Consider the following 450,547-nt stretch of genomic DNA (forward strand, 5'->3'; position numbering starts at 1 on the left):
CTCCTGAACCGCCTGCCCCTGGACTCGGAGCCCATCCCCCTCGACTTGCCCTTCACCGAGGCGGAACTGGCGGCCCTGAACCGGATCCACATCGTGGCCTGCGGCACCAGCTGGCACGCGGGACTCGTGGGCAAGTTCCTCATCGAGCAGCTCAGCCGCGTGGCCGTCGAAGTCGACTACGCCAGCGAGTACCGCTACCGCGAGCCCGTGATCCAGCCGGGCACGCTGATCGTGGGCATCACGCAGAGCGGCGAGACCGCCGACACCCTGGCCGCCATGAAGGAGGCCGCCGCCCGCGGCGCGCGCACCCTCGCCATCTGCAACGTGATGGGCTCCACGGCCACGCGGCAGGCGGAGGCGACCATCCTCACCCACGCGGGCCCTGAGATCGGCGTGGCGTCCACCAAGGCTTTCACAACTCAGTTGGCGGTGCTCACCCTGCTGGCGCTACGCCTGGGCGAAGCGAAGGGCACCGTGGATCCCGCCCTCCAGGCCGAGCTGCTCCAGGGCCTGCGCGAGCTGCCCGCCCACCTGGAGCGGCTCAATGCCCTGGAGCCGAAGATCATCCAATGGGCCCAGCGCTGGCAGGACGCCACGGACTTTCTCTACCTCGGCCGCGGCCCCTGCTATCCCATCGCCCTGGAAGGCGCCCTCAAGCTGAAGGAGATCTCCTACATTCACGCCGAGGGCTATCCCGCGGGCGAGATGAAGCACGGGCCCATCGCCCTCATCGACAAGACCCTTCCCGTGGTGGCCCTCATGCCCCACGACGCCCACCGGGAGAAGACCCTCAGCAACCTCCAGGAGGCCGCCGCCCGCGACGGGCGGATCCTCGCGCTGGTCACCGAAGGGGACACCAGCCTGTCGAAGATCGCCGAGGACGTGCTGGAGCTGCCCGCCGTCCACCCCTGGCTGGCCCCCATCGTCTACGCCGTCCCGCTCCAGCTCCTGGCCTACCACATCGCCGTGCTGCGCGGCTGCGACGTGGACCAGCCCCGCAACCTCGCCAAGAGCGTCACCGTCGAATAGCCCGAAGTTCCAGGAAAGTCACGGCGGAAAGGGTCGATCGAGCCCACCTTCCATCCGGAGGTTTCTCCTCCGGATGGAGATTCCATGGCCACCCATCCCCTCCGCCCCCGCGACCTCGCCCACGACCCGTCCCTCGATTGGCTGCTGGCCCTGGTGGGCGCCCTCCTCGCCTGCCTCCTCTGGCCCGCCAGCCACGGCTGAATCCAGTCTTCGCACGCACGCGCTCCTCCCGCTCGACAACCGCCGCCGTTCCGCTAGAATGGGAGTTCGCGCTGGCGCGTAGCTCAGGGGTAGAGCACTACCTTGACACGGTAGGGGTCGGCGGTTCGAGACCGCCCGCGCCAACCAGAAAGAGGCCGCCGAAAGGCGGCCTTTCCCGTGCCTCCAGTCGGGCGATCTTGGACCGCCGAGAAAGTCCGGCGGGCAGGTAGGGGCCCGGCGGAGGCGCTCCAGTGGAGCGCCGGAGACGAATAGGCCCCGTGCCCAGCCGGACGCATGGTTCGAGACCGCCCGCGCCAACCAGAAAGAGGCCGCCGAAAGGCGGCCTTTCCCGTGCCTCCAGTCGGGCGATCTCGGACCGCCGAGAAAGTCCGGCGGGCAGGTAGGGGCCCGGCGGAGGCGCTCCAGTGGAGCGCCGGAGACGAATAGGCCCCGTGCCCAGCCGGACGCATGGTTCGAGACCGCCCGCGCCAACCAGAAAAAGGCCGCCGAGAAAGCCCGGCGGGCCAGGCAGGAGCGCCGGGGCCGAATCAGCCCCGCGACAACCAAAAAGGCCGCCTTCCGGCAGCCTTTTTGGTTGTCTGGAGGGGAACCTACAAACTCATCCGCGTGACGCTGGGCTTGAGGGTCTCTTCGATGGAGGCCAGGCATTCGGCGAAATGGGCCTTGGTTTCCTTGCTGTAGCCCGGCTTGGTCCCGGCGGTGCGGAGCCGGGCCGCCAGGGTTTTGAGGCCTTCCCGACTCAGGGCGCGGGCGTCCTCGGGGGTGGCTGGATTCGCGCGCAGCACCAGCCCGACCAGGTTCCGGAGGTGTTCCTTCTGGAGGTTCCGGCGCAGGGCGGGCGCCTCCTTGCCGGTCTTCAGCTCGCTCCAGATGGCGCTCTGCAGGGCCTCGAAGAGTTCGGACAACCGGAAGGCAGCCTTGGGATCGGCCATCTTGTCCGTGGCGTCGAGGATCCGGGTGGCCACGCCGGGCTGCATGAGCTGGGTCAGGACCATCCGCTGGAGCCCCAGGAGGCGGGTGCTGAGAGAGAAGTCGGGATTGAAGCCCCGCTCGAACTGATTGACCGTGAGGCGCGCCATGAACTCCGGCCGGAATGCGAACGCGTCCGCACTGAAGAGACCCACCTCCAGCAGCTTCACGGCCTCGCGCTGGCGCTCGGCGGACACGGGCGTGAACGGCGCGCGGGGGCTGCCGGCGTGATCGCGGAGATGGACGACACCGCCCACGTACTTCGCGGTGAGGTTGGCCGCAAGACCCACCTGGCCCAGTCCGCCCTCGAAGGTGCGCCGCAGAACGGCGTAGCTCTCGTCATCCTTCAGCCGCTTGTCCTGCAGGCGGTCCCACAGCTCGCGGCTGAGCTGGAGGCGCTTCTTGTAGAAGCCCAGGGGATCGGCCCCCAGATCGCGACGGTTCACCTCCGGATCCATCCCATCTATTCCCGAGTAGCCCGCCTCCTCGTCCGTGCCGTAGGCCAGCCGGGGCTCGGTGTGGCTGCGAGCGGCGATCTTCGCCAGCTCTGCTTTCTCGGATGAGGCTTCCAGGGGCTTGTAGGCGTACTCGATGGCCCAGAAGTCGTAGGGGCCGAGGGTGCTCATGACGTACTCGCCCTGCTTCTCGCCCTTCGCCGCGATGTTGAGGGCGTTGTAGTCCATCACCGACCCCGTGAGGCCGTTGGCCTTCGTGAAGGCCGCGTCCTGGAGCTGGGCGTTGGCGTAGATGGTCGACGCGCGGAAGTTGTGGCGCAGGCCCAGGGTGTGGCCCACCTCGTGGGTGATCACGTCCTTCAGCACCGCCATCACGTAGGCGTCGGCCTCGGGGCTGTCGGGCTCCAGGTCGCCACGGGCCTCCAGCAGATCCATGGCGAAGCCCATCTCCTGGCTGGCTTCGGCCTCATAGGCGCAGGCGTGGACGGCATCCTTCGCCATCGGCCGCGGCAGCTCCTCCACCACTGTGCGGCGGGGATTGCGGGTCCAGATCTCGCCCACGCCGATGTCGGCGTCCAGGATCTCGCCGGTGCGGGGATCCACGTGGCTGGGGCCAATGGCGAACCCGATGTCCGTGCCCACCAGCCACCGCACGGAGGCGTGGCGGGTGTCGTGGGTGTCCCACTCGGCGTCGGCGGGCTGGACCTTCACCTGCACCGCGTCCTTGAATCCGATCTTCTCGAAGGCCCTGTTCCATTCGAGGATCCCGGCGGTGACGGCGGGCCGGTATTTCTCGGGCATGTTGCGGTCCAGCCAGTAGACGATGGGCTGCTTGGGCTCGCTGAGCGCCGCGGCGGGATCCTGCTTCTCCAGGCGCCAGCGGTTGACGAAGCGCACCTTGGGATCGGGGTTCAGGTCGTGGGTAAAGTCCCAGTGGGTGGTGGTGAAGTAGCCCACCCGCTCGTCCGCGGCACGCGGCTGCATGGGCTCGGGCAGCTTGGAAAGACTGTAGTGGTAGCCTAGGAAGAGGCTGCGCACGTCCTCCAGCGTCCCGGGCAGGGGAGTGAACGGCATGGGCGGCGCGCCCGGCAGGGACACCGGAGGGAGGATCAGCTTCGCCAGCGCGAAGTGGGCGCTGACGCTGAACGTGTCCATGTCCGCCGTGGCCCGCACCTTGGCGAAGCTGCTGTTGGCCCTGTCGAGGGCGTAGGGCTGCCGATAGATGAGTTCCAATTGGGTGGCGGCCATGGGAATGTCCGCCAGGAAGAGCGCGTTGGCCTCCACCAGGAAGCTCTTCCGGTCGGGGTGCGGCTGGCTGAGCACCGGCGCGAAGCCCAGGAGGCTGTCGGAGAAGCCCTCCTTCACCGCCCGCGCGATGGGCGTGCCCTCCTTGGCCGTGAAATCCAGGTTCTTGGCCAGCATCTGCAAGGTGTTGCCGATGCGCTTGAACTGCACCACATGGGTGCGGTCCATCATTCCCCCGTAGAGCCCGCGCTCGCCCACCCCCTGCGTGGTGCTCACCGCCAGGAAGAAGGGCTTATCCAACTGCTCGGGCTTCAGCTCGATCCAGACCTTGTCGTCCTTCTGCCACAGCGGGAAGAGGCCGGGCAGCTCCTTGGCTTCCTTCACCACGTCGGAGAAGGGCTTCAACCCACCGGGTATCGGGAGGACGGGAGCGGGATGCTCCTGGGGCCGCGTCGCGGGCGCGGGAGTCTGGGCCACCAAGGCCAACGGCAGGGCCGCCAGAACGACGGATCGCAGGCAACGGGAAGTCATGAGAGCCTCCGAAAAGCATGAGCAAGGACGGGCCATCCTATCGCGTTACGAGGTCCGCAGCACCACCTCGCAAAAGGGTGTTAGTTATAGCCCAAAATCATTCAATGCACCATTTGGATAAAGTGATATTCTTCACTCATTCCGTAGATCACGCTTCGATCATCTTCGAGTTCCTTTACATCGATCCTCCCTTGGAGCCGGCTGTGAAATCGTTGTTCGCTCTCAGAAAAGACGCCCGCTTTCTTGCCTTCGGGTTGGCATTCGGGCTCCTCTCCTGCGGAGGAGGCGGAGGGACGGGCCCTACTCCCATTCTGGATCCCGCCATTTCCAATTTCAGCGCAGCCAAACCCCTCATTACCAAAGGTACAAGTACCACCCTTACCGCCAGCTTCAGTCAGGGGACGGGCTCGATCACTCCCGGGGTTGGTCCTGTTAGCAGCGGCTCCGCCGTCGGAATCCATCCCACGGCGGATACGACCTATACCCTGACGGTCACCAATAGCGCCTCCAAAACCGTCACCGCCACTTGCCTGGTCTCCGTTGTAGATCCTCCCATCGAGCCCACCGTCACCGCGCCTGCGCTGGTCGCGGCCAATGGAACTGGCTATGCGGCTTCAATTCCTGCTCAAGCCAACTGCATTTATGCCTGGACCATTGCAGGCGGGACCATTACCGCAGGGGCAGCGACACCTTCCATCACCTTCTCTGCCGGAGCCGGCAGCAACGTCCAGTTATCCTGTGTCGTCACGAACCAAGCAGGCACAGAGAGTTCTCCCGGCAAGGCGATTTGTGCCATCGTCGCCGAACCTTCCGCGCCGCTGTTGGCGGCACCAACCCACGTGACCCTCAACCAGACCGGTTACACAGCTTCCATTCCTCCACAGGCTAACTCGACGTATGCCTGGACCATCGCCGGCGGGACAATCATTACGGGCGCGACGAGCCCTTCTATCACATTCACCGCAGGAAATAACGGGAGCCTTCAGCTCACCTGCACTGTGACGAACCTGGCCGGCAGCGCCACCAGTGCCGCCACCTGCCTTGTCGTCCCCCCACCCACCACTCCTTCCATCGCAGCACCGTCCTTCGTTACGGCCAATCAATCGGGGTACGCGGCTTCCACATCGGCGCAGGCGGGATGCACTTACGCCTGGAGCATCACCGGCGGAACCCTTACATCAGCGTCCACGGCGCCCTCCGTCATCTTCACACCGGGAAACACTGGAATGCTCCAGCTCTCCTGCGTCGTCATCAATCAGGCTGGAACTCGGAGCGCAAGCGGAACGACCATCTGTACCACCGTCCCCGAACCCGTGGCACCTGCGATGACAGCCCCCGCCTATGTGACCGCTGGGCAAACAGGATATGCAGCATCCATTTCGCCCCAAAACGGCTGTACGTATGCTTGGACGATCAGCGGAGGCACCCTCACGTCCGATCCTTCCGCATCCACCATCACCTTTACCGGGGGAACCGCCCAGAGCCTCCAGCTTTCCTGTACCGCCACCAACCAAGCCGGAACGAGCAACAGGACAAATCGGGTTTGCACCATCGTGATTCCGCCCTCGATCGACACCTTCGCCGCCAGTGCAAGCCTCATTACCGCAGGCCGAGGTACCATCCTCTCTTCCGTCTTCCAGGACGGAATTGGAAACATCGATCAGGGCGTGGGAAATGCAATCAGTGGCGGCACTCTCAATGTAGCTCCCGGTTCCGATACCACCTATACCCTGACTGTCACCAATGCTGCAGGGACCTCGGTCCAGCGCTCCCTATCGGTTGGAGTGGTTCCCGCTCCCACCATCACCAGCTTTGCACCCAGCTCCCGATGGCTCGTGAATCGACGGCAGACGGCCGTGCTGACGGCTGTATTCAGCCATGGGACGGGCACCGTCGATCAAGGCATCGGGTCCGTCTCCAGCGGCGTGGCTTCCCCTGCAGTAGGTCCTTTGACCAGCCCCGTCACCTACACCCTCACCGTGACGAATTCGGCCGGGGATTCCATCTCAAAAACCACGAGGATCTACGGTCCAAGCCCTGTCGTGGCCGGATCCATGTCCGATTTCACCCTTTCGCTCAAAGAAGATGGTACGGTCTGGGCTTGGGGCTACAACAGAGCCGGCCAGTTGGGAGATGGATCCGTTGTGGATCGCTCTTTACCCACTCCCGTGGTGAATCTGACAGGCGTGGTAGCGCTAGGGGTGGGCCAGGCTCACGGTCTGGCGCTCAAAGCTGACGGGACCGTATGGAGCTGGGGGATCAATAGTAACGGGCAGTTGGGGAATGGAACCACTGTCGACTCTGCTGAACCTGTTCACGTATATGGGCTAACCGATGTGGTGGCCATCGCCGGCGGAGGATTCCATAGCCTCGCCTTGAAGTCCGACGGCACCGTCTGGGCGTGGGGATCCAACAGCTATGGCCAATTGGCGGACACACCATCTTCCCAGCAAAGAAATAATCCTATCCCCGTGATGGGGCTAACTGATGTGGTGGCCATCGCCGGCGGGGGATTCCATAGCCTCGCCTTGAAGTCCGACGGTACCGTCTGGGCTTGGGGAGCGAACAGCCAGGGTCAATTGGGAGATGGCACAACCATTGATCGATCCATCCCGGTAAAGGTGGGAAATCTCTCGGGAGGAAGCGTTCTCGCAGCGGGTTCTACCCATAGCCTAGCCTTGACCTCCGATGGAACGCTTTGGGGGTGGGGCTCCAATGGAAATGGTGAACTCGGCGATGGAACATGGCTCAATCACACCGTCCCAGTCCCGATGCATTCCATTTCCGATGTCGTGGCGATGAGTGCAGGCCCCTCTTACAGCATTGCCTTGACTTCCGATGGAACACCCTGGACCTGGGGAAACAACTGGTACGGTCAGTTGGGGGATGGAACGGCCACTCCCCGAAACGCTCCACAACGTGTGACGGGTTTGACTGATGCGATGGCAGTTGCCAGCGGACAAAACTACTGCATCGCTGTGAAAACGGACCGGACGCTTTGGGGCTGGGGATGGGACGCCTACGGACAGACAGGTCAGGGCGCCACAGTGGAAAGCCTCACGCCCCAACAGGTGAACCTTACCGACGTCACAAAGGTGGTTGCCGGGGCGTACCAAGCCACAGCGTGGAAGACTGATGGCAGCGTCTGGACTTGGGGATACAGTGGCATCGGGGCGCTGGGCGATGGCAACGCATCCGGGCGAAGTCAAAGCTTACCCAACCTCGCAAGCTTTCTGGTGGGCATCACAGACCGTGGGGACGGGGAGTTGCACAGTCTCGCCCTACAACCGAATGGAACGGTTTGGACGTGGGGAATGAATGACATGGGCCAGTTGGGCGATGGGACGACCATCACCCGCCCTACGCCCTTGCCTGTCACTGGCCTGACGGACGTTGTTCAGGTAGCGGGATGCGGTTATCACAGTTTGGCCCGGAAGAGCGATGGCACGGTATGGTCCTGGGGCTATAACGCATTTGGACAAGCGGGCAAGGGATCTATTTCTACTCTGAGCGACCCAGGTCCCATCAACGGATTGACAAACGTCATTTTGATCGGTGGAGGGGCTTATCACAGTTTTGCTTTGAGATCCGATGGTACCGTTTGGATGTGGGGTGCCAATGACGCAGGTCAATTAGGAGACGGAACAATGGTCGACCGCCCTACGCCCCAACAAGTCCCTGGGCTAAGTGGCGTTATAGCTGTGGCCGGAGGTTATTACCATACGCTGGCTCTGAAGTCCGATGGCACAGTCTGGGGGTGGGGTTTGAATCGATATGGGGAAGTGGGGGATGGAACCGCGATTCGCCGCCTTAGCCCGGTACAAGTAAGTGGCCTAAGTGGGGTAGTGGCATTGGTGGGAGGCCGCCAACATAGCCTCGCTCTGAAGGCTGACGGCACAGTCTGGACGTGGGGTAACAATGAGAGCGGTCAATTGGGCGATGGAACAGCTACAAACCGACTCGTTCCTGTCCAGGTGGTGAGTCTTGCTGGAGTATCGACCCTTTCCGCAGGGCTGGACTTCACGTTGGCCGTGAAAGGAGACCACACCCTTTGGGCTTGGGGTCGAGATCACGATGGAATTCTGGGGAATGGCCGTCCGTTGTTCATCCTTGCTCCGCGTCGGGTGGCTGGTTTCGAAATTCCCTAGGCGAGAAGTTGTAGACGCGCAGGAAACCACATAGAGCTGCTTCCCACAGGGGGCAGCTCTATGTGTGAGGCCTTTATCTGTGAACTCGACCATTGAAGCTTGTCCACAGTTAATTCAGAACTGGAACCCCGCCGAGATCAGCAGGCTCTTCAATTGGGTGTCGCGCTCTTCCTCGGTGCGCGGGCGGCCCATGATGCGCTTCCAGTCGGCGGCGTACTCGACTTTAAGGGGGAAGCCCAATTTGAAGATCAAGCCCACGCCCAGGGTGGTGCGCAGGGCCGGAAAAGAGGCGGGAATCCGCTTCGTGGGGTCCGCCGGATCCTCTTCGGAGAGCAGGCTGCGGTAGACCTGGCCGGAATCCGCGAACACTTCGGCCCAGACGCTCTGGCCGATCAGCGGGAACCGGTATTCCAGATTGAGGACAGCGAGCGCCTGTCCGCCCAAGGGAATGGTCTGGACGGTGGTCTGCTCGCCAGGGGGTTTGGTCGTATCCGTGGTGGTCACCTTGCCGCGGGTTCCGAGCATGTCGGGTTCCACGCCTCGCACCGTGAAGGGCCCGCCCCCGAAGAACCGCTCGGAGAGGGGAAGGTCCTTGGCCGAACCCGCCGTGGGACGGGCGAGCCCCACGCGAACGCTCGCCATCACCACACCGTGCTCCGCCTGGAAGCCCACGGGCCAGTTCCACTGGTGGCGCATGTCGAGCTTCACGAAGCTGCTGTTGGGCGAAGTTCCGAACACCTGGTTCGCGAACTCCAGCCGGCCGAGGAAGAAGGTGCCCTGCGTGGGATCGTAGGGCTTGTCCCGCCGATCCACGGTGACCTGCAGGTAGGGCGCGGAGATGATGCTGCGGGCCGGCGTGCGGGCCAGCAGGAAGAGATCCTGGTCCGCGATCAGGGGCTTTCCCTGGCTATCCCGATTGGACGCCACCTCCACCCGCTCAAACCGATAGCCGAGCTGCACCACCTGCTCCGAGGACAGCTTCCACTCCAGGCTGGGCGTGAACCGGCGGCGGCGGGCGAAGAAGGCCGCCTGGGCCTCTTCGATGTAGGCCCCTTCCATGCGGAAGCGGGTGCGCGGCGCGAGCAGCGAATCCAGCGAGCCCGGCAGGAACCAGGGATCCGTGTAGCCGATGCTGTAGCTGTCCACGGACCGCTTGACGTCGCCGGTGGGGAAGGCCTTGCGGAGGGGCTTGCTGTCCAGCGTCTGGTCGCCGGCGCGGATGCCGAAGTCGACGGCCCGGCCCATGCCGCCCAGGTTGAGACGCTGCGCGTTCAAGCCGAAGTGATAGCCCTGGGTCTTGTCGTAGCCGAAGGACTCGCCGAACACCCAGGGGTTGCGCTCCTGCAGGCGGAGGGCCAAATCGCCCCGCTGCCAAGGCTCCTTCTCCTGCCCGAGCAGATCCTTCAAGGTGAGCAGGTCCACGCGGTTGAAAGCGCCCAGTCCCCCGAGTTGGATCTGGCCCTCGTCCAGCTTGGCGGGATCGAGGGGCGCGCCGGGAAGGGCCTCCGTCTCGCGGAGAACGGCCTCGGCGCGGGTGCGGTCGCTGCCCTGCACCACCAGACGGCGCGTGATGTCCAGGGGCTGAAGCGGCACCTGGACGCGGACGACGGGCTCCACCACGTCGTCGTCCAGGGCCAGCCGCACTTGGGGCGTGGCGGCGCCGAGGGAGGAGAGGCGCTGCCGCAGGTCCGCCACCACCAGCGCCAGATCATTGCGCACCAGCGGCAGGGCGGGCTTGAAGGACAGCCGCGCGCCCTCGGCGGTCAGCTCCAGCGTGCCCTCGATTCCCTGGAGATGGCGGCGGTCGGAGCGGTAGCGGGACGTGCCGGAAATAGGGACGGGGCGCTCGCCCAGAACGAGCAGCAGGCTCTGGGCCAGCCGCTCGCGGGGAAAAGCGGGATCGGGAGGAAGCTCCAGGGTGAGGGCGTCCAGCGTGCGGCGCTGCCCCTCGCGGATGAGCAGGCGCACGTCCACGCTCCCGGCCTTGTTCGATTCCACCCGCCGCCGCACCCGCACCTCGGGGAAGCCCCGCTGGAGGTAGTGGGCGGTGACGCGGTCCTCCAGGGCCTTCACGGCCTCGGCCTTCGCGTGGGGCGGAAGGAGCAGCAAGCGCTTCGGCAGGCTCGCGGCCTCGCGCAGCTCGCTTTCCGGCAGCTCGCGGTTGCCTTCGAAACTCACGGTTCCCAGGACCCGCCGGGGGCCGCGAACCACCGTGTAGGTGATGGTGACGGCCTCGGGCCGCTCCGCGGTTCCGACCGTCACCTCGCGGACGTAGGTCACGCGGGCTTCCGGGTAGCCCTGGTCCCGGTAGTAGGCCGTGATCCGACCGGCGCCTTCGTCCAGCAGACTGGGCGCGTAGCGCTCGGCCCGGGCGAGGGGAACGAATTCCGACAGCCACGGCCGACCCAGGAACGGGCCGAAGAAGTCCATCCCCTTGGCCTTCAGCTTGACCTTGGGACCGGGCTGGATCTTGAGGACGAGGATGCCGTCGGCGCCCTCCTGGGGGGCGAGGCTGACGGAGCCCTCCAGGCGGTCGTCCTTCACCAGCCGGTGGCGCAGCCGCCGCTGGGCGTCGCGCTGCGCGGCGGGAGTCCAGGCGGTGTGCCCCAGGGAGACGCCGGCCACCCGCAGCAGGCGCTCGCGGGTGTAGGGGGCGGGATCGCCTTCGATCCGCAGCTCCTGGATGATGCGGGGGGTGCCGAGCACGACGGCGAGCCGCAGGCGGCGTCCGCCCTCCTCCAGCGACGCGGTGATCTTGGCGCGCCGGAACCCGGCGTCGCGGAGTTGCTGCTCGGCATCGTCCTCCAGCGTCGCCAACCGCTGGGGCCCCAGCCGCTGGCCCTTCCGCAGGTCGGGCAGCAGGGTCTTCTTCACCTTGGCGGGGATGGGATCGCCCTCCCAGCGCCATTCCGCCACCGGGGCCAGGGGCTGGAGGCGGAGGAGGACGGTGCCGCCCTCGAAGGTTCCTTCCACCGACCGGTAGCGGTCCACCAGCCGAACCGCGGCCAGGGCCCGCTGGAACCCGACCTCGTCCACCGCCTGGCCTTCCCTCAGGCCGAGGGCGGCCCGGGCGAAGCGGCGATCGTTGTCGTCGCCGCCGTCGATCCGGATGGAGGTGATGATCCGCAGCGCGGCGGCTTCCTGCCCCTGGACGGACGCCAGGAGCAGGAAGCCGCAACCCAGGGCGGCGCGGACGCGCACGGCCCTAGAAGCCCGCGAGGGCCTCTTCCTCGGTGTCCATGACCTCGAAGACCGAATGCAGGCTGGTCATCTTGATGAGGCTGAAGATCTTGGAACTCATTCCGCAGATGCGGAGTTCGCCGCCCTTGCCCTTGATGGAGGTGTAGCAGCCCACCAGCTCCCCGACGCCCGAGGAATCCAGGTAGCTCACCTTGCTGAAGTTGATGACGATCTTGCGGGCGCCGTTGGTCAGGGCCGTGCGGACGGCCTCGCCCAGTTCCTGGTCGCCGTCGCCCAGGGTGATCTTGCCTTCCGGATAGAGGATCAGCACTTCGTTGTGCTTCCGCGTGTTCAGGATCATGGTGGCCTCGAGGTGAGCGGCCAGTTTAGGACGGGGAACGCAACTCGACAATGGCGGGGAGTTGGAGTTCAAACCGGCCTCCCCTGGCCCGAGAGATTTCCGGCATGGAGGCTGCATCTCCACCGGTGCCGTCGGGATCGTCCCGGCCCATTCTGCAGGGTGTCCCATGTTCGACCTCACCAGCGGCAACGCGATCATCCAGTCCATGGATCGCGGCATGACGCTGGCTTCCCAGCGCCAGACCCTGATCGCCTCCAACCTGGCGAACCTGGACACGCCGGGCTACCGCACGCGGGACTTCAGCTTCGAAGGCGCCATGAAAGCGGCACTGAGTGGGCAATCCTCGCCGACTTCCCTGACCACCACCCACGCCATGCACCTCCAGGGGACGCCGAGCTCCTCCCTCCCCGCCACCGCCGATCCCCTTCAGCCCAGCGCCGAGCGCAACGACGGGAACGACGTGAGCCTCGACCGGGAGAACATGCTGCTGGCCCGCACCCAGACGACCTACCAGACCGCATCCACCTTCATGCAGGTCGAGCTCCGGAAGCTCTATTCCCTCATCCGAGAAGCGAGCGCGCACTGATGGGCATTCCCACGATCCTCGACATCGCCAGCACCGGCATGGCCGCCCAGCGGCTCCGGGTCCAATTGATCGCCTCCAACATCGCCAACAGCGAGACCACGCGCACCAAGGAAGGCGGGGCCTACCGCCGCAAGGACCCCGTGTTCCAGAGCCAGGACATGGGCTTTTCGGGCGCGCTGGCCGCGGCGGGCGTGAAAGTGGCCGGCATACGCACCAGCCAGGAGCCCTTCCTCACGCGCTACGAGCCGGGACACCCGGACGCCGACGCCAACGGCGTGGTGAGCTACCCCAACGTCAATCCCGTGGAAGAGATGGTGAACCTCACCGAAGCCAGCCGGGCCTACGAAGCGAACATCGCCGTGGTGCGCTCCGCCAAGGCCATGGCTTCCTCCGCCCTTGAGATCCTCCGCGTGCAGTAGCCTGTCGGAATTTCGACTTGCCCCCTCCGACGCCCCGACCGATCGTGTGAAAAGGCCCCTTTCCTCCGAGCCGCTCCATGGACCCACTCCTCAACATTCCCTCCCTTCCGACCCCCAGCCCCATCTCCGCGCCCACCAAGATCGGCGCGGACACTGGCGCTTCGGGCACGGACGGGAACCTCAATTTCGGCGACCTCCTCAAGCAGGCCATGCAGGAGGTGAACCAGGTTTCGGCCGAGGCCGAGGATGAGGCACGGAACTTGATGACGGGTGAGAGTGCAGACATGCACACGGCCATGCTGGCAGTCCAGAAGGCCGATCTTAGCTTCCAGATGATGATGGCCGTTCGATCCAAGCTGGTCGACGCCTACCGCGAGGTCATGCGCATGCAGATGTAGCGCAGGCCGAGCTTTCCGGCGCGGCCTCATCCCTGACTGAGGAACGCCTATGGCCGGGGAAACGAACCTCGCGGAACAACTGACCAGCGCATTCAAGAGCATGAGCGCCACCCAGCGCGTCATGGTGGCCGCCATTTCCCTGACAGTGCTGCTGGCGCTGGGCGGCCTGGGCATCTGGGCGGGCCAGGAGTCCAAGGGCGTCCTCGCCGCCAACGTCTCCCCCCAGGAGGCCAGTTCCATCGTGTCCCAGCTGGACAAGATGCAGGTCCCCTACGAACTCAGCTCGGACCAGCGGACGATCCTGGTGCCGGAGAGCAAGATCGGGTCCCTCCGCCTCAAGTTCGCGGGGGACGGCCTCCTGTCCGGCGACAAGCTGGGCTTCGAGAAGCTGGAGAACGCCGGGCTCGGGACCACCGACTTCTCCCAGAAGGTGATCCACCGCCGGGCCATGGAGGCCCAACTCGCCAAGACGATCATGAGCCTCCAGCAGGTCTCCGAGGCTACCGTCCACATCACGCCCTCCAACGACAGCCCCTTCCTCACGGACAAGGAGGACGCCAAGGCCAGCGTGCTGCTCAAGCTGCGCGGCGCCCGGATGCTGCCCGACGAGAACACCCAGGCCATCGTCAACCTGGTGGCGGCCAGCGTGGAGGGGCTCAAGCCCGAGCAGGTCGTCATCATCGACCAGTTCAGCCGGATCCTCTCCCGCACGGGGCGCGATCCCATGGTGGGCGCCAGCGACGCCCAGAAGAAGGTGGCGCGGGAGGAGGAGGACCACCTCGTGCGCCGGGTCACGGAGCTGCTGGAGCCCGTGGTCGGCATCGGGAAGGTGCGCGCCACCGCCCATGTGGACCTGGACTTCGACAAGGTGAAGGTCAACGAGGAGCGGTTCGATCCCCAGGGCCAGGTGGAGCGAAGCGTCCAGCAGAAGGACGAGAAGGTCACCAAGCGCGATGCGGGCGCCGGCACGCCGGGCACCCCCAGCAACGTGGCCCCCGCCAATGCGGGCGCGACGGGAAATGTGGTGGAGGATTCCACGAAGAAGGAAACCACCACCAACTACGAGATCACCAAGACCGTCTCGGCCACGGAGCGGGCGACGGGCTCCATCAAGCGCGTCACGCTCGCCGTGATCGTGGACAGCATCGGGACGTGGGAGAAGGACCCCAAGGGCGATCCCATCCTCAAGCAGACGCCCCGCAGCCCGGATGAACTGAAGAAGATCCGCGACCAGGTGTCGGCGGCGGTGGGAATCCAGCCCAAGCGGGGCGATGAGCTCACCGTGGAGAACATGGCCTTCGCCAGCCTCCAGGCCAATCCCAAGGAAGAGGCCGAAGCGAAGCGCCAATTCTGGATGGACCTGGGGCTCAAGGCCCTGCCCTACGCGGCCTGGGGCGTGGTCGGATTCATCGTGTTCTTCATGATCCTCCTGCCGATGCTCAAGCGGATGTCCGCCGCCATCAACCGCCCCACGCCCCTGCGCGTGGCCAGCGCCGACGGCGAAGGCGGGGGCGGCGGAGGATCGTCTCCCCGCAAGCCGGTCCAGGTGAAGTCCGTCACCGAGATCGAGGCGGAGATCGAAGCGGAACTCAACGCCGACGCCGCCTTCAGCGCCCCCGAAGCCCGCCGGCGCGAGCTGATCCGCAAGCGACTCCAGGGCGGCTCCCAGGAGGACCCGGAGACCATGGCCTCCCTGGTCCGGTCGTGGCTCCTCGAGGAAGGGCGGTAGGCCATGGCGAAACTCACCGGCATGCAGAAGGCCGCGGTGCTCATGGTCACCCTCGGGGACGAGACCGCCGCCAACATCTTCAAGTACCTCGAAGAGGACGAAATCCAGACGATCTCCCGCGAGATCGCCATCACCAAGCACGTCCAGCCGGAAGTGGCCGAGGAGGTCCTGGAAGAGTTCCACACCATGACCCAGGCCCGGAGCTACATCAGCCAGGGCGGCATCGAGTACGCCAAGAAGCTGCTGATCAAGTCCGTCGGCCCCGAGGTGGCGCGCAAGATCATCGACCGCCTGGTGAAGGCCCTGGAATCCAGCGCGGGCTTCACCAGCCTGGAGCGCGCGAACCCCCAGCAGCTGTCCAAGTTCATCCAGAACGAGCACCCCCAGACCATCGCCCTGATCCTCGCCCACCTGAACGCCTCCCAGGCGGCGGAGCTGATCTCCAGCCTGCCGGAAGCCCTGCGCAGCGACGTGGCCATGCGCATGGCCAGCCTCCAGGAAATCAGCCCCGAGGTGGTCCGCCGCATCAGCCTGATCCTGGAGCAGAAACTCGAGGCCCTGGGCTCCTTCGCGACGGAAGCCTACGGCGGCGTCCGGGCCGTGGCGGAGCTGTTCAACCGCATGGACCGCAACACCGGCCGGGCCGTCCTCGAGAAGATCGAAACGGAGAATCCGCAGCTGGCCGCCAGCATCCGCGACCTGATGTTCGTATTCGACGACATCCTGCTGATCGACGACAACGGGATCACCGAGATCCTGAAGCGCGCCGACAAGAAGACCCTCACCATCGCCCTGAAGGGCACCAGCGAGGAGCTCCAGAACCAGTTCTTCCGCAACATGTCCAGCCGCGCGGTGGAACTGATGAAGGAGGAAATGGAGTTCATGGGGCCCATCAAGCTGAAGGACGTGGAGAAGTCCCAGCACGAAGTCGTCGAGATCGTCCGCCAGCTGGAGGAAGAGGGCGTCATCAGCATCGGCGGCGGCGGGGGCGAGGACTATGTCACGTAAGGGCTTCATCGCCTCCGAGGACCTCCAGCACACGCGGCTGGAGGCCTTCCCGTACTTCCCCGTGGACGCCATGCCGGCGCCCCGCGCCCCGGGCGAGGAGGAGGGCTCCGTCGCCGCGGAGCTGGGGGACGACGCCGCCTCCCGCATTCCGGTCGAGCAGCGGATCGTGGATCGGCTTCAGGAAGCGGAGCGCCAGGCCCAGGAGATCGCCCGCAAGGCCTACGAAGAGGGCTTCGCCTCCGGCGAGGCCGAGGGCCGCACCTACGGGGAAAGCCAGTACCGAACCTACGTCCAGCGCCTGAGCGAACACCTGGAAGACCTCTCCAAGGCCACGCTCACCCTGCGCGAAGCGCTGAACGACGACCTCGTGGCCCTCGCCCTCGCAGTGGGCGAGCACCTCGCCGTCCAGCAGATCAACCGCTCTCCGGCTGCGGTGAGGGCCCTGATGGAGGGCGTCCTGGAAGAACTGCCCTTCCCCCTGCCGCACGGCCGCCAGGAGGGCACGGCACCGCTTCAGGTCTTCCTCAATCCCATGGACCTGGACCTCCTGGCCGACCGCTTCGTCGGCCACGGCGGACTCACGCTGCTGCCGGATCCCGGCCTGGCCCGCGGCAGCCTGCGGGCGGAAACGCCGCAGGGCATCCTCAACGGCAGCCTCGAAGGGCGGCGCGAGCGGCTGATGCAGCTCATCGCGCGGATGCGCGAAAGCCAGGCCCCGTGAGCCCCGCGCTGCTCGATCCCGCCACGCTGGCCGCCCAGCTGAAGCACCTGCCGAAGGCCGACTGGCTGGGCCGCGTCACCAAGGTCGTGGGCCTGGTGGTGGAATCCACCGGTCCGGAGTGCTCCGTCGGTGAGCAGATGCTCATTCACGGAACGGATGCCGGCGGGCGGCCCCGGCTCATCCACGCGGAGGTCGTGGGTTTCTCCGGCCAGCAGGTACTGCTGATGCCCGTGGAAGAGATCGAAGGCATCCGGCCGGGGCTGTGGGTGGAGGCCACCGGCCACCAGTCCGAGCTGCCCTTGTCCGACAACCTGCTGGGGCGGGTGATCGATCCGCTCGGCCGGCCCCTGGACGGAGGCCCGCCGGTGGAAGCCACCGCCCACCTGCCCCTCCAGGGACCGCCGCCGAACCCCATGCGCCGGAAGCGCATCAGCGAAGTGCTGTCCACGGGCGTCCGGGTCATCGACGGGCTCCTCACCCTCGGGAAGGGCCAGCGGGTGGGCATCTTCGCGGGCTCCGGCGTGGGCAAATCCACGCTCATGGGCATGATCGCGCGCAACACGTCGGCGTCGGTGAACGTGATCACGCTGGTGGGGGAGCGCGGGCGCGAGCTGCGCGAATTCATCGAGAACGACCTGGGCGAAGAGGGCCTAAAGCGCAGCGTGGTGGTGGTCTCCACCAGCGACCAGACGCCCCTCCTCCGCCTGCGCTGCGCCATGGCCGGCACCACCGTCGCCGAGTACTTCATGCGCCAGGGGAAGGACGTCCTTCTGATGATGGACAGCGTCACCCGCTTCGCCATGGCCCAGCGCGAGGTGGGCCTCAGCGCCGGCGAGCCCCCCAGCTCCCGGGGCTACACGCCCTCCGTCTTCGCCCTCCTGCCCCGGCTGATGGAGCGGGCGGGAACCTTCGAGGGCATGGGCTCTATCACGGGCATCTACACGGTGCTGGTGGAGGGCGACGACATGAATGAGCCCATCAGCGACGCGGTGCGCGGCATCCTCGACGGCCACGTCGTCCTGTCCCGCAAGCTGGGTTCGAAGAACCACTTTCCCGCCATCGACGTCCTGCCCAGCCTCTCGCGCCTGTTCAGCGCCCTGGCGCCGCCGGAGCAGAAGCAGCTCGCCAGCAAGCTGCGGGACCTGATGGCCACCTACCAGGACGCCGAGGACCTCATCCAGATCGGCGCCTACACCAAGGGCTCCAGCACCGCCATCGACCAGGCCATCCAGTTCCAGCCCGCCATCCAGGCCTTCCTCCGCCAGGCCACCGCGGAGGCCTCCGACCATCGGCAGGCCCTGCTCGCCATGGGCCAGATCTTCGGCATCGACCTGGCGCCCTTCCTGAAGGGCCGCAGCTGATGGCCGCCCGCTTCCAGTTCCGCCTCGAGCCGCTCCGCCGGCTGCGCGAAGCCCTGGAACGGGAAGCGGAGCGCGTGCTGGGCCGGGCCCTTCAGGCGGAACGGGAGGCGCAGGCCCACCTGGACAGCCTCGTGGAGCAGCGCCGCGGCCTGTTCGAGAGTCGCCGCTCCGCCTCGGGACAGGTGCTCGACCTCGACCTGTGGCGCGCAGGAGAGCGCTTCCTGGTGGTGCTCGAACGCCGCCAGCGGGAGGGCTACGAACGCCTGCGGGCCGCTTCGGCCCAGGTGGTCGCCGCCCGGGAGGGCCTGACCGTGGCTCACCGGAACCACCTGATGCTGGTGCGCCTCAAGGAGCGCCGCGCCCTCCTCCACGCCCGCGAGCAGGAACTGCGCGAAATCATCGAGATGGACGAGCTGGCCGTCCTGCGCCACCACCGCCAGAGCGCTTAGGCGCGTAGGAGTTCCCATGAACAGCCGCTACCTCCTCTGGATCTCCATTCCCGTCGTCCTGTCCGCCGGTGTCCTGTGGCTGTCCGCCCAGGAGCCGAAGACCGATCCCAAGGGCGCCGCCGCCGAGGGGGTCAAAGTGGCCGATTTGGCCTCCCAACTCCAGGCCCGGGAGAAGACCGTCGCCCAGAAGGAGGCGGAGCTTCGCCAGTTGGAGCAGCGGCTCATCACCCTCCAGACCACCCTGGACAAGGACCGCGGAGAGCTCGCCACCCGCGAAAAGGCCGTCCAGGATGCGCTCGCCAAGCTCGAGCAGCTGAAGATCCGGCCCGTTATCGATCCCCAGATCATCCGGACCTACGAGGCCATGGAGCCTGCCGCTGGGGCCCAGGCCATGCGGGAACTGGCTGCCCAGAACCAGGAAGTGGCCGTGGCCCTGCTCGCGGGGATGACCCCCAAGAAGGCCGCCCGGCTCATGGACCAGTTGGCTCCCCTGGACGCCAAGCTGGCGGGGCGGCTGTCGGAACGGGTGGGCCTCAGCAAGCCGAAGGAAGCGGGCGCCTGAACCTTTCTGCCCAGCGGCATCGGCACGGTCCTCGCGCAGCATCTCCCACTCCGGAAGATCCGGGTGCGGAGTTCCCATGGTCTCCCCCAGCGCGACAGCCGTCCTCGCAGTCCCCGATCGTCCCCTGCCCGAGCGGCCGGAGGCGAAGGACGCGGACGCCTCGGACGGCCACTTCGCCGGCCTGATGGCCCAGTTCGTCCAGACCCCCCGTCCGGAGGCCCCCCCGGCCCGCCCCACCGCGGAACGGGGCGCCCGGCCCGTCGCCGAAAAGAAGCAGGAGAAAGCGGACGCCCCTTCAAACTCGGCGGCTGAAGCCGGCACCGGAACCTCGGACGTCCAGGAATCCAAGCAGCCGGCCAAGCCTGACCCGGCCAAGCGCTCCTCCGACAAACCCTCTGCGAAATCAGCCGACCCAGCCGATTCCGCCCAGACCCCGGCTTCGACCGCGTCCGCCACTTCTGCCTCTGCGGCCACCCCCGCCGTCCCGGGCAGCCCCGTCCCGACGGCCCCTTCTCCGACGGCGATCGCGTCCCCCGCAGCGACCGCTCCGGCCGCCGCCACCCCCGCTCTCCCCACGGAGGCCGCGGTGAAGGCCCCGTCGAAGGAGGCGCTCTCCGCGGACGCTGCCGTCGCCGCGGCCCTGAAGACGGGCGCGCCTGCGGCCTCTCCCCAGGTGGCCGAAGGCACCCAGGGCCCGGCACCTTCCGAGGCGCCGGCAGCGGTTGCCGTCATCGTGACCCATTCCGGGGCGACCAAGACCCCGGCCGCGCCTCCGAAAGCAGCGAATCTCAAGGCGGCGGCCGAAGGCGCGGAAGTAGAGGAAGTCCCGGCGACCCCCATCGCGGTCAAAGGGGTTCCGGCCGCGGCGTCGACAACCCCGGCCCAGCCGTCCACTACCAGCGGAGAAGGCACCGCCCGCGCAGGCCATCCCAGCGCGGAAGCCGCGCCTGCGGCCCAGGCTCTGCCCGCCACGCCCCTCTCCGCTGCCGAGGGGGATGGCCCTTCCGCGCCCGCCATCGAGCTCTCCCTGCTGAAAGCGGCTGCCGGCACGTCCCTGGCCGAACCCCTCCCCCATGCGGGCGCGTCCGTCCTCATGGACGCTTCGCCCCTGGTGGTGGCCGGAACGCCCACCGCGCCGACGGCCTCCCCCGTCGCCTCCCCGGATCCCGTGCCCGCGGCCTCGGGCGCGCTCGCCCAGCCGCCCTCGGCGCCCGTGGCGCAGGTGGAGGGCGGCTTCCGCTGGATGCTGAAGGGCGGCGCCCAGGAGGCGCAACTCCAGCTCCATCCCGAATCCCTGGGTCAGGTGACCATCCACCTCAAGGTCGAAGGCGGCGAGGTCCACGCCCGCCTGTGGATCACGGAGCCCGGCTCCGTCCAGGCAGTCCAGGAGGGCCGCCCCCACCTGGAGCAGTCCCTCAAGGAGCAGGGACTCCAGCTGGGCAGTTTCGATCTCCAGCAGGGACAGCGCTCCTTCCAGGAATCTCCTTCGGCCCCCGCTTCGCGCGGTTGGGCGGCGGCGGGGACGGTCGAGGCCCGGCAAGAAGCACCCGCCCAGATCCTGCCGTCGGCTCTAAACCCGCACCGCGTCGAGCTCTACGCCTAATCGGCACGCTTCCTGTTCATTCCCCCCATCTGGAGGTTCCATGGAAACCGGCATGATCAGCTCGACCACCGCGAGCACCAGCTCCACCAGCACCACGTCCACGGCGAAGAACACGCTGGACAAGGATGGGTTCCTCAAGCTCCTGGTGGCCCAGCTCCAGAACCAGGATCCCACCGGCGAAGGCCAGGATCCCAACCAGATGGTCCAGCAGCTCACCAGCTTCTCCAGCCTCGAGCAGGCCCAGCAGACCAACACCCTGCTCTCCGGCCTCCAGACCCAGACTTCGGGCCTTTTCCAGGCGCAGACCGCCAGCCTCGTGGGCAAGACCGTGAAGGTGGACGGGTCGGGCTTCAACCTCAAGTCGGGCGCCGCTTCCATGAACCTGGAGCTGGCCAAGTCCGCCAGCGTCACCGTCACCGTCAAGGACGCCCAGGGCAACACCGTGGCGACCCTCCCCCAGGGCACCCTCAACAGCGGCACGTCGACCCTCACGTGGGACGGTCGCGACTCGGCGGGGAACCAGCTGGCCGACGGCGCCTACAGCGTGTCGATCTCCGCCACCGGCACCGACGGCAACGCCGTCTCCTACAAGACCAGCCTCCAGCTGAAGGTCGACGGCGTCGCCTTCAACAGCGGGGGGATCTACATCACGTCCGGAACCAACACCGTCTCCCTCGACAACGTCCTCGAAATCAGCGCCTGACCTCGACCTCGGTCCAAGGAGTCCTTCATGAGCCTCTATTCCGCCTTCTACTCGGGCCTCTCGGGGTTGTCCACCAACGCCAACGCCCTGAACGTGATCGGTAACAACCTGTCGAACATCAACACGGTGGGCTTCAAGGGCTCCAGCACGACCTTCCGCGACATCTTCAGCACGAGCCTGGGCGGCGTCTCCACGCAGGGGAACGGCAATCCCATCCAGTTCGGCCTGGGCGTGCAGACCAACAGCGTGAGCCAGGACTTCTCCCAGTCCTCCTTCCAGAGCACCGGCAACGCCCTCGACATGGCCATCCAGGGCAACGGGTTCTTCACCCTGCAGACGTCGGACGGGCGCCAGGTCTTCAGCCGGGCCGGCAACTTCACCCGGAACAACGACGGCTACCTGGTGGCCAGCGACGGCGCCAACGTCATGGGCTGGAACCGGGATTCCACCACCGGCGTGGTGAACACGTCGGCCTCCCTGTCCCCCATCCGGATCGACGCCAGCACCACCGCCAGCGCCTTCGCCACCCAGAACATCCGCCTGGGAATCAACCTCAACGCCTCCACCTTCGATCCCACCTCCACGACCCCGGCCAGCACGCCGGTCTCGTCCCTGACGACCCCCATCCAGGTCTACGACAGCCAGGGCAACGCCCAGAACGTCACCGTCACCTACACCAAGACCGGCCCGAACGCGTGGTCCTACGCGGCCTCCGTGACCGCCCCCGCCACCATCGGATCGGGCGCGACCGGCACGTTGACCTTCAGCACCACGGGCACCCTGCTCACCATCAACGGCCAGCCCGCCACGTCCGCCAACAACCCCGTGCTGGGCAACATCGACTGGGGCAACGGCACGGCGGTCCAGAGCGTGAACTGGAACATCGTCAACTCCGACAACTCCGTCAACGTCACCCAGTACTCCGCCGCCAGCACCACCAGCAGCAGCTTCCAGGACGGCTACGCCGCCGGCACCCTGCGCGACCTGACGGTGGACCAGAACGGCGTGATCACGGGCACCTTCACCAACGGGCAGGTGATCTCCCTCGCCCAGGTCGCGCTGTCCAGCTTCACCAACGTGAACGGCCTGGTCCAGACCGGGAATAACCACTGGGGCCAGAGCCTCGCCTCGGGCTCGCCTACCATCGGCCTCGCCAACCAGGGCGGCCGCGGCGGCGTCCTGGGCTCCAACCTGGAACTCTCCAACGTGGACGTGGCCGGCGAGTTCACCAAGCTGATCCTCAGCCAGCGCGGCTACCAGGCCAACTCCCGGATCGTCACCACCACCGACGAACTGCTCCAGGAGACCCTCAACCTCAAGCGGTAAGCCGTTTCTCTCCAGTTCTCCGCGCGGCCCCACGGGGCCGCGCGCCATGTACGGCGCCCGCGAAGAATGTGGGGGCAGGTAGACTGGAACCTTCGAGCACGAGGCCCCATGTCCGCTCCCGAAACCCAGCCCCTCGCCCCCCGCCGCAGGACGCGCCAGATCCTGGTGGGCAAGGTTCCCGTGGGCGGCGACGCGCCCATCACCGTGCAGAGCATGACCAAGACGGACACGCGCGACGTCGAGGCCACGGTCAAGCAGATCTACGGCTACGCCAACGCCGGCTGCGAGATCGTGCGGGTGAGCGTGCCCACCAAGAAGGCCGGCGAGGTCTTCCACGAGATCTGCGACCGCAGCCCCATCCCGGTGGTGGCCGACATCCACTTCGACTACCGCCTGGCGCTGGTGGCCGCGGACGGCGGCGCCGCCTGCCTCCGCATCAACCCCGGCAACATCGGCGGGCAGGACCGCGTGAAGGCGGTGGTGGAGAAGGCCGGCGCCAAGGGCATCCCCATCCGCATCGGCGTCAACGGCGGCAGCCTGGAGAAGGACCTGCTGGAGAAGTTCGGCTCCGCCACGCCCGAGGCCATGGTGGAGAGCGCCCTGCGCCACATCGAGACCCTGGAGCGCGAGAGCTTCCGCGACATCAAGATCAGCCTGAAGGCCAGCGACGTGATCCGCACGGTCCAGGCCTACCGCCTGCTGGCGAAGCAGGTGGACTATCCCTTCCACCTGGGGATCACCGAGGCCGGCACGCCCTTCGGGGGCACCATCCGGTCGAGCGTCGGAATGGGAATCCTCCTGGCCGAGGGCCTGGGCGACACCATCCGCGTCTCGCTCACGGGCGAGGGCGAGGACGAATGCCGGGTGGGCCACGAGCTGCTGCGTTCCCTGGCCCTCCGCACCGGCGGGTTCCGGATGGTGAGCTGCCCCAGCTGCGGTCGCGTCCAGATCGACCTCAACCGCGTCGCGAACGAGATCGAGGAGGGCCTGAAGGCCATCAACCACGAGAACATCACCTACGCCGTGATGGGCTGCGTCGTGAACGGCCCCGGCGAGGCCAAGGACGCGGACCTCGGCGTGGCGGGCGGCGCCGGCGAGGGCCTCATCTACCGCAAGGGCGAACTCATCCGGAAGGTGAAGGAGGAGGACCTGGTCCCCGCCTTCCTGGAGGAGGCCCGCAAGGTCAAGGCCGAGGCTGATGCGGCGAAGGCCTAGGATGGCCGATTGGCTGCTGGGCCATCCCTTGGCGACGATCGGGCTCTACCTGGTGGCGGAAGCGTTCCTGCCGGTGCGGTTCCAGCCCACCGCCTGGGTCTGCCGCGGCCTGATCCGCACCTATCAGGCCACCCTGTCCAGCCACCTGCCCACCCAGTGCAAGTTCACGCCCACCTGCAGCCACTACGGCCTGGGCTGCATCCGGAAGTACGGCACCCTCCGCGGCGGCCTGCTCACCTCCTGGCGCCTCGTGCGCTGCTCGCCCCTGACGGATGGGGGGCCGGATCCCATTCCTTAAATATTGTTAAAAATGAATTTATATTTTCAGTTTTCAATTTAAAGAAAATCATATCTTTTTAGTCAAGATGTGACGCCACTCACGCCCCCTCCGACCGACTCTGGATCCGGATCCTTTCCTGGAGGCGGTCATGAACGCGGAACTGGACATCAAGGTGGGCGAGCTGGTGATGGCGCGGCCCGAGGCCATGCGCTACTTCGAGGGACTGGGCATCGACTACTGCTGCGGCGGCCACCGCACCCTGGCGGAAGCCTGCCGCGCCGCGGGCCAGGCACCGGAGGCGGTATTAAAGGGACTCGAGGCTCTTGAACTTCCGATGGCCGGAGTTCCCTCCCTTCGCGACTGGAAGGCCGCCTCGCTCACCGACCTCATCGGGCACATCATCGCCACCCACCACGAGTACCTCCGCACGGAGCTGCCGCGGCTGGACGTCCTGATGGCCAAGGTGCTGGCGGTGCATCAGGAACGTCACCCCGAACTGGCCCGGGTGGGCGAGATCTTCCGCGCCCTCGCCGGGGATCTCATGCCCCACCTGATAAAGGAAGAGCAGATCCTCTTTCCCTACATCCAACGGATGGAGAAGGGCGAAGCCGGCTCCTCCTGCTTCGGCTCCGTCCAGAGCCCCATCCGCGTGATGGAGATGGAACACGAGGCCGTGGGCGGGCTGCTGGCCGAACTGCGGGAACTCACCTCCGCCTACGCCGTGCCCGCCGACGGGTGCGCCACCTTCCGCGCCCTCTATGACGGCCTGGAGACCCTGGAGCGCGACCTCCACCTGCACATCTACCTGGAGAACCAGGTGCTCCACCCGCGGGCCGCCGCGCTGGAGGCCGAACTCCGCGGCTAGTCCCCGTCAGCCTGCGTCTTCGAGGCTCCACCGGTCGGTGCAGCCGTGGCTCTCCACCACCTGCTTCGCCTTCCGCATCCGGAGGGTGTGCTGGACGGTCTGCATCACCGTGAACAGAGGATCGCGCAGGCCCAGCCGCGCGAGGTCGTCGGAGGTAAACCACGTCACGCCGTCCGCCCCTTTTCGCGCGGCGTGGTCGGCCAGGATCTGCTCGGTGATGCCCACGGGAACCCTCCGGAACTGCTAGCTTGAATAGCACGGGAGGGCGGCGTGGCCAACTGGCGGAAGACGGGATGGGGCGCGGTGCTCATGGCCCTGTGGGCCCTGGCGTCGGTGCCCGTGATCGTCGCCGCGATCCTGCTGGCCTTCCCCTTCATGGGCCGGCGGGGCTTCTTCGCCATCGCCCCCATGTTCGCGCGGGGGATGGCCTGGTTCTGCGGCATCCCCTTCACCCTGGAGGGCTGGGACCGCCTCCCGGAGGCCATCCGCACCGGGCAGCAGCCGGTGATCTTCATGTCCAATCACGAAAGCCAGATGGATCCCCCGGTGCTCATCGGAGCCCTGCCCGTCCCGGCGGTCTACATCGCCAAGAAGGAACTGAAGTACGTGCCCTTCATCGGGTGGGCGGCCTGGGCCGCGGGCGTGATCTTCATCGACCGCGGCGACCGCGACCGGGCCATCCGCAGCATCCACGCGGCCGCCGCTGAGATCCGCGGCGGGAAGAACGTGGTGATCTTCCCCGAGGGCACCCGCAGCCGCACCGGCGGGATGCTGCCCTTCAAGAAGGGCGGCTTCGCCCTCGCCCAGGACGCGGGCGTGTGCATCATTCCCACGGCCACGGTGGGAGGGCGCGAGGTCCTTCCTTCCGGCAGCATCCATTTGCGTCCGGGCCGCTATGTGGTCGCCGTCGGCGAACCCGTGGACCCCGCCGCCTATCCGGATCGCGACGCCCTGATGGCCGAAGTGCGGGCCCGGATCGAGAACCTGGTGGCCCAGGCCAGGGGGGAGCGGGCCGCCTAGGAGCCCCTTGACCCGGTTCTCGAAATGTCGAGAATCGGAATGGAGGTGGCCGTGGCCGCGCCTGATCTGGATACCGCCCTCACGGGGGCCCGCCTGGTGGAAGAGGCGGGCGGGCTGCTCACCTTGGGAGAAGATCCCGATCGCATGGTGGGGCACGCCTTCGAGCGCCTGGGCCGGCTCGTCCCCTACGACCTCGCGACCGTCCTGCTGCGCGAAGGCGAGGGCCTGCGGGTGGCCTACGCGGTGGGCCCCCTGGCCACGCCCCAATTGTCCGAGGCGCTCATTCCCGTGCGGGGCAACCTCCGCCTGCAGAACGCGCTGAAGCCCCGCTCCAAGCCCGCCACTTTCGAAGAAGACGACCCCGGCGAGGACACCTTTCACGGGCTGGTGGACATGCCCCACGGCCACAGCTGCCTGGTGGCGCCCCTCCGCAGCCGGGGCGAGACCTTCGGCCTGATGACGCTGGACGCCATGGTCTGCCGGCAGTATCCAGAGAGCGTCCTCCACCACGTCGGCGTGTTCGCATCCCTCCTGGCCCTGGGATTGAAGCAGGCCGAGCATCTGGCGCAACTGGCCGAGCGGGAGCGGCACCTGGCGGAAGAGGTCAGCTACTTCCGGGAAGTCCAGCGCCGCGACGTCCTGCAGGAACCCCTGCGCGCCGAGAGTCCGGCGATGCGAGGCGTGGTGGAGCAGCTCCGGCAGGTGGCCTCTACGGCCGCCACGGTGCTCATCACGGGCGAGACCGGCACGGGCAAGGAGAAGGTCGCCCAGACCCTCCACCACCTCTCGCCCCGCCGCGAGAAGCCCTTCATCAAGGTGAACTGCAGCGCCCTGCCCGCGACCCTCATCGAATCCGAGCTGTTCGGCCACGTGAAGGGCGCCTTCAGCGGGGCGGCCGCCGCGCGGAAGGGCCGGTTCGAGCTGGCGGACGGCGGCACCCTGTTCCTGGACGAGATCGGCGATCTGCCCCTGGACCTCCAGCCCAAGCTGCTCCGCGCCATCCAGGAGAAGGAGATCGATCCCCTGGGGGCGGAGAAATCCCGGTCGGTGGACGTGCGCCTCGTGGCCGCCACCCACACGGACCTGCGGAAGGCCGTCGCCGACGGGCGCTTCCGGGAGGATCTCTTCTACCGCCTGAGCGTGTTCCCCATCCACCTTCCGCCGCTCCGGGAGCGGCCCGACGACATCGCCGCCCTGGCGGAGAGCTTCCTCGACCGCTTCGCCCGGCAGAACCGGCGCCCGCCCATCCAGCTGCCCGACGGCGTCCGCGCCCAACTGGAGGCCTACGCGTGGCCCGGCAACGTGCGCGAGCTGCACAACGTCCTGGAGCGGGCCGCCATCCTGTCGGCGGGCCGCGAGTTGCGCCTTCCGCCGGGGGCGCTGACCATCAGCGGCGGAGAGCGCGCGGGCGGCCGCCCGCCCACGTGGGAGGCGCAGGAGCGGACCTACCTGGAGCGCCTCCTGCGGCACGCGCGGGGCAAGATCGCCGGCGGAGACGGGGCCGCGGCGCTGGCGGGCCTGGCGCCTTCCACGCTGCTGTCCCGCCTGGAGAAGCTGGGATTGCGCCCCAGGGATTTCCGGGGCGCGTGATAGGTTAAGGCCGCCCTCTGGAGCGACGGATGAGCGAGATCCCCGGCCCGCACGATGCCCCGCCTCCGGCGATCCCGCTGGACGAGCCTCTTTCGATTCCGCCCATCGTCCCTCCGGAACCGCCCCTTCCGCCACCCTCGCCGGCGCCCGTCCCTTTCGAGGATCCCGAACGCTACGGCGGGTTCTGGTCCCGGGTGGGCGCGATGTTCCAAATGGTCTTCCGCAATCCCATGGAACTCTTCGAACGAGTGCCGGCCGGCGAGGGCTTCGGCGCGCCCTGGCGCTTCCTGCTGCTGCTGTCGGTGCCAGCCTTCTTCATCGTGGCCGGGCTGTTCTTCTTCATGGGGCTGGGCATCGCGGTGGCGGCCCTGGAACACACGGGAAGGGCCGACGGCCGGGCGGTGGCCGCCGCGATGCCGGCGATCTTCGGCATCCTGCTGGCGCTGCTGCCCCTCGTCAGTTTTCTGGGGATGCTCATCGGCGGCGCATTCCACCACGCATTCCTGTGGATGTGGGGCGGCCTCAAGCCGGGGGCCGGCGTCAACCAGAGCATCCGCGCCTACGGCTACGCCTCGGCCTTCATCCAGCTCGGGGCGCTGATCCCCTACCTGGGCTTCCTGGCGCAGATCGCGGGCATGGTGGTCCTCGGCATGGGCCTGGCGCGGCTGCACAAGACGGACACATGGCGCGGGGTGTGCGCGGCGCTGACGCCCTTCGTGCTGCTGTGCTGCTGCGGGATCGGGACGCTCGGCGCCGTGACGGCCCTCATCGCTGCGGGGCGCCACTAGCCAGCCAGGCCAACACCGCTTCCCGCGCAGCCGCGGCGGGCACGATGCGATGGATGGCTCCCGCCGCCAGCGCTTCCTCCGCCTCCCACGTCTCGAAGCCGCGGAACAGGCGCGCGGCCCCTTCCGGTCCCAGAACTTCCGGGAGGCGAACCGTCCCGCCAAAACCCGTCAGGATCCCGTGCTTCGCCGCGGGATGGGCAAGCCGCAGGCCATCGCCCGCCGCCCAGCGCTCCTGTCCGTGCAGCGCCAGATCGCAGCCGCCGCCCATGGCGACGCCGGAGATCAGCGTCAGGGTCCGCCAGCCGGGCCACAGGAGGTGGGACATCACCCGCTGGCCCCGGCGGGAGAAGGGATCAGCGGACCCAGGATCCAGGGCGCCCACTTCATGCAGATCCGCACCCGCCGAGAAGTGGCCGCCGCCGCCCGCCATCCACGCCGCGCCGCTCAGGACCAACCGTCGGACGCCGGACCAGCGCAGGTCGATGAACAGGCGGTCCAGGGCGACCAGGAGATCGCTGTGCAGGCGATGGAGGCCGTCCGCCGACCGCAGCCCGATCCACGCCCAGTCCGCGCCCCGCAGCAGGTCCAGGGAGGTGGGTCCCTCGTGCCAGGGTTCGGGCCTCACGAAAAGCCCAGCCGCGCGAAGGCCGCCTCCAAAGGTTCCGTATCGGGATCCCAGGCCGGAGCGCCCGGAAGCTGGTTGCGGAACCACGTGTCCTGGCGCTTGGCATAGGCCTGCGTCTCCTGGACGATGGCCGCCTGAACGGCGTCGGAAGCGCCGCCCGCCATCCATCGGGCGTAGCCCAGGGGACGGAGGACTTCCAGATCCGCCGCATGGCCCGCCGTCACCAGCGCCGCCACCTCCGCGGGCCAGCCCGCCTTCACCTGGGCCGCCACCCGCGCGGCCACCCGGGCGCGGCGCCGCTCCCGGCCCGGCGAGACCACGAGCGCCTTCCAGCCCTCCGGAACGCCGGTTTTCGGCGCCGACAGCAGTACGGAGGGCGCGCGGCCCGAGGCCAAATGCAGGGCCAGGGCGCGCTGGACCCGGGCGCCGTCGTTGGGATGCAACGCCCCGGCCCGCGCGGGATCCACCGCGGCGAGGTAGCGGTGGAGCGCGGGGATTCCGAGCCGGTCTCCCCACCGGCGGACCCGCTCCACCAGGGCTGGATCCACGGCGGGCAGAGGGCTGAGCTGGTTCCAGATCCCCCGCAGGTAGAGGCCCGAGCCCGTCACCAGCACCGGCTCGCGGCAGGCCGCGAGCCGGTCCCGCACCCAGGCGCCGAATTCCGCGGGATTGGGGCGGGCCGACAGCGGGAGTTCGCCGTAGCCCGCGTGCGGCACGCCGCCCCGCTCCTCCGCGTCCGGCTGGCCCGTGCCGATGGCCAGCCCCGCCAGGGCCTGATAGGGGTCGCCGTTCACCACGGTTCCGCCCAGCCGGCGGGCCACAGCCACCGCCACAGCGGATTTGCCGGAGGCGGTGGGGCCGAGGATCGCGATGGGCATGTCGTCCACGCTATCAGGTGCCGGAGGAACCTCAGGAGGTGTGGAATCATTGAAAGGCATGCGCGCCCTTCTCTGCCTCTGTCTCGCCTGCGGCTTCCTGGCCGGGGGAGAACCCCCGCCGGAACCGGGGCGGAACGAGGCCTTCCTGGGCCGGCTGATGGGGGACGGCAGCCGCCCCTGGCGGACCTACCGCCAGCCGGCGGAATCGGCCTCGGCCACGGTGGAAGTGGTGGGCGAATTGACGCCCGCGGAACTGCGGGAAGTGGCCTTCCAGGAATTCCTGGCCTGGTTCCGGCTCGACCTGAAGCGCTATCTCCACAGCATCGGCGGCCCCGCCCCCACGCCCGCGGACCTGGCCGCCGCCACGATGCCCGTGGAGCGCTTCGGGGGGAATCCCGTCCCCCGGAACGTGCCCCTGGCGCGGGTGGGATTCTAGAGGGCGCGGCCGCTCACCCCATCAGCCGGGGCAGCAGCAGCGCGGCCTGATCGCGGGCCAGGCGGGCCGCTTCCAGGGCGTTGCGGGCGGCATCGGCGGGGGACTGGTGCGGCGTCAGGAGAGCCTCAAGCTGGCCCCGGAGGCGGGCCGTCTCGCCCTGGGGATCCGGCAGGTGGCGGTGAGCGGCGACCTCGAACACGGCGAGGAAGCACTGGATGGCGTCGCAGGCTGCGCTGACGATGGCGGCGCTGTTCCGGCGATCGATGTCCAGGGCCAGAGCCGCGGCGAGGAAGCGCAGGCCGTCCTCGAAGCGGGCGTGGGACGCCCCCGAGGGGCCGGAGCCGGACATGCCTCCGGCGCTACTTCTCGCCCATGGGCGCCACGGGGTACTCGCCCGTGAAACACGCATAGCAGAAGCCCTGCCCGTCGTCCCCCATGCAGGTCTGGAGGTCCGGCAGGCTGAGGTAGCCCAGCGAATCGGCCCCGAGGAACGTGCGGATCTCCTCCACGGAAAGCCCGGAGGCGATGAGGTGCTGGCGCTTGGGGGTATCGATCCCGTAGAAGCAGGGGTCGGTGGTCGGGGGGCTGGAGATCCGGAGATGGACCTCCTTGGCGCCGGCCTCGCGGACCATCTGCACGATCTTCTTGCTGGTGGTGCCGCGCACGATGCTGTCGTCCACCAGGACCACGCGCTTGCCCGCGAGCAGGTGACGCACGGGGTTCAGCTTCACCTTCACGCCGAAGCTGCGGATGGTCTGCTTGGGCTCGATGAAGGTCCGGCCCACGTAGTGGTTGCGGATCATCCCGAAATCGAAGGGGATCCCCGACTGCTCCGAATAGCCCAAAGCCGCGCTGACGCCGCTGTCCGGCACCGGCACCACCAGATCCGCCTCCACCGGGTGGCGCAGGGCCAGCTGGCGGCCCATCTCGCGGCGGGCCACCATCACGCTCCGGCCGTAGACCAGGGAATCGGGCCGGGCGAAGTAGATGTGCTCGAAGACGCAGGGCTTGGGCTGGACCTTGGGCAGCGGGAAATGGGAGCGCGCCGCGCTGCCGTCCCGGGGGACCACCATCACCTCGCCGGGAGCCACGTCGCGGACGTAGCCGGCGCCGACCAGATCGAAGGCGCAGGTCTCGGAGCTGAAGACGGTGGTGCTGTCCAGGCGTCCCATGGCCAGGGGGCGGAACCCGTGGGGATCCCGGGCCGCGATCAGGACGTCGTTGGTGAGGATCAGGAGCGAATAGGCGCCGCGGGCTTGGCGGAGGGCCGAGACCACGGCCTCCTCCAGGGTGTCGGCCTCGGCACGGTTGATGAGCGCCAGCAGGACCTCGGAATCGGAGGGGCTGGTGAACGTGTGGCCGTCGGCGATCAGCCGGGCCCGCAGGTCCTCGGTGTTGGTGAGGTTCCCGTTGTGGCAGAGGGCCACCTGCCCGAACCGGCCGTGGATCAGGAAGGGGTGGGCGGCCGAGGCGACGTTCCCGCCGGTGGTCGAGTAGCGGGTGTGCCCGATCGCCGCATCGCCCGGAAGGGCGTCCAGGACGGCCTCGGTGAACACGTCCGCCACGTAGCCCTGGGCCTTGTGGAGGTGCAGGCCCTCGGCGTCGCCGGAGCAGATCCCGGCCGCCTCCTGGCCCCGGTGCTGGAGGGCGTAGAGGCCCAGGTAGGTCTGGCGGGAAGCCTCCGCATGGGGGCAGATCCCGAACACCCCGCATTCGTCCCTGAACGGCATGATTCCCCCCGATCTTCCAGAATAACCTCGGGACCGGGGAACCCGTAGCTCAGACATCCCGCGATCCCCTCCGGAGCCGCCATGCGCCTGCCCCTTTTCATGCTCCTCCTGGCCCTCCCGCTGGCCGCCAACGGGCTGGACGACCTGCGGGCCGCGCTGGCGAAGCTGCCCGGCGGGGATCCCGTGAAGGCCACCCTGGAGCACAGCTTCTGGCGGCAGATCGTCGACGACAAGAAGCCCACGATCACCCAGGGGAAGGTATCCGCCCACGTGGAGGATGGCCCCCAGGGGCTGCGGGTGACCTGGGCGCGGCCCGCCCTCCAGCAGGCGGCCAAGGAACTGGCCGTCCAGGAGCGGGAACCCGAACACCCCACCCCCACGCGCACCGCCCTCAAGAACCTGGATCCCCTGGAGACCGCCGAGGCGCTCAACCACGCGGAGGCCCTCCTCCGCGACCTCTCCCTCGCCCAGCTCCAGGAGGAGCGGTCCGAAGCCTGGCAGGGGCGGCCCGCCCGGCTGCTGGTCCTGAAGCTGGATCCGATCCTCCCCCCAGGTCAGCGGAAGTATCTGAAGGAACTCAAGGTGGACGCCAAGCTGTGGGTCGGTCCCGATGGCCTGCCTCTGGCCTTCACCACCGCCGTGGCCCTCAAGGGAAGCCGGATGTTCATCACCTTCGAGGCCGGCAACACCCAGGAGCGGCTGTTCGCCCGGGTGGGCGGCCGCCTCGTGGTCACCCGGAACACCACCGAAGACCGCACCGCCGGCCTCGGCGCCTCCAACCAGACGAAGAAGATCACCACGCTCACGGTGCTGTAGATCCCGTTCTGCCTGGCAGTGATCAAAAAACGAATCCTCACCACCAAGGCACGAAGGGCACCAAGAGAAGCGCAAGGGCCTGACCAGATTTTTCTTGGAGTCTTCGTGATGAGGCCTAGCGGACCGTCCCGCCGTCGTCCTGTGCCTCGTTCTCCCGGGCCCAGGCCCGAAGGGTGCTGAGGAGGACGGTGCCGGCTTCGGCGGGGGCGAGGGCGCCGGGTTCGTCCACGCCTTCGAGGTGCAGTTCCACCCGGGCCAGGTCCCCGCGGTCGAAGCGGGCGCTGAGGTCGCACAGGGCCAGGAGGCGGGGCGCCACTTCCACCAGCGCCGTGGAGACCCGCAGCCCCTGGGGCTGTTCGAGGCTCCAGACGGGCAGGCTGCGCGTCCCGAAGCGGAGGGCCAGGGGTTCGGCGCGGGTCTGGGGCGCCGGGCCGGCGAGGTACAGCAGCCGTTCCGCGCGGCCCAGCAGCAGCGCCTGGGCGTAGGGCGTGCCTTCGGAGCGGTCGGCCTCCAGGCGCCAGCCGCCCATCCGGGGCTTCTTCACCTTGTTGTGGCTGGTGGTCCCCGCGGTGGCGACCAGCCGGAACCGCGTCTCCACCGGCTCCGAATCGCCCCGCATCCACACCTGGATGCGGTAGCGCAGACCCTGCTGAGCCGCCGCCGGGAGGGAAAGGGCCAAAAGAATCGCCGCGCGCCAGTGCATCAAGGAACCGTCCTCCTTCGAGCATGCCATCCATGGGATCCTGGGCCAATGCCGTGAGGTGCCCATGCCGCTCTGTTTCGACCTCGACGGGACCCTGGGCCACTTCAGCTCGGGCTTCGTCCTGCTGCGCGAAGCTCTGGGCGAACTGTGGGGCCATCCACCCACGGCGGAGGAACTGGGGCGGTGCGGGGGCTCCACGGACTGGGAGATCGTCGGCGAGCTGCACCGGATGCGCTTCGACCGGGACCTGGAAGAGACCGCCTACGCGGCCTATGAAACGGCCTGCGTGGGCCGCTTCCGCGCCGCCTTTGGGCCCGGCGGGCGGCAGGCCGTGAACTATCCCGGCATCCTCGAGGGCATGCACCGCCTGGCCGCTTGGCATCCGGTCTGGCTGGTGTCCGGCAACGCTCCGGACCTCCTGGCCTTCAAGGCGGACGTCCTGGGCATCGACCCGGCCATCCCCCGGCTGGGTTCCGTCCCCCGCCACGACCGCGCGGCCCTCCTCCAGCGGGTCCTCCGGGACTGCCCGGGCCCCCATCTGTACGTCGGGGACCGACCCCACGACCTCGCGGCCGCCCAGGCCGCCGGGTTCCCCTTCCTGGGCGTCGGCGATGCCGTGCCGGGCGACCATCTGAGCCTTCCCAGCGACGCGGATGCGGACCGCGTGGTGGAAGCGGTCCTCGCCTTCATGCGGCCGGCGGAGACGGCGCGGGCCTAGCGCCCCCGCACCTCGAAGTCGTCCAGGAAAGCGAGCGTGCGGGGATCGTCCTCCCGTCGGACGATCGCCTGGGCGTGGTACAGCCGGCCCGAGCGCAGCACCGCGATCCCCTCCACGAAGCCGCCGTTCATGCCCTTCACCTTGTAGCGGAAGCCCGGTCCCCGGTCCGCGGGCAGCTCCGTCCGGCGCAGCAGGCCGAAGCGGTAGATCAGGAAGTTCTGGAAGGTGGTCAGGATCTCCCGGGGCGTGGTCCCGCCGCGGTCCCCCGGGGGCAGGTTGCCCACGGACACGGAAAACGTCTCGTCCAGGCGGCCGGCGGGGTTCATCGCCAGATCGAACCACTCCACCTCGCCGAAGGGCCCCGGCTCCGTGTGGCGGTGCAGCTTGGCGGGCCCCGGAAACGTCGCTGCGATCCCCAGGTTGTCGTTCTCGATCCGGCGCGGGTCCTCCCGGCACCCCCCCAGGGCGAGCAACGCGACCAGAGCGATCGAAGCGCGGAACATGTCGGGATCTCCCACCGTCATCATCGGACGCATGAAAGGGAAAGTTGACTTAGATGGGATTTTATTGCGAAGCGTTCCCCCGCCGCATCATCGCAGTTTCAACGCCTCGTCCACGGCCCGTTTGGCCATGCCTTCCCCGTACCCGGCCCAAGTGCGGACCAGGCGGCCCCGGCGGTCCACGACGAAGCTGGCGGGGATGCCCCGGATCTCGCCGAGGGGCGCCAGGCCCGCTTTTCCGTCGGGGAGGTAGGCCGTGAGGCCGAGCTGGGGATTCTGGGCCAGGAAGGGTTTCACCGCGCTCCAGCCGCCCTCGTCCACGGAGATGGGGAGGACGACGTAGCCGCCGCCGGCCGCTTTCTGGAGATCGGCCACTTCGGGAAGGGATCTGCGGCAGGGGGGACACCACGTGGCCCAGACGTCCACCAGCACCACCTTTCCGCGGTAGTCCGCCAGGGTGCGCCGGTTCCCGTCCACGTCCCGGAAGGCCAGGCGGCTCACGTCGGCGCCGACCTCCGCGCCTCCCGCGCCGCCGCCGGACATTCCCCGCACCACCGCCCAGCCCGCCAGAAGCAGCCCTCCCCCCACCAGCGCGGCCGCGGCGGCCGTGCGCCAGCGGGACTCGGGAACATAGGCGTCGGACATGGAGGACTCCCCGCTTCGGGCTTCAAGGTACTGCGTTTCATACTGGGGGCATGCCGCTCATCTCCGCCACCGACCTCCGCGACCGCTTTTCCGCGTTCCGCCTCCTGGACGCCCGCCCGGCTCCCGCCGATTACGCCGCGGGTCACCTTCCCGGCGCCCTGCACGCGGACCTGAACCGCCACCTCAGCACCGCCACCGAGCCCGGCCACGATCCCGCGCGGGGCGGGCGCCATCCCCTGCCTTCCGCCGCCCGCTTCGCGGCCCAGTTGGGCGCGTGGGGCATCGGGCCGGATACGGAAGTCGTGGCCTACGACGCCGCCGGCGGAAGCAACGCCGCGGCGCGCCTGTGGTGGATGCTGCGGGCGCTCGGTCACGAGCGGATCTTCGTCCTCGACGGCGGCCTGGCCGCGGCGCTGGAAGCGGGTTTGACACCCACTGTCGAAGTGCCAGCCCAGGAGCCGCGTCCGCCCTATCCCGCAACGGACTGGCGGCTTCCCCTCGTCGACGCCGAGCGCGTGGAAGCCCTGAGCCTCGATCCGTCCCGGAAACTGCTGGACGTGCGCGCCGCCGAGCGGTGGCGCGGGGAGAACGAGACCTTCGACCCCGTGGCCGGCCACATCCCCGGTTCCGTCAACCTGCCGTGGACGGACAACCTGGGCCCCGACGGGCGGTTCAAGGCGCCGGAGGCCCTGCGCGCCCAGTACCAGGCGCTGCTGGGGGACATTCCGCCGGAGCAATTGGCGGTCCACTGCGGCAGCGGCGTGACCGCCTGCCATACGCTTCTTGCCCTGGAGATGGCGGGCCTGTCCGGCGCAGCCCTGTACGTGGGCAGTTGGAGCGAGTGGTGCCGCGGCGGCCGTCCCCAGAGCGGCGTCTCCGCATGAACCCCTGGAAAGGCCTGCGGGGCCTCCCGCGCGAGGTGTGGCTGGTCTGCGCCACCACCCTGGTGAACCGCCTGGGCACCATGGCCCTGCCCTTCCTGGTGCTGTACCTCACCGAGGGCCGGCGCTGGACGCCGCAGGAAGCCGGCTTCGGAATGATGGTCTTCGGCGCGGGCGCCCTGGCGGCGGGGCCGTTTTCCGGACGCCTGGCGGACCGGCTGGGCCACGGGCGGATCCTGAAGGCCAGCCTCTGGTCCTCGGGACTCCTGCTGATGACCCTGCCCTTCGCCAGGACCCGGCCCCTCATCTTCTCCGTCATCTTCCTGTGGGCGGCCTGCAGCCAGGCCTTCTGGCCCAGCGCGATGGCCCTGCTGGCGGACCTGGCTCCGCCGGAGCAGCGCAAGGCCGTCTTCGCGCTCCACCGCCTGACCGTGAACCTGGGGATGGCGGTGGGCCCCGCCGCGGGGGGCCTCATCGCGCACCGCAGCTACGCCTGGGTGTTCTGGACCGACGGGCTCACCACCCTCGGCGGGGCCGTCCTGCTGGGCTTCCTCCTCAAGGCGCGGCCCCGCTCCGTCGCCCCCGCGGGCCACGCGGCGGGCGCCAGCCCCTGGCGCGACCGGCGGCTGGCGTTCCTGCTGCTGCCGCTGCTTCCGCTGCTGATGGTCTTCTTCCAGATCGAGGGCACCCTGCCCCTGTGGGTGGTGCGGGACCTGGGGCTGGGCAGCCGGTTCTACGGGCTGCTGTTCACGGTGAACACGCTCCTGATCGTGGCGCTGGAAGTGGCGCTCAACCTCGCCATGGCCCACTGGGGCCATGGCCGCCAGATCTTCGCCGGCGCCCTCTGCCTCGCCCTGGGCTTCGGACTCACCGCCTGGGCCACGGTGCCCGCCACGCTGATCGTCACGACGGTGATCTGGACCTTCGGGGAGATGATCCTCTTCCCCGCCATGAGCGACGCCGTGGCCACGCTGGCGCCGCCGGATCGCCGCGGCGAGTACATGGGCCTGCTGTCCCTGTGCTTCGCGGGCGCCCTGGCGCTGGGCCCCTGGCTCGGCGTCCTCGCCTACGCGCAGGTGGGACCGAAGGCCGTGTGGCTGTCCACCTTCGTCATCTGCACCGCTGCGGGCCTGCTGCTGGCGCGGTTCAAGGCGGGCGCCGTCACGCCCTGACCGGATCCCCCACCCGGATCAGCCCACCTTCGACAATTTCAGCCCGCAGCCCGCCGCGGTGGATGAGGCCGGGCAGGATCTGGGGCTTGCCGGTCATCCGGGCCAGATCGGCGCAGGGTTCGCACAGCTCGTGGCCCCGCAGCCTCGCTTCGCCCACGGTGAACTCGCGGCCCACCAAATGGTTCAGGGCCACGCCGCGGGTGACGAGGTTCCGGCGCGTCTCCCCCGGCGCCAGCACCATCCCCAGCTCCCGCTCCAGCGCCTCGATGGCCTCCGCTTCGATCAGCGTGACCTGGCGGCTGGGCTTGGGCTTGGCCGAGAAGGTTCCCTTCCGCTCGGCGTAGCGGTCGCCCTCCAGGCCCACGCCCGCGAGGGCCACCGCCTCGTCCGTGCTCCGCATGGGCGCTTCCGCGGCGGCGGCAAGATGGATGGATTCGACGCGGCCCAGGTCCATGGCAGCCTCCCCGGCCAGTGTCCGGAAAACGGAAGGGGAGCGCCAGGGCCCCTCAGTTCCGGACGAGATCCCGCCGGTCCACCAGCCGGAAGGTCCGGTCCTTCCAGCGGAGGCTGAGCGGCTCGACCTGAAGGTCGACGGGAGACACCCGGCGGGGCTTCTCCCGCCCCTGCTCCCGGGGCAGGAGGAAGGCCTGCTCGATCTCGCGGAAGCCCTCCCGGTCCTCCGGGAACATCACGTAGCGCACGAGCCAGTGGGTGACGTCGGCGTAGACCTCGTAGCCGTAGTGGCGGCAGTCCGGATCGGCGAGACCGTGGGATTCCAGCCGGACCCAGGCCGGCGGAATCGGCTCCGCCTGGAAGGCCGGAATGGCGCCGGAGGGACGGACGCCCGGGGGCTCGACGGGCCCCTGGAAGGAAAGGGCCAACAGGCAGGCAGCGATCCAGGGCGGCATGGGAAACATCCTCGCGCAGAGCCTCCAGGCTCCCCCGCCGCCGGCACCACGGGGCGACGGCGGCGTGAGGAGGCTGTGACTTTCGGGGCTGGATCTCAGCCCTGGAGGACGGCTTCGAGCTGATCCACGGCCCAGTCGATCTGCTCCTTGGTGATGACGAGGGGCGGGGCCAGGCGGATGGTATCCACGTGGGTGTCCTTGCAGAGCATCCCGCGGTCCTTCAGCAGGTAGCAGTACTTCCGGGCGCCGCCCGCTTCCGGCTTGAGCTGGACCCCGGCCCACAGGCCGCGGACGCGCACCTCCTGGAGCTTGGACGTCTTCATGCCCTTCAGCCGGGCTTCCAGGTGCTTGCCCAGTTCGGCGGCCCTCGCCACCAGCTTCTCGTCCACCAGGACGTCGAGGGCGGCGCTGGCGACGGCGCAGGCCAACGGATTGCCGCCGTAGGTGCTGCCGTGGATCCCCGGCGTGAACACGTCCATCACCTCGTCGTTCGCCAGGAAGGCGGAGACGGGGTAGTAGCCGCCGCTGAGGGCCTTGCCGATGGTGATTCCGTCGGGACGGATGCCCTCGTGCTCGAAGGCGAACAGCTTGCCCGTGCGCCCCAGGCCCGACTGGATCTCGTCGAGCACCAGCAGGACGTTGTTCTGGTCCGCGACCTCGCGCAGGCCCTTGAGGAAGCCCTGGGGCGGGATGACCACGCCGCCCTCGCCCTGGATGGGCTCCATGAAGATGGCGCAGGTGTTGGGGGTGATCGCCCGCTTCACCGCCTCCAGGTCGCCGTAGGGGACGATCACGAAGCCGGGCGTGAAGGGGCCGAAGCGGCTGGTGCTGTCGGGATCGGTGCTGAAGCCCACGATGGTGGTGGTCCGCCCGTGGAAGTTGCCGTCGGCCACGATGATCTCGGCGGCGCCGTACTCGATGCCCTTCTTGTCGTAGCCCCACTTCCGCATGGCCTTGAGCGCGGTCTCCACGGCCTCCGCACCGCTGTTCATCAGCAGGGCCTTGTCGAAGCCGGTGAGTTTGCACAGCTTCTCGAGCAGCGGCGGGAACTGGTCGTTGCGGAAGGCGCGGCTGGTGAGCGCGAGCGTCTTGATCTGGGCGATCATCGCCTCGCCGATCTTCGGATGGTTGTGGCCCTGGTTCACGGCGGAGTAGGCGGCCAGGAAGTCCATGTACTGCTTGCCGTCCACGTCCGTGAGGAAGACGCCTTCGCCCTTGGTGCACACCACGTCCAGCGGATGGTAGTTGTGCGCGCCGTACTGGTTCTCCTGCTGGATCAGGGCTTCGGATGTCGCGGCGAAGGTGGCCATGGGAACTCCGGAAAAGGGTCTGGGAAGGGGCGGGCTCAGTATGGGCCCGGGAAAAGGGGATTGGCAGGTAGCCCAAGGGCTTCTTGACGAACTGTCAGGACCGAATATCCGCGTCCCGCCCCCGCCGGGCGGGGAAATCCCGCCGCTGGGCGGAGGGATGGGACAATGGGTCCATCCGCTTCTACCTTGATTCCACTGGAGATCCCATGAGCGACCAACCGACTTCCCTCTACGGCGATCAGCCCCAGGCGCCCCCGCCTCCGCCCGGCCTGATGGATCAGTTGGCCGGCGTGTTCACGGAACCCAAAGCGCTCATGCTCCGCCTCCGCCAGCGTCCCGTCTGGATCGGCGCCCTCCTCCTGGCCGTGGGAATCGGCATCGTGGCGGGGCTGATCTGGGCCTCGAAGGTGGACATGGCCGAGATGACCCGCCATCAGATGGAGCGCACCCGCGACCTCTTCCACATGAACATTCCCGACCAGGCCATGGAGGACGCCATCTCCAAGGCCGAGGGGAAGAAACCCTGGCTGAGCGCCGTCTCCGGCGCGGTGTTCGCGATCCCCTTCGTCTACCTGGTCGTCGCCCTCATCGTGTGGGGCTTCGCCGCCATGGGCACCGAGGACGGCGAGACGTCCCCCACCTTCGGCCAGGCCTTCTCCGTCACCTGCGTCCACTACCTGGTCACCCTTCCGGCCACCCTGCTGGCGGGGATCATCGCCCTGCTGCGCCCGGTGGGCGGACACAGCCTCCAGCAGTTGATGCCCACGGTGCTGAGCTTCTACGTCAGTCCGGAGTCGGGCTTCGTCCGTGGACTGCTGGCCCTGGTGGACCCGCTGTGGATCTTCTCCTTCGTGGTCCTGGCCCTCGGCATGCGCCACGCCCTCAAGACCAAAACCTGGGCCATCTGCGCGTGCCTGACCCTGTTCGTGGTGCTGGGCGGCGGCCTCCGCTTCGTGGGGGGCCTGTTCCAGTGAAAGGCAACACCAAACTGCTTGTCTTCGGCGGGCTGGGCCTCGCCGCGCTGATCGCCCTCGGGCTCGCCTTCGGCGGCGCCAAGGACGACGACAGCGCGTTCTCCTGGGACGCGGTGGGCCGCGGCGATATCCGCGAGACCATCAGCGCCAGCGGCGAGGTCCGCGCCAAGACCCAGGTCAACATCGGCACGTCGGTGGCCGGCGAGATCAAGGCCATCCACGTGAAGGACGGCCAGGACGTGAAGGCGGGGGATCTCCTCGTCACCATCGACCAGGAGCGCCTGAAGCAGGCCATGGCCCAGGCCCGCGCGGCGCTCGAGGCCTCGCGCCAGGACGCCTCCCGCTTGGAGGCCGCCCGGCGGCGGGCGGAGGAGAGCTACCCGCGCTACGAATCGCTCCGCCACCAGGGGCTGATGTCCGACGAGGACTTTCTCCAGCAGAAGCTGGCCCGGGATACCGCGATCCTCGCCTCCAGCGCGGCCCGCGCCAACGTGGCCCAGAACGACGCCAACCTCAAGGGCATGGAGGACGGCCTGTCCAAGGCCACCCTCCGGGCGCCCGTCGCCGGCCGCGTCACCAGCCTCAAAGCGGAAAAGGGGGAGACGGCCATTCCCGGGATCAGCAACCTGCCCGGCGCGGTGCTGATGATCATCTCCGACATGAGCGAGATGCAGGCGGAGATCAAGGTCAACGAGAGCGAGGTGGTGCGCACCAAGGTGGGCCAGACCGCCCAGGTCACGGTGGAATCGCTGCCCGGGAAGGTCTTCCAGGGCTCCGTCATCGAGGTCGCCACGGGCACCGAGAAGACCGGCAACGACGCCAACCTCTACAAGGTGAAGGTCGTCCTTCAGGGCGCCCGGGAGGATCTGGAACAGCTGCGCCCGGGCATGAGCGCCCGGGCGGTCATCCTCACCCGCGAGGCCAAGAACGTCCTGCGCATTCCCCTTCAGGCGGTGCTGGAACGGGAGGGCAGCCTGGAGGAGGCCCAGAAGCGCGGCCTCCTCGCGCCCACCAGCCGCAACGTGGCCCTGGTCTTCCGAAGCGGCAAGGCGGAGGAGCGCACCGTGGACGTGGGCATCGCCAACACCCAGTTCTTCGAGCTGAAGGGCGGGCTCGCGGAGGGCGACAAGGTCCTCACCGGCCCCATCCGCAAGCTCAAGGATCTGAAGGACCGGGCCTCCGTCGCGCTCCGCTCCAAACCCGACAGCGAGCTGGCGAAGCTCAAGGACGCGAAGAAGTGATGGACGTCCAAGAACCCCTGGCAGCGGCCGTCCGCGCCCTCAAGGCCAACAAGCTGAGGTCGGCCCTCACCACCCTGGGCATCATCATCGGCGTGGCTGCGGTGATCGTGGTGGTGAGCCTCGTCCAGGGCCTGAAGACCAGCGTCCTGAAGCAGGTGGAGCGCGCCGGCAGCCAGACCATCTTCATCCGGCCCGTCTTCCCCATGGACATGCCCCTGGCCGACTACATGAAGATCAAGAACAAGGACATGACCCTGGACGAGATGCGGATGCTGGCCCGGTCCGTGCCCCAGATCACGCAGGTGACGCCGCTGTTCTTCAACGGCGCGGAGGTGAAGGCCGAGGGGCGCAGCGCCACCGTCAACCAGATCATGACGGACGAGACCTACCTGGAGCTGAACAGCATCTCGCTGACGGCGGGCCGCAACTTCGTGCCGTCGGACCTGCGGCTGGGAAACAAGGTGGCCATCATCGGCCCGCGCGTCCTCGAGAAACTGGGCTTGAAGGGCAACCCCATCGGCCGGATCGTCAGCACGCCCACCCTCAGCCTGGAGGTCATCGGCGTGCTGGAGGAGCAGGGCGCGCAGCTGGGCAACGACCCGGACCAGAACATCCTCATCCCGCTCACCACGGGGATGGCCCAGCTCACCGAGGCCCAGCGGCGGCAGCTCTTCTTCCAGGCCCGGGTGGATCCGCGCCTCTCCGCCGACGACGGCGCGGAACTGGTGGAGGAATCCCTGCGCCGCATCAAGGGCCTGCGCGGCACCGAGCCCAGCGGCTTCAAGGTCTTCAGCCCCAAGCAGATCACCGGAATCATCAGCGGAATCACGGGCACCATCACCGCCGTGGCCGGCGGCATGGTCTCCATTGCGCTGCTGGTGGGCGGGATCGGGATCATGAACATCATGCTGGTGAGCGTCACGGAGCGGACCCGCGAGATCGGCATCCGCAAGGCCGTGGGCGCGAAGCGCCGGGACGTGCTGCTCCAGTTCCTGATCGAGGCCGCCTTCCTGTGCATCCTGGGCGGGGCCATCGGGGTGGGCCTCGGCTTCGTCCTCGGCGCGGCCCTGGGCAAGGCCCTGCTGGGCTCCATGGGCTCCGTCCCGCTGTGGGCCCTGATCAGCGCCTTCGCCGTGCCCGCGGGCATCGGCCTGATCTTCGGCCTCTATCCCGCGGCGAAGGCCAGCAAGCTGGATCCGATCGAGGCCCTGCGGTACGAATGAGGGCCGCGCGGCTCCCGCGAGGGCGCGGCTAGACTGGACCCTCCCCCTCCGGAGTCCGCATGTCCAAGCTCGTCCGCATCGCCAACGGCCAGGGTTTCTGGGGCGACAGCATCGATGCGCCGGTGCGGCTGGTGGAAGCCGGCGGCATCGACTACCTGACGCTGGACTACCTGGCGGAGGTGACGCTCTCCATCATGCAGAAGCAGCGGCGGAAGGATCCGAACCTGGGCTACGCCACGGACTTCGTGGACCTCATGCGCCGCGCCCTGCCCCAGATCAAGGCCACCGGCGTCCGCGTGGTGGCCAACGCCGGCGGGGTGAATCCCGAGGCCTGCCGCGCGGCGGTCCTGGCGGTGGCGAAGGAGCTGGGCGTCCGCGGTCTGAAGGTCGCCACGGTGACCGGGGACGACGTGCTGGCGCGGCTTCCCGAGTTCCAGGCCCAGGGGCTGAAGCTCGCCAACATGGACACCGGCGAGGGACTGTTCGACGCGCCGCGGCGGATCCTCAGCGCCAACGTCTACCTCCAGACCCAGGCCATGGTGGAGGCGCTGGACACCGGCGCCGACATCGTCCTCACGGGCCGCTGCACGGACCCCGGCCTCACGCTGGCGCCGCTGATCCACGAGTTCAAGTGGGCGGCCCACGACTGGGACCGGCTCGCCGCCGGGACCGTGGCGGGGCACATCCTGGAGTGCGGCGCCCAGAGCACCGGCGGGAACTTCAGCCGGTGGTGGGAGGTCCCCGACCTGTGGAACGTGGGCTATCCCATCGCGGAGGTCTCCGGGGACGGCACCTTCGTCGTCACCAAGCAGCCGGACACCGGCGGGCTGGTGACGGTGGACACCGTGAGCGAGCAGCTGGTCTACGAGATGGGCGATCCGCAGAACTACATCACGCCCGACGTGGTGGCGGACTTCACGTCGATCCGCCTGGCGCAGGCGGGTCCCGACCGCGTGCGCGTCAGCGGCGTGAAGGGCCGGCCGAAGACGCCCTTCCTCAAGGTGAGCGGCGCCTACCTCAAGGGCTACAAGGCCACGGGCCAGCTGGTCCTGTCCGGTCCCCGCGCCCTGGAGAAGGCCCAGCTCTGCGCGGACCTCGTGTGGAAGCGCCTCCGCGCCGCGGGCTTCGAATTCGAGCATACGGACGCGGAATTCCTGGGCGCCAGCACCGTCCACGCGGGCATCGCGCCCGCCCCGGAGGATCCCGCCGAAATCGTGCTCCGCCTCAGCGTGAAGGATCCGGACCGGACGAAGGTGGAGCGGTTCGGGCGGGAGATCGCCCCGCTGGTCACGTCGGGTCCCGCCGGGGTGACGGGCTTCGCCGGCGGACGGCCCAAGGCCCAGGAGATCGTGGCCTACTGGCCCGCGCTCCTGCCGCGGGAGCTGGTGACGTGGCAGGTGAGCGTCGAGGAAGCCTGAGCCTCAACCGGCACGGCGCGCGCCGGGTCCTTCTCCCTGCCGGCCCTTGCGCCCGGCTTGCCCGCCGCGCACCCTTGGTCCGAGCCCCGGAGCTCCCATGCGCCGTTCCGTCCTTTCCACCCTCGCCGTCCTCGCCCTGCTGGGCTGCTCCGGTTCCCACCACCACTACGGCGCGTCGGGCCACTACCTGGTGAACGCCATCGCCGTGGCGGACGTCGACGCCAACGGGCTGCCCGACATCCTGGGCGGCGTGTCGACGGACTGGAACGGGGCGGAAACCCAGGGCTACGTCTCCGTGCGTCTCCAGAGCGCCGCGGGCGCCTTCGTCCTGCCCACCCGCTTCGGCGTGGGCGCCGGTCCCGCCAACGTGACCGTGGCCGACCTCAACGGCGATGGGCGCCCCGATCTCATCGTGGCCAACGCGGCGGACCGGACCGTGAGCGTGCGGCTGGCCGACGCCGCCCATCCCGGCTCCTTCCTCGCGGCGACGGTCCTGGCGACGCCCGGACGCACGCCCCTGGACGTGGCGGTGGGCGACCTGAACGGCGACGGGCGGCCCGACCTCGTGGTCGCCGCCAGCGGCGCCAACAGCGCCCTGGTCTTCACCCAGACGGCGGCCGGCGGGTTCGATCCCCCCGTGGCCTACGCGGTGGGAGGCGATCCCCAGGCCGTCACCGTCGCGGATCTGGACGGAAACGGCCGGGCCGACGTGGCGGTGGCCACCAGCGCCAACACCGTGTCCGTCCTGCTCCAGACGGCGGCGGGGGTCTTCGCCTCCGCCGCCGACTATCCCACCGGCATCCAGCCGGTGGCCATCCGGGCGGCAGACCTCAACGGCGACGGGAAACTGGACCTCCTCACGGCCAACTACGGCGCCGCGGTGAGCCCCGGCACGCAGGGCCTCAGCGTCCTCATCCAGGGCGCCGCCGGAACGTTCCAGGCGCCCGTCCACTACGTCACCGACTACCGCGCCGCGGCTTTGGCCGTGGGCGACCTCAACGGCGACGGGAAGCCCGACGTGGTGGTGGCCTGCGCGGGCCTACCCGGCTTCCCCGGCGCCGTCGCGGTCTTCCTCCAGAGCTCCACCACGCCCGGCGCCCTGGGCACGGCGGGGCTCTCTTCCGGCCTCTGGGGGCCCCTGGGCGTGGCCCTGGGGGACATGGACGGCGACGGCCTGCCGGACGTGGTGGTGGCGGACGGCGACATCACCGTGCGCTACAACCGCGCCAGCGCGCCGGGCACGTTCGGGCCTCCGAACCTCTTCTACAACTGACGCGAAAAGGCCCCGGAAATCCGGGGCCTTTTTCGAGGGAAGCTCCGCTCAGCCGAGGCTGACGTTGATCTTGCGAGGCCGGACCTCGGGGCGCTTGGGCACCATCAGGGTCAGGACGCCGTTCCTCAATTCGGCCACCACCTTCTCGCCCTCCACGTCCTCGGGGAGGGTGAAGGTCCGGCTGAAGCGGCCATGGGTGCGCTCCGCCAGGTGCAGGCGCTCGCCTTCCTGCAGCGCGCCTTCCTCGCGCTTGCCGGCGATGGTCAGGCGGGTGCCCTCGACGCTGATCTCCAGGTCGGTCTCGACGATGCCCGGGAGATCCACCTTGAACTGGTAGGCGTCGGCGCTCTCCTTCACGTCGAAGCTGGGCATGAACGCGCCGGCCGGGGCGGCGAGCTCGTAGTCGCGGAGGGGGTCCCACCGGAGCAGGCCGCGCATGAGGCGGAAGGGTTCGAGGGAGGCGGCGGTGGCGGGGTGGGAAAGGCGGGTGCGAAGTAGGGTCATGGAATCCTCCAGGAAATGGGATTTGAGTCAGTCCGTAGATGAATTCAAATCCGAATGAAATATTAGTCCATACCAATCACATGTCAACTATCGGAAATTTTGAGATGAATGTCCTGCTTTGTGCAACCAAGAATCAATACTTCTCCGCGCCCGACGATGGGATCGGAAGACTTGGTACAGGTGCGCATGCTCCCTAAATCCTTCCGACTCCGCTCCCTTTCCGCCAAGGTGCTCGCCTTGGCCCTCCTACCCGTGGGGTTGTTTCTCCTCTTCTTCGCCTTCTACGTCCTGCCGACCCTGAGGCAGGCCGTCCTCTCGACAAAAAAAGAAGGGGTGCAGCAGGTGGTGGATCTGGGGGTGGCCCTGCTCCAAGAGCAGGAGGCCCAGGTGCGCGCCGGCAACCTGAGCGTGGAGACCGCCCAGATCCGGGGGCGGGAAATCCTGGAAGGCCTGAGGTACAGCGGCACCAACTACCTGTGGATCCAGTCCGCCGGCCCCCGGATCGTGGGGCACGGCACCCGCAAGGACTGGGACGGGAAGCTGACGGATGACCTGGGCGATCCCGCCATCGCCAAGCTGTTCCGCGATTTCGACCGCGTGGCCGCGGCCACCGGCGGCGGATTCCACGAGTACACCTTCTCCAAGCCGGGTGCTTCCGGGACCTTCCCCAAGGTGAGCTATGTCCGCACGTTCGCTCCTTGGGGCTGGACGGTGGGCTCCGGCGTCTACGTGGACGACGTGGACCGCCAGGTCCGCGACATCGCCTTCGCCCTGCTGGCGGGGATCGCGGTCATCTCGGTCCTGATCTTCTTCCTGGCCCGGGTGTTCTCCCGCCGGATGGTCCATCCCCTCCAGCAATTGGTGGATGGCCTCCGGAACAGCGACCTCTCCCGCGAGATCCCCATTTCCACCGAGGACGAGATCGGCGCCGCCGCCCGGGCCTTCAATGACTACAACGGCGGGATGCGCGGCACGGTGCTGGACGTCTCCCAGTTCGCCGAGCGCGTGGCCTCGGGCAGCACGGAATTGGCCGCCTCCGCCGACCAGATGTCCCATGCCGTGGCGGAGATCGCCCGGGTGAGCGAGGACCTCAAGATCGCCGGGGAGCGCGTCTCCGACGCCCTCCGCAGCCTGGGCTCCAGCGCCGGGATGGTGGCCTCCCGCACCCGCGAGACCGAAGCCCGCAGCGAGGACGCCGTCCAGGAGACGGACCGCAGCGCCGAAGCCGGCCAGGGCGCCGCCCACGGGATGGCCGACATCCAGCTCGTCACCGGCCAGATCGTCGCCGCCGTCACCGTCATCCAGGAAATCGCCCGCCAGACCAACCTCCTGTCGCTCAATGCCGCCATCGAGGCCGCCAAGGCCGGGAGCATGGGCAAGGGCTTCGCGGTGGTAGCCGAGGAAGTCCGCAAGCTGGCGGAGCGCTCCGGCACCGCGGCCCGCGAGATCGAGAGCCTGATCCAGCGCACCCAGGACGTGGTCGCCGAGGGCGCCCGCAGCGTAGACACCACCCTCGCCAGCCTCCAGGCCATCCGCGACCGCATCGGCGGAATGGCCGAGAGCGTCCGCGACATCGGCGGCCTCTCCCGCCAGCAGGCGGACACCGGCCGCGAGGTGGCGGACATGATGGCCCAGACGAGCCTCCGGCTCACCCAGAACGCCTCGGCCACCCACCAGCTCGCCTCCACCGTCGTCGAGATCGCCCGCACGTCCGAGGAGCTGTCCCGGGTGGCGGAAGGCATGCGGTCCGTGGTGGGGGGATTCAGGCTGTAGGAGGGGAGAGTTACACTCGGCGCCGGGAGAACCTTCCATGCGCCGCCCCCTGCTCGTTCTAGGCCTCGCCGCCGGCGTCCTCGCCGGCTGGTGCGGCCACGCCCTGGTCCCCAATCCCGCCAAGCCGCGCCCCATCGAATCCCGCGGACCGCTGTACGAATGGGAGAAGGCCTCCATCCAGCGGTTCCGGGAGGCGGCCCCCAGCGTCGTCTACATCACCACCACGGAAGAGCGCAGCCGGGATTTCTTCGGGCTCGACGTAGTGGAGGTGCCGGCGGGTTCCGGCACCGGCTTCATCTGGGACGCCGAGGGCCACGTGGTGACGAACTTCCACGTCATCCAGGGCGCGGCGCGGGCCTACATCACCCTGTCGGACGGGTCGCGGCACGAAGCGGCCTTCGTGGGGGGCGCCGCCGACAAGGACCTGGCGGTGCTCCTCCTGGCGAAGACGCCGCCCAAGCTGCGCCCCATCCCCCTGGGCACCAGCTCCGACCTGCAGGTGGGCCAGGGCGTCCTCGCCATCGGCAACCCCTTCGGCCTGGACCAGACCCTCACCACCGGCGTGGTCTCCGCCCTGGGCCGGGAGATCCAGAGCGTCACCCGCCGCCGGATTACCGGCGTCATCCAGACGGACGCGGCCATCAACCCCGGGAACAGCGGCGGCCCGCTGCTGGACAGCGCCGGGCGGCTGGTGGGCGTGAACACCGCCATCCAGAGCCCCAGCGGCGCCAGCGCCGGGATCGGCTTCGCCGTGCCGGTCGACACGGTCAACCGCGTCGTCCCCCAGCTCATCGCCCGCGGCCGGCTGGAGCGCCCGGACCTGGGCTTCGAGCCCGTGGCGCCCCGGCTGATCGAACGGGCCTTCGGTCCCCAGAAGGGTGTGATGGTGGGAAAGGTGTTCCGCGGCGGCGCCGCGGCGCGGGCCGGCCTCCAGGGTGTGGGCGCCGAAGGCCGACGCGTGCTCCCCGGCGACCTGATCCAGGCCGTCAATGGCCGCGCCGTCGAGGACTGGGACGGCCTGCTCGACGCCGTCGAAGCCCTGCCCCTGGGCGGCACTGCGGATCTGGAGATCCAGCGCGACGGCCGGAAACTGCGCGTGGCGATCCGGCTGGAGGCGGCGCGGGAGTAGGCCTCTGTCCCTTTGATACCCGTTGCCTTCAAGAAATAAGGATCACCACCAAGGCTCGAAGACACCAAGAAAAGCGCTGGCCCAAGCCGCCTTCTTCAGGACTTGGGCGGAGGAAATCCGGCCCTCGCGGATGCCTCGACGGCAATCCGGGTCAGCCCTGGATCCACACCGGCTCGATCCCCAGGAGCTTCGCCACGGCTTCGCGGCCGCGGGGGCCGGGATCGACGGTGAAGTCGTTCACCCAGGCGTTCACGTAGCGGCCGATCATCTCGCGGTCCATGCCCCGGCCGAAGGACTGGCTGTAGTCCACGCTCTCCCAGTGCCGGACCCGGGCCAGCTCGACGCTCTTCCGCATGAGCACGGCGAACCGCTGCTTCGCCTCCGCGGGCAGGTCGCGGCGGATGGCGTTGCCGCCCATGGGCAGCGGCAGGTCATAGGCGTGCTTCCACCAGGCTCCCAGATCCACTACCAGCCGCAGCCCGGCGTCGCGGTACATCAGCTGGCTTTCGTGGATCAGCAATCCGGCTTCGAACCGGCCTTCGGCCACGGCGGGCAGGATCTGGTCGAAGGGCACCAGTTCCACCGCGGGCTCGAATCCCAATTCGGCGCACCACTTCCGCATGGACAGGTAGGCGCTGGTCCGGGTGCCGGGGATGGCGATGGTCACGCCCTTCAGCGCCGCGGGCTCCAGGGGCGTCCGGCTCACCACCAGCGGCCCGGTGCCCTCCTGGATGCTGGAGCCCGCCGTCAGCAGGTCATAGCGGTCCTTCAGCTCCGGATAGGCCCCGAAGCTGATGGCGGTCACGTCGTAGCGGGAATCCAGCGCCTCGGCGTTCAGCCGCTCGATGTCCTTCCGCACGAACTCGATCTCGAACCCTTCCGGATCCAGCCAGCCCAGGGCGAAGGGCGCCATCATGTAGGCGTCGTCGGAATCGGGGCTGTGGGCGATGGTGAGCTTCATGGCGGACCTCGCCCTCCAGTTCAGCACAGAACGGGAGAGGGGTCAGCGCATGACCTCCGCATCCTTCGCCGCCAGCTTCCCCTTGATCCGCTCCACGGCCTTGGCCGCCAGCAGGTAGCGGGGGTTCTCCTCCAGGGCTTCCCGGTAGTGGTGCAGCGCCTTCTCGAACTGCCCCTTGGCCTCGTAGACGCGGCCCAGGTTGAAGTGGGGAAAACAGTAGCTCTCGTACCGCCGGGCCTTGAGGGCCATCCGTAGCCAGGGAACGGCCTCGTCGAGGTCGCCCTGCTCGACGTAGTAGGCGCCGATGTCGTTGTAGGGATTCCCGAATTCCGGATCCAGGTCGATGGCCCGATGGCAGTCCTCGATGGCGGACGCGTAGTCCTTCTCGAAGGAGCGCGCCCAGCCCCGGAAGGTGTAGGCCTCGGGGGTGGGATGGAGTTCGATGGACTTGGTGTACAGCCCGATGGCCCGCGCGATCTCGCCCTTCATGTGGAGCTGGTAGGCCTTCCCCACCCACCCCATCGCGTCCTGGCGCTTGTCCTGGCGTTCCTGTTCGTCATCCATGGGAGAGCCTCACCGCCACCAGGATAAAACCTTCAGGCAAGACTGCGAGCCCCTTCCTGCAACCCGATCATTCGCAGGGGTTGGGCAGACCGTTCCCCCGCCGCTTGTGCGGGGATGCCGGGCTCCCTAGACTCGGAGCATTCTTCCCCGAGGTCGCCCATGAATGCCGCCCTGCTGCAGGCACCCGCGTGCGTCGTGAACCACAAGTTCCTGGCCTGGCTGGAGGAAGTGGTGGAGCTCTGCCAGCCGGCGGACATCCACTGGTGCGACGGGTCGGACGAGGAATACGACCGGCTGTGCGGGCGGCTAGTGGAGGGCAGGACCTTCCGCAGGCTGAATCCCGAGACGCGCCCCAATTCCTACCTCGCCTGGAGCGATCCCAGCGACGTGGCCCGGGTGGAGGACCGCACCTTCATCTGCTCGAAGCACCAGGACGACGCCGGCCCCACCAACCACTGGATGGAGCCCGCGCGGATGAAGGGCATCCTTCTCGGCCTGTTCCGCGGATGCATGCAGGGGCGCACCCTCTACGTGATCCCCTTCAGCATGGGGCCCCTGGGCAGCCCCATCGCCCACATCGGGGTGGAGCTGTCGGATTCGCCCTACGTGGCCGTGAACATGCGGATCATGACCCGGATGGGCCGGGCGGTGTGGGACGCGCTGGGCCACGGGGACTTCGTCCCGGCCCTGCACTCGGTGGGGATGCCCCTGGCGGAGGGCCAGCCCGACGTGCCCTGGCCCTGCAACCCGGAGAAGTACATCGTCCACTTCCCCGAGGAGCGCAGCATCTGGAGCTTCGGCAGCGGCTACGGCGGCAACGCCCTCCTGGGGAAGAAGTGCTTCGCGCTGCGGATCGCCAGCGCCATGGCCCGGGAGGAGGGCTGGCTCGCGGAGCACATGCTGATCCTCGGCGTGAAGGGCCCGGACATGCCCAAGACCTACGTGGCGGCGGCATTTCCCAGCGCCTGCGGGAAGACGAATTTCGCCATGCTCCGCACGCCGGAGCCCCTGAAGGACTACGAGATCACCACCGTCGGCGACGACATCGCGTGGATCAAACCCGGGAAAGACGGCCGGCTCCACGCCATCAACCCCGAGGCGGGATTCTTCGGCGTGGCGCCGGGCACCAGCATGAAATCCAACCCCAACGCCATGCTCACCATCACGCGGAACACGCTGTTCACCAATGTGGCCCTCACCGCGGACGGGGACGTGTGGTGGGAGGGGATGACCGACGAGGTTCCCGACGGCCTCACCAACTGGCAGGGGCAGCCCCACGACAAGGCCAGCGGAAAGCCCGCGGCGCACCCCAACGCCCGGTTCACGGCTCCCGCCAGGCAGTGCCCCAGCATCGATCCCGCCTGGGAGGATCCCGCCGGGGTGCCCATCAGCGCGTTCCTGTTCGGCGGGCGCCGCGCCACCACCGTCCCGCTGATGTTCCAGACCGTGAACTGGAACTTCGGGGTGTACATGGCCTCCACCATCGGCAGCGAGACCACCGCCGCCGCCGTGGGCGCCACGGGAGAGGTGCGCCGCGATCCCATGGCGATGCTGCCCTTCTGCGGCTACCACATGGGCGACTACTTCAACCACTGGCTCCAGATGGGCCGGGAGATCCCCCGCGCGCCGCGGATCTTCTGCGTGAACTGGTTCCGGAAGGGGCCCGACGGCAAGTTCCTGTGGCCGGGCTACTCGGAGAACATGCGGGTCCTGAAGTGGGTGGTGGAGCGGGTTCACGGCCGCGCCCACGCGGTGGAGTGCCCCCTGGGCTGGGTGCCGCTGGAGGAGGATCTCGACCTGGAGGGCATCCCCGGCTTCGGCAGCGCCCAGTTCCGCGCCGTGATGAAGGTGGACCGCGACGAGTGGCGGCGGGAGCTGCTGCTGCACGAAGAGCTGTTCGAGCGGCTCTACGACCGGCTGCCCAAGGAGTATCCCCCCATGCGGCAGCTGCTCCAGTCCGCCCTGTGGCGGGCGCCCCGCCATGTCGGGCCCGCTCCGGACCTGTAGGCCGGCGGAGCCGATCCCCTCTATCCTGGAGCCATGGCCAACGACCTGCCGGGCTCCTACTGCCAGAACTGCCTCACCTGGAACCCCGGGGACCGGGAGACCTGCGTCAAATGCGGCACGCGGCTGCTGATCCTCGCCGGCGACCAGACCTGGGACGACGACGAGGAGCCGGACGACGGCGAGGCCCTGGAAGAGCACCTCCTGGAGCGGATCACCGGGCTGGAGGAGACCCTCCGCCGGGTGGAGACCTACCTGGAAACCGTCTCCGACCAATTGGGGAAGCTGGAGCGCAGCGAGGTGATGCTGCGCAACGGCCTGATGGCCCTGGTCCAGGAGATGGAGCACCACCGCCAGCTCGACGCCCACGCCTTCTCCGAGCGGTGGGAGCAGCTGGTGGAGGAGAACCTGCACCTCATCAGCGCCCGCGAGCTGTTCACCCGCTACCGGGCCCGGATCCTGCCCATCGCCCGGCCCAAATCCATGGCCCAGCTCAAGCGGGCCCTGCTGGAGACCACGGCCCTTCTCGAAGCCGCCGATCTCCCGGGCGCGGCCCAGCGCCTGGGCATGGCCCTCCCCCTGGATCCCAAGAACTACGAGCTGATCTTCACCGCCGCGTCCCTCCACGAGGCCGCCCAGAACTTCGAGGAGGCCGAGGGCCTGGCGCGGAAGGTGGTGGGCCTGAGCCCCCGCCACTTCGAGGCCTGGATGCTCCTCGGGAAGCTCCTCCAGGAACTGCCCGAGCACGCCGACCAGGCCATCGAGGCCCTGCATCAGGCGGCGGACCTGCGGCCCGAGGACGCCGAGCCCCGGATGCTGCTGGCCGAACTGCTCCTGGAGCAGGAGGATCTCCACGGCGCACTGGAGGCGGCCCAGGAGGCCGTCGCCCGGCGGAAGGACGGCGAGACCCTGCTGCTGGTGGGCCAGGTCCACATCGCCCGGGGCGAAAGTTCCCAGGCGGTGCCGGCCCTCAAAGAAGCCAGCGCCTACCTGCCGGGGGACCTCCACGTCCGCGAGGCCCTGGCCGAGGCCTACCTGCTCCAGGGCGAACGCTCGAAAGCCTTCGCCATCCTCCAGGAACTGCTCCTCCAGAACCCCGGCGATCCCCATCTTCTGCTGATGCTGGACGCCGAAACCCACCCCCAGCTGCGGGAGGCCCGGGACGGCAAGGGGGGCACCCAGACGCTCCTGGACGAGGCCGAGACGCTGCTGGACGAGGGCCAGCTGGATCCGGCGGCGCACCTCCTCCGTCGCGCGCGCCGCAAGGGCCGCAGCCAGCGGTCCGAGTGGCTGGAGCTGCGCCTGGCCTTCCTGCGGGACCCCGAGAAGACCCTGAAGCCCGCCCTGGCTTTCGCGCGCTCCGACCGCCATCCCCGGCTCTGCTTCCTGGCGCTGCGGCTCGTGCTGGAGCACCTGATGGCCCAGCGGCGCGAGGCGGAGATTGCCCACGCCCTCGACATCTTCCTCACCCGCCATCCCAAGAGCACCGGCGCCTGGGAGGCGGCCCTGATGCGCCTGGCCTACCGGCTGATGAACGGCGAGGTCACCGACCAGGACCTGGAGGAGACCCGGCGCCTGCACGCCCATCCCCTGCCGGGGCTGGAGCCCCGGGCCCGGACGCTGCTGGGCCAGTACCTCCTCGCCCTCAAGCGCCACCAGGAAGTCCTGGACCTGGTGGATCCCCTGCTCGAAAAGGAGCCCACCCTCGTCAACCATTTCCAGATCGGCGCCGCCCTGGCGGGGCTCGGCGCCCGCGAGGAGGCCCGCGCCCTCCTGCGCGACGGCCTGGAATCGGATGCGGGGGACCTCAATGAGAGTCAGGCCGCCGGCGTGAAAAATCAGATCAAGGGTCTTCTCAAGGAGTTAGAGGAGGTCAACCCGGCCTGACCGGGTCCGCCTCCCCCATTCATCTCCTAAGTTGACAATTTTGGTCGAGATTCCAGAATGGAAAGGCTCGGGAGAAGCCATGGGTTCTACCTTCAACGTCGTCACCAGCCAGGAATACAAGTACGGCTTCGTGACGGACATCGAGGCCGACAGCGTCGCCCCGGGGCTGAGCGAGGACGTGATCCGCTTCATCTCGGCCAAGAAGGGCGAGCCTGACTGGCTGCTGGAGTTCCGCCTCAAGGCCTACCGTCACTGGCTGACCCTGGACGAGCCCGCCTGGGCCAACGTCTCCTACGCCACCCCCGACTTCCAGTCGATCGTGTACTACAGCGCGCCGCGCGCCAAGCAGCCGCAGTACGCCTCCATGGACGAAGTGGACCCCGAGCTGAAGCGCACCTTCGAGAAGCTGGGCGTCCCCATCCACGAGCAGGCGGCCCTCGCGGGCGTGGCCGTGGACGTGGTTTTCGACTCCGTCAGCGTCACCACCACCTACAAGGAGAAGCTGAAGGCGGTCGGGATCATCTTCTGCAGCTTCAGCGAGGCCGTGCGGGAACATCCTGATCTCGTGAGGAAGTACCTGGGCAGCGTCGTCCCCCCTTCCGACAACTTCTACGCCGCGCTCAACAGCGCCGTGTTCACCGACGGCAGCTTCGTGTTCATCCCCAAGGGCGTCGCCTGCCCCATGGACCTGAGCACCTACTTCCGCATCAACAACAAGGAGTCCGGCCAGTTCGAGCGCACCCTCATCGTCGCGGAAGAGGGCGCCAGCGTGAGCTACCTGGAGGGCTGCACCGCGCCGCAATTCGACACGAACCAGCTGCACGCCGCGGTGGTGGAGCTGGTGGCCCTGGACCGGGCCTCGATCAAGTACAGCACCGTCCAGAACTGGTACGCCGGCGACAAGGACGGCGTGGGCGGGATCTTCAACTTCGTCACCAAGCGCGGCCTGTGCAAAGGCCACGCGTCCCACATCAGCTGGACCCAGGTGGAGACCGGCAGCGCCATCACCTGGAAGTACCCCAGCTGCGTCCTTCTCGGGGACGACAGCATCGGCGAGTTCTACAGCGTGGCCCTCACCAACCACAAGCAGCAGGCCGACACCGGCACCAAGATGATCCACGTCGGCCGCAACACGAAGAGCACCATCATCAGCAAGGGCATCAGCGCGGGCGAGAGCTCCAACAGCTACCGCGGGCTGGTGAAGGTCCATCCCAAGGCCGAGGGCGCCCGCAACTTCAGCCAGTGCGACTCCATGCTCATCGGCCAGGCCTGCAGCGCCAGTACCTTCCCGTACATCGAGGTGCAGAACCGCAGCGCCAAGGTCGAGCACGAAGCCACCACCAGCAAGATCGGCGAGGAGCAGCTCCTCTACTTCCAGCAGCGCGGCATCCCCGCCGAGGAAGCCATCAGCATGATCATCAACGGCTTCTGCAAGGACGTCTTCCGCGAGCTGCCCATGGAATTCGCCGTCGAAGCCACCAAGCTGCTCTCGTTGAAGCTTGAAGGAAGCGTGGGATGAAAAATCTCACCACCAAGACACCAAGGCACCAGGAAAAGCCTTCTTTGTCTTTTGCGCTTCTTGGTGTCTTGGTGCCTTGGTGGTGATCAGTTCATGTTCTGGAGTTTCGATGCTTTCAATTAAAAATCTCACCGCTTCGATCAACGGCGCCCCGGTGCTGAAGGGGATCGATCTGGAGATCCAGGCGGGAGAGGTCCACGCCATCATGGGCCCCAACGGTTCCGGCAAATCCACGCTGGGCAAGGTGCTGGTGGGCCATCCGGCCTACGAGGTGACCGGCGGCGAGGTTCTGTTCGAGGGGAAGAATCTTTTCGAGCTGGAGGCGGATGAGCGGGCCCGAGCGGGGCTGTTCATGGGCTTCCAGCACCCCATCGAGGTCCCCGGCGTCAGCAACGCCGCCTTCCTGCGCCTCGCCTACAACAAGAAGGCCGAGGCCGAGGGCCGCGAGGAACTGGATCCCCTGGAATTCGACGACTTCATCCACGAGAAGATCAAGCTGGTGGCCATGCGCGAGGAATTCCTCGACCGCAGCCTGAACGAGGGCTTCAGCGGCGGCGAGAAGAAGCGCAACGAGATCCTGCAGATGGCCGTCCTGGAGCCCAAGCTCGCCATCCTGGACGAGCTGGACAGCGGCCTGGACATCGACGCCCTGCGCGTCCTGGGCGACGCCGTGAACCGGCTTCAGCGCCCCGACCGGGCGCTGCTGATCATCACCCACTTCCCGCGCATCCTGGAGACCATCCGGCCCCAGTTCGTGCATGTCCTCTCGGGCGGCCGGATCCTGAAGAGCGCCGGGAAGGAACTGGCGACCGAGTTGGAAGAGCGCGGCTACGACTGGGTTCTGGAGGAAGCCGCCGCCGGGGGAGCCCGATGACCACGGCCACCGCTCCGGGCCTCCTGGCCGACCTGCTCGCCGCGCCCCGGCCCGCGGGCTGGGCTGCGCAGCGCGAGGCCGCCGAGGCGCGACTCGCCGGCCGCGGCCTTCCCACCACGCACGAGGAAGCCTGGAAGTACACCGACCTGCGCGCCCTCGAGGCGACGGTCTTGGAGCTCGCGCCGCCCGCCTCCGCCGACCTCAGCCCCTATCCCCTTCCGGAGATGGTGGGCACCCGCCAGGTCTTCGTGAACGGCCGCCACGACCCGCACGGGAGCTGCGTCTCCGCGGTCCCCGCCGGAGTCCGGTTCTTCCCAATCTCCGCCGCCAGCGAGGCCTGCCAGCTCCTGGGCAGCCTGGGAGAGGGCGCCCGCGGAACGTTCGAGGACCTGAACACCGCCCGCTTCCAGGACGGCGCTGTGATCCTGGTGCCCCGCAACCTGAAGGTCGCGCTGCCGCTCCACCTCCTGTTCCTGACGCGGGCCGCAGCTCCCGTCGCCGTCTTCCCCCGCCTCCTCGTGGTCCTGGAGCCCGGCGCCGAGCTGGAGCTGGTGGAGGAGCACCACGGCGAGGGGACCTACCTCAGCGCCCCCGTCGTCGAGATCCGCGTGGCCGAAGGCGCGATCCTGCATCACGAGCGGATCCAGCGCGAGTCCGCCGAGGCCTTTCATGTGGGCACGCTCCGGGCGGACGTGGCGAAGGGCGGGCAGTACCACTCCCGCACCCTCAGCTTCGGCGCCCGCCTCTCGCGCCAGGAGCCCCATCTCCGCCTGGCGGAAGGCGCCCAGGCGAGCCTCGACGGCCTGGCCCTGCTGGGCGGCGCCCAGGTGGCCGACACCCACAGCTTCCTGCACCACGCCGAGGCCCACGCTTCCAGCCAGCAGCTCCACAAGTGCATCGTGGACGGCCAGGCGCGGGCGGTCTTCAACGGCCGGATTCTGGTCGCCAAGGGCGCCCAGGGGACGGACGCGCGGCAGCAGAGCCGCAACCTGCTGCTGTCCGGAACCGCCCGCGTGGACACCAAGCCGCAGCTGGAGATCTACGCCGACGACGTGAAGTGCAGCCACGGCGCGGCCGTGGGCCAGCTCGATCCCGAGGAGCTGTTCTACCTCGAGAGCCGCGGCCTGAACGCCGACGACGCCCGGAACCTCCTCACCTACGGCTTCGCCGCGGACCTGTTCACGCGGGTGCGCGTGGCGAGCCTCCGGCGGGCCCTCCGCCACCTCGTCCTGGCCCACACCCAGGCCGGCGGGTCCCTGGGAGACCTCTCGTGACCGCCCTCCCCACGTCCCTGGACAGTCCCCTCGACGTCGCCGCCGTCCGCCGGGACTTCCCGCTGCTGTCGCGCAATTTCCACGGCAAGCCCGTGGTCTACCTCGACAGCGCGGTGAGCGGCCAGATGCCCGTGCAGGTCATCGAGCGCATGGCGAAGTACGAGCGGGAGGAGCACACCAACGTCCACCGCGGGGTCAGCACCCTCAGCCAGGAGGCCACGGACTTCTACGAGGCCGCCCGCGAGAAGGTCCGCCGCTTCATCGGCGCGGGCTCCGCCCGGGAGATCGTGTGGACGCGCGGGACCACCGAGGCCATCAACCTCGTCGCCCAGACCTTCGGACGGAAGGTGATCCAGGCGGGCGACGAGATCCTGCTGTCGGCCATGGAGCACCACGCCGACATCGTGCCCTGGCAGATGCTGGCCGAGGAGCGGGGCGCAACGATCAAGGTCATCCCCATGAACGACGCGGGCGAGCTGATCCTGGACTCGCTGGACGAACTCATCACGGACCGCACGCGGATCCTCGGCGTGGTCCACGTCAGCAACGTCCTCGGCACCGTGAATCCCGTGAAGGAGATCGTGGCGAAGGCGCACGCCAAGGGCGTCCCCGTGCTGGTGGACGGCGCCCAGGCGGTGCCCCACATGAAGGTTGACGTGCGCGACCTGGACGCGGATTTCTACGTCTTCAGCGGGCACAAGCTGTCGGGCCCCACCGGCATCGGCGTCCTCTACGGCAAGCTGGCGCAGCTGGAGGCCCTGCCGCCCTGGCAGGGCGGGGGCAACATGATCCGCTCCGTCACGTGGGAGAAGACCACCTACATGGCGGTCCCCGGCCGGTTCGAGGCGGGGACGCCACCCATCGCCGCCGCCATCGGCCTGGGCGCGGCCATCGACTACATCGCGGCCCTGGGCATGGACCGCATCGCCGCCCAGGAGCAGGACCTGCTCGCCTACGCCACGGAGCGGCTGGCCGCCATTCCCGGCCTGCGCATCCTCGGAACCGCCCGCGACAAGGCCAGCGTCCTCTCCTTCGTGGTGGAGGGCATCCATCCCCACGACATGGGCAGCCTGCTCGATGCGGAAGGCATCGTCGTCCGCGCCGGCCACCACTGCGCCCAGCCCGTCATGACGCGCTTCGGCGTCCCCGCCACCACCCGCGCCAGCTTCGCCTACTACAACACCCGGGAGGACGTGGACGCGCTGGTCTCGGCGGTCTTGAATGCCATTGAGGTTTTCAAATGAAACCGATCACCACCAAGACGCCAAAGCACCAAGAACTGCAAAAGCCTTTTTGTTTTTTCTTGGCCTCTTGGTGTCCGGGTGATTCGTCCTTTTGCCCTTCGCATCGGGAAAACCCATGACCGACCCCCGCGAGCTTTACCAGCAGGTGATCCTGGAGCACAACAAGAAGCCCCGGAATTTCGGGAAGCTGGAGACGTGCACCCACCACGCGGAGGGCCACAATCCCCTCTGCGGGGACCAGCTCGACCTCACCCTCGTGGTGGAGGACGGCGTGGTGCGGGACATCAAGTTCCAGGGCAGCGGCTGCGCCATCGACACCGCCAGCGCCAGCCTGATGACGGGCGCCGTGAAGGGCCGGCCGGTGGCGGAAGCCGAGGCCATGGCCGAGCAGTTCCGCGGGATGGTGCGCGGCGATCTGGATCCCGCCCAGGCGTCCCTGCTCGGCAAGCTCACCCTCTTCCAGGGCGTTAAGGACCTTCCCAGCCGCGTGAAGTGCGCCGTCCTCCCCTGGGCCACCCTCCACGCCGCGCTCAAAGGGGAAGAGGAAGTTTCCACGGAGTAATGCATTGAAACCGCAGATGTCGCAGATCACGCAGATGAGGACGGATGTGACCCCGGGCGTTTTTTCATCTGCGCTCCTCTGCGACATCTGCGGTTAACAAAGAAGGCTTCTGACCATGCCCAAGATCGCTGAAATCGAGTACACCCCCAACCCCAACGCGGTGAAGTTCGTGCTGAAGGAGCCGGTGGCCATCGGCTTTCCCAAGTCCTATCCCAACGTGGAGACGGCCGAGCACGACGACCTGGCCAAGGCGCTGTTCGCCGTGGGGAACGTGGTCTCGGTGTTCATGCAGGACAAGTTCCTGACGGTCACCAAGACGGACGCGAAGGGCTGGCCGGAGATGCTGCCTCTCCTGGCCGCTCCCATCCGGGCCGCGGCGGGCGCGGGCGGCGGGACCTCCGCAACCCCGGCCCCCCGGGTCTTCAGCAAGGTGGACGACGAGAACGACCCCATGCTGAAGGACATCCGCATGGTCCTGGAGAGCGCCATCCTTCCGGCCCTGGCGGCGGACGGCGGCGGCTTGGAACTGGTGGGCCGCCACGAGAAGCAGGTCATGATCCGTTATATGGGCGCCTGCGGGAGCTGCCCCGCAAGCCTGACGGGCACGCTGGTCGCCATCGAAGGCATGCTCCAGAAGGAAGTCGATCCCGAGATCGTCGTCATCTCCGTCTAGCCTTGCCCCGCAAGTGATGAGGGCCGACTGGAACCGGTGGGCCGCCCCGAGAAGCAGGTCGTGATCCGGATGGATGCTCGTAGTGGGGGCGCCTGCGGGAGCTGCCCCGCGAGCCTGACGGGCACGCTGGTCGCCATCGAAGGCATGCTCCAGAAGGAAGTTGATCCGGAGATCGTCGTCATCTCCGTCTAGCCTTGCTCCCCGCAAGCGATGAGGGCCGACTGGAACCGGTGGGCCGCCCCGAGAAGCAGGTCATGATCCGGATGGATGCTCATAGTGGGGGCGCCTGCGGAAGCTGCCCCGCGAGCCTGACGGGCACGCTGGTCGCCATCGAAGGCATGCTCCAGAAGGAAGTCGATCCGGAGATCGTCGTCATCTCCGTCTAGCCTTGCCCTGCAAGTGATGAGGGCCGACTGGAACCGGTGGGCCGCCCCAAGAAGCAGGTCATGATCCGGATGGATGCTCGTAGTGGGGGCGCCTGCGGAAGCTGCCCCGCGAGCCTGACCGGCACGCTGGTCGCCATCGAAGGCATGTTCCAGAAGGAAGTCGATCCGGAGATCGTCGTCATCTCGGTCTAGAAGTCGAAGGCGATCTCCGTCCGGCGCGCGGTTTCGATGGGCTCATAACCCTGCTCGAGGACGTCGGCGGAGGACCTTCCCACCCGCACCAGCGTGGAGACGCGCGTGCCGTAGGTGGGCGTTCGGACGAAGATGGGCGACAGTGCCCGCTCGATCTCCAGGGGAACGCCCGTGCGGGGAAGCTCGGCGTCGGAGGACCGGCGCTCGTCCGCCAGGATCCGCAACAGCTCGGCGTCCGATGGAAAGCCCTCCGTCAGCGCGGCGCGGAGGGCTTCGGCCTTGGGCCAGGGTTCGTCGAAGTCGCCGTTGGAGACGACGTGGAGGCCGGGATCGAAGGCCACGGCGCGGTCGTGCCGGCTTTCGTAGCCGACCAGGGCCTCGCCGTCGAAGAGCAGCAGGTTGAAGGGCGCGTAGGCGGACGCGGTGGGGCGGAGATCCTCCACGAACGCCCTCGCGGATTGCCTCTCAGCAAGAAATGCGGCGGGAAGCGTCCCGCGGGACGGGGCGTCCTCGGGCCGCGGCGCCGGACTCCGGAAGTTGGTCAGGGCCGCCAGGCGGCCGTCCCGGGAGAGGCCCAGCCAGGTTCCGCCCGCCTGAAGGTCCCGCCCGGCCAGGATCCGGCCGCCCTCCCACCAGCTCAGGGGCGCCGTGGGGCGGGCGTGGAACTCGTCGCGGTTGGCGGCCAGGCGCAGGGGCTCGGGGCTTCCGGGGCGCCACAGGAAGGCGATCAGGCACATGGGAGGATTGTCCCTCCGGCAAGCTTTCCTGGCCAACGGCGGGTTCCCGGGATAACCTGTCCGTTCTGCCGGACTTCGCGTGCCGGGATTCCAGCGCACCGCCAGAGAGTGGGCGCAACCAAACGAGGTGGACTTCATGTCCAAGTTAGAAGCAATCATCAAGGGGATGGCCCCCAAGCAGATGGGCCGCATCACCGTGCTGGACACGGCCTTTGAGGAGGACAACCCGGAGAGCCAGGAGTTCCTGGCCGCCCTGCAGGGCGAAACCCGCGGCCTCCGCGAAGAGGAAGTCGTGCGGGGCGTCGTCGTGGAAATCCGCGGCAAGGACGTCATCGTCGACATCGGCTACAAGGGCTCGGGCACCGTCAACCTGGATGAGTTCAACAATCCCGACGGCACCCAGGGCGTCCAGGTGGGCGAGGTCGTCGAAGTGCTGCTCGAGATGCTGGAGGACGCCAACGGCAACGTGCGCCTCAGCCGCGAGCGCGCCGAGAAGATGAAGATCTGGGACGAGGTCGAGAAGGCCTTCCGCTCCAACATGACCGTCCACGGCACCGTCCTGGAGAAGGTCAAGGGCGGCCTGGCGGTGGACATCGGCATCCGGGCCTTCCTGCCCGGCAGCCAGGTGGACATGAAGCCCGTCCGCAACCTGGATCCCTACCTCGGCAAGTCCTTCGACATGAAGGTCATCAAGGTGAACCGCCGCCGGGGCAACATCGTGCTGTCCCGCAAGCTGTTCCTCGAGACCATCAACGCGAGCCTGAAGGAAGAGACCCTGGCGGGCCTCGAGGAAGGCAAGCTGGTCGAGGGCACCATCAAGAACATCACCGAGTACGGCGCCTTCGTCGACCTCGGCGGTGTGGACGGCCTGCTGCACATCACCGACATGTCCTGGGGCCGGCTCAACCACCCCAGCGAGATGTTCCAGGTGGGCGACAAGGTCGAAGTGGCCGTGCTCAAGTACGACAAGGACACGGAGCGCGTCAGCCTCGGCTACAAGCAGAAGTTCCCGGATCCCTGGCTGTCCGTGGAGGAGCGCTACCCCATCCAGGCCACGGTCAAGGGCAAGGTCGTCTCCATCACCGACTACGGCGCATTCGTGGAGCTGGAGCCCGGCATCGAGGGCCTGGTCCACGTCTCCGAGATGAGCTGGACCAAGAAGGTCAAGTCCGCCAAGGGCATGGTCAACCTGGGCGACCAAGTCGAGGCCCTGATCCTGCAGGTCGACAGCGAGAACCGCCGCATCAGCCTCGGCATGAAGCAGATCACCCCCAACCCCTGGATGGCCATCGCCGAGAAGTACCAGCCCGGCATGATCGTCACGGGCGTGGTCCGCAACATCACCGAGTTCGGCGCCTTCGTCGAGCTGGAAGAGGGCATCGACGGCCTGATCCACGTGTCCGACTTCAGCTGGACCAAGAAGATCAAGCACCCCGGCGAGATCGTGAAGAAGGGCGACAGCGTCACCGCCAAGGTCCTCAACCTGGATCCCCTGGCCCAGCGCATGAGCCTCGGCGTGAAGCAGATGGAACCCAACGTCTGGGAGATCTTCTTCGAGAGCCACAACGTCGGCGACGTCCTCACCGGCAAGATCGCCCGGCTGACCGACTTCGGCGCCTTCGTCGACCTCGGCGACGGCATCGAGGGCCTGGTGCACGTCTCCGAACTGAGCCGCAAGCGGGTGGAGGACATCCAGAAGGAGTTCACCGCCGGCCAGGACCTCACCATGAAGATCGTCAAGCTCGATCCCACCGAGCGGCGCATCGGCCTCTCCGTCAAGCAGCTGGAGCAGGACATGGAGCGCGGCGACATGGAAGCCGCCAAGGCCCGCCAGCCCGAGTTCAAGAAGGCGACGCTGGCCGACGCCTTCAACAAGGCCGAGCGGGAGTAGGTTCCCTCCCCCTCACAGGACGAGGCCCCCGCGAGGGGGCTTCGTCGTTGAGGATCCTGGAGTTGTCTTTCCAGGTCCGCCGGAAAGGCTTGCGGGACGCGGGATTCCGCCGCTTCCCCACTCTCCGAAAAGGCCTAAATCCTGTTGCTGCACCCTCGCGCCGCTGGATAAACTCGGGATTAATCGAATGTCGGTCCAAGCCGCAAAGGAAGCTCCATGAGCGAACTTACCCGGAAGGAAGTGGTCTTCATCCTCAAGTCGGGGAAGAACTTCCAGCGCACCGATTTGAGCGGCCTCGACCTGCGGGGCTTCGACTTCTCCGGGGCCAACCTGTCCGAAGCCAACCTGGCGGGCGCGGTGCTCAACGAGACGCGCCTGAGCGGCGCCAACCTCGCCGGCGCGGATCTCCGCCTGGCCAACCTCGACGAAGCGGATCTGGAGGGCGCCAACCTCAGCCGCGCGCGCCTCGCCGGGGCCAATTTCGCGGGCGCCAACCTCTCCGGCACCGACCTCACCTTCTTCGACATCCAGCAGTACGAGCCCGCCACCGTGCCCAACCTCCATGGGGCGGTCCTCGCCGGCGCGGCGCTCACCGGCGTGATCCTCACGGGCGTGAACCTCAGCGGCAAGAATCTGCGCGGCGCCAACCTCAGCGGCGCCGACCTCCGCCAGACCATCCTCGAAGGCGCGGACCTGCGCGGCGCCAACGTGAGCCAGGCCAACCTGGTGGGCGCCAACCTCGCGGGCGCGGACCTCTCCGGCGCCAACCTCCAGGGCGCCACCCTGGGCGGAGCCAACCTGAACCTGGCCAACCTGGGCGGGAGCAACCTGTCGGACGCCGATCTCCACTGGGCCAGCCTCACAGAGGCCAACCTGGAGGGCGCGAACCTCAGCCGGGCGAACCTGAAGGGCACCAACCTCAGCGGGGCCAACCTGCGCGGCGCGGACCTCCGGCACCTCGACATCCTGAAGTACGAAAAGGACGACGTGCCCAAGCTGAAGGGCGCGAACCTCAGCGGCGCCAACCTGCACGGGACCAACCTGCGGGCCATGGACCTGGGCCGCACCAACCTCAGCGGCGCGGATCTCGCCGAGACCGTCCTCCGCCAGGCCAACCTCGAAGGCGCCGACCTACACGAGGCCAACCTGCGGGCCGCGGACCTCAGCGGCTGCAACCTCAGCGGCGCGGGGCTCGTCGGCGCCAACCTCGGCGCGGCCCAGCTCGGCGGCGCGGTCCTCAGCAACACGGATCTGCGCGGCGCGGATCTCACGGGCGCCGACCTGCGGGACATCAACCTCGGCGGCGCCAACCTCAGCGGCGCCAACCTGACGGGCGCGAGCCTCACCGGTGCGCAGCTCGACGGCGCGGTCCTCGTGGGCACCCTGCTCGTGGGCGCCAACCTCGCCAGCGTGGACCTCTCCCGCAAGAACATGAAGGGCGCGGATCTCTCCCGCGCCGACCTCACCCACGCCAACCTGGACGGGGCCAGCCTCGCCGGCGCCCTGTTCACCGACGCCAAGCTGCAGGAGACCCACCTGGGCGGCGCCAACCTCCGGGGCGCCAAGCTCAGCGGGGACGACCTCCGCACTGCCAACCTCTGCGGCGCGGACCTGTCGGAAGCCGACCTCTCCGGCGCCGATCTGGCGGGCAGCATCCTCAGCGCCAACCTGCACGAGGCCAACCTCTTCGCCGCCAACCTCCGGGGCGCCACGCTGGACCGCGCGGTTCTCACCGGCGCGAACCTGTCCGCGGTGGACCTCAGCGGCTTCGTCCTCGAAGGCATGGACTTGAACCGGGCCGTCCTGAACGGCGCCAACCTCGCCGGCGCCAAGCTGCGGGGCGCCATCTTCCGCGGCGCCCAGGCCCTGGGCGCGGACCTCAGCGGCACGGACCTCGCGAGCGCGGACCTCCGGAACTCGGATTTCAGCGGATCCAACTTCTTCGCCTGCAACCTCGAAGGCGCGAACCTGCGGGAGGCCAACCTCGCGTCCCTCCCCACGGAATCCCGCGGCGAGTACCGCACCAACCTGAGCAACTCCAACCTCAGCCGAACCAACCTCAGCGGCGCCAATCTCTACCAGGCCAATCTGAACGAGGCGAACCTCGTGAACGCCGACCTCACCGGCGCCAGCCTGGTGTGGGCCGACCTCCGGGGCGTGGATCTCCGCCAGACCTCCCTCAAGAACACGGACCTGCGCCAGGCCAACCTGGACGGCGCCAACCTGTGCGGCGCGGACCTGCGCGAGACGATCCTCCAGGACGCCTACCTGGACGGGGCCAACCTCTCGGGCGCCAACCTCTCGGGCGTGAACCTGTCCGGCGCCGACCTGCGCCACACCAACCTGATCGACGCCAGCCTCGACGGCGCCGACCTGAGTTCCGCCAACCTCAACGGCGCGAACATGGTGTGGGCCAACCTGAGCGGCGCCAACCTCGGCCGGGCGAACCTCAACCGGGCCAAGCTCAGCGGCGCCAACCTCGGCGGCGCGGACCTGCGCGAAGCCAACCTGGACGAAGCGAACCTGGACGCCACCAACCTCACCGGCGCCAAGCGCTGAAGCCGTAGCCTTTCGCGAAGAAGCGGGCCGATGGGCCCGCTTCTTCGTCTCTGCCCTTCTTGGTGTCTTCGCGTCTTGGTGGGGATCTTTATCTTTATGAACGCAAATACCGTCAGAACCGCCGGTCGGGAATCCGTCCCGCGGGAATGAAATCGTGGGTGCCGCTGGCGGAAGGCGCGTAGCGCTCCGGGCGCTCGGGGGTCCACTCGTCCCGCCGGGGCACCAGGGGAACGGGCTCGCGCTCCACCGGCGCCGTCGCGGATGGGGCGGTGGTGTGCTGCGAGCAGCTCCCCATCAGCGTTCCGCCCTCGTCCACCACCAGCGTTTCCAGCTGGACCTCACCCTCGACCCAGCCCGCGCCCAGGATCTCCAGGCAGCCCGCCACCTTGAACACGCCTTCGGCCCGGCCCATCACCGTCAGGCGCTGGGCGTGCACGGCCCCGCGCACGTGCCCGGTGGGGGCGATGGTGACGTGCCCCTCGCTCAGGATGGTGCCCTCCAGCTCCCCTTCGATCCGCAGGCTGGTGGTGCCGGTGCGGATCTCGCCCTGCCAGCGGGAGCCCTCGCCCAGCACCGTCGCGGCGGGGGCGGCGGCGGTCCGCGACGTTCCATTGATCTTTGCGCGGCCGAACATGCGCCTCCCGAAAGCGGAGGGAACGGCGCGGACCGGGATGGCGCCGCGTCCTTCCCCAGAAGGTCTTCCTTCCTATCGTCCCATGCGGCCCCCGAACTTGAGACCGGCCCCTCCCCATCCGGGATGCAATACTCGGAACGAACGCCCCTTCCCTGCCCTTTCGCGGAATCCCATGCGCTTTCTCCATACGTCCGACTGGCACCTCGGCAAGACCCTTTGCAATGCCAACCTTCTGGAGGACCAGGCCCACGCCCTCGACCAGGTGGCGGCGATGGTCAAGGAGGCCGGCGCCGAGGCCCTTGTCGTGGCGGGCGACCTCTACGACCGCGCGGTGCCGCCCAAGGACGCCGTGGCGCTGCTGGACGAATTCCTGGATCGGATCGTGCGCGGGCTGGGGGTGCCCGTCCTGATCATCGCGGGCAACCACGACAGCCCCGAGCGCCTGGGCTTCGCTTCGGGCTTCCTGGGCACCCAGGGGCTGCACGTGGCGGGGCCCCTCGACGCCGACGCCGCCCCCGTGGTCATCGGGGGAACGGCCTTCCACCTTCTGCCCTACGCCGATCCGGCCATGGCGCGCCATGCGTTCCAGGCGGAGGGCGTGCGGACCCACCAGGATGTCCTCGCGGCCCAACTGGCTCGCGCCCGCGCCGTCCACCCCGCGGATCACCGCTTCGTGGCCGTGGCCCACGCCTTCGTCGCGGGGGGCGAGGGCTCCGATTCCGAGCTGGGCCTCGCCATCGGCGGCACTGGCGAGGTGGACGCCGGCCTGTTCAGGGAGTGCGACTACGCGGCCCTGGGCCACCTCCACCGGCCCCAGCAGGCGGGCTTCGCCCACGTCCGCTACGCGGGCAGCCTCCTGAAATACAGCGCCTCCGAAGCCGGCCATGCGAAATCCGCCACCCTGGTGGAGCTGCCGGAGCGCGGCCCCGCCCGCACCGAGATCCTGCCCTTCAGCCCGCGCCGGGACCTCCGCCGGCTCCGGGGGCGGTTCGACGACCTTCTGCGCGGCCCTGAGGGGAACGCCGACGACTACCTGTTCCTGGAGCTGGAGGACACCGGTCCGGTCCTGGACGCCATGGCGCGCCTCCGCCGAATCTACCCCAACATCCTCGGCATCCAGCCCGCGCCGCGCCCCACCACGCCCACCGAAACGGCCCTTTCCGCCGCCGCGGATCGGGAGCTGGATCCCGCCCTGCTGTTCGACGCCTTCTTCCGGGGAGCCGCCGGGCGTCCCATGGACGAAGCCGAGCGCGAACTCTTCCGCGAAGTGGCGGGCCGCAACCTGTCGGGGGAGGCCCCCGAATGAAGCCCCTCAAGCTCACCCTGGAGGCCTTCGGCCCCTACGCCACCCGCCAGGAACTGGATTTCGCGGACCTCTGCGGGCAGGCCTTCTTCCTCATCCATGGCCCCACGGGCGCGGGCAAGACGAGCCTTCTGGACGGGATCAGCTACGCCCTCTACGGCGAGACCAGCGGCGGATTGCGGGAGACGCGCGACCTGCGCAGCCACTTCGCTCCCGCCGAGGTCGCCACCCGCGTGGTCTTCGAGTTCGCCCTGGGCGACCGCCGCTACCGCGTGGAGCGCGCCCCGGAACAGCAGGTCCCCAAGCAGAAGGGCGAGGGCACGAAGAAGCAGGCCTACGTCGCCCACCTGTGGGAGTTGAAGGCGGGCGAGGAAATGCCCCTCGCCACCGAGAAACCCACGGCGGTGGACGCCCAGGTGGCGCAGCTCCTGGGCTTCAAGGCGAGCCAGTTCCGGCAGGTGGTCCTCCTCCCCCAGGGCCGCTTCCAGGAATTCATGCTGGCCGGGTCCGCCGAGCGCCAGGCCATTCTCCAGACCCTGTTCCAGACGGGCCGCTACGCCCGCATCACCGAGGCTCTGGCGGAGGAGGAGAAGACCCTCCGCGAGGCGCTGCGGACGGTCCAGGCGGAGAGCCGCCAGCTCCTGGCCCAGGCCGGCGTGGAGGCCGCCGCCGATCTCCCCGGCTTGCTGCGGACCGGCGCCGAGCGGGTGGAAATCCTGGAGGCCGAGCAGACGGAAGCCGGAACGGCCCTGGCGGCGGCGGACGCCGCCCTCGCCGAAGGCACCCGCGCCGCAGAACGGCTGGCGGAGCAGGCCGCGGCCCGCTCCGAAACCGACCGCCTGCGCGGGCTCGCCCGGATCATGGACGCCCGCCGCGTCGAACTGGACCGCGCCCGCCGCTGCGGCGCCGTCCAACCCGCCCTGGCCCGCCTCGAAGAGAGCCTGGCCCGGGTGGAGGCGCTCCAGGCCGAAGAAGCCCGCCTGGCGGAGGCCTCCGAGGCCCGCGCCCAGGAGCTGGCCCGCGCCGAGGCCACCCTCGCGGAAGCCGAGCAGCACGAGGTGCGCCGGGAGGAACTGCGCCGCACCATCGAGCGCCTGCGCGACCTGGAGCCCAAGCTGGAGGCCCTGGAGCAGGCCCGCACGGAAGCCCGGGAAGCCGCCCTGGAGCGAACCCGGCTGGAGGACCTCGCCGGGTGGCAGAAGCGCCGCCTGGATACCTCGCGCCAGGAGCTGTCGCGCCAGCGCGGGCTGCTTCAGGACGTCCGGACGGAGGCTTCCCAGCTCCCGGGGCGGGAGGGGCTGCTGGTCCTCGTCCGCCAGCGCCGCTCCCAGCGGGAGGACTACGACCGCGCCGCGGAAGCCGTGGACCGCGCCACCGCCGCCCTGGAAACCGCCCGGGAGGCCCAGACCGCCGCCCAGCAGGCCCTCCAGGCCGCGCGGGAGCGGCACCGGGCGCTGGTGGCGCGCCGCCTCGCCGCCCAGGCTTCGCGCCTGGCGCGGGATCTCCAGCCGGGCCAGCCCTGTCCCGTGTGCGGCAGCTCCGCCCACCCCCATCCCGCCCTGACGGCGGCGGACCTGCCGGACGATCAGGAGGTCCGCGACTCCGAGGATCTGCTCGACGCGGCCGAGACCGCCGCCGCGCGCGCCCAGGACGCCTCCGCGTCCCGCCACGCCGCCCTGGCCACGGTCCAGTCCCGGCGGGCGGATCTGGCCCAGCGACTGGGAGAGCACGCCGAGACCGGGCTGGAGACCCTGGCCGCCATTGAGGCGCGACACCGGGAGGACCTGGACCGCAGCCGCACCGCCGAGGCGGGCCTGGCCCGGGCCGAGCAGCGGCTGGCCGACGCGGAGAGCGCCCGGAACCTGGCGGAGGTGCAGCTCTCCGAGACCAACCAGCGCCTGTCCGAACTCCTCGTGCAGGAAGCCGGCGCCAAGGCGCGGATGCAGTTCCTGGAGGACGCTGTCCTGCAGGAACTGCGGGTCCCCGGCGCCCTCTCCACCAAGCGCCGCGAAGCGGAAGACGCGCTGGAGGCCTCGGAAGCCCAACTCCGCACGGCGCGTGAAGCGCGCGAACCCGCTCGGGCCGCGGCGTCCCAGGCCGCGGCGGATCTCAAGGCCCACGGCGCCCGCCGCGAAGCCGCCCAGACGGATTCCTGGAACGCGCAGGGCGCCTTCGACGAGGCCCTGGCCGCCGCCCATTTCCACAGCCGGACCGATTTCGACCTCGCCCAGCGGAGCGCCGAGGTCATGGAGGAACTCGCCGCGAGCCTCGATGCGCACACCGGCGAACTGGCCGCCGCCGCCGACCGGCTGGCCCGCGCGGAAGCCCTCGCCGAGGGCCTGGCCGTGCCCGATCTTCCGGCGCTCCACGCCGCCAAGGACGGGGCCCAGGGGCGCTTCTCCGCCGCGGGCGAAGGCCTGGGCCGCGCCCAGTCCGAACAGGCCGCCCTCGTCCGGCTGGAGGAGGCGCTCACCCGGCTGGAGGTCCGGCGGGAGGCGCAGGAGGGCCGCCACCGCGCGACCGCCAGTCTAGCCAAGGTGGCGAAGGGCGAGGAGGGCGAGCGGGTGTCCTTCGAACGCTACGTCCAGGGCGCCATCCTGGACGAGGTGCTGGTCTCCGCCTCCGGCCGCCTGCTGCGGATGAGCAAGCAGCGCTACGCCCTGCGCCGCGCCGCCGCCAGCACCGACCTTCGCAAGGCCGGCGGGCTCCAGCTGGAGATCACCGACAGTCACACGGGCCGGGCCCGGGCGGTGAGTTCCCTCTCCGGCGGCGAGGGCTTCCAGGCCAGCCTCGCGTTGGCCCTGGGCCTGTCCGACGTGGTCCAGCGCCACGCGGGCGGCATCCGCCTCGACACGGTGTTCATCGACGAGGGCTTCGGCAGCCTGGATCCCGAGGCCCTGGACCTGGCGCTCCGCACGCTGGAGGATCTCAACCAGGGCGGGCGCCTCGTGGGGTTGATCAGCCACCTGGAGGAAGTGAAGGCCCGGATTTCCGCGCGGCTGGAGGTCGTCCCCGGCCCCGGCGGCAGCGTCGCCCGGTTCCGCATCGAGTAGGCCGCGAAGGACGATCATGCCTCGCATGGCGTGGTAGTCTGCGGAGACTCCCGGAGTCCCCATGCTGCGCTCCGCCGCGCCCTTCCTCTGCGCTGCTGTCCTGGCCGCCCAGCCCACGCCCTACCAGAAGGCGCCGGCCGCGATCCGGGCCGTCCTGGACGCGCCGGGCACGCCGTCCTTCCTCGCCAGCCCCAAGGGCGACGCCTTCCTGCTGGTGGAACTGGCCCGCCATCCGTCCATCCGCGACCTGGCCCAGCCCATGGCGCGCCTCGCCGGCCTCCGGTTCAATCCCCGCACGCGCGGGCCCCACGCCCCGCCCCGCCTGCGGAGCCTGGCCCTCCAGCCGATGGAAGGCGGCCCCGCGCGGAGCATTGCCCTTCCGCCCGACGTGGCCTTCGGAGCGCCGCGGTGGGCGCCGGACGGGACCCGCTTCATCCTGACCGGCGCCACCGCCGACGCCACGGAACTGTGGATCGGGGAGACCGCGACCGGCAAGCTCCGGCGGATCGATGGGCTGCGCCTGAACGCCGTGCTGGGCGACGCCATCGACTGGCTGCCGGACGGGACGCTGCTGTGCAAGGCCGTCCCCGCCGCACAGGGCGCGCCGCCCCGGCCCCCCGAAGTTCCGGTGGGGCCGCGCATCCAGGAGAACGAGGGGAAGGCCGCGCCCGCCCCCACCTACCAGGACCTGCTCCAGAACGCCTACGACGAGGATCTGTTCGAGTTCCTGGGCCAGTCCCAGCTCGTCCGCGTGGATCCCGCCGCCGGCACGGTGAAACCCTTCGGCCGTTCCGGCCTGTACGGCGACGTGCGGCCGTCTCCCGACGGGAAGCTCACCCTTGTCGCGCGGCTGCGGCGGCCCTTCTCCTACCTGGTGCCCGCGTCGCAGTTCCCCGTGCGGGAGGAGGTCTGGAACGCGGCGGGCGAGCCGATCCACACCGTCGCCGACCTGCCGCTGGCGGAGGGCATTCCCCTGGAAGGCGTTCGCACCGGTCCGCGTCACATCCATTGGCGGCCCACGGAGCCGGCGACGCTGGCATGGGCGGAGGCCCTGGACGGAGGCGATCCCAAGCGGAAGGCTGAATTCCGCGATCACGTCCTGATGCAGGCCGCGCCCTTCGCCGCCGCGCCCGCGGAACTGATCCGCCTCAAGTCCCGGTTCACAAGCCTCGAATGGGGCGAGCGCGGGGACCTCGCGGTGGTGCGCGAGTACGAGCGGGACCGCCGGTGGACGCGCACTTGGCTCGCGGATCCGGCCGCGCCCGCAAGCGCCCGGCTGGCCTTCGACCTCAGCGCCCACGACCGCTACCGCGATCCGGGAACCTTCGTCCCCCGCCTCCTGCCCAACGGCCACTCGGCGTTGCGCCAGGACGGAAAGGCCCTCTTCCTCACCGGCACCGGCGCGACGCCCGACGGCGATCGGCCCTTCCTGGACCGCTTCGACCCCGCGAACCTGACGACCCGGCGGCTGTTCCGCAGCGGCGAAACCGTCTACGAATCAGCTGTCGCCCTCCTTCCCGCCGGCCGGTTCGTCACCCGCCGCGAAAGCCCGGTGGAGCCGCCGAATTACATCCTGCACGGGGCCGCAGAGAAGGCGCTGACGGCGTTCAAGGACCCGCTGCCCGACCTGCGGAAGATCCGGAAGCGGCTGGTGAAGTACAAGCGCCCCGACGGCGTCGACCTCAGCTTCACGCTCTACCTGCCGCCGGACTACAAGGAGGGCGAGCGCCGCCCGGCGGTGGTGTGGGCCTATCCGCTGGAGTTCACCGACGCGGGCACGGCGGGCCAGGTGAGCGGCTCGGCGAACCGCTTCACCACGCTCGGCGGAATCACCCACCTGTTCTTCCTGCTGTCGGGCTACGTGGTGCTGGACAGCGCCACCATGCCGGTGGTGGGCGATCCCAAGACCGTGAACGACACCTACCTCGACCAGGTGATCGCCAGCGCCAAGGCCGCCATCGACAAGGCGGACGAGCTGGGCGTCATCGATCCCAAGCGCGTGGGCGTCGGCGGCCACAGCTACGGCGCGTTCATGACGGCCAACCTGCTGGCCCATTCCACCCTGTTCCAGGCGGGGATCGCCCGCAGCGGCGCCTACAACCGCACCCTCACCCCCTTCGGGTTCCAGAGCGAGCGGCGGACGCTGTGGGAGGCGCCCGAGATGTACCTGAAAGTCTCGCCCTTCATGGCGGCCGACCACTTCCACGCGCCCATCCTGCTGATCCACGGCGAGGCCGACAACAATTCCGGCACCTTCCCCCTGCAGAGCGAGCGCCTCTACGCCGCCCTCAAGGGCAACGGGCAGAAGGTCCGCTACGTCACCCTGCCCTTGGAATCCCACGGCTACGCGGCCCGCGAATCCGTGGAGCACACGCTGTGGGAGATGCTCCGCTGGTTCGACGTCCACCTGGGGGCCGAGGCGCCCAAGCATCAGTAAATATCCCCCGGCAGAGCCGGGGGCTTTATCAAGTGAGCCGCTCAAAGCGGCTAAGAGGGGTCGCTAACGCGGCCCCATTTCATCGGTGCCACCTCATGGTGGCCACCCCTACCAAGGCAACATCTGCTCCAAGCGCTGGTCCTCCCTTTCTTGTCGACGGATGTATTCCCGCACTGTTGCTTCGTCGCGCCCCACGGTCGATACGAAATATCCTCGGGCCCAGAAATGCTGCCCAACAAAGTTCCGCTTCCTCTCTCCGTAGACTCGAGCCAGGTGAATGGCGCTCTTCCCCTTGATGAATCCGATCACCTGCGATACCGAATACTTCGGTGGAATTGAAATCAGCATATGGACATGGTCACCCATCAGGTGCCCCTCAATGATTCGGCTTTCCTTCTGCTCTGCCAGCTTCTTCAGGACTTCTCCAAGGTGCGGCCTCAACTTCTCGTAGATCGTCTTCCTCCGACACTTCGGCACAAAGACCACGTGGTACTTACACTCCCATCTGGAGTGGCTTAGACTTTCTTCTGAGTCCATCTCAGTTCTCCTCATGTGTGCTTGGCGGCTCACATGAAGATTTCTGCGGTGGACTCCTGTATATGTCAAACATCTACTGCCTCCCCGGCACAGCCGGGGGCTTTCCTATGAGTTGGTAAAATATCGGCAAACACCTATTCAGATTCACGTCGACCGTGGTTTCATGCGGGACCGCGTGTCCGCGTTTTTTCTCTTTTCCCGAAAGCACTTTTCACGCCCCTGGGGCATTTTCTCGATGGAGTGGAACATGGCTTACATGGATTGGCGCACGACCCTGGAAGTGGGGCACCCGAAGATCGACGCGGAGCACAAGTCCCTGGTGGAGACCTTGAACCGCCTGCACGCCGCGATGAAGCAGGGCAAGGGCAAGGACGAGATCGAGCGGACGCTGCTCTTCATGAAGGACTACACGGTCGAGCACTTCAAGAACGAAGAGCGACTGATGATGACCTACCGCTATCCCGGCGCCACGGTCCACTGCGCGGCCCACGCCGACCTGGTGAAGGAAGTGGGCACCTTCATCGCCAATTTCCAGAGCGGCAAGGTGCTGCTCACCTCCTCCGTCCTGAACTTCCTGGAGGACTGGCTGATGAAGCACATCCAGGGCGAGGACATGGCCCTCGGCGCCTTCCTCAAGAGCAAGGGCGTCGTCGCCTGATCAACTGCCGACCAGCGCCTGGCCAGTGGCGACGGGACATGGCTTCCGAATCTGTCATCCTGAAGCCATGTCCCGCAGCGCCGCCATTCTCGGCTCCAGGTCGCAGACGCCCCGCGAGGAGCTGGCCAATTGCCTGACCCACGGGCTGGGCACGGCGCTCTCCATCGCCGGCCTCGTCCTGATGGTGACCTTCGCCGCCGTGGACGGCACGGCGCGGGACGTGGTGGGCGCCGCGATCTTCGGGTCCACGCTGATCCTGCTCTACCTGATGTCCACGCTGTACCACGCTTTCCGCGGGCCGCGCGTGAAGCTGGTCTTCAAGGTCTTCGACCACTCGGCGATCTTCCTGCTCATCGCGGGGACCTACACGCCCTTTTGCCTCTCGGCCCTCGGTCGCGTCAGCCCCGCCTGGGGCTGGACGGTCTTCGGGATCGTGTGGGGCCTGGCCGTTCTGGGAATCACCTTCAAGGGCGTGTTCTACGGCCGGATCGCGGATGCCGCCCTGCGCCCGCCGCCGGTGGACCACCTCCACGCGCCCGAAGGGCGGCCGGTGGATCCCGCCTTCATCAAGCGGATGGGCTGGATCTCCACGGTGATCTACCTGCTCATGGGGTGGATCATCATCATCGCCGCGGCGCCCCTGAGCCGTTCCATCTCCACCGCCGGCCTCGTCTGGCTGTTCGCTGGCGGGTTCTTCTACAGCGCGGGCGCCGCCGTCTACAGCCTGGAGAAACTGCCCTACCACCACGCCCTGTGGCACCTGTTCGTGGTCGCGGGCAGCGCGTGCCACGTGTTCGCCGTCCTGCTCCACGTCATCCCCAAGGGCGGCTGAAGGCGCGTCCTATTTGCGCCGCGCCACCACCACCAGGTCGGACGAGGCGGGCGTCCAGGGATCGGCGGTCATGGAACCCAGGGTTTCGCGGAGTTCGAAGCCGGCGGCTTCCAGGAACGCCTCCACCTCCGCGCGGCGCCACCCGCGGAGCTTCACCTCTTCCGCGGAGATCAGCTCCAGCGGCGGCTCCGCGCCGGGCCGCCAGCGGAGGGTCGCGGGCGTGAACGTGATGTGGCCGTCCGCTCCGTGGGTCATCAGGCGGAGGAAGACCGTCTCGCCGTCCCCTTCGCCGGGCCGCACCATCACGGGAAAGGCGCGCTCGCCCCGGTCCAGGATGCGGTCGTAGTTGAGGAGCTGAAGCAGCAGGATCCCGCCGGGGAGAAGCCGCTCCGCCAGCCCTTCAAAGCAGCGGCGCACGTCCGCCTCCTCCGTCAGGTGCGGCAGGGTGTTGCCCAGGCAGATCGCGCCCCCGAAGGGCGGCTCCGCCAAGTCGCCGAGGGCCGTGAGGCTGCCGTGGAGGTAGCGGCCTGCGGGGTCCGCTTCCCGGGCCGCGGCCACCTGGGCGGGCGACGCGTCCAGGCCCGTGGGCTCGAAGCCCAGGGACGCCAGGAAGCGGGCGTGCTCGCCGCTGCCGCAGCCCAGATCCAGGATGCGGCGCGACGGCGCGGCCTCCAGCGCTCGGCGAAGGAGCGGCTCCTCGCGCTTCAGCCGCTCGGGCCACGCGATGAGCCCGCGGTAGGAAAGCCGCCCGTAGCGGTCCGGTTCCACGGGAGCGCCTAGCGGGGCCACAGCCACCCGAAGGCGCCGGCGCTCAGAAGGCCGTAGATCAGCCCGTCGAGCAGGTCCTTCAGCACGCTGGACCACGGCTTCCCCATCCAGATGCCGAGGGAGACGCTGCCGCCGGCGTAGGTCAGGAAGGAGACCGTCCCCACCACGCGGAAGACCTGGAGGTAGTGGGTGTGCGGCGGCAGGGTGCGCGATGCCAGATAGGCGGCCATGAACGCCACGGCGAGGGCGTACAGGAACCACTGGCCCAGGCACTTCCCGATGGCGGGGACGCCGTTCGGAGCCAGCACCAGGAAGCCCACGGGGCCATCCTGGTATTTCTGCTGGACCTCCGGCTTCTCCATGTCCTTCATGCCGGGGCAATGGGGCAACACGTACTGGCCCGGTTCCGGCGAGGCCTTCCGGATCGCGGCGCGGACTTCATCCTCGTTCGACAGGGCACGGTAGTCCGAGGCGTGCCACTTAAACACCATGTGGATGAGGCTGCTGGCCACGAAGACGAACACGGCCGACAGCACGATGGGCAACCAGAGCTGGGAGAACGAGACCATGGCAGGCTCCTGGGAAAATGGCGTGGGGAAACCCCCGTAGGGTGGAGCCCCTCCCCCGCCCCGTCAAGCCGGGGACTGGCGGGGTTTTCGGGGACCGGGCGCGGAGTGGGCGCCCGTGGCCGCGTCCACCGCGTCGATCCAGCCCGCGCGGGCCCCGGGGAAGGCGTCGGCGTAGGGCACGTAGGGCTTCACGTCCAGGACCGGCGTGCCGTCCAGCAGATCCACCCCCCGCAGGCGCAGCGTGCGCCCCTCCACCGCCACCAGCTCCACGCAGGAGAGCCCGATGGGATTGGGCCGGTGGGGCGAGCGCGTGGCCAGGACCCCGCGCTTCCTGCGGGGTCCCCGCGGCGGCTGGACGAGGGGCGCCCAGCCCTCGCTGAGGTGGAAGGCGAAGACGAGCCAGATCCGCTCGAACCCCTCCAGATCGCGCAGCACGGTCTCCGGAAGCGACGCGTCCAGTTCCAGCGTGGCCTCCGCGGCCCGGCCCGTCTCCGTGCCTTCCACCACCGTGGGTTGGTGCGGGGCGTCGATCCGCCGGGCGTAGGGACTGCGCACGACGCCGATGGGATGGAAGGTGAAGGCGGGAGCGGCCATGCCCGAAGGGTAGCGTCCCCGCCCGTCTCTGCGGCGATCATGGACCCATGGACGATGCGACCCAGCCCCCCAAGCGCCGCCCCCGCTACAAGGGGACCCACCCGCGGCGCTTCGAGGAGAAGTACAAGGAACTCGCCCCCGACCGCTACGCGGAGGAGCAGGCGAAGGTGCAGGCGCGGGGCCACACGCCCGCGGGAACCCACCGATCGATCATGGTGGAGGAGATCCTGGAGGTCCTCGATCCCCAGCCGGGCGAACGGGCCCTGGACGCCACCCTGGGCTACGGCGGCCACACCCGCGAGCTGCTGCCCCGCCTCCTGCCGGGAGGCCGCGTGGTGGGCCTGGACGTGGATCCGCTGGAGCTGCCCCGGACGGAAGCGCGGCTGCGGGCCCTGGGCTTCGGAGAGGACGTCCTGGCCGTGCGCCGCACCAACTTCGCGGGCCTCGCCAAGGTCGCGGCTGAAGCCGGCCCCTTCGACCTCGTCCTCGCCGACCTCGGCGTGTCCTCCATGCAGATCGACAATCCCGCCCGGGGCTTCACGTGGAAGGCGGATGGCCCCTTGGACCTGCGCCTCAACCCCCACAAGGGCCGGTCCGCCGCCGACTTTCTCGACAGCCTGGACGAGGCGGCCCTGGCCGAACTCCTGGTGACCAACGCCGACGAATCCCACGCCGAGGCCATCGCCCGGGAGCTGGCGGGCCGCGGGCTCCGCACCACCCGCGCCGTGGCGGACCGCGTCCGGGCGGCGGTGGGATCCGCAGACGAGGACGAGACGAAGAAGGCCCTCCAGCGCACCTTCCAGGCCCTGCGGATCGCCGTGAACGACGAGTTCGGCGCCCTCGACCAGTTCCTGGCGCACCTCCCCGCCGCCCTGAATCCCGGCGGCCGCGCCGCCATCCTCACCTTCCATTCCGGCGAGGACCGCCGCGTGAAGAAAGCTTTCCAGGAAGACCTTCGCGAAGGAACCTACGCCGCCGTCGCGCCCGACCCGCTCCGCGCCTCCCCCGAGGAGCGGCGGTCCAACCCCCGCTCCACCAGCGCCAAGCTCCGCTGGGCCCGGCGGGCCTGATCGCGACGGACGATCAAGCACCCAAGAGGTTTTTCACCGCCAAGACGCCAAGGCCGCTAAGAAAGACAAAAGAAGCTTTTTCTGCTTTTCTTGGCTTCTTGGTGCCTTGGCGGTGATTTTTTTAGCTTGAACCCCTCAGCGCGCTGCCCCCACCAGGCGCCCCAGTTCCAGGGCGAAGCGGAGCTGCTGCATCAGGCCTTCCAGGTTCCACGCGGGATCGTAGCGGTCGGTGGGGCGGTGGTAGTGGTTCATGAAGTCCGCCGCCTTCCGCTGGGCCGCGGGCTTGTCGCCCACGTAGTCCCAGCCGCCGTCCAGGGAGAAGCCCGGCGACAGCGCCGGAACGCCCGCCTTCATGAAGGGGAAGTGGTCCGAGCGGAAGCAGAGGCCCGCAGGGTCCGGCCGCGTGGGCGTCACCGCCAGGCCCACGGCCGCCGCGGCACGGGCGCAGAGTTCGCGGATCCGCGCGTCCGGCGAGCCCAGGAGCCCGATGTCCCGGGTGGGGCCCACGACGTTGAGGCTCTCCAGGTTGATGGCCAGCACCGTGCGGTCCAGGGGCCAGAGGGGCTCCGCCACGTAGGCCGACGAGCCCAACAGGCCCTGCTCCTCTCCGCACGGGAATAGGAACATCGCGCTTCGCGGAAGCGGGTTCCGGACCAACGCCTGGGCGAGGGCCAGGACCCCGGCGCACCCCGTGCCGTTGTCCACGGCCCCAGGATGGATCGCCCCATCCGCGCCCTTCCCGAAGTGGTCCCAATGGGCGGAATAGATCACCAGTTCCTTCCGCAGGTCCGGATCGGTACCGGGAAGGATCCCGGCCACATTCCACTGCTCCAGGGACCGCACCGCGGACTTCAGGCTTCCCTTCGCGCGGACGGACAGCGGGACGGGCCGGAAATCCGCGCCGTCGGCACCGCTGACGAGCTTCCGGAAATCCTGGCCGGCGAGGGCGAACAGCTTCGCCGCCGCGGCCTCGGTCAGCCAGCCCTGGACGGCGCCGGCCTGGCCCGCGCCCTCCCGCTGGAAGCGCTCGCCGGTCCAGCCGTTCCGCACCACGGTCCACCCGTAGCCGGCGGAGGCGTCGGTGTGGATCAGCAGCGCGCCCGCGGCGCCGCGGCGGCGGGCCTCCTCGAACTTGTAGGTCCACCGGCCCTGATAGTTCTCCGCCTCGCAGCAGAGCGGCGCGGGCGGGCCGTTCTTCCGGTCGCCCACCAACATCACGAGGATCCGACCGCGGACGTCCAGGCCCTTGTAGTCGTCCCGCCCCGGAGCGGAGATCCCATGGCCCACGAAGACCAGCGGGGCGTCCACCGCCAGGGACGTCTCCGCGCCGGCGGCGCCCGCCACCAGATCGGCGCCGAAGGCGGGGACGAACGCGCCTTTCGCGCCCTCGAACGAGAGCCCGCTGGCCGCGGGGTCCAGCCGCACGCCCGACAGGCGCACTGTCTGCCGGTAGCTGGCGCCGTTCGCGGGCCGGAGGCCCATCGCCTGGAGCTGGGTCTCCAGGTAGCGCACGGCCAGTTCGCCGCCCCGCTGCCCCGTGCCGCGGCCCTCCAGCAGATCGTCCGCCAGGAACGCCAGGTGCGCCCGCACGGCGCCCTCGTCGACGGGCGCGCGCTGGCCCAGCAGCGCGGAGCAAAGCAGGACAGCACAGAGCATGGGTCGCACGGCGGCCTCCCTGGGTCCCACTATAGGGCGCCTATTTGGGAGGGGGTTCGGCCATCCAGGCGACGAGGACGGAGACGAAGTAGAGGCCGAGGAGGACGACGCTGAAGAACAGCGTGGTCACGACGACGTCGCCGGGGGTGAAGAAGGCGCTGAAGATCAGGATGGCCATGGTGGCGTGGCGCCAGTACTTCAGCATCAGGCGGGCGGTCACGATCCGGAACTTCGCCAGGAAGAAGAACAGGACGGGCAGCTCGAACATCACGCCGGTGATCAGCGTGGTGGAGATGAACAGGTCCAGGTAGTCGGAGACGTGGAGGTTGGCCCGCAGGCCCGCGGTGGCGGCTTCCTGGAACAGGATGTCGCCGAGGAATTTGAACGCCTGGGTGTAGGCGAAGGCCGATCCAGTCAGGAAGCAGCCGGAGGTGACGACGACGAAGGGGACGACGAGGCGGCGCTCCTTGGGCATCAGGCCGGGGCGGATGAAGCCCCAGAGCTGGTGGAAGAGGAGGGGCGCGGCGAGGAAGGCGGCGGCCCAGAGGGAGAGCCGCATCATGCTGAAGAAGGGTTCGGTGAGGTCGGTGAAGGCGAAGGGCTGAAGGTCGGCGGCGGCCTTGCCGGTCTGGCGGGCCATGGCGTCGATGAAGGGCTTCTGAGCCCAGATCCAGAGCTTGAAGCGGAAGGCGTAGGTCGCGGCGAAGCACACCGCGACGATGATGAGCGAGCGGACGATGCGGACCCGCAGCTCCTGGAGGTGCTCCCAGAAGCTCATCTTGTCGGGGGAAAGGGGAGACACCAGCGTCCTCCGCGGAAAAAAAGCCCGGTCCCCGTGGAGACCGGGCTTGGGATTCAGGACTCGGCGCCAGGCGCCGGGCCGGTCTCAGTCCTTGACGGCGCTGGTCAGCTCTTTGGTGGCCTTCTTGAATTCCTGGATGCCCTTGCCCAGGCTCTTGCCCAGTTCCGGCAGGCGGGAGGGTCCGAAGAAGATCAGCAGCGCGATGCCGATCAGCAGGATTTCCATCATTCCTAGATTGCCCATGGGTGCTCCATCGGTGGCGGTGGTTGAAATCGGGGATGCCGGGCCGCGAGGGCTCAGGGCACCTGAAAATTGAAGGCGTGGCAGTGATTGCACCAGTTCACGGTCTTCTCGTGCTGGCGGTGGCAGACGTTGCATTCCATGCGGGAGCCCCAGTGGGGCGAGGCGTGGGGATTCTCGGGCTTCACCTCGGCGGTCTTCTTGGCCAGGTCGGCCTCGGGGCCGTGGCAGCCCAGGCAGCGCTCCGCGGGAACGAACGTCTTCTTCTTCCCATTGCCGTGGCAGTCCGCGCAGCTCACGCCCTTCGCCTTGTGGAGGTCGGCGGTGAAGGTGGCCGGCTGGGCCGCGGCGAGGCCGAGGGGGATCATCGCCGCGAACAGCAGCAGGCGGGTGGCGGTCCGGAAGCGGTGGAAAAGGGAGGTCGGCATGGGGGAAATCCTCGCGTTCAAGTGGGTGGGATGCATGCTCAGCTCCAGGCCTTCTCGCGGCCCGCGTTCCGGCCGGCGATGCGCCCGAAGACCACGCAGTCGGCCATGGCGACGCTGCCCAGGCGGACCGCGCCGTGGACGCCGCCGGTGACTTCGCCCGCGGCGTAGAGTCCGGGCATCGGCTTCATGTCGAAGCCCGTCACCTGCGCCCGGTCGTCGATGACCAGCCCGCCCATGGTGTGGTGGACCCGCGGCCACAGCCGCATGGCGTAGAAGGGCGCCTTCGCGGTGGGCAGGGCGTCGGGGAAGATCTTGCAGTCGAAATCCGGATCCTTCTTCTTCTCCACGAAGCCGTTCCAGCGGGTGACTTCCTCCAGGAAGGTGCCGGCCGGCATGTCGTAGGCTCGGGCCACCTCGTCGAGGGTGTTGAAGCGCCGCACCGCGCCGACCTCCATCGCCTTGCCGAGCACCTTGGGGACCACCTGCCCGCCGATGGCGGCGGAATCCCCGACGATCACCACCGGATGGCCGATGGCGATGATGGCGTCGGCGCGCTCCTTGCGGTTGCCGGTCTCCTTGAAGAAGCGCTTGCCGGTCTTGGGATCGACCATCAGGCCGTAGCCGACGATGCGCTCGCAGACCTGCGGGGTGTGGCCGAAGCCCGGCTCGTCGGGGCTGGTCCAGGGGCCCAGCTGGATCCAGTCCATCTGGACGTCCATGGCGCCGGCGCGGCAGGCCGCCAGCAGCGCTTCGCCCGTGGCTCCCGGATGGTTCGTGGATTCGAAGTTCGGCGTGAGGCGCGGATCGTGGATCTGGCGGAGCGCCACGTCGCGGGAGAACCCGCCCGAGGCCAGTACCACCGCACGGCGCGCCTTGATCGCGGCCAGGGTGCCGGAGGCCTCGTCGGGCCACTTGTGGCCCTGGCGGACCTCCACGCCCACGATCCGGCCTCCGGCGCCCAGGAGCAGCCGCGTCAGCTTGGTGCGCGTCACCACCTTCACCCCCAGTTCCTGGGCCTTGGCCAGCAGCTTGTTCACCAGCTCCGACCCGGACTGGTTCACGGTCTGGACGGAGCGCTTGACCGAGTGGCCGCCGTGGTAGTTGAGACGGGTGAACTCCGCTCCAACGTAGGTCCGCGCCCATTCGAGGGACTCGTTGGCGTGCTCGGCCACGGTCTTCGCCAGCTTCAGGTGGTTGAGGTTGGAGCCCGCCTTCAGCATGTCCTTCAGCATCTGGTCGGGGGAATCCTGGATGCCCGCCGCCTTCTGGAAGCTGTTGGCGGGCGCGGCGAAGTCGCCGCCGTTGATGATCGAGTTGCCGCCGTGGACGGGCATCTTCTCGATCACCAGCACGCTGGCCCCCGCCAGCCGCGCCTCGATGGCGGCCGACAGGCCCGCGAAGCCCGTTCCCACCACCACCACGTCGTGGGTCTCGTCCCAGGTCTTGGGAAGCTGGGCGGTGGTGGGTTCGCCCAGGCTCTTGCCCTCCAGCGGGAGGGCGCCGAGCACCACGCCGCCCAGCAGGGCCGCGCCGCCCGCGCCGAGGAATCCCCGGCGGCTCATGTCTTTGGTTTCGTCGCTCATGTCTGCTCTCCTTGGAAGGACGGAATCAGAAGGTGTAGAGAATGCCGAGGCCGAAGCCGGTGGTGGACGCGCCGGGGGCGACGGTGCCCACGGGCGGGAACAGCGCGTAGCTCGCCGACCGGTCGTTGTTCATCCCGTAGACGGAGGCGTAGAAATCCGCCGTCTTCGACAGCCCGTAGGTGTAGCCGAGACTCCACTGGGCGCCGCCCAAGCCGTTGGTCGTCACGGGGCCGCCGCCCACCACCTTGGCGGTTCCCGCCCCGGCCTTCCCGTAGGAGCCGAAGCACTGGTGGGCGCCCCACCGCTGCTGCACCAGCAGGTACCACGCGTCCCGCTCGTAGCGGTTCACCTTGCCCGCGGCGGTGTCGTCCGTGTCGTAGGTCAGCCGCTCCGTGATGGCCGAGATCTTCGTCCCCGTGGGGAAGCTGTAGGAGGCCACCAGCTCGTGGCCCACGTCCTTGGACGAGGTGTTGGTCTGCGTGGCTCCCGCCGACCCGCCGAGCTGCGCCAGCCCGAAGTAGTCGTTGTGCTGCTCGAAGCCGTAGCTGATGGAGAAGGCGCCCTTCCGGTAGGACAGCAGGGCGGAGTAGAGATCCGGACTGACGGAGGGCACCGTGGTCGTGGCGGTGGTCTTCCCTTCGTTGACCGAATACGCCACCCGCGCGGAGAAGCCGTTCAGATCGGGGCTCCAGTACTGCACGCTGTTGCCCTGGCGCCGGTTGAAGGCCGCGTCGGCCTTCCCGTTCACCCGGCCGTTCTGCGTCGTGGTGCCCGGCACGTTGAACCCGGGGTTCGCGGTCAGCACGTTGTCGAAGGGATTCAGGCCCCGCAGCGCTCCCACGAGGAGGATCGGGTACTTGTAGGGCGTGTCCCAGTTGCCATAGAACACCCGCCCCCAGCTTCCCTCGAGCCCCAGGCAGCTGTTGCGGCTGGTGAGGCTGTTCGGGGCGTCCCCGTCCGGGCTCACGGCGCTCTCGATCTGCCAGATGATCTTCAGATCGTCGTTCACCTTGAAGTTGCCCTTGAACCCCAGGTTCGAGGTGCCCGAGGTCATGCGGTTCCGGGCGGGCAGGTTGCCCAGGTCACCCGTGTAGGCCGAGGCGGCCACCTGGGTGGCGCCGCCGTTGGCCGGGGACAGCCCGGGCGCCGTGGCACCGGAGGTCTTGATGTGATCGAGGAACGGCATGAACGTCCCGTAGATCTGGACGTCACTGGCCTGGGACCACATCGGCGCGCTCGCCGATAGCAGCAGAAGGATGGTTTTCGTTTTCAAGGCAGACCCTCTCCGCGTCGCTTAATCGCAACATTTCAATGGTTGATGTTTGACTACCCGTAGGTTCTCAATCCTCGGGCCGATGGGCAAAAGAGTAGACCGCCAGGGGAATTTCCACCTGGTACTCCGCTGCCAATTTCTGGTAATTCCCGGACCGGAACCGCCTCAGCCCGGCAGCGACGCCGGCTGGATGAGGCCCAGCCGCTTGCGGTACGCGGACGGCGTTTCGCCGGTGGCCTTGCGGAAGGCCTTGGTGAAATTGGACTGGTCCTCGCAGCCGAGGCCCGCCGCGATCTGCTGCACGCTCATGTCCGAATGGGCCAGCAGGCGCTTGGCCTCCAGCATGCAGCGCTCGGAGATCAGGTGCTGGGGCGTCTTCCCGAGGATGACCCGGCACGCCGCGCCCAGGCGGCGGGGCGTGCAGCGCAGCTGATGGGCGTAGAAATCCACGTCCTTCTCCGCCGCGAACGACACGTCCAGGTGGCGCAGGAACCCCTGGAAGAGCTGGAGGTCGGAGGCGCGGTGGGGCTGGTTCCGGGTGGCCGCGCCGCGCATCCGCGGCTCCAGCAGGTGGATGAAGGCGGACATCAGATGGCGCAGCGCGGGCAGGGATTCATCGGTGCGGATCTTCCCGATGTCCCACATCAGCCGCGCCAGGTCGCAGGCCTGCTGGAAGAGCCCGTCCTTCGGAAGCGGCAGGTTCGACAGGGCGACGAAATGGGAGAACATCCACGCGGCGTCGCCGTCCAGGAACGCCTCGTCGAAATCGAACAGCCACCCCTCGGCTTCCACGTCGGGAAGGTAGAGGTGGGTCTTCCCCTTGGCCAGCAGCATCACCCAGGGGCCCCGGATCCGCGTCTCCTCGCCGTCCACCCAGTGCGTGCCGGTGCCTTCCGTGATGAAGAACATCTGGTGGAAGGGGTGACGGTGGGGCGCCGGCTCCCCCATGCGCCAGTGCAGGTTGCTGCGCTCATTGAGGGGCCAAACCGCGAACAGCGTATCCATGACCGGCTTCCGGACGGCATAGATACCGTCGAGGTCATTTTAGAACTCAACTTGTAAGATGCAAGTCTTCGATCCTGCCTCAACTTTTGAGGCCCTCGCGCGTAAGATGCCTGGACCCCTCAGGAACCTGGAGAGCCGATGCGCCTGCTTCCCTTCTTTTCCACCGCCCTGGTCGTGGCGGCTTCCCTGTGCGCTCCGGCGCAGGTGGACGCCCGCTTGATGCGCTATCCCGACGTGTCGGCGACCCAGATCGCCTTCACCTACGCCAACGACCTGTGGATCGTCCCCAAGACCGGCGGCGTGGCCCAGCGGCTGTCCACGCCCAAGGGCGAGGAGGCCTTCGCCCGCTTCTCGCCGGACGGCAAGGAGCTGGCCTTCAGCGCCAACTACGACGGGAACCTGGACGTCTACGTCCTCCCCGTCGGCGGCGGCGTTCCCGCCCGCGTGACCTACCACCCCATGGCCGACCGGCTGGTGGACTGGACGCCCGACGGCAAGTCCCTGCTGTTCGCCTCCGGACGGGAATCCGGCAAGGACCGGTTCAACAAGCTGTTCAAGGTGGGGAAGGAAGGCGGCCTGCCGGAGGCCTTCCCCCTGCCCTACGTCGAATTCGGCGCCCTGTCGCCGGACGGCAAGGTGCTGGCCTACCAGCCCATCTCGACGGACTTCCGCACCTGGAAGCGCTACCGCGGCGGGATGGCGTCGGAGATCTGGTTCTACGACCTGGAGAAGAAGACCGCCAGCCGCCTCCCCAGCGAGGCCGGCTCCAACGACTCCCAGCCCATGTGGTACGGCGGGAAGCTGTACTTCCTGTCGGACCGCGACAGCGTGAAGCGCGCCAACGTCTGGTCCTACGATCCCGCCACCAAGGCCTTCAAGCAGATCACCTTCTTCAAGGACTACGACGCCCACTTCCCCGCCGTCGGCCCCTCGGACATCGTCCTGGAAGCGGGCGGGCGGCTCCACCGCATCGAGCTGCCCAGCGAGAAGGTGGTGGAGGTGAAGGTGGAGGTCACCACGGACCGCGCCACCCTCCGTCCCCGGACGGAAAACGCCAGCCGGCTGCTGGGCCGCCCGGACGTCTCCGCCCAGGGCAAGCGGGCGGTGTTCGAGGCCCGGGGCGAGGTCTTCTCCGTGCCCGCGGAAAAGGGCTACGTCGTGAACCTCACCCGCACCTCCGGCGCGGCGGAGCGCTTCCCCGCCCTGTCGCCCGACGGCAAGCAGGTGGCGTACTTCAGCGACCGCAGCGGCGAGTACGAGCTGTGCCTCCGCGCCGCGGACGGCTCCGGCGAGGAGCGCCAGGTCACGCACCTGGGCCCCGGCTTCCGCTACCGCATCTTCTGGTCGCCGGACGGCAAGCGCGTGGCCTTCGTCGACCAGGCCATGCGCGTCAACCTGTGCGACGTGGACACCGGCCGCGTCCAGGCCGTGGACAAGGGCCACTTCATGTTCGAGGACGGGCTGGAGGGCTTCCGCGCGAGCTGGTCCGCCGACAGCCGCTGGGTCGCCTACGCCCGCGACACGCCCAACCAGAACAGCGTGGTGGTGCTCTACGACACGAAGACCGCCCACCGCCACGAGGTCACCTCGCCCTTCTACAACGCGGGCGACGCCGCCTTCGATCCCGAGGGCAAGTACCTGTTCCTGTCCACGGGCCAGCAGTTCAGCCCCAGCTACAGCGACCTCGACAACACCTGGATCTACGCCGCCACGACGCGGCTGGCCGCCATTCCCCTGCGGAAGGACGTGCCCTCCCCCATCGGCGCCCGGAACGACGCCGAGGCCGGCAAGGACGAAAAGAAGGACGACAAGAAGGAAGCGGACAAAAAGGAAGGCGATAAGAAGGACGGCGACAAGGCCGAAGCTCCCAAGCCCGTGGAGATCGACCTCGACGGGATCGAGGCGCGCATGGTCCTGCTGCCGCCCGCGCCCGGCTACTACACGGACGTCGCCGCGGCCAAGGGCAAGCTGGTCTACCGCCGCGCCGCGCAGTTGAACCCCACCGGCGAGACCAAGACCACGCTCTACACCTACGACCTGGAAGAGCGCGAGGAGAAGACCGTCCTGGCCGACGTCGACGGCGCCATCCTGACCCGCGACGGGAAGAAGCTCCTGGTGAACCGGAAGCAGGAATACGCCGTGGTGGAGCTGAAGCCCGACCAGAAGTTCGACAAGAAGCTGCCCACCGCCGAGCTGATGATGACGGTGGATCCCCAGGCCGAATGGCAGCAGATCTTCAACGACGCCTGGCGGCTGGAGCGCGACTTCTTCTACGACCCCGGCATGCACGGCGTCGACTGGAAGGCCATGCGGAGCCGCTACGGCAGCCTGCTGAAGGACTGCGTCACCCGCGAGGACGTCAACTTCGTCATCGGCGAGCTCATCTCCGAATTGAACGCTTCCCACGCCTATCGCGGCGGCGGCGACCTGGAGATGCCGGCCCGCCTCGGCACCGGCCTCCTGGGCGCGGACTTCGCGCTGGAGAACGGCGCCTACCGCATCAAGACCATCCTCCGCGGCGCCGACTGGGACGCCCAGAACCGCGGCCCCCTGGTCCAGCCCGGACTGAAGGTGAAGGAGGGCGACTACCTCCTCGCCGTGAACCGCACGCCGCTGGACGTCCGCAAGGACCCCTGGGCCGCCTTCCAGGGCCTGGCGGGCAAGACCGTGCTGCTCACCGTCAACGACAAGCCCTCCCTCGAGGGCGCCCGCGACGTGCTCGCCGACACCGTCGCCAGCGACTACACCCTGCGCTACTGGGCCTGGGTCGAAGCCAACCGGAAGTACGTGGAGAAGGTCTCCGGCGGCCGCCTCGGCTACATCTACGTGCCCGACACCACCGTCGGCGGCCAGACGGACCTCGTCCGCCAGTTCCGCGGCCAGTGGGACAAGGCCGGCCTGATCATCGACGAGCGCTTCAACAGCGGCGGCCAGATCCCCGACCGCTTCGTGGAGCTGCTGGGCCGGAAGACCCTCAACTACTACGGCGTCCGCGACGGCAAGGACTGGCAGTGGCCGCCGGTGGCGCATGACGGCCCCAAGGCCATGCTGATCAACGGCTGGAGCGGATCGGGCGGCGACTGCTTCCCCTTCCTGTTCAAGCAGGCGGGGCTCGGTCCCCTCATCGGCCGCCGCACCTGGGGCGGACTGATCGGAATCAGCGGCGCGCCCAACCTGATCGACGGCGGCGGCGTGACCGTCCCCACCTTCGGGATCTACTCGAAGGACGGCAAGTGGATCGTGGAAGGCTACGGCGTCGACCCCGACATCGAGGTGATGGACGATCCCGCCCTGCTCGCCCAGGGCAAGGATCCCCAGCTGGACCGCGCCATCCAGGAAGTCGAAGCGGCCCTCAAGAAGCAGCCCAAGGCGGCCGTCAAACCGCCCTATCCCAACCGCTCCAACTAGCGGATTCCCACACACCGGCGCCCCGCGAACGCGGGGCGCCGGTCCGTACGGCCGAGGGGGTTTCCGCAGGAAGGGTTCGTCCGCTCCGGGCCTGGCTCGCCGCTACTGGGCCGATCCTTCTCCGGCTCCACGGTAGCGCGAGAGCCAGTGAGCGTAAGGCGCCGGAAGGGCCGTCCACGCGGGCCGATCGACCCCGAGCGATTTCGCCAGCTCATAGGCGTAGTGCGGATTCGCCAAGTGCGCCCGGCCGATCATCACCAGGTCCATCTGCCCCTGGGCCACCGCGCGTTCAGCATCCTCGGCGCCGTCGATGCCCCACGCCGTGCTCACCGGCAGGCCGACCTCCCGGCGCACGCGGGCTGCGATGGGAACCATGAACGCCGGCGCCCACGGCGTCTTTCCCTCGATGGTCGAGAACCCCATGCTGACGTTGAGAAAGTCCAGGCCGGTGCCCCGCATCCGGCGGACCAGCTCGATGGATTCCGCGAGCGTCTCCCCGTCCCGCCCGTCGAATTCGATGACGCCGAACCGCGCCGTAAGCGGCAGGTTGTCGGGCCAGACCGCGCGGACCGCGTCGAGGGTTTCGAGGAGGAACCGGCTGCGCCCTGCGGCGTCCCCGCCGTACTGATCCGTTCGGTGGTTGGCGTGGATCGAAAAGAAACTCTGGGCGAGATACCCGTGCGCGAAGTGCAGCTCCAGCCATTCGAATCCGGCATCGCGGGCGCGGCGGGCGGCGGCTACGAAATCGGCTTTGACGCGCTCGATGTCCGCGATGGTCATTTCCTTCGGAACCCTGGACAAGCCGCCGCCGAACGCGATGGCCGAGGGCGAGATCGTCTCCCACCCGCGGGGATCGTCCGCCGGGATGTGGTCGTCGCCTTCCCACGGAAGGTTGGCGCTCGCCTTGCGGCCCGCGTGGCCGATCTGGATGCCCGGCACGGCGCCGGCGGCCTTGATGCCGTGGGCGATCCGCGCGAGCCCTTCGGCCTGTTCGTCGTTCCACAGGCCGGTGCATCCCGGCGTGATGCGGCCTTCCGGAGAAACCCCCGTCGCTTCGACGATCACCAAGCCGGCTCCGCCCCGCGCCATCCCGGCATAGTGCGCGGGGTGCCAGTCCGTGATGAAGCCGTTCCTCGCGCTGTATTGGCACATGGGGGGAACGGCGACGCGGTTCCGCAACGTCACGGCCTTCAACTGAAAGGGAGCAAAGAGCGTCGACATGGCTCCAGCTTAGGCGGTCCGACCAGAGGGCCCAACGGGAAAAAGGATCGAGCCCAAACCCCGGCGCGCCCGCATGTCGCAAGCCGCCCTTAGAAGATCTCCGCCAGGAAATCCCGCATGTGCTGCCAGCTGCGCCGGTGGGCGGCCTCGTTGTAGGCGGCGCCCTTGCTGTTGTCGCCGCCCGCCTCCTTCTGGGTGAACGCGTGGACGGCCCCGGCGTAGGCCACGAACACGTAGTCAGCCTTGGAGGTGCGCATCTCGTCCTGGAACGCGGCCACGTCCTTCGCGGGGACGAAGGGATCGTCCGCGCCGTGGCAGACCAGGACCTTGGCGCTGACGGCGCCGGGCTTGAAGTCCGCGGGCACGTCGAGGCCGCCGTGGAAGGACACCACGCCCTTCACCGGCAGTCCGCCCCGCGCGGCTTCCAGGGCGCCCGTCCCCCCGAAGCAGAATCCGATGACCGCCATCCTCGCTCCGTCCACGCCCTTCTGGGCCTTCAGCGCGTCCAGCGCGGCGGCGATCCGGCGGCGGTAGAGGGCGCGGTCTCCCTTGTAGCTGCCGGCCAGCTTCCCGGCCTCGGCCCCGTCCTTGGGACGCACGCCCTCGCCGTAGATGTCCGCCGCCAGCGCCGCGTAGCCCAGCTTCGCCAGATCGTCGGAGACCTTCCGCTCGTGATCGGTGAGCCCCATCCACTGGTGGATCACCACCACGCCCGGAACCTTCCCCTTGGCGTTCGCGGGCAGCGACAGGTAGCCCGCCAGCTTCACCGGCCCGTTCCCGTAGGTGAGCGGCTGACCGGCGAAGGCGGGAAGAACGGCGAGGGACAACGCAAGGGCGGCGCGGCGCATGGCGGACCTCCAGCAAGAGAGCCCGATGCTATAGCTGTTCCGACTTGGAATCCAGGAGAACCCCATGAGGGAACCGCGAAAGGCGCGAAAGGACGCGAAAAAGGAACCCATTTCAGAAGAAGGACAGGTCTTTTCCTGAGGATCGGCGAACCTCGGTTTGAAAAGCAGGGAATCGCAGATGGCGCAGATTCCTACCCATAAGCCATCAAGGCCCAAGATTCTCTTTTCACCTCCAAAGCACCAAGAAAAACTCCACCTCCTGTGGATGCGCTTCTTGGCGCCCTTCGTGTCTTGGTGGTGATCCTTATCCGTGGTTACAAACGCTTCAGGCTGAGCCCTGCCAACAACGAGGATCTTTTTTTCGCGCCCTTTCGCGTTTTTCGCGGTTTCAGCGCCCGGTGCTGCCGTAGCCGCCGTTGCCGCGGCCGGTGTCGCCGAGGGCTTCGACGCTCGCTTCAGGGATCCAAGTCCAGCTTTCCACGGGCGCGATCAGGAGCTGGGCGATGCGCTCTCCGCGGTGCAGCTCGAAGGAGGCGTCGCCGTGGTTGATCAGGAGCACCTGGACCTCGCCACGGTAGTCGGCGTCGATGGTCCCGGGGGCGTTCAGCACCGTGAGTCCGTGGCGCAGCGCCAGCCCCGACCGGGGCCGCACCTGACCTTCGAAACCCGGCGGGATGGCCATCACCAGCCCCGTGGGCACCAGCCGCCGCTGCCCCGGTGCAATCTCCCAGGATTCGCCATCGGGGATCGCCGCGCGCAGGTCCATGCCAGCGGCGTGGGCCGTGGCCGCGGCGGGAAGGTCGAGGCCGAGGCCGTGAGGAAGCTGGTGGACGGGAATGCGCATGCCTTCCAGCCTCCCGTCTCCCGCTTTCAGCCTCAACCCTTTTCCTTCACCAGCTGCCCACAGGCCCCCTGCACGTCCCGCCCGCGGCTCCGCCGGACCGTGACGAAACAACCCCGGGCCTTCAGCCAGTCGGAGAAGCGCTGGACGCCATCTTCTCCCGGCTCGCGGAACGAGCTGGCGGCGTGTTCGTTGAGAGGAATCAGATTCAGGTTGTGGCCGGTGCGGAGGTCCCCCAGCCAATCGGCCAGGCGCTGGGCGTCGGCCTCGGTGTCGTTCTCCCCGGCGATCAGGACGTATTCGAAGGTGAGTTTCTCGCCGCGGCGCAGCCCCCAGTCGTCCAATGCGCGCCGCAGCCGCGCCAGATTCCAGACGCGGTTCACGGGCATGGTCCGGCTTCGCGCCTCGTCCGTGGTGGCGTTGAGGCTGAGGGCCAACAGCGGCCGCGGCTCGAGCTTCGCCAGCTTCTCGATGCCGCTCACCAGGCCCGAGGTGCTGACCGTGATCCGCCCCTTCCCCAGGCCCAGCCCCATGGGATGGCACATCAGCCGGATGGCCCGGTGCAGATGGTCCAGGTTGTGGAGCGGCTCGCCCATGCCCATGAACACCAGCGTCAGCTCATGGCCCCGCTGCGGCCCCAGCCCCGCCATCAGGGCCAAGACCTGCCCCACGATCTCCCCGGGCTGGAGGTTCCGCAGGATGCCCATGCTTCCCGTCGCGCAGAAGGTGCACCCCATGGCGCAGCCCACCTGGCTGGAAATGCAGTAGGTGACGCGCGGATTCCGCACCTTGCGCGGCATGTGGACGGCCTCGATGCGCTTCCCGTCCCCCAGCTCCAGCGCCAGCTTCGTGGATCCGTCCGACGAACCCAGCCCCTCCACGATGCGGGGCAGCGTCAGATCCGCGACGCCCTCCAGCCAGCGGCGGATGCCCGATCCCAGGTCCGGGGCGCCGTCCTTCCACGTCCAGGGCCGGTGCAGCCGGCGGAAGGTCTCCAGGGCGCTCCCCGGGCATCCCAACTCCGCCAGTTCCTCCGGAAACAGCGACCAGGCCAAAGGCCGTCCACCCCGCTCGGGAGCGGGGCGGTCCCAGGGCATGAAGAGGGGTGGCGTCATATGCAAAAAAGGGGCAGAAGCCCTCTTCCATTCTAGCGGGTCCATCGGATCGGAAGAGACGTCTCCCGCAGAGGCATATTCCAATTAACCTGGAAGTCTTCTTCAGCACTCCTCGATGTCGGAGCGATCATGCGAGTCTCTGCCTGCCTACACCTTGCGATGTGCTTCGTGCTCGCCTCAGCGTCTCTCTCGACACGCGCCGTGGAAGCGGCCCCCCAGGACCTGAGCCGTCGGGTGGCCCTGTACTCGGAGCGCCCCACCCTCGGGGAGGCGGTGAACGTGAAGAACTGGGATCTGCCCGTCGGTCGCATGACGCTGAGCATGGCCTCGGGAACCCTCGCCCCCCTCATGAACCAGGGGCGGGTCCTGGGGTTCCACTTCAAGGGCAAGGGATCCTTCCGCTACCGATCGGAAGAGCCCCTCGAGCGAGCCGTCTTCTCGTCCAACCACAAGCATCACCTGGCCAAAAACGCCTCCAAAGCCATTCTCGGCGACGTGAACGGCCAGCAGATCCTTACGGAGGAACTCCAGAGCTTCACCTTGTGGCAGGCGGGCCTCAATCCCATCCTCCCGATGGGAAGCAGCGCCGAAACCCCCAGCGCTTCCTTCGCCTCCGACTGGACATTCTTCCAGCGGGATGGATTGGGAGATCGCGGCCAGGCTTTCGCCGTCCACCTCGCCAACACGCCCGCCACCACCCTCGTCCGGGCGGAGATCAAGGGCGCGGACAGTCCTTTCCTCTACACCCTGGACCAGGGGAGCGCTCAGCGCGAAAGCCTATGGGCCATCGCCGATCCCTATCAGCCCACCGTCTACGATGGATTGCGCAAAATCCTCCTTTCCGAGCAACCCCTCGGCTGGACGTGGAAGGCCCCCTTGGCGCCCCTGCTCAACCTGCGCGCCGTGGACATCGACATGAAGGCCGGAAAGGGAGGCGCGAACTTGAAGGTCGTGGAGACTTTGACCGCGGGTGATGAGGGATTGGCGATCCTCTCCCTGAACCTCTACGATCTGGTGGACCGCGCCTATAAGTTGGGCACATACAAAGTGGCGAAGGTGACCGACGCGGAAGGTCGGAGCTTGCCGTTCCACCACCGGAACGACACCTTGCTGGTGCAACTCGATCATCCCCAGCCCGCAGGTCAGCCCTTCACCCTCACGTTCGAATACGGCGGGCCCATCCTTCTGCGGCCCGGGGGCGACAACTACTGGGAACTGGGCGTCGAGCCCTGGTTCCCTCAGCCTGAGATGGATGGACAGGCCTACACGGTTCACGCCGTGGTCCAGACCCCGAAGGACGACGTGCCCGTCGCCCCTGGAAAGACCATTCGGCGCGTTCAGGGCGAGAACGGGAATCTCCTGGAGATCCGAATCGACAAGCCGGTCCAGTTCTTCTCCATGTTCGCGGGAGCCTACAGCCTCACCGAGGAGACCAAGGACGGCCTCACGATCCGCGTGGCTTCGTATGGAAACAAGGGCGGAGGCATGCAGAAGCGGCTCATCGACATCGCCCGGCAGACCATCGGCTTCTACGAAGGGCTTTTCGAGCCCTTCCCCTTCCAGGAATTCAACATCATCCAGGTCAACGCCCTGGGATTCGGACAGGCCCCTCCGGGGATGATGATCATCACCAACGAAGCCTTCGACGCGAAAATGGACGTGATCAGCAGCTTCTTCACCAAGGGCATCAATCAGCGTTTCGCCCATGAGATCGCCCACCAGTACTGGGGCCACCTCGTGAAGATGCCCACCTTCGAAGAGCAGTGGGTCACCGAATCCTTCGCGAACTACGCATCCATTCTCGCCCTTCGGAGCATGAAGAACCAAGGCGTCAGCGCTTATGAGGGACTATTGAGCCGCTGGCGCAACGATGCTTCCGCCTATGCCGAGTCGGGCACCATCCCCTTCGCCAACCGGTTGCGCTGGATCGATGATCCCCGTGCTTCGTTCATGGCTCGGACCACCCTCCTCTACGAGAAAGGGGCGCTGGTCCTCGCCGCCCTGCACAAGGAGATGGGCGACAAGACTTTCGCCATCTTCCTGAAATCGCTCCTCGCCAATTTCCGCTGGAAGACCCTCACCACCGCTTCTGTAGAACAGGTCGCCACGATGGCCGCCAGGAAGGATTTTGGCCCTCTCTTCCGCGACTGCTATTGGGGCACGCAGATGCCCAAATAGAGCTGCCTCTCAGGCCACCAGATCCTTCGCCCGGACGTCGGTTCCCTTCCGGGTGCCGAGGACGCTGAGGCCGAGCTGGGCGGGGTCCAGGAGGTTCTGGGCGACGCGCAGGAGGTCGTCGGGGGTGACGGCGGCGATCTCGGCCACCTGCTCGTCCAGGGTCTGGAGGCGGCCCTGCTGGATGGCCTGATTGGCGAGGCTGAACATGCGGCTGCTGCTGCTCTCCTGGCTGAAGACCAGGCCGGTGCGGGCCTGGAGCTGGGCGCGCTCCAACTCGTCGGGCGCCACGCCGGTGGCGCGGATCCGCGCGCACTCGGCCATGGTGCGGGACACCAGCTCGCGCAATTGCGCCGGAGCGCAGCTGGCGCTGATCTGCAGGGCGCCCGTGTCGGCGTAGGGGCTGAGGTAGCTGCCCACCTGGTAGCACAGGCCGCGGCGCTCCCGCAGCTCCATGAACAGCCGGGAGGCCATCCCCCCGCCCAGGACGTGGCTGAGGAGGTGCGCCGCAGCGCGATCCGGAGAACGGTGGCCGGGGCCCGGGAAGCCCATGACGAGGTTGGCCTGCTGGAGGTCCTTGCGGGGGACGTTGGACAGGAAGGGCCGGGTGCGGATGGGAAGGGACGATTCCCGCGCGGCTCCCTGCGGCAGGCGATCGAGGATCGGCGCCAGGAGGGCAAGGAAGCCCTGGGGATCGACGGCGCCGGCGGCGGTGATCACGAGGTTGGGCGCGCGGTAGGTGTGATCGAAGAAGGTCCGGACCTCCGCGGGACCGTAGCCGGCCACCTGGTCGCGGCGGCCGAGGATGGGATGGGCCAGCGGCGTCCCTTCCCAGAACGCGCCGTAGAACAGCTCGCTCACCCAGTCGTCCGGCTGGTCCTCGCTCTGGGCGATCTCCTCCAGGATCACGCCGCGTTCCCGCGCCAGCTCGTCGGCATCGAACCGGGGCGAGGTCACCAGTTCACCGAGCAGGTGGACCAGATCCGGGAGCTGATCCGACAGCACCTTCCCGTAGAAGCAGGCCACCTCTTTGCCGGTGAAGGCGTCCACGTGGCCGCCGAGCCGATCCGTGGCCGCCGCCAGCTCGTCCGGCGTGGGGAAGGATTCGGTGCCCTTGAAGACCGTGTGCTCCAGGAAGTGCGCCAGCCCTTCCTCTGCCGGCCCCTCGTGCCGCGAGCCCCGCCGCACCCAGAACCCCACCGCGCAGCTCCGCACGTGGGGGAGCGGTTCGATCAGGATTTCAGTGCCCGCGGGGGTGACGGTACGGAAGGGTTCGGCCATCCCTCCAGTTTACCGGCGGGGGCCAGAAGGCCCTGCACATGAAAAATGGAACACCGATGGACACCGATAAAGCTGATGAACACCGATTAAGAGAATCCTTTCCTAAGGACTGGAGAATTTCAGCCAGGAAAACATGAAACCGCAGATGTCGCCGATGACACAGATGGACGCCGACGCACATCCATCACAGCCCTGATTTTCAATCTGGGGAACCTGAGGATCCCGAGCCGTTTCTGCGCCATCGGCGACATCTGCGGTTTCAGCTCTTCATCTTCCGTGCGCCGCGTTGAGCTTGGCCGATGCTCGGGAACCCCTTTTCGGTGTTCATCAGCTTTTATCGGCGTCCATCGGTGTTCCGCTTTCCCTTCTTCACCCTTCCCCCTCGCTCCCCGCCAGCCCCACGGGCGTGCGGTTCAGCTTCCAGCCCGCCAGGGCCCAACAGAGGGCGCCGAAGGCCAGGAGGGCCAGGAGGGAAAGCGCCGGATGGGTGGTCACCTGTTCCTGGGCCAGGAGCTGGGTGGCCCGGACTTCGGCCGCGCGGCTGCCGGCGAGGCTCTCGATGTGGTGCGTGAAAGTCAGGCGCTGGAGGAAGGGCGGGAAGATCCGCACCAGCGGCTCCCACAGGAAGAAGTAGAGCGCGCCCCACAGCGTGCCCCGCTTGAAGACGAGGCCCGCCAGGGTGAGGAGAGCCAGCTCGCCCCACCAGGCGGCCACGAGCGCCAGCATCCGGCCCGGCAGCAGCGCGGGATCGCCGCCGATCAGCTGGAGGCCGAGGGCGCCAAGCATCAGCCAGCCCGCGCCCCAGGCGAACCAGGGCAGACCCTTTCCCAGGGGGAGAGCCCAGGCGGGAGCGGGCCGCACCAGCAGCAGGGGAAGCGTGCGCTGCTCCAGGTCCTCCCGGATCCCAGCCGGAGCCGCCACCAGCGCCATGATGGGCAGCATCATCTTCACCAGCCCCTCGTGGAAGACCCGGATGGCCTCGCCGGGGCTGGCGTCCAGGCCCCGAAGCCGGACGATGGTGAAGATCAGGAGGCTGAGGCCGACGGGCGCCATCACCAGCGCCGCGAGGATCCACCCGCGCCCCTGGATCACCCGCGGCGCGTAGCCCCGGGCCGTGGCGCGGAGCGTCATCCAGGGGGAGGGAGCTGTGGCGTTCATGGGTTCCTCGGTCGATCGCAGGAAGGTGCCCACACGGAGGCCCGGAAGTGTTCACGCAGCGAGGAGCCCCGGGCCAGCATTAGGCGTGATCCTTCGTGAGGTACTGGAAGACGGCGTCCAGATTGAGGTCCAGAGGATCCAGCGCCCGGAGGGGAAGGTTCCCTTCGGCCGCGGCCTTCTGGAGGCGGGGAAGGATCCCGCGGGGCGACCGGACGGAGATCACCACGGCGCCTTCTTCCATGCGGAGGGCCGCCAGCTCCGGCTGCTCCACGGCCCAGCGGGCGAGGACCCCGGCGTCGCCCGTGAGGCGCAGCTCCACGGGATGGCGGTCCAGGAGCTGGCGGATCTCGGCGACGCTGCCCTCCGCCAGCAGACGGCCCCGGAACAGGAGCAGGATGCGGTCGGTGAGCTGGGCGATCTCTCCCAGAATGTGGCTGGAGACCAGGATCCGCGTGCCTTTGACAGCCAGTTCCCGGAGGAGGGCCATGAGCGTGAGCCGCGCCTCGGGATCGAGGCCGTTGAAGGGCTCGTCGAGGATGAGCAGGGCCGGATCGTGCAGCAGGGCCTGGGCCAGGCGGATCCGCTGGCGCATCCCCTTGGACATGCGGGTGAACGGCAGGTGGGCGCGATCCGCCATGCCGACGACGTCCAGGGCCTTCGCCGTTGCGGACTTCAGGCCCTCGCCCGAAAGTCCCGCCAGCTCGCCCATCATCCGCAGCCAACGGTCCGCGCGGAGGCCCGTGGGCAGCCGGTCGCCCTCCGGCACCAGCCCCACGCGCGCCAGCACCGCCGGATTGCGGAAAGGAGCCTCGCCGAACACTTTCACCGTGCCGCCCGACGGCGGGAGCAGGCCCGACAGCAGCTGGAGGAGGGAGGATTTCCCGGCGCCGTTGGGCCCCAGCAGACCGGTGATTCCGCCGCCGTCCGGCAGGTCGAAGGTGGTGGGGCTGAGGCCCAGGATGGGGCCGTAGCGGAGGGAGGCGCGGTCGAGGGAGATCACAGGACGGCCTCCGAGGGCAGGGTCCGCCGCGCGGCCACGGCCAGCCAGACCGTGATGTGGAGGGCCGTTCCGACCAGAGCGGGGATCCAGTCCACCAGCGGGTGGGCCACGCCCACCAGAAGCTGGGGCCACGCCTCCGCGAGGAGGATCGGATTGAGCCCCTGGACCGCGCGGAACCCCGTGAGGCCGTGGATCAGGGAGGTCAATGCGGTGGTTCCCAACACGAGGCCCAGCACCCAGCCCACGCCCGCCCGCGGGGTGCCCGCCATGCTGGAGGCCCCCACCGCCAGCGATCCCATCAGGAGCGAACTGATCCCCATCGCCGGCAGGAGGCGCAGCGGAACGCTGACCCACACGGGACCCGAAGTGCCCGCCAGGAGAAGCGACATCAGCCATGGCAGGATCGCGAAGGGCAGGAGGATGGCGAAGGGGAGGGCCGACGCGAACCCCACCTTCGCCAGGAGGTAGTCCTTCGGGCTGACGGGATGGGCGTACATCAGCGGCCGGACGCGGTAGAGCGTGTCCCGCGCCACCAGCCCGCCGCCCACCAGGGCCACCAGGAACCACAGCAGGTAGCTGGCGGGGTTCAGCAGGTCCGCCTGGAAGTCCGCGCCCTGGGTGAGCACCGTCTTGGCGAAGTCCTGCAGCGGCTGGAAGGAGCGGTTGGTGTGCAGCAGATGGTCCAGGTAGATCCGGGCCACCTTCCACAGCAGGATCATCAGGAACGCGAACCCGAAGAACCGCCCGATCCGCTGGCGCCACAGGCGCGCGAAATCGAAGCGGGCCAGGACCAGGGCCGGCGGATGGCCGTGGCGGAGGTCCGGCGCGGGCGGAAGGGTGGGCGCGTAGATCGGCATCTCAACCTTCCTATCGAAGCAAGTTCGCAGCGGGCTCCGCCTGATCCGAACGCAGGCCGGAGCCCCGGACAGCATCCCCGTGCAGCGCCCGCAGCAGCACCTCGTCCAGCCGGTCATGGCGGGGCGTCGCCTGGATCAGGGTGGCGCCGTGGGCCTCCGCCCAGCGGAAGGCGCCGGCGGGATCGGCCTCGGCCAGTTCCAGGTCGTAGAGCCCGTTCCGGGCTTCGAGAATGGCGCCCAGCTGGGCCAGGGAGGCCTCCTGCGCGGCGTCGAGGGGATCTAGGAAGCGCAGCTCCATCCGACGCGCCAGCGCCTTCCGCAGCCCGGCCATGGAGCCCGCCGCCTTGATCTGGCCCTGGTCGAGGATCACCAGCTGATCCGCCACGCGCTCCACGTCGCCCAGCAGGTGGGAGGCCAAGATGACGCCGGTGCCCAGCTCCGCGTGGACCCGCAGCACCAGATCGAGCATCCGGCGGCGACCGTCGGGGTCGAGGCCGTTGGTGGGCTCGTCCAGGAAGACCAGCTCGGGGCTGTGGACCAGCGCCTGGGCCAGCTTCACCCGCTGGCGCATGCCCGTGGAATAGCCGCTGACCGGGCGGTAGCGGGATTCGTCGAGCCCCACGAAGTACAGCACCTCGTGGGCGCGATCCCGGGCGGAGTCCGGCGCCAGGCCGCTCAGCTCCCCCCAGAAGGCCACCTGCTCGTAGGCCGAGGCGTCCTCGATCAGGGCGTCGTACTCGGGCATGTAGCCGATCCGGCCCCGCAGCTTCGCCGTCTCCGGGGCGCCCAGCGGCACGCCCAGGACGGCGCCGGAGCCGCGCGTGGGAACCAGCAGCCCCAGCAGGGCCTTCAGGAGGGTGGACTTCCCGGCGCCGTTGGGCCCCAGCAGGCCCACGATCCCCCGGTCCAGGGACAGCGTCAGGCCCTTCAGGGCGGGCGCCGCCGCGGCGGCGTAGCGCACTTCCAGATTCTCGAAGGCGATCAACGGGGCCTCCAGGCGGCGATCAGGGCATTCTGCACGGTCCTGGCGGCTACGGCGAGGGAAGAAGCGGGGCTTAGTGGCGGCGAGGCATTGGCCCCGGGGGACTTGCCCGGCCGGGAAAGATCCATCGGACAATGGCCCCATGAGTTTCGCCCATCTCCACCTGCACACCGAGCACTCGCTTCTCGACGGCCTCACGCGCATCCCGGACCTGGTGAAGAAGTGCCGCGCCACCGGCATGTCCTCCGTAGCCGTCACCGACCACGGGAACATGTTCGGAATGATGAAGCTCTTCGACGCCTGCGAGAAGACGAAGGACGCGGAGGGTAACTGGGCCGTGAAGCCCATCCTGGGCTGCGAAGTGTACGTGGCGCCGAAGACCCGCTTCGACAAGAAGCTGGAAGCGAAGAACACCACCGGCGAGGAGGGCCTTGAGGACTGCGTGGATCCCAGCGGCTCCCGGGACGCGGGCTACCACCTGGTGCTCCTGGCCAAGAACGCCACGGGCTTCGCCAACCTGTCGAAGCTCGTGTCCGTGGGCTTCACCGAGGGCTTCTACTACAAGCCGCGCATCGACAAGGACATCCTGCGCGAGCATAGCGAGGGGCTGATCGCCCTGTCCGCCTGCCTCGGCGGCGAAGTCCAGGCGCGGATCCTCCAGAACCGCCTGGACCAGGCGGAGCGCGTGGCCCGGGACTTCCGCGACCTCTTCGGCGAGGACTTCTACCTGGAGATCCAGGACCAGGGCTTCGACAAGGAGAAGGAGATCATCCCCTTCCAGCAGCAGCTGGCCGCGAAGCTGGGGATTCCGCTGGTGGCCACCAACGACGCCCACTACCTCAACCACGAGGACGCCGACCTGCACGACACGCTGCTGTGCATCGGCACCAAGACCACCAAGGCCAAGGAGCGGCGCATGCGCTTCTCCACGGACCAGTTCTTCGTGAAGACGCCCGAGGAGATGCGCGCGGTCTTCCCGGACCACCCCGAGTACCTGGAGCGCACCCTGGAGATCGCCGCCAAGGTGGACCTGTTCCCCATCACCCGGAAGCCCGTCACGCCGCGCTTTCCCGTGCCCGAGGGGCACGACCTGGACTCCTATTTCGTCCAGGTGGCCAAGGAGACCTTCGAGGCGCGGATGGCGGACTGCCGCCCCCTCTGGCAGGCGGGCGCGCTGAAGCACGCCGAGGAGAAGTACCGGGAGCGGCTGGCCTTCGAGCTGGACATGATCCTGAAGATGGGCTTCCCCGGCTACTTCCTGCTGGTGTGGGACTTCATCCGCAAGGCCCGGGAGATGGGCGTGCCCGTGGGGCCAGGCCGCGGTTCGGCGGCGGGCAGCATCGTGGCGTGGTCGATGATGATCACCGACATCGATCCCATGCAGTACGACCTGCTGTTCGAGCGGTTCCTCAACCCCGAGCGCATCTCCATGCCCGACGTGGACATCGACTTCTGCCGCGACGGCCGCCAGAAGGTCATCGACTACGTCACCGACAAGTACGGCCAGGACAAGGTGAGCAACATCGTCACCATCAACCAGCTCAAGACCAAGGCCGTCATCAAGGACGTGGCGCGGGTCTTCGAGAAGGACTTCGCCTTCGCCAACAACCTCACCAAGCTGGTGCCGCAGGAGCCCGGCAAGCCCATCACCGTGGGCGAGGCGCTGGAGAAGAGCGACAAGCTGCGCGAGCTGTACGACACCGATCCCGAGGTGAAGAACATCCTCGACATCTCCGCCAAGCTCGAAGGCCTGGCGCGCAACACCGGCGTCCACGCGGCGGGCGTGATCATCGCGCCGGACGAGCTGACCAAGTTCGCGCCACTGTCGAAGGACAAGGACAACAAGGTGATGGTGCAGTACACCATGGTCGAGGCCGAGCGCGCGGGCCTGCTGAAGATGGACTTTCTGGGCCTGGAGACGCTCACCCAGATCGCCAAGACCCAGGAGGTCATCGCGCGGCGCCACGGCCAGCCCAAGGACATGACGGCCATCCGCACTTTCGACGACCGGAAGACCTTCGAACTGTTCTCCGCGGGGGACACCGACGGCGTGTTCCAGTTCGAATCCGGCGGCATGAAACAGCTGCTCCGCCAGCTCGGGCCCGACCGCTTCGACGACCTCATCGCCCTCAACGCGCTGTTCCGCCCCGGGCCGCTGGGCGCGGGCATGGGCACCACCTACGTCGAGCGGCGCCACGGCCGCGAGCCCGTCACCTACCTCTTCCCCGACCTGGAGCCTATCCTGGCGCCCACCTACGGCGTGATCCTCTACCAGGAGCAGGTGATGCAGATCGCCAGCCTCGTGGCCGGGTACTCCCTGGGCGAGGCGGACATGCTGCGCCGCGCCATGGGCAAGAAGGACAAGGAGAAGATGGCCAAGGAGAAATCCAAGTTCATCGAGCGGGGCGCCTCGCGGGGCTACGAGAGGGCCAAGGTCGCCGAGATGTTCGACCTGATCGAGTACTTCGCCGGCTACGGCTTCAACAAGAGCCACAGCGCCGCCTACGCCATGGTGGCCTACGAGACCGCCTACCTGAAGGCCAACTACCCCGTGGAGTTCATGGCCGGCCTGCTGTCCACCAAGTCGGGCCGCACCGACGACGTGGCGAAGTACGTCCAGAACTGCCGGGAGCGCGGGATCGAAGTCCTGGGTCCCGACATCAATGAATCCGCGCTGGACTTCACCGCCACCGGCGACCTTCAGATCCGATTCGGATTCGCCGCGGTGAAGGGCCTGGGCGACGCGGCGCTCCAGGCGATCCTCGAGGCTCGCCGGACCGAAGGGCGCTTCAAGGACCTGTTCCACGCCCTGAAGAGCACCGACCTCCAGAAGGCCAACCGCAAGGTGTGGGAATGCCTGATCAAGGCCGGGGCCTTCGACAGCCTGGAGCCCAACCGCGCGGCGCTGATCCAGGGGCTGCCGGACGCCGTCTCCGCCGCCTCCCGCGGAAGCGACGACACGGGAATGACCAGCCTGTTCGACGACGCGGAACTGGCCACCCTCAGCGAGGACTGGCGGGTTCCCGAAGGCATCGAGCCCTGGGATCGCCGCACCCGCCTCGCCGCCGAGCGCGAAGTCCTGGGCCTGTTCGTCAGCGGCCATCCCCTGGAGGAATTCGCCGACGCCATCCAGGTCCACGCCCACGGCACCCTGGCGAAGGTCCTGGAGGACGCCACCGCGGGCCGCCTCCGCGACCGGAACGAAGTCACCCTCGGCGCCATGGTCTCCACCGTAGCCTTCAAGACCAACCAGAAGGGGGAACCCTGGGCCATCCTCCAGGTGGAGGATCTCACCGGCAAGATGGAGGTCCTGCTCATGGCCAGCAAGTGGGACCCCACCACGAAGAAGGCCACCCTGCGCCCCTTCGAGCGCTACCGCCACCTGGCCGTGGCCGAGGCCATGCTACGGATCACCGGGGAGCTGAAGATCGAGACGATCCAGGGCAACGGGAACGGCGGCGCGGAAGGGGAAGAGGAGGAGGAGCAGACCGTCGTGAAGGTCTTCGCCACCGCCCTCGAACCCCTCGAAGGCTTCCAGGGCCGGGGCTTCACCGGCGCCATCGTCCGGCTGCCCGCGGGGGAGTGCCCGCCGAAACTGGGATCCATCCTGGCGGACCACAAGGGCGAACTGCCCGTGACCTTCGAATACCGCTCCAAGGAGGGGCTGGTGGCCCGCGTCCGCGCCGGCCGGGACCTGCGCCTGAAGCACGACGCCGACCTCGCCGAGCGCCTGGCGAAGGAGACCGGCTGTTCCCTCTCCTGGACCTACTAGGCCGCGGATGATTCCTCTCAACCTCCTCCCAGGCTTCGCCCACTGGGGCGCCCGCCTGGACGAGTTGGCGGCCCGGCCGGAAGCGCTGTGGATCCACGGCCCGGCGGGAGGGGGCGCTTCCACCTTGGCCGCCGGCCTCGCGGAGCAGCGGCGCGGGACCTGGAAAGATGCGGAAACGGCCGCCGAGGGCACGGCGTGGCTGGCGGCCCATCGCGGCGGCATCGTGGCCGCGCGCGTTCCTCCGCCTCCGGGCGCCGCCTGCCTGGAGCTCCGCCTGCCCTCCGTGGAGGAGCATCCCGAGGCCATTCCCGCCCTCCTCCAGGCCCTGGCGGCGGAGGAGGGCCTGGACGGCCCGCTTCCTCCCGCCCTGGCCGCCCTGCCCTGCCCCGGCAACCTGCGGGAGCTGCGGAACCGGATCGTGCGCTGGAAGCTGCTGCGCCAGGCGCCGGAGGCCGCGCCGCCGGGGCCGCCCCGGTTCGAAGCCGAGGACCTGGCCACCAACCTCCACGACCTGGAGCGCTTCCTCCTCCACCGCGCCCTGCGCCGCGCCTACGGCAACCGGGTGGAAGCCGCGGCGCGGCTGGGCGTGAGCCGCCGCCAGCTCTACCTGCTCATCCGCCGCCACGGCGATCCCGTCCGCGGGGAACCGGGCGCGGGCGATTTGCCCCATCGGCTGCGGAAACGCCGCCCCGCGCAAAACTCCAGTCCCGGCCCCGAGGCCCGATAACGGGAGGAGCGGCTCTGGCGCCGCCCGGAAGCTCTGGTATGGCGACTCCTCTTCGGGTGCTGGTGGTGGATGACGATCCCGGGATGCGGGACGGCATGGCCATGAGCCTGAAGCGGTCCGGGTTCTTCACCGAGCAGGCCCGCGGCGGCGAGGAGGCCCTGCGGATGGTGCGCCCCGGCGCCTACGACGCCGTGGTGACGGACCTGCGGATGCCCGGGATGGACGGCCTGCAGCTCACGGCGCGGCTCAAGGCCGTGGATCCGGCCCTGCCCGTCCTGCTGATCACCGCCTTCGGCAGCCTCGACACCGCCCGGGAGGCCATGCGGCTGGGGGCCTTCGACTTCCTGTCCAAGCCTTTCAGCCCCGAGGAGCTCACCTCCGCCCTCGCCAAGGCGCTGAAATCCGACACCCGCCTGAAGGCCGAGGAACCCTCCGAAGCGCCCGTGATCCTCACGCAGGATCCGGTGCTCGGCGAAACCCTGGCCCTGGCCCGCCGCGCCGCGGACAGCCGCGCCACCATCCTGATCCAGGCCGAGAGCGGCACCGGCAAGGAACTGCTCGCCAAGCTGATCCACGGCGCCAGTCCCCGCCGCAGCGGCCCCTTCGTGGCGATCAACTGCGCCGCCATTCCCGAGAACCTGCTGGAATCCGAGCTGTTCGGCTACGAGAAGGGCGCGTTCACCGGCGCCACGGGCATGAAGCCCGGCCGGTTCGAGCAGGCGGACGGCGGCACCCTCGTTCTCGACGAAGTGGGCGAGCTGCCGCTGGGCCTCCAGGGCAAGCTGCTGCGCGCGCTCCAGGAGCGCACCGTGGACCGCCTCGGCGGCAGCCGGCCGATCCCGGTGGACGTGCGGCTCATCGCCCTCACCAACCGCGACCTCCAGACGGAGGTGAAGGCCGGGCGCTTCCGCGAGGACCTCTACTACCGCCTGAACGTGATCCCCCTGGACCTGCCGCCCCTCCGCGACCGGCCGGGCGACCTGAACCTGCTGGCCTCCCACTTCGCCGAGCGCTACGCCCGGGAGAACGAGCGCGCGGTGCCCGAGCTGGTGCCCAGCTTCTTCGCGGCCCTGGCGCGGCATCCCTGGGCCGGCAACATCCGCGAGCTGGAGAACGTCATCCAGCGCTGCGTGGTCCTGAGCCAGGGGCGCCGCCTCAGCCAGCAGGACCTCCGCTGGCTCCTTCCTTCCGACGCCTTCGAGGGCCTGCCGGAGGATCCCCCCGAGACCGCCGCGCCCGAAGCCTGGACGCCCGCGCCTTCCCTCCCGTCCCGTCGGGATCAGCCCCGCGAAGCGCCCTCCGCTTCTCCGGCCGCGGCCGGCGCCGCCGTAGCGGATCCGACCAAGCCGCTGGTGGGCGTGGCCCTCGGCACCCCCGTCGTCCTGCCCCTGGGGCTGAGCCTGCCGGAGTTGGAGCGCTTCTGGCTGCTGTCCACCCTCAGCGCCCTCAAGGGCAACCGCACCCACGCCGCGGAGCAGCTCGACATCGCCCTGCGCACGGTCCGGAACAAGATCAACGAGTACAAGGCCGACGGATTCGAGATCCCGCCCAGCCAGCGGGGGCGGGACGACGAGTGAGCCGAGAATCATTCGGAACTAAAACAAAGAAGCGTTTACCACCAAGACACCAAGGGCACTAAGAAGGGCATGAAGCTTTGATTCTTGGTGTCTTGGTGGTGAGTTCTTGTCCCTTTGATTACTACGGCTTCCTCGCCTCTCCGGACTTGAGCCTCAGTCCCGGCGGGACGGTGGTGGCGCCCGTCTCGTGGCGGTAGAAGGCGGCGGTGATCTCGGCGCCGAGCAGGAGGATGGCGCAGCTGTAGTAGAGGAACGTCAGGCCGGCGACGATGCTGAGCAGCGAGCCGTACATGATGCCCCACGTGAAGGTGTGGCGCAGGTAGACGCCGAAGCCCCACTTGGCGAGCCACCACAGCGCCGTGGAGATGACCGCGCCCAGGAGGGCGTGGCGGAACTTCACGTGCAGCCGGGGGAGGTGCTGGAGGACCGCGGTGATCACCACCAGGCCCAGGAGGGGCGCGAGGTAGGGGATGAAGTCCGTCTGCCGCACGGGCATGAAGCGGCGCAGGGCTCCGCCGAGCAGCACGGCGAGGAAGAGGACCATGGTGAGCAGCCCCACCACCAGGAACGCCACCTGGCGGAGCAGGTGGTTCTTGCGGGTCTGGCGGTGCTTCTTGACCCGCAGCCCGAAGACGTGGGCGAGGGTGGTGTCCAGTTGGCTGATGCCCCAGTAGCTGCCGAACAGCAGCACGCCCCACGACAGGCCCATCCCGCCGATCTTCTGGCTGTTGGCCAGGGCGTCCACCACAAACTCGCGCGGGAGATACGGGACGATCTCCTGGAGGGTGCGCAGGGTGGAGGGGCCGTAGGCGCGGCCTCCCAGGACGGCGCCCAGGAGCTTGAACAGCAGCGTCGAGAGCGGCACCAGGCTGACGATCAGCCAGAAGCTCAGTCCCGCGGCGTAGCTCAGGCAATCGTCCTTCTGGTACTTCCCCAGCACTTCCATCACGAAGGCCCCGGCGCGACCCAGCGGCGGCATCGCGCGGGCCACTTCGGCCCAGACCTCGGCGGCGCGTTCCCGGAGCCGGTCGCGGAGGGCCGCCCAGCGGCCCAGGAGCGCCTCCACCATCAGCGCCCCACCGGCAGGGGTCCGCTGTTCCGTGTCCCCGGCTCGGCGTTCATCCGTCTCCATCCGTGGTGAGAAGCGGCCGGGCTCAGAACCGGACCGGGTGGCGCGGCAGGAGGTACATCAGCCACGCCAGCGCCAGCCCGATTCCGACCAGCCCCGCGGCGTGCTTCAGGATCGACGCCCGGGTCCGCTCCGGCCGCGTGGTGGGATGGAGCAGCCCCAGGACGACGGCGATGCCGAGACCCATCACGAGGAAGTGGATGACGTGGCTGGAGAGAAAGCGCATGGGAAAAGGCTAGCAGCTATGGCCCGCCGTCACTGCGGCGGGGCGGGGTTCGGGCGGCTGGGCCCGGGAGCGGGGCACCCCTCGGCCTGAAGGGGCGCGGGCATCCGGGTGAGGGCCAGGGGGATGACCTCGTCCATGTGGCTCACGAGGTGGATGCTGAGCTGTTCCCGGATCTCGGCGGGGATGTCCTCCAGGTGGCGGGCGTTCTCGCTGGGGATCAGGACGGCAGTGCGCCCCTGGCGGTGGGCGGCCAGCAGCTTCTCCTTCAGCCCGCCGATGGGCAGGACCCGGCCCCGCAGGGTCAGCTCGCCGGTCATGGCGAGGTCCCCCCGGGCGGGAATCCCCGTCAGCACGGAGATCAGGGCCGTGGCCAGGGTGATTCCGGCGCTAGGCCCATCCTTGGGGATGCCGCCCTCGGGCACGTGGACGTGGAGGTCCACCGTATCCAGGAAGTCGCGCTTCAGCCCCAGCCGCTCGGCGCGGGCGCGGACGAAGCTGAGGGCCAGGTTGGCGCTCTCCTGCATCACCTCGCCCAGCTTCCCGGTCAGCTTCAGCTGGCCTTTGCCGGGCAGGACGGCCGCCTCGATGATCAGCAGATCCCCGCCCGTGGGCGTCCACGCGAGGCCGTTCACCACCCCCGGCGGGGCGGTGTCGTCCAGGCGGGTGTCCAGGAACTTCTCGGGACCCAGGAGCTTCGGAACCCGCTCGGCGGTGATGATGGGGTCGAAGGGCTCCCCCGCCGCGTCGGAGGTGTGGGGCTGAAGGGTGTGGCGCGCCAGCTTGCGGAGGATGTTGGCGATCTCGCGCTCCAGCTGGCGGACGCCGGCCTCGCGGGTGTAGGCCTGGATGAGCTTCTCCAGCGCCGCCGGGTCGAACCGCACGCCCATGTCCTGCATCCCGTGGCCTTCGAGGGCCCGCGGAATCAGGTGCTTCTCGGCGATGGCGAGCTTCTCCCGGGCGGTGTAGCCGGACAGTTCCAGGACCTCCAGCCGATCCTCCAGGGGCTCGGGGATCTGGTGCCGCACGTTGGCGGTGGCGAGGAACAGCACCTGGCTGAGGTCGAAGCCCACGTCCAGGTAGTGGTCCTGGAAGTTGGCGTTCTGCTCCGGATCCAGGACCTCCAGCAGGGCGCTGCTGGGATCCCCGCGGAAATCCGAGGCCATCTTGTCGATCTCGTCCAGGAGCATCAAAGGATTGCGGACCTTGGCCTTCTTCATCAGCGAGATGATCCGGCCCGGCATGGAGCCGATGTAGGTCCGGCGGTGGCCCCGGATCTCGGCCTCGTCGCGGACGCCTCCCAGGGACAGCCGCACGAAGGGCCGGTTCAGCGCCCGGGCGATGCTGCGGGCGAGGGAGGTCTTCCCCACGCCCGGAGGCCCCACCAGGCACAGGATGGGCCCGCGGAGGGGTGGGTGGCCCGCAACGCCGGCTTCGGCAGCGTCTCCACCCACCTCCGTCCCTGGGCGGTTCCGCAGGCGGGCCATGACCGCCAAGTGCTCCAGGACCCGGGCCTTGATCTTGTCCAGGCCGGAGTGGTCCTCCTCCAGCACCCGCTCGGCCTCGGGGAGGTCCAGCCGCTCCTCCGCCATGGCCTTCCACGGAAGGGCCAGGAGCCATTCCAGGTAGGTGCGGCTGACAGTGGCCTCGGCGCTCTGGGGGGGCATGGCCTCCAGCCGCTCCAGCTCCTCCAGGGCCTTGGCCTTCGCGTCGGCGGTCATCCCGGCGGCCTCGATCTGATCGCGGAGCCGGGTGAATTCGTCCTTCTCCTCCTTCTTGCCCAGCTCCTGCTGGATGACGCGCATCTTCTCGTTCAGGACGTACTGCTTGTGGTCCTGATCCAGGCGCTGGCGGGTCTTCTCGTCCAGCGTGCGGTCCACTTCGGACCGGGCGGAATCCAGCTCCAGGAGCCGCATCAGCGCTTCCAGGCGGGGCAGGATGTCCAGCTGCTCCAGGATTTCCTGCTTCTGCTTCACCTCCGCGGGCACCAAGCCGGCGACGGTGTCGATCGCCTTGCCCAGAGGCAGTTCGCGGATCTGATCCAGGCTGAGGAGCCGCGACGCGTCCGGATTCCGGCCGAGGAACGCCTCCACCGCCTGGTGGAAGGCCAGCAGGGATTCCCCCGCGGGGGGCACGGGTTCGGGGAGAAGCGCGGCCTCCGCCTGGATGACCTCGCCCCCGTCGTCGTAGCGGCGCAGGTTCACCCGGGCGATGCCCTTCACGCCCACCTTGTAGTAGTCCTTGGGCAGCGCGATGACCGACTCCACCAGGGCCAGGGTGCCGATGGGGTAGAGGTCGTCCTGGGCGGGCGTCTCCACCTTGGCGTCCTTCTGGGTGAGCATCAGGAGGTGGTCGCCGGCCTTGATGGCCAGTTCGAGGGTCCGCACCGACGCCGAGCGTCCCACCACGAAGGGGACGCGCGCGCCGGGGAACAGCACCATGTCCCGGATGGGAATGGCCGGCAGGGTCAGGGTCTTGGGAACGGCCAAGGAACGCCTCGATTCATGCGGAGAGGGGTGGGGAACACTGCAAAAGCGCCTAACAAAAAGCGACCCGCGCAGAGGGTCGCAGAGAGGGCGAGGGATGCGGCGACGGCATCCAGCTCATGCTCGTCCTTCTCCGCGATCTCTGCCACCTCTGCTTCCTCTGACGGGTCCTTGAACGGCCTGGCGGCCGGATGTCCTCCGGGATCAGCCGGCGGCGGAGATGGGCTGGGTGGGAATGCCCAGGACCTCCTCCACCTTCTGGCGGGTGACGCGGAGGGATTCGCGCCCGGTGCGCTTGTCCGACGGCAGTTCGTACATCGGCTCGAGCAGGATCTGCTCCACCAGGCTCCGCAGGCCGCGGGCGCCCAGCTTGCGGGTGAGGGCCTGCTCGGAGATGGCATCGATGGCGCCGTCCTCGAAGGTCAGGTCCACGTCGTCCATGTCGAACAGCTTCACGAACTGCTTGGTGATGGCGTTCTTGGGCTGGGTGAGGATCGCCGCCAGGGCCTCGCGGTCCAGGGGCGTCAGGCCCGCCACCACCGGCAGGCGGCCCACCAGCTCGGGGATCAGCCCGAACTTGATGATGTCCTCGGGCTCCACCAGGCGGAGCAGGTTCTCCTTGTCCTCCTTGGAGGAGGGACGGGAGCCGAACCCCACGGCCTTGGCGCGGATGCGCTGCTTGATGATGTCCTCGATCCCCACGAACGCGCCGCCGCAGATGAACAGGATGTTGCTGGTGTCGAGCTGGATGAACTCCTGGTGCGGGTGCTTGCGACCGCCCTGGGGGGGAACGTTGGCAACGGTGCCCTCCACCAGCTTCAACAGCGCCTGCTGGACGCCTTCGCCGCTGACGTCGCGGGTGATGCTGGGGTTCTCGCTCTTGCGGCCCACCTTGTCGATCTCGTCGATGAACACGATCCCGCGCTGGGCCCGCTCCACGTCGTAGTTGGCGGCCTGGAGCAGCTTGGTGAGGATGTTCTCCACGTCCTCGCCCACGTAGCCGGCTTCCGTCAGGGTGGTGGCGTCCGCCATGGCCAGGGGCACGTCCAGGAACCGCGCCAGGGTCTGGGCGAGCAGCGTCTTCCCCGTGCCCGTGGGGCCCAGGAGCAGGATGTTGCTCTTGGACAGCTCCACTTCCGACCCGCCCAGGGCCTTCCGGGGGGTGAGGATCCGCTTGTAGTGGTTGTAGACGGCCACGCTGAGGCGCTTCTTGGCGCCCTCCTGCCCGATGACGTAGTCGTCGAGGAAGGCCTTGATCTCCTTGGGGCGGCTCAGCCGGGCCTCGTGCTTCCCGAGGGGCTTGCCCTGGCGGCTCATGCGGAGCTGGAGCTGGCCCGCCTCCAGGCATTCATTGCAGATGAACGCCTCGGGCCCCGCGAGCAGCTGCTCCACTTCGTGGGGCTCCTTGCTGCAGAAGGAGCATTTCTGCTCGCGCTTGTACTTGTTCATGGGACTTCCCCTCCTGGGGGCAATGCATAAGTGGCGGCTGACTGGCGCCAGGAGGCGCCGGACGGCGCCGCGGCTAGGCTACATCGTGAATGGTCTTGAGTTCCAGAATCTCGAAGCGCCGGATGCCGGCGGGGATCTGAACGCGCACTTCCCCTCCCTCTTCCTGTCCCACCAGGGCCATCCCGATGGGGGAGCTGATGCTGAGATGCTGGGGATGGCCGTCCAGTTCCTCGGGCAGGACCAGCCGGTAGGTGAACTCCTCTTCGGAATCCAGGTCCAGGATGGTCACTTTGGACCCGTACGCGGCCCGGGTCTTGGGCAGGCGGCTGATGTCCAGGCTGGCCACCTCGGCGATGCGCTTCTCCAGCGTCACCAGCTTGTTCTGGAACATGTCGCGCTTGGCGAGGGCCTGCTCGTATTCGGCGTTCTCGGACAGGTCGCCCTGCCCGGCCGCCCGGGCGATCTCCTGGGGGATATCCACCAGGAGGGCCTGCTTGAGGTCCTTGAGTTCCTTTTCCAGCTTCGCGAGGACGTGCTTGGGCATGGCGAGTTCCAACGGAAAGGGGTCAAAAAAAGGCGGGCCGTGGGGCCCGGGTCAGCGGCGGAGGGTTTCGTACGATTCTACCCACTCCGCAGGAGGAAGCGGAGCGGGAAGGGGGTTCCCCTGCCCGGGGCGGGTCTTGAAGCGGCGGTGCATCCAGAACCACCAGCGGGGGTCCTTGCGGATCTGGCCCTCGATGCGCGCCGTCATCAACTGCGTGGCCGTCCAGGCGTCGCGAGCGGCATCCCCGGTGACGGGCACCTCGAAGGGCGGATCGAACCGCACGGTGTAGGAGCCGTCGCCGTTGGGCCAGCTGAACACGGGAAGGACCGGCAGCCCGTAGCGGGCCGCCAGACTGCCCGCCGTGCCGAAGGTGGAAGCCCACTGCCCCAGGAACTTCACCCACACCCCGGTGGTGAGGGCGTCCTGATCGAGGAGGAAGCCCACGCCCCGCCCCGCCTTGAGGGCCTTGAGCGTGTCGCGCATGGCGCCGTCCTTGAGGATCACGCGGTTCCCGAAGCGGGTGCGGAAGGCCAGGGAAATGGGCTCCAGCAGCGGGTTGTCCAGTTCGCGTCCGATGGCGTCGAGGGTGCGGCCGTGGAGGCTCTGGCCCAGGGCGATGGCCTCCCAGTTGCCGTAGTGGCCCGTGAGCTGGATGAAGCCCTTCCCCGCCGCCTGGACCGCATCGAAGTGCTCCAGCCCTTCGACCTTGATCCAGCGGTTCAGTTCCTCGGGCGTGGCCCGACGGAGGCGCAGCAGGCCCACGAACAGGGCCCCGAAGTGCCGGAAGCAGGCCCGGGACAGGGCCCGGGTCTCGGCCTCGGACAGGCCCAGGTCCGCGAAGCGCAGGTTCTCCCGCACGATCCGGCGGTGCCGGCCGTCCACTAGATAGAACAGCGTGCCCGCCGCCTCGCCCAGCGCCTGCACCGTCGTCCACGGCAGCCGCCCCAGGATCCCGTCCAGCAGCCGGAACCCGGCGTACTCCACGCGGTGGCGGAGGGAGGGCGCGGGGGTGGAGGAGGAGAGGTCGGCCATAAAAAAAGGGGCGCCTCGGTGAGACGAGGCGCAGGGTGGAAGTCTACCAGGAACCCTCCTCAGGATTCCTTGACCAGCCTTTTCAGCAGTTCCGTCACGCCTCGGCCCGGGAAAGGGGCATGGTCATGCACCGCGGGCCACCGCGGGCGCGGCTGAGCTCGCTGGCTTCGAGCTGGATGAGGTATTTGTTCCCGTCCAGGAGGTTCAGGGCGGCGTCCTCCAGGACGTCCTTGACCGTCAGCACGCGGTAGCCGGCCCGGTCCAGGGCCTCCGCGGTGGCGAGGTTGCGGCCGTAGCTGGTGATGACTCCGGGAGCCAGGCAGAAGGCGTTGGCGCCGTCCGTCCACTGCTCCCGCTGCTGGAGGATGGGGTCGTTCCCGCCGCAGAAGATGGGCCGGAGGTCGATGCCCACGTCCTTCAGGGTGCGAAGGAGGTTGGGCGAGGTGTGCATCCGGAGTTCGGGATGGCGCAGGTCGATGCGGGTCACGTTCAGCAGCTCGCGGCTGCCGTCCACGAAGTAGGGCGGATAGACCAGGCATTCGCCTTCGCTGGTGCGGGTGAAGATCGTATCCAGGTGCATGGCGCTGCGCTTCTTGGGCATCAGCACCATCAGCAGGTGGTCGAAGCTGCGCTCGTCCTCGGCCCGGTGGGCCCGGAGGGCTTCCGCCAGGAGGTAGATGGCGTCGGCCTGGGTGCGCTCGCTGCACCCCACCGCCAGCACCTTGCGGTCGAGCACCAGGACGTCCCCGCCCTCCAGGCTGACCGGCGCCTTGATCTCGCCGCGGACCAGCGGCGTCACCTGGTCGAACCACTTGTCGTGCTCCGTGTGGTGCTTCAGGCGCGGGTGGTGGCGGAACACGTAGCTGAGGATCAGCGGCTCGCGCTCCCGGGCCCAGGTGGCCATGGAGTTCACGCTGTAGCCGTCGCCGATGACCGAGGCCGGATCCCGCATGAACAGCAGGTTGGGAATGGGTCGCAGCCGGTAGTCGAACTCCTGCTCCCAGGGCGTGTGGCCCGGCATGTCGTCCCAGGGCACGCCCCCGATGACGCTGCGGGCCGCCTCCGCCGAAGTCATGTCCCGCAGCAGGTTGCAGGTGTCGTCCGGCAGGCCCACCAGGCGGCGCAGGTCCTCGATGAAGGCCAGCTTCACGCCCTCGTCCTTCAGCGCCTCGATGAACAGGTCCTGAATGTCCAGCACCTCGTCCGCCACCCGCCCGAGGACCGTCCGGAACTGGGCGTGCTCCTGCCGGGCCAGATCGCCGTACAGGATGTCGTCGAACAGCAGCTTCTCCATCATCCCGGGCACCATCTGGTCCACTTCCGCCCCGGGGTTGTGAACCACCACCTGCTTGAGGCGGGCGGTTTCCGAAAAGACCGAAAGGTGGATGGGCTGCATAGGCATCCTGAAGGCGTGGAACCCCGCAGACTAGCATGAAACCCGCTTCCCGCCTGGATCTACAAAGGCTTTGGACCTTCACGTTCCACATTGTTTACCAAATCTGTCGGATATTTTTCTTGTGGGGGGGTGGAGGCCGGCCTAGCCTGGTACTTTCCACCGAAACTTCGGGGCACAGCCCCTTTTGGAGGCTTTCCATGGCCGCATTCGTCACTCAGCCCGCGCCCGATTTCAAGGCCGACGCCCTGGTCAACGGCGAGTTCAAGCAGCTCTCCCTGTCCGACTACAAGGGCAAGAAGGTCGTGCTGTTCTTCTACCCCCTCGATTTCACCTTCGTGTGCCCCACCGAGATCCTGGCCTTCGCCGACGCCCTCCAGCAGTTCGAGGCCCGCAACACCCAGGTCATCGGCGTCAGCGTGGACTCCAAGTTCAGCCACCACGCCTGGGTCAACACGCCCCGCAAGGACGGCGGCATCCAGGGCGTGACCTTCCCCCTGGTCTCCGACCTGAACAAAACCATCGCCCAGGACTACAACGTCCTGCTGCCCGCCGGAATCGCCCTCCGCGGCCTGTTCATCATCAACAAGGACGGCATCCTCAAGCACATCACCGTCAACCACAACGACCTGGGCCGTAGCGTGGACGAGGTCCTCCGCCTCCTCGACGCCATCGACTTCAGCGAAGAGCACGGCGAAGTCTGCCCCGCCAACTGGCACAAGGGCGAGAAGGCCATGAAGCCCACCTCGGAAGGGCTGAAGAACTACGTCGCCGCCAAGTAGACGAGCGGAGGAGAACGGCCAGCGGGCGCCGCAAGGCGCCCGCGCTGCGTACTCGGGGCGGAATGGCCTTCCCGCCATGACCATCCGACCCAGCGCAGCGAAGGGAGGATAGGGCCGCATCGGCGCAGCCGAGGGCCGGAGGCCCGAGCCAAACCTACCTCGGAAGGGCTCAAGAACTACGTTGCCGCCAAGTAGATAGGGGAAGAACGGCCAGCGGGCGCCGCAAGGCGCCCGCGCTGCGTACCCGGGCGCGGAATGGCCTTCCCGCCATGACCATCCGACCGCAGCGCAGCGAAGGGAGGATGGGGCCGCATCGGCGCAACCGATGGCAGGGACACACCCCGAGGGGCTGAAGGACTACGTCGCCGTCTAAAGTCGGAACCGCCTCACCTGGACCTGAAGGGCCTCGGACAGGCGGGTGAGTTCCTGGGCGGTGCCGGCCACTTCGGCGGTGGAGGAGGACATCTGGATGGCGGCGGAGGCCACGGCGCAGGCGTCACGGGAGCTGGCATCCACTTGGCGGGCCACGTCGGCGCCGGCCTTGGCCTGTTCCACCGTAGCCGCCGCGACGCTGCGGGTCTGGTCGGCGAAGGCCCCCAGGCTGTGGCGGATGGCGTGCAGGCTGAGGACGGCGGCCTCCACGGTGGATTCCCCTTTGGCGATGGCCTCCTGGGCCGCGGCGATGAGGCGGGTGACGTCCTTGGCCGAAGTGCCGCTCCGCTCCGCCAGTTTCCGGACCTCCTCGGCCACCACCGAGAAGCCCCGCCCCTGGGCGCCCGCCTTGGCCGCCTCGATCGCGGCGTTCAAGGACAGGAGGTTCGTCTGCCGGGCGATCTCCTGGATCACGTCCACGGACTGGACCATCTGGCCCGCCACGTCGGCGATCTCCACCATGGCGCCGTTGGTGGAGGTGCCGGCCGCCTGCCCGGCATCGGTGGTCTCCAGGGCCTTTTCCAGCAGTCCGAGGGACGACTGTGCCCCGCGGTCCACCTCGTCGATGGAGGAAGAGAGCTGCGTGACCGCCGCCGCCATGCGCTCGCTGCCCGACCGCAGGTTTTCCGAGGCGTGGGCAATCTCCGATGAAGTCGAGGCCATCTGGTCCGCGGAGGCGGAGAGCTGGCAGGCGCCGCTGGCCACCCCCTCCACGCCGCCGCGCACGTCCGTGAGCACCGACCTCAGCCGGTCCACCATGGCGTTGAGACGCTCGCCCATCTGCCCGAACTCGTCCTTGCGGTCCAGCGACGCGCGGGTGGTGAGATCCCCCTCGGCCACCGCGCCCAGCACCTGGCCGAAGGAGCGGAGGGGATCATGGATCCCCTTCATCAGCGCCCAACCCAGCGCCATGCCCGCGGCGATGCCCAGCACGGAAAAGCCCAGTCCCAGCGCGAGGCCGACCCGGGCCTGGCGCTCGCCCGCGGCGATGGATTCCTCCGCCTGGCGGGCACCGTCCTTCACGAGCTGGGCCCCCAGGGGCCCCATGGTCCGGTCGATGGCGTCCACCTGGTCGCGCAGGATCCGGCGAGCCACATCCAACTGGCCCTTGCGGACCGCGGGGAGGACCAGCTCCCGGCACAGCCGCCGCTGTTCCATTCCCAGATCGTGGTACTGGGGGCCCACCCGCCGGGCCAAGTCCGTGGCGAGGGTCTTCTCGTAGCGCGCCCAGGCCCCGGCGATCCCCTGGTCGAGCTTCTCCAGGTCCTGTTCGATGGCGGCGATCTCCTCCGGACCCGCGGCCCGGAGCAGGTTGTTGGTCAGGACCAGCGCCCGCAGCATGGACGTGCGCATGACCGTGAGATCGCCGGTGGGCAGGAGGTTCTCCCGGTGGATCCGCCCCGTGCGCTCCTGGGCGGCGAGGATGTCCTTCATCGCGAGCCCGCATACCCCGATCAGCAGAAAGGAGAATATCCCCACCACGAGGATGATCTTCCGGCGGACGGGGAGGTTCTGGAAAGCCGCGCCGAGCATGGGAATCCTTCCTCCCTCGCGGGAGTTGCGCGGCGGGCCGGGCGCATGGCCCACCCCGCCGCGAATCCTGCGGTTCCGTTCAGAAGGTGTAGAGGATGCCGACGCCGAAGCCGGTCGTGGAGGAGCCGGGGGCGACCCCGCTTCCCACCGGCGGGAACAGCGCGTAGCTCGCCGACCGGTCGTTGCTGATGCCGTAGACCGAGGCGAACAGATCCGCCGTCTTCGACAGCGCGTAGGTGTAGCCCGCGCTCCACTGCACGCCCCCCAGCCCGTTCGTGGTCGCCGGGCCTCCGCCCGCCACCTTCACGCTGCCCGCGCCCGCGGACCCGTAGGAGCCGAAGACCTGGTGCGGGCCCCACGTCTGCTGCACCAGCAGGTACCACACGTCGCGCTCATAGTGGCTCACCTTGCCCGCCGCGGTCTCGTCGGTGTCGTAGCTCAGCCGCTCCACGATCGCCGACACCTTCGTTCCCGTCCTGAACCCGTAGGCCGCCACCAGTTCGTGGCCCTCGTCCTTGGACGCCGCGTTCGTCGCCGTCGCTCCGGGCGATCCCCCCAGTTGCGACAGGCCGAAATAATCGGTGTGGCGCTCGTACCCGTAGCTGACGTTGAACGCCCCGGCCTTGTAACTCAGGAGCCCCGACCACAGCTCGGGGCTCACGGACGGCACCGTCCCCGTCGGCTGGGTCGTGCCCTCGTTCGCAGAGTACGCCACCCGCACCGAGAACCCCTTCATCACGGGACTCCAGTACTGCACGCTGTTTCCCTGCCGCCGGTTGAACGCCGCGTCCGCCTTCCCGTTGATCCGGCCGCTCTGGGTCGTCGTCCCCGGCACGTTGAATCCGGGGCTCGCCGTCAGCACGTCGTCGAAGGGGGTCAGGCCGCGCAGCGCCCCCACGAACAGCAGGGGGTACTTGTAGGGCGTGTCCCAGTTCCCGTAGAACACCCGGCCCCAGCTCCCTTCCAGCCCCAGGCAGCTGTTCCGGCTCGTCAGGCTGTTCGGCGCGTCCCCATCGGGGCTCACCGCGCTCTCGATCTGCCAGATCACTTTCAGATCGTCGTTCACCTTGAAGCTGCCCCGGAACCCCAGGTTCGACGTCCCCGACGTGATCCGGTTCCGCGCGGGCAGGTTCCCCTGGTCCCCCGTGTAGGCCGACGCCGCCACCTGCGTCGCTCCGCCGTTCGCGGGCGACAGCCCCGCCGCCGTCGCGCCGCTGCTCTTCACGTGGTCCATGAACGGCAGCAGCGTCCCGTAGATCTGGACGTCGCTCGCCTGCGACCACATGGGCACGCTCGCCGCCAACAGAAAAAACGCATATCGATGCTTCATAAAAGGATCCCTTCAGGAGTGGACATGGTCCGCGTCCAGAGGGTGTCCCCGGGAAATCGAGCGATCCAATACTTCCTCGACGGCCGATTGAGAGCTTCCGCTTATCGGTCGAGCAGGTCCTTCGGAGGCCCCGGAACGTCGAGCGTCGACAGTTCCTCGATGAAGCGGGCGAGCAGGGGCGAGGCGTTGTCGTGCCGCCACACGGCGATCAGCTCCAGCAGCGGGGGATGAGTAAGGAGCGGGCGATAGATCAGATCCTTCATCTGGAGGTTGCGGCTGAAGGATTCGGGAACCAGCGCCACGCCCAGTCCCCCCGCCACCAGCATCAGCCCCGTCTGGATGAGGCGGGTGTGCAGGATCCGCGCGGGCACCACGCCCGCCTGCGAATAGGCGCCCAGCACGAACTCGTAGTAGCCGTGGGCGGCGTGCCGGATGGGGAGGATGGCCGTCTCGCACGCCAGCCTGCGGAGGTCCACCCGCCGCATCCGCGTGAACTCCGGCGTCCGCGGAAGCGCCGCCACGAAGCGTTCGCGGGTGAGAACCTGCGTCCGCAGGTCGTCGTCCTTGAGCACCGCGTGGAGCACGCCCAGATCCAGCTGCCCGCGGTGGAGGCAGTCGATCTGGTCGTCCGGCCCCAGCTCCTTCAGGACGATCTGGGCCGAGGGCGCCTGGGTCTGGAAATGCTTGAGGGCCGCAGGAATCACGTCCAGGGCCGCGGTGCTCACGAATCCCAGCGTGAGCGAGCCGGCCTCGCCCCGGTCCACCCGCTGGGCCTCCTGCATGGCGGCCCGGGCGTTCTCCATCAGGACCTTGGCCCGCTCGTAGAACACCTTGCCCGCGGGAGTGAGCAGGACCTTGCGATTGGACCGCTCGAACAGCGTGACGCGCAGTTCCTCCTCCAGATGGCGGATCTGCTGGCTGAGGGCGGGCTGGGCCACGTGGACCACCTCCGCCGCCCGCCGGAAATGGAGCTCCTCCGCCACCGCGAGGAAGTACTTGATCTGGCGAAGTTCCATGCCCTTTTCTCCGCTGAGGAGCGCCGGCCCATGGGATGACTATCCGGCCGGATCGGCTTTCACGACTGATATTTATTCACGATCAATCAGTCATCAAATAAGTATTGGATTCCTCTCCCCGCGCGGCCAAATCTACATCCGCATCGCAAGGAGGAACCGATGAAAGCGACTCTGGAACCCAATGCCATCACCGTCGGGAAGGCGGACGAAGTCTCGGACCTCCGGTCCGCGCTCCGGCTGCTGGCCCACATCCCCGGCCAGCTCCTGTGCACGGACGCCATGGTGGATCCGCACGCGGAACTGTCCGGCGTCTACCGCCACGTGGGCGCCGCCGGCACGGTGATGCGCCCCACTCAGCTCGGCCCGGCCATGCTGTTCAACACCATCAAGGGCTACGAAGGACACCGCGTGTCCATCGGGATGCTGGCGGACCGCCGCCGCGTGGCCCTCCTGCTGGGCACCACGTCCGAACGGCTGGGCTTCCACATGTGCGAGGCCCTCAACCAGCCGATCCAGCCGGTCATGGTGGGGGCGGAGAAGGCGCTCTGCCAGGAAGTGGTCCACCGCGCTACGGATCCCGGCTTCGACATCCGCAAGCTGATCCCCGCCCCCACCAACACCGAGGAGGACGCCGGCCCCTTCATCACCATGGGCCTGTGCTACGGCGCCGATCCCGAGAACGGGCAGGAGGACGTGACCATCCACCGCCTGTGCGTCCAGGGCCCCGACACCATCTCGATGTACTTCGTCCCGGGTCGCCACCTCGACACCTTCCGCATCAAGGCGGAGAAATCCGGCAAGGCCCAGCCCATCTCGATCAGCATCGGCCTGGATCCCGCGGTCTACGTGGCGGCCTGCTTCGAGCCGCCCTCCACGCCCCTCGGGTTCAACGAGCTGAGCATCGCGGGCGCCCTGCGCGGCAAGCCGGTGGAACTGGTGGACTGTCTCACGGTCAAAGCCAAGGCCGTGGCCCACGCGGAAATCGTCATCGAGGGCGAGCTGATCCCCGACGTGCGGATGGTGGAGGACCAGAACACCGGCACCGGCAAGGCCATGCCCGAGTTCCCGGGCTACAACGGCCCCGCTAACCAGTCCCTGCCCGTCATCAAGGTCAAGGCCGTCACCCACCGGGTGAACCCCATCATGCAGACCTGCATCGGACCCAGCGAGGAGCACGTCAACCTGGCGGGCATCCCCACCGAGGCGAGCATCATCACCATGGTGAACCGCGCCCTGCCCGGGCTGCTCCAGAACGTCTACGCCCATCCCAGCGGCGGCGGGAAGTACGTCGCGGTGCTCCAGGTGAAGAAGGGCATTCCCGTGGACGAGGGGCGGCAGCGCCAGGCGGCGCTCCTGGCCTTCTCCGCCTTCTCCGAACTGAAGCACGTGATCCTGGTGGACGAGGACGTGGATCCCTTCGATTCCAACGACGTCCTGTGGGCCATGGCCACGCGCTTCCAGGCGGACGCGGACGTGATCGCCATCCCGGGCGTGCGCTGCCACCCGCTGGATCCCTCCCAGTCGCCGGAGATGAGCCCGTCGATCCGTGGGAAGGGCATCACCTGCAAGGCCATCTTCGACTGCACCGTGCCCTTCGATCAGAAGGCCCGCTTCCACCGCGCCAAGTTCATGGACGTGGACCTCGAGAAGTTCCTCGTGCCCTCCACCCGGCCCCTGAACCTCTAGGCCCTCCCGGCCGCCGGCTCTCCCGCCGGCGGCCGTCCTCTTCTCCGCCCCATCTCCCTCCGCAGGAGCCTGCATGCTAGGTCCATTTGTCAACGGCGCTTCCGTCGTGATCGGAAGCCTGACCGGCGCCTCCCTGGGCAACCGGATCAGTGAAAACCTCCGCACCAAGATGCCGCTCGTCTTCGGCATTTCGTCCATGGGCCTCGGCATCGCCATGATCGTGAAGGTGAAGTACCTCCCCGCGGTCATCCTCGCGCTCCTGGTGGGCACGATGATCGGCGAGCTCATGCACCTGGAGACGGGCATCCAGAAGGTGGCGGCCAAGACCAAGGGTTTCATCGAGAAGTTCGCCAAGCCCGCGGACGCCAGCCTCACCCAGGACCAGTTCCTGGAGAAGTTCGTGGCCATCCTCGTCCTGTTCTGCGCCAGCGGCACGGGCATCTTCGGCGCCATGAACGAGGGCATGACCGGCGACACCACGCTGCTGATGGTCAAGTCGTTCCTCGACCTCTTCACCGCGGCGATCTTCGCCACCGCGCTGGGCTACACCGTGGCGACCCTCGCCATCCCCCAGTTCGTCATCCAGGCCTCCCTGTTCCTGCTCGCCACGAAGATCCTGCCCCTGACCACGCCGGCCATGGTGGCGGACTTCTCCGCCTGCGGCGGCCTGATCATGGTCGCCACGGGATTCCGCATCGCCGGCATCAAGCCCTTCTCCGTGGCGAACATGCTGCCCGCGCTGTTCCTGGCCATGCCGATCTCCGCCCTGTGGCTGAGGTTCTTCGTCCGCTAGCCCGCCAGTCCCCCCTCCCGGTGCGAGCGGCCCACCGCCCTCGCACCGGGATGTCTTCGTGAAGGAGCACGACCATGCCCACTCCGAACCGCCTCATCGTCGGCATGAGCGGCGCCAGCGGCGCCATCCTCGGGATCGAACTCCTGAAGGCGCTCCAGACCTTTCCCGGCTGGGAGAGCCACCTCGTGATCTCCGGCGGCGCCCGCCGCACCATCGAGCATGAAACGGGCCTCACCGTGAAGGAAGTGGAAGCCCTCGCCACCCGCTGCCATCCCCTCGACGACGTGGGCGCCAGCATCGCCAGCGGCACTTTCAAGACCCACGGCATGGTCGTCGTCCCCTGCAGCATGAAGACCCTCGCCGGCGTCGCCACGGGCTACTCCGACAACCTCCTCCTCCGCGCCGCCGACGTCGTCATCAAGGAGCGCCGCAAGCTCGTCCTGGTGGCCCGGGAATCCCCGCTCAGCCCCCTCCACCTCCGCAACATGCAGACGGCCTCCGAACTGGGCGCCATCCTCCTTCCACCGGTCCTCACCTTCTACAACCATCCCTTCACCATCGAGGACATGACCCGTCACATCGTCGGCAAGATCCTCGATATATTCGGTCTGGAGATGCCCAGGTTCCAGCGATGGGGCGAAGCGGGCGCTTCCGCGGAGCGGTGTGGATAGGAAAAGGCCCATGCGGCGCGTCATCGTCCTCGGAGGGGGATTCTCGGGCCTGCTGGCCGCTTGGCGGCTCCATCAGCGGGGCTTCGAGGTCCAGGTGTGGGAGGCCTCGGACGCGCCGGGCGGCTGGGCTCGCACCCTGCCCTGGCCCGGCCTCCGCGGCGAACCCGGCTTCCTGGAACTGGGGCCCCAATCCCTCCGCGTGGCCCGGGGCGGCGCCCTCGACCGGCTGCTGGCGGAACTGGGCCTGGACCTGCGCGGCTCCGGCCCCAAGGGCCCCCGGTGGCTGGGTAAAGGCGGGAAGCGCCATCCCAGCCCCGCCTCCCTCACGGGACTGATCCGCACACCGGACCTCGGATGGATGGAGAAGCTCCGGCTCCTGGCTGAACCCTTCGTTTCCCGGGCTCCGGGGTCGGAGGATCTCCGCGCTTTCTTCGCCCGGCGGCTGGGCGAAGGCTTCGCCCGGGAGCTGCTCCCGGCGCTGGTGGCCGGAGTCTTCGCCGCGCCTCCCGAACGGATCGGGATGGAGACCCTGCCTCGGCTCAAGGCGCTGGAGGCCCGCGGCGGACTGCTGATCGGCGGCCTTCGCGCCGGCCCGGAGTGGACGCGCGTCCCCGCGGGCGGGGTGGGCGCGGTGACCGCGGCCCTGGCGGCCCGGCTCGACGTGCGCCTGGATCGAACAGCCACCTCCCTCGCGCCCCTTCCCGGTGGCGGATGGCGGGTGGAAAGCGCCGAAGCGAGCGAGGAAGCTGATGCCGTGGTCCTCGCGCTGCCGGGAGGACCCGCCGCGGTCCTGCTGCGCGCCGCGGCGCCGGAAGCCGCCGGACTGCTCGAAGCTATCCCCCGCCTCGACCTGCGCGTGTGGCACAGCCGTCATCCCCTGTGGCCGGGCTGGGAGCGGGGCTTCGGACTGCTGATCCATCCTCCCGAGGGCGGCGGCCTGCTGGGAGCCGTCTCCTTCGCGATCGGCGATCCCCGCGGCGTGCCGGGCCTGATGCAGGTGCGGACCTACCTGGGCGGGGCCTATCCGGTGGCCTCCGCCCTCGACGCGTGGCCCGGCGTCCTCGCAGCGCTGCGCCGCTGGCTGCCGGAGCTGCCCGAGGCGGTGCAGGTGCGCGAGGAGCCCTGCCCCGGCGCCTTCCCGCTGCTGGAGCCCGGCCACGGGGCGCGGGGTGCGCGGATCCTCGGCGCGCTGCCGCCGGGCCTCCACTGGTTGGGACCCGCCCGGTTCGGCCCGGGCCTGCCCGACCTCGCGGAGGGCGTGGAGGCCTGGGCCGCGGGCCTCACTTCAGGCTGAAAGCCACGGCCGCGCCCTTCGCCTGGCCCGTCCGCACCTGGAAGATCCGCGCGGGATCGGCCTGGGCGGTATCGAGCAGCCATCCGATCGCGCGCTTCGCCCGTACGTCCGCCAGCAGGGCCAGTTCGTCGGGGCCGGGGTTCAGTCCCTCCAGCAGGCGCTGCTCCATCTCCGGGGCAGGTGGAAGGGGAGGCGCCGGGACGCCCTTCGTCGCGGGAAAGGCAGCCTGGTAGGCGGCCCGGATCCAGCGTTCCCGCTCCGCGGGAGGAATCGGCTCCTTCTCGGCCTGGCCCAGCGCGCCGTTCCGCGTCCGCCGCAGCAGCGCTTCCAGGGCCGCCCGCCGGAGCGCCCCGCCGTCGGCGGCTTCGTCCACGGCGCCCTCCGCCTCCAGCCGCAGTTCCGGCCGCTCCTGGAGCGCCCGCGCCAGGGCCTGGAGTTTGGCGGTGGCCGCCGCATCCAGGGCGCTGGAACCCGGCGCGAAGGCCAAAGCGCTCAGGTCCCCCGCGTCGCTGCCGAACAGGCTGCCGATCAGGGTGAACGGCGACGTCGCGATCTTCCCCAGCAGGTTGAAGATGGCCTTCCACACCAGCCTTCCGTACTTCACGTCGGGATCGTCCAGGCTGCCCTCCACCGGCAGGTCGAAGGCGATGAGCCCCTTGCGGTCGCGCAGGATGGCCAGCCCAAGCCTCACCGGTAGACCCGTGGCGTCGGGGCTGTCCACCTTCTCGCCGAGGTAGAACTGGTCCAGCTTCACGGCGTTCTCGGCCTTCAGGTTCCGGTGGTCGATGCGCAGCCGCGCCTCCACGTCCAGCTTGCCCTTCTGCACGGTGTAGCCCAGGTACTTCCCGGTGTAGGGCGTGAAATCCGTCAGGTCGGCGCCCTGGATCCGCAGGGCCACGTCGGTGTCCAGGTCGTGGCGCAGGGGCATGGCCTTGCCCGTGATGGTGATGGGCGCGAGGCCGCCCGCGCGGCCCTTGAAGGCCACCTGCGAGACCGCGTCGGGCCGGCCCGACAGGCCCAGGTAGCTGCCTTCGAGGTCGCGGATGGACAGGGCCGCCGCCGGCCGGACGGAGCGGTCGATGAAACTGAGGCGGCCGCCGGTGATCGCCAGCTTCGCGATGGCGACATCGGGCGCCGCCGCGGGCGTGGGCGGAACCACCGCCGCGGGAAGGGCCGCGGGCTTGCCTTCGGGCGCGAGGCGCAGGGCGCGGGCCACATTGGTGCTGCCGTCCGCTTCCATCACCAGGCGCCCCTCCGGCGCCGTCCATTCCACGCTCCGGATCGCCACGGCCAGGGGCGCGGTGCGGAGGTCCGCCCCGGCGACGTTCAGCCGCTTCCACCGCAGGAAGGTCTCGCCCCGCTGGGCATCGCGCACGTCCAGGCCCTGGACCAAAGCGCCTCCCTGATAGATCACGCCGTCCGACCGGCGGCCCTCGAACGCGAAGCGCACGCGGCCGTCGGCAGCCAGGCTCCCGGAGGCGAGACGCAGATCCAGCGCCGGGTCCAGGTAGGAATCGAAGGGGGCCAGGTCCAGGCCCTCCGCCTTCACCCGCAGGTCGCCCGTGGCGCGGAGGGGCGCCAGGCTCCCTTCGGCCTTCAAGGTCCCGCTCCCCAGCTTCAGATCCAGGGAGGCGTCGCTGGAAGCCGCGGGATCCAGCGAGAGGCCGCGCCAGCGCAGGTTCAGATCGGTGGCTTCCACCTTCACGGGACGGGCTGGACCGCGGTCCTCCCAGCCCACCCGGAAGCCCGCCAGCGCCAGGTCCCGGACGAGCAGTTTGAGGGGCTTGGCTTCCTTTTCAGGGGCCGCCTTGGGCTTGGGCGCGGCCGCCAGCCGGGCCAGGTTCAGGCTTCCATCCTTGGCCGCCTGGATCCGCAGGATGCCCTGGGCCGCGGTGATGGAGCCCACTTCCACCGACGGGGCCATCAGATCGGCACGGCCCTCCCGGATTTCCAGCAGTGGCACTTCCACGGCGGGTTCGGCGGCGCCCCGCTCCGCCACCTTCAGGTCGCGCACCGTGAGGCCGAGCTCCGCCAGTTCCACGACCCGGCGTCCTCCGCCCCACTCCACGCGGTACTGGGTCCGTACCGTGGCCAGCCCGCTGCGGATCTCGGCGGCGACCTGCCCTTCCTGGTAGGGGCGGTACTTGGGCAGGGAGAGGTTCTCCACAAGGATGTTGCCCGCGGACGCGAAGGGCTGGAATCCGAGGTCCCCCTTCCAGGCGAGGTGCTCCTTCGCTTCGGTCCAGGCCTCCAGCGACACGCCGCTGCGGTGGCCCACCTCCGTCCGCAGGTTCTCCAGGCGGAAGGTGACGGGACCGAGCACCGTGCGGAAGGGCTCCGCCGCGGAGCGATCGGAAAAGGCCATGCGGCCCTCCTCCATGCGGAAGCGGCGGACCTGGAGGACCCAGGAGGACGGCGCCGCGGCGGGCGCCTCGGGCTCCGGGCCGCCCTCCAGCAGGTCCTGGAAATTGAGGCGGCCCTTGGGATCCAGGTCCGCGCGGAAGGTGAGCCCCTCCACCTCGACGGCCCCCAGGCTCACGGTCCGGCCCAGGAGGCGCCAGACGTCCAGGTCCACGTAGAGGCGGCGGAGGGTGATCCAATCCTCCCCGTTCCGCTCCGCCGCCCGGAAGCCCTCCAGCGTCACGCCGAAGGTGAAGGGGTTGAACCGCAGCTTCGCCACGGTCACCGGGCGCTTGAGGGCCGCCGTCGCCTCGCGCTCGATGCGGGGGCGCGCCAGGGCGGGTACCAGCAGGAACCCGACGAGGGCCCACAGAACCAGGATCCCCGTCGAGACAAGGATCCAGCGGTTCCATCGCCGGAGGAAGGCCGAGAGCGGAGCTGGAATGGGCATGGGAAAAGCATAGGGCCTTCGCGCCGGTGTGATTCAAGCCACATCCCTATTCTCTGGGGCCGCCCAGGGGGGCTATCCTCCTCCCGTCGCGGTGCCGCCAGGACTGCCATCCCCGAGCGTGTCGGTGCACCGCTGGACCGAGAGGCATGTGTCATGTCGGCACGACGCATCGTGATCCTGGGAGCCGCGGGACGCGACTTCCACAATTTCAACACCGTGTACCGGGACAACCCCGCGTACCAGGTGGTGGCCTTCACCGCCACCCAGATCCCGGGGATCGAGGGCCGCCGCTACCCGGCCGTTCTCGCCGGGAAGCTCTATCCCAATGGGATCCCCATCGTGGACGAGTCCGAACTGGTGGACCTGATCCACCGCGAAAAGCTGGACGCGGCCGTGTTCTCCTACTCGGACGTCACCCACGCCACCGTGATGCACCTGGCGAGCCTGTGCATCGCCCACGGCTGCGACTTCGAGCTGCTGGGCGCGGACAAGACGATGATCGCCTCGTCCAAGCCCGTCATCGGGATCACCGCCGTCCGCACGGGCGCCGGGAAGAGCCAGACCACGCGCTTCATCAGCAACATCCTGAAGAAGCTCGGCAAGAAGGTCGTCGCCATCCGCCATCCCATGCCCTACGGCGACCTCGCCAAGCAGGCCTGCCAGCGCTTCGCCGACTACAGCGACCTGGACAAGCACGAATGCACCATCGAGGAGCGCGAGGAGTACGAGCCGCACATCGACAACGGGTTCGTGGTCTACGCCGGCGTGGACTACGAGCAGATCATCCGCAGCGCCGAGAAGGAAGCGGACGTGATCCTGTGGGACGGCGGGAACAACGACCTGCCCTTCTACAAGAGCGACCTGCACATCTGCATCGCCGACCCGCTCCGCTCGGGCCACGAGATGGCCTACCACCCCGGCGAGGCCAATTTCCGACGCGCCGACATCATCCTCATCAACAAGTGCGACAGCGCCAAGGAAGAGGACATCCAGGCCATCGAGCGCAACGCCGCCGCCGTGAACGCCAAAGCCCGGGTCCTCCGCGCCACCAGCCCCGTCACCTGCGACCGGCCGGAGATCGTCAAGGACCGCCGCGCCCTCGTGATCGAGGACGGGCCCACCCTCACGCACGGGTCCATGACCTACGGCGCGGGCGTGGTCGCCGCCCGGGCCGTGGGCGCCAAGGAGATCGTGGATCCCTCCCCCTACGCCGTCGCCAGCCTCGCCGCCACTTACCGCAAGTATCCCAACGCCAAGGGCATCCTCCCGGCCATGGGCTACGGCGACCAGCAGGTGAGGGACCTCCAGGCCACCATCGAAGCCACGCCCTGCGACGTGGTTCTCAGCGGGACGCCCATCGACCTCACCCGCGTCCTCCAGGTCAGCAAGCCCATGACCCGCGTCCGCTACGACCTCGCCGAAGTGCGCGAAGGCGCGCTGGAAGCGGAAGTCCGCCGGACCCTGAAGATGTAGGACAAGACAAGTTTTCTAAACGGCCCGGCTCCGGCCGGGCCGTTCTTCGTGAGGGGAACGGGGCCCCGAACGCCGTACCCTGGACCTGAATGGAGTGCCCATTCCGAGTTCCGGAGTTCCCATGCCGAGGTTGTTCCAACCCCTGACCCTGCGCGGCCTCACGCTTCCCAACCGGATCGCCGTCTCCCCGATGTGCCAGTACCAGTCGGTGGACGGCCTGCCGAACGACTGGCACCTCGTCCATCTCGGCGGCTTGGCCCAGGGCGGAGCGGGATTGGTGCTCACCGAAGCCACAGCGGTATCGCCCGAAGGCCGCATCAGCCCCGACGATCTCGGAATCTGGAACGACGCCCAGGGCGAGGGTCTCGCGCGCATCGCCCGGTTCATCGCCTCCCAGGGCGCGGCGCCGGGCATCCAGCTGGCCCACGCGGGCCGGAAGGCCTCCAATCCCGCGCCGTGGAAGGGCAGCGGCAGCCTCCCGGAGAGCGCCGGCGGCTGGGTTCCCGTGGGCCCGAGCCCCATGGCCTTCGATGCGAACTGGACCGTCCCCACCGCGCTCGATGCCGCGGGCATCCAGGCGGTGATCCAGTCCTTCGCGGAGGCCGCCCGCCGGGCGCTCGCCGCGGGGTTCGTGGTGGCGGAACTGCACGCCGCCCACGGCTACCTGCTCCACCAGTTCCTGTCGCCCCTGTCCAACCGACGCGAGGACGCCTACGGCGGCAGCTTCGAGAACCGCACCCGCCTGCTCCGCGAGGTCGCCTCCGCCGTGCGGGCCGTGTGGCCCGAGCACCTTCCGCTGTTCGCGCGGATCTCCGCCACGGATTGGGCCGAGGGCGGATGGAACCTCGACCAATCGGTGGAACTGGCCAGGGTTCTCAAGGCGCTGGGCGTGGATCTGGTGGATTGCTCCACGGGCGGGTTGGTTCCCCGGACGGAAATCCCGCTGGGCCCCGGCTACCAGGTGCCCTTCGCGGCCCGGATCCGCGCCGAGGCGGGGATCGCCACGGGCGCGGTGGGCCTCATCACCGGCCCCGAACAGGCGGAGCAGATCCTCGCCCAGGAATCCGCCGATCTGGTCCTCCTCGGCCGCGAGCTGCTGCGCGATCCGCGCTGGCCGATGCACGCCGCCCAGACTCTGGGAACAGACGCCTCCTGGCCCGCGTCCTACCAGCGCGCCGTGAAGGGCAAGGTTCCCATGCGCACTCCCTTCACAGCGCCCTGAACAGGGCCAGCACCCGCACCTCCGCCGCGCCGCCTTCCTTCAGCGCCTGGGCGCAGCGGAGGAGGGTGGTGCCCGTGGTCCAGACGTCATCCACCAGGAGCACGATCCCCGAGGGCGCCGCGCCGGACCGGAGGGCGACGGCCTTCCGCGGCAGGCGCCGCCGCTGGCTTTCGGTGCGCACGGCCTGACGACCCACGGTCCAGCCCTTGGTGAGGAGCGACCGCCAGGGCCGGGCGATCCGCGCGGCGACAGCCCTTCCGGCTTCGGCGCCGAAATCGATTCCCCGCGCCAGACGATGGACGAGTCCCGACGGCGCGGACGTCACCTCGTCCACGTCCTCGACCCAACGGGGCAGGTCGGCCCGCGCCAGGCGCCGGAGCAGGGCCGCCTGCCAGCCCCGCTCGCCGCGCTTGACCCCCGGCACCAGCAGCGGTCCCAGGGAGGGGCGCCCGCCGCGGTAGTCCCACAGGGCGTCGCCGAGATCCCATTCCACCGGCTCGGGGCAGGGTCCCTCTCCGTGGACCAGCGCGCATCGGGGGCAGCGAACTTCGGACAAGGGCAGCAGTCCGTCCCAGCAGGAGGCGCACAGGCCGGCTTCCGCGCCGGATCCGACGGGGGCCAGGCAGCCGCGGCAGGGGACCAGATCGGCCCGGGCCCGGAGGAGGCGGGACATGAGCGAGCCGGGGAGCATGGGGCATCATAGCCCGCGCGCTGCGGGCCGCGGGAAGGCCCGATCTGCTAGCATCGCCCCAAGCCCCGGCCCTCTTTTACCGGAATTCCCTTCCGGGCTCCGCCCCCGGATCGCATGGAGTCCTGTTCATGTCGAACGACCCGCGTCCCGCGTCCCAGATCTTCGCGCGCAAGCCCCTGGCCCTTCTCCTGGAAGAGGCCAAGGGCGAGAACCGCCTCCGCCGCATCCTCGGGCCCGTGCAGCTCACCGCCCTGGGCGTGGGCGCCATCATCGGCGCGGGGATCTTCGTGGCCACGGGCGCCGCGGCCCACAACATCGCGGGGCCGTCGCTGATGCTGTCCTACGTCGTGGCGGGGATCACCTGCATCTTCGCGGCCCTGTGCTACGCCGAGTTCGCCTCCATGGTGCCGGTGGCGGGCTCCGCCTATACCTACGCCTACGCCACCCTCGGCGAGCTGTTCGCCTGGATCATCGGATGGGACCTCATCCTCGAATACGGCGTGTCCAGCGCGGCCGTGGCCACGGGCTGGTCCGCCTACTTCCAGAGCGCCATCAGCAAAGTGGGGATCCACGTCCCGAAGCTGCTGAGCGAATCGCCGTGGAAGTACGATCCCGCCACCGGCCACTTCGCCACCACGGGAGCTGCCATGAACCTGCCCGCGCTGATCGTGGTGGCGCTGGTCACGGCGGTGCTCGTGAAGGGAATCCAGGAGAGCGCCACCTTCAACGCCGCGATGGTGGCCGTCAAGGTGGCCGCGGTGCTGTTCGTGATCGGCGTGGGCGCGTTCTTCATCGACCCCGCCAACTGGCATCCCTTCGCGCCCTACGGCTGGACGGGACTCAGCTTCTTCGGCCACCACATCGCCGGCCAGGTGGACGGCGGCGGCGCGCCCCTGGGCACCCTGGCGGGCGCGGCGATCATCTTCTTCGCCTACATCGGGTTCGATTCGGTCTCCACCCACACCGAAGAGGCCAAGAACCCCCAGCGGGACGTGCCCATCGGGATCATCGTCTCCCTCGTGCTGTGCACGGTGCTCTACATCGCCGTGGTGGGCGTCCTGACGGGCATGGTGAGGTACGACCAGCTCGACATCAACGCGCCGGTCTCCCTGGCCTTCAAGCAGAAGGGCCTGGGCTGGGCGGAGGGCCTCATCGCCGCGGCCGGGGTGGCGGGGATCACCTCCGTCCTGCTGGTGATGATGCTCAGCGGCCCGCGCGTCTTCCTCGCCATGGCCCGGGACGGGCTGCTTCCCAAGTCCACCTTCGCCGACGTGCACCCCAAGTTCCGGACGCCGTGGAAATCCACCATCCTGATCGGCGTGTTCGTGGGATCCCTGGCGGGCTTCCTGCCCATCGACGCCCTGCTGCACCTCGCCAACATCGGCACCCTGCTGGCCTTCGTCATCGTCTGCACGGCGGTCCTGATCATGCGGAAGAAGCATCCCGAAGCGGAGCGCCCCTTCCGCTGCCCCTGGGTGCCCTTCGTCCCTGTCATGGGCGTCCTGACCTGCCTGCTGCTGATGTTCTCGCTCCCCGTGGCCAACTGGTGGCGCCTCTTCGCGTGGCTGGCCATCGGGTTCGTCATCTACTTCGCCTACGGCCGCAAGCACAGCGTCATGCGCCGGCAGGGCGTCTGACGCTTTTGCCCTTCAGGGAATAAGGATTCACCGCCAAGTCGCCAAAGTACCAAGAACGGTTTCCTTCTTTTCTTGGTGTCTTGGCGACTTGGTGGTGATCATTTCCGTTTGGCCCTTCCCTTCCGGAGGTTTCCGATGCCCGCCTGGAGCGACCTCACGCCCTCGAAGCGCTGCGACTGGATCGACCAGCTGCGGGGCTGGGCGGTGATCGTGATGATCGAAGTCCACGTGGTGAACGTGTGGCTGCACTCGGGCCTGCGGCCGGAGTGGCTGAACTACCTCAACGGGCTGGTGGCGCCCAGCTTCACCATGGCGGCCGGCTACAGCCTGGCGATCTCCACCTTCCGCACCGACGGCACCCTGCGGCCCTTCTGGCCCGACACGGCGCGGCGCCTGGGTTTCATCCTGCTGTGCGCCTACGCCCTGCACGCCCCGGGCCTCACCGCCGCGGACTGGACGGTGCTGAACACCCCCCAGCAGGCCCGGGAACTGTTCAAGGTCGACGTGCTCCAGTGCATCGTGTTCTCGCTGCTCATCCTCCAGGCCCTGGCGCGGCTGGTGCGGCATCCCCTGCTGTTCACCGCCGTGGCCCTGGCCGTCGCGGTGTTCGTGCCGCTGGTCTCTCCCTACCTGTGGGCGACGGGCGTGGCCGACGGGCTGTGGCTCCCGATCCGCGGGCTGTTCAACGGGAATCCGGACCGGGGCGTCCAAGCCCTGTTCCCGCTGTTCCCCTGGCTGGCCTTCCCCGCCTTCGGGGCCTTCCTGGGCGGGCTGTACCGCCACCTCCGGGTGGTCTCCTCCGAGGGCCGCGCCCGGTGGAGCGAACTGCGCTTCCTCTCCGCCCTGGCGATCCTGGGCGCCGTGCTGCTCGCCTGGGGACAGGCGGCGCAGGAATCCTGGCTGTGGGGCGGCCGGTGGATCCAGCAGAACGGCGTGTGGATGCTCCACGGCCGCGCGGGCGCCTTCACCTACGCCGAGCTGGGGAACATCGCCAACACCACCCTGCCCAGCGTCGCCGCGCGGCTGGGCTGGATCCTGATGGGAGGCGCCGCCCTGGGCGCGGTGGAGCTGATCCGGCCCCGCTGGAGCGGAGCCAATCCCATCAAGGCCGCGAGCAACGAATCGCTGCTGCTCTACATGCTCCACCTCAACCTGCTGTTCGGCGTCCTGCTGGCCGCCCCCGTCATCGCCCTCACCGGCTGGGGCTGGGGGAGCCTGGGCTGGCCCGGCACCCTCCTGCTGACGGCCGCAATCATCGGCCTGAACCTGTGGGCGGGCGTGGCTTGGCAGGGAGTGCGGGAGACGCCGGAGTTCATGCGGAAGCTCCAGCGGGGGGGCGTGGCCCTGCTCGGCGGCTGGTTCCTGCTGGGCGGGTGGTGGACCGTCCGCCACTTCCTCCGCAGCCCCGAGCTGGCGAAGGAACCCTACGCCTTCCTCAACGCCGCCCGCGCGCGGAAGGGCCTCCCGCCCACGCCGGACGGCCTCTGCCGAGATCCGGAGGAGTATTTCCGCGAGGCCGAGCGGCGAAACAAGCGGCTGAGCCCCGAGGCCCGCGCGGAAGTGGCGCGCCAGATCCTGGCCAGAAGCCGGTAGAATCATCGGGATCATGGCTGATCCCGGCGGCAGCGCCCCTTCTTTCTGGCTTTTCCTCGCCGCCGCGGCGCTGCTGATCTATCGCTTCGGCACCACGGCGCTGCTGTCCGCCTTCCACGCCATGCCGTCCCTGCAGCGCCGCCGGATGCTGGAGGAGGGCGCCGTGCGCGATCCGAGCCTCGCGCTGCTCCTGGAGCGCCCCCGGGCGCTGGGGATGGGCCTGGAGTTCTGGAACCAGCTCCTCCTCCTCGCGCTGCTCGGGCTCCTGTGGCCCTTCCGCGAGGCCGTGCCGGGCGGCGCCTGGATCCTGGGCTTCCTGGCGGTGGGGATCGTGTGGGTCCTGGACCTCCTCCTGCCCGCCCTGATCATCTCCGGCAATCCCGCCCGCTGGCTGAACCTCCTCTTCCCCCTCTACGCGCCCATCCAGCCGCTCCTGGCGATCCTGGTGGATCCCGTGGTCCGGCGCATCGACCGCAAGATCGGGCAGGCGGAGCCGGAGCAGCCCACCGAGGAAGCCGTCACCGCCCTCCTGGAGGAAGGCGAGGCCGAGGGCATCCTGGAGGCCGAGGACCGGGAGCTCATCCGGAACGTGGTCACCTTCGGCGACACGCTGGTGCGCGAAGTGATGATGCCGCGCACCCGGATCGTGGCCCTCTCCGTGGACGCCACGGTGGAGGAGGCCTGGGCCACCTTCGCGGACAGCCGCCATTCCCGGCTTCCCCTCTACGACGGCGGCATCGACCACATCCGCGGTGTCCTCCTGCTGAAGGATCTCCTCCAGCTTCCGGACGGCGCCCAGACGCCCCTGGCCGGCCTCATGAAGCCCCCCCACTTCGTCCCCGAGAGCAAGCCCGTGGCCGACCTCCTGCGGGATCTCCAGCGGGCCTGCACGCGGATGGCCCTGGTGGTGGACGAGTTCGGCGGCGTGTCCGGCCTCGTCACCCTGGAGGACCTGCTGGAGGAGGTCATCGGGGAGATCCGCGACGAGCACGAGACGCCCGCGGAGGTGGTGGAACAGGCCCCCGGGCGCTGGCTCGTCTCCGGCCAGGCCCACGTGGAGGACGTGGCCCAGCACCTGGGGATGACCTGGGAGCGGGACGGGTTCGACACCCTGGCCGGGCTCGTCCTCGCCACCCTGGGCCGGATTCCCCGCTCCCACGAATCCGTGGACGTCGACGGCGCCCGCCTGACCGTGATGCGGATGGAAGGCGCGCGGATCGTGCAGGTGAGGGTGGAAAAAGTGGAACCGCCCACCGGTCCCGAAGACGCCGCCGACGTCCGTCCCCCGCGCTAGGCGGGCAAAGCGGTTCCTGTCGCCGATCCCCAGCCGTTAGGCTGGAGTTCGGAGTTTCCGCATGATCCGCCGCGTCCTCATCGTCCTGGCCATCCTCGGCCTGCCCTTCGCCCTGCTGCTCACCCGCCGGGCGCAGCGGAAGGCCCTGGTTCCCCAGCCCCGGGGGATGGTCCTCGGCCTCTACGCCGGGATCCCCGACTACGACTACGCCGAGGAGCTGGACCGGATCGCGGCGACGGGCGCCACCTGCGTCAGCCTCCAGGCCATTTACCGGATGGACACGGGCCAGAGCACCGAGATCCGGCGCCATCCCACCTCCAGCCCCACGGAGGAGAGCCTGCGGCGGACCTTCCGCCAGGCCCGGGTCCGCGGCCTCCGGATGATGTTCTTTCCCACCATCAACCTGCGGGACGAGGCCAGCAACGCCGACTGGTGGCGGGGGAACATCGAACCCACGGACTGGGACCTGTGGTGGCGGAACTACGCCGACTTCAACGTCCACCTGGCGGCCCTGGCCCAGGAGGGCGGGGTGGAGTGGTACAGCCTGGGGACCGAAATGGCCTCCACCCACCCCTTCCCGGACCAGTGGCGGCGGGTGGCGTCGGACGTGCGGCGGGTCTTCAAGGGCAAGCTCGTCTACAGCGTGAACTTCGACAGCCACGACACCTTCACCTTCGGTGACTGCCTGGACGTCATTGGGATCAACACCTACGATCCCATCGCCAAGTACGACGAATATCCCCGGGCGGACCAGATCCGGGACGCCTGGTGGTGGATCGTCTACAAGGCCCGGACGCTCTCCGCCCGGTTCGCCGACGCCAAGGGGCCCAAGCCCGTGATGATCACCGAGGTGGGCTACCCCAGCGTGGCCCACGCCCACGTCGGCCCCTGGGACTTCCGCACGGAGAAGCCCGTGGATCTGGCCCTCCAGAACGAGCTGCTGAAGGGCGCCTTCGGGGTGCTGCGGCACTGGAGCGACGGCGACGCCGTGTTCTTCTACCTCTACGGGGAGAACCTCAATGACAAGCCCATCGGCGGCCCCCGGGACCGCACCTACGCCGTGTGGGGCAAGCCCGCCGAGGCCACCGTTCGGACCTACTTCCACGAGCCCATCTGGGAGGGCCACATCCCGCCCAAGTCCGAGAACCTCCACGAGGCCATGGTCCAGTCCCTGGTGAGCTGGGGGCGGAAGCTGCGGGACTACGAGGACGCCGAACTGCCCCCCTGGGTGGTGGACTGGCAGGCCCGCCATCCCGCCGACGCGGCCGAAGCCCGCGCGGTGCTGGCCGCGGAACCCGTCCCTCCCCGCAAGATCCCCAAGGGGGAAGCCCGCTGAGGCTATCCTTCACCCAGGCGCCATGACCTCCTTCCGCCCTCCCTTTCCTCCGCAGCCCGAGGGTCCCGCCCGGACCCTTTTGGTCGTGGACGACGATCGGGCCACCCTCAGCCTCTACCGGGCAGGGCTGAAGGGCCTCCAGGGGTTCCGGATCCTCACCGCGGAAAACGGATCCCAGGCCCTGGAGATCCTCCGCCACGAGCCCGTGAGCGTCCTGGTGACGGACCTCGACATGCCCGTGCTGGACGGGTTCAACCTCATCGCCAAGACCAGCAGCCTCTACCCCCAGATGCCCGTGATCGTGATGACGGGGCTGGAGGAGAGCCGCCACCGGAACGCGCCGCTCCAGCTGGGCGCCGTGCGGATCCTCACCAAGCCCCCGCGGCTGTCCCTCCTGATGGATGCCATCCGCGAGGCGGCCCAGTTCGAGCCCGCCGGCGTCATCCGGGGGATGGGCCTCAACAGCATCCTCCAGCTCCTCCAGTGGGAGCGGAAGTCCTGCACGCTGACGGTCAAATCCGAAGCGGGGGTCGGCCGGCTCTACCTCCGCCAGGGGGAAGTGATCCACGCGACGTTCCTGGATGAGGAGGGGCTGCCCGCCGCCTACCGGATCCTGGCCTGGCCCCGGCCGGACATCGAGTTCGTGGATACCTGCCGAGTGGAACCCACCATCGACCTCCCCCTGACGGAACTCCTGCTGAGCGCCGCCGTGCTCAACGACCAGGCCGGAACGGGAGCGGAAGGCCTCCAGGGTTGACGGTTTGGGTTTCCCGGCCGCTCAGGATGGGACTTTCGTCAAAAGAGGGCCGGGGCCGCCCCCAAAGGGCACCCGAGGGGGAATAATGGCGCCTGTGCGGCCCCGCGGGGCCCCTTTCCCAGGCAGGTGTCCATGTCCCAGCTGAAGCCCTTCCGCGCCCATCGCCCCCGGCCTGATCTGGCGGGCCAGGTGGCCGCCGTCCCCTATGACGTCGTGAACACCCAGGAGGCCGCCGAGCTGGCCAAGGGGAACCCCCACTCCTTCCTCCACGTCGGCCGCCCCGAGATCGACCTGCCCGCGGGCATCGACGTCCACGCCGACGAGGTCTACGCCCAGGGCGTGGCCAACCTCCGCGCCATGATCCGCGACGGCGTCCTGCTGCACGAGGACGCGCCCTGCCTGTACGTCTACCAGCAGCGGATGGGCGACCACGTCCAGGCGGGCCTGGTGGGCCTGTGCTCCGTCGAGGAGTACGAGACCGGCCAGATCAAGCGCCACGAGTTCACCCGCAAGGACAAGGAGGACGACCGCACCCGCCACGTCACGGAGCAGGCCGCCAACGCCGAGCCCGTGTTCCTCACCTACAAGGCCGTCCCCTACATCGACCACATCGTCAACGACGTGCGGAAGCAGGCGCCGATCTACGACGTGGTGACCCCCGACGGCATCGGCCACACGGTGTGGATCGTCTCCGACGAGGCCGTGATCTACGAGCTGGTCCACCTGTTCAACGGCGTCCCCGCCCTCTACATCGCCGACGGCCACCATCGCACCGCCGCCGCCATCCGCTACGGCCAGGCCCGCCGCGCCGTGGAAGGCCCCGGCAACGGCGAGGAGCCCTACGAGAGCTTCATGGCCGTGGTCTTCCCCCACGACCAGCTCAAAATCATGGACTACAACCGCGTGGTGAAGGATCTCAACGGCCTCACCCCCGAGGCCTTCCTGGCGAAGGTCCGCGAGAAATTCGACGTGAGCGTCGCCGCCCACCGCGATCCCCAGTCCCCCACCACCTTCGGGATGTACATGGGCGGCACGTGGTACGAGCTGAGCGCCAAGCCCGGCACCTTCCCCGCCAGCGATCCCGTCCGCGGGCTGGACGTGAGCATCCTCCAGGAGAACCTCCTGGGGCCCATCCTCGGGATCGACGATCCCCGCACCAACACCCGCATCGACTTCGTGGGCGGGATCCGCGGGATGGACGAGCTGGAGCGCCGGGTGAAGGAGGGCTGCGCCGTGGCCTTCTCCCTCTACCCCACGTCGCTCTCCCAGCTGATGAGCGTCGCCGACGCCGGCGAGGTCATGCCTCCCAAGTCCACCTGGTTCGAGCCCAAGCTCCGCTCCGGACTGCTCGTTCGGATGTACGAGGGATAAAAATCTCACCATCAAGACCCCAAGGCGCCCAGAACCGCCTTGTCAGTTCCTGGTGCCTTGGTGGTGATCAGTTTTCTTTGCTTTCTGGATCAACCGGAGTCCCCATGCAGATCCTCATCGCCGATGCCTTCGACGCCAAACTTCCCGAGCGCCTGTCCACCTTTGGCGCCGTCAGCTCCGACATGGCCGCCCTGCCCGGCGCCGACGTCCTCCTGGTCCGCTCCAAGACCAAGGTGAACGCCGACCTCCTGGCCCAGGCCCCCGCCCTCAAGCTCGTCATCCGCGGCGGCGTGGGCATGGACAACGTGGACAAGAAGCTGTGCGCCGAGAAGGGCATCCGGGCCGTCAACACGCCCAAGGCCAGCAGCGTCGCCGTGGCCGAGATGGCCATGGCCTTCATGCTCGCCATTCCCACGCGCCTGATCGAGGCCCACACCTCCATGACCGAGGGCAAGTTCCTCAAGAGCGAGCTCAAGCGCACGGAACTCTTCAAGAAGACCCTGGGCCTCGTGGGCGCCGGCGCCATCGCCACAGAAGTGGCCAAGCGCGCCCAGGCCTTCGGGATGGAGGTCCTCGCCTTCGACCCCTTCCTCAAGGAGCACCCCATCGCCAAGCTGGTGAGCCTCGACGAGCTGGCCGCGAAGTCCGACGTCATCAGCCTGCACACGCCCCTCACGGACGACACCTGCGGAATGATCAACACCGCCTTCCTCGCCAAGGCCAAGGACGGCGTGATCATCATCAACACCGGCCGGGGCCGGTGCGTGGTGGAGGATGACCTCGCCGCGGCCCTCAAGAGCGGCAAGGTGCGGGCCTACGGCACCGACGTGTGGCCCAGCGACCCGCCCCCCGCCGACTACCCCCTGCTCACCGCCCCCAACGTGTTCATGGCCCCCCACCTGGGCGCCAGCTCCAAGGAGAACCTCGGCCGCATCGGCGACGAGGTCGTGGCGATCCTTCAGGATTTCAAAGCATAAAATCCCACCACCAAGGCACCAAGAACTGCAAAAGAAGTTTTTCTTGGCGCCTTGGTGTCTTGGTGGTGATCGGTTTTCCTTTCCATGGAGCGCACCATGACCCATCGCGTGATCAACTTCTACGCCGGCCCCGCGGGGCTGCCCCTTCCGGCGCTCGAGCGCGCGAAGGAGGAGCTGCTGGACTTCGCGGGCACCGGCATGTCCGTCATGGAGATCAGCCACCGCGCCAAGGAGTACGACGCGGTGCACGAGGAGGCCATCGCCCTCACCAAGGAGCTGATGGGCCTGCCCGACAACTACAAGGTGCTGATGCTCCAGGGCGGCGCCCACCTCAGCTTCGGGATGATCCCCCTCAACCTGCTGCGCGGCGGGCGGAAGGCCGACTACATCGTCACCGGCAACTGGGCGGAGAAGGCCACCAAGGAGGCGAAGCTCGTCGCCGGCGACAACGTGCGCGTGGCCGCCACCACCAAGGACCTGAAGTTCAGCCGCCTGCCCCACGCCGACGAGATCAAGGTCGGCCCCGACAGCGCCTTCGTCCACTTCACCTCCAACAACACCGTGGAGGGCACCCAGTGGCAGGAGTTCCCGCAGGTGGGAAACGTGCCCTACGTCTGCGACATGAGCAGCGACTTCATGTGGCGCCCCTTCGACGTGAGCCCCTTCGGCCTGATCTACGGCGGCGCCCAGAAGAACCTGGGCCCCAGCGGCGTCACCCTGACGATCATCCGCGAGGATTTCCTGGAGATGTGCGAGGCCCAGGACCTGCCCAGCTACCTGCGCTTCAAGATCCACGCGGAGAAGAACAGCCTCTACAACACCCCGCCCACCTTCGGGATCTACATCCTGCGGAACGTCCTGGCCTACAACAAGAGCCTGGGCGGCCTGCAGGCCATCGAAGCCAGCAACCGGAAGAAGGGCGAGCTGCTCTACGGCTGCATCGACAAGCACCCCGGCTTCTTCAAGGGCTTCGTCACCGAGAAGGCCCACCGCAGCCTGATGAACGTAGACTTCTTCCTCCCCACCCCCGAACTCGACGATCTCTTCATCAAGGAAGCCAAGAAGAACGGCATGGTCGGCCTCAAGGGCTACCGCGACATCGGCGGCATCCGCGTCAGCACCTACAACGCCGTCACCGTGGACCACGTGAAGACCCTCGTGGACTTCATGGAGCAGTTCGTGAAGGTGAACGGGTAGACCGAACGTCTTTCCATGAGAAGCGGGCGCCGCAAGGCGCCCGCTTCGGGTTTCGAGATGAGCCTCCTGCCAGCACGCTAGGATCGGACCGATGAGAAGAATCGCCATCCCCCTCAGCCTGTTGTTCGCTCTGGCATCCCTGGCGTTCGCCGGGAATCCCCGGAAGCGCCAAGCCGAACGGCCCCCTGAGGTGTATTTGGTGGGCGCCGTCCACAGCCTGCATTTCGAATCCAGGAGCCGCTACAGCCTGGCTGATCTTCAGGCCCAGATCCTGGCGATCGGCCCCGATCTCATCTGCGGCGAAATCACCCCGGAGGCCTTCGAACAATCCATGGAGGGGTATTTTCCTCCGGAAGCGACCTTCCTGGCTGAAATGGCGCCCCAGTGGAAGATCCGGTTCGTCCCGACGGATTGGCGGATGGATTCCGCCGAGCAGGAAAAGGCCGAAAAGGAGGAGCCACCTTCGGTTCGAGAGCGGGCCGCCCAGAGCGACCGTGAGTTCCGGGCGGGAATGATGAATTTCGCGGGCGCCTCCCTCTACGACCACATCCACAGCCAGGCGGTCCTGGATCTCATCGATGCGAAATTCGAGACGATCATCGGCAAGGACACGGTGTCGGACGTGGCGGCGGGCCGGTGGCATGAGCGGAATCGCCGCATCGTGGAGACGGGACTGGCCGCCGCCGGCGGCGCCCGAAAGATCGTGTTCGTGTTCGGCGTCTCCCATGTGCCCCAGCTCGTCCGGCAGCTGAAGGCCCGCGGGATCGAAGCGAAGATCCCTCCCCGGAAATTCACCCCCGGCGGGCTTCAGCCCGTGCCCGCGGCAGTCCGAGCCCGCTGGCAGCGGAACCTGGACAACCTCAAGGCGATCCAGGCGGGAAAGCTCTCCGTTTCCGACGATTCACTGCGCAAGGTGAAAAATAGCCGCCGCATTCAAGATCTGGAGAAGGTGATTCAAGCCACCGTCCCCGTTGCTCCCGCGTCTTCCACCCTCCATTGATTTTTCGTCGACCGACGCCACCTACAAGGACCGACATGCTCGCCTCCACCACGTTCACCATCGACGGGTACGACATCCTCGACACCAAGGGCCTCGTGCGCGGCATCATCGTCCGGTCGCCGACCATCTCCCAGGGCATCCTGGGCGGGCTCAAGAACATCATCGGCGGGAAGATCGGCGCGTACACCACCATGTGCGAACAGACCCGCTCCCAGGCCTACGAGGACATGGTCGAGCACGCGAAGGCCCTGGGCGCCAACGCCATCGTGGGCGTCCGCTACGACGCTTCCTCCGTCGAACCGCGCGGCGGCGCCGTGGAAGTGCTGTGTTACGGAACGGCGGTGGTGGTCACGAAGCAGGCCCGCTGACCGGCCCGATCGCATGAGCCGCGGAGCGGGCGGTCCCGCCTGAAACCGCGGGGAAAAAACGGTCCCTCCAAATAGGGCTCGACTGGAGGGGCCGGATCTTGCTCGACTAGAGAAGTCCATCCGAGTTCCCACCCTGCCGCTGGCCGAAGCCTTCGGTTCTTCGACTAGGCTGGATGAACCCCTGACTGGCGCTCACTCCCGGCCCGCGACGCGGCAGGATCCCCTTCGGCCCCTTTCCTACTTTGCCCGATGGAAACACCCACGACTCCGCTCGATCGCCTCAAATGCCTGGCCGCGTCCGAAGCGGTGCCCCTGGAAGCCCTCGGCCGCGACGGCCTGGATGAGCTGCTCGCGCTGGGACTCGTCCAGAAGGACGAACGGCCGCTCCAGGCCAGCCTGGAAGGCCGGTACGAGGCCCTCCAGGAGACCCACCGCCGGATCGTGGAGGCCAAGGGCTGCGCGGATCGCCTCCAGCGGCGGCTGGCGCCGCGTTCCCGGCTGGCGGGCTTCCTTCCCCTGGGCGCCCCGGCCGCGCCCGCGCCCAATGATCCCGATGCCGTCCAGCTGGTGCGCCTGCTCGAACTGCTGAAGATCGAGGTGCGGGACGTGCGGATCCCCAAGGACGTGGTGCCCAACCTGGAGCGCATCCAGGACTACCTCCAGGTGGAGGGCCGCGAGTGCCTGGACCGCCTGGCGGAGACGGACCGCGAGATCGACCAGGTCCAGCGGGAGACGCCGCCGGGGACCCAGGTGGAGGGCGCCGGCTACTTCCGGCTCACCGCCGCCGGCGAGGCGACCCTGCCCGAGGCCCCCGAATTCGAGCTGCTGGAGACCGCCCTGCAGGCCGCCTTCGGTCCCGGTCATCGCGGCCCCAGCTTCCTGCACTTCAAGGAGGACCCCTCGGGCCTTCTCAGCCTGCTGGTGGACCGCCTCGCCGCGGGCGACCGGCCTTCGGTGGTGATCGGCGAGTACGAGGGCCTGCTGGAGGCTTTCGAGCGGCTGCCGATGTTCGCGGACAGCCCCGCCCTCCGCGCGAAGATCGCCTTCCTGGTGCGCCTGATGCGGACCTCCCGGGAGGACCCCAAGCGCGCCTACCTGTGGTGCAACCGGGACCGCATGAACCTCCTCCTCACCCGGATGCAGGGGGTGCTGCCGCCCACCGTGGCGGCCTCGGGCTGGCGCTGGCCCTACGCCGCGGACATCTTCCTGGTGGACGGCGGGCTGATGGGCGACGAGAGCGTGGTGGAACCGCGGATCCGCCTGTTCGAGGCCGTCCACCGCATCCAGGCCGACTTGCTCCAGGACGTCCGCATCCGGGACGGCCAGTTCTTCCGCCTGGCGCTGGTCCTGGCCCACGCAGCGCGGCTACGCAATTTCTCGCCGGGCATCCTGATGGACCGCTTTGTCCGCCAGGCGCTCGAAGCGGCGATGGAAGCGGCTCAGGCCGCCCCCTACGACCTGGGCGACCGCGGCACCGCCCTGCTGTTCGGAACCCATCTGGCCCACGCGGCGGGCTTCTCCAAGGCCCGGCTGCAGGGACCCATGCAGGCCTTCGCCGCGCTCCACGCCCGGCTGGGCGACGGCGATCCCGCTCTGCGCGTCTCGGTCCAGGTCCTGCTCCACGCCTTCGCCACCCTGGACCGCCTGGAGCGGCTGGGCGCGCCCCTCACCGTGGAGGCCTACGCGGATCTGTTCGACCGCGTCCGCAAGCGCCTCCGCCACCACAAGGCCGTCGGCCGGGCCTTCAGCACCGCCCGGATCAAGGCCGGCGACGAGGCGGCCCTGGCCTCCAACCTGTGCGCCATGGTCTGCTTCCGCGGCGTCGCCGTCCCCGAGCGGCTCCAACCCCCTCCCGACGTGGGCCTGGCGGGGCTCTATGAAGGCCGCGCCACCGGACGTCCGCCCCTTCTGGGCTCGCCCTTCGGGACGCTGCTGCTGGTGTAGGGCCTCGTGCCCCTTTGCATTCAAAGAATAAGGATCACCGCCAAGAACACCAAGAAAGGCAAAAACCCTGTCTTTATGCAGTTCTTGGCATCTGCGCGGTGAGAAAAGGTTGGGTCTTGATCGCCTCATACCAATGTGCAATCAAGATCCAAAACTTTCTTTTCACCACCAAGGCACCAAGAAAAGCTCCACTCACTGTGGACGCGGTTCTTGGTGTCTTGGTGGTAATCCTTATCTTTTGAATGCAAGCGGCATCACGCCTCGGCCGGGTTCCGCTGGAGCAGGATCTCGCCGATGCGCCGGTCCTTCTCCGTCCAGATCTCGTGCAGCCATTCCTGCACCCGGGCCCGGAAGGCGGGATCGCCTTCGTAGTCGCCGTCCAGCAGGTCCCGGGGGATCTCCCGCTCGCGGACCCGCACCACCACCTGCTTCATCTTGCCGGAGAGCAGGTCCCAGAAGCTGGGTACGCCCTCGGGGTAGACGATGGTCACGTCCAGCAGGGCGTCGAAGCGCTCGCCCATGGCGGACAGGGCCGCGGCCATCCCGCCGGCCTTGGGCTTCAGGAGGTGGCGGTAGGGGGAATGCTGGGCCGCGTGCTTGGCGCGGCTGAACCGCGTGCCTTCCAGGAAGTTCATGACCGACGTGGGGATCTGGCGGAACTTGGCGCAGGCCTTCCGCGCCGTGGCGAGGTCCTTCGCCCGGCTGCCGCTGCGGCGGCGCATGAACGGGAAGTCCAGCGCCCACCACGCCAGTCCCATGACCGGCACGTACAACAGCTGGCGCTTCAGGAAGAACTTCAGGAACGGCACCTTCCGGTGGAACACCTTCTGCAGCACCAGGATGTCCACCCAGCTCTGGTGGTTGCTGCTGACCAGGTACCAGCCCTTCCGCCGCAGTCCCTCCAGCCCCTTCACGTCCCAGCGGATCCGCTGGACCAGCGCCATCCACGCGCCGTTCACGGCGATCCAGCCCTCCGCCAAGCCGGTGAGCAGGCGGTCCGTGCCACGTCGCACCGCCCCGAAGGGCAGGGCCAGCTTCACCAGCGCGACGGGGATCATGCCCGAGAAGAACGTGATCGCATTGGCCGCCAGCACGGAACTGGCGAGACTGCCCTTGAGGGTGGACCAGAGACGGCGCAGCATGGGGACCCCGCTGGGCCGGCACGCGGGGGCCCAAGTCCTTAGAGTATCGGCGGAAGAAGCCCGTTCCCTAATCCCAGCCCAGCTCCTCCAGCCGGTCCTCGCCGATCCCGAAGTGGTGGGCGATCTCGTGGATGACCGTCGTGGCGATCTCGTCGCGCAGTTCCGCCTCGTCCAGGCCATCCTCCAGCAGCGGCCCCCGGTAGAGGGTGATCCGCGGCGGCAGTTCCCCCGACAGCGGCGGCCCCTCCGTCAGCGCCCGGCCCGAGTACAGCCCGTAGAGCGTCTCGTCCTCCGGCACCCCCAGCTCGTCCAGCAGCGCGTCCGATGCCCAGTCCTCGATGACCACCGGCACCCCTTCGAGGTAGGGCCGGAACTCCTCCGGGACGAGCCCCAGCGCCTCGTCCACCAGGCGCTGGAAATGGAGGTCGGACATGCGCATGGGATGAGGCTACTCCTTCCAGGAGGGTCAGCCACGGATGAACGCGGATCAACACGGATGGAGGGGGAGATCCGCGTTCATCCGTGTTCATCTGTGGCGAAAAAACGTACAAGCGTCCACAAGGCTCCTCATCGCGCTGCCGCCAAGTCACTCCCGAGGGCCGGGGTATTTAGGACCTCCCTCTCCTTGGGGGATGCCGCTTGCCCTGGAAGAGGATGAACCGCCGTACCCAGGCGACACAGACATCCGCCGTCCGCCGGCGGTAATGCCGGACCCGTAGGCTCTCCCGCAACTGGTCCAGGGGTCTCGGGGCCTGCGCCCTTCCTTCCACGATCCGCCTTTCGCCCGTCTACCTACTCGCCTCGAGCATGGGTTCCGCTCCAATCGACCGAGTTCGCCTATCGCGCTAAAATTCGGCACAGTCAATAAGCAGTACAGGACGAATGCCCTTCAATTTATCGTCTTTTTTTCGTTTGTCAAAGTTGCCAAATCGGTTCGCCCATCCTACCCGCAGCGAACCCCGTCCCTCCCTCCGGTCCTACGAACTAGACGAACCAACCGCCCCCCAATTCCTCACCACCCCATACAAAGTTAGGCCTCACTTTTTCTCGAGGTGCCCAATGCACAACATCGTTTGTTATTCATGCCACTCTGTCCAATTTTGCGAAGAACTGCCGGAAGTCTGCTCTAAATGTAAGGCGAAGAATATAGAAGCTATCAGCAACAAAAGGCTAGATGAGGGATTCAAAAGTGGAGCTTTCTATTCCCTAGATACGACTGGAAAGAGGATTAAATATAAACCTTAATTAATCAATAAACTGATCCAATTTTTAAATTAGACCGTCTCTCAAAAAACCAGGAGGAATCGATGATCAAGAAAATCATTATCGCAGTTCTTGGTTTATCACTTATAGGTTGCATGGGACCAAGTCTTGAAGAAAGAAGAAAACAATTTGGAGAAGTAATGGATTATTGGATCGGAGCAGACATTAATAGATATATACACTCAATGGGCTATCCATCAGACACTAGAGATCTGCCGAATGGCAACAAACTCTATATTTTTCAGCAGGCATCTACCAGAAGGACGCCTGTTTACATTTCACCTACAACTACAACTATTACTCCGCTTTACGGAGGTGGAGCGACTGCCACGACCACAGGCGGCCATATCTATGGTGGCAATATGGTTACCGATTCATGCACTAAATACATTGAAACGGATCCCTCTGGTAAAATTGTTTATTGGCGTGCAGAAGGCAATAATTGTTACTAGCGCTTTCTTCCTTGATCGTGAATGATCTAATCCCGCGCTCAGCTCGGACCCAACCGGCCCTGCCTTCCTCTCTCCTTCGATCCTTTCCGATTTCCATCCTCCAGCCATCGTCTAGCTGCAGTTGAGCCGGTGAGCTTCATTCGTTAGGCGCCCTTGATACTTCTGGAAGTCTCAATAAAGGAGAATCCAATGGAAGTTTGGCAAGCGCTTTTGGCCGCATTTGGTGGTCAGGCAGCGCTAATTGCAGGTATGGCATTCTTTGGTAAACGATTTTTTGATCATTTCCTAGAAAAAGCCAAATCCGAACACATTGAGTCCATCAAACTCCACAATACAAATTCAATTGAAACGCTTAAATCGTCGCTAGCGTTAACGTCTAACTACAAGAAGCACCAATTCGAACAAGTTTACAACAAACAAATGCAAGTGATTGAAATAATTTACAAAGGAATGAGGAACTCAATTAAAAAACTGGAAATATTTACTTCAATGTTTGGAGGCGTTGATGAAGATAGAATAAATCGAGGAATGGAAGCTTTTGAAAGTTTTGAAACGATTTATAATTATTGTTTAGAAAACAGAATTTGGCTAAAAGCCGAAACAGCTGATAAAGCAGTCGAAATTTTGACTGAAATCAGAAAAAACATATTACACTTCAGATTATTATTTGTCGAAAAGGATCAACTATACTCAATGAAGGATGGCAAAAAATACCGTATTTCTGATACCTCCAAGTGGATAGAAATTTCGAATAAAATCAATAGTGATATTGTTGCTCCACTAGAGCTACTGGAACATGATTTCCGGACAATTCTTGGCGTAATTCAAGAAAACAATTAATGATTATGATAAATATTTCCAGAAAACGGCCTAGCGTCTAAACATTCGTTCAACTCGGACCTCGGCGGCAGTGCCTTCCGCTGTCTCTTCATTCCGCTTTCTCGGCTACGCTCCTCGCCTCGGTGCAGGCGCGATCGGTTAGCTTCATCTGTTAGGCCGCACAACCGTTCAACCCACTCACACGAGGAGCAATACGATGACCAGCTCCATTCGCACCTGCCTCTGGTTCCGCGACGGACGAGGCCGTGAGGCCGCTGAGTTCTACTGTTCTTTGATCCCCGGCAGTCGGCTCGAAACGACCTTTTACGGCGACAATGGTTATAGTGCTTTCTCAGTAATCGACTTCTCGCTGGGCGGAGTGCCGTACCAGATCCTTGACGCTGGGCCGATGTTCACGCTGACTGAGGCGGTGTCCATTTCGGTCGCCACGGACGATCAGGCCGAGACCGATCGGCTGTGGGCGGCGTTGACCATCAATGGCGGCGAGGTCACCGCCTGCGGATGGCTGAAGGATCGTTACGGGGTGTCGTGGCAGATTTTCCCGAGGCGGCTGACAGAATTGACCACGAGTGCCGACAAGGATGTGTCTGCCAAAGCGATCGCGGCGATGATGAAACAAACGAAAATCGACATTGCCGAAATCGAAGCAGCGGTTCGTGGCTAGAAACTAGCGGCCTCACCCTTTGCTCAACCCGGACCCCGCCTGCATTGCCTTCCGTCCTCTCTCTGCATTTCACCATCTCGCCTCCGCTCATCGTTTCGGTCCAGGCGTGACCGATTAGCTTCCGCCGTTAGGTGCCCCTATGGATCCCATATTCACCTTGCAATGGCCTGAAGCATTCCTTGCCGATCGTTTACAAAAACTCCTCCCGAAATCGGAAGGGTTCTCTGTTCTTGTGCCCGCATCAAGGCAGGAAAAGGGGTTCGATCTAGCACTGATCAAACGTCTCCCTAATGGCAAGTCACGCACCGCCACAATCCAGATCAAGGCTTCCCGCACTTATCTTTCAAAACCCCCTAAGCGAGAATCAACCAAGCGGTTCCTCTTCGAAACCTGGTTCAACCGTTTTGATGTCCCGAAAGAGGCTGATTTCATCCTTCTTTTTGGTCTGTACCCCATGGTGGTGAATCAAACCAAGTCTGTGAACAAAAATTGGTACCGAGACTGTACACTTCTGTTTACATTCGAAGAAATGAAGGAATTCATGGATTCATGCCGAACAGTCGGTGGCCCACCAGACCGGATGTTTGGGTTTGGATTCAACGATCACTCTGAAGTCTTCCAAACCCGCGGCGATCAGAAGCGAGGCGGAAAGGATTTTACGAGCCATCTGCTTGAAAACCGAATTTCCCTTATCGCAGAGTGTCTCAGCACCTAACCTTCCGCTCAACTCGGACTCGCCTACATTTCTTCCGTTCCGTCGCCCGGATGAGGGAAGCGATGGTATTCCGTCCCCCTCTGAGGTTGGACAGGCAATAAGGAGCCGAGAAGGATGATATCCAGCCGCCAGGGTGCGAAGCGATGGGAGGCCGTAGGCCGACCGAAGCGAAGCACCCTGGCGCGGCGGCTCCGGAGGGCTCAGGTCCTTCACCAGGAGAACCCCTATGTCCCAAACCCAACCCCTCCCCGAAGGGAATATCCAGCGATGGACGGCCAAAAGGAAGGCCGCCGTCGTTCTGGACCTGATCAAGGGAAAGATCACGGCCGCCGATGCCGCCCGCCAGCACGGGCTGACCGTGGCCGAGTTGGAGCAGTGGAAGGACGACTTCCTCAGCCAGGGCACGGAGGCCCTGCGCACCCACCCACGGGACCGCGAGGCCCAGTGGGAGGCCGAGAAGCAGCGCCTGCAAGCCAAGGTCGGCGAGCTGGCGCTGGAGGTGGACATCCTAAAAAAAGCGCATCGCATTCTCGGCAAGGACTTGCCGGAAGGGATCTCGTGAATGCGGTGCGGTGCGATGTGCTGGAGGCGGGGATGGAGATCCCGATGACTCGCCTCTGCCGGGTGCTCGGTGTGCCGCGCTCCACGGTCTACCACCAGCCCAAGGTGGAGAAGCTGCATCGCCCGGTGGACGAGGCCCTGGCCAGGACCGTCCACGAGATCATCCAGGCCCACCCGACCTTCGGCATCCGGCGGGTATGGGCCTGGTTGAGGTATCGCCTGGGTCAGTCCACCAATCGCAAGAAGATCCACCGCCTCATGCGGATCAAGGGCTGGAGCTGCCGCCAGCGGGCCGTGGGGAAGCGCCCAAGGGTGCCGGGGTCGAAATCCATTGCCCCGTTCCCCAACCAGCGCTGGTCCACGGACATCGCCCTGGTGGAATGCGGGGTTGATGGTTGGTGCGCGTTCGTGCCCGTCCTGGACTGCTGCACCCGCGAAGTCCTGGGCTGGAGCCTGGATCGAACGGCCAGGGCCCAGAATGCGGAACGCGCTCTGGAAGAAGCCCTGATCCACCGGTTCGGATGGACCCACGGCGCACCGCCGGGCCTCGCCCTCCGCCATGACAATGGCCTCGTGTTCGGCTCCCGGGCCTACCGGGCTCTGGTCAAGGACTACGGCCTGAAGCAGGAATACATCACGCCCTATACCCCCGAGCAGAACGGCTTGTGCGAGCGGTTCATCCGTTCGTTCAAGGAAGAGTGCGCCTGGCTCCACCGGTTCCAGGACATCCGCGAAGCCCGCGCCGTCATCGCCCGATACATCGACCACTTCAACACCCAGAGGCCCCACCAGGCCTTGGCCTACCGGACGCCCCGAGAGGCGTTCCTCAACCCCCAACCCGCTGCCTGATAACCCTCAAACTTGTCCAACAATCAGGGGAGCACTACAATGGCGCAGATCCTCAGGACCTCACTCCCACCACACGCAACGCCAACGCATAGGTCGTGCTTCCAATCAGCTCCAACCTGAACTCCGGCAGCAGGTGTTCCACAAGCACGCGCCGTTCGTCCTGGTCGTAGGCTTCGTCGAAATAGAGGAGGTCGCCGGGATTCAGGTGGCTGCGCAGGCGGTTCCAAGCGAAGGCGGTGGGTTCGTACAGATCGAGGTCGAAGAGAAGGCACTTGCGGGTGCTCGTGATCTCCACGGCCGGCAGGGTCTCCTCCACGTCCCCCACGTGCCAGACCACACGGGGATCCGCGAGGACCGGCGGGCGGCCCTGGGCGTCGAATTCACCTTCCTCCACGTCGCGCCACGCGCGGGGCAATCCCGTGAACCGGTCGAACCCGTGCCAGGCCACCACGGAGGGAAGCCCCCTGGACAGCCAGTGGCGCGTCGCATATCCCCAGGCGACGCCGAATTCGTAGACGGTCCAGGCGCCCTTGTCCATGTCGGCCATCATCAGGCCCCACAGGTCTTCCCGGGACTTCAGCAGGCGGATCCGCCCGAACTCCGACTGGAGCCAGGAGAGGTAGTCCTCGGTCTCGCCCAGGATCCGGACCTTCCGGCGAAACGCGGAGCTTCCCATCATCAACCGCGCCAGCAGCCAGAGCCCCCGGCGGGATAGCCACGAGGCCTCGGCGGCTTGAAACGGATTCGCCATGCGCGGATGTCCTCTTCTCGGATTCGCCTACTACTGTCTCAGTTCCCACCGCGCTGGGCCACCGTTTAACCTGGGGCGGGCGCGAACGTCCCTTCCCGCAGGCCTCCTCTCCCATGGACATCCGACACGACGACCTCCTCGGTCCCGAGATCCGCGCATTGCTCGAAGTGCACCTCCGGGACATGCGGAGCATCTCTCCGCCGGGGAGCGTTCACGCCCTCGATCTTGCGGCGCTCCGCGGGCCGGACATCACGTTCTGGACCGCGTGGTCCGGCCCCGACCTGCTGGGATGCGGGGCGCTAAAGGAACTGGATGCCCGCCACGGGGAGATCAAGTCCATGAGGACCGTCGAGGCCCACCGCGGGAAGGGCGTGGCCCAAGCGCTGCTCCGCCAGATCCTGCGCGAGGCCGAAAGCCGGGGCTACCTGCGCCTCAGCCTGGAGACCGGCTCCCAGGCCGCTTTCGAACCGGCGCGCCGGTTGTACGCAGGCTTCGGATTCGCGTTCTGCCCTCCGTTCGGAAGTTACGGCAAGGATCCCAACAGCGTCTTCATGACCCGCCACCTGGAGGGCATTCCAGGTCCGGAGAACCGTCCATGACGCGCCGCATCGGGCCCGTGCCAGGCTTCACGCCTGCGATCGGCCGGATGGTCGCCATGCTCGACCAGGCGCGGGAGGCGCTTCTGGCGGCGGTGGAAGGGCTGTCCACGGGGGAGCTGGACCATCTGTACGATGCCCACAGCAATTCCATCGGAGCCCTGCTCGCCCATGCGGCCGCGGTGGAGCGATGGCACCAGCTTCTCGTCTTCGAAGACCGGACCTCCCCGGATGACGACCTGCAGGCGTGGCTGCCCGCGCTGGACCTCGGCGACGAAGGCAGGAAGCGGCTCCGAGGCCGGGACCTGGCCGATTACCTCAAGGACCTAGCCGAGGGCCGCCGCGCCACCCTTCAAGATCTGGCAGGGCGTGACGACGCCTGGTTTGAAGCGCCCCTCCCGGCGGCACCCAGCCTGAACGCCCATGGCGCCTGGTTTCACGTCATGGAAGACGAGATCGGCCACTGCGGCCAGATCCGATGGCTGCGCGCGCGGCTGCCGGGCACGCGGAAGGCGTGAGGCCGAAGCGGCCGGCGGGTCGAGAATGTTGAGCTCAACAGTGTCTATTGCTTCAATTCAGGGGCAGTTCCCCGCGGCGCTTTCAGCTGCCGATCCTCTTCCGCTCCGGAGCCCGCATGCTTTCGTGCCTCGGCCAATTGGCGCTTGGCGTTCTCTACCTCTTCTTGACCATGGCAGTGAGCGGAGTTGCGACGAACCGGGGCCGTGATGCTCTCAACTGGTTTCTGATCGCGCTCTTTCTGACGCCCCCCATTGCCCTGATCCTGCTGTTCAGGCTGAAAGACTATTCGTCCTTCAAAACCTTTCTTTGCCCGGGACCGCCGATCGTTGCCGATGAGCCAGAAGCGGAAGTCGTGTGCAACTACTGCCACACCCCCTTCGACGGCCCTCCTCCCCCGGCGTGTCCCCAATGCGGCGCGCCCTACCGCCCCCAGCAGAAGGTCCTCAAGATCGAGTCCCCTGCGGGCCAGGCGGCTCTTTTCGGGATCTGCGAGGAATTGCATGGCGCCTTCAAGGGTCAGAACCGAGCCTGGCTTTCTCCCAACATCCCCCTGACCAAGGTCGCCAAGCTCGCTTTCTTTTTCGGCCTTCCCATCGAGGAGAAGATGATCCTCGCGATCGATTTGAGCCCATCCAACCTGGACGTGGGCTTCATCGTGACCTGCGAGGGCCTCTATTTCAGAAACGGAAACGGGAAGCGGGCGCATCTGAACTGGTCCACCTTCCTGAGGGGACCGATCGTCCTTCGAGGCTCCACCCTCACCCTGGCCGAAGGCATCATGGTGAACCTCGCGCCCACCTCGAACCCCGAATACGCCATGGGCTTCTTCTCGGAACTCCAAAAGCTCTTCCGGGCGAAATGAGACGACGATGAGGGCCTTGGCCCTTTTCCTGTGCGCCGCGGCGCTGGGAGTCCCCTCCCCGAAGCTCGACGCGAATGCGTGCACCTGGAAAGGCAGGAAGCTCTCCGGACGCATCCAGTGGGTGACCAGCTTCCCGGACCTCCGGATCCGCGTGGTCCGGGCGTTTCCCAATCTGCGCGTGCGGCTGGTGAAAGGGGAGCCGCGGCGGTGCGGAGAGTGGAAGGTGGTGACATCCCATCCCGACCTCCGGGTGCAGGTCGTGGGCGCGTTCCCCGACCTCGACGTGGCGTTCGTGGATCGCTTTCCGGGCCTGCCCTGAAGCGCGGAAAAAGAAGCGGTCGCCAGGACGCGCGGGCCGCGCCATCATCGTGGCCCTGAAGGCGGTTCCCGGGAGGACTCCATGCGGCTTCCAGTGCTTTCCCTTTCGTGCCTCTTCCTCGCGTCGTGCACGGCCTACAAGCTGCACGTCCGCCTGGACGGCCAGCCCACGCAGGCCATGGAGGCGCGCACCCGCAAGGCGGACGGGTTCTGGACGGTGGACCTGGTGCTTCCCCGGGGAGCCTGGGCCGTGACGTCCGCCGAGGCCGGGATCGCGCCGCGGCTGGTGGAAACCGCGGGACGCCAGCACGTGCGGGTGGAGCTTCCGCCGGGCCGAATGCTGTCCGTGAAGCCCCTCGAACTGAAGCTCCAGGGCCTGAACGGGGAGGGAAAACCTTCCGGTCCGCCCTTCACGGTCACCATCGACCACTACGACCGGTTCCAGCGGGGCTCCTCCTTCTCGTAGAGCGCCCCGCCTCTCTGCGGCAAGATGAGGGATGGCCGATACCTTTCTCACGCGGATCCCGGCGCTGGCGGATGCGGAATTGCGGGCGTACGCCCACGATCCGCTGGCGTACCGGACCGCCGCGGTGGAAGCGGCCCTGGAGGAGCTGGCCCGCCGAGGCCAGGCCCTTTCGCCTGAGGAACTGGCCCGGATCCGGGCGGACTTGGCGCGGCGGGACGCGGAGCTCCACGGCGCCACCGAAGAAGGAAACGAAGAAGCGGATCTCCGCCGGCGGAAGCGCCGGCGCCGGATCGCGGCGGCCATCCTGGCGGTGGGCCTCAGCGCGTCGGGGATCGCCTTCATCGCCGCGGGACCTCCCCAGTCCAATCCCCTGGGCTACGAGCCGGAGGACACCAAGCGCTACCTGCGCGACCTGGAGATGTACGGCGGAAAGGCCAACGTCATGGCCACGGAATTCCAGCGGTGGTTCGCGAAACAGTGGGAGGGGCGGCGCCTCGCCTCCACCCTGGCGACGTTGACGCTTCTCCTGGCGCTTCCGTTCTGGGTGGCGGGCCGCCCTTCCGGGGAACGCCGCTCGTGACCGGTCCCGCCAAGCCCGGCCTTCATCCGCGCAACCGGCACGCCGGCGGCTACGATTTCCGGCGCCTGACGGAGGCGTGCCCGGAGCTGACGGCCTTCCTGCGCCGCGCCCCCCACGGCGGGTGGACGGTGGACTTCGCCGATCCCGCGGCGGTCAAGGCCCTCAACCGGGCCCTCCTGGCGAAGGCCTACGGAATCCGCGGATGGGACATCCCCGCCGGCTACCTCTGCCCGCCCATTCCGGGACGGGCGGACTACCTCCACCATCTGGCGGACCTGCTGGCGGAAGGGGGCGCCCTTCCCCGCGGACCCGCGATCCGCGCGCTGGATGTGGGCGTGGGCGCCAACGCCATCTACCCGCTGGTGGGCCACCGCGAATACGGCTGGTCCTTTGTGGGGTCCGACGTGGAAGCGGGGGCCCTGGCCTCGGCGGAGCGGATCCTCGCGGCGAATCCCGATCTGCGGAGCGCGGTGGTCCTCCGCCGCCAGGGAAACCCCCGCGCCATCTTCGAGGGCGTGGTGGAGCCGGGCGAGCGCTTCGACCTGACGCTGTGCAATCCCCCCTTCCACGCTTCCGCCCGCGAAGCCCGGGAGGCGAGCCAGCGGAAGTGGCGGAAGCTGGGCCGCGGCGCGGCGGGCGCCGCCCGGAACTTCGGCGGCCAGGGCGCGGAGCTGTGGTGCGACGGCGGCGAAGCGGGCTTCCTGGCGCGGATGGCGGAGGAGAGCGCCGCCTTCGCCGAGCGGATCCTGTGGTTCACGGCGCTGGTCTCCAGTTCGGCCAACCTGCCCGCCGTGCAGCGCGCCCTGCGCCGGGTCGGAGCCCCCGAGATCCGCGTCGTTCCCATGGCCCAGGGGCAGAAGCAGAGCCGGTTCGTGGCCTGGAGCTTCCTGTCCCCCGACGCGCGGGAAGCCTGGCGACGGAGCCCCGGGCCGGGATAGGAAGGACCAAAGCCTCAAAGCGGAGAGCCACGGAGGAGGGGAGGAAAGCGGAAAAGGCATCCCTCCACCTTCCTCTATGCCTCTGCGCGCCTCAGCTTTCAAAATGGTTTTTCTCGGGGCGCGATGGCCCACAAGGACCCTGCTTCGCCGCTCGGCCTCACATTCCTTTGCATTCAAAAATGATGATCGCCACCACGCCCCGGGCCGGGGTAGGAAGGGCCAAAGCCTCAAAGCGGAGAACCACGGAAGAGGGGAGGAAAGCGGAAAAGGCATCCTTCCGCTTTCCTCCGTGCCTCTGCGCGCCTCAGCTTTCAAAATGGTTTTCCTGGGGCGCGACGGCCCACAGGGACACGGCTTCGCCGCTTGGCCTCGCATCCCTTTGCATTCAAAAATGGTGATCACCACCAAGACGCACATCCTCAGTTGGGAGAGCTTTTCTTGGTGTCTTGGTGGTGAAAAGAAAATCTTGGGCCTTGATCGCTCATTGGCCTCAGAACACGGACCAGCCCGTGCGCGTCGTGAAGCGGTCGAGGGCCTCCACGCCCGCCACGCTGTTGCCGTGGGGATCCAGCGCCGGGCTCCACACGCACAAAACCCCTCGCTCCGGGAGCACGGCGAGAATCCCACCGCCCACGCCGCTCTTGCCGGGCAGGCCCACGCGGTAGGCGAAGTCGCCGGCGGCATCGTAGGTGCCGCAGGTGAGCATCACCGAGTTGATGCGCTTCGCCTCGCTGCGGGTGAGCAGGCGCGAGCCGTCCGCCCGCAGCCCGTGGTTGGCGAGGAAGAGGCCTGCCCGCGCCAGGTCCGCGCAGCTCATCCGCAGGGCGCACTGCCGGAAGTAGTGGTCCAGCACGCGGTCCACGGGGTTCTCCAGGTTCCCGCAACTGGCCATGAAGTGGGCCAGGGCGGCGTTGCGGTGGCCGTGGCTGGCCTCCGACGCGGCGATCTCCGGATCCACATCCACGGCCGCGTTGCCGCTCTCCTCCCGCAGGAAGGTCCGCAGGGTGTTCAGGGAATCGCCCGTCAGCGACAGCAGGCGATCGATGAGGATGAGCGCCCCCGCGTTGATGAAGGGATTGCGGGGAATGCCCTTTTCATATTCCAGCTGCACCAGCGAATTGAAGGGATTGCCCGAAGGTTCGCGCCCCACGCGCGTCCACAGGGCCTCGCCGTCGCGGGCCAACACCAGGGCCAGCGAGAACGCCTTGGACACGCTCTGGATGGAGAAGGGCTCCCGCCAATCCCCGCTGCCGAAAAGGCCGCCGTCGATGGTGGCGAGGGCCAGGCCGAACCGCGAGGGGGGAACGGAGGCGAGGGCCGGAATGTAGTCCGCCACCTTCCCCCGCGCCGCGAAGGGCGCCGATTCCGCGGCCAAGTCGTCCAGAAGCGCCTGAAGGTCCATGAGAGGCAGGATAGCGGATGGAATCCGGGCGCCCGTGTTGATCCCCGCCGCGCCGTAGCGGATCCTGATCGAGGAGCCCCCATGACCCCCCTCGCCGCCGATCTCCTTCTCCTGTTCCGCCGGGACCTGCAGTGCCTCCTGCGGGAAGTGGCCCTGTTCCCCGATGACGCCTCCCTGTGGCGGACCCTGCCCGGCATCGCCAACAGCGCGGGGAACGTCGCCCTGCACGTGGCGGGCAACCTCCAGCACTTCATGGGCGCGGTCCTGGGCGGGACGGGCTACGTCCGCGAGCGCGAGCGGGAGTTCGCGCAGCGGGAGGGCCGGCGGGAGGATGTGGCCGCCGAGTTGCGCGGCGCCCTGGCGGCCGTGGAGACGGGCCTCGCCGCCGTGACGGAGGCGGGCCTCGCGGCGCCCTTCCCCGCCCTGCTCGGGGGCCACCGCGTGCCCACGGGGCGCTTCCTGCTGCACCTGGAGACGCACCTCGCGTTCCACCTGGGCCAGGTCGGCTACCTGCGCCGGGCGCTCACGGGGGATTCCACGGGCTCCGGAGCCGTGGGCATCGGGGAGATCGCGGAGGTGGCGGAATGACCCCGCGGCCGCAGACGGATCCCGAAGCACCGCTCCTGATCCCCTTCCGCGCCGGCGTCCTGCTCGGCGCCCTGGCGGTCCTGTGGACCTTCGTCATGGGCTTCACCGGCTGGTACCGGCAGCCGACGCTCCTGTTCCTGCTCTGGCTGGTGATCCCGCTCCAGATCGTGATCCTCGCGGGGATGCTGCGCCTCACGGCGCCCACTGCGGGCTATTTCCGCCAGGTGCAGAACGGCGTGGCCGCCTCGGTCATCGCGTCGCTGATCATCGCGGTGGGCAGCCTGCTGTTCACCACCGTGGTGTTCCCCAGCTACTTCCGCGAGATGGAGGCCCTGGGCCGCCTGCGGATGGCCCACCAGGGCCTCAGCGCCGACCAGATCGAGGCGCTGGTGAAGGCCCAGGCGCCCATGCGGACGCCGCTGGGCAACGCCTTCGCCGGAGCGCTGGGCACGTGGCTCACGGGCTTGGGCACGTCGCTCGTGGCCGCGGCCTGGTTCCGCAGGCGCTGATCCCCGCTCGTTCAGCGTTCGTGGCGGATCTCCGCCACGAACTCCAAGGGGAAGCGCCGCCCGGCGAGGGCGTCGTCCAGGCAGCGCAGCACCCAGCCCGACCGCAGGGGTGCGGCGACCAGTTCCTCGCGGGTGAGCCAGTGGCACCGCAGGATGTCCGGATCCTCCGGCGCGGCCTCGGCGCCTTCGGGCACCGTGCCCGTGAAGCAGACGCGGAGATAGTCCTTCCCGTTGGCCGCCCGCAAGGGATAGAGCCCCACGATGGCGTCGGGCGCGAAGGCCAGGCCCGTCTCCTCGCGCACCTCGCGCCGGACGGCGTCGAGGACGGATTCGCCGGGTTCCACATGCCCGGCGGGCTGGTTGATCACGGGGAGGCCGGTGACCTTGTCGGGCTCTTCCACCACCAGGAAGCGGCCCTGGCGCTCGATGACGGCGGCGACGGTGAGGGCCCACATGCTCAGGCCGGCAGGAAGAGGAGGAAGCCGTTGAGGAAGTAGACGATGCCCACCGCGCCGACCGCCAGGCCCAGCCAGTAGACGGGCTTCTGCTTCAGGAGGGCGGCGATGGACGACAGCAGGATGGCGATCTGGAGGAAGATCACCGCCAGCCCGAAGGCCGCGCCGTGCTTCTGAGCGTCGGCCTTCGCGTCCTCGAAGCGCCGCGCCTCCTTCTGGATCTCCGCCTTCTCCGCGTCGTACTTGGCGGCCTTCCGTTCGACGTCGGCCAGGCTCTGCTCCAGAAGAGCGACCGCCGGCTTGGGAGCCAGCGCGATCTCCCGCTTCAGGCGCAGGGCCTCCAGTTCGTAGAGGTTTCCCTTGATGCCCTTGGCTTGGTAGTAGGCCCACTGATCGGAGGCCTGGCTCTGGCTCAGGACCGTCCGCGTGGAGTGCCCGCCGCCCTTGAACGTGGCGAGGGTCGCGCAGACCGCGAGCATCACCGTCGTCAGCGCCAGCAGGTTCAGCCAGGGTTCCTTCTTGTCGTCGCTCATGGATCCACGATTACCACGAAGCGGGCGGATCATTCCCAGCGGCGGTCGTCCAGCCGATAGCGGTGGCGGAGGTCGCGGCGGGTGCCCGGAAAGACGTCCGCGCGGCGGGCCTCCTCCTCCGCCTCCCGGAAGCGGTCGCGCAGCCCGTCCACGGCCTGCCGGAGCCCGGCTCCGCGCGCTTCCCGCCCCTTCACCGACTCGCCCTGGAGGGCGCCCCTCTCCCAGAACGCGTAGAAATTCCGGTCGAAGGTGCCCACCGCTCGCCCCTCCCAGTCATAGGTGAGGAAGGAGGCGAAGGCCGATTCCAATTGGTCGGCGCCCCGGGCGATGGCTTCCAGCCGCGCGGCGTAGCGGCGGGTGCCCTCCTCCCGCAGCCGGTCCGTCTCGCTGGGGCCGGCGCCGGGGAGGAGCGCCTTCATGCCTTCGTCGGGCCCGGAGGGGACGAACGCCAGTTGCAAGGGCTTCCCGTCCAGCAGCGCTCGGGCGTGGTCGATGGCCACAGCGAAGTTCAGGCCCTGGCTGCCGCGAAAACCCATGGTGGTGATCCCCACCGCGCGACCCGCGCGGTCCACCAACGGGCCGCCGCTGTTTCCGGGGTTGAGGGCGGTGTCCGTCTGGAGGACCACCACGCGGTCCAGGCGGCGGAGGCTGCTGACGATGCCGCGGGTGACCGTGTTCTGAAGCAGCCCGAGGGGCGTGCCGACGGCGAGGACTTCCTGACCCGGGCGCACCTCCTGGACGGTGCCCAGCGGCAGGAACGCGCGCTCAGGACCGGGCTGCATCAGGTGGAGTACCGCCAGATCGTAGCCCGCGGCGGTGGCCTCGATGCGGGCGTCCAGGACGCTGCCGTCGGCGAGGCGTAGCTTCACGTAGCTCCGACCCACGATGACGTGGTGGTTCGTCAGGAGTCGATCGCGGCCCACGAAGAAGGCGCTTCCGCTCCGGCCCGAGCCCGTCTCCACCATCACCACGGCGGGCAGGACGCGCGCCACCACGTCCTCGGTGGAGGGCGCCGCGGACGTGGCGCTCCCGGCGGGTTCAGGCGCGGGAACTTCCGGAAGCGGAGGCTGGGGCGCCGCCGCGGGAGCCGAAAAAGCGGGCGCGGGGCGCCGCCCCTCCCGCCACCGGACGAGGCCCGCGCCCCCCGCCGCGGCCAGAGCCACGGCAGCGACAAACGCGAGGGGCGTCCACGGAGAGCGGGAGGAGTCGGCCATCGGACATCCGGAGAGATGGCCCCAGCCTGACAGGCCTCGGCTCCGAACGCAGCAGGGCCCGGGACGAACCCGGGCCCTGGGGGTGCGGAGCGGCTAGTAGCGGTAGTGATCCGTCTTGTACGGCCCTTCCACGGACACGCCGATGTATTTCGCCTGATCGGGACGCAGGGCCGTGAGCTTGGCGTTGAGGGTCTGGAGCTGGAGCCGCGCCACCTGCTCATCCAGGTGCTTCGGCAGGGTGTAGACGCCCACCTGGTACTCGCCCTTCTTCGTCCACAGCTCAATCTGCGCCAGGGTCTGGTTGGCGAAGGAGGAGGACATCACGTAGCTGGGATGACCCGTGCCGCAACCCAGGTTCACCAGGCGGCCCTTGGCCAGGAGGATGATGCGGTGGCCGTCGGGGAAGATCACGTGGTCCACCTGGGGCTTGATCTCCTCCCACTCGCAGGCCTCTAGGCCGGCCACGTCGATCTCGCTGTCGAAGTGGCCGATGTTGCACACGATGGCGTTGTGCTTCATCCGGGCCATGTGGTCGCGGGTGATCACGTGGAAGTTGCCCGTGGCGGTGACGAAGATGTCGGCCTGGTCGCAGGCCTCGTCCATGGTGACGACGCGGTAGCCCTCCATGGCCGCCTGCAAAGCGCAGATGGGATCGATCTCGGTCACCCACACCTGGGCGCTGAGGGCGCGCAGCGCCTGGGCGCTGCCCTTGCCCACGTCGCCGTAGCCGCACACCACGGCGATCTTGCCGGCGACCATCACGTCCGTGGCGCGCTTGATGGCGTCCACCAACGATTCCCGGCAGCCGTACAGGTTGTCGAACTTGCTCTTGGTGACGCTGTCGTTGACGTTGATGGCGGGGAACTTCAGCTCGCCCTTCTTGGCCATCTCGTACAGCCGGTGGACACCGGTGGTGGTCTCCTCGGTCACGCCCTCGACCTTCGCCAACTGGGTGGAGTACCAGGTCGGCTGCTCGGCCAGGCGCTTGCGGATGGCGGCGAAGAGCACGGTGGCTTCCTCGCTGTCCGGGTGGTCCAGCACGTGGATGTCCTGCTCGGCCCGCGCGCCCAGGTGCAGGAGGAGGGTGGCGTCGCCGCCGTCATCGAGGATCATGTTGGCCCCGCCGTCGAAGTCGAAGATGCGGTGCGTGTAGTCCCAGTACTCGGGCAGTGTCTCGCCCTTCACGGCGAAGACCGGCGTCCCGCCCGCGGCGATGGCGGCGGCGGCGTGGTCCTGGGTGCTGAAGATGTTGCAGCTGGCCCAGCGCACGTCGGCGCCCAGGGCCTTCAGCGTTTCGATGAGCACCGCCGTCTGGATGGTCATATGGAGGGAGCCGGCGATGCGCGCACCCTTCAGCGGCTGCTCCGCGGCGTACTGCTTCCGGATGGCCATCAGCGCGGGCATCTCGCCTTCGGCGATGGCGAGCTCCCGCCGGCCCCAGGGGGCGAGGGAGAGATCAGCGACGAGGAAATCGGTGGCGACGGCGGCCATGGGGCACCTCCATGAAGGACCGGGACGAAGCGGAAGACCCACCTCATCGACCCGGAGCGGGTTGAGGTGAGCGCCGTTCAGAAAGGGGGCCGAGCCTGGGATTTTCCGCGCGGAAATCCTGCAGCGCTCCTCGGACTTTTCCAGGGTAATCGGTTCTGTAGAGACGCGGAAAAGATTTGGGATCAGGTTTTTAAACATGTCATTCTATAAAAATTCATCTAAATAAAAATATATAACATAATTTAATTAATAACAGTAATTATAAAAATATAAATAATTTATGTCATTAAATAGTTACATAATAAAAAATAATAAATTTACAAATAACAATATATAAGCACTTAAAAATAGGCACGATCTTCGATTCCTCCTGGCTGCCTGAAAGGAGGCATCCATGTCGAACCCCCTCTCTTCCCTGGTCCTGGCTCTCGCCTTGGCCCTTCCCCTCCCCGCCGCGGCGACCCGCGCGGCTCACGCTCCCCAGCGGCCGGTGAATCTCAACACCGCGTCCGTCACGGAGTTGATGCAGCTGCCCCGGATCGGACAGAAGACCGCGGAGCGCATCGTCGCCTTCCGCAAACAGCACGGGGGCTTTCAGCGGCCCGAGGAGCTGATGAACGTCAAAGGGGTCGGCGAGAAGTCCTACGCCCGGCTCAAGCCCTTCCTGTCCATCTCCTCCGCGCCCCGCGCGGCCGGCGCGAAGTAGGGAGGGCGCCATGATTCCGGGCTGCCGCCGCTCGCAGCGGGGAACCTCCTTGCTGGAATTCACCCTGACGATGAGCATCGCCGCTCTCCTCGCCGGAGCGGGCCTCTCCCAGCTCGATTCCGGCGCCACGGAGCTATCCGCGGCCCAGGATGAGATCTGCGGCAGCCTGGATCAGGCCTTCAACCTCGCCCGGGCCCGGGGCACCAACGTCACCGTCGCCCTGGGAAAGGCTACAGGAGCCGGCGAGCACCTCCCGGTGCAGGTGGGCCGGCGCGTGAAGTGGGGAAAGCCCGCCAACATCCCGATGCCGCCGGACATGGACGAAGGCAGCGTCGCCGCCGCCACCGGCGAGTCCCACGCGCTGTTCACCGTCACCCCTCGCCACACAGCTCTGGCCGGCGCGTGGTTCCTCAACGACGGGCGGGACGCCCTGTGCATGCGCCTGTCGGGGCACGGGCGCCTCCAGGTCCTGCGGTGGCGCCGGGAACGCCAGAAGTGGACGAGGGCGTGATGCGCGCCCTGGCCACCTCCCTTCTCCAGCGGGTCGGATCCCTCGGCGCGCGCCTGATTCCGACTCCCCTCTGCGCGCCCCTCCGCGTCGCCACGCGGGAACTCCGCCGCACCCTCCACCTCGCCTTCGGGCTGGCCGCCGCCCACGATCGGACGGTGATCCTGGAGCCCCACCGGGAGGCTTCGGCGGGAAGGATCTCCGTGCGCCTGCCGCAAGGGGTGCGCTGGGGACGGCCCGAACAGGTGCCGCTGCCGCCCAGCCTCGCGGACAGCGGGTGGTGGAGCGGCCATCCCCATCCCATCACCGTCATGCCCCACGGCCGGGCCGCGGCGAACGTCTGGTTCCTCCACCACGGCCGGGAAGCCCTGTGCCTCCGCCTCGATCTGGCGGGATCCCTCGAACTGCTCCGCTACCGGCCCCTGTGGCGCACGTGGACCCGCTGCTGAAGGAAGCGCCATGCGCATTCTCGATCTCTCCCCCGACCAGCGCCCCCGGGAACGCCTGCTGTCGGGCCACGGCGAGGGCCTCTCCGACGCCGATCTTCTCGCCCTCCTGTGGGGCTCCGGCCGCCCCGGTCAGAGCGCCGTGGAACTGGCCCAGGCCGTCCTGGGCCGCACCGGCGGACTGGCTGGCCTCATGGGCCTGGGCCTCCACGACTGGCTGGGCCAGCCCGGCCTCGGCCCCGCCAAGGCCGGCCAGTTGTGGGCCGCCCTCGAACTCGCCCGCCGCCGGGCCCGCGGTACCGAGCGCCTCCGCATCACCAGCCCCCGCGCCGCAGGCGACTACCTCCTGCCCCGCTGCCGCGGCTGGACCGAGGAGCGATTCGGCCTCCTCGCCCTCAACGCCAAAGGCGATCTCCTGGCCGAGCGACTCCTCAGCCAGGGGACCGCCACCGCCACCCTCATCAGTCCGAGGGAATTCTTCCGTGAAGCCCTCCGCTACGGCGCGACCACCGCCCTAGCCTTCCACAACCACCCGAGCGGCGATCCCACCCCCAGCCGCGAGGACACCCAACTCACCCGACGACTTTTCGCCGCGGGGGAATCGCTGGGCATCCCTTTGGCCGACCATCTCATTCTTGGGCATGACCGCTACCACAGCTTCCGGGCGGCGGAGGGGTGGGATCGGGAAGCAAGTAACCTCTTGTGAAGCTGGTCTATCGCGTCGCGCCAAGACTCTCGCCGATTCCACAATCCCTCGGACCGCCCAAACAGGTGGATTCCGTGATTTGAATCCCCCTTTTTGCTGTGGCGCGTCAAAAAGAAAGCGCGTGGCGCCGTCAAAATGCTTGGAGCTTCCAATCTTTTTGGCAATCCCCATCGCCGCCGCTGCTGCGCGGCGGTCAGCTTGAAGCCCGGGGAGGCTGAAGAGAGGGTTACCCATGGGCCCAGCGTCGGGCGCGACTGAACATCAAAAAAAGTGAGCGGACGGCCCCAAAGGAGCGAGTCATGGACTCATCGAGGCCGGGCCACAGCGGATCACCCCACCAGATTTTCATTAAGGCCCCAGAAATAATTCTGGGGCCTTAATTGGTGATGTCAGGTCAACGCAATAAATCTCTGATCAAGAAATATAAAATTTGAAGTATTTGCACTTTTGGTGGAGCCGCGTGGGGATTACCGTATTCGCGAGATGAACATTCAAACAAAATGAACAATTTTGATTTAAACTTAATTAAAAATAGCCATTTTCTTGCTTTATTGTTTGTGTGCACGAAACACCTCTTCTTATTTTTTTGTTACCAACAGAATAAGAGAGAGGCAAAATATATATGCGATTGCAATGTTTAACGCATTATCTAATGTGATTAAACATGTCGAGTCAGACAACCACCTTCTCTGAGCTATTTTCTAGTCTATCACTAACGAGACGGTAGAGCCAGCCTACCGCGTCCGCGGCCAGAGCTGCCCAGCCCCAGGACGGGCCTGGCACATCCCCAAGCGCGTCCTGGGCCAGAGCTGGCCGCCGCGGTGGCGGCCGTTCATGTCGTAGAGCTTCTGGCCGTCCCGCCACAATTCCGGCTTGGGATCCTCCACACCCTTCAGCCAGACCACGCTGCCGTCGCCGTCCAGGTAGCTGAAGATCCCGTAGGGCTGCGCGAAGGCCGTGTCTTCCGCCCGCACCACGTAGTGGTCCGCGTAGGTGTAGACCCAGCCGCCAGCGCCGGCGTAGCGGGCTGTGGCGTAGGAGTCGCGGCTGGTGGCGCCGTAGGGATAGACGGACCACACGCGGGCCTGGGCGGCATCGCCCCACACGCCGGCCAGCTGGTGAATCTCAAGGCCCAGGTCCCGCTGCCAGGGGCCTTCGAAGGGGTGGATGGCGCCCCGGTCTGTGGCGTAGGCCCAGCCGCTGGTGTCGTAGATCCCCGCCCCCGTGTAGGTGTTGTAGCCCGCGTAGTGCCGCAGCCGGCCATAGGCGACCGCCGATTCGCTGCGGACCGCATTGAGGGCCACGGGCATGGCCGAGTAGAGCAGCAGGTCAAAGATTGTCCCCGTGAGGATCGACTGGGCGGGCCAATGCCAGTCCCCGTTTTCCGACATCGTGACGGACTGCCCAAACGAATTCCCGTACGACCCGCCCAGCAGCCTCTCGAAATTCATGACGGGGTTGATGTTGTAGTCGGCGACGGATAGCTGCCTGAAATCCACATGCTCCGTGGCGTGGACCAACTCACCGCCGCCGCCGGGGCGGTAGGGTGCGAGGGCGCAGACGGCCGTCACCGTCTGGCTGGCGTAGTCGGTGTGGGAGCCGTAGTAGTCGCTGAACGTGCGCATGGAGATGCTGTTCACGCCATCCCAAATCCCATAGGTGAAGGGGGCGGAGAAGCTCGTGCTGGTGTAGCTGAAGGGGGCGTAGCCGGGGCCCGCGTAATTCACGGGCGCCTCAGCGGCGGGCGTGCTGACTTCGTCCACGAGGATGAAGACACCCAGCCGGGTCTCCGGATCCACCCCGTCGAGTCGGTAGAGCCGAATTTCTTTCGGCATGACCCGGATCCCGTTGTTGACGCCGAGCCCGGCTGTGGTCCGCGCCCACCCGCAGATCAACTGGAGGTAGACCTGGTCGTCCCTGACCAGGATCCAGCTGCCCGGCCGGGGAATCATCGCGCCGCCGGCGTCGTAGAGCAGGCTATCCGGGACGCGGGCGTAGGTCTGGAATGTGTGGTGGATTGGGTCGCAGAGGTCGCGGTACTGGATCTCGAAGGTGCCGAACACGTCGCCCGCGCACTGCACCTTGAGCGTGAAGAGCCGCATCCCAATCGACGGCCCCGGGAGGTGAACGGGCATCGCTACTCCTCGTAGAACGCCAGGTGCTGGAGGCCCACGTAGGGATTTCCGCCGTTGGCCGTGATGGTCAGGCGGTAGCGCGTGAACGCCGCCATGTTGAGCGTCCGGAACAACCTGGGCAGGAAGGGCACCCAGGCTTTGAGCGGGTGGGTGCGGGTGTCCAGCAGCGTCCAGGTGGACCCGTCGTTCGACCCTTCTAGCTTCCAGGCTGACAGCCAGCGCTCGATGTAGGTGTCGTTAGACCAAGGGACGATCGAGTAGGACCTGATGACCTTCGCCGTGGGGAACTCGTACTGGATCCAGGCGGGGACACCGGTCCCGTAGGTCACCCAGCCGGAGCGGGCGGCGTCAATGATGTCCTCGACCGCGACATCCCGGCATTCCCTATTAAGGACCTGGTGGAAGTAGGCATCGGAATACGCATGGGTTTCGGCGAGAGCCCGCAGGTTCACACCCCGGAGCTTCAGCAATGCCCGCATAGCCTCAGGCTTCAGAGACCCGTCCGGATTGATGCCCTGACTGACCATCTGTTGGACGTCGGCCGCCGTGGCGAGGATGGATTGGACGCTTGGGGGCAGGCCGTAGGCCGCCCGCTTGCGCGCAGGTTTTTCGGGTAGCATCGTGGTCTCCAGTCCCCTTAGCAGACTAAGGCGGCATCTCCCTATCCTAGTCCACAAAGAGGACTCGTCAAATGGCAGTCCACAAAAAGGAATTAACCCCTGATCCTCCAGCTCAAGGCGCTCGCATTCGGCAGGCGCGGCTAGCTTTAGGCCTTACTGGAACTGAGTTTGGCGATCGAATTCGCGTGAAAAAGGGCACCATCTCTGCGTGGGAAACAGGAGAACGCAATCCCGATGGACCTTCGATACTGGCCCTCAAATTCGTCTACAAACTGAACCCCGATTGGATCAATTGGGGCATTCTTCCTATGTGGTTAGAGCCCGAAGCGCTGATGGGAGAGCTAAGGACCGCCGCCGAGGTCCCCTTTGTAGACACATTTTTAGAGCGACCCCTGATCATCGGTGCCGCCGGTTGTGGCCCCGGGGGGGAGATTCAAGATCCAGGCCCGGCCGCCCCCCGCTATGCCCTTCGGCGGGACTTCGTTAAGCGCATCCTGGACAAGTGTGGAGGCGGAGAGGAGGGCGACCTCTTCTTCCTCTTATGCGAAGGCGAATCAATGCGGCCAACGATTCTCCATAAGGAGATCGTCCTCATCAACACAGCCCTAGAGGGCCGTCTGAATCCCCGGAACAACGCCATCTACTTGGTACGGCGGTCGGCGGAGAGTGGCGATGACAGGGTGAAGCGGGTTCGTTTAGATCGTGACCGCCACCAGCTGGTGCTCTCTTCGGACAACAGAGCCTTTGCCCCGGCAATCCTCGATCTTGATGACATCCCCCTCCACCGGATCATTCTGGGCCGTGTCTGCTGGGTGGGCCGCTACCTATTGGACACCGATCCGCCCGAGGGGGACTGGTAATGGCGAACCCTGAGCTATTCCGCGAGTATGCCGCGCAAGTGCTGGCGCGCGTCTACGCCCAGCATCCTGTGGGCATCGCCATTTCAGTGGCGGAGGACTATCCGGAGATCGAGCCAAAGAACCACGAGATATTCCTTTGCACCGTGGGATGGCTGATCACGAATGGGTTCCTGGACGCCGACACGGTGGCCACGCGGGTGGACAAGAATTTCCATGGGGTTTGCCTCACCCTGAGGGGGTTGAGCGTCCTGGACGCGGTCCCTGCTGAGCTTCAGGAGGGGAAACCCTCAACCCTGGGCCAAATCCTCCGGAGGAAAGTGGAAGAGGGAGCTGCCGCCGTAGCTGGAGAGATGGTCAAGAAGGCCCTGATCGAACTCGGCTCACGCCTGTCGTGAGGGCTGGGGCGATTCACCAATCTTTTTGACGGACGCGAAAGCGACCGCGCTCTTCCTCCCCTCGTGTCGCCCAAATTCCATTCTTTCTGACGGCTTGGCGCCACTGAGCGCAGCCCGCCGCGCAAACTTTCTGCAAGGACGGGCGACCCGATTCCCTGGGTGGACCCGCGCCAGAACTGGGTCCGAGCGCAATCTGACCCGACTCCAGTCTGTCGAATCATTTCGACGGTTCACATTTGCATCACAAAAAAGCCGCCTTGCGGCGGCTTCCGGTGGCGGAGAGAGAGATTCCCTCCTCGTCACGCTTCGCATGACGCTCCGGCCGCACGAATCGTCGGCACGGCCCTGATCCGATTCAGCAGTCCCCCGGACTGCTGAACCGGGGGCCTATCTGCCGGCGATTCCGTGATTCGAATCCCCCTTTTTGCATCACGAAAAAGCCGCCTTGCGGCGGCTTCCGGTGGCGGAGAGAGGGGGATTCGAACCCCCGGTACTGGTTTACCCAATACACTCGCTTAGCAGGCGAGCCCGATCGGCCACTCCGGCATCTCTCCACGGCCTTCTAGAGTAGCGGTGCGAGGGCGGAGACACAAGGCTTGGGCCGCTGGAACTGCCCGGGCGCATTTCCTCGATCAAGCGGTGACGAGGATCCTTGTTCCCGGGCCGGGTTCTGGACATCATCTCCGTCGGCAGGCGTCGGCTTCCGGAGCGGAGGCGGATTCCCGTCCGTTGCCGGGAGCATCCATGAGCGTCGATCTCCATTTTCTCCGAGGACGTCTGCAGGCGGTCCCCGGCTTGGATTTGGAGGCGGGGCTGAGGACCACGGATGGGCGCGTGGACAGTCTGGTCCGCCTCCTCGCGAAGTACGCGGAGCGGCACGCGGAGACGGGGCGGGCGATCCGGGAGGCGTGGAAGGCGGGAGACATCGCCCTGGCCCACCGGCTGGCCCATACAGTGCGCGGCGCAGCGGGATTCCTGGGGCTGGCGGACATCCAGGTGCAGGCCACGGACCTGGAGGCGGTCCTCCGTCCGGGCTGCGGGCCCGAGGTGGAAGCGCCCATTGTGGCCTTCGCCAGCTGCAACGCAGAGCTGTGCGCCGCCCTCACCGCCGCCATCGGGAGCGAGACCCCCGAAGGCCAAGGAGTCTGAACGGCGATCAGCCCTGGACGGCGGCCACCACTTCGTTGCCGCAGCCGGGATAGTCCAGCCGATCGAACCAGGTCCGCCGGGACATGGCGATTCCGCGGCCGTGCAGGTGGAAGGCGCGCTCGGGATTCAACTCCAGATAGTCCTGCCACGCGAAGCCCGGCCCCTCGTCCCGGATGGTGAAGCGGAAGTCCCGCCCCTCCCGCTCAAGCAGGAGGGTGGCCCGCTTCTCCCTGTGCTCCGGCAGTTCCAGGCGGCGCGCCACCTCCTCGTTGAAGCGCCCCTCCGCCAGCAGCCGCGAGGTCTCGGCGTAGGCAAGGCCCAGGTTGCCGTGCTCCACCGCGTTCAGCATCAGCTCCGTCAGCCCGTTCACGGTCCGCTCGGGGTTCGGCGTGGCCTTGGCGACGAGGGCGGCGATCTCGCGCGCCTCGCAGGGCGTCCGGAACCGGAACTCCGCGGCGGTGAGGTGCCCCAGCGTACGCGCCATCCGCTGGACGTCGAGTTGGAGGGCGCGGTAGCCCTGGCGATCCCGGGCGGCGGCGCCGACGATGGCCAGCAGCGCCTGGGCCGTGAAAGGCTTGGTGAGGTAGTAGTAGGCGCCGGCCTTCAGCCCCTCCACGATGTCCAGGTCGCTGGAGCGGGACGTCTGCATGATCACGGACGCCTGGAGCGGGCCGGGCCGGGCCTTGATCCGACGCAGGACCTCGATGCCGTCCATGTCCGGCATGACGCGATCCAAAAGGATCACGTCGAAGGCATCCGGCCGCTCGGAAATCAGGCGCCAGGCTTCCTCTCCGCTGGAGGCGCCCGTCGTCCGGTAGCCCTCGAATTCCAGGTTCTCGCGCAGCAGGTCGAGGTTGATGGGCTCGTCTTCGACGACGAGCACGCGGGGAAGGTCCGCAGCAGCGTCTTTCAAAGCGGTCATGGGGCCCTCCGCGGGAACGAATACCGGCTTGGATCTCCGGACGGTCGCGAACAAAAGGGAATCGGCACCCCTAATCTAGGGTGCCTGCCCCGATTTGGGAAATAGCCGACTCGAAAAACGGCACCAGCGCCTCCGTGATGGGCGCGAAAAACGCGCGATCGAGCGCATGTCCCATGCCGTCGAGAATCCGCAGCCGGGCCCCCACGATCTGCGCTACGGCCCATTGCGCGTGCGGCAGGGGAAAGATCGGATCGCCCGCGCCATGAATGATGAGGACCGGCAGGCGTAGCGCGTGGAGGTCCTCCGCCGTGAGCGGCGGCGTCGCCATCTGGGCCTTGCTGTGATGGCTGTGGTTGGCCATCCGCGTCGACAGCCCGTCCCGCCGCAGCCGCGGGCGGCTCGCCACCGCGCGACCCATCGCCAGCCAATCCCCTTCGTCGAAGGGCGACGCGGCGCCCTTGGCCAGGCGGAAGTTCTCCACGAACTGGACCGCCACCCCCTCTTCATCGGCGGGCACCGCGGCGTTCAGCGCGATGACCGCCGCGACGTAGTCCGCCGCGGGCCTGGGCAGTTCTCCCGCGCGAACAGGCGCGCCGGTGAACGCATCGTTTTTCGGGCGCAGATCCGGCGACGACATCAGGACCGCGAGGCTCTCGACCCGTGAGGGGGCCGACAGCGCCAGGCGATAAGCCAGGACGCCCCCCTGCGACAGGCCCACCACGTGGGCCCTGTCGATCTTGAGGCCATCCAGGATCCCGAGGGCATCCTTCACCAGGTCATCCAGGGTGTAGGGAGCCAGGTCGTAGTTCACGTAGCTCGACAGGCCCGTATCGCGCTGGTCGAAGCGGATGACGAAAAAGCCCCGCTCCGCGAGGCCGCGGCAAAAATCATCAGGCCACAGCAGGCCGGGCGCACTGTTGCCCATGATGAGCAGGACTGCGGGATCCCCCCCATGGCCGATAGTTTCCACGAACAGATCGACGCCGTTGGCGCTCAAGGTCAGGGCGTGTAGGACAAGGCGCGAGGCATCGGTGGCCATGAAGGTTCCCCTCGAAGCGGATGACGACCGGATGCGGGGCCCGGGACGAGACACTCCGCCCGCGGCAGGATGGCGGAAGGTGAGGGATTCGAACCCCCGGTGGGTTGCCCCACGGCTGATTTCAAGTCAGCTGCCTTAAACCACTCGGCCAACCTTCCTCGATGGTCTTGCGGCCCACCCAGAGCCGGACGGGAGGTTTCATGATGGCCGGGGCCGCTTTGGAAAGCGAGCGGGGCCAGGCAGTCTAGACTGGAACCTGGACCCCCCTTCCGGAGCATCCCATGCGCATCCGCTCCCTCCTGGCCTCCCTGCTTTCCCTGGGCCTGACGCTGGCCTGCGGCGGAGGCGGCGGCGCGCCGAACCGCAGCTCCGCGGTGGGCACCCTGACGGTCCGCCTCGGCAGCGACAGCTTCCCGGGCTACACCTCCGCCGTGGTGAGCGTGGAAAAGGTGGAAGGCACCGTGGACGGCGCCACCTGGATCTCCCTCGGAAATGTGAAGACCACCTACGACCTCCTTGCCCTCCAGGGGGGAAACAGCGTGGCCCTGCTCTCTTCCGTGCAGGTCACCGCCGCCACCTACAGTCAGTTCCGCGTAACGTGGGCGACGGTGAACTACCAGTCCGGAAGCCGCCAGCCGGGGTATGTGATTCTCAATGGCGGAAATGACCAGCTGTTGAGCCTCCCCACCACCACCGTGATCAAGGGGAACGTGGCCGTGCCCTCCGGCGGAAGCGCCACCGCCCTGCTGATGCTGAGCGGCGACCAGGCTGTTCAGCTCCATGCGGGGAGCGGCTATCAGTTCCAGGCCACCGGCCGCGCCCAGGATCTGGCCGCGACGGCCCGGATCACCGGCAAAATCGCAGCGGGCGCGACGAACCTCGCCGGGGTGGAAGTGCTGTCCGAAACCGTGGACGGCACGGGCCTCGCCTCCATTCAGCGCCGCGCCCTCACGGACGCCTCCGGCAACTACATCCTGGAGGGCCTGCCCGTGGGCAGCGTCTACTTCGTCGTGGCCCAGCCCGCCGCCTCCGCGCTCTACGCCGCCGCTGCCGCCGCGCCCGTCAATGCCACGCTCGCCGCCACCTACACGGCGGACCTGGGCTTCAGCACGCTGCAGACCGGCGGAGGACTCACTCTCACCATCACGCCGGGCTCCACCAGTTCCCAGGGAACCTGGGGCGAACTCCGCCAGACCCTCGCCACCGGCAGCACCGGGTTCCAAACCCTCATCGTCCGCTCCCAGACCGTGGCCACCGGCGTCGCCCAGGACCAAGCGGGCTTCGAAAAGCTGGCGCCGGGGCTCTATGGCGTCACCGTCCAGCGCAGCACCTCCGGCGGAACCCCGGTCGCCAAGAAGATGGATACCCAGGCCTCCGTGAGCGCGGGCGGCACGGCGATCGCCACCGTTAGCTACTGAACAATCGTCTCTACATGAAAGCGCCCGCCATGCGGCGGGCGCTTCTGCGTCATGGCAGCCCTCAAACGATGCGGGTCATCCAGCCGTGGGTGTCCGGCGCGAGGCCGTGCTGGAGGTTCAGCAGAACCTCGCGCAGCTTGGCGGCGACGGGGCCGGTCTCGCCCTTGTTCACGGACCACTCCCCGCGCCGGGACTTCACGTGCCCGATGGGGGTGATGACGGCGGCGGTGCCGCAGGCGAACGCTTCCGTCATCCGACCCTCGGCGATGGCCTTCTTCCACTCCTCCACGCCGATCTTGCGCTCCTCGGCGCGGAAGCCCTGCTCGCGCGCCAACTGCAGGAGGCTGTCGCGGGTGATCCCGGGGAGGAGCGTGCCGGTCAGCTCCGGCGTGACCACCACGGTCTCGCCGTTCTCCTGGTAGACGAAGAAGATGTTCATCCCGCCCATCTCCTCGATGTATTCCCGCTGGATGGCATCCAGCCAGACCACCTGGTCGCAGCCCTCGGCCTTGGCCTGGCGCTGGGCCACGAGGCTGGCGGCGTAGTTTCCGGCGCACTTGGCGAAGCCGGTCCCGCCCGGCGCGGCGCGGACGTAGTCGTCGGAGATCCAGACGGTCACGGGCTTCACGCCCGCGGGGAAGTAGGCGCCGCTGGGGCTGGCCATGAGGATGAACAGGTACTCGTTGCTGGGGCGCACGCCGAGGGCGGCTTCCGTGGCGATCATCAGGGGGCGCAGGTAGAGGCTCTCGCCCATGGCGGTGGGAACCCAGGCGCGGTCCTGGCGGATCAGGGCCGTGGCCGCCTCGACGAACAGGCCCTCGGGCAGCTCGGGCATGGCCAGGCGGCGGGCGGAGTCGTTGAAGCGCTTGGCGTTGGCCTCGGGCCGGAAGCTGGCGATCCCGCCATCCGGCTGGTGGTAGGCCTTGAAGCCCTCGAAGATCGCCTGGCCGTAGTGGAGAACGGAGGCCGCCGGATCCATCTCGATGGGACCGTAGGCCTTGAGAACGCCCTGGCTCCAGCCCTCCCCTTCCCTGTACGGCACCACCACCATGTGGTCGGTGAACATCCGGCCGAAGCCCGGATTGGTCATGCGCTGGGCCCGCGCCTCGGGGCTGGCCGGGTGGTCGGAGGGGCGGATCTCGAGGGTGGGGGTGGACATCGCGGTGCTCACGGGGGCTCCTTGAAAGGGGAAGGCCGGTCCGGGTCAGGCCCGGTGATGGACCAGGTGGCCGAGGCGCGCGATGGCGTCCCGGGTGGTCGCGGGGTCGTGCGTGGAGAAATTCAGGCGGAGGCAATTGGTGCCCCGGCCGTCGGCGAAGAAGAGGGGGCCCGGCGCGAAGCCCAGGCCGTGCTGCAGGGCGTCGCGGTGGAGGTCGAGGGCGGAGAAATCCTCGGGCATCACCACCCACAGGTGCATCCCGCCCTTGGGCTCGGAGACCTGGGTGCCCTGCGGGAAGTGCTCGGCCAGGGCCTCCACCATGGCGTCCCGGCGCTCCTTCAGGGCGCGGCGGAGGCGGGCCAGGTGGCGGCGAAACCCGCCGGTGTCGAGGAACTTCGCCACCACCGCCTGGGTGAGGGGCGGCTGGGCGATCTGCTGGACCTCCTGGATGGGCGCCATCCGGCGGAGGAGATCCTCCTTCGCGATGAGGTAGCCCAGGCGCAGGCCCGCCGCCAGGGACTTGGAGAAGCTGCCGAGGTGGATGACGTGGTCCGCGCCCTCCAGCCGCCGAAAGGGGGGCAGCGAATTGCCGGAGAAGCGCAGGTCGCCGTAGGCCGAATCCGTCACCAGGATCACGCCGTGGCTGCGGGTGAGGGCCAGCACCCGCTCCCGGCGGGCCTTGGACTGGGTCATGCCCGTCGGATTGTGGAAGCTGGGGACCGTGAACAGCAGCTTGGCCTCGCTGCGCTGCAGAGCCGACGCCAGGCGCTCGGGGTCCAGCCCCTGGCGGTCCACCGGCACGGGCACCGCCTCCCGGCCCAGGGCGCGGATCAGGGCCAGGATGCCCAGGTAGCACGGGCTCTCCACCAGCACCCGGTCGCCGGGGACGGTGAAGGATTCCAGCGCCAGCGCCAGCCCGGACTGGGCGCCGGGGATGGCCCGGATGCCCCAGCCCTCGTCCACGGGCTCGCCCTCGGAAGCCAGCCACTGGCTCACGGAGTCCAGATAGGGCCGGTGGCCGGCGGGCGGCGCGTACACCCACGCCTCGGGGCCCAGTTCCTTCAGCACCTGGGCGGTGATCCGCCGCAATTGCTCGCAGGGCAGCAGGTCCGACGGGATGAACCCGGCGGAAAAGCTCACCAGATGGCGGTCCTGGGCCCGCTCCAGGGTCTCGCCCAGCCAGGAGCCCAGCTCGCCGTCGTGGACCAGGAGGGACGATCCCTCGAAGGGGAACTCGCTGCTGGCCCGCAGCCCCGGCGCCTCCGGCAGGCGCGACGCCACGAAGCTGCCGCGGCCCTGGACGGTCTGGATCCAGCCGGTGCGCTTGAGCCCGGCCAGCGCCTTCAGGACCGTCAGGCGATGGACGCCCCAGCGGTGGGCCAGCTCGGGGACCGCAGGCAGCCGGGAGCCCGGCCGCCACTCGCCCTGCTGGATCAACCCCCGCAGCCGCCGCTGCAGCTGCAGATACAGGGGGCTGGACGCGCCCGGGTCGAGGGTGGGATCGAGGACCATCTCCACCAGGATGGGCCGATTCGGGAACAGGTCCAAAGAAAGGCGACGGAATTCACAGTCCGGAACAGACCGGGAATCCAAGTCCCGGGGCTTTCCCAAAAAAACCTAGACCACCGCAGACGGATCTGGACTCAACCTTCTGCCTTCTCGGCGCATCCATACTGGTGCACCGGAGGTCCCAATGAGCCTGATTCGTCCAACCGCCGCCTTGCTGTCCCTCGCGTTACTGGGAGCCTGCACCAGCTACCGCGTCACCTACGACTACAACGCCGCCGCTCCCTACGCCCGCTACAAGACCTTCGACTACTACACGTCCAAGAAGGGGACGGGCGGCACCACCAGCCTCATGGACAAGCGAGTCCGCGCCGCCGTGGAGCGCGAACTCCAGACCAAGGGCTTCGCGATGGAGACCAAGGCCGATCCCGATTTCCTGGTGACCTACTACCCCATCGTCGAAGAGAAGCGCTACCGCACCACCACCCACATCGGGTGGGGCTGGGGCTACCGGCCCATGTACGGGCGGATGGGCACCAGCCTGAGCGAGGTCCACCGCTACCAGGAGGGCACCATCGTCATCGAGATCGTGGACTTCAAGAGCAACCAGATGATCTGGCAGGGCGCCGCCGCCGGAGCCCTCACCGGCCTCAGCAACCCCGAGGACGCCGACGAGGTCGTGCCCCGCGCCGTCCGCGACATCCTCGCCAAGTTCCCGCCCAGGTAATTTCCCGGCGTAGACTGGGGTTTCAACGAGGAGCCCCCATGGCCCAGATCACCCTCAAAGGCAATCCCCTCCACACGTCGGGCGAGCTTCCCAAAGTGGGTTCCACCGCGCCGGACTTCACGGTGGTCGGCCTCGACCTGTCCGAGGTCTCCGCCAAGGATCTGGCCGGCAAGCGCGTGGTGCTGAACATCTTTCCCAGCGTAGACACCCCCACCTGCGCCACCAGCGTACGCACGTTCAACGCGCGGGCCAGCGAGAAGCCCAACACGACGATCCTGTGCGTCAGCGCGGACCTACCCTTCGCCCAGAAGCGCTTCTGCGGCGCCGAGGGGCTGAATAATGTGGCGCTGGGTTCCACCTTCCGCGCCCCCGGGTTCGGCGAAGCCTATGGGCTCACCATGACCGACGGCCCTCTCAAGGGCCTGCTGGCCCGGGCCGTCGTCGTCCTGGATGAGGCAGGCAAGGTGGTCCACACCGAACTGGTGCCCGAGATCGCCCAGGAGCCCAACTACGACAAGGCCCTCGCGGTACTGTAGAGCGGCTGGAACGCTAGGGAAGCGCGGCCTTCGGGCCGCGCTTCTTTTATCCAATCCGCTTCATGCGGCGAAGCTCCGGGACCTTCCAGGCAGTGGCGCCCACGACGAGCAGGGTCATGCAGCCGCCGAAGATCACCGAGGGCACCAGCCCCAGCAGCCGCGCCATGAGCCCGCTCTCGAAGGCGCCGATCTCGTTGCTGGAACCGATGAACACCTGGTTCACCGCCGACACGCGGCCCAGCATATGGTCCGGCGTGAGCGTCTGCAGCAGCGTGGCCCGCAGCACCACGCTGACGTTGTCCATGGCGCCGCTGACGGCCAGCACCGCGAGGCTCACCAGGAACGTCCGGCTGAGGGCGAAGGCGATCATGGCCGCGCCGAACCCCCCGACGCATAGCAGCAGCGTCCGGCCCGCGTGGCGCAGGGGCGGACGGTGGGCCAGGATGAAGCCCATCAGGACGGAGCCCGCGGCCGGGGCCGCGCGCAGCGTGCCGAGCCCGGCGGGACCCACCGCCAGGATTTCCTTCGCGAAGATGGGAAGCACCGCCACCGCGCCGCCGAACAGCACGGCGAAGAGGTCTAGGCTGATGGCGCCCAGCAGCAGGCGGCGGGAGAACACGAAGCGGAGCCCTTCGGCCAGGCTCGCGAACACCGATCCGCTCTTGGGAGCCACGGGCGTCGGCGTGTACCGGATGGACAGCAGCCCCAGCAGACCGCCGGCCATCAGGATCATCACCACGAAATGCGCCGCCACGGGGCCGCGCCAGGCGTAGATCAGCCCGCCCAGCGCGGGTCCCAGCACCATCCCCGAGTGGAAGATGGCCACGCGCCAGGTGGAGCCGTTGGCGTAGAGCTGCTTGGGCACCAGATCCGTTCCCAGGGCCATGTTGGCGGGCCGGTAGAAGGCGCGGACCACGCCGGTCAGGAAGATGATCCCGTAGATGGGCCACACGGCCCGGGCCAAAGGACCGGTGTGGAAGTACCAACTGAAGCTCCACAGGAGGAACGAGCAGAAGGCCAGGCCCAAGGTGGTGGCGCCGCAGATCCGCAGCCGGTTCAGCCGGTCGGCGGCGTAGCCCCCGAACAGCGCCAGGCAGAGAAAGGGCAGCGCCTCGGAGAGTCCCACCAAGCCGAGCGCCAGGGGATCCCCCGTGCGGGCATAGACCTGCCAACCCACCACCACGCCCTGCACCTGAAGCCCCAGGGTCACGAGGCCCATGGAGAGCACGAAGCCCCGGTAACTGGGGCTTCGGAGGGCGGCGTAGGGATCGTGCGGAAGGTCCTCTCTCGGTTCCGCGCTCACTCGTACCTCAGGGCGTCGATCACATCGCAACCGCCGGATCGCAGAGCAGGCTCCGGGGGAGCCTGCGGCGCGAGGCATCCGGCGAGGCGCGAATCAGGGGCCAGAATCGAAGCCTCCATCACTCGTACCTCAGGGCATCGATCACATCGCGACCGCCGGATCGCAGAGCAGGCTCCGGGGGAGCCTGCGGCGCGAGGCATCCGGCGAGGAGCGAATCAGGGACCAGAATCGAAGCCTCCATCACTCGTACCTCAGGGCATCGATGACATCCAGGTTCGCGGCCTTCACGGCGGGAAGGAAGCCCGCGGCCACGCCCACCACCCCCGAGAAGCCCAGCCCCAGGGCCACGGCCCAGGACTCGGTCACGGCGGGCACCTGGAACTTCTGCAGGATGAAGACCGCGGTGTACGCGAAGGCGATCCCGATGATGCCGCCCAGCAGCGACAGCACCACCGCCTCCACCAGGAACTGCCACAGGATGCTGCGCTGCGTTGCGCCTAGCGCGCGACGGATCCCGATCTCGCGGGTGCGCTCGGTGACGCTCACCAGCATGATGTTGGAGATCCCGATTCCGCCCACCACGAGGGAGATGCTGGCCGCCACGGCGAGGAGCGCGGTGAGGATGCCGGCCTGCTGGGTCTGCATCTGGACGATGTCGTCCTGCTTGCGGATCTGGAAGGGATTGTCGTCCTTGGGCGCCACCTTCATCCGCTGGCGGAGGAGAGCCGTGACTTCGGCTTCGGCCAGCTCCGCCTTGCCGTCCTGGGCGCTCACCATGATCCGCTGGATCTTGTCGCGGCCCATGATCTTGCGCATCACAGTGGTGTACGGGGCCACGATGAGGTCGTCCTGATCGCCGAACATTCCCGCGCCCTTCTTCTCCAGCACGCCCACCACCAGAAACGGGAGCGCACCCACGCGGACCGTGAGCCCGACCGGATCCTCGCCGTTGGGGAAGAGGTTGTCCTTCACCGTCTGGCCGACGACGCAGACCTTGGCCATGCCGCGGACTTCCGCGTCGGTGAAGAAGCGCCCGCTCTCCATGTCCCAGCCGCGGATCTGGAGGAACTCCGGACCGGTTCCCTGGACCTGGGTGACGTAATTGCTGTTCTGGTAGATCACCGGGCGGGTGGTCTGCACCTGGGCCGTGGCCGAGACCACGCTGCTCTGGGCCAGCTCCTGCTGGATCAGCGGCGGATCGGTCTCCAGGAGAATGTCCGCGCTGCCGATGGCCATGGGACCGAAGCGATTGCCGCCGGCTCCCGGGAAGATGGTCAGCATGTTGGAGCCCATGTTCTCGATCAGGGCGAGGGAGGCCCGCTTGGAGCCCTCGCCGATCCCGATCATGGCGATCACCGCGCCCACGCCCACGATGATCCCCAGCATGGTGAGGAAGGCCCGCATCTTGTTGCGGGTGATGGCGAAGAGGGCCAGCTTCAAGAATTCCAGCAGAGCCATGATCCACCCCCTACCGGGTCCAGGAGATGACAACGGCGTCTCGCGTATCGCCGCCAGGCGATACCGAGAGAAGGGCGAGTTTCAGGAATTCCAATAGAGCCATGAGCCCCCCGCCCTATCGCCGTCCGCCGCCCTGGCCGGGCGTGCCCAGGGGAGAGGCGCTGGCGGCCTGCTTGGTGTTCTCCACGCCAGTGAGGATCGCGAGTCCCTCGTGAATCCCCTCGCCGGAGACCTCGGTGAACTGGCCGTCGCTCACGCCGGCCTTGACGACCACGGCCTTGGGCTTCCCGTTCTCCAGGGTCCAGACGCGGTCTTCCCGCTTCGCCACCAGGCCGCCCTTGCTGCCGGTGCCGCTCTGGGCGTTGCCCCCGGGCCGGGGGCCGCCGCCCATCATCATGGGCTGGCCCAGGCGCGGGGCGTCGGCCTTCTTGTCGTCCTTGACGAAGGCCGCGGGATTGAAGCGCAGGGCCGCGTTGGGCACGCGCAGCACGTCCCGCCGCTGATTGGTGACGATGGTGACGTTGGCGGTCATGCCGGAGCGCAAAGCCAGAGAGCCGGTAAATTTCGGACCGACCAACTGGCTGGCCCCGCCGGGAATCCGGGCCAGGGTGGCGGCGTCCACCGCGGAACGCGCCGGCGGGGCGGGCCGGGGGCCGGCCGCCTTCCCCTGGGCCATCCGCTCCTGGAACCGCTTGAGGAATTGCTCCTTGGTAACGCCCTGGGCGGCCATCCGGTCCTTCATCCGCTCCCACGCCTTTTCCGGATCGGGCGCGGCTTCGTGACCCTGTTCGGCGTGCGGAGCGGCCGCCGCATCCTTCCCGGCCTCTTCGGCGCCGGGAAGCGGCTCGTTGGGCACGATCATCTCCACCACGTAATTCACCACGTTGTTGTTCGTGACGGGCTCCTGGCGCACGAGGCTGACCGTGGCGCCGAACTGCTTGTCCGGCAGGCTGTCCACGGTGAAGAAGGCCCGCTGGCCCACCTTCAGCTCGTCGATGTCCGACTCGCCGATGGAGACCTGGACCTTCATCTGGGAGAGATCCTGGGCGATCTGGAAGAGGTTGGGGGTGCTGAAGCTGGCAGCGACGGTCTGGCCCACGTCCGCCAGGCGCGAGATCACCACGCCGTCCACCGGGGCGGTGATGCGGCAGTAGTCGAGGTTCGCCTTGGCGCGGTCCACGGAAGCCTTGGCGGATTCCAGGTTGCCCTTGGCGGTCTTGAGGGCGGTCTCCTTGGTCTCCAGGTCCTGGTCCGCCAGGAGCTGGGCTGCGGCCAGGCGCTTGCTGCGCTCGTAGTCGGCCTTCGCGAAATCGTAGGAGGCCTGGGCCCGCAAGAGGCTGGCCTGGGCGTCCTGGAGCTGGGTCTCCCACACGGTGGGATCGATCTCCGCGATGAGCTGGCCCTTCTTCACGATGCTGTTGTAGTCCACGTAGAGCGCCGAGATCACGCCCGACACCTGGGTGCCGACGGCCACCTGGACCACGGGGCTGACGGCGCCGGTGGCGTTGATCCGCTGGGTGACGTTGCCCCGGTCCACCTGGACCTGCCGCCACTTCACCTCGTTCTTGGGCCGGGTGAGGGCGTAGGCCGTCCCCCCCGCCACCACCGCAACTCCGACGCCAAGACCGATCCAGGTGTTCCGCTTCATGAATCCGCGCTCCACATGTCAACGGGCCGGAAGACCCAGCCCATCACCTTCGCATAACGATGTATAGACCGCCAGATCCCATTCCGGGTTGAGGCGCGAAAACGCCCTCAGCGGATGAAGCCCAGCCCGTCCACCAGCGCCCGGCGCACGAAGCCGTCCACCAGGAAATACTGGAGGAAGCCCCCCGCCAGGACGATGGCCGCGGACACCAGCACCGTCGCGCCCGCGAAGGGGGCGTGGACCGCGGGGCGGTCCGAAGCCAGGCGCTCGGCCTCGGCGACGGGCGCCTGGAGGAACAGCGCCACCAGGAAGCGGAGGTAGTAGTAGGCGGACACGAGGCTGGCGAGGACGCCCAGGATCGCCAGGCCCACGTGGCCCGACGCCACCAGCTCCCGGAAGATCATGTACTTCCCGTAGAACCCACCCATGGGGGGGATGCCCGCCAGGCTCAGCATGAACACGGCCGCGCAAAAGCCCAGGGCCGGCCGCTTCCAGCCCAGGCCGCGGAGATCCTCGAAGGTGGTGCGCTCGCCCACGAGGCCGTAGGCCGTCAGCAGGCCGAAGGCCCCCATGTTCATGGCGAGGTAGATCACGAGGTAGAACAGCATCCCGGCGTAGGCCGCGGGTGTGCCCGCCACCAGGCCCAGCATCAGGTAGCCCGCGTGGCTGATGCTGGAATACGCCAGCATCCGCTTCACGTTCGACTGGACCAGGGCCGTGAGGTTCCCCACCACCAGGGTGAGGACCGCCAGAGCGGCGATTCCCGCCTGGGCCTTGACGCCCACCGCGCCGAGGGGCGCGAAGCTGCCGGGAAAGACACGAAGGAGGGCGATGAACGCCGCGCCCTTGGTGGCCACGGACATGAACCCGGCGATGGGATGGGGCGAGGCCTCGTAGGCGTCCGGCGTCCACTGGTGGAAGGGCACCGCCGAGACCTTGAACAGGAAGCCCAGCAGCAGCAGCGCGGCACCCGCCAGGACCAGCGGATCCATGCCCAGTCCCTGGGCCTTCAGGACCACCGCCGCGGCGGACAGATCGAGGGTGCCGCTCAGGCCGTAGATCAGCACGCCGCCCATCAGGAAGCAGCTGGAGGCCACGGCGCCCGTGATGAAGTACTTCATGCCGCCTTCGGCGCTTTCCGGCCGCAGCCGCACCGTGCCCACCAGGGCGTAGAGGGGCAGGCTGAACAGTTCGAGGCCCAGGAACAGGGCCACGAAGTGGGTGGTGGAGACGAACAGCATCATCCCCGCGACGGAGAACAGCAGCAGCGAAAGGGTCTCCCCCTTCACCCAGCCCTCCTGGTGGAAGTGGTCCCAACTCTGGAGGATGGCGAGGGCCGCGGCGACGAGGATGAAAATCCCGGAGAACTGCGCCAGGCGGTCCATCCGCAGCTGGAAGAAGCTGGGCTGGGCGCCGGTCTGCCACAGGTCGGTGAGGTACCAGAAGCTGGCGCCCACGGCCAGGAGCGCCGTGGCGTACATGACGGCCCGGATCCACTTGGCGCTGCCCTGATCCTTGTCGAGGGACATCAGGGGGATCAGGCAGGCGCCGAGGGCGGGCAGGATCAGCGGCAGCAGCGCCGCCCACTGGCTGGGAGTGAGGCTCATCGGTGCACCTCGGGGGCGGCGGCTTCGGATGCGTGGGATTCGCCGCCCGGAGCCTGAGCCTCATGGATGGCCGGCTTCAGGACGAAGCCCCGGGGCGCCGGCGCCTGGATCTCCTGAAGGAGGGCGGTCACGGGCGCCTCGCTGGCGGCGACGAAGGTCCGGGGATGGACGCCCATCCACACGATGAGCACCACCAGGGGCAGCATCACCGCGATCTCGCGGGCGTTCAGGTCGGTGTGCAGGTGGTGGGTGCCGCTGTCCTCGTCCTTGTTCTCGGGGCCCCAGAAGACGCGCATGAACATCCACAGCATGTAGACCGCGCCCAGCAGCACGCCGGACGTGGCGAGGCAGGCATAGAGGCGGCCCCAGCCGAAGCCGGACAGGAAGGTGCCGTTCAGGATCCAGAACTCGCCCACGAACCCGTTGGTCAGGGGCAGGCCGATGGAGCTGAGGGTCACGATCAGGAAGAAGGCCGTGAACACGGGCATCTTCACGGCAACGCCGCCGAAGTCCGCGATCATGCGGGTGTGGGCGCGGTCGTAGACCATGCCCACCAGCAGGAAGAGCGCGCCGGTGCTGACGCCGTGGTTCAGCATCTGGAGCATGGCGCCCTGGGTGCCGATGACGGTCATCGAAGCCAGTCCCAGCATCACGAAGCCCATGTGGCTCACGGAGGAGTAGGCCACCAGCTTCTTGATGTCTCGCTGGACCATGGCCACCAATGCGCCGTAGACGATGGCGATGACGCTGAGGAGGGCGATGGGCTTGGCGTAGTGCATCGCCGCCTGGGGGAAGATCGGGATGGCGAAGCGCACGAACCCGTAGCCGCCCAGCTTCAGCAGGACGCCGGCCAGGATGACGGAACCGGCCGTGGGCGCCTGGACATGGGCGTCCGGCAACCAGGTGTGCAGCGGGAACAGCGGTACCTTGATGGCGAAGGCCACGGCGAAGGCGATGAACAGCCAGCACTGGACGCTGAAGGGCAGCGTGGAGGCGGCCTGGGCCATCAGCGCGGGGGTGAATCCGCCGGCCTTCCCCGCCAGGTAGAGCAGCGCCACCAGCCACAGCAGCGATCCCGCCAGGGTGTAGAGGAAGAACTTGTTGGCGGCGTAGCGGCGCTCGTCGCCGCCCCAGACCCCGATCATGAAATACATCGGGATCAGCATCGCTTCCCAGAACAGGTAGAAGAAGAACAGGTCCTGGGCCATCAGGGCGCCCAGCATCCCGGTCTCCAGCATGAGGAACAGCGCCGCGAAGGTGCCGATGCGCTCCTTGAGGCTGTTCCAGGTGCCCAGCATGGTGAGGGGCACCAGGAAGGTCGTGAGCACCACCAGCCACAGGTTGAGGCCGTCCACCGCCAGGGAGTAGTCCACCGGCAGGCCCACCAGCGTGAACCAGGGCGCGCGCTCGACGAGGACCATCCCCGCGGGGCGGCCCAGGAGCCAGGCGAGGCCGAGGACGAACACTGCCAAGGCGCCCAGGAAGGCCAGCATGCGGGTGAGCTTGCCCATGCCGTGCGGCAGGAGCAGCAGGAGCAGGCCGAGGATCGCCGGCGCGAAGGTCAGGAAGGTGAGGGGATGGGAGTTCAGCCAGGTCATCGCCCCACCTACTTCAGGAAGACATAGAGGAGGACCGCGGCCCCCAGCGCCATGCTGAGCGCGTAGTTGCGCACCCGGCCGGTCTGGAAGAGGGCGGTGAAGTCCCCGAACACCCGGGCCAGCGCGCCCGGCAGGTTCACGCCCACGCCGTCGATGAGGATCACGTCGAACAGCTTCCACAGCAGGTTGCCCAGCCAGCGGACGGGCCGCAGCAGGTAGAGCTCCACGCCCTCGTCCACGTAGTACTTATTCAGCAGCACGCGGTGGAGAACGGGGAATTTCGCCGCGAAGGCCAGCTCCCAGGCCGGGCCGTTCTTGTACTTCGACCATCCGAGGAAGCCGAAGAACAGGCCCAGGCCCGTGGAGATGACCGCGAGCAGGACCGCCGGTCCCTCGTGGTGACCGTGGGGCGCGTGGGTCTGGCCGTAGGTGAGGGCCGGGCTCAGCCACTCGCCGATCCGGAAGTGGCCGCCGAAGGCCTCGGGCACGCCCCAGAAGCCCCACAGCAGCGATCCCGCCGCCAGCACCATCAGGGGCAGCGTCATGGTCAGGGGGCTCTCGTGCGCGTGGTCGTAGGCGTGGTGGTCCCGCGGCTCGCCCCAGAACGTGAGGGCCATCAGGCGCCACATGTAGAAGCTGGTGCAGCAGGCGCCGATCACGCCGATCACCCACAGGGCCGGCGATTTCAGGAAGGCCAGGTAGAGGATCTCGTCCTTGCTGAAGAAGCCCGACGTCCCCGGGAAGCCCATGATGGCGACCGTGCCCGCCACCATGGTGAGGAAGGTGATCCGGGTCTTGTTCCGCAGCCCGCCCATCTTGAACAGGTCCTGCTCGTGGTGCATGGCGTGGATCACGCTGCCCGCGCCGAGGAAGAGCAGGGCCTTGAACCAGGCGTGGGTGAACACGTGGAAGAAGCCCGCGGCAAAGCCCGCCGCGCCGAGGCCCAGGAACATGTAGCCCAGCTGGGAGACCGTGGAGTATGCGAGGACCTTCTTGATGTCGCGCTGGAACAGGCCGATGGTGGCCGCGAACAGCGCCGTGGCCGCGCCCACCCACGCCACCACGTCCATGGTGATGGGCGCGAGGGTGAAGACCGGCGCCAGGCGGCAGATCATGTAGATGCCGCTGGTCACCATGGTCGCCGCGTGGATGAGGGCGCTGACCGGCGTCGGGCCCGCCATGGCGTCCGGCAGCCACAGGTAGAGGGGCAGCTGGGCGCTCTTGCCCGTAGCGCCCACGAACAGCATCAGCGTCGCGAAGGTGAGGACGCCGAAGCCCACTTCGGGAGCCACGTGGCCCGCCTGGGTGAGGATCTCGGAGACCGTCAGGGTGCCGAAGGCGGCGAAGAGCACCATCATCCCGATGGCCACGCCCAGGTCGCCCACGCGGTTGGTGAGGAAGGCCTTGAGGCCCGCCTGGGGCGCGAAGTCCGTCTCGAAATAGAAGCCGATGAGCAGGTAGGAGCAGAGGCCCACGCCCTCCCAGCCCACGAACATCAGGACGAGGCTGGATCCCAGCACCAGCGTGAGCATGAAGAAGACGAACAGGTTCAGGTAGCTGAAGAACCGCGCGAAGCCCTCCTCCCCGTGCATGTAGCCCACCGAATAGAGGTGGATGAGCAGCCCGATGCCGGTGATGACCAGCATCATCGTGCCGCTGAGGGGATCGATCACCAGCCCGAAGGGGACGCTGAGGGACCCGGTGGCCATCCACTCGCCGTAGTGCAGGGCCAGCCGGTGGTCCGGCGTCCCCTTCATCGCCAGGAAGGCGGACACGGCCAGGAGCAGCGACGCGAACACGACGCCCAGGCCCACGGCGGTGACGGCGCCCTTGCCGGCGCGCTTGCCCAGCAGGCCGTTGAAGGCGGAGCCCAGCAGGGGGAGGATCGGAATGAGCCAGTAGTACTTGTTCATCGCATCCTCACTGCTTCAGGCTGGCGGCCCGGTCCGAGTCGGTGGTGTCCCGGTGGCGGTAGAGGCCGATGACCAGCGCCAGGCCGACGGCGGCCTCGCAGGCGGCCACGGCGATGATGAAGAGGTAGAAGACCGTGGCCTGGGCGTCGCCACCGCGGAACCGGGCGAAGGCGAGAAGGGCCACGTTGGCGGCGTTGAGCATCAACTCCACGCCCATGAACTGCATCAGCAGGGTCCGGCGCAGCAGCACCGTAGCCAGGCCGATGGCGAACAGGAGGAGCGCCACCATCAGGTAGCCCTGGAGCCCGCCGCAGAGAATCGCGTCCATGCCGGTCATCGCTGGCTCCTCACAGGTTCCGTTTCGTCAGCGCCACGGCCCCGACCATGGCCGCCAGCAGCAGGAGGCCCGCCACTTCGAAGCCCAGGAGGTGGTCGGCGAACAGGGCCGTGCCCACGCGATGCAGGTTCATGGCCTGGGGCAGATCCGCGCCCCGGGCGGCCAGGTCCTTCAGCCCCTGGGAGGCCAGGACCAGCTTCACCGAGCCGAAGGCCAGAGCGGCCACCAGCGCCACGGACAGCCAGCGCTGGACGGGCCGGGAGCTCTGGGCCTTCTCCTCCTCGTGGCTGTTCAGCATCATGATCACGAACAGCACCAGGACCATGATGGCGCCGCTGTAGACGATCATCTGGAGCGCCGCGGCCACGGGATTGGCGAGCAGGACGAACAGCCCGGCGACGCCGAAGAAGGTGGCCACCATGCACAGGCCGGCCACGACGACGTTCTTCTGGGCCAGCATCCCCAGGGCGCCCAGGAGCGTGATGAGGGCAAAGGTGATGAACATGGCCTCTCCTACCAGGCGATCGTGCGGCGCGGCACGGAGGGGGTGGGATCCTCGGCGATCTCGGCCTTGCCGTCGGCCTCGGCGTAGGTGTTCATCAGGTCCCACTTGCCGTACAGCATCGACAGCCGGTCATAGGAGGCCAGCTCGTAGTCGTTGCGGAGCCAGATCGCATCCTTGGGGCAGGCCTCTTCGCACATGCCGCAGTAGATGCATCGCAGCATGTCGATGCTGAACTTGGCGGGCCGCTTCTCCTCGAAGCCCTGGGTGGCGTTCAGGTCGCTGAACTCCTCGGCCTCGATGCTGATGCACCGCGCCGGGCACGCCTCTTGGCACATGAAGCAGGCCACGCACTTGATGGCGCCGTCCTCGAACCGCTTCAGCTCGTGGAGGCCGCGGTAGCCGCTGGGCATCTCCTTCTTCATCTCGGGGTACTGGATCGTGTACCGCTTCGAGGTGGGCGTGAGGACCTGGCGGATGAAGTGGCCGAAGGTGATACCCATGCCCTTCATCACCGGCCAGACGTAGGTGCGGTCCAGCCAGCTCAGCTCGACTTTCTTGACGACGACGCCCATCGCCTCCTCCTCAGTGGCCCTGGCTCATGCGCCAGGCGTGGAAGACCAGGTTGGCCATGGACAGCGGCAGCATCACCTTCCATCCCAGATGCATGAGCTGGTCGTAGCGGAACCGGGGAAGGGTCCACCGGATCCACACGAAGACCCACGCGAAGAACAGGAGCTTCAGGACGAAGCTGGCCACGGACAGCATCACCGTGGGGTCCTTCACGAAGGGCACCTGCCACCCGCCGAAGTAGAGCGTCGCGATGAGGGCCGAGGCCGTCATCAGGTGGCAGTACTCGGAAAGCGCCAGCAGGCTGAACTTCATGCTCCCGTATTCGGTGTTGAAGCCCGCCACGATCTCGCTCTCGCCCTCGGCAAAATCGAAGGGGAGGCGGTTCGTCTCGGCGAACATGCAGGTGAAGAACACCAGGAAGCCCAGGGGCTGCCGCACGATATTCCACGCCCAGGGGAGGTGGCTCTGGGCACCGATCACCTCGGAGGGATCGTAGCCGCCGGCCCGCATGAAGACCGCGACCACCGCGAGGCTCATCCCGATCTCGTAGCTCACCATGGTGGCCGAGGAGCGCATCCCGCCCAGGATCGACCACTTGTTGTTGCTGGACCAGGCCGCCACCAGGACGCCGTAAACCGCCATGCCGCCGATGGCCAGGGGATACAGCATCCCCATCCCGTTGCCCGGATCGAGCAGGGCCAGGTGGTAGGTCTGGCCGCCGCTGACGAAGCTGCGCCCGAAGGGGATCACCGCGAAGCCCATCAGGGCGGGCACGAGGGCCAGGAAGGGAGCCAGCCAGAACAGGCGCTTCGTGGCGTCGTGGGGGACGAGGTCCTCCTTGAAGAAGAACTTGATCCCGTCCGCCAGGGGCTGGGCGAGGCCGATGATCCGGATCTTCCCGAAGAGCGCCGTGCGGTTGGGCCCGATGCGGTCCTGGATCATCGCCGACCCGCGGCGTTCCACCCACGTCCAGATGGCCGCCAGGGCAAACACGCCGCCGAAGACAATGACGAGTTTCGCCACCATCCAGGCGATGGAAGGCGTGGTGTGAAGCAGGCTCGCGAGCTTGTCCATGGGCGGCTTCCCGGCAAGGCCACCCGCGGGGAGGCCCGACCCATCGAGCCTATCAGAGGCATCCCCTTCCGGACATGGAGGGAAAGAACCCCTCCGCCCCGATGCGACCTGGGTCACAGCCTCATCGGAAGCCCCCCGGAGAGGGCCTCGGCCCTTCGCTCCAATCCAAAGTCATCCGCCGCGGAGAAAGCGCCTCCCCGCTTGGTTTCGATCCTGGACCTCCCGACCGCCGGGTGGCGCAGCAGAGCCCGGGGGGCTCTGCGAAGCCGGCCCCCGGCGAGGAGGGAATCACTCAGAGAGAAGGGAACCACCCTGAGCGGGCCTCCCCCCTTCGCTCCCATCCGAAGTCCTCCGGCGAGGACGGAATCACCTCACTGCTTGGCCTCAATCTTCGACCACGAGTCCTTCAACCCCACCGTCCGATTGAACACCGGCTGTCCGGGGCGCCTGTCGGGATCCACCGCGAAGTAGCCCGTCCGCTCGAACTGGAACCGCTCGCCCGGTTCGGCTCCGTCCAGGCTGGGCTCCAGGCGCGCGTCGGCCAGGATCTCCAGGCTGCCGGGATTCAGCAGGTTCTTCCAATCCTGGCCTTCGGGCACGTCCATGGGATCCGCCTGCGTGAACAGGGGCTCGTACAGCCGCACCTCGGCCTTCACGGCGTGGGTGGCGCTCACCCAGTGGAGGGTGCCCTTCACCTTCCGGCCGTCGGGCGCGTTCCCGCCCCGGCTCGCGGGATCCCACTCGCAGCGCAGCTCCACCACATTCCCCGCGGCGTCCTTCACCACGTCCTTGCAGGTGATGAGGGCCGCGCCCCGGAGGCGGACTTCGGCGCCGGGCGCCAGGCGGAACCACTTCTTCGGGGCCTCCTCGCGGAAATCGTCCTGGTCGATGAACAGTTCCCGGGTGAAGGCCAGCTTCCGCGTGCCCTGGCCGGGATCGTCGGGATGGTTGGGCACGTCCACCTCGAAGGCCTCGACCTCCGCCATGTTGGTGATCACGACCTTCAGGGGGCGGAGGACGGCCATGCGCCGCGGCGCCCGCTTCTCCAGGTCCTCGCGGATGCAGAACTCGAGAAGGCCCGCGTCCGCCACCATGTCCCGCTTGGCCACGCCCACCTTTTCGGCGAAGGTCCGGACCGCCTCGGGGGTGTAGCCGCGCCGCCGCAGGCCGCAGATGGTCGGCATCCGCGGATCGTCCCAACCCCGCACGACGCCGTCCTGCACCAGCTGAAGCAGCCGGCGCTTGCTCATCACCGTGTAGGTGAGGTTCAGCCGGGCGAACTCGATCTGGCGGGGATGGGGCCGCTGAAAGAACTTCCCTTCGGCGTCCTGCGCCAGGAACCAGTCGTAGAGCGGGCGATGATCCTCGAACTCCAGGGTGCAGATGGAGTGCGTGATGGTCTCGATGGCGTCGGATACGCCGTGGGCGTAGTCGTACATCGGGTAGATGCACCACGCGTCGCCGGTCCGGTGGTGATGGGCGCGGCGGATGCGATACATGAGCGGATCCCGGAGGTTCATGTTGCCGCTCTGCATGTCGATCCTGGCGCGCAGAACCTTCGAGCCGTCCGGGAACTCGCCCGCCCTCATCCGGCGGAAGAGGTCCAGGTTCTCCTCGGGACTGCGGTCGCGGTACGGGCTGGGCTTCCCCGGCGTGTGGAAGTTGCCCCGGTATTCCCGGATCTCCGCTTCGGACAGGTCGCAGACGTAGGCCTTCCCCTGCTCGATGAGGTATTCCGCATAGTCGTACATGAAGGGGAAGTAGTCCGAGGCGTAGTGCTCGCCCTTCCACTCGAAGCCCAGCCAGCGGACATCCTCGCGGATGGAATCCACGTATTCCACGTCCTCCTTGACCGGATTGGTGTCGTCGAAGCGCAGGTTCGTGGCGCCCTCGTAGGCCTTCGCCAGCCCGAAGTTCAGGCAGATGCTCTTGGCGTGGCCGATGTGCAGGTAGCCGTTCGGCTCCGGCGGGAACCGCGTGAGCACCCGTCCCCCGTGCTTGCCGGAGGCGCGGTCCGCCTCGACGATCTCCTCGATGAAGTGGAGGCTCTTGGGTTCATGAATGGGCGATTCAGTGGACATCGGGGCTCACAGGATGCAAACCCCAAAGATACCAAGGCGTACCTGAAAAGGCTTTTGGAACCGCGAAAAGCATGAAAGCTCCCCCGCGGATTGGGTCGCCCAGCGTCCCATTTCGCGTGCCCGAAGGGCTTTCGCGTTTTTCGCGGTTCCCTGTTTTTCCCGCTCAGCCCAGTCCCGCGGCCACCTGGGTGGCGCGCTCGATGCCTCGGGCGACGACCGAGCGGATGCGACCGTCCTCCAACGCCAGCAGCCCGGCGATGGTGCAGCCCGCGGGGGTGGTGACCTCGTCCTTGAGGGCGGCGGGGTGGCGGCCCGTCTCCAGCACCATGGCCGCAGCGCCGAGGGTCATCTGGGCGGCCAGTTCCACGGCGACGGCGCGGGGCAGGCCGCACTGGACGCCCCCTTCGGCCAGGGCCTCCAGGATGACGAACTGAAAGGCCGGCCCGCTGGCGCTGAGCCCCGTCACGGCGTCCATGTGCTTCTCGTCGAGGTCCATAACCCGGCCCAGAGGCTCGAACAGGGCCCGGGCCTGGGCGAGCTGGACATCCGCCACGCCCGGTCCGGGCGCCAGAACGGTCATCCCCCGGCGGATGGCGCAGGGGGTGTTGGGCATGGCCCGCACCAGCGGCGTGCCGTCGGGAACGTAGCTGGTGAGCATCCCGAGGGTGGCCCCCGCCGCGATGGAGACCACCAGCGGCCGATGATCCAGGGCGCCGGCCTCGGAGAGGGCCGCCAGCAGGCCCTTCAGCTCCTTCGGCTTGACGCAGAGGAGGACCACCTCGGAAGCCCGGGCCGCGGCGGCCACATCGGCGGAGAGGTCCAGCCCCAGCGCTTCGGCCCGGGCGCGGCCCGCCACGGGATGGCGGGTAGCCGCGCGGATCCGCTCCGCCGGATAGCCGGAGGCTTCCACCAAGCCGGCGGCGATGGCCTGGCCCATGGTGCCGAACCCGAGCACGGCGAGGGCGGGAGGGGTGGGCATGGGAGCTCCTCGAAAACCGCCGGGGAAGAGGCGGGTCCTACTGATCCCGTCCCTGCCCCAGGGTCCACCAGGGGCAGTCGTGCAGCTCCGACACCACGAACCCCTGCCGCATGGCGGAGATCCGCTGGAACTGGATGCCGGCGGGGGTGTGGAAGCCCGTGGTGATCTCGCTCGGCCCGGAGCGGACCCCGAAGAAGAAGTCGGACTGTTCGAGGCCGAGGCGCACCACCGTCTCCTGAAGCGCCTGGCGGTGGTCCATTCCGTCGGGAATGCCCTGGATCACCTGGACCGTCTCCCCCGCGATGATCGTGGGGGCGTAGGCCGCGGCGCCCTGGTCCTCCAGGACGGCGAGGGTCAGGTGGGTGAATTCCTGGAGATCCATCAGATCCACCGCGCCAGGCGGACGGCGACTTCCTCCCGGCCCACCAGCATCAGGGTGTCGAAGATCCCGGGGCTGACCGGCTTCCCGCAGAGGGCGACGCGGAGGGCCTGGGCCAAGTCCTTGGTCTTGAGGCCGTGCCGGGCGAGGATGGCGTTGAACCCGGCCTCCAGCCCCTCGGGGCTGTAGTCGGCCAGGTCACGAACCTCGGCCAGGGCGGGCTTCACGGCGGGCGTCACGAACTTCTCCACGGCCTTGTCGTCGAAGGCGGCGGGCCGCTCGAAGGCGAAGCGCAGAGCCTCGGCCATGTCGGTGAGCGACTTTCCCTTCTGCGTGGCCTGGATGGCCTGGGCCTTCCAGGCGTCGGGCTTCGCGGCCCACCCGGCGGGCATGAAGGGGCGGAGGTGGGGCTCCAGCTCCTGCCAGGAGGCCCGCTGGATCAGCTTCTGGTTCATCCACTGGAGCTTGTCCATGTCGAACCGGGCGGCGCTCTTCTGGCAGTCCGCCAGGTCGAACAGCTGGATCATCTGCTCGTCCGTCAGCAGCTCCTCCTCGGCGCTCTCCACGGCGCGGCCGTCGATCTTGGGCGTCCAGGAGAGCCGCGCCAGGGCGAGGCGGACGGCGGAGGGCAAAAGGCCCATGGCCTGGTACTCCGTAATGCTGGTGGCGCCGTGGCGCTTGCTGAGCTTGGCCCCGTCCGCGCCGAGGATCATGGGCACGTGGGCGAAGGCCGGCAGCGCGTAGCCCAGGGCCGCGAACAACGGGATCTGCTTGGGCGTGTTGTTCAGGTGGTCGTCGCCGCGGATGACGTGGCTCACCTGCATGTGGGTGTCGTCCACCACCACGCAGAAATTGTAGGTGGGCACGCCGATCTCGCCGGGCGCGGCGCCGGTGCGGGCGATGATCCAGTCGTCCAGGCTGTCCGCCGGGAAGCGGGTCTCGCCCTTGATGAGGTCGGGCACGACGATCTCGCCTTCCGGGGGCATCTTGAACCGGATGGCCGAGGGCTCGCTCGCGTCGTGGTTCGCCGAGGCGCAGCCCTTTCCGGCATCCATTCCGCGGTTGTACTGGAACACCTTGCCGGCCGCCTCCACGGCCTTCCGCCGCTCGTCCAGGGCTTCCCTGGAGCAGCGGCAGCGGTAGGCCAGGCCCCGGTCCAGCAGGTCCTGGATCTTCGCCCGGTAGAGGTCCATCCGCTGCATCTGGCGGTAGGGGCCGTGGGGGCCCACCCAGCGCTCGGGATCGCCGGCCACCGGGCCCTCGTCCCAATCCAGGCCGCACCAGGCCATGCCTTCCTCGATGATGCGAATGTTGTCATCGGTGCTGCGGGACAGGTCCGTGTCCTCGATGCGCAGGATGAAGCGACCGCCGTGCTTCCGGGCGAACAGCCAGCAGAACAGGGCCGTGCGCACGCCTCCGATGTGGAGCATGCCGGTCGGCGAGGGAGCGAAGCGGGTGACGACTTGGGGGGACATGGAGGAGCCTCGGATCAAACCTCCAGTGTGCCCCAAGCGCGCGGACGGCGTCCCCGCAGGGACCAAAAGGCTCGGCTGGCGCTCCCCGCTACTTGATGTAGAGCTTCAGCTTGATCTCGACGGGGGCCTCGCCGCTGAACAGGCTGCGGTCGAGCACGACGGGGATCTCCACCACGCTGCTGTGGGGCATGTGCACGGGAGCGGGCGTTGCCGCGCTCGTTTCCGCGGGGATCTCCTCGATCTCCTCCAGCAGCTCGCTGGCGGAAAGTTCCTCCACTTCCAGGGGCCGGCTGGGTTCCGCGGCCCGCGGGGGCGCCGGCGGAGCGCCGCCGAGGAGGAGGGCCGGCGGCTCCTCCACCACGCCTCCGCCGTATTTCTCCGCCAGGCTCTTCAGGACCAGCTTGGCCACGCCGGTGAGGGTCTCCTTGACGCCCTCGCCCCGCATGGCGCAGGCCTCGAAGGTGGGCGCGCCGAAGAGGTTGATCTCCCGATCCAGGGTCTCCACGGGCAGAGCGTTGGGCGTGTCCCGCTTGTTCCACTGGATGACGTGGGGGATCTTCGCCAGCTCGGTCCCCTGCTCGCGAAGATTGGCGATCAGGTTCTGGAAGCTCTCCTTGTTGCTCTCCAGGGCCGGAGCCTGGGAATCCGCCACGAACACCACGGCGTCGGCGCCGCGCAGCACCAGCTTCCGGGTGGCGTCGTAGAAGACCTGGCCGGGCACCGTGTAGAGCTGGATCCGGGTCTTCATTCCGCGGATGGTGCCCAGTTCGATGGGCAGGAAATCGAAGAAGAGGGTGCGGTCCGTCTGGGTGGCCAGGGAGAGCATCTTGCCCCGGCCTTCGCCCGGTAGGGTGTCGTAGACGTGCTGGAGGTTGGTGGTCTTTCCGCACAGGCCGGGACCGTAGTAGACGATCTTGGCCGTCAGCTCCTTGGTGGCCGCGTTGAAAAGCACCATACCTTCACCTTCTTGATCTTCGGGGAAGATTGGCGGGTCAGCGGAGGGCCGTCAAGAAAGAACCGGGATTCCGCTTCCGGCCCCTCCCTTTCCGCAGATGCGCTACACTTCCGGCCATCCCACCCTTATCCGAGGATTTCCATGGCCAAGCTGCTGGTGCACGAAAGCGCAGGGGTCCGAACGTTCGAGATCGTGGATGAGGAAGTCCACATGGGGCGCGAGCTGGACAACACGCTGCGCCTCCCCGATCCCAGCATCAGCCGCCACCACTGCGTCCTCCGCAAGGCGGCCGGCGGCGGCTACGAGATCCAGGACCTGGAGAGCAGCAACGGCGTGCTGGTGAACGGCAGCCGCGTGCAGACGTCGCCCCTGCGGGACGGGGACCGCATCACCCTCGGCCAGATCCAGCTCACGTTCCAGGATCCGCGCCCCGAAGCCAGTCCCACCGTGGCGATCAGCGTCCCGAATCCGGTCCCCGTTCCCAGCGGCACCGTCCGGATGTCCGCGGACGAACTGGCGGCCATCCATACCGGCCCGCCACCCGCGGACCCCCCGGCCGCGCCTCCGGCTCCGCGGCCCGCGCCGCCCTTCCCTCCCGTCGCCCCCGCCGTGCCGACGCCCCTTCCGCCGGGACCTTCCGAACAGTCCTTCCTGGGCTCCCTGCTGCCCTCCCTGCCCGACGACGCGGTGCCCACCGGCGAACGGGGCGACCTGGGAACGCGGCTCCTGGCCATCCTCATCGACGTGGTGCCCGGCGTCCTCATCTATATCGCGTGCATCTTCCTCACCTTCATCCCCTACCTGGGCTGCATCCTCTGGCCCCTCCAGTTCATTGCATACGCGGCCTATTACTGGCTCTTCATTCCGTGGTGCGTCTCCAAGTACGGCGCCAGCATCGGGAAGAAGGCCATGAAGCTGCGGGTGGTGCCGGAGGGCGAACCCCGCGGTCGCATCGGCTTCGGACCGGCGGTCCTGCGCCAGATCGGGAACTTCCTGTTCCTGAACGTGATCGTCCTTCTCATCAAGGGCGACGAGCGGATCAGCCTCAGCGATCTGCTGGCGAAATCGGAAGTCCTGAAAGTGGATCGCTGAGGGTGATCCTCACCGGCCGCCAGATCCTCGAAGCGAAGGACCAGGGACGGATCCGCATCGATCCCTGGTCCGACGCTCAGCTCAACCCCAACAGCTACAACCTGCGCTTGGCGGAGGATCTCGCCGTCTACACCGGCGCCGAGCTGGACATGGCCCAGCCCAACGGGATCGAGTTCCTCAAGATCCCCGCCGAAGGGCTGGTGATCCGCCCCGGAAAGCTCTACCTCGGGCGGACCCAGGAGTACACCGAGACCCACGGAATGGTGCCCATGCTCGAAGGCCGCAGCAGCGTGGGCCGGCTCGGGCTGTTCGTCCACGTCACCGCGGGCTTCGGCGACATCGGGTTCTGCGGCTACTGGACTTTGGAGATCAGCTGCGTCCAGCCGGTGCGGATCTACGCCGGGGTGGGCATCTGCCAGATCTTCTACCACAGCATCAGCGGCGAGTACGACAGCTACGAGACCGGCAAGTACCAGCGGAATTCGGGGATCCAGCCGTCGATGCTGTGGAAGGATTTCGCCCGGGACGACAACCCGCGATAGGCCTAGAATCAGCCCATTCCTTCCCGAGGTGATCGATGCCCCTTCCGCTGCTTGGTCTGCTGCAAGGCCACTCCAACGACGCGGCCCTGGCGGGTCTGGCCGCGGCGGGGTGCATGGTGTGGGCCGTCGCCGCCCTCGCCATGGTGGTCTTCCCCATCTTCTGCTTCTGGCGGATCTTCCAGAAGGCGGGCTACAACGGCGCCATGGCGCTCCTGTGCCTCATCCCCGGGATCGGGATGATCATCGTCCTGTGCATCCTCGCCTTCGGCACCTGGCCCGCCGGACAGCGCTCCTAGCTGGTCCCGCCCGCGTCGTCCCACCGCACCTCGAAGGGCCGCACCTCGTGCTCGATGCCCTTCAGCGCGAAGCCCTCCAGCGGCCGGAGCTGGCCCACGCCGACCAGTTCCGCGGTGCGGGGGCCGACGACGATCTGGCCCGGCTTGGCCACGCCGCTCTCCAGGCGCGAGGCCAGGTTCACGGTGCTGCCCATCACGGTGTAGTCCATCCGCTTCTCGCAGCCGATGTCGCCCGCGAAGGCCTCGCCGCTGTTGATCCCGATGCGCATCCGCAGTTCGGGGTAGCCGTCCGGCCGCGCGGCGTTCAATGCGTGGAGAGTGGCCTGCATGGCCGCCGCGGCCTCCACGGCGTGGCGGGCGTGGTCGGGATCGGGATTCGGGGCCCCGAAGAAGGCCATCAGGGCGTCGCCGATGTACTTGTCGAGGGTCCCCCCGCGAAGGAAGATCTGATCCGTCAGCGCCTCGAAGGTGCGGTTCAGGATGGCCGCCAGGACCAGGGGCTCCATCCCCTCGCTCATCCGCGTGAAGCCCGAGATGTCGGCGAACAGGACGCTGATCTCGCAGCGCTGGGCCTGGAGGGCCGGCGCCTCCTTGCTCTGGCTGGACTTGAGGATCTGATCCACCACGGCGGGGCTGTGGTACCGCTCCAGGCGGCGGCGGAAGTTGGCCTCGCGCTCGCGCTGGATGCCGACGGCCGCGAAGTTGGCCATGGCGCTGAGCAGGTGCTCGTCCTCCCGCTTGAACCCGCCCTTGCTGAGGCTCGTCTCCAGATAGACCACCCCGAAGGCCTGGTTCTCCACGATCAGCGGCGCGCAGAGGGCGGACGAGATCCCGTGGATCTTGATGCTCTCCCCGGCGCTGAAGCGGGGGTCCATCCGCGCGTCGGTGGTGAGGATGGCCACCCGGTCCTTCATGGCCGTGCGGGCGATGGTCCGGCTGATGGGCGCCGTGTGCTGGCCGGGCTGCTCCTCCCAGACCAGCTCCGGCACCAGCTCCCCGGCCGCGTCGGCCAGGAGGATGAAGCCCCGCTGGCAGGGGATCTGGGCCGTCACCAGGCCCATCACCGACTCCAGCAGCTCCGGCAACCCCGCCGCCCGCAGGAGCGTCCCCGCCATGCTGGCCAGGCGCTGGAAGAGGGTGACCGCCTCGCCGGCCGGATGCTGCCCGCTGGCCTGGGCCAGCATGGCCTCCAGGCTGGCGTGGGGCACCAGGATCGAGCCCGAAGCGTCGAAGGCGCGGTCCTCCAGCGAGATCTTGGATACGGCGGCCCTGGGCGCCAGGGTCTGGTTCAGCCCCTGGAGCGTGGGGCCGGAAGTTTCCTCGCCCACCCACATCACCAGGACTTCGCCGAGCAGGACCTTGTCGCCGGGATTCAGGGGTAGGGGTTCCGCCAGGATGGTCCCATTGAGGGACGTGCCGTTCAGAGACTTCATGTCCGCCACGTGGGGGCGGCCGTCCTTGAGAAAGATCCGGGCGTGGACCCGGCTCACTGCATTGGCCTGAATCCGGATGGTGGCCTGCTCCCCCCGTCCGATGGTGAGGCCCTCCTCCGTGAGGGTCACGGGATGCAGGGCGCCGTCAACCTGGAGGGTCAATTTCATGTCGCAACCGGGAAAAGGGTGGATCCAGCACGCGGGTGCTGATCTTATCGGCGAGCCGGGGTAACCTATGAGGTTCCGCCGGAGGGCGGCCGGAGGCGCGTTGACCAAAGTCGGTTTCATGTCCCTGGGGTGTCCCAAGAACCTGGTGGACTCGGAAGTCATGCTGGGCCACCTGCGCCTCAAAGGCTACGGGATCACGCCGGTCCTGGAGGAGGCCCAGGTGCTGGTGGTGAACACCTGCGGGTTCATCGACGCCGCCAAGAAGGAGAGCGTGGAGGCCATCCTGGAGGCCGCCTCCATGAAGCAGCGGGGCGCCTGCGAGAAGCTGATCGTGGCCGGCTGCCTGGTGGAGCGCTACCGGGACGAGCTGATGGGGGAGATCCCCGAGATCGACGCCTGCCTGGGCACCCGCGACATCGAGCAGATCGCCGAGGTGATCGGCGCCGGCGCCGCCTTCGAGCTGGATCCCGATCCCGCCTACCTCTACACCGAGGCGAGCCCGCGGATGCTCACCACCCCCAAGGCCAGCGCCTACCTGAAGATCAGCGAGGGCTGCGACCACGCCTGCGCCTTCTGCGTGATCCCCCAGCTGCGCGGCGCCCAGCGGAGCCGCAGCGTGGAGAGCGTGGTGGCGGAGGCGGAGAACCTCGTCGCCCAGGGCGTCCTGGAGATCAGCCTGGTAGGCCAGGACACCACGGACTACGGCCGCGATTTCGGGGATCCGGACGCCCTCGAAAAGCTGGTGCGGGCGCTGGGGAAGGTGGAAGGGCTGCGCTGGGCGCGGATCCACTACGCCTATCCCAACCGCCTCACCGACGGGCTGCTGCGGGCCATGGCCGAGACGCCCAACTGCGCCAAGTACCTCGACATGCCCCTCCAGCACGCGGACGCCGGAATCCTCAAGGCCATGGCCCGGGGCGGCGGGCGGGCCTCCTTCCTGAAGCTGATCGAGAAGGTGCGCCGGATCGTTCCCGGCGTGGCCATCCGCTCGAACTTCATCGTGGGCTTCCCCGGCGAGGACGAGGCCGCGTTCGAGGAACTGAAGGCCTTCGTGCAGGAGGCCCGCTTCGACCACGTGGGCGTCTTCACCTACAGCCCCGAGGAGGGCACCTCCGCCTACGGGCTGGGCGACCCCATTCCCAAGCGCACCAAGGAGGCCCGCAAGCGGCGGATCCTGGAGCTGCAGCAGAAGATCGCCCGGGAGAAGAACCAGGAGAAGGTGGGCCAGGTCCTCGACGTCCTGGTGGAAGGCGCCCACGAGGAGACGGAACTGCTGGTGAAGGGGCGCCACCAGGGCCAGGCCCCCGACATCGACGGGAACGTCCTTCTGGTGGACGGCGCCCCCCAGGCCAACACCATCCAGCGGGTGCGGATCGTGAAAGCCCACGCCTACGACCTCATCGGGGAAGTCGAGGAGGGCGGGCTGGAGGCGAGCACCGCGGCCTACGAGGCGCAATTCCGGGCGCGGCAGGGCTAAACGGATCTGCGAAGGTTCTCGTAGGCCCTGGCGAACCTTCCCATCCGGGGATTTCGCATGCGCCTTCCGGCCCTCGCCCTCTTGTGCCTTCCCGCCCTAGCCGCCCAGCCGAACCCACCTCACGTGGCGATCCCCCGGCTGGCGCAGGCGCCTTCCATGGCCTGGGACGCGGACCTCTCGACCTGGGGCGAGGCGCGGGTGATCACCGAATTCGGGATGATGATGCCCGACGACAAGGGCAGGAACCGCTGGCCCACCACCGTCCACGTGGGCTGGGGGCCGGATGCCCTCTACGTCGCGGTGGAAGCGGGCGATCCCGAGCCGTCGAAGATCCACGCCGCCCGCCACATGCGGGACACCAACCAGGGCGACTTCGACTTCGTGGGCGTGGACCTGGATCCCTCCGGCAAGGGCCAGAGCATCCTCCGGTTCTTCGTGACCCCGCTCGGGGGGCAGATCGACGAGATCGCCACGGACACTACCGGCGAGAACGCCTCCTACGACTGCCTGTGGGATTCCACCGGCGTCCGCACGGCGGACGGCTACGTGGTCAAGATCCGCATCCCCTATAGCAGCCTCCGCCGGATGCCGGGGGACTGGGCCATGCGCTTCCTCCGGATCATCCCGCGGGAGCGCCGCTACGGCATCGCCTGGCCGGCCATGAGCAAGGACGTGCAGTGCGACATCTGCCAGATGGCCCGCGTCTCCGGCGCGCCCGTGGACAAGCCGGGCTCGCCCCTCCTGCTCCTGCCCATCGCCACCTTCAGCCGGACCCAGTCCCTGGAGAAGGATCCGAGCGCCTCGCCCCAGTCCCGGGCCCGGCTCGGACTCGACGTGCGCTACGCCACCACCGCCCTCACCTTCGAGGGCACCTACCGGCCCGACTTCGCCACGGCGGACGCCGATGTGGATCCGCTCCAGATCAACAGCCGCTTCAGGGTGCTCTACCCGGAGCGGCGGCCCTTCTTCCTCGAAGGGATGGACCTGCTGTCGCCGCTGTCGGCCCAGCGCCAGTTCTTCAGCCGCTCCATCCAGAGCCCGCTGTACGGCCTCAAGGCCTCCGGCCAGGGTTCCTTCGCCACCTGGACCGTGCTCCATGCCCGGGACCAGGACGGGGGCCTGCTCCTGGGCGCCAATGGCGCCGCGGGCACCGAGGGCCTGGCCACCCGCGACACCGCCGCCGCCCTTCGCCTCCAACTGGACCCGCGGGGGTCGGGCCTGTCCTTCCTGGGAACGGACAAACAGCTGGTGGGCGCCGGGGACGACCTCGGCGGCCGGAGCGGCGGCATCTACCTCGACCAGTACCTGGGCTCCCAATTCCACTTCATCGGAAGCGCCGTGGGCACCACCTCCCACCTGCCCCAGGAGGACGGGACGGTGCGGTCCCAGCGCGGCAGCTCCACCTCCGCGGAACTGGACTGGACCACCCGCAACTGGGTCGCCTGGGCCGTCAGCCAGACCACCAGCCCCGATCTGATGCTGCTGTCGGGCTTCATCGACCTCCAGGGCTACCGCCGGGACATCGCCGCCTTCGGATGGCGCGACAACTGGAACACCGGCGGCCTCTCCTCCGCCAACGCCACCCTCCGCTGGAGCCGCCTCACGTGGTGGAACGGTGATCCCATGGAGCGGGTGGTCGGCCTCGACACTTGGCTGGAGACCGCGGGCCGCCTGAGCTTCTTCTTCAACTGGGACGCCGCGGGCCGCGTGTGGGGGGAGGACCGAGTCCGCTCCGTGGCTTCCCGCGCCCTCACGGTGGGCGGCAACTGGCGGCGCTACGCCCAGGCCCGCTTCGGGTGGAACGCCAGCCGAGGCCGGACGCTGGATCTGGAGTCGGGCGATCCGGCCAAGCTGAATTCCGCCCAGCTCTTCTTCTACGGCACCGTGGGGAGCGTCTCCTACAACCTGTCGGCCCTGCAATCCGTCCTGGACCGGGAGGAGGACAGCCGGCGCCTCATCCGCGCCCGGGAACTCACCGCCACGGGCAGTTGGCAGCTTCCCGCCTTCTTCTACGTGAAGACCCAGGCCTTCGCCGTGCGCTACGACGGCGCCCACGGCGAGGGCGTGGACAAGTTCCTGAAGACCTTCGTCGGCTGGCAGCCCAACGCCTTCACCAACGCCTACCTCGGCTGGTCCGGCCAGCGCCGCCGCGACCCCGCGGCCCTCCTCGCCTCCGAGCGGATGGTAGAGCGCGGCCTCTTCGCCAAGCTGGCCTACGCCATGCAGTTCTGAGGCGCGGTCGGGTTCGGGACGCTCAAAGAAAGAAACGCGGAGGAAAACGGAAGAGGGGAGGAGAGCGGAGAAGAACAGTGAATCCCTCCGCTTTCCTCCGCCGCTCCGCGCTCCTCCGCTTTCAAAACGCTTTCCGAGAAACGCCACAGCCCCGAACGGGCCTACGCGATTCAGTTCTGATGTCGCTTTACATTCAAAGATAAGGAGCACCGCCCAGACGCCAAAGAAGACAAAAAAAGCTCCTTTTGCTTTTCTTGGCGCCCTTGCCGTCTTGGCAGTGGAAAGAGCCTGGGGTCTTGCTCTCGCATTCCTTTCCCCCGAAAGGCCGCGTCCATGGACCGCTACACTGGTCCGATGCTCGAACTCCGCGCCATCACCCGCGCCTACGAACTGGGCGGCGAGCGCGCCGGCGTGTTCGGCGTGTCGCTGGGCGTGCCCAAGGGCTGCCTGGCGGTGCTCGCGGGCCCCAGCGGCAGCGGGAAGACCACCCTCCTCCAGATCGCCGGGCTCCTGGACGCGCCGGACGAGGGGACGGTCCTGCTGGATGGACAGGAGATGTCCAGTCTTTCCGAGCGGGAGCGCTGCCGGCTCCGGCTGCGCCGCCTCGGCTTCGTGTTCCAGGCATTCAACCTGGTGCCCGTTCTCTCCGCGCTGGAGAACGTGATGCTCCCCCTCCAGCTCCAGGGCGTCGCCGATGACGAGGCGCGCGAGCGGGCGGAAGGGGCCCTGGCCCGCGTGGGCCTCGCCGACCGCTGCCACCACCGCCCCGGCCAGCTCAGCGGCGGCCAGCAGCAGCGCGCCGCCATCGCCCGGGCCCTCGTTCCCAATCCCCTCCTGGTGCTGGCCGACGAGCCCACCGCCAACCTGGACCACGCCCACGGCGGCCCCCTCATGGACCTGATGGCCGACCTCGCCGCGGAGCGCGGCACCTCGTTCCTCGTGGCCAGCCACGACCCCGCCGTCATCGCCCGCGCCCACCGCGTCTTCCGCCTCGCCGACGGCCGGCTGGTGGAGGAACCATGAAAAAGGCCCTGGAACCGCGAAAGGCGCGAATGGGCGCGAAAGAAGGAATGACGGTGGTCTTCTCGGCCAGCTGCTCCAGTCCGAACGGAACCGGGAAATCAGAGACGCCGGTCCTTCTTTCGCGGGCCCGCAGGGCCTTTCGCGCTTTTCGCGGTTGCTTCTCAGGAAAGCCCCGATGATCCTCGCCCGCCTCGCCCTCCGGAACCTGCTGCGCCAGCGGCGGCGGACGGCGCTCACCCTCATGGTCGTCGTGGCGGGTTTCGTGGCGCTGAGCCTCGCCGGGGGCTTCATGGCGCAGACCTTCCAGGGGCTGGCCGACAGCGCCATCCGCGGCGGACTGGGCCACCTGCAGGTGATGCCGCCCGGAGAACTCGAGGGCGGCGAGGCCCAGAGCCTGGAGAAGGCCCTTCCCGACGGCGAGGCCCTAGCGGCGCGCCTTCGCGAGGATCCCGCCGTCGCCGAGGTGCTGCCCCGGATCCAGTTCATGGGGCTGCTTTCCAACGGACCCAAGAGCGTGGCGTTCCTGGGCACCGCCGTGGATCCCGTGCGTGAACCCCGCCACATGGCCTCCCTCGACGCCCTGAAGGACGGCGCCCAAGCTCCCGGCGGAGCGGGCTCCCGCTGGCTCTCCGCCGATCCCCGCGCCCGGGAGGCGATCCTGGGAACGGGCCTGGCTCGCAGCATGGGGGCCTCCGTGGGGAGCCTCCTGACGCTGATGTCCACCACCCGCGACGGCGCCCTCAACGCCGTGGACGTGGAGGTCGTGGGCCTCCAGGACCTGGGCCTGCGGGAACTGAACGAGCGCTTCCTGACCGTGGGCCTCGGCACCGCGGAACAACTGCTCGACGCCGGTCCGGCGCGGTCGCGGCTGTCCGTGATCCTCAAGCGGCCCGCGGATGCCGCCGCCGAGCGGACCCGCCTCCAGGCCCTGCTTCCGGAGGCGTCGGTGAAGCCGTGGTTCGAGCTAGCCTCCTTCTACCGGCAGGTGAAGCTGCTCTACTTCGCCATCTTCGGGTTCATGGGACTGGTGCTGTTCCTCGTCGTCCTGCTCGCCACGGCCAACACCTTGCTCATGTCCGTGATGGAGCGCGTGCGGGAGTTCGGCGTCCTGCGGGCCATAGGCCTTCAGCCTACGCACCTGCTGGGCCTGCTCCAGTGGGAAGGCGCCTTCCTGGGGTTGGGGGGCAGCTTTCTCGGACTGGCCGCAACCCTCCTGCTCCGCGCGGGCCTGAATGCGCTGCATATCCAGATGCCCTCCCCGCCCGGCACCAGCCACGGGTACGAGCTGCACATCCACTTCGTCCCCGCCATCTACGCCGCCGTGGCCCTGGGCCTTCAGGCGACCATCCAGATCAGCGCCCTGATCCCGGGCCTGAAGGCCGCCAAGCTCCGCATCGTGGAGGCGCTGAGGCACGTCTGATATCACTTTGCATTCAAAGAATAAGGATCACCACCAAGACGCGAAGGGCACCAAGAACCACATCCCCAGTGGGCAGAGCTTTTCTTGGTGCCTTGGTGTCTTGGTGGTGAAAAGAAAAACCTTGGGTCTTGATCGCCTGTTGGTATGAGCCCTCGGAGGGACGACCGCGCGTGCCGTACCATGGCCTCATGAAGCCGACCGCCGCCCGCGCTCCCCGTCTCGCCTGGTGGCTGGCCTCCGGCTTCGGCAGCGGCTACCTGAGACCCGCCCCCGGCACCTGGGGCAGCCTGGCCGGCCTGGTCGCGTGGCTGCTGCTCGTCGCGGGAGCGCGGAAGTTCCCCCAGGCGGCCTGGATCGTTCCGCTGGCCCCGGCCGCCCTCACCCTGGCGGCGGTATGGGCGTCGGAACTGGTCGTGCGCGAAACGGGCCAGAAGGATCCCTCCTTCATCGTGGCCGACGAGTGGGCCGGGATCTGGATCGCCCTCACACCGCTGCTCTTCACCGTCACCATCCAGCCCCAGCCCTGGGGATTGTGGGCGGTGCGGCTGGTGGGGCCGTTCCTCCTGTTCCGGCTCTTCGACATCTGGAAGCCGGGTCCCGTGGATGCCGCCCAGCGCCTGCCCGGCGGGTGGGGCGTGGTCATGGACGACGTGGTGGCGGGCTTCCTCGCCGCGCTGCTCGTGTGGCCCCTGGACCAGTGGCTGGGGACCTGGTCCCTGACGCATTCCCTGCTGGGGCGCTAGGCCGGATCAGGCCCCGGTCTCTTCCAGCAGCTTCTTCCACACGGCGGGTTCGCTGAGGTGGCCGCTGTCGTCGAAGTGGCGGCTCTCGATCAGGTAGCGGTAGCCCTGCTCCGTGAGGAACAGCTGGCGGTTGCGGGCGAATTCCTGCTCGGTGGTGTCGCGGCTGATGAGGCTGTAGAAGTAGCTCACGTTGCGCTCGCCCTTGGGCCGCAGGATGCGCCCCAGGCGCTGGGCCTCCTCCTGCCGCGACCCGAAGGTCCCGCTCACCTGGATGGCCACGGAGGCATCCGGCAGGTCGATGGCGAAATTGGCCACCTTGCTCACGATCAGGATCCGCAGGTCGCCCTCGCGGAACCGGCGGAACAGCACCTCGCGCTCCTTCTCCGGCGTCTGGCCCGTGAGGACCGGGGCGCCCAGGCGCTCGCCCAGGATGCGGAGCTGCTCCAGGTACTGGCCGATGATCAGGATGTTGTCCTTGGGATGCCCGGCGAGGAGTTCGTCCACCACGGTCAGCTTGAGGCTGTTTTCCGAGGCCAGGCGGAACCGCTGCCGCTGGTCGGCCACGGCGTAGCCCATCCGCTCGTCCGTGGGCAGGGGCACGCGGATCTCCAGGCAGTGGGCGGTGGCGATGAATCCGTCCTTCTCCAGCATCTTCCAGGGCACGTCCACGCGCTTGGGGCCGATGAGGCTGAAGACGTCCTCCTCCTTGCCGTCCTCGCGCACCAGCGTGGCCGTGAGGCCCAGGCGCCGCTTGGCCTGGAGTTCGGCGACGGCTCGGAAGACCGGCGCCGGGAGCATGTGCACCTCGTCGTAGACCACGAGGCCCCAGTTGGCCGCCTCGAACAGCTTGAAGTGCTCGAAGGGCCCCGACTTGCTCTTGCGGTAAGTGAGGATCTGATAGGTGGCGATGGTGACGGGCTTGATCTCCTTGACGTCGCCCATGTAGAGGCCCACCTGATCCTCGGTGAGCGTGGTCTTGTCCAGCAGCTCCTGCTTCCACTGCTTCACGGCGGTGCCGTTGGTGGTGAGCACCAGCGTGTGGGTCTGCAGCCGGCCCATGCAGCCGATGCCGATGACGGTCTTTCCCGCCCCGCAGGGCAGCACCAGGACGCCCGCGCCGCCCTCGGGCCCGCCGCCCGCGTGGAAGACGTCCACCGCAGCCTGCTGGTAAGGGCGCAGGCCGAAGGGCCGGCCGCTCTGCTTCAGGGTGGGCGCCAGGGCGAAGGGAAGCGGATCGCCGGGCTTGTAGCCGGCCATGTCCTGCACGGGATGGCCCAGGCGAATGAGCTGGAGCTTGGCTTCGCCCCGCATCCCGGTCTGGAGGTAGATGCCCTTCTCATCGGGATAGGGCTCGGCCAGAAGGCCCTGGAGCGACTTCTGGTTCTCCAGTTCCCAGAACAGCCCCCGGTCGTCCATCTCCAGCGCCAGGCGGTCCCCCTTGGCCACCAGGCGCAGCTTGCCGTAGCGGGTGCCGTGGTCCTCGATCTCCTGGAGCAGGTTCTGGGGCACGGGGTACTTGGACCACGTGTTCAGCGTCTCGATCATCTGCCCGCAGGCCACGCCCGAGGCGGACGCGTTCCACAGGCTCAGGGGGGTGATGCGGTAGGTGTGGATGTGCTCGGGGCTCTTCACCAGCTCCGCGAACCGCGCCAGCTCGTCCCGCACCTGCTCGAACGAGGGATGCGCCACCTCGAGCAGCAGCGTTCGATCGCTCTGCACGATCAGGGGATTGTCGGGGCGGAGGGCGATCACGGGAGGCTCAAACCTTTCAGCGTAGGGCGCCGAAGGAGGGGGGTCAATGCGGAGGGAATCCGCGGGAGAAGCATGTAAAGGAAATATCAGGAGCCCTCCAAAAGGCCTCAGGTGTAAGGTAAGCGTCCCCCATCGACCACTTGCTGGGTTCCCTCGGAGTCCGCCATGTCCTTCGCGCCGATCCGATTCCTCGCGCTCCCGGCCCTGTTCGGGGCTCTGCTCGCGCTCGCGGGTTGCAGTGGCGGCGGCACCACCGGCGCCACGCCCAATCCCACGCCCAGCAACGCGCCCTCCATCAGCGCCCTCAGCCCCCTGCATGGAAGCCCCGGCACCGCGGTCAGCCTGACGGGCACGAACTTCCTCGGAACCACCTCCGTGGCGTTCAACGGGCGGACGGCGTTCGGGTTCACCGTGGCCAGCGCCAGCCAGATCAACGCCGTGGTACCCAGCGGCGCCACCACCGGCGCCATCCAGATCGCCACGCCGAACGGCTCCGCGGCGTCGGCTTCCTTCACCGTGGATGCCGCCCAGACGCCCACCCTCGACGCCTTCTCCCCCGCCTCCTTCGCGGCGGGCACGGTGGTCACCCTCACGGGGACCCACTTCGTGGGGGCCACCCAGGTGAGGTTCAACGGCGTCGACGCCGCGTCCTTCACGGTGGTCAGCGACACCCAGATCCAGGCCACGGCTCCCGCCAACCTCACCGCGGGCGTCCTGTCGGTGATCACGCCGGGCGGCACCGCGGCCGCGGCGACGGCCTACACCGTCCCCACCACCCCTTCGGGCATCCAGGTGCTGATGAACACGGGCTTCGAGCAGACGTCGCCCATCGTGTGGCAGGGGAATACCGGCATCATCCAGGGAGCCTCCGGCTCCAGCGTGGTTCCCCATGGCGGCACCCTCTTCGCCTGGCTGGGAGGCTACGGCGAGGCCCAGTCCGACCAGCTCAGCCAGGCCCTCTACATCCCCGCCACCGCCACGGCCGCCACCGCCACGTTCTACCTCAAGATCCTCACCAGCGAGACCGGATCCACCGCCAAGGACACGTTCACCCTCTCCGCCCTGAATTCAGGGGGCACCACCCTGGCGACCCTTCTCACCAAATCCAACCTCGATGCCTCCGGCTACGCGGCCTACACGGTGAACCTGCTCCCCTACAAGGGCCAGACCGTCGTGCTGTCCTTCAAGAGCCAGGAGGACGGCTCGAACGCCACCAGCTTCCTGGTGGACGACGTGACGGCCACCCTCACCGTGCCCACATCGAGTGACCTGAAGCCCGTCATCAGCAGCTTCACGCCCACGTCCGGAATCGCGGGCGAGGCCACGGTCCAGATCACCGGCGGGAACTTCTTCGGAGTGACCGCCGTGACCATCGGCGGCGCCAGCGCCACCTACACCCTGACGGACGGAACGGCCCTGTCCGCCGTCCTGCCGGCCTCCGCCGCCACGGGCAGCGCCCCCATCGCCATCACCAACGCCCAGGGGACAGGCACCTCCGCCGCCACCTTCCAGGTTTCGCTCGGCACGCCCGTCATCACGGGCATGAACCCCGCCCAGGGATCCGTGGGCACCACCGTCGTCATCACCGGCAGCTACCTGGGCTACTCGGGCACCACGGTGACCCTCAATGGCCAGGCCGTCGCCCTGACCAGCCAGTCCGCCACCCGGATCACCTTCGTCGTGCCCGCGGGGGCGACCTCGGGGAATGTGGTCGTCACCACGCCGGGCGGCTCCGCCAACCGCGGGTTCACGGTGACGCCCTCCGGCGCCACCCTCGACCTCCACATCGAGAAGCTCCAGTTCACCCAGAGCACCCAGACCCTGGACAACGCCGTGCCCATCGTGGCCGGAAAGGCCGGCCTGGTGCGGGTCTTCGTCCTCGCCAACCAGTCGAACACCGCGGCGCCCGCCGTGCAGGTGACCCTCCTGAATGGCGGAGTGGCCGTCGCGGGCTATCCCAAGACGATTGCCGCGCCCGTCGTCGGCGCTCCCCTGACGGTCGATGAATCCTCGCTTTCCGCGAGCTGGAACCTATCCATTCCCGCCACGGACCTCACCACGCCCAGCGGCAGCGGCTACAGCCTTCAGGCGGTGGTGGATCCCAGCAACGCGATTTCCGAGGCGGACAAGACCAACAATTCGGCCACCGCGGCCTTCACCAGCCGGACGGTGCCCATTTTCCGCACCACGATCTTCCCCGTCAGCCTCTCGAGCGGAACGGGGAACATCACCACCGCCACCAAGGATTCCTGGGCCGCGCGGCTGGCCAAGATGTATCCCGTCGCCAGCGTGGACGTGGTCTTGGGATCCACCTTCACCGGTTCCGTCTCCACCCTCAGCTCGGACGGCACCAACTGGGACACGCTCCTGAACGACCTCACCGCCAAGCACCTGGCGGACGGGGCCAGCGACCGCTACTACTTCGGCGCCCTGGCCGTGGACTACGCCTCCGGCGTGGCGGGGCTGGGCTGGGTGCCGCCCACCTCCTCCACGGGCTTCAAGTACCGGACGGCCATCGGGTGGGACAAGACCGGCTACGCCGACGGCGGCAACTACCCCGAGGTCTTCGCCCACGAGACGGGCCACAACATGGGCCGCAGCCACAGCCCCTGCGGCGGCGCCAGCGATCCCGATCCCAACTACCCCTACAGCGGGGCCCTCATCGGGATGTGGGGCTACGACACGGTTCTCAACGCGCTTCAGTCGCCCGCCACTACCAAGGACATCATGGCCTACTGCAAACCCAACTGGGTGAGCGACTACACCTACAAGAAGATCCTCGAATTCCGCGCTGGAACCGGGGGTTTCCTCGTGGTGGGCGCCGAGGATGATCCGCTGCCCAAGAGCCAGGCGGAATCGAAGGAATGCCTGCTCGTCCGGGGCATCGTCCATGAGGATGGCAAAGTGGAGCTGCTGCCTTCCTTCCGGACGCAGGCCCTGCCTTCCAACGCCTCGACCCAAGGGGAGTACGTCCTCGAAGGGCAGGACGCCCAGGGGAACAGCCTCTTCACCGCTTCCCTCGATCTGATGGAACTGGGCTGCGGCCCCAAGGAGCACGTCCGGCACTTCGTGATGGCCCTGCCCCTCGAAGCGACCGCCCTGGACGCGCTCTCGACCCTCGCCGTCCAGAAGGCGGGACGGACGGTGGCGACGGCCCGCTCCACATCGGCCAGCGCCCGCGTGGTAGCCGCGGCCCCCGAAGCCCATCGCGTGGCGGAAGGCCGGATCCAGCTCACCTGGGACGCGGCGGTCCATCCCGCCGCCCTGGTCCGGGATGCGGACACGGGCGAGGTCATCGCGATCCTCTCCGGCGGGCGCCAGGTGCTTCCCTCGGCGGCCAAGCGCCTGGACGTGGTGCTCAGCGACGGCGTGAGGGGCCGGACTCAGCGGCTGGAGACCCTCAAATAGGGCCGGCTTTTCCCCTTTGAACGCCCGGCGTGCCGGGCGTTTTTTATGCGTGAGTGTTCCGACATTCCATGGGACACTGGACGATCGTCTGTACCCGGGGGCCCATGACGCTCACGCACTACCAGCTCCTGTCGAATTGCCCTGACGAGCAGCTCAGGATCATCTGCGAGCGCCGGCGCCTGCCCATTCCCATCCGCTGGAAGGAGGAGGCCGAGGGCCGGATGCGGCTGCTCAAGACCATGGTCTTCCACCTGGAGGACCACAAGCGGTTGTCCGACACCCTGGCCGACCTCGACAGCGGATCCCTGGTGGCGCTCAAGCACCTGGCCGGCGACGGATCCCTGCCCGACCCCAAGGCCCTGGACGTCCTGCGGGACCTGGGATTGATCCTGCCCGACGGCGACGGCTGGGCCGTCGCGGATCGCGTGGCGGACGCCCTGGAGGACTTCGACGACGGCGCCCTCACCTTCCAGGCTCCCGCCGAAGTGAAGTTCCGTCCGCCCGAGCCGTTCCGGTTCTCGCTGGCCCTCACCAGCGTCCTGCTGCGGTGCGTGGCGGGGCTGCGGGTCCTGAAGGGCGGCCTGCCCGCGAAAAAGGAACTGGGTCAGCTGATGCACCGCAACGCCATGCTCCAGGAGGAGCAGGACGCCACGCTGCTGTTCACCCTCCTGCACCGGCTCGGCCTGCTGTGGAACCGGGAAGGCCGGGTGGAGACCCTGCTCCCCGCCGTGACCAGCCATCCTCCCCGCTGGGTGGCGGAGCGGGCCTTCGCCAGCCTGCTGGAGCACGACCTCAAGGCCTGGGGGATGCCGCCCGCGGAGGATCGCCATTTCCTGATGCAGCACCTCCTGGAGCGCCGGGGCCAGGCCCTCGCCGTCCAGCCTTTCCTGGCCTTCCTCCGGACCCTCCATCCCCTGGACGAGGAGCGCACCCGCACGGTGTTCCTGCCGTTCCTCAGCCGGATGGGGATCATCCAGGGAGACGCGGGCTTCGCTCACCTCCAGCTCACGGAGCACGGCGAGGCCCTGGCCCACGAGTACCTGCTGCGCGACCTGAAGGCCACCGCCGCCCACTGGCAGCCCCTGGAGCTGGATCAGCCGATGATCCTCCAGCCCACCCTGGAGCTGCTGACGCCCCTCCTCCAGAATCCCCATCGCCTGCTCCAGCTGGCGCAGTTGGCGGATGTGGAGTCCCTGGATGCCATGGGCACCTTCCGGGTGAGCCACGCGACCCTGGTCCGCGCCCTCGACGCCGGCGTGCCCCTGGAGGACCTGGGCCAGCGCCTGGGAGCCTCCACCCAGACCCTGCCCCAACCCCTGATCCAGCTGCTGGAGGACCTCTCCCGCCGGGTGGGCGAGGTGGAGGTCCAGCAGGGCGTGCGCCTGGTTCGGGCTCGGACCGCCCATCTGGCGGAAGAGCTGAAGCTGCGCCCGGAACTGGGACCCCTCAAGCTGGCCTCGCTGTCCGAGACGGTCCTGGAGGTGCGCGGCGACGGCAACGCCCACGCCCTGCTCAAGCAGGCGGGGTTCATGCCCAAGCCCGGCCGCTTCCTGGCCCTCAGCGTGGATTCCGACGAGAAGCTCTACCTGTGGGCCCTCGCGGCCCTCGCCTTCGTGGACGAGAAGGGAATGAACCATCACCTGGAGCCGGTGCAGCAGATGGTGCGCTGCGCCCTCCAGCGGCTCCACGACGAGGATCCCGCCCTCTACCAGGAGGTCCAGCGGCGGATCCCCATGCTCCACCTCGGCGGGGAGGACCAGCTCGCCGAGGAGGTGCAGCGCATCCTGGAGTACGCCGCCGGCCACACCCTCATGGTGGAACTCACCTACCTGCCGCCGGCAGCCCATCGCACGCAGTTGCGGCGGGTGTCACCCCGCACCATCCAGGAGGACCATCTCCTGGCCTTCTGCCACCTCCACCAGGAGGAGATGGCCTTCCGCCTCACCCGCATCCAGGGCGTGAAGCTGCTCAACGAGCGCGGCTGGACCCCGGCCAACCACAGCCAGGCGGGGTGAGGCTGTTTCCGGGGGTTCTGCGCTACGCTTCATACCCCTTTGCATTCAAAGAATAAGGATCACCACCAAGACGCCAAGGGCACCAAGAAAAGCCTCCGCAACGGGTGGGGCTTTTCTTGGTGCCTTCGTGTCTTGGTGGTGAAAAGAAAATCTTGGTCTTGATCGCCTGTGAGGATCCGGCCTCGAGGCGACGGCGCGGGGCCGGCTATCCCACCAGTTCCTTCAGCCGCTTGTCGAGGACGTCGGCGAGTCGCTCCACCACTTCGCGGTTCTCGTTCCGGACGGACTGGATCTCCTTTTCCAGCTTGCGCTCGGTCTGCATGACCGACTTCTGGATCTGGGACAGGACGCCCTTGAGATCGTCGATCTCGTTCAGCAGGTTGTTCAGGCGGGGATCCGGCGGGCGGCTGTTGCTGAAGACACCCATGCCCGCCAGCACCGTGGCGAGAGCCGACAACAGGAGGATGAGGAGGAGCAGGGGATTGCTGGCCATGGGCACACCTTGCCCTTGAGTTTGCCAGGATCATGCCGGTCCGGCTTGGGAGAAGCCGATCAGGCTACGGCTGCTGCTTGACCCGCTGGTAGTCGTCCGCCTGGATCTTCAGGGGCTTTTCCACGGGAATGACGAGATAGGGCTCGCTCCGCCGGCCGGGCCTGCGGGACGACGCCAACTGAAGCTGCTGCTGAACCTCTTCCTTGGCCTGGCGCTCCTTGGCCACTTCGGAGGCGTGGGCGGCGGCCAGGCGGGCCAGTTCCTGGGTCTGCTGCTGGGCCTGGACGGCCAGTCCATCCGCGCGCTGCTTCTGCTGGAAGCCCCAGGTCCCCATGCCGGCCAGGGCCGCGAGGATGGGCAGGGCCGCGGCGGCGAGGAGCCCCCACGAGGGACGCTTCCGCTCGGTCCGGCGGCGGCGCTGGGCTTCCCGGCGGAGATCCTCCGCCAGGGCGGTGAGGGCGGCGTCCGGAGGCTGGGGAGTCGCGGCGGCCGTCGGGGCCGTGGGGGCCAAGCCGAGCAGGTCGCGGAGTTCCGCCCGAAGCTGGACGTCCTCGGCGGGTTCGAAGCGCCGGGCGGGGTCAGACCAGGACATGCACGCCTCCTGAGGGGTTGAGCTGATCTTTGAGTTGGGCCTTGGCCCGGTGGATCCTCGTCTTCACGGTAGCTTCCGGAATGCCGAGGATCTCCGCGATCTCGCGGATGGACAATCCCTCGACCACGAACAGCCACAGGGCCTCGCGGAAGGTCGGGGACAGCAGCCGCATCCGCTCCCGGACCTCCTGGTTCAGCACCTGGTCGTCCGCCCCGCCCGCCAGCCCGGGCTCCATCACCACTTCCAGGCTGAGGTTCTGGTTCTTCATGGGGCGGCGCTCGGTGAGGGACAGGGTGCGGACGGTGCCGTACAGGAAGGCGGTGGGATGCTCCACCCGCTCCTCCCGCTGCATGAGGATGACGAACGCCTCCTGGGCGATGTCCTCCGCGAAGGTGGCGCCGTAGCGGCGGGCATAGCTCACCAGCCGCGGATAGAGTTCCGCGAAAGCCTGATGGAAGGCCTCCTGGGTACCAAAGGGGGTTTCGGGGGGGGACTGCGCCATGCAAGCTCCAACGCCCTAGGATGCCCGATGCGGGAGGGAAGTTCCGGGCTAGGCTGGAAGGGATGGATCACCCACTCCGAGCCTGGCGGGACACCCTGGAGGAGCTGGGGGTGATGGGATTGGTCCGCGAGCCCCTCCCGCCCTCCCCTGCCCCGGAGCCCAGGTTGGAGCCGGCACGGCCGGCGGCTCCGCCGCGGCCCGTCGCCCCCTCCCGCCCAGTCGCCCCGGCACCGCGAAGCGCCGCTGCTTACGTTCCACCCTCGGACCCCGTGGGCTGCCCGCCGCCGGACGTGGTCGCGGGCGCGGCTTCCCTCGGGGAGCTGGAGCAGGCCATCCGCGGCTGCCTGGCCTGCCCGCTGGGACCCTGCCGGATCAAGTTCGTGTTCGGCGAGGGGGATCCCGGCGCTCGGCTGATGTTCGTGGGCGAGGGCCCCGGCCGGGACGAGGACCTGCAGGGAAGGCCCTTCGTGGGGCGGGCGGGCGAACTGCTGGACAAGATGATCGGGGCCATCGGGCTGAAGCGGACCGAGGTCTACATTGGGAACGTGGTGAAGTGCCGCCCCCCCGACAACCGCACGCCGACCCCGGACGAAGCCCGCGCCTGCCTCGGCTACCTGCGGCGGCAGATCGAGCTGATCCAGCCGGCGGTGATCGTCACGCTGGGCGCCACGCCCCTGCGCGAACTGGTGGGCGTGACCGAGGGCATCACCCGCGTCCGCGGCCAGTGGAAGCGCGTGGTCGTGGGCGGGCGCGAAATTCCCGTGATGCCCACCTTCCATCCCGCCTACGTGCTGCGCCAGTACACCCAGGACGTCCGCCGCGCCGTGTGGGCGGACCTGAAAGCGGCGAAGGAGTGGGTGGACAAGGCCGCAGGGGCGTGATCGTCCTCGTCCGGTTCTCCAATCCGATCCTGGGAGAGGTCTGAGGCCGAAGGCGATGGAGGCGGCGGGCGCGAGCCGAGAGCCACACTGTGTCATGCTAGGCCTAGCTTTTCGGGGTCGGTCATGCGTCTTGTGAACGTGTTCTTTTTCGTGCTCCTGGCCTTCGTCCTGTTCGTCCTGGGCAACCTGTACCTGACCAACCACGACCTGCTGGTGCGGGAAGTCGTCATCTTCGGCGAGCGCATCAAGATCCAGAGCGTGATCCTCCTGGCGTTCCTGCTGGGCTTCCTGCTCAACATCCTCTACACGGGGATCATGGAGCTGGTGCGGCTGGTGCGTGGCCTCAACGATTCCGCGGACACGCGGCTGGTGAAGCGCATTTCCGAGCGCTTCCAGGACGCCCGCGATCTGGTGGCCCACGGCCAGCCCCGCGAGGCCCGGGACATCCTGGAGACCATCCTCGAGCAGCGGAAGGAATACCTCCCCGCGCGGATGCTGCTGGGGGAGATCCTCCTCAAGATCGGCCACGCCGAGGAGGCCTCGAAGCTCTACCAGGCCATCGCCGAGGACGAGCCGGATCAGGTGGAGGCCCGCTACCAGCTGGCCGAGGCCCTGATGGCCGTGCGGAATTCCGAGGCCGCCCTCGCCATCCTGAAGAAGCTCGCGGCGGATCATCCCAAGAAGGCCCTCCGCGCCTGGCGCCGGCTGCGCGCGCTCCACCTCGACGCCCAGCGCTGGGAAGAGGCCGTGGAGGCCCACAAGAAGCTGCAGCTCTACTTCCCCGGCGAACTCACGCAGGGAGAGAAGGCCCAGGGCGCCGCGCTCGCCTACCAGGTCGGAATGGCCAAGGTGGAGGCGGATCTGTTCAAGGACGCCGCCCAGATCTTCCAGCAGGTCATCAAGGACGAGCCCGAGTTCGTGCCCGCCTACCTCAGCCTCGGCCGCTGCATGATCCTCCAGGACCAGGAGGCGCAGGGCGTCGAGATCTGGATCGAAGGCTTCCGCAAGACCGGGGAAGGCACCTTCCTCCAGGAGCTGGAGGACTACTTCATCCAGCTGGGGCGCCCGGAGGACGGCCTGGCCGTCATGCGCAAGGTGGCCGCCACCTCCAAGCACGCCACCACGGCGAAGTTCTTCCTGGGCAAGATGCTCTACCGCCTGGAGATCCTGGACGAGGCCCTGGACGTGTTCCAGGAGGTCCGCAGCCAGGTCGTCTACAGCCCGATCCTGTTCTTCTTCATGGCCAAGATTCACAGCCGGCGCGGCCGGCTGGACGCCGCCCTCAACGAGTACCGCCAGCTCCTGCGGAACCTGGGCGTCCTCAAGCTGCGGTTCGAGTGCGCCGTGTGCGGCCACAAGACCCAGGACTACGACGACCGCTGCGACAGCTGCGGAAGCTGGAACAGCAGCCACTTCCTGTTCAAGGAGAGCGACCTGCCCGAAGGCCCCATCCGCGGCGGGGAAAGCGGCAACTGGATGGCGATGCTGTAGCGCCGCCGTTTCCCCCAATCAAAAGGGCGCCGATCGGCGCCCTTTTGATTGGAAGCTGAATTCAGTCAGCAGATGAATCGTCAGGCAATGGCCTGTCGAATATCGAACAGAAGGCGCTCCAGTTCCCGCTCGGACAACTGGAGAGGCACCTGCTGCTTCACCTCCTCCTTGCGGTAGAAGGCGATCCGCTTCACCACGATCTTGTTCTTCCCGATGCTGATCTCGTTGAACTGGATCTGGGTGTCGTCCTTGTAGGGCGGCAGGCTGCGGAGCTGGATGTACATCCCCCGCCGGTCGTGGTCCACGATCTCCAGCCGCTCCTTCAGGTAGTTCACCTGCTCGGAGAGGGCCTCGGCCTTGTTCTTCAGCTTGGCGAAACTCAACTTTTTGGGAGCGTGGCGCTCCAGGACCACTTCGCCCAATTGCACCCCGTCCTGGGATCGACGGAGGAAACCTTCCAAGGTGCCTTCCAACTCCGCATCCACCCGGTGGAACACCTCGAAACCCTGGAATTCGCCGGGAAGCACGGAGTCGTCGTAGCGCTTGGCCTTGCGGGACAGCTTCATGGGGACCTCCTGGGGAAAATCGATCTGATCCCTCTGAGCCAGGACCGTGCCAGGAATTTTCTACCGGGGAAATGGGGCGATAGACCTGTGACTATCAGCACTTCCTCGCGAATGATGCCCAGTCGGACCTGCCTATCGCTTATCGGAAAGACTTTAGATTTGACCACAAGTGGACAATCAGGTGCGAATCCGATCAGTTCTGGACACTTCCTGCCTTGGGCCAGCGGGTGCGGTAGACCATTCGGTCCAGGGTCCGATTAAAGGGACTCCACGCCCCTCCGCCCTCCTCGCCCTGGGCCCGGAACATGGCCTCCAGCTTGCCGTCCAGATCGTCCAGGTAGTGGACCAGCAGGGCCTCCGGCGTCTTCGGCAGCACGGGCGACCCGAATTCCAGGCGCCCGTGGTGGCTGAGGACGATATGCAGGATCTGGAGGCGCAGCTCCTCGGGAAAGTCCGGAATGCACCCAGCCGCCCGGCTGATCCATTCCGCCTCCAGGGCGATGTGGCCGAGGAGGTTCCCCGCGTCGGTATACCCGAAACTGCGGGCGTAGCTCAGTTCGGCGGTCTTCCCCAGGTCGTGCAGCAGGACGCCCGCCATCACCAGATCGCGGTTCACCTGCCCGTAGTGGGCGCAGGCCCGCTCCGCCATTCCGGCCACGGACAGGGTGTGCTCCAGGAGCCCTCCCAGCCAGGCGTGGTGCATGGCCTTGGCGGCGGGGGCCTGGGCGAAGGCCGCGCGCAGGTCCGCGTCCTCCACGAAAAGGGCCGTGAGCAGGCTTCGGATCCAGGGATCCTGGATCGAGCCCACCAGGGCGTCCAGTTCCGCCAGCATGGCGACCGCCGGGCGGGCACTCACGGGGAAGAAGTGGGACAGGTCGCCCACTTCGGCGTCCGTCGCGAACCGCACCTTGTCGAGCTTCAGCTGGAGCCGGCCGTTGTAGCTGGTCGCCGATCCCTTCACGCGGAGGAACGCGTCGGCTCGCACAGCCTCCATGTCGCCCTCCACCGCCCGGACGTCCCACAGGAACGCCTTCAGGTCGCCCGAGGCGTCCGACAGCTTCAGTTCGAGGTACTCGCTCCCCTTGGCGCTGATCTTGTAGGCGGCCTCCTGGGCCAGCAGGAAGCCCTGGAAGGCGTCCCCTTCCTTGAGGTTGCGGAGCATCGGCTGGTCGGACATGGGAACTCCTGCGCTCCGCCCAACGGGGAAGCGGCGGCGGGCCGGGGAATGGCGGGCTACTGGTTGCGGGGCGCCTTGGGGGGCGGTGCGAAGGGATCGTCCCCGCCCAGGCCCAGATCGATGGGCAGGCGCTTGTCCTCCAGGACCTCGAAAAAAGACCACTGGTCGGCCTTGCGCACGTTGCCCTCGGGCAGATCCAGGACGCGCACCTTCAGCACGCGGTTGTAGAGGGGGAACTCCAGTTCGTCCTGGGGCTTCACCTCGTGGCTGGCTTTCCGGGGGGAGCCGTTCACCCGCACCATCCCCTCGTCGCAGAGCTGGTTGGCCAGCTCCCGCCGCTTGATCAGCAGGCTCTTCTTGAGGAAGGCGTCGAGTCTCATGGCGATCAACCCTTCAGGATCTGGTCCTTGGGAACCAGATAGCGGACGTTGGCCCGCATCCGCAGGTTGGAGAGGTACTGCTCGATGGCGTTCTGGGCCTTGGGCTCCTGCAGCTTCTCCAGGATCTTCTCCCGCACCTCGGCGAAGGACTTCACGGGCGCGTCCTCCAGGGCGATGAGCTGGATCAGGTAGATGTCCTTGTCCGTCTCGATGGGGGCCGACACCTGCTCGGGCTTCAGCTTCACCGCGGCGTCCTCGATGCTGGGGCGGAGGAAGCCCTTGTTCATCCAGCCCAGATCGCCGCCGGTGGCCTTGCTGGGGCTGGTGGAGTTCTGGCGCGCCAGTTCCTCGAAGGCCTTGCCGGCCTTCAGCTCGGCCTGGAGGGACTCCAGCTTCTTCCGGGCCTCGGCCTGCTCCTCCGCCGTCGCGCCCTTGGCCAGGACCAGCTCCCGGATCCGGAAGCGGCTGGCGAGGCGGTACTCCTCCTTGTGGTCCTCGTAGTAGGCCCGCAGTTCGTTGTCCTCCACGGCGACCTTGGAGAAGACCTCCCGCTGGAGGACGAACTGCTGCGTGGCCTGCTGCTTCTGGCGCTTCTTGAACTCCGGGAGCCCGATCCCCAGGCTGCCCTTGAGCGCCCGCTCCAGATCCGCGTCCGTGGCGAAGTTGTTCTCCTTCTTGATCCCATCGAGGCTGGCCTGGACGTACTCATCGGAAACCGGCGAGCCCAATTCCGCGCCCTTGTCCTCCAGCAGGAAGGCGTCCACGAGGCCCTGGAGCGTCTTCTCCCGGGCGTCCGCCAGCTTGTCGTCCAGCTCCTTGCCGGAGAACTGGCGGTAGAGCGCGGCGTGCTGCTGTTCCACGGCCTGGGCCAGGGTGCGGCGCGTGATGATGTGGCTGTTGACGATGACGAGGATCTCGTCCCGCACGTCGGGCTTGGTCTCCGCCTGGACCGCCGGAACGGCCAGCAGCAGCGCGGCGGCGACCGCCGCCGGACGGCTCACTGCCCACCTCCCTGCGGGGCCACCGGGGCCGGTGCAGCCACAGCCGCGGGCGTCGCGGGCTTCACGAGCTCGAAGGGGATCTCCTTGCGCAGGCCGTCCATCAGTTCGGTCCACACGATCATCTGGCGCTCCTGCTGGGCCATGCGCTCCGCCGCGGCCTTGCCCTCCTCGAAGGGAACGTCGCGGCTGGGCTTCCGGCTCTCCACCTTGACGAGGTGGTAGCCGAACTGGGTCTTCACGGGGGCGCCCACCTTACCGAGGGGCTGCGTGCGGGCTGCGGTGCCGAACTCCTTCACCCAAGTGGAGGGATCGGCGTCGGCATAGAGGCCGCCGTTCTCCTTGCTGCCGGGATCGTCGCTGTACTTCTTGGCGAGGTCCTCGAACTTGGCGCCCTTCTTCAACTCGGCCTGGATCTTGGCGACCTTCGCCTTGGCTTCCGCGTCCGTCAGTCCGGCGGTGGCCCCCGTGGTCGCGTTGGGATCCTGCTTCACGGAGATCAGGATGTGGCGGACGGTGACCTGCTCGGGCTGCTTGAACCGCTCCTTGTGGCCCTCGTAGTAGGCCTTCACTTCCGGTTCCGCCACCGCCAGCTTCTTCTGGAGGCCCTCGCCTTCCTTGGCCAGGTACTCGCGAGCCAAAAGGTCGTCCTTGGTGCGCTCCAGCGACCGGAGGTAGCCGGGCGTCTGGTCCAGGCCCATGCGCTTCGCCTTCTCCGCCAGGAGCTTGCTCTCGGCCATCCGCCGGACGAACTCCTCCTTGCCGCCCTGCATCATGAGCACCTGCATCTGCTCCTGCTGGCCCAGCAGCCCGAAGGCGGCGCGGAAATCGGCCTCGGTGATGGGCTGCCCGCCCACCCGGGCGAGGATGACCTCTTCGGGGTTCGGCCCGGGAGCCGGCGCGGGCGCCGCGGCGGCGGGAACGGGAGCCTGCGCGGGCGCGGGCTGCTGGGCGGCGAGGCCGAGGGCGAGAAGGGAGAGCAGCGAGGTACGGAGCATGGGTTTCCTTGGAAAGGCGGGGCCTAGCGGCGCCGTCCGCCGAGAAGGTTCATCAGCGAGATGAAGATGTTGTAGAGGCTCACGAACAGGGCGAGGGCGAAGCCGGCGGGGTCGCCGAGGTCGTCCGTGCGCAGCATGGCGGAGGTGTCCCACAGCAGCTTGGCGGAGCAGGCGATGACCGCCACGCCCGAGATGATCAGGCTGAAGGTCTGCAGGTGGAAGATCGCCGCGGCCAGGCCGCCGAAGAACATCACGGCGATCCCGACCATCACGAAGTTCCGCAGGAAGCTGAAGTCCCGCTTGGAGACGAAGGCCGTGACGGTGAGGGTCAGGAAGACCACGCCGGTGAGGCCCAGGGCGCTGAACACGGGCACGAAACCCGCGCCCTGCGCGATCACGAGGGCGATGATGCCCGCGATGACCCCGGAGACAAAGGTGAACAACCCATAGGCCAACCGGTTCAGGGGCTTCCGGCGGCTGACGGAGGAGGCGAACATCAGGGTCCCGAACTGGACCCCGAACAGCACCCATCCCAGGAACCGTCCCGCGACAGGAATCAGGGCCGCCGCGACAAAGGGAGCGCTGAGCGCGCCCAGGGCGGCCACGGCGAATCCGCCCATGAGCCACAGGTAGACGCTTCGGATGAAATCGACCCGGGACTGGGTTCTGGCCGATGCCCCCTGCCACGACTGCTGATAATCCATGCCACGCTCCACAGGGGACCCGAACGGATCCCTTTCGATCCTAACATTCCCCCTTAACCCTTGCCCCGAAGCCCCCGGAGGTTCCGTGCTGCCCCCGCCCTGGTCCCAGCGCCTGCGCGCCCAGGCCGAAGGGCGCCGCGCCCGGGGCCGGGAGCGGGCCATCCGCCCCCCCGCCGGCGCGGATTTCTGTTCCAACGACTACCTGGGCCTCCGGACGGATCCCCGTCTGGCCCAGGCCGCCGCCGAGGCCGCCCGCAACTTCGGTACGGGAACCGGCGCCGCCCGCCTGCTGCGGGGCACCACGCCCCTGCACGAGGAGCTGGAAGGGGCCCTGGCCCGCTGGAAGGGCACCGGGGATTGCCTGCTGTTCGGCACGGGCTTCCAGGCCAACGCCACCCTGCTTCCGGCCCTGCTGGGACCCGGCGACGCGGTGTTCTCCGACGCCCTGAACCATGCCTCGCTGGTGGACGGCTGCCGCCTGGCCCGGGCCGGGGGCGCGCACCTGGGCATCTACCGCCACCGCGACCTGGCGGATCTGGAAGGCCAGCTGACCGCGTGGGGCCGGTCCTGCGAAAACGGCCTCGCCCTCGTGGCCACCGACGCAGTGTTCAGCATGGACGGCGACGCCGCGGATCTCCCCGCCCTGGTGGACCTGTGCGAGCGCCACGGCGCCCTGCTGCTGGTGGACGAGGCGCACGCCACGGGGCTGCTGGGGGCGGACGGGGCGGGCCTCTCCCAGCTCCAGGGCGTCACCGGTCGCGTTCCGCTGGTGATGGGCACCCTCGGCAAAGCCCTGGGCGCCTTCGGGGCCTTCGTGGGCTGCGATCGCCTGCTGCGGGATCATCTGGTGAACACCGCCCGGGGCTTCATCTTCTCGACGGCCCTCCCCCCGCCCGCCGTGGGAGCCGCGCTGGAGGGAGTGCGCCTGGCCCAAGCCGAGCCCTGGCGCCGGGAGAAGGCCCTCGCCCTCGCCGCCCGCCTCCGCCGGGGGCTCGGCCAGGACGATGCCCCCTCGGCCATCGTTCCCCTCCTCGTCGGGCCGGACGCGGAGGCGGTGCGGTTGGCGGAGGCCCTCCACGCCGAGGGCTTCGACGTCCGGGCGGTGCGCCCGCCCACGGTGCCCGAAGGGTCGGCGCGGCTGCGGATCACGGTGGGAGCCCATCTGGAGGAAGGTTCCGTCGACGCGCTCCTCGCCGCCCTGGCCCGCGTCCGGAGGTGATCAGACCCCCAGGGCCTTTCGCATGGCCTGGATCAGGTCCGTCCGCTGGAACGGCTTCTGGACGAAGGCCACGAGGCCCTTCCCCAGGAAGCTCTGGACGGCCTCCTGTTCGTTGTAGCCGCTGGTGAGCACCACCCGGCAGGCGGGATCGATCCGGCGCAGCTCGCGGTAGGTCTCCACGCCGTTCATGTGGGGCATGGTCAGGTCCATGAGGACCGCGCAGAACGGCGGAGCCGCCGACCGGAACAGCGTCAGCGCCTCTTGTCCGTCCCGGGCGGTGACCACGTCGAAGCCCATGGAGTGGAGGAGCGCTTCGGCCACGGTCCGCACGCCCTCCTCGTCGTCCACCACCAGCACCGTTCCCGACCCGCGCCACGCCTCGGGTTCGGCCTCCTCCGGGAGGTGGGGCAGCGCCCGGGTCCCCGCGGGGAAGATCAGCTTGAAGGTGGTGCCCTTCCCGATCTCGCTGTAGACCCGGATCCCGCCCTTGTGGCCCCGGACGATGCCCTGCATGGCCGACAGGCCCAGGCCGCGGCCGGTGAACTTGGTCGTGAAGAAGGGTTCGAAGATCCGGGCCTGGACTTCGGGGCTCATCCCGTGACCGGTATCGGAGACCTCCAGGGCCAGGAAGGCGCCCGGGGCCACGTTCTGGCCGGGGAAATCGCGGATCAGATCCTCCCCGGAATAGATGAACAGCTCCGTCCGGATGGACACCACGCCCTCCGCGTCCCCGATGGCCTCGGAGGCGTTCGTCACCAGGTTCATGACTACCTGCTGGATCTGGGAGGGCTCGGCCATGAAGGCGGGCAGGCCTTCCTGGAGCTGGAAGCGGAGGCTCACCTTCTTGGAGATGGACACGCCGAGGAGGTGGGACATCTCCGTCACCGCCTCATTCAGGTCCAGGGGACCCACCTCGAAGCGGCCTTTGCCCGAATAGGCCAGCATCTGGCGGGTGAGGCCCGTGGCGCGATGGACGGTCTTCTCCAGGTTGCTCAGGTACTGCTGCGCCGGAGCCGCGGCGGGAAGGGTCATCTGGGCCAGGCTGACGTTCCCCAGGATGGCGGTGAGCAGGTTGTTGAAGTCGTGGGCGATCCCCCCGGCCAGCACCCCCAGGCTCTCCAGCTTCTGGCTCTGGAGCTGGGCCTGCTCCGCGCGGCGGCGCTCGGTGATGTCCGTGACCATCCCCAGGACGCTGACCACCCGCCCGTCATCGTCCAGGACGGGATTGCCGGTGACGATGGACCACAGTTCCGACCCGTCCTTCCGGCGGAACCGGAAGTCGTGCTGCGCGCCGATCCCCTCCCGCCGCTGGGTGAGGTCCCGCTGCGAGGCCGACGCCGCGTCCTCCGGGAACATGAAGTCGGCGAGGGTGCGGCCGATCATCTCGGCGGGCCGGTAGCCCAGCATCTCCGCCATGCGGCGGTTGGCGAAGGTGGTCATCCCATGGGAATCCAGGACCCACATCCCGTCGCCCATCACCTCCACCAGGTGCCGGAAGCGGGCGTCGCTTTCGCGCAGCGCCCGGGCATCCCGCCGGTGGCTCTCCGTTTCCCGCTCCAATTCCTGCGTGCGGGCCTCTACCTGGGCCTGGACCTGGGCCTGGCTGGCGAGCAGCGTCCGGACGTAGCTCGCCAGAACGAGGCTGAAGGCCAGCCCGCCCGCCAGCACGCCCCAGGCCCGCCAGCCCGCGGTCAGGCGGTAGTAGCCCGGAGAGGGCACGGCCACCACCGACCACCGCCGGCCGCCCAGTTCGAAATCGCGGGCGAGGCGGAGGCGCGAAGGCCCCGCCCCGCCCCGGGACGGAAGGGCCGAGGCCGCGGCGTACAGCAATGCCTGGGACGGCGGCGCGCTGGCGTCCAGGAGCTGCAGGTCCACGCCCCGGGGCTCGAGGATGGACAGCGCGCGCTGGACCAGGTCGCCCGTCCGGAAGACGCCCTGCACCAGACCCACGGTCCGGCCCGCGGGGTCGCGCACGGGCGCCAGCGCGAGGATGCCGGTCTGTTCCCCCGTCTCCTGGATCAGCCGGATCCGCCCGCTGGCGGAGAGTTCGCCGGTGCTGAGGGCCCGCGCCAGGGCCTCCTGGCGGGAGGGCAGCCGTTCGGCGGCGTAGCCGAGGCTGACCTCGTTCCCCCGGTACGGATTCACGAAGTACACCGCGTGGAACCGCGCGTCGGGAGGCACCGGCACGTCCCGTCCGGCCGCGTCGCGGTCGAAGAAGCGGAAGCCCGGCACGGCGCGGCGGGCCGCCGTTTCCAAGGCCGCGCGGTTGTCGGGGCCCACTTCCGGCAGCCACTGCAAGGCCTGGATGTAGGGACGGCGCGCGCGAAGCGGTTCCGCGAAGGCCTCGAAGGAGGCCCGGTCCACCGGACACCCCGCCTCGAAGTGATCGCGCAGGACGAGCACGTCCTCGAAGCTGTGCTGGAATCCCTGGGCCACGCTCTCCGCCCGGTCCTGGGCCGCGGTGTGGAATTGGGCCTCCACCTGCCGCCGGTAGGCGTCGCCGGCCAGGAGGAATCCCGCCACCGAGAGGGCGGCGCCCGCGAGGAGCACCACCAGGGCGCGGAAGCGGCCAGTGGAGGGGGCCTGGGGGTCTGACACGAAAACCTCGGCAGGAATCTTTCGGGAAAGCCGGTCGTCCCCCCAGGGTTCTTCCCGCGTCGGACGCCTCGCACCTTCCTTCATCGGTCTCCGGCCAGGGAGCATGATCTATGTGGGAGAATCACTCCCGACCCGAGGCCCAACCCGCGGTCGGTAGGAGGTGGCGCTTGAACCGGAACATCATGCTCGCCCTGGCAGGGGGATTCATCGCCGGAGGCGTCGTGGGCTACGTGGCCGGCGGGCTCCGCGAATCGGCTCCCGCGACCGCCCCGGCCGCCGCTGCTCCGGTCATGCAGGTGCCCTCCCTGGGCGGCGGGATGCCCGGCGCCCCCGGCGGGGGAATGGCCGGCGCCGCCCTGCCCACCGCCGAAGTCCAGGACCGCATGGCCCGCCTCCAGGCCATGGTCGCCGCGGATCCCAAGAATCACGATGCGTGGGTAGCCCTGGGCAATGATTATTTCGACTCCCACCAGGCCCAGAAGGCGGTGGAAGCCTACGGCAAGGCCCTGGCCCTCAACCCCGACGATCCCAACGTCCTCACGGATCAGGGCGTGATGTACCGCCAGCTGAACCAGTTCGACAAGGCCGTCGCCAACTTCCAGAAGGCCGCCAAACTCGATCCCAGCCACGTCCAGAGCCTGTTCAACCTGGGAATCGTCTACGCGCACGATCTCCACCAGCCCGACGCCGCCGCCAAGGCCTGGAACCAGGTCCTGGTTCTCGCCCCCACCAGCGACCAGGCGACCCAGGCGCGGCAGCAGCTGAGCCAGCTCGGGAAATAGGGCGCGCCGGCCCCTCCCAGACGCAGTGCTATCCTCGTTCCCCTGAATGCGTGAAGGGGACGTTCGCCCATGCCCGGAATCTCCCACCTGGAAATGATCCTCCGCGTCGCCGTGGGGGCCGCCCTCGGCGGGGCCATCGGCTACGAGCGCGACCGGCACGGAAGGCAGGCGGGGCTGCGGACGCACCTGATCGTGGCCCTGGCCTCGGCCACGTTCATGGTGGTGTCGGCCCACTTCGCCTTCTTCCAGAACTACGCCGGAACGCCGGGCATCGGCGTGGATCCCTCCCGCATCGCCGCCTCGGTGGTGACGGGGATCGGGTTCCTCGCAGGCGGCACCATCCTCAAGACGGGGCTGAACGTGCAGGGGCTCACCACCGCCGCGGGCCTGTGGCTCGTGGCCGCCATCGGGCTGTGCGCCGGCGCGGGAATGTATCCCCTCGCCCTGGCGGTGACCTTGATGGGCCTGGTGGCCCTGACGGTCTTCCGCATCCTGGAGGGGAAGGACGACCGGATGATGCGCCGGGACGTGGCGCTCCTCCTGGACGAGCACGCGCAGTCGATCCAATCGCTGTTGGCCTCCCTCCACGCCTCCGGCGTCACCGTGTCGGATTTCGACTTCGAGCGCCAGCCCGAGACCTTCCACATCCGGCTCCGGTTCCAATCGAGCTTTTCGATCAGCCTGGGCACCCACGGATTCATCTCGCTCCTCGAAAAGGAGCCCGGTGTCCAGGGCCTCCAGGTCCGGCCGCCGGCCTAGCATGTTCGCCGGCCTCCCCTCCCCCCTGTGGGTCCTCGGCACCGGCACCGGCGTCGGGAAGACCCACGTCGCCACCCGGGTGGCCCGCGCCTGGACCGCCTCCGGCCCCGTCGCCTACCGGAAACCCTTCCAGACCGGCGTGGACCGCCCCGATCATCCCGACGCCGATGCCACCGCCGTGCGGAGCCCGGGGATTTCCGCCGAAAGCCACATCCTGCTGCGGGAGCCCCTTTCGCCCCTGGCCGCCGCCCGCCGCGAAGGGCGGACGCTGGATCTGGAGGCCGCCGCGGCATGGTGCCTGCGCCCGGCGGAGGGCCGCGTCCTGCTGGAGGGCGTGGGTGGCCTGATGGTGCCCCTCGCCCCGAACGTCCACTTCCTGGCCTGGGCCACGGAGCTGAAGCTCCCCTGCGTCCTGGTGGCCCTGGGCGGCCTCGGCACCTTGAATCACACCCTCCTCAGCGCCGAGGCCCTGATGCTCCGCGGGTGGCGGATCGAGGCGGTGCTGCTGAACCCGGGCGCCGACGGATCGCCGCGGACGGCTGCGGAAGAGAACGCCGGCCTCCTGTGCGGCTTCCTGCCGGTGCCGGTCCACGTCCTAAACTGAGCACATGCCCACGCCCCTTCCCTCCGACTGGTCCGATCGCCTGGCCCTGGACCGCGCCCACGTCTGGCATCCCTTCACCCAGATGCAGGTCCACGAGGCGGATCCGCCTGTGCCGGTGGTGGGGGGCGAGGGCTGCGACCTGCTGCTGGCCAACGGCGAGCGGGTGCTGGACGGGATCTCCAGCTGGTGGACCTGCCTCCACGGCCACGGCCATCCGCGGCTGGTGAGCGCCCTGGAACGGCAGGCGGCGAAGCTCGATCACGTGATGTTCGCGGGCTTCACCCACGAGCCCGCCCTGGAACTGGTGGCGCGGCTCCGCCCCAAGCTGCCGCCGAACCTCACCCGCGCGTTCTTTTCGGACAACGGCAGCACGGCCGTGGAGGTCGCGCTGAAGATGGCCTTCCAGGCGCAGCTCCAGCGCGGCGAAAAGGGCCGCGACCGCTTCGGCGCGCTCCGCGGCGGCTACCACGGCGACACCCTGGGCGCCGTGGGCGTGGGCGAGCTGGAGAACTTCATGACGGGACTCTTCCGGCCCCTCCTCCTGAACTGCGAGCGCCTCGACGTCCCCGAGGATCCGCGGCGGGACCTGGCGCCGGATCTCACACACTGGCCCGAGCGCCTGGACGCCGCGCGGCAATCCATCCGCGCCTTCTTCGCCACCCATGGGGAGCGCCTCGCGGCCTTCATCGCGGAGCCCCTGCTCCAGTGCGCCGGCGGAATGCGGATGTGGCCGCCGGAACTGCTTCAGGAACTCCGCGCCCAGTGCGACGCCCACGGCGTGTACCTGGTCCTCGACGAAGTGGCCACGGGCTTCGGCCGCACGGGCACCTTCCTCGCGTCCGAACAAGCCGGCGTGGCGCCCGACCTGCTCTGCCTGTCGAAGGGCCTAACGGGCGGGACGCTGCCGCTGTCGCTCACTTGGGGGACGGAGGAGATCTACGGCCACTTCTGGGGCGAGCCGTCGTCGGGCCGGGCCTTCCTCCACGGCCACAGCTACACGGCCAATCCCGCGGCCTGCGCCGTGGCCTGCGCCAGCCTCGCCCTGTTCGACGACCAGCCCGTCCTGGCGAACGCCGCGGCCCTGCATGGCGCGATGGTGGACGCCTTCACCGCCCTGGCCGGCCATCCTGCGGTTCGCCGGGCGCGGGTCCTGGGCACCATCGGCGCGTGCCAATTGGTGGACCCGGCGACGGGCGAAGCCCATCCTCCCGAGGCCCGCTTCGGGTGGCGGCTCCACCGGCGGGCCCTGGATCGCGGCCTGCTGGTCCGCCCCATCGGCGACTGCCTCTACCTGATGCCGCCGCTGAACACGCCGCCCAAGCGGATCCGCGAAGCCGCGGACACCCTCGGCGATCTGCTGGCGGGTTGAGAGCGGCTTATCGCGTCGGGGTTACATCGACCGCCGCATAGCCCGCGCCCTTGGCGTCGATCCGCACGAGCGCCGGCAGGTGGGCGCCCGCGAGGACCGTCTTGGATTGCGCCGCCCTCCGGAACAGCTCCCGGCGGATCTGGACCGCGGCCCCGCCCTCCACGTCGAAGGAAACGCCCACCTCCGGCCGCTCGAACTGCACCGCGCCGAAGTGGATCAGGTCACCCACGCACCAGAGTTCCCGCCCTTCGGAGGCGAAGGCGTAGACGGTGTGGCCGCCGGTGTGCCCATGCGCCACCACCGCTCGGAGGCCGGGAGCGAGTTCCTCGCCGTCCTCGAAAGTCTTGAAGGCGCCCGCCGTTTCGTACGGCGAGAACTTGGCCTGGAGAATGGCCGTCCTTCCCCGCAGGCGCTCCGGAAGGCGGGAGGGATCCTGGAACCAGAACCGGTGCTCGCTGCGGGGAACCAGCAGCGTCGCCTTGGGAAAGGCGCGGGTCCCGTCGGGCTTCACCAGCCCTCCCACGTGATCGAAGTGGAAGTGCGTGATGAGGATCAGGTCGACCTCCGAGGGAGCCACGCCCGCCGCGGCGAGCTGCGCCTCCAGATGGCCCGAGTCCTCGCCCGGGACGGAGCCCATGCCCGCATCCACGAGAATCGTCTTCCCCGGCATCCGCACGAGGAACGCGTTCACCGGCGTCGATGCGGCGTCCTTCCCGCCCAGCATCCGTCGCGCGTCGGCCGGAGCGATGTCCTTGAGGAGCGAGGCCTCCAGCGAGATCCGCCCATCCTGCAGCGCCCACACCTCCATGCGGCCGAGGCGCACGGGCGCGAGGCGGGAAGGAGCCGGAGGCTGGGCCATGACGGCTCCCTGGACGAGAAGACACGCGAGCAGCGAAGGAAGGCGCATGTCCCAAAGCCTACGCTTCCCCGCCCCGAATGAGGACGCCGGAGTGATGTTTTCACGGGGGTAGACTTGGCTTTTCCCGGAGCGCGCGATGAAGCTGGTGACTTTCCTGCAAGCCGGAACGGAGCGGATCGGGGCCGTCCTGGAGGATGGCCGGATCCTCGATTTCGCCGCCGCGGAACCCCGCCTCGCCGTGGACATGCTCACCCTCATCCGCGACCAGGAGAAGCTACTCCCCCTGGCCCGCGCCCTCGCCGCGGCGCCGCCTGCCACGGCGCTGCTCGACGCGGCCTCCATCCGCCTTCTGGCGCCGGTTCCGCGGCCCCTCTCCATGCGCGACGGCTACGCCTTCCGCCAGCACGTGGCGACCGCCCGCCGCAACCGCGGGCTGGAGATGATCCCCGAGTTCGACCTCTTTCCCGTCACCTACTTCACCAACCACCTGGCCGTGACGGGTCCGGGCGAAGTCGTGGTCCAGGATCAGCACCTCGCGCGCCTGGACTTCGAGCTGGAGGTGGCCGTGGTCACGGGCCGCCCGCTGAAGAACGCCACCCTGGAGGAGGCGGACGAAGCCATCTTCGGGTACATGGTGATGAACGACTGGAGCGCCCGGATGCTTCAGATGGAGGAGATGAAGCTGTCCCTCGGCCCCTGCAAGGGAAAGGACTTCGCCACGAGCCTCGGCCCGTGGCTCGTGACCAAGGATGAACTGGATCTGGAGAAGACCGCCGCGGGCGAGATCCTCCACGCGCGGATGACCTGCGACGTGAATGGACACCGGCTGTCCGACGGGAATGTCGACAGCATGACGTGGACCTTCGCCCAGATCCTCCAGCGCTCCAGCTACGGCATCCAGATGCACCCGGGCGAAGTCATCGGCAGCGGGACCGTCGGAACCGGGTGCCTGCTCGAACTGAACGGCTCCCAGGTCACCGACAACCTGTGGCTCAAAGCCGGGGACGAAGTCGTCCTGGAGGTCGCGGGCCTGGGCCGGCTGGTGAACACCGTCACCCGCGTTCCCGAGCGCCTCACCGGCGTCCCGCCCCACCTCGTGGGCGGCATCCTCCCCGACCTCTACGCCGGCTCGCCCAGCGGCGAGATGGGGGACTGACCTTTCCTGATCCTGGAGGTTCCATGCGCGTCCTCGCCTTCCTCCTCGCCTCCGCGGCCGCCCTGGGAGCCGCCCCGCCCCAGCCGTCCCTGCGGGCCTACTTCGCGGATCCCGCGCCCCTGAAGGAAGGCGGCGTGAAGCTGATTCCCATCCAGACGCCGAAGGGGACGTTCAAGGTCTGGACCAAGCGCTTCGGAAATCATCCGCGGATCAAGGTCCTGCTTCTCCACGGCGGGCCGGGCGCGACGCACGAATACTTCGAAGCGCTGGAGGGCTACCTTCCGCCGGAGGGCATCGAGTTCATCTACTACGACCAGCTGGGCAGCGCGTTCTCGGATCAGCCGAAGGATGCGGACCTATGGACGGCGGGGCGCTTCGTGGAGGAAGTCGAGCAGGTGCGGAAGGCCCTCGGCCTCGACCGGTCCAACTTCTACCTGCTGGGCCACTCCTGGGGCGGAATCCTGGCGGTGGAATACGCCCTGAAGTACGGCGCCAACCTCAAGGGGCTCGTCATCTCGAACATGATGATGAGCATCCCCGACTACAACCGCTACGCGAACGAGGTGCTCGCCAAGGGCATGGATCCGGCGGTGGTGGCGGAGATCCGCGCCCTGGAGGCGAAGGGCCAGTACGACGCGCCCCGCTACATGGAACTGCTGGGCCCCGCCTTCTACGCGAAGCACCTCTGCCGGCTTCCGGAGTGGCCCGACGCGGTGAACCGCGGGTTCGCGCGCCTCAACAAGGAGATCTACGTCCTGATGCAGGGGCCCAGCGAATTCGGCGCCTCCGGCCGCCTGGAGGCCTGGGATCGCAAGGCGGACCTGCCGAAGCTCGCCATGCCCACCCTCGTGATCGGCGCCGCCCACGACACCATGGATCCCGCCCACATGAAGTGGGTCGCCGGCCAGGTGAAGCGCGGCACCTACCTTCACTGCCCCGACGGCAGCCACATGGCGATGTGGGACGATCAGCGCACCTACTGCGAGGGCCTCGTCCGCTTCCTCAAGGCGACGGACGCCGGGGGAAAGCGGCCGTGAGCGTCCGCACGATCCTTCCCTCCGAGCTGGATCCGGCGGCGACCAACGCCCTCCTCTGCGGCGGCGTGGCGCCGCGGCCCATCGCCCTCGCCAGCACCATCTCGGCGGAGGGGATCCGCAACCTGTCACCGTTCAGCTTCTTCAACGCCTTCGGATCGAACCCGCCCACGGTGGCCTTCTCGCCCAACCGGCGGGCGCGGGACGGGACGGTGAAGCACACCTACCTGAACGCCGTGGCCACCGGCGAATTCGTGATCGCCGCGGTGAGCCACGCGATGCTCCATCCCATGAACGTGGCCAGCGCCGAGTGGCCCGACGGCGTGGACGAGTTCCCCAAGAGCGGGCTGACGCCGCTGCCCGCCCGGTTCGTGAAGCCCGCCCTGGTGGCGGAAAGCCCGTTCCAGATGGAGTGCCGGCTGAAGCAGGTGGTGGAGCTGGGCGAAGGCCCCGGATCGGGCCTGATGCTGTTCGGCGAAGTCCTGGCCTTCCACGTGTGCGAGGACTGCTTCCGGGACGGCATCCTCCATCCCGACGCCCTCGACCTGGTGGGCCGGAACGGCGGCGCCTTCTACACCCGCGCCAGCGGGGCCGCGGTGTTCCAGGTACCCAAGCCCGCGGGCCGGCCCCTGGGCTACGACGCCCTGCCGGACGCGCTCCGCCGCAGCCGCATCCTCACCGCCAACGACCTCGGCCAGCTCGCCAACAGCCCCGCCCTGCCCGACCTCGCCGCCGGGGCCGCCCGGCCGGGCGATCCCGCGGATGCCGACGGCTTGGAACGCGGAATTCAGGCGGCGCTGGGCCGGGGCGATCGGGACGAAGCGTGGCGGCTGGCGGCCCTCCGCGTACGCCCCACGGATTGGGCGTGATACCCATGGGCGATCAAGACCCCAATTTTTTTCTCACCACCAAGATCCCAAGAAAAGCTATATCCACTGGGGATGCGGTTCTTGGCGTCTTGGTGGTGAGCTTATTTTTTGAATGCAAAGCGGTATGAACCCTACTCGTGCCGCAGGGCGTCGATCACGTCCAGGCGCGAGGCCTTCACCGCCGGAAGCAGGCCGGCGGCGAGCCCGATCACGGAGCTGAATCCCAGCCCCAGGGCCACGGCCCAGGGCTGGGTCACGGCGGGAATGGCGAAGAAGCGATCCATGACGGCATTGGCCGCGGCCGCCAGGACGACGCCGGCGGCGCCTCCCAGGGCCGCGACCAGGGTGGCCTCCACCAGGAACTGCAGGAGCACGCTCCGGCGCGTGGCGCCCACGGCGCGGCGGACGCCGATCTCGCGGGTGCGGTCGGTGACGCTCACCAGCATGATGTTGGAGATCCCGATGCCGCCCACGATCAGGGAGATGCCGGCGGCGAAGGCGAGGAACGCCGTCATCACGTCCGCCTGCTGGTTCATCATCTTCACCAGGTCGTCCTGCTTGCGGATGGTGAAGGGCGATTCCTCGCCGGCCGCGAGGCGCAGCCGCTGGCGCAAGAGGGCCGTGATCTCCCGCTCCGCCGCGGCGGCCTGCCCTTCCCGCGCGCTGACGAGGATGTTCTGGATGCGGTCGCGGCCCATGATCTTGCGCATGACGGTGGAGTAGGGCGCCACCACCACGTCGTCCTGGTCGCCCATCATCCCGGCGCCCTTGGATTCCAGGACGCCGATCACCTCGAAGGGCAGGCGGCCGATGCGGATGGTCTGGCCCGTGGGATCTGCGACGCCCGGAAACAGGTTCGTCGCGACGGTCGTGCCCAGGAGGCAGACCTTCGCCTCGCGGCGCACTTCGCCGGTGGTGAAGGGCCGCCCCACGCGGAGGCTCCATCCCTGGATCCTCATGAACGAGGTCCCGGCGCCCTGGACGCTGGTCACGTAGCTGTTGTTGCGGAACACCGCCGCGGCCGAGGTGCGGACCTGGGGCATGGCCGCCGCGACGCCGGATCCGCCGAGTTCCTGCTCGATCAGCGCCGCGTCCTCCTCCCGCAGGACCTCCACGCTCCCGATGGCCATGGGGCCCATCCGCGTGTTCCCTCCGGCGCTGCCGCCGTTGAACACGATCAGGGTGTTGGAGCCCATCGTCTGGATGAGCCGCAGCGACGCGCGGCGGGAGCCCTCGCCGATTCCGATCATGGCGATGATGGCGCCCACGCCGATGACGATCCCCAGCATGGTCAGGGCGGTCCGCGTCTTGTTGCGGCGGATGGCGAGCAGCGCGAGGGAGGCGAGTTCCCGATGGTCCATGGACATCCTCGAAGGGCGTTCGATCAGGGCGGGGGCGGGCCGCCGGGCCCCTTGGGCCCCAGCGGGGACGCGGCGGCGGAGGCGGCCTTGGTATCCTTGGCGGAGGGCTGGACGCCCGTCGCCACCGCCATCCCCTCCCGCAGGTCGGAGCCGGAGACCTCCGTGAACTGGCCGTCGCTGAGTCCCGCCGTCACAGCCACGGGGCGGAGCGAGCCGTTCTCCGCGAGCCACAGCCGCTCCTGGCCCAGGGCGGCGACAGTTCCCTGGACCGTCCCGGGATCGAACCGCAGCGCCAGGTTCGGAACGCGCAGAACGTCCGTCCGCCGCGCGGTGGTGATGTCCACGTGGGCGGTCATGCCGGGATACAGGATGTAGTCCCCGCGCGAGGTTCCCGCCCGCGGGACGTTGGCCACGTCCATCACCACCGTGTAGGTCACCACGTTGTTGCTGGTGGTCGGATTGAGCTGGACCTCCCGCACGCGGCCCTCGAAGGTGCGGTCCGGGAAGCTGCTGACGGTGAAGGCCACGGACTGCCCCGCTTCCACCTGGCCGATGTCCGCCTCGTCAATGGCCGCCTTGAGCTGCATCTGCGACAGATCCTGGGCGATCACGAACAGGCTGGGCGTGCTGAAGCTGGCGGCCACCGTCTGGCCCACGTCCACCACCCGCGAGACCACCACCCCGTCCACCGGGGCGCGGATGGTGCAGTACGCGAGGTTGATCTCCGCCTTGACGCACTCCGCGCGGGCGGCGTCCAGAACCCCCTGGGCGCTCTGGAAGGCCGAGACCCGGGCATCGAGATCGGAGGCCGACACCAGCTTGGCTTCCCCCAGCGCGCGGTAGCGGGCGAGGTCCGCCTTGGCGTTGTCGTAGGCCGCCTGCGCCTTGAGCACCGCGGCCTTGGCGCCGCTGAGCTGCGCCTCGGAGACCGTCGGATCGATCAGGGCGATGATCTGGCCCTTCTTCACGAGGCTGTTGAAGTCCGCGTACAGCGCCGTGACGACGCCGGAGACCTGCGTTCCCACGGACACCTGGATCAGCGCGTTCAGGGTGCCGCTGGCCTTGATGTGCTGGGCGACGGCCCCGCGGTCCACCTGGACGGTGCGCCAGGCGGGCGCCGGGGAGCGTTTCAGGGCGTAGGTCGCCGCGAGGAGCGACGCGGCCCCCAGGACAAGGACGAGGCTTGCCGCGCGGATTCGCATGGGAAGGATCTCCATTGGGCCGCGAGGACCGGCCCGGACTGGAGTCAGGATGCGCCGTCCGGGCCCGTTCCGCCCGTCCCGCGGCCCCAGCCGTAGCTGGGCGGGGGCGAATGTCGCGGAGGAACCGCCGAATGCGGAAGGAGCTTCCGGATCAGATGCCCAGCCGCTCCCGCAGGCGCGGCGCGCCGCCTCGGCTGGCTTCGATCTCCGCGCCGCCCAGCAGGCGGATGATGGCCCGCCCGCCCGGGGCCGGCTTGAGCCCGATCACCGCCTCGGGGCGCACCAGCAGGTGACGGTGGACGCGCAGCAGCCCGGAGCCGGGAAAAGCCGCCTCCACCTCCGCCAGCGCGGTCCACGGCGTGCGGAGGCGACCGCCCGCGTGGGCCCAGACGACTTCGTTGTCCACCTCGAAATGGGTGGTCTTCGCCAGGTCCACCAGGACGATGCCCCCACCCGCCTGCACCGGATAGCGCAGCGGCCCCGCGGGCGCCGCGGGCGCGGGATCGGCGGGCGCCGCGCCACGCCGGGCCAAGGCGCGGGTGAGGGCCCGCTCCAGGCGCGAGGCGGTGACGGGCTTCAGCAGGTAGTCCACCGCTTCGGCGTCGAAGGCCTCCACCGCGTGTTCGGAGTGGGCGGTGGTCAGCACCACGGGGATCCGGTCGCCGAAGGCCTTCAGCAGGGCCAGCCCGTCGACGTTCGGCATGTGGATGTCGAGGAAGAGGACATCCGCCTCGCCCCGGTGGCGCAGCCAATCCAGGGCGCTCTTCCCGTCGGCGAAGGTGTTCACCACCGAACAGCCGGCCTCCTGGAGGAGGCGCACGAGCCGCTTGCGACTCAGGGCCTCGTCCTCGGCCACCAGCACCCGCAGGCCCCGTCCGTTCATGCCCGTCCCTCCGGCGCCCAGCGCAGGCGCGCCACTGTCCATTCTCCCCGGGATTCCAGGTCGAAGGCCGCTTCCGGATCCGCCAGCAGCCGCAGGCGGGCCTCCAGATTGCTCAGCCCCACGCCCCGCGGGACCGCCGGATCCAGGGGCCGGCCGGTGTTCTCCACCATCAGTTCGAGGCGCTCGCCGACCCGCCCGCAGGCGATGCGGACGTCCCCTCCCGCTTCGCAGGGGCTGATGCCGTGCTTGATGGCGTTCTCCACCAGGGTGAGCAGGAACAGGGGCGGAACCGGCGTCCCGTCGGCCCACTCGGGCCACGTCCATTCGGCGCGCAGGCGATCCCCCAGCCGCATCTGCTCCATGGCCAGGTAGGCCTCCACCAGGCGGCGCTCCTCGCCCAGGGCCACCCGCTCCCGCGTTCCGTGGAGGGTGAGCCGCCGGTAGAGGTCGGCGAGCTGGGTGATGACTTCCTCGGCCGCCAGGGGATCCTCGCGGATCAGCTCCGACAGGCCGCTCAGGGCGTTGTACAGGACGTGCGGATCGAGCTGGTTCTGGAGCGCCTTCGCCTCGGCCTGGCGGAGCAGCCCGGCGGTCCGGCGCTCCCGGGCCTCCATCCGCTCCTTTTCCGCGAGAACCCACCCCACGACGATGGCGAAGGCCACGTTCATCAGGCCCAGGCCCCAGCCGGGATCGGGGCCCCGCGGGTGCGCGTGGTGGGAAGGCCCGCCCTCCGACCAGGCGGGCGGCGGCGGGGGAACCGGCCGCAGGCTGCGGAAGGCGAAGAAGAGCGCCGCCACCCACGCCGCGTTGAACACCACCGCCAGGAACAGCCCCCGCAACTGCGCGCCGCCGCCCTGCTTGCCCGCGGCCCACTGCCAAGGCAGCGGCGCCAGGGCGAGGTGAAGGTAGATCGCCGCGAAGGGGAACGCCCATTCCAAGAGGACCACCGGATGACGGCTGTCCAGGGCGCGGAAGATGCAGAACATTCCTCCCACCAGGAGGACGAGGGCGCCGTTCCAGCGGTCGGTCAGCCGCCGGGCCAGCGATCGCAGGATCCATTCTTGCCGCACGTCGACGCCCCCGGGCTTCCGCCTCCAGGAAAGCAGGAATCCCGGCCAACGGCACGGATCCGCCGCCGGATGTCGCGTCCGTCCCGCCGGATGTCGTCCCGCGCGGGGCCGGCGTCGGCGGCAAAACGGACGTTTGGCGGGCCTCCGGAATTCCCCGTGATCCGCGCCTGGCGCTTCTTGCCTCGTGACGATGTAAAACGAGTCTGGGCGCGGCTCTTCGAGGGCCCTTCCGTTCGGATGGCGCTCGGCGGAGGAGGCCTGCGGTTCCATCCGTCTTCCTTTCCGCGACGTTCGGCGGCGTTCCGCAGCCATCGGGCCCCGGGGGCTCGGCTTCCGCGCCCCGTCGCCCGATAGGGGAGGACCGGTTTTGGCCGACCGTTTGCGGGGTAGCGGCGGAGCCGTGCTCCCCATCACCCAAGGAGGGAAACATGAACGTGTCGTCCGTCGGGGCCTCCCAAAGCCTCGACTACCTTTCGCTCTTGAGCACCAAGAGCCGCTCCAGTTCGTCGAGCACCAGCAGCAGCTCCGACAGCACGACGGACACCCTGAGCCTGTCCCTCCAGGCGCTGATGATGTCGTCATCTCAGATCCAGGGCACCAATCCCTTCAAGACCGACTTCGACAACCTGGGCTCGCTGATCCAGTCCGGGGACTTGGATGGGGCGAAGAAGGCCTACGCCTCCATGCAGGAGAAGATGCAGGCCCACGGATCGAACGGCGGCGGGAACCAGTCCATGGACGAGAGCTTCGCGGCCATCGGCAAGGCCCTGGATTCCGGCGACACCAGCGCGGCCCAGTCCGCCTGGAGTTCCATGCAGACCCAGCTCCAGTCCATGGGCGGAGGCGGTTCCAACGGGACCAATCCCTTCGAGCAGGACATGACCCAGCTGGGCAAGCTGCTCGACTCCGGCGACGTGGACGGCGCCAAGAGCCTGTACCAGACCATGCAGAGCCACATGAAGTCCCACCAGCCCCCGCCCCAGGGCGGCCAGTCCGGCAGCAACGGAACGGACGCCTCGTCCAGCCTGTCGGCCATCGGGGATGCCCTCGATTCCGACGACCTGAGCGCCGCCCAGGACGCCTGGACCGCCATGATGCAGGAACTTCAGAAGCGGAGCACCGCCAGCATCTGATCGAAACGGGCGGCGGGGCGCACCTGCCCCGCCGCCTCACTCTCCTGAGTCGGCCAGTTCCAGCGGCACGGCGGGATCGCCCCGGTGGTGGACCACCCGCTGGGGATAGGGGATCTCGATCCGGGCGTCGCGGAAGGCCAGCAGGATCCGCCGCCGCAGTTCCCGCGCCACTTCCCACTGGGCGCCGGGCGCGGTCTTGGTAAGGGTGCGGACGGTGTAGCCGCTGGCCCCCAGGATCTCGATGCCCTTCACTTCCAGGGGCTCCAGCGCCCGGGTGGGATGGGCCTCGTGGACCGCCCGGCCCGCCTCCCGCAGCACCTCGAAGACCTGGTCCGGATCGGTCTCGTAGCTGACCTCCACATCCACCAGCGCCCGGGCGAAATCCTTGGAGAGGACCACGACGCGGACGATGGAGCCGTTCGGCACGAAGTGGGCCCGGCCCTCGGAATCGCGGAGCTGGGTGATCCGCAGCGTCATGCGCTCCACGGTCCCCACGTGCTTGTCGTCCACATTGACGATGTCGCCCACGCCGAACTGGTTCTCCATCAGCAGGAAGAACCCGCTGATGACGTCCTTCACCAGGCTCTGGGCGCCGAAGCCCAGCGCCACGCCCGCCACGCCGGCGCCGGCCACCAGGGGGCCGATGTTGACCCCGAACTCCTGCAGGGTCATCAGCAGGAAGAAGGCCACCACCACGACCCGCGCGGCGTTGGTGAGGACGGATCCGAGGGTCTCGGCCCGGCGCTCGGCATCGGAGGTCACGTCGTCGTTCCCGTCGTCCACGGCCCGGCGGACGGCGCGGACCACCAGGGCCACGCCCCAGAGGATCGCCAGGCAGGTGAGCAGGACGAGGCCCAGCTTCTGGGCCTTGATCCAGAGGCCCTGGACGGCAATGGGCTGGAGGAACGAAGTGAACATGGGCATTCCGAAGGATTAGCCTATCAGAGGTGCGGGCGGGACCTGACTGGCCCATGGCGAATCAATCGTTGAATTTCACAATGGCGCGCCGGCATCCAAAGGCCCAAATTGGGATCTCATCGCCAGCCACCCCTCCGGAGATCGCGAGATGACCATCGACCGCCGCAAGCACCACGGGCCCTTCCGCCTCCTGTACATGGACCTCCGGGCCTTCCTCAACCGCTACCTGGGATGGGGGAGCGCCTGATCTATTTCCAGCTCGCCCAATAGTTGACGTTCTCCACCAGCTGGGCGGCAGGGGTCGCTTTCAAGGGGCGGAACGCATCCACCATGACCGCCACCTCATCGGTGCGGTCTTTGGTGCGGCTGAGGGGGATGGCCTTGGGGTGGGGCCCGTGGTGGATGCCCTGGGGGTGCCAGGTCATCATCCCCGCGCCGATGCCGTCGCGGCTGAAGAAGTGGCCCGCCGAATAGAACAGGACCTCGTCGTAGTCGATGTTGGAGTGGAAGAAGGGCACCCGCACGGCGCCCTCCTCCTCCTCGAAGGGCCGGGGCAGGAAGGAGCAGATCACGAAGTTCTGGGCGACGAAGGTGCTGTGGGCGCTGGGGGGCAGGTGGTACCGGGCGCTGACCACCGGGCGGATGTCCTTCACGTTGATCCGCCACACCGTGAGGTCGCCCTTCCACCCCACCACGTCCAGGGGATTGAAGGGGTAGAAGACCTTCGTGATCTGGTTCTCGCGCTTGATGTGGACCGCCCATTCCCGGGGCGCGGCGTCGTAGGGCTCCAGCTCCGGCGTGTCCACCATGGCGGGATCGAAGATGGCGTTGGGTCCCAGCTGGTTGCGGTCGGGAATGGTGACTTCGCTGAAGCTCTCGATCAGCAGGTAGCGCTGGTCGCCGGCATCCGGCAGGAAGCGGTAGGTGGTCCCCCGGGGGATCACCAGGTAGTCGCCGGTGGCGTAGGTCAGGGCGCCGAACGTCGTCTCCAGTTTCCCGGCGCCGCCGTGGATGTAGTAGACGTCGTCCCCATCGGCGTTCCGGTAGAAGAAGTCCATGGCCGCCGGCACCACCCAATGCAGGGCCACGTCCCCGTTGTGCAGGATGCAGATGGGCGCGAACGCCGCTTCCGTCGACCCGAACATCGACGCGCGGAGGGCTTCGTCCGCCGAGGGCTTCAGCCCGTTGAGATCGTAGCTGTGGGGGCGCAGCGGCCCCTCGATCCGCGTCCAGTCCGTCACCGGATGCAGGCGGTAGAGGTGCGTCGTGCGGCCGAAGAATCCGTTCCGCGCGTGCTCCTCCTCGAACGTGCCCTCCGGCAGGTCCACATGCGCCTGGCGCGTGTGGAGACCCTTGCGGAGGGGGAAGAGAGGGGTTTCCTTCTTCAGCATGGGGACCTCGGAGGAATCTCCCATTATCCCTCAAAAAGAGTTCAATTCCCCTTCGCTTCTCCGTCCTTCTCCGCTTCCGTGGAGCCCTGTCCTTCTCAACTCTGCTTCTGCAGCCAGCGGTTGTAGATCCACAGGCTGAGCGCGCTGCCGAGGCCGAAGAGGGTGAGGATGATCCAGCCGGTGGCGGCGGCTTTGGAATCCAGCTTCAGGAGGCCGTCCGCCTGCTTTTCCGCGCCGGCGCACATCACGCGGTTGAACAGCCACGCGCCCGCGGGGCCGCCCACCAGGCTGCCGATGGCCATGGGCAGGTTGGCGTAGCCGAGGAACAGGCCCTCCTGGCCCTTGGGCGCGAGGGAGCCGAGGTACTCGTAGAGGCGGCTGGAGGCGAACAGCTCTCCGAAGGCGATCAGCGCCACCGTCAGGATGATGAACAGGCTGCCGACGGGCAGGAGGACGCCGGCCGTCACGCCCCCGGCCATGAACAGGGGCGCCACGTTGATGAGCATGGAGAGGCCGATGATCACCGTGCCCACGATGATGGATTTGATGGGCGGCAGCTTCCCGAACAACTTCGTGATGAGCAGCTGGAACACGACGATGGTGATGGGGTTGGCCATGGTGTAGAGGTCCATGGCGGGGCTCAGCTCCACGGTCTTCTTCACGTAGAGGGGCAGGACGTTGTAGACCTGGTTGTAGATGAAGTAGAAGCCGCTGCTCACCAGCATGAACATCGTGAAGCGGCCGCTCCGCAGCACCTTGAAGATGCCGAGGAGAACCTCTCCCACCGTGCGCTTGGGTTTGGCGGGATCCACGGCGGGCTCGGGATCGCGGTAGAGGAGCAGGACCACGAGGAAGGCCAGGACGGCCGCCACCATCGACACGATGAAGATGGTGTCGAGCTTCCCCAGTTTCGTGCGCACGAAGAAGGCCGTGAGGCGGCCGAACACGCTGCCGACGTTGATCACCATGTAGAAGATCGCGAAGGCCAGCGTCGCCTTGCCCATGTGCGTGCGCTGCACGGTGCCCGCGATGCAGGGCTTCACGAAGGAACCGCCGATTCCCACCAGCAGGATCGCCAGCGCCACAGGCACCATCACGCCCGCGCCCGCGGTGACGTCCTTTCCGGCCTGGAGCGCGAGGACATGCCCGCCGAACCACACCGGATAGCCCATCAGGAAGTAGCCGCCCACCAGCAGGACGCAGGCCATCAGGAGGCTGCGGCGGAAGCCGATCTGATCCGCGATGGTCCCGCTCAGGATGGGAAGGAAGTAGACGAGGAACCAGAGGATCCCGTTGAGGGTGCTGGGCCAGTAGTCGCCGAGGCCCAGCCGGCCCAGGTAGATGACGATGAAGCTGGCCATCGAGTAGTAGGCCGCGCGTTCGAACAATTCCGTAACATTCGCGTTCCAATAAGTCGCGGGAAAGGCATATTTCCCACCGGCGGATGGCTGGCTCATGGCTACCTCGAGGTCACGCCAAAGTGTGGCATGAGTTTTCCACAACCCCGCATGGGGGCTCACGTTCCGCACGAAGGTGCCGAACAGAAAGTCATCTTCGCTCCCCCGCCGGCGAGATTGAGGTCGATCGACCTTGGAGGTTCCATGCTTCGACGTTTCCCTTCGACCCGCGCCCTGCCGCCGGCCCTGCTGTGCCTCACGGCGCTGGCGGCCTCCGCCCAGGAGACGTCCTTCAAATTCCGCGGATTCGGCACCCTGGCCGCCACGCATTCCAGCGAGAAGAACGCGGACTTCACGTCGAACTTCTCCCAGCCGAACGGCCCGGGATTCACGCGCTCCGTGGACTTCGGCGTGGATTCGCACGTGGGCCTCCAACTGGACGTGGCCCTGCCCGCCCAGTTCAGCGCGGCGGTCCAGGTGATCTCCGAGCGGCGCTACGACAAGACCTTCGAGCCCTACATCAACATGGCGCACCTCAAGTACCAGGCCCTTCCCGGGCTGGCGTTCCGCGCGGGCCGGATGCCGTTTTCCGCCTACCTCATCTCCGACTATCAGAAGGTGGGCTACTCCACGCCCTGGGTACGGCCGCCGGTGGAGGTCTACCAGTTCAATCCCCTGACCTTCTTCGACGGCGCCGACATCCTGTGGAAACAGCAGGTCGGCTCAGTGGCCCTTTCCGGCCAGTTGCTGGCGGGCACCACCGAAGCCAAGGTCCCCCTCGCGGGCGGCACCGCCACCTTCAAGGGCAAGGACGCGATGGCCGCCAACGTCACTGCCGAGGTCGGCCACGCCACTTTCCGGGCCTTCTACCTCCAGATGAAGGGCACCGTCGACAGCGCGGCTCTCGACGGCCCTGCGGGGCCCTTCGCGCTGCTGCGCGGCCTGCCGCCTGCCTACGGAGGGAATGCCGCCCTCGCGGACCAGTACCAGGTCAAGGGCGACCGCATCACCTACGCCAGCGTGGGCTTCAACTACGATCCCGGCGATTGGTTCGTGATGGGGGAGGCCGCCCGCAACGCCGGCGACGAGAACATCCTGTTCCACACCACCGCGGGCTACGTCACGGGCGGCTATCGGCTCCAGGCGTGGACCCCCTACCTCACCGTGGCCAAGAAGCGCACGGACTCCCCCACCACCAGCGCCAATCCCATCGCGAGGGCCCTGATCGTCGACAACGATCACGCCCAGAGCAGCGTGGGCGCGGGCCTCCGGTGGGACTTCGCCTCCAGCGCGGACCTCAAGCTCCAATTCGATCGCGTGAACCAGCCGGCGGGTTCCACCGGAACGTTCGTCAATCGCCAACCGGCATTCCAACCGGGCGGCAGCTACAACCTGATCACCGCCACCCTCGACTTCGTGTTCTAAAGGGAGGAGCAGATGACGATCCGATCCCTCGCCGGAATGGCCACCGCGATTCTCATCGGGGCCACCGCCCACGCCCAGGTGGTGGTCATCGTGTCCGCCAAGAACCCCATCTCCAAGCTGAGCCCCGACCAGATCGCGCCCATCTTCCTGGGGCAGGCGGTCACCTTCTACAACGGGGGGAAGGCCGAGCCCCTCGACCAGGCCGAAGGGTCCCCGCTGCGGGACGAGTTCTACCGCCAGTTGGCCGGGAAGAACGCTGCCCAGCTCAAGGCCCACTGGGCCAAGCAGACCTTCTCCGGAAAGGGCCAGCCCCCCAAGGCCCTCCTCACCAACGAGGAAGTCGTGAAGATGGTGGCCGAGAATCCCAAGTACATCGGCTACGTGAACAAGGCCGCCGTCAATGCCAGCGTGAAGGTGGTGTTCGGGCCCTGAGCCTCAGCGGAGTTCCGCGCCCCGCTCCGCCAGCAGTTCGCGGAGGACGGAGCGGTGGCAGCGGGCCTCGTCCTCGCAGTAGCAGCCCACCGCCAGATCCGTCCGGTGCGACAGCGCGGCGAGGAGATCCAGCAGCCGGGCCCGTTCCGGCTGGGCCATCTCCGCGCGGTATTTCTTCCTGAAGGCGGCCCAGTCGCGGTCGCTGGCGGCGGCCTGGGCCTCCTTCACCAGCCCCTCGCTGGGGGCCGCCTCCGGCATCCACAGGTCGTAGAAATCGCGGGCGGCGAACTCCGCCTTGGGAACGCCCCGGGGCGGGCGGCGCACCGTCCCCAGCCGGAGCCCCTCCCCCGGTTCCCTCGGACTGCCCAGGCGCACCACGCGGACGGCCACGGTTCCTCCTCGCAAGCGGTCCCTTAGGATTCCCCTCCGGTCCGGAATCCGTCCAGGGGCATGGCGTTTTTGACAATGCGTCAAGCCCGTATCCGCCCTCGGCGGAGGCGAAAGCGGGATTCGGCGTCCAACCCCACCCGCCGGTATTCTGGATGGATGCCGGCACGGCCGACCCGCTCCGCCGGAAGGAGATTCCATCCCATGTCCAATGCCATCTTCAGCCTGCCCACCCCCCACAACGAGCCCATCCTCTCCTACGCCCCCGGCTCGAAGGAACGCGCCCTCCTCAAGGCCGAACTGGAGCGCCAGTCCGCGGTGGAGCTGGACATTCCCCTGATCATCGGCGGGAAGGAAGTCCGCACGGGCCGCACCAAGGCCGCCGTCTGCCCCCACGACCACCAGCACGTCCTGGCCCGCTACCACGAGGCCGGCGAGACCGAAGTGCGCATGGCCATCGACGCCGCCATGGCCGCCAAGAAGGACTGGGAAGCCACGCCCTGGGAGGACCGCGCCGCCGTCTTCCACAAGGCCGCCAGCCTGATCTCCTCCAAGTACCGCTACATCCTGAACGCCGCGACCATGCTGGGCCAGTCGAAGAGCGCCTTCCAGGCGGAGATCGACAGCACCTGCGAAGCGGCGGACTTCTTCCGGTTCAACACGAAGTTCATGGAAGAGATCTATCGGCAGCAGCCCCAGTCCGATCCCCAGGTCTGGAACCGGATGCAGTTCCGCGCGCTGGAAGGCTTCGTGTTCGCGGTGACGCCCTTCAACTTCACCGCCATCGCCGCCAACCTGCCCACGGCCCCCGCCATGATGGGCAACACCGTGGTGTGGAAGCCGGCGTCGACTTCCGTGGTGTCCAACTACTACCTCATGCAGCTCTACAAGGAAGCGGGCCTCCCCGACGGCGTGATCAACTTCCTGCCCGGCCGCGGCTCCATGATCGGCAAGCTGGTGATCGAGGATCCCAACCTCGCGGGCCTCCACTTCACCGGCTCCACGGGCGTGTTCAACGACATGTGGAAGACCATCGGGAACAACCTGGACCGCTACCGCGCCTATCCCCGCCTGGTGGGCGAGACCGGCGGGAAGGACTACATCTTCGTCCACGCCAGCGCCGACGTCGAAGCCGCCGCCTCCGCCATCGTCCGCGCCGGATTCGAGTACCAGGGCCAGAAGTGCTCCGCCTGTTCCCGCGTCTACGCGCCCGCTTCGCTGTGGGCCGAGCTGAAGAAGCGGGTGCTGGAGCTGATGGCCGGCATCCGCATGGGTGACGTCCGCGACTTCCGCAACTTCTTCAACGCCGTCATCGACGAGCCCGCCTTCGACAGCACGATGAAGTACATCGAGCTGGCGAAGCAGGCGCCGGACGCCGAGATCCTGGTGGGCGGCAAGGGCGACAAGTCCAAGGGCTACTTCATCGAGCCCACCATCATCCTCACCACCAACCCCAAGTTCGTGAGCATGGAAGAGGAGATCTTCGCGCCCGTCGTCACCGTCTACGTCTACGACGACGCGAAGCTGGACGAGACCCTGCGCCTCCTGGACGAGACCTCGCCCTACGCCCTGACCGGCGCGATCTTCGCGACCGACCGCTACGTGATCAACCACCTGACCGAGGCCCTGGCCAACAGCGCGGGGAACTTCTACATCAACGACAAGTGCACCGGCGCCGTGGTCGGCCACCAGCCCTTCGGCGGGGCCCGCACCTCGGGCACCAACGACAAGGCCGGCAGCTTCCTCAACCTGGTGCGCTGGACCTCCCCGCGCACCATCAAGGAGAGCTTCACGCCCCCCTACGACCTGAGGTTCCCCTTCCTCGAAGCGGAATAGGCTTCCCCCGTCCCTCGGAGCCTCCGGAATCCCACAATTCCGGAGGCTCCTGGAATGCCGGGTCCAAAAGACAAGGATCACCGCCAATCCCCACAGGCGATCAAGGCCAGGGTTTTCTTTTCACCACCAAGGCACCAAGAAAAGCTCTACTTCCTGGGGATGCCTTCTTGGTGCCCTTCGCGTCTTGGTGGTGATCCTTATTTTTTGAATGAAAAGGAGTACAAGACGCCAAGAAGACAAAGACAGGGTTTTTGCAGGTCTTGGCGCTCTTGGCGGTGAAAAAAAAATTGGATGTCAGGCGCGCTCGAGCATCAGCCCTTCGGCGGAGGACATCAGCGGCAGGAAGATGCTGAACCGCGATCCCTTGCCGGGTTCGCTGGCCACTTCCAGCCGGCCGCCGCCCTCCTCCACGAGGGCCCGGAGGGAGGGCAGGCCCAGGCCCGTCCCCTTGCCCAGGGGCTTGGTGGTGAAGAAGGGATCGAAGATCCGCTCCAGGACTTCCGGCGTCATGCCGGTCCCGGAATCGGCCACGTCGATCTTCGCCACATCGCGCTCGGGAGCGGGAGCCGCCCGGATGGTGAGGCGGCCGCCGGCGGGCATGGCGTCGCGGGCGTTGGCCACCAGGTTCACCAGCATCTGCTCCAGCCGGGGACGGGAGCTGAGGACCACCAGGGCTTCCTCGGCGGGCACCTCGATGAGCAGTTCCACCGTCCGGGGGAGGATCATCCGCAGGGTCGTCTCCATGTCCCGCAGCTCCCAGGTCAGATCCGTAGGCGCGACCTCTTCCGCTTCCCGGCGCACGAACCGCATCAGCCGGCCCGTGAGATCCGCCGCCCGCTCCGCGGTCACGGTGATCCGGGAGAGGTCCGCCAGGGCCGGCGGGCGGCCGCTCTCCAGGTTGAGGACGGCCATCTCGGCGGCGCTCTTCATGACGCTGAGGAGGTTGTTCAGGTCGTGGGCCAAGCCCGCGCCCATCAGCGCCAGGGTGTTCAGGCGCTCGGTGCGGAGCAGCGCCTCCTGGGCCTCCTCCAGAGCCTCGGTCCGCTGGCGGACCCGGTCCTCCAGGGTCGCGCGGGCGGCCCGCAGGTCCCGAATGGCCTGGAGCTGCCGCAGCAGCAGGAGCGCCACGATGGCGAGGAAGATCCCGAAAGCGCCCCGCAGCAGCTCCATGGACGCCCCGGGCAGCAGGACGCCGAGAACCCCCATCGCCACCACGATGGGCAGGTAGGGGAACAGGTCTTCCACCTTGCGTTCCACGGGCCGGGGGTTCTCCACCCAGGACCAGGCCGCCAGGCCCTGGAAGAGGGGAATGCCCCCCGCCACGACGATCCAGCCCGCTGCCGCCGGCACGGGCGGAAGGCCCGCCAGGGTCCAGCAGGACAGGCTGGCGAGCCACGCCAGGGCCGAGCCCCCCAGCCACCGGAGGGGCGCGATGGTCCGCCCTGCGCGGCCCGACACCATGAAGATGAGGCCCCCGCCCAGCAGGGCGGCGTTCAGGTAGGCCGCCATCACCCGCAGGCCCATCCCCTGGACCGAGGCCCGCAGGGAGCCCTGGACGCCCATCATCCAGAGCAGGAAGAGCACAGCCCCCGCGAACAGCAGGCCATCCAGCGCGCGCCGCCGGAAGGCCTTCGCCTGCTCCGCCTCCTTGGGGAAGCTGAGGACGCCCGCGAGCCCCAGGATGCCGGTGGCGGCGCTCAGGAGGCTGACGACGGATGAGGCCGCGGGAAGGTGCCGCCCTCCACTCAGGAAGGTCACGAGGAGGTTGGGGATTTCCAGAAAGCTGGCGACCGCCAGGAGGGTCCAGGCGGGACGTTCGGCCCCCTCCGTCCGCCATGCGCGGTACGCGAGGCTGGCGGTGGCCAGGACCTCCAGCAGCATGTAGCTGAGGGGCCAGACCTGGACGCGGCGCTCGGGAGATTGGGTCAGGTGCAGCAGGGCCAACAGGATCCACGTCCCCACCAGCACGCCCCGGGCCACCCACACCGCGGACACATCCCGGGTTCCGGGGCCGAGGGCCCCGGAACGCTCCGGAAGGGAAAGGGGGGACGGGGGCCCGGGCAAAAGGGGGCCTCGCAGAAAGGGTGTTCCAGAGCTTACCCGGGAATCTCCTAAGGGAAAGCCCCCATCCGCAGGGAAAACCCCGGTCCGCTCAGATGTCGAGCGTGATCCCCTGGGCCAGCTCCACCCGGCCGCTGAAGTTGATGGCGCTGGTCTGCCGGCGCATGTAGGCCTTCCACGCGTCGGACCCGCTCTCGCGGCCGCCGCCGGTCTCCTTCTCGCCGCCGAAGGCCCCGCCGATCTCGGCGCCGCTGGTGCCGGTGTTCACGTTGGCCAGGCCGCAGTCGCTGCCCGCGGCGGACAGGAACAGTTCGCTCTCCCGCTGGTCGTTGGTGATGATGGCGCTGGAGAGGCCCTGGGGCACGCCGTTCTGGAGGGCGATGGCCTCCTCGATGGTGCGGTAGGGCATCAGGTAGAGGACGGGCGCGAAGGTCTCCTCCTGGACGATGGGGAGGTTGCCCTTCACTTCGGCGATGCAGGGGGTGATGTAGCACCCGCCGGCGTGGGGGAGCTTCTCGCCGCCGCTGAGGATCGTCCCACCCTGGGCCTTCACGGTCTCGATGGCGGCCAGCATGGTGTCCACCGCGCCGCGGTCGACGAGGGGGCCCATGAGGTACTTGTCCTCGCGGGGATCGCCGATAGGCGTCTTCTTGTACAGCTCCAGCAGGCGGTCGCGGAAGGTCGCGTAGATGGAATCGTGGATGATGACCCGGCGGGTGGAGGTGCAGCGCTGGCCGGAGGTTCCGATGGCGCCGAAGTAGATGGAGCGCAGCGCGATGTCCAGATCGCCCTTCTCGCTGACGATCACCGCGCCGTTGCCGCCCAGTTCCAGGATGTGGCGCCCGAAGCGCTCCTGGACCAGCTTGCCGACGTGGCGTCCGCCGGGGACGGAGCCGGTGTAGGACACCAGGGCCACGCGGGGATCGGTGTTGATCAGGTCCCCGATGTCGCTGCCCTTCCCGATGGCGAGGCTGCAGATGGCGGGATCGTAGCCGAAGTCGCGCAGGACCTTCTCGGCGATCTTCGTGCAGGCGAGGGCCGTCAGCGGCGTCTTGGAGGACGGCTTCCACAGCACCGTGTCGCCGCAGACGAGGGCCAGCGCCGTGTTCCAGCTCCACACCGCCACGGGGAAGTTGAAGGCCGTGATCACGCCCACCACGCCGAGGGGATGCCACTGCTCCTGCAGGCGGTGCTGGCGGCGCTCGCTGGGCATGGTGAGCCCGTAGAGCTGGCGGGAGAGGCCCACCGCGAAATCGCAGATGTCGATCATCTCCTGGACCTCGCCCAGGCCCTCGCGCAGGGTCTTGCCCATCTCCACGGTCACCAGCTCGGCCAGGGCGGCCTTGTTCCGGCGGAGCTCGTCGCCCAGGGCCTTCACCACCTCGCCGCGCTTGGGCGCTGGCACCAGCCGCCACGAATCGAACGCCGCGTGGCAGCGGCTGAGGATCCCATCGAATTCCTCGGCGGTGACGTTCACCACGTCCGCCAGGGTCTTGCCATCGATCGGAGAAACGGCGGGCTGCGCCTTCCCCGTGCCCAGCCACGCGCCGGCGAATCCCCCCGGATTCGATTCCGACAGCCCGAGCAGCGAAAGGGTCTTTTCCATGGCCCACCTCCAGATCCTGTTGTACCGTCTTCCAGGCCCTGCGTTGAATTCATTCTATTCAAGCCAGGCATGAACAGGATTCATGATTGTGGACGCCCTCCTCGACCTTCCCCAGCTCCGCACGTTCTTCGTGCTGGCCCAGACCGGCAGCTTCACGGCCTGCGCCCAGCGGCTGAACCGCACCCAGTCCGCCGTCAGCCACGCCATGGCCAAGCTGGAGGATCTGGCCGGCACCGCCCTGCTGGATCGCCGCGGCCGGAGCCTGGGCCTGACCGAGGAGGGCCGCCGCCTGTACCACGCCTGCGAACAGGCCTTCGCCACCCTCGACGCCGCCACCGAGGACCTGCGGCGGCACCGCAGCCTCGTCCGGGGCCGCCTCCGCGTGGGGGCCACGGTGGAATTCGGCAGCAGCATCCTGATGAAGCACATGCAGCCGTTCCTCGCCGCGAACCCCGACCTGGAGATCGACTTCACCCTCAGCCAGGATCTGGTGGCGCCCCTTCTGCGCGATGACCTCGACCTGATCATCGACTGCCAGGACCACGCCCTTCCCACGCTGCGGAAGGCGCCCCTCTTCCGCGAGATATACCTGGTGGCCTGCGCTCCCGCCTTCCGCATGACGAACCGGCTGAAGACGCCCGCGGACCTCGCCCGCTGCCCGATCCTCTCCCTCGACAAGGCCGGCACCTGGTGGAACCGCTTCCTGATGGCCCTCCCCGACCGCGACCAGCCGGTCCTGGAGCGCTTCATCGCCGTGGACCACGTCCGCGCCATGATCCACGCCGCCGTCGAGGGGATGGGCGTTCTTCTGGCCCCGCGGTACAGCGTCCTGGGGGAGCTGGAACGGGGCGACCTCGTGCCCCTCTTCCCCGATATCCGCCCCGCCGAGGACCGCTTCTCGATCTACCAGAAGAAAGTGAAGGCTGGACAGGAGAAGCAGCGGCTGCTCACGCGCTACCTCCAGTCCCTGAGCCCGGCGGAATTCGGGTCCTGAATCGCGGGGCCGAGGAGCGCCGACGTGCCGATCTTCTTCGAAACCCCCGCCGCCTTCCGCGCCTGGCTCGAAGCGCACGGCGCCACCGCCTCCGAAGTGATCGTGGGCTTCCACACGCGGAAGAGCGGCCGGCCGAGCTTGACCTGGCCCGAATCCGTGGACGAGGCGCTGTGCTTCGGCTGGATCGACGGCGTACGGAAGAACCTCGACGAAGATTCCTACCAGATCCGGTTCACGCCGCGAAAGGCGACCTCCATCTGGAGCGCGGTCAACCTGGAGCGGGTGCGTGTCCTCCAAGCCGAAGGGCGGATGACGAAAGCTGGCCTGGAAGCCCACGCCCGCCGGCGGGAGACTGCCTCGAAGGTCTATTCCTACGAGCAGGCAGAGGAGGCATCCCTCGATCCACAGGAGGACGTCCTCTTCCGGAAGCATGAAGCGGCGTGGCGCTTCTTCCAGGCGCAACCGCCGGGCTACCGCCGGCGGGCCCTGTGGTGGATCGTCAGCGCGAAGCGCCCCGAGACCCGGCGGAGCCGCCTGGGCAAACTCATCGCGGCTTCGGAAGAGGGGCGCCGGCTGTGAGGCGGCGGAAGTAGCCTCTTCGCCGAGTTTCGACTTCCGTGCCGCGAAAGGAGACGACTCCGGCGGTCAGTTCCAGGTGCTCCTTGAGGCCCTTGGCGGTCCTGGCTCGGGCCTCCGGCCCCACCATCGGCTACGCCGATGCGGCCCTCTTCTCCCTTCGCCTCCGGCTGCGGTCGAAGCGTGAAGACGACCTTGCACGGCCGCAAGGTCGTCTCTCTCACAACGACGAAGGCCGCCTTGCGGCGGCCTTCTGCATCTGTGGCATAACCTCCTCGCCGGGTCCCGACTCCGAACGCGCCACTGGCGCGTTCGGAGTCACCCGGCGGTCGGTTACATCTGGTCCTTGAGGCCCTTGGCGGTCTTGAAGACGACCTTGCGGCCGGCGGGGATCTGGATGCTCTCGCCGGTCTTGGGGTTGCGGCCCATCTTCTCCTTGGTGGCGCGGACCTCGAAGGTGCCGAGACCGAAGAGGTTGACGCGGTTGCCGGTCAGGAGGGTCTCGACGATGTGGTCGCGGACGCCGTCCAGGATGGACTTGGCGCGGGCCTTGGACAGGTCCTGGGCCTCGGCGAGGGTGGCGGCGAGCTCGGCGATACCGAGGGTTTCGGGCTTGGCAGTGGTCTTCGCCATGGAAGGCTCCTTCGGAAGGGAATGGGCGGGAACTCCGGCGCGCGGAGTCCAGGCAGGGCCGGCGCCCGCGGCGGGGCCTGCCCGAGGGGAAGGGATGGAGGAAAGTTATTCCGCGGTGGCCGCGGCGGTGACTTCCAGGCTGATCTTGGCGTGCACCCCGGTGTAGAGGCGGACGTCCACGGTGTAGGTCCCCGCATCCTTGATGTGGGGAACGGTGATGTCGCGGCGGTCCAGGGTGAAGCCCTTGCCCTTGAACAGCTCGGCCACGTCGCCGTTGGTGACGGACCCGAAGAGGTGGCCGTTCTCGCCGGCCTTCTTGGCCACGGCGAGGCTCACGGCTTCGAGCTTCTCCGCCAGGCTCTTGGCGTCGGCCAGTTCCTTGGCGCGGAGCTTGTCGGCGCGCACCTTCTCCAGCTCGATCTGGCGCTTGTTCCCGGCGGTGACGGGGAGGGCCATCTTGCGGGGCAGGAGGTAGTTGCGGGCGTAGCCGTCCTTGACGTTCACGACGTCGCCGCGACCGCCCAGGTGGGGCACGTTCTCGATGAGCAGGATTTCCATGGGAACTCCAGGGAGGAGATGAGGGTAGGTGCGGCCAGCGCCAGATGCTCGCGTTGTCCCCGCTTGGGTGAGACGGCGTGTGCGCCGTCAGGGCCGGATCCTGGATCCGCCCTGTCCCCCGGTGGGTTCAGGCCATTCGGAAAATCCAGTCTATCCTGGAAGGCACCGATACCCAAGGCAGGATTTCCTCTCCGGAGCCCCGGATGATCAGCCAGGCCGACCGCCGCGACGCCCGACGCATCATCGTCGGAGCGGAGTTCGCCATCTCGTTCACCCTCCGGGGCCACGACTACCGCGACGTGCGGATCACGAACCTCAGCCCCGGCGGATGCTTCGCCCTGGTGGGCGCCCGGGACGCCCGGCTGTTCGAACGCGGGGCCGTCCTGGAAGGCTTGGTGCTGCAGCATCCCGAACTGCCCAAGGCGCCGATCCTGGCCACGGTGTCCTACGTCCTCGGGGGGCGACCCGGAGCCGATCCCCTGGAACTGGTGGGAATCGGCATCCAGTTCCAGGGAATGGATCCGGCGTCGCAGGAGGCCCTGGACACCTGGGTGGACGCGGCCGAAGCGGCGCAGCGGAACTGATTCCCGCCGCGCCCTGCGGGGGGCTACTTCTTTCCGAAGAAGCCCAGGATCGCGGCGGCCACTTCCTCCCGCATGGCTTCGGTCATCTCGGGATAGACCGGCAGGCTGAGGACTTCCTTGGCGGCCCGCTCGGACTCGGGGAACTGGCCGACCGCGTAGCCCAGATCCTGGAAGCAGGGCTGCTCGTGGAGGCAGATGGGGTAGTAGACGGCGCTGCCGATCCCGCGCTCCTTGAGGTGGGCCTGGAGCGCGTCGCGCTTCCCGCCCTTCACGCGGATGGTGAACTGGTTGTAGATGTGGCGGCCGTCGGGCACCACTTCCAGGGGCAGGACCGCCTCGTCGGCGGCCAGTCCCTTCATCCGCTCCAGGTACCAGGCGGCGTGCTTCCGGCGCCCTTCGTGCCAGCCGTCGAGCATGGGCAGCTTGGCGCGGAGCACCAGGGCCTGGAACTCGTCCATGCGCCCGTTCATGCCCACCTCGTGGTGCATGTAGACGGGCTCCATCCCGTGGACGCGGATGCGGCGGACCCGCGCGGCCAGGGCCGCGTCGTCGCGGACGGCGGTCATCCCCGCGTCGCCGAAGGCGCCGAGATTCTTGGTGGGGTAGAAGCTGTAGGCGGTCAGGTCGCCGAACTGGCCGGCGGACTTGCCCCAGCCCTTGGCGCCGAGGCTCTGGCAGGCGTCCTCCACCACGGGCAGGCCGTGCTTCTGCGCCACGGCCATGATCGCGGGCATCTCCGCCAGCTGGCCGAAGAGGTGCACGGGCATGATGGCCTTGGTGCGGGGCGTGATGGCGGCTTCCACCAGGGCGCCGGTGGCGTTGAAGGTGGCGGGATCCAGGTCGATGAACACCGGCTTGGCGCCCAGGCGGGACACCACGCCGGCCGTGGCGAAGAAGGTGAAGGTGGGGACGATCACTTCGTCGCCGTGCCCGATGCCGAGCGCCATCAGGGCCGCCAGCTGCGCGTCCGTTCCGCTGGACATGGCCACCGCGTGGGCCGCGCCGGCGTAGGCGGAGATCTCGGCCTCCAGCCCCTTCACGTTCTCGCCCAGGATGAAGGCCGACCGGTCGATGAGGCCCGCGAGCCCCTCCAGCACCTTCGTCTTCACGGCGGCGTTCTGCGGCGCGAGTTCGAGCATCGGGACGGGCATGGGAGCCTCCATATCGCGGATTTTCAAGTATGGCAGTGGGTCGGGAAAGTTTCCGTCACATCGGTTTGTCAGGATCGAACGATTCCTGGGTCTTAACCGCAGATGGCGCAGAGGGCCGCAGATGAAAAACCACCCAGGCCCTTCATCTGCGTTATCTGCGCCATCTGCGGTTGAAAAGCTCTATTCCTTTTCGACCGTCTCGCCAGTCTTGGTGGGGCGCATATGGGGGAACAGGATGACGTCGCGGATGCTTGCGCTGTTGGTCAGCAGCATCACCATCCGGTCGATGCCGATGCCCTCGCCGCCGCAGGGCGGGAAGCCGTGCTCCAGGCTGGTGACGAAGTCCTGATCCAGCAGCATGGCCTCGTCGTTGCCCGCCTCCCGCTCGTCCATCTGGGCCTGGAAGCGGCCCATCTGGTCGATGGGATCGTTCAGCTCGGAGTAGGCGTTGGCCAGCTCCATCCCGCCGACGAACAGCTCGAAGCGGTCCACGAAGCGGTCGTCGCCTTCGAGGGTCTTGGTGAGCGGCGACAGCTCGATGGGGTAGTCGGTGATGAAGGTGGGCTGGATCAGCTTCTTTTCGGCGTGGTGCTCGAACAGCTCGCCCAGCAGAAGGCCCGTGGTCTTCTTGTCCACGTCCTCCAGGAACGCGGCCTTGGCCAGGGTCCGCACGCTCTCGCCGTCCTCCAGGAGGTGGGGCTCGATGCGGCCGTACTCGGCGATGGCGTTCTTCAGCGTCAGGCGGCGGAAGGGCGCGGCGTAGGAGATCACCTCCTCGCCCCAGGGCAGGCGCTCGGAGCCCATGACCTCGCGGGCCACCTGGCTCAGCAAGTTCTCCGTGAGGGCCATCATGTCGCGCAGGTCGCTGCCGGCCTCGTACATCTCCATCATGGTGAACTCAGGGTTGTGGCGGACGCTGAGCCCTTCATTGCGGAAGTTGCGGTTGATCTCGAAGACCTTCTCGAACCCGCCGACGATGAGCCGCTTGAGATACAGCTCCGGCGCGATCCGCAGGTAGAGGGCCATGTCCAGGGCGTTGTGGTGGGTGGTGAACGGCCGGGCCGTGGCGCCGCCCGGGATGGGCTGCATCATCGGCGTCTCCACCTCCAGGTAGCCCCGCTCCTCCATGAAGCGGCGGATGGCGCTCACGATTTTCGACCGCGTCTGGAACGTCTTCAGGACTTCGGTATTGGAGATAAGGTCCAGGTACCGCTGGCGGTAGCGCTGCTCCTTGTCCTGCAGGCCGTGCCACTTCTCGGGCAGGGGCAGCAGGGCCTTGCTGAGGAACTGGACCTCCTTCACCCGGATGCTCAGCTCGCCGGTCTTCGTCCGCATGAGCGGGCCGGTGACGCTGATGAAATCGCCCATGTCCAGGAGCTTGAGAACGTCCCACCCGGGCTCCGCGAGGTCCTCCTTGCGGAAGAAGGCCTGCAGCTTCTCGCCGTTCTCCGTGAGGTGCGCGAAGACGCTCTTGCCCATCTCGCGGATGGTGAGCACGCGGCCCATGGCAGAGACCGTCACTTCCAGCCCTTCCAGCCGCTCGTTGGGCCACGCTTCGGCGTCGGCGTAGGCCGCGGCCAGCTGGGCGATTCCGTGGGTCCGCTTCGCCTTCCGCGGCCAGGGGTCCACCCCCAGGGCCTTGAGCTTCCCGAGCTTCTCGAGGCGCACGTCGCGGTACTGGTTGGGCTGCATGGGGACTCCGGCTGAACCTCTTAGTTTACAGGCCCGGGGCCGATCAGGACTGCCCGAAGCGGTAGGCCACGAAGGCCGTGACGTCGGGGGCGGTGAAGGTCCCCGCCTCTTCGCTGAATCCGAACCGCCACCGGGGAAGGCGCGTGTGGCGGATGGTCCAGTGCTGCTGCCAGCCCGCGCGGTCCAGGCGCGACAGGCCCGTGCGGTAGGGGCTCCCGGCGTAGCCCAGGCTGGCCTCGATCCCGAGGCCGGACACGAGCCCCGCGCCCTCGCCCTGCCAGCCCAGGGAAGCCCACGCGCGGCTGAAGGAGGTCTTGTCCATCACCGTCCGCAGCGGGCTGTGGTCCGACAGCCCGAGGATCACGCGCTCCGCCTGCCCGAACACGGTCCAGCGTCCGAAGCGCCGCCACAGCGCGCCGCCCACCAGGCCGTCCGTGCTGCCGCTCCCCGAGAAATCCGACTGCTTTCCCGTGGGCAACTGCACCGACGCGCCCACGCGGCCGCCCGCGTCGGAGGTCCCGAAGGGCCGCACCCACGCCACGTCCAGGTCCATGAGCGCCACGCCGGCGCGGGAGAGGTCCCCCACCACCTGCCCGTCCCGCTCCAGGTGATAGGCGAGGCGGTTCTTGGGGGCATCCTCGCGCCCGCCCTGGGGCATGTTGAACAGCTGATGCCAGTTCCACATGGCCTGATCCGCGATGCCGCCGGAGCGCGAGAGCACTCGCGCCCGCACGTTCACGCGGGAGGAGCCCGCCTTCATCGCCCAGTCGCCCGTGAACTGCCACTCCTCGCCGTCCAGCCGCGCGAAGCTGCGGCCGTCGGAACTGCGCTCCAGATCCGGGCGGAGCATCTGGCTGGTGGCCTCGATCGCCACTTCGGTGACGCCCTCGGGAAGGGGCTCCGGAAAGCCCGCGAACCATGCGACGCGGTTGGGGCGCGGGGTCGCCTGGGCGTACACCGTTGCGGGTGACAACGCCAGTCCTACCCCAAGGAAACCCGCAAGGGGGCTGGAGATCCGGAGGGAACGATTGACCAACGTCACGGAAGATCCTTTCTGCACAGGTAATACTCTGCCCTGACGATCCCCGGCCCAGCCAGAACGATTCTTGAGCGAGCACAATAGTTTGCGGCGCCCTCGGCGGACGAGGCGCCCGCCCATCCGGTGTCCCAACGTCTTCCACCCCTCTTCACAGGAGCCGCCCATGACCCTCAAAGCCCGCCTGCTTGAAAAGATCCAGGAACACCGGCCGCGCACCCAGAAGCTCAACAAGGAATTCGGCGACGTGGTCATCGACCAGGTGACGATCAGCCAGGCGCTGGGCGGCGCCCGCGACATCCACGCGCTCGTGACGGACATCTCCTACCTCGACTACCAGGAGGGCATCCGCTTCCGGGGCAAGAACATTCCCGAGACCTTCGCGGCGCTCCCCAAGGCGGCGGGCGGCGAGTACCCCACCGTGGAATCCTTCTGGCACTTCCTCCTCACGGGCGAAGTCCCCACCCAGGAGGAGACGGACGAGATCGTGTCCGACTTCCAGGCCCGTGCCGAAGTGCCCGAGTACGTCTACGACGTGATCCGCGCCCTGCCCAAGGACAGCCACCCGATGGTGATGCTGTCCGCCGCCGTCCTCTCCATGCAGAAGGACAGCAAGTTCGCCGCCGCCTACCACGGCACGAAGAAGACCGACTACTGGGATCCCATGTTCGAGGACGCCTCGGACTTGGTGGCCCGCCTGCCCCGGATCGCGGCCTTCATCTACCGCCACAAGTACAAGAATGGCGACATCATCCCCGCGAAGCCGGGTCTGGACCTGGGCGCCAACTTCGCCCACATGATGGGCATCGACAAGCCCTACGACGACGTGGCCCGGATGTACTTCATCCTCCACAGCGACCACGAGAGCGGCAATGTCAGCGCCCACACCACCCACCTGGTGGCCTCCGCCCTGTCCGACGCCTACTACAGCTTCAGCGCCGGCCTGAACGGCCTCGCGGGTCCCCTGCACGGCCTGGCCAACCAGGAAGTCCTGGATTGGATCCTCAAGTTCCAGAAGCAGCTGGACGGCGCCGAGGCCACCGAGGAGAACGTCAAGAAGGCGCTGTGGGACACGCTCAACGCCGGCCAGGTCATCCCCGGCTACGGCCACGCCATCCTGCGCAAGACCGACCCCCGCTACACCGCGCAGATGGAGTTCTGCCTCAATCACCTGCCCACCGATCCGCTCTTCAAGCTGGTCAACATGATCTACAAGGTGGCTCCCGGCGTGCTCACCGAGCAGGGCAAGACCAAGAACCCCTGGCCCAACGTGGACGCGCAGAGCGGCGTGATCCAGTGGTACTACGGGCTGCGCGAGTACGACTTCTACACCGTGCTCTTCGGCGTGGGCCGCGCCCTCGGCGTGCTCGCCAACATCACCTGGGACCGCGCCCTGGGCTATCCCCTGGAGCGCCCCAAGTCCGTCACCACCGCCATGCTCGAAGAGTGGGCGGCCAAGGGCGGGCGCAAGTAGGTTTCCCGGAATTCGGAAAAGGGGCGGGCGCAAAGGCCCGCCCCTTTTCTGTGCCGGGACCGGTCACAGCACGAAGGACAGTTCCGCTTCCGGCGTGCGGCAGTCCATGTCCAACCCCCGGTCGCGGTGGTCGGCGATCTCCGCGGCGGTGCCCACGGCGCGGCCGAACAGGAACAGGGTGAAGGCCAGATCCTGCACCTGCCGGAGCGACATGCGCCCGGCCTGGAGATCCTTCCACGCCAGCTTGAGGCTGATCACCGCCAGGACCGCGTCCACGTTCACGCAGAACACGTTCTTGGTGACGCCCTCGTCGTACAGCGCCTGCACCAGCAGGTGATAGAACTCCCAGAAGACGTTGTAGACGCCCTTCCCCTTGAACATCGCCGCCACGAACTGCTCGCGCGGATCCACGTTGATGTGGTTGCCCCGGAAGACCGGATGGTTGACGCAGGGGATCGGCTTCACGGGCGTATCCCCGCTCTCCTGCGCCTCCTTCTTGTAGCTGCCATAGGCTTTGGCCGCCTTCACCGCCATCGCCTTCAGGTCGAGCCCGTGATCGGGATTGCCGGGATCGGGCAGCGACACGTCCTGGAACTGCGTCACCAGGTAGTCGATGGCCTCGTGGCCGTTCCCTCCGTGGGCGCGGCCGGTGTTGGCGAGGAATCCGACGAAGGCCATGGACACGTCGTTCCGGGCGCTGACGCTCTCCTTGGCGCCCTTGGCCGACAGGGTGCCGGGGCCGTTGGTGACGGTGAGGCCCAGGAGCGTCTGGAACTCCAGCAGCTCCGAGGGCTCCGGCACGCGGCTGAACAGCACCTTGAAGGCGTTCTCCGTGAAGCTGTGGTTGAGGTTGGACAGCTTCTTGTCCACCAGCTTCTTCCAGTGGGGATTGTGGGCGCGGTCCACCACCGAATAGGCCACGATGCGGGCCATCAGGTAGAAGTAGGCGACGGCGTCCTCCACCACCTGCCGGCTGATCCGCTTCTCCAGCATCGGATTCCACAGAACGCAGACGGCGATGGCCGCGAGCAGGAACTCGTAGGTATCGCGGATCTCCAGGCCCCGCGCCTCCGCCAGGGCGATGATGTGCTGGCAGACCTTGAGCGCCACGCAGGACTTCTGGGACTTCTTGACCTCCTTGAGCAGCAGGTCGGACACGTCCGTCTTCCGCGAGGGATCGGGCCCCAGCAGGTGGCGGATGACGTAGTCGTCCAGCTCCGGAGGAAAGGTCGTGGTGCGCTCGTCCAGCCCGAACTCCCGGATGAGGTCGATGACGAAGCGGGCGTGTTCGCGGGACTTCGCCAGGACGCCCTTGTCGCCCACGAGGGAGATCAGGGACGCCAGGTAGGCATTGGGCGTGCAGCCGTTGGCCCGGCCCACGTCGATCAGCTCCATCCGGCGCTCGTCGATCTTGAGGAACAGGTTGAGGATCAGGTTGAGGGTGGGGATGTCGCTCTTCTCCGGCATCACCTTGGTCAGCGCGAAGTAGAGGTTCTCCTCCAGCGTGTGGCGGGACAGGTCGAGCACCGTCTTGCCGTGCAGCTCCGACACCTGGGTCTCGCGGTTCATGCGCGAGGCGCCCGACTTCGAGGCCATGTTCTGCCGCAGGTAGTGGGCGCCGACCTGCTTGTTCACCTCGATGATCTGGGCGTCGTAGGGCGCGGGGGCCTTCACGGCGGGAAGCGCCATGCCCGCGGGCAGGGCCACCATGGCATCGCTCAGCCAGAGCTTCAGGGACAGATCCCCCGTGGCGGGGAAGTCCGGCTTCTCGTCGATCTTGTCGAACACCGCCCGCACCGCATCCGGGATGTACTGGATGCTGGGGACGCGCACCCCGCGCTTGCTCACCTGGCAGGTCGCGGGATCGAAGACGTCCACGCCGAAGTACTCGTCGAACCAGCGCTCCTTGCTCTCGGCGTCGTCCCCGCTGCCCGACAGCGCCCCGGCGTGGCCGCAGGCCCGGGTGAGGTTCTTCTTCCAGCGGCCGGTGACGCAGGCGATGATCGGCTTCGTGAACCCGAAGGCGCGGTCCCGGATCCAGTCCAGCGCCAGCTTCTCGTAGTAGCCGCCGGGCTCCACGTAGACCACCACGGCCTTGGTGCGGGGATCGTTCTGCGCAGCGTACAGGAACTCCGGCAGGGCGAAGTGGATGTAGACGTCCTTCCCGCTGGAGACGGCGGTGCTGATCCCGAAGCCGGCGGTGCGGAGGTACTCCGCCATGGTGGTGGTGAAGTTGCCCGAATTGGAGTGGATGGCGATGGAACCCTTCACCAGCGTCTCGTCGGGATGGTCGCCGCCGAGGCTGCCGCCGATGCGGACGCGATCCCAGGCGTTGGCCATGCCGAGACAGTTGGCGCCGATGACGTCCACGCCCGCTTCCTGGCAGAGGGCGCGGATGTTGCGGGAGTCCCGCGCCGGCACCTTCTCGGTGACGATCACGATGCGCTTGAGGGCCTCGTTGTGGGTCACCAGCTCGGACACCGCTTTGCACACGCCGAGGGGCGGGATGTAGACCACGCCCATGTCGAAGGCGATGCCCTGCTCCATGACTTCGCGGATGCTGCGGTAGACGGGGATGTCGCCCAGCTTGGTCTCCAACGCGCCGCGCCGGCCGTACTGCACGCCGGCCACCACGTTGCCGCCGCTGTACTCGTGGGAGACCGGCGTGACCTTGCGGCTCTCGCTGCCGAGGATGTTCATCACGCACACGCGGTGGTCGCGGGTGACCAGCTCCTCCAGGGAGTGCAGGCCGACGTAGTAGGGGAAGGGGCGGGTCTTCAGTCGTCGCATGGCGGTCTCCTAGGCCCGGACCAGGTTTTCGATCTGCTTGCGGTAGGCGGCGGCGCCCTCGTCCCGCCACCAGCGGTCCACCTTCCGCGCATACTCCAGCGTCAGGATCATCGAGGTGTCGTGGCCGAACATCTTGTACGGCAGGCGCAGCCGGTCGAGGATGTCCTTCGCGTAGAACATGCCCTTCACCACGTTGGGCCCGCCCCGTCCGACGACGACGTAGAGCGGCTTCCAGCCGGCCTTCGCCACGTGGTCGCGCAGGGCGTCGAACACGCCCTTGAAGGTCACGTAGATGTCCGTGTTGTTCGCCTTCCCCCCGATGAGCAGGAGCATGCTCGCCTGGTGGTACCAATGCTCGAACACGATGCGGCTGATCTCGTACATCTTCTCGTAGGGCGGATTCCCCCCGAAATCCGACGAGAAGATCGCCGCCTCGCCCAGGCTCTCCGTTCCCGCGCTGTTGGCGCCGCCGCCGAACATGAACGGCAGGATGCTTCCCTGGGGATTCATCTCCAGCACGTCGCTCTGGCCCTGGTAGGTGCGGAGTTCGTTGATGTCCGCCTCGAAGGCCGTGGTCTCCGTCTGGAAGAGGGCGTCGGGGAGCCCGATCCGCTTCCAGGCCGGGTTGTCCTGATCGAAGCTCGCCTTCACGTCGCAGGCCACGGGCAGGAGCTGGTTGCCGCGCCGCATCACGCGGATGGGATTCAGTTCGATGGTGGTGAGGCCGTAGCCGTCGTACAGCTCCCACAGCTTGGGCAGGTGCTGGACCAGCGCCGAGATGAAGGCCTCGGGACAGCCGGTGTCCGTGAGGGCATTCGTGATCTCGAAGGCGTTGATCCCGATGAAGGGATCGATCTCCACCACGGCCTTCTTCTCCGCCGGCAGGGCCTCGATGTCCACGCCGCCCCAGGGCGTGATGGTGAACACCGGCCCGCGGTGGACGCTGGAGCTGGAGATGCTGAAGTAGACCTCCAGATCGGACGGCACGAAGGCCTCCATCGTCACGCCGTTGGCGGTGACGACCTTGTTCCCGTAGGTGTGCTGCGCGAAGAACAGGTCGCGCTTCGCCTGCAGCGCCTCCTGCAGCGTGCTGACCACCCGGACCAGCCCCGCCTTCCCCTTCTTGCCGACGCCGCCGTAGAAGGCCGGTTTCACCACCAGCTTCCGGTGCTTCTCGAGGAACTGCTGGATCTCCTGGTTGGTGGCGGAGCCGTCGATGAAATCCGCCACGGGAAACTCAACCAGCTGCAGAAGCTTGGAGCCGTAGCGCAAGCCCGAAAGTTGCATGGTCCCTCCTCGGTCGTCTGGCAATGAACTGGAGCGTCGGACCATCAGGAAGGGCCGCCTCCGCATAAATGATATTTAGATCATTTTTCGCGGCAACCAAAAACAACCAGTAGGTCGTAATACGAGGCTCCAGTCCCCATGCGCCTTGACGGATCGCGAAGATCGGGCCCCGGCTGGACCGGAATGACCGATTCGCGGCAAAGCCCGGCCCCCGGAACGGGTTTTCACCGCGCTCCGGGGGCCGGTTTCCTCCTGCGCGCTTCAGCCGCGGGCGGCGGCGCTCGCCTTCACGAAGGCGGTGAACAGCGGATGCGGCGTGAGGGGCCGACTCTTGAACTCGGGGTGGAACTGGCAGGCCAGGAAGTAGGGATGGTCCTTCAGCTCCACGATCTCGACGAACACGCCGTCGGGGCTCATCCCGGTGAAGGCGAGGCCCTTGTCCTCCAGCGCCTTCTTGTACTCGTGGTTGAACTCGTAGCGGTGGCGGTGGCGCTCGCTGATCTCCGTCGCGCCGTAGGCCTTCGCGGCCTGGCTGCCGGGCTCCAACCGGCACGGATAGGCGCCCAGGCGCATGGTCCCGCCCAGCTCCTCCACGTCCACCAGCTCCCGCAGCTTGAAGATCACGCGGTGCTTCGGGGCGTCGTCGAACTCGGTGGAATCGGCGCCTTCGAGCCCCGCCACGTCCCGCGCGAACTCCACGGAGGCCATCTGCATTCCCAGGCAGATCCCGAAGAACGGAATGCGGTGCTCGCGGGCGTACTGGATGGACTTGATCATCCCGCGTGTCCCGCGCACACCAAACCCGCCGGGAACGAGGATTCCGTGGCAGTCCTGGAGGAAGGCCGCGGGATCCTGGTCCTCCAGGTCCTCGGCCTCGATCCACTTCAGGTCGACGTGGGTCTCCAGCCCGTAGCCCGCGTGGTGCAGCGCCTCGATGAGGCTCTTGTAGCTCTCCTTGAACTCCACGTACTTGCCCACGATCCCGATGCGCACGTTCCCCTTGGGATTGCGGATCCGGTGGAGGAGATCCTGCCAGGCGCTGAGGTCGGGCTCCTTCTCGCCCAGGCCCAGCAGGGTCGCGGCCTTCGCGTCCAGGCGCTCCAGGTGGAGGTTGAGGGGCACTTCGTAGATGGAGTGGGCGTCCCGCGCGCTGAACACCGCGTCCGGCGTGACCGAGCAGAACAGGGCGATCTTGTCCTTCAGGTCCCGTGGGATGTCCTGCTCCGCGCGGCACAGCAGGATGTCCGGCTGGATGCCGAGGGCCCGCAGTTCCTTGACGCTGTGCTGGGTCGGCTTGGATTTCAGCTCCCCCGCCGCCTTGATGAAGGGCACGTAGGTCAGGTGCATGTTGATGGCGTTGGCCTTCATCTGGGAGTCGAGGCCCGCCTCCAGCTTGAACTGGCGGATGGCCTCCAGAAACGGCTGGCTCTCGATGTCGCCGACGGTCCCGCCGATCTCGACGATCACCACGTCCATGTCCTTGGCGACCTTCCGCATCACGCCCTTGATCTCGTCCGTGATGTGGGGGATCACCTGGACCGTCTTGCCGAGGTAGTCCCCGCGCCGCTCCTTCTGGATCACGGTGTTGTAGATCCGTCCGGTCGTGATGGTGTGGTTGTGCGTGGTGGGCACCGACGTGAACCGCTCGTAGTGGCCGAGGTCCAAGTCCGTCTCCGCGCCGTCGTCGGTGACGAACACCTCCCCGTGCTGGAACGGCGACATCGTGCCCGGATCCACGTTGAGGTAGGGATCCATCTTCATCAGCGTGACCTTCAGCCCGCGGGCCTCCAGCAGCGCCCCCAGCGACGCCGCCGCGATCCCCTTGCCCAGGCTCGACAGCACCCCGCCGGTTACGAACACATACTTAGTCATCGCCTGCTCCCCCAACAACTGATCACCACCAAGACACCAAGGCGCCAAGAACTGCAAAAGCCCTATAAGACGAATCGAGAGATTCCGCTCTTCATGAGAGGGACATTGAAGTTGAGAAGAAAACCAAGCCTGCGGCTCGAAAGCTTCAAATAGGTCAGAAGCTGGGCGTCGTGGATGGGAAGAAGCTTCTCCAACATCTTCAGTTCGATGATGGCAATGCCATCCACGAGCATGTCCAACCGGAATCCACCATCAAGGGTCAAATTCTCGTAACGGATTGGAACCAGGACCTGAGTCTCGACAGTCGCACCTCGTTGCCTCAACTCGTGAGCAAGGCAGGCTTCGTACACACTTTCCAGCAAACCAGGACCCAACGTCCGATGCACTTTGATCGCTGCATCGACGATGAGAGTCGCCACCTTCTCTTCCTCTTTCGAAAGATCTTTTCTTGGTGCCTTGGTGTCTTGGTGGTGATCTTGTCCCGGCTGGATGCTCACATCTCCTCCGGCGCGCGGATGCCCATCAGGAACAGCCCCTGGCGCAGCGCGCGGGCGGTGGCCACGCACAGGGCGAGGCGAGCGTCGCGGATCTCGGGGGCGTTGTCCGGGGCGAGGATGGGGCAGTTGGTGTAGTAGCCGCTGAAGGACCGGGCCACAGCCACCAGCTGGCGCGCCAGGGGCGTGGCCATGCAGCCGTCGGCCACGGCGGCGATGGCGCCGGGCAGGCCGGCCAGTTCGAACAGCAGAGCCTGGGCCTCGGGCGCTGCGAGACCGGCGGAATCCGTAGGAAGCTCGGCTTTCGGGAAGGCCAGGAAGGGGCCGTCTTCGGAAACCACCTGCGCCTTCGCGGCCCAGTCGCCGCCAGCCTTGCGGAGGACGCTCAGGATCCGGGCGTGGGCGTACTGCACGTAGGGGCCGGTATCGCCGTCCAGGGCGATGACGCGGTCCCAGGTGAAGGTGATGGGCTTCACGCGGTCGTTCATCGCGTCGAAGAACACCACCGCGCCCATTCCCAAAATCTCGGCGACGGCCGCCTTGTCCTTCAGCTCGGGGTTCTTCTCCTCGATGATGGCGGCCACGCGCTCCTTGGCCTCGTCGAGCACATCCTCCAGGAAGATGACGTTGCCCTTGCGGGTGCTCATTTTCCCCTCGGGCAGCTTCACCATCCCGAAGGGCGTGTGGAGCATCCGGCCCTTGAACCAGGAATCCAGCTTGTCCAACACGGCGAAGATCTGCTGGAAGTGCAGCACCTGATCGGCGCCCACCACGTACAGGCAGCGGTCAAAGCCGTAGGCCTCCTTCCGGTAGAGGGCCGCGGCCAGGTCGCGGGTGGCGTAGATGCTGGTCCCGTCCGCCTTCTGCACCAGACAGGGCGTGGCGATGCCCACGTCCTCCAGCTCGACGATTCGGGCGCCCTTGTCGCCCTCCACCAGGAGGCGGGCGTCTTCCAACTGCTTCAACGTCGGCGCCAGGCGATCCTCGTAGAAGGCCTCGCCCTGCTCCAGGGTGTCGAAGCCCACGCCCAGGCGATCGTAGATCCGCTGGAATTCCCGCAGGGAGATCTCGCGGAACCAGCTCCACAGGCGGCGGGCCTCGACGTCGCCCTCCTCCAGCCGCTTGAACCAGCCGCGGGCCTCGTCGCGCATGGCGGGATCGGCCTCTTCCTCGGCGTGGAACCGCACGTAGAGCTGGAACAGGCGGAACAGCGGCGTCCGGCGCTTGTCCGGCGCGGGATCGGCCCAGTCGAAATCCCTCTCCAGATCAGCGTTCCCGTCCTGGGCCCAGCGGGTGTAGGCGGCCAGAAGGGTCCCGAACTGGGTGCCCCAGTCGCCCAGGTGGTTGAGGCGGACCACGTCGTAGCCCAGGAACCGGTGGGTCTGGGCGAGGGCATGACCGATCATCGTGGACCGCAGGTGGCCAATGGTGAACAGCTTGGCGATGTTCGGAGAGCTGTACTCGACGATCACCTTCTTGCCGTTGGCGGGCCTCGCCCCGTAGGGCCGGCCGGCGGGCGCGCCCACGATGGCGCCCATGACCGCCTGCGCGCGGGCCGCGGGCGTCAGCTTCAGGTTGAGGTACGGCCCCGCCGCCACGAGGCTGGCGCCTTCGATGGCGATGGAGCTGGCCAATTCCTGCGACAGCTGCACGGGGTTCTTGCCGAGCTGCTTGGCCGCGCGGAAGCAGGGAAAGGCCAGGTCGCCCAGGTCGCCGGACTTGGGCCGCTCCAGGGCGATCTCCACGCCGGGGAGGGCCGCCGCCAGCCGCTGTTCAAAGGTGGTGCGCAGTGCGTCCATTCCGTCGTTCCTCAATCCGCCAGTTCGGCCAGGGCCTTTTCGTATTCCTCGGCCTTGGGCGCCACGCCGTGCCACCCGGCCTGGTTTTCCATGAAGCTCACGCCCTTGCCCTTCACGGTGCGGGCGCAGACCATCGCGGGCTGGTCCTTCACGGTGCGGGCCCAGGCCAGAGCTTCCAGGATTTGCGTGAAGTCGTGGCCGTCGATCTCCTTGACCGCCCAGCCGAAGGCGCGCCACTTGTCCGGCACCGGGTGGATGTTCATCACCTTCTTCACGTCGCCGTCGATCTGGAGCCCGTTGAGGTCGTGGAAGACGCACAGGTTGTCCAGCTTGTGGTGGGCCGCGGCCATGGCGGCTTCCCAGATGACGCCTTCCTGGCACTCGCCGTCGCCCACCACGCAGTAGACGCGCTGCGGGGCCTTCTGGACTTTCAGGCCCAGGGCGATCCCCACGGCCTGGGGCAGACCCTGGCCCAGGCTACCCGTGGTGACCTCCACGCCCGGCGTGAAGTGGTTCTCAGCGTGGCCCTGGAGCTTGGTGGGGTACTGGCGGAAGGTCTCCAGCCAGGCCTTGGGGAAGAAGCCCTGGTCCGCGAGGATGGCGTACTGGGCCGGGCAGGCGTGGCCCTTGGAGAGGACGAACCGGTCGCGGGCGGGGTTGGCGGGATCCTCCGGGAACACCGCCATCTCGTGGTAGTAGAGCGCCACGCCGATGTCGATCCAGCTGAGGCTTCCCCCCGGGTGACCGCTCTGGGCCTTGAACACCTGAAGCAGCACGTCCCGGCGCAGGGCTTTCGCCTTTCCCGCCAAATCCTGCACGGACTCCAATTTCTGTTGCGGCATGGCCCATCCTTCTCCGGAGGCCACTCGCCTCCGATCAGCATGACCCACGGGAGGCCCCTTCGGAAGGGGGCGAATGGATCCTGCGGGCGGCCTTTTGCCCTTGACCCTCACAGGTTTTGCGATAGGATGGTCTTTCGCGCTTCCCGGGGCTTCCAGGGAAGCTGGAGATCCGAGCCATGGCCAATCACAAGTCCGCCGCCAAGAAGGCCCGCCGCGATGCCGAGGCTCGCCTCCGCAACCGCAGCAACCGCTCGGCGCTGAAGACCGCCGTCAAGAAGTTCCTGGCCATGGTGGCCGAGGGCAACAAGACCGAAGCGAGCAAGCTGCTGCCTCTGACCCAGGGCCTGGTCGACAAGGCCTGCCGGAAGGGCGTCATGCACAAGAACGCCGCCGACCGCACCAAGTCCCGTCTGGCTCTTAAGGTGAACAACCTGGCCTAACGGACCATCCGCCTGATGTGAAGGACCCGGTTCGCCGGGTCCTTCGCCGTTTCAGGCCCAGGCGGCGGGGACGCGGACTTCGCCCGGGGGGACGCGGCGCCAATCGAAGCGGGGGGCAAGGTCTTCCGCCCGGCATGGCTCCGGCCGTTCCAGGCATCCCAGGCTCCAGCCCAGCCAGCCGAGGACGGCTTCCGCGGACACGCCGCGCTCCGCGAGGGCTTCAAGGCCCAGCGCCCCCGCCCGCTTCCCCAGGCGGCCCCCCTCCGGCGCGGCCACCAGCCCCAGGTGCGCGTAGGCGGGGCGCGGAAGACCCAGCGCCTCCTGGAGTCGGATGTGGGTGGCGGTGACGGGCCGGAGATCCGCGCCCCGCACCACCTCCGTGACGCCCTTCGCCCCGTCGTCCACCGCTACCGCCAAGTGGTACGCGAAGCAGCCGTCCCGGCGGAAGAGCAGCGGATCGCCGGTGAGAGCGCCCGGATCGTCCATCTGCGGCCCCAGCAGCCGGTCCTCCCAGGCCACGGGGCCTTCAGGCAGCCGCAGGCGGAGGGCGCGGTCGAACCCCTCCCAGTCGCGCTCCCGGCAGCGGCCCGGGTAGGGGCGCAGGCCATCCTCCGCGTGGGGCGCGGACGCCAATGTCTGGAGATCCTTTCGGGTGCAGAGGCAGGGATACAGAAGGTCGCCCGCCTGGAGGGCCGCCAGGGCCTCGCGGTAGGCGGAGCCGCGATCCGACTGCCAGACCACGGGCACGTCCGACACGAGGCCCAGAGCGTCCAGATCCCGCAGCTGCGCCTCGCCCAGCTCGCGGCGACAGCGGGGGCCGTCCACGTCCTCCATCCGCACGATCCAGCCTCCTCCGACCGCCCGCGCGGACAGCCAGGAGGCCAGCGCCGTCCGGAGATTTCCCAGGTGGAGGAGGCCGGTGGGCGAGGGGGCGAAGCGGCCAAGGGGCATCCGACTAGGATAGGGTCATGTCCCTTTTCCACCGCCTGCCGCCCGTTTTCCGCGCCCTCGGGGCCCAGGCGCTCGCCTTCGCGGGCCTGGTCGCCCTGGCGCGCCTCGGGCTGCGGTTCCCACCCATGGTGTGGCTCCTGGCCCAGGCGACGGGCGCGGTGTTCCTGTCCCGGTTCGCGGCCCTGCCCTTCCGCTGGCTCCTCATCCAGGCGGCCCTGCCCTTCCTGGTGTGGGCGGCGTGGGGACTGGGCCTTCCGGCCTGGATCTATCTGGCCCTGTTCCTCGTTCTCGCGGCGGTATTCGGCGGGGGCCTCCTCACCCGCGTCCCCCTCTACCACGCCAGCCGCGATGCCTGGAAGAAGCTGGAAGACCTCGTTCCGGATCGTCCCGGCGTGCGCTTCGTGGACCTGGGGTGCGGGTTCGGCGGCCCCGTCGCCCACCTCGCGAAGGCCCGGCCGGACGCCACCTTCGTGGGGGTGGAGGCCTCTCCCTTCACCTGGCTGGTGGCCTGGCTGCGGTGCCTCCCCTGGCGCAACGCCCGCATCCGCCTGGGCAGCCTATGGCGGACGGACCTCGCCGCGTTCGACGTGGCCTACGCGTTCCTGTCCCCCGTCCCCATGCCCGCGCTGGGGGCCAAGGCCCGTCGCGAGATGCGCCCCGGAACGCGCCTCATCAGCCACAGCTTCGAAATCCCCGGCGAAACGCCCCTTCGCGTGATCCCCGTGAAGGGGCGCGAAGGGGCGCGGCTGATGGTCTGGGATTTCTGAAAAGCAAACTCATCACCACCAAGGCACCAAGAAAAGCTCTTTTGCAGTTCTTGGTGTCTTGGTGCCTTGGTGGTGAAGCCTTTCTATCTCACTACCATCCCAGCAGATACGCGAAGATCAGCGGGGCCACGATGGTGGCGTCGGATTCCACGATGAACTTGGGGGTGTCGATGCCCAGCTTGCCCCAGGTGATCTTCTCGTTGGGGACGGCGCCGGAGTAGGAACCGTAGCTGGTGGTGCTGTCGCTGATCTGGCAGAAGTAGCCCCACAGCGGGACCTCGGTCAGCTCCAGGTCCTGGTGGAGCATGGGCACCACGCAGATGGGGAAGTCGCCGGCGATGCCGCCGCCGATCTGGAACATGCCCAGCGTGGAGGTCTTCGTGACCTCCTGGTAGTGGTTCGCCAGCCAGGTCATGTACTCGATGCCGGTACGGACGGTGTGGACGTTCTTGATCTCGCCCCGGATGACGGCGGCGGCGTACATGTTGCCGAGGGTGCTGTCCTCCCAGCCCGGCACCACGATCGGTACGTTCTTCTCCAGGGCCGCCAGCATCCACGAGTGCTTGGGATCGATCTGGTAGTGCTCCTTCAGCTTTCCGGCCTTCAGCACCTTCTGGAAGAACTCGTGGGGGAAGTAGTGCTCGCCCTTGGCGTCGGCCTCGGTCCAGACCTCCAGCATGGCCTTTTCCATCCGCCGCATGGCCTCCATCTCGGGGATGCAGGTGTCGGTGACGCGGTTCATGTGGCGGCCGAGGAGATCCGCCTCGTCCTGGGGCGTCAGGTCGCGGTAGTGGGGGACGCGCTCATAGAAGTCGTGGGCCACAAGGTTGAAGATGTCCTCCTCCAGGTTGGCGCCGGTGCAGACGATCAGGTGCACCTTGTCCTGGCGGATCATCTCGGCGAAGGACAGGCCCAGCTCGGCGGTGCTCATGGCCCCGGCCAGGGTGACCATCATCTTGCCGCCTCCTTCCAGGTAGACGCGGTAGCCCTCGGCGGCGTCCACCAGCGCGGCGGCATTGAAGTGCCGGAAATGATGCTTCATATAGCTGCCGACAGGGCCAAGCTGGGGATTGGAAAGAACCATACGTCCTCCGAATTCACCATTGTGCCAGCGGCCCGTTACGGGCCGGAGTCCAGAATTCAGTCCAGGCGGTCCCGGACCGATGTAACAGGCAGGAGCTGCAGCATGTTCTTCATCATCGGACTGGTGGTGGTCTTCGGGGCGGTCATCGGGGGCTACCTGATGGAAGGGGGCAGCATCCCCAACCTGCTTCATCCGTTGCCGGCGGAAGGCACCATCATCTTCGGCGCCGCGATCGGATCCTTCCTCGCCGCCAACCCCATGACCACCATCAAGCGCGTGGCGGCGGACATCGCCAAGCCGCTCAAGGGCAGCCCGTACACCAAGGCGGTGTACATGGAGGTCCTGATGATGCAGTACGAGGTCTACGTCAACATCAAGAAGGGCGGCCTGCTGGCCCTGGAGCAGGACGTCAACGACCCGCACAATTCGGCGATCTTCAAGAAGTACCCGACGTTCACCCACAACCACCACGCCCTCGATTTCTTCTGCGACTCCATGAAGCTGCTCATCAACGGCAGCGCCAAGATGGACGAGATCGACCTGGTGATGGACGCCGACCTCGACGTGCACCACGCCGAGAGCGCGGCGCCCGGCGCGGCCGTGGGCAACCTGGCGGACGCTTTCCCGGCGTTCGGCATCGTGGCGGCGGTGATGGGCGTGGTGATCACCATGGGCTTCCTGGACCAGCCCCCCAACGTCATCGGCGGCAAGGTGGGCGCCGCGCTGGTGGGCACCTTCCTGGGCATCCTGCTGGCCTACGGGGTGTTCCAGCCCCTCGCCAAGAACATCGACGCCGTCAACGGCGCCGAAGGCTTCTACTACAACTGCCTCCGGTCCGGCCTCACCAGCTTCGGCAACGGCGCCGCGCCCGTGACCGCCGTGGAATTCGCCCGCCGCAACATCCCCTCCACCGAGCGCCCCGGTTCGGGAGAGCTCGAAGAAGTGGTCCGACAGATCAAGCCGAGGTGACGGAAGGTGGCCGAGCAGCAGCCTGAAGTCAAAATCCGGATCGTCAAGAAGAAGGGCGGCCACGGCGCGGCCCACGGCGGGGCCTGGAAGGTGGCCTACGCGGACTTCGTGACGGCGATGATGGCCTTCTTCCTGCTGATGTGGCTGCTGAACAGCGCCAACGCCAACACCAAGGCCGGGATCGCCGGGATGTTCCAGGATCCCAACTTCTTCAACACCGAGCGCGGCAAGGAGATCCTCGCCAACCACGGCAAGGGCATCCTCCCCGGCGGGCGCGGCATGGCGCCGGGGCCCGACGGCGACGGAGACGGCGATACCTCCGCGGAAGCCCCTCCCGCATCGGCGGAAGAGGAGCACAAGACCCTGGAGGCCACCGCGGAAGCCATCGAGAAGTCCTTCCAGAAGGACGAGCTGCTGCAGGCCTTCCAGGATCAGCTCAGCATGGACTTCACGGACGAGGGGCTCCGCATCCAGATCCAGGACAAGGCGGCCCAGGTGCTGTTCGATTCGGGGAGCGCCACCCTCAAGGCCTACACCCTTTCGATCCTCAAGGAGATCGCCAAGGAACTGGGCAAGCTGCCCAACCGCGTGGTCATCGGCGGACACACGGACGCCGCCCAGTACGCCAACAAGGCCTACACCAACTGGGAGCTGAGCGCCGAGCGGGCCAACGCCGCGCGCCGGGTGATGGAGAGCGCCGCCGGGGGCCTGCGCCCCAAGCAGGTGCGCCGGGTCACGGGCTACGCCGACACCGTTCCCCTGGAGGGCAAGGATCCCAAGGATCCCCAGAACCGCCGGATCTCCATCGTCGTGATCTCCGCCGCGACCGAAGCCACCGAGACCCGCAACCAGAAGTCCCGCCCCCGCGAGAAGGAAAAGCACGGGGAATAAAGAAGCGCCCGGAGGTACGGGCGCTTCGAGAGGGTAGGTTGGCGGGATTGCGAGTGGTGGGGAGTTGGAGCGGGAGTCCCGCGGACGGGACTGGTCTCAATAGGTGGGACGTATGGTGGCGGGAAGCCCTTGCGGGCACCTCGCCTTCCATCCTATCACCGCTCCGATCCCGGCCATTGGAGAAGGGAGCCTTCCACCCCCTTCGACCAGCCGCTAAAGAGGAGTTCGACCTGCCGCCCGCCGGGCTCCTCCATCTCCATCTTCGACAGGACGGGCTGGCCGTGGGCCTGGACGACGGGACCGAACCGCACCGTCCGCGCCAATCGGCCCGACGCCAGCCGGAACTCGGCTTTCAGGGGCAGGGATCCTTCCTTGGCCACCCACAGGACCGCCTGCCGATGGCTGACCGCGGGTCGCCGGGCTTCCAACTCCAAGCGCCAACAGGGCCGTCCTTCGAGCGTCCCATCCGCCAGATCCGTCACCGCGTAGTCCTCCCGGAACCGGCTGCGGGCCACATCGCCGCCGGCCGCGGCGCCCAGGAGGCGCTGCTGGGGCGTGACCTTCAGGGGACGTGTCGACCCCGGGACCAGGAGCCACATCTCGTCCCCCCGCAGGAGGACGGAACGGCCCTTCTCCTTGTCGGAAAGGCCATCCAGACGGGCGATGCCGCCCTCGCCGGACAGGACCTTCCACCGTTGGGAACCGCCCCCGGCCTTGATCGTGAGTTCCACCGTGAACGCCGGCCACGGATGGCGGAGGCGGTCCACCCGCGCCAGGATCTCCTCGCCCGACACGCCCTGGGCCGAAGCGGGCAGGGCCAAGGCGAAGAGGAGAAAGGGCGGGAACGCTGGGCGCATCAGCGGCGCCCGTAGTCGTCCTGGAGGCGCTCGATGTCCGTCTCGTCGAAGGTGCCCAGGCTCACCTCCAGCACCCGCACCGGCGTCGGCGAATCCGCGTCGCAGCGCAGCCGATGGGTGCAGCCGAGGGGCAGCCAGATCTCCTCCCCCACGGCGGGGCGCAGTTCCGCGCCGTCCCGGTCCACCACCACGCCGGGATCCAGCGCCACCCACAGCTCGCCCCGGTGGCCGTGCCGCTGAAGGCTCAGCTTCTGCCCGGGATTGCAGGTGAGAATCTTCACCGTGCAGGGCGTGTTGAGGGCGTACTGGTCGAAGCAGCCCCAGGGCTTGTCCACGTGGAGGGTTTCGGGTCGGTCCATGCGCGGTAGTGTAGCGGGACTCGGGGAAGGCGGAGCCCGCCCTTTACAGCAGGTCCGCGCGCCCTTCCGCCTGGAGCCGCTCGACGATCTGCTTGACGGTCTGCGCGCGGTCCCGGTGGCAGATGAGCAGGGCGTCGTCCGCGTCCACGACGATCAGATTCTCCACGCCGCTGGCGGCGATGAGGCGCTTCCCGCCGAAGAAGGCGCTGTTGTGCGTGTCCAGCAGGAGCGTGTCGCCCCGGGTGACATTTCCCTCCGAATCGGCCTGGTGGAACTCGATGGCGGCGGGCCAGGAACCCACGTCCGACCACCGGAAGCGGGTGGGCACCACGGCGACGGTCCCGGCCTTCTCCATGAGGGCGACGTCGATGGCCACTTTAGGTAGCTGGCCGTAGGCCGCGGCCAGGGCCGAGGGTTCGGCGCCGGCGGCGGTCCAGGCGTCCAGGGGCGCCAGAACGTCGGGAGCATGCTTCTCCAGCCCTTCGCGGAAGTCGGCGAGGGTCCACACGAACATCCCCGCATTCCAGTAGTGGCGCCCGGATTCCAGGTATTCCATGGCCACGTCCGCCGGGGGCTTCTCCCGGAAGGCCTTCACCTGGAGGACGGGCCCCTTCCCTTCGGACTCGATGTAGCCATAGCCGGTCTCGGGATAGGTGGGCCTGATTCCGAAGGTCACCAGCTCGTGGGCCGACTGCGCGTGGTCCACGGCGAGGTCCAGATCCTCCAAGAAGATCTCGCGGTCCCCGATCCAGTGGTCGGCGGAGAGGACGGCCATGACGCCGCCGGGCACCTTCCGCTCGATCTGCACCAGGGCCAGGGCGAGGCAGGGCGCGGTGTTCCGGCCCTCGGGCTCCACGATCACGTTTTCCGCGGGAAGTTCGGGCAGCATCCGGCGGGTCTCGGCGGCGAGGTCCTCCGTCGTCACCACGAAGATCCGCTCGGGAGGCACGTGGCCGTCCAGGCGGCGAACGGTCTGGTGCAGCAGGGTCTCGGTGCCCGCGATGGCGAGGAACTGCTTGGGCCGCGCGTTGCGGCTGTGGGGCCAGAAGCGCGTGCCCCGGCCGCCGGCCATCACGACTGCCACGAGGGAATCCTGGGAACGCTCCGCCATCATCGACCTCCTGCCGCCGCGCGACCCTTCCAGGGAACCACGCCCCCGCCGCCCCTCACAAGGCGGCTAGCGCGACAGGACGCCCACCAGCTCGCCCAGGTCCCCGGGCGGGACGGGATGGGGATCCAGGACCCTCGCCAGCGGCTGGATCGCCAGGGCGCCCGCCACTTCGCCCAGATAGAAGCCCTTCTGCCCGGCATCCAGCAGGCGGACGGCGGCGGCGCCCCAGCGGCTGCCCCAGATCCGGTCCAGGGCGGAAGGGCTTCCGCCCCGCTGGATGTGCCCCAGGACCACCACTCGGAGGTCCAGCCCGTGATCCCGGCGCAGCCGGTCGCCCACGGCCATGGCATTGCCTGCGCTGTCCCCTTCGGCCACCACCACGATGGAGCTGCGCTTGCCCCGCAGCCAGTTGGTGTGGAGGTGCGTCACCAGCGTCTCGTAGGAATCGTCGGGAGATTCGGGATAGAGCACCGCTTCCGCGCCGCAGGCGATGGCGGTGTGGACGGCCAGCATCCCCGAGCTGCGCCCCATCACCTCCACCAGGAACAGGCGCCCGTGGCTGGAGGCGGTGTCGCGGATGCGGTCGATGGCCTCCACCGCGGTGTTGAGGGCCGTGTCGAAACCCAGGGTACGGTCCGTGCCCGGCAGGTCGTTGTCGATGGTCCCGGGAATCCCGGCGCAGGCGATACCGTGCTCCCGCTGGAGGGCCTCCGCCGCCCGGAAGCTGCCGTCGCCGCCGATCACCACCAGGGCGTCGATCCCCGCGGCGCGGAGATTCGCGACGGCCACCGCCCGTCGTTCGGGCTGATGGAATTCCGGGCAGCGGGCGGTATGGAGGACGGTGCCTCCCCGCTGGAGGATGTTGGCGCAGGCCCGGCTCGGGAGCGGCGCCATGTCCCCTTCCAGCAGCCCCTGGTAGCCCTGGCGGATCCCCCAGGCCTCGTGCCCCAGGGCGTCCGCCTGGCGTACCGCGGCGCGGATGGCCGCGTTCATGCCAGGTGCGTCCCCGCCGGAGGTGAGGACGCCGATCCTCATTTCGCCTTCCGCTTGGTGGCGGCGGAGCCCCGGGGGGCGCCGGCCTTGCGGGAAGCAACGGCCTTCCCCTTCTTCCGGGCGGCCTTCGTGGCGACCCGCTTCCCCTTGGGCGTGTCCCTCACGTGGAGTTCCGGCGGCGGCAGGGGCGGAGGCTCGACGATGCCGCGGGGCACGGGCGGGAGGTCGCCCTCGGAGATTCCCTGCGAAGCGGCCCGCTGGGCGCGGACCTTCAGGACGGGATCTTCCTGCTGGGACCGGGGCGCGGCGACCAACCCCAGGGCCAGGCTGCTGATGAACAGGACGCGGCGGGGCATGCTTCCTCCGAGGAACCGATTATGGCACCCCGGTGGGAACTCAGCCCCCGGCCTTCCGCTGGCTCTGATCCTTCAGCGCCTGGGCGAAGAATTCGGCCACCACGGAATCCGCATCCGCCTTGGTGCTGTCGGCCATCTGGGGCTCGCGGTGGAGGATGTCCCGGCCCGACGGCGCCATGCGGGGGATGTGGTCCTCCGTGGGCTGCAGCCGCGCCAGGACATACTGGGAGACTTCGATGAGGCTGCGCCCCACGCGCTCCAGCTTCTGGCGCACCACGTCCTGGTACTGGTAGAGGTCGAACGCCCCCTGGATGTTGTAGGCCCCGTTGTCGGCGTGAAATCCGATGGATTCGAGCTTGGCCGTGAGGGATTCCAGGTCGTCGGAGGGAGGGACCAGGTGCCGGAGAATTTCCTGGCACTCCTTGGCGAGCACTTGGATTTCCTCAAAGCTGTGCTGGACGACCTCGATCTGCCCGAGCACGCGGTCCGCGCCCCCCTCCTGTTCCTGGAGGATCCGCATGAGCTGGTCCGGAATGGCTTGATCTTCCTTGGGCTTGTCCTGCATGGGCGGACTCCGTTCTTTCCTATCGTCCCCTGGGGTCGAATCTTTGAATTCGTCGCCCCGCCCCCCGCGCGATAAACTTTCTGATTCGGGGATCAATCCCGGACAGAATTTCCTCAAGTCTGGAGTTTCCATGACCATGCAGTCGAATCCCGCGCCCCTTCCCGTGGCCGGGACGGCCCTCGCGGCCTGCCTGACGCCCTTCCCCGCCTCCACCAAGATCCATGTGAGCGGCCGCCAGCCCGGCGTGCGCGTCCCCTTCCGCCAGATCCAGCTCCATCCCACCCGCGATTTCCAGGACCGCCTCACCGACAACGAACCCGTCGTCCTGTACGACACCTCCGGCCCCTACACGGATCCCGCCGTCACCATCGACGTGGCCAAGGGCCTGAACCCCCTCCGCCAGGACTGGATCACGGGCCGCGGCGACGTGGAGGAGCTGCCCGGCGCCACCAGCCTCTACCGCAAGCTGCGGGAGCGCGACAAAGACCTGGACGCCATCCGGTTCCACGCGGACCGTAAGCCGCTGCGGGCCAAGGCGGGCCGCAACGTCTCCCAGATGCACTACGCCAAGCAGGGAATCGTCACGCCCGAGATGGAGTTCATCGCCATCCGCGAGAACCTGGGCCGGGAGGCGGCCGGGCTCCAGAGCCGCATCACCCCCGAATTCGTGCGCGACGAAGTGGCCCGCGGTCGCGCCATCATCCCCGCCAACATCAACCATCCCGAGACCGAGCCGATGATCATCGGCCGCAACTTCCTGGTGAAGATCAACGCCAACATCGGCAACTCCGCCGTGGCGTCCTCCATCGAGGAGGAGGTCGAGAAGATGGCGTGGTCCATCCGCTGGGGCGCCGACACAGTGATGGACCTCAGCACCGGCAAGAACATCCACGAGACCCGCGAGTGGATCCTCCGCAACAGCCCCGTGCCCATCGGCACCGTGCCCATCTACCAGGCCCTGGAGAAGGTCAACGGCAAGGCCGAGGACCTCACCTGGGAGATCTTCCGCGACACGCTCATCGAGCAGGCCGAGCAGGGCGTGGACTACTTCACCATCCACGCGGGCGTCCTGCTGCGCTACGTGCCCCTGACGGCCAAGCGCGTCACCGGCATCGTCTCCCGCGGCGGCAGCATCATGGCGAAGTGGTGCCTGGCGCACCACAAGGAGAACTTCCTCTACACGCATTTCGAGGACATCTGCGAAATCATGAAGGCCTACGACGTGGCCTTCTCGCTGGGCGACGGGCTTCGCCCCGGCAGCACCGCCGACGCCAACGACGCAGCCCAGTTCGGCGAGCTGGAGACCCTCGGCGAACTCACCAAGATCGCGTGGAAGCACGACGTGCAGGTGATGATCGAGGGCCCCGGCCACGTGCCCATGCACCTGATCCAGGAGAACATGACCAAGCAGCTCGCCGTGTGCGACGAGGCCCCGTTCTACACCCTCGGGCCCCTCACCACCGACGTCGCCCCGGGCTACGACCACATCACCAGCGCCATCGGCGCCGCCATGATCGGCTGGTTCGGCTGCGCGATGCTGTGCTACGTGACGCCCAAGGAGCACCTGGGCCTCCCCAACAAGAAGGACGTGAAGGACGGCGTCATCGCCTACAAGATCGCCGCCCACGCCGCGGATCTGGCCAAGGGGCACCCCGGCGCCCGCATCTGGGACGACGCCATGAGCAAGGCCCGCTTCGAGTTTCGCTGGGAGGACCAGTTCAACCTGGCGCTGGATCCCGACACCGCCCGCGAATTCCACGACGAGACCCTGCCCGCCGAAGGCGCCAAGACCGCGCACTTCTGCTCCATGTGCGGCCCCCACTTCTGCTCCATGAAGATCACCGAGGACGTCCGCCAGTACGCCGCGGCCCAAGGCGTCTCCGAGGAGGAGGCCCTTCAGAAGGGCATGGAGGAGATGTCGGAGACCTTCGTGGCCAAGGGCGCCGAGGTCTACCAGAAGGCCTGACCGGGCCCTCTCCTTCACGGAAAAGTCCCGCGTTCCGGCGGGACTTTTCCGTGGCGCCGCGCGTATGATCGGATCGGTTTTCCTTCCAGGAGGCAGTCATGGCCGCGAAGAAGATCCTCATGCTGGTGGGCGATTTCGGCGAGGACTACGAAATCATGGTGCCCTTCCAGGCGCTCCAGGCCGTGGGCCACACGGTCCACGCGGTGTGCCCCGACAAGGGGACGGGCGAGTACGTCGCCACCGCCATCCACGATTTCGAAGGGCACCAGACCTACTCCGAGAAGCCCGGCCACCGGTTCGCGCTGAACGCCACCTTCGCCGAGGTCCGACCGGAGCAGTACGACGCCCTGGTGGTTCCTGGCGGCCGCGCGCCCGAATACCTGCGCCTCAACCCCAAGGTCCTGGAGATCGTCCGCCACTTCTTCGACGCGAAGAAGCCCGTGGCGGCCATCTGCCACGGCGCCCAGCTCCTGGCCGCGGCCGGGGTGCTGGAGGGCCGCACCTGCTCCGCCTATCCCGCCTGCCGGGCCGAGGTGGAAGTGGCCCGCGGGAAGTACGCGGACATCGCGGTGGACGCGGCCGTGACCGACGGCAACCTGGTCACCGCCCCGGCCTGGCCCGCCCACCCCGCGTGGATCGCGCAGTTCCTGCAGGTGCTGGGCACCCGCATCGCGCTCTGAGGCCGAAGCGCTACTGGACGCCCAGCAGCTCCACATCGAAGATCAGGTCGGCGTTGGGCGGGATGTCCCCGCCCGCGCCGCGCGCGCCGTAGCCCAGCGCCGCGGGGATGTGGAGGGTGCGCTTGCCGCCCACCTTCATGGACATCAGGCCCTCGTCCCAGCCCTTGATCACGCGTCCCAGGCCGATGGGAATCACCAGCGGCTCGCCGCGGTCCACCGAGCTGTCGAACTTCTTCCCGCGCTGGCCCTTGTCGGACAGCCAACCGGTGTAGTGGACCGTGCACCGCTGGCCGCGCTGGGGCAGCGGGCCCGTGCCCACCTGCGTGTCCACGTACTGGAGGCCGCTGGGCGTGGTGGTCAGGGCCGGCATCTTGGGCTTGGCCGCCGCCGGTTTCTTGGGCAGCGCCGTGGCGGAAGATGCATGGGCCGCCGCCGGCAGGGCGAGGCACAAAACGAGGGCGGACCAGGGGCGGATCATGGGACCTCCTGCTCCCGAGTGTACGTCACCCGTTTCTAATCCGGGGTCGGTCCAGCCTCGGGCCTGGTGCGGGGCAGGAACACCCGGAACACGGTCCCCGTCCCCGGGCGGCTGCTCAGCGTGAGGCGCCCGCCGTGGGTGTCGACGATGTGCTTCACCAGGTCCAGCCCCACGCCGGCGCCCGGCGTGGCGGCGGCGTTCTGCCCGCGGAAGAAGCGCTTGAAGATGTCCTGCTGCTGATCCTCGGGAATCCCGATCCCCGGATCCGCCACCTCGAAGGCGAACCACCCCGGCTCCGGCGAGAAGATCCGAAGGTGGATGTCGCCGCCGTCGGGCGTGTACTTGATGGCGTTGTCGAGCAGGTTCTGGAGGGCGATGGAGATCCACTCGGGATCGCAGGTCACGGTCTCGACTCCGAATCCGGCATCCACGACGATCCGGTGGGTGTCCGTCGTGGCCTGGGCGCGCGCGGCGACCATGGCGAGTTCCCGCGCCAGATCGAGGGGCTGGGGCCGGAAGGCCCAGGTTCCCGCGGCCATCCGGCCCGGATGGAAGCTGGTGTCCAAAAGGTGGAGCAGCCTGCGCACGGCCCCGCGGATCTTCCCGAGATGGCCCGGAATCCGCGCCGAGGCGCTCCCCCGCGCCATCCCGATGATCTGGGCCGAGCCGTCGATGATCGAAAGGGGCGTCCGGAACTCGTGCGAGATGGTGCTGATGAACCGCTCCTGCTCGTCCACCATCTTCCGCATCTCCGCCAGGGCCTGCTCGGCCTGGGCCTTCTCGCGGTGGAGCTCCAGCGTCCGCGCTGCCACCCGCGCCTCCAGCTCCGCGCCGTGGCGCTCCGCGGCCGCCAGCGCCTCCGTCCGCACGACGTCCCGTTCCCGCTTGAAGCGCTCCAAGCGGTAGGCCACGGGCACGTTCATCAGGATGAGGTGGAAGATCGACGCGAGGTAGAAGGCGTGTTCCGTGGCGAACGTGGCCGGCAGCCAACCGAGGTTGCGGCCCAGCAGCAGGACGGCCCCTGCGAGTTGGACGCCGAAGGCCAGCAGGTAGAGCCGCGCCGCGCCATTTCCCCGCACGGCCAACCATCCCGCCAGCGCCCCGTTGAAGAGCGCCATCGCCAGCAGGAGGAGCTGCGTGAGCGGGGCGATCGCAAAATAACCTCCCATCGCGCAGACGGCCACGCCCGCACCCGCGAGACCCCAGACGGTCCAGCCGTAGGCGCGACCGGCCCGGGGGAAGCCCTTCCTGAAATCCACGATCCCGGAGAACACCTGCCCGCCCAGCCCGAGAAACAGGCAGTTCGTGGTTCCGATGAGCCACTGGAACACCCGCGGATGATCCGGCGTGAACAGGAGATTCCCGTACCCGGACGTGCCCAGGGACAGGAGGATCATGCAGCCGACGTAGGCCCCGTAGTGGAGATGCAGGCTCTCCCGCAGGCGGATCCAGTACACGAGGTTGCCGATCAGGATGATGAAGGCGATCCCGAAGAAGCCTCCGAACCAGAAGCTCTCTCGGACGGCCGCGCCCCAGAACGCCCCGGGCTCCCACAGGATGGGCTCCACCGCCATGGTGGTCCGCGTGGCCACGCGCAGGAAGCAGACCTGCGGGCGATGGGACGCGAAGGCCGGAGGCGGCAGGGAGAACACCGCATGGCGGTAGCGATCCGCCGCTCCGGTCAGGGGAAGGATCGCGCCCCGCGGCTGCTCCGTGTAGGTCCCCTCGGCCCCGGGCGAGAACAGGCGGATGTCCTCCAGGAACGCGACGGGGACTTCCAGCTTCCGGTCCCCGGTGGCGCTCCCCCAGAAAAGGGTGAAGCGCAGCCAGACCGTTCCCTTTCCGTAGCCCCGGGAGACGTTTCCCGGCAGCGGCGCGAAGGCGCACCCTTCCGCGGCGGCCTGAACCTCCGCCAACGACAGCCGGCCTGCGGGATCCGTCAGGAGTTCCAGGTGGCCCGCGAGCGGGATCCGCCCGCCCCGCGCCACCGTCACCTCGGGCGCGGCCCAGGCGCTCACCGCCGCCAGCCATCCGGCGACCAGCGCCGACAGGGCGCGCCGCAGGCTCCTCATGCCCGCAGGTTCGACGTGGACAGGAAGGCGTAGCCCTCGCCGTGGCGGGCCCGCAGGGGAAACGCCTCGCCGGGACAGGCTTCCTTGGCCTTCTTCCGGAGGCGGCTGACCAGGGCCTCCAAGCGATGCTTGGAACCAGCGTCCGCGTCCCACCCCAGGAGGCCCAACAGGTCGTCGTGCTTGAAGGTCTTGCCCGGCTCCGCCATCAGCCGGACCAGCACCCGGAATTCGCTGGCGGTGAGGGAAATCGGCGTTCCCGACGGAGAGAAGACGACCGAGCCGGCCCGGTCCAGCCGCCACGGCGCCACGGGCGCTTCCGCCGCGGGTCGCTGCGACAGCCGGCGGTGGAGGCTCTTGATGGCGCCCGCCAATTCCCGGAGGTCCACCGGCTTCACGAAGTACAGGTCCGCCCCCCCGGCGAGGCCCCGCACCCGGTCTTCCACCTGGCCCCGCGCGGTGAGCATGAGGATCCCCAGCGCCGGGCGCTCCTGCCGCAGCCGTCGCGCCGCGGAGAAGCCATCCTCCCCCGGCAATCCCAGGTCGAGGACGAGAATATCCGCCTCCCGCGCCGCGAAGAACGTTTCCAGCGCCTCCGCGGACGACACGCCCCACGCGGCCATCCCGAAGTCCGGGAGCCCCACCAACAGGATGTCGCGGAGGTCGTCGTCGTCCTCGCACACCACGACCCGGATCCGGGCAGCGGAAAGTTCAGGCATGGGCGTGTCCATTCGCCCCAGCCTACCATTCCCTACAAGGTCCTCCTGAATGTCCGGCGGCCCGGAGAAGGAGGCTTCAGCCCTCGAGGGCCTCCAGCTGAGCCTTGGCCCGCCGCACGCCCAGGGTCCTCACCGACGCGATGGCCGCGAGCTGCTGGGGACGGGGCTTGGATTTTCCGGTCTCCCAGTTGTAGACAGTCTGGGCGGAGACGCCGAGCAGCTTCCCCATCTCCGCGGCGGACAGGCCCAGCCGCTTCCGCTGCGTGGCGAGCCCCTTGGCCCGGAATCGGAGGCGGGGGCCCGCTTCGCCCTCGGCAGCCGCCGCCTTGGGCACGGCCTTCTTCGCCACGCGCGACAGGTTCTTCTCCAGGGCCGCCACCCGCCGCTTCAGGGCGGCGATGTCCGAGCGGTACTGGGCCGAGGCCTTCTTCAGGGTTTCGAGCTCGTTCCGGACTTCCTTCCGGGCCAGCCTCAGGATCTCGGATTTGAGGACTGTCGCGATATTCGGCATGTATGAGCTCCAGAATTGATGGATCGGAATGATCGTGACAGAAATTCCCGGGATGGGAAGTATCCGTCATTTTCGATTTAACTAGCCACTTCGAAAAGCCCCGCTCTCCGCTTAAAACTGCCTCCGGAGATAAATCCCCCTGAAGATAAGCGCCTCATCTGGATTTGAGGACCGCCACCAGGTCGAAATTCGGATCAGCCGCGAAGTCCGATGGCGCAATGAATCCCAGCTGGTTCCACTGGACCTCCAGGTCCACCTGCTCGTAGCACTGGGCCACGTACTCCGAGCAGATGAACTCGCGGTCGGGCTCTATTTTCTTCAGCTGCTTCTTCGTGAATGGGACTTTGGAAGCCAGGATCCGGGCGGCCATCTTGGCGATCTCGTCCTTGTCGTAGGGATAGCCGAACTGGTCCACGGCGTACTGGGCGAGCGCGGTGAGCTTCTTCGCGCCCACCGCAGCGAACTTGCGGTTCCGGATGATCGCCATGCCCCCTGGATAGGGCTTTCCGTCGTTCGCGTAGTCCTCCAGGTACTTGGACAACCGCACGGTCCGCACGCCGATGGGCTCCACGCTCTCCAGGAGCATGATCCGGTCGATGGCATCCAGGCGGAGAATGAAGGCGACGTGGCTCCACACGCTGGCCGTGGCCTGCTGGATCATGGATGAGAAGACGCCGGTGCCCGAGCAGATCAGGACGTCCCCGTTCTGGAGGTCCTTTCGGATCTTCGCGTAATCGGCCGCGGGGTCCGGGGGAAACGCATCGACGCTGAGGGCCATGGGGCGCTCCGGAGAGAAGGGCCTTTTCGGGAAAGCCCCACTAGGATAGTCCTTCTCCGATTCGATCTGCCTAGGGAGTCTTCCCGATGGGCGCCATCACCTGGCATGGCGCGCAGCGGTGGAAGAACTCTCCCCGCCGGGTGCTGGGGATGATCCGCATGGGGGCGCCGCAGGAGGGACAGGGCGCGCCGTGGATCTGCGGCGCGGGGGCCTCCTGCAGCTCGCCCACCACGGCGGATACGAACCCGCGGATGTCGCCCATGAAGGCCGCCCGGGTCTCCTCGCCGCGCCGCATGCGCTCCAGCCGGGCCTCCCACTGGCCCGTCAGCTCGGCGCTGCGGAGAGCCTCCACGGAGAGGCTCTGGATGAGGCGGACGCCCTTGTCCGTGGGAAGGAGGACGTTGCGCTTGCGCTCGACGTAGGCCCGCTTGATGAGGGTCTCGATCATGTTGGCGCGGGTGGCGGGCGTCCCCAGGCCGCAGTCCCGCATGGCCCCGCGGAGGCTCTCGTCGTCCAGCTCCCTGCCCGCGCCCTGCATGGCGGACAGGAGGTCCCCCTCGCTCATGCGCTTGGGCGGCGTGGTCTTCCCCTCCTTGGGATCGAGGGAAGCGACGGCCACGGCTTCGCCCTTCTTCACGGCCGGCAGGCCCTCGGCCTCTTCGCTCGTCTCCTCTTCGCCTTCCGCGGAAGGGTCGGCGCCTTTGTCCGCTTTCTTGCGGCGATGGGGAGGATCCACCGCGGACCAGCCCTCCTCCTTCACCACGGAGCCCTGGGTCTTGAACGTCTCGGGGCCGATCTCCGTCACGAGGGTGGTCTTCACCTCCACCCGCTCCGGGAAGTAGGCGCCCAGGAAGCGCCGGGCGATCAGCTCGTAGATCCGCAGCTCGTCGCCGGCCAGGTCCCGGGCCGGCTTTTCGGTGGGCACCAGCGCGGCGTGATCCTCCACTTCCTTGTCGTTGACGAACCGCTTGTCGAGCTTCACGGGCCAGCGCGCGCGGAGCTGGTCGAGAAAGGGCCCCAGCCCCGTGAGCTGGCCCTGGGCCAGCGCCTTGATCCACTGCGGCGCCTTCTGGGCGTCCGCTTCCGTCAGGTGGCGGCTGCTGGTGCGGGGGTAGGAGATGAGCTGCTTTTCGTAGAGATTCTGCGCGAGGCCGAGCGTGGCCTCCGCGGTGAACCCGAAGCGCTTGTTGGCCTCCTTCTGCAGGCTCGTGAGGTCGTACAGCAGTTCGGGCTTCTTCTTCTCCGTCCGGCCCGTGACGCTGCGGATCCTCCCGGGCCGACCCTCCAGCTCCGCCGCGAGGGCCCTCGCCTCCTCTTCGGCGGCGAACCGCTCCTGGACCTCGCCCTCCCGCTCCCGGAACCACCGGCCCTCGTAATTCCCCACGGGATGGGCGAATCGGGCGCGCAGGCTCCAGAAGGGCTGCGGCTTGAAGGTGCGGATGTCCAGCTCCCGGCGCACCAGGAGCGCCAGGGTGGGCGTCTGCACCCGGCCCACGCTCCACACGCCGTCCTCCGCCCCCGCGCGGCGCATCCGCAGCGTCTGGGCCCGCGTGGCGTTGATGCCCACCAGCCAGTCCGCCTCCTGGCGGCTCCGCGCCGCGTCCCGAAGACCCGCGTAGGCCTCGCCCGGCTTCATCGCGGCGTAGGCCTCCCGGATGGCCTCCGGCGTGAGGCTGGAGGTCCAGAAGCGGTGGACGGGCTTGGCGCACGCCGCCAGTCGGTACACCAGGTCGAAGATCAATTCCCCTTCCCGCCCGGCGTCCGTGGCGTTCACCACTTCCGTCACGTCCGCGCGATTCAGCAGGCGGGCCACCGCCTCGAACTGGTCCTTCGTCTGCGCGATGGGCGCGTAGCGGAAGGGCTCCGGGAAGATCGGCAGCCGGTCCCACCGCCAGGCCTTCCAAGCCGGATCGTACCCTTCCGGATTCAGCGCCTCCACCAGGTGCCCCACGCACCAGGTCACCACCAGCCCGTTCCCCTCGATGAAGCTCCGCCCCCGCCCCGCCAGACCCAGCGCCTCCGCCAAGGCGCGGCCCATGCTGGGTTTTTCGGCGACGATCAGGCGCAACGGAATCTCCCCTTCCCATTTTCCACGGATGCTCCCGCCGTACGCGAAAAGCCCCGGAACCGTTGGATTCCAGGGCTTCGTTCTGGCTCCGGAGGAGGGATTTGAACCCCCGACCTAGTGATTAACAGTCACCCGCTCTGACCCCTGAGCTACTCCGGAAGGGCGAAGGTCCATTCTACCGGAGGATGGGGGAGATTCAAGCGGGGGGCTGCGGGAGCTGTGACCGGCGTCAGCCCCGCTGCAGCTCCATGAGGATCTGGCGGGCGGCGGCCTTGAGGGTCTCGATGACGCCGGTGCCGTGGTTGGCGACGGCTTCGATCATGGGCTCGCCACGGAAGCGCAGAAGGCGCTCCATCTCGGGCACCGAGGCCGCGGAGGGCATGTCGCGCTTGTTCAACTGGAGGACGTAGGGGATCGACCGGATGTCGAAGCCGTTCTCCTTGAGGTTGGTGGCCAGGTTCGCGATGGATTCGATGTTGGCCTCCATCCGCGCGCGCTGGCTGTCGGCGACGAAGATGATCCCGTCGCAGCCCCGGAGGATGAGCTTCCGGCTGGCGTCGTAGAAGACCTGGCCCGGCACGGTGTAGAGGTGGAAGCGGACCTTGAAGCCCTTCACCATGCCCATGTCCAGGGGCAGAAAATCGAAGAACAGGGTGCGGTCCGTCTCGGTGGCGAGGCTGACCAGCTTGCCCTTCTTGTCCGGATGGGCCTGCTCGTAGATCCACTGGATGTTCGTCGTCTTCCCGCAGAGGCCGGGACCGTAGTAGACGATCTTGCAGTTGATCTCGCGCGATGCGTAGTTGATGAAAGTCATGGCGGGACTAGTCGCCGAACAGGCGATCGATGTCTTCGTCCGTGATCTCCGAGAAGGGGCTCTCGAAGCGGCCCCCCGCGTCGGTCTCCTTCTGCGCGCGCTGCTCCACCTGGTCGAAGATCTCCAGCAGCTCCTTGCTGGCCTTCTTCACCCGCAGCCGCACCAGCGCGAGGCTGGAATTCTGGTCGAAGATCACGACGAGGATCCCGCGCTTGCCCACGATGGAGATGTGCAGGTTGTCCTTCTCGCCCTCGTGGAAGAGGAGGCTGAACTCCTTCTCCCCGATGAGCTTGGCCAGGCCGTCCGTGGCGGCCACGTTGCCCGCGGTGAGCGAGGCCAGGCTGGTGGCGTCGATGCTCTTCACGTCGCCGGCGGCGGCGATCTGCTGGCCGTTCTTGTCCACCAGGAACACCACCTTGGCGGAGGCGTCCTTCTGCAGGCGGCTGATGATCTCGTAGAGGAGCTTGTACTCCTCCTCGAACATGATGAGATCCAGCTTTGCCACGAGAACCTCCGACGGGACGGCTCTCTGGAGAATACCGCAGTTCAGTAGGTCCCCGTCCCCGCTCCCCCGCGGACCACGGCGATGGACGCGGAGAGGCCCAGGCGCGTGGCGCCCGCGAGGACCATGCTCAGCGCGTCGGCGTAGGTGCGGATCCCGCCGGAGGCCTTCACGCCCATGTCCGTGCCCACCGCGCGGCGCATGAGGGCGATATCGGCTTCCGTGGCGCCGCCGGTGGAGAAGCCGGTGGAGGTCTTCACGAAATCGAGGCCCGCTTCCAGGGCCAAGGCGCAGGCGCGGGTCTTCTGCTCCTCGGAGAGCAGGCAGGTCTCCAGGATCACCTTGAGGACGGCGGGCGCGGGGACGGCGGCGCGGAGGCCCTCCATGTCCCGGCGCACGGTGTCCCAGTCGCCGCCCTTGGCGGCGCCGACGGCCAGGACCATGTCCACTTCCTGGGCGCCGTCCAGCAGCGCCACCTCGGCCTCGCGGGCCTTGGATACCAGGGACGAGGCCCCCAGGGGAAAGCCCACGACCGTGCAGGTCCGCACGCCGCTGCCCTTGAGGAGCGAGGAAGCCAGAGGTACCCACAGGGGATTCACGCAGACGGAGGCGAAGCCGTAGGTGAGGGCCTCGCCGCAGAGGGTTTCCACCTGGGCGCCGGTGGCATCCGCCTTCAGGAGGGTGTGGTCGATGAGCGGCGACAGGTCCCAGGGCCCCCCCGGGAGGGCCGCCTGCGCGGCGGGCCGGTGATGCTGGCCGGAACCGTCGCGGAGGAGGCAGAAACCCTCCACGCATCCCAGCAACTGGGTGCGGTTCTCCCCGCGCCAGGGCAGCAGCCGGGCGCGGATTTCGGCGGTGAGGTCGAGGAGGGGATCGATCATGCTCCCATCATGGCCTCTGCCCTCCGCCGCGAAAAGCCGTACGCGAAAAAGCGGGCCGAAGCCCGCTTTTCGTCCTGCGGAAACGAGAGCCAGATTACTTCTTGGCCTCTTCCTTCTTCTCGGTCTTCTCAGCCTTCTTGGCGGCCTTCTTCTCAGCCTTGGGGGCGTCGGCCTTCTTCTCTTCGGCGTTCATCGCCTTCTTCTCGGCGGCGGGAGCAGCCTCGGCCTTAGGGGCCTTCTTGGCGTGCTTCTTGGCCTTCTTCTCAGCCTTGGGGGCATCGGCCTTCTTCTCTTCGGCGTTCATGGCCTTCTTCTCGGCGGCAGGAGCGGCCTCGGCCTTCTCGGCCTTCTTGGCGTGCTTCTTGGCCTTCTTCTCAGCCTTGGGGGCGTCGGCCTTCTTCTCTTCGGCGTTCATGGCCTTCTTCTCGGCGGCAGGAGCGGCCTCGGCCTTCTCAGCCTTCTTGGCGTGCTTCTTGGCCTTCTTCTCGGCCTTGGGGGTGGGGGCATCGGCCTTCTTCTCTTCGGCGTTCAGAGCCTTCTTCTCTTCCTTCTTGGGCTCAGCCTTCTTCTCGCCCTTCTTTTCCTTCTTGGGCTCGGCCTTCTTCTCTTCGGTGTTCAGAGCCTTCTTCTCTTCCTTCTTGGGCTCAGCCTTCTTCTCGCCCTTCTTTTCCTTCTTGGGCTCAGCCTTCTTCTCTTCGGTGTTCAGAGCCTTCTTCTCTTCCTTCTTGGGCTCAGCCTTCTTCTCGGCCTTCTTTTCCTTCTTGGGCTCGGCCTTCTTCTCTTCGGTGTTCAGGGCCTTCTTCTCTTCCTTCTTAGGCTCGGCCTTCTTGGGCTCGGCCTTCTTCGTCTCCACCTTCTTGGCCTCGGGCTTCTTCGCCTCGTCGGCGAACGCGGGGCTGATCAGAGCGGCGGCGACGAGGAGCGCAGCAAGCTTCTTCATGGGGGATTCTCCCTGGGTTGATCCGGCACGGCCGGAAGTGCAATCCAGGAAGCAGCAATCAGGCCAACATTCAAACCCAATAAAATATCCACTTAAAAAATATTGACCCCTTCAACTGCCGTTGCAAACTGCAACTCGTGGCAGCGTGCGACGAGGTGGTCCCTAATCCCCGTCATGGAAGCCGTAGCGCTTCAGCTTCCGGTAGAGGGTGGTGCGATCCACGCCCAGGATCTCGGCGATCCGCTGCTTCTCCTTGTGGCGGCCCACCAGGATCTGGATGTACCGCCGCTCCAGTTCATCCAGGGAGGGCCAGTCCTCGATGAGGGCGGGCATCTCGTCGGAGGCCTCGGGCCGACGGAGGGCCCGCTTGAGGGCGTCCGCCTGGATCTTGGCGGGGAGGTCGTCCACGGTGATCTCCCGGCCGCGGCTGAGCTGCGTCAGGTTTTCCACGGCGTTGCTCAGCTCCCGCACGTTGCCCGGCCAGGAATAGGCCTCCAGGACCCGCCTCGCCTCCGGAAACAGCCGGTAGGTCTGCTGGTCCTTCTGGCCGAACTCGGCCAGGAAGTGATCCAGCAGGGGGGCGATGTCCTCCCGCCGCTCCCGCAGGGGCGGAACGGCCAACTCCACGACGCTCAGCCGGTAGTAGAGATCCTCCCGGAAGGTCCCGGCCTTCACCATCTGGGGAAGATCGCGGTTGGTGGCGGCGATGACGCGGGCGTCCACCTTGATGGTCTTGTTCCCGCCCACGCGGCGGATCTCCTGCTCCTGGAGCACCCGGAGCAGCCGCACCTGGAAGCTGGGGCTGGTCTCGCCGATCTCGTCCAGGAAGATGGTGCCGCCGGAGGCCTCCTCGAAGAGGCCGGGCTTCTCGCCCACCGCGCCCGTGAACGACCCCTTCACGTGGCCGAACAGTTCCGACTCCAGCAGCGTCTCGGTCAGGGCGCCGCAGTTCACCGCGACGAAGGCCCGGTCCCGGCGGTCGCTGGACAGGTGGATGCTGCGGGCCACCAGTTCCTTGCCCGTGCCGCTCTCGCCGGTGATGAGGACGGTGGCGCGGCTGTTCTGCAGGCTGGCGATGGTCTTGTAGACCGCCATCATCTTGGGGCTGGATCCGATCATCAGGCTCCGCTTGCCCTTGGGCGAAGCCTGGACGGCGCTTTGCCCGCTGGACTGGCGCCGGGCCAGGGCGCGGCTGACCAGGGCCTTCAGCTCCTCGTTGTTCCAGGGCTTGCTGAGGAAGTCGAAGGCCCCTTCCCGCACGGCCTCGATGGCGGTCTCCAGCGTCCCGAAGCCGGACAGGAGGATCGTGTCCACGCCCAGGGGCTTGGCCTCGCGCAGCAGGTCGAGGCCGTCCTTCTTGGCTTCGAGGTTGATGTCGGAGAGCAGCAGGTCGAAGGCTTCCTTGTGGAGCAGCTCGATGGCGCGGTCCGGATGGGTGGCCTTGGCGACGTCCAGTCCCATCCCCCCGAGCAGTTCCTCCAGGAACTCGCAGGTTTCCTTGCTGTCATCCACCACGAGCACCCGGGCCATGGATCCCCCTCTTTGCAAGGTATCCCAGACTGCCCTGGCCGCGGGCAAGGGCCGGGCGTATGCTCGGGCGACCTGCGACGGAGAATTCCATGCGGAAGCTCGTGGTTCTTGCCCTTTCCTCGGCCCTTGCCATCGCCAGCCTCAGCGGCGCGGACCTCACCATCACCTCCCAGGTCACCGGAAAAGGCGCCCTGGCCAAGGACGGCTCCCAGGTCCAGTACCTCAGCCCCACGCGGATCCGGGTGAACCACGCGGGCTCGAAGAGCGACACGCTGGTGGACTACGGCAAGGAGACCATCTACGCCATCGACCACGACAAGAAGACCATCACCCGGTTCACTTTCCAGGACCTGCAGGAGGCCATGCAGAGCCTGGAGACCCAGATGGCGGGGATGCCCGAGATGGTTACCAAGATGATGTTCGGGGACGTCTCCGAGGTGAAGGTCGAGCAGCTGGGCTCCGACACGATCCTGGGCCGGCCCTGCAAAAAGGTGAGGATCACCCTCGGCAAGATGGTGGAGGAGCTGAGCGTGGATCCCTCGCTCCAGTTCCCCGTGAAGGACTACGCCAAGGCCATGGGGATGCTGAACCGCGCGCCCGGCCCCATGGGCGTGCTGTTCAAGCGGGTCTACCAGGAGACGGCGAAGCTCAAGGGCGTCCCCCTGCGGACCCGCATCACGGGCCTGATGGGCACGGACCTCACCACCGAGGCCACCGCCATCGCCACGACTCCCATCGCCGAGGGCGTCTGGGCCCTGCCCGCGGGCTACGCCCAGAAGGACGGCGGCAAGGAGATGAAGGAAAGCCTGAAAGGGAAGCGCTAGACTGGACGGGGCCCTCGCGGGCCCTTTCTTCGGACTCCCCATGAGCGCCCAACCCTCCTTCGACGACGGCCTGGACCGGCTGGAAGCGCTGGTGCAGCAGCTGGAGTCGGGCAGCCTGGGCCTGGAAGAGGCCCTGGTCCGGTTCGAGGAGGGCGTCCAGCTCAGCCAGGCCCTCCAGAAGCAGCTGGCGGACGCCCAGCGGCGGGTGGAGGTCCTGAAGGCGGGCCTGGGCGGCGAATACCGGGCCGAGCCCCTGGACGACGCGAAGGACCCCCGATGAGCGGGGCCGCCGCGCAGGTCCAGGCGGACCTGGACCGCCTGCTGCCCATCCTCGACGCCACCCTCACCCGGCCCTTCCTGGAAGGCGAGGCCGCCCGCCTGGGCGAAGCGGTCCGCTACAGCCTGAAGGCGGGCGGCAAGCGGGTCCGCCCGATCCTGTGCATCCTCGCGGCGGAGACCGTGGGGGGCACCGCGGACCAGGCCCTGCCGGGCGCCCTGGCGCTGGAGTTCATCCACACCTATTCCCTCATCCACGACGACCTGCCGGCCATGGACGACGACGACCTCCGCCGGGGCCGCGCCACCAACCACAAGGTCTTCGGGGAAGGCCACGCCATCCTGGCCGGGGACGCGCTGCTCACTGAGGCCTTCGGCGTCCTGGCGACGGCGGAGCTGGAACCTGCCCGCCGGGCGCACGCCTTGGCCCTCCTGGCGGAAGCTGCCGGATGGCGCGGCATGGCGGGAGGCCAGGCCCTGGATCTGGAAGGCGAGGGCCTGGAGGCCTACGACCTGGCCCACCTGATGCTCATCCACCGGCTGAAGACCGGCGCCCTCCTCCGGGCCTCCCTGGAGATCGGCGCGGTGCTGGGCGGCGCGGAACCCGCGGCCCAGGCCGCCCTGCGGGCCTACGGCGAAGCCATCGGCCTGGCGTTCCAGATCCAGGACGACATCCTGGACGCCACCGCCACGGACGCCGACCTGGGCAAGCGCGCCGGCAAGGATGCGGGGAGGGGTAAGATCACCTACCCTTCGCTCCTGGGGCTGGACGGTGCCCGCGAGGCCCTGAGCGAGGCCACCGAGACCGCCCTATGCCATCTAGCTTCCCTACCCAACCGCGACTCCTTGGCAGCCTGGGCCCGCTACCTGGCCCAGCGGGCGAAGTAGGGATCCCCGTGGAAGCGCCTTCCAGCCCCTATCCGCTCCTGGATTCCCTGGCCGCCCCGCAGCAGATCCGCCACTTCTCCCCCGCGCAGCTGGAGCAGTTGGCGACGGAAGTGCGCGCGTTCATCATCGCGTCCGTATCCGAAACCGGCGGCCACTTCAGCTCCAACCTCGGCACCGTCGAGCTGACCGTCGCCCTCTTCCACCACTTCGACTTCCTGCAGGACCGCATCGTGTGGGACGTGGGCCACCAGGCCTATTCCCACAAGATCCTCACCGGCCGCAAGGGCCGCTTCCCCAGCCTGCGCCAGCACGACGGCCTGTCGGGCTTCCTCAAGCGGGACGAGAGCCCCTACGACCACTTCGGCGCGGGGCACGCCAGCACCAGCATCTCCGCGGTGCTGGGGATGGCGAAGGCCCGGGACCTCCAGAAGCAGGACCACGCCTGCATCGCCGTCATCGGCGACGGCTCCATGACCGCGGGGATGGCCTTCGAGGGCCTCAACCAGGCGGGCTACCTGGAGACCAAGAACTTCCTGGTGATCCTCAACGACAACGACATGAGCATCAACCCCAACGTGGGATCGCTCCAGGGCTACCTGAACCAGATCATGTCCGGCCAGTACTACCAGCGGTGGCGCGACCGGATCGAGCACGCCATCAAGGCCATCCCCCTGGAGGGCCTGAGCAAGGGCGTGGCCCGCGCCGCCAAGTGGAGCGAAGAGAGCTTCAAGCGCCTAATGGTGCCGGGGCTGCTGTTCGAGGACCTGGGCTTCCGCTACCTGGGCCCCGTGAACGGCCACGACGTGAACGCCACGTCCAAGGCCCTCGCCGAGGCCAAGGAGAAGATGAAGGACGGCCCGGTGCTGCTGCACGTGCAGACCAAGAAGGGCTACGGGTACGAGCCCGCCGTGCAGGACCCCCTGAAGTGGCACGGCGTCACCGCCTTCGACGCCGAAGCGGGCGAGATCATCAAGGTCCAGGCGGATCCCGCGAAGCCCGCCCCGCCCAGCTACACCAGCGTCTTCGGCAAGGCCCTGGTGGAACTGGCGAAGACCGACGACAAGATCGTGGGCATCACCGCCGCGATGCTGGACGGCACGGGACTGAACCTCTTTCAGAAGGCCTTTCCGAATCGCTGCTTCGACGTGGGCATCGCCGAGCAGCACGCCGTCACCTTCGCCGCCGGCCTCGCGGCCCAGGGAATGCGCCCGGTGTGCGCCATCTACAGCACCTTCCTCCAGCGGGGCTTCGACCAGGTGGCCCACGACGTCTGCATCCAGGACCTGCCCGTGACCTTCGCCCTGGACCGGGCGGGGATCGTGGGCGCGGACGGCCCCACCCACCACGGGCTGTACGACCTGGCCTACCTGCGGTGCCTCCCCAACATCATCCTGATGGCGCCCAAGGACGAGAACGAACTGCGGCGGATGCTGATGACGGGCCTCTACTGCGGACATCCGGCCGCCCTGCGCTATCCCCGCGGGAACGGGCTGGGCGTGCCCCTGGAGGAACCCATCGCCGCGCTGCCCGTGGGCAAAGGCGAGCTGCTCCGCGAGGGCTCGGACCTGCTGCTGTGCGCCGTGGGCGCCATGGTGGAACCGGCGCGGCGGATCGCCGAATCCCTGGCCACCGAGGGCGTGTCCTGCGCCGTGATCAACGCCCGGTTCATCAAGCCGCTGGACGAGGCCCTCATCCACGCCTGGGCCAGCACCTGCCGCGGGATCGTGGTGCTCGAGGAGGGCTGCGCTCCCGGCGGATTCAGCGGGGCCGTGGCCGAATCCCTGGCGGACGCCGGGCTCACCCGCCCCCTGCTCCGCTGCGCCATCGCCGATCGGCTGGTGCACCACGGCGATCCCAAGCGCCTGCTGGAGGAAGAGGGCCTCGGCCCCCTGGCGCTGGAAGCGCGGATCCGGGATTTTCTCCATCGAATCTAAGTAAAACCTTGCGAAATTCTCCGAAAATTCCTAAGGTGGGTCCCAACCCCCACCCGAGGTCGAGTTCCTTTTCAGAGGCCTTCGTGAAGTCATATCCGTTCCGCGCCTTCCTCCTGTGCGCCGCCGCCTGGGCCTTGTCCGCGCCGGCCTCGGCCCAGGTCTGGGATGCCGCGGGTCAGGCCGCCGGCTGGGCGAAGCAGGACAAGGACGACTCCTTCACCTTCTTCGATGCGAAGAGCCGCGCCCTCCACACCTGGCTCCGGGACGGCGGCGTGATGACCACCGTGCCCCTGGGGAAATTGGAGGGCGAGCCCGCGCGATGGGTGGTGGACCCCCGGAACAACGCCTGGGTGGCCTCGGGAGCCGTGCTTTCCCTCGTGGACCGCACCGGCCGGGTGGTCAACACCGTCAAGCTCCCGGCGGAAGTCGGCGACGTCTGCTGGGATGCCAGGGGCTTCGTGCTCTCCTACCGCACCGCCGAACCCTACCTGGAGAGGCGGGACTTCAAGAGCGCCGACCTGATCTGGGCCTTCGGCGCCAAGCCCCCCAAGCGCGACGGCCCGATTCCCGCCAACCGGCGGCCTGTCGTCGCGGACGACGCCGGCAACGTCCTGATGGCGGACGGGAACAGCCTCAACCTCAGCCTCCTGGACGGAGGGACCGGCCGGAAGATCGCCGAGACCGCCCTCACGGCGGAGGGCGCGCCGGTGCCTCCGCTCGAAGGGAACGCCGCCGACCGCGAGCCCCTCGCCCTCTGGACCGGAAAGGGAGTCCTGTTCGCCGCCGTCAAGGCCACGCAGGTGCCCGCCGCCCTGCGGGGCCCGAGTCCCAGCGCCGCCCAGGGCCTGCTGCTGGCGCGGATCGACCTCGCCCAGGGCCGCCTGGCCTTCCAGCCCACGGGCCTGGCCGAGGGGCATCTGCTCGTGGGAATCCTGGAATCCGAAGCGGTCTTCGTCAGCCCCAAGGGCGGGCTGATGCTGGTGAAGATCAAGTAGAGAGCGGCCTCAGCGCGCCAGCCCCTGGATCCGCTCCCGGTCGAGGTAGGGGATGGTGCGCCACCCGTTGCCGGCGGCGAGGCTCAGGCTGGGACGGGCCAGGACGTACTCCAGCAGCAGGTTCCGCTGGGAGACGGGCGTGATCAGCTCCGGCGTCCCCTTGAATCCGATGGCCTCCATGTAGCCGCCCCCGCCCCGCAGGCGGTAGGTGCTGAGGGCCAGGGTGAAGGTCTGGTCCGGCTTCACGGGCTGGCCCTGGAAGGAGAGACTCGCGACGCGGGCGCCCACGGGCTTCCCCAGGTCGAGGGCGTAGGTCGCGCCATCCACGGTGTCGAAGTTGTAGAAGGGCACGTCGCGGTTGTACAGCTCCGGCTCCCAGCTGTAGAGGTAGTGCTTGGCGGCGTGTTCCAGGTAGGCCTTGAGCTGGGCGCCGGTGATCCGGATCCGCGCCACCTGGTTCTCGTAGGGGGCCAGGGCGTAGAACTGCCGGACGCTGGTGGGCCCCTTGGGGATGAACAGCTTCGGCCCCGGGCAGGCCGCTGCGGACAGCTGGGCTCCCGTCGCCTGGCGCTGGACCTGGTGCATGAGCTGCATCACCGGGGTGTCCTCCATCCGGGACCAGCGGCTGTCGAGGTCCACCTGGAGGTTCGTCGCCGCCGTGTCGAGGTAGCGGTCCGTCGCGGCGCGCAGGTCGGCGGTCAGGCTCAGGACTTCGGGATCCGAAGGCGTCTCGGCGTCCGGGCGCAGCAGACGGCCCGAGGCCGCGGCCACCCGCCACCGGCCCCGCTCCATCCTCAGCTGGAGGTCCACGGCGGCAAGCGCCCGCCCCTGGGATTCGGCTTGCAGAATGGGCACGCCCTTGTGCTCGGTCTGGATCGCCTGGTGGGTGTGGCCCGTGAAGACCGCGTCGAGTCCCGGCACCTGGTCCACCAGCCGGAGGGCGGCGTTCTCGTCCCCCTCCCGCCCGCTCACCGCGCCCAGCCCCGAGTGGAGCAGGGCCACCACCACGTCCGCCTTCTCCTTGTCCCGGAGCCGGGGCACCTCTTCCTTGGCGGAGGCCACGATATCGGCGAAGCGCAGCCCGGCGTAGTTGCCCGGTTCCGTCATGGACGGGACGCCGGGGGTGGTGAAGCCCACCAGGGCCACGCGCACGCCGCCCACCGTCACCAGGACGTGGGCGGGAAAGGCCCGCTTGCCCTTGGCGTCCGCCGTGTTAGCGGACAGGAACGGGAACCGGGCCTGCTTCTCCGCCTCGCGGAGGACCTCCATCCCCCAGTCGAAGTCGTGGTTCCCCACCGCCATCGCCGCGTAGCCCAGGGCGTTCATGATGGCCACGCCCGGCTCGGGCAGGTCGCGGCGGAGGACGTTCCGAACGTAGTTCAGGGGTTCGCCCTGGAGGGTGTCCCCGCAGTCCACCAGCACGGTGTTGGGGTTGAGGGCCTTCTGGCGCCGAATGATGGAGGCCAGCTTCGCCCACCCGCGATTGGCGGGCTGGAGGGTGAAAGCGTCTTCCGCCGTCACCCGCCCATGCATGTCCGTCGTCCCAAGGATCTGAATCCGGGTCTCTTGGGCCTGGAGGCCCACGGCGATCAACAGAATCCAGAACCAATGCCGCATGCAGCCTCCGGGACCGCCCGCCAACGCGTGGTTGGAAGGGACCGCCTTCAAGGGTAAACTTTCCGTTCACCCAACGGACGCCCCCTCTTTCCGGAGCCCCCATGCAAGAAGTCCAGATCAAGGCCCCCAAGCACGAATTCACGCTGCTCTGCGATGACATCCGCCAGGAAATGGGCGGCAAGACCTCCCTGATGGGCCTGTACGACCACCACATCGTCGTCCCCCAGGTGCCCTTCACCCTGCCCAAGGTCTGCTTCTACACCCGCTTCTCCCGCATGGACGGCCAGTTCAAGTTCGGCTTCTCCATCGTCAGCCCCACCGGCGACCGCAAGGACGTGATCCGCGACAGCGACGTCCAGATCCCCGACGGCGCCAAGGAAGGCACCTTCAACGTCATCGCCAGCCCCTTCGAGGTGAGCGGCGAGGGCGTCTATGAAGTGATCATCGCCCTCACCAAGGGCGCGGACCGCTTCGAGTACGTCTACAAGTTCGCCATCTCCGACGCCAGCCGCCTCCAGGCCGAGTACGAGAAGGCCATGGCCGAGGCCGGCCAGGGCAACTGAGCCCACGGCGAACGCATCTCGCGCTCCATCAGCGGCGCCCTGCGGGGCGCCGCTGCTTTTAGACTGGGAACCGACCGGGGAACGCCCATGTCCGACCGCTATGCCAAGCAGCGCATTTTTCTCGGCCGCGAGGCGGACGAGGCCCTGCGCGGAAAGCGGGTGGCGGTCCTGGGCCTCGGCGCCCTCGGGTCCGTCATCGCCCCCTGGCTCGCCCGGGCCGGGGTGGGTCACCTCACCCTCATCGACCGGGACCTGGTGGAGGAGAGCAACCTCCAGCGCCAGCTCCTCTACGGGGAATCCGACCTGGGCCGGGCCAAGGCGGAAGTCGCGGCCGAGCGCCTGCGGGAGGCCAATTCCTCCATCGAACTGGAGGCTGTGGTCGCCGACCTCACCAGCGGCAACGCCCGGGAGCTGCTGTCGGGCTTCGACCTGATCTGCGACGGAACGGACAACTTCGAAGCGCGCTTCCTGATCAACGACGTGGCCATCCTCACAGCCACGCCCTGGATCTACGCCGGCGCCATCGGCGGCGAAGGCGTCGTCTGGCCGCTGAATCCACCCCGGACCCCCTGCCTCCGCTGCCTTCTGGAGGAACCCCCAGCGGGCGGCGACGTGGACACCTGCGACAGCGCCGGCGTGCTGGGGCCCGCCGTGGGGATCATCGCGAGCTGGGCGGCCCTGGAAGCGCTCAAGGTCCTCACCGGGAAAGCGCCGCACGCCGACCTGGCCCGCTTCGACTTCTGGCGGAACGAGCGCCAGTTCCTCAACCCGCCCAAGACCCGCTGCCGCTTCTGCGCGGAAAAGGTCACCGAGTTCCTGGACGACCGCTGGACCCTCAAGGCCAGCGCCCTGTGCGGGCTGGAAGGCGTCCAGATCCGCGTGAATCCCCCCGGTCGCCTGAATCTGGAGGCGCTGCGGATCCGCCTGGAGACCCGCACCCGCAGCCCCTGGAAGCGGGCGGGCCTGATGCTCAAGGGCCGGGACGGCGCCGACGAGATCACCCTCTTCGCCGACGGCCGCGCCCTCGTCCACGGCCCCATGACCCCCGAGCGCGCCCGCAGCTGGTACACGGAAGTGGTGGGGTACTGAAAGGCCTGAAGACGGGAACCGCGAAAAGCGCGAATCGCCCTTCGGGCGCGCGAAAAAGAACCGGTACCCTGGACCCCATCCTTTCGCGGTCCCCGATTCTGCTGGTAGTGGCCTCAAGCGCCCACAGTTGACCCCCGGACGTAGGGACTCGGAAAGGCCTGAAGACGAGAACCACGGAAATCGTGAATCGTCCTTCGGACCCGCGAAAGAGAGCCAGTACTCTGGATCCAGTCCTTTTCGCGCCCCTTCGCGTCTTTCGCGGTTCCTGTTTCTTCTGGTGCTCGATGCTGAAAGTCCTTCTCGCCTCCCGCAACGCCGGCAAGCTGCGCGAGTTCGCGGCCCTGCTGCCGGACGTCACGCTGGTGCCCTGGCCATCCGAAGCGCCGGAACTTCCCGAGACGGGCGCCTTCTTCCAGGACAATGCCCTCCAGAAGGCGGAGGGCGCCGCGGCGTGGTGGCGGGAACACGGGACGGAAGCGATCGACGGCGTGCTGGCGGACGATTCCGGGCTGTGCGTGGACGCGCTGTGGGGCGGCCCCGGCGTGCTGTCCGCCCGCTTCGCGCCGGATCTCCCCACCTACCGGGACAGGAACCGCCGCCTCCTGGACATGCTGCCGGAGGGCGCCGACCGGACGGCCCGCTTCGTGTGCGTCCTCGCCTGTGCGCCTTCGACCGGCCCCGCCTTCACCGTCGGAGCCTCCGTGGAAGGGCGCCTCGCGCTGGAGCCTCGGGGCGAGGGCGGCTTCGGCTACGACCCGATCTTCATCCCCGAGGGCTCCGACCTCACCTTCGGCGAACTGCCCGCCGACGCCAAGCACACGCTCAGCCACCGGGCCCGCGCGTGCGCGGCCCTGCGGGAGAAGCTGGCCATCCTGTCCTGAGTTTCGGCGCCCGGGCAAAGCGCGGTGTGACGGCGCCTGCGGAGGGAGTCCGGTAGGGTGGACTTCATGTCTGTCAGGCTCGGATCCCGTCATTGGCTGGCCATCGCCGGCGCGCTGCTGCTGTGGGCATCGGCCTTTGCGGGCATCCGCGCGGGAATGCGGCTGAGCCCCTCGGGGGCCGCGGGACCCGGGGGCTATGGTCCCGGCGAGCTGGCCCTGCTGCGGTTCGGCACCGCGTCCCTGGCCCTGGCGGGCTACGCCGCCGCCAAGCGGATGCGGCTGCCCGCCCTCGCGGACCTTCCGCGAATCGCTATCGCCGGCTTTCTGGGGATCAGCGTCTACCACGCGGCCCTCAACTTCGGCGAAGTCACGGTCCAGTCCGCGGCCGCGTCGCTGCTCATCGCCGCCGGTCCCGTCTTCACCGCGCTCCTGTCGGCGGCGTTCCTGGGCGAGCGGCTGACGCGCCTGGGCTGGGCGGGCATCTTCGTGGCCTTCGCCGGCGTGATCCTCATCGCCCTCAGCAGCGGCGACGGCCTACGGTTCACGCCCGGCGCCCTGCTGATCCTGCTGTCCGCCGCCGTGGCGGCCGTGTACTCGATCCTGTCGAAGAAGAGCTTCCCCCGGCACACGGCCCTGGAGTTCACGGCCTATTCCATCTGGGCCGGCACCCTGCCCCTGCTGGTCTTCCTGCCGGGACTGGTTCGCCAGCTTCCCGCCGCGAGGCCCTCCGCCACGGCCGCGGTGGTCTACCTGGGCTGCTTTCCGGGCGCGCTCGCCTACCTCCTGTGGAACGACGCCCTGTCGCGGATGCCCGCCGCCCTGCTGTCGAGCTTCCTGTACCTGTCGCCGGTGCTGGCCAGCGCCATCGCCTGGGCGTGGCTGGGCGAAGTGCCCTCGCCCCTCACCGTCCTCGGCGGCGCCATCGCCATCGCCGGCGTCGTCCTGGTGCAGACGCGGGGGCGCGTGCGGGCGTGATCAGGGCTTGCCGGCCAGGAACAGCCGCGGGTCCACCCGCGCATTGTTGAGGCTCAGCGACCAGTGGAGGTGGGGGCCCGTGGCGCGGCCGGTCTTCCCGACGTCGCCCAGGATGTCGCCGGCCTCCAGCCGCTGCCCTTCGCGGACGCGGATCTTCGACAGGTGGGCGAACAGGCTCACCACCCCCTCGCCGTGGGCCAGGAACACCGCATTTCCGCTGAAGAAGAAGTCGCCCGTCAGCACCACCACACCCGCGGCCGGCGCGCGCACGGCTTGGCCCGCGGGCGCCTTGATGTCCAGCCCCGAGTGGGGCGACCGGGGCTGGCCGTTGAACACCCGCCGCAGACCGAAGGAGGCGGTCAGCCCGCCCGGCGTGGGCTGGCGGAAGCTTAGCGAGGGAACGAGCCCTTCGGGCCGGGCCTTCCAGGCCGGTCCCATCAGCGCCTGTTCCCGCGCGATGCGGGCCTCGTCCTCGGGATCAGGCGTCACCTGCCGCGGATTCTCCAGGCGCACCCGCTGCTCCGCGTAGCGCTTGGGCCGGATGGTAAAGGACACCGCGCGGCCGTCCGCCCGGATCTCGTCGCGCCCGGCCTCGGCGCTCAGAGGAATCCCCACCACCGCCGCCCAGCTCCGCCCGCTGCGCCGCACCAGCACCGGTTCCCCGCGGTAGGTCACCACCGGCGGCGCAGGCGCGTCCGGCAGAGCCACCACGGCCACGCCACCGGGAACAGGTGAAGCCTTAAAGGGAAGAGCACCGGGCGCCGTCCAACCGATCGCCGCGCCGGCGGTCATCAGCAGCAGGGGTCGGCAAGTGACGAGGGGACGAGGAAGCATCCCCTGAAGCCTGCCAGAGGAAGGGGCTTCGAGTCACCCCGTCGAGCCCCGAACCGGCCTGCTCAGGGACTCGCCGGACCGCGGGGTGCGATCGTCCTGGCCCGGATCTCGAAGTCCCCGACGAGCCCCGTATTCTCATGGACGGCCCACACGGCCGCATCGCCTTCGAAACGGATGGTGAACCGCCAGTTCCGATCAGCTGCGGCTTCCCGATAGGCCATGGCGAAGGTATTTTCCCTGCTCCACCCTCCGGAAGCCCCTGCCGCGAGGCCGTGCCGGGAAGTGGAAGAAAGGCGATAGACCCCGTCCAGACCCACGGGAATGATCTTGTCCGCCGGCTCGTCGCTGCCCAGCCGGAGCTCGGCTTCGCTTTCGCCAGGGAAGGTCAGCGAGAAGGTCTTCAGGCCGAGGCGGTTTGCCTCCATGGTGTAGGTCCGGCCCGACACGCGGGTAGCGATGGGAGGCGGGGGGGCCACGGGTTTGGCGGGCGGAGGGGCCGCCGCCTCGGCCAGCTTCTGGTGCAGGCGCTTCAGGCTCGGCGGATTCTCCGGGAGGGGTTCGTCGGCCACCACGGCCTTGATCAGGGTGGCGCCGATCCCGCCGAGGGTGTACCCACCACTGCCCAGGAGCACGGCCACCAGATGCTTCCGGGGCCACACCGCCAACCGTTGCCCCCCGCGCCCCCGGCCTTCGTAGAGTCCGGCCGGCTCCTTGGGAATCCACCATAAGTAGCCGTACCCGGTACCGCCGGATTCAAACACATGGGGCGTGGCGGAGGCTTCGACCCAGGCCTTCGCGACGATCTGCTTCCCGTCCCAGCGCCCCCCTTGCAGCATGAGGTAGCCGAGCTTGGCCAGATCCATGGGGCGGATGAACAGGTCCCCCCAACCATGGGTGTAACCCTGGGGATCCGCATCCCAGAGCACTCCGCTGATCCCGAGGGGCGCGAAGAGTTCCTTTTCCGCGAAAGCCTTCAGTGGCCTGCCCGTGACCCGCGTCAGGATCGCCGAAAGCAGGTGGGGACCCAGCGAACAGTAGACAAAGTCCCGACCCGGTGGCGCCACCAGGGCATGGTCCAACATGTAGGAAAGCCCGTCACGCGCGCGCTCCATGTCACCCGTCTGCCCCTCCCCCTCCCGGAGGTCCCGACACAAGCCCGACGTCATGGTGAGCAGATGCGCCACGTTGAGTTGCCCTTCGGCCTCATCCGCAAGAGGGGACTTCCGCTCCGGGAAAAGGCTGAGGACGGGAACCTGGACGCGCTTCACCCATCCCCGGTCGATGGCAATCCCGACATTGAGGGACGTGATGCTCTTGGTGATCGAGGCCACATCGTGCAGCGAGTCCTTGGCGAACGGGAAGAACGTGGCATCCAGCACCAGGTACCCGTGGCGGACGATCAGGATGCGGTCCACCTCGATATTCCGTTCCCGGATCTGGTCCAGCGCCTGGCAGAGCACCTCGGAGCTGAGGCCCTGCTGCTCGGGCGAAGAGGTGCGCCAGGTCTCGCTTGGCCAGTAGCCTCCGGGAGCGGTCGGCGGCCCCGCCTGCAGCGTCGCGACCACCCATGCGAGGCTCCAGCCCGCAAGCCGGCGGAACGTCCTTGAAGAACGGGCGGCTTCGAGGAGGCTCGACCCTGATCCCATGCGGCCCTCCACGCGGGCATCCCGGAATGGACTTACCGGAAGATGCTAGCGCCGCGACGGAAGGTCAAGAAGCCGGAGTTTCCTGGTCTTCCGGGGAAGGATCCGATCCCGAGCCGGCCAGGGGATCTCTGCCCCCTTCGCGGAACCCCGCCTCCCGCATCTTCACCGCCTCCTGGTAAGCCGCGAGGACGGCGGTGCGGACGCGGAGGTAGGACGTCTCGGTGACCTTGGTGTTGAAGGTGAGGGTGGCCACCAGGTAGTCGCGGCCGTCGGGCAGGACCTGGGGGGCGCTCACCTGGATCTGCGGGGGCATGATGGCGGAGGAACTGCCCTCCCGCAGGCGGAGGGAGACGTCCTCGCACCACGCCTGGAGCCGGGGTGCCAGCGCCAGTCCCTCGGCGGAAGACACCAGCATCACGCGGCCGTACAGCGTGAAGAACAGGCGGAGCTGCGGCGGATCGAAGGAATGGTTCAGGTAGCCCGACATGCTGGCGATCTGCTGGAAGTCCTTCAGCAGGGCCTGGAGCTTGGGACTGGGCTGGGCCAGCGCCATCAGGGCGTTCCGTACCCGTACTTGGCCACGAGAAGGTGGAGCCGCTTCCGGGCGTCCTCCGGCACCAGGTCCGGATTCGTGTAGAGGCCCGCCTTCAGGGCCTCGCCGCAGGCGCAGGGCCGCGGCGCCGCGGACAGCGCGGGCACGGCGGCGCGGAGCAGGCGCTGGGCCTTGTCCACGTTGGCGTGCATGACTTCCAGCACGGAGGCGGCGTCCACGCCGGCCTCCTCCTCGCGCCAGGCGTCGTAGTCGGTGACGAGGGCGATGCAGGCATAGCAGAGCTCCGCCTCCCGGGCGAGGCGCGCCTCGGTCACCTGGGTCATTCCGATGAGGTCCGCGCCCCAGCTCTGGTGCAGGCGGCTCTCGGCGCGGGTGGAGAAGGCCGGCCCCTCCATGCACACGTAGAGGGCGCCGCCCTCGATCGGCAGGGACAGTTCCCGGCCCGCGGCGAGCAGCGCACCCGTCACGTGGGCGCAGGCGGGCTCCGCGAAGCTGACGTGGGCCACCAGGCCCTCCCCGAAGAAGGTGTCCTTCCGGTGGCGGGTCTTGTCGATGAACTGGTCCACCAGCCGCAGCTCGCCGGGCTTGTGGCGGGCCTGGAGGCTGCCCACCGCCGAGACCGAGATCAGCCGTTCCGCCCCAAGGAACTTCAACGCCCAGATGTTGGCCCGGTAGTTCACCTCGCTGGGGGTGAAGCGGTGGCCGTCGCCGTGCCGGGCGAGGAACGCCACCGGCGCCCCGTCCAGGGTGCCCAGGTGGACGGGCCCGGACGGCGAGCCGAAGGGCGTCTCCACCAGTTCCGTCCGGTCCAGGACCAGGCCCTCCATCCGGTAGAGCCCGCTGCCGCCGATGATTCCGATGGGTACGTTCATCCGCCCATTGTACTTGCGGGGGTCCCGGGCGCGTGGTTCCCTTGAGGTCCTGACAATTTCGTGCTGGATGCACGGGAAGCAGGTGTGAATCCTGCGCTGCCCCGCAACGGTATGCACCACGCCAAGACACCTCCGGCGTGAGACCTCAAGCCCGAGCCACTGGGATCGTCCCGGGAAGGTGAGGGGGGAGCCGCAAGGCCCCCGTCGCGTGCGAGCCCGGAGACCGGTCCTGCACTTCACCCCCCGTCGCGGGAACGGGCTGGGCCATGGTTCCCCTCTCTTCCGGGACCGGTCCCGCCGCCGCGGCTTCATGCGTGGAGGCATGATGGGTTCCGCCCGAATTCTCTTCTCCCTGGTGGCCGTGTCCACCCTGGCCGGCGCCGCCGAGGCCGCCGAAAAGGCCGCCCCCAGCGCGACGGTCACCGTCAGCGCCGAGGCCCAGCCGGTGGAGGTCACCCGCACCCCCGCGCCCGTCCGCATCGTCGAAGCCGACGAGCTGGCCCGCCTCGGCAGCCGCACGGTGGCCGAGCTGCTGGCGGTGCTCCAGCCCGGCGCCGTCATGGCGACCGGCGGCCCCGGCAAGGCCGCCTCGGCCTTCCTCAACGGCACCCTCAGCCGGAACATCGTGGTGCTCCTCGACGGGATGCGGCTCAACGATCCCACCGCGCCCAGCCCCGACCTCGGGATGCTCAGCCTGGTCGGCATCGGCCGGGTGGAGCTGCTCCTCGGCCCCTCGTCCGTGCTCTACGGCAGCGACGCCATCGGCGGCGTGATCGCCCTCACCAGCGCGGGCCGCGGCCCCGCCGGCTTCCACGGCGAAGTGGGACTGAAGGCGGGCACGGATTCCCGCCTCGGCGGCTCCGCCCAGGTCCAGCTCTCCGGCGCCGCGGGCTGGATCGCGGCCGGAGGCGAAGCGCAGAAGGAGGAGAGCGGCTTCCCCGACGACGCCTCCCGCCAGGCCGGCGGCTTCCTCCGCCTGGGCACCACCTGGGGCGCCGCGGACGTGACCGGCTTCTACCGCAACAGCGGGCAGACGGCGTCCGTGCCCTTCACCACCCTGGCCTACCCCGGCTTCGGCCGCAGCTACGAGCCCGGACGCGAAACCCGCGCGCGGCAGGAGAGCTGGGGCGCCAGCCTGCACTGGACCCTCGCCCCCGGCCTGGTGCTGGAAAACACCCTCCAGGCCCTGGAAGGCCTCACGGGCGATCCGAACGGCCCCCTCCGCCAGCAGACGGACCGCGACTTCCGGCGGGTGGAGGATCAGCTCACCCTCCACTGGACGCCCTCCCAGACCTTCCGCCTGTCGGGCCGCCTGGAAGGCCGCGAGGACACCGCCCACGCCAAGAACTACTACGACCCGTCCACCTACGCCGCCGTGCCCTACCGGGGCGAAGGCCGCGACGTGGCCGCCGCCGTGGAGGCGCGCTGGACGATCCTTTCCGGCGTCGACTGGGTGGCGGGTCTCCGCCGCGACGGCGGCCACCGGGACCTGACCCGCACCGACACCGGCCTCCGCACCCGGGCGGGCAGCGCCGAGGCCACCACCTGGCGCACCGGCCTCAACTGGGTCGTGGCGCCGGAACTGCGGCTCTACGCCAGCGCGGGCCGGGGATTCCGGATGCCCAACACCACGGAATTCGCCCTGAACGCCCAGGCGGAAAGCCAGGACGGCAGGACCTACTCCCTCACGCCCGAGTACAGCCGCACCTTCCAGATCGGCGCCACCGGCCAGCTCGGCGGCCACTGGGAATACCGGCTGGAGGCGCAGCGCACGCGCGTCTCGGACCTGCTGGCGTACGTCTATGACACCAGCCTCGCCTGGCCCGCGCTGTTCACGTCCCACTACGAGAACCGCGGCGCCATCCGCGCCCAGAGCGTCGAAGGCGCCCTGGGGTGGCGCGGCGGCTCGACCGTCGCCTGGGGCTGGGACCTGATCCTGCGCAGCCAGGAGACCCGCGACCTCGACCACAACACGGAAGCCGATCGCTTCGGCCAGCAGAACACGGCCATCGTGCGGCACCCCTTCTTCACCGCCTCGGCCGCTGCATTCGTCCAGGGCGGCGCCTGGCGCGCGGACGTGCGGCTGGATCGCGTCGGTCCCCGCTACGACCTGAACGACACCACCTACGCCGTGGCGTCCACCGGCCGGCCCTTCCGCGACCTGTCCGTGGGCGCCTCCTTCGAGCCCGTGAAGAACCTCACCGTGTCCCTGCGCGGCGAGCACCTGCTCCAGAAGCGCATGAGCGCCGAGGATTGGCTCAGCGGGCGCTACGATCAGGACGGGGACGCCTTCCTGGTCTACGGCTTCCCCGCCCCCGGCCCCCGCTGGACCCTGGGCGCGACCTGGAAGTGGTGATGGAGGCAGCTTCGGTGAGAAAGCGAACGGATCATCGCCAAGACCTCAAGACACCAAGGCAAGCCCTTCTTGGTGGCCTTGGTGCCTTGGTGGTGAGAAGTTTTCTTGTCTTTCTGATCTCGGCTGCGGCTCTGTTCGCCGCGCGGCCGCAGCGGGTGGTGAGCCAGGCGGTGGGGACGGACGAACTGCTGCTGGCCCTGGCCGATCCCGGCCAGATCGCAGCGCTCAGCCACATCAGCCGCGACGCGCGGTTCAGTCCGGTCGCTTCGGAAGCGGGGCGCTATCCAGCCCTGCGGGACAGCGACGCGGAGAGCGTCCTCCGGTTCCGGCCCGATCTGGTGCTGGCCGCCAGCTTCACCCGCCCCGAGACCCTGGCCCTGCTCCGGCGGGCCGGGGTCCGGCTGGTGGTCCTCGATCGGTTCGATACGCTGGAGGACGTCTACGCCAGCATCCGCGTTCTGGGCCGCGAACTGGGCCAGGAGGCCCGGGCCGACGCCCTCATCGCCGCCTGCCGTGGTCGCGTGGATGCCCTGGCCACGCGGCTGAAGGGCGTGCGGTCCACCCGCGTCCTCACGGCCGCGGCCTACCCCGTCACCTCCGGCGCCGGCACCACCTTCCAGGACCTCTGCGACCACGCGGGCGCCGTGAACGTCGCGGCGGAAGCCGGGCTGAAAGGCCACGCGCCGACGCCCTCCGAGAAGCTGCTCACCTGGAACGTGGAGGTGCTGGTCATTTCCGGCGACAAGCCCGACGCCTCCGATACCCGGACGCGCCTGGCGGAGCTGCCCCACTACCGCGCCCTGCCCGCCTTCAAGGCCGGGCGCTTCGCGGTGCTTTCCGGCGCCCTCATGTCCTGCGTCTCCCACCACCGCATCGACGCCTACGAGCGCCTTGCGAAGGCCCTCCATCCCGAACGATTCCCGTGAGATCCCGCGCGGCCGTTTCCGTCCTGGTGGCGGCGCTGGTCCTGGCCTTCCTGGCCTCCCTCGCCTTCGGAGAGCTGCGGTTGTCCTTCGGGGAAGTGCTGGCGGCCCTGGGCGGCGGCGGGGACGAGATCGCGCGGACGGTGGTGCGCGACTTCCGCCTGCCCCGTGCGCTGGTGGGCGCCGCCGCGGGGGCGGCGCTCGGCGCCAGCGGCGTGGTGATGCAGGCCTTCTTCCGCAATCCCCTGGCGAGCCCCGGCCTGCTGGGCGTGAGCAGCGGCGGGGCCCTGGGCGCCGTGGCGGTCCTCGCCCTGGGACCCGCGGCGGGGCTGGGCGCCGCCACGCTGTGGGCCTTGCCCGCGGCGTCCATCGCCGGCGCCTTCGTCGCCACGGGCGCCGTCCTCATCCTGGCTCGGCGCGGGGCGGGCGCCGAGCAGCTGCTGCTGTCCGGCGTAGCCCTCAACGCCCTGCTGGGCGCGGGCACCAGCTTCCTGCTCACCACCACCGTGGGCCACTTCGAGGTGAACGCCCAGATCCTGTTCTGGCTGATGGGCGGGTTGGAGAGCCGCAGCTGGGAGCACGTGTGGATGGGCGTTCCCGCCATCCTCGCCGCCTGCCTGTTGCTGCTGCCGCTCGGCCGGCCCATGGACCTCCTGAGCCTCGGCGAGCAGAGCGCCCAGAGCCTGGGGGTGAACGTGGTGGGCCTCCGCCGCCGCCTCATCGTCCTCTCCACCATCCTCACGGCCCTGGCCACCGCCGTCGGCGGGATCATCGGCTTCGTGGGCCTCGTGGTCCCCCACCTGCTGCGGCTGGCATTCGGGCCCGACCACCGGCGGCTGCTTCCCTACTCCATGCTCGGGGGCGCGGCCTTCCTCCTGGGCTGCGACCTGATCACCCGGCTGTTTCCGCTGGGGCTGCGGCTCGGCGTGGTGACCGCCCTCATCGGCGGTCCCTTCTTCCTGTGGCTGCTGCGGAGGCCGCGATGACGCCCGCCCTTCACGCTGCGTCCCTGGGCGTTCCCGGGCGACTGGAGGCGGTCTCGCTGAACCTCGGTCCCGGCGAAATGGTGGCGGTGGTGGGGCCCAACGGCGCAGGAAAATCCACCCTGATCCAGGCACTGGCGGGGCTGCTGCCAGCGGAAGGAACGGTCCATTGGAATGGACAGCTCCTATCTAAAATTCCCGTGGCTGTCCGCGCCCGCCAATTGGCGTGGGTGGGGCAGGAGGCCCAGTTCGAGTTCGCCTTTCCCGTGCGCGAGGTGGTGGCCCAGGGCCGCTACGCCTGGGGCGACGATCCCGGGGGCGTGGCAGAGGCCCTGGCGGAACTGGACCTCGCCCACCTGGCGGATCGTCCGGCGACGCGCCTCTCCGGCGGCGAGCGCCACCGCGTGGGCCTCGCCCGCGCCCTGGCCACCGGGGCGCCCATCCAGCTGTGGGACGAGCCCGTGGCTCAGCTCGACGTGCGCCATGCCCTCGAAGTCCTGCGCCTGGCGCGGCGGCTGGCGGACGGCGGCGGCACCGTGGTGGTGAGCCTCCACGACCTGCGGGCCGCCTACCGCTTCGACCGCGTCCTGGCGCTCGACGGGGGCCGGCTCGTGGGCGACGGCCCGCCTCACGAGGTGCTGACCGCGGCGCTGATCCGCGAGGTCTTCCGCGTGGAGGCCACCTTCGTCGAATCCTTCGTTCCGGAGCTGCCGTGCGAGTGACCTGTCCCGTCCATGGAACCGTCCTCCACCTGGATGCGCCGCCGCGCCGCGTCGTCAGCTTCGTGTCCAGCGCCACGGAGGCCCTCTTCGCGCTGGGCTGCGGCGACTCGCTCGTGGGCGTCACACCCTACTGCGGGCGCTACGTGGAGAACCTCCAGGTTCCCGTGGCGGGCGACTACCTCAAGGCCGACCTCAATGGTCTCCGGGCGCTGGAACCCGATCTGGTCCTCGTCACGTCGGGCATCCAGACCACCTTCGCCCAGCGGCTCGCGGAAGCGGGGCTGCCCGTCTTCGCCCTGCCCCTCCCCGCCAGCCGCTTCGGGATCCTGGAGAACCAGATCACCCTGGGCGGGCTGATGCACCGCGTCGCCGAGGCCCGCGTTCTCAGCTCGCGCATGGAGGCCGGCTTCGCCGCCCTGGCCGCGTCGGCCCCCTCGAAGCGCCCCACCGTCTTCGTCGAGATGTGGTGCGGCCGCCACCTGCGCGGCATCGGCGGCCTGTCCTTCATCCACGACCTGGTGGAACTGGCCGGCGGAACGCCCGTGCCCCCACCCGCCGCCGAAGCCTACCCCCACCCCGACCTGGACGCCGTCGCCGCAACCCGGCCCGACGCGATCCTCCTGTTCCAGGAACCCGAGCACCCCGTGGACGGCGCCGCCCTCCTCGCCGACCGCGGCTGGGACTGGAATCCCCGCATCATCGATTCCGACATCACCAAGGGCCACAACATCATCCACGACGGCCCGAGCTACCTGGACACCGCGCGGTGGCTGAAGGAGCAGATTCAAAATGCTCCTCTCTGATTTCTACTTCACCCGACATGCAATTTTCACGAGCTGGAATTGCTTGCGGGGGTGAGTCCACGAGGATTACGCGGAAGTAAGAGGTTCGGATCAATGGCCATGACGTGGTACATCCCATTCAGGTTGGCGATCATGTCACGGATGAACTCGACCATCCCTTCCACTGCGTAACCCGATTCCCGCAGATCCTTCATTTCACGCTGGAGAGCCAGCCTTAACGCTTCTTCCGGTGACTTGTAGAGGCAGATACCGCCAAAGACGTTCCAATGGCGACTCTTGTCACTCCCGTCCTCCTTATTCCCCGGCAGAAGGAAGTTGTCCAAGGCCAGAGACCCGGGAAGCTTTTCCGACGGGATCGACTTGACCCAAGAGAAGGGAATGCGGATGGCCTCATCGAGCAGTCCCACTGCCCGCTTCTTATCGCCATCCTTGATGCGAAGGGCCTCGCGAAACAACAGAACCATGGGAAGGTTGTGGTTTTCGACGCGTAGATCGTCGTGCTTCTTACTCGTTCGGGAAACGGCACGCAAGTAACGTGGATCGTGTTGAGCGTAGTCCAGAAGCTTCAGGAAATCGTCTGAATGGGTCGACGTTTTGTAGTACTGCCACTCGGCACGTTGAAGGTAGTTCTGAAGATGAGTGAGATTCCGGGGAGGCGGAAGCGTATCGAGCCGAAGATCCAACCTAAAATCTGTTTTCAGGCTCTGCTCCATCACTTCGAGCACATTTCTCCAGGATGCATCTCCCCTCTGATAGTTCTCGAATAGGGGAGATGCCAGCAGCTCCCTTAGGTGATCCCGAAAACGAAGGATCCTCAAAAGGTCTACCCGAGAGGGGTCTGCTCGAAGGGTCTCCGCATCTTCAACCAAAGCGATCAGTTCGAGCAGCAATTCAAACCGCTCCCCTTTTTGAAACAAGGCCCGGCACCTTGCGAGCTTGGCCTCGGCATGGGCCCTCTCCACGGCACTCAACCCCGATTCTCGCTTGCGGTATGCCTCTCGTAACCGAGTCGCCTCATTATAGAGATCCGCCTCCAGAGCCTGTTGGTACCCACCTCGCTCCGAGGCCATCGGAGTTTCTTCGAGCCAACTCAATAGCTGAACTGAGTGTGGTTGAGGAAGTCCCCACAAAGGTCTGGCGCGGTAGGCTCCAACCGCTTCGTAGCGATACAACTCCCGGGGTCTTGGAAATACCTTGCCCCGCTCCTTGGCAAATTGCTCCGCGAGATAAGGATCCGGTTGGCTGGAAAGAGCACGAAGAATCGCCAGGTCTTCCGAATCTATGCGCCCATTCTGGTTGAGGTCGACGCGTCTCACGAATTCATCGGGGAAACCAAAAGGATCTGCCAGGAAATCATTCAGGAGATTTAGATCCTCTGGGCCCCACCGATGATCGCCATTCAAATCCCCCAGCATCACCAAATCGGACCGGATTTCCACACGATAAACGGGGATCAATTTACGATATCCATACGACGCAAACAGAAGCAGGGCGGCACCCAAGCCCCATTTAAGCCAAGCCTTCATGTCGCTCTCCTCTCCTACCGTTCAGTGGTTTGCTTCAGGAGAAGCCGACGGATGGCCTTCTCGCCGCAGCACCCACCCCAACCCCACCGGCCCCGCCACGGTGGTGAGCAGCAGGGCGCCGATGATCCCAGCCTGGACGTCGGGGCTCAGGAGGGGAACGCCGTTCAGCTGGAGCTGGGCGCCGGCGGCGACGAAGATCAGGCCCACTTCGCCGCGGGGGACCATGCCCCAGCCCACCACGGCGGCGCGGACGTCCTTTCCGGCGCCGAAGCCGGCGACGTACTTGCCTGCCACCCCGAGGCTCGCCAGGACCGCCGCGAACCCCAAGGTCGCCGGGCGGAAGAGGGCGGCAGGGTCGACCTTCGCGCCCATCAGCACGAAGAACAGCGGCGCCAGGACGCTCACCAGGGGATGCACCAATTCCTCCAGCGTGTGGCGCTCGCGGCGTTCGAGATCCTCGATGTGCGCGGGCTCCAGGATCAAGCCGGCGGCGTAGGCGCCGACGATGGAAGCCAGGCCCGCGAGGTTGCCCAGCCACGCCAGGAGGAAGGCGAACCCGAGGCTGAACGGCAGGAGCAGCTGTTCGCCGCGGAAGCGCGTGGCCAGGCGGAAGAGGCGCGGGGTCGCCAGGCGACCCAGGGTTAGGGCCGCGGCAAGAAAGGCGAGGGCCAGCCCGAAGGTCCGTACCAAGTGGGGTCCCAGGGCGCCGCCCGAGGCGGCTCCCACCAGGCCGGAGACGGCCACCAACACGAGGAGGCCCAGGACATCGTCCACCACGGCGGCGCCGACGATGATCCGGCCCTCCAGCGAGCCGGCGGCGCCCTTCTCGCGCAGCACCTGGGCGGAAATCCCGATGCTGGTGGCGCACAGGCACGCCCCGATGAACAGGTCGAGAACGAAGGGCGCGCCGGCGGAGAGCAGCAGCCAGGCTCCGGCCAGCCCCGCGGCCATGGGCACGGCCACGCCGATCAGGGCCACGCGCAGCGAGGCCGCGCCCACCTTCAGCATCTGGGGAACGGTGGATTCCAGGCCCACGGCGAACATCAGCACCACCACGCCGAGGCCCCCGAGCAGTTCCGCGGCGGGCGAGGCGGCCACGTCCGGAACCACCGGCCACGCGCGGTGGAGCGCCGCCAACGCGAGCCCCGCGGCCAGCTCGCCGGTGACGGCGGGCAGCTTCAGGCGCACCGCAAGTTCGCCGCCGGCCTTGGCGGAGAGCCACAGCAGCGCCAACAGCAGGAGGGTTCCGGCCAGGGGATCGTGCATCAGCAGCAAGGCGAGCGGCATGGGAATCTCCGGACTCGAACGGAAGGGATCAGGCCTGGCCTTCGCGCACCAGCAGGTAGGCCACGGTGGAACCGACCAGGGCCGGCACCACGAGGGCGGCCTGGGCCGTCGTTTCCGCCAGGAACACCACCGGCACGAGCAGGGATTCGTGGGTGGCCCCCGCGAACGCCGCCGCGCCCACCAGCGTCAGATAGCCGGGCTGGCCCACTCCCAGGAGCGCGTCGAAGGCCGCGCCGATGGCGGCTCCCATGGCGAAGGAGGGCAGCCATTGGCCGCCCACTCCGCCCGCCGCGAACGTCAGGGCCGTGGCCACGAGCTTGAGCGCCAGGAACAGCCCCGCCTGGAACGGCAGCGCCTCTCCCGCCAGGAGATGGCGGACCAGCTCCAACCCGCCGCCTTCCGTCACCGGAAGCCCGCCCCAGAAGCACCGCGCGGGAAGCAGGAGGAGGGTGAGTCCAACGCCGCCGACGAGTCCCCGCCACAGCAGCGGAATGCGCGCGAGCAGCGCCTGGAAGAGCCGCCGGACGCGGAAGTAGGCGTTGGCGCCGATGCCCACGGCGATGCCGAGAAGGAAGGCCCAGGCCAGATCCGGAGGGTGCAGGCGGTAGAGCCGCGCCTGGGGGAAGAGGGGCAGGGTCCCCATCAGGCTGGAGAAGATCACGTAGCCCGTGGCCGACGCCACCACGCAGGGGATGAGGGCGCCGGGCGTGATCTGGCCGTGGTGCTCGGCGGCCATCAGCGCGCCGGAGAGGGGCGCCCGGAAGACCGCCGACAGCGCCGCCGCGGCGCCCGCCTCCACCATCACCAGCGGATGGGCGTGCAGCCGCCGGAAGGGAGAGACGCGCCGGCTGAGCCACCGCGACACCCGGTGGTACTGGAGCCCGAGGGCCGCGCCCAGCCACTTCCCCGGCCCCTCCACGCCGGCGCTGCCGCCGAACCCGATGGTGAGGACGCAGGCCAGCACCTTGCCCATGGACTTCCGGAAGGGGAAGGCGGCGTGCGGAGCGCCGTGCGCCACGTCCAGGTCGCGGACGAGGGAAACCTCCCCGATGCCCGAGATGCTGAGCCAGGCCGTGGTGAGGAAGAGCCCGATGGCGGGCAGCACGATCACGAGGTGGGTGCGGCTGCCCCATCCCGCGATGAGGGGTTCGAGGCGGCCCAGTCCCGCCAGGGCGGCCGTCACGAGGAGGCCGATCAGCGCCCCCAGGGGCATCACCACGAACACCAGGCGCCGGGTGTGCGCCAGCAGGCGCAGTTGCTGGAAGCGCCGCGGCAGGAGATCGGGGGTCAGTGCGGCCATGCGGAGGACTCCAAAGGGGGCGTCAACGCCTCCAGTCTGACACTTGCCACTCCGACGATCCGAGCAGCCAACCTAGGCCTGGACGCTCCCCTTCCCCGCGTCCATCCACGGCAGGTGGTGGACGCGGATCTTTCCCTCGAAGGTGACGTGCAGCCCGTCCTGGGCGGCGTCCTGGTGATTGAGGACGGAACCGCGGGCGCGGGCCTGATCCAGCATCGCCAGGTCGATGTCGCCGACGAGGACCATCTCCGAATTGGGGGCGGCCTCGGTGGCGATGCCGTCCATGGGAAAGGGGAAGTCCGAGGGCGTGTACAGCCCGCTCTGGGCGTACTGGGCGGTGAGATCGGTGATCAGCGGCAGGCTGCCCACCATTCCGGCGGTGGCCACGTAGATCTGGTTCTCCACCGCCCGCGCCCGGGCGCAGGTGGTGACGCGGTTGTAGCCGCGGCGGTCGTCGGTGAGGTAGGGGACCACCAGCAACTGGACGCCCTGCTCCGCCTGGATGCGGGCGACCTCCGGGAACTGCACGTCGTAGCAGATGGACACGCCCATCCGCCCAAAGTCGGTCTCGATGATGTGGATCTCCTGCCCGGGCTCGAACTGCCACACGTGCCGCTCCGTCGGCGTCAGGTGGAGCTTGGGCTGATGCACCGGCCCGTGGCCCGGAACGAAGACGGAGGCCACGTTCTGCAGCTTGCCGTCCACGAAACGCGGGTGGGTGCCGGCCACGATGATGCGGTCGTATTTCGTGGACAGTTCGAGGAACAGCTTTTCGAAGGGCTCGGTGAACCGCTCCGCCAGCTTCCGCATGGCCTCGGCGGGATCGAATCCGCGCTCCAGGCAGCTCAGGAGCTGCACCGCCAGCAGCTCGGGGAAGGCGATGACGTCGGCGTCGTAGTCGTCCCCCACGTCCACGTAGTTCTCCACCTGCTCCGCGAAGGCCTCGAAGCTGGCCACCGGCCGCAGGGCGTACTGGATCCCGCACACGCGGACGGGGCGCGAGATGAAGGGGGTGGGAGCCTTGAACCGCATGTCGCCTCCTGGGGGTCGGCGCGGACCGTCAGAGTTCCATCACGATGAGGGCCGCGTGGCCCAGGGTCTCGGGGTCGGGGGCGTAGTCCCGCAGGACGCCGCGGACCTGGAAGCCTACCCGGATCTGCTTGGAAAGGGTGGGATCGAATAGCCGCTCCGCCACGACCGCGTCCACGTAGGCTTCGAGGGTCATCTCCTCCGCCACGCGGTGGTAACCGGGAACCCGGGCTCCCGCCACGAAGGCGCGGCAGCCCACCCGCCGGGCCAGGTCCAGCCGCTCCTTGTAGAGGAGGCTGCCCACGCGCCGGCCCTGCCACTCGGGATCGACCGCGATGTTCACGCCGTAGAGCACTTCGCCGGCGGGCTCGTGGTTGGACAGGGTCCCCCGGGCGGTGATTCCGGACCAGGTGTGGGGCGCCAGGGCGGCGTCCCAGGGGACGCGGTGCGTGGTGGAGGTGCCCACCAGCCGGCCGGACACTTCCACCACCATCTGTCCCTCGGGGAAGTACTGCATGTGCTTCTGGAGGTTCTCGGCGCTCCAGATCGCCTCGGGGCCGTGGGGCGGCGGATAGACCCGGGCCATCAGGTCGCGGATCTCCGCCACGTCCTCCGGCTTGCGAAGGCGAAGGATGGGGGTGGCCGGATCGCGCTCGTCCATCGGGCTCCTGGAAAGAGTCCGACCAGCGTAACCGATCCCCGCAAGCCGCCCGCCACTGTCCCCGGCTAGCCTGAGGGGTGTCCTGGATCGATGCCGCCGCCTGGGCCGCCGCTGCCCCCCCCTTCGCCGCCCTGGCCCTGCTGCGGCGCCACTGGGCGCGGCTGCCCGCCCTGCCGCCCGCGTCCGAGGAGCCCTCTTCCGCGTCGGTGTGCCTGTGCGTGCCGGTCCGCGACGAGGCCCGGGAGCTGGCCGCGGCGCTGGATTCCTGGCTGGCCCAGGACCATCCCCATCTGCGGATCATGGCGGTGGACGACGGTTCCACGGACGGCAGCTCCGCCCTTCTCGCGGAACGCGAAGCCGCCCGACCGGAGCGTCTCCGCGTGATCCGCAACGACCACCTGCCGCCGGGCTGGCTGGGGAAGAACCACGCCCTCCACCTCGCGGTCAGCCAGCCCGAGGCGCACCAAGCGGACTGGCTGCTGTTCGCGGACGCCGACGTGCAAGCCGCGCCGGATCTCCTCCGCCGGGCCCTCGCCTTCGCCGAGGCGCAGCCCACGGACATCCTCGCCCTGCTGCCCGCGGTGGACGTCGGGAGCTGGGCCGAACGGGTCATCCTTCCCCTCGCGGCCTGCACCTTCCTGCTGGGCGTGCCGCCCCACCGCGTGCCGGCTCCGCGGCATCCGGCATTCTGCGGGATCGGCGCCTTTACCCTGGTCCGGCGGCGGGCCTACGACGCGGTGGGCGGCCATGCCGCGGCCCCGATGGAAGCCATCGACGACATGATGCTGGCCCGGCGGGTGAAGCGCGCGGGGTTCGTCAACCGGGTGGCGCGCGGCGGTCCCGACCTCCACCTGCGGATGTACCACGGGCTGGCCGACCTCGTCCGCGCCATGCGCAAGAACACCGCCGCCCTGCCGATCTGGTGGCTGATCCCGGCCGTCCTCCCACCGCTCCTGGTCGTGGGTCTGGCGCCCCTGTGGCTGCCCTTCGCGGGCCATCCGGTCCTTGCCCTGGTCCTATGGCTGCTGGTGCCGGCCCTCGCCGGGGACGTGCAGCAGCGGATGACGCACCGCCCCATGGATGTCCTGTGGGCGCTGTGGCCCCTCGTTTCCGTGGTAGGGGCCCTCGGCGCCGCCTGGGCCTTCCTGGACCGCCTCCGCGGCGTGAACCACTGGCGCGGACGGAACGTCAGGATCCGCTAGGCCGGCTTGCACTCAGGAAAAGGATCACCACCAAGACTCGAAGGCACCAAGAAAGCTCTTCTGCAGTCCTTGGTGTCTTCGAGTCTGGGTGGTGAAAAAGGGTCTTCCCGATTACCGCCACGGGAAATCAGGCGCCCTCGAACAGGCGCAGGGTGTCGTCCAGCTTCCGGAGGATGGCGAGGATGCGGAAGGGTTCGACGGGGAGGTAGTCCACGGCTCCCGCGGCGACGGCGTGATGGCGCTTCTTGGCCTCGTCCTCCTCGGTGCCAGCGAGGATCACGGGCACGGGGCACTGCTCCTGGCCCACGATCTGGCGGCACAGGTCCAGGGGGCTGGCCAGGCGGAGCTGGTTGTGGACCATCACCATGCGGATGCGGCCCCAGGCCGGTTCGGTCCCGCCCACGTCCAGCAACTGCGTGCGGACGGGTCCCTTGATGTGGTCGAGGACGGCAAGTCCGAACTTGCGGCTGAGGGCCTCGCCCAGCCGCCGGGCGAAGTCCTCTTTCTCCGACAGGAGCAGGATCATCGGATCGCGGTCCACCAGGACTTTCACCGTGGGCATGGCGGCGGCCCGGTTGATGCGGGCGGTGGCCTCCTGGAATCCGCGGGGCGCGAAGTCGTCCTTGTCCTGCTGGGCCTGCATGACCTGCTGGGCCTGGACCCAACTCCGGTAGCGGCCCAGCATCGCGGCGTCGACCTGCTTGGTGAAGCGCAGTCCCACGAGGTTGTCGCCGAAATAGGCGACGGTGGTGCCGGTGCGAAGCCGCAGGTCGTTGTCCAGGGGCACGTCCAGCAGGGATTCCTCGCCCATCCGCAGCAGTTCGCGGATGTCCTGCTTGGAGCTGCGGAGCACCAGTTCCAGGCCCTCTTCGCCGAAGCTCTGGACGGCGCCGTCGATCAGGGCGTTGCGGGTGTTGGTGAAGGTGGCCGCGCGGGCCGCGCCGCGGTCGGGGATGAAATCCGCGAGGCGGTGCGCGTCGGACCGGCGCATCACCCGGGGAATGGTGACGTAGCAGGCCTCGACGCCCTCCAGGACCTCCTGTCCCGACTGAGCGGCCACGCACTCGTACTCCAGGCCGCGGTCCTTCAGCTTGAGGGCCAGGTTCTCCCCGGGGCGCAGGCCCCAGGCGGCGATCTCGTCGAAGGGCATCCGGAAGGCGAGGCGCTCGCCGTCCTCGGTGAGGATGGGAAAGGCCGCCCGCTGCGCCTTGTAGGCCACGTCCAGGCGCGCGCCCGCGAGGCAGAGCCGCTGGAGGCTCATCCGGATGGCGGTGCTGTCTTCAAGCAGGATGGGAGCCTTCGCCATCTCAGGCGCCTCCCGCCAGCGAGGCCGAGGGCGGCGGCGGAACCGCGCCGGCGGGCAGCCAGCGCGACAGGGCGCGGTGGAGGTCCGCCACCCGGACGGGCTTGGGAATGTAGTCGTCCATGCCCGCCTCCAGGCACCGCTCCCGGTCGCCCACCATGGCGTTGGCGGTCATGGCGACGATGGGCAGGCGGCGGCGGCCCCGCTCGCGGTCGCGGATCCGCCGGGTGGCCTCAAATCCGTCCATTTCCGGCATCTGGCAGTCCATCAGCACCAGGTCGTAGGCCACGCCCACCAGCGCGTCCAGGGCCTCCGCCCCCGTGGCTACCACGTCCGCGCGGATGCCGAAGCGGGAGAGCATCGTGAGCGCCACCTTCTGGTTCACCAGGTTGTCCTCCGCCAGCAGCACCCGGACGTTCACGGGCCCGCCCGCGGGACCGGCCTCCGCCGCTTCGGCCGGGCCGCCCGCGGCTTTGCGCGGCGGGGCGAGGAGCGCCCGCAGTTGGGTGGGGCGCACCGGAAGGGGCAGGAAGGCCCGCACGCCGCGCCGGGCCGCCGCCTCGCGCACTTCGGGCTGGTAGAGGGGGCTCGCCAGCGCCAGAATGCCTTCCCGGATCTCGGCGCGGGCCGCTTCCAGACAGGTGGGTCCGACGATCACCAGGGCGTCGGGGCGCCCATGGTTCCTCAGCCACGCCGCAGGATCGGCCCCCACGGGGAGGATCCGCGGCTCCATCCGCCACGCCCGGAGCTGCTCCTCCACCAGCCGCGTGGTGGCCGGGGGAAGGCCCGCCAGGAATACGCCGCCCGCGGGCCGGTGGGGAAGGCGCTCGCAGCCGCGGGCGGCCAGGCCCAGGGTGAACCAGAAGGTGCTGCCCTGCCCCAGGGTGCTTTCCACGCCGATGTCGCCGCCCATCATCTCGACCAGGCGCTTGCAGATGGCCAGGCCCAGGCCCGTCCCGCCGTACTTGCGGGTGGTGGAGCTGTCGCCCTGGAAGAAGGACGTGAACAGCCGCTCGACCACGTCGGGCTTCATCCCGATCCCCGTGTCGCGGATCTCCACACGCAGCAGGCCCCCGGCGCGGGGGCGGGTGTCGGGCTTGAGGCGGACCTCCACCGACCCGGCGTGGGTGAACTTGAGGGCGTTGTCCATCAGGTTGGTGAGGACCTGCCGCAGGCGGGTGGGATCGCCGGTGACGAAGCCCGGCGTGGTGGGATCCACGAAGACGCCCAGTTCCACGCCCTTGGCTTGGGCCTTCACGCCGAGAACGCTCATCACGTCCTCGATCACGCTCAGCAGGTCGAAATCGAGGGCCTCCAACTCCAGCTTGCCCGCCTCGATCTTGGAGAAATCCAGGATGTCGTTGATGAGGGTCAGCAGCGTCTCGCCGCAGGAGCGGACGGTCTCGGCGTACTGGCGCTGCTCGGCGTTGAGCGGCGTGTCCAGGAGCAGGCCGGTCATTCCGATGATCCCGTTCATGGGCGTGCGGATCTCGTGGCTCATGTTGGCCAGGAACTCGCTCTTCAGCCCCGACAGCTCCAGGGCCCGGTCCCGGGCCTGGGCCAGCTCGCGGGCGGCCTCCTCCAGCTTCAGCTCGGCCCGGCGCCGCTCGGTGATGTCGTGGAACTGCCACAGGTGGCCCAGGTATTCCTCGCCCACCTGGATGGGGACGAAGTCGCGCGACAGGATGCGTCCGTCCTTCAGGCGCCACTCCTCGCCGGTGACGGGGCTCCCCGCCGCGGCCACCTCCGCCTGGCGGGCCAGGAAGGCCTCCGGCGCTTCCAGGAGGGGCAGGCATTCCTCGATGAGGTCGCGGGTCTCGCTGTCCGTCAGCACGTGGGCGGGAACGGGCACCTGGAACATCCGGCAGAAGGTCTCGTTGAGGAGCGCGATCCGCTGCCCTTCCGTCTCCACCAGGATGCCCGCCTGCATGTTCTCGATCAGGGTCCGCAGGCGGCTGGTGGCCATCCGCAGGACGATCTCCGTGTGCTTCCGCTCGGTGATGTCCGTGAACGTGCCGGTGATGCCCTGGAGCACCCCCTCCTGATCGAAGGAGATGCGCTGGTAGCCCTCCACCCACTTCACCTCGCCGCCCTTGGTGGGAAGGCGGAACTCGCCCTCGAAGGACTCCTGCCCCGTGTCCACGGCGTAGGTCAGCATGTTGAGGTAGCGGGGATTGTCGGCCGGGTGCAGGAAGCCCAGGAAGGCCTGGCCCAGGCTCTCCTCCACCCCGAAGCCCGTGAGCTGGGTCCAGGCGGGATTGAGGAAGGACCACTGCCCCTGCCGGTCGATCTGGAACACCACTTCCTTGAGGTGGTCCACCAGGGCCCGGTAGCGCCCGGTCGACGGGCCGGTGGCGGAATCGGCGGGCAAGACGGGCGCCGGGGAAACGACCTCCATCCCCTCCCCCGGCGCGCCGAGAGGAGCGTCGGGAAGGGCGGAGGAGGACTGCGGCTCGATGGGCATGACCTCTCCTCTTCGGCGGGCGGGCCCTCTAGCCTAAAAAAAGATTTCTTGTTTTTTTCGCTTTTTGGCGCCATTCTGCAGGACACCCTTTGGAGGATCCATGGCCGCGGCTGAGCAAGACGATCGCCTCAAAGCCCTTTCGCGGACCGTCGCGGACATCGAACGGGCCTTCGGCAAGGGCTCGATCATGAAGCTCGGCGACCGCATGGCCGGGGCCGAGGGGATCGAAGTCATCAGCACCGGGTCCATCGCCCTCGACTCCGCCCTGGGCGTCGGCGGGGTCCCCAAGGGCCGCGTCGTCGAGGTCTACGGACCGGAAGCCAGCGGCAAGACCACCCTGGCCCTCCACATGGTGGCCCAGGCCCAGAAGAAGGGCGGCCTCGCCGCCTACATCGACGCGGAGCACGCCCTGGATCCCGAGTACGCCCAGAAGCTGGGCGTGGACGTGGCCAACCTGTTCATCAGCCAGCCCGACAGTGGCGAGCAGGCCCTGGAGATCTGCGATCAGCTCGTGCGCAGCGGCGCCCTGGACATCATCGTGGTGGACTCCGTGGCCGCCCTGGTGCCCAAGGCCGAGATCGACGGCGAGATGGGCGACAGCCACGTGGGCCTCCAGGCCCGGCTGATGAGCCAGGCCCTCCGCAAGATGACGGGCACCATCAACAAGACCCGCAGCTGCGTCGTCTTCATCAACCAGATCCGCATGAAGATCGGCGTGATGTTCGGCAACCCCGAGACCACCACCGGCGGCAACGCCCTGAAGTTCTACGCCTCCGTCCGCCTCGACGTCCGCAGCATCCAGAGCATCAAGGGCAACACCGGCGATCCCCTGGTCGCCGCCAAGGACGAGGATTCCTCCGTCATCGGCAAGAAGACCAAGGTCAAGGTGGTGAAGAACAAAGTCGCGCCGCCCCTCAAGATCGCCACCTTCGACATCATGTACGGCGAGGGCATCAGCCGCACCAGCGAGCTGGTGGAGCTGGGCACCCAGCTGGAGATCATCCAGAAGAGCGGTTCCTGGTACAGCTACAAGGACAGCCGCCTGGGCCAGGGCGCCGAGAACGTGAAGAAGCTGTTCAACGACAACCCCGAACTGGCGGACGAGGTCGAAGGCCTGATCCGCGAGCGCCTCGGGATGAAGCCGTCGGCCGTGGAGGCCTAGGAAGCATCAGCTGCGCGCCCTTGGAAGGGGTCGGCAGGCGGCGGCGGTCCCGGAAGACCGCCGCCGTTTTTTGTACGGCGCCAATCCTCAGCGCCCGCGCTTTGCCGAAGCCGTGCCTCCAGGGGCCCGAAGAGATCTCTGCCACGCCCCCTTGAGCCGAACCTCCGCCTCCGGATCCAGATCAGCCAGGCGAGCCCGGATCTCCGCGATCCGATTCCCTCGGCCCAACTCCACCAGCAGCATCCCGAACTCCAGCCAGAGGTCCGCAGCCAGGGGGCGGTAGCGGAGGGCGGTCTCATAGGTGGCGACCGCGGTTTCCCGCTGACCCTGCAACCGCTGGCAGGTCGCGAGGCGCCCCCAGGCCTCGCCTTCATCCGGGCGGAGCGCGAGCCCCTCCTTCAGGGCGATCGCGGCCTCGGAGAAACGCCGGGCATTCAGGCGGGTGCCCCCGAGGTTGAACCACGCGAGGGCGTAGCGGGGCGCCAGAGCAAGTGCTTCACCGTAGGCCCGCTCCGCTTCGTCCGTCCGGTCCAGAAGGTCGAGGGCCCCACCCAGGTTGTTCCAGGCTCTGGCTTCGGAATGCAGCGCCAGCGAGCGCCGGTAGGCCGCCACCGCCTCCTTCAGTATCGAAACAGTGGAGCTCGCACCCTTCTCTCCATCTCCCCTCACCGCTTGGTCGAGGGCGAGGCCCAGGGCGAGCCACGCCTGCGCATCGTCGGGCCGGTCACTCACCCACTGGCGGGCAGCGGCCTCCCAGAGCGGCGTGTTCCTGGGGTCCGTGGCCAGTCGCTCCATCAGATCCACCGCCAAGGCAGGGCCCGGCTCCAGGCGAGCCCCCTCTCCCGTCGTCTGGAGGGCGTCGATGGAGGTCCAGGGCACCGAGAAATTGAGGCGCGGGCTGGTGGTGAACGTGAGCGTGGTCAAGCCCAGCAGACGTCCCTCCAGATCGAAGAGTCCGCCTCCGCTGCTTCCGGGATGAGTGGGCGCGTCGCTCTGAAGCAGCAGGCTCTTCCCGTAATGCCAGATGCCCCGCAGATGCCCTGCCGTCACAGTGGCTCGGCCGCCGGGATAGCCCACCGCCACAACCGCTTGACCCGGCTCTTCAGGATCGGGAGCGGAAACGGCGGGAGGCGCCGTGAGCCCCGGGACCGCCAGTAAACAGAGGTCGAGGGACGGGTCGAGACGGACCGGAGTCGCCGGCCAGGCCCCGCCATTGTGGTGAACGGTGATGCCCCCGCCCCCGACCACCACATGCGCGTTCGTCGCCACCAGCTCGGGTGCCACCACCACACCGCTGCCCTGGTGGACCCGGGCACCTCCCAGCCGACTGTGCACCAGGACCACGCTCGCTTGGCACGCTGCCTGGGAAGTGACGGCCTGGATGGCCGGCGGCTCCTGAACGGCGGGAAGCGGCCCAGGCAGGATCATTCCCCGTCCTGAACTCCCAGTCCCGCGCCGCGCAGGTGGCGGGGGAGGGACGTGGCCGCGAAGGGGCCGCCGGAGGGAGCCCCCGCGGCAGGCGCCTTGGCGGCGGGTCGCCCGGATCCACTTTGCAGATTCCGCATCTGGTCGGCGGTGGCGAAGGTCTCCAGCCGGGCCACCTGCTCGGCGGTGGGGAAGCCCTCGTAGCGCACCCGCCGCGGACCCCAGATGTCCACCGCTGCGCCGCGCAGCTCGTGAATGCGCGGGAGGGTCTGGCGGAGAAAGATCCCCAGGGGCTGGCCGCTCCCGTCCACGAACCCGATGAGGTCCGTCTCCGGCAGCAGCGCGGGGGCGCCCGCGGCCCATAGCGCGAGGGTCATCGGCTTCCCCTGCCCGGTCTTGACCAGGCTGACGGGCGCGGGACGGCCCAGGGCCGGGTCCAGATCCTGCTCCTGGTTCCGCAGGGCCTCCAGGAAATCCATGTGCTTGAGTTCCTTCTGGGGCGCCGCCATGGGATGCGGATCCTGGAGCCGCGCGGTCATCAGCTTGTCGCCGATCCGCTCCAGCACCGCCACCTGGAGGGGAGGCGCGCCGGCCTGCATCACGCGGCCCACTTCGTCCATCAGCTTGGGCAGCAGGATCTGGGGCGCCGCGAGCAGCGCGTCCGCCGCGGGAACGGCGAAAAAGGGATGCTGATCCTTGAAGATGCCGTGCCACACCTCGGGCAGCAGCAGCCGCGCGGCGTCGGCGCCGTCCCGCCAGGGACTGCGGTAGATGCCCGAGGGCAGGCGTTCGAAGGTCCCGGCGCTGCGCTGGCGGAGGCGGTCCAGGGCCAGCTCCAGGACGTCGTCGGCAGGCTGGTCCCACAGCTTCAGCCACGCGGCGGGCATCACCACCTCGCCCACGCGGATCCGCTGGCTCAGCCCGTCGATGAAGCCGCGGCTCCAGCGGCCTTCCCGTTCCGCCAGCCAGGAAGGGACGAGTTCCGGCAGCAGGTGGTCCTGGGCATCGATCCAGGGCTCCGGCAGGGGCAGCCCCGCCGCGTGGACCGCCGCCACCGCATCGGCCCAGGCCTCGCGCTCGTCCGCCTGCCGGTGGGCCTCGAAGGCCGGAAGCAGCGCCTCCAATCCCGGGAGAGACGCGGACACGCCCCGCGCCTCCAGCAGGACCGTCAGGTCCGGCAGGGGCGCCGCCTCGGCGCGGGAACGGAATCGATCGAAAAAGCCCATGTTCTCAGGTCCATCCAAACCACCCATTGTGACCTGCCGGGAGGATTTATGCTGGGGGATCTATGGAGCCCCTCGACGCCCTGGGCCGCCCTCTCCGGGCGCTGCGCCTGTCGGTCACCGACCGGTGCAACTTCCGCTGCCCCTACTGCATGCCCGAGGGCGCCTTCGGGCCCGGCCACCCCTTTCTCCCGCGGGAGGAATTGCTCAGCTTCGAGGAGATCGCCCGCCTGGCGCGGATCTTCGTGGGCCAGGGCGTCGCGCGGATCCGCCTCACCGGCGGCGAGCCCCTGCTGCGCCGGGACCTGCCGGTCCTCGTCGGGATGCTGGCGGCCCTGCCCGGGCTGGAGGACCTCGCCCTCACCACCAACGGCGTGCTGCTTCCCGACCTGGCCGCGGACCTGCGCGCCGCGGGCCTCCGCCGCGTGACCGTCAGCCTGGACACCCTGCGGCCCGACCGCTTCCGGCGCCTCAGCGGGTCGGACCTGCCCCTCGCTCGCGTGCTGGAAGGGCTGGAAGCCGCCCGGGCCGCGGGGTTCGGCCCCCTCAAGCTCAACTGCGTCCTCCAGCGGGGCGTGAACGACGACGAGATCCTCGACCTCGCCGCCTTCGCCCGGGCGGAGGGCCACCTCCTGCGCTTCATCGAGTTCATGGACGTGGGCACCACCAACGGCTGGCGGGCGGAGGACGTGGTGCCCGCCGCGGAAGCCCGCCGCGCCATCCACGCCCGCTGGCCTCTGGAACCCGTGGCTCCGCCCGCGGGCGCCGTGGCCCAGGAGTGGCGCTACCGCGATGGCCGGGGCGAGGTCGGCTTCATCGCCTCCGTCACCGCCCCCTTCTGCCGGGACTGCGACCGGGCCCGCCTATCCGCCGACGGCCGGCTGTACACCTGCCTCTTCGCGGCGGAAGGGCTCGACCTTCGGGCCTTCCTCCGCGCCGGCCGCAGCGACGCGGACCTTGCGGCCCTGGTCGCCTCCCGCTGGAAGCGCCGCGAGGACCGCTATTCGGAACGGCGCCACGCCGCGCCCCCGTCCCTCCCCAAAGTCGAAATGTCCCACATCGGCGGCTGACCCCGAGGCTCCCATGCGCCTTCCTTTCCTCCTCCCCCTTGCCCTGGCTCCGCTCCTCGCGGCGGCGCCTCCCGCAACCGTCGTCCACGGCGGCGCCGGGAGCCTCCGCGCCCTCATGGACGGCACGGACCGCGCCGCGGCGAAGGCCCTGGCGGCGCTGAAGGCCGGAAGCGGCGCCCTGGACGCGGCCCTGGCGGGCGTGGTGGTGATGGAGGACGATCCCCGCTTCAACGCCGGCACCGGCGCCAACATCCGCCTCGACGGGAAGACCATCCAGATGGACGCCGCATGCATGGACGGCGTGACGGGCGGCTTCGGGGCCGTGGCCGCCATCGAGCGCGTGAAGAACCCCGTCCTCGTGGCCCGCAAGGTCATGGACACGCCCCACATCCTTATCGTGGGCGAGGGCGCCACCCGGTTCGCGCGGGCCATGGGCTTCCCGGACTACGATCCCACCTGCGCCGAGAACACCGCCCGCTTCCGGAAGGTACAGCGCATCCTCCAGGGCGAGGATCCCGGCCGGCTCGCCGCATGGACGCGCTACGACTGGAAGAAGGCCTGGAACTTCCCCACGCCGCTGAAGGAGGCGCTCGGCCCGTCCGACACCGTGGGCTGCGTGGCCCGCGATGCCGCCGGGCGGTTCGCCGCGGCCATCAGCACCGGCGGCACCACCATCACCTTCTACGGCCGCGTGGGCGACGTGCCCATCTACGGCGCCGGGATCTACGCGGGTCCCAAAGGCGCCGTCGCCTGCACCGGCAACGGCGAGGACATCGTCAAGCGCCTCGTCGCCAAAACCGCCTACGACCTCCTGGCCAAGGGCCTGACCGCCCAGCAGGCCGTGGACCGCACCCTTCGCGCCTTCCCCGCGGACATCGACCTGGGCCTCGTCGCCGTCGGCTCCGCCACCACCGGCGGCGGCTGCAACTACTCCGCCGAGAAGAAGGCCTTCGTGACCCGCGATTACCGCGGCCAGATGGCGTGGAGCGCGGCGAAGTAGGCGGCCGGGAACGATCAAGGGAAAGCGATCTTAAAGCGGAGGAACGCGGAATCACCGAGAAAAACAGAGAAAGGCGCTCTCCGCTTTCATACCTTGGCAATGGGCCGCTGTTTTGCATTCAAAAGCGAAAGATCACCACCAAGCCGCCAAGAAAAGCAAAAAGAACTTCCTTGGCGCCCTTGGTGTCTTGGCGGTGAAAAAACCCTGGATCCTGACTTCCCAGAGATATCAAAGCGACACCACCGAGAAAAACAGAAAAGGCTTTTCTCCGCTTTTCTCAGTTCCTCCGTTTTCCTCCGCTTTTAGCCCTTGGCATTGAGAGAAGCGGTCAGGCGTCCGTCCGGGGATAGCTGCCCAGCACCTTCAGCGAGGCGCAGGCAGCGCGGAGATCGTCCAGAGCCTCGGCCAGCGACGGATCCTCCGCATGGCCCTCCACGTCGAGAAAGAAGGCGTATTCCCACAGGCGCCGCCGGGTGGGGCGGCTCTGGATGCGGCTGAGGTTGAGGCCGCGGCGGGCGAGCGGCTCCAGCAGGCGCAGGAGCGCGCCCGGTCCGTCCGGCGCCATGGCGAGGAGGGTCGTCCGGTCGCAGCCCGTGGGCTCCGCGGACCGCGGCCCCAGCACGAGGAACCGCGTGGCGTTGGCGGCCAGGTCCTGGATCCGCGCCTCCGCCACCTTGAGGCCGAACAGCTCCGCGGCCAGCTCGGACGCCACCGCCGCACCCTCGGCGTCCTCCCGCGCCAGCCGCGCCGCTTCGGACGTGGAGGGCGCCTCCACCCGATCGGCCTGGCTCAGATGGACCTCCAGCCAGCGGCGGCACTGTCCCAGCGCCTGCGGATGGGAATAGACGCGGCGGACGGCGGCCAGATCGAGGTCCGGCCGCAGGAGCAGGGCCTGGTCCACCGGCAGGAGAATCTCGGCGCAGATCCGCGACGGGCTGTCGAGAAACGCGTCGAGGGTGGAATCCACGGCCCCTTCCGTGGCGTTCTCCACGGGCACCACCCCGTAGTCGGCGCGCCCGCGGTCCACTGCTCCGAACACCGCTTCGATGGTCCCCTGCGGCAGCGCATGGCTGGAGCCGCCGAACTGATGGCGGGCGGCCAGATGGCTGAAACTGCCCTCCGGCCCGAGGAAAGCCACGCGGAGCGGCTTCTCCAGGCTGAGGCAGGCGCTCATGATTTCCTGGAATACCGTCCGCACCGCGGCGCCGGGAAACGGTCCTGGATTGGCGGCGCCCAGCCGCGCGAGCACGTCCCGCTCCCGCCGGGGCGCGTGGAACGGCGCTTCCGGAGCGGCCTGTGCCTTGAGACGCCCCACGTCGGCGGCCAGCGCCGCGCGATGGTTCAGCAGTTCCAGAACTTCGTCGTCCACGGCGTCGATGGCCCGGCGAAGGGCCTCCAGGGAAGTCGGGTCGGGTTGGGTCACGGGATCTCCCACAAAGAAAAACCCCCGAGCCATGCGGTCTCGGGGGCGGGAAGGAAGCGGTTCCGATTCTAGACGCCGCCCGTCCCCGCGCCCGAGGCGCGAAAGCGGAAAGCAAAAAAGCGGAAGGAAAGGGTCATCACAGTTCAGACACCTTGCCCCAAACAGCGCCCTCCGGCAAGGGCACGCGCCTCAGGGCTGTTTCCTCCCCGGTGGAGCCGACCGCGGCTGCCCGCCCTTCCGATTACCCAACCCCTTCGCCATCGCCGCCCGCGTATCGTCGTCCACCGTCCCCACCACCTGCGCCCCGCCGGACGGCGCCGGCGGAGCCTCCTCGGGAACCTCCTTCCCCGCCTCCGGCCGCCGCACCTGGATCGGCTTCGACTCCCGCACCCACCGTGCCTGCGTCGAGAGTGCCCACATCACCCCGCCCACAAGCGCCGCGAAGCCGAGGCAGACGAAGGCGATGTCACGACGGCGCATGGAAACTCCTTGAGCGAAGCAGAACGGCGGCAAGATTCAAGCCCCCATTACCTGAATTAAGACGCAAACAGACATCCCATGCCAATCGTATTTCCGCCTTTTCCACATAAAAACACCATTTAATAAACTTAGTTGTCTAGCGCGTTTTGGACGCTCATTGTCGCATTCGTCTCGCTAAAGTTGATCGGAATATCATTGATGGCAATTCAGGGAGGCCCCCATGCACCTTGAACTTGTATTTCCCCTCACCGGAGCGAGGGCAGTCCCTGTAGACCACGGACACGGACTGTACGGTGCGCTTAAACGAGTCATTCCCGCGCTGGAAGACCTCCCCGGACTCGGCATTCACTCTCTGCGCGGGCAACCTCTTCCTGGAGGCATGCTCCTGCTGGATGCGAAACAGGGCGGCCTCAGGCTCCGCCTGAACGCCGAGCATCTCCCCATGGTGATGCCCCTCGCCGGTCGATCCATTTCCGTATTGGGTGCTCCCCTCTGCCTCGGAAGCCCGAACCTTCACATGCTGACCCCCTCCAGGAACCTGTGGGCAAGGAGCGTCACGCTCCATTTCGCCACGATCGCTTGGGAGGAAGCCAGGACCCAGCTGGATCACCATCTGAAGCAAGGGTATCCCGCAGTGACATGGCAAATCCGAAAGCCGCGAACCATCCGGATTCATGGCAAGCAGATCCTGGGCTTCGAGGTAATGGCAACTGGAGTGAGTGAGGAGGATAGTTTGCGCCTTCAAGAGAATGGCTTTGGCGGAAGGCGCGCTTTCGGATGCGGGATCTTCGTTCGGGTGGGAGGAAAAAGCAATGCCTAGGCACCTTCTCGCAAAAAGTTGCGGGAAGGACCAGACCCCCATCCCGACGCTGGCATGGCATACCTGCCATGTCATGGAGGCAGCGGAACGCCTGTTGGCCAGGCGTGGCCAGGCGGCGCTGAGATCAACGGGACTTCCCAATGAGCACTTACCCCTTCTTGAACGCATCGTGCGCTTCGCGGCTTGGTGGCACGACATCGGGAAAGTCATGGAGCACTTCCAGAGGGGGGTGCATGGAGAGGAGTGGCATCAACCTTTCCGACACGAAGCCGTGAGCTGGTACCTCGCCACCGGGCCACTCAAGGACTTTCTGGCGGCCCATCTACCGGACGCCATCGAACGATGGATGGTGGCGGCATGTGCAGCGGGTCATCACAGGAAGTTTCACGATCAGGCCACCCCAGCCATCAGCGATGAAGCAGGACAGAGTCTTCTACACCTGGATCATCCCGACTTCCAGGAGTGGATGACGCTTGTCCCCGGAGGCGCGAAAACGGAGCTGCCAAGACTGGGTGCCATGACACTCCGTTCCAGCACGCTGAAAATGGCCATGACGGATGCCATCGAGACCCTTGAAGACGGAAGCCCCTCGCTTTCCCAATACCAGCAGCGCATCCTCGCCATCGCCAAAGCGCTGTTGATCGCCGCCGACATGGCCGGATCGGCCCTCCCCAAAGAGCAGAAAGACGCCGATTGGATTGCATCTGCCCTGGGCACCCGCGCGACCGAAGAAGACCGGTGGACCTTGCTTCGCAAGAAACTCAAAAGCCGCCCTCTCCGCCCTTTCCAGGAGGCCGCCGCCAGCAGTACGGCCCCATGGACCTTCCTCAAGGCTGGATGCGGGACAGGGAAGACGGCCGGGGCCTGCGCGTGGGGAGCCCGCCAACACGCCGGGCGCCAGCTTTGGCTTACCTACCCCACCACCGGCACGGCCACAGAAGGGTTCCGAGACTACGTACTGGAAGCCGACCTGGAAGGTGCCTTGGTCCACTCTCGGGCAGAACTGGATCTGGCCATTCTGGGAACCGGGGAAGAAGGCGAAGATGACCGCCAGCGGGCCCGGGAACTCGCCTTGCGAGGCTGGGCCGCGGATACCGTGGTCGCCACCGTGGATACGGTGCTGGGCCTCATGCAGAACCAGCGGGCCGGGCACTACGCCTATCCAGGAATCTGCGATGGCGCCTTGGTCTTTGACGAACTCCACGCCTACGACGACCGGCTTTTCGCCTGCCTGCTCCGTTTTCTCGAAGCGCATCCCGGTTTGCCATGCCTCTTCATGACGGCAAGCCTCCAGGCGGGCCGCCAGCAGGCCCTGGAATCTCTTTGCCAACGCCTTCACCAGAGAGGACTGGAGGTGATTCCAGGGCCCGAAGGACTGGAGACGCTTCCGCGCTACCACAGGCTCCAGGGTGATCCCTGGGAGGCAGCGACAACCAGCCTCAAAGCGGGCGGCAAAGTGCTCTGGGTTTCCAACACCGTCGCGCGCTGTCAGGCCGTCGCCGATCAGGCCGAAACCCGCATCTGGGGCCCTTTGCGCTACCACAGCCGCTACCGCTACCTGGATCGCCTCGACCGCCATCGGGACGTGGTGGAAGCCTTTTGCGCGCCGGGACCGGCCTTTGCTTCCACCACCCAAGTAGCAGAGATGAGCCTCGACCTGTCTGCGAGCCTCCTCGTGATGGACCGGGCCCCCGTCCCCGCCATGATCCAGCGCCTAGGACGGCTCAACCGCAGAGCCGAGCCTGGGGGTCCGACCTGTCCTTTCGTGATCGTTGAGCCGGAAGATGCTATGCCGTACACCGACCAGGAACTCCAGGAAGCCCGTGATTGGCTCGCCAGACTGGGAGATGGCCCCCTTTCCCAGCAAGACCTTCTCGATGACTGGCAACAGGACTCACGAAATCAAGGAGGAAACGCTTCCGCCTATTGGCTGGATGAAGACCTCTGGACGAGACCCGGCTCCATCCGTGAGCCCACTCCTGGCATGAGCGTCCTTCTCGAAGAAGACTGGCCCAAAGTCCAGCGTCGCGAATACCCCGCATCTGCCTGCCTCATCCCCATGCCACCCAAATCCCAACGAAGGGGCCTGCTCGAGCGAGGCCACCTCCTGATCGCCCCATCCACCCTCATCACCTACGACCCCCTGCGAGGTGCTGCATGGCAGTAGCAGGAACTGCTTCCAAACCGCAAAAGAAGTCCCAGGCAAAAAAGGGTGGAAGCGGCAGCCTGGACCTTCGGCTCCATGGTCCCGGCATGACCCCCATTCTCCGGGCAGGCCTGGGAGGGCTCGCCGCCAGCCTCCGGGCGATCCTGCGGGAACGATCGAGAGAAACCAAATGGGAGGAGGGCGTGGTGGTCCCCTTGGGGCCGGGGCAAGCCACCATCGAAGCGCATCGCGTTGTCATCTCCTGGCCCGAGGGCGGACTGGAGCCCACCTTGAAAGCTCTGTGGGAAGGTTCCTTTAGGATTTCCCACGGCGTCATCTATCTACCCGGCGCGCATTTGGAACCTTTCGATGGAACCAAAGTGGTACCTCTGCGCTTGCAGGAAGGGCTGAAACGAACCTTTCTCCAGCATGGGAAATCCACCGAAAAAGATGGTTCTCCCAAAGTGCTCAGCGTTGATCAAGGGGAAGGCCCCATTGCCTTGGGGTACCAGCCCTTTGCAAGCTATGCCCATGCCAAGGCAATAAAAGATATGCTTCAGGCACTCGCAAAGGGCACTTCGGTCGAGTTGGCAGGCTGGGCTTGCCCAGGTGCGGCCCAACGCCATGTCGCCTTCGGCGCCACCAGGGCAGCCTATGCGCCCCAGGAGGCTGTGGCGGCGCTTTTCAGCCTGGTGGGATGCATCAGCCTTCCAGAGGGCAATGGTGGCGGCTTCCTCATCATCCCCGAGCCCAACCATTTGATCTCGTTCGCCAAAAAGCTCCCACGCCTTCTCCCAGCATCCCCGACCGATACGGCCCCCGCCAGCCTTGGAGACGCGCTCTTGCTGGCGGAGATGTCGCTCCTGATGGAATCGATGGAGCAACCCTTCGTGGCCTCCCTCCACGGGACCTTGCTGGAGTCCATGGCCTGGGACAAGAAGCAGAAATATCGGGCTGCGTTGGTAACAGTCGGACAGTTCCAGAAAGATCGCATGGAACTCTTCCGAACTATTCGTTCTGAACTGAAGCCAAGGCTGATCTCAACCAAACAAGGGACCACCTGGATCAAACCAAGCCATCTTCGCGCCTTCGCGGCGGACAACCTCGCCCGGGGGAGGCCGTGGTACCAAGGATTTGCGATCCACACCATCACAGAGCAAAAGCAGACGCGCTTCCTCCACACCTACCGGAGTTCCGAGAAAAGCAATCTCGGGGCCCTTCAACATTCAGAAAGGCAAGGGTTGATCCGCATGACCGAACAACTTTCTGGTACCGAGCAGCGACTGGTGGCCGCCACTCACGAGGCCATTCGCAACCAGTTCGGAAAAATATCCCAGACCCAGAAGGCCCTTGGGGGCGATCTGAAAAAACGATTCCAAGACGAGCGCCAGCGTATTCGCGTGGCCTTCTCCAGCGCCAAGACCCAGGACCAGGTACGCTCGGCCTTCGCAGATCTCTGGAGCCGGTCGGGTTCCCTTCCGACGCTCCAGGCGCACTGGTCCGAAGTCATGGCCCTGGTTCATGGCCCCAAATGGGCACTGGCCCGGGATCTCGCTCTGGTGGCCCTTGCCAGCTACAAGGGACAACGCTCCGAAGAGGAAGAACACGCCGAAGACGCAACGGAAATTTCTGCCGAATAACCCCCACTTCAAGGAGATCATCATGGCCCTGCACATCCACGCTGCCCTGCTCACCCCCCACGGTGTTGCCGCCAACAACCGCGGACTCACCGAGGGCAACATCACGACGCTCCAAAAACTGGTCTGGGGCACGGGAAAGGTCCACAGCACCGTTTCTGCGGAATCCATCCGATTCGCCCTGCGGAGCCGTTTTCAGGAATCCGGAGAAAAGCTCAACCGAACCTATGATGATCCTAGCCGTAGCAATACCTGGTTGGATCCTGAATTCAAGGACTGGTCGAAATTCCTCGACGACGATCTCCTCGGTTTCATGTCCGCCAAGGCTGCCGGGGAAGAAGGAGAAAAAAATACCAAGGTTCGGCGGAGCCTGCTGGAAGTCAGTCGCGCCGTGAGCCTTTCCCCCTGGCTGGGCGATGCCACCTTCAACGCCGCCAGTCCCGGCGCCACGCCTTCTGCTCAGAAGAAGGGATCCAATCCCGTGCCCTACGGAACGGAGATGCACGCCACGCGCTATCAGTACGGCCTGAGCCTCACGCCAGGTCAGCTCAAGGATCAGAAGCGTGCGGCCACGGCCCTGAGGGCCATCTGCGCCCTGGGGCCCGTGGCGGGCAACCACGCTCGTTTCCTCTTCGACTTCAGCCCCGACAGCGCGGTGCTCCGCGTCACCCATGACCCCGCGCCCCGCCTGCTCTATTGCTTCGATCTCAACGAGGATGGGTCGGTCAACCTGAATGCCCTGATCCAGAGGGTGCGCCAGAAGGACATCCTTCCCGAGGAGATCTTCCTCGGCGGCGCCGTGCTGTTTGGCTTGGACGCGGACACCCTCAAGCTCCTGGGCCAGTCCAGCCCTGAACAAGGTGTGAAGGCCGCCTGCGAAGCAGCCATCGCGAAGGTCGACTTGTCATGATCGGCCTCCGGCTTACCGTCCCGGTCGCCTGCTGGCGGAAGGGGCGGGCCCGGGAGTTCTGGGAAACGGAAACCCTTCCACCCCCGGCCACCTGTTACGGAGCCCTGCTCTCCTTCGTCGGCGAGGTGGACCGCCGAGTTCACGAGGGTTCACGCGTGACCTCGGGCCTCTTGAACCAGCCCCACCTCAGCACGGTGCTGCGCACCCTCTGGAAAGTGAAGGATCCCAAGACGCCCCAGGGCAATAGCCAGAACGCGCGCCCCGACCTTCAACAACTCTGGTGCCAGGCGGATTTGATGATCTGGTGCGACAGCAGCGAAGAATCGGGCTCTCGCCTAGAGGATCGCATTCGAGAGGCCTTTATCCACCCGGAACGCATTCAGCGTTTCGGGGGGTGGTCCCTCGGTGAAAGCACTCACCTCATCAACGATGCCTGGTTGATTGACGATGGCGTTCCCCCCACGGCTTGCCGCGTCTTCCTAGAGGATCCCAAAGGCAGCCATACGCTGCCGGTCTGGGTCGATCATGTGGGCATGGCAGGCACCCGTTACGCCGTGGGCAACTTGGTGGACATCACCTCCGCACCTTCGCCTGAACGGCTCCCTCGGATCCTCGCGTCATGACCCTCACACGAGCCATGGCGGTCCATGCCTGGGCGTACTGCCCCCGACTTTTCTACCTCGAAGAAATTGAGGAGATCCGCGTCGCGGATGAGCGGATCTTCGAGGGAAGAGAACTGCATGAGCAATTGGAAGCGAAGGAAGAAGGCGATCTCCACACCTTCACCCTGGAAAGCGAAACTTGGGGTTTGAAAGGGAAACTGGACGCCTGCCGCCACCGGGACGGGCGGTGGATCGTGGTGGAGCACAAGAAGGGGCGCAGCCGCAAAGGCGAACGTGGGGCTGAGGCATGGGAGAGCGACCGCCTCCAATCTGCCGCCTACGGCGCCCTTCTGGCGGAGCACCTTGGAGAGCCCGTACTCGAAGCCCACATCCGCTACCACGCAGACCATAAACGCGTGGTGGTCCCCGTGGACGCTTCCTTGCTTCAGGAACTGGAAACCGCGCTGAGGGAGATGAGTCTCCTGCGGAACACGCCGGAACGCCCATCCGTCACACCCCATGCCCAGCGTTGCATCCATTGCAGCCTGGCCCCAGTCTGCCTTCCAGAGGAGGAACGGTTCCAGCAGCGCGAGGACTGGGAGCCTTTGCGCCTCTACCCCCAGCACCATGACCGGCTCACTTTACATGTCCTGGGGCATGGTTCCCAGCTCGGGCGTTCCGGAGACCAGCTGGTGGTACGCCCCCTGGAAGGCCCTGAGGAGCGCTTTCCCGTGGAGCAGGTGGAGCAGATCGTGATTCACGGCTATGCCCAAGCTTCCACCCAGGCCCTTCATCTTTGTTTTGCCCGGGACATCAATGTCCATTGGTTGGGCGCGGGAGGCCGGTACCTGGGCGGATGCGCCGCCGGTTCGGGAGGCGTTCAACGCCGCATCCGCCAGTACGAGGCGTTGCGTGATCCAGCCTTTCGACTGGAACGCTCAAAGGAGCTGGTCAGGGGGAAGGTTCGAATGCAGATTGGTTTTCTGCTGCGAGCCACCCGGGGACGGGATCGAACAGATCATGTGCTCCGACGCGTGAAGGACCTCCGAGCCTGTTTGGCAGGCCTGTCTGCCGTATCCAGTTTCGACGACCTGCGCGGGGTAGAAGGATTGGCTGGGCAAGCGTATTTCGGTTGCCTGGACAGCCTTCTTCTCCCAGAATTGCCGGAATCTTTACGTTTTTTGGGACGCAGCCGAAGGCCCCCCGAGGATCCCGTCAATGCCCTGCTTTCCTTCGGCTACTCGCTCCTCTACCGAGACGTGGTGGCTGCGATCCTCGCCGTAGGACTGGAACCCGCTTTCGGGCTATTTCACACCGCCCGTTCAGCGGCTTACCCCCTGGCTCTGGATCTGATGGAATTGTTCCGAGTCCCGTTGGTGGACATGGTGGTGATCGCCAGCCTCAACCGCCGCCAATGGGATGCCGAACGCCACTTCCGGCGCCTGGGCCCGGCAATCTACCTGAACGAGGAAGGACGGGAGCAAGCCATCTCCCTGTTCGAGGGAAGGAAGGCAGAAACCTGGCGCCATCCAGTCCTTGGCTACAGCCTCAGTTATCACCGTCTGATGGAACTGGAAGCGCGGCTGCTGGAGAAGAGCTGGATGGGACACCCAGGCCTCTTCGCCCGCTGGAGCCTCCGGTGAAGCATCCTCCGGAACGCCACTGGTATCTGGTGGCCTACGACGTGGCCGACGACAAGAAGCGGGCCAAGGTGGCGAAATGTCTGGAAGGCTTCGGCGAGCGGATTCAGTACTCCGTGTTCCGCACCTTCCTGAGCGGCCGTGCCCTCGCTCGTCTCCGCTGGGAGTTGAGTCGAATCATGGCTCCCCTGGACGGACTGCTGATCATCCATTTGTGCCCGTCCTGCCAAGCCCGCATCCAAGACCGGAAGGGCAAACGAGATTGGAAAGAGGAAGCACCCTTGGGATTTCGGATTTCGGGGCAAAGCCTCAAGCACCCCAGCCCGGGGGGGATCGCGACCGACTCATCTCAAGACTTATCAAAGAGTTCAGAACCATCCGTCTCGCCCCAGTCCATGAATGCTGCCGGATCAAGGAAATACAAGGGATCCCGCTAATCTGAGCATTTCCCTGGGGCCATCTTGAGGGGTAGGGACGGATATCCATGAAACAGGTATTTGAAACTTCAATAAATTATATGTTTACATTTATGGCACTGCCTTCAGATCGAATGCCTTCGGGCGTTGAGCACACGTTTTCCGGGCGCACCATCACGGCTCCTTGGGGGCGCTGCCTTCAGATCGAATGCCTTCGGGCGTTGAGCACGGGTGAGTTTCACGGAGACCGGGTCCCTCCACCATCTGCCTTCAGATCGAATGCCTTCGGGCGTTGAGCACCCGTAGGCGTAGCGGGCTTCCAGCATGGCCGTCTCCTGCCTTCAGATCGAATGCCTTCGGGCGTTGAGCACGCCCGGCAACGCCTGGTACCCCGGGAGGATCAGGCGGCTGCCTTCAGATCGAATGCCTTCGGGCGTTGAGCACCAGCACGGCCTCCGCAAAATCACACGCAGCCAGGCGCTGCCTTCAGATCGAATGCCTTCGGGCGTTGAGCACCTGTGCTGCCTCCTGCCGAGCGAGCAGCCTACCGGCAGCTGCCTTCAGATCGAATGCCTTCGGGCGTTGAGCACTTGCAGATCGCGCGAAATGTTCCTAAATTTGTGATCCTGCCTTCAGATCGAATGCCTTCGGGCGTTGAGCACGAGTCGTTCTGGATCGTCAACTTGTGAGCGTCTTCGGCTGCCTTCAGATCGAATGCCTTCGGGCGTTGAGCACAAGACCTTGATCCAGCAACTCGCGGCGTCCAGTGCTGCCTTCAGATCGAATGCCTTCGGGCGTTGAGCACAACAGGCCGCGTTCGTATTTTCCCCAGTCACTACGCTGCCTTCAGATCGAATGCCTTCGGGCGTTGAGCACCTCTTAGTCGGCATGCCAGACTTTCTAAAGCTGTGTTCTGCCTTCAGATCGAATGCCTTCGGGCGTTGAGCACGATCAGCATGTCTTTTACAAACCAGGTCTCGCGGCCTGCCTTCAGATCGAATGCCTTCGGGCGTTGAGCACCTGGTGGTGGCCCCGGTGCGCGTGTGCTGGCTCGCTGCCTTCAGATCGAATGCCTTCGGGCGTTGAGCACCGATCTTTCTTCTTCTCGTCACTTCCCGTACTCTTCACTGCCTTCAGATCGAATGCCTTCGGGCGTTGAGCACAGACAGCTCGGGTTCACGACGACGCGACCTCCGGCTGCCTTCAGATCGAATGCCTTCGGGCGTTGAGCACTTCGACATCCTGACCGCCGCGGGCGCCCCGTCGAACTGCCTTCAGATCGAATGCCTTCGGGCGTTGAGCACTTCGCGTAGTCCTGCTTGCCCTGGGACTTCATCGTCCTGCCTTCAGATCGAATGCCTTCGGGCGTTGAGCACAGGTGGTGGCCGAGCAGATGGAGCGTCGACTGGCCCTGCTGCCTTCAGATCGAATGCCTTCGGGCGTTGAGCACCTCTGGCAGATGGCCTGCACCGGGGCGCCGTGGTGCGCTGCCTTCAGATCGAATGCCTTCGGGCGTTGAGCACTGCCGATTAATTTCGGAGGGCGACACCCTGACGCGCTGCCTTCAGATCGAATGCCTTCGGGCGTTGAGCACCGCGTAAGAGTGGTGGACACGTAGGCTCCTGCTGGCTGCCTTCAGATCGAATGCCTTCGGGCGTTGAGCACGAGTCGTTCTGGATCGTCAACTTGTGAGCGTCTTCGGCTGCCTTCAGATCGAATGCCTTCGGGCGTTGAGCACAAGACCTTGATCCAGCAACTCGCGGCGTCCAGTGCTGCCTTCAGATCGAATGCCTTCGGGCGTTGAGCACAACAGGCCGCGTTCGTATTTTCCCCAGTCACTACGCTGCCTTCAGATCGAATGCCTTCGGGCGTTGAGCACCTCTTAGTCGGCATGCCAGACTTTCTAAAGCTGTGTTCTGCCTTCAGATCGAATGCCTTCGGGCGTTGAGCACGATCAGCATGTCTTTTACAAACCAGGTCTCGCGGCCTGCCTTCAGATCGAATGCCTTCGGGCGTTGAGCACCTGGTGGTGGCCCCGGTGCGCGTGTGCTGGCTCGCTGCCTTCAGATCGAATGCCTTCGGGCGTTGAGCACCGATCTTTCTTCTTCTCGTCACTTCCCGTACTCTTCACTGCCTTCAGATCGAATGCCTTCGGGCGTTGAGCACAGACAGCTCGGGTTCACGACGACGCGACCTCCGGCTGCCTTCAGATCGAATGCCTTCGGGCGTTGAGCACTTCGACATCCTGACCGCCGCGGGCGCCCCGTCGAACTGCCTTCAGATCGAATGCCTTCGGGCGTTGAGCACTTCGCGTAGTCCTGCTTGCCCTGGGACTTCATCGTCCTGCCTTCAGATCGAATGCCTTCGGGCGTTGAGCACAGGTGGTGGCCGAGCAGATGGAGCGTCGACTGGCCCTGCTGCCTTCAGATCGAATGCCTTCGGGCGTTGAGCACCTCTGGCAGATGGCCTGCACCGGGGCGCCGTGGTGCGCTGCCTTCAGATCGAATGCCTTCGGGCGTTGAGCACTGCCGATTAATTTCGGAGGGCGACACCCTGACGCGCTGCCTTCAGATCGAATGCCTTCGGGCGTTGAGCACCGCGTAAGAGTGGTGGACACGTAGGCTCCTGCTGGCTGCCTTCAGATCGAATGCCTTCGGGCGTTGAGCACAAAAACCTTGCCACTGCCGACCTTGCCACTGCCGCCTGCTGCCTTCAGATCGAATGCCTTCGGGCGTTGAGCACATCCCCTGTTACGTAACTACTGTGGGATCAGGGGGCTGCCTTCAGATCGAATGCCTTCGGGCGTTGAGCACCAGGCGAATCCCGACAGGAGAGAGAAGATCAAGGCGGCTGCCTTCAGATCGAATGCCTTCGGGCGTTGAGCACATGGCCTCCATCTTGTCGCCCATGGCCTCCAGGCGCCTGCCTTCAGATCGAATGCCTTCGGGCGTTGAGCACTAGCTCCCCCGGAGGCGGTGCGGGGTGAGGCCCTTCTGCCTTCAGATCGAATGCCTTCGGGCGTTGAGCACGCGGCACGGGCGGCAGCATCCAGCTGCTGTCGGGTAATCTGCCTTCAGATCGAATGCCTTCGGGCGTTGAGCACATTAATCTAATTAGGCAGGGGGCGGTGCCTTCAGATCGAATGCCTTCGGGCGTTGAGCACGCTCCCCGGATGGTATGCCAGCCGCCTTCATGCAGTCTGCCTTCAGATCGAATGCCTTCGGGCGTTGAGCACGAGGTGAGGCCGGAGGGGAGGGCGTGGCCGTAGCCCCCTGCCTTCAGATCGAATGCCTTCGGGCGTTGAGCACAATCCGGCCGAGGCCAACAAGGAGGCGGCCATCCTCCTGCCTTCAGATCGAATGCCTTCGGGCGTTGAGCACCCGATGCGGTTCCGCCGGAGACCGGGACCCTCCAGACTGCCTTCAGATCGAATGCCTTCGGGCGTTGAGCACCGCGACAAGGCCGTCGCCCTGCTGCTGGCGGAGGGCTGCCTTCAGATCGAATGCCTTCGGGCGTTGAGCACTCGAACGATGCGACGTTCCGCGCCTGGGCCCTCGCGTCTGCCTTCAGATCGAATGCCTTCGGGCGTTGAGCACGCCAACAAGGTCACCGCCGTCGTTGTGGTGGGTCGGCTGCCTTCAGATCGAATGCCTTCGGGCGTTGAGCACGGATCTCGCGCGGCCTGGATTCATGGTTCGTCCGTCTGCCTTCAGATCGAATGCCTTCGGGCGTTGAGCACCAGCCGTACGAGACGCTCCCCTTGACCACCTTCCGGTTCTGCCTTCAGATCGAATGCCTTCGGGCGTTGAGCACACGCGCACGGCGATGTCATCGATCTCCGCCGTGTAGCTGCCTTCAGATCGAATGCCTTCGGGCGTTGAGCACAATGAGGTCAGCTTGGAGCAAGTGAAGGAAGCGGTCCCTGCCTTCAGATCGAATGCCTTCGGGCGTTGAGCACACCCTTGAATCCCCGCGCTACGCCTGCACCACCTGCTGCCTTCAGATCGAATGCCTTCGGGCGTTGAGCACAAGACGAATCGGATGTGACCCGGCCCCCGGTTCGGCTGCCTTCAGATCGAATGCCTTCGGGCGTTGAGCACAATCAGACAGGGTGGGAACGAGCTTGCCGTCCACCTGCCTTCAGATCGAATGCCTTCGGGCGTTGAGCACAAACTCTTCCGGGTCCGAGCGTTGACCGCCCAGCCCTGCCTTCAGATCGAATGCCTTCGGGCGTTGAGCACAACTTGTTCAGCGCCCCGTACTGCGCCCCCGTGATGCTGCCTTCAGATCGAATGCCTTCGGGCGTTGAGCACTGGACCACGAAGGCGGAGGGGAAGTCCTGCTCGTCCACTGCCTTCAGATCGAATGCCTTCGGGCGTTGAGCACCGAAGGTCAACGGCTACCGCAAGGACGGTTTCGTCTGCCTTCAGATCGAATGCCTTCGGGCGTTGAGCACTCCACGCCCGCCCTTGGATGCGACAGGAAGAAGCCGCTGCCTTCAGATCGAATGCCTTCGGGCGTTGAGCACCCCGGCATCGGCAGGCGCACGCCCCCATCCCGAATCCTGCCTTCAGATCGAATGCCTTCGGGCGTTGAGCACCCAGTCAGGCGCGCGTCCACGCTCGACTCGAAGCGCTGCCTTCAGATCGAATGCCTTCGGGCGTTGAGCACCCGAACCGGCCCAACATCCAGCATGGGGGCGACCGCTGCCTTCAGATCGAATGCCTTCGGGCGCTGAGCACTGAATGCGGCTTTCCCTCGCACCCCAAGGACGGAAGTCGAAGGCGAGGCAGCGAGCAAAGACCATGAGTGAAACCACGGGGCTCGAAAGATCTGAGGCACAACAACTCACGCCCCCAGCTTCGCTCCTACCTCCTCCAAACACGCCTTCCACACCTCATCCGGCGTCTCCACGAGGAAGAACTCCACGGCGTGTCCGGCGGGGCGGGCTTCGGGGTGCTCGGACCAGGCTTCGAACAGGGCGTCGAGGGGGGCGGCGTCGAGGGGGTTGCGGCGCAGCTTGTGGGATTTGCGGGTGCGGTCGGGGTCGGGGCCTCGGAGGCAGACGCCCTCGCGGCGGGTGGCGACGAAGGTGAAGGCCTGGACCCACTTCCCGTCCATGAGCTGGTTGAAGTGGAGGAAGGCGCCGTGGTGGCTGCGCGAGTAGTCGAGGACGCGATGCTTGCCGCGCCACTTGGCCACCCACTGGACGAGGATGGCCTCCAGCCGCGCCCGCTCGGAGGCGTGCTTCAGGCACCCTTGCGCATAGGGCAGGAATTCTTCGAGCTGGTCCACGGCGATCCTCCCGGCTCTTCCACCCTAGCGCACGACCGCCGGCGGCCGGGCCCTTCCTCCGGATGGCTACCATGGGACCGGTCGCCTTCTTCCCCATGCCGCTCCCGTTCCCGTCCCCCGCTTTCCCGTCGCGCCCGCCGCGGGGACCGCTGTGGCTTGCGCTGGGGGTGCTGGCGGTGGGACTCGCGGCGACGCTGCTGGCCTGGAACGGGGCCCGGCTCCGGCGGATCGAGGGCGATCGCGGCCGGCTGGCCCGATTCGTGGGACGGACGGAGTGGGGGCTGCGGAACCGGCTGGGGCGCTACGAGGACATCCTCCGCGGGGCGCAGGGGATCCTGGCCCTCGACCGGGACGATCCGACGCCGGAGGAGTGGAAGGCCTACGTGGACCGGCTGGACCTGCCCGGCCGCCATCCCGGACTGGCGAGCCTCGCGTTCGTCCGGCCCATCCCCGAGCGCGGCGTGGAGGCCTTTCTCAGGGCCCGGCCGCGGCTGAAGGGGCGGCTGGGCCGACCCGTCGCGGATCCGCTCCCGCCCGGGGAAGCGGCGTTGGACGGCGGCCGGTTCGTCATCGAGCTGTGCGAGCCGCGATCCGACGGAGATATGGCGCCGGGCCTCGAGCTGAGCGCCAGCCGCAGCCAACGGATGGCGGCGGAGCGGGCCCGGGATTCGGGCAACGCGGTGCTGTCGGGGCTGCTGTACTTCAGCCCCGAAGCGGGGCGCAAAGAAGCGGTGACGCTCTTCCTTCCCGTGTATGCGGGGATGGACGCCCCGACGACTCCGGCGGAGCGGCGGCAGCGCCTGCGCGGTTGGGTCTCCGCGGGAATCCTGCTGCGGCCCCTCGTGGACGACCTGCTCCGCGGGGAGGACGGCGCCCTGGCGTTCGAGATCGTGGACACGTTTCCGGCGGCCGGCCCCCGACGGCTGGCGACCGGCGGCGAGTGGCCGGAAGGAACGGCGCCTTCGCAGATCCGCACCCTGGATGCGGGAGGCCGCGCCTGGCAACTGCGCTACGCCATTCGGCCGGGCTTCTACCACACCGAAGGGCGCAACCAGCCGCTGCTGATCCTGGTAGGGGGACTGATCCTCACCTTCTCCCTCACCACGATGGTGTGGTCCCTGGCGGGAACCCGGGTCCGGGCGCTGGGGCTGGCGCAGGGCATGAACGCCTCCCTGTCCGAGGCCCTTCAGCGGACCCGCAGCCACATGGCCTTCACGCCCCTCGCCGTGATCGAGACGGACGCCGCGTTCCGGATCCGCGAATGGAACCCGGCGGCGAAACGGATCTTCGGCTACGGGCGGGAAGCGGCCCTGGGGCGGGATCCGCGGTTCCTGGTCCCCCCCGAGCTTCAGTCCGAGGTGGCCGCGCGCCGCGAGGCGCTCCTGACCGGGGCGGCGGGGCTGCGCCTCACCATGGAGAACGTGACGCGGACGGGCCAGCGGATCCTGTGCGACTGGTACAACACGGCCCTGCGGGACGGCGACGGCCGCCTGCTCGGGGCCATCTTCATGGCGGACGACATCACCGAGCGCCGCCGCGCCGAGAGCGTCCTGCAGCAGACCCAGAAGCTGGAGAGCCTGGGCGTCCTGGCGGGGGGCATCGCCCACGACTTCAACAACCTGCTGACGGCGATCCTGGGCAACACGGAGATGGCCCTGGAGTTCGCCCGCGGCCACCTGGACCTCCAGGCCGCCCTCCACCGCATCGAGTCCACCACCCAGCGCGGCTCCGACCTGGCCCGGCAGCTCCTGGCCTACGCGGGCAAAGCGCACTTCGCGGTGAAGCCCCTGGACCTCAACGCCGTCATCGCCGAAATGGGCGATCTGCTGGCGGTGTCCATCTCCAAGAAGGTGACCCTTCTCCGGGACCTCCAGCCGGGCCTGCCGCCGGTGGAAGCGGACGCCGCCCAGTTCCAGCAGGTGGTGATGAACCTGGTGATCAACGCCTCCGAGGCCATCGGGGACCGGCCGGGGACGGTCACGGTCCGCACGCGGGCCGAGGAATGGGCGGCGTGGCGGCTGGCGGCGGAATTCCCGGGCCAGGTGCTGGAACCGGGCCTGTTCGTGCGGATGGAGGTGGAGGACGACGGGGCCGGCATGGACGCCGAGACCATCGGTCGGATTTTCGATCCCTTCTTCACCACCAAATTCACCGGCCGGGGCCTGGGGCTGTCGGCCATGCTCGGGATCGTGCGCGGCCACAAGGCGGGGCTCCACGTGGCGAGCGTCCAGGGCAAGGGAACCACGTTCACCCTCCTGTTCCCCGCGGGGGAAACCACCGTGCTGCTCCCCTCGCCCGAGCCCGCGCCCCAGCCCAAGGTCACGGGGACGGTGCTGGTGGTGGACGACGAGGGGCTCCTCCGCGATCTGGCCCGCATGGCGCTGGAGGGCGCGGGTTTCCGGGTGGAGGAGGCCCGCGACGGAGCGGAGGCCGTGGAAGCGGTGGGCCGCCGCCCGGCCGCCTTCGACGCGGTGCTCCTGGACATGACCATGCCGCGGATGGGCGGCGCGGAGGCCTTCCAGAGGATCCGGGCGCTGGCGCCGGCGATGCGGGTCCTCCTCACCAGCGGCTACACCCAGGCCGACTCCCTCGAATCGCTCGAAGGGCTGTCCCCGGACGGGTTCCTGCAGAAGCCCTTCCGGATGGGCGAACTGGTGGAAAAGATGCGGGAACTGCTGGTGGCGCCCCCCCGCCGAGGGATGCCCGAATAATCCAGGCGACATCCTGGTGACGCCATCTAAGTCCTTGCGATTCCAGCCTTCTGTGGCGTGGATCACAAGTGTTTCCGGTTAGGTTTTTAGACACAGAATTCCCCCAATCCCCATCGCATGCTGAACGATCCGGAGGCATCCCATGCCCGATACGGCTACCAACCTGATCAGCGCCGACAACCTCCCCGCCCCCCACTGGCACGCCACCCATCAGGAAGCCCAGGGGCGACTGACGGCCATGGGCCAGGCCCTGGCCGCTTCGGACTGGAAGGCGGTGGACCGGGGGGCCCGCTGGATCTTCGAGGTGCTGCGGCCCCACAACGAGGCCGAGGAGCGGGAGCTGTTCCCCCTGCTGGAGGAGATCGGCGCCGAGGCCCTCCACCAGCGGCTGCATGACGACCACCGCCAGATGTGGGAGCTGAACCTGCAGCTGCTGGCGGAGATCGACGACGGCCAGGTGCGCGCCCCCCGCTCCCTCACCCTGCTGGGCCAGCGGCTGATCGACCTGATCCGCGACCACATCGAGGCGGAAGAGCGCCTGATGCTGCCCCTGCTCAAGGGGAAGACCCTGTTCTGGTCCGACGCGGAGACCCAGGACGGGTACCTCATCCTCGAAAAGAAGCTCATCGCCCCGGAGACCTGGTCCTTCATCGTCCAGGCCCCGCAGGTGGCCCGCGGCCGGAAGCCCGGCCAGTTCTTCATGGTGGCGCCCTTCCCCGAGAGCGAGCGCATCCCCCTCACCCTGGCCGGCGGCGACGCCCGCCGCGGCTACATCCACTTCATCATGCAGGAGGTCGGCGCCACCACGAAGGCCATGGGCCGCCTGAGCGCCGGTGACCGCCTCTACGCCGTGGCCGGCCCCATGGGCGCCCCCACCGAGCTGGTGGGGGAGGGCACCATCGTCCTGATGGCCGGGGGCTACGGCTCCGCCGCCATCCTGCCCGCCGCCGAGGAACTGCACGCCAAGGGCCGCCGGGTCATCACCATCCTGGGCGGGCGCAGCAAGGAGCGCGTGCTCCTCGCCGACGAGCTGGGCGCGGCCTCCGCGGAACTGATCGTCACCACCGACGACGGCAGCCTGGGCCGCCAGGGACTGGTCACCGACGCCCTGAAGGAACTCATCGCCCGGGAACCCATCGCCCAGGTGGTGGCCGTGGGCCCGCTGCCCATGATGCGGGCCGTCTCCAACCTGACCCAGCCCCACGGCATCTTCACCCTGGTGAGCCTCAACGCCCTGATGGTGGACGGCACCGGAATGTGCGGCGGCTGCCGCGTGAGCGTGGGCGGCCAGACCAAGTTCGCCTGCTTCGACGGCCCCGATTTCGACGGCCACCAGGTGGACTTCGACATGCTCCGCATGCGCCAGGACTGGTACAAGGAAGAGGAAAAGGGCATCTGCGACCCCTCGGAATGCCGCATCGGCCGCGTGGCCGCCACGGGTCCGGTGGACTATTCCCAGTACCTGAACGAGCCCGTGACTGAACTGGACTGGCAGAACCTGGACCTGCGCGCCATCAAGCCCAGCCAGAAGATGAAGATCCCCCGCCAGGATATGGCCTGCCAGTCGCCCGAGATGCGCGTGGGTAACTTCGACGAAGTGAGCCTGGGGCTCTCCGCCGACCAGGCGAAGCTGGAGGCCGCCCGCTGCATCATGTGCAAGCACCCCACCTGCATCGAGGGCTGCCCGGTGAGCATCAACATCCCGGCCTTCCTCCAGCGGATCGTGGACGGCGATCCCCAGGGCGCCGCCCGCGTCATCAAGGAGAGCTCCTCGCTGGGCTCCGTCTGCGGCCGCGTGTGTCCGCAGGAGAAGCAGTGCGAGATCAAGTGCGTGGTGGGCATCAAGGGCCTGCCCGTGTCCATCGGCCGCCTGGAGCGCTTCGCCAGCGACTCCATGCTGGGTTCCCAGGAGCTGCCGCCCGTCGAGCCCCCCACCGGCAAGAAGGTGTCCGTCATCGGCGCGGGTCCCGCGGGCCTCACGGTGGCCGGCGAGCTGATCAAGAAGGGCCACAAGGTCACCGTCTACGACGCCTTCCACAAGCCCGGCGGGGTGATGCTCTACGGCATCCCCGAGTTCCGCCTGCCCAACCGGATCGTCGATCAGGAAGTGGATACCCTCCGCCGCCTGGGCGTGACCTTCGTGATGAACACCCTCGTGGGCCGCAGCATGACCCTGGAGGACCTGCGCCGCGAGCACGACGCGGTGTTCATGGGCACCGGCGCCGGCCTGCCCAAGATGATGGGCATCCCCGGCGAGGAGTACAAGGGCGTCTACACCGCCAACGAGTTCCTCACCCGCATCAACCTGATGCGCGCCGACCTCTTCCCCAACTACACCACGCCGGTGACGGTGGGGAAGAACGTGGTCATCGTGGGCTGCGGCAACACGGCGATGGACGCCGCCCGCGCCGCCCGCCGCATGGGCGCCGAGAAGGTGACGGTGGTCTACCGCCGCACCGTGAAGGAATCCACGGCCCGGAAGGAGGAGCTGGAGCACGCGCAGGAAGAGGGCGTGGACTTCAAGTTCCTCACCACCCCCGTCCAGCTCCACGGGAACGAGAAGGGCTGGATGACCCACGCGGAGTGCGGGGTGATGGAGCTGGGCGAGCCCGGCCCCGACGGCCGCCGCAGCCCCAAGATGACCGACGAGCGCCTGATGCTCCCCTGCGAGACCCTGGTGGTCGCCCTGGGCTTCGACGTCAATCCCCTCCTCGCCATGACCGACAAGGGCCTCAAGACCCTCAAGGGCGGGGTCGTGGTGGTGGACGACGAGACGGGGGAGACCTCCCTTCCCGGGGTCTTCGCCGGGGGCGACGTCATCACGGGCGGAGCCACGGTGATCCTGGCCATGGGCCAGGGCCGGCGGGCCGCTGCGGCCATCCATCAGCGGCTCGTACCCGAGCCCCAGGGCGTGGTCTGACCACCCGACCTTTGTGATCAAGTTGACCGAACGATCAGGTACGATGGTGGTGGCGTAAGCCCTGTCCCGAATACCCAGTCCCGGAGATCCCCCCGCCCCCGGAAGGAGTGAACCATGACCCAGAGAGTGATGAAGACTTTGGATGGAAACGAGGCCACCGCCTCGGTCGCCCATCGCCTCAGCGAGGTCATCGCCATTTATCCGATCACGCCGTCGTCCAACATGGGCGAGTGGTCGGACGAGTGGAGTTCCCAGGGGAAGACCAACGTCTGGAAGACCATTCCCTCGGTCATCGAGATGCAGTCCGAGGGCGGCGCCGCGGGCGCGGTCCACGGCGCGCTCCAGGCCGGCAGCCTGACGACGACCTTCACGGCGTCCCAGGGACTGCTCCTGATGATCCCCAACATGTACAAGATCGCCGGCGAGCTGACGCCCTTCTGCATGCACGTCACGGCCCGCACCCTCGCGGCGCACGCGCTGAGCATCTTCGGCGACCACTCCGACGTGATGTCCTGCCGCATGACCGGCTTCGCCATGCTGTCCTCGGAGAGCGTGCAGCAGGCCCATGACTTCGCGGCCATCTGCCACTCCGCCACCCTGCGCAGCCGCGTGCCCGTCCTGCACTTCTTCGACGGCTTCCGCACCAGCCACGAAGTCGCCAAGATCGAGATCCTCAACGACGAGGACCTGCGCCACATGGTGCCCGACGAGCTGGTGGCCGACTTCCGCAAGATGGCCCTGACCCCCGATCGCCCGGTGATCCGCGGCACGGCCCAGAACCCCGACACCTTCTTCCAGGCCCGCGAAGCCTGCACCCCCTACTACAAGGCCTTCCCCGCGATCGTGCAGCAGGAGATGGACCGCTTCGCCGCCCTGACGGGCCGCGACTACCGCCTCTACGACTACTACGGCCACCCCGAGGCCGAGCGCGTCGTGGTCATCATGGGCTCCGGCTGCGACGTCACCCATGAGTACGTCGAGTGGGCCGTGAAGCAGGGCGAGAAGATCGGCGTCCTCAAGGTCCGCCTCTTCAGGCCCTTCGCCATCGAAGAGTTCGTCCGCGCCCTCCCCGCCTCCGTGAAGAAGATCGCCGTCATGGACCGCTGCAAGGAGCCCGGCTCCCCCGCGGATCCCATGCACCTGGACGTCATCGCCGCCCTGCGCGAAGGCCGCGAGGAAGGCCACACCACGCTCGATCCCATCGTCGTGGGCGGCCGTTACGGCCTGTCCTCCAAGGAGTTCACCCCGGCCATGGTCCAGGCCATCTACGAGAACCTGGCCAAGGACAAGCCGAAGAACCACTTCACCATCGGCATCGTGGACGACGTCAGCCACACCTCGCTGCCCTACGACGCCAGCTTCGACGTGGAACCCTCCGACGTCACCCGCGCGCTGTTCTACGGCCTCGGCGCGGACGGCACGGTGGGCGCCAACAAGAACTCCATCAAGATCATCGCGGAAGAGACCGACAACTTCGGCCAGGGCTACTTCGTCTACGACTCCAAGAAGTCCGGCGCCATCACCATCAGCCACCTGCGCTTCGGGCCCCGCCCCATCAAGAGCGCCTACCTGGTGACCAAGGCGAACTTCATCGCCTGCCACCAGACGAGCTTCCTCGACAAGTACGAGATGCTCGAGACCGCCGTGCAGGGCGCCACCTTCCTCCTGAACACGCCCCACAGCAGCGAGACCGTGTGGGAGACGCTGCCCACGGAAGTGCAGGAAGCCATCATCGAGAAGCAGCTCAAGGTCTACGTGATCGACGCCTACGAAGTGGCGAAGAACACGGGCATGGGCGTCCGCATCAACACCATCATGCAGACCTGCTTCTTCGCCATCTCCGGCGTGCTGCCCCGCGAGGAGGCCATCGCCCAGATCAAGAAGGCCATCAAGAAGACCTACGGCAAGAAGGGCGACGCCATCGTCCAGAAGAACTTCGTGGCCGTGGACGAGACCCTGGCCCACCTCCACGAGATGAAGGTCCCCGCCACCGTCACCGCCACCCGCAAGCGTCCCCCGATGGTCGCCGACGAGGCCCCCGACTTCGTCAAGCGCGTCAGCGCCGTGATGATGGAGGGCAAGGGCGACCTGCTGCCCGTCAGCGCCTTCCCCGTGGACGGCACCTGGCCGGTGGGCACCACCAAGTGGGAGAAGCGCAACATCGCGCTCGAGATCCCCGAGTGGGACGCCTCCATCTGCATCCAGTGCAACAAGTGCGCGATGGCCTGCCCCCACGCCGCCATCCGCGCCAAGGTCTATTCCCCCTCCGAGCTGGAAGGCGCTCCCGCCACCTTCAAGGGCGTGGACTACAAGGGCCCCGAGTACAAGGGCCAGAAGTACACCATCCAGGTGGCCCCCGAGGACTGCACCGGCTGCACCCTGTGCGTCGAAGTCTGCCCCGCCAAGGACAAGAGCAATCCCAAGCACAAGGCCATCGACATGGTGCCCCAGGCCCCGCTGCGCGAGGCCGAAGCCGCCAACTTCAAGTTCTTCCTCGACCTGCCTGAAGTGGACCGCACCACGGTCAAGCTCGACGTGAAGGGCACCCAGTTCCTGGAGCCCCTGTTCGAGTTCTCCGGCGCCTGCTCCGGCTGCGGCGAGACCCCCTACGTCAAGCTGCTCACCCAGCTGTTCGGCGACCGCACCCTGATCGCCAACGCCACCGGCTGCTCCAGCATCTACGGCGGCAACCTGCCCACGACGCCCTACACCACGAACCGCGACGGCCGCGGGCCCGCCTGGGCCAACAGCCTGTTCGAGGACAACGCGGAATTCGGCCTGGGCCTGCGCCTCTCCGTGGACAAGCACCAGGAATTCGCCCTGGAACTGATGCACCGCCTGGCCGCCCAGCTCGGCGACGAACTGGTCGCCGGCATCGCCACCGCGGATCAGGCCACCGAGGCCGGGATCAAGGCGCAGCGCGAGCGCGTCGAGATCCTGAAGCAGAAGCTGGCCGCCATCGCGCTGCCCGAGGCCAAGATGCTGCTCGACCTGGCCGACTACCTGGTCAACAAGAGCGTCTGGATCCTGGGCGGCGACGGCTGGGCCTACGACATCGGCTACGGCGGCCTGGACCACGTCCTCGCCTCCGGCCGCAACGTGAACGTCCTCGTGCTCGACACCGAGGTCTACTCCAACACCGGCGGCCAGGCCTCCAAGTCCACGCCCATGGGCGCCGGCGCCAAGTTCGCCATGGCCGGCAAGAGCATGCCCAAGAAGGACCTCGGCATGATCGCCATGACCTACGGCGGCATCTACGTGGCCAAGGTCGCCTTCGGCTTCCGCGACGCGCAGACGGTCAAGGCCTTCCAGGAAGCCGAGTCCTACAACGGGCCCAGCCTCATCCTGGCCTACAGCCACTGCATCGCCCACGGCTTCGACCTGGCCCACGGCTGCGACCAGCAGAAGATGGCCGTGGATTCCGGCCACTGGCCGCTGTTCCGCTTCGACCCCCGCCGCATGGAGAAGGGCGAGACCCCGCTCCAGATGGACTCCGGCGCGCCGAAGATCTCGCTGGGCCAGTACGTCCGCAACGAGACCCGCTACCGCATGATCGAGCAGCAGAACCCCGAGCACTTCAAGAAGCTCCTCGACCAGGCGCAGCACGACACCACCAACCGCTTCTCCGTCTACGAACAGCTGGCGAAGCTCTCCATCAACGCCAAGGAAAGCTAGGGAGCAGCCATGAACCTCTCCACCACCTACCTCGGCCTTGATCTCGCGCACCCCCTGATGGCGGGCGCCTCCCCCATGGTTGACGACATGGGAATGGTGAAGCGCCTCGAAGACGCGGGCGCCTCCGCCCTCGTGATGCACTCGCTCTTCGAGGAGCAGATCACCCGCGAAGAGCTGGGCACCATCATGGACATGGAGCTGCACGCCAACTCCAATCCGGAAGCCCTCTCCTACTTCCCCGAGCCCGACGAGTTCCGCCTGGGCCCCGAGAAGTACCTGGAGCAGCTCCGCCGCGTGAAGGAGGCCGTGTCCGTCCCGGTCATCGCCTCCCTCAACGGCACCACGCCCGCGGGCTGGCTGCACTACGCCCAGCTCATGGAGCAGGCCGGCGCGGACGCCCTGGAGCTGAACGTCTACTACCTGGCGACGGACCCCTCGGAGTCCGCCGCCCAGGTGGAGAAGCGCACCCTGGACGCCGTGAAGATGGTCAAGTCCCAGGTGAAGATCCCCGTCGCCGTGAAGCTCTCGCCCTTCTTCTCCTCCCTGGCCCACTTCGCCGTGGAGCTGGAAGCCGCGGGCGCGGACGGCCTGGTGCTCTTCAACCGGTTCTTCCAGCCCGACATCAATGTGGAAGAGCTGATCGCCGAGCCCAGCCTCCAGCTGTCCACGCCGTCGGACCTTCTCCTCCGCCTGCGCTGGCTCGCGGTGCTGCGGCACCACGTCAAGGGCAGCCTCGCCATCACCGGCGGCGTCCACGACGCCGTGGGGGCCCTCAAGGCCATCATGGCGGGCGCGGACGCGGTCCAGATGGTCTCCGCCCTCCTCATCCACGGCCCCGAGCGCCTGGCCCAGTCCCGGGCCATCCTCGCCGAGTGGCTGGAGGAGCACGAGTATGCGTCCCTGGCCCAGGCCCGGGGCAGCATGAGCCTGGAGAAGTGCCCCAACGCCCAGGCCTTCACCCGCGCGAACTACATGCGGATCCTCAACGGATGGCGGGCCTGACCCCACGCATCCCGTGCCAAGACCCCCGGGTGATGCCGGGGGTCTTGCACATTGCAGTCGAGGACGCATTCTTCGAATATGTTTTGACCTGAAGATCGTCTATCATTGGCAGTGACCATCCGATCTCAACTGCGCAGGTGACCATGCTCCCTCTGTCCCAGTCCTCCGGTTACGCCGTACTCGCCATGAGCTGCCTCGAAGATCCGGGCGGCAAGCCCACCCTCGTCGTGGACGTGGCCGCGCGGACGGGCTTTCCCCGCCCCTACCTCTCCAAGATGATCCACAAGCTGGCGAAGGTGGGGTTGGTGATGGCCAAGCGCGGGAACAAGGGCGGCGTGGTCCTCGCCCTGGCCGCCCGGGAGATCACCCTCGACCTGATCGCCGAGGCCGTGGACGGCGCCGAGTGGCGCAACCAGTGCCTCCTCGGCTTCAAGGAGTGCACGGACGAGCGCGCCTGCCCCGCCCACACCTTCTGGAAGGCCGAGCGCGACCACATCCACCGCTGCCTCAAGGACATCTCCCTGGAGGAGATCCGCGCCTTCGAGCAGCACAGCCGCACCTGGCGCCTCGCCGACGCTTTGCCGGAACGCAAGCTGAAGCCCGCCGCCAAGCGGACCGCCAAACCGGCCGGTGCCAAGCCCGCCGCCAAGAAGCCCGCGGTGCCGCGGAAGCCGGCCGCCAAGGCCGCTCCCGTCAAGAAGGCCGCCCAGTAAGGAACCTTCGTCCTGGAAAAGCGGGGGTGCAGCCGATTGAGGCCGCGCCCCCGCTTTCTTTCGGGACCGTCCTTCAGCGGAAGCCGTGGTCGGCGCGGAAGCGCTCCACGCCGGGATCCTGATGGCGCGCCATGTCCGCCACGGTCACGGCGCGGAGGCGCGCCAGGATCGAGGTGAGGGTCTCCTTCCAGAACTCGTGGAGGACGCACGGCGTCTCGTCCGTGCAGCCGGACAGCCCCACCATGCACCGGTCCCGCCAATTGACGCCGTCGATGGCCTCTGACAGGTCCTCCAGGGTGATCTCCCGGGAAGGCTTGGCCAGCACCACCCCGCCGTGGTGGCCGCGGCGGGCCGTCACCAGGCCCTTCTTCGCCAGCTTGTGCACCAGCTTGGAGAGGTAGGAGCGGGGAATCCCCGTATAGTCCGCCACGGCCTCCACCAAAACGGGCTGGCCGCCCGGCTCCTGGAAGCAACGCATCGCTCGCAGCGCGTAACCGGTGGTCTGGGACAAGGGGAGCACGGCGCACCTCCGGGAGGTGGATCCAGCGCGCCTCCCTCAATGAGGATCATCCGGTAATCTAACGAGTCAACCATCCTTGTGATCTGCATCACGGCCCGAAATCCAAGTAAATACAGGAAAAAGCCCCCGATAAAGGGGGCTTTTCACAGTCGGGGAAAGACTCATTCCGCTACGGCAGGATTCCGGCGGTGGGCCCAGAGGCCCCAACCCAGGAAGGCGATTTCCGCCAGGGCCACGATGATCATCCACTTCACCACGGGGGAATCGCCCATCCCGTAGGAGTGCATCCCCGTGGTCAGGACGAAGTTCACGCCCAGGTAGGTCATCACGATGGTCTGGAAGGCCAGGATGCTGATGGCCGCCACTCCGAACTTGCCGATCATCCGGTCCAGCTTGGCGTGCAGGATGGCCATGTAGGCCAGGAAGGCCACCAGGGACCACACTTCCTTGGGATCCCACCCCCAGTAGCGCCCCCACGAGGACGCCGCCCACATGGAGCCGGTGATGATGCCGGCGATGAGGAAGATGGAGCCCACGAACATGTACCAGTAGAGGAGGTCGTACATCCGGTCCACCAGCTCCACCCGCCGCGGGGCGAAGATGGTCGCGCCCACCTGCATGTGCGCCACCACCAGGCCCAGGGCCAGCACCGCGTAGCCCACCATGATGATGGGCACGTGGATGGCCAGCCACGGCGTCCCCGCCAGCACCGGCGCGATAGGATGGATGAGGCGGTCGATGGGCAGCAGGTCGGTGAGGGCCATGGTCAGCGTGGCCATCACCGCGGCGTTGAGGACCACCATCCGGTTCTTCAGCAGCGCGTAGGCCACCAGCGCGAAGAGCCCCACGCCCCAGGCCAGGAACAGCATCGACTCGTACATGTTGGCTGCGGGGATGCGACCCCCCACCTGCCAGCGCAGGGCGATGCCCCAGGTCATCACGGCGAACCCGGCGGCCAGGAGCCCCAGGGCCACCCGGTCGAGCGCGGCGCTCTGCCGCTTCCAGGCCACCACGGAGGCGGCCAGGGAGGCCAGGAGGACGATCCAGGCCAGCCGGACGGGGTTCAGGCGGTTGTAGAACACTTCCCGGTCCATCGCCGCGGCGGAGGGCCAGCCTTCGAGGCGCGGCCCCTGGGCGAGCTGGACGAGGCCATCAGCGGGCGGGCCGGGATAGACGGCCCAACGGGCATGGGGATCCGGCGATACGGGCATGGGGCGCACGCCCTGGTTGAGCCCGATGGACTGCATGGCCCGAAGGCGCGACTCGAGCTTGCGGACGTCCTGCAGCTCTCCCTGAAGCGGCCGCTGCTCCATCTCGGCCATCTGCGCCGCCCGGAGGAGGGCCCCCAACTTGGGGTTCCGCACCAGCTGGACGAAGGAGGCGTGCGTGGTGCCGGCCGGCAGGTCCAGGGCCTTCACCAGCGCCTTGGAGCCCACCTGGATCATCGGGGCCTCGGCGCCGGTATTGGGCTCGAACATCCAGCCCATCATGGTCGCCACGGGGTCCTGCCCCTTCCACGTGGAGGAGCCGGTGACGGTCCACACCATATCCCGGGCCAGCGTGTCGAGGGGCATCACCCGACCGTCGTGCTGGACGGGGAGCCGCCGGAGGGCGTCGGGCGAGGGCGCCGCTCCGTGAAGCCCGAGCCCCGCGACCGCGAGAAGTGCCAGGAGCGCGCCCCGCCCCGCGTTCGCGGCGGTGATGGACGCTTCCAGGGCGGCGCGCGCGCGGCTCTGGGAAATGCGGGTGAACAGGACGATCAGCATCCCCAGGATGAGGGTGATGTAGCCCGCGAACACGATGAGCTGGCCCGGATCCTTGGACACGGCCAAAACAGTCGCTTCGCGGCCCTCCTCCTGCTGGTAGCTGGACTGGAACAGCGCATAACCGCGGTAGTGGAACTCGTGATTCATCCAGATCTTCGCGGGGAAGGTCTTCCCCGTTTCGGAATCCGTGATCTGGACCTGGCTGGAGAAGCCCGCGGGCCGCATGGTGCCGGGATAGGTATCCAGGACGAAGTCGTCCAGCTTCACCGTAAACGGAAGCTGGTGGCGCGTCACCGTCTCGCTCTCCCGGTGCTCGCCGGCGGTGTGGACGTGGTGCTCGATCACCGATCCGCTCTGCCCCTCCCACAGGCTGAGGTTCCCCTCCACCTTGAAGAAGTAGGTGACCGCCGCCCCGACGAAGATGAGGATCAGCGAAGCGTGCGTCACCACGAACCCGATCCGCCGCTGGTTCCAGGGGAAGAGGTCGGCCAGCGACATGGCGAGGTTGATGGCGAAGAGGCCCTGGAGACCGAGGAACCACCACGCGTAGTAGACGAGGCGCCCCGCCTCCTCCACACCCGACCGGGTCTCGACGATGGTCCCCACCGACAGCCCCACCAGCAGCAGGACGAGCAGGATGACCGCCAGTTTCAGGGATGCGAGGAACTCGAACAGTTTTCTCATGGATCTGATCCCGAAGTGATGGAAGGGGAGCGGCCTAGCGGACCGGACCTGACTGCTTGGCGATGACCTTGTCCTTGATCTGGGCATAGACGTCCGCCGAGACGATGCCTCGGGTGAGGAGTTGGGCCTTGGTCCGGTAGGGACGGCCGGCAATGATCTTGGCCGCGAGATCCTCGGGAATATGGAGCATGAAGCCCAGCTCGTTCTTGGCAGCGCTGTTGATGTCCACCGGCTTCAACTTGCTCTTCACCGGCGCGCTCAAGGTCGGCTTGGGGGCAGGCTTGCCCTCGGCGGCCACCGCCGCAGCGGCGCCCAGCAGAAGGATCGCCGTGGCCAGGGACGCCCGGATGGTGCGGATGTGCATGGAAGGCCTCCGAAAAGGGCCCCGGTCTGACCGGAATCCTTGAAAAGGTAAACATGGAAACGACCCGGATACGGTCACGTACCCGGGTCGTCTTCTATGAGGGAAGCTGAGAAGTTCCAGCCTCCCTAAGCTGGTTCCTACTTGTGGACGACCGTGACGTCGTACTGTGAGCCCGAGCCGTGGCAGACGGCGCAAGCTTCGCCTGCGACGTTCAGGGCACTGCGGTTCACCTTGATCTGGCCACCGTTGGTGACCATGTGAGCCTGGGCAGCGCTGCTGTCGTGGCAGGTGACGCAGGCGGCGGTGTAGGGCGTGATCATCTTGTCGGTGGTGTTGATCAGGCCCAGCGCAGCCTTAGCCAGCGCGGTGGTGGTGTTGCCGGAGGTGTTGATCGCTTCCTCGCGGGTGGCGAGGGCGTTGGTGGGAACACTGGCGTAGCCGGTGCTGGTGTGGCAGCTCTGGCAGTTGTTCAGGATGCCGGGGAAGCCGATGTTGGCGCCGTTGATGATGTTGACGGCACTCGGCGTCCGATCGCGCACGATCTTGATGGGGGTCGTGCGGTCCTTGCCGGCGTGGATCCCGTGGATCATGTCCTTCAGGTTGTTGGTGGTCTGGGGGAAGGCCAGCGCGAAGTTGGAACCGGCGACCACGGGGTTGGGGATGGTGATGCCCCAGGAGGAGAGGCTCGCCAGATCCTTCGCGGTGAAGGTGGTGGCGGCCGTGCGATAGGCCTCCAGGCCGGCGTCGGTCATGCCCTTGCCGCTGGTGGTGAGACCGGGGACGTGGCACTGGACGCAGATCTGGATGTCATAGTTCCGGTTGCCGCCGTGACCTTCGAACCACTCATGGCAGTTCGCGCACTTCTTGTTGTCGATGACGACGCGGCGGGTGGTGTCGCTGCCGACCGTCTTCACCACGGAAATGGCATGGCGAGCAATGGCGGCGGTAGTCGAAGCCGGGGCGGTCGTCTGGGTGAAGTACCCCTGGAGACCCACGGTGCGCATCTTGGCGCCCACCGGGAAGAGATAGTTGCCACCCACGATGTTCGCGGTGTAGTAGCCGCTGGCGTCAGGGCCCGAGAGCGTGCCGACCGAGGTGGCCTTCGTGGTGTCCAGCAGGTTGGCGATGGAGACCGTGCGGGGCTGGAAGTTAGCAGCGGAGGGCGCGCCGTTGTCGGTCAGCAAGTTGTTGAAGTCTGCGGGAGTGGCAACGTTGTCCTGCATCATGGTCCAGGCCAGCTGGAAGCTGGGGCCTCCCGTGAAGCCGGTCAGGGGGTTGGTCAGCCCGGAAGCGGCGGCCAGGAAGGTCACGGGAGCGGCGGTGGCTCCGTTGACGGACTTCATGATCCGGAACTTCACAGTCACAGGGCCGCCCGAGGTGGTCTGGGTGGCGGTGTTGAGTTCGTAGGTGAAATTGGCCAGGCCGGTCGCGACCGTCGGATTGTGGGTCGTCACGTTCTGGGTCAGGTGGTAGGTCTTGATCGCCGCGGAATCGTGGCAGATGGCGCAGGCCTTGTCGTCCGCCAGGGGCACGTCGGTGCCGGGCATATGGTTCGCGCCGGTGGCGAAGTTCACCGCGTCGTGGCAGGTGCCGCAGGCAAGACGGCTGGGCTTGAGGTTCCAGTTCTGGGCCTGAGCCACGCCGTCATGGCACTTGGCGCAAAGGCGCTGTCCGCCGTCCAGGATCGAGTAACCGAGGGTCTCAAACTTGACGTTGGCGTAGTTGTAGCCCGTCTTGGTCAGCTCCGCGCCCATGTGGATGCGGTGGGCGAGAGCGGTCAGATCGCCTGCCGCGCCGCCGTTGAGCTTGTTGGTGCTGCCGGTGTAGGTGGTGGTGGTGCCGGCAGTCGCTTCGGCGTAGCCGTACTTCCGCTGGTCGGTGTGGCAGACCGCGCAGTAGCGAACTTCGACCCGACCGCCGCCGTGGAAGGCGAGCTTGTCGTGGCACTCGTTGCAGTTCTGGATGGCGACCACGTCGCGGATGTCCGTGGTAGCGGTCACCGCAGCGCCCGTGGAGGGCACGAAGTCGTAGATGGCGTTGACGGGATTCTTCATGTTGACGGCGGTGGCCACCGTGACCGCATCCGACGTATTGCTGCCCGTGCCGCGGGCGGCGCCGGACATCTGGATCGTCACACGGTGAACCAGGGTCGGGGCGTAGGTAACGTCACCCAGGTCAGCCTTGACGTTGTTCCCGGTGTAGGTCATCGCGTCGAGGGCGGCCTGAACCTTGGTGATGTCGCGGTAGAAGGTGTACTTGTAGGTGCCGTCGCCGTTGTCCACCAGGGTGCCGGTGTTGTCGGTGGTGGGACGGGTGGGAGCCGAAGCCGCAGTCGTGGTGGGGACCGTGGTCACGATGTAGCTGACCCACTTGCTGGGGGCCTTCGTGGTGGCGTCTTCCGGGACGAGCTTGGCGATGGCGAAGCTCAGGTTGGGGTAGCTCGCCACCGTGGCGGTGGAAGCCTTGGCCGTAAAGGCGCCGAGGCCCTTGACGCCCAGGCCCGTCGTGGGATCCGTGATCCGGAAATTCACCACCGGAGCGGTACCCATGGTGGCGCCCGTGACCGTGACGGTGGGCTTGAGTTCCGCCCACTGGTCAGGGGTGAGCTGAGCCGCATTCACGACGCTGGGAACGTTGGTTCCATTGGTCCCGTTGGTTCCATTGGTCCCGTTGGTGCCGTTGATTCCGTCCTTCCCGTTCTGGCCGCTGCTTCCGTTTTTGCCATTGCAGCCCACCAGCGCCAGCGCGATGGCTGCGGTGGCGAGAAGGCTGCAAAGCTGTTTGAGGGGCTTGTGTTGCATGGATTCGTCTCCCGTGAAGGGGTGAAGCTGTGGGGGGTTGGGTGAAGCCGATGGGATAAAGCGATGTCTACGTCAGAAATCACCCAAACTATAGCCCCCTCTTTGATCACCTCAAAGGTGGATATGACGAAACACAACATTCCTGGATGCTCCACAAGAACAGCTACAAAATTGCCTGTCTAAACGAATTGTTTGGAGCAACATCTTGACCGATAGTTCAATTGATCGTGGTTCCATAGATGCGATTCGGAAGATGAAGGAAGGAACGTCCATCGCGAAGGTTCCCCGGCGCGACAAAGTTGTGACCTTTTCCACTGCGCGGGACCTCTCTCAGAAAGCACAAAAAAGCCCGGAGGAAGACCTCCGGGCGGACTGCAGGGCGAGACGAGGTCAGGGCTTCGTGGGTGCCTGGCGGACCACGAGGCGATCCTTGATCGCCAGATAGATTCCTTCTGGAAGAACCTGATTCGTGACCAGGTGGGCCTTGGTCAGGTAGGGTCGGCCCGTGATGATCTTGTCCACGTAGGCCTCGGGAAGACCCGGGATCGCCTTCAACTGATCCCTCGTGGCGGTGTTGACGTCCACCCGCTTGGCGTCGCGGGCGGCCTTGGCTTTCGCCTTGGCCTGGATCTTGGCAGCCCGGGCCTTCGCCTTGGCCTGAGCCTCCCGGGAGACCTTGGGTGCGGGCTTGATGTCCGGATCCGGCTCCTGGGCGTGGATTCCGCCCCCTCCGCCAAGCAGGACCACCAAAAGGATCGGAACCAGTCCCTTCTTCACGTTCACTCCTTGCCTCGACGGTCATTGTCGATTTTGCAGTGAGTGGGCGTCAATCGCTCAGCCCACTTCTGAAAAGCAGACGACCCGGCTGCAGAGCACCCGGGTCGTCTGGTACTGCGTCCGGAAGGCGGCAAGCCGCCTTCCGGAATCCATTACTTGAAGTTCATGTGGACGGTCTTGATGTCCGCGGTCTTGCCGGTGCCGTGGCAGATCATGCACTGCTCGACCTTGGCCAGGGCCGTGGTGCGAGCCTCGTAGAAGGCACCGCCATTGCCCTTCATGTGGGCGAGGGCGGACTGCGAGTCGTGGCAGGAAGAGCACGCCGCCGTGATCGGGGTGCTGATCAGGGTCGTACCGACCGCGTCAGTGTAGGGCGTGGTGCTGGCAGTGGCGAAGTTGGTCGCGAAGCCATTACCGTACGCCGTGTTGGCGGTCACGAAGGGGGAGTAGTAGGTGCCGGGGACGACATCCGTGCCATCGCCCTTCACGTAGTTGATCGTGGCGGGGGTGGTGCCGGTGGCCACGGTTGTGGACAGCAGGTTGGGCAGAGCCGCCGCGTTGGTGCTGTTGCTGAAGTCGTACGAGCCGGACACGTGGCAGGCTTCGCAGTTGTTCAGGATGGCGGGGTAGGTGACTTCCCAGTAGGTGTCGCCCGCGGAGACTTCCCACGAGAACTTGTTCACCCGCTTGCCGGCGGCGTGGATCGCGTGGACCGCATCCTTGATGTTCACACCCCAACCGCTGTTGACGCGGTTGACGTTGTGGCAGAAGGAACAGGTCGGCGCGTCGTTGCGCTGGCCAGCGTGGTACACCTTGCCGGTGAAGACGCCGAGGGTGGCGTGGCAGTCGTTGCACTTGTCATTGCTGACGATGGTGCGGCGGGTCGCCTGGGCGGCGAAGCCGGTGGGCAGGGTTCCGCTGATGAGCTTGTAAACGTTGGGCGCGGGAACACTCAGGCCGCCCTGTCCGGTTCCCAGCGTGGTCGTCTTGGGAATGTAGGCGTAGCCGGCCACATTGGTCTGGGTCAGGGGCTGGGTGTTCGTGGCGGCGGCGATGGTGCCGATGCCGTAGGTGTAGCCGATGCCACCCGTCATCATCGTAGCGGTGGTGGGAATCTTCACGCCGGTCAGGGTGAGCGTGTAGTAGCCGCTCGCATCGGGGCCAGTCATGGTGCCGCCGGTCGTGCCCGTGGCAGCCGTCTTGTTCCAGATGTTGCGGACGTAGCCGCTCACCGTGGCGTTCCAATCCGCAGGCTTGGCGATGCCGTCCTGAGGAACCGCAAAGGTCAGGTAGACGCTGGGGCCGCCCACGAAATTGGGAAGCAGTTCCACGCTGGCGTCAGCGGCGGCGGGAGCCGCGTTGAAGGTCGCAGCGGTGCCATCCAGAAGGAAACGGAACACGAACACCGGCTGCTGGCTGGCGTTCAGGGTCACGCTCTTGAAGTCCCAGGTGGGCTTCACGGCGCCCGGAGGCAGGTTTCCGGTGTAGCCGGCCACATAGGAAGCGTTGGTGTTGGCGTTGCCGCCGTTCACCAGCCAGGAATTGTTCGCATCCGGCTTGACCACGGGGACGTGCACCAGCTTGATGCCGGCGGAGCCGTGGCAGGAAGCGCAGTTGACGTCGGAGGTGGCGGCACCACCGGCATGGTTGGCACCCGTCGCCCAGTTGATGGCGTCATGGCAGGCGCCGCAAGCCATGCGGCTGGGCTTCGTGTTCCAGTTGTCGCCCTGGGGAGTGGCCGCAACGGTGGCGGTGTGGCACATCACGCAGTTGCGGAGATCCTGGGGATAGGTGGTCTCATTGAAGTAGACGTTGGCGTAGTTGTAGCCCGTCTTGGTCAGCTCTTCGCCGGCGTGCAGCTTGTGGATGAACGCGGGGAAGTCGCCCACGGCCATGCCGCCGATCTTGCGCTGGCCGGCGGTGGCGTCGTAGCCGGTGCTGGTGGTGGTGGCTTCCGCATAGCCGTACTTGCGCTGGTCGGTGTGGCACACGACGCAGTACTCGGCGTTGATGCGGGCGCCGCCGTGGAAGGATTCGAACTTGGTGTGGCAGCGGTTGCAGGCGGCGGTGTCGACGACGTTGCGCAGTTCGTCGGTGCCGGCGACCGCGGCCTTGCCGGTGGCGGGAACGAAGTCATACCACGCGTTGGCGGGGGTCTTGACGGTCACCGCGGTCACGCCGCTGTTGGAACCGTCGGCGGTGTTGGTGCTGGTGCCGCGGGCGTTGCCGGCGATCTGGATGGTCACGCGGTGGGTGAGGGCGGCCTGGTAAGTGACGTCGCCCAGGTCGGCCTTGGTGTTGGTGCCGGTGTAGGTCTGAGCGTCAAGGAACGCCTGGACCGCGCTGATGTCGCGGTAGAACGTGTACTTGTAGCTGCCGTCGCCATTGTCCACCAGGGTGCCGGTGTTGTCCGTCGAGGGACGGGTGGGCGAAGCGGTGGCGCTCGCGCTCGCGGGCATCGTGGTCACGATGTAGCTGACCCACTTGCTGGGGCTGCCGTTGGTTCCGGGCACCAGCTTCGCGATGGAGAAGGCCAGATTGTTGTAGCTGGCGGCCAAAGCGGTGCTGCTCTTGCTGGTAAAGCCCAGGCCGACAACGGGGGTGCCGTTGCCGTCGGTGACCGTGAAGTTCACGACCGGCTTGCCGGTGACGACGGCGGCGCTGGTGATCGTGCTCTTGAAGGTGGTCTGGCCCCACTGGTCGGGGGTCATCTGAGCGGCGTTGACGGTGATGACGGCGTTGGTGCCATTGGTCCCATTGGTGCCATTGGTCCCGTTGACGCCGTCCTTTCCATTCAGGCCGTTCTGCCCGGACTTGCCGTTACAGCCGATCAGCACCAGGGCGACGGCTGCGGTGGCGAGAAGCCCGCAGAGCTGTTTGAGGGGTGGGTGCTTCATGTTTCAGTCTCCTTGTTCGGGGGGTGAAGCTGGGGGGGTTGAGAGGTCGGGGTAAGTTGGGGCCGACGCGCCTCCGCCCTCTCCGAAAATCGGGAGAGGGCGGAGGGGACGGGGCCTCAGGAAATGGTGCGGCCGTGGCACATGGTGGCGTTGAAGCAGCCGGGCTGGGTGCCGGCGGGGGCGGGCGTGGCCGGCTTCAGGGTGGAGTTGGCGCCCGTCGCGTGGCACTTGAAGCACTCGGGGGCATTGCCCGGATCGGTGTTGACGTGGCTGGGCGAGACGAGGGTGGACCCGGTCCAGGGGCGGTCCGGGTGGGGCGCCTTGGTGTGGCAGCTGCGGCAGGAAACCGTGAGACCGTTGTCGTAGTTGGAGCCGTGGCACTTGGCGCAGTGGGCGAAGCCCGCCATCGCCTTGGGATCCGCGGCGTTGGGAGCCAGCTGGGCACCCATCCGGCCATGCTGGGCGGGAGCGGACCAGCCCGCGGGATGGTCCACGCCATTGGCGTGGCAGGTGTAGCAGCTCACCTTGGAGATTCCGCCCGCGGCGTCGGGGTTGGAGGTGGAACCGTGGCAGGAGCGGCACTGGTCGGGCGTCTTGACGTATTCCGCCCAGTGGGTCTGCTGCCAATTGGCCGGATGCTGGCCGGCGGGATTCTGCGGCGCCGCCTTGCCGGCGCTTCCGCTGCATCCCCAGGAAAGAAGGGCGAGGGCCACCGCGAAACAGGTTCCCATCCCCAGCTTGGCTTTATTCATGTCATTCCCCTTCGAGGCTTGGGCAGGTTCCTACCGGTGGCACGCCCGGCACTTGTCGTTGTTGGCGCGGCCGTGGCAGGTGTAGCAGCTGGAGGGATCCATCTTTCCTTCCATCCGGTGGAGGGTCAGGTAGTCCCCCCGGTGCGGCGTGTCGCGGTCCGGCCGGTCGCTGAGCCGGATGGAGGGCTTCATGGGCGCCTTCCCGGCATGGCAATCGGTGCAGAAGGACTGGGCGTGGCAGGAGGCGCAGGTGTTGGCGTCCTGCCGGGCCTGGACGCGGTGGTCCTTCACGAAGGTCGCGGTGTGGTCGAAGGAGGCATACGGCTTTAGGGCGCCCTTGGCCACGTCGGTGCTGTGGCACTCGGTGCACATGGGACGGCCCGCGGTCAGCTCCTGGGGGTGCGTGGGGGCGAAGCTCGTCTCGGGAGAGATGAGGCTGCAGGCCATCAGGAAGCCGAGGCCCAGGGCCGCGCCGAAGAGCTTGAAGACGGATTTCCGGGCCATCACTGACCTCCCTTCCTAGCCATGCCGAATCGGTACTCGGCGCGCAACAGTCCCCGCGTCTCGTGCTTCGCCAAGGGGGTGCTCCCGTAGCTCACGTCGCCGGAGACCTTCACGTTCGAGGTCGCCTGGTAGCCCAGCGAACCCACCATTTCGTAGACGCTCCGGATGCCGGCCAGGTACGGATTGTTGCTCTCGTAGCGCTGGAGGATGCCGTCGAAGCTGCCGGTGAACTTGCCCTTGGTCCACATCACCCAGGCGCGGCCCTCCTTGTGGGACAGGCTGCGGGAAGGCGCCGCGGGATCCACGAAGATCGCGTTCCCGGCGTTGACCCAGTGACCTCCGACGCCAATCAGGAGCGTCTTCTCGTTCAGGCTCCAGCGGATCTCGCCGCCCGTACGGTTGGCGTCGCCGAAGGTGTCGCGGTGCATGTGGCGGTAATCGGCCAGCATCTGCATCACGTCGCTCGCCGTCCAGGTGACGCTGCCGCCCCAGCCCTTGAAGGTGTCGTTCTCGTCCTGCCGGAAGAGCGAGGGAAGGTTCGTGCCCGCGAAGTAGGCGAAGAAGTTCCGCTCAGCGTAGTTCCCCGAAACGCTGACCTGGCTGCCCAGCTTCACGGTGGCGGTGTAGTCGTGCTCCGCGATGCGGGAGGGATCCTGCCCGGTGACGAGCGGCGCGTGGCTGGCCACGTCGAACACCGTCTTGCCGCGCAGCTGGAAGAGGGAGGTGGGGGCGATCAGGACGTCGACGCCCACCTGCTTGCGGGTGTAGTCCGTGGCGGAGGGGATATCCAGATCCTTGGCCGCCTTGGTGCCGTCCTGAAGGTAGGAGAGGCCGATCTCGCCGAACTGCGAGGCGCGCCAGGCCAGGCGGCTCCCGAAGATGAAGTCGCGCTGGTACTCGTAGTCGCTCTGGGTCCGGGGATCCACCGTCTTGTAGTAGACGGGGCGGCCGCCGAAGGCCGAGATGGAGAAGCCGCCGCGCAGGTCGGTGCGGGCGCTGACGCCGTCCACCTGCTCGAAGCCGGTGGTCTGGTTGGCGGTGAAGCGCCCCGCCTTGATCTCGGCGTTCGCCTGGTCGAAGCGGTACTGGAGGTAGCCGTAGCTGAGGTAGCCCGCACCCTTCGAGCCGTCATAGGAGCTGGCATCGGAGAGGTCGGTGCGCCCCCATCCGAAGAGGTGCAGGGACAACTTGTCGGTCCCCAGCTTGGTGGCGTCGATCCCCAGGTACTGCGTGGCCGGCGTGTAGGTGGCCTTGTCGAAACCCGGAGTCTCCTGCTTCCACATCTGGGCCATGGTGGTGCCGTAGACACTCACCTCCTGGCCCCAGGCCGCGGCGGACATCAAGGTGGCGAGCAGGGCCACATGGGTGCGTCGTTTCATGATTCGCCTCATGGTTCGAAGGGGGCGGTGTGATGGCCGTTCTGTGACGAATGTTCTCTGCCCTGTGACATTCAGGCCCCTCATTCGGACTTCGTGCGGCGGCGGGGGCTTCTCGGGGTCTGACCATCGCACCGGGACTAAGCCGATGCTCGTGTCAGGAACGACACTAGGCCCGAACTCAGCCCACCTCAAGAGAGCAAATGTCTTTTCCTGTATTACCAAATAATAGTATAGATCGACCCGAAAACATCTTTGTGACATTTTCGTTGCATTTCTAAAAATTGAAAATAGATCAATTAAAAAATGACTCCTTGTCAAAAAACCGTCATAAAAACCATCTGTTGTCAAAGACAAAAAAATCAAAAAACACAAACTTGTGACCGGCGCCACTGAAACCAGAGGCTGCTCGAAGGTTTTTGGCCGTTTTTTTACCATTGTGACAAAGGACACAGCCCGCGCGCCGCTACCGGCGTGTGATCCCAGACACGGAGGACGCCGGGGACACTGGTCGCCTGACATGCGTGGAGGTCTTCATGGCTCACAGCACCCTCGCGCTGGGGGTGGAGGCGGTGGGATGCGCCGCCTTCGATGCCGGCATCAAGGGCGCGTTCGGCTATCCGGGCACGCCGTCCACGGAAGGGTTCGAATTCGTCGAGGCGATGATCCGCGCCCAGCCCGAAGGCCGGGTGTCCCAGTGGGCCTCCAACGAGAAGGTCGCCTACGACCTGGCGCTGGGGATGAGCTACGCGGGTTTCCGCAGCCTGGTGACCATGAAGCACGTCGGGCTGAACGTGGCCATGGACGCCTACGCCAATTCGGCCCTCACAGGCGTCCGGGGCGGGCTGGTGCTCCTGGTGGCGGACGATCCGGGGATGCACAGCAGCCAGAACGAGCAGGACAGCCGCCGCCTGGCCGAATTCGCCTGGCTCCCTTGCCTCGAACCGAGCACGGTCCAGGAGTGCTACGACCTCACCTTCCGCGCCTTCGAGCTGTCGGAAGCCCTCCAGTTGCCCGTGATGCTGCGGGTGGTGACCCGCCTGGCCCATTGCCGGGCGCCCCTCGCCCGGCGGGAGACCTTGGCTCCCATGGGACTGGGGCTCGTGCCCAAGGGCGCCATCCAGGACTGGGTGCTCATCCCCTCCAACGCCCGTCGCCGCTACGTGGACCTGCTGGCCAAGCAGCCCCGCCTGAAGGAGGAAGTGGCCTCCCTGAACCATGTGGTTCCGGGCGCCTCCCGCCGCGGCGTGGCCGCCGCGGGCATGGGTCGGGCCTATTTCCTTCAACTGCTCCTGGAACATCCGGAACTTGCCGCCCTGCCCCGCCTGGAAGTGGCCGCCTATCCCCTGGATCCCGCCCTCGAACAGGCCTTTCTCGCCCAGGTGGACGAGGTCGTGGTCTTCGAGGAGGACTATCCGGTCCTGGAAGAGCACTTCCTCCTGCGGGGCGCCCAGGTTCACGGCCGGTTGGACGGTTCCCTCCCGCGGACCGGCGAGCTGTCCCCGCGCCTCCTGAAGGACGCTCTGGGCCTGGCCTCGCCCCAAGGCAAGGCCGCTGCGGGCTTGGATCTTCCCGTGCGCGCCCCGCGGTTCTGCGACGGCTGCGGGCACGTGGACGCCTACGAGGCCCTCCAGCAGGCCCTGGCCAACCTGGGCGTGCCCGAGACCCGCGTCTTCGGCGACATCGGGTGCTACACCCTGGCCGCCCAGGAGCCCATGGGCGCCATCCACGCTGTGGTCGAGATGGGCGCCAGCATCAGCATGGCCGTGGGCGCCGCCCTGGCGGGGCAGACGCCCTCCGTGGCGGTCATCGGCGATTCCACCTTCGGCCACAGCGGACTGCCCGCCCTCCTGACGGCGGCGGACGCCGGCGCCAACGTTACGGTGATGATCCTCGACAACCGCGTGGTGGGGATGACCGGCCAACAGCCCAGCCAGGCCCTGGACCAGGTGGAGCGCCTGGTGAAGGGCCTCGGCATCTCCGAGGACCACGTCCGGGTGCTCCTGCCCGTCCCCAAGCAGCACGACGCCAACGTCCTGGCCATGGAAGCCGCCCTGCGCCATCCCGGGCCGTCGGTGGTGGTGTTCCGGCGGGAATGCATCCAGTCCATCCGCCGGGGCGTCCTGAAGGAGCACGACCGGCAGGAACGCGAGCGCTGCACCACGGAGGCCTGCTCATGAACGCTTCCCGAATCCACGGCATCGTCCTTTCCGGCGTGGGGGGCCAGGGGGTGCTCTCCCTCGCCCAGATCCTGCTGGAGGCCCTGCGCCGCAGCGGACTCCACGCCCTCCAGTCCGAGATCCACGGCATGAGCCAGCGGGGCGGCAGCGTCCACGCCCAGGTCTGCTACGCCGACACGCCGCTCAGCTCGCCGATCATCGACGAGGGCTGCGCGGACCTGCTCATCGCCCTGGAGCCCCTGGAGGCGCTGCGCTACGTGGCCATGCTGCGCGTCGACGGCCACCTCGTGGTCTCGGAAGAGCCCGAAGTGAACATGGAGGGCTACCCGCCTCTGGACGACGTGTACGCCGCCCTCAAGGCCGTTCCGGGCGCCCATCTCCTGGATACCGAGGACCTGGCGCGGCGGCTCAACCATCGCCAGGCCGGGGGCATGGCCCTGCTGGGGATGGCCTCGCGGTTCCTGCCCGTGGAGGAAGAGGTCTGGCGCGAGGTCATCGCCCAGCGCTTCGAGTCCAAGGGCCCCCGCGTCGCCGAAAAGAACCTCGAAGCCTTCGCCGCCGGCCGCGGCTTCATCCAGGAACCGGTGGGAGCCTGACATGACCGAAACGACGGGATTCCTCCACGAGGAGCGGGCCTACGGCCTGCTCGCCGCCGCGGGCCTGCGGGTGCCCCGCCACGGGTTCCTCGAAGGGGGATCGCTGCCCTTCGCGCCCGGCGAACCCATCGTGCTGAAGGGAATCGCCGACCAGCTCTGGCACAAGTCGGACAAGGGCGCCGTCCACTTCGGGGCCTTCGACGCCGACGCGCTCCGGGCGGAAGCCGCGGCCATGCGCCAGCGCGTGGCGGGCCACCCCTGGATCGGCGGCCTCGTGTGCGAGAAGGTCGCCTTCAAGCGCCTCTCCGGACTGCCCACGGAAGCCCTCGTCTCCCTCAAGCGCGATCCCGAAGCCGGCTGGCTGGCGGTCTGCGGGATCGGCGGCCTCCAGGCCGATGCCTGGGCGGCCCTGGCGCCGCCCCTGATCTGGCCCCTCGCCCTGTGCACGCCCGAGCAGGCCCTCGCGGACCTGCGGGAGCACTGGCTAGGCCGCACATGGCTGGGCCGCCAGCGCGGGACGGAAGCGCTCACGGACGAGACGAAGCTGCTCGCCTTCCTCCGAGGCCTCTGGAAAGCAGCGGAAGGCCTCGGTCGCGAGGGCGTCACCCTGCTGGAGCTGAATCCCGTGGTCCTGGACGCCGACGGCCTGCCCACGGCCCTGGACGGCGTGGGCACCCTCGACGCGGCGCCTTCCGAACCTCCCGCCGCGCCGGACCCGGCCTGGTACCGCGCCCTGGTGGCGCCCCGCGACCTCGTGATCGCCGGGGTCTCCAGCCGCGAAGGGACCGTGGGCCGCATCATCCTGGAAAACGTCCGGCGGTCCTCCCTCCCCGAGGGCGCCCTCCGTCTCATCAAGCCCGGCGCGCCGGAGTTCCTGGGGCTGCCCTGCCTGGGCTCCGTCGCCGATCTGGCCGCGGCGCCCACGGATCAGCTCATCGTGTCTCTGCCCGCGGTCCAGACGCTGGAGATGGTCGAGCAGCTGTGCCGCCAGGGCGGCGGCGCCACCGTCGTCTACGTGGTGGCCGGGGGCCTGGGCGACGGGGCCGACACCGAGGGCCTGGGCAAGCGGCTGGTGGCCTGCCTGGAGGCGCACCGTCGCGCCGGCAAGTGGACGCCCGCGCTGGTGGGCCCCAACGGCCTGGGCCTCTACAGTCCGGACCTGGACCTCAACACCCTCTTCATTCCCGACGAGAAGCTGCCCCTCCGGCCGCGGCCCGGCCACGCGGCGCTGGTGAGCCAGAGCGGCGCCTTCCTCATCACCCGCCTGAGCCGTCGCCCGGAGCTGGGCCTCCGCGCCGCCGTGGCGGTGGGAAACCAGATGGATCTGCGCTGTTCGGATTTCCTGGACGGCTTCGGCTCGGATCCCGCCGTGAAGGTCGTGGGGGCCTACCTGGAAGGCTTCGCCCCCGGCGACCTGAAGGCCACGGCCCAAGCCACCGCCCGCCTGCGGGCCGCGGGCCGCCGCGTGCTCCTGTACAAGGGCGGGCGCAGTCAGGAGGGCATGGCCGCCGCAAGCAGCCACACGGGCGCCCTGGCTGGGGACCACGCGCTCCAGGCCAGCGTGCTGCGCCGCGCGGGAGCCATGCTCGCCGAGCGCATCGAAGCCTTCGACGCGGCTCTCTCCTGGTTGGGCGCCTATGCCGAGGGCACGCCGCGCCGCGTGGCCATCATGACCAACGCCGGATTCGAGTCCGTGGCCTCCGCGGACCTGCTGGACGGCCCGTTCCGGGGCTCCCGCCTGACGGAAGCCGAGACCTCGGCCCTGGCGGAAACCATCGAGCGCCATGGCCTGACGGGTCTGGTGAGCGCCCGCCTCCCCCTGGACCTCACGCCCATGGCCGACGAGGCCGCCTACCTGGCGGGCGCCCGGCTGCTGCTGGCCTCCGAGGCCGATGCCGTGGTGGTGGGCCTGGTGCCCCTCACCCGGCGCCTGGGGACTGCCGACCCGGCGGCCTTCGGCCCCTTCGCCGCGGATCTGGCCAAGGCGGCCCGGGAGAGCGGCAAGTGGCTGGGCGTCGCGGTGGAGGGGGGCGCCATCTACGACGCCTACCGCCAGGGCCTGCGCGAGGCCGGCCTGCCCGTGTTCCTGACCATGGAAGAAGCGCTGGAGGGCCTGCGCGTCATCGCCGCGGAGTTGTGATTCCGCGCATGGCCCGCGCCGCCATTTGGAGTCAGACTCTATTTCGGACCACTTAGGACCGAAATGTCCCGCATCCTCCCCCCCTGGCGCACCCTCCTCCCCGTCGAGCACGGGAGCTGGTTCATGCTCGGGTTCCCGCTCGTCCTGGGCCTCCTGCTGCGGCCCAGCTGGGGCGGAGGCTGCCTGGGGCTGGGGGCCCTCGCGGCGTTCCTCGCCCGCACGCCCCTTCGAAAGGTGCTCCGCGGACCCAGGGATCCGGCGCAGCTCCGGGCGCTCCTGCTCGAAGGAAGCCTCGCTGGCATCCTCGGAATGGCCGCGCTCTCAATTTCAGGCCCAAGATTCCTGATTCCCCTCGCCTGTGCGACGCCGCTCGTCCTGGTGGCGCTTCGGGCGGATCTCCAGCGCGCCGCCCGTTCTCTGCCGGTCGAGCTGGCCGCCCAGGCCGCCTTCGCCGCCCTCGCCGCCGCACTGGTGGTGGCCGGCGGCGCCTCCTCGGCGGAGACCTTCCGGATCTGGCTGCTCGTCGCGCTGACGGGGGGCGCCAACCTGGCCCACGTCCGCCACCTTCTCGGCCGCGCCCATGGTTTGCCGCCGAAGGAACTGGGGCGCCGGCGCCTGCCGGTCCATCTCCTTCACGCGGGGTTGCTCGCGGCTTCGGCCCTCTTCGTGGCGCCCTCCGGATGGGCGGGGTTGATGTGGACCGGCTGGACGGGGGTTCTCTACCTCCGCGCGATCGTCGCCTCCGCGCCGCCGCCGGCCCGCGTCCTGGGCTGGCGGGAGGGCGGGCTCAGCGCCGTGGGCGTGCTGCTGCTGTGGGGCGCCCTGCTCTGATTTCGATCACATCTGAGGGCTGCACTCCGGAATACGACCCTGGGGCCTTCAAATCGGAAGTAATATTCCGAATGCTGTTCTCCACCGCCACCGGTTACGCCCTGCGCGCCCTCGCCGCCCTTCCCGAGGACGGGAGCTTCTGCTTGGCGAAGGATCTGGCGGCCAGCCTGGAGCTGCCGGGGCCCTACCTGGCGAAGATCCTCCAGGGGCTGGTGCAGGCGGAGATCCTGGAATCCGTCCGGGGCCCCAAGGGCGGCTTCCGCCTGACCCGGGCGGCCCACCGGATCACCGTGGGCCAGGTGGTGGCCGCCTTGGAAGGCCCCAATTCCATGGAAGGCTGCATCATGGGCTTTCCCACCTGCGGCGGCGACCATCCCTGCCCCCTGCACGACGCCTGGGCCGCGGTGAAGGCCCAGGTCGCGGCCTCCATGACCGAGGCCACCATCCGGGACCTCCAGTTAATGGACCTGCGCCACCAGAAGGAATCCAAGGGCCGCCAGCCCGGCATGCGGCCCTGAGCCGAAATCCGGATTTCGCGCTCCTTTTCTCTCGTCACCTCCTCGCGGGTATCCTTCGCCCATGTCCCTGAGCTGCGACACCGGCGACCTGCTTCCCCTGGACGAAGCCCTGGCCCGCCTGTGGGAGGCCCTCCCGGCGCCCGCGTTTCCGGAACTGCGGGCGGATCGCGACGACCCCGCCCTCGATCTGGCCACCATGGACGGCGCGGCGCTGCGGGCGGCCGAGGGAAGCACGCCCCGCCGGCTGACGGGCACCCTGTTCGCGGGCGACGATCCGACCATCTGTCCCGTGGTTCCGGGCTCGGCCGTCCGCATCATGACCGGCGCCGCCCTTCCGCCCGGCGCGGATGCCGTGGTGCCAGTGGAGCAGCTCACGGAAGAAGGTGGCTTCCTTCGCCCCCTGGTGGATCCGGCCCCGGGGGACCACATCCGGCGCCGGGGCAGCCAGGCCCTCGCTGGCGAAGTGATCCTTCCCATGGGGAGCCCAGTGACCGCGGTGCGGACGGGCCTCGAAGCCTGGGTCGGCCAGCCTTACGCGGCGCTCCGACGGATCCGCGTGGCGGTGGCGTCCACGGGCGATGAACTGACCGCCGACCCGCGACCCCACCAGATCCGGGACGCCAACGGCCCCATGCTGGCCGCCCTGGCCCATGGGTTGGGCGCCGAGGTCGAACGGTGGCCCGCCCTTCCGGACGATCCGCTCGCGCTGGCGACGGCCCTCCAGAATCCCAAGGGGATCCGCATCCTGATCACCTCCGGCGGGGTGAGCATGGGCGCGCGCGACCATCTCCCGGCGGTCCTGCGGGACCTGGGCGCCGACGTCCTCTTCCATCGGATCCGCCTGCGGCCGGGAAAGCCCATGCTGGCCGCCCTTCTGGGAGACCTGCTCGTCCTGGGGCTGCCGGGCAATCCCGGGTCCGCCTACCTCAACGCCCGCCTATTCCTCCCGCTGGCCCTGGCCCGCCTGGCGGGCCGCAGGCGTCCCGACCCCTGGCGGCGGGGACGCCTGGCCGCGGCGGTGTCCAACGCGGGGATCCGGCCCCTGCTCCAGCCCTGCCGCCGGGAAGGGGACAACCTTCACCCTCTCCCGAGCAAGGGCTCCGCCGACCTCATCACGCTGGCGCAGGCCGATGCCTGCGCGTGGATCGAGCCGGGCGGCCTCGCGGCCAGCGAGGAGACCCGCTGGATCTCGATCCTGTAGCGGCGCTCAGCCCTTGGCGTAGCGCTGCAGCTTGCCCAGATCGAGGATCCGCACCACGGGGAAGGTGCTCTGGATCAGGCCCAGGTCCGTCAGCAGGCGCAGGGCGCGGCTGAAGGCCTCGCGGCTGGCGCCGATGCACTGGGCCAGGTCCTCCTGGGTCTCCTGGAACTCCACGATGGAGCGCATGGGGTTCGACTCGTGGGCCTCCAGCAGCAGCTGGGCCACGCGCTCGGGGACGCTGTGCAGGCTGAGGGTCTCCACCAGGGTGACGAGGTGGCGGACCTTGGCGGCGAAGTGCTGGATCAGCATCTCGGCCACTTCGGGATGGCGGTGGACGATCTGGCGGAGCGGCGCCGCGGGGATCAGCCAGCACTCCGTCTCGCCATGGGATTCGGCGCTGGAGGCGATGGAGGCGCTGTCGAAGACCGGCACCTCGCCCACGCAATCCCCCACCTTGAGGAACTGGAGGACCTGCACCCGCCCGCGGCCATCGGTGCGGAAGACCTTGAGGCCGCCCTTCACCACCACGTAGACGCCGGGGACCTGGTCGCCCTGGGTATAGACCCGGGCGCCGTCGGGGAAGCGCCGCAGCTCGGCGATGCTGGCCAGTTCCTCCGCGGCGTTCATCGGCAGGCCCGCCAGGAACTCGATCCGTCTCAGGTTAAGGACAGCTTGCGGCATGGGGCTCCACCAGGCATTGATTCAGTTATCGCACACTTTCATCGTGAGTGTGATCCCGGTCACGCATCCCAAGACCGGGCGACAGAATCTTACCGCGAGGCTTGGAATTTCTTACGTCGAAATTCGCATAGAACAAGACCCCGGCGGCATCTGCCTACCGGGGTCCGGAATGGATTCATTTCAGGGGATGGCGAGGTTACTTGACCCGCTCCATGAAGGTCCGGTCCACGGTGTTCACCCGGATCCGCTCGCCGCTCTCCATGTAGGGGGGCACGCCCACGGTGATGCCGTTCTCCAGCTTGGCGGGCTTGTAGGAGCCCGTGGCGTTGGCGTTCTTCATCACGGGATCCGTCTCCAGGATCTCCAGGACGACGTTCCCCGGCACGGTGATGGACAGGGGCGTGCCCTCGTAGAACTCGATCTCGCACTGCATGTTGGGCTGGAGGAACACCAGGTCGTCGCCCAGGACGTCCTTGTTGATCTCCATCTGCTCGTAGGTCTCGTTGTTCATGAACACGAGATGGTCGCCGTCCTCGTACAGGTACTCCAGCATGTGCTGCTCGAGGCTGGCCTTGTCCACCTTGTCCGCGCTGCCGAAGCGGTTCTCGCGGTTGATCCCGTCCTTCAGGCGCTTCATCTTCACCACCACCCGGGCCGGGAGGTTGCCGGGGGTCTGGTGCTCGACGCTGATGACGCGGCACAGCTCGCCTTCGAAGTTGACGATCATCCCGGCGCGAACCTGGGTGGCGTTGATGAAGGGCATGGGGAACTCCCGGAGGGATGTGGTCTGGCAGAAGAAAGGCCCCGATCGCGATCAGGGCCTTGGGTGGTGGGCGTACCAGGATTCGAACCTGGGACTTCTACCGTGTGAAGGTAGCACTCTACCGCTGAGTTATACGCCCGCGGTCGATCAGGATACCCCATGCCTCCCGCCATTCCAAGCCGGAATCAGAGCGTGGACGCCTTCCGGAGCGCGGCGGCGAAGCGCGAGGCCTCATCCGCCCTCATTCCGCAGAGCCCCACCCGCAGCCCCTCGGGCAGGGGCACGGTGAACACGCCTTCCGTTTTGAGCCGGGCGCAGACGGCTTCGGGGTTCGAAACGGAAGCCAGGACGAAGAACCCGCCTTCCCACCGGAGCGGCGCCAGCCCCTCCGCCGCCAGGGCCCCATCAAGGGCATCCGCCCGCATCGCCAGGATGTCCGACCAGTGGCGATGCTCGGCGGCCAGCCGCGCCTGGGCCTTGCCCTCCCGCGCCAGCCGCACGACCAGCGCCTGGGGCGCCCGGGCGCAGTTGGACCAGGTGCCCCGGCAGGACTGGGTGAGGGCCGCCTGGAGCGCGGGATCCCCGCACCACGGGAACGCCAGCGCTCCGCCCCGGGCCCCGTAGAGCGTCAACGATTTGGAAAGGGACATCGCGGCGCCCACCAGAACCTGGCCTTCCCCGCCCAGCGCGGCGTAGTCCTTCAGGGCCTCGGCCACCGCTCCGGGATCCCGCGCGTAGTCCAGGTAGGCGAAGTCCAGGAGGAGCGTCACCGGCACCGCCGCAGCGGCCTCGCGGAGCAGGTCCCCCAGCGCGGTGCGGTCCTCGCGGGAGAGGCTCCGGCCCGTGGGGTTGTGGCAGGGGTCGTTCAGCCAGACCAGGATCCGGCCCTGGGTCCGCGCCAGTTCCGTCAGGGCCGTCCGCCAGGCCTCCGCGTCCAGCGGCACTCCCGCCGCAGGCCAGGGCGCGGTCCTCACCCCCACGCCGTTCTCCGAAGCGAGGGTGGCGTAGGGCCCCCAGTGGGGCGCCGTGGTCAGCACGCGCTGGCCCGGCTCCAGGAAATTGCGGAGGGACAGCGCCAGCGCGCCGCTGCCGCCGGGCGTGGCGCAGGCGGCGCCGGGTCCCTCCAATAGGGGCCAGTGCCGCTGGACAAGGGCCTTCAGAAAGGCCGGATCGCCGGCGATGGGCGCGTAGGGAGCGACTTCGGATTCCGTCAGTTCGCGCCACAGGGCCATCACGGAATCAAGGACCACCAGGCGGCCCGCATCGTCGAGAAGGGCGCCCACGGTGGCGTTGAGCACGGATCCGCCCCCCGCCCTGCGGGCCATGGCCTCGGCGTTCAGGGCGAAGATCGGATCGTCCGCCGGAAACGCGCGCCGGGTGGGGAGGAGCTGGGAGGTCATGGGATCAGGGTACCCTCACCCCATGGCCTCTTCCGCGCCCTTCCCGGGACTCGCTGGACCCGCGCTCGCCGCGGGGGCGCTCCTCTCTCTCCTGCCGTTCACGCCCGCAGCAGCAGCCCTGGTGGGGGGCGCGGTCCTGGCGCTCACCCTCGGCAATCCCGCCCCCGCTTTCACCCGCACTTGGACCCAGCGCCTGCTGCCCCTGGCCGTCATGGGCCTGGGCGCGGACATGAACCTGCGGGCCGTGGCGAAGGCGGGCCTCCACGGGTTGGGCTACACCGCTCTCAGCCTCGCGCTGGTGCTGGCTTTGGGCCTGTGGTTGGCGCGGACCCTGAAGGTGGATCGGGAGGCGGGGCTGCTCATCTCCGTGGGCACGGCCATCTGCGGGGGAAGCGCCATCGCCGCCGTGGCGCCCGTGCTCCGCGCCCGGGATCAGGCCATCTCCATCTCGCTCGCCACCGTGTTCCTGCTGAACGCGGCGGCGCTGGTGATCTTCCCGCCCCTGGGCCGGGCGGCGGGACTGAGCCAGGACGCCTTCGGCCTGTGGTCGGCCCTGGCCATCCACGACACCAGCTCTGTGGTGGGCGCGGGCCTGGCCTACGGGCCCCGCGCCCTGGAGGTGGCCACCACCGTGAAACTGGCCCGGGCGCTGTGGATCGTGCCGCTCACGTTCGGGATCGGCTGGGCCGTCGCCCGGAGCAGCCTGGTCTCCGCGGGCTCGCCGGCGGTGAAGAAGCCCTGGTTCATCGCCGGTTTCCTGCTGATGGCGGCGCTGGTCACCTTCGTCCCGGCCCTCCACATGCCGGGGCACTACGTCGCCGCCGCCGCCCGCCGCGCGCTGGTCCTCACCCTCTTCCTCATCGGCGCCGGCCTCAGCCGCGAAGCGCTGCGCAGCGTCGGCGCGCGCCCCTTCCTCCAGGGCCTGCTGCTGTGGCTGATCGTGGGTTCGCTGGGACTGGGCGCCGTGAAGCTGGGCTGGCTCACGGTCGGGTGAGCGCAACGCGCGGTTCCCTCCGGCCCGCGCTTTCCGAATAATGGGCGTCCGAGGTTCCCATGATCCGCCCCTTCCAAGGCATGGTTCCCCAGATCGGCGACCGGGTGTTCATCCCGGACGGCACCCTCGTCCTGGGCGACGTGACCATCGGCGACGACGCCAGCATCTGGTTCAACTGCGCGATCCGCGGCGACGTGAACTGGATCCGCATCGGCGCGCGAACCAACATCCAGGACGCCTGCGCGCTCCACGTCACCAACGGAAAGTGGCCCCTCCTGATCGAGGAGGAGGTGAGCATCGCCCACAACGTGATGCTCCACGGCTGCACCATCCGCAAGAACGCGCTCATCGGGATGAGCACCACCATCATGGACGGCGCCGAGATCGGCGAGGGGTGCCTCGTGGCCGCAGGGAGCCTCGTGCGGGAGGGCTTCCAGGCCCCGCCCCACAGCCTGGTCGCAGGCTGGCCGGCCACCGTGAAGGGGCCGCTCAACGACAAGCAGCGGGAACTGGTGGCCAGCATCTGGACCCGCTACGTCCGCTACAAGGAAGCCTACTTCGCCGACGGGTGGCCCGTGGCCGCGACGCCCGTCATCGAGAATTCAAAGCCTGGTTTTACCAAGGGCCATCCCTACCCTTGAGGGTTTCAAGCCAAAGTTCCTTCCACCGACTTCTTGCCCTGGGCTAGACTTCCGAATCATGTCCCCACTTCTGCTCCTCCGCGTCCACGCCGATCTGCGTCTGGGACTGGGCCATGTGGCCCGCGCCCTGGCCCTCCAGGACGCCTGGCGCGCCCTCGGCGGCCACGCCTGCATCGCCGTTTCCGGCGACGCGCGCGCCCGTCGCGTGGGCGGCGGCACCCACCCCTTCCTCGACCAGCCCCTGCCCTGCGACGCCGTCGATCTCGGGGAGGATCCCCACGCCCCGCTCCCCGCGGATCTCAAGGCCCGCGCGGACGTCGTCCTGGTGGACCAGTGGGACACGACGGCGGCCTTCCTGGAGGCGCTGCGTCCGTTGAAGGTGGCGGTGATGGAGGACGACACCGACGCCCACGAGACCGCCGACCTCCTGTTCCAGCCCTACCTGGAAGGCGTGAACTGGCCGGACCATCCGGTGAAGGTGGTGGACGGCCGGAAGGTGCGGCCCTTCGAGACGACCTCCGGGACCTGCCGCGTCCTGCGCGGCTCCAGCTTCATCGTGGTGGACAAGGCGGCCCTGGACCTGCGTCCCAAGCGGATGCCTCTCCAGCCCCTGGCCGTCCACAAGCTGCTGGTCACCTTCGGCGGAAGCGACGGTCCCAACCTCGCCCAGAAGGCCTTCGACAGCCTGGCCCGGCTGGTGGCGGAGGACCGCTGGCGGGGCACCTGCACGCTCCTGGCGCCGAACGGGATCCAGGGAGAGCCCTTCGCCGGCTGCACCGTGGCCCGGGGCCTGCCGGACCTCACGCGCCGGATTCCCGACTTCGACGCGCTGTGGTGCTCGGCGGGCGTCACCCTGGCGGAGGCCCTGTGCCTGGGCGTTCCCGTCGCGGCCTGGGGCCAGAACGAGCGGCAGCACGGCATCCTGGCCGATCTCGCCCTCGCCAACGGGTGCTTCAATCTGGGGCTGGGCCCCGAGGCGGATCTCGCCATCGTGGGCGGGGCGCTGGCGCAGTGGCTGGGTCCCGAGGGCCAGGACAACCGGCAGGAACAGGTGCGGGACGGCATGGCGCTGGTGGATGGCCGGGCCGCCGCGCGCATCGCCCAGGAGCTGTGGCAGCTCGCCGAGCGCTTCGCCTAGAAATCCGGCTTGACCCTGCGGGTCTCCAACGATAAGCTTTCCCTTCTGTGGACTCGCTGCCCGTAGGGTGGCGCTCTCCGCAGCCCGATCCAGATTCCGGAGCAGGCCATGAGCACTTACTTCCCGAAAGCCAATGATCTCAAGCGTCAGTGGTTCCTGGTGGACGCCACCGGGATTCCCGTCGGCCGCCTGAGCACCACCGTCGCGGACGTCCTCTCCGGCAAGAACAAGCCGACCTGGACGCCCTTCCTCGACACCGGCGACCACGTCATCGTCATCAACGCCGAGAAGGCGGTGCTGACCGGGAAGAAGGGCGTGCAGAAGTTCTACCGCCGCACCACCACCCAGCCCGGCTCCATGAAGGAAGTCAAGGCCGAGGTGATGAAGGCGACCTACCCCGAGCGCATCATCGAGAGCGCGGTCAAGGGCATGCTGCCCAAGGGCCCCCTCGGCCGGGCGATGTACCGCAAGCTCAAGGTCTACGCGGGCCCCGAGCACGAGCAGTCCGCCCAGCAGCCCCAGATCCTGACCATCCAGAAGTAGAGGCGAGGACTCCATGGCCATTTCCCAGAACTACGGAACCGGTCGCCGCAAGAGCGCGGCCGCCCGCGCCTTCCTCCGCCCCGGCACCGGCAAGATCACCGTCAACGGCCGCAGCCTCGAGAACTATTTCCCGAACGCCGTGCTCCGCATGATGGTCCACCAGCCCCTGGTGCTGGCCGACCTCGACGGCAAGTTCGACATGGTCATCAGCGTCGTCGGCGGCGGCCCCGCCGGCCAGGCCTCGGCCATCCGGATGGGCATCTCCCGCGCCCTCCTCGGCTACAACGAGCAGCTCAAGTCCCTCCTGCGCGGCGCCGGTCTTCTGACCCGCGACCCCCGCATGAAGGAACGCAAGAAGCCCGGTCGCAAGGCCGCCCGTCGCCGCTTCCAGTTCAGCAAGCGCTAGTTCGTCTCTGGAAGGGGGAGCCTCACGGTTCCCCCTTCTGCTTTCCCGGTCCGTTTCCACGGACGATTCGGGCGAAGGGAACCAACCCGACGCCTTCCATCCCACCCGCGGCGCTCCTTCTGCGAATCGCGCCGCTTGACCCAGGGAGGCCAGCATGGCTGCCATCCAGATGAAGGAACTTCTCGAAGCCGGTGCCCATTTCGGGCACCAGACCAAGCGTTGGAATCCCAAGATGAAGAAGTACATCTTCGGGGCGCGCAACAGCATCTACATCATCGACCTCCAGAAGACCCTGCGCCTCTGGAACACCGCCGCCAACTTCCTGACCAAGGCCGCCGGCGAAGGGAAGAACTTCCTGTTCGTGGCCACCAAGCCCCAGGCCCAGGAGTTGATCGCCGAGCAGGCCGCCCGCTGCGGCGCGTTCTACGTCAACAACCGCTGGCTGGGCGGAATGCTGACCAACTTCGCCACCATCAAGAAGAGCCTGGAGAAGTTCCGCGAGATCGAGGCCACCCTGGCCGATCCCGCCCGCACCGCCATGCTCTCCAAGAAGGAACTGCTGACCCTCAACCGCACCCGCCTGAAGCTGGAGGCCTCCTTCCACGGCATCCGCGACATGCGCTCGCTGCCCGAGGTCATCTTCGTCATCGATCCGCACCGCGAGGACATCGCCGTCACCGAGGCCAAGAAGCTCGGCATCAAGGTCGTGGGCATCGTGGACACCAACTGCGATCCCGACATGGTGGACTACGTGATCCCCGCCAATGACGACGCGATCCGCTCCATCCTGCTCTTCTCCGAGCGCGTGGCCGACTCCATCCTCGAGGGCCGCCAGTCCTTCCGCGACAAGGGCGACACCGACGAGATGAAGAAGATGATGGCCGAGAAGATGGAAGTCGAAGCCTAAAGCCCGCCCTACGGAGCGTTCACGGACACAGCGGAGGTCGCGGAGAAGAACCTGCTTTCTCTCTGCGACCTCCCTTTTCCTGCCCCTCCGCGAGTGCGTTTCCGTTGCCCGAACTGATGAGGAGATGACATGGCATTCACCGCCAACGACGTGAAGACCCTGCGCGAGAAGACCGGCCTCGGCATGATGGACTGCAAGAAGGCCCTGGAAGAGAACAGCGGCGACATGGAGCAGGCCATCGAGTGGCTGCGGAAGAAGGGCCTGGCGGCTTCCGCCAAGAAGGCCGACCGCATCGCCGCCGAAGGCATCGTCGAGGCCTACATCCACCCCGGCGGCCGCGTGGGCGTGCTGGTCGAGGTGAACGCCGAGACCGACTTCGTGGCCCGCAACGAGGCCTTCCAGCGCCTGGTGAAGGAGATCGCGATGCACATCGCGGCGGCCGACCCCGCGCCCCGCTTCGTCACCAAGGAAGAGGTCACCCAGGACTTCCTCGACACCGAGAAGCGCATCGCCACCGAGCAGGCCCTGGCCACCGGCAAGCCCCAGAACATCGTCGAGAAGATCGTCGAGGGCAAGATGAACAGCATCTTCAAGGAGGTCTGCCTCCTGGAGCAGCCCTTCATCATGAACCCCGACCTCACCATCCAGCAGTACCTCTCCCAGAGGACCGCGGAGATCGGCGAGAAGCTCAGCATCCGCCGCTTCACGAAGTACATCATGGGCGAGGGCCTGGAGAAGCGGAGCGAGAACTTCGCCGCCGAAGTCGCCGCCGCCAAGTAGCTTTCCCTCTGCTACAAAAAGGGCGGCCCTTTCGGCCGCCCTTTTTGTAGCAGGATCCCCGCCCGAATCCGGTCTGGAGCTCCCATGAAGTTCAAGCGCATCCTCCTCAAGCTCTCCGGCGAAGCCCTCATGGGCGAGCAGAAGTACGGGATCGATCCGGCGGTGGTCTCCATGATCGCCGACCAGATCAAGACCATCCGGGAGCTGGGCGTGGAAGTGGCCCTGGTCATCGGCGGCGGCAACATCTTTCGCGGCGTGGCGGGCGCCACCAAGGGCATGGACCGCACCACCGCGGACCACATGGGGATGCTGGCCACCATGATCAACGCCCTGGCCCTCCAGGACGCCCTGGAGCACAAGGGCGTCCACACCCGCACCCTGTCGGGCCTGGAGATGCCCAAGGTGGCCGAGAGCTACATCCGCCGCCGCGCCTCCCGCCACCTCGAGAAGGGCCGCGTGGTGATTTTCGGGGCCGGCACCGGCAACCCCTTCTTCACCACCGACACCGCCGCCGCGCTCCGCGCCAACGAGATCTCCGCCGAAGTGGTCATGAAGGCCACCAACGTGGACGGGATCTACACCGCCGATCCCAAGAAGGACGCCACCGCCACCCGCTTCGACCGGATCTCCTTCCAGGAATGCCTGGAGCGGGGCCTGCGGGTCATGGACGCCGCCGCCATCGCCCTCTGCATGGAGAACCGGCTGCCGATCGTGGTCTTCGACATGAACCGACCCGGCAACCTGGTGGCCGCGGTGAAGGGCGAGGCCGTGGGGACCCTGGTCTCGCAGTAGGCCCCAGTCGGCAGGGGCTGTCCCGGGAAATTCCGTCACACTGGGACATGGACCTCCTCCGCAGCCTGCCCGACACCACCCTCCTGACGGAATTGGACGCCCTGGAGCCCTTCCGGCACGACGAATCGCACCTGGTGGGCCACGTCCCGCTGGGCGTGGTCCGCCCCCGCAGCGCCGCGGCCCTGCGGGAGCTGGTGCGTCTCGCCAAGGCCGAGGGTTTCGGCCTGGTGCCCCGGGGCGCGGGCACGGGCAAGGCCGGGGGCTGCGTGCCCACGGCGCGCACCGTGGTGGTGGATTTCTCCGCCTGGCCCGGCGACCTGAACGTCTCGTCCCAGGACCTCGCGCTCACCGCCCCAGCCAGCGCCCTCCTGCGCGACGTGAAGGCCGCCGCGATCGCCGAAGGCCTGTTCTACCCGCCGGATCCCAATTCCTGGGAGAGCTGCGCCCTGGGCGGGACCCTCGCCACCAACGCCGGCGGTCCCAACGCCTGCAAGTACGGCATGACGCGCCACTGGGTGCTGTCCGTGGACGCCCTGCTGGAGGACGGCGGGATCCACACCTTCGGGATCAGCAGCGTGAAGTCCAACGCCGGGCCGGCCCTGGGCCAGCTCCTGATCGGCAGCGAGGGCATCTTCGGGCTGATCGTCGGCGCCACGCTGCGGCTGACGCCCCTGCCGCGGGAATACGCCACCCTCCTCCTGCCCGTGGCGCGGTGGGAGGACCTGCTGGACCTGCCCGGCCGCCTGTGCGGCGCCGGCTACCTGCCCAGCGCCTTCGAGTTCTTCGATCCCGCCGTCCTGGCCGAACTCCGGGCCCATGGCCCCGAGGAGGCCCGGCGCCTGCCGGGCGAGGCCCTGGCCATCCTGGAGTTCGACGAGCGCGGCTGCACCTCCGAGCCCTTTCTGGAGGGTCTGCTGGACCTGCTGGGACCCGTCGCGGACGGCCTGGAGATCGCCTCGGACGAGCGCCAGCGGAAGGGCATCTGGGCGGTGCGCCGCATGACCAGCGCCTTCCTCAAGGAGCGCCATCCGAAGAAGGTGAGCGAGGACATCGTCGTGCCCCGCAGCCGCCTGCGCGAATTCTTCGCGGGTCTGGACCGCCTGGGCTTCCCCAGCGTCAGCTACGGCCACCTGGGCGACGGCAACCTGCACGTGAACCTGCTGGCCGCCGGGGAGACCGACCCCGCGCTGCTGGAGCGGCAGCTCATGGACCTCTTCCGCCTGGCCACGAGCCTGGGCGGAACCCTCAGCGGCGAACACGGCATCGGCCTCGCCAAGCGCGACGCCTTCCTCGCCCTGAGCGATCCCGCGCACATCCAGACCCTGCGCGCCCTGAAGCGGGCGATGGATCCGGCGGGGATCTTCAACCCGGGCAAGGTGATCTAGATTCCGAGGCGCGGCGCCCACGGCGTCAGCGGCCTCCGCCCCCGATCAGCCCGTAGCTCTTGAGCTTCCGATAGAGCGTCGCCGATCCGATCTGGAGCTGCTCCGCCGTCCGCGTCTGGTTCCCGCCATTGAGGGCCAGCGCGGCCAGGATGTATTCCTTCTCGACGTGCTCCAGGGGCCTCACCGTTCCGGTGGGAACGCGGGGAAGGGGGTAGGAGATCTCCCGGATCTCCTCGGGGAGATCCTCGAGCTCCACGCGGACGCCCTGGGCCAATGCGACGGCCCGCTCCATGGCGTTCTGGAGTTCGCGGACGTTCCCCGGCCACGCGTAGTGGAGAAGCCGATCGGTGGCGCCGGGCGCGAGCCCCTGGATCTTCCGCTTCATCCACACGGCGGATTCCGCGAGGAGCACACGGGCGAGGGGCAGGATGTCCTCCCGGCGCTCGCGCAGGGGCGGCACGTTCAATTCCACGACCTTGAGGCGGTAGTAGAGATCCTGGCGGAAGGCGCCGTCCGCGAGGATCAGAGCCAGGTTGCGGTTGGTCGCGGCGATGATGCGCACGTCCACCTTCCGGTTCCTGTTCTCGCCCACGCGCCGGACCTCGCGTTCCTGGATGGCCCGCAGCAGCTTGACCTGCATCCCGGGGGACACCTCGCCGACCTCGTCCAGCAGAAGGGTGCCGCCGTTGGCCGACTCGAACAGCCCGGGCCGGTCGTGCGTGGCGCCCGTGAAGGCTCCGCGGGCATGGCCGAAGAGTTCGCTCTCCAGCAGGGTCTCGGTGATGGCTCCGCAGTTGACCGCGATGAAGGGGCCCGCGGCCCGCGTGGACTCCTGGTGCACGAGGCGGGCGATCCGCTCCTTGCCCGCGCCGCTCTCCCCAGTGATCAGGACGGTGGAATCGACCTTCGCCACCCGGCACGCGAGGTCCACGAGCTGGCGCATGGGGGGGCTTTTGGCGACGATTCCGAGGAAGGACGGTTCCTCCAGGCAAGCCACCTGCACCAGCGCCTTCTGGTGGGTCCTGATCTTCTGCTCCGCCGCCTTCAGGGTCTCCGTGACGCGGTGAAGGGACACGTCCAGGCATTCGGCGAGGCGCGCCTTCTCGTAATAGCGGAGTTCGTCTGCTTTCTCATTCCCCCACTCGTCCCGCGTGCGGCCGAACAGGTGGCAGGCCGCGTCCCCCTTGCCCTGGCACCGGTCCTCGAGGACGAAGATCTCCTTCCCCACCGTGCGGCTGAGGTAGCCGCTGATGAGGCCGCAGATGGTCCAGCACATGGGGGCGTCGGCCCGTCCGAAGTGCAGGAGATGCTGCTCCGCCTCGTAGGAAGCCAGGAACGTCAGGCCCTCTTTCGAGAGAGGATCCTGGCTTTCCAATCCCACCTCGAAGAGACCTTCCAGCGTGTGGATGCGCGTTCCCGCCTTTCGCCACTCTTCATCACTGTCCCACTTGAATTCCGTTTTCATGGCTTCGGCCATGCGCCACCCGTGCGCGAAGCCGAATTGCGTCAGTACGGTGCGAGCGGCCGTGAATCCGAAATTCTCGACGAGGTACTTGCGCAGGAGTCCCATCGCCACTGCGTCGAGAAGAATCGCGCGCTGCCCGGCAAAACGGATGGCGCTCCCATCCGCTTCCATGTGCAGCAGCTCTTTGTAATCCAGGTCGTCGGCACGCATGGGTGAGTTTAACCCTTCGGACTGAAGGAGGAGGTCCTTCATATTGATCCAGGTTGGCACAGGAAGGAGGTGGGAAGGTTTATTTAAATATCAATTTGATTAAATTTATGAAATGGCTCGAATCGTGCTGCTACTTTGCTTGGCCGAGGAGTTCTACCGCACGGGGAACGCTGCCACTTGATTCGCCATCGGACGCGGCGAACGGAAAATTACGCAATCGATGTTCACGTCCTCTGTATCAAAGATGACCGAATATCCAAAAAGCCAATCCCACAGGGATTGTAGTGCTTCTGTGAATCGAGGCCATTCATCGAAAGATGGGGTGGAATTTACATCTTTGGATTCTCCAAGGGAACCCCTTTTCTGGAGATTAATTGGTTATTTCACAGCCGGTGCTTTGATGCAGCAATCTCGAAAATGCCAATCACATCAAGCCCTATTCCTCGGTCGAGCCGCGGAGGAAGAACCCCCAATCCCCACCTCATCCTCAACCATCCTCATCGAGCCATCATTTGGGAGAAATTCATGACCCCTTCACAAAACCCCGAATTGCCTCCTCCGGCACCGCAAAATCCGACGCCCAGCCCTCTCAATCCACCACCCAGTCCAACTCCGCCTGCGGGCGATCCGCCCCGCCCCTTGGAGACGATGTCCTCGCTCATCTCCGCCTCCCCTTCCGACCTCGAACCGAAGCCCGAAGGCCCCATGAAATGAGGGGAAGCCCTTCCCCAAAAAGACCCGCTGCATTTCGGCTCAGTCACGAAGCCGCGAAACCCTTCCGTGGGTGCCGCGGGCCGAATCCCTTTCAATGGCGCCTAACCCCCCAAAGCCTCTCTCTAACCCGCCCCGACCTGGGGCAGAAAGCCACCTTCCCATGCGCCATTTCAAGCTGAATCCCCACGCCGCCCTCATGGCTTCCGTTTCGCTGATCCTCGCCGGAGGGAGCGCCCTCCACGCGTCCGATCTGGACGATCGAATCGAGCGTTCCGCCAGGTCCAGCTACAACTTCACCACCTACCTCAAGAACGACGCCATCAAGATCGCCTCCTCCGATGGCGTGGTCACCCTCAGCGGCACCGTCTCCCAGGAATCCCACAAGTACCTGGCGCAGGAAACCGTGGCAGGCCTTCCAGGGGTCAAGAGCGTGAACAACAGCCTGATGGTGAGCGGCGACCAGCCCCGGGAGCATTCGGACGGCTGGATCACCACGAAGGTGAAGACGATCCTCGCGTTCCACAGGAACGTGAGCGCCACGGCCACCGAAGTGAACACCCAGAACGGCGTGGTCACGCTCACCGGCAAAGCCGACTCGGAATCCCAGAAGCAGTTGACCAGCGAATACGCCAAGGACGTGGACGGCGTGACGGAGGTCCGCAACAAGCTCGTCGTGGCAAAACCGGCGCACCGCAGCCTCGGCGAGAAAGTGGACGACACCTCCATCACCGCCCAGGTGAAAACCACCCTGCTGTTCCACAAGTCCACCCACATGCTCGCGACGAAAGTGGCGACCAAGGATGGCGTGGTGACCCTCCACGGGGAAGCCAGGAATGGAGCGGAACGGGACCTGGTGACCAAGCTCGCCGAGGACGTCCACGGCGTGAAGCACGTGAACAACCGGATGTCCGTGAAGTAGTCCGCTACCCGAGGATCGGCTTCCCCCACGGAGAAGTCGGTCCTCCATCTTCCAGAGGAGGTCGCCATGTGGACCATCGCCGTCATTTTGATCGTCCTCTGGGTACTGGGACTGCTGAGCGCCTATACCCTCGGCGGCTTCATCCACGTCCTGCTGGCCTTCGCCATCCTCGTCATCCTTTTCCAGGTCATTCAGGGACGGAAAACCATCTAGGAACGGCCGCGAGTCGCTGAGCCTGAACCATCCCTTTTCGGAGTCGGACATGAACAAGCACCACGAACTCCTGGACCCTCCCATGGTCGACGGAAACCACAGCGAAGAGCTGGTGGCGCTGCTGAACCAATCCCTGGCGGACACGCTGGATCTGGCCTACCAGACCAAGCAGGCCCACTGGAATGTGAAAGGGCCGAATTTCTACGGGCTCCACCTGCTGTTCGACCAGCTCTACATCCAGCTGGCCACCTTCGTGGACGACTTCGCCGAGCGGGCCGTCACGCTGGGAGGCCAGGCCTTCGGCACCATCCGCGCCGCCGGGGCCGCTTCCCGCCTCGATGAATATCCCCTGGACGCCCGGAAGGGCGCGGTCCATGTGAAGGCCCTGGTGGATCGCTACGCGGATTACACGACCCGCGTCCGCGCCGCCATCGAAAAGGCCGAGAAACTGGGCGATCCGGATACGGCGGACCTCTACACCGCCGTGAGCCGCGCCATGGACAAGGCGCTGTGGATGTTGACCTCCCATCAGGAGGGAGATTGATCCCCCCTTCCGGAGCCCCCGATGCCGCTCGCCCTTGAGATCACCCTCATCCTCGTGCTGCTGGCCGTGGCCGCCGTCCTCATCCCGCTGCTCCTCCAGTTCCACAAGACGGCGCGCGGGATCGACGCCTTCCTCGTCACGCTGCAGAAGGAACTGGCGCACGTCGCCGAGGACATCCACGCCTCGCGCGTCCGTATGGATCACCTGGCAGGCTCCATTCAAACCTCCCTCACCGAACTCGCCTCTTTCTCCAAATCCATGGGAGAGGCGGGATCCCTGGTGAGGGAACTCCAGTTCCAATTCCGAGACGGCCTCGAATCGGCCTCGCGCCGCTTCGGCGGGGCCATCGGAGGAGTCGGCGCCCTGCTGGCTCTCTTCAAGAGCAAGCACTCCCCTCCCGAACCTCGCTAGGAGCATGATCATGCCCGAATCAAAACCCTACTCGATAAGCCCCGCCATCCTGGCGTTCTTTGCCGGAGCCGCGGTGGGCGCGGTGGTGGTGGCCCTCACCACGCCCCGAACCGGTCCCGAATTCCGCGGGGATCTGAAAGATCTCACCCGGCGCGCAAAGCGCAAGGCCGCCCAACTGGCTGACCACGCCAGCGAAGCCTGGAACGAGGTGGCGGGCCGCACGGCCCAGGCCGGCAGCGACCTGAAGCAGGGCGCGGCGGACGCGGCCAAGGATCTGAAGGGCTGACCTCTTCGGCGCCTTCCTCTTTCCGAACAGCACGTTCTACCCACCGACACCGGGATCCGGGGCGTCGATGGTTCCTCCATCCACCCCTTGAAAGGTCCCCCATGAACATCTGGAAAACCCTCCCCCTCGCCACGGCCCTTCTCGCGGCCCAGGCGCAATCCCCTTCTGCGATCCCCATGCCGACCCAGGATCCGGCTCACATGGCTCAGGCTCAACCCACGACGGTCCCCCTCTATCGCGTGGTCGTCGTCCAGGGCTCCGCGAAGGCCATCAACTACCGGAATCTGAAGAGCTCCACGGAGATCGATCTGCTGGGCACCGTGCTCGTGTCGAACGCCTCCGGTGAGGCGAAGGTGAAGAGCAAGGACGGGGGCATCCAGATCACGGCCAAGGTCAAGAACCTTCCCCCCGCCTCCAGCTTCGGCGGAGAGTTCCTCACCTATGTGATGTGGGGCATTTCCCCCGAAGGCCGCGCCACCAACCTGGGCGAAGTCCTCCTCAAGCACGGCAAGGGCAAGGTCCAGGTCACGGAGAAGCTGCAGTCCTTCGGCCTCATCGTGACGGCCGAACCCTATTTCGCCGTCAGCCAGCCCAGCGACGTGGTGGTGATGGAAAACGCGATCCGGAAGGATTCCCGCGAACAGTTCGAGTTCATCGACGCCAAGTACGAGCTTCTGAAGCGGGGCCAATACACCCTGAACCTCGAGCCCTTTCCCCCCATGGTGATGGATGAGAAGACGCCGTTCGGGGTCTACCAGGCCCGCAATGCGGTGCGCATCGCGCAGGCGGCGGGCGCGGCCCTCTACGCCTCGGACGCCTTCGGAAAGGCCCAGGGCTACCTGGTTCAGGCGGAGTCCATGGACGGAAGCCGCGACACGAGGGCGATGGCCGCGCGGGAAGCCGTCCAGCGCGCCGAGGACGCCCGGCTGATCGCGGTCCAGAAGCAGGATGCCGCGCGTGTGGCCATGGAGAAGAAGCTGAACCAGGACAAGCTCGACGAAGCGAACCGGACCGCCGCCGCGGCCGCCGCCGCCGGAGATGCCGCCCGCCAGCAGGCGCAGCGGTCCCAGGCCGAGAACGCCGGGCTGAAGGCGGAGAACGAGGGCCTCCAGTCCCGGAACGAGGATCTCCGGACCCGGCTGATGGCCGAGCTCAACGCCGTGCTTCAGACCCGCGCCACCGCCCGCGGCCTCATCGTGAGCATGTCCGGCGTCCTGTTCCAGAACGGCAAGGCGACCCTCCTGCCGGAAGCCCGCGAGAAGCTCGCGAAGATCGCCGGCATCCTCTCCACCCACAAGGGCCTGAAGATCGAGGCCGAGGGCTTCACCGACAGCAACGGCAGCGATGCGCTCAATCAGGCGCTGTCGGAAAAGCGCGCGCAGAATGCCCGGGACTACCTGGTGGAACAGGGCGTCCGAGCCGACGCCATCTCTTCCAAGGGATTCGGCAAGGGCAATCCCATCGCCACCAATGACACGGCCGCCGGCCGGCAGGAGAACCGGCGGGTGGAACTGGTCCTTTCCGGGGAAGGCCTCACGGCTTCCAAGGCCGTCGGGCTCTAGCAACGGCACGGTTCACGGGGGGCGTGGAATCCGACGATTTCACGCCCCCCGCTCCGCGTCCGGTCATCGGGCCCACGCTAGGAGGGAACCCATGCTGAGCTGGAACGGCGGCGCCTTCGAAACCGCGCTGCTGGTCGGCGGCCTGAGCGCCTCGGCCGTCGCTCTCTTCCGGACCCACAGCCTCGCGCAAAGGCCCCGTGAAGCCCGGCCTGCTTCCCTTCCCTCCTTCCTCCTTCCCGGTTGCACAGGGGATGAGATCGCCCGCGCTTCGGAGGGCCAGCTTGGCGCCCGCGGGAAGGCCCCGTGAAAGAAGCAGCGGCTCCTCAAGCGCCCTCGCATTCCCCCCCTTTCCGCCTGGAGGCCCCGTGCAGAAATCCGAAGAAGTGGCAGCGAAGTTCCTCGGCAGGTCCTATCAGGAACTGGATGACCGCGCGAAGAAGGTGGCGCGTCACGTGGCGGACCGCAGCCCCATCGCGAGAAATGTGGACGAGGAATGCGATGCGGCCACCACCCTGGGCCAGCGGGCGGCGGATGCCGTGGCGACCTTCGGCGGATCCTGGACCTTCGTCGGGTTCTTTGCGGGGTCGATGGTGCTGTGGGTGGGGATCAACGCCTTCCTCCTGTCGAAGGCCGGCAGAACCTTCGATCCCTATCCCTACATCCTGCTCAACCTCTTCCTCTCCATGCTGGCGGCGGTCCAGGCCCCGATCATCCTGATGTCGCAGAACCGGCACTCCGAGCGCGACCGGGTGAGAGCCGAGCACGACTACGAAGTCAATCTGAAGGCGGAAGTGGACATCATGCTGCTTCACAAGAAGCTCGATCTGCTGCGCGAAAAGCAGTGGGAGGAGTTGATCGAACTCCAGCGGGAACAGCTGAAACAATTGGCGGGCCTAGTCGGCACGCGGCCTGAATGAGGAGGCGCGCTTCCCCGAACCGCCCCTTTGGACCGCGTATCGCTTCCCACCGCCCCATGGGAAACTCGGCCCCGAAGCGTGTCACAGGGAAGGGGGGCCGAGAGGTGGATTCATGCCGTTCCCGGGAAGCGCCCCTTTCGGATCGGAGCCGGTTCCCCCTCCGGTGGATCCTCGCCCTCTCCCTTTGCCTCCTGGGTTCCGCCTGCGCGCGGCTGCCCAACCTGAACTACCTGAAGACGCCCCTCGCGCCCTCCCCCGCAGGCTCAGGCCCGACGCCCTCTCCCGGAAAGGAAGCCCCCTCCGCCCTGGCCCGGCGCCTCCGCCCCTCCCGCGTCGACGCCAAGGTCCTGGCGAGCCTGGAAGAGGCGGCCACGGGCCGACCCCTCATCGAGGGCAACAAGGTCACGCTCCTCTTCGACGGCCCCAGCACCTTGGCGGCCATGAGCGCGGCGGTGTCCGCGGCCCGGGAGACGATCAACCTGGAGACCTACCTGTTCGACCAGGACGAAGTGGGGATGAAGTTCGCGGACCTGCTGATCGCCAAGCAACGGCAGGGCGTGCACGTCAACATCATCTACGACTGCGTGGGCACGCTGGGGACGCCCCAGGCCTTCTTCGACCGCATGCAGGAGGCGGGCATCCAGCTGCTTCCCTTCCATCCCGTGAGCCCCCTGCGCCGGCTCGGCCGATGGCGGCTCAACAACCGGGATCACCGCAAGATCCTGGTGGTGGACGGCAAGGTGGCGTTCACGGGCGGCGTGAACATCGCCGCGACCTATTCCCGCAGCTCCCTGTTCCGGTCGCGCTCGAAGAACGCCCGCGCGCCCGGCTGGCGGGACACGCACATCCAAATCGAGGGCCCGGCGGTGGCGGCCCTCCAGTGGATGTTCCTGGACAACTGGGCCAGCCAGCGGGAAGGCGAGTTGCCCGACGCGGACTACTTCCCTTCCCTGCCCGCGGTAGGCGACAAGGCCGTGCGGGTGCTGGGCAGCCAGCCCCGCAGCAACCCCGAGATCTTCAAGGCCTACTTCCTGGCGATCCAGAGCGCGAAGGCCTCCATCCACCTCACCTCCGCCTACTTCGTGCCGGACGCCCAGATCATGCGCGCCCTGCTCGACGCCGCCGCGCGCGGGGTGGACGTCAAGGTGATCCTGCCCAGCGTCTCCGACAATTGGCTCACCCCGCGGGGAACGCACTCGTTCTACGACCAGATGCTCCGGGGCGGGATCCGGATCTTCGAGCTGAAGAAGGCGGTGCTGCACGCCAAGACCGCCGTGATCGACGGGACCTGGTCCACGGTGGGCTCCACCAACCTCGACATGCGGAGCTTCCTTCACAACAAGGAAGTCAACGTGGTGGTGATGGGGAACGGCTTCGGCCGGGAGATGGAGACCGCCTTCCTCGACGACCTCCAGGATTCCAACGAAGTCACGCTGGAGGCCTGGGAGCGGCGGCCGTGGGGGCCGCGCGTCGGCGAGTGGTTCGCGCGCCTCCTCGCCTATTGGCTGTGACGCGGCGACTCCGCCCCACAGAGAATGCGCCCTTCCAAGTTGAAGGGACCTCTGCGTCATATTGATCGGCCGTCGCGCCGCGGGCGGTGGGCGCAAACGCGCAATCCACATTCTTTCAATCAATTGAAAACATGGTACGGAATCCGCTCATGATCTCCGGGGCTTTCGGCGTTGCTGCCCCGCATCGATTGGAGAGAGACATGCGACATTCCCTCATCGCGCCGCTGGTGCTCCTGGGCACCGCGGTTTCCGCCCCCGCGCAGGTGAGCATCGGCGTGGGCATCGGGCTTCCCGGCGTGAACATCGGGATCAACTTCCCCATGTTCCCGGATCTCGTCCGCGTGCCCGGCTATCCCGTCTATTACGCCCCGGGCGCGGACGCGAACTACTTTTTCTACGACGGGATGTACTGGGTCTACCAGGGGGACGATTGGTACGCGAGCTCCTGGTACAACGGGCCCTGGGGGCGGGTCGCGCCGGAGGCGGTCCCCCTGTTCATCCTGCGGATCCCGGTGAGCTACTACCGCCGTCCCCCCGCCTTCTTCGGAAGCTGGCAGCGGGACGCCCCTCCGCATTGGGGCGAGCATTGGGGCCGCGGGTGGGAGGAGCGGCGCCGGGGTTGGAACACCTGGGACCGCCGTTCGGCGCCCGCCCCCGCCCGGCTCCCGACCTACCAGCGGAACTACGCGGGGGAGCGCTATCCCGGAGTTCAGCAGCAACGCGAATTGCGCGAGCGGAATTACCGCTACCAGCCCAGGGAAGGGATCGTGCGAGAGCACTACCGCGAGCAGCGGGCGCAACCCGCTGCACCGTCCCCTGATCGCGGGCCGCAGAGAGGTCAATCGCCCCGGGATTCCCGGCCCGCGGATCCGCAGCCCCAGCGCCCGAGGCCGGAAGAGCCGGCGCGACCGCGCCCCACGCCCCAATCCCCACCTCAATCCCAGCCCCAGCCCGGGGGTCGGGAAGCTCCCCGTCCGCAGCCTCCCCAGGGGCGGGAGCGGGAAGCTCCCGGGCGGACAGGTCCGGGTGAGGCCCGGCCGAGCCCGGGGCGCGATCAGGGGCGGGATCAGGGCCGCGGTCCGGAACGGCCCCGGGAGAACCGCGGCGAAAAGCCCAGGGAAGACCGGTAGATTGAGCGGCCAGGGAGCGTCTTCCGGGGCCCCTCGCGTGGCCGTGATCGTGGCCCATCCCGACGACGAGATTCTGTGGGCCGGCGGGCTCCTTCTCGATCATCCGGAATGGTCCACCTTCATCGCCGTGCTGTGCCGGCGGGACGATGCCGACCGCGCGCCCCGCTTCTTCCACGTCCTGGAGCGGCTGGGCACGCGGGGGGCCATGGGCGACCTGGACGACGGCCCCGCCCAGCGCCCCCTTCCCAATGGGACCGTGATGAAAGCCGTGCTCTCGCTGCTGCCCGAGCGGGAGTACGACCTCGTCCTCACCCACTCGCCGCGCGGGGAGTACACGCGCCACCGGCGGCACGAGGAGACCTTCCGCGCGGTGTGGTCCCTGTGGAACCGGGGCGTCCTCCAGACCAAGACGCTGTGGGCGTTCGCCTATGGCGATGGCCACCTCGTGCACCTTCCGCGGGCCGAGGAGGACGCGACGCTGCGCCTGACCCTGTCCGAGGAGATCTGGAGCGCGAAGCGCCGTCTCATCACCGAGGTCTACGGCTTCGGCGAGGCGAGCTGGGAAGCCCGCACCACTCCCCGCGAGGAAGCCTTCCACTGCTTCGATACGCCCCAGGCCGCGGCGATCTGGTCAGAAGAGGGACGCTCCGCATGAAGGTCCTGGTGCTGTACGACTACCCTCCTTCGCCGGGGGGCCTGGCCACCCAGGGGGACCTGCTGTATCGCGGCCTCCTGGAGCTGGGCGTGGAAGCGCGGGCGGCCCATCTGAAATCCGACCTGGAAAAGGAGTGGTACTACCGCTGGTTCAAGCCGGACGTGGTGGTGGGCGTGGGCTTCTGGGGGGATTTCCCCGACATCGTCCACCATCCGCAGCGCTTCGGGATGCTGCCCGTGCCCTGGCTCCTGGCCGACGGCTACGTGGCGAACTACCGCCACGACCTCAACGAGATGCCGCTGATCCTGGTGACGGCGGACTGGGTGCGGGAGACCTACGTCCGCGACGGCATCCGGGGCGACCACATGGTGACCCTCCCCGTGGGGTGCGATACGGACGCCTTCATTCCGCGGGAGCCCGGCGACCCCAAGGTGCATGCCGTGCGGCAGATCCTCGGCGTCCGTCCCGACCAGCTCATGATCCTCACCGTCGGCGGGGACGCGGCCTCCAAGGGCGCCCGGGAAGTCATGGAGGCCCTCGCCCGCCTTTCCGGCGAGGTCCCCGACTGGCGCTACGTCTGCAAGGTCTGGCCTCAGCCGCGGACCGCGATCCAGAACGCCCTGGACGAAGCGCTGGCCGCCCAGCTCGGGATGGCGGACCGGGTGAGTTTCCCCACCCACCGCGTGTCCCGAAACCTCATGCCCTTCCTCATCTCCGCCTGCGACGTGTACGCCGCGCCCTCCCGCCTGGAGGGATTCGGGATGCCTCAGGTGGAAGCGGGCGCCTGCGGGAAGCCGGTGATCGGAATCCGGGCCATGGCCATGCTGGACACGCTGGTCCACGGGGAGACCGCCTTCCTGGCCAGCGTGGCCCAGGAAAACCGCCTCGCCGAGACCGTCCTCGGCCCGGAGTCGGGCTTCGAGCCGGGCCACCGCATCATCTTCGACCGGCCCCGGGTGGCGGACTACCGCGCCGACGTGGGAGACCTCGCGTCCCACCTGCGGACCCTCCTCAACGACGCGCCCCTCCGCAGGCGGATGGGAGAGGCCGGCCGGCGGCGGGTGGTGGAACGCTTCGACTACCGGCGGGTGGCCCGGCGGTTCGTGGAGATCCTGTCCGAAAAGCTGTGGGGCGCCTGATGGAACCCCGGCTCGGCGCCGCCATCCAGGATGCGCAGCGGGGGGCGGTCGCAGTCCTGATCCACAACGCCCACGGCCCCTTCGACGGCCTTCCCCGCACGGCCGGATGGGGCTACCCCGAGCCCTACACCCGCGACCTGCTCATTTCCTCGCTGGGCATCCTGGCCTCGGGGAACGCGGAACTCCTCGCGTCCCTCAAGCGCGTGATGGCGACGCTGGCCCGGAACCAGAGCCGCCGGGGACACATTCCGTCCCTGGTCCACGATCCCGAGGACCGCGGCGCGAGCGACACGACCCCGCTGTTCCTCCTGGTGGCGGGCATCCTTCGGAACGTCCTCGGCCGGCCCCGCTACCTGGAAGGCCCCGTCCGCAGGGCCGCGCGCTGGATGGAATACCAGGCCGCCGACGACCGGGTGATGGTCTCCCAGCAGCCCACCAGCGACTGGCGGGACGAACAGTGGGTCCTGGGGCACGGCCTCTTCGTGAACACCCTCGTCTACGCGTACCTCAAATGCCTGGGGCAGTCCGAGCGGGCGGAGGCCCTCCAGGGGGCCCTCAACGGCCCCGCGGACGGCGTGGACCGGAACCACCCGGTGGAAGGCCTCGCCGTCCGTGGGCGGCCCACCTACGCCATGTGGTCCTACAAGGTGCTGGGGGATCCGCGCTGCGACGTGCTGGGCAACAGCCTCGCCATCCTCACGGGCCTGGCCCCGCCCTCGCGGGCGACCCGGATGGTGGCCTGGATCGAAGACGAATGCGACGCCCTGCGCTCCCGGGGGGAGCTGGCCTTGGACCTTCCCCCCTGCCTGTTCCCCTTCATCCAACCCACGGACGAGGACTGGCGTCCGCGGTACGCGCAGTACAACCTTCCGGGCCGCTATCACAACGGCGGCGTCTGGCCCTTCGTGTGCGGGTTCTATGTGGCGGCCCTGGTGGCCGCGGGCCGGCCCCGCCTGGCGCGAAGGAAGCTGGAGGCCCTCACCGACCTGGTGCGGCCCGCGCGGGAGGTCCGGGTCGCCTACGGCTTCAACGAATGGTTCCAGGCCCAGGACGGCGCTCCCTCCGGGCAGGACTGGCAGACGTGGTCCGCCTCCATGTACCTGTATGCGGCCGCCTGCGTCGAGCGGGGCCGGGCGCTCTATTTCTGAAATGCGGAGGGAACTGGAACCGCGAGGCGACGGGTGGACCTAGACTGTTGCCAGGGAACGTACGGAACTCGCGCGCCGCAGGAGGAACGGATGGTTCAGCCCCGAAGCGTCATCACGGGGACGGGAAGCTGCATTCCCCCGCGGAAGATCCCGAACGACGCGTTCCTGGAGCATCGGTTTTTCGAGGATCGCGACCGGCCCTATTCCCCAGCGGAGACCGCGCGGATCGTCTCCAAATTCCGCGACATCACCGAGATCTCCGAACGCCGCTACGTCGCGGACGATCTGGTGGCCTCGGACCTCGCCTTCGAGGCGGGAAAGCGGGCGCTGGACTCCGCCGGCATCGATCCCGAGACGCTGGACTACGTCATCGTGGCGCACAACTTCGGGGATATCCGGGCGGACGACCGGCGGTCCGACCTCGTCCCCACGCTGGCCGCGAGGGTCAAGGCGAAGCTGCGCATCGCCAACCCGTCCTGCGTCGCCTACGACCTCCCCTTCGGCTGCCCCGGCTGGCTCCAGGCCGTGATCCAGGCCGACTACTACCTGCGCTCCGGCGACGCGAAGCGGGCGCTGGTGATCGGCACCGAGACCCTCTCCCGCGTGTCGGATCCCTTCGACCGCGACAGCCTGATCTACGCGGACGGCGCGGGCGCCGCGGTGCTGGAAGCCCAAGCGCATTCCGCGCCCGTGGGCATCCTGTCGCACGCCGTGCGGTCCGACACCCTGGAGCACGCGGACCTGCTGTGGATGGACCGCTCCTTCAATCCCGGTCCCGGCCACGATCAGCTCTACCTCAAGATGAAGGGCCGGAAGCTCTACGAATACGCCCTCGCCACCGTTCCCGGCGTCGTGCGCGAGTGCCTGGAGCGGGCGGGCCTCGGCCTGGCGGACGTGGACAAGGTGCTGATCCACCAGGCCAACGGAAAGATGGACGAGGCCATCCTCAAGCGGCTGTTCAAGCTCTACGGGATCTCCGAGATTCCCGACGGAATCATGCCCATGACCGTCTCCTGGCTGGGCAACAGCTCCGTCGCCACGGTGCCCACCCTGCTCGATCTGGTGATGCGGGGCGAGCTGGACGGCCATGCCCTCGCGAGTGGAGACGACGTCGTGTTCGCCTCCGTGGGCGCCGGAATGAACATCAACGCCGTCGCCTACCGCTGTCCCTGATCCGCGCCCGGAACGTCCTCGGGGATCAGCTCGCGCATGAGCTTCGTGATCTCCCGGATGGAAAAGGGCTTTTCGATTCCCCGGGCCCATGGGTCCTGGCGGAGACTCTTCGCGATTTTCGGTTCCAGGTTCCCCGTGGCGAGAAGGACCGGCTTGGTGGGATGGAGGCGCCTGAGTTCCGCGAGCGTCTCAAGGCCCGTCATCCCCGGCATGTTGTGGTCCAGGATGACCAGGTCGAAGTCCACCTCCATCGAAAGGTAGCGGAGGGCGTCCAGCCCATCCACCGCCACCATGACCTTGTGGCCGAGTACCCGGAACATGGGAGGGATGGTGGATTGCATCAGCTCGTCGTCATCCACGAACAGGATGGTGAGGGAGCGGCCGATCGGAGTGTCGGTGGCCTTCTCGGGCGGGACGGCAGCTTTCGGATCGAGCAGCTCCGGCAAGATGAGCGAGACGGTGGTGCCCTGGCCGAAGCGGCTTTCGATCACCATCTCTCCGCCCATGGCCCGCGCCGTTTCCAGAGCCATGGACAGGCCCTGGCCGGTTCCCAGGCCGATGGGCTTGGTCGTGAAAAAGGGTTCGTGGGCGCGCACCCGGACCTCGGGCAGCATCCCGCACCCCGTGTCCTCCACCGAGAGTTCGACCAGCGAACCGGGCAGCCTTTGGATCCGCAGGGACAACCGCCCGCCCGCCGACATGGCGTCCGTGCTGTTCGCGCACAGGTTCATCAGGGCGGTGGAGAGCCGCGCCGGCTGCGCGAGGACGAACGGATGGGACTCGCAGGCCTCCATCGTGAACTGGATGGAATGCGAGGACGTCCGCTCCAGCAGGCTGATCTGGTTGCTCACCAGGGTGTGTAAATCGACGGGCTCGGGATCCTTGGGGTCCTTCCGGGAGAACCGCGTGAGCCCGCTCACCAGCTCCTTTCCCCGCACGGCGGCCTTTTCGATGAGGGCGAGGGAACCCGCGAATTCCCCCTGGACCCCAACGTTCAACTTGAGGGTTTCCGTGACGGCGTAGATCGCGCCCAGGATGTTGTTGATGTCGTGGGCCACCCCCGCCGCCAGCCTTCCCAGGCTGTCGAGCTGCTGGGCGTGCTGGATCTCCATCTCGTAGCGCTGGCGATCCACTTCCGCCTGATGCTGCTCGGTGATGTCCACGAAGGCCAGGCGGCATTCCTCCCGCTGGGATGGCCACGAGGCCTCGATCCGGATCCACTTGACCATCGCGTTTCTCGGCCGGAGGGGAAGTTCGCACACACCGGGAGGGTTGCCTGCGAAGTGCCCATCGAGGAAGGCGAAGAAGTCCGCCCGATTCCGGGGGGCCATCCATTCGGGAAAGGAGCTTCCCACCAGGCTCGACCTCGACGTCTCGAGCAGGGTGGCCGCCGTCAGGTTCGCCCGCCAGATTTCGCCCTTCCGATCGATGACGAGGTAGCCCACCGGCGCGTGGTCGTAGAGGTCGGTGTAGGCCTCCAGCAGCGCTTCGATCTCCTCCCCGGAGCGCTTGAGCTCCCCGTTCTGCATTTCCAGTTCGATCTGATGGACCTGAAGCTCGTGGAGAAGCCGCAGGGCTTCCGACTTGCTGACGTTCGCGAGGGGAACCTCCTCCTTCCGCGCCAGCGTCAACTCCGCGGAGCGTCGAAGCTCGTTCGGATCCTGGGGCAAGGATCGGTGTGGACCCATGAATCCTCCGCTTGACGCCGTCGGCATCCCTCCCGATCAAGCACCTTCCGCGCCAGCCCCATAAATTTAATGAATCAATTATTTATAAAATTATATATCCCCATTTATTTCTAAATTTCCATCAAAGTGATGCCGGGTTCTCTTATTTTGATGGAGCTGGAAGGGCTTTTTTCTGATCTTTCACCTGGCCTCGAAGCTCCGCTTCCAGGGCCTTGGCGCGCGAGATGTCCGTGAAGGAGACCACCACCCCGGCGCTGGCGCTCTGGGGCGTGCGATAGGGGAGGATGCGCACCGAATGCCAGGTCTTCCCGCCGCGGGAGCGGAGTTCCTTCTCGCAGGAGGCCCGCGTCCGAAGGACCTCGAGCGCATCCCCCGCCAGATCCGGGTAGTCGAGGTCGTTCACGATGTCGGTGATCGGCCGGCCCACGTCGCCCGGGATGAGCTTGAACAGCCGGGTGGCCCCCGTGGTGAACCGCCGGACGTTCAGCTGCTCGTCCAAAAAGAGGGTCGCCACGTCGGTGGCGTCCAGCAGGTTTTGCATGTCGTTGTTGGTGGTGGAGAGTTCGTCCACCTTGGCCTGCTGCTCCGCATTCACCGTCTGCAGCTCCTCGTTCAGGGACTGCAATTCCTCGTTGGTGGACTGCAGCTCTTCGTTGGCGGCTTTCAGTTCCTCCTGGGAGCTCTGCATCTCCTCGCGGAGGATCTGCAGGTCCTCCATGCGGCCCTTCAGCTCCAATTCCAAATCGACCACCCGGGACTCCGTCGCGGATGCCGCCTTGCGGCGAGGGCGGGACTCGGAGGCCAGGGCGGCGGCCTGGTCGCTGAAGACGATCATCACCATCCCCTGCAGGGCGTCGGGGCTTTCGAGTTCCTGGACGGTGACGTCGACGATCTGGGTGCCGCCGTCGGTCTCCACCTTGAGGCCCCGGAGCAGAACGGGCCCCTTCCCTCCCACCGCCTTCTGGAAGGCCAGGGGGAGTTCCGCCCGCAGGCCTTCGCGGGCCATGGCGAAGACGTTCCAGTTGGCCTTGCCCATGGCCGGTTCCAGGTACTTCCCCGTCCGCCCGCTGACGTAGAGGATGTCGCCGGAAGCGGAGGCCAGGACGGAGGCCGGGGCGAACCGCTGCAGGAGGACCTGGTCGGCCAGAGCCTGGAGGTTGATCGAGGGCGTGGACATGGCGGACTTTCGGAGGGACTCCCTCAGGAGGGGGACATGGAGGGGAAAGAGCGCTCGCTCGGGAAAGAAGCTTGCGGCCTGCCGCCGGAACAGTCTGGATTTTCCGGGATGCGGCGTGAAGAGGTCGGAGGCGTTCCCGATGCTCTCCGCGCTCCCGAGCAGCAGATGCCCGCCGGGGTTGAGGCTGTAGTGGAAGAGCGGCATCAGCCGCTTCTGGAGCTCGGGGGCGAGGTAGATGAGCAGGTTCCTGCAGGCGAGCAGGTCCAGGTGGATGAAGGGGGGATCCTGGATGACGTCCTGGACCGCGAAGACGATCATCTCGCGGATTTCCCGGCGGATCCTGAATCCGCTTCCCTCGGCCCGGAACCACGCGCTCAGGCGCTCGGGCGAAAGCTCGGCCACGGCCCGGGCGGAGAAAAAGCCCCTGCGGGCCTTGCCGACCGCCTCCGGATCCAGATCCGTGGCGAAGATCTGGAGCGAGTAGGAGCCCTCCGGCTGGGCCTGATGCAGGGCCTCCCGGAAGGTCATGGCCAGGGTGTAGGCCTCCTCCCCCGTGGAGCAGGCCGCCACCCACGCCCGGAGGGGGCCGCCGCCGGGCCGGGACGCGAACAGGGCCGGGAAGACCTCTTCCCTGAGCTCCCGCCACGCCTCGGGATCCCGGAAGAAGCTCGTCACCCCGATGAGCAGCTCCTGGAACAGGAACTTCACCTCCTGCGGGTTCTCCGCCAGATGGCGCAGGTAGGCCGAAAGGGAGCCCAGGCCGTGGATCCCGATCCGCCGCTCGATCCGCCGGTAGACCGTGCTTTTCTTGTAGAGGGAGAAGTCGTGGCCCGTGCGGTCCCGGAGCAGGATGCAGATCTTGGCGAACGCGCTGCGATCGTGATCCGTGAGGCGCGGCTCGACGAGGCTCCGACCCAGGGCCTTCTGGACCAGTTCCACGATTTCCGAAGCCAAGGCCGCAGGGGGCGCCACCCGATCCGCGACGCCCTCCTCGATGGCGCTCTGCGGCATGCTGTCGAAGCGCGCGGAGGCGGGGCTTTCCACCAGGACCAAGCCGCCCCTCTCCCGGATCGCCCGGACGCCCTGGGCTCCGTCCGAGCCCATCCCCGAGAAGATGATTCCCACGGCGCCCTCGCGCCGGTCCTCGGCCAGGGCTTTGAAGAAGAAGTCGATGGGCAGCCTGCGGCCCGGAGGGTCGGCCGGCGGGAACAGGAAGAGCGTGCCCCGCAGGATCGACATGTCCTTGTTGGGGGGAATGACGTAGACGTGATCGGGCCTGAGCTTCAGTTTGTCGGTCGCCCGGACCACCTTCATCAACGTGGCGCGCTGGAGGAGTTCCACCAGCATGCCCGGACGGTTGGGATCCAGGTGCTGCACCACCACGAACGCCATCCCGGAATTCGGAGGCAGATGCTTCAGGAACTCATCCAGCGCTTCCAGCCCGCCCGCCGAAGCCCCGATCCCCACGATGGGAAAGGCGATCGCCTGCGGCCCCGGACCCGCACCCTCCGCCCCGGAGGGCGGAGATGGCCGTCTCGATCGGAGCCCTTCCGCCATCGCACTCCCATCTCCGCCCATCCGAGGGCCCATGACTGGAGTGTGGGACCTTCGGATGGACAGCGGAGGCGGGATTTCCCAATCACTTCTCCGGCCTTCCAGAAGCTTTGCCCACCTGAGGTCACCCAGATCACCGCGCTGTCGGTAGTCCCACCCGACACGGAAGCGGCGAACGTCCAAACCTCGCCGGGTTTCAATACAGCGGTATTCGGGCTAACGATCACGCCCGAGATGACCGCCTTCACCGTCACCTGCGTGCTGCTCGTCGTGGTCTGATCCGCCAGGCTCGCGGCCGTCACCGTGAACGTTCCCGCCATGGTCGCGGTGAACACGCCGTTCGCGTCGATGCTCCCCCCGTCGCTCACCGACCACTTCACCCCCAGCTCCGCCACTCCGCTCACCGTCGAAGTGAACTGCAACGTGGCCCCCGCATTCACCGATGCATTGGCCGGCGAAGGCGTGCTCACTCCGATTGGGTTGACATTGACCGTCGCCGAACCCGCCTTAATGGAGCGATTTAGCTCTAAATTTATTAATAAGCAAGTGAAGGATCCCCACAACGCCTAGATTGAATCCAAACGGAATAACAGTAAGCCATATGAAGTCAGTAGGGAACACTACTCGCCACGGGATGTAGCTCCAAGGAAGTCCGAGGACGAATATCAATTTATCGAAGCTCCCATGCCCTCCCCCAAATCCTCCTTGCCCAAAATAGATAACCATTGCACCTGCAAAAAGCACACAACAGGCGATGTAAGCAAATTTGATCATGCGCATAAGGGATCCTCTTCCAATCAATCTAATGGGCTAATCGTTCTTTTTCTTTTTCTGATTTTCCTCTGCCTGCTTTTTTCGTTTAGCTTCTGCAGCACCTATCACTCTGTAAATCTGATTCGCGATCTTGAGCTTGTCCTCTGCCGTTTTGGCTCGATTGAACTGACCAACAAGCCCTTTGAGCTGATCCCAAGTCACTGCACCGCCCTTACCACCCCCAATAATCCCCAAGGCTTCACCGAGCTTCTTAAAGGTACCTTCAGCCATTCGATCTGCCTTTGCTGGGTTAGTAGCAGTTTTGTCTGGAGTGGTACCATCCGACAGATGGCCGTATTTGGCACCATACCCCTCATGAGAGAAACTGTCTTGGTAGGCATGTAGAAAATCTCCCAAGCTTCCCTCCGTTTTCTCATTACGAAATGACTGCTCAAGCTCTTCACGCCGCTCTGTGGTAGTGAAATGCCAATCTGCGCGAATCGTTTCTCCGCCCCAAACTGTCTTTGGATCCCTCGTACCTTCATCTACTGCTTGATTAGCCCGCCCAATTGCCTCGGCGCGTTGTTGTGAGAATCCTGCGGCCCGGGCCAGTACAGTAGTTAGAACCAAATGAACATCCATTTGGTACATCCCATTCATGTCGATATTCAAAATCGGGTTGTTAGACACGTAGGAATAAATATTCCACTTCTGCGTGAACTCAAAATGCTGATCCAATCCCGGGTCGGGACTCAGGAACCTGCCATACCAAGGTGCGTAGAACCTCGCCTGCATATAGATGAGCCCGCTCGGATCCGTCTGCTCGTGGTTGGTGAAACCCTTCCCGAACTTCGCCGCGCTAGTCGCATCTGTCAAAGACTCGCCGAATGGCAGGAATTTCTGCTCGGATTCTACCACTCCGCTTCCATTGACAATGAATCGTGGACTCCCGAGATGATCGGTCAGGGTGTAGTGAGCGCCCTGGGCATCCACCTCCGCGATCTCCCGCGTGCCCACGTACACCACATCCCGCGTCCACCTCACCACCCAGCCTTTTACTCGAATGGAGGCTAGCCCATTCTTGGCTGAGTCCTGGAGGCTGGTGGCGGTGATCGTGTAGTTTCCTGATTCCGCGGGCGCCGTGAACGTGCCATCCGCGGCGATGCTTCCGCCGGAGGCTGTCCACTTCACCCCGCTGTCCGTGATCCCAAGACCCGACACCGACGCCGCGAACTTCAGAACTTCCCCGGGTTTCAATACCGCCGTATTCGGCGTCACGGTCACACTCGATATCACAGCCTTCACCGTCACCTGCGTGCTGCTGGTCTTGGTCTGATCCGCTACGCTCGCGGCCGTCACGATGAACGTTCCCGCCATGGTCGCGGTGAACACCCCGTTCGCGTCGATGCTCCCCCCGCCGCTCACCGACCACTTCACCCCCGACTCCGCCGCCCCGCTCACCGTCGAAGTGAACCGCAACGTATCCCCCGCATTCACGGATGCATTGGCCGGCGATGGCGTGCTCACTCCGATTGGGCTGACATTGACCGTCGCGGAACCCGCCTTGCTCCCGTCCTGCGTACTGGTCGCAGTTACCGTGTAGATTCCTTCCACCAAAGGCCGTGGCTACTAGGCTTGAGTTAGTTGGAGCGGGAAGGGTCAGATGTCAAGCAAGGCACTCAGTAGCGAGAGATCAAAGCTGCCCATATTGATCCAGAAATGATCGGTGGGGAAAAATGCAATATATTCATATATTTTGGCAATATGGGCCGAATCCAGATGGAGATAAGTCCTTTTACTACAACAACCGCTCCCAAATAGAGAATAAAGGACCTTTCATTTTTGAATAAGAGTCCGCCAATCAACAAAATCGCAAGCCACCCCAGCGTATCAATCAAAATAATAGCGAAAAACTTCCCCCATTTTAGATGTTGTGGGCTTGCTCGGCATTGCTTTATGAACAAAAAATACATCACAAACAAAGCAAGCCCGTATAATTGAAGCAAAATAAATAGGGTCTCGCTGTTCATTGCTTTTCCTTTTTGACATCAACGATGGTTAATCCGACTTTGAGCCCTGCAAAGATCTTTACTGTAGCTAATGTGAATCCTCCCTGGTCTCGACTCACAACCTTTGCTTCTGCCCCGACACTAACCTGTCCACCAATTTCACCACTCAACAAGATGACTTTATAGTCCCCCACGCTCGAGATCACCGCCTTCACCATCACCTGCGTGCTGCCGGTCTTCGTTTGATCCGCCACGCTCGCGGCCGTCACCGTGAACGTTCCCGCCATGGTCGCGGCGAACAGCCTGTTCGCGTCGATGCTTCCCCCGCCGCTCACCGACCACTTCATGTTCTCGCCTCAGCCCCACAAAACAAAGCCCACCATCACGGCGGGCTTGCAGGCTGGCTACTGGAGTTGTTCAGGCAAGGGATAACCTGATTTGCAAATCCTGTTCAGTTATACAAACTCAATTCCGACCACCACACCATCTACGTTTAGATCAAGCGCAATCTCAACACCTGATGCCGTAGGGAAGACCTCCGTTCGGTCCACAACATTCTGTGTATCTGAAAATGTGAGATAGAGGGATCCCTCCACATTGCCTGCCGCGCGATCTCGGTTTGCAAGTTTCAATAGATCATTAATATTTATCTTCATCTTATTTCCTCACGAATCTTTCGGTTCCGTCTGCCAATTTGACTGCATCGTTGAATTTTGACCTGACCATGGTGGTTACAACATTCCCACCGGCTTGCTTACTTGTTGCGACTTGTAGAACCTTACCATTCGCTGTTTGCACCACATGCGTAAAGGTATTGTTCAGCTTATCGAAATAGGTGGTCCCCTTCTCAACCGCCGTAGTTACTGCCTCCTGAGAAACACCTCTTTCAGCCATTCTCTCAAGAGCATGAGCACTAAAGCTAAGGGGTGATTGTGGATTCTCCACTTGTTGGGCGACAGCCTGAACTTCCTGCTGGACCACTGGAGCAGCTTGCGACCCCTTTGAGAACAGGTCTTTGGCTCCCTGCCAGGCGGCTGCCCCAGTTGAAGTCAACCATCCGAGGGCAGCACGCCCACCTCCCGCTATGGCTGCACCCAACGGTGATGTCGCCACCCCTCCAGTAACAAGGGCTGCTGTAGCCATTCCCCCAGCCACGGTGCGCTGCTGCTGCTCCTGAGCAACCATCCGCTCTGCCCGAGCCGCTGGAATTTCAGACTGAGTAAATATCCCCCGGCAGAGCCGGGGGCTTTATCAAGTGAGCCGCTCAAAGCGGCTAAGAGGGGTCGCTAACGCGGCCCCATTTCATCGGTGCCACCTCATGGTGGCCACCCCTACCAAGGCAACATCTGCTCCAAGCGCTGGTCCTCCCTTTCTTGTCGACGGATGTATTCCCGCACTGTTGCTTCGTCGCGCCCCACGGTCGATACGAAATATCCTCGGGCCCAGAAATGCTGCCCAACAAAGTTCCGCTTCCTCTCTCCGTAGACTCGAGCCAGGTGAATGGCGCTCTTCCCCTTGATGAATCCGATCACCTGCGATACCGAATACTTCGGTGGAATTGAAATCAGCATATGGACATGGTCACCCATCAGGTGCCCCTCAATGATTCGGCTTTCCTTCTGCTCTGCCAGCTTCTTCAGGACTTCTCCAAGGTGCGGCCTCAACTTCTCGTAGATCGTCTTCCTCCGACACTTCGGCACAAAGACCACGTGGTACTTACACTCCCATCTGGAGTGGCTTAGACTTTCTTCTGAGTCCATCTCAGTTCTCCTCATGTGTGCTTGGCGGCTCACATGAAGATTTCTGCGGTGGACTCCTGTATATGTCAAACATCTACTGCCTCCCCGGCACAGCCGGGGGCTTTCCTATGAGTTGGTAAGGCTAAGAACACGCATCTGAGGCATATCAGCGATGGGATAGTCTTCCATCCCATTAGGGTCGATGTGCGTTACAGAGTTATTACGCACATACGAGTAAATATTCCAGCTCTGCGTCTCTTCAAAGTGCTGATCCCGCGCCGGGTCGGGACTCAGGAACCTGCCATACCAAGGCGCGTAGAATCTCGCCTGCATATAGATGAGCCCGCTTAGATCCGTTTGCTCATGGTTCGTGAAACCCTTGCCGAACTTTGCCGCGCTAATAGCATCTGTCAAAGATTCACCGAAGGGCAGGAATTTCTGCTCGGATTCTACCTGACCTTGTCCATTCACGATAAATCGGGGGCTCCCCAAGTGATCCGTCAGCGTGTAATGGGCGCCCTGGGCATCCACCTCCGCGATCTCCCGCGGGCCCACGTACACCACGTCTCGCGTCCACCTCACCACCCAGCCTTTTACTCGAATGGAGGCTAGCCCACTCTTGGCTGAGTCCTGGAGGCTGGTGGCGGTGATCGTGTAGTTTCCTGATTCCGCCGGCGCCGTGAACGTGCCATCCGCGGCGATGCTTCCGCCGGAGGCGGTCCACTTCACCCCGCTATCCGTAATCCCAAGACCCGACACCGACGCCGCGAACTTCAGAACTTCCCCGGGTTTCAATACCGCCGTATTCGGCGTCACGGTCACGCTCGATATCACAGCCTTCACCGTCACCTGCGTGCTGCTGGTCTTGGTCTGATCTGCCCGGCTCGCGGCCGTCACGGTGAACGTTCCCGCCATGGTCGCGGTGAACACCCCGTTCGCGTCGATGCTTCCCCCGCCGCTCACCGACCACTTCACCCCCAACTCCGCCGCCCCGCTCACCGTCGAAGTGAACCGCAACGTATCCCCCGCATTCACCGATGCATTGGCCGGCGAAGGCGTGCTCACTCCGATTGGGCTGACATTAACGGTCGCGGAGCCGGTCTTGCTCCCATCCTGTGTACTGGTCGCAGTTACCGTGTAGAGTCCTTCCACCAAAGGGGCAATGTAGATTCCGCTCCCATTGATGCTTCCTCCGCTGGCGCTCCAGCTCACCGCCCCGCTGGGAGCGCCCACACCTGAGACCGTCGCCGCAAACGTCGTCGATTCCCCCGCCTTCAGGCTGATGGTCGACGGGCTCAGCCTTACCTCCTGATGAAGATTAGGAGGTGCATGAAGGAGAAGAAAAGGACCCTATTATTGCGGCATCTTGATGCTAATAGAGTCTTCACATCCATCAGAAGAATGCGATTCATCTAAGGGCTCTCTCTCATCAAAACGGGGGTCCTTTTCGACCATTTTCTCCAACTCCTGGACGCACCGTATGAGTCGATCTACTTGTTTTGTTGTGAGCGATTTTTTCTCAAACTCGGTTCTTTCCCCAAATTTATCTGAGATTCGATGTGCTAGCCCCTTCTCTATGAAAAGTAATTTGATACGATCCGAGTCTGAAATATCCTTGGTCCCTTTAGTATATATAAATATGACATCAGTTATTACCTTCGACCAATGCCCTGTAGAGACCCAGCTATCCCCGTGGAAGGATAGAGGTCGTCCCTTCACCCGAGCAGTATCCACACAGGCAAGGCGAGCAAGAGTTTGTAATGCTTCTCTGTGTGTGATGTGCCCTTTTCTCCATGAAATATAGACACAATCAGATACGTTTTCTATTTTATCTATTTTTATCTTACTGAAATCCAATTTAATAGTCGCAGAATTTATCTCTAAGAGAAGAGGTGGGGCTAGGGAAGGTGGTTTAGGAATAGGCTGAATCATTGCAGCAACCATCAAGAATGAGTGAATCATTTTCTCTCCTCCTTCTCCTTCGCCTCTTCAGCTTTCTCAATTTCTCGCCTCTCTCGCTCTTGTTGGACGCGAGTATCGAACTCTGATTTGATTGCTTTCGTAGCAGTTACAGCACTCTTAACCGCATCAGAATTCAGACCGTCTTTTTCACTTTGCTGTTCAGCGTTGTGATGATCCAAGGCATCCCCTAAATGTATCAATCCACCCCATACCTGGAATTCTTCATGCTGTGGACTCGTCATATCTTGAACAAGATGGGTCACTTTACCCAGTTCTGCCATGGCACCTTTGTGATCGCCATCGGCTTCCTTTTGAACGGCTGAAGCCATGGCCTTTTCCTTATATGCCATCGCGGCCTTTTGCGCCTCTTCAGGTGTCTGTTTAGGCGACCTCATCCCATGCTGGTATGAATTCTTCTGCGACTGGGCTCCATGTAAGAGCGTAGTTCTTCCCCCGTCTACCCTCAAACTTGATCTATTAATCAATTTTAGATCTTTACCAGAAAAGACCTGCCGATTAATCAACTCATGCGTGGGAGTGGACCATTGTCCCGTAAAATCAACATTAGATACTGGCCCATTACGCACATAGCTATAAATATTCCAACTCTGCGTCTCTTCAAAGTGCTGATCCCGCGCCGGATCGGGACTCAGGAACCTGCCATACCAAGGAGCGTAAAACCGGGCTTGCATGTAGATGAGCCCGCTGGGATCAGTCTGCTCGTGGTTGGTAAAGCCTTTGGCGAACTTTGCCGCGCTAGTCGCATCTGTCAAAGACTCGCCGAAGGGCAGGAATTTCTGCTCGGATTCTACCTGACCTTGTCCATTCACGATGAACCGGGGGCTCCCCAGATGATCGGTCAGGGTGTAGTGAGCACCCTGGGTATCCACCTCCGCGATCTCCCGCGTTCCCACGTACACCACGTCCCGGGTCCACTTTACGACCCATCCCTTCACACGAATGGAGGCGAGCCCACTCTTGGCTGAGTCCTGGAGGCTGGTGGCGATGACCGTATAGTTTCCCGACTCGGCCGGCGCCGTGAACGTGCCATCCGCAGCGATGCTTCCGCCTGAGGCGGTCCACTTCACGCCGCTATCCGTGATCCCGAGACCCGACACCGAAGCTGCGAACTTCAAACTCTCGCCGGGTTTCAACACAGCCGTATTCGGCGTCACATTCACGCTCGAGATCACAGCCTTCACCGTCACCTGCGTGCTGCTCGTCTTGGTCTGATCCGCTACGCTCGCGGCCGTCACGGTGAACGTTCCCGCCATGGTCGCGGTGAACACCCCGTTCGCGTCGATGCTCCCCCCGCCGCTCACCGACCACTTCACCCCCGACTCCGCCGCCCCGCTCACCGTCGAAGTGAACCGCAACGTATCCCCCGCATTCACCGATGCATTGGCCGGCGAAGGCGTGCTCACTCCGATTGGGCTGACATTGACCGTCGCCGAACCTGTCTTGCTGCCGTCCTGAGTGCTCCGGGCCGTGACGGTGTACTGACCTTCCACGAGCGGCGCCGTATAGGCCCCACTCCCATTGATGCTCCCTCCGCTGACGCTCCAGCTCACCGCCCCGCTGGGACCGCCCACACCCGAGACCGTCGCCGCAAACGTCGTCGATTCCCCCGCCTTCAGGCTGATGGTCGACGGACTCACACTCACCCCGTTGACCACCGAATTCACCGTCACGTTCGTGCTGGCCTTGGCATTTGAATCCGCCAGGCTCTCCGCCGTCACCGTGAACGTCCCCGCCGCCGTCGCCGTGAACAGCCCCGAGGCGCTGATGCTTCCGCCTCCGCTCACGGACCACTTCACGCCCATCTCCACGGCATTGCTCACCACCGCCGCGAATTGCAGGGTGCTTCCCGCATTCACGGAGCCGTTCGTCGGCGTCGGGGTGCTCACGGAGATGGCCCCCACATTCACCGTGGCCGAACCCGTCTTGCTGCCGTCCTGGACGCTGGTGGCGATGACGCTATAGCTCCCCCCCGCGATGGGTGCCGTGTAGACCCCGCTGCCGCTGATGCTTCCGCCCGTGGCGTTCCAGGTGACGGCCCCGTTGGGGCCACCCAACCCCGAGACCGTCGCCCCAAACGTCGTCGATTCCCCCGCCTTCAGGCTGATGGTCGACGGGCTCACGCTCACTCCGCTGACGACTGAATTCACCGTCACGCTCGTGCTGGCGCTCTTGCTGGGATCCACGACGCTGGCCGCCGTCACCATGAAGGTTCCCGCCGCGGTGGCCGTGAACACGCCGTTCCCATCGATGCTTCCTCCCCCGCTCACGGACCAGTTGATGCCCGCATTCATCGCCCCGTACACCGTCGCCGCGAACCGGAGGGTGCCCCCCGCGTTCACGGCGCCGTTCGTGGGCGTCGGGGTGCTCACCGAAATGGGTCCCACGGTCACCGTGGCGGAACCCGCCTTGCTCCCGTTCTGGACGCTGGTGGCCGTCACCGTGTAGCTGCCCGCCGCGATCGGCGCCGTGTAGGCTCCGCTCCCGCTGATGCTCCCCCCATTGGCGCTCCAGCTCACGCTCTGGCTGGGACCTCCCACCCCCGAGACGGAGGCCGCGAACCCCGTGGATTCCCCGGCCCTCAGGGCGATCGTGGAGGGACTGACGCTCACGCCCGTCACCACCGAATTCACGGTCACGGTGGTGCTGGCCACCTTGCTGGCATCCGCGGCGGACGTGGCCGTGACGGTGAACGTGCCCGCCGTGGTCGCGGTGAACAGGCCGCTCCCGCTGATGCTTCCGCCTCCGCTCACCCACCAGTTCACGCCCGTGTTCACGGCGCCGCTCACGCTGGCCGAGAACTGGACGCTGCTTCCCGCGTTCACGGACGGCCCCTGGGGGCTGATCGATGAGATTGAGGCGGGCGTGACGGTGATGGTCCGGGTCGCCGTCGCCGTGCCCGTCTTGTTCTGGTAGGTCAGGCACTCCCCGTCCACGTTCCAGGTTTTGCACATCTGGTAGCTGTAGGCCACCGTCAGCGTCACCGTGTAGGTTCCCGGCGCCGAGAACGTGTGGGTCGTCGACGCCGCGGAACTCGTCCAGCCATCGGTGCAGGACCACCCGTAGCTGTTGACCGCGTAGTTCAGCTTCCCCCCCGCTCCGCTGGTCGCCGAAAATCCCACCGTCTGGCCCATCCCCGCCGTGATCGAACTCGCCGGCGACGCGATGGTCGCTTCCACGGGATCCGCGGACAGCAGCCCGCCCGCCAGAACCAGCAATCCCAGGAGCGCCTTCCGAAACGCCCGTCCCTTCATGAGCCCATTTCCCATTTCGGTTCCCATGGCCTACTCCAGCCCCAGCTCGTACTCGGACACCAGCTGCCGAGCCTCGTTGTAGATGCGGTACTGCTTTCGAAGAAGGTTGGAGGGGGCCACGGTGCCCTGATACACCTCCACGACCGTCCGCAGGCCCTGATCGTCGTAGCGGTAGACTTCCACCACGTTCCGCGCGGCGTCCCCCATGCTTACGACCCGACCCAGCCCGTCATAGGCCATGGTCAGGAGGCTGCCGATGGCATCGGAGGTGCTGCCCGGAATGCGCTGGATGCGAAGCAGGTTCCCCTGGGCGTCATATCCGCTCACGCCCACCCCCGTGGACACGCCGCCGAGGGACGCGGGAATCCGGTTGGTCGCCCCCAGGGCGGCTTTCTCAGAGGCATTCAGGTCGTAGGAAAGGGCGCGCTGATCCGGCAAGGGGAGCAGCTGGGGCGAGGCCGGCGGCTCGGAACCCGGACTCCAATTCTGGACCTTCCAGGAATGCAGGCTCGTCCGGTTGCCGTAGGCGTCATAGCCGTAGGTCTGCATCAGGCCCAGGGCCGGGGAGGGTCCGGTGGGATGGTCCTTCACGAAGGCGCTCTGAAGCCGCCCCAGCTCGTCGGAGCGATAGAAATCCGTTCCGTCCGATTTCAGGCGGCCCGCCCCGTCATAGGCATAGGACCAGCTCGCCACCGCTCCAGCGGAAGCGAAATGCTGCAGCGAGGCCAGCCGGGTCTGGTCCAACCCATATCCCAGGAAGGTACTGGGTCCGCCCACCACCGACAGGCCACGAAGGCCCCAATGGATGGAATCGTACGCCAGGGTCGTCGCCCCCAGCCCAGGGAAGGAGGTGCCGTTGGGAAGTCCCTTGGCCCGGTCGTACTGGAACGTCTGTGTATTTCCATCCCCATAGGTACGGGAAGCGAGGAAGCCGTAATCGGGGTCGTACCCAAGCCTCTGGCTGAAAACAGGCAAATCGGGAACCGTTACCTTGAGAAGGGAGAGACGCCCATTCACGCCGGCGTACTCCAGTTCCCGCGTTCCTCCTCCAGCGCTCGCGAACGTGAGCTTTCCGCGGCTGGGCGTGCCGTCATTGGGACCATGGTCGTAGGTATAAGCCAGGCTCACGGCACCGGCCGAAGAGGTCAGGGCGCGGAGGTTCCCCACCGAATCGTATTGGGCTGAAACCTGCTTGGGGTCTCCGGATTCGAAACCGTAGGTGGTTTTCCAGGGCTTGCCGGAAACATCGAAATCCTCGTACCGGGTGGAGCCGCTTTCCGGTTGATCAAGCTGGGTCAGCCGACCGAGGGCGTCATAGGACCATCCTCTGGCTCCCTGTTCGATGGTCTGCGACTCGCTATAGGACTGGACCTGGGCGATGCGGCCCGCGGCGTCGTACCCATAGGTGGTCAGCTGGCCCTTGGGGTCGACCACCTGGACCAGGCGTCCCACGGCGTCATAGCGATAGGTGGTCTGAAGGTCGGTCTGAGCGGTTCCCACCTCCGCGGATTTCAGGGTCTGGAGCACCTGAAGGCCCTGGCTCCACCCTCCGTACTGGCGGGTGGTCGTCACGCCGTTGGGATCGACCGTCCGCACCACGCGTCCGCGCCAATCATAATCCGTTCTCGCCCCGACATAGGCTGCCGCCTGCGTCTGGTAGGTGGGAGGTTCCCCACAGACGGGGCAAGCCCCGGTCTCCCCCGGATCGGGAACCGAAGGGTCCGTGGTGGGAATTTGGGGTGCGGGATGGTTATGGCCGCAGGTGCGAACGAGCACGGTGGCTTCGGAGACAAGGTTGGCCTTGGCCGTATCCGCCACGCTTCCATGGTCGGACCAGACCGTCGTTCCCGTGACGCGCCCCTTCTGGTCCCGGGCATAAAGGCGATAGGAGTCGCTCCCGCTTCCTTCCTTGCGCTTCTCCATGGCCAATTCGCCCCAGGCGTTGTAATGGAACTCGGAGGTCTGGACGCCCCGTGTGGCGACCACCTGGGTGGGGGAAGGATGGTCGTAGTTCGTGGCCAGTTCGGTGCCCACGCGGTGGGAGACGAGCCGGCCGGAAGCATCCCAGCCGTAGTCCGAACGCACGCCGTCCGGACTGGTCTGGGAGGTGACTCGACCCAATCCGTCCCGGGTCTCCTGCATGTCCCACTGGACGCCCGCGGGCTTGATCGAGGAGAGAAAGCCGAGGGAATCGCTGTACGTATAGGAGGCTCCCACCCCGCCGGACAGGCGCATGGCCCCGGAAGGATCCTTCACGATCGCGCTTTGCAGCAACGGCTGATCGGCAGGCACGTGGGTGCTCTCCCCCACGTACGTGAATTCGGTCGCCAGCTGGGCTCCCCCCTCCGTGCCCGTCGTCACGCTCTTGGGCAGCGCGGTCCCGAAAACGAAGGTCCGCTTCACCGGGGGGGCGGAATACGACGCAGCTCCCACCACCCAGGGCGTCGAATCGACGATGGACGTGTGCTCATCCGTGATCTGGATGCCGCTCCACATGCTCGCATCGAAGGCCCCCACCAGATCCGTGGTGGTCTGGTGTCGGAGGTCGGAATAGGTCACGGGATTCTGGGCGCCCAAAGCCAGGCTGTAGAAATCCGCCGCCAGATCGGGTTTCTGAGGCGCGCGGTACCGTTCCTCCACCTTCTTCGTCCACAGGAAAGCGGAGGCGTCCCAGTTGCGGCTCTCCTGAAGGTGAAGGGTTCCCGATTCCTGGTCCCAGCTTCGGGTCCGGGTGGGATACACCTCGCTGCCGATGGAGGCGAAACTGCCCGCGGGATTCCCGAGCCTCCGGGTATCCCAGCGGTCATAGATGGTGAGGACGGGCGCCGAACTCTGGGCGGCCGAAAGCTCCATTTCGGATGCAGAGGGGGTGTCAGGATATTCGCGGGTCTGGGTGATCTTGTGGGTCAGATGGGCGAGCGTCTGCATGGAGGCTTCGCCAAGGGGTGTAGGTTCCACAAAGTAATTCACCACGGTCGACACGGGGGAGGGCATTCCTCCGGACGCAGTCACGGTAACGGCATCATAGAATTTCGTGCTCACCCATCCGTAATCGTTGGGAACGGGAACGGGCGTCACGCGGGCATGAGTGGTGCTCCTGAAAAGCCCCGTGGCACGGTCCTCTTCGCCGATGGTGGTGACGCCCCAAACATGGGCATTCCAGCGACTGAGATCGGGAACGTAACCCGCCCACGAATTGGGCGAGGAGTTGGGACGATAGGGATAGTGGTTCCAACCCAGCGAGATGAACTTGCCCGTGGAGAACTCGACGGTACTGAGAATGGGCCAGATTCCGGGGATGTTCCCGTCGAAGCGGGCCGCTTGATATTGGAATTGGACGGATTCGGAACTGGAAAGGTCGACGAGCTTGACCGGAAAACACGAGGTGGAGTACAGACCCCACTCCGGAAGATGGGAAATCATGGGCCAAGTGGCCGAGATAGGATAAAGAGCGGAGGTCGTCTCGGTCACCAGGTCCGCTGAAAAGTAGGTCAGGGAATAGGAAGGGGCCGGAGAGGCGCCTCCATAGGTGATCTGGACAGTGTGGCCCTTGGTGGCAGTGAGCCCTCCCACCGCTGGCTGAGCTGAGGAAAGCGCCACCTGACCTGTGAACTTGAAGGCCACAAAGGCTCCGGTGGGCTGTCCGGAGCGGAACCAGCGGGCCGTATAGTCCAATCCGTTGGGAACCGTATTCTGAGTGGCAATACCGATGTAACTGATGCCGTAGTCGAATTCGATGACATCCGAATATTTGTTTATGATCCGAGAAAGCACATACTGGCTGCTCCTGAGCCACTGCTTCCATTTACCGTCGGGGAGGTTTGCCACACGAGGGAGGGGAATGAAGCGGGAGGCCTCGACACCCCCCGACATGGCGTATTCGTAGGCGACGTCTCCCTGGATGACCAGGACACAGGTCGGGAAGGTCCAGAGTTTGCTCTCCATGCCGGGATCCGGAATGTTCAATTCCGGCGCCACTCCGGCTTTCCGGAGGCCGATGATCAGTTCATCGTTGGACCCCACTTGAATGAAGTCGGCGCGGGGCTGGCTGGCGATGGGGCTTGTGAAAAAGGGCAACGAAGCCACTTCCCACCCCTGGGCGCCACCCCTGCCGAACTGCGCCAGAAGGGCAGCGGGATTGCTTGCGCCGGCGGGAACGACGCCTGCTCCCAGCACGCCGCCCCTCCCGGTGGGGAGCGTGTAGGTACTCAAAGCCGACCCATTTCGGGTATCAGGGGCAAGGACCTCAAGCGTCCCCGGAGAAAAACTGCTCTGGCCCCCGGAGGCGTAGCCCGTCGTCAGCGTTTCCTGCTGAATTTGGAGCATCGCCTGCACTTCCGAAAACCCTGATGGCCCCATCAGCAGATAGGGGGGTTCTCCCAACAGGGCGTTCGGATCGATGAATTCGGTTCGACTCCACCCCAACGCGGAAGAACGGATGTACACGGCGGGAGCGAACTGCGCGCCCCTGGCGCCGATGCCCGGTCCCAGCGGAAGCCGCATGTTCACCGCGCCGGTGGCATCCTCCACTTCAAGCGCCCCATGGATGGTGCGAGGGCCAATGGAAGGGTCGTATTTCACCTGCTCAAAGTGCGTCTGGTAGGTCTGACCGGCCAGAAAGACGGACGACAAGCTCAGGAGAGCTCGGAGCAGAAAGAGTCTCGACATAAAAATCCCAGAGGAAAGATCCATTCTTCAGGATGGGCTCTCGGCGATTCAACAGTCGTTTTTGGAACCATCTCTGGAACGAGTCTTTGTGCCACCGGGACGGCATGACCCGCATCCCATGGAAACGCTTTGAAATCAAAATTCGATAAAGAATATTTCGATCTAGTACAAAAATCGCTCTTCACATTCCCAAAGAAAAACACAAGAGGGAGCTCAAGCGGAGATTTGACAATCTGCTGCGATTCACCCCCATGACTGGCGAACCCCAGCTACGGTGCGGAAGCCCTCCGCTAGCTCGTTCCCAAGGCCCCATCCATCGCCAGGCAGGCCTTCCAGCGGGCGAAGCGGGCGGGATCGGCGAGGAGGTGGGGGTGGAGGCCCCAACGGCCGTCGGCGAAGATGCCGGCGGAGCGGCCGCCGCCGTGGCGGGCGTCGGCGAGGTGCAGGGCCTGGGACAGGGGGAAGCCCTCGGCGGTGGCGGGCGGGGCGTGGTGCTCGCGCACGGGGCGGCAGAAGGCGGGGGGCAGGCCCCACAGCCGGAGGAGGTGGGCGCCCACCTGGGTGTGGTCCACGCCGTAGGTCTCCTGCTCCAGGACGGCCAGGGGCATGCGGCTGGACTGGGCCCGCTCCAGCAGGCTGCGGTAGCCGTTCGACGGATCCAGGGCCAGGACCACGAGCCCGATGTCGTGCAGCAGGCCCACGGAGAAGGCCAGGTCCGCCAGGCGGGTCTCGCCTTCCAGGGCCGCGAGCTGGCGCGTTCCCGCGGCCACCTCGAAGGAGTGCAGCCACAGCTTCTCCAGGTCCAGGCCCTGGGGCTTCGCCTCGCTGCCCGACACGAGGCCGCGGAAGAGAACCAGCGCGCGGAGCGAATCCATGCCCAGGAGGGCCACCGCCTGCCCCAGCTCGGAGACGGGCCGGTTGGACGCGCTGTGGACGGAATTGGCCGACCGCAGCACCTGGGCGGCCACGGCCACATCCTTCCGGATCAGGCGCGCGACCTCGCCCATCCCCGCGTCCTCCCGCTCCAGGAGCGCCACCAGTTCGGTGTAGAGGGTCGGCAGGCTGGGGATCTTGCTGAGCCCGCTCACGAAGGCGCCGATGGCACCTTGGCGCTCGGAATCGTCCTCGGCGTCGAGGCTCTCGACCACCTTCACCAGGAACTCGGCGTCCAGGGGCTTGATGAACAGGCGGTGGAGGTCGCCCTCGGCCTTCTCGATCCATTCGGCCATGGGATGGTCCGCCAGGGCGATTCGCACGGCCGCGGGCTGCATCTCGCGCACCCGGTGGATGAGGTCGGCGCCATCCATGTCCGGCAGGCCCAGGCCCGTGATCACCAGGTCCACCGGATCCCGCGCCAGGATCTTCAGCGCGTCGTCGCCGGTGGCCGCCAGCAGCACTTCCCAGCTCCGGTGCGCCTGCCAGAAGGCCCGCCGCGTCTCCTGGAGCAGGATCTCGCTGTCATCCACCATCAAAATCCGCATTCGCACTCCCCGGGGTCGGTCCTCCCTCATCGGCCGGGCCCGGCCGAAATAGAAGCTACGCCGGAAAATGGGGATTCGCGGGAGAATCGAACCTCCGCTCCGGGAGCCGCCATGTCCACCGCCCAGCCCTTGATTCTCGGCCACCGCGGCCTGTCGTCGCAGCACCTGGAGAACAGCCTGGAGGCCTTCCGGGCCGCCCTGGCGGCGGGCATGGACGGGTTCGAGCTGGACGTCCAGCCCACCCGCGACGGGGTGTGCGCCGTCCTCCACGACGGGGACCTGTGCCGCACGGCCCAGGGGTCGGGCTTCCTCCGCCAGATGACCGCCGCCGAACTGCCCCTTCTGCGGAACGGCGAGCCCGTGCCCCGCCTCGCGGACGTGGTGGACCTGCCGGCGAAGCTCATCAACGTGGAACTGAAGGGCGAACCCGGCTGGCAGCAGGCCCTGGCCGCCGTGGAGGCCGCCGACGCCCTGGACCGGGTGCTGTTCAGCAGCTTCGAACACAGCGAGGTGCTCCAGCTGTGGGCCGCCTGCCCCGCCGCCCGCTGCGGCTTCCTGTGGGAGACGGACGAGGCCCTGGATCTGACCGCGGAGGAACTGGCCGACCTGCCGGAAGCCCTGTGGCTCCATCCCCCCCTCCAGGCCGTGAAAGCCGCGCCGGCCCTGTGGGAGCCCTACGCCACACGCCTCGCGCTGTGGGGCATGAAGACCCCCGCGGAAGCGGCGGACCTCCCCTTCGCTCCGGCGGTGCTGATCGCGGACGGAATCTAGCGGAGCTTCTTCCGCAGGCCCCCCAGCCCCCACGCGGCGGCGGCCCACAGCGCGGAAGCGCCCATCGCCGCGGCGCCCAGGGGAAGGGCCATCAGCCGCAGGGCCGCGGGTGCCCACACGCCCAGCAGGTCGCCGCCCCGGTAGACGAAGGTGTCGATGAACGGCTTCGACTTGTAGCGCTCCTCGGGGCCCAGCGGAATGTAGAGGATCTCGCGGGCGGGGCGGTCCACGGCGTAATGCAGGCCGCGGCGCAGCACCTGGAACAGGGCCATCACGCCGAAGACGGGCCACGCCCACAGGGCGCCGAAGCCAGCGAGGGTGAGGACCGGCAGGATGGACAGGATCACCGGGATGCCCAGCGCGGTGATCAGGCGGCCCGTGAGGAAGATCTGCGTCACCAGGGTCAGGGCGTTCACCCAGAAGTCGATCCGGGCGAAAGCCGCGGTCCGCGCGGCGGTGCCCGCGAACGTGCGCTCCACGATGGCGCCCTGCTCCAGGTAGAGGAAGGTGCTGGTGATGGTGAACAGCAGCATGTAGGCGCAGATGAGCTGGAGGTAGCGCGACGTGGCGATCAGGCGCAGCCCCTCCAGCAGGCCCGGACCGGGCTCCCGCTCGCCGTGGGCGGAGTCCCCCAGGCGGAAGATTCCCGCCAGGCGGTTCACGCACTGCACCGCCAGCTCCAGCGAGACGGCCGACAGCAGCAGCAGGGACAGGGGATCCACCTTCAGCCGGAACGCGCCGAACGCCATCCCCTTGGTCAGCGCCCCGGTGAGGGCCGCACCCGCCAGCGCGCCCAGCGTCCCGCCCGTGGCGATGAACCCGAACAGCCGCCGGCCCTGGATCTCGGACCACACGTCCGACATCAGCCCCCAGAACACGGACACCACGAACAGGTTGAGCACGCTGAGCCAGATGTAGAACGCGTAGCCCAGCGCGGCGCCGCCGTGGCCCGGAAGCAGGCGGAAGGCCAGGAAGAAGCCCAGCATGTGCAGGGCGAAGAAGCGGTAGACGCGCGGGATGAAGCGGCGCCGCGGCAGCCGCGACACCAGCGCCGCGAAGGCCGGGTTCGCCAGGGCCATGGCGAGCAACGTGCCCGTCATCAGCCACGGCAGCTTGTCCGCGCCGCGGGCGATGCCCATGGCCTCGCGCACGGGCCGCAGCAGGTAGAGCCCGAACAGCAGGAGAAAGAAGTACAGGGCCGACCACAGCAGCGCCGGAGCCTCGCCTTCCTCCACGAGAACGAGACGGCCGAGCAGGCGGCGAAGCAGGCGGATGGGCGTCATGGGGCGTCCCGAAAGATGTTGCGTGTGCGAACGGAAGGAGTATATATCGATTCACGAGGTATCAACCCCCATCCATCCGCCGGAGGTTCTCATGACCGTCTCCCGCCGCGAGTTCATCCAGTGGTCCGCCGGGGCCGCCGCCCTGGCCGCCACCGGCCTCGACCTGTCTGCCGCGCCCGCCAAGGCCGCCGGCAAGCCCAAGCGGATCCTCATCCTCGGCGGCACGGGCTTCCTCGGCCCCGCCACCATCGAGATCGCCCAGGCCCGGGGCCACCAGGTGGCGATGTTCAACCGCGGAAAGACGCGCCCCGACCTGTTCCCCGGCGTGGAGAAGCTGCACGGCGACCGCGATCCCAAGAAGGACGAGGGGCTGAAGGCGTTGGAGACGGGCACCTGGGACGCGGTCATCGACAACAGCGGCTATTACCCGCGCCTGGTCGGGGCCTCCGCCGCCCTGCTGGCGCCCCGGATCAAGCAGTACCTCTACATCTCCAGCATCAGCGCCTACAAGGAGCCCAGCCCCGAGGGCGGAACCGAGGACGCGCCGCTCGCCACCATGGCCGATCCCACGGTGGAGACCATGGGCAAGACCTACGAGAACTACGGGGCCCTGAAGGCCCTGTGCGAGCAGGCCGCGCAGAAGGCCATGCCGGGCCGCGCCACCATCATCCGCCCCGGGTTCATCGTCGGCCCCGACGATCCCACGGGCCGCTTCACCTACTGGCCCGTGCGCTTCGACAAGGGCGGCGAGATCGCCGTGCCCGGCGCCCCGGCGGATCCGCTCCAGATCATCGACGTGCGCGACCTCGCCGCGTGGCTCGTGCACCTCGTCGAGCAGGGCACCATGGGCGTGTTCAATGCCTGCGGGCCCGAGAAGCGCCTGGCCTGGGGCACGGTGGTGGACGCCTGCGGGAAAGCGGGCGCCGCCAACGCCAAGCCCGTCTGGATCCCCGCCGACTTCCTCGCGAAGCGGGAGGACGTCGAGTTCCCCATCTGGGCGCCCTACCTGGGCGAGACCAAGGGCTTCCACACCTGGCGCAACGACCGCGCCGTGAAGGCCGGCCTCCGCTTCCGCCCCGCGGCGGAGACCGTGAAGGACACCCTCGCCTGGTTCAAGACCCAGGAGAAGGCCGAGAAGGGCCGCACCAAGCTCGCCGGCCCCTCGCCGGAAGCCGAAGCCAAACTCATCGCCGCCTGGCGCGAGGCGTCGAAGCCCAAGGGCTGAGAAAGAGCAAAGATCACCACCAAGACACGAAGGCACCAAGAACGGCGCGGGAATCGTCCCCTGCTTTTCTTGGTGCCCTTGGTGTCTTGGTGGTGAAGAATTTTTTTCAGTTCCGTTTCTCGAACCGCCGCCGCAGGTTCAGGTAGCGGACCTTCACGTCGGGCAGGAGGGCGCGGTCGGCGCTACGGCCGACGTAGACGCCGAACATGGGCTGGCCTTCGCGGGTGTAGAACTGCACGCTGTGGCTCTCCTTCCCGAAGTGGGGCTTGGAGACGAACCAGATCGCGCCCAGGCGCTCGATCAGCAGGTGTCCGCCCAGGGGGTTGCCGGGCTCGTGGAGGTTGAACATCCCGTGGCCCTTCTGCCCGCGCGGGAGGGGGCCCGCCACTTCCACCACCGCGCCGGGCGTCACCGCCAGGAAGGTGGCCTTCTGCCAGCCGCGGAGATCCTCCCAGATCTCCTCGAAGGCCTCGACGGGCGCGGGCGTGGCCATCCCCGCGGGAAGGAGCGGGAGCACGTCCCCTTCGGGAAGGCCCAGCTGGGCGGCGAGGGCAGAGAGCATCACGCCTGGCTGCTGGTCGAGCGTGGCCTGGATCTGTTCGGTGAGCGCGGCGGCTTCGAGGGTGGTCATGGGACCTCGGGAAGAAGAAGGGTGAAGGAGGGCGCCCAGATCCGCCCGGCACGTGCACACGCGCTCGAGCAGCTCCAGGTCGTGGCTGATGAGGAGGACGCACGCGCCCTCGCGGGCGGCGGCCTCCAGGTGGTCGGCGATCATGCCCATGTCCCCGCCGTCGAGCCCGCTGGTGGGCTCGTCGAGGATGAGCAGCTCCGGCCGGCGCAGCAGGGACATGGCGAGGACCAGGCGCTGCTTCTCCCCCCCGGACAGGGACTGGGGATGGCGATGAGCGAGGGCGGCCAATCGAAAGTCGGTCAGGAGGCCCTCCACCCGATCGCGGCACGCCTCATCCGCAGGATCCGCGCAGGCCAGGAGTTCCTCCCGCACGGTGCGCATGTGGAGCTGGTGGTCGGTGTTCTGGAGAACGAGGCCCACGCGCCCGGTCAGGTTCCGGACCTCAGCTCCGCCGATCCGCAGCGTGCCGCGCTTCAGGGGCAACAGCCCGCCCAGGAGCCGCGCGAGGGTGGTCTTCCCCGCCCCGTTGGGCCCGACAAGGCCCACCACCTGGCCCTTGGGCAGATCCAGGGACAGGCCGTCGAACAGCGGCGGGTGGCCGGGATAGCCGAAGGCGAGGTCCCGCAGCTCCAGCCAGGCCGGAAGGACCGAGGCGTCCGGCAGGCGGTTCCGGAGGTCCTCCACCCGGGCCTTGCGCAGCCCGCGGCCGGCGCGGAGGGCCTCCTCGTCCAGGCACTCGAAGGGAACGTCCAGAATCAGGCGCCCGTCCGCCATCACCAGGACGCGGTCCACCAGGTCCCGCAGCCAATAGAGGCGGTGGTCCACAATGAACAGGGTGAGGCCCGCGGCCTTGAGGTCCGCCAGGAGCCCGGCCAGGTCGCGCGTGGCCTCGGGATCGAGGTTGGCGCTGGGCTCGTCCAGGAGCAGGACGGCGGGCTCCAGGGACAGCAGGCCTGCGAGCGCCACCCGCTGCTTCTGCCCCTCGGACAGTTCGTGGACGCTGCGCTCCAGCAGGTGCTGGATGCCCAGGCGCCGGGCGGCCTCCACGATGCGGCGGCGCACCAGGCCCGGTTCCGCGCCCCGCCACTCGTGGGCGAAGGCCAGTTCGTCGGCCACGTTGAGCGCGAGGAACTGGTGCTCGGGGTCCTGGAACAGGGTGCCCACCTGGCGGGCCAGATCGCCCACGGAAATGGTCTGCGTATCGCGCCCGACGGCCGCCACGCGGCCCTCCAGCCGTCCCCGGTAGTGGTGGGGCGCCAGGCCGTTCAGCAGGCGGATCAGGGTGGACTTCCCGCAGCCCGACGGCCCGGTGCAAAGTACCGCCTCCCCCGGGCGGATCCCAAAATCGAGCTCCTTCAGGGCGGGGCCGGCGGCGAAGGGATAGGCGTAGCCCACGCCTTCGACGTGGAGGATGGGGGCCGCGGCCAGGGTCGCTGCGTCACGCATGGTCAGTGCCTCACGACGGGCTGGTGGGGCGTGCGCGCATTCACCACGAAGGTGGCGGCCAGCAGGCCCAGGGAGAGGCCGAGGGCGGCGACGTCCAGCCGCCGGAAGCGCCCCTGGCGGTAGGGCGACAGGACGCTGCGCGCGTGGACGCCCTTCAGCTCCGCGGCGACGCCCAACTCGTCCGCCGTCCGCAGCGCCCGGAAGAGCATCGGGACGAAGAACACGCGCACGCTCCGCCACGGCCGCCGGAGGAGCGCGGCGGGGTTCAGCGGCAGGCCGCGGATCCGGGCCGCTTCCGCCACCTGGCGGAGGTCCTCCACCAGCGAGGGGATGAACCGCACCATGATCGCGGCGGGGATGTAGATCCAGTACGGCAGCCGCAGCGACTTGAGGGCCGTGAGTATGCCCTGGATCCGCGAGGTCAGCGCCAGGGCCAGCAGGGCGTGGAGCAGGATCAGGATCCGCAGGAAGGGGACGCCGAGGCTGGCCCCGTCGCTCCGGCCCAGCTGCGGACTCACCTTGCGCAGGAGCATCGTGAAGCCCAGCGCCAGCAGCCACACAGCAAGCACCCCCGCGTGGGCCACGAGGATGATCCGCCAGCGGCGCGTCAGCGCCAGGTAGGTGCCGGTGGCCGCCGCCAGCAGCCCGAGCGCGGCGGGGCTGCCGAGGGCGATGACGGCCACGGAGCAGGCGAGGCTGAGCAGCATCTTGGTCCGCACGTCCAGGCGGTGCAGGGGCGTGAGCGGCCCGTCGCTAGACGTGAACGATGCCCGCATGGCGCAGCTCCTTCAGAAAGCCCAGCCCCGCCACCAGCCCCAGGAGGGAGCCGAGGTAGCCGATGGCGATGATCGCGGCGCTCATCACCAGGACCTGCGGCTGCTCCCTCACCACGGCCCAGGACACGGCCAGGGAGAGCGATTTCGACACCAGGTCGTAGAGCGCGACGCCGAGCAGGATGACCCAGGTGGAGCCCAGGCGGCGGAGGGCCAGCATCGCCAGTTCCGCCACCGCGCCCGCGACGAGGGAGGCGGGAATCAGCATCAGGCCGGCGCCCAGCAGCATCACGGACAGGAGCGCGCTGACCACCAGGAACACCATCAGGGCGCCCGGCTTGCGGACCTTGCACAGCAGGATGAACAGGAGGCTGGTGAACACGAGGTTCTTGAGGATCAGGGTGAGGGGGTTCATCCCTCCGCCCAGGAGGGCCACCACCAGGCTCGACACCTTGACCACGGCGGCGAAGGTGCCGATCACCACGAGTTCGCGGACTTCCCAGTAGGCGGGCTTGGGCTGAGCGAGAGTTTCCACGGCGGCCTCAGAACGTGGAGCGGAGGCTGACGGACACGCTGCGCCCCGCCATCAGCACGGTCTCGAAGGCCGTGCGGTAGCTGCGGTCCAGCAGGTTCTGGAGGTTGACGGCCACCTGGTGCTGGCCGTGGGCGCCGAAGTGGAGGCCCGTGGACAGGTTCAGGATGGTCCACCCGGGCACCGCCTCCACCGTGCCGTTGGAGGACGCCAGGTCCGCCCGGTCGGCGAAGCGCAGGAAGGCGTCGGCGTGGAATCCCAAGCCCGTCCGCGCCGCGGATTCGTAGCGGAGGCCCGCCTGGCCCAGGAACGACGGCGAGCCCGTCTTCCAGGTGGTGAAGCCCGTGGATTCGAACCGGCGGCGAAGCCACGTGAAGCTGGTGTAGGGGCTCAGGTGGGGCGTGGCCTGGAGCGTGGCGGCCGCTTCCAGCCCCTGGCTGGTGGCCCGGTCCACGTTCCGGAACTGGAGCGCATTGGGATAGGTGGGCGTGGGCGACAGCAGGGTGGTGATGTAGTCGCGGTTCTCGCTGCGGAACAGCGCCACGTCCACGGCGGCGCGGTCCGTGTTGGTGCGCCAGCCCAGCTCCACGCTGCGGGAGGTCTCGGGCTTCAGGTCCGGGTTCCCGAAGGTGGGGCTGGAGCTGCCGTGGACCGTGCCCATGTAGAGCTGCTGGAGGGTGGCGAAGCGGTAGCCCTGGGAGACGTTCAGCCGCAGGGTGGACGGCGCCGCCACCTTCCACGCCACGCCCAGGGAGCCCACCAGGTTCTGGTCCCGGTTCGAGGCCACCTTGAGGGTGGGATCCGTCGTCTTCTCCAGCTCGGTCTTCACCCAGGTCTGGCGGAGGCCGCCGGTGAAGGTGAGGCCGTTCACGGGCTGCCACTCGTCCTGGACGAACAGGGCGGTGACGGTGGCTTCCGCCTCGTCGCGGTACTTCGACAGCGAGAACGCCGGCATCATCGGGAGCATCCGAGAGCGGCGGGTCTCGTCGGCCCCCAGCCGGTCGCGGCTCCCCTCGAAGCCCGCGATCAGGTAGTGGCCGCCGGGCAGCGCCCAGTCCGACTGGAGGTGGAGGCCGTCGGAATCCAGGTCGTTCTGGGTGCGGTTGCGGGTCTGGACGGTCATGCCGGGCCCGGCCTGGATGTCCATGTCCATGAAGAAGTCCTTGTAGGTCGTCTGGTGGTAGACGTCCGCCGACAGCTTCGCGAGGGCGCCCGCGGCAGGGCGCCAGATCGTCCCCAGGGACGTCTTCTTCCGGGACCATTCGGGCAGGTCCTGGTGGAAGTAGGGAATCGCGGCGGAGATCACGCCGTCCGGCGTGAACACCCGCAGGTCGCTGATGTGGGTCTCGGCGCTGGCGAAGAGGGTCAGCCGCTCCCAGGCCTGTTCCACGTAGAGGCGCCCGCCCTTCTCCTGGAAGGAGGTGTCCGCGGCCACGCCGTCGGGCGTGCGGCGGTCGCCCTGGTTGGAGCGGTAGCCGGACACGTTGTAGCTGAAGCCCTGGATGCGGCCCGAGGCCATCAGGTGGCCCTTCCAGCCGTCGGTGGCGCTGTCGTAGGTGGTCCCGGCCTCCAGCTCCAGGGGCACCTGGGCGCCCTTGCGGGTGATGATGTTCACCACCCCGGCGATGGCCTCGGATCCGTACAGCACCGAAGCGGGCCCCTTGATCACCTCGATCCGCTCCACGATGGAGGGATCCACCAGGAACACGGCGCCGGACATGGACTTCTGCTCGGAGACCCGCTGCCCGTCGATCAGCAGCAGGACCCGGGCGGCGGATTCGCCGCGGAGGCCGATGCGCTTCTGGCCGGGAACGGCGCCGTCCTCCACCTGCACGCCCGGGATGTCGCGCAGCAGGTCGGCGATGGACGTGGTCCCCTTCCGGAGGATCTCCTCCCTCTCGACGACGCCCACGGAATGGGGAACTTCCTGAAGGCTGCGCTCCACCTTGGTGGCGGTGACGCGGACTTCCTTGAGCTGGACCTCGTCCGGGGCGTCGGCGAAAGCCGCGGAGGCGGAGCCGAGGGCGGCGAGGAAAAGGGCGATGCGGTTCATGAGGCGAACTCCTTGGGAGGAACGGAAACGGGAGAGGGGACGAGCGCCCGGCAGGCGTCCACCAGCCCCTGGGCGAGGTTCACTTGCCAGAACTCGCCCGCGCGGGTGAGGCGGGCCCAGCCGTCGCGGAGCTCCAGCAGGCCGCAGCGGGTCCACTGGTCGAGGAGGGGCTGGACGCGGGCGGCCACGGGCTCGCCCGCCCAGGCGTCCAGGCGGGCGACCTCCAGGCGGCCCAGGTCGCACCCGTCCGCGATGCGCGCCGCCAGGACGCGGAGGGGCGAGGGCCGGGTCATCATGGCCACCGGGGAGCGGCCCGCCTCCACCCGCTCCAGGTAGCGGCCGAATTCGCGGGTGTGCATGATCCCGTGGCCGTGGAGGTTGCCGCCCGCGCCGCAGCCGTAGGGCAGAATCGTCGCGCCGCCCTTCACGAGGCGGTTGTAGAGGCTCCGCTCGCGGGACGTGGCGCGCCAGTGGCAGACGGAGAGCCGGCTCCAGGCCATGGCCTCCATGGCGTCCACCCCGGCGCTGAACATCTCGGCCTGCTCGGGTAGCGAGGCCGCGGGCTCGCAGCGGCCCTCGGCGATCATCCGGGCCAGGGTGGTGTGGGGCAGGACGTTCAGCTGGTAGAGGTCCACGCCGTCCAGGGGCAGGCGCTCCAGGGTCCGCACGTCCTCCACCCAGGAGGCCACGGTCTGGCCGGGGAACCCGTAGACGAGGTCGATCACCACCGACGCCTGATCCGGCGCCGCCAGCCGGGCGAGGGTCTCCAGAACGGTTTCGCGGTCGTCCAGGCGGCCCACCAGTCGGCGGCCGCGGGTGTCGAAGCTCTGGACGCCGATGGAGAAACGGTTCGCGCCGCCCTCCAACGCCGCCCCGAGGAGGGCTTCGTTCATCCCGTGAACGCGGCCCTCCAGGGTGATCTCGCAGTCGTTGGCCAGGGGCAGCTCCGCGCGGATGGCCCGCAGCAGGCGGAGAAGGTCCGGCGGTTCCAGGTCGGTGGGCGTCCCGCCGCCCAGGTAGACGGCGTGGACGGGACCGGACGCCACGGCGGGCGTTCCGGCCGTGGCCCGCAGCTCCCGGATGAGGGCGTCCGTGTAGAGGGCGCTGTCCCCGCCCTGGGTGAACCGGGAGAAGAAGCCGCAGTAGGTGCAGCGAGTCGAGCAGAAGGGGATGTGGAAATAGGCCGCGGTGGGGCCGGTGCGGGGCGTCTGGAGGAGTTCCGCCAGGTGGGCCTCCGCGGCGTCTGGCGCCACGGGTCCGGCCCCCAGTCCGGCGTGGATACCGGTCTTCCGGTCGAAGGCGAACCGGAGCGGATCGGCGCCCTCCCGGGCGAAGAAGGCGGAGGGCCCGTCCGCGGGAGCGGGCGAAGGCCGCCCAGGAGGCATGAGGGCCCCTTGGCTGGTCATGGTGGACATTCCTCGGTGCGAAGGTCTCCCGGCCGGGGCGGGAAGCCGCGTCCGGAAAAGCGCCTCAAAATTAAGATCGCGTCTCAGTATCTATTATTCAAACCCGCCCCGCTGCTCCGGGCCGGAGGAATGCTGCTCCAAACGGGAGGGGAGGCAGCCGAAGCGCTCCCGGAAGGCCCGCGCGAAGTGCCCGCAGTTCTCCCAACCCACGGCCCAGGCGACTTCGCTGACCTGCATCCCGGCGTTCAGCAGGACCTGGGCCCGCCGGAGGCGCTGCTCCTTCACGAAGCCGTGGACCGTGAAGCCGTAGGTGCGCTTGAACAGGGCCTTCAGCTTGCACTCGTTCAGCCCGCTCTGGCCGGCGAGCTGGGGAATGGTGGGCGGATCCGTCATCCGCTCCAGAAGGATGCGCCGCGCCTGGGCGACTCGGGCCGCATCGTCCCCGCCCGGTGCGGGATCCTGCTGGTACTGGAAGACGTGGGCCAGCAGGTCGAGGCTCCGCCCGAACAGCGCCACCCGCCGGAGTTCCGGATCCAGCCGGCAGGCCTGGAGCAGGTCCAGCACCGGAAAGATGGGCGCGGCGCAGGCCACGGTCCGGCTGCGGTGGGAGAACAGCGGGCAGAAGCCGGGAAGTCCCGCCGGCACCTGGAACCACACCAGCTCGCCCTCCGCCGGCAGCCCCAGGGTGAAGGCCTGGTCCTGGCCGCACCAGAACCAGAGCTGCGAGTGGATGGGCCGGGGCGGCTCGCCCGGCAGCGCCACGGAGAAGCGGCCCTCCCAGGGCACCAGGAGCAGGCCGGGATTGGGATTGGCGAGGGCCAGCCCGGAAGGGCCGACTTCCTTCAGCCGCGCCCGGCCCAGCCGCAGGTCCAGGAGGAGCGTCTCCACGGACGCCTCCCGTCCCCGCAGCAGGGGAGCCAGGGCTCCCGCGGAGGACGACCGCTCCGGGGAACGGGCCTCAAGGAGCGCCGGCACCGGTCACCGGCCCGCGAACGAACGGCCGGCGGCCAGAGGGTGAGGGCGGAGGATTTCTAGATACTGAGACACAGTCTCGATAGTACGCATCCCTAAAACGGATGCAAGACTCCAAAACCTCCGCCGCCGGGCGGGGCCCTTCTCAGTTCCGGATGTAGTAGACCAGCTGCTCGATGGTGAAGGTCTGCTCGGAGATGGTCTCCTTCACCAGGTCCCCGATGGACAGGATGCCCAGCACCTCCTGGTTCGGCCCCAGGACGGGGAGGTGCCGGATGTGCTTGTCCGTCATCAGGGCCATGCACTCCTCCACCGTCTGGGCGGGGGTGACGCAGCTCACCTGGTCGCTCATGATCTCCCGCACGGGCGTGTCCTTGGAGGTCTTGCCCTTGAGGATCACCTTCCGGGCGTAGTCCCGCTCGGAGAAGATACCCACCAGCTTGTTCCCGTCCAGGACCACCAGGGCCCCGATGTCGTGATCCGCCAGCTGGGAGAGGGCGGTGAAGACCGAATCGTCGGGCCCCACGGACACCAGGGGGCGCTTGCCATCCAGGATCTGTTTCAGGGGCCTCATGGGCGTCTCCTCGCGAACGGTATCGATGGGGGGTCTGGCCCTGACCATACGGCCAGGGCGGCGGGGGCGGAAGGGGGAATGCGCGAAGGGAGTGTGGGGAACCGTGACGGATGCCGCAAGCTCTTCTCCCGGATCGGATTTTCTTGATGTAATGGTCGTCTTTCCGGGGGCCCGCCCAGGCCTCGACCGCTCCCGGGCTCTGCCGAGGATGTGCCGATGTCCCTGCCCCGCAAGATGAAAGCCCACGCCCGGAAGCACGCGGAAGCCACGGAGCCCCACCCCGAGGCTGCCCGGAAGCAGGCCGCCCAGGGCAAGCTGCTGGCCCGGGAGCGGATCACGGCCATCCTCGATGCCGGTTCCTTCCACGAATACGATCTGTTCGTGGAGCACAAGTGCTCCGACTTCGGGATGGAGAAGAAGCAGCTCCCCGGCGACGGCGTCATCACCGGAACGGGCACGATCCTGGGCCACCCGGTGGCCATCTACGCCCAGGATTTCACCGTGGCGGGCGGCTCCCTGGGCCTAGCCCACGCCCGGAAGATCACCAAGATCATGGATCACGCGGTGAAGCTGGGCATCCCGCTCATCGGGATCAACGATTCCGGCGGGGCGCGGATCCAGGAGGGGGTCAACTCCCTGGCCGGCTACGGCGAGATCTTCTACCGCAACACCCTGGCCTCGGGCGTCATCCCCCAGATCTCCATCATCCTGGGCCCCTGCGCGGGCGGCGCCGTGTATTCCCCCGCCCTGACGGACTTCGTGTTCGTGGTGGACCGGATCTCCAAGATGTTCATCACCGGCCCCGAGGTCATCAAGACCGTGCTCGGCGAGGAGATCTCCATGGAGGACCTGGGCGGCGCCCGGGTGCAGTCCGAGATCTCGGGCAACGCCCACTTCTTCGCCGAGAGCGAGGCCGAGTGCTTCGAGCAGGTGAAGCGGCTGGTGACCTACATCCCCTGGAACAACCGCAAGAAGGCCGACGCCTTCGGCCCGGTGCCCCCCGCGGACGGGTCGGAGCTGGAGCGGATCATCCCCGCGGAATCCAACCGCCCCTACGACGTGCGCGACGTGCTGCGGGCCGTGTGCGACGGGTCGGACTTCATGGAGGTCCAGGCCCTGTGGGCGGCCAACATCGTGGTGGGCTTCGCCCGCATGGGCGGGCGCACGGTGGGCATGGTGGCGAACCAGCCCATGGTCCTGGCCGGGGTCCTGGACGTGGACAGCTCGGACAAGGCCGCCCGGTTCATCCGCTTCTGCGACGCCTTCAACATCCCCCTCGTGACCTTCGTGGACCTGCCGGGCTACCTTCCGGGCATCGACCAGGAGCATGCCGGCGTCATCCGCCACGGCGCGAAGCTGCTCTACGCCTATAGCGAGGCCACCGTCCCCAAGCTCACGGTGATCCTCCGCAAGGCCTACGGCGGCGGCTACATCGCCATGTGCTCGCGCCACCTGGGCGCCGACTTCGTGTTCGCCTGGCCCTGCGCGGAGATCGCCGTGATGGGCCCCGAGGGCGCCGCCAACATCATCTTCAAGGGCGAGATCGCCGCCGCGGCGGATCCGGAGGCGTTCCGCAAAGAGAAGGTCCACGAGTACACCGAGAAGTTCGCCAGCCCCTACGTGGCCGCCGCCAACGGGCACGTGGACGCCGTCATCGCCCCGCACCAGACCCGCGACTTCCTTCTCCACGCCCTGGAGATCTCCGAGCAGAAGGCCGAGCAGCGGCCCGCCCGGAAGCACGGCGTCCCGCCCTTCTGAGCCGAGGCCCCATGACCGCACGCCACACCCTGGAACTCGACGGCACCCTGTACGAGACCACCCTCACCCGGAAGTTCGCCCTCCGGAAGCCCTACGTGCCCAAGGATCCGAAATACCTGGGCGCGGTGATCCCGGGCCTCGTCCTGGATCTGCTCGTCGCCCCGGGGGATCCGGTCCGGCGCGGGCAGAGCCTTCTCGTCCTCGAAGCCATGAAGATGCGGAACTCCATCACCGCGTCCCATGACGGCACCATCGCCGCCGTCCACGTGGCCGCGGGCGACACCGTGGCGAAGGGCCAGGCGCTGCTCACCTTCGAATAGGGGCCTGACACTCTGTCAATTCCCGGGGCGGCCGCGCCGTTTGGAGGCCGCGGGACGCGGACCCGGCGCTACGCTGGCCCTGCATTCGCATCGGAGGGCACCATGGCCGTCAATTTGAAGGGGCGCAGCTTTCTCACCCTGATGGACTTCACGCCGGAGGAGGTGCGCTACCTCCTGGACCTGTCGCGCGACCTGAAGGCCAAGAAGCGGATGGGCATCTCCGGCGGGCTGCTCAAGGGCAAGAGCATCGTGCTGCTGTTCGAGAAGACCAGCACCCGCACCCGCTGCGCCTTCGAGGTCGGGGCCATGGAAGAGGGCGCCAACGTCACCTTCCTGGATTCCGCCAGCTCCCAGGTGGGGAAGAAGGAATCCATTGAGGACAGCGCCAAGGTCCTGGGCCGCTTCTACGACGGCATCGAGTACCGGGGATTCAAGCAGGAGGTGGTGGAGGCCCTGGCCCAGCACAGCGGCGTGCCCGTGTGGAACGGGCTCACGGACGTGGACCACCCCACGCAAATCCTGGCGGACTTCCTCACGATCGAAGAGCACGTCGCCAAGCCCCTGAACAAGGTGAAGCTGGTCTTCTGCGGCGACATCCGCAACAACATGAGCTACGCCCTGATGTACGGCGCCGCCAAGACGGGCATGCACGTGGTGGCCCTCGGGCCCAAGGCCCTGGCGCCGGATCCCAAAGTGCTGGAAGCCGCCCGGGAGGCCGCAAAGCTCACCGGCGCCGTCATTGAAGTCACGGACGACGTGGACGCCGCGGTGAAGGACGCCGACGTGCTCTACACGGACGTGTGGGCCAGCATGGGCGAGGAGGACCAGATCCCCGAGCGCGTGAGGCTGCTCACGCCCTTCAAGGTCACGATGGAGATGATCCGGAGGACCGGCAATCCCGACGTGAAGTTCCTCCACTGCCTGCCCGCCTTCCACGACTTCGAGACCAAGCTCGCCAAGGAGCAGAAGGCCCTGGGCCACGACATCCGCGAAGTCACCGACGAGGTCTTCCGCAGCCGCCACAGCGTCGTCTTCGACGAGGCCGAGAACCGCATGCACACCATCAAGGCCGTCATGGTGGCCACCATCGGATAGGGAGGCCGTCTTTCCCTGCGGACGCGGCCCTTCGGGGCCGTTTTCGTCGGGGGGTGCTATGGTGGGGGCCACCCCATCCCAGGAGCCCCCATGCGCGCAGCCAGGCTGTTCCTCATCCCGATGCTCCCGGTCCTGTCCCTGGCCGCCCAGGACTCCGCGCTCAACGGCGCGTGGACCCAGACGAAGGCCGACGACATCCCCGCCGCCATCAACACCACCGTGGCGGACATGAGCTTCATCACGCGGCCCATCGCCCGCGCGCGCCTGACCAAGCTGAACCCCGCCTACAGGAAGCTGGCCCTCGCCGTGTCCGCCGGCGGCGTGGACGTGAAGTTCGACGACCGGGCGCCCATCCACATGCTCCCCGGCGGGGCGGCTTCGCCCTGGACCCGCGAGGACGGCGACACGTTCATGGTGTCCGCCCAGGTCTCCGGGGACCAGCTCATCCAGACCTTCAAGAACAACGAAGGCGAGCGCACCAACGTCTTCAAGCTGGGCCCCGACGGCAAGTCCCTCACCCTCACCGCCACCATCAAGAGCGCCAAGCTGCCCAAGCCGCTGACCTACGCCATCCAGTTCGGCCGCTGAGCCTTCAGCGCCCATGAAGCGCGTCGCGCGGCTCGCCGTTTTCCCTGCGCTGGCGGCCCTCTTCGCCTGCCGGCCGGCGCCCTCCCCTTCGCCCGTTCCCCAACCCGCGCCCGCCTCGCCCGACGCGCGCACCGTCCTGGCCTTCCTCGACGCCTACGGCCGCCGGGATCTGGACGGGATGATGGCCCAATTGGATGAGGACGCCGTCTTCCGCGGATCCGGCGCCCCCTTGGCCAAGCCGCAGATCCGGGCGTTCTTCCAGGACACCTTCCGGAAGCACCCCGACCTCCGCGTGGAAGTGGGCTCCGTGACGGTGGTGCGGGGCGCCGTCCACGCCCGCGTGACCGTCCAGACCGATACCCTATGGGCCCGCACCTGGATCTTCGAGATGAAGGACCACCGCATCCGCGCCTACTCCCTGGCTGCGGGCAAGCGCTGAAGCCGCCGGTACGCGAAAGGCGGGGAGGGCGATCCTCCCCGCCAGTGAACCCGTAGGCGCTAGTGCGCCCCTGCCTTGGACAGCAGCTGCGCGCCGTGGGCGTAGCAGGTCTTGTGGGTGATGTGGTGTTCGAACTCGTGGCGGAACTTCTGGAGCGCGGAATCCATGGGGCCGCAGGCGGCGTCGCCCAGGGGGCACAGCGTCCGCAGTCCGATCCGCGGGGTCAGAGTGGCGAGGAGGTCCAGGTCCTCCATGCGGCCCTCGCCGTGCTCGATGCGGTGCAGGATCATGCTCATCCAGTTGCAGCCCTCGCGGCAGGGCGTGCACTGGCCGCAGCTCTCGTGGGCGTAGAAGCGGATGAGGCGTAGCGTGGCCTGCACCATGCAGATGTCCTCGTCCATCACGATGAGCCCACCGGAGCCGGCCATGGAGCCCCGCGCCTTGACCGTGTCGAAGTCGAGGGGGCAGTCGAAGTCCTTCTCGTCGAACATGGGCGCGCTGGCGCCGCCGGGGATGATCGCCTTGATCTTCTTGCCGGTGCTGGAACCGCCCGCCAGCTCGTTCACGACGAAGTCCATGGGCGTGCCCAGGGGCAGCTCGAACAGGCCGGGGCGCTTGACGTGCCCGCTGACGCCGTAGATCCGCGTGCCCGTGTTCTTGGGCGTGCCCAGCTTGGCGTACTCCGCGCCGCCCATCCGGAGGATCGGCGGGACGGCCGCGAGGGTCTCCACGTTGTTCACGGTGGTGGGCTGGCCGAAGGCGCCCTTGGCGGCCGGGAACGGCGGCTTGACGCGGGGCTCGCCGCGGCGGCCCTCCAGGGAGTTCAGCAGCGCCGTCTCCTCCCCGCAGATGTAGGCGCCCGCGCCGCGGTAGACGAGGATGTCGTAGTCCCAGCCCGTGCCGAGGATGTTCTTGCCGAGGTAGCCGGCATCGCGGGCCTGCTGGAGGGCGGCCTCCAGCTTCTCGATCAGCCACAGGAACTCGCCGCGGATGTAGACGAAGCCCATGGCGCACTGCATGGCCCAGCCGCCGATGATCATCCCCTCGATCAGCTGGTGGGGGTTGTACTCGAGGATGGCGCGGTCCTTGAAGGTGCCGGGCTCGCCTTCGTCCCCGTTGCAGACCAGGTAGCGGGTGAATTTCCGGTCGGCCGTGTCCTTGGGCATGAAGGACCACTTCAACCCGCAGGGGAAGCCCGCGCCGCCGCGGCCCCGGATGCCGGAGGCCTTGACCTCCTCGACCACCGCAGTGGGCTCCAGCTTCAGGGCGGCCTTCATCGCGGCGTAGCCCTCGTGCTTCTGCTCGTAGACCTTGAGGTGCCAGTTGTCCAGGTCGCCGGCGCCGCGGAGCATCAGATTCGGGTACTTGTCCGATCCGAAGCCGGGGAAGGTGTAGATCTGGGGATCGGGCTTGGTGCGGATGGCGGCCATCGATTCCCCCTACTGCGCCCAGGGGCGGTACTCGCCCCGCTTGCAGGCTTCCATGACTTCGACGAGCTTCGCCTCGTCCACGAACTCGTCGTAGACGTCGTGGTTCACCTGGACGCAGGGACCGCTGCCGCAGCCCGCCAGGCACTCCGCTTCCTCTACGCTCCACATCCCGTCGGGACTCGGGCCGTGACCCGGCTGGACGCCGGCCTTCTCGCAGACCTTCTCCAGGAGCTGGGCCGCGCCGCGGAGGGCGCAGCTGATGTTGGTGCAGACCTGGAAGTGGAAGCGCCCCACGGGCGCCTTCTGATACATCGTGTAGAAGGTGGCGACGCCGAACACGTGGCTCTCGGGGATGCCGATGGCCCGCGCGACGGCCTTCATCGCGGCGAGGCTGACGAACCCGAATTCCCGCTGGGCGATGTGCAGGGCGGGCAGCGTGGCCGCCAGCTTGTCGGGAAACTTGGCCGCGATGGCCTGGATCTCGGCGACGGCCTCCGGGCTGAATTCCTTGCGCTCGGATTCGGGCAACCGCTGGCCGGGGGCCAGGGGCTCGTTCGACATGTCGGGAGGCAGAGGGTGATTCATGGGCACGCTCGCAGGTGGGGCCAGTTTAGCCCAAAGGGAATGGGGGGCACCCGGCCAAAGCGGGTGCCCCCCATCACGAAACGCGGGATGCGGTTTACTTCTGCGCGGCGCCGGCCTTGCCCGCCTCGACGTTCAGGCTCACGGAAACCGTCTCGCCGATGACGCCGGGATAGGTCTTGATGCCGTATTCGTTCCGGTTGAGGGTGAGGGCGCCGTCCACGAAGCCCGCCACCACGGAGCCCGGCTGCATCCCAGGCTGGGTGCCGGCGTTGCTGATGGGGAAGGTGATCCGCTTGGTCACGCCGTGCAGCGTGAAGTCCCCGGTGACCTCCAGCTTGCCCTTGCTCACTTCCTTCACGGCGGTGCTCTTGAACGTGATGATGGGGAACTTCTCCACGTCGAAGAAATCGGGGGACTTCAGGTGCTTGTCCCGGGCCTCGTTGTCGGTGGTGATGCTGGCGGCGTCGATGGACACCTCCACGCTGGACTTGGCGAGGTCGGCGGTGTCCACCTTGATCGTTCCCTGGAACTTGGTGAAGCGGCCGCTGGTCTTGGCCAGAAGGTGACCGACCTTGAAGCTCACTTCGCTGTGCACCGGATCGATCTTGTAGACGTCCTCGGCGGCGAAGGCCGGCAGGGCGGCCAGCGAGAGGAGCGCGAGAAGGGCGCGGAAGGGGTGGCGCATGGAACCTCCAGGGAATAGGTGTTTCACCATGCAACCAAGCCTAGGCCGTTTTTAACAAGTTGCAACACCTTTTTTGGAGAAATCGTGTCACCCTTTTGAAGCGGGAGCGAATCGCAATGCACCTCCGGGAAGAACTCCAGATCACCAAGCCCCTCGAGCCCGGCCACGAGGTGGCCCTGGCGCTGCTGCTCACCCGGGAGTACGTGGCGCGGCTGTTCGACCAGGCCCTCTACGAGCGGGAGGACATCTCGGACCAGCAGTTCAACCTGCTCCGCATCCTCAAGGGCGGCCCCCGGGACGGCTATCTGGTGAAGGACCTCCGCTCGCGGATGATCTACCGCTTCGCCGACGTTCCCCGGCTGGTGAACCGCCTGGAGGCCCGGGGCCTGGTGAAGCGCTGCGAGAACCCCGCCGACCGCCGCGGGAGCCGCGTCCAGATCACGCCCAAGGGGCTCGCCCTGGAGGCGCGGATGCACACCCAGCACCACGCCCTCTGCCAGCGGGTGGACGAGTGCCTGGAACCCGGCGAGCGGGACCTGCTCCTGTCCCTCCTGGAGCGCCTGCGGAACGACTTCCGGACGCAGGTGGAGGCCCTGGAGAAATAGCCTCCTACTGCAGAAGGCGAAGGATCGACGGGCTGGCCGGACTGAAGGCCTGGACGCCGGCGTGGTGCAGCACCTGGAGGCGGGCCAGGGCCACCGCCTCGCGGGCCGTCACCTTGGTGCGGATTCCCCCCGCGGCGAGGGTGTTTTGCGCCCGGACCCCCAACACGTTCGAGGCCTGGATGAGCTGCCGCCGAATGTCCGTCAGCTCGCTTCTCAGCGCGGCCACGCGGGCGAGCGCCTCCTGGAAGCGGGCGGGCTCCTCCTGCGGAGTCCCCGGGGTTCCCAGCAGCGTCTGCGCGTCCACCCGGCCCAAGGCGAAACGAAGGGGTGCCGCCCGGTCCAGAGCCACCTCCAGCGTGGCGCCGAACACGGGCGTGCCGTTGAAAGTCGTGCCCCCATCCAGCTCATCCAGCGTCCGCAGGAGAATCTGGTGCTCGGCCCGGCGGAGGCGGGTAGAGCCGTCCTCCGGAACCGCGGCGTCGGCCAGGAGCGCCGCCAGCTCCGCGCCCCGGGTCAGCAGATCGCGCACTTCGAGGGCCGCATCGTCCGCCGCGCGCAGGAACAGCAGGCCGTCGCCCGCATTGCGCCGTCCCTGCTCGACCCGCCGCAGCCACCCCTCCAGCCCGGTCGCCGTGCCCCCCTCGGTGGCCCGCTCCGCCTCCAGGACCTCCAGGATCCCGTCCAGACCTTCGTCCGCGCCCCCCGCCTCGCGGCTAGCGCCCAGAATGGCCACCGAATTGAGGAAGGACCTGACCATGACGCTCCCTGGAGGCAATTCTGGCACCGACCGCCGCCGGAACACGAATTCCGCAGGAGCTGCCGGGTGCCTTTCGGGAGGAGCTCAGCGGAGCCGCACGACTGGCTCGGCCCCCTCACGGCCCTGCACATTGCGCATGATGGGCCTCCCTCCCGCTATCGCACGCGGTGCGGGCTCCCGTTCGGCTCCGGCCGTAGGCTTCGCGCGCTCGCTGTGCTGGGCGCTTCAGCGATCCAGCTCGCCCGCAATGATGCTGACTCGGCCCTTCCTGGGCCTCGCCCCTGCGGGGCCATGCGCTTCGCGCACGGTCGGCCTCCGCTGCTGCTCCGGCCTCATCGCGCCCACCACGGTGCCGGGCTCCCGCCCGGGCCGCCGTCCTCGGCGCGTCAACGGTCCAGCTCGCCCGCGATGATATTCATCGCGCCGAGGACGGCGACGGCGTCGGCGATGAGGGTGCCTTTCACCTGCTCCTCGAAGCTGCTGAAGATGGGGAGGCAGGGGGGACGGACGCGGATGCGGTAGGGGTTCTTGCCGCCGTCGCTGACCAGGTAGAAGCCCAGCTCGCCGTTGGCGGCTTCGGTGGCGCTGTAGACCTCGCCGACGGGCATCTCGATCCCGTGCATGATCAGCTTGAAGTGGTGGATGAGGCTTTCCATCCGCGTGTAGACCTTCTCCTTGGGGGGAAGGGCCACCTTGTAGTCATCCACGATGATGGGGCCGGGCTCCAGGCGGTCGAGCACCTGGCGGATGATCCGCAGGCTCTGGCGCATCTCCTCGATCCGCACCAGGTAGCGGTCGAACACGTCGCCGGTGGTGCCCACGGGGATGTCGAAGTCGTAGGTCTCGTAGCCGAGGTAGGGCTGGGCCTTGCGGAGGTCGTGGGGCACGCCCGCGGCGCGCAGGCAGGGGCCCGTGTAGCCCCAGCTCACCGCGTCCTCGGGGCTGATGGCGCCGATGCCCTTGGTGCGGTTGTACCAGATGGGGTTGTGGGTGAGGAGGCGCTCGCACTCGTCGATGGCCGCTTCGCACTCCACCAGGAAGCGCTCGCACAGGGGGGCGAAACCCTCGGGGATGTCGCGGAAGAGGCCGCCGATGCGGGTGAAGCTGGTGTGCAGGCGCTGGCCCGCGGCCATCTCGAACAGGTCGTAGGCGGTCTCGCGCTGGCGGAAGAGGTAGAGGAAGGCGGTGAAGGCGCCGATGTCCACGGCGTTCACGCCCACGCACACGATGTGGTCGGCCACGCGGGCGATCTCGGACATCAGCACGCGGATCTGCTGGGCGCGGACGGGGATCTGGATCCCCATCAGCTTCTCCACGGCGCCCGCGTAGCCCACGTTGTTCATGATCGAACTGCAGTAGTTCAGGCGGTCCGTGAGGGGGATGAATTGCTGGTAGCTGAGGCTCTCGCCCAGCTTCTCCACGCCGCGGTGGAGGTAGCCCATCTCCGGCGTGGCCTTGACGATGGTCTCGCCCTCCAGCTCGAGGACGATGCGCAGGGTCCCGTGGGTCGTGGGATGGGAGGGGCCCAGGTTGACGATCATGCGGTCGCCGTCCGCCTGCTGCCGGGAAAGGGCGATGGAATCCATGGTCATGTCAGCCCCGCTGCCCGTTGTTGTAGGGAGCCGTGCAGCCCTCCATGCAGAAGGCATCCCCGCCATCGAGGGGGAAGTCCTTGCGGAGGGGGTGGCCCGGGAAGTCGTCCCAGGTGAGGAGGCGCTTGAGGTTGGGATGACCCTCGAAGGCGATCCCGAACAGGTCGAAGACCTCGCGCTCGAACCAGTCGGCGGTCTTGAAGCGGGCGGTGAGAGTCGGAATCGCCTCGCCCTCGGCGAGGGGCACCTTCACCCGCAGGCGCTCCTGGCTGGCCAGGTTCAGCCAGTGGTAGACGACGTCGAACCGGGGCTGGCGCTCCGGCCAGTCCACCGCCGTGATATCCACCAGCATCTGGAACCCTTCGCGGTGGAGCAGCTCCACCAGGGAAAGCAGGCGGTCCTTGGCCACGACCACGGTCTGGTCGCCCCGGAAGGCGTGGCGGTCGGCCACCGCTCCCGGGAGCTGCGCGTCGATGTGCTCGATGATCATGGTCCGCCCCGCCTAGAAGATCGCGCCCGCGCCGCGCTCCGCGGCGCCCATCAGCATCTCGCGGATGGCCTGCTGGCCCGTCAGCCCCTCCTTCTCCTGGAGGGCCTCCTGCCGCGCGAGGCTCTCGTAGAAGCGGGCGATGTGGTCCTTGCGCATGGAGAGCGATTCCTTCTCGATCTTCTCCTGCAGCTTCATCACGCCGTAGATCATGCTCTCGGGCCGGGGCGGGCAGCCGGGGACGTAGACGTCCACGGGGATGATCCGGTCGGCGCCCTGGAGGGTGGCGTAGGTGCGGTACATCCCGCCCGATGACGCGCACACGCCCACGCTGATCACCCACTTGGGCTCGGCCATCTGGGCGTAGATGGTGCGCAGGACCGGCGCCATCTTGTTGGTGATGGTGCCCAGGATCAGCATCATGTCGCTCTGGCGCGGGCTGAAGCGCATGGCCTCGGCGCCGAAACGGCTGAGGTCGTAGCGGGACGACATCATGCTCATGAACTCGATGGCGCAGCAGGCCACGCCGAAGGGCATGGGCCACAGGCTGTTCTTGCGGCCCCAGTTGACCACCGCGTCCAGGCGCGTGGTCAGGACCGCGTCGTTGATGTTCAGTTCCGCCATCTCAGCGCTCCCACTCGAAGGCGCCCTTGCCCCAGGCGTAGACGAAACCCACCAGCAGGGTGGCCATGAAGCTCAGCATGGCGCCGAAGGTCCACAGAGCGTGCTTGAAGTTCACGGCCCAGGGCAGCAGGAACGCGGCTTCCACGTCGAACAGGATGAACAGCATCGCGGTCAGGTAGAACTTCACGGAGTACTTGTGGCGGGCGCCGTCCTGCTGCGCGGGAACGCCGCACTCGTAGGGCCGCAGCTTCGCCTCCTGCGGATTGTTGGGCTTCAGCAGCGGAAGCACCTTGCCCGACAGCACGAGAATCGCGATGGCCGTCACGGCGGCGATCGCAAGAAGGATCAGGACCGGGAGGAAGGGCGATGCGGGATGGGCCATGGCGCTCTCGGGCGGAGGGTTCCGCGAGCGTCCAGCTTAGCGCCCTTTGCGAAGCGGCGACCCCGGTCAAGATCACAAGCCCCCGGCCTTCCGGCTAGAATCTCCAGCCGGCGCCCGCGTCGGCTAGGATCGAGGGTGACCTCCACCCTTTCGCCGGGAACGCCATGACCGACCTCAAGCTGCGCGCCAAAGAGATGATCATCGAGCGCCTCAAGCTGGAGGGGATGACGCCCGATCAGATCGACGACCAGGCTCCCCTCTTCGGCGACGGCCTCGGCCTGGACTCCATCGACGCCCTGGAGCTGGTCCTGGGCATCGAGCAGAGCTTCGGCGTGAAGATCGAGGACGAGGCCGCGGGCCTGAAGGCGTTCCGCTCCGTCCAGGCCCTGACCGACTTCATCGCCGAGCACGCCAAGGCCTGAGGTCATGACGGACGTTCCGGCCCACCTGCCCCACCGCCGCCCCTTCCTGCTGGTGGACCGCGTGGTGGAGCGCGAGCCAGGCATCCGCGCGGTGGCGGAAAAGCTGGTGACGGGCCAGGAGCCCTGCTTCCGGGGCTCCAAAGGAGCCGTGCCCGCTCCCCTCCTGCTGGAAATGCTCGCCCAGACCGGCGGCTTCCTGGAATCGGACCCGCTCCACGGGTCGGCCGTCTTCCTGGCAGGGATCCGTGACGCCCGGTTCCCGGCCGCCGCCCATCCCGGCGACCGCCTCCGCCTGGAAGCGGTGGCGGATGGCGCCTTCGCGGGAATGATGAAAGTGCAGGGAACGGTGACCTGCGACGGGCGGGAACTGTGCACCGCCAGCCTCCTGGTCAAGCGCCTGTGAAGCGCGTTGTCGTCACGGGCCTCGGCATCGTCTCCTCCCTGGCCCTGGACCGGGAAGGCACCTGGGCCGCCATGCTGGCGGGCCGGGACGGGCTCGGTCCCCTCACCCGCCTCCACCTGCCCGCCGAGCCCGCCCAGATCGCGGGCGAAGTGCCCTTGGAACCGGAGCGGCATCGCACCCTGTGCGAAGTCATGGCGCGCCGGGCGCTGGAAGAAGCCCTCGACGGCCACCGGCCGGGCGGGGATCCCGCGCGCCTGGGCGTCTTCCAGGGGGCGGGCACCAGCGGCCTGCCCGTGGCGGAGGCCTACCTGGCGGATCGCCTCGCCGGACGGCGCGGTCGCGCGGCGGAACCCATCTACCAGAGCCCCGCCACCGTCACCGACGCCCTGGCCCGGATGATCGGCGCCGAGGGCCCCCGGGGGACGGTGATGAACGCCTGCTCGTCGAGCCTGCTGGCCCTGGGCCAGGCCTGGGAGCGCCTCGCCGCCGGAGAACTGGACCTGGCCGTGGCCGGCGGCGCCGAAGGCCTGTGCCGCACCACCTACGCGGGCTTCTCCAGCCTGAAGGCCATGGACCGCGCCAAATGCCGCCCCTTCAGCCGCGACCGCGCGGGCCTCAACCTGGGCGAAGGGACCGTGCAGATGGTCCTGGAGCCCCTGGACTTGGCCCTCGCCCGGGGCGCGGCCATCTACGCCGAGGTCGCGGCCTACGGGGCCACCATGGACGCCCACCACCCCACCGCCCCCCATCCGGAGGGCGAGGGCGCGTTCCGGGCCATGGCGATGGCGCTGCGGACGGGCCGGATCGCCGCGGAGGACGTGGACCTCGTCTCCGCCCACGGGACCGCCACCCCGGCCAATGATGCCGGGGAGTGCCTGGCCATCCGCCGGGCCCTGGGCGCCGCCGCCGATGCGGTCTCCGTCACCAGCACCAAGAGCCAGTTCGGCCACACCCTCGGCGCGGCCGGGGCCTTCGGAGCCGCCGCCGCCGTCCTGGCGCTGCGGGACCAGGTGGTCAGCCCCACCCTCCGGCTGGAGAACCCCGATCCCGCCTGCGACCTGGACTGCACGCCGCTCCACGCCAAATCCCGCCCTCTCCGGGCGGCGCTGGTGAACGCGTTCGCGTTTGGCGGAAATAACGTGGCGCTGGCCCTTCGCCGCTGGGAGGGAGTGTGACCGGCCTCGCGATCACCGGCCTGGGCCTGGTGCTGCCCTGCGGCGACGGGATCGACGCCGCCCGCGCGAGCCTGGAGGCGGGGCACCCGGCCTTCTCCGACCTGCCGGAAGCCCTGGGGCGGGGCCGGGGCGCCGCCTGCACGGGCTTCGATCCCACGGGCATCATCCCGCCCATGCAGCTCCGCCGCCTCGACCGCCCTTCCCGCTTCGCCTGGGGCGCCGCCCACCAGGCGTTCCGCGACGCGGGGCTGGATCCGCGCCCCCTGGGCGAGCGCATCGGTGTGGCGGTGGGAACCCTCACGGGCGGCAGCGAGGCCAGCGAAGCCTTCCTGCGTCCCTACCTCCAGCGGGGACCGGCGGGCGCCTCGCCCCTGGTGTTCCCCAACTGCGTGGCCAACGCCGCCAGCGGGCACCTCGCCCTCGCCTTCGGGCTGAAGGGCCCCAGCGCCACCTTCGTGGACCGGGAGAACGCGACCTTCGCGGCCCTGGAACAGGCGACCCGCTGGCTGCGAACGGGCTTGGCGGACGCGATCCTCGTCCTGGGAACCGACGGCCTCTTCCCCCTGCTCCTGGACCTCTGCCGGGGCGCGCGGCTGGTGGATCGACACGGCGATCCCGCGGTGGGATCCGGCCGGGGCTTCCTGCCCGGCGAGGGCGCCCAGGCCTTCGTACTGGAGCGCCGCGAAGCCGCCGACGCGCGGGGCGTCCGTCCCCGGGCGGTCCTGACGGATCTCGCCGCCCGTTCCGCCGCCAGCGATGACGAGGAAGCCCGGAGCCGGGCCCTGGCCGCGGCCGTCGCGGCCGTGAACGGACCGGTTCCCGAACGCCGGATCGGGGGCGGCAGCGGCCTCCCCCGCCTGGATGCCCTGGAAGCCCGCGTAGCCGCCGCCCATCCCCACTGGCCGCCGGTCCTCCATCCCAAGGCCCTGTGGGGGGAATTCGGCGGCGCGGGGGGTCAGCTTCTGGCAGCGGCCTGCCTGGCGCCGGCGGGCCGCGTCATCGTCACCGCCCCGGCCAGTTCGGGCGCCCAGTTCGCGGCCGCGCTGGAAGACGTTAGGCTGGATCGGCCATGAACGCCCGCGACCAGATCAGCATCGGCAGCCAGTCCATCCTGTGGGTGGCCGGCGTGGGCGTGGGCCTGCTGACCCTGGCGTTCGTCCTCGGCGTGCAGGTGGGCAAGCAGAGCGCCGCCCTGCGCCGCCCGCTCCAGAAGGGCGTGGAGGAGGAGCTGAAGGACCTGCCGGAGCCGCTGGTGGACCAGCTGCGGATCTTCGAGGGCGACGGCCTCGACAAGCTCGTCCCCACCCCGAAGGTGGACGCCACGGCGCCGAAGGAAGAACCCAAGGCCGAAGCGGCCCCCGCGCCGGAGCTGTGGACCCTCCAGCTCCTGTCTACCGCCGATGCCGCCGAGGCCAAGCGCGTCGCCGACAAAGCCAAAGCCGCGGGTTTCCCCACCGTCACGGTGAAGGACAAGGGCCAGATCAAGGTCCGCCTCGCCAAGCCCGCGGACCGGGCGGCCATCGACAAGACCGCCGAGAAGCTCAGCAAGGCCGGGTTCAAGCCCTTCGCGGTGAAGGCGGAGTAGGGCGAAAGGCTTTCACCACCAAGACGCCAAGGGCGCCAAGAAAAGCAAAAAACTCCTTTGCCTTTCTGATGCTTGGCCCTGGCTCCGACGAAACCTACGGTTTTGGGTAGACGCGGATGCCCGTCCACTTCTTCTCGGTATCGCCTGCGGCGATACGCGAGACGCCGTTCTGATGCTTGGCCCTGGCTCCGACGAGACCTACGGTTTTGGGTAGACGCGGATGCCCGTCCACTTCTTCAGGATCACCTTTCCGGGGGCGAAGCCGCGGGGCTTGCTGATGTCGGCGATGCGGGCGAGGTGGACTTCCACCTTGCCGCCGTCGCGGGCTTTGCTGTGGTAGGCGGCCAGTTCGGCGGCGCGTTCCAGGACGGTGCGGGGGAGCTCACTCAGCTTGTCGGGATTGCGGATCACCACGTGGCTGCCGGGGACGCTGGCCACGTGCATCCAAAAATCGGTGTTGTCGGCCACTTTGAAGGTGAGCTGGTCGTTCTCCGCGTCGCCCTTTCCGATCAGGACCTCGAACCCGTCCACCATCACGCTCCGAAAGGCCATGCCTTTCCCGTCCTTGCGCCGGGTGTCGGGATTCATGCGCTTCGCCTCCTTGGCCTTGCCCTTGGGATCGGGGGTCCTCTTCCCCTTCGGTTGTCGCTCAGGGGGAAGCGGCGGCGCAAGGGCCTCCTCCGCCTGGCGGCGCTCCCAGGCCGCGCGTTCCCGCGCCAGTTCGCCCTCCAGCTCCGCCACGCGGCCCAGCCCGCGCTCGGCCTTCTTGGCCGCCGCGAACCAGGCCTGGGCCGCGGCTTCCGCGTTCTTCCCCTCCGGAAGGGGAATCCGCGTGCCGTCCAAAAGAACCGCTTCGCGGGTGGCGCCCTTCAGGCGGTACAGCTCCGCCGAGACGCGCTGGCCCTGGGCTTTGAGCGGCAGCAGCGCCTCGTGCTTGGCGCGATCCCGGGCCAGGGCCTGGGCCAATCGCTCCAGCCGCGCGGCCTCGGCCTGGCGCTTCCGGTCCACCGCCGCGCGGGCCGGTGCCAGGATGAGGGCCTCCGCCCGTTCCTGCGACCACGCGCGATGGCGGGCCAGCAGGTCGCCTTCCCCCTCCATCACCTCGGGAATGAGCCCCTGCACGGCGCGGTCGAAGTCCTCCCCCCAGCGCTCCCGCCACCGGCGGTAGGGCGGCGGCTCCTCCGTGGGCTCGGGCGCCGCGGCCGGAAAGGGCGTGCCCAGCCCCAGGCGCGGCATCTGGACGTCCACCCCGTCCACGCGGATCCCCGCCCGGCCGGGAATCGCCTGAAACGCCACACGGACCGTCTCCAGCCGTCCGGTGATGGCCCGCCGCTGGAACTGGAGGCCGAGCCAGCGCTCGCGGGGATCGCCTTCCACCGCCTTCAGCCGGGCGCCCTGCACCCAGGGGCCCCACACTTTCCCGCTGTCCCGGGGAGCCTCGCCCTGCAGGCGGACCCACGCGGGGTGGGCCATGTCCAGGAGCCACAGCTCCGGTTTCGGCTGGAGGAGGAGGACCCACCCCTCGGCGGCCTTCCGCCCCGCCCACCGCAGGCCCAGGGCCCGGCCGGAGGCCCAGGCGCTCTCCACCGGAATCTCGCTCCGCTCCCGCAGCCAGGTTCGGGCCAAAGCCAGGATCAGGGGCGCGTCCATCCGCCGCCTTTCTCCCCCTGTCGCTCCGTCCCGCCACCGGTCATGCTGGATGCCCTCTTCTTTCAGCATCCCACGGGCCGGCCCTCGGGCATGGGCATCTGAGTTCGTTCCGGACCTGAATTCATCGATACTGTGAATCTATGAAGCACGCCGCCCCCAAGGACGCCAAGGCGCTCCAGGTTCTCCTGGTGGACGACAATCCCATCCAGTTGAGCCTCCTCCACCACCTCTTCCGCCGCCACGGGCACACCACCCTGGAGGCCAAGAACGGCGCGGAAGCGCTGATCCTCCTCGCCACCGAGTCGCCCGACGTGGTGGTGAGCGACTGCGTGATGCCGCTGCTCGACGGGTACCAGCTCTGCCGCCTGCTGAAGGACGACCGCGCCACCCGCCACCTGCCGGTGCTGCTGCTCACCGCCCAGGGCGCCGGCCTGGCCCGCTTCTGGGCGAAGACCTGCGGGGCGGACCGCTTCCTGGTGAAGGGTCGCGACCTGGATCATGTGGTGGAGGTCGCCGAGGCCCTGGTCCGCCAGGCCGACCGCCCCCGAGGCGCCCACGCGGTCCCCCGCTTGGCCCAGGAGAACTTCGGCGTGGACGCCATCCAGCGCCGGCTGGCCCAGGCGCTGGAGCAGCGTCTGGTCGAGACGGCGCTGCGCGATTCCATCGCCCGCCTCTACACCGCCGAGCACGACACCATGCGCCTGATCCGGGGCTTCGTGGAGATCCTCCAGGAACTGGTGCTTCCGGGCGCGCTGCTGGTGGCCTACCTGGGCGAGGACGGCACCTGGTGCCACGGCGTCCACGGCTCCTCCGCCAGCGAAGAGGACCGCCGCGCGCTGGAAGCCGCGGTGCGCCAGCAGGTCCTTCCCGATTCCCGCCAGGACTGCCATTGGCATCCGGTGCCGGACGACGACGAGCGCCGCCGCAGCCTGCGGGATCCCATCCTGCGCGTCCTGCCGGCCATCACCCCGGGCCATCCCGCGGTCAGCGCCCTCGGGTTCCTCACCGAGCGCCGCGCCGCCGAGGACTACGAGCGGCTGTTCGAGATCGGCGCCGAGGAACTGGGGCGCCTGCTCAGCCTGGAGGATTCCCGCCTCCGCCTCTACCGCCAGGCGGTCCGCGATCCGCTGACGGGACTGTACAACCGCCGCCACATCCTCGACATGCTGGAGCTGGAGCTGGAGCAGTGCGGCCGGTTCGGCCAGGATCTGTCCCTGATGCTCATCGACCTGGACCACTTCAAGGCCGTGAACGACCGGTTCGGCCACGCCGCCGGCGACCAGGTGCTCACCGTCATGGCCCAGCGGATGGCCTTCGGCCTGCGGAAGGTGGACCAGCTCGGCCGGATCGGGGGCGAGGAGTTCCTGGCCTACGGCCCCCAGACAGACCTGGAGGGCGCCCGCGCCCTGGCCGACCGCCTGCGGGAACAGGTGGCGGCGGAAGCCATCCCCGGGCTACCGGCGGGCGATCGCGTCACCCTCAGCATCGGCCTCGCCGCCTGGGACGGCCCCGAGGACACCGTGGAGAAGATGCTCTCCCGCGCCGACCGCGCCCTCTATCGCGCCAAGGCCGAAGGGCGGAACCGGGTCATCGGTTAAGATTCCGGCCGTATCGTTTGACTGGTTTCTGAGCGGGGGTGCATGATTTCGGTCATTCCCCCGGAGACAGCATGGATCCCGAGATTCCGAAGGGTGAGGCCCTGCCGGAGAGCGTGGAAGCACGCGTGGCTCGCCTGGAGGCCCAGGTGGCACAGCTTTACCACTCCCGTCCTGAAATGGTACCCGCGGCCCAAACGGCTCCTCATAGCACCTCACCCGCTCCCTTATCCACCCGACCTGCAGTTCCGCCCCCGGTACCGCCTACAGCCCAGACTGCAGCATCTTCCACTCCTCCCGGCCGCGAAGTTTCCCCAGTGATCTGGATCGCCGGCATCGGTGCGGCCCTCTTTCTTCTCGGGACCATCTTTTTTCTTCACTGGGCCATCCAGGCCGGATGGATGGGCCCCGAGATCCGTTTCGCCCTGAGCCTGTTAGCCGGCGCGGGGTTGTCGGTTCTTGCTGGAAACTTGCTCCTCGGCGATAGTCGCCGGCTGGGCGTGGCCCTCCTGCTGGCGGGCCTTGGCACTCTTCAGTTCGCCTTCAGGGCCGGAGCCATGGTTTACCACTTCTATGATCCCGCTCTGGGTCTGGGGGCGGTCGTCCTCATCACCTTGGTGGCAGGTGGACTCGCGGCGCGCAGCCGAAGCAGCGCGGCACTTACGGTCTCGCTGGCGTCTGGCCTCGCGGCACCTCTGATATTCAGTCAGGGTGGCCACCACGAGGTGGCTCTCGCCCTCTATCTGATTGCTCTTATGGCCGGGACCTTGGCCGTCCCCTACTTGTCAGGAACGGGAGAGGCCTGGCACGGATCCCGGTGGACAGCCTTGGGGGGCACCTGGGCCCTGCTGTCCCTGGCCTGCGCAAACGCAACGAAGCCCGACGCCCCCGCTCTCGCCACACTCCTCGCCCTTCACCTGCTCCTGGCGGGCCTGTGGACTTGGCTCCCGGGCTGCAGGGAGAAACCTGGAACCCCGACAACGATGTGGGTGGGGGTCTCCATCCTGGCTACTGCCTTGGGCTGGTTGCTGTGGAAATGCGCGAACCTCTCCTCTGAAGCTTTCGCCCTGCCCGTGCTCGTCGTAGCAGTTCTGAACTTGGCCCTGGTGAAACCCCTGCGAACCCGCCTGGGCTCCCGGCAAGCCGACTGGGGGCTGCTGGCGCTGGCGGTGGGACACCTGGCTCTGGCCGTGCCCATAGCTTTGGCTTGGCGATGGGTAGGGACCATGTGGGGGGTCTTCGCCGCAGCAATGACCGGCGCATCCCTGAAGGCGGAGGAGGGCAAGTACGCCGATGAGGCCGAGGCGCTGCGCTGGCTGGCGGCGGGCTTGGCCTTTCTCACCACTCTGCGGTGGGTCTTCCATGGGCTGGAGACGGCCTTCTCCCTCAATCCCGGCTTCACACCTCTCCTGAATCCCGCCTTCGCGGAAGGAGCCTTGGCCTCCATCGCCTGGTTCCTCCTGACCCGTCGCGCGGGCCCCGTAGGAATGGCGGCCTTTCTGGCCCTCGAAGTGACCGCCAATATGACAATGGCCTTGGAGGCGGCGCGCCTGGTGCAGTCGATGCAAGGGCCGGGGGCCGCACGCGTGGGGTTCTCCCGGGCGGCTTCCATTTCCATGACTCTGGTGTGGGCTCTTTCCGGGGCCTGGCAGTGGATGCGTGGCCTGCGGGAGGAGGATTCGGCCGGCCGTGCCCTCCAAATTGCCGGCTACGTATGGATGGGCTTCGCCGGGCTGAAACTTCTCACCTCCGACCTCGATCAAGCGGACACCCCTCTGCGGGCTTTGGCCTTTTTGGGCGTGGGCGGAATCGCCATGATTGCAGCCGTCCTCGCCAATCGTCGCCCCCGGAAACAGACACCGTGAGCCGCATCGCACCCCTGCTGCTGCTGAGCCTAAGCTTGGCCTGCGTTCTCAAGGACCGTGCGGCCCTCCAGCGGAGACCCATCGGCCCGGCCCTCGTCAGCGGATGGGCCTGCCTGCCCCTGGATGCCGATGCGCAACGCCAAATGGAAGGGGCTTGGATCGGGGACGCCGCGGGACGCAGCGTCCCCTTCGTCGAAGTTCGGGAGGGTCTGTGGGAATCTCGCTCGCTGCCTCTCGATCACCTGCTCACGGGCAGGGACACTGAAGGCCGACCTACGGCAGAGTTTGGACTGAAGCTGCCAGAGAGCTGGGCGGTGGGAGAGCGTGAGTCGTTAAGGCTGGATCTGGACCTGG

Annotated in this window: 404 protein-coding genes, 5 tRNA genes, 3 pseudogenes, 1 CRISPR repeat array and 2 riboswitches (2 of these 415 only partly in view); of the genes and pseudogenes, 214 read left to right on the forward strand and 198 right to left on the reverse strand. The window is 67.7% G+C overall.

Annotation, left to right across the window (positions count from 1 at the left end):
* Window positions 1-1,029 carry the 3' portion of a glutamine--fructose-6-phosphate transaminase (isomerizing) gene (gene glmS / locus RAH39_RS10830; RefSeq protein ID WP_306590117.1) on the forward strand. It extends 804 nt beyond the left edge of the window, so 1,029 of the gene's 1,833 nt are visible here — the last part of the coding sequence; the start codon falls outside the window, past its left edge; it ends in the stop codon at window positions 1,027-1,029.
* 273 nt (window positions 1,030-1,302) lie between these two features.
* Window positions 1,303-1,377: transfer RNA gene (locus tag RAH39_RS10835), tRNA-Val, on the forward strand.
* Window positions 1,378-1,841: 464 nt separating this feature from the next.
* Here the strand turns inward: RAH39_RS10835 and RAH39_RS10840 are convergent.
* Complete coding sequence (locus tag RAH39_RS10840) at window positions 1,842-4,451, reverse strand: zinc-dependent metalloprotease (RefSeq protein ID WP_306590118.1); 2,610 nt, start codon at window positions 4,449-4,451, stop codon at window positions 1,842-1,844.
* 203 nt (window positions 4,452-4,654) lie between these two features.
* Here RAH39_RS10840 and RAH39_RS10845 point away from each other — a divergent pair, with 203 nt between their 5' ends.
* Window positions 4,655-8,599, forward strand: a complete 3,945-nt coding sequence (locus RAH39_RS10845) for an RCC1 domain-containing protein (protein ID WP_306590119.1) — start codon at window positions 4,655-4,657, stop codon at window positions 8,597-8,599.
* A gap of 114 nt (window positions 8,600-8,713) precedes the next feature.
* Here RAH39_RS10845 and RAH39_RS10850 read toward each other — a convergent pair whose 3' ends face one another.
* Both RAH39_RS10850 and RAH39_RS10855 read right to left on the reverse strand, forming a co-directional pair.
* Window positions 8,714-11,800 (reverse strand): BamA/TamA family outer membrane protein, encoded by a 3,087-nt coding sequence (locus RAH39_RS10850; RefSeq protein WP_306590120.1) that lies wholly within the window; start codon window positions 11,798-11,800, stop codon window positions 8,714-8,716.
* A 4-nt stretch (window positions 11,801-11,804) separates the two neighbouring features.
* Window positions 11,805-12,140, reverse strand: a complete 336-nt coding sequence (locus RAH39_RS10855; RefSeq protein ID WP_306590121.1) for an STAS domain-containing protein — start codon at window positions 12,138-12,140, stop codon at window positions 11,805-11,807.
* A gap of 166 nt (window positions 12,141-12,306) precedes the next feature.
* Here RAH39_RS10855 and flgB point away from each other — a divergent pair, with 166 nt between their 5' ends.
* From flgB to ric, 15 genes are all read left to right on the forward strand, one after another.
* Window positions 12,307-12,726, forward strand: coding sequence for a flagellar basal body rod protein FlgB (gene flgB / locus RAH39_RS10860; protein ID WP_306590122.1), 420 nt, complete (start codon window positions 12,307-12,309; stop codon window positions 12,724-12,726).
* Window positions 12,726-13,145, forward strand: a complete 420-nt coding sequence (gene flgC, locus RAH39_RS10865; RefSeq protein WP_306590123.1) for a flagellar basal body rod protein FlgC — start codon at window positions 12,726-12,728, stop codon at window positions 13,143-13,145. Before flgB ends, flgC begins: the two co-directional genes overlap by 1 nt.
* 77 nt (window positions 13,146-13,222) lie before the next feature.
* Window positions 13,223-13,543 carry a flagellar hook-basal body complex protein FliE gene (fliE, locus tag RAH39_RS10870; protein ID WP_306590124.1) on the forward strand — a complete coding sequence of 107 codons (321 nt, stop codon included), beginning with the start codon at window positions 13,223-13,225 and terminating at the stop codon, window positions 13,541-13,543.
* 49 nt (window positions 13,544-13,592) lie between these two features.
* Window positions 13,593-15,272 carry a flagellar basal-body MS-ring/collar protein FliF gene (fliF, locus tag RAH39_RS10875; RefSeq protein WP_306590125.1) on the forward strand — a complete coding sequence of 560 codons (1,680 nt, stop codon included), beginning with the start codon at window positions 13,593-13,595 and terminating at the stop codon, window positions 15,270-15,272.
* Between the two features lie 3 nt (window positions 15,273-15,275).
* On the forward strand, window positions 15,276-16,280 hold the full coding sequence (gene fliG / locus RAH39_RS10880; RefSeq protein WP_306590126.1) for a flagellar motor switch protein FliG: 1,005 nt from the start codon (window positions 15,276-15,278) through the stop codon (window positions 16,278-16,280).
* Entirely contained in the window at window positions 16,270-17,001 is a 732-nt protein-coding gene (locus RAH39_RS10885) for a FliH/SctL family protein (protein ID WP_306590127.1), read from the forward strand. The genes fliG and RAH39_RS10885 overlap by 11 nt, the downstream gene beginning before the upstream one ends.
* Window positions 17,002-17,009: 8 nt before the next feature.
* Window positions 17,010-18,362, forward strand: a complete 1,353-nt coding sequence (locus tag RAH39_RS10890) for a FliI/YscN family ATPase (protein ID WP_373467358.1) — start codon at window positions 17,010-17,012, stop codon at window positions 18,360-18,362.
* The gene (locus RAH39_RS10895) at window positions 18,362-18,811 is read left to right on the forward strand and encodes a flagellar export protein FliJ (RefSeq protein ID WP_306590129.1); all 450 of its coding nucleotides are present in this window, start codon (window positions 18,362-18,364) and stop codon (window positions 18,809-18,811) included. Before RAH39_RS10890 ends, RAH39_RS10895 begins: the two co-directional genes overlap by 1 nt.
* A gap of 16 nt (window positions 18,812-18,827) precedes the next feature.
* Window positions 18,828-19,373, forward strand: a complete 546-nt coding sequence (locus RAH39_RS10900) for a MotE family protein (RefSeq protein ID WP_306590130.1) — start codon at window positions 18,828-18,830, stop codon at window positions 19,371-19,373.
* A 76-nt stretch (window positions 19,374-19,449) separates the two neighbouring features.
* The gene (locus RAH39_RS10905; RefSeq protein ID WP_306590131.1) at window positions 19,450-20,976 is read left to right on the forward strand and encodes a flagellar hook-length control protein FliK; all 1,527 of its coding nucleotides are present in this window, start codon (window positions 19,450-19,452) and stop codon (window positions 20,974-20,976) included.
* A 40-nt stretch (window positions 20,977-21,016) separates the two neighbouring features.
* Window positions 21,017-21,679 carry a flagellar hook assembly protein FlgD gene (locus RAH39_RS10910; protein ID WP_306590132.1) on the forward strand — a complete coding sequence of 221 codons (663 nt, stop codon included), beginning with the start codon at window positions 21,017-21,019 and terminating at the stop codon, window positions 21,677-21,679.
* A 27-nt stretch (window positions 21,680-21,706) separates the two neighbouring features.
* Window positions 21,707-23,005: a flagellar hook protein FlgE gene (locus tag RAH39_RS10915; protein WP_306590133.1), complete on the forward strand. Its 1,299-nt coding sequence runs from the start codon at window positions 21,707-21,709 to the stop codon at window positions 23,003-23,005.
* 108 nt (window positions 23,006-23,113) lie between these two features.
* Window positions 23,114-24,220, forward strand: a complete 1,107-nt coding sequence (gene ispG, locus RAH39_RS10920) for a flavodoxin-dependent (E)-4-hydroxy-3-methylbut-2-enyl-diphosphate synthase (RefSeq protein ID WP_306590134.1) — start codon at window positions 23,114-23,116, stop codon at window positions 24,218-24,220.
* Between the two features lie 73 nt (window positions 24,221-24,293).
* Window positions 24,294-24,518, forward strand: a complete 225-nt coding sequence (gene yidD, locus RAH39_RS10925; protein ID WP_373467359.1) for a membrane protein insertion efficiency factor YidD — start codon at window positions 24,294-24,296, stop codon at window positions 24,516-24,518.
* Window positions 24,519-24,648: 130 nt separating this feature from the next.
* Window positions 24,649-25,365 (forward strand): iron-sulfur cluster repair di-iron protein, encoded by a 717-nt coding sequence (gene ric, locus RAH39_RS10930; protein ID WP_306590136.1) that lies wholly within the window; start codon window positions 24,649-24,651, stop codon window positions 25,363-25,365.
* Between the two features lie 6 nt (window positions 25,366-25,371).
* Here the strand turns inward: ric and RAH39_RS10935 are convergent, their stop codons facing one another.
* Complete coding sequence (locus RAH39_RS10935; protein ID WP_306590137.1) at window positions 25,372-25,590, reverse strand: hypothetical protein; 219 nt, start codon at window positions 25,588-25,590, stop codon at window positions 25,372-25,374.
* Between the two features lie 45 nt (window positions 25,591-25,635).
* Here RAH39_RS10935 and RAH39_RS10940 point away from each other — a divergent pair, with 45 nt between their 5' ends.
* The 3 genes from RAH39_RS10940 to RAH39_RS10950 are packed head-to-tail and all read left to right on the forward strand — an operon-like array spanning window position 25,636 to window position 28,763.
* Window positions 25,636-26,385, forward strand: coding sequence for a lysophospholipid acyltransferase family protein (locus RAH39_RS10940; RefSeq protein WP_306590138.1), 750 nt, complete (start codon window positions 25,636-25,638; stop codon window positions 26,383-26,385).
* A 51-nt stretch (window positions 26,386-26,436) separates the two neighbouring features.
* Window positions 26,437-27,975, forward strand: a complete 1,539-nt coding sequence (locus RAH39_RS10945; protein WP_306590139.1) for a sigma 54-interacting transcriptional regulator — start codon at window positions 26,437-26,439, stop codon at window positions 27,973-27,975.
* A gap of 29 nt (window positions 27,976-28,004) precedes the next feature.
* Entirely contained in the window at window positions 28,005-28,763 is a 759-nt protein-coding gene (locus tag RAH39_RS10950; RefSeq protein WP_306590140.1) for a YIP1 family protein, read from the forward strand.
* On the opposite strand, the gene RAH39_RS10955 is transcribed toward RAH39_RS10950, so the two are convergent.
* Together RAH39_RS10955 and miaA are read right to left on the reverse strand one after the other, a co-directional pair.
* Window positions 28,741-29,388 (reverse strand): enoyl-CoA hydratase/isomerase family protein, encoded by a 648-nt coding sequence (locus RAH39_RS10955; protein ID WP_306590141.1) that lies wholly within the window; start codon window positions 29,386-29,388, stop codon window positions 28,741-28,743. The genes RAH39_RS10950 and RAH39_RS10955 overlap by 23 nt on opposite strands.
* On the reverse strand, window positions 29,385-30,266 hold the full coding sequence (miaA, locus tag RAH39_RS10960; RefSeq protein ID WP_306590142.1) for a tRNA (adenosine(37)-N6)-dimethylallyltransferase MiaA: 882 nt from the start codon (window positions 30,264-30,266) through the stop codon (window positions 29,385-29,387). The genes RAH39_RS10955 and miaA overlap by 4 nt, the downstream gene beginning before the upstream one ends.
* A 58-nt stretch (window positions 30,267-30,324) precedes the next feature.
* Here miaA and RAH39_RS10965 point away from each other — a divergent pair, with 58 nt between their 5' ends.
* Window positions 30,325-30,702: a hypothetical protein gene (locus tag RAH39_RS10965; RefSeq protein WP_306590143.1), complete on the forward strand. Its 378-nt coding sequence runs from the start codon at window positions 30,325-30,327 to the stop codon at window positions 30,700-30,702.
* Between the two features lie 13 nt (window positions 30,703-30,715).
* Here RAH39_RS10965 and RAH39_RS14095 read toward each other — a convergent pair whose 3' ends face one another.
* Complete coding sequence (locus RAH39_RS14095; protein ID WP_373467325.1) at window positions 30,716-31,051, reverse strand: hypothetical protein; 336 nt, start codon at window positions 31,049-31,051, stop codon at window positions 30,716-30,718.
* A gap of 10 nt (window positions 31,052-31,061) precedes the next feature.
* Entirely contained in the window at window positions 31,062-32,432 is a 1,371-nt protein-coding gene (gene purF, locus RAH39_RS10975; protein ID WP_306590144.1) for an amidophosphoribosyltransferase, read from the reverse strand.
* 81 nt (window positions 32,433-32,513) lie between these two features.
* Between purF and RAH39_RS10980 the strand changes: the two genes are divergently transcribed.
* Window positions 32,514-33,248 carry a hypothetical protein gene (locus RAH39_RS10980; protein WP_306590145.1) on the forward strand — a complete coding sequence of 245 codons (735 nt, stop codon included), beginning with the start codon at window positions 32,514-32,516 and terminating at the stop codon, window positions 33,246-33,248.
* A 115-nt stretch (window positions 33,249-33,363) separates the two neighbouring features.
* Here RAH39_RS10980 and RAH39_RS10985 read toward each other — a convergent pair whose 3' ends face one another.
* The gene (locus tag RAH39_RS10985) at window positions 33,364-33,951 is read right to left on the reverse strand and encodes a hypothetical protein (RefSeq protein ID WP_306590146.1); all 588 of its coding nucleotides are present in this window, start codon (window positions 33,949-33,951) and stop codon (window positions 33,364-33,366) included.
* 64 nt (window positions 33,952-34,015) lie between these two features.
* On the opposite strand from RAH39_RS10985, the gene RAH39_RS10990 reads away from it, so the two are divergent.
* The gene (locus RAH39_RS10990; protein ID WP_306590147.1) at window positions 34,016-34,669 is read left to right on the forward strand and encodes an HAD family hydrolase; all 654 of its coding nucleotides are present in this window, start codon (window positions 34,016-34,018) and stop codon (window positions 34,667-34,669) included.
* Here the strand turns inward: RAH39_RS10990 and RAH39_RS10995 are convergent.
* Both RAH39_RS10995 and RAH39_RS11000 read right to left on the reverse strand, forming a co-directional pair.
* A complete protein-coding gene (locus RAH39_RS10995; RefSeq protein ID WP_306590148.1) occupies window positions 34,666-35,172 on the reverse strand; it encodes a hypothetical protein in 507 nt (168 codons plus the stop codon). The genes RAH39_RS10990 and RAH39_RS10995 overlap by 4 nt on opposite strands.
* An 87-nt stretch (window positions 35,173-35,259) precedes the next feature.
* Window positions 35,260-35,814 carry a TlpA disulfide reductase family protein gene (locus tag RAH39_RS11000; protein WP_306590149.1) on the reverse strand — a complete coding sequence of 185 codons (555 nt, stop codon included), beginning with the start codon at window positions 35,812-35,814 and terminating at the stop codon, window positions 35,260-35,262.
* Between the two features lie 50 nt (window positions 35,815-35,864).
* Here RAH39_RS11000 and RAH39_RS11005 point away from each other — a divergent pair, with 50 nt between their 5' ends.
* Both RAH39_RS11005 and RAH39_RS11010 read left to right on the forward strand, forming a co-directional pair.
* Window positions 35,865-36,698, forward strand: a complete 834-nt coding sequence (locus RAH39_RS11005) for a sulfurtransferase (RefSeq protein ID WP_306590150.1) — start codon at window positions 35,865-35,867, stop codon at window positions 36,696-36,698.
* Window positions 36,695-37,867 carry an MDR family MFS transporter gene (locus RAH39_RS11010; RefSeq protein WP_306590151.1) on the forward strand — a complete coding sequence of 391 codons (1,173 nt, stop codon included), beginning with the start codon at window positions 36,695-36,697 and terminating at the stop codon, window positions 37,865-37,867. Before RAH39_RS11005 ends, RAH39_RS11010 begins: the two co-directional genes overlap by 4 nt.
* Here RAH39_RS11010 and RAH39_RS11015 read toward each other — a convergent pair.
* From RAH39_RS11015 to rocD, 3 genes are all read right to left on the reverse strand, one after another.
* The gene (locus RAH39_RS11015) at window positions 37,857-38,321 is read right to left on the reverse strand and encodes an MOSC domain-containing protein (RefSeq protein WP_306590152.1); all 465 of its coding nucleotides are present in this window, start codon (window positions 38,319-38,321) and stop codon (window positions 37,857-37,859) included. The two genes, RAH39_RS11010 and RAH39_RS11015, sit on opposite strands and share 11 nt — an antisense overlap.
* Before the next feature lie 52 nt (window positions 38,322-38,373).
* A complete protein-coding gene (locus RAH39_RS11020) occupies window positions 38,374-38,775 on the reverse strand; it encodes a hypothetical protein (protein ID WP_306590153.1) in 402 nt (133 codons plus the stop codon).
* Window positions 38,776-38,870: 95 nt separating this feature from the next.
* Window positions 38,871-40,085: an ornithine--oxo-acid transaminase gene (gene rocD, locus RAH39_RS11025; protein ID WP_306590154.1), complete on the reverse strand. Its 1,215-nt coding sequence runs from the start codon at window positions 40,083-40,085 to the stop codon at window positions 38,871-38,873.
* A gap of 206 nt (window positions 40,086-40,291) precedes the next feature.
* Here rocD and RAH39_RS11030 point away from each other — a divergent pair, with 206 nt between their 5' ends.
* The 5 genes from RAH39_RS11030 (at window position 40,292) to RAH39_RS11050 (ending at window position 46,214) form a co-directional block, all read left to right on the forward strand.
* A complete protein-coding gene (locus RAH39_RS11030; protein ID WP_306590155.1) occupies window positions 40,292-41,059 on the forward strand; it encodes a YIP1 family protein in 768 nt (255 codons plus the stop codon).
* Window positions 41,056-42,300 carry an efflux RND transporter periplasmic adaptor subunit gene (locus RAH39_RS11035; RefSeq protein ID WP_306590156.1) on the forward strand — a complete coding sequence of 415 codons (1,245 nt, stop codon included), beginning with the start codon at window positions 41,056-41,058 and terminating at the stop codon, window positions 42,298-42,300. The genes RAH39_RS11030 and RAH39_RS11035 overlap by 4 nt, the downstream gene beginning before the upstream one ends.
* Window positions 42,300-43,523 (forward strand): ABC transporter permease, encoded by a 1,224-nt coding sequence (locus tag RAH39_RS11040; RefSeq protein WP_306590157.1) that lies wholly within the window; start codon window positions 42,300-42,302, stop codon window positions 43,521-43,523. The genes RAH39_RS11035 and RAH39_RS11040 overlap by 1 nt, the downstream gene beginning before the upstream one ends.
* A 59-nt stretch (window positions 43,524-43,582) precedes the next feature.
* A complete protein-coding gene (locus tag RAH39_RS11045) occupies window positions 43,583-44,941 on the forward strand; it encodes an acyclic terpene utilization AtuA family protein (RefSeq protein ID WP_306590158.1) in 1,359 nt (452 codons plus the stop codon).
* 97 nt (window positions 44,942-45,038) lie between these two features.
* Window positions 45,039-46,214, forward strand: a complete 1,176-nt coding sequence (locus tag RAH39_RS11050) for an FG-GAP repeat domain-containing protein (RefSeq protein WP_306590159.1) — start codon at window positions 45,039-45,041, stop codon at window positions 46,212-46,214.
* 48 nt (window positions 46,215-46,262) lie between these two features.
* Here the strand turns inward: RAH39_RS11050 and RAH39_RS11055 are convergent, their stop codons facing one another.
* Window positions 46,263-46,718, reverse strand: coding sequence for an Hsp20/alpha crystallin family protein (locus tag RAH39_RS11055; protein WP_306590160.1), 456 nt, complete (start codon window positions 46,716-46,718; stop codon window positions 46,263-46,265).
* Window positions 46,719-46,904: 186 nt separating this feature from the next.
* Between RAH39_RS11055 and RAH39_RS11060 the strand changes: the two genes are divergently transcribed.
* Window positions 46,905-48,491, forward strand: a complete 1,587-nt coding sequence (locus RAH39_RS11060) for a methyl-accepting chemotaxis protein (RefSeq protein WP_306590161.1) — start codon at window positions 46,905-46,907, stop codon at window positions 48,489-48,491.
* A gap of 37 nt (window positions 48,492-48,528) precedes the next feature.
* On the forward strand, window positions 48,529-49,620 hold the full coding sequence (locus RAH39_RS11065) for a S1C family serine protease (protein ID WP_306590162.1): 1,092 nt from the start codon (window positions 48,529-48,531) through the stop codon (window positions 49,618-49,620).
* Between the two features lie 151 nt (window positions 49,621-49,771).
* Here the strand turns inward: RAH39_RS11065 and RAH39_RS11070 are convergent, their stop codons facing one another.
* Together RAH39_RS11070 and RAH39_RS11075 are read right to left on the reverse strand one after the other, a co-directional pair.
* The gene (locus tag RAH39_RS11070; protein WP_306590163.1) at window positions 49,772-50,581 is read right to left on the reverse strand and encodes an MqnA/MqnD/SBP family protein; all 810 of its coding nucleotides are present in this window, start codon (window positions 50,579-50,581) and stop codon (window positions 49,772-49,774) included.
* Between the two features lie 42 nt (window positions 50,582-50,623).
* Complete coding sequence (locus RAH39_RS11075) at window positions 50,624-51,145, reverse strand: tetratricopeptide repeat protein (RefSeq protein ID WP_306590164.1); 522 nt, start codon at window positions 51,143-51,145, stop codon at window positions 50,624-50,626.
* 159 nt (window positions 51,146-51,304) lie between these two features.
* Here RAH39_RS11075 and RAH39_RS11080 point away from each other — a divergent pair, with 159 nt between their 5' ends.
* The 11 genes and pseudogenes from RAH39_RS11080 (at window position 51,305) to RAH39_RS11130 (ending at window position 61,760) form a co-directional block, all read left to right on the forward strand.
* Window positions 51,305-53,152, forward strand: a complete 1,848-nt coding sequence (locus RAH39_RS11080) for a phosphoenolpyruvate carboxykinase (GTP) (protein ID WP_306590165.1) — start codon at window positions 51,305-51,307, stop codon at window positions 53,150-53,152.
* A 33-nt stretch (window positions 53,153-53,185) separates the two neighbouring features.
* Window positions 53,186-55,036 (forward strand): tetratricopeptide repeat protein, encoded by a 1,851-nt coding sequence (locus tag RAH39_RS11085; RefSeq protein ID WP_306590166.1) that lies wholly within the window; start codon window positions 53,186-53,188, stop codon window positions 55,034-55,036.
* A gap of 79 nt (window positions 55,037-55,115) precedes the next feature.
* Window positions 55,116-56,555, forward strand: a complete 1,440-nt coding sequence (gene sufB, locus RAH39_RS11090) for a Fe-S cluster assembly protein SufB (RefSeq protein WP_306590168.1) — start codon at window positions 55,116-55,118, stop codon at window positions 56,553-56,555.
* Window positions 56,556-56,664: 109 nt separating this feature from the next.
* Window positions 56,665-57,429 (forward strand): Fe-S cluster assembly ATPase SufC, encoded by a 765-nt coding sequence (sufC, locus tag RAH39_RS11095; protein WP_306590169.1) that lies wholly within the window; start codon window positions 56,665-56,667, stop codon window positions 57,427-57,429.
* Entirely contained in the window at window positions 57,426-58,703 is a 1,278-nt protein-coding gene (gene sufD, locus RAH39_RS11100) for a Fe-S cluster assembly protein SufD (protein ID WP_306590170.1), read from the forward strand. Before sufC ends, sufD begins: the two co-directional genes overlap by 4 nt.
* Window positions 58,700-59,947 carry a SufS family cysteine desulfurase gene (locus RAH39_RS11105; protein ID WP_373467326.1) on the forward strand — a complete coding sequence of 416 codons (1,248 nt, stop codon included), beginning with the start codon at window positions 58,700-58,702 and terminating at the stop codon, window positions 59,945-59,947. Before sufD ends, RAH39_RS11105 begins: the two co-directional genes overlap by 4 nt.
* Before the next feature lie 115 nt (window positions 59,948-60,062).
* Complete coding sequence (gene sufU, locus RAH39_RS11110) at window positions 60,063-60,509, forward strand: Fe-S cluster assembly sulfur transfer protein SufU (protein WP_306590171.1); 447 nt, start codon at window positions 60,063-60,065, stop codon at window positions 60,507-60,509.
* Window positions 60,510-60,624: 115 nt separating this feature from the next.
* Entirely contained in the window at window positions 60,625-61,182 is a 558-nt protein-coding gene (locus RAH39_RS11115; RefSeq protein ID WP_306590172.1) for a NifU family protein, read from the forward strand.
* Between the two features lie 21 nt (window positions 61,183-61,203).
* Window positions 61,204-61,374 (forward strand): annotated as a pseudogene (locus tag RAH39_RS11120) (NifU family protein); the annotation flags it as partial.
* Between the two features lie 2 nt (window positions 61,375-61,376).
* Window positions 61,377-61,568, forward strand: coding sequence for a NifU family protein (locus tag RAH39_RS11125; RefSeq protein ID WP_306590173.1), 192 nt, complete (start codon window positions 61,377-61,379; stop codon window positions 61,566-61,568).
* 60 nt (window positions 61,569-61,628) lie between these two features.
* Window positions 61,629-61,760, forward strand: coding sequence for a hypothetical protein (locus tag RAH39_RS11130; protein WP_373467327.1), 132 nt, complete (start codon window positions 61,629-61,631; stop codon window positions 61,758-61,760).
* On the opposite strand, the gene RAH39_RS11135 is transcribed toward RAH39_RS11130, so the two are convergent.
* Window positions 61,757-62,497: an NRDE family protein gene (locus tag RAH39_RS11135; protein ID WP_306590174.1), complete on the reverse strand. Its 741-nt coding sequence runs from the start codon at window positions 62,495-62,497 to the stop codon at window positions 61,757-61,759. The genes RAH39_RS11130 and RAH39_RS11135 overlap by 4 nt on opposite strands.
* Before the next feature lie 136 nt (window positions 62,498-62,633).
* Here RAH39_RS11135 and RAH39_RS11140 point away from each other — a divergent pair, with 136 nt between their 5' ends.
* Both RAH39_RS11140 and RAH39_RS11145 read left to right on the forward strand, forming a co-directional pair.
* Window positions 62,634-64,388 (forward strand): 30S ribosomal protein S1, encoded by a 1,755-nt coding sequence (locus RAH39_RS11140; RefSeq protein ID WP_306590175.1) that lies wholly within the window; start codon window positions 62,634-62,636, stop codon window positions 64,386-64,388.
* A gap of 216 nt (window positions 64,389-64,604) precedes the next feature.
* On the forward strand, window positions 64,605-66,947 hold the full coding sequence (locus RAH39_RS11145) for a pentapeptide repeat-containing protein (RefSeq protein ID WP_306590176.1): 2,343 nt from the start codon (window positions 64,605-64,607) through the stop codon (window positions 66,945-66,947).
* 112 nt (window positions 66,948-67,059) lie between these two features.
* On the opposite strand, the gene RAH39_RS11150 is transcribed toward RAH39_RS11145, so the two are convergent.
* Window positions 67,060-67,581, reverse strand: coding sequence for a bactofilin family protein (locus tag RAH39_RS11150; RefSeq protein WP_306590177.1), 522 nt, complete (start codon window positions 67,579-67,581; stop codon window positions 67,060-67,062).
* 172 nt (window positions 67,582-67,753) lie between these two features.
* Here RAH39_RS11150 and RAH39_RS11155 point away from each other — a divergent pair, with 172 nt between their 5' ends.
* The 3 genes from RAH39_RS11155 (at window position 67,754) to RAH39_RS11165 (ending at window position 74,374) form a co-directional block, all read left to right on the forward strand.
* The gene (locus tag RAH39_RS11155; protein ID WP_306590178.1) at window positions 67,754-68,887 is read left to right on the forward strand and encodes an exonuclease SbcCD subunit D; all 1,134 of its coding nucleotides are present in this window, start codon (window positions 67,754-67,756) and stop codon (window positions 68,885-68,887) included.
* Window positions 68,884-71,937: an AAA family ATPase gene (locus RAH39_RS11160; RefSeq protein ID WP_306590179.1), complete on the forward strand. Its 3,054-nt coding sequence runs from the start codon at window positions 68,884-68,886 to the stop codon at window positions 71,935-71,937. Before RAH39_RS11155 ends, RAH39_RS11160 begins: the two co-directional genes overlap by 4 nt.
* A gap of 61 nt (window positions 71,938-71,998) precedes the next feature.
* A complete protein-coding gene (locus RAH39_RS11165) occupies window positions 71,999-74,374 on the forward strand; it encodes a S9 family peptidase (RefSeq protein ID WP_306590180.1) in 2,376 nt (791 codons plus the stop codon).
* A gap of 108 nt (window positions 74,375-74,482) precedes the next feature.
* On the opposite strand, the gene tnpA (RAH39_RS11170) is transcribed toward RAH39_RS11165, so the two are convergent.
* Window positions 74,483-74,911, reverse strand: coding sequence for an IS200/IS605 family transposase (gene tnpA, locus RAH39_RS11170; RefSeq protein ID WP_306592105.1), 429 nt, complete (start codon window positions 74,909-74,911; stop codon window positions 74,483-74,485).
* Between the two features lie 247 nt (window positions 74,912-75,158).
* Here tnpA (RAH39_RS11170) and RAH39_RS11175 point away from each other — a divergent pair, with 247 nt between their 5' ends.
* Together RAH39_RS11175 and RAH39_RS11180 are read left to right on the forward strand one after the other, a co-directional pair.
* Complete coding sequence (locus RAH39_RS11175) at window positions 75,159-75,569, forward strand: bacteriohemerythrin (RefSeq protein ID WP_306590181.1); 411 nt, start codon at window positions 75,159-75,161, stop codon at window positions 75,567-75,569.
* 67 nt (window positions 75,570-75,636) lie between these two features.
* Window positions 75,637-76,401 (forward strand): PAQR family membrane homeostasis protein TrhA, encoded by a 765-nt coding sequence (locus RAH39_RS11180; protein WP_306590182.1) that lies wholly within the window; start codon window positions 75,637-75,639, stop codon window positions 76,399-76,401.
* Window positions 76,402-76,410: 9 nt separating this feature from the next.
* On the opposite strand, the gene RAH39_RS11185 is transcribed toward RAH39_RS11180, so the two are convergent.
* The 3 genes from RAH39_RS11185 to tsaA all read right to left on the reverse strand — a co-directional run bounded on the left by RAH39_RS11185 (window position 76,411) and on the right by tsaA (window position 78,332).
* Window positions 76,411-77,169 carry a class I SAM-dependent methyltransferase gene (locus tag RAH39_RS11185; protein WP_306590183.1) on the reverse strand — a complete coding sequence of 253 codons (759 nt, stop codon included), beginning with the start codon at window positions 77,167-77,169 and terminating at the stop codon, window positions 76,411-76,413.
* An 8-nt stretch (window positions 77,170-77,177) separates the two neighbouring features.
* Window positions 77,178-77,738: a hypothetical protein gene (locus tag RAH39_RS11190; protein WP_306590184.1), complete on the reverse strand. Its 561-nt coding sequence runs from the start codon at window positions 77,736-77,738 to the stop codon at window positions 77,178-77,180.
* A gap of 63 nt (window positions 77,739-77,801) precedes the next feature.
* Window positions 77,802-78,332: a tRNA (N6-threonylcarbamoyladenosine(37)-N6)-methyltransferase TrmO gene (gene tsaA, locus RAH39_RS11195; protein WP_306590185.1), complete on the reverse strand. Its 531-nt coding sequence runs from the start codon at window positions 78,330-78,332 to the stop codon at window positions 77,802-77,804.
* 47 nt (window positions 78,333-78,379) lie between these two features.
* Here tsaA and rsmH point away from each other — a divergent pair, with 47 nt between their 5' ends.
* Window positions 78,380-79,402 carry a 16S rRNA (cytosine(1402)-N(4))-methyltransferase RsmH gene (rsmH, locus tag RAH39_RS11200; RefSeq protein WP_306590186.1) on the forward strand — a complete coding sequence of 341 codons (1,023 nt, stop codon included), beginning with the start codon at window positions 78,380-78,382 and terminating at the stop codon, window positions 79,400-79,402.
* 135 nt (window positions 79,403-79,537) lie between these two features.
* Here rsmH and RAH39_RS11205 read toward each other — a convergent pair whose 3' ends face one another.
* From RAH39_RS11205 to RAH39_RS11235, 7 genes are all read right to left on the reverse strand, one after another.
* A complete protein-coding gene (locus RAH39_RS11205) occupies window positions 79,538-81,058 on the reverse strand; it encodes a M28 family peptidase (RefSeq protein ID WP_306592118.1) in 1,521 nt (506 codons plus the stop codon).
* A 40-nt stretch (window positions 81,059-81,098) separates the two neighbouring features.
* On the reverse strand, window positions 81,099-81,860 hold the full coding sequence (gene tatC / locus RAH39_RS11210) for a twin-arginine translocase subunit TatC (RefSeq protein ID WP_306590187.1): 762 nt from the start codon (window positions 81,858-81,860) through the stop codon (window positions 81,099-81,101).
* 84 nt (window positions 81,861-81,944) lie between these two features.
* Window positions 81,945-82,103 carry a twin-arginine translocase TatA/TatE family subunit gene (gene tatA, locus RAH39_RS11215; RefSeq protein WP_306590188.1) on the reverse strand — a complete coding sequence of 53 codons (159 nt, stop codon included), beginning with the start codon at window positions 82,101-82,103 and terminating at the stop codon, window positions 81,945-81,947.
* A 53-nt stretch (window positions 82,104-82,156) separates the two neighbouring features.
* Window positions 82,157-82,528: a cytochrome c3 family protein gene (locus RAH39_RS11220; protein WP_306590189.1), complete on the reverse strand. Its 372-nt coding sequence runs from the start codon at window positions 82,526-82,528 to the stop codon at window positions 82,157-82,159.
* A 38-nt stretch (window positions 82,529-82,566) separates the two neighbouring features.
* Window positions 82,567-84,111: a flavocytochrome c gene (locus tag RAH39_RS11225; RefSeq protein WP_306590190.1), complete on the reverse strand. Its 1,545-nt coding sequence runs from the start codon at window positions 84,109-84,111 to the stop codon at window positions 82,567-82,569.
* Between the two features lie 25 nt (window positions 84,112-84,136).
* On the reverse strand, window positions 84,137-85,384 hold the full coding sequence (locus RAH39_RS11230) for a porin (protein ID WP_306590191.1): 1,248 nt from the start codon (window positions 85,382-85,384) through the stop codon (window positions 84,137-84,139).
* Window positions 85,385-85,549: 165 nt separating this feature from the next.
* Window positions 85,550-86,389 (reverse strand): helix-turn-helix domain-containing protein, encoded by an 840-nt coding sequence (locus RAH39_RS11235; protein ID WP_306590192.1) that lies wholly within the window; start codon window positions 86,387-86,389, stop codon window positions 85,550-85,552.
* A 138-nt stretch (window positions 86,390-86,527) separates the two neighbouring features.
* Here RAH39_RS11235 and RAH39_RS11240 point away from each other — a divergent pair, with 138 nt between their 5' ends.
* Entirely contained in the window at window positions 86,528-89,797 is a 3,270-nt protein-coding gene (locus RAH39_RS11240; protein ID WP_306590193.1) for a S41 family peptidase, read from the forward strand.
* Between the two features lie 102 nt (window positions 89,798-89,899).
* Here RAH39_RS11240 and RAH39_RS11245 read toward each other — a convergent pair whose 3' ends face one another.
* From RAH39_RS11245 to rlmN, 4 genes are all read right to left on the reverse strand, one after another.
* Window positions 89,900-91,018, reverse strand: coding sequence for an NADH:flavin oxidoreductase/NADH oxidase (locus tag RAH39_RS11245; protein ID WP_306590194.1), 1,119 nt, complete (start codon window positions 91,016-91,018; stop codon window positions 89,900-89,902).
* 89 nt (window positions 91,019-91,107) lie between these two features.
* Complete coding sequence (locus tag RAH39_RS11250; RefSeq protein WP_306590195.1) at window positions 91,108-91,866, reverse strand: dienelactone hydrolase family protein; 759 nt, start codon at window positions 91,864-91,866, stop codon at window positions 91,108-91,110.
* Window positions 91,867-92,254: 388 nt separating this feature from the next.
* Window positions 92,255-92,710 carry a dUTP diphosphatase gene (gene dut, locus RAH39_RS11255; protein ID WP_306590196.1) on the reverse strand — a complete coding sequence of 152 codons (456 nt, stop codon included), beginning with the start codon at window positions 92,708-92,710 and terminating at the stop codon, window positions 92,255-92,257.
* 32 nt (window positions 92,711-92,742) lie between these two features.
* On the reverse strand, window positions 92,743-93,762 hold the full coding sequence (gene rlmN, locus RAH39_RS11260) for a 23S rRNA (adenine(2503)-C(2))-methyltransferase RlmN (protein ID WP_306590197.1): 1,020 nt from the start codon (window positions 93,760-93,762) through the stop codon (window positions 92,743-92,745).
* A 261-nt stretch (window positions 93,763-94,023) separates the two neighbouring features.
* On the opposite strand from rlmN, the gene RAH39_RS11265 reads away from it, so the two are divergent.
* A complete protein-coding gene (locus RAH39_RS11265) occupies window positions 94,024-96,000 on the forward strand; it encodes a M1 family metallopeptidase (protein ID WP_306590198.1) in 1,977 nt (658 codons plus the stop codon).
* A gap of 9 nt (window positions 96,001-96,009) precedes the next feature.
* Here RAH39_RS11265 and RAH39_RS11270 read toward each other — a convergent pair whose 3' ends face one another.
* From RAH39_RS11270 to RAH39_RS11290, 5 genes are all read right to left on the reverse strand, one after another.
* A complete protein-coding gene (locus RAH39_RS11270; protein ID WP_306590199.1) occupies window positions 96,010-97,278 on the reverse strand; it encodes a M16 family metallopeptidase in 1,269 nt (422 codons plus the stop codon).
* Window positions 97,279-97,647: 369 nt separating this feature from the next.
* A complete protein-coding gene (locus RAH39_RS11275) occupies window positions 97,648-98,436 on the reverse strand; it encodes a hypothetical protein (protein ID WP_306590200.1) in 789 nt (262 codons plus the stop codon).
* A gap of 79 nt (window positions 98,437-98,515) precedes the next feature.
* Window positions 98,516-99,436 carry an ABC transporter ATP-binding protein gene (locus RAH39_RS11280; protein ID WP_306590201.1) on the reverse strand — a complete coding sequence of 307 codons (921 nt, stop codon included), beginning with the start codon at window positions 99,434-99,436 and terminating at the stop codon, window positions 98,516-98,518.
* Entirely contained in the window at window positions 99,433-100,293 is an 861-nt protein-coding gene (locus RAH39_RS11285; RefSeq protein WP_306590202.1) for a hypothetical protein, read from the reverse strand. Before RAH39_RS11285 ends, RAH39_RS11280 begins: the two co-directional genes overlap by 4 nt.
* A 10-nt stretch (window positions 100,294-100,303) precedes the next feature.
* Complete coding sequence (locus tag RAH39_RS11290; protein ID WP_306590203.1) at window positions 100,304-101,278, reverse strand: ABC transporter ATP-binding protein; 975 nt, start codon at window positions 101,276-101,278, stop codon at window positions 100,304-100,306.
* A 139-nt stretch (window positions 101,279-101,417) separates the two neighbouring features.
* Here RAH39_RS11290 and dnaE point away from each other — a divergent pair, with 139 nt between their 5' ends.
* The 3 genes from dnaE to RAH39_RS11305 are packed head-to-tail and all read left to right on the forward strand — an operon-like array spanning window position 101,418 to window position 107,351.
* Window positions 101,418-105,047: a DNA polymerase III subunit alpha gene (gene dnaE, locus RAH39_RS11295; protein ID WP_306590204.1), complete on the forward strand. Its 3,630-nt coding sequence runs from the start codon at window positions 101,418-101,420 to the stop codon at window positions 105,045-105,047.
* Between the two features lie 7 nt (window positions 105,048-105,054).
* Window positions 105,055-105,774 carry a helix-turn-helix domain-containing protein gene (locus RAH39_RS11300; protein WP_306590205.1) on the forward strand — a complete coding sequence of 240 codons (720 nt, stop codon included), beginning with the start codon at window positions 105,055-105,057 and terminating at the stop codon, window positions 105,772-105,774.
* Window positions 105,775-105,812: 38 nt separating this feature from the next.
* Window positions 105,813-107,351 carry a sigma-54-dependent transcriptional regulator gene (locus RAH39_RS11305; RefSeq protein WP_306590206.1) on the forward strand — a complete coding sequence of 513 codons (1,539 nt, stop codon included), beginning with the start codon at window positions 105,813-105,815 and terminating at the stop codon, window positions 107,349-107,351.
* Window positions 107,352-107,472: 121 nt separating this feature from the next.
* Here the strand turns inward: RAH39_RS11305 and RAH39_RS11310 are convergent, their stop codons facing one another.
* The 7 genes from RAH39_RS11310 to RAH39_RS11340 form a co-directional block, all read right to left on the reverse strand.
* On the reverse strand, window positions 107,473-108,420 hold the full coding sequence (locus tag RAH39_RS11310) for a YihY/virulence factor BrkB family protein (protein ID WP_306590207.1): 948 nt from the start codon (window positions 108,418-108,420) through the stop codon (window positions 107,473-107,475).
* Window positions 108,421-108,505: 85 nt separating this feature from the next.
* On the reverse strand, window positions 108,506-108,706 hold the full coding sequence (locus RAH39_RS11315) for a hypothetical protein (protein WP_306590208.1): 201 nt from the start codon (window positions 108,704-108,706) through the stop codon (window positions 108,506-108,508).
* Between the two features lie 29 nt (window positions 108,707-108,735).
* A complete protein-coding gene (gene lon / locus RAH39_RS11320) occupies window positions 108,736-111,192 on the reverse strand; it encodes an endopeptidase La (RefSeq protein WP_306590209.1) in 2,457 nt (818 codons plus the stop codon).
* Window positions 111,193-111,393: 201 nt separating this feature from the next.
* Window positions 111,394-112,638, reverse strand: coding sequence for an ATP-dependent Clp protease ATP-binding subunit ClpX (clpX, locus tag RAH39_RS11325; RefSeq protein ID WP_306590211.1), 1,245 nt, complete (start codon window positions 112,636-112,638; stop codon window positions 111,394-111,396).
* Window positions 112,639-112,711: 73 nt separating this feature from the next.
* Window positions 112,712-113,182: a GreA/GreB family elongation factor gene (locus RAH39_RS11330; protein ID WP_306590212.1), complete on the reverse strand. Its 471-nt coding sequence runs from the start codon at window positions 113,180-113,182 to the stop codon at window positions 112,712-112,714.
* 51 nt (window positions 113,183-113,233) lie between these two features.
* Window positions 113,234-114,214, reverse strand: a complete 981-nt coding sequence (locus RAH39_RS11335) for a lysophospholipid acyltransferase family protein (protein ID WP_306590213.1) — start codon at window positions 114,212-114,214, stop codon at window positions 113,234-113,236.
* Window positions 114,215-114,308: 94 nt separating this feature from the next.
* Window positions 114,309-115,610: an arginine deiminase gene (locus RAH39_RS11340; protein WP_306590214.1), complete on the reverse strand. Its 1,302-nt coding sequence runs from the start codon at window positions 115,608-115,610 to the stop codon at window positions 114,309-114,311.
* Between the two features lie 197 nt (window positions 115,611-115,807).
* On the opposite strand from RAH39_RS11340, the gene RAH39_RS11345 reads away from it, so the two are divergent.
* Complete coding sequence (locus RAH39_RS11345; RefSeq protein ID WP_306590215.1) at window positions 115,808-116,389, forward strand: peroxiredoxin; 582 nt, start codon at window positions 115,808-115,810, stop codon at window positions 116,387-116,389.
* Window positions 116,390-116,758: 369 nt separating this feature from the next.
* Here RAH39_RS11345 and RAH39_RS11350 read toward each other — a convergent pair whose 3' ends face one another.
* The 3 genes from RAH39_RS11350 to RAH39_RS11360 all read right to left on the reverse strand — a co-directional run bounded on the left by RAH39_RS11350 (window position 116,759) and on the right by RAH39_RS11360 (window position 120,700).
* Window positions 116,759-118,354, reverse strand: coding sequence for a HAMP domain-containing methyl-accepting chemotaxis protein (locus tag RAH39_RS11350; RefSeq protein WP_306590216.1), 1,596 nt, complete (start codon window positions 118,352-118,354; stop codon window positions 116,759-116,761).
* Window positions 118,355-118,433: 79 nt separating this feature from the next.
* Complete coding sequence (locus tag RAH39_RS11355; RefSeq protein WP_373467328.1) at window positions 118,434-119,639, reverse strand: porin; 1,206 nt, start codon at window positions 119,637-119,639, stop codon at window positions 118,434-118,436.
* Window positions 119,640-119,785: 146 nt separating this feature from the next.
* On the reverse strand, window positions 119,786-120,700 hold the full coding sequence (locus RAH39_RS11360) for a LysR family transcriptional regulator (protein ID WP_306590218.1): 915 nt from the start codon (window positions 120,698-120,700) through the stop codon (window positions 119,786-119,788).
* 159 nt (window positions 120,701-120,859) lie between these two features.
* On the opposite strand from RAH39_RS11360, the gene RAH39_RS11365 reads away from it, so the two are divergent.
* The 4 genes from RAH39_RS11365 (at window position 120,860) to RAH39_RS11380 (ending at window position 125,144) form a co-directional block, all read left to right on the forward strand.
* Window positions 120,860-122,386 (forward strand): UbiD family decarboxylase, encoded by a 1,527-nt coding sequence (locus RAH39_RS11365; protein WP_306590219.1) that lies wholly within the window; start codon window positions 120,860-120,862, stop codon window positions 122,384-122,386.
* A gap of 73 nt (window positions 122,387-122,459) precedes the next feature.
* Window positions 122,460-123,179 carry a DUF554 domain-containing protein gene (locus tag RAH39_RS11370; protein WP_306590220.1) on the forward strand — a complete coding sequence of 240 codons (720 nt, stop codon included), beginning with the start codon at window positions 122,460-122,462 and terminating at the stop codon, window positions 123,177-123,179.
* Window positions 123,180-123,253: 74 nt separating this feature from the next.
* A complete protein-coding gene (locus RAH39_RS11375; RefSeq protein WP_306590221.1) occupies window positions 123,254-123,850 on the forward strand; it encodes a UbiX family flavin prenyltransferase in 597 nt (198 codons plus the stop codon).
* A gap of 10 nt (window positions 123,851-123,860) precedes the next feature.
* Window positions 123,861-125,144 (forward strand): protoporphyrinogen/coproporphyrinogen oxidase, encoded by a 1,284-nt coding sequence (locus RAH39_RS11380; protein ID WP_306590223.1) that lies wholly within the window; start codon window positions 123,861-123,863, stop codon window positions 125,142-125,144.
* Here RAH39_RS11380 and RAH39_RS11385 read toward each other — a convergent pair.
* Entirely contained in the window at window positions 125,131-127,995 is a 2,865-nt protein-coding gene (locus RAH39_RS11385) for a DUF748 domain-containing protein (RefSeq protein WP_306590224.1), read from the reverse strand. The genes RAH39_RS11380 and RAH39_RS11385 overlap by 14 nt on opposite strands.
* A 153-nt stretch (window positions 127,996-128,148) precedes the next feature.
* On the opposite strand from RAH39_RS11385, the gene RAH39_RS11390 reads away from it, so the two are divergent.
* Both RAH39_RS11390 and RAH39_RS11395 read left to right on the forward strand, forming a co-directional pair.
* Window positions 128,149-129,468 (forward strand): cyclic 2,3-diphosphoglycerate synthase, encoded by a 1,320-nt coding sequence (locus RAH39_RS11390; protein ID WP_306590225.1) that lies wholly within the window; start codon window positions 128,149-128,151, stop codon window positions 129,466-129,468.
* 121 nt (window positions 129,469-129,589) lie between these two features.
* Complete coding sequence (locus tag RAH39_RS11395; RefSeq protein ID WP_306590226.1) at window positions 129,590-130,690, forward strand: NADH:flavin oxidoreductase/NADH oxidase; 1,101 nt, start codon at window positions 129,590-129,592, stop codon at window positions 130,688-130,690.
* Here the strand turns inward: RAH39_RS11395 and RAH39_RS11400 are convergent.
* Entirely contained in the window at window positions 130,677-131,363 is a 687-nt protein-coding gene (locus tag RAH39_RS11400; protein WP_306590227.1) for a ComF family protein, read from the reverse strand. The two genes, RAH39_RS11395 and RAH39_RS11400, sit on opposite strands and share 14 nt — an antisense overlap.
* Before the next feature lie 146 nt (window positions 131,364-131,509).
* On the opposite strand from RAH39_RS11400, the gene RAH39_RS11405 reads away from it, so the two are divergent.
* The 11 genes from RAH39_RS11405 to RAH39_RS11455 all read left to right on the forward strand — a co-directional run bounded on the left by RAH39_RS11405 (window position 131,510) and on the right by RAH39_RS11455 (window position 144,855).
* Window positions 131,510-133,018 carry an amino acid permease gene (locus tag RAH39_RS11405; RefSeq protein WP_306590228.1) on the forward strand — a complete coding sequence of 503 codons (1,509 nt, stop codon included), beginning with the start codon at window positions 131,510-131,512 and terminating at the stop codon, window positions 133,016-133,018.
* 135 nt (window positions 133,019-133,153) lie between these two features.
* Window positions 133,154-134,611 carry a heparan-alpha-glucosaminide N-acetyltransferase domain-containing protein gene (locus RAH39_RS11410; RefSeq protein WP_306590229.1) on the forward strand — a complete coding sequence of 486 codons (1,458 nt, stop codon included), beginning with the start codon at window positions 133,154-133,156 and terminating at the stop codon, window positions 134,609-134,611.
* Window positions 134,612-134,624: 13 nt separating this feature from the next.
* Window positions 134,625-135,905: a hemolysin family protein gene (locus tag RAH39_RS11415; RefSeq protein WP_306590230.1), complete on the forward strand. Its 1,281-nt coding sequence runs from the start codon at window positions 134,625-134,627 to the stop codon at window positions 135,903-135,905.
* A 61-nt stretch (window positions 135,906-135,966) separates the two neighbouring features.
* Window positions 135,967-137,241, forward strand: coding sequence for a glycoside hydrolase family 113 (locus RAH39_RS11420; protein WP_306590231.1), 1,275 nt, complete (start codon window positions 135,967-135,969; stop codon window positions 137,239-137,241).
* A gap of 22 nt (window positions 137,242-137,263) precedes the next feature.
* Window positions 137,264-137,998: a response regulator gene (locus RAH39_RS11425; RefSeq protein WP_306590232.1), complete on the forward strand. Its 735-nt coding sequence runs from the start codon at window positions 137,264-137,266 to the stop codon at window positions 137,996-137,998.
* Between the two features lie 132 nt (window positions 137,999-138,130).
* Window positions 138,131-139,369, forward strand: coding sequence for a DUF1015 domain-containing protein (locus tag RAH39_RS11430; protein ID WP_306590233.1), 1,239 nt, complete (start codon window positions 138,131-138,133; stop codon window positions 139,367-139,369).
* Between the two features lie 104 nt (window positions 139,370-139,473).
* On the forward strand, window positions 139,474-140,346 hold the full coding sequence (locus RAH39_RS11435; RefSeq protein ID WP_306590235.1) for an NAD(P)-dependent oxidoreductase: 873 nt from the start codon (window positions 139,474-139,476) through the stop codon (window positions 140,344-140,346).
* A gap of 96 nt (window positions 140,347-140,442) precedes the next feature.
* The gene (gene serC, locus RAH39_RS11440) at window positions 140,443-141,543 is read left to right on the forward strand and encodes a 3-phosphoserine/phosphohydroxythreonine transaminase (protein WP_306590236.1); all 1,101 of its coding nucleotides are present in this window, start codon (window positions 140,443-140,445) and stop codon (window positions 141,541-141,543) included.
* Window positions 141,544-141,634: 91 nt separating this feature from the next.
* Complete coding sequence (locus tag RAH39_RS11445; RefSeq protein WP_306590237.1) at window positions 141,635-142,543, forward strand: hypothetical protein; 909 nt, start codon at window positions 141,635-141,637, stop codon at window positions 142,541-142,543.
* A 35-nt stretch (window positions 142,544-142,578) separates the two neighbouring features.
* Complete coding sequence (locus RAH39_RS11450; protein WP_306590238.1) at window positions 142,579-142,911, forward strand: YbjQ family protein; 333 nt, start codon at window positions 142,579-142,581, stop codon at window positions 142,909-142,911.
* Window positions 142,912-143,160: 249 nt separating this feature from the next.
* Complete coding sequence (locus RAH39_RS11455; RefSeq protein ID WP_306590239.1) at window positions 143,161-144,855, forward strand: hypothetical protein; 1,695 nt, start codon at window positions 143,161-143,163, stop codon at window positions 144,853-144,855.
* 254 nt (window positions 144,856-145,109) lie between these two features.
* Here the strand turns inward: RAH39_RS11455 and RAH39_RS11460 are convergent, their stop codons facing one another.
* From RAH39_RS11460 to RAH39_RS14100, 3 genes are all read right to left on the reverse strand, one after another.
* Window positions 145,110-145,997 carry a 1-acylglycerol-3-phosphate O-acyltransferase, YihG family gene (locus RAH39_RS11460; RefSeq protein ID WP_306590240.1) on the reverse strand — a complete coding sequence of 296 codons (888 nt, stop codon included), beginning with the start codon at window positions 145,995-145,997 and terminating at the stop codon, window positions 145,110-145,112.
* Window positions 145,998-146,064: 67 nt separating this feature from the next.
* Window positions 146,065-146,436: a metallopeptidase family protein gene (locus RAH39_RS11465; RefSeq protein ID WP_306590241.1), complete on the reverse strand. Its 372-nt coding sequence runs from the start codon at window positions 146,434-146,436 to the stop codon at window positions 146,065-146,067.
* 169 nt (window positions 146,437-146,605) lie between these two features.
* Window positions 146,606-146,767, reverse strand: a complete 162-nt coding sequence (locus tag RAH39_RS14100) for a phage integrase N-terminal SAM-like domain-containing protein (protein ID WP_373467329.1) — start codon at window positions 146,765-146,767, stop codon at window positions 146,606-146,608.
* A 537-nt stretch (window positions 146,768-147,304) separates the two neighbouring features.
* Here RAH39_RS14100 and RAH39_RS11470 point away from each other — a divergent pair.
* From RAH39_RS11470 to RAH39_RS11495, 6 genes are all read left to right on the forward strand, one after another.
* Window positions 147,305-147,712: a hypothetical protein gene (locus tag RAH39_RS11470; RefSeq protein WP_306590242.1), complete on the forward strand. Its 408-nt coding sequence runs from the start codon at window positions 147,305-147,307 to the stop codon at window positions 147,710-147,712.
* A gap of 189 nt (window positions 147,713-147,901) precedes the next feature.
* Window positions 147,902-148,552: a hypothetical protein gene (locus RAH39_RS11475; RefSeq protein ID WP_306590243.1), complete on the forward strand. Its 651-nt coding sequence runs from the start codon at window positions 147,902-147,904 to the stop codon at window positions 148,550-148,552.
* Window positions 148,553-148,748: 196 nt separating this feature from the next.
* The gene (locus RAH39_RS11480) at window positions 148,749-149,216 is read left to right on the forward strand and encodes a VOC family protein (protein ID WP_306590244.1); all 468 of its coding nucleotides are present in this window, start codon (window positions 148,749-148,751) and stop codon (window positions 149,214-149,216) included.
* A 139-nt stretch (window positions 149,217-149,355) separates the two neighbouring features.
* Window positions 149,356-149,931: a hypothetical protein gene (locus tag RAH39_RS11485; RefSeq protein WP_306590245.1), complete on the forward strand. Its 576-nt coding sequence runs from the start codon at window positions 149,356-149,358 to the stop codon at window positions 149,929-149,931.
* A 226-nt stretch (window positions 149,932-150,157) separates the two neighbouring features.
* A complete protein-coding gene (locus RAH39_RS11490; protein ID WP_306590246.1) occupies window positions 150,158-150,493 on the forward strand; it encodes a DUF1153 domain-containing protein in 336 nt (111 codons plus the stop codon).
* Window positions 150,494-150,498: 5 nt separating this feature from the next.
* The gene (locus RAH39_RS11495) at window positions 150,499-151,341 is read left to right on the forward strand and encodes an IS3 family transposase (protein ID WP_306592119.1); all 843 of its coding nucleotides are present in this window, start codon (window positions 150,499-150,501) and stop codon (window positions 151,339-151,341) included.
* Between the two features lie 52 nt (window positions 151,342-151,393).
* Here the strand turns inward: RAH39_RS11495 and RAH39_RS11500 are convergent, their stop codons facing one another.
* Window positions 151,394-152,092 (reverse strand): hypothetical protein, encoded by a 699-nt coding sequence (locus RAH39_RS11500; RefSeq protein WP_306590247.1) that lies wholly within the window; start codon window positions 152,090-152,092, stop codon window positions 151,394-151,396.
* Between the two features lie 113 nt (window positions 152,093-152,205).
* Between RAH39_RS11500 and RAH39_RS11505 the strand changes: the two genes are divergently transcribed.
* The 7 genes from RAH39_RS11505 to rlmF all read left to right on the forward strand — a co-directional run bounded on the left by RAH39_RS11505 (window position 152,206) and on the right by rlmF (window position 156,371).
* Window positions 152,206-152,691: a GNAT family N-acetyltransferase gene (locus tag RAH39_RS11505; protein ID WP_306590248.1), complete on the forward strand. Its 486-nt coding sequence runs from the start codon at window positions 152,206-152,208 to the stop codon at window positions 152,689-152,691.
* Window positions 152,688-153,206: a mycothiol transferase gene (locus RAH39_RS11510; RefSeq protein ID WP_306590249.1), complete on the forward strand. Its 519-nt coding sequence runs from the start codon at window positions 152,688-152,690 to the stop codon at window positions 153,204-153,206. Before RAH39_RS11505 ends, RAH39_RS11510 begins: the two co-directional genes overlap by 4 nt.
* Before the next feature lie 353 nt (window positions 153,207-153,559).
* Complete coding sequence (locus tag RAH39_RS11515; protein ID WP_306590250.1) at window positions 153,560-154,069, forward strand: hypothetical protein; 510 nt, start codon at window positions 153,560-153,562, stop codon at window positions 154,067-154,069.
* 7 nt (window positions 154,070-154,076) lie between these two features.
* Window positions 154,077-154,388, forward strand: coding sequence for a 7(1) septoil knot domain-containing protein (locus RAH39_RS11520; RefSeq protein ID WP_306590252.1), 312 nt, complete (start codon window positions 154,077-154,079; stop codon window positions 154,386-154,388).
* 81 nt (window positions 154,389-154,469) lie between these two features.
* Window positions 154,470-154,853: a hypothetical protein gene (locus tag RAH39_RS11525; protein ID WP_306590253.1), complete on the forward strand. Its 384-nt coding sequence runs from the start codon at window positions 154,470-154,472 to the stop codon at window positions 154,851-154,853.
* A gap of 31 nt (window positions 154,854-154,884) precedes the next feature.
* Entirely contained in the window at window positions 154,885-155,433 is a 549-nt protein-coding gene (locus RAH39_RS11530; RefSeq protein ID WP_306590254.1) for a hypothetical protein, read from the forward strand.
* Entirely contained in the window at window positions 155,430-156,371 is a 942-nt protein-coding gene (rlmF, locus tag RAH39_RS11535; protein WP_306590255.1) for a 23S rRNA (adenine(1618)-N(6))-methyltransferase RlmF, read from the forward strand. Before RAH39_RS11530 ends, rlmF begins: the two co-directional genes overlap by 4 nt.
* A 490-nt stretch (window positions 156,372-156,861) precedes the next feature.
* On the opposite strand, the gene RAH39_RS11540 is transcribed toward rlmF, so the two are convergent.
* Window positions 156,862-157,773: a glutaminase gene (locus tag RAH39_RS11540; RefSeq protein WP_306590256.1), complete on the reverse strand. Its 912-nt coding sequence runs from the start codon at window positions 157,771-157,773 to the stop codon at window positions 156,862-156,864.
* 81 nt (window positions 157,774-157,854) lie between these two features.
* Between RAH39_RS11540 and RAH39_RS11545 the strand changes: the two genes are divergently transcribed.
* Both RAH39_RS11545 and RAH39_RS11550 read left to right on the forward strand, forming a co-directional pair.
* On the forward strand, window positions 157,855-158,361 hold the full coding sequence (locus RAH39_RS11545) for a DinB family protein (RefSeq protein ID WP_306590258.1): 507 nt from the start codon (window positions 157,855-157,857) through the stop codon (window positions 158,359-158,361).
* Entirely contained in the window at window positions 158,358-158,870 is a 513-nt protein-coding gene (locus RAH39_RS11550; protein ID WP_306590259.1) for a DUF4199 domain-containing protein, read from the forward strand. Before RAH39_RS11545 ends, RAH39_RS11550 begins: the two co-directional genes overlap by 4 nt.
* A gap of 11 nt (window positions 158,871-158,881) precedes the next feature.
* On the opposite strand, the gene RAH39_RS11555 is transcribed toward RAH39_RS11550, so the two are convergent.
* The 4 genes from RAH39_RS11555 to ahcY all read right to left on the reverse strand — a co-directional run bounded on the left by RAH39_RS11555 (window position 158,882) and on the right by ahcY (window position 162,563).
* On the reverse strand, window positions 158,882-159,325 hold the full coding sequence (locus RAH39_RS11555; RefSeq protein WP_306590260.1) for an NUDIX domain-containing protein: 444 nt from the start codon (window positions 159,323-159,325) through the stop codon (window positions 158,882-158,884).
* 2 nt (window positions 159,326-159,327) lie between these two features.
* Window positions 159,328-159,858 (reverse strand): DUF4337 domain-containing protein, encoded by a 531-nt coding sequence (locus RAH39_RS11560; RefSeq protein ID WP_306590261.1) that lies wholly within the window; start codon window positions 159,856-159,858, stop codon window positions 159,328-159,330.
* A gap of 29 nt (window positions 159,859-159,887) precedes the next feature.
* Window positions 159,888-161,072, reverse strand: a complete 1,185-nt coding sequence (locus RAH39_RS11565; RefSeq protein ID WP_306590262.1) for a S1C family serine protease — start codon at window positions 161,070-161,072, stop codon at window positions 159,888-159,890.
* A gap of 93 nt (window positions 161,073-161,165) precedes the next feature.
* Window positions 161,166-162,563, reverse strand: coding sequence for an adenosylhomocysteinase (ahcY, locus tag RAH39_RS11570; protein ID WP_306590264.1), 1,398 nt, complete (start codon window positions 162,561-162,563; stop codon window positions 161,166-161,168).
* A 61-nt stretch (window positions 162,564-162,624) separates the two neighbouring features.
* Window positions 162,625-162,701: riboswitch (S-adenosyl-L-homocysteine riboswitch) on the reverse strand.
* A 256-nt stretch (window positions 162,702-162,957) separates the two neighbouring features.
* Here ahcY and RAH39_RS11575 point away from each other — a divergent pair.
* Genes RAH39_RS11575 through radC form a run of 4 tightly spaced genes read left to right on the forward strand, consistent with a single transcriptional unit; the run spans window position 162,958 to window position 164,929 of the window.
* On the forward strand, window positions 162,958-163,269 hold the full coding sequence (locus tag RAH39_RS11575; RefSeq protein WP_306590265.1) for a ComEA family DNA-binding protein: 312 nt from the start codon (window positions 162,958-162,960) through the stop codon (window positions 163,267-163,269).
* 10 nt (window positions 163,270-163,279) lie between these two features.
* Window positions 163,280-163,780, forward strand: a complete 501-nt coding sequence (locus RAH39_RS11580) for a pilus assembly FimT family protein (RefSeq protein WP_306590266.1) — start codon at window positions 163,280-163,282, stop codon at window positions 163,778-163,780.
* A complete protein-coding gene (locus tag RAH39_RS11585; protein ID WP_306590267.1) occupies window positions 163,780-164,226 on the forward strand; it encodes a hypothetical protein in 447 nt (148 codons plus the stop codon). The genes RAH39_RS11580 and RAH39_RS11585 overlap by 1 nt, the downstream gene beginning before the upstream one ends.
* A gap of 10 nt (window positions 164,227-164,236) precedes the next feature.
* Window positions 164,237-164,929 (forward strand): RadC family protein, encoded by a 693-nt coding sequence (radC, locus tag RAH39_RS11590; RefSeq protein WP_306590269.1) that lies wholly within the window; start codon window positions 164,237-164,239, stop codon window positions 164,927-164,929.
* A gap of 734 nt (window positions 164,930-165,663) precedes the next feature.
* Here radC and RAH39_RS11595 read toward each other — a convergent pair.
* Window positions 165,664-167,064 carry a hypothetical protein gene (locus RAH39_RS11595; RefSeq protein WP_306590270.1) on the reverse strand — a complete coding sequence of 467 codons (1,401 nt, stop codon included), beginning with the start codon at window positions 167,062-167,064 and terminating at the stop codon, window positions 165,664-165,666.
* Window positions 167,065-167,066: 2 nt separating this feature from the next.
* Window positions 167,067-167,684, reverse strand: a complete 618-nt coding sequence (locus tag RAH39_RS11600; protein ID WP_306590272.1) for a discoidin domain-containing protein — start codon at window positions 167,682-167,684, stop codon at window positions 167,067-167,069.
* A gap of 71 nt (window positions 167,685-167,755) precedes the next feature.
* Here RAH39_RS11600 and RAH39_RS11605 point away from each other — a divergent pair, with 71 nt between their 5' ends.
* A complete protein-coding gene (locus RAH39_RS11605; RefSeq protein WP_306590273.1) occupies window positions 167,756-168,544 on the forward strand; it encodes a LexA family transcriptional regulator in 789 nt (262 codons plus the stop codon).
* A complete protein-coding gene (locus tag RAH39_RS11610; RefSeq protein WP_306590274.1) occupies window positions 168,544-168,939 on the forward strand; it encodes a hypothetical protein in 396 nt (131 codons plus the stop codon). Before RAH39_RS11605 ends, RAH39_RS11610 begins: the two co-directional genes overlap by 1 nt.
* A gap of 461 nt (window positions 168,940-169,400) precedes the next feature.
* Here RAH39_RS11610 and RAH39_RS11615 read toward each other — a convergent pair.
* A tRNA-Ser gene (locus RAH39_RS11615) sits at window positions 169,401-169,493 on the reverse strand.
* Between the two features lie 280 nt (window positions 169,494-169,773).
* Between RAH39_RS11615 and RAH39_RS11620 the strand changes: the two genes are divergently transcribed.
* Window positions 169,774-170,088 carry an Hpt domain-containing protein gene (locus tag RAH39_RS11620; protein ID WP_306590276.1) on the forward strand — a complete coding sequence of 105 codons (315 nt, stop codon included), beginning with the start codon at window positions 169,774-169,776 and terminating at the stop codon, window positions 170,086-170,088.
* A 7-nt stretch (window positions 170,089-170,095) separates the two neighbouring features.
* Here RAH39_RS11620 and RAH39_RS11625 read toward each other — a convergent pair whose 3' ends face one another.
* From RAH39_RS11625 to RAH39_RS11635, 3 genes are all read right to left on the reverse strand, one after another.
* Window positions 170,096-171,010, reverse strand: a complete 915-nt coding sequence (locus RAH39_RS11625) for a response regulator (protein WP_306590277.1) — start codon at window positions 171,008-171,010, stop codon at window positions 170,096-170,098.
* A gap of 70 nt (window positions 171,011-171,080) precedes the next feature.
* Window positions 171,081-172,049, reverse strand: a complete 969-nt coding sequence (locus RAH39_RS11630; RefSeq protein ID WP_306590279.1) for an alpha/beta fold hydrolase — start codon at window positions 172,047-172,049, stop codon at window positions 171,081-171,083.
* Between the two features lie 70 nt (window positions 172,050-172,119).
* Window positions 172,120-172,207: transfer RNA gene (locus RAH39_RS11635), tRNA-Ser, on the reverse strand.
* 123 nt (window positions 172,208-172,330) lie between these two features.
* Here RAH39_RS11635 and RAH39_RS11640 point away from each other — a divergent pair.
* A complete protein-coding gene (locus RAH39_RS11640; RefSeq protein WP_306590280.1) occupies window positions 172,331-173,467 on the forward strand; it encodes a DUF4382 domain-containing protein in 1,137 nt (378 codons plus the stop codon).
* Between the two features lie 61 nt (window positions 173,468-173,528).
* Here RAH39_RS11640 and RAH39_RS11645 read toward each other — a convergent pair whose 3' ends face one another.
* Entirely contained in the window at window positions 173,529-174,626 is a 1,098-nt protein-coding gene (locus RAH39_RS11645) for a branched-chain amino acid aminotransferase (RefSeq protein WP_373467360.1), read from the reverse strand.
* A gap of 45 nt (window positions 174,627-174,671) precedes the next feature.
* Window positions 174,672-176,174: an aminotransferase-like domain-containing protein gene (locus tag RAH39_RS11650; RefSeq protein WP_306590283.1), complete on the reverse strand. Its 1,503-nt coding sequence runs from the start codon at window positions 176,172-176,174 to the stop codon at window positions 174,672-174,674.
* A gap of 145 nt (window positions 176,175-176,319) precedes the next feature.
* On the opposite strand from RAH39_RS11650, the gene RAH39_RS11655 reads away from it, so the two are divergent.
* Complete coding sequence (locus RAH39_RS11655; RefSeq protein WP_306590284.1) at window positions 176,320-176,859, forward strand: DUF4136 domain-containing protein; 540 nt, start codon at window positions 176,320-176,322, stop codon at window positions 176,857-176,859.
* 38 nt (window positions 176,860-176,897) lie between these two features.
* On the forward strand, window positions 176,898-177,395 hold the full coding sequence (gene tpx, locus RAH39_RS11660) for a thiol peroxidase (protein ID WP_306590285.1): 498 nt from the start codon (window positions 176,898-176,900) through the stop codon (window positions 177,393-177,395).
* 46 nt (window positions 177,396-177,441) lie between these two features.
* On the opposite strand, the gene RAH39_RS11665 is transcribed toward tpx, so the two are convergent.
* The 15 genes and pseudogenes from RAH39_RS11665 to RAH39_RS11735 all read right to left on the reverse strand — a co-directional run.
* Entirely contained in the window at window positions 177,442-178,698 is a 1,257-nt protein-coding gene (locus RAH39_RS11665) for an MFS transporter (protein WP_306590286.1), read from the reverse strand.
* A 240-nt stretch (window positions 178,699-178,938) separates the two neighbouring features.
* Entirely contained in the window at window positions 178,939-180,156 is a 1,218-nt protein-coding gene (locus RAH39_RS11670) for an ABC transporter permease (protein ID WP_306590287.1), read from the reverse strand.
* Window positions 180,157-180,271: 115 nt separating this feature from the next.
* Entirely contained in the window at window positions 180,272-181,804 is a 1,533-nt protein-coding gene (locus RAH39_RS11675) for an efflux RND transporter periplasmic adaptor subunit (RefSeq protein WP_306590289.1), read from the reverse strand.
* Window positions 181,805-181,911: 107 nt separating this feature from the next.
* The gene (locus RAH39_RS11680) at window positions 181,912-183,411 is read right to left on the reverse strand and encodes an NADH-quinone oxidoreductase subunit N (protein ID WP_306590291.1); all 1,500 of its coding nucleotides are present in this window, start codon (window positions 183,409-183,411) and stop codon (window positions 181,912-181,914) included.
* Window positions 183,408-185,009, reverse strand: coding sequence for a complex I subunit 4 family protein (locus tag RAH39_RS11685; RefSeq protein WP_306590293.1), 1,602 nt, complete (start codon window positions 185,007-185,009; stop codon window positions 183,408-183,410). Before RAH39_RS11685 ends, RAH39_RS11680 begins: the two co-directional genes overlap by 4 nt.
* Before the next feature lie 8 nt (window positions 185,010-185,017).
* Window positions 185,018-186,922 carry an NADH-quinone oxidoreductase subunit L gene (gene nuoL / locus RAH39_RS11690; protein ID WP_306590294.1) on the reverse strand — a complete coding sequence of 635 codons (1,905 nt, stop codon included), beginning with the start codon at window positions 186,920-186,922 and terminating at the stop codon, window positions 185,018-185,020.
* A 7-nt stretch (window positions 186,923-186,929) separates the two neighbouring features.
* Window positions 186,930-187,250 carry an NADH-quinone oxidoreductase subunit NuoK gene (gene nuoK / locus RAH39_RS11695; RefSeq protein ID WP_373467361.1) on the reverse strand — a complete coding sequence of 107 codons (321 nt, stop codon included), beginning with the start codon at window positions 187,248-187,250 and terminating at the stop codon, window positions 186,930-186,932.
* Window positions 187,251-187,269: 19 nt separating this feature from the next.
* A complete protein-coding gene (locus tag RAH39_RS11700) occupies window positions 187,270-187,764 on the reverse strand; it encodes an NADH-quinone oxidoreductase subunit J (RefSeq protein WP_306590296.1) in 495 nt (164 codons plus the stop codon).
* Between the two features lie 8 nt (window positions 187,765-187,772).
* Window positions 187,773-188,336: a NuoI/complex I 23 kDa subunit family protein gene (locus RAH39_RS11705; protein ID WP_306590297.1), complete on the reverse strand. Its 564-nt coding sequence runs from the start codon at window positions 188,334-188,336 to the stop codon at window positions 187,773-187,775.
* Window positions 188,337-188,346: 10 nt separating this feature from the next.
* Window positions 188,347-189,408: an NADH-quinone oxidoreductase subunit NuoH gene (nuoH, locus tag RAH39_RS11710; protein WP_306590298.1), complete on the reverse strand. Its 1,062-nt coding sequence runs from the start codon at window positions 189,406-189,408 to the stop codon at window positions 188,347-188,349.
* A 371-nt stretch (window positions 189,409-189,779) separates the two neighbouring features.
* On the reverse strand, window positions 189,780-191,489 hold the full coding sequence (locus tag RAH39_RS11715) for a glutamine--tRNA ligase/YqeY domain fusion protein (RefSeq protein WP_306590299.1): 1,710 nt from the start codon (window positions 191,487-191,489) through the stop codon (window positions 189,780-189,782).
* 163 nt (window positions 191,490-191,652) lie between these two features.
* On the reverse strand, window positions 191,653-192,468 hold the full coding sequence (gene proC, locus RAH39_RS11720; protein WP_306590300.1) for a pyrroline-5-carboxylate reductase: 816 nt from the start codon (window positions 192,466-192,468) through the stop codon (window positions 191,653-191,655).
* Between the two features lie 37 nt (window positions 192,469-192,505).
* A complete protein-coding gene (locus RAH39_RS11725) occupies window positions 192,506-192,850 on the reverse strand; it encodes a hypothetical protein (protein WP_306590301.1) in 345 nt (114 codons plus the stop codon).
* On the reverse strand, window positions 192,850-194,322 hold the full coding sequence (gene gltX, locus RAH39_RS11730) for a glutamate--tRNA ligase (protein WP_306590302.1): 1,473 nt from the start codon (window positions 194,320-194,322) through the stop codon (window positions 192,850-192,852). The genes RAH39_RS11725 and gltX overlap by 1 nt, the downstream gene beginning before the upstream one ends.
* Window positions 194,323-194,704: 382 nt before the next feature.
* A pseudogene (locus RAH39_RS11735) lies at window positions 194,705-195,277 on the reverse strand (ATP/GTP-binding protein); the annotation flags it as partial.
* Between the two features lie 141 nt (window positions 195,278-195,418).
* On the opposite strand from RAH39_RS11735, the gene RAH39_RS11740 reads away from it, so the two are divergent.
* The 3 genes from RAH39_RS11740 to RAH39_RS11750 are packed head-to-tail and all read left to right on the forward strand — an operon-like array spanning window position 195,419 to window position 197,207.
* Window positions 195,419-196,369 (forward strand): FHA domain-containing protein, encoded by a 951-nt coding sequence (locus RAH39_RS11740; RefSeq protein ID WP_306590304.1) that lies wholly within the window; start codon window positions 195,419-195,421, stop codon window positions 196,367-196,369.
* Between the two features lie 2 nt (window positions 196,370-196,371).
* Window positions 196,372-196,911, forward strand: coding sequence for a dCTP deaminase (dcd, locus tag RAH39_RS11745; RefSeq protein WP_306590305.1), 540 nt, complete (start codon window positions 196,372-196,374; stop codon window positions 196,909-196,911).
* A gap of 35 nt (window positions 196,912-196,946) precedes the next feature.
* Complete coding sequence (locus RAH39_RS11750) at window positions 196,947-197,207, forward strand: hypothetical protein (RefSeq protein WP_306590306.1); 261 nt, start codon at window positions 196,947-196,949, stop codon at window positions 197,205-197,207.
* Here the strand turns inward: RAH39_RS11750 and RAH39_RS11755 are convergent.
* Window positions 197,204-198,808: an adenylate/guanylate cyclase domain-containing protein gene (locus RAH39_RS11755; protein ID WP_306590307.1), complete on the reverse strand. Its 1,605-nt coding sequence runs from the start codon at window positions 198,806-198,808 to the stop codon at window positions 197,204-197,206. The genes RAH39_RS11750 and RAH39_RS11755 overlap by 4 nt on opposite strands.
* Window positions 198,809-198,908: 100 nt before the next feature.
* Here RAH39_RS11755 and rimO point away from each other — a divergent pair, with 100 nt between their 5' ends.
* From rimO to RAH39_RS11780, 5 genes are all read left to right on the forward strand, one after another.
* Complete coding sequence (gene rimO / locus RAH39_RS11760) at window positions 198,909-200,285, forward strand: 30S ribosomal protein S12 methylthiotransferase RimO (RefSeq protein ID WP_306590308.1); 1,377 nt, start codon at window positions 198,909-198,911, stop codon at window positions 200,283-200,285.
* A gap of 57 nt (window positions 200,286-200,342) precedes the next feature.
* Window positions 200,343-202,517 (forward strand): DUF5916 domain-containing protein, encoded by a 2,175-nt coding sequence (locus RAH39_RS11765; RefSeq protein ID WP_306590309.1) that lies wholly within the window; start codon window positions 200,343-200,345, stop codon window positions 202,515-202,517.
* A gap of 333 nt (window positions 202,518-202,850) precedes the next feature.
* Window positions 202,851-203,540 (forward strand): ABC transporter ATP-binding protein, encoded by a 690-nt coding sequence (locus RAH39_RS11770; protein WP_306590310.1) that lies wholly within the window; start codon window positions 202,851-202,853, stop codon window positions 203,538-203,540.
* Between the two features lie 175 nt (window positions 203,541-203,715).
* Entirely contained in the window at window positions 203,716-204,960 is a 1,245-nt protein-coding gene (locus RAH39_RS11775; protein ID WP_306590311.1) for an ABC transporter permease, read from the forward strand.
* A gap of 170 nt (window positions 204,961-205,130) precedes the next feature.
* Window positions 205,131-205,703, forward strand: coding sequence for a phosphatidylglycerophosphatase A family protein (locus RAH39_RS11780; RefSeq protein ID WP_306590312.1), 573 nt, complete (start codon window positions 205,131-205,133; stop codon window positions 205,701-205,703).
* A 6-nt stretch (window positions 205,704-205,709) separates the two neighbouring features.
* Here RAH39_RS11780 and RAH39_RS11785 read toward each other — a convergent pair whose 3' ends face one another.
* The gene (locus RAH39_RS11785; protein ID WP_306590313.1) at window positions 205,710-207,455 is read right to left on the reverse strand and encodes a DNA repair helicase XPB; all 1,746 of its coding nucleotides are present in this window, start codon (window positions 207,453-207,455) and stop codon (window positions 205,710-205,712) included.
* 165 nt (window positions 207,456-207,620) lie between these two features.
* Here RAH39_RS11785 and RAH39_RS11790 point away from each other — a divergent pair, with 165 nt between their 5' ends.
* Together RAH39_RS11790 and RAH39_RS11795 are read left to right on the forward strand one after the other, a co-directional pair.
* Window positions 207,621-210,863 (forward strand): IPT/TIG domain-containing protein, encoded by a 3,243-nt coding sequence (locus RAH39_RS11790; protein WP_306590314.1) that lies wholly within the window; start codon window positions 207,621-207,623, stop codon window positions 210,861-210,863.
* A 104-nt stretch (window positions 210,864-210,967) separates the two neighbouring features.
* Window positions 210,968-212,878 (forward strand): helicase-associated domain-containing protein, encoded by a 1,911-nt coding sequence (locus RAH39_RS11795; RefSeq protein ID WP_306590315.1) that lies wholly within the window; start codon window positions 210,968-210,970, stop codon window positions 212,876-212,878.
* Window positions 212,879-213,083: 205 nt separating this feature from the next.
* Here RAH39_RS11795 and RAH39_RS11800 read toward each other — a convergent pair whose 3' ends face one another.
* The 3 genes from RAH39_RS11800 to RAH39_RS11810 form a co-directional block, all read right to left on the reverse strand.
* Window positions 213,084-213,371 carry a hypothetical protein gene (locus RAH39_RS11800; RefSeq protein ID WP_306590316.1) on the reverse strand — a complete coding sequence of 96 codons (288 nt, stop codon included), beginning with the start codon at window positions 213,369-213,371 and terminating at the stop codon, window positions 213,084-213,086.
* Window positions 213,372-213,435: 64 nt separating this feature from the next.
* Window positions 213,436-213,963, reverse strand: a complete 528-nt coding sequence (locus RAH39_RS11805; RefSeq protein ID WP_306590317.1) for a hypothetical protein — start codon at window positions 213,961-213,963, stop codon at window positions 213,436-213,438.
* Window positions 213,950-214,465 carry an RNA polymerase sigma factor gene (locus RAH39_RS11810; RefSeq protein ID WP_306590318.1) on the reverse strand — a complete coding sequence of 172 codons (516 nt, stop codon included), beginning with the start codon at window positions 214,463-214,465 and terminating at the stop codon, window positions 213,950-213,952. Before RAH39_RS11810 ends, RAH39_RS11805 begins: the two co-directional genes overlap by 14 nt.
* Window positions 214,466-214,527: 62 nt before the next feature.
* Here RAH39_RS11810 and RAH39_RS11815 point away from each other — a divergent pair, with 62 nt between their 5' ends.
* Together RAH39_RS11815 and RAH39_RS11820 are read left to right on the forward strand one after the other, a co-directional pair.
* On the forward strand, window positions 214,528-215,346 hold the full coding sequence (locus tag RAH39_RS11815; protein ID WP_306590319.1) for a uracil-DNA glycosylase: 819 nt from the start codon (window positions 214,528-214,530) through the stop codon (window positions 215,344-215,346).
* A gap of 123 nt (window positions 215,347-215,469) precedes the next feature.
* The gene (locus RAH39_RS11820; RefSeq protein ID WP_306590320.1) at window positions 215,470-216,837 is read left to right on the forward strand and encodes a tetratricopeptide repeat protein; all 1,368 of its coding nucleotides are present in this window, start codon (window positions 215,470-215,472) and stop codon (window positions 216,835-216,837) included.
* An 80-nt stretch (window positions 216,838-216,917) separates the two neighbouring features.
* Here RAH39_RS11820 and RAH39_RS11825 read toward each other — a convergent pair whose 3' ends face one another.
* From RAH39_RS11825 to RAH39_RS11850, 6 genes are all read right to left on the reverse strand, one after another.
* A complete protein-coding gene (locus RAH39_RS11825) occupies window positions 216,918-217,403 on the reverse strand; it encodes a hypothetical protein (protein ID WP_306590321.1) in 486 nt (161 codons plus the stop codon).
* A gap of 193 nt (window positions 217,404-217,596) precedes the next feature.
* Window positions 217,597-218,580 (reverse strand): 3'-5' exoribonuclease YhaM family protein, encoded by a 984-nt coding sequence (locus tag RAH39_RS11830; RefSeq protein WP_306590322.1) that lies wholly within the window; start codon window positions 218,578-218,580, stop codon window positions 217,597-217,599.
* Between the two features lie 56 nt (window positions 218,581-218,636).
* Complete coding sequence (locus RAH39_RS11835; protein ID WP_306590323.1) at window positions 218,637-218,960, reverse strand: RNA-binding S4 domain-containing protein; 324 nt, start codon at window positions 218,958-218,960, stop codon at window positions 218,637-218,639.
* A 5-nt stretch (window positions 218,961-218,965) separates the two neighbouring features.
* A complete protein-coding gene (locus RAH39_RS11840) occupies window positions 218,966-219,961 on the reverse strand; it encodes a peptidylprolyl isomerase (RefSeq protein ID WP_306590324.1) in 996 nt (331 codons plus the stop codon).
* Entirely contained in the window at window positions 219,958-220,956 is a 999-nt protein-coding gene (locus RAH39_RS11845) for a peptidylprolyl isomerase (protein WP_306590325.1), read from the reverse strand. Before RAH39_RS11845 ends, RAH39_RS11840 begins: the two co-directional genes overlap by 4 nt.
* 23 nt (window positions 220,957-220,979) lie before the next feature.
* Window positions 220,980-221,660 carry a Bax inhibitor-1/YccA family protein gene (locus RAH39_RS11850; RefSeq protein WP_306590326.1) on the reverse strand — a complete coding sequence of 227 codons (681 nt, stop codon included), beginning with the start codon at window positions 221,658-221,660 and terminating at the stop codon, window positions 220,980-220,982.
* An 88-nt stretch (window positions 221,661-221,748) separates the two neighbouring features.
* Here RAH39_RS11850 and RAH39_RS11855 point away from each other — a divergent pair, with 88 nt between their 5' ends.
* Window positions 221,749-222,879: an aminotransferase class I/II-fold pyridoxal phosphate-dependent enzyme gene (locus RAH39_RS11855; protein WP_373467362.1), complete on the forward strand. Its 1,131-nt coding sequence runs from the start codon at window positions 221,749-221,751 to the stop codon at window positions 222,877-222,879.
* On the opposite strand, the gene RAH39_RS11860 is transcribed toward RAH39_RS11855, so the two are convergent.
* Window positions 222,880-225,477 carry a CHASE domain-containing protein gene (locus tag RAH39_RS11860; protein ID WP_306590328.1) on the reverse strand — a complete coding sequence of 866 codons (2,598 nt, stop codon included), beginning with the start codon at window positions 225,475-225,477 and terminating at the stop codon, window positions 222,880-222,882.
* Window positions 225,478-225,644: 167 nt separating this feature from the next.
* Here RAH39_RS11860 and RAH39_RS11865 point away from each other — a divergent pair, with 167 nt between their 5' ends.
* The 4 genes from RAH39_RS11865 to bioA all read left to right on the forward strand — a co-directional run bounded on the left by RAH39_RS11865 (window position 225,645) and on the right by bioA (window position 228,991).
* A complete protein-coding gene (locus RAH39_RS11865) occupies window positions 225,645-226,259 on the forward strand; it encodes a tetratricopeptide repeat protein (RefSeq protein WP_306590329.1) in 615 nt (204 codons plus the stop codon).
* Window positions 226,260-226,328: 69 nt separating this feature from the next.
* The gene (locus RAH39_RS11870) at window positions 226,329-227,018 is read left to right on the forward strand and encodes an MgtC/SapB family protein (protein WP_306590330.1); all 690 of its coding nucleotides are present in this window, start codon (window positions 226,329-226,331) and stop codon (window positions 227,016-227,018) included.
* A gap of 1 nt (window position 227,019) precedes the next feature.
* Complete coding sequence (gene bioD / locus RAH39_RS11875) at window positions 227,020-227,622, forward strand: dethiobiotin synthase (RefSeq protein ID WP_306590331.1); 603 nt, start codon at window positions 227,020-227,022, stop codon at window positions 227,620-227,622.
* A 4-nt stretch (window positions 227,623-227,626) separates the two neighbouring features.
* Window positions 227,627-228,991, forward strand: a complete 1,365-nt coding sequence (gene bioA, locus RAH39_RS11880; protein ID WP_306590332.1) for an adenosylmethionine--8-amino-7-oxononanoate transaminase — start codon at window positions 227,627-227,629, stop codon at window positions 228,989-228,991.
* Window positions 228,992-228,998: 7 nt separating this feature from the next.
* Here bioA and RAH39_RS11885 read toward each other — a convergent pair whose 3' ends face one another.
* A complete protein-coding gene (locus tag RAH39_RS11885) occupies window positions 228,999-229,898 on the reverse strand; it encodes an MBL fold metallo-hydrolase (protein ID WP_306590333.1) in 900 nt (299 codons plus the stop codon).
* Between the two features lie 88 nt (window positions 229,899-229,986).
* Between RAH39_RS11885 and RAH39_RS11890 the strand changes: the two genes are divergently transcribed.
* Genes RAH39_RS11890 through RAH39_RS11900 form a run of 3 tightly spaced genes read left to right on the forward strand, consistent with a single transcriptional unit; the run spans window position 229,987 to window position 232,909 of the window.
* The gene (locus RAH39_RS11890; RefSeq protein WP_306590334.1) at window positions 229,987-231,006 is read left to right on the forward strand and encodes a fumarylacetoacetate hydrolase family protein; all 1,020 of its coding nucleotides are present in this window, start codon (window positions 229,987-229,989) and stop codon (window positions 231,004-231,006) included.
* Window positions 231,007-231,029: 23 nt separating this feature from the next.
* Window positions 231,030-232,043 (forward strand): proline iminopeptidase-family hydrolase, encoded by a 1,014-nt coding sequence (locus tag RAH39_RS11895; protein WP_306590335.1) that lies wholly within the window; start codon window positions 231,030-231,032, stop codon window positions 232,041-232,043.
* Window positions 232,040-232,909: a flavin reductase family protein gene (locus tag RAH39_RS11900; protein WP_306590336.1), complete on the forward strand. Its 870-nt coding sequence runs from the start codon at window positions 232,040-232,042 to the stop codon at window positions 232,907-232,909. The genes RAH39_RS11895 and RAH39_RS11900 overlap by 4 nt, the downstream gene beginning before the upstream one ends.
* Window positions 232,910-233,040: 131 nt before the next feature.
* Here RAH39_RS11900 and RAH39_RS11905 read toward each other — a convergent pair whose 3' ends face one another.
* The 4 genes from RAH39_RS11905 to RAH39_RS11920 all read right to left on the reverse strand — a co-directional run bounded on the left by RAH39_RS11905 (window position 233,041) and on the right by RAH39_RS11920 (window position 237,425).
* Window positions 233,041-234,270 carry an ABC transporter permease gene (locus tag RAH39_RS11905; RefSeq protein WP_306590337.1) on the reverse strand — a complete coding sequence of 410 codons (1,230 nt, stop codon included), beginning with the start codon at window positions 234,268-234,270 and terminating at the stop codon, window positions 233,041-233,043.
* A gap of 23 nt (window positions 234,271-234,293) precedes the next feature.
* Window positions 234,294-235,472 (reverse strand): efflux RND transporter periplasmic adaptor subunit, encoded by a 1,179-nt coding sequence (locus tag RAH39_RS11910; protein ID WP_306590338.1) that lies wholly within the window; start codon window positions 235,470-235,472, stop codon window positions 234,294-234,296.
* 151 nt (window positions 235,473-235,623) lie between these two features.
* Window positions 235,624-236,355 (reverse strand): LytR/AlgR family response regulator transcription factor, encoded by a 732-nt coding sequence (locus RAH39_RS11915; protein ID WP_306590339.1) that lies wholly within the window; start codon window positions 236,353-236,355, stop codon window positions 235,624-235,626.
* Window positions 236,352-237,425, reverse strand: a complete 1,074-nt coding sequence (locus RAH39_RS11920) for a sensor histidine kinase (protein ID WP_306590340.1) — start codon at window positions 237,423-237,425, stop codon at window positions 236,352-236,354. Before RAH39_RS11920 ends, RAH39_RS11915 begins: the two co-directional genes overlap by 4 nt.
* 428 nt (window positions 237,426-237,853) lie before the next feature.
* Here RAH39_RS11920 and RAH39_RS11925 point away from each other — a divergent pair, with 428 nt between their 5' ends.
* On the forward strand, window positions 237,854-238,558 hold the full coding sequence (locus RAH39_RS11925; RefSeq protein WP_306590341.1) for a hypothetical protein: 705 nt from the start codon (window positions 237,854-237,856) through the stop codon (window positions 238,556-238,558).
* Window positions 238,559-238,594: 36 nt separating this feature from the next.
* On the opposite strand, the gene RAH39_RS11930 is transcribed toward RAH39_RS11925, so the two are convergent.
* The 3 genes from RAH39_RS11930 to RAH39_RS11940 all read right to left on the reverse strand — a co-directional run bounded on the left by RAH39_RS11930 (window position 238,595) and on the right by RAH39_RS11940 (window position 242,324).
* Complete coding sequence (locus RAH39_RS11930; RefSeq protein ID WP_306590342.1) at window positions 238,595-239,476, reverse strand: mechanosensitive ion channel family protein; 882 nt, start codon at window positions 239,474-239,476, stop codon at window positions 238,595-238,597.
* Window positions 239,477-239,724: 248 nt separating this feature from the next.
* Window positions 239,725-240,867 carry a homogentisate 1,2-dioxygenase gene (locus RAH39_RS11935; RefSeq protein WP_306590343.1) on the reverse strand — a complete coding sequence of 381 codons (1,143 nt, stop codon included), beginning with the start codon at window positions 240,865-240,867 and terminating at the stop codon, window positions 239,725-239,727.
* Window positions 240,868-240,962: 95 nt separating this feature from the next.
* Entirely contained in the window at window positions 240,963-242,324 is a 1,362-nt protein-coding gene (locus tag RAH39_RS11940; protein WP_306590344.1) for an MFS transporter, read from the reverse strand.
* Window positions 242,325-242,468: 144 nt separating this feature from the next.
* Between RAH39_RS11940 and RAH39_RS11945 the strand changes: the two genes are divergently transcribed.
* Together RAH39_RS11945 and RAH39_RS11950 are read left to right on the forward strand one after the other, a co-directional pair.
* Window positions 242,469-243,689 carry a hypothetical protein gene (locus RAH39_RS11945; RefSeq protein ID WP_306590345.1) on the forward strand — a complete coding sequence of 407 codons (1,221 nt, stop codon included), beginning with the start codon at window positions 242,469-242,471 and terminating at the stop codon, window positions 243,687-243,689.
* Between the two features lie 12 nt (window positions 243,690-243,701).
* Window positions 243,702-244,121: a type 2 periplasmic-binding domain-containing protein gene (locus RAH39_RS11950; protein ID WP_306590346.1), complete on the forward strand. Its 420-nt coding sequence runs from the start codon at window positions 243,702-243,704 to the stop codon at window positions 244,119-244,121.
* A gap of 3 nt (window positions 244,122-244,124) precedes the next feature.
* On the opposite strand, the gene RAH39_RS11955 is transcribed toward RAH39_RS11950, so the two are convergent.
* Window positions 244,125-244,511, reverse strand: coding sequence for a DUF488 domain-containing protein (locus RAH39_RS11955; protein ID WP_306590347.1), 387 nt, complete (start codon window positions 244,509-244,511; stop codon window positions 244,125-244,127).
* Between the two features lie 201 nt (window positions 244,512-244,712).
* Here RAH39_RS11955 and pruA point away from each other — a divergent pair, with 201 nt between their 5' ends.
* A complete protein-coding gene (gene pruA / locus RAH39_RS11960) occupies window positions 244,713-246,344 on the forward strand; it encodes an L-glutamate gamma-semialdehyde dehydrogenase (protein WP_306590348.1) in 1,632 nt (543 codons plus the stop codon).
* Window positions 246,345-246,638: 294 nt separating this feature from the next.
* Here pruA and RAH39_RS11965 read toward each other — a convergent pair whose 3' ends face one another.
* Complete coding sequence (locus tag RAH39_RS11965) at window positions 246,639-248,339, reverse strand: sensor histidine kinase (protein ID WP_306590349.1); 1,701 nt, start codon at window positions 248,337-248,339, stop codon at window positions 246,639-246,641.
* A gap of 157 nt (window positions 248,340-248,496) precedes the next feature.
* Window positions 248,497-250,011 (reverse strand): L-piperidine-6-carboxylate dehydrogenase, encoded by a 1,515-nt coding sequence (locus RAH39_RS11970; protein ID WP_306590350.1) that lies wholly within the window; start codon window positions 250,009-250,011, stop codon window positions 248,497-248,499.
* A gap of 82 nt (window positions 250,012-250,093) precedes the next feature.
* On the opposite strand from RAH39_RS11970, the gene RAH39_RS11975 reads away from it, so the two are divergent.
* Both RAH39_RS11975 and RAH39_RS11980 read left to right on the forward strand, forming a co-directional pair.
* Window positions 250,094-251,005, forward strand: a complete 912-nt coding sequence (locus RAH39_RS11975) for a LysR family transcriptional regulator (protein ID WP_306590351.1) — start codon at window positions 250,094-250,096, stop codon at window positions 251,003-251,005.
* Window positions 251,006-251,029: 24 nt separating this feature from the next.
* On the forward strand, window positions 251,030-251,584 hold the full coding sequence (locus RAH39_RS11980) for a YdeI/OmpD-associated family protein (RefSeq protein ID WP_306590352.1): 555 nt from the start codon (window positions 251,030-251,032) through the stop codon (window positions 251,582-251,584).
* Window positions 251,585-251,914: 330 nt separating this feature from the next.
* Here RAH39_RS11980 and RAH39_RS11985 read toward each other — a convergent pair whose 3' ends face one another.
* Entirely contained in the window at window positions 251,915-252,214 is a 300-nt protein-coding gene (locus tag RAH39_RS11985) for an HU family DNA-binding protein (RefSeq protein WP_306590353.1), read from the reverse strand.
* A 105-nt stretch (window positions 252,215-252,319) separates the two neighbouring features.
* Entirely contained in the window at window positions 252,320-252,772 is a 453-nt protein-coding gene (rplI, locus tag RAH39_RS11990; RefSeq protein WP_306590354.1) for a 50S ribosomal protein L9, read from the reverse strand.
* A gap of 203 nt (window positions 252,773-252,975) precedes the next feature.
* Between rplI and RAH39_RS11995 the strand changes: the two genes are divergently transcribed.
* The gene (locus RAH39_RS11995; protein WP_306590355.1) at window positions 252,976-253,356 is read left to right on the forward strand and encodes a PilZ domain-containing protein; all 381 of its coding nucleotides are present in this window, start codon (window positions 252,976-252,978) and stop codon (window positions 253,354-253,356) included.
* Between the two features lie 23 nt (window positions 253,357-253,379).
* On the opposite strand, the gene RAH39_RS12000 is transcribed toward RAH39_RS11995, so the two are convergent.
* The 3 genes from RAH39_RS12000 to RAH39_RS12010 form a co-directional block, all read right to left on the reverse strand.
* Complete coding sequence (locus RAH39_RS12000; protein WP_306590356.1) at window positions 253,380-254,507, reverse strand: DegT/DnrJ/EryC1/StrS family aminotransferase; 1,128 nt, start codon at window positions 254,505-254,507, stop codon at window positions 253,380-253,382.
* A 180-nt stretch (window positions 254,508-254,687) separates the two neighbouring features.
* The gene (gene lysS, locus RAH39_RS12005; protein WP_306590357.1) at window positions 254,688-256,199 is read right to left on the reverse strand and encodes a lysine--tRNA ligase; all 1,512 of its coding nucleotides are present in this window, start codon (window positions 256,197-256,199) and stop codon (window positions 254,688-254,690) included.
* Window positions 256,200-256,242: 43 nt separating this feature from the next.
* Window positions 256,243-257,172, reverse strand: coding sequence for a DUF3187 family protein (locus RAH39_RS12010; protein WP_306590358.1), 930 nt, complete (start codon window positions 257,170-257,172; stop codon window positions 256,243-256,245).
* Between the two features lie 229 nt (window positions 257,173-257,401).
* On the opposite strand from RAH39_RS12010, the gene RAH39_RS12015 reads away from it, so the two are divergent.
* Window positions 257,402-258,709: a citrate (Si)-synthase gene (locus RAH39_RS12015; protein WP_306590359.1), complete on the forward strand. Its 1,308-nt coding sequence runs from the start codon at window positions 257,402-257,404 to the stop codon at window positions 258,707-258,709.
* Between the two features lie 63 nt (window positions 258,710-258,772).
* Here RAH39_RS12015 and RAH39_RS12020 read toward each other — a convergent pair whose 3' ends face one another.
* The 6 genes from RAH39_RS12020 to RAH39_RS12045 all read right to left on the reverse strand — a co-directional run bounded on the left by RAH39_RS12020 (window position 258,773) and on the right by RAH39_RS12045 (window position 267,793).
* Window positions 258,773-261,499, reverse strand: coding sequence for a hypothetical protein (locus tag RAH39_RS12020; RefSeq protein ID WP_306590360.1), 2,727 nt, complete (start codon window positions 261,497-261,499; stop codon window positions 258,773-258,775).
* Between the two features lie 9 nt (window positions 261,500-261,508).
* Window positions 261,509-262,786 carry an ATP citrate lyase citrate-binding domain-containing protein gene (locus RAH39_RS12025; RefSeq protein WP_306590361.1) on the reverse strand — a complete coding sequence of 426 codons (1,278 nt, stop codon included), beginning with the start codon at window positions 262,784-262,786 and terminating at the stop codon, window positions 261,509-261,511.
* Between the two features lie 261 nt (window positions 262,787-263,047).
* Window positions 263,048-264,658 (reverse strand): CTP synthase, encoded by a 1,611-nt coding sequence (locus RAH39_RS12030; protein WP_306590362.1) that lies wholly within the window; start codon window positions 264,656-264,658, stop codon window positions 263,048-263,050.
* Between the two features lie 62 nt (window positions 264,659-264,720).
* On the reverse strand, window positions 264,721-265,149 hold the full coding sequence (locus RAH39_RS12035; protein WP_373467363.1) for a GxxExxY protein: 429 nt from the start codon (window positions 265,147-265,149) through the stop codon (window positions 264,721-264,723).
* A 2-nt stretch (window positions 265,150-265,151) separates the two neighbouring features.
* Window positions 265,152-266,951, reverse strand: coding sequence for an arginine--tRNA ligase (gene argS / locus RAH39_RS12040; RefSeq protein ID WP_306590364.1), 1,800 nt, complete (start codon window positions 266,949-266,951; stop codon window positions 265,152-265,154).
* Window positions 266,952-266,962: 11 nt separating this feature from the next.
* Complete coding sequence (locus RAH39_RS12045) at window positions 266,963-267,793, reverse strand: transketolase (protein ID WP_306590365.1); 831 nt, start codon at window positions 267,791-267,793, stop codon at window positions 266,963-266,965.
* Between the two features lie 176 nt (window positions 267,794-267,969).
* Here RAH39_RS12045 and rpsT point away from each other — a divergent pair, with 176 nt between their 5' ends.
* Window positions 267,970-268,233: a 30S ribosomal protein S20 gene (gene rpsT / locus RAH39_RS12050; RefSeq protein ID WP_306590366.1), complete on the forward strand. Its 264-nt coding sequence runs from the start codon at window positions 267,970-267,972 to the stop codon at window positions 268,231-268,233.
* Window positions 268,234-268,284: 51 nt separating this feature from the next.
* Here the strand turns inward: rpsT and gluQRS are convergent, their stop codons facing one another.
* Window positions 268,285-269,184 (reverse strand): tRNA glutamyl-Q(34) synthetase GluQRS, encoded by a 900-nt coding sequence (gene gluQRS, locus RAH39_RS12055; RefSeq protein ID WP_306590367.1) that lies wholly within the window; start codon window positions 269,182-269,184, stop codon window positions 268,285-268,287.
* 17 nt (window positions 269,185-269,201) lie between these two features.
* Between gluQRS and RAH39_RS12060 the strand changes: the two genes are divergently transcribed.
* Complete coding sequence (locus tag RAH39_RS12060; RefSeq protein WP_306590369.1) at window positions 269,202-269,951, forward strand: class I SAM-dependent methyltransferase; 750 nt, start codon at window positions 269,202-269,204, stop codon at window positions 269,949-269,951.
* 91 nt (window positions 269,952-270,042) lie between these two features.
* Here RAH39_RS12060 and RAH39_RS12065 read toward each other — a convergent pair whose 3' ends face one another.
* Window positions 270,043-270,993 carry a deoxyhypusine synthase family protein gene (locus tag RAH39_RS12065; RefSeq protein ID WP_306590370.1) on the reverse strand — a complete coding sequence of 317 codons (951 nt, stop codon included), beginning with the start codon at window positions 270,991-270,993 and terminating at the stop codon, window positions 270,043-270,045.
* Window positions 270,994-271,137: 144 nt separating this feature from the next.
* Between RAH39_RS12065 and motA the strand changes: the two genes are divergently transcribed.
* Together motA and motB are read left to right on the forward strand one after the other, a co-directional pair.
* On the forward strand, window positions 271,138-272,004 hold the full coding sequence (gene motA, locus RAH39_RS12070; RefSeq protein ID WP_306590371.1) for a flagellar motor stator protein MotA: 867 nt from the start codon (window positions 271,138-271,140) through the stop codon (window positions 272,002-272,004).
* 6 nt (window positions 272,005-272,010) lie between these two features.
* Window positions 272,011-272,895: a flagellar motor protein MotB gene (gene motB, locus RAH39_RS12075; RefSeq protein ID WP_306590372.1), complete on the forward strand. Its 885-nt coding sequence runs from the start codon at window positions 272,011-272,013 to the stop codon at window positions 272,893-272,895.
* Between the two features lie 155 nt (window positions 272,896-273,050).
* Here motB and RAH39_RS12080 read toward each other — a convergent pair whose 3' ends face one another.
* The 6 genes from RAH39_RS12080 to RAH39_RS12105 form a co-directional block, all read right to left on the reverse strand.
* Window positions 273,051-273,752, reverse strand: a complete 702-nt coding sequence (locus RAH39_RS12080) for an outer membrane lipoprotein-sorting protein (protein WP_306590373.1) — start codon at window positions 273,750-273,752, stop codon at window positions 273,051-273,053.
* A complete protein-coding gene (locus RAH39_RS12085; protein WP_306590374.1) occupies window positions 273,752-274,111 on the reverse strand; it encodes a phosphomannose isomerase type II C-terminal cupin domain in 360 nt (119 codons plus the stop codon). The genes RAH39_RS12080 and RAH39_RS12085 overlap by 1 nt, the downstream gene beginning before the upstream one ends.
* 43 nt (window positions 274,112-274,154) lie before the next feature.
* Complete coding sequence (locus RAH39_RS12090; protein ID WP_306590375.1) at window positions 274,155-275,222, reverse strand: mannose-1-phosphate guanylyltransferase; 1,068 nt, start codon at window positions 275,220-275,222, stop codon at window positions 274,155-274,157.
* Between the two features lie 66 nt (window positions 275,223-275,288).
* Entirely contained in the window at window positions 275,289-276,257 is a 969-nt protein-coding gene (gene pfkA / locus RAH39_RS12095; RefSeq protein WP_306590376.1) for a 6-phosphofructokinase, read from the reverse strand.
* Window positions 276,254-276,571 (reverse strand): hypothetical protein, encoded by a 318-nt coding sequence (locus RAH39_RS12100; protein WP_306590377.1) that lies wholly within the window; start codon window positions 276,569-276,571, stop codon window positions 276,254-276,256. Before RAH39_RS12100 ends, pfkA begins: the two co-directional genes overlap by 4 nt.
* A 40-nt stretch (window positions 276,572-276,611) precedes the next feature.
* On the reverse strand, window positions 276,612-277,136 hold the full coding sequence (locus tag RAH39_RS12105; RefSeq protein WP_306590378.1) for a hypothetical protein: 525 nt from the start codon (window positions 277,134-277,136) through the stop codon (window positions 276,612-276,614).
* A 136-nt stretch (window positions 277,137-277,272) separates the two neighbouring features.
* On the opposite strand from RAH39_RS12105, the gene thiC reads away from it, so the two are divergent.
* A complete protein-coding gene (gene thiC, locus RAH39_RS12110; protein WP_373467364.1) occupies window positions 277,273-279,102 on the forward strand; it encodes a phosphomethylpyrimidine synthase ThiC in 1,830 nt (609 codons plus the stop codon).
* A gap of 98 nt (window positions 279,103-279,200) precedes the next feature.
* Window positions 279,201-279,782: a DJ-1/PfpI family protein gene (locus tag RAH39_RS12115; RefSeq protein ID WP_306590380.1), complete on the forward strand. Its 582-nt coding sequence runs from the start codon at window positions 279,201-279,203 to the stop codon at window positions 279,780-279,782.
* A gap of 10 nt (window positions 279,783-279,792) precedes the next feature.
* On the opposite strand, the gene RAH39_RS12120 is transcribed toward RAH39_RS12115, so the two are convergent.
* From RAH39_RS12120 to RAH39_RS12175, 12 genes are all read right to left on the reverse strand, one after another.
* A complete protein-coding gene (locus tag RAH39_RS12120; protein ID WP_373467365.1) occupies window positions 279,793-280,152 on the reverse strand; it encodes an FKBP-type peptidyl-prolyl cis-trans isomerase in 360 nt (119 codons plus the stop codon).
* Between the two features lie 143 nt (window positions 280,153-280,295).
* A complete protein-coding gene (locus RAH39_RS12125; RefSeq protein ID WP_306590382.1) occupies window positions 280,296-282,332 on the reverse strand; it encodes a sensor histidine kinase in 2,037 nt (678 codons plus the stop codon).
* The gene (locus RAH39_RS12130) at window positions 282,329-283,048 is read right to left on the reverse strand and encodes a response regulator transcription factor (protein WP_306590383.1); all 720 of its coding nucleotides are present in this window, start codon (window positions 283,046-283,048) and stop codon (window positions 282,329-282,331) included. The genes RAH39_RS12125 and RAH39_RS12130 overlap by 4 nt, the downstream gene beginning before the upstream one ends.
* A gap of 76 nt (window positions 283,049-283,124) precedes the next feature.
* A complete protein-coding gene (locus RAH39_RS12135) occupies window positions 283,125-283,559 on the reverse strand; it encodes a helix-turn-helix domain-containing protein (protein ID WP_306590384.1) in 435 nt (144 codons plus the stop codon).
* Window positions 283,560-283,713: 154 nt separating this feature from the next.
* Window positions 283,714-284,337: a C40 family peptidase gene (locus RAH39_RS12140; RefSeq protein ID WP_306590385.1), complete on the reverse strand. Its 624-nt coding sequence runs from the start codon at window positions 284,335-284,337 to the stop codon at window positions 283,714-283,716.
* Between the two features lie 70 nt (window positions 284,338-284,407).
* Complete coding sequence (locus RAH39_RS12145; protein WP_306590386.1) at window positions 284,408-286,405, reverse strand: DNA topoisomerase 3; 1,998 nt, start codon at window positions 286,403-286,405, stop codon at window positions 284,408-284,410.
* 83 nt (window positions 286,406-286,488) lie between these two features.
* A tRNA-Asn gene (locus RAH39_RS12150) sits at window positions 286,489-286,564 on the reverse strand.
* Window positions 286,565-286,634: 70 nt separating this feature from the next.
* Window positions 286,635-287,219 carry a GTP-binding protein gene (locus tag RAH39_RS12155; RefSeq protein ID WP_306590387.1) on the reverse strand — a complete coding sequence of 195 codons (585 nt, stop codon included), beginning with the start codon at window positions 287,217-287,219 and terminating at the stop codon, window positions 286,635-286,637.
* A 7-nt stretch (window positions 287,220-287,226) separates the two neighbouring features.
* Entirely contained in the window at window positions 287,227-287,724 is a 498-nt protein-coding gene (locus RAH39_RS12160; RefSeq protein WP_306590388.1) for a roadblock/LC7 domain-containing protein, read from the reverse strand.
* Between the two features lie 41 nt (window positions 287,725-287,765).
* The gene (gene deoC / locus RAH39_RS12165; RefSeq protein WP_306590389.1) at window positions 287,766-288,602 is read right to left on the reverse strand and encodes a deoxyribose-phosphate aldolase; all 837 of its coding nucleotides are present in this window, start codon (window positions 288,600-288,602) and stop codon (window positions 287,766-287,768) included.
* A 94-nt stretch (window positions 288,603-288,696) separates the two neighbouring features.
* On the reverse strand, window positions 288,697-289,542 hold the full coding sequence (locus tag RAH39_RS12170; protein ID WP_306590390.1) for a hypothetical protein: 846 nt from the start codon (window positions 289,540-289,542) through the stop codon (window positions 288,697-288,699).
* Between the two features lie 162 nt (window positions 289,543-289,704).
* On the reverse strand, window positions 289,705-291,072 hold the full coding sequence (locus tag RAH39_RS12175) for a sigma-54-dependent transcriptional regulator (RefSeq protein WP_306590391.1): 1,368 nt from the start codon (window positions 291,070-291,072) through the stop codon (window positions 289,705-289,707).
* Window positions 291,073-291,161: 89 nt separating this feature from the next.
* On the opposite strand from RAH39_RS12175, the gene RAH39_RS12180 reads away from it, so the two are divergent.
* From RAH39_RS12180 to RAH39_RS12200, 5 genes are all read left to right on the forward strand, one after another.
* Window positions 291,162-291,896 (forward strand): DUF4412 domain-containing protein, encoded by a 735-nt coding sequence (locus RAH39_RS12180; RefSeq protein WP_306590392.1) that lies wholly within the window; start codon window positions 291,162-291,164, stop codon window positions 291,894-291,896.
* 40 nt (window positions 291,897-291,936) lie between these two features.
* Entirely contained in the window at window positions 291,937-292,176 is a 240-nt protein-coding gene (xseB, locus tag RAH39_RS12185) for an exodeoxyribonuclease VII small subunit (RefSeq protein WP_306590393.1), read from the forward strand.
* The gene (locus tag RAH39_RS12190) at window positions 292,173-293,060 is read left to right on the forward strand and encodes a polyprenyl synthetase family protein (protein WP_306590394.1); all 888 of its coding nucleotides are present in this window, start codon (window positions 292,173-292,175) and stop codon (window positions 293,058-293,060) included. The genes xseB and RAH39_RS12190 overlap by 4 nt, the downstream gene beginning before the upstream one ends.
* An 8-nt stretch (window positions 293,061-293,068) precedes the next feature.
* Window positions 293,069-294,994, forward strand: coding sequence for a 1-deoxy-D-xylulose-5-phosphate synthase (gene dxs / locus RAH39_RS12195; protein WP_306590395.1), 1,926 nt, complete (start codon window positions 293,069-293,071; stop codon window positions 294,992-294,994).
* A gap of 83 nt (window positions 294,995-295,077) precedes the next feature.
* Entirely contained in the window at window positions 295,078-295,989 is a 912-nt protein-coding gene (locus RAH39_RS12200) for a hypothetical protein (protein WP_306590396.1), read from the forward strand.
* Window positions 295,990-295,998: 9 nt separating this feature from the next.
* Here RAH39_RS12200 and RAH39_RS12205 read toward each other — a convergent pair whose 3' ends face one another.
* A complete protein-coding gene (locus RAH39_RS12205; protein WP_306590397.1) occupies window positions 295,999-297,606 on the reverse strand; it encodes a bifunctional metallophosphatase/5'-nucleotidase in 1,608 nt (535 codons plus the stop codon).
* A 101-nt stretch (window positions 297,607-297,707) separates the two neighbouring features.
* On the opposite strand from RAH39_RS12205, the gene RAH39_RS12210 reads away from it, so the two are divergent.
* From RAH39_RS12210 to RAH39_RS12225, 4 genes are all read left to right on the forward strand, one after another.
* Window positions 297,708-298,169, forward strand: a complete 462-nt coding sequence (locus RAH39_RS12210) for a DUF6941 family protein (RefSeq protein ID WP_306590398.1) — start codon at window positions 297,708-297,710, stop codon at window positions 298,167-298,169.
* Between the two features lie 87 nt (window positions 298,170-298,256).
* Window positions 298,257-299,258, forward strand: coding sequence for a ThiF family adenylyltransferase (locus RAH39_RS12215; RefSeq protein WP_306590399.1), 1,002 nt, complete (start codon window positions 298,257-298,259; stop codon window positions 299,256-299,258).
* A gap of 284 nt (window positions 299,259-299,542) precedes the next feature.
* Window positions 299,543-300,139, forward strand: a complete 597-nt coding sequence (locus RAH39_RS12220) for a non-canonical purine NTP pyrophosphatase (protein WP_306590400.1) — start codon at window positions 299,543-299,545, stop codon at window positions 300,137-300,139.
* Window positions 300,140-300,205: 66 nt separating this feature from the next.
* Entirely contained in the window at window positions 300,206-301,114 is a 909-nt protein-coding gene (locus RAH39_RS12225) for a DMT family transporter (RefSeq protein WP_306590401.1), read from the forward strand.
* Here RAH39_RS12225 and RAH39_RS12230 read toward each other — a convergent pair whose 3' ends face one another.
* From RAH39_RS12230 to mtnP, 4 genes are all read right to left on the reverse strand, one after another.
* The gene (locus RAH39_RS12230; protein ID WP_306590402.1) at window positions 301,115-301,948 is read right to left on the reverse strand and encodes a M23 family metallopeptidase; all 834 of its coding nucleotides are present in this window, start codon (window positions 301,946-301,948) and stop codon (window positions 301,115-301,117) included.
* Window positions 301,949-302,010: 62 nt separating this feature from the next.
* Complete coding sequence (locus tag RAH39_RS12235) at window positions 302,011-303,594, reverse strand: serine hydrolase domain-containing protein (RefSeq protein WP_306590403.1); 1,584 nt, start codon at window positions 303,592-303,594, stop codon at window positions 302,011-302,013.
* Window positions 303,595-303,658: 64 nt separating this feature from the next.
* Window positions 303,659-304,147, reverse strand: coding sequence for a hypothetical protein (locus RAH39_RS12240; RefSeq protein ID WP_306590404.1), 489 nt, complete (start codon window positions 304,145-304,147; stop codon window positions 303,659-303,661).
* Complete coding sequence (gene mtnP / locus RAH39_RS12245) at window positions 304,147-305,019, reverse strand: S-methyl-5'-thioadenosine phosphorylase (RefSeq protein WP_306590405.1); 873 nt, start codon at window positions 305,017-305,019, stop codon at window positions 304,147-304,149. The genes RAH39_RS12240 and mtnP overlap by 1 nt, the downstream gene beginning before the upstream one ends.
* A gap of 27 nt (window positions 305,020-305,046) precedes the next feature.
* A riboswitch (cobalamin riboswitch) is annotated at window positions 305,047-305,266 on the forward strand.
* A gap of 78 nt (window positions 305,267-305,344) precedes the next feature.
* Between mtnP and RAH39_RS12250 the strand changes: the two genes are divergently transcribed.
* The 5 genes from RAH39_RS12250 (at window position 305,345) to RAH39_RS12270 (ending at window position 310,806) form a co-directional block, all read left to right on the forward strand.
* A complete protein-coding gene (locus RAH39_RS12250) occupies window positions 305,345-307,375 on the forward strand; it encodes a TonB-dependent receptor (RefSeq protein ID WP_306590406.1) in 2,031 nt (676 codons plus the stop codon).
* A gap of 92 nt (window positions 307,376-307,467) precedes the next feature.
* Complete coding sequence (locus RAH39_RS12255) at window positions 307,468-308,301, forward strand: ABC transporter substrate-binding protein (protein WP_306590407.1); 834 nt, start codon at window positions 307,468-307,470, stop codon at window positions 308,299-308,301.
* Window positions 308,298-309,284: a FecCD family ABC transporter permease gene (locus tag RAH39_RS12260; protein ID WP_306590408.1), complete on the forward strand. Its 987-nt coding sequence runs from the start codon at window positions 308,298-308,300 to the stop codon at window positions 309,282-309,284. The genes RAH39_RS12255 and RAH39_RS12260 overlap by 4 nt, the downstream gene beginning before the upstream one ends.
* Window positions 309,281-310,003 carry an ABC transporter ATP-binding protein gene (locus tag RAH39_RS12265; RefSeq protein WP_306590409.1) on the forward strand — a complete coding sequence of 241 codons (723 nt, stop codon included), beginning with the start codon at window positions 309,281-309,283 and terminating at the stop codon, window positions 310,001-310,003. The genes RAH39_RS12260 and RAH39_RS12265 overlap by 4 nt, the downstream gene beginning before the upstream one ends.
* Entirely contained in the window at window positions 309,994-310,806 is an 813-nt protein-coding gene (locus tag RAH39_RS12270) for an ABC transporter substrate-binding protein (protein WP_306590410.1), read from the forward strand. The genes RAH39_RS12265 and RAH39_RS12270 overlap by 10 nt, the downstream gene beginning before the upstream one ends.
* A gap of 26 nt (window positions 310,807-310,832) precedes the next feature.
* Here the strand turns inward: RAH39_RS12270 and RAH39_RS12275 are convergent, their stop codons facing one another.
* From RAH39_RS12275 to RAH39_RS12295, 5 genes are all read right to left on the reverse strand, one after another.
* The gene (locus RAH39_RS12275; RefSeq protein WP_306590411.1) at window positions 310,833-312,332 is read right to left on the reverse strand and encodes a hypothetical protein; all 1,500 of its coding nucleotides are present in this window, start codon (window positions 312,330-312,332) and stop codon (window positions 310,833-310,835) included.
* A gap of 21 nt (window positions 312,333-312,353) precedes the next feature.
* Window positions 312,354-313,619, reverse strand: a complete 1,266-nt coding sequence (locus tag RAH39_RS12280; protein ID WP_306590412.1) for a cation:proton antiporter — start codon at window positions 313,617-313,619, stop codon at window positions 312,354-312,356.
* Between the two features lie 28 nt (window positions 313,620-313,647).
* Entirely contained in the window at window positions 313,648-314,919 is a 1,272-nt protein-coding gene (locus tag RAH39_RS12285) for a chloride channel protein (protein WP_306590413.1), read from the reverse strand.
* 72 nt (window positions 314,920-314,991) lie between these two features.
* Window positions 314,992-315,951: a carbon-nitrogen hydrolase family protein gene (locus tag RAH39_RS12290; protein ID WP_306590414.1), complete on the reverse strand. Its 960-nt coding sequence runs from the start codon at window positions 315,949-315,951 to the stop codon at window positions 314,992-314,994.
* Window positions 315,952-315,979: 28 nt separating this feature from the next.
* Window positions 315,980-316,609: a GNAT family N-acetyltransferase gene (locus RAH39_RS12295; protein ID WP_306590415.1), complete on the reverse strand. Its 630-nt coding sequence runs from the start codon at window positions 316,607-316,609 to the stop codon at window positions 315,980-315,982.
* 77 nt (window positions 316,610-316,686) lie between these two features.
* On the opposite strand from RAH39_RS12295, the gene RAH39_RS12300 reads away from it, so the two are divergent.
* Window positions 316,687-317,811: a glycosyltransferase family 2 protein gene (locus tag RAH39_RS12300; RefSeq protein WP_306590416.1), complete on the forward strand. Its 1,125-nt coding sequence runs from the start codon at window positions 316,687-316,689 to the stop codon at window positions 317,809-317,811.
* Between the two features lie 127 nt (window positions 317,812-317,938).
* Here RAH39_RS12300 and RAH39_RS12305 read toward each other — a convergent pair whose 3' ends face one another.
* Window positions 317,939-319,117, reverse strand: coding sequence for a PleD family two-component system response regulator (locus RAH39_RS12305; RefSeq protein ID WP_306590417.1), 1,179 nt, complete (start codon window positions 319,115-319,117; stop codon window positions 317,939-317,941).
* Window position 319,118: 1 nt separating this feature from the next.
* Window positions 319,119-321,578, reverse strand: coding sequence for an ATP-binding protein (locus RAH39_RS12310; protein WP_306590418.1), 2,460 nt, complete (start codon window positions 321,576-321,578; stop codon window positions 319,119-319,121).
* Window positions 321,579-321,678: 100 nt separating this feature from the next.
* Here RAH39_RS12310 and recA point away from each other — a divergent pair, with 100 nt between their 5' ends.
* Complete coding sequence (recA, locus tag RAH39_RS12315; RefSeq protein ID WP_306590419.1) at window positions 321,679-322,740, forward strand: recombinase RecA; 1,062 nt, start codon at window positions 321,679-321,681, stop codon at window positions 322,738-322,740.
* A gap of 87 nt (window positions 322,741-322,827) precedes the next feature.
* Here the strand turns inward: recA and RAH39_RS12320 are convergent, their stop codons facing one another.
* Entirely contained in the window at window positions 322,828-324,168 is a 1,341-nt protein-coding gene (locus RAH39_RS12320; RefSeq protein WP_306590421.1) for a tetratricopeptide repeat-containing S1 family peptidase, read from the reverse strand.
* On the reverse strand, window positions 324,165-325,391 hold the full coding sequence (locus RAH39_RS12325) for a DUF1444 domain-containing protein (RefSeq protein WP_306590422.1): 1,227 nt from the start codon (window positions 325,389-325,391) through the stop codon (window positions 324,165-324,167). Before RAH39_RS12325 ends, RAH39_RS12320 begins: the two co-directional genes overlap by 4 nt.
* A gap of 62 nt (window positions 325,392-325,453) precedes the next feature.
* Here RAH39_RS12325 and moaA point away from each other — a divergent pair, with 62 nt between their 5' ends.
* Window positions 325,454-326,458 (forward strand): GTP 3',8-cyclase MoaA, encoded by a 1,005-nt coding sequence (gene moaA / locus RAH39_RS12330; RefSeq protein WP_306590423.1) that lies wholly within the window; start codon window positions 325,454-325,456, stop codon window positions 326,456-326,458.
* A 13-nt stretch (window positions 326,459-326,471) separates the two neighbouring features.
* Entirely contained in the window at window positions 326,472-327,458 is a 987-nt protein-coding gene (locus tag RAH39_RS12335; protein WP_306590424.1) for an isoaspartyl peptidase/L-asparaginase, read from the forward strand.
* Between the two features lie 328 nt (window positions 327,459-327,786).
* Here RAH39_RS12335 and pheA read toward each other — a convergent pair whose 3' ends face one another.
* Both pheA and RAH39_RS12345 read right to left on the reverse strand, forming a co-directional pair.
* Window positions 327,787-328,881 (reverse strand): prephenate dehydratase, encoded by a 1,095-nt coding sequence (gene pheA / locus RAH39_RS12340; protein WP_306590425.1) that lies wholly within the window; start codon window positions 328,879-328,881, stop codon window positions 327,787-327,789.
* A gap of 189 nt (window positions 328,882-329,070) precedes the next feature.
* A complete protein-coding gene (locus RAH39_RS12345; protein ID WP_306590426.1) occupies window positions 329,071-329,361 on the reverse strand; it encodes a hypothetical protein in 291 nt (96 codons plus the stop codon).
* A 220-nt stretch (window positions 329,362-329,581) separates the two neighbouring features.
* On the opposite strand from RAH39_RS12345, the gene cas6 reads away from it, so the two are divergent.
* The 7 genes from cas6 to cas2 are packed head-to-tail and all read left to right on the forward strand — an operon-like array spanning window position 329,582 to window position 337,553.
* Window positions 329,582-330,181 (forward strand): type I-MYXAN CRISPR-associated protein Cas6/Cmx6, encoded by a 600-nt coding sequence (cas6, locus tag RAH39_RS12350; protein WP_306590427.1) that lies wholly within the window; start codon window positions 329,582-329,584, stop codon window positions 330,179-330,181.
* Window positions 330,174-332,348 (forward strand): CRISPR-associated endonuclease Cas3'', encoded by a 2,175-nt coding sequence (locus tag RAH39_RS12355; protein ID WP_306590428.1) that lies wholly within the window; start codon window positions 330,174-330,176, stop codon window positions 332,346-332,348. Before cas6 ends, RAH39_RS12355 begins: the two co-directional genes overlap by 8 nt.
* A complete protein-coding gene (gene cas8a1 / locus RAH39_RS12360; RefSeq protein ID WP_306590429.1) occupies window positions 332,339-333,967 on the forward strand; it encodes a type I-MYXAN CRISPR-associated Cas8a1/Cmx1 in 1,629 nt (542 codons plus the stop codon). Before RAH39_RS12355 ends, cas8a1 begins: the two co-directional genes overlap by 10 nt.
* A 22-nt stretch (window positions 333,968-333,989) precedes the next feature.
* A complete protein-coding gene (gene cas7i, locus RAH39_RS12365; RefSeq protein ID WP_306590430.1) occupies window positions 333,990-334,874 on the forward strand; it encodes a type I-B CRISPR-associated protein Cas7/Cst2/DevR in 885 nt (294 codons plus the stop codon).
* Entirely contained in the window at window positions 334,871-335,497 is a 627-nt protein-coding gene (gene cas5 / locus RAH39_RS12370) for a type I-MYXAN CRISPR-associated protein Cas5/Cmx5/DevS (RefSeq protein ID WP_306590431.1), read from the forward strand. Before cas7i ends, cas5 begins: the two co-directional genes overlap by 4 nt.
* A 14-nt stretch (window positions 335,498-335,511) precedes the next feature.
* A complete protein-coding gene (locus tag RAH39_RS12375; protein ID WP_306590432.1) occupies window positions 335,512-337,119 on the forward strand; it encodes a type I-MYXAN CRISPR-associated endonuclease Cas4/Cas1 in 1,608 nt (535 codons plus the stop codon).
* On the forward strand, window positions 337,116-337,553 hold the full coding sequence (gene cas2, locus RAH39_RS12380; protein ID WP_306590433.1) for a CRISPR-associated endonuclease Cas2: 438 nt from the start codon (window positions 337,116-337,118) through the stop codon (window positions 337,551-337,553). Before RAH39_RS12375 ends, cas2 begins: the two co-directional genes overlap by 4 nt.
* A gap of 98 nt (window positions 337,554-337,651) precedes the next feature.
* A CRISPR array of direct repeats spans window positions 337,652-342,274; the repeat unit is 36 nt; unit sequence CTGCCTTCAGATCGAATGCCTTCGGGCGTTGAGCAC.
* Between the two features lie 106 nt (window positions 342,275-342,380).
* On the opposite strand, the gene RAH39_RS12385 is transcribed toward cas2, so the two are convergent.
* Complete coding sequence (locus RAH39_RS12385) at window positions 342,381-342,827, reverse strand: hypothetical protein (RefSeq protein WP_306590434.1); 447 nt, start codon at window positions 342,825-342,827, stop codon at window positions 342,381-342,383.
* A gap of 71 nt (window positions 342,828-342,898) precedes the next feature.
* Here RAH39_RS12385 and RAH39_RS12390 point away from each other — a divergent pair, with 71 nt between their 5' ends.
* From RAH39_RS12390 to RAH39_RS12410, 5 genes are all read left to right on the forward strand, one after another.
* The gene (locus tag RAH39_RS12390; protein WP_306590435.1) at window positions 342,899-345,538 is read left to right on the forward strand and encodes a CHASE domain-containing protein; all 2,640 of its coding nucleotides are present in this window, start codon (window positions 342,899-342,901) and stop codon (window positions 345,536-345,538) included.
* A 142-nt stretch (window positions 345,539-345,680) separates the two neighbouring features.
* Window positions 345,681-348,458 carry an NADPH-dependent glutamate synthase gene (gene gltA, locus RAH39_RS12395; RefSeq protein WP_306590436.1) on the forward strand — a complete coding sequence of 926 codons (2,778 nt, stop codon included), beginning with the start codon at window positions 345,681-345,683 and terminating at the stop codon, window positions 348,456-348,458.
* Window positions 348,459-348,572: 114 nt separating this feature from the next.
* The gene (nifJ, locus tag RAH39_RS12400) at window positions 348,573-352,133 is read left to right on the forward strand and encodes a pyruvate:ferredoxin (flavodoxin) oxidoreductase (protein ID WP_306590437.1); all 3,561 of its coding nucleotides are present in this window, start codon (window positions 348,573-348,575) and stop codon (window positions 352,131-352,133) included.
* Window positions 352,134-352,142: 9 nt separating this feature from the next.
* A complete protein-coding gene (locus RAH39_RS12405) occupies window positions 352,143-353,135 on the forward strand; it encodes a dihydroorotate dehydrogenase-like protein (protein ID WP_306590438.1) in 993 nt (330 codons plus the stop codon).
* Between the two features lie 143 nt (window positions 353,136-353,278).
* Window positions 353,279-353,848 (forward strand): RrF2 family transcriptional regulator, encoded by a 570-nt coding sequence (locus RAH39_RS12410; protein WP_306590439.1) that lies wholly within the window; start codon window positions 353,279-353,281, stop codon window positions 353,846-353,848.
* Between the two features lie 73 nt (window positions 353,849-353,921).
* Here RAH39_RS12410 and RAH39_RS12415 read toward each other — a convergent pair whose 3' ends face one another.
* From RAH39_RS12415 to RAH39_RS12455, 9 genes are all read right to left on the reverse strand, one after another.
* Window positions 353,922-354,368, reverse strand: a complete 447-nt coding sequence (locus tag RAH39_RS12415) for an RrF2 family transcriptional regulator (protein ID WP_306590440.1) — start codon at window positions 354,366-354,368, stop codon at window positions 353,922-353,924.
* Window positions 354,369-354,529: 161 nt separating this feature from the next.
* Window positions 354,530-356,818 carry a cytochrome c biogenesis protein CcsA gene (ccsA, locus tag RAH39_RS12420; RefSeq protein ID WP_306590441.1) on the reverse strand — a complete coding sequence of 763 codons (2,289 nt, stop codon included), beginning with the start codon at window positions 356,816-356,818 and terminating at the stop codon, window positions 354,530-354,532.
* Window positions 356,819-356,852: 34 nt separating this feature from the next.
* Window positions 356,853-357,182 (reverse strand): ComEA family DNA-binding protein, encoded by a 330-nt coding sequence (locus RAH39_RS12425; RefSeq protein ID WP_306590442.1) that lies wholly within the window; start codon window positions 357,180-357,182, stop codon window positions 356,853-356,855.
* A gap of 137 nt (window positions 357,183-357,319) precedes the next feature.
* A complete protein-coding gene (locus RAH39_RS12430; protein WP_306590443.1) occupies window positions 357,320-359,983 on the reverse strand; it encodes an OmcA/MtrC family decaheme c-type cytochrome in 2,664 nt (887 codons plus the stop codon).
* Between the two features lie 390 nt (window positions 359,984-360,373).
* Window positions 360,374-360,760: a ComEA family DNA-binding protein gene (locus tag RAH39_RS12435; RefSeq protein WP_306590444.1), complete on the reverse strand. Its 387-nt coding sequence runs from the start codon at window positions 360,758-360,760 to the stop codon at window positions 360,374-360,376.
* 152 nt (window positions 360,761-360,912) lie between these two features.
* Window positions 360,913-363,657 carry an OmcA/MtrC family decaheme c-type cytochrome gene (locus tag RAH39_RS12440; RefSeq protein ID WP_306590445.1) on the reverse strand — a complete coding sequence of 915 codons (2,745 nt, stop codon included), beginning with the start codon at window positions 363,655-363,657 and terminating at the stop codon, window positions 360,913-360,915.
* Between the two features lie 116 nt (window positions 363,658-363,773).
* Window positions 363,774-364,409: a hypothetical protein gene (locus tag RAH39_RS12445; protein ID WP_306590446.1), complete on the reverse strand. Its 636-nt coding sequence runs from the start codon at window positions 364,407-364,409 to the stop codon at window positions 363,774-363,776.
* Window positions 364,410-364,439: 30 nt separating this feature from the next.
* Entirely contained in the window at window positions 364,440-364,913 is a 474-nt protein-coding gene (locus RAH39_RS12450) for a hypothetical protein (RefSeq protein ID WP_306590447.1), read from the reverse strand.
* Entirely contained in the window at window positions 364,913-366,292 is a 1,380-nt protein-coding gene (locus tag RAH39_RS12455) for a hypothetical protein (RefSeq protein ID WP_306590448.1), read from the reverse strand. The genes RAH39_RS12450 and RAH39_RS12455 overlap by 1 nt, the downstream gene beginning before the upstream one ends.
* Window positions 366,293-366,825: 533 nt before the next feature.
* On the opposite strand from RAH39_RS12455, the gene RAH39_RS12460 reads away from it, so the two are divergent.
* The 6 genes from RAH39_RS12460 to RAH39_RS12485 all read left to right on the forward strand — a co-directional run bounded on the left by RAH39_RS12460 (window position 366,826) and on the right by RAH39_RS12485 (window position 373,755).
* Complete coding sequence (locus RAH39_RS12460) at window positions 366,826-368,469, forward strand: thiamine pyrophosphate-dependent enzyme (RefSeq protein WP_306590449.1); 1,644 nt, start codon at window positions 366,826-366,828, stop codon at window positions 368,467-368,469.
* Window positions 368,466-369,065, forward strand: coding sequence for an indolepyruvate oxidoreductase subunit beta (locus RAH39_RS12465; RefSeq protein WP_306590450.1), 600 nt, complete (start codon window positions 368,466-368,468; stop codon window positions 369,063-369,065). Before RAH39_RS12460 ends, RAH39_RS12465 begins: the two co-directional genes overlap by 4 nt.
* 1 nt (window position 369,066) lies before the next feature.
* Window positions 369,067-371,205, forward strand: a complete 2,139-nt coding sequence (locus RAH39_RS12470) for an acetate--CoA ligase family protein (protein ID WP_306590451.1) — start codon at window positions 369,067-369,069, stop codon at window positions 371,203-371,205.
* Between the two features lie 63 nt (window positions 371,206-371,268).
* Complete coding sequence (locus RAH39_RS12475; RefSeq protein ID WP_306590452.1) at window positions 371,269-372,036, forward strand: YwiC-like family protein; 768 nt, start codon at window positions 371,269-371,271, stop codon at window positions 372,034-372,036.
* A gap of 71 nt (window positions 372,037-372,107) precedes the next feature.
* Window positions 372,108-372,554: an RrF2 family transcriptional regulator gene (locus RAH39_RS12480; RefSeq protein WP_306590453.1), complete on the forward strand. Its 447-nt coding sequence runs from the start codon at window positions 372,108-372,110 to the stop codon at window positions 372,552-372,554.
* Window positions 372,555-372,615: 61 nt separating this feature from the next.
* The gene (locus RAH39_RS12485; protein ID WP_306590454.1) at window positions 372,616-373,755 is read left to right on the forward strand and encodes a molybdopterin molybdotransferase MoeA; all 1,140 of its coding nucleotides are present in this window, start codon (window positions 372,616-372,618) and stop codon (window positions 373,753-373,755) included.
* Between the two features lie 6 nt (window positions 373,756-373,761).
* Here the strand turns inward: RAH39_RS12485 and RAH39_RS12490 are convergent, their stop codons facing one another.
* The 4 genes from RAH39_RS12490 to RAH39_RS12505 form a co-directional block, all read right to left on the reverse strand.
* Window positions 373,762-374,436, reverse strand: a complete 675-nt coding sequence (locus RAH39_RS12490) for a Crp/Fnr family transcriptional regulator (RefSeq protein ID WP_306590455.1) — start codon at window positions 374,434-374,436, stop codon at window positions 373,762-373,764.
* Between the two features lie 196 nt (window positions 374,437-374,632).
* Window positions 374,633-375,199, reverse strand: a complete 567-nt coding sequence (gene efp / locus RAH39_RS12495) for an elongation factor P (RefSeq protein WP_306590456.1) — start codon at window positions 375,197-375,199, stop codon at window positions 374,633-374,635.
* A 64-nt stretch (window positions 375,200-375,263) separates the two neighbouring features.
* A tRNA-Val gene (locus tag RAH39_RS12500) sits at window positions 375,264-375,338 on the reverse strand.
* Between the two features lie 46 nt (window positions 375,339-375,384).
* Window positions 375,385-376,599 (reverse strand): pyridoxal phosphate-dependent aminotransferase, encoded by a 1,215-nt coding sequence (locus RAH39_RS12505; protein ID WP_306590457.1) that lies wholly within the window; start codon window positions 376,597-376,599, stop codon window positions 375,385-375,387.
* A gap of 22 nt (window positions 376,600-376,621) precedes the next feature.
* Here RAH39_RS12505 and RAH39_RS12510 point away from each other — a divergent pair, with 22 nt between their 5' ends.
* The 9 genes from RAH39_RS12510 to RAH39_RS12550 all read left to right on the forward strand — a co-directional run bounded on the left by RAH39_RS12510 (window position 376,622) and on the right by RAH39_RS12550 (window position 384,185).
* A complete protein-coding gene (locus RAH39_RS12510) occupies window positions 376,622-377,593 on the forward strand; it encodes a YeiH family protein (RefSeq protein ID WP_306590458.1) in 972 nt (323 codons plus the stop codon).
* Between the two features lie 59 nt (window positions 377,594-377,652).
* Window positions 377,653-378,234: a gamma carbonic anhydrase family protein gene (locus RAH39_RS12515; RefSeq protein WP_306590459.1), complete on the forward strand. Its 582-nt coding sequence runs from the start codon at window positions 377,653-377,655 to the stop codon at window positions 378,232-378,234.
* A gap of 58 nt (window positions 378,235-378,292) precedes the next feature.
* Window positions 378,293-379,372 carry a hypothetical protein gene (locus RAH39_RS12520; protein WP_306590460.1) on the forward strand — a complete coding sequence of 360 codons (1,080 nt, stop codon included), beginning with the start codon at window positions 378,293-378,295 and terminating at the stop codon, window positions 379,370-379,372.
* A 108-nt stretch (window positions 379,373-379,480) separates the two neighbouring features.
* Window positions 379,481-379,915, forward strand: a complete 435-nt coding sequence (gene rplM / locus RAH39_RS12525; RefSeq protein WP_306590461.1) for a 50S ribosomal protein L13 — start codon at window positions 379,481-379,483, stop codon at window positions 379,913-379,915.
* 13 nt (window positions 379,916-379,928) lie between these two features.
* On the forward strand, window positions 379,929-380,321 hold the full coding sequence (gene rpsI, locus RAH39_RS12530; protein WP_243322817.1) for a 30S ribosomal protein S9: 393 nt from the start codon (window positions 379,929-379,931) through the stop codon (window positions 380,319-380,321).
* Window positions 380,322-380,475: 154 nt separating this feature from the next.
* Window positions 380,476-381,228 carry a 30S ribosomal protein S2 gene (gene rpsB / locus RAH39_RS12535; RefSeq protein ID WP_306590462.1) on the forward strand — a complete coding sequence of 251 codons (753 nt, stop codon included), beginning with the start codon at window positions 380,476-380,478 and terminating at the stop codon, window positions 381,226-381,228.
* 129 nt (window positions 381,229-381,357) lie between these two features.
* Window positions 381,358-382,008, forward strand: a complete 651-nt coding sequence (gene tsf / locus RAH39_RS12540) for a translation elongation factor Ts (protein WP_306590463.1) — start codon at window positions 381,358-381,360, stop codon at window positions 382,006-382,008.
* 84 nt (window positions 382,009-382,092) lie between these two features.
* Window positions 382,093-382,800 (forward strand): UMP kinase, encoded by a 708-nt coding sequence (gene pyrH / locus RAH39_RS12545; protein ID WP_306590464.1) that lies wholly within the window; start codon window positions 382,093-382,095, stop codon window positions 382,798-382,800.
* A gap of 47 nt (window positions 382,801-382,847) precedes the next feature.
* Window positions 382,848-384,185: an FAD-binding oxidoreductase gene (locus RAH39_RS12550; RefSeq protein ID WP_306590465.1), complete on the forward strand. Its 1,338-nt coding sequence runs from the start codon at window positions 382,848-382,850 to the stop codon at window positions 384,183-384,185.
* A 25-nt stretch (window positions 384,186-384,210) separates the two neighbouring features.
* On the opposite strand, the gene RAH39_RS12555 is transcribed toward RAH39_RS12550, so the two are convergent.
* Window positions 384,211-385,860, reverse strand: coding sequence for a sigma-54-dependent Fis family transcriptional regulator (locus tag RAH39_RS12555; RefSeq protein WP_306590466.1), 1,650 nt, complete (start codon window positions 385,858-385,860; stop codon window positions 384,211-384,213).
* Between the two features lie 874 nt (window positions 385,861-386,734).
* On the opposite strand from RAH39_RS12555, the gene RAH39_RS12560 reads away from it, so the two are divergent.
* From RAH39_RS12560 to RAH39_RS12625, 14 genes are all read left to right on the forward strand, one after another.
* Window positions 386,735-387,493, forward strand: a complete 759-nt coding sequence (locus tag RAH39_RS12560) for a BON domain-containing protein (RefSeq protein WP_306590467.1) — start codon at window positions 386,735-386,737, stop codon at window positions 387,491-387,493.
* Window positions 387,494-387,559: 66 nt separating this feature from the next.
* A complete protein-coding gene (locus RAH39_RS12565) occupies window positions 387,560-387,706 on the forward strand; it encodes a lmo0937 family membrane protein (protein ID WP_306590468.1) in 147 nt (48 codons plus the stop codon).
* 49 nt (window positions 387,707-387,755) lie between these two features.
* Window positions 387,756-388,250 (forward strand): DNA starvation/stationary phase protection protein Dps, encoded by a 495-nt coding sequence (gene dps / locus RAH39_RS12570; RefSeq protein ID WP_306590469.1) that lies wholly within the window; start codon window positions 387,756-387,758, stop codon window positions 388,248-388,250.
* A gap of 21 nt (window positions 388,251-388,271) precedes the next feature.
* Window positions 388,272-388,661, forward strand: coding sequence for a hypothetical protein (locus tag RAH39_RS12575; RefSeq protein WP_306590470.1), 390 nt, complete (start codon window positions 388,272-388,274; stop codon window positions 388,659-388,661).
* A 10-nt stretch (window positions 388,662-388,671) separates the two neighbouring features.
* On the forward strand, window positions 388,672-388,947 hold the full coding sequence (locus RAH39_RS12580; protein ID WP_306590471.1) for a YtxH domain-containing protein: 276 nt from the start codon (window positions 388,672-388,674) through the stop codon (window positions 388,945-388,947).
* A gap of 101 nt (window positions 388,948-389,048) precedes the next feature.
* Window positions 389,049-390,509 carry an OmpA family protein gene (locus RAH39_RS12585; RefSeq protein ID WP_306590472.1) on the forward strand — a complete coding sequence of 487 codons (1,461 nt, stop codon included), beginning with the start codon at window positions 389,049-389,051 and terminating at the stop codon, window positions 390,507-390,509.
* A gap of 91 nt (window positions 390,510-390,600) precedes the next feature.
* A complete protein-coding gene (locus tag RAH39_RS12590; RefSeq protein ID WP_306590473.1) occupies window positions 390,601-390,816 on the forward strand; it encodes a hypothetical protein in 216 nt (71 codons plus the stop codon).
* Between the two features lie 58 nt (window positions 390,817-390,874).
* Complete coding sequence (locus RAH39_RS12595; RefSeq protein WP_306590474.1) at window positions 390,875-391,426, forward strand: DUF1003 domain-containing protein; 552 nt, start codon at window positions 390,875-390,877, stop codon at window positions 391,424-391,426.
* 104 nt (window positions 391,427-391,530) lie between these two features.
* Window positions 391,531-392,937 carry a cardiolipin synthase gene (gene cls, locus RAH39_RS12600; protein ID WP_306590475.1) on the forward strand — a complete coding sequence of 469 codons (1,407 nt, stop codon included), beginning with the start codon at window positions 391,531-391,533 and terminating at the stop codon, window positions 392,935-392,937.
* 200 nt (window positions 392,938-393,137) lie between these two features.
* Window positions 393,138-394,067, forward strand: coding sequence for a hypothetical protein (locus tag RAH39_RS12605; RefSeq protein ID WP_306590476.1), 930 nt, complete (start codon window positions 393,138-393,140; stop codon window positions 394,065-394,067).
* A gap of 37 nt (window positions 394,068-394,104) precedes the next feature.
* The gene (locus tag RAH39_RS12610; protein ID WP_306590477.1) at window positions 394,105-394,722 is read left to right on the forward strand and encodes a PIG-L deacetylase family protein; all 618 of its coding nucleotides are present in this window, start codon (window positions 394,105-394,107) and stop codon (window positions 394,720-394,722) included.
* The gene (locus RAH39_RS12615; RefSeq protein ID WP_306590478.1) at window positions 394,719-395,861 is read left to right on the forward strand and encodes a glycosyltransferase family 4 protein; all 1,143 of its coding nucleotides are present in this window, start codon (window positions 394,719-394,721) and stop codon (window positions 395,859-395,861) included. Before RAH39_RS12610 ends, RAH39_RS12615 begins: the two co-directional genes overlap by 4 nt.
* Complete coding sequence (locus RAH39_RS12620) at window positions 395,861-397,009, forward strand: glycoside hydrolase 100 family protein (protein WP_306590479.1); 1,149 nt, start codon at window positions 395,861-395,863, stop codon at window positions 397,007-397,009. The genes RAH39_RS12615 and RAH39_RS12620 overlap by 1 nt, the downstream gene beginning before the upstream one ends.
* 90 nt (window positions 397,010-397,099) lie before the next feature.
* Window positions 397,100-398,182: a 3-oxoacyl-ACP synthase III family protein gene (locus tag RAH39_RS12625; RefSeq protein ID WP_306590480.1), complete on the forward strand. Its 1,083-nt coding sequence runs from the start codon at window positions 397,100-397,102 to the stop codon at window positions 398,180-398,182.
* Here the strand turns inward: RAH39_RS12625 and RAH39_RS12630 are convergent.
* On the reverse strand, window positions 398,167-399,870 hold the full coding sequence (locus tag RAH39_RS12630) for a hybrid sensor histidine kinase/response regulator (RefSeq protein ID WP_306590481.1): 1,704 nt from the start codon (window positions 399,868-399,870) through the stop codon (window positions 398,167-398,169). The genes RAH39_RS12625 and RAH39_RS12630 overlap by 16 nt on opposite strands.
* Before the next feature lie 142 nt (window positions 399,871-400,012).
* Entirely contained in the window at window positions 400,013-402,604 is a 2,592-nt protein-coding gene (locus RAH39_RS12635; RefSeq protein ID WP_306590482.1) for a chemotaxis protein CheB, read from the reverse strand.
* Between the two features lie 300 nt (window positions 402,605-402,904).
* Between RAH39_RS12635 and RAH39_RS12640 the strand changes: the two genes are divergently transcribed.
* Window positions 402,905-403,171: a hypothetical protein gene (locus RAH39_RS12640; protein ID WP_306590483.1), complete on the forward strand. Its 267-nt coding sequence runs from the start codon at window positions 402,905-402,907 to the stop codon at window positions 403,169-403,171.
* A gap of 240 nt (window positions 403,172-403,411) precedes the next feature.
* On the opposite strand, the gene RAH39_RS12645 is transcribed toward RAH39_RS12640, so the two are convergent.
* The 8 genes from RAH39_RS12645 to RAH39_RS12680 all read right to left on the reverse strand — a co-directional run bounded on the left by RAH39_RS12645 (window position 403,412) and on the right by RAH39_RS12680 (window position 410,338).
* Window positions 403,412-404,791, reverse strand: coding sequence for an RHS repeat-associated core domain-containing protein (locus RAH39_RS12645; RefSeq protein WP_306590484.1), 1,380 nt, complete (start codon window positions 404,789-404,791; stop codon window positions 403,412-403,414).
* 242 nt (window positions 404,792-405,033) lie between these two features.
* Window positions 405,034-405,384 carry a hypothetical protein gene (locus RAH39_RS12650; RefSeq protein ID WP_306590485.1) on the reverse strand — a complete coding sequence of 117 codons (351 nt, stop codon included), beginning with the start codon at window positions 405,382-405,384 and terminating at the stop codon, window positions 405,034-405,036.
* Window positions 405,381-405,710, reverse strand: a complete 330-nt coding sequence (locus RAH39_RS12655; RefSeq protein WP_306590486.1) for a hypothetical protein — start codon at window positions 405,708-405,710, stop codon at window positions 405,381-405,383. The genes RAH39_RS12650 and RAH39_RS12655 overlap by 4 nt, the downstream gene beginning before the upstream one ends.
* Window positions 405,711-406,020: 310 nt before the next feature.
* Window positions 406,021-406,476: a DUF4258 domain-containing protein gene (locus RAH39_RS12660; protein WP_306590487.1), complete on the reverse strand. Its 456-nt coding sequence runs from the start codon at window positions 406,474-406,476 to the stop codon at window positions 406,021-406,023.
* Window positions 406,477-406,694: 218 nt separating this feature from the next.
* Window positions 406,695-407,123: an IS200/IS605 family transposase gene (gene tnpA, locus RAH39_RS12665; RefSeq protein WP_306592105.1), complete on the reverse strand. Its 429-nt coding sequence runs from the start codon at window positions 407,121-407,123 to the stop codon at window positions 406,695-406,697.
* A 105-nt stretch (window positions 407,124-407,228) separates the two neighbouring features.
* Window positions 407,229-408,314, reverse strand: a complete 1,086-nt coding sequence (locus tag RAH39_RS12670) for an RHS repeat-associated core domain-containing protein (RefSeq protein ID WP_306590488.1) — start codon at window positions 408,312-408,314, stop codon at window positions 407,229-407,231.
* 141 nt (window positions 408,315-408,455) lie between these two features.
* A complete protein-coding gene (locus RAH39_RS12675) occupies window positions 408,456-409,064 on the reverse strand; it encodes a hypothetical protein (protein ID WP_306590489.1) in 609 nt (202 codons plus the stop codon).
* Window positions 409,061-410,338: an RHS repeat-associated core domain-containing protein gene (locus tag RAH39_RS12680; protein WP_306590490.1), complete on the reverse strand. Its 1,278-nt coding sequence runs from the start codon at window positions 410,336-410,338 to the stop codon at window positions 409,061-409,063. The genes RAH39_RS12675 and RAH39_RS12680 overlap by 4 nt, the downstream gene beginning before the upstream one ends.
* Here RAH39_RS12680 and RAH39_RS12685 point away from each other — a divergent pair.
* The 4 genes from RAH39_RS12685 to RAH39_RS12700 all read left to right on the forward strand — a co-directional run bounded on the left by RAH39_RS12685 (window position 410,337) and on the right by RAH39_RS12700 (window position 411,998).
* Window positions 410,337-410,540, forward strand: coding sequence for a hypothetical protein (locus RAH39_RS12685; RefSeq protein WP_306590491.1), 204 nt, complete (start codon window positions 410,337-410,339; stop codon window positions 410,538-410,540). The two genes, RAH39_RS12680 and RAH39_RS12685, sit on opposite strands and share 2 nt — an antisense overlap.
* Window positions 410,541-410,606: 66 nt before the next feature.
* Window positions 410,607-411,047 (forward strand): hypothetical protein, encoded by a 441-nt coding sequence (locus RAH39_RS12690; RefSeq protein ID WP_306590492.1) that lies wholly within the window; start codon window positions 410,607-410,609, stop codon window positions 411,045-411,047.
* A 42-nt stretch (window positions 411,048-411,089) separates the two neighbouring features.
* The gene (locus RAH39_RS12695; protein ID WP_306590493.1) at window positions 411,090-411,530 is read left to right on the forward strand and encodes a hypothetical protein; all 441 of its coding nucleotides are present in this window, start codon (window positions 411,090-411,092) and stop codon (window positions 411,528-411,530) included.
* A gap of 42 nt (window positions 411,531-411,572) precedes the next feature.
* A complete protein-coding gene (locus RAH39_RS12700; protein ID WP_306590494.1) occupies window positions 411,573-411,998 on the forward strand; it encodes a hypothetical protein in 426 nt (141 codons plus the stop codon).
* Window positions 411,999-412,051: 53 nt separating this feature from the next.
* Here the strand turns inward: RAH39_RS12700 and RAH39_RS14105 are convergent.
* From RAH39_RS14105 to RAH39_RS12710, 3 genes and pseudogenes are all read right to left on the reverse strand, one after another.
* Window positions 412,052-412,363: pseudogene (locus tag RAH39_RS14105) on the reverse strand (PKD domain-containing protein); the annotation flags it as partial.
* Between the two features lie 3 nt (window positions 412,364-412,366).
* The gene (locus RAH39_RS12705) at window positions 412,367-416,968 is read right to left on the reverse strand and encodes an RHS repeat domain-containing protein (RefSeq protein WP_306590495.1); all 4,602 of its coding nucleotides are present in this window, start codon (window positions 416,966-416,968) and stop codon (window positions 412,367-412,369) included.
* Window positions 416,969-417,294: 326 nt separating this feature from the next.
* Entirely contained in the window at window positions 417,295-418,485 is a 1,191-nt protein-coding gene (locus RAH39_RS12710) for a response regulator (protein WP_306590496.1), read from the reverse strand.
* 111 nt (window positions 418,486-418,596) lie between these two features.
* On the opposite strand from RAH39_RS12710, the gene RAH39_RS12715 reads away from it, so the two are divergent.
* Window positions 418,597-419,256: a glycerophosphodiester phosphodiesterase gene (locus RAH39_RS12715; protein ID WP_306590497.1), complete on the forward strand. Its 660-nt coding sequence runs from the start codon at window positions 418,597-418,599 to the stop codon at window positions 419,254-419,256.
* On the opposite strand, the gene RAH39_RS12720 is transcribed toward RAH39_RS12715, so the two are convergent.
* Complete coding sequence (locus RAH39_RS12720) at window positions 419,253-420,539, reverse strand: NTP/NDP exchange transporter (RefSeq protein WP_306590498.1); 1,287 nt, start codon at window positions 420,537-420,539, stop codon at window positions 419,253-419,255. The genes RAH39_RS12715 and RAH39_RS12720 overlap by 4 nt on opposite strands.
* 91 nt (window positions 420,540-420,630) lie before the next feature.
* On the opposite strand from RAH39_RS12720, the gene RAH39_RS12725 reads away from it, so the two are divergent.
* Window positions 420,631-421,764 (forward strand): NAD-dependent epimerase/dehydratase family protein, encoded by a 1,134-nt coding sequence (locus tag RAH39_RS12725; RefSeq protein WP_306590499.1) that lies wholly within the window; start codon window positions 420,631-420,633, stop codon window positions 421,762-421,764.
* Window positions 421,765-421,870: 106 nt separating this feature from the next.
* Here RAH39_RS12725 and hutX read toward each other — a convergent pair whose 3' ends face one another.
* The 7 genes from hutX to RAH39_RS12760 form a co-directional block, all read right to left on the reverse strand.
* A complete protein-coding gene (gene hutX / locus RAH39_RS12730) occupies window positions 421,871-423,841 on the reverse strand; it encodes a heme utilization cystosolic carrier protein HutX (RefSeq protein ID WP_306590500.1) in 1,971 nt (656 codons plus the stop codon).
* Between the two features lie 2 nt (window positions 423,842-423,843).
* Window positions 423,844-424,617: an energy-coupling factor transporter transmembrane component T family protein gene (locus RAH39_RS12735; protein WP_306590501.1), complete on the reverse strand. Its 774-nt coding sequence runs from the start codon at window positions 424,615-424,617 to the stop codon at window positions 423,844-423,846.
* The gene (locus tag RAH39_RS12740) at window positions 424,595-425,149 is read right to left on the reverse strand and encodes an MptD family putative ECF transporter S component (RefSeq protein ID WP_306590502.1); all 555 of its coding nucleotides are present in this window, start codon (window positions 425,147-425,149) and stop codon (window positions 424,595-424,597) included. The genes RAH39_RS12735 and RAH39_RS12740 overlap by 23 nt, the downstream gene beginning before the upstream one ends.
* A 7-nt stretch (window positions 425,150-425,156) precedes the next feature.
* On the reverse strand, window positions 425,157-427,199 hold the full coding sequence (locus tag RAH39_RS12745; RefSeq protein WP_306590503.1) for a TonB-dependent receptor: 2,043 nt from the start codon (window positions 427,197-427,199) through the stop codon (window positions 425,157-425,159).
* Complete coding sequence (gene hutW, locus RAH39_RS12750) at window positions 427,196-428,614, reverse strand: heme anaerobic degradation radical SAM methyltransferase ChuW/HutW (protein WP_306590504.1); 1,419 nt, start codon at window positions 428,612-428,614, stop codon at window positions 427,196-427,198. Before hutW ends, RAH39_RS12745 begins: the two co-directional genes overlap by 4 nt.
* Window positions 428,615-428,698: 84 nt before the next feature.
* A complete protein-coding gene (locus RAH39_RS12755; RefSeq protein ID WP_306590505.1) occupies window positions 428,699-429,580 on the reverse strand; it encodes a helix-turn-helix domain-containing protein in 882 nt (293 codons plus the stop codon).
* Window positions 429,581-429,722: 142 nt separating this feature from the next.
* Window positions 429,723-430,151 carry a CBS domain-containing protein gene (locus RAH39_RS12760; RefSeq protein WP_306590506.1) on the reverse strand — a complete coding sequence of 143 codons (429 nt, stop codon included), beginning with the start codon at window positions 430,149-430,151 and terminating at the stop codon, window positions 429,723-429,725.
* Window positions 430,152-430,385: 234 nt separating this feature from the next.
* On the opposite strand from RAH39_RS12760, the gene RAH39_RS12765 reads away from it, so the two are divergent.
* From RAH39_RS12765 to RAH39_RS12785, 5 genes are all read left to right on the forward strand, one after another.
* A complete protein-coding gene (locus tag RAH39_RS12765) occupies window positions 430,386-431,909 on the forward strand; it encodes an acyl-CoA carboxylase subunit beta (RefSeq protein ID WP_373467366.1) in 1,524 nt (507 codons plus the stop codon).
* Window positions 431,910-431,920: 11 nt separating this feature from the next.
* Entirely contained in the window at window positions 431,921-432,229 is a 309-nt protein-coding gene (locus RAH39_RS12770; RefSeq protein WP_306590508.1) for an acyl-CoA carboxylase biotin carboxyl carrier protein subunit, read from the forward strand.
* A 102-nt stretch (window positions 432,230-432,331) separates the two neighbouring features.
* Entirely contained in the window at window positions 432,332-433,324 is a 993-nt protein-coding gene (gene argF, locus RAH39_RS12775; RefSeq protein ID WP_306590509.1) for an ornithine carbamoyltransferase, read from the forward strand.
* A gap of 90 nt (window positions 433,325-433,414) precedes the next feature.
* The gene (locus RAH39_RS12780; protein WP_306590510.1) at window positions 433,415-433,912 is read left to right on the forward strand and encodes a hypothetical protein; all 498 of its coding nucleotides are present in this window, start codon (window positions 433,415-433,417) and stop codon (window positions 433,910-433,912) included.
* Window positions 433,913-433,925: 13 nt separating this feature from the next.
* A complete protein-coding gene (locus tag RAH39_RS12785) occupies window positions 433,926-434,351 on the forward strand; it encodes a nuclear transport factor 2 family protein (protein WP_306590511.1) in 426 nt (141 codons plus the stop codon).
* A 59-nt stretch (window positions 434,352-434,410) separates the two neighbouring features.
* Here RAH39_RS12785 and nuoF read toward each other — a convergent pair whose 3' ends face one another.
* From nuoF to RAH39_RS12800, 3 genes are all read right to left on the reverse strand, one after another.
* A complete protein-coding gene (nuoF, locus tag RAH39_RS12790) occupies window positions 434,411-435,781 on the reverse strand; it encodes an NADH-quinone oxidoreductase subunit NuoF (RefSeq protein ID WP_306590512.1) in 1,371 nt (456 codons plus the stop codon).
* A 9-nt stretch (window positions 435,782-435,790) separates the two neighbouring features.
* Window positions 435,791-436,366 carry an NADH-quinone oxidoreductase subunit NuoE family protein gene (locus RAH39_RS12795; RefSeq protein WP_306590513.1) on the reverse strand — a complete coding sequence of 192 codons (576 nt, stop codon included), beginning with the start codon at window positions 436,364-436,366 and terminating at the stop codon, window positions 435,791-435,793.
* A 94-nt stretch (window positions 436,367-436,460) separates the two neighbouring features.
* The gene (locus tag RAH39_RS12800; RefSeq protein ID WP_306590514.1) at window positions 436,461-437,051 is read right to left on the reverse strand and encodes a YceI family protein; all 591 of its coding nucleotides are present in this window, start codon (window positions 437,049-437,051) and stop codon (window positions 436,461-436,463) included.
* A gap of 116 nt (window positions 437,052-437,167) precedes the next feature.
* On the opposite strand from RAH39_RS12800, the gene RAH39_RS12805 reads away from it, so the two are divergent.
* Window positions 437,168-437,656 (forward strand): MarR family winged helix-turn-helix transcriptional regulator, encoded by a 489-nt coding sequence (locus tag RAH39_RS12805; RefSeq protein WP_306590515.1) that lies wholly within the window; start codon window positions 437,168-437,170, stop codon window positions 437,654-437,656.
* Between the two features lie 4 nt (window positions 437,657-437,660).
* Here RAH39_RS12805 and RAH39_RS12810 read toward each other — a convergent pair whose 3' ends face one another.
* The 5 genes from RAH39_RS12810 to RAH39_RS12830 all read right to left on the reverse strand — a co-directional run bounded on the left by RAH39_RS12810 (window position 437,661) and on the right by RAH39_RS12830 (window position 441,498).
* Complete coding sequence (locus tag RAH39_RS12810; protein ID WP_306590516.1) at window positions 437,661-438,413, reverse strand: flagellin family protein; 753 nt, start codon at window positions 438,411-438,413, stop codon at window positions 437,661-437,663.
* Window positions 438,414-438,799: 386 nt separating this feature from the next.
* Window positions 438,800-439,999: an NADH dehydrogenase (quinone) subunit D gene (nuoD, locus tag RAH39_RS12815; RefSeq protein ID WP_373467367.1), complete on the reverse strand. Its 1,200-nt coding sequence runs from the start codon at window positions 439,997-439,999 to the stop codon at window positions 438,800-438,802.
* Between the two features lie 7 nt (window positions 440,000-440,006).
* The gene (locus tag RAH39_RS12820; RefSeq protein WP_306590518.1) at window positions 440,007-440,495 is read right to left on the reverse strand and encodes an NADH-quinone oxidoreductase subunit C; all 489 of its coding nucleotides are present in this window, start codon (window positions 440,493-440,495) and stop codon (window positions 440,007-440,009) included.
* 12 nt (window positions 440,496-440,507) lie between these two features.
* Complete coding sequence (locus RAH39_RS12825) at window positions 440,508-441,116, reverse strand: NADH-quinone oxidoreductase subunit B (protein ID WP_373467330.1); 609 nt, start codon at window positions 441,114-441,116, stop codon at window positions 440,508-440,510.
* A 1-nt stretch (window position 441,117) separates the two neighbouring features.
* Window positions 441,118-441,498, reverse strand: coding sequence for an NADH-quinone oxidoreductase subunit A (locus tag RAH39_RS12830; RefSeq protein ID WP_306590519.1), 381 nt, complete (start codon window positions 441,496-441,498; stop codon window positions 441,118-441,120).
* Between the two features lie 164 nt (window positions 441,499-441,662).
* Between RAH39_RS12830 and RAH39_RS12835 the strand changes: the two genes are divergently transcribed.
* The 5 genes from RAH39_RS12835 to RAH39_RS12855 are packed head-to-tail and all read left to right on the forward strand — an operon-like array spanning window position 441,663 to window position 445,083.
* On the forward strand, window positions 441,663-441,920 hold the full coding sequence (locus tag RAH39_RS12835) for an ApeE family acyl carrier protein (RefSeq protein ID WP_306590520.1): 258 nt from the start codon (window positions 441,663-441,665) through the stop codon (window positions 441,918-441,920).
* A 4-nt stretch (window positions 441,921-441,924) separates the two neighbouring features.
* On the forward strand, window positions 441,925-442,323 hold the full coding sequence (locus RAH39_RS12840) for a 3-hydroxyacyl-ACP dehydratase FabZ family protein (RefSeq protein WP_306590521.1): 399 nt from the start codon (window positions 441,925-441,927) through the stop codon (window positions 442,321-442,323).
* Window positions 442,320-443,498 carry a beta-ketoacyl-[acyl-carrier-protein] synthase family protein gene (locus RAH39_RS12845; RefSeq protein ID WP_306590522.1) on the forward strand — a complete coding sequence of 393 codons (1,179 nt, stop codon included), beginning with the start codon at window positions 442,320-442,322 and terminating at the stop codon, window positions 443,496-443,498. The genes RAH39_RS12840 and RAH39_RS12845 overlap by 4 nt, the downstream gene beginning before the upstream one ends.
* Entirely contained in the window at window positions 443,495-444,571 is a 1,077-nt protein-coding gene (locus RAH39_RS12850; protein ID WP_306590523.1) for a beta-ketoacyl synthase N-terminal-like domain-containing protein, read from the forward strand. Before RAH39_RS12845 ends, RAH39_RS12850 begins: the two co-directional genes overlap by 4 nt.
* Window positions 444,568-445,083 (forward strand): SPOR domain-containing protein, encoded by a 516-nt coding sequence (locus tag RAH39_RS12855; protein ID WP_306590524.1) that lies wholly within the window; start codon window positions 444,568-444,570, stop codon window positions 445,081-445,083. Before RAH39_RS12850 ends, RAH39_RS12855 begins: the two co-directional genes overlap by 4 nt.
* 198 nt (window positions 445,084-445,281) lie before the next feature.
* Here RAH39_RS12855 and RAH39_RS12860 read toward each other — a convergent pair whose 3' ends face one another.
* On the reverse strand, window positions 445,282-446,733 hold the full coding sequence (locus RAH39_RS12860) for an NFACT RNA binding domain-containing protein (RefSeq protein ID WP_306590525.1): 1,452 nt from the start codon (window positions 446,731-446,733) through the stop codon (window positions 445,282-445,284).
* Window positions 446,734-446,873: 140 nt separating this feature from the next.
* Here RAH39_RS12860 and RAH39_RS12865 point away from each other — a divergent pair, with 140 nt between their 5' ends.
* The 3 genes from RAH39_RS12865 to RAH39_RS12875 form a co-directional block, all read left to right on the forward strand.
* The gene (locus RAH39_RS12865) at window positions 446,874-448,331 is read left to right on the forward strand and encodes a GGDEF domain-containing response regulator (protein ID WP_306590526.1); all 1,458 of its coding nucleotides are present in this window, start codon (window positions 446,874-446,876) and stop codon (window positions 448,329-448,331) included.
* A 314-nt stretch (window positions 448,332-448,645) separates the two neighbouring features.
* Complete coding sequence (locus RAH39_RS12870) at window positions 448,646-450,193, forward strand: DUF2339 domain-containing protein (protein ID WP_306590527.1); 1,548 nt, start codon at window positions 448,646-448,648, stop codon at window positions 450,191-450,193.
* Window positions 450,190-450,547: the start of a hypothetical protein gene (locus tag RAH39_RS12875; protein WP_306590528.1), read on the forward strand. 890 nt of this gene lie beyond the right edge of the window; 358 of the gene's 1,248 nt are visible here — the first part of the coding sequence; the start codon lies at window positions 450,190-450,192; the stop codon falls past the right edge of the window. Before RAH39_RS12870 ends, RAH39_RS12875 begins: the two co-directional genes overlap by 4 nt.

This window comes from Geothrix sp. 21YS21S-4, from assembly GCF_030845995.1.
Lineage (GTDB): Bacteria > Acidobacteriota > Holophagae > Holophagales > Holophagaceae > Geothrix.

What these genes read in the sequence shown, in the direction of transcription:
- RAH39_RS10840 (WP_306590118.1), bottom strand. Translation starts at nt 4,451, where the DNA reads ATGACTTCCCGTTGCCTGCGATCCGTCGTTCTGGCGGCCCTGCCGTTG.
- RAH39_RS10855 (WP_306590121.1), bottom strand. Translation starts at nt 12,140, where the DNA reads ATGATCCTGAACACGCGGAAGCACAACGAAGTGCTGATCCTCTATCCG.
- flgB (WP_306590122.1), top strand. Translation starts at nt 12,307, where the DNA reads ATGTTCGACCTCACCAGCGGCAACGCGATCATCCAGTCCATGGATCGC.
- flgC (WP_306590123.1), top strand. Translation starts at nt 12,726, where the DNA reads ATGGGCATTCCCACGATCCTCGACATCGCCAGCACCGGCATGGCCGCC.
- fliE (WP_306590124.1), top strand. Translation starts at nt 13,223, where the DNA reads ATGGACCCACTCCTCAACATTCCCTCCCTTCCGACCCCCAGCCCCATC.
- fliF (WP_306590125.1), top strand. Translation starts at nt 13,593, where the DNA reads ATGGCCGGGGAAACGAACCTCGCGGAACAACTGACCAGCGCATTCAAG.
- fliG (WP_306590126.1), top strand. Translation starts at nt 15,276, where the DNA reads ATGGCGAAACTCACCGGCATGCAGAAGGCCGCGGTGCTCATGGTCACC.
- RAH39_RS10885 (WP_306590127.1), top strand. Translation starts at nt 16,270, where the DNA reads ATGTCACGTAAGGGCTTCATCGCCTCCGAGGACCTCCAGCACACGCGG.
- RAH39_RS10895 (WP_306590129.1), top strand. Translation starts at nt 18,362, where the DNA reads ATGGCCGCCCGCTTCCAGTTCCGCCTCGAGCCGCTCCGCCGGCTGCGC.
- RAH39_RS10900 (WP_306590130.1), top strand. Translation starts at nt 18,828, where the DNA reads ATGAACAGCCGCTACCTCCTCTGGATCTCCATTCCCGTCGTCCTGTCC.
- RAH39_RS10905 (WP_306590131.1), top strand. Translation starts at nt 19,450, where the DNA reads ATGGTCTCCCCCAGCGCGACAGCCGTCCTCGCAGTCCCCGATCGTCCC.
- RAH39_RS10910 (WP_306590132.1), top strand. Translation starts at nt 21,017, where the DNA reads ATGGAAACCGGCATGATCAGCTCGACCACCGCGAGCACCAGCTCCACC.
- RAH39_RS10915 (WP_306590133.1), top strand. Translation starts at nt 21,707, where the DNA reads ATGAGCCTCTATTCCGCCTTCTACTCGGGCCTCTCGGGGTTGTCCACC.
- ispG (WP_306590134.1), top strand. Translation starts at nt 23,114, where the DNA reads ATGTCCGCTCCCGAAACCCAGCCCCTCGCCCCCCGCCGCAGGACGCGC.
- ric (WP_306590136.1), top strand. Translation starts at nt 24,649, where the DNA reads ATGAACGCGGAACTGGACATCAAGGTGGGCGAGCTGGTGATGGCGCGG.
- RAH39_RS10950 (WP_306590140.1), top strand. Translation starts at nt 28,005, where the DNA reads ATGAGCGAGATCCCCGGCCCGCACGATGCCCCGCCTCCGGCGATCCCG.
- miaA (WP_306590142.1), bottom strand. Translation starts at nt 30,266, where the DNA reads ATGCCCATCGCGATCCTCGGCCCCACCGCCTCCGGCAAATCCGCTGTG.
- RAH39_RS10965 (WP_306590143.1), top strand. Translation starts at nt 30,325, where the DNA reads ATGCGCGCCCTTCTCTGCCTCTGTCTCGCCTGCGGCTTCCTGGCCGGG.
- RAH39_RS14095 (WP_373467325.1), bottom strand. Translation starts at nt 31,051, where the DNA reads ATGTCCGGCTCCGGCCCCTCGGGGGCGTCCCACGCCCGCTTCGAGGAC.
- purF (WP_306590144.1), bottom strand. Translation starts at nt 32,432, where the DNA reads ATGCCGTTCAGGGACGAATGCGGGGTGTTCGGGATCTGCCCCCATGCG.
- RAH39_RS10980 (WP_306590145.1), top strand. Translation starts at nt 32,514, where the DNA reads ATGCGCCTGCCCCTTTTCATGCTCCTCCTGGCCCTCCCGCTGGCCGCC.
- RAH39_RS10985 (WP_306590146.1), bottom strand. Translation starts at nt 33,951, where the DNA reads ATGCACTGGCGCGCGGCGATTCTTTTGGCCCTTTCCCTCCCGGCGGCG.
- RAH39_RS10990 (WP_306590147.1), top strand. Translation starts at nt 34,016, where the DNA reads ATGCCGCTCTGTTTCGACCTCGACGGGACCCTGGGCCACTTCAGCTCG.
- RAH39_RS10995 (WP_306590148.1), bottom strand. Translation starts at nt 35,172, where the DNA reads ATGTTCCGCGCTTCGATCGCTCTGGTCGCGTTGCTCGCCCTGGGGGGG.
- RAH39_RS11000 (WP_306590149.1), bottom strand. Translation starts at nt 35,814, where the DNA reads ATGTCCGACGCCTATGTTCCCGAGTCCCGCTGGCGCACGGCCGCCGCG.
- RAH39_RS11005 (WP_306590150.1), top strand. Translation starts at nt 35,865, where the DNA reads ATGCCGCTCATCTCCGCCACCGACCTCCGCGACCGCTTTTCCGCGTTC.
- RAH39_RS11010 (WP_306590151.1), top strand. Translation starts at nt 36,695, where the DNA reads ATGAACCCCTGGAAAGGCCTGCGGGGCCTCCCGCGCGAGGTGTGGCTG.
- RAH39_RS11015 (WP_306590152.1), bottom strand. Translation starts at nt 38,321, where the DNA reads ATGGACCTGGGCCGCGTCGAATCCATCCATCTTGCCGCCGCCGCGGAA.
- RAH39_RS11020 (WP_306590153.1), bottom strand. Translation starts at nt 38,775, where the DNA reads ATGCCGCCCTGGATCGCTGCCTGCCTGTTGGCCCTTTCCTTCCAGGGG.
- rocD (WP_306590154.1), bottom strand. Translation starts at nt 40,085, where the DNA reads ATGGCCACCTTCGCCGCGACATCCGAAGCCCTGATCCAGCAGGAGAAC.
- RAH39_RS11030 (WP_306590155.1), top strand. Translation starts at nt 40,292, where the DNA reads ATGAGCGACCAACCGACTTCCCTCTACGGCGATCAGCCCCAGGCGCCC.
- RAH39_RS11040 (WP_306590157.1), top strand. Translation starts at nt 42,300, where the DNA reads ATGGACGTCCAAGAACCCCTGGCAGCGGCCGTCCGCGCCCTCAAGGCC.
- RAH39_RS11045 (WP_306590158.1), top strand. Translation starts at nt 43,583, where the DNA reads ATGTCCAAGCTCGTCCGCATCGCCAACGGCCAGGGTTTCTGGGGCGAC.
- RAH39_RS11050 (WP_306590159.1), top strand. Translation starts at nt 45,039, where the DNA reads ATGCGCCGTTCCGTCCTTTCCACCCTCGCCGTCCTCGCCCTGCTGGGC.
- RAH39_RS11055 (WP_306590160.1), bottom strand. Translation starts at nt 46,718, where the DNA reads ATGACCCTACTTCGCACCCGCCTTTCCCACCCCGCCACCGCCGCCTCC.
- RAH39_RS11060 (WP_306590161.1), top strand. Translation starts at nt 46,905, where the DNA reads ATGCTCCCTAAATCCTTCCGACTCCGCTCCCTTTCCGCCAAGGTGCTC.
- RAH39_RS11065 (WP_306590162.1), top strand. Translation starts at nt 48,529, where the DNA reads ATGCGCCGCCCCCTGCTCGTTCTAGGCCTCGCCGCCGGCGTCCTCGCC.
- RAH39_RS11070 (WP_306590163.1), bottom strand. Translation starts at nt 50,581, where the DNA reads ATGAAGCTCACCATCGCCCACAGCCCCGATTCCGACGACGCCTACATG.
- RAH39_RS11075 (WP_306590164.1), bottom strand. Translation starts at nt 51,145, where the DNA reads ATGGATGACGAACAGGAACGCCAGGACAAGCGCCAGGACGCGATGGGG.
- RAH39_RS11080 (WP_306590165.1), top strand. Translation starts at nt 51,305, where the DNA reads ATGAATGCCGCCCTGCTGCAGGCACCCGCGTGCGTCGTGAACCACAAG.
- RAH39_RS11085 (WP_306590166.1), top strand. Translation starts at nt 53,186, where the DNA reads ATGGCCAACGACCTGCCGGGCTCCTACTGCCAGAACTGCCTCACCTGG.
- sufB (WP_306590168.1), top strand. Translation starts at nt 55,116, where the DNA reads ATGGGTTCTACCTTCAACGTCGTCACCAGCCAGGAATACAAGTACGGC.
- sufC (WP_306590169.1), top strand. Translation starts at nt 56,665, where the DNA reads ATGCTTTCAATTAAAAATCTCACCGCTTCGATCAACGGCGCCCCGGTG.
- sufD (WP_306590170.1), top strand. Translation starts at nt 57,426, where the DNA reads ATGACCACGGCCACCGCTCCGGGCCTCCTGGCCGACCTGCTCGCCGCG.
- sufU (WP_306590171.1), top strand. Translation starts at nt 60,063, where the DNA reads ATGACCGACCCCCGCGAGCTTTACCAGCAGGTGATCCTGGAGCACAAC.
- RAH39_RS11115 (WP_306590172.1), top strand. Translation starts at nt 60,625, where the DNA reads ATGCCCAAGATCGCTGAAATCGAGTACACCCCCAACCCCAACGCGGTG.
- RAH39_RS11130 (WP_373467327.1), top strand. Translation starts at nt 61,629, where the DNA reads ATGATCCGGATGGATGCTCGTAGTGGGGGCGCCTGCGGAAGCTGCCCC.
- RAH39_RS11135 (WP_306590174.1), bottom strand. Translation starts at nt 62,497, where the DNA reads ATGTGCCTGATCGCCTTCCTGTGGCGCCCCGGAAGCCCCGAGCCCCTG.
- RAH39_RS11140 (WP_306590175.1), top strand. Translation starts at nt 62,634, where the DNA reads ATGTCCAAGTTAGAAGCAATCATCAAGGGGATGGCCCCCAAGCAGATG.
- RAH39_RS11145 (WP_306590176.1), top strand. Translation starts at nt 64,605, where the DNA reads ATGAGCGAACTTACCCGGAAGGAAGTGGTCTTCATCCTCAAGTCGGGG.
- RAH39_RS11150 (WP_306590177.1), bottom strand. Translation starts at nt 67,581, where the DNA reads ATGTTCGGCCGCGCAAAGATCAATGGAACGTCGCGGACCGCCGCCGCC.
- RAH39_RS11155 (WP_306590178.1), top strand. Translation starts at nt 67,754, where the DNA reads ATGCGCTTTCTCCATACGTCCGACTGGCACCTCGGCAAGACCCTTTGC.
- RAH39_RS11160 (WP_306590179.1), top strand. Translation starts at nt 68,884, where the DNA reads ATGAAGCCCCTCAAGCTCACCCTGGAGGCCTTCGGCCCCTACGCCACC.
- RAH39_RS11165 (WP_306590180.1), top strand. Translation starts at nt 71,999, where the DNA reads ATGCTGCGCTCCGCCGCGCCCTTCCTCTGCGCTGCTGTCCTGGCCGCC.
- tnpA (WP_306592105.1), bottom strand. Translation starts at nt 74,911, where the DNA reads ATGGACTCAGAAGAAAGTCTAAGCCACTCCAGATGGGAGTGTAAGTAC.
- RAH39_RS11175 (WP_306590181.1), top strand. Translation starts at nt 75,159, where the DNA reads ATGGCTTACATGGATTGGCGCACGACCCTGGAAGTGGGGCACCCGAAG.
- RAH39_RS11180 (WP_306590182.1), top strand. Translation starts at nt 75,637, where the DNA reads ATGTCCCGCAGCGCCGCCATTCTCGGCTCCAGGTCGCAGACGCCCCGC.
- RAH39_RS11190 (WP_306590184.1), bottom strand. Translation starts at nt 77,738, where the DNA reads ATGGTCTCGTTCTCCCAGCTCTGGTTGCCCATCGTGCTGTCGGCCGTG.
- tsaA (WP_306590185.1), bottom strand. Translation starts at nt 78,332, where the DNA reads ATGGCCGCTCCCGCCTTCACCTTCCATCCCATCGGCGTCGTGCGCAGT.
- rsmH (WP_306590186.1), top strand. Translation starts at nt 78,380, where the DNA reads ATGGACGATGCGACCCAGCCCCCCAAGCGCCGCCCCCGCTACAAGGGG.
- RAH39_RS11205 (WP_306592118.1), bottom strand. Translation starts at nt 81,058, where the DNA reads ATGCTCTGTGCTGTCCTGCTTTGCTCCGCGCTGCTGGGCCAGCGCGCG.
- tatA (WP_306590188.1), bottom strand. Translation starts at nt 82,103, where the DNA reads ATGGGCAATCTAGGAATGATGGAAATCCTGCTGATCGGCATCGCGCTG.
- RAH39_RS11220 (WP_306590189.1), bottom strand. Translation starts at nt 82,528, where the DNA reads ATGCCGACCTCCCTTTTCCACCGCTTCCGGACCGCCACCCGCCTGCTG.
- RAH39_RS11225 (WP_306590190.1), bottom strand. Translation starts at nt 84,111, where the DNA reads ATGAGCGACGAAACCAAAGACATGAGCCGCCGGGGATTCCTCGGCGCG.
- RAH39_RS11235 (WP_306590192.1), bottom strand. Translation starts at nt 86,389, where the DNA reads ATGGATACGCTGTTCGCGGTTTGGCCCCTCAATGAGCGCAGCAACCTG.
- RAH39_RS11240 (WP_306590193.1), top strand. Translation starts at nt 86,528, where the DNA reads ATGCGCCTGCTTCCCTTCTTTTCCACCGCCCTGGTCGTGGCGGCTTCC.
- RAH39_RS11245 (WP_306590194.1), bottom strand. Translation starts at nt 91,018, where the DNA reads ATGTCGACGCTCTTTGCTCCCTTTCAGTTGAAGGCCGTGACGTTGCGG.
- RAH39_RS11250 (WP_306590195.1), bottom strand. Translation starts at nt 91,866, where the DNA reads ATGCGCCGCGCCGCCCTTGCGTTGTCCCTCGCCGTTCTTCCCGCCTTC.
- dut (WP_306590196.1), bottom strand. Translation starts at nt 92,710, where the DNA reads ATGCGCATTCCCGTCCACCAGCTTCCTCACGGCCTCGGCCTCGACCTT.
- RAH39_RS11270 (WP_306590199.1), bottom strand. Translation starts at nt 97,278, where the DNA reads ATGGCCGAACCCTTCCGTACCGTCACCCCCGCGGGCACTGAAATCCTG.
- RAH39_RS11275 (WP_306590200.1), bottom strand. Translation starts at nt 98,436, where the DNA reads ATGAACGCCACAGCTCCCTCCCCCTGGATGACGCTCCGCGCCACGGCC.
- RAH39_RS11285 (WP_306590202.1), bottom strand. Translation starts at nt 100,293, where the DNA reads ATGCCGATCTACGCGCCCACCCTTCCGCCCGCGCCGGACCTCCGCCAC.
- dnaE (WP_306590204.1), top strand. Translation starts at nt 101,418, where the DNA reads ATGAGTTTCGCCCATCTCCACCTGCACACCGAGCACTCGCTTCTCGAC.
- RAH39_RS11300 (WP_306590205.1), top strand. Translation starts at nt 105,055, where the DNA reads ATGATTCCTCTCAACCTCCTCCCAGGCTTCGCCCACTGGGGCGCCCGC.
- RAH39_RS11305 (WP_306590206.1), top strand. Translation starts at nt 105,813, where the DNA reads ATGGCGACTCCTCTTCGGGTGCTGGTGGTGGATGACGATCCCGGGATG.
- RAH39_RS11310 (WP_306590207.1), bottom strand. Translation starts at nt 108,420, where the DNA reads ATGGTGGAGGCGCTCCTGGGCCGCTGGGCGGCCCTCCGCGACCGGCTC.
- RAH39_RS11315 (WP_306590208.1), bottom strand. Translation starts at nt 108,706, where the DNA reads ATGCGCTTTCTCTCCAGCCACGTCATCCACTTCCTCGTGATGGGTCTC.
- clpX (WP_306590211.1), bottom strand. Translation starts at nt 112,638, where the DNA reads ATGAACAAGTACAAGCGCGAGCAGAAATGCTCCTTCTGCAGCAAGGAG.
- RAH39_RS11330 (WP_306590212.1), bottom strand. Translation starts at nt 113,182, where the DNA reads ATGCCCAAGCACGTCCTCGCGAAGCTGGAAAAGGAACTCAAGGACCTC.
- RAH39_RS11335 (WP_306590213.1), bottom strand. Translation starts at nt 114,214, where the DNA reads ATGGCCGACCTCTCCTCCTCCACCCCCGCGCCCTCCCTCCGCCACCGC.
- RAH39_RS11340 (WP_306590214.1), bottom strand. Translation starts at nt 115,610, where the DNA reads ATGCAGCCCATCCACCTTTCGGTCTTTTCGGAAACCGCCCGCCTCAAG.
- RAH39_RS11345 (WP_306590215.1), top strand. Translation starts at nt 115,808, where the DNA reads ATGGCCGCATTCGTCACTCAGCCCGCGCCCGATTTCAAGGCCGACGCC.
- RAH39_RS11350 (WP_306590216.1), bottom strand. Translation starts at nt 118,354, where the DNA reads ATGCTCGGCGCGGCTTTCCAGAACCTCCCCGTCCGCCGGAAGATCATC.
- RAH39_RS11355 (WP_373467328.1), bottom strand. Translation starts at nt 119,639, where the DNA reads ATGTGGTCGCAGGCGAGCGACGTCCAGATCTACGGGACGCTGCTGCCG.
- RAH39_RS11360 (WP_306590218.1), bottom strand. Translation starts at nt 120,700, where the DNA reads ATGGAACTTCGCCAGATCAAGTACTTCCTCGCGGTGGCGGAGGAGCTC.
- RAH39_RS11365 (WP_306590219.1), top strand. Translation starts at nt 120,860, where the DNA reads ATGAAAGCGACTCTGGAACCCAATGCCATCACCGTCGGGAAGGCGGAC.
- RAH39_RS11370 (WP_306590220.1), top strand. Translation starts at nt 122,460, where the DNA reads ATGCTAGGTCCATTTGTCAACGGCGCTTCCGTCGTGATCGGAAGCCTG.
- RAH39_RS11375 (WP_306590221.1), top strand. Translation starts at nt 123,254, where the DNA reads ATGCCCACTCCGAACCGCCTCATCGTCGGCATGAGCGGCGCCAGCGGC.
- RAH39_RS11380 (WP_306590223.1), top strand. Translation starts at nt 123,861, where the DNA reads ATGCGGCGCGTCATCGTCCTCGGAGGGGGATTCTCGGGCCTGCTGGCC.
- RAH39_RS11385 (WP_306590224.1), bottom strand. Translation starts at nt 127,995, where the DNA reads ATGCCCATTCCAGCTCCGCTCTCGGCCTTCCTCCGGCGATGGAACCGC.
- RAH39_RS11390 (WP_306590225.1), top strand. Translation starts at nt 128,149, where the DNA reads ATGTCGGCACGACGCATCGTGATCCTGGGAGCCGCGGGACGCGACTTC.
- RAH39_RS11395 (WP_306590226.1), top strand. Translation starts at nt 129,590, where the DNA reads ATGCCGAGGTTGTTCCAACCCCTGACCCTGCGCGGCCTCACGCTTCCC.
- RAH39_RS11400 (WP_306590227.1), bottom strand. Translation starts at nt 131,363, where the DNA reads ATGTCCCGCCTCCTCCGGGCCCGGGCCGATCTGGTCCCCTGCCGCGGC.
- RAH39_RS11405 (WP_306590228.1), top strand. Translation starts at nt 131,510, where the DNA reads ATGTCGAACGACCCGCGTCCCGCGTCCCAGATCTTCGCGCGCAAGCCC.
- RAH39_RS11410 (WP_306590229.1), top strand. Translation starts at nt 133,154, where the DNA reads ATGCCCGCCTGGAGCGACCTCACGCCCTCGAAGCGCTGCGACTGGATC.
- RAH39_RS11415 (WP_306590230.1), top strand. Translation starts at nt 134,625, where the DNA reads ATGGCTGATCCCGGCGGCAGCGCCCCTTCTTTCTGGCTTTTCCTCGCC.
- RAH39_RS11420 (WP_306590231.1), top strand. Translation starts at nt 135,967, where the DNA reads ATGATCCGCCGCGTCCTCATCGTCCTGGCCATCCTCGGCCTGCCCTTC.
- RAH39_RS11425 (WP_306590232.1), top strand. Translation starts at nt 137,264, where the DNA reads ATGACCTCCTTCCGCCCTCCCTTTCCTCCGCAGCCCGAGGGTCCCGCC.
- RAH39_RS11430 (WP_306590233.1), top strand. Translation starts at nt 138,131, where the DNA reads ATGTCCCAGCTGAAGCCCTTCCGCGCCCATCGCCCCCGGCCTGATCTG.
- RAH39_RS11435 (WP_306590235.1), top strand. Translation starts at nt 139,474, where the DNA reads ATGCAGATCCTCATCGCCGATGCCTTCGACGCCAAACTTCCCGAGCGC.
- serC (WP_306590236.1), top strand. Translation starts at nt 140,443, where the DNA reads ATGACCCATCGCGTGATCAACTTCTACGCCGGCCCCGCGGGGCTGCCC.
- RAH39_RS11445 (WP_306590237.1), top strand. Translation starts at nt 141,635, where the DNA reads ATGAGAAGAATCGCCATCCCCCTCAGCCTGTTGTTCGCTCTGGCATCC.
- RAH39_RS11450 (WP_306590238.1), top strand. Translation starts at nt 142,579, where the DNA reads ATGCTCGCCTCCACCACGTTCACCATCGACGGGTACGACATCCTCGAC.
- RAH39_RS11455 (WP_306590239.1), top strand. Translation starts at nt 143,161, where the DNA reads ATGGAAACACCCACGACTCCGCTCGATCGCCTCAAATGCCTGGCCGCG.
- RAH39_RS11460 (WP_306590240.1), bottom strand. Translation starts at nt 145,997, where the DNA reads ATGCTGCGCCGTCTCTGGTCCACCCTCAAGGGCAGTCTCGCCAGTTCC.
- RAH39_RS11465 (WP_306590241.1), bottom strand. Translation starts at nt 146,436, where the DNA reads ATGCGCATGTCCGACCTCCATTTCCAGCGCCTGGTGGACGAGGCGCTG.
- RAH39_RS11470 (WP_306590242.1), top strand. Translation starts at nt 147,305, where the DNA reads ATGATCAAGAAAATCATTATCGCAGTTCTTGGTTTATCACTTATAGGT.
- RAH39_RS11475 (WP_306590243.1), top strand. Translation starts at nt 147,902, where the DNA reads ATGGAAGTTTGGCAAGCGCTTTTGGCCGCATTTGGTGGTCAGGCAGCG.
- RAH39_RS11480 (WP_306590244.1), top strand. Translation starts at nt 148,749, where the DNA reads ATGACCAGCTCCATTCGCACCTGCCTCTGGTTCCGCGACGGACGAGGC.
- RAH39_RS11485 (WP_306590245.1), top strand. Translation starts at nt 149,356, where the DNA reads ATGGATCCCATATTCACCTTGCAATGGCCTGAAGCATTCCTTGCCGAT.
- RAH39_RS11490 (WP_306590246.1), top strand. Translation starts at nt 150,158, where the DNA reads ATGTCCCAAACCCAACCCCTCCCCGAAGGGAATATCCAGCGATGGACG.
- RAH39_RS11500 (WP_306590247.1), bottom strand. Translation starts at nt 152,092, where the DNA reads ATGGCGAATCCGTTTCAAGCCGCCGAGGCCTCGTGGCTATCCCGCCGG.
- RAH39_RS11505 (WP_306590248.1), top strand. Translation starts at nt 152,206, where the DNA reads ATGGACATCCGACACGACGACCTCCTCGGTCCCGAGATCCGCGCATTG.
- RAH39_RS11510 (WP_306590249.1), top strand. Translation starts at nt 152,688, where the DNA reads ATGACGCGCCGCATCGGGCCCGTGCCAGGCTTCACGCCTGCGATCGGC.
- RAH39_RS11520 (WP_306590252.1), top strand. Translation starts at nt 154,077, where the DNA reads ATGAGGGCCTTGGCCCTTTTCCTGTGCGCCGCGGCGCTGGGAGTCCCC.
- RAH39_RS11525 (WP_306590253.1), top strand. Translation starts at nt 154,470, where the DNA reads ATGCGGCTTCCAGTGCTTTCCCTTTCGTGCCTCTTCCTCGCGTCGTGC.
- RAH39_RS11530 (WP_306590254.1), top strand. Translation starts at nt 154,885, where the DNA reads ATGGCCGATACCTTTCTCACGCGGATCCCGGCGCTGGCGGATGCGGAA.
- RAH39_RS11540 (WP_306590256.1), bottom strand. Translation starts at nt 157,773, where the DNA reads ATGGACCTTCAGGCGCTTCTGGACGACTTGGCCGCGGAATCGGCGCCC.
- RAH39_RS11545 (WP_306590258.1), top strand. Translation starts at nt 157,855, where the DNA reads ATGACCCCCCTCGCCGCCGATCTCCTTCTCCTGTTCCGCCGGGACCTG.
- RAH39_RS11550 (WP_306590259.1), top strand. Translation starts at nt 158,358, where the DNA reads ATGACCCCGCGGCCGCAGACGGATCCCGAAGCACCGCTCCTGATCCCC.
- RAH39_RS11555 (WP_306590260.1), bottom strand. Translation starts at nt 159,325, where the DNA reads ATGTGGGCCCTCACCGTCGCCGCCGTCATCGAGCGCCAGGGCCGCTTC.
- RAH39_RS11560 (WP_306590261.1), bottom strand. Translation starts at nt 159,858, where the DNA reads ATGAGCGACGACAAGAAGGAACCCTGGCTGAACCTGCTGGCGCTGACG.
- RAH39_RS11565 (WP_306590262.1), bottom strand. Translation starts at nt 161,072, where the DNA reads ATGGCCGACTCCTCCCGCTCTCCGTGGACGCCCCTCGCGTTTGTCGCT.
- ahcY (WP_306590264.1), bottom strand. Translation starts at nt 162,563, where the DNA reads ATGGCCGCCGTCGCCACCGATTTCCTCGTCGCTGATCTCTCCCTCGCC.
- RAH39_RS11575 (WP_306590265.1), top strand. Translation starts at nt 162,958, where the DNA reads ATGTCGAACCCCCTCTCTTCCCTGGTCCTGGCTCTCGCCTTGGCCCTT.
- RAH39_RS11580 (WP_306590266.1), top strand. Translation starts at nt 163,280, where the DNA reads ATGATTCCGGGCTGCCGCCGCTCGCAGCGGGGAACCTCCTTGCTGGAA.
- RAH39_RS11585 (WP_306590267.1), top strand. Translation starts at nt 163,780, where the DNA reads ATGCGCGCCCTGGCCACCTCCCTTCTCCAGCGGGTCGGATCCCTCGGC.
- radC (WP_306590269.1), top strand. Translation starts at nt 164,237, where the DNA reads ATGCGCATTCTCGATCTCTCCCCCGACCAGCGCCCCCGGGAACGCCTG.
- RAH39_RS11595 (WP_306590270.1), bottom strand. Translation starts at nt 167,064, where the DNA reads ATGCCCGTTCACCTCCCGGGGCCGTCGATTGGGATGCGGCTCTTCACG.
- RAH39_RS11600 (WP_306590272.1), bottom strand. Translation starts at nt 167,684, where the DNA reads ATGCTACCCGAAAAACCTGCGCGCAAGCGGGCGGCCTACGGCCTGCCC.
- RAH39_RS11605 (WP_306590273.1), top strand. Translation starts at nt 167,756, where the DNA reads ATGGCAGTCCACAAAAAGGAATTAACCCCTGATCCTCCAGCTCAAGGC.
- RAH39_RS11610 (WP_306590274.1), top strand. Translation starts at nt 168,544, where the DNA reads ATGGCGAACCCTGAGCTATTCCGCGAGTATGCCGCGCAAGTGCTGGCG.
- RAH39_RS11625 (WP_306590277.1), bottom strand. Translation starts at nt 171,010, where the DNA reads ATGACCGCTTTGAAAGACGCTGCTGCGGACCTTCCCCGCGTGCTCGTC.
- RAH39_RS11630 (WP_306590279.1), bottom strand. Translation starts at nt 172,049, where the DNA reads ATGGCCACCGATGCCTCGCGCCTTGTCCTACACGCCCTGACCTTGAGC.
- RAH39_RS11640 (WP_306590280.1), top strand. Translation starts at nt 172,331, where the DNA reads ATGCGCATCCGCTCCCTCCTGGCCTCCCTGCTTTCCCTGGGCCTGACG.
- RAH39_RS11645 (WP_373467360.1), bottom strand. Translation starts at nt 174,626, where the DNA reads ATGTCCACCCCCACCCTCGAGATCCGCCCCTCCGACCACCCGGCCAGC.
- RAH39_RS11655 (WP_306590284.1), top strand. Translation starts at nt 176,320, where the DNA reads ATGAGCCTGATTCGTCCAACCGCCGCCTTGCTGTCCCTCGCGTTACTG.
- tpx (WP_306590285.1), top strand. Translation starts at nt 176,898, where the DNA reads ATGGCCCAGATCACCCTCAAAGGCAATCCCCTCCACACGTCGGGCGAG.
- RAH39_RS11670 (WP_306590287.1), bottom strand. Translation starts at nt 180,156, where the DNA reads ATGGCTCTGCTGGAATTCTTGAAGCTGGCCCTCTTCGCCATCACCCGC.
- RAH39_RS11675 (WP_306590289.1), bottom strand. Translation starts at nt 181,804, where the DNA reads ATGAAGCGGAACACCTGGATCGGTCTTGGCGTCGGAGTTGCGGTGGTG.
- RAH39_RS11680 (WP_306590291.1), bottom strand. Translation starts at nt 183,411, where the DNA reads ATGAGCCTCACTCCCAGCCAGTGGGCGGCGCTGCTGCCGCTGATCCTG.
- RAH39_RS11685 (WP_306590293.1), bottom strand. Translation starts at nt 185,009, where the DNA reads ATGACCTGGCTGAACTCCCATCCCCTCACCTTCCTGACCTTCGCGCCG.
- nuoL (WP_306590294.1), bottom strand. Translation starts at nt 186,922, where the DNA reads ATGAACAAGTACTACTGGCTCATTCCGATCCTCCCCCTGCTGGGCTCC.
- nuoK (WP_373467361.1), bottom strand. Translation starts at nt 187,250, where the DNA reads ATGGACGCGATTCTCTGCGGCGGGCTCCAGGGCTACCTGATGGTGGCG.
- RAH39_RS11700 (WP_306590296.1), bottom strand. Translation starts at nt 187,764, where the DNA reads ATGTTCATCACCTTTGCCCTCATCACGCTCCTGGGCGCCCTGGGGATG.
- RAH39_RS11705 (WP_306590297.1), bottom strand. Translation starts at nt 188,336, where the DNA reads ATGGGCGTCGTCGTCAAGAAAGTCGAGCTGAGCTGGCTGGACCGCACC.
- nuoH (WP_306590298.1), bottom strand. Translation starts at nt 189,408, where the DNA reads ATGGACAAGCTCGCGAGCCTGCTTCACACCACGCCTTCCATCGCCTGG.
- RAH39_RS11715 (WP_306590299.1), bottom strand. Translation starts at nt 191,489, where the DNA reads ATGTCCACTGAATCGCCCATTCATGAACCCAAGAGCCTCCACTTCATC.
- proC (WP_306590300.1), bottom strand. Translation starts at nt 192,468, where the DNA reads ATGCCCACCCCTCCCGCCCTCGCCGTGCTCGGGTTCGGCACCATGGGC.
- RAH39_RS11725 (WP_306590301.1), bottom strand. Translation starts at nt 192,850, where the DNA reads ATGGATCTCCAGGAATTCACCCACCTGACCCTCGCCGTCCTGGAGGAC.
- gltX (WP_306590302.1), bottom strand. Translation starts at nt 194,322, where the DNA reads ATGTCCCCCCAAGTCGTCACCCGCTTCGCTCCCTCGCCGACCGGCATG.
- RAH39_RS11740 (WP_306590304.1), top strand. Translation starts at nt 195,419, where the DNA reads ATGGCCAAGCTGCTGGTGCACGAAAGCGCAGGGGTCCGAACGTTCGAG.
- RAH39_RS11750 (WP_306590306.1), top strand. Translation starts at nt 196,947, where the DNA reads ATGCCCCTTCCGCTGCTTGGTCTGCTGCAAGGCCACTCCAACGACGCG.
- RAH39_RS11755 (WP_306590307.1), bottom strand. Translation starts at nt 198,808, where the DNA reads ATGAAATTGACCCTCCAGGTTGACGGCGCCCTGCATCCCGTGACCCTC.
- RAH39_RS11765 (WP_306590309.1), top strand. Translation starts at nt 200,343, where the DNA reads ATGCGCCTTCCGGCCCTCGCCCTCTTGTGCCTTCCCGCCCTAGCCGCC.
- RAH39_RS11770 (WP_306590310.1), top strand. Translation starts at nt 202,851, where the DNA reads ATGGACCGCTACACTGGTCCGATGCTCGAACTCCGCGCCATCACCCGC.
- RAH39_RS11775 (WP_306590311.1), top strand. Translation starts at nt 203,716, where the DNA reads ATGATCCTCGCCCGCCTCGCCCTCCGGAACCTGCTGCGCCAGCGGCGG.
- RAH39_RS11790 (WP_306590314.1), top strand. Translation starts at nt 207,621, where the DNA reads ATGTCCTTCGCGCCGATCCGATTCCTCGCGCTCCCGGCCCTGTTCGGG.
- RAH39_RS11795 (WP_306590315.1), top strand. Translation starts at nt 210,968, where the DNA reads ATGACGCTCACGCACTACCAGCTCCTGTCGAATTGCCCTGACGAGCAG.
- RAH39_RS11800 (WP_306590316.1), bottom strand. Translation starts at nt 213,371, where the DNA reads ATGGCCAGCAATCCCCTGCTCCTCCTCATCCTCCTGTTGTCGGCTCTC.
- RAH39_RS11805 (WP_306590317.1), bottom strand. Translation starts at nt 213,963, where the DNA reads ATGTCCTGGTCTGACCCCGCCCGGCGCTTCGAACCCGCCGAGGACGTC.
- RAH39_RS11810 (WP_306590318.1), bottom strand. Translation starts at nt 214,465, where the DNA reads ATGGCGCAGTCCCCCCCCGAAACCCCCTTTGGTACCCAGGAGGCCTTC.
- RAH39_RS11815 (WP_306590319.1), top strand. Translation starts at nt 214,528, where the DNA reads ATGGATCACCCACTCCGAGCCTGGCGGGACACCCTGGAGGAGCTGGGG.
- RAH39_RS11820 (WP_306590320.1), top strand. Translation starts at nt 215,470, where the DNA reads ATGCGTCTTGTGAACGTGTTCTTTTTCGTGCTCCTGGCCTTCGTCCTG.
- RAH39_RS11825 (WP_306590321.1), bottom strand. Translation starts at nt 217,403, where the DNA reads ATGAAGCTGTCCCGCAAGGCCAAGCGCTACGACGACTCCGTGCTTCCC.
- RAH39_RS11830 (WP_306590322.1), bottom strand. Translation starts at nt 218,580, where the DNA reads ATGTCCGACCAGCCGATGCTCCGCAACCTCAAGGAAGGGGACGCCTTC.
- RAH39_RS11835 (WP_306590323.1), bottom strand. Translation starts at nt 218,960, where the DNA reads ATGAGACTCGACGCCTTCCTCAAGAAGAGCCTGCTGATCAAGCGGCGG.
- RAH39_RS11845 (WP_306590325.1), bottom strand. Translation starts at nt 220,956, where the DNA reads ATGCTCCGTACCTCGCTGCTCTCCCTTCTCGCCCTCGGCCTCGCCGCC.
- RAH39_RS11850 (WP_306590326.1), bottom strand. Translation starts at nt 221,660, where the DNA reads ATGGATTATCAGCAGTCGTGGCAGGGGGCATCGGCCAGAACCCAGTCC.
- RAH39_RS11870 (WP_306590330.1), top strand. Translation starts at nt 226,329, where the DNA reads ATGCCCGGAATCTCCCACCTGGAAATGATCCTCCGCGTCGCCGTGGGG.
- bioD (WP_306590331.1), top strand. Translation starts at nt 227,020, where the DNA reads ATGTTCGCCGGCCTCCCCTCCCCCCTGTGGGTCCTCGGCACCGGCACC.
- bioA (WP_306590332.1), top strand. Translation starts at nt 227,627, where the DNA reads ATGCCCACGCCCCTTCCCTCCGACTGGTCCGATCGCCTGGCCCTGGAC.
- RAH39_RS11885 (WP_306590333.1), bottom strand. Translation starts at nt 229,898, where the DNA reads ATGCGCCTTCCTTCGCTGCTCGCGTGTCTTCTCGTCCAGGGAGCCGTC.
- RAH39_RS11890 (WP_306590334.1), top strand. Translation starts at nt 229,987, where the DNA reads ATGAAGCTGGTGACTTTCCTGCAAGCCGGAACGGAGCGGATCGGGGCC.
- RAH39_RS11895 (WP_306590335.1), top strand. Translation starts at nt 231,030, where the DNA reads ATGCGCGTCCTCGCCTTCCTCCTCGCCTCCGCGGCCGCCCTGGGAGCC.
- RAH39_RS11905 (WP_306590337.1), bottom strand. Translation starts at nt 234,270, where the DNA reads ATGGACCATCGGGAACTCGCCTCCCTCGCGCTGCTCGCCATCCGCCGC.
- RAH39_RS11910 (WP_306590338.1), bottom strand. Translation starts at nt 235,472, where the DNA reads ATGCGAATCCGCGCGGCAAGCCTCGTCCTTGTCCTGGGGGCCGCGTCG.
- RAH39_RS11915 (WP_306590339.1), bottom strand. Translation starts at nt 236,355, where the DNA reads ATGAACGGACGGGGCCTGCGGGTGCTGGTGGCCGAGGACGAGGCCCTG.
- RAH39_RS11925 (WP_306590341.1), top strand. Translation starts at nt 237,854, where the DNA reads ATGAACGTGTCGTCCGTCGGGGCCTCCCAAAGCCTCGACTACCTTTCG.
- RAH39_RS11930 (WP_306590342.1), bottom strand. Translation starts at nt 239,476, where the DNA reads ATGTTCACTTCGTTCCTCCAGCCCATTGCCGTCCAGGGCCTCTGGATC.
- RAH39_RS11935 (WP_306590343.1), bottom strand. Translation starts at nt 240,867, where the DNA reads ATGCTGAAGAAGGAAACCCCTCTCTTCCCCCTCCGCAAGGGTCTCCAC.
- RAH39_RS11940 (WP_306590344.1), bottom strand. Translation starts at nt 242,324, where the DNA reads ATGAGCCAGCCATCCGCCGGTGGGAAATATGCCTTTCCCGCGACTTAT.
- RAH39_RS11945 (WP_306590345.1), top strand. Translation starts at nt 242,469, where the DNA reads ATGCTTCGACGTTTCCCTTCGACCCGCGCCCTGCCGCCGGCCCTGCTG.
- RAH39_RS11950 (WP_306590346.1), top strand. Translation starts at nt 243,702, where the DNA reads ATGACGATCCGATCCCTCGCCGGAATGGCCACCGCGATTCTCATCGGG.
- pruA (WP_306590348.1), top strand. Translation starts at nt 244,713, where the DNA reads ATGTCCAATGCCATCTTCAGCCTGCCCACCCCCCACAACGAGCCCATC.
- RAH39_RS11970 (WP_306590350.1), bottom strand. Translation starts at nt 250,011, where the DNA reads ATGGAAAAGACCCTTTCGCTGCTCGGGCTGTCGGAATCGAATCCGGGG.
- RAH39_RS11975 (WP_306590351.1), top strand. Translation starts at nt 250,094, where the DNA reads ATGATTGTGGACGCCCTCCTCGACCTTCCCCAGCTCCGCACGTTCTTC.
- RAH39_RS11985 (WP_306590353.1), bottom strand. Translation starts at nt 252,214, where the DNA reads ATGGCGAAGACCACTGCCAAGCCCGAAACCCTCGGTATCGCCGAGCTC.
- rplI (WP_306590354.1), bottom strand. Translation starts at nt 252,772, where the DNA reads ATGGAAATCCTGCTCATCGAGAACGTGCCCCACCTGGGCGGTCGCGGC.
- RAH39_RS11995 (WP_306590355.1), top strand. Translation starts at nt 252,976, where the DNA reads ATGATCAGCCAGGCCGACCGCCGCGACGCCCGACGCATCATCGTCGGA.
- RAH39_RS12000 (WP_306590356.1), bottom strand. Translation starts at nt 254,507, where the DNA reads ATGCCCGTCCCGATGCTCGAACTCGCGCCGCAGAACGCCGCCGTGAAG.
- lysS (WP_306590357.1), bottom strand. Translation starts at nt 256,199, where the DNA reads ATGCAGCCCAACCAGTACCGCGACGTGCGCCTCGAGAAGCTCGGGAAG.
- RAH39_RS12015 (WP_306590359.1), top strand. Translation starts at nt 257,402, where the DNA reads ATGACCCTCAAAGCCCGCCTGCTTGAAAAGATCCAGGAACACCGGCCG.
- RAH39_RS12020 (WP_306590360.1), bottom strand. Translation starts at nt 261,499, where the DNA reads ATGCGACGACTGAAGACCCGCCCCTTCCCCTACTACGTCGGCCTGCAC.
- RAH39_RS12025 (WP_306590361.1), bottom strand. Translation starts at nt 262,786, where the DNA reads ATGCAACTTTCGGGCTTGCGCTACGGCTCCAAGCTTCTGCAGCTGGTT.
- RAH39_RS12030 (WP_306590362.1), bottom strand. Translation starts at nt 264,658, where the DNA reads ATGACTAAGTATGTGTTCGTAACCGGCGGGGTGCTGTCGAGCCTGGGC.
- argS (WP_306590364.1), bottom strand. Translation starts at nt 266,951, where the DNA reads ATGGACGCACTGCGCACCACCTTTGAACAGCGGCTGGCGGCGGCCCTC.
- RAH39_RS12045 (WP_306590365.1), bottom strand. Translation starts at nt 267,793, where the DNA reads ATGCCGCAACAGAAATTGGAGTCCGTGCAGGATTTGGCGGGAAAGGCG.
- rpsT (WP_306590366.1), top strand. Translation starts at nt 267,970, where the DNA reads ATGGCCAATCACAAGTCCGCCGCCAAGAAGGCCCGCCGCGATGCCGAG.
- gluQRS (WP_306590367.1), bottom strand. Translation starts at nt 269,184, where the DNA reads ATGCCCCTTGGCCGCTTCGCCCCCTCGCCCACCGGCCTCCTCCACCTG.
- RAH39_RS12060 (WP_306590369.1), top strand. Translation starts at nt 269,202, where the DNA reads ATGTCCCTTTTCCACCGCCTGCCGCCCGTTTTCCGCGCCCTCGGGGCC.
- RAH39_RS12065 (WP_306590370.1), bottom strand. Translation starts at nt 270,993, where the DNA reads ATGAAGCATCATTTCCGGCACTTCAATGCCGCCGCGCTGGTGGACGCC.
- motA (WP_306590371.1), top strand. Translation starts at nt 271,138, where the DNA reads ATGTTCTTCATCATCGGACTGGTGGTGGTCTTCGGGGCGGTCATCGGG.
- RAH39_RS12080 (WP_306590373.1), bottom strand. Translation starts at nt 273,752, where the DNA reads ATGCGCCCAGCGTTCCCGCCCTTTCTCCTCTTCGCCTTGGCCCTGCCC.
- RAH39_RS12085 (WP_306590374.1), bottom strand. Translation starts at nt 274,111, where the DNA reads ATGGACCGACCCGAAACCCTCCACGTGGACAAGCCCTGGGGCTGCTTC.
- RAH39_RS12090 (WP_306590375.1), bottom strand. Translation starts at nt 275,222, where the DNA reads ATGGCGGAGCGTTCCCAGGATTCCCTCGTGGCAGTCGTGATGGCCGGC.
- pfkA (WP_306590376.1), bottom strand. Translation starts at nt 276,257, where the DNA reads ATGAGGATCGGCGTCCTCACCTCCGGCGGGGACGCACCTGGCATGAAC.
- RAH39_RS12100 (WP_306590377.1), bottom strand. Translation starts at nt 276,571, where the DNA reads ATGCCCCGCCGCGTCCTGTTCATCAGCAGCCTGGCCCTGGGGTTGGTC.
- RAH39_RS12105 (WP_306590378.1), bottom strand. Translation starts at nt 277,136, where the DNA reads ATGCAGGACAAGCCCAAGGAAGATCAAGCCATTCCGGACCAGCTCATG.
- thiC (WP_373467364.1), top strand. Translation starts at nt 277,273, where the DNA reads ATGCAGTCGAATCCCGCGCCCCTTCCCGTGGCCGGGACGGCCCTCGCG.
- RAH39_RS12115 (WP_306590380.1), top strand. Translation starts at nt 279,201, where the DNA reads ATGGCCGCGAAGAAGATCCTCATGCTGGTGGGCGATTTCGGCGAGGAC.
- RAH39_RS12120 (WP_373467365.1), bottom strand. Translation starts at nt 280,152, where the DNA reads ATGCCGGCCCTGACCACCACGCCCAGCGGCCTCCAGTACGTGGACACG.
- RAH39_RS12125 (WP_306590382.1), bottom strand. Translation starts at nt 282,332, where the DNA reads ATGAGGAGCCTGCGGCGCGCCCTGTCGGCGCTGGTCGCCGGATGGCTG.
- RAH39_RS12130 (WP_306590383.1), bottom strand. Translation starts at nt 283,048, where the DNA reads ATGCCTGAACTTTCCGCTGCCCGGATCCGGGTCGTGGTGTGCGAGGAC.
- RAH39_RS12135 (WP_306590384.1), bottom strand. Translation starts at nt 283,559, where the DNA reads ATGCCGAATATCGCGACAGTCCTCAAATCCGAGATCCTGAGGCTGGCC.
- RAH39_RS12140 (WP_306590385.1), bottom strand. Translation starts at nt 284,337, where the DNA reads ATGGCCCTCAGCGTCGATGCGTTTCCCCCGGACCCCGCGGCCGATTAC.
- RAH39_RS12155 (WP_306590387.1), bottom strand. Translation starts at nt 287,219, where the DNA reads ATGACTTTCATCAACTACGCATCGCGCGAGATCAACTGCAAGATCGTC.
- deoC (WP_306590389.1), bottom strand. Translation starts at nt 288,602, where the DNA reads ATGATCGATCCCCTCCTCGACCTCACCGCCGAAATCCGCGCCCGGCTG.
- RAH39_RS12170 (WP_306590390.1), bottom strand. Translation starts at nt 289,542, where the DNA reads ATGAAGAAGCTTGCTGCGCTCCTCGTCGCCGCCGCTCTGATCAGCCCC.
- RAH39_RS12175 (WP_306590391.1), bottom strand. Translation starts at nt 291,072, where the DNA reads ATGGCCCGGGTGCTCGTGGTGGATGACAGCAAGGAAACCTGCGAGTTC.
- RAH39_RS12180 (WP_306590392.1), top strand. Translation starts at nt 291,162, where the DNA reads ATGCGGAAGCTCGTGGTTCTTGCCCTTTCCTCGGCCCTTGCCATCGCC.
- xseB (WP_306590393.1), top strand. Translation starts at nt 291,937, where the DNA reads ATGAGCGCCCAACCCTCCTTCGACGACGGCCTGGACCGGCTGGAAGCG.
- RAH39_RS12190 (WP_306590394.1), top strand. Translation starts at nt 292,173, where the DNA reads ATGAGCGGGGCCGCCGCGCAGGTCCAGGCGGACCTGGACCGCCTGCTG.
- RAH39_RS12205 (WP_306590397.1), bottom strand. Translation starts at nt 297,606, where the DNA reads ATGCGGCATTGGTTCTGGATTCTGTTGATCGCCGTGGGCCTCCAGGCC.
- RAH39_RS12210 (WP_306590398.1), top strand. Translation starts at nt 297,708, where the DNA reads ATGCAAGAAGTCCAGATCAAGGCCCCCAAGCACGAATTCACGCTGCTC.
- RAH39_RS12215 (WP_306590399.1), top strand. Translation starts at nt 298,257, where the DNA reads ATGTCCGACCGCTATGCCAAGCAGCGCATTTTTCTCGGCCGCGAGGCG.
- RAH39_RS12220 (WP_306590400.1), top strand. Translation starts at nt 299,543, where the DNA reads ATGCTGAAAGTCCTTCTCGCCTCCCGCAACGCCGGCAAGCTGCGCGAG.
- RAH39_RS12225 (WP_306590401.1), top strand. Translation starts at nt 300,206, where the DNA reads ATGTCTGTCAGGCTCGGATCCCGTCATTGGCTGGCCATCGCCGGCGCG.
- RAH39_RS12230 (WP_306590402.1), bottom strand. Translation starts at nt 301,948, where the DNA reads ATGCTTCCTCGTCCCCTCGTCACTTGCCGACCCCTGCTGCTGATGACC.
- RAH39_RS12235 (WP_306590403.1), bottom strand. Translation starts at nt 303,594, where the DNA reads ATGGGATCAGGGTCGAGCCTCCTCGAAGCCGCCCGTTCTTCAAGGACG.
- RAH39_RS12240 (WP_306590404.1), bottom strand. Translation starts at nt 304,147, where the DNA reads ATGGCGCTGGCCCAGCCCAGTCCCAAGCTCCAGGCCCTGCTGAAGGAC.
- mtnP (WP_306590405.1), bottom strand. Translation starts at nt 305,019, where the DNA reads ATGAACGTACCCATCGGAATCATCGGCGGCAGCGGGCTCTACCGGATG.
- RAH39_RS12250 (WP_306590406.1), top strand. Translation starts at nt 305,345, where the DNA reads ATGGGTTCCGCCCGAATTCTCTTCTCCCTGGTGGCCGTGTCCACCCTG.
- RAH39_RS12265 (WP_306590409.1), top strand. Translation starts at nt 309,281, where the DNA reads ATGACGCCCGCCCTTCACGCTGCGTCCCTGGGCGTTCCCGGGCGACTG.
- RAH39_RS12275 (WP_306590411.1), bottom strand. Translation starts at nt 312,332, where the DNA reads ATGAAGGCTTGGCTTAAATGGGGCTTGGGTGCCGCCCTGCTTCTGTTT.
- RAH39_RS12280 (WP_306590412.1), bottom strand. Translation starts at nt 313,619, where the DNA reads ATGCCGCTCGCCTTGCTGCTGATGCACGATCCCCTGGCCGGAACCCTC.
- RAH39_RS12285 (WP_306590413.1), bottom strand. Translation starts at nt 314,919, where the DNA reads ATGGCCGCACTGACCCCCGATCTCCTGCCGCGGCGCTTCCAGCAACTG.
- RAH39_RS12290 (WP_306590414.1), bottom strand. Translation starts at nt 315,951, where the DNA reads ATGCGGTTCAAGGCTCCCACCCCCTTCATCTCGCGCCCCGTCCGCGTG.
- RAH39_RS12295 (WP_306590415.1), bottom strand. Translation starts at nt 316,609, where the DNA reads ATGGACGAGCGCGATCCGGCCACCCCCATCCTTCGCCTTCGCAAGCCG.
- RAH39_RS12305 (WP_306590417.1), bottom strand. Translation starts at nt 319,117, where the DNA reads ATGGCGAAGGCTCCCATCCTGCTTGAAGACAGCACCGCCATCCGGATG.
- RAH39_RS12310 (WP_306590418.1), bottom strand. Translation starts at nt 321,578, where the DNA reads ATGCCCATCGAGCCGCAGTCCTCCTCCGCCCTTCCCGACGCTCCTCTC.
- recA (WP_306590419.1), top strand. Translation starts at nt 321,679, where the DNA reads ATGGCCGCGGCTGAGCAAGACGATCGCCTCAAAGCCCTTTCGCGGACC.
- RAH39_RS12320 (WP_306590421.1), bottom strand. Translation starts at nt 324,168, where the DNA reads ATGATCCTGCCTGGGCCGCTTCCCGCCGTTCAGGAGCCGCCGGCCATC.
- RAH39_RS12325 (WP_306590422.1), bottom strand. Translation starts at nt 325,391, where the DNA reads ATGGGCTTTTTCGATCGATTCCGTTCCCGCGCCGAGGCGGCGCCCCTG.
- moaA (WP_306590423.1), top strand. Translation starts at nt 325,454, where the DNA reads ATGGAGCCCCTCGACGCCCTGGGCCGCCCTCTCCGGGCGCTGCGCCTG.
- RAH39_RS12335 (WP_306590424.1), top strand. Translation starts at nt 326,472, where the DNA reads ATGCGCCTTCCTTTCCTCCTCCCCCTTGCCCTGGCTCCGCTCCTCGCG.
- RAH39_RS12345 (WP_306590426.1), bottom strand. Translation starts at nt 329,361, where the DNA reads ATGCGCCGTCGTGACATCGCCTTCGTCTGCCTCGGCTTCGCGGCGCTT.
- cas6 (WP_306590427.1), top strand. Translation starts at nt 329,582, where the DNA reads ATGCACCTTGAACTTGTATTTCCCCTCACCGGAGCGAGGGCAGTCCCT.
- RAH39_RS12355 (WP_306590428.1), top strand. Translation starts at nt 330,174, where the DNA reads ATGCCTAGGCACCTTCTCGCAAAAAGTTGCGGGAAGGACCAGACCCCC.
- cas8a1 (WP_306590429.1), top strand. Translation starts at nt 332,339, where the DNA reads ATGGCAGTAGCAGGAACTGCTTCCAAACCGCAAAAGAAGTCCCAGGCA.
- cas7i (WP_306590430.1), top strand. Translation starts at nt 333,990, where the DNA reads ATGGCCCTGCACATCCACGCTGCCCTGCTCACCCCCCACGGTGTTGCC.
- cas5 (WP_306590431.1), top strand. Translation starts at nt 334,871, where the DNA reads ATGATCGGCCTCCGGCTTACCGTCCCGGTCGCCTGCTGGCGGAAGGGG.
- RAH39_RS12375 (WP_306590432.1), top strand. Translation starts at nt 335,512, where the DNA reads ATGGCGGTCCATGCCTGGGCGTACTGCCCCCGACTTTTCTACCTCGAA.
- RAH39_RS12390 (WP_306590435.1), top strand. Translation starts at nt 342,899, where the DNA reads ATGGGACCGGTCGCCTTCTTCCCCATGCCGCTCCCGTTCCCGTCCCCC.
- gltA (WP_306590436.1), top strand. Translation starts at nt 345,681, where the DNA reads ATGCCCGATACGGCTACCAACCTGATCAGCGCCGACAACCTCCCCGCC.
- nifJ (WP_306590437.1), top strand. Translation starts at nt 348,573, where the DNA reads ATGACCCAGAGAGTGATGAAGACTTTGGATGGAAACGAGGCCACCGCC.
- RAH39_RS12405 (WP_306590438.1), top strand. Translation starts at nt 352,143, where the DNA reads ATGAACCTCTCCACCACCTACCTCGGCCTTGATCTCGCGCACCCCCTG.
- RAH39_RS12410 (WP_306590439.1), top strand. Translation starts at nt 353,279, where the DNA reads ATGCTCCCTCTGTCCCAGTCCTCCGGTTACGCCGTACTCGCCATGAGC.
- ccsA (WP_306590441.1), bottom strand. Translation starts at nt 356,818, where the DNA reads ATGAGAAAACTGTTCGAGTTCCTCGCATCCCTGAAACTGGCGGTCATC.
- RAH39_RS12425 (WP_306590442.1), bottom strand. Translation starts at nt 357,182, where the DNA reads ATGCACATCCGCACCATCCGGGCGTCCCTGGCCACGGCGATCCTTCTG.
- RAH39_RS12430 (WP_306590443.1), bottom strand. Translation starts at nt 359,983, where the DNA reads ATGCAACACAAGCCCCTCAAACAGCTTTGCAGCCTTCTCGCCACCGCA.
- RAH39_RS12440 (WP_306590445.1), bottom strand. Translation starts at nt 363,657, where the DNA reads ATGAAGCACCCACCCCTCAAACAGCTCTGCGGGCTTCTCGCCACCGCA.
- RAH39_RS12445 (WP_306590446.1), bottom strand. Translation starts at nt 364,409, where the DNA reads ATGAATAAAGCCAAGCTGGGGATGGGAACCTGTTTCGCGGTGGCCCTC.
- RAH39_RS12450 (WP_306590447.1), bottom strand. Translation starts at nt 364,913, where the DNA reads ATGGCCCGGAAATCCGTCTTCAAGCTCTTCGGCGCGGCCCTGGGCCTC.
- RAH39_RS12455 (WP_306590448.1), bottom strand. Translation starts at nt 366,292, where the DNA reads ATGAAACGACGCACCCATGTGGCCCTGCTCGCCACCTTGATGTCCGCC.
- RAH39_RS12460 (WP_306590449.1), top strand. Translation starts at nt 366,826, where the DNA reads ATGGCTCACAGCACCCTCGCGCTGGGGGTGGAGGCGGTGGGATGCGCC.
- RAH39_RS12465 (WP_306590450.1), top strand. Translation starts at nt 368,466, where the DNA reads ATGAACGCTTCCCGAATCCACGGCATCGTCCTTTCCGGCGTGGGGGGC.
- RAH39_RS12470 (WP_306590451.1), top strand. Translation starts at nt 369,067, where the DNA reads ATGACCGAAACGACGGGATTCCTCCACGAGGAGCGGGCCTACGGCCTG.
- RAH39_RS12475 (WP_306590452.1), top strand. Translation starts at nt 371,269, where the DNA reads ATGTCCCGCATCCTCCCCCCCTGGCGCACCCTCCTCCCCGTCGAGCAC.
- RAH39_RS12480 (WP_306590453.1), top strand. Translation starts at nt 372,108, where the DNA reads ATGCTGTTCTCCACCGCCACCGGTTACGCCCTGCGCGCCCTCGCCGCC.
- RAH39_RS12485 (WP_306590454.1), top strand. Translation starts at nt 372,616, where the DNA reads ATGTCCCTGAGCTGCGACACCGGCGACCTGCTTCCCCTGGACGAAGCC.
- RAH39_RS12490 (WP_306590455.1), bottom strand. Translation starts at nt 374,436, where the DNA reads ATGCCGCAAGCTGTCCTTAACCTGAGACGGATCGAGTTCCTGGCGGGC.
- efp (WP_306590456.1), bottom strand. Translation starts at nt 375,199, where the DNA reads ATGCCCTTCATCAACGCCACCCAGGTTCGCGCCGGGATGATCGTCAAC.
- RAH39_RS12505 (WP_306590457.1), bottom strand. Translation starts at nt 376,599, where the DNA reads ATGACCTCCCAGCTCCTCCCCACCCGGCGCGCGTTTCCGGCGGACGAT.
- RAH39_RS12510 (WP_306590458.1), top strand. Translation starts at nt 376,622, where the DNA reads ATGGCCTCTTCCGCGCCCTTCCCGGGACTCGCTGGACCCGCGCTCGCC.
- RAH39_RS12515 (WP_306590459.1), top strand. Translation starts at nt 377,653, where the DNA reads ATGATCCGCCCCTTCCAAGGCATGGTTCCCCAGATCGGCGACCGGGTG.
- RAH39_RS12520 (WP_306590460.1), top strand. Translation starts at nt 378,293, where the DNA reads ATGTCCCCACTTCTGCTCCTCCGCGTCCACGCCGATCTGCGTCTGGGA.
- rplM (WP_306590461.1), top strand. Translation starts at nt 379,481, where the DNA reads ATGAGCACTTACTTCCCGAAAGCCAATGATCTCAAGCGTCAGTGGTTC.
- rpsI (WP_243322817.1), top strand. Translation starts at nt 379,929, where the DNA reads ATGGCCATTTCCCAGAACTACGGAACCGGTCGCCGCAAGAGCGCGGCC.
- rpsB (WP_306590462.1), top strand. Translation starts at nt 380,476, where the DNA reads ATGGCTGCCATCCAGATGAAGGAACTTCTCGAAGCCGGTGCCCATTTC.
- tsf (WP_306590463.1), top strand. Translation starts at nt 381,358, where the DNA reads ATGGCATTCACCGCCAACGACGTGAAGACCCTGCGCGAGAAGACCGGC.
- pyrH (WP_306590464.1), top strand. Translation starts at nt 382,093, where the DNA reads ATGAAGTTCAAGCGCATCCTCCTCAAGCTCTCCGGCGAAGCCCTCATG.
- RAH39_RS12550 (WP_306590465.1), top strand. Translation starts at nt 382,848, where the DNA reads ATGGACCTCCTCCGCAGCCTGCCCGACACCACCCTCCTGACGGAATTG.
- RAH39_RS12555 (WP_306590466.1), bottom strand. Translation starts at nt 385,860, where the DNA reads ATGCGTGCCGACGACCTGGATTACAAAGAGCTGCTGCACATGGAAGCG.
- RAH39_RS12560 (WP_306590467.1), top strand. Translation starts at nt 386,735, where the DNA reads ATGCGCCATTTCAAGCTGAATCCCCACGCCGCCCTCATGGCTTCCGTT.
- RAH39_RS12565 (WP_306590468.1), top strand. Translation starts at nt 387,560, where the DNA reads ATGTGGACCATCGCCGTCATTTTGATCGTCCTCTGGGTACTGGGACTG.
- dps (WP_306590469.1), top strand. Translation starts at nt 387,756, where the DNA reads ATGAACAAGCACCACGAACTCCTGGACCCTCCCATGGTCGACGGAAAC.
- RAH39_RS12575 (WP_306590470.1), top strand. Translation starts at nt 388,272, where the DNA reads ATGCCGCTCGCCCTTGAGATCACCCTCATCCTCGTGCTGCTGGCCGTG.
- RAH39_RS12580 (WP_306590471.1), top strand. Translation starts at nt 388,672, where the DNA reads ATGCCCGAATCAAAACCCTACTCGATAAGCCCCGCCATCCTGGCGTTC.
- RAH39_RS12585 (WP_306590472.1), top strand. Translation starts at nt 389,049, where the DNA reads ATGAACATCTGGAAAACCCTCCCCCTCGCCACGGCCCTTCTCGCGGCC.
- RAH39_RS12590 (WP_306590473.1), top strand. Translation starts at nt 390,601, where the DNA reads ATGCTGAGCTGGAACGGCGGCGCCTTCGAAACCGCGCTGCTGGTCGGC.
- RAH39_RS12605 (WP_306590476.1), top strand. Translation starts at nt 393,138, where the DNA reads ATGCGACATTCCCTCATCGCGCCGCTGGTGCTCCTGGGCACCGCGGTT.
- RAH39_RS12615 (WP_306590478.1), top strand. Translation starts at nt 394,719, where the DNA reads ATGAAGGTCCTGGTGCTGTACGACTACCCTCCTTCGCCGGGGGGCCTG.
- RAH39_RS12620 (WP_306590479.1), top strand. Translation starts at nt 395,861, where the DNA reads ATGGAACCCCGGCTCGGCGCCGCCATCCAGGATGCGCAGCGGGGGGCG.
- RAH39_RS12625 (WP_306590480.1), top strand. Translation starts at nt 397,100, where the DNA reads ATGGTTCAGCCCCGAAGCGTCATCACGGGGACGGGAAGCTGCATTCCC.
- RAH39_RS12630 (WP_306590481.1), bottom strand. Translation starts at nt 399,870, where the DNA reads ATGGGTCCACACCGATCCTTGCCCCAGGATCCGAACGAGCTTCGACGC.
- RAH39_RS12635 (WP_306590482.1), bottom strand. Translation starts at nt 402,604, where the DNA reads ATGGCGGAAGGGCTCCGATCGAGACGGCCATCTCCGCCCTCCGGGGCG.
- RAH39_RS12650 (WP_306590485.1), bottom strand. Translation starts at nt 405,384, where the DNA reads ATGAACAGCGAGACCCTATTTATTTTGCTTCAATTATACGGGCTTGCT.
- RAH39_RS12655 (WP_306590486.1), bottom strand. Translation starts at nt 405,710, where the DNA reads ATGAAGTGGTCGGTGAGCGGCGGGGGAAGCATCGACGCGAACAGGCTG.
- tnpA (WP_306592105.1), bottom strand. Translation starts at nt 407,123, where the DNA reads ATGGACTCAGAAGAAAGTCTAAGCCACTCCAGATGGGAGTGTAAGTAC.
- RAH39_RS12675 (WP_306590489.1), bottom strand. Translation starts at nt 409,064, where the DNA reads ATGATTCACTCATTCTTGATGGTTGCTGCAATGATTCAGCCTATTCCT.
- RAH39_RS12685 (WP_306590491.1), top strand. Translation starts at nt 410,337, where the DNA reads ATGGTCGCGGTGAACACCCCGTTCGCGTCGATGCTCCCCCCGCCGCTC.
- RAH39_RS12680 (WP_306590490.1), bottom strand. Translation starts at nt 410,338, where the DNA reads ATGGCGGGAACGTTCACCGTGACGGCCGCGAGCGTAGCGGATCAGACC.
- RAH39_RS12690 (WP_306590492.1), top strand. Translation starts at nt 410,607, where the DNA reads ATGCTCCCTCCGCTGACGCTCCAGCTCACCGCCCCGCTGGGACCGCCC.
- RAH39_RS12695 (WP_306590493.1), top strand. Translation starts at nt 411,090, where the DNA reads ATGCTTCCGCCCGTGGCGTTCCAGGTGACGGCCCCGTTGGGGCCACCC.
- RAH39_RS12700 (WP_306590494.1), top strand. Translation starts at nt 411,573, where the DNA reads ATGCTCCCCCCATTGGCGCTCCAGCTCACGCTCTGGCTGGGACCTCCC.
- RAH39_RS12710 (WP_306590496.1), bottom strand. Translation starts at nt 418,485, where the DNA reads ATGCGGATTTTGATGGTGGATGACAGCGAGATCCTGCTCCAGGAGACG.
- RAH39_RS12715 (WP_306590497.1), top strand. Translation starts at nt 418,597, where the DNA reads ATGTCCACCGCCCAGCCCTTGATTCTCGGCCACCGCGGCCTGTCGTCG.
- RAH39_RS12720 (WP_306590498.1), bottom strand. Translation starts at nt 420,539, where the DNA reads ATGACGCCCATCCGCCTGCTTCGCCGCCTGCTCGGCCGTCTCGTTCTC.
- RAH39_RS12725 (WP_306590499.1), top strand. Translation starts at nt 420,631, where the DNA reads ATGACCGTCTCCCGCCGCGAGTTCATCCAGTGGTCCGCCGGGGCCGCC.
- hutX (WP_306590500.1), bottom strand. Translation starts at nt 423,841, where the DNA reads ATGCGTGACGCAGCGACCCTGGCCGCGGCCCCCATCCTCCACGTCGAA.
- RAH39_RS12735 (WP_306590501.1), bottom strand. Translation starts at nt 424,617, where the DNA reads ATGCGGGCATCGTTCACGTCTAGCGACGGGCCGCTCACGCCCCTGCAC.
- RAH39_RS12745 (WP_306590503.1), bottom strand. Translation starts at nt 427,199, where the DNA reads ATGAACCGCATCGCCCTTTTCCTCGCCGCCCTCGGCTCCGCCTCCGCG.
- hutW (WP_306590504.1), bottom strand. Translation starts at nt 428,614, where the DNA reads ATGTCCACCATGACCAGCCAAGGGGCCCTCATGCCTCCTGGGCGGCCT.
- RAH39_RS12760 (WP_306590506.1), bottom strand. Translation starts at nt 430,151, where the DNA reads ATGAGGCCCCTGAAACAGATCCTGGATGGCAAGCGCCCCCTGGTGTCC.
- RAH39_RS12765 (WP_373467366.1), top strand. Translation starts at nt 430,386, where the DNA reads ATGAAAGCCCACGCCCGGAAGCACGCGGAAGCCACGGAGCCCCACCCC.
- RAH39_RS12770 (WP_306590508.1), top strand. Translation starts at nt 431,921, where the DNA reads ATGACCGCACGCCACACCCTGGAACTCGACGGCACCCTGTACGAGACC.
- argF (WP_306590509.1), top strand. Translation starts at nt 432,332, where the DNA reads ATGGCCGTCAATTTGAAGGGGCGCAGCTTTCTCACCCTGATGGACTTC.
- RAH39_RS12780 (WP_306590510.1), top strand. Translation starts at nt 433,415, where the DNA reads ATGCGCGCAGCCAGGCTGTTCCTCATCCCGATGCTCCCGGTCCTGTCC.
- RAH39_RS12785 (WP_306590511.1), top strand. Translation starts at nt 433,926, where the DNA reads ATGAAGCGCGTCGCGCGGCTCGCCGTTTTCCCTGCGCTGGCGGCCCTC.
- nuoF (WP_306590512.1), bottom strand. Translation starts at nt 435,781, where the DNA reads ATGGCCGCCATCCGCACCAAGCCCGATCCCCAGATCTACACCTTCCCC.
- RAH39_RS12795 (WP_306590513.1), bottom strand. Translation starts at nt 436,366, where the DNA reads ATGAATCACCCTCTGCCTCCCGACATGTCGAACGAGCCCCTGGCCCCC.
- RAH39_RS12800 (WP_306590514.1), bottom strand. Translation starts at nt 437,051, where the DNA reads ATGCGCCACCCCTTCCGCGCCCTTCTCGCGCTCCTCTCGCTGGCCGCC.
- RAH39_RS12805 (WP_306590515.1), top strand. Translation starts at nt 437,168, where the DNA reads ATGCACCTCCGGGAAGAACTCCAGATCACCAAGCCCCTCGAGCCCGGC.
- RAH39_RS12810 (WP_306590516.1), bottom strand. Translation starts at nt 438,413, where the DNA reads ATGGTCAGGTCCTTCCTCAATTCGGTGGCCATTCTGGGCGCTAGCCGC.
- nuoD (WP_373467367.1), bottom strand. Translation starts at nt 439,999, where the DNA reads ATGGATTCCATCGCCCTTTCCCGGCAGCAGGCGGACGGCGACCGCATG.
- RAH39_RS12820 (WP_306590518.1), bottom strand. Translation starts at nt 440,495, where the DNA reads ATGATCATCGAGCACATCGACGCGCAGCTCCCGGGAGCGGTGGCCGAC.
- RAH39_RS12825 (WP_373467330.1), bottom strand. Translation starts at nt 441,116, where the DNA reads ATGGCGGAACTGAACATCAACGACGCGGTCCTGACCACGCGCCTGGAC.
- RAH39_RS12830 (WP_306590519.1), bottom strand. Translation starts at nt 441,498, where the DNA reads ATGGCCCATCCCGCATCGCCCTTCCTCCCGGTCCTGATCCTTCTTGCG.
- RAH39_RS12835 (WP_306590520.1), top strand. Translation starts at nt 441,663, where the DNA reads ATGACCGACCTCAAGCTGCGCGCCAAAGAGATGATCATCGAGCGCCTC.
- RAH39_RS12840 (WP_306590521.1), top strand. Translation starts at nt 441,925, where the DNA reads ATGACGGACGTTCCGGCCCACCTGCCCCACCGCCGCCCCTTCCTGCTG.
- RAH39_RS12855 (WP_306590524.1), top strand. Translation starts at nt 444,568, where the DNA reads ATGAACGCCCGCGACCAGATCAGCATCGGCAGCCAGTCCATCCTGTGG.
- RAH39_RS12860 (WP_306590525.1), bottom strand. Translation starts at nt 446,733, where the DNA reads ATGGACGCGCCCCTGATCCTGGCTTTGGCCCGAACCTGGCTGCGGGAG.
- RAH39_RS12865 (WP_306590526.1), top strand. Translation starts at nt 446,874, where the DNA reads ATGAAGCACGCCGCCCCCAAGGACGCCAAGGCGCTCCAGGTTCTCCTG.